The following is a 452,749-nucleotide window of genomic DNA, read 5'->3' as shown; positions in this document are numbered from 1 at the left end:
TCGGTGAGCTCTTCGCGCAGCGACAGGGCGAGCTCGCCGACCGGCTGCTCGTCGAAGAAGTCGTGCCCCTTGAGAATCCCGATCGGCGTCACGACGGCAGCGGTACCGCAAGCGAAGACCTCGACGATGTCACCGGATGCCACGCCCTGGCGCCACTCGTCGAGCGAGACGGCGCGTCCCTCGACCTTGTGCCCGCGGTCGCGCGCGAGCTGCAGGATCGAGTCGCGGGTGATCCCTTCGAGGATCGAGTCGGACTGCGGCGTGACGATCGTGCCGTCCTTGTAAACGAACACGACGTTCATGCCGCCGAGCTCCTCCACGTTGCGGTCCTGATCGAGGAAGACGACCTGGTCGCATTCGTTCTCGTACGCCTCGGCCTGCGGGAGCAGGCTCGACGCGTAGTTGCCGCCGGTCTTGGCGGCACCCGTGCCGCCCTTGCCTGCGCGGGCGTAGTCCTCGCTGAGCCAGATCGAGACGGGCTTCACACCCCCGGTGAAGTAAGCACCCGCCGGGCTCGCGATCAGGTAGTACGCGACCTTGTTCGCGGGGCGCACGCCGAGGAACGCCTCCTTCGCGAACATGAACGGCCGCAGATAGAGCGACTGATCGGCGCCGGAGGGCACCCAATCCCCATCGACGGCGATGAGCTCGCGGAGCGACTGGATGAACCATTCGACCGGCAGCTCGGGCAGCGCGAGGCGGCGCGCGGAGCGCTGGAGCCGCCGACCGTTCTGGTCGGGTCGGAAGGTATGGACCGAGCCGTCGGCGTGACGATAAGCCTTGATGCCCTCGAAGATCTCCTGGCCGTAGTGCAGCACCGCCGCAGCCGGATCGAGGGTGATCGGACCGTACGGCTGGACGCGCGGGCGGTGCCAGCCGCCCCGGACCGACCAGCAGATGTCCACCATGTGGTCGGTGAAGTGCGTGCCGAACCCGGGATTCGCGAGGATCTCCTCGCGACGGGCAGCCGAGGCCGCGGTGAGGTTTCGCGTGACGGCGAACTCGAGGGCTTCGAGTCCGGCGTCGGGGTCGTTTTCGAGGAGCGTCATCTGTCTTCCCAGAGAATGTCGGGCGGCGGGCGGCTTCCAGGCTACGCCCGGAGTCGAGCCGTGATCGCGTCGCCGATCTGTGTCGTGGTGCGCGGGTCCGAGCTGCGGTCCGCGATGTCAGCCTCGACCGCGCGTGTCACGCGTCGAGCGGCCTCCGTGAGCCCGAGGTGATCGAGCAGCAACGAGACGGAGAGGATCGCGGCCGTGGGATCGGCCTTCTGCAGGCCCGCGATGTCGGGCGCCGATCCGTGGACGGGCTCGAACATCGAAGGGAACGCGCCGTCGGGGTTGATGTTCCCCGATGCGGCGAGGCCGATGCCTCCGGTGACGGCGCCGGCCAAGTCGGTCAGGATGTCGCCGAAGAGGTTGTCGGTGACGATCACATCGAAACGGCCCGGGTTCGTGACCAGGAAGATCGTCGCCGCGTCGACGTGGAGATAGTCTACGGCGACGTCGGGGTGCTCAGCCGCCACCTCGTCCACGATGCGCTTCCAGATCCCGCCCGCGTGCACGAGGACGTTCGTCTTGTGCACCAGCGTCAGCTTCTGCCGCCGGCGCTCGGCCAGATCGAACGCGTAGCGCACGACACGCTCGACACCGAAAGCGGTGTTCACCGAGGTCTCGTTCGCGACCTCGTGCGGGGTGCCGCGGCGGATGCTGCCGCCGTTGCCGACGTACGGCCCCTCGGTGCCCTCGCGGACCACGACGAAGTCGATCTCCCCGGGGGCGGCGAGCGGACCCGGAACGCTCGGATACAGCTTCGACGGCCGGAGGTTGACGTAGTGGTCGAGCTCGAAGCGAAGCTTGAGCAGGAGTCCCCGCTCGATGTTCGCGTCGCGCAGCCGCGGGTCGCCGGGCACTCCCCCGACCGCGCCGAGGAGGATCGCGTCGTGCCCCGCGATGGCCGCGAGGTCGTCGTCCGTGAGCGTGTCACCGGTCTCGAGGTAGCGCGCCGCACCGAGCGCGAACCGCGTCCTGTCGATGACCACATCCGTCCCCGCCACGGCCGCGTCGAGCACCTTCTCGGCCTCGGCGACGACCTCGGGACCGATTCCGTCGCCCGGAATCACGGCCAGCTTCACGACGCGCGACATCGCTCTCCTCGTTCTCGGCGAAGCGGCGCGCCGAGCGCTCAGTGCTCGGCGGGCCGCGAGTGGGATCCCTTCAGCGTAGTGGCCGCGATGATGCCTGCGCAGACGACGAGCACAGCGCCGATGGCGGCGGTCACGCCGACGCCGGAGTCGAACGCGTGCGCGGCTGCATCCATCAGCTGACGTCCGATCGGCTCGGGCAGACCCTGCGCGACGTTGACGGCTCCCGCGAGAGTCTCGCGCGCTGCATCAGCGGCCTCGGCTGGCACCCCTTCGGGGACCGCCATGCCGACGCGATACATCGCGGTGAGGATGCCGCCGAGCACCGCTGTTCCCAGCACGGCGCCCACCTCGTACGCAGTCTCGGACACTGCACTGGCCGCTCCGGCCTTCGCCGGCGGGGCGCTCGCGAGCACGAGTTCGTTCGACACCGTCTCCGCCGCGCCGATGCCCATACCCAGCAGGGCGAACGCGAGCACGAGCTCGATCATGCTCTCGGCGTCGGTCAGGAGCGCGATCATGACGTACCCGGCGGCCGACAGCGTCAGTGCCGCGGGCACGACGATGCGAGGCGACACCCGGCGCGAGATGGGCACGACTCCCAGGCCCGCGACGATCATCATGGCCAGACCGGGCACGAGCGCGAGCCCGGCCTGCAGCGGCGAGAGACCGACGATCAGCTGCAGATGCTGCGTCACGAAGTACAGGAACCCGACGAGGGCCACGACGCTCAGGAGGTTGACCAGCAGCGCACCACTGAAGGTGCCCCGGGAGAACAGTCGCATGTCGAGCATCGGTTCGTTCACGCGAAGCTGGCGCCGCACGAAGAGCCAGCCGAACACCAGCCCGAGCGCGAACAGCAGCGGCGGGGTGATGCCCCACCCCTTCACCGCGAAGTCCTTGATGGCGTAGACGATCGGCACCATCGTCAGCATCGACAGGGCGATGCTGATCGGATCGATGCGCCCCGGCCGCGGATCGCGGCTCTCGGGAACGAGGAAGGGCGCGAGCACGAGCAGCGGCACGAGTACCGGCACCGCCATGAGGAACACCGACCCCCAGCTGAAATGCTCGAGCAGCACGCCGCCGACGATCGGACCGAGCGCGGCGCCCGCCGAGAACATCGAGGCCCAGACCGCGATGGCGAGCCGGCGCTGGTCCCGGTCGGTGAAGATGCTTCGCAGCAGCGACAGCGTCGACGGCATCAGCATGGCGCCGAACACGCCCATCGCCGCCCTCGCCGCGATGAGCATCTCGGCGTTGGGCGCGAAAGCCGCCAGGGCGGAGACCGTTGCGAACCCGGTCGCGCCGACCAGCAGCATCCGGCGCCGACCGAAGCGATCGCCGAGCGACCCCATCGTCACGAGGAGTCCCGCGAGGATGAGCGGATACACGTCGATGATCCAGAGCTGTTGCGCGCTGGTGGGACTCAGGGCTCGTGCGATCTCGGGCAGCGCAAAGCTCAGCACCGTGTTGTCCACCGATACGAGCAGCACCGGCAGCATCAGCACGCCGAGCGCGGCCCACCCCCGCCAGCCGACCCGTCGGCCCTGGCCGTCTGCGATTGCGATCTCTTCTGTCAACGTCATTAGTTCACCGTCCAGCCGGTATAGTAACAGGACCGAACGCCGAGACGCGAGAGGATTGAGGACATGAGTCGTCCCCCACGCGCACGCGAGAGCGTGCTCGACGCGTACGAGAATCTCCTGATCTCCGACGGAGCCCGCGGCGCCACGATGGACGCTGTCGCCGCCGCAGCCGGGGTCTCGAAGGGAGGGCTGCTGTACCACTACGCCTCGAAGGAGGCGCTCGAGACGGCCCTCCTGGAGCGGATGATGGAGCTCGCGCGTCTCGACGTCGACGACATGGCGCAGCATCCCGAGGGGATCGTCGCGGCCTATCTCCGCACGTCGGTGATGGAGGACAGCGCGCTCGATCGCGCGCTCTTGGCCGGTTCCCGTCTGGCTCAGAGCGGTCACCCCGCCGCGAGCGCCGCGCTGCGCGACGTCCGCACCCTGTGGGAAGAGGCGCTCCGCGAGCACACGCGCGACGAGACGGCGCTGCAGCTCGTGCTTCTGGTCGGCGACGGCCTCTACTTCAACAACGCGCTGGGGGCGGGCGCTGTCGTGGGTCCACTCCCCCAGGGCGAAGACTTCGACGCACTCATCCGGCTGGTGCTCAGCGTCGCCCGACCATGACCGATGCCCGGGACGAATCCGCCCCGGGCATCGAATAGAGCACTCAGACCTCGGTCAGCTCGATCTGGCGGAACAGGTCTGCGGCCACGGCCTCGCGCATCTCGTCGAGAAGGTGGTCGGGCACCGGCGAATCGACCGTGAGCACCGAGAGCGCGCGGCCCGAGGCGTCCGGCCGCGCGACCTGCAGACCGGCGATGTTGATGCCCGCCTCCCCCAGCTTCTGGCCGTAGATCGCGACGATGCCGGGCCGGTCGGCGTAGCGCATGACGACGTGGTGACGCTCGATCGGCACCTCGACCTCGTAACCGTTGATACCGACCACCTTCGGAACCATCCGCGTTCCGGCGAGAGTGCCCTCGACCGTCAGGACCGACCCGTCGGAGAGGGTGCCCCGGAGAATGGTGATGTTGCGGTAGAGCGGGCTGTCGGCCTCGACGATGAGACGAGTCTCGATGCCGCGCTGCTCGGCGAAGAGCGGTGCGTTCACGTACGAGACGTTCTCGCTGACGATATTGGTGAAGATGCCCTTCAGCGCGGCGAGACGGTACACGCTCACGTCGTAGGCGGCCAGCTCGCCGCGGACCTCGATGTCGAGGCTCGTCAGTGCGCTGGGCGCAAGACCCGTGAAGATCTGGCCGAGCTGCTCGACGAGCGCGATGCCGGGGCGGACGAAGGGGTCGATGACACCCCCGGCGACGTTGACGGCATCGGGCACGAGGTCGCCCTCGAGAGCGAGCTTGACCGACTTCGCGACCGAGACGCCCGCCTTCTCCTGAGCCTCATCGGTCGACGCGCCGAGGTGCGGCGTGACGACGACGTTCGGCAGAGAGAGCAGCGGGTACGCCGTGCCGTCCTCCTTCGGCGGCTCGCTCGTGAACACGTCGAGCCCCGCCCCGGCGATCTCGCCGGTCGTGAGAGCGGCGTAGAGGGCCTCCTCGTCGATCAGGCCGCCGCGAGCGACGTTGACGACGTAGGCGGACTTCTTCATGCGCGCGAACTGCTCGGCGCCGATCATGCCGGTCGTCTCAGGCGTCTTGGGCATGTGGATCGTGACGAAATCGCTCTGCGCGAGCAGGTCGTCGAGGCTCAACAGCGTCACGCCGAGCTGCTGTGCACGGGTGGGAGTGACGTAGGGGTCGTATGCCACGACGTTGACGCCGAATGCCTGCAGTCGCGCAGCGATCAGCGCACCGATACGGCCGAGGCCGATGATGCCCACGGTCTTCTCGAACAGCTCGGTTCCGGTGAAGGACGAGCGCTTCCACGCACCGGTCGCGAGCGACGCGTGAGCCGCGGGAATGTGGCGCGCAAGGCTGAGGATGTGGCCGACGGTGAGCTCGGCCGCGGAGATGATGTTGGATGTCGGAGCGTTGACCACCATCACACCGGCAGCAGTTGCGGCCTTGATGTCGACGTTGTCGAGTCCGACGCCCGCGCGAGCGATGACCTTCAGCGAGGGCGCGGCAGCGATCGCCTCGGCATCCATCTTGGTCGCCGATCGGATCAGCACAGCATGCGCGTCGGCGAGAGCCGGCAGCAGCGCGGCACGGTCGGCGCCGTCGACGGATCGGATCTCGAAATCAGGACCGAGGGCATCGATCGTGGCGGGCGAGAGTTCTTCGGCGATGAGCACGACGGGCTGGGGCACGGACGATCCTCTGGAGCATGCGCAGAAGCGCGGAACGGGTGGTCGCCACGACAGCCGACGGCGGTGCGGCGGGTCGTCTCAGCCTAGCGCGGCGTCGGCGACACCCATGACCGTGTGACGTTCCGCCGCGTCAGACCGCACCGGAGGTGAGCGCGAACGAGATGACGTTGAGGAAGAACACGGACGCAAGCCCGAGGCCGCCCAGCAGAATGAGCGCGAACGCCCAGGACGGCCGGCGCCAACCGAGCGCGAAAGCCCCGGCGAAGATCACGATCGGCATCACGACCGCGGCGACGACCGCCACCCACCCGACAGCGGTGCGTGCCGGAGAGGGCGCGAAGAGGAGCGGGACCGCCGCCCAGACCGCATACGCGTAGAACAGACCGAACGCGCCCGCGACAGTCGCCACCCGCCAGACCGGGGGCGCCTTCCGTGACGGCTGCGCTTCGTTCGACACCATCAGCTCACCGCCCCGAGCGTCGCGAAGGGCCACGGAACGAGAAGCAGCGCTCCCGCGACGAGCCAGGCGAATCGAATCCACGCGCGCGAACTCCGAGTGAGGACGTAGGCGGCCGTGAACCAGATCGCCGGCGCGGCGACGGCGAGCACGAGCACCGGGATGGTGACGGCCGTCTCGATCCCGAGCAGTCCGCTCAGGTTGTGGACGCGCATGCCGCCGACGAACCAGCCGACCGAGTACAGCAGATAGATCCCGCCGAGGACACCGAGCGAGATGAGAGCAGCACTGCTCAGGCCCTCGGACGAGGGGTGCTCCGCCGACTCGGCAGGCAGGTCGGACGCCGTCTCCCTGGAATCGTTCTCCCTAGGGCCGGACGCCGCCGGCGTGGGCTGACCCGTGGCCGCGGACACGAGTGTCGGATCGTCGTCCCCCGCCCAGCTCAGGGCGTCGTCATCGCGGCTCGTCACCTGCTCAGAGTACCGCGCGACCACGGCCGGCACGGGCGCGGCGCCGTGCCGCGCCGATCAGCGACCGATCTGACGACCGCCGCGCAGCACCAGAATCGCGACACCGGCGCCGGCCAGAGCGAGCGCTCCGGCCCACGGCGCCCAGACGACGGGTCGCGTGAGTTCCTCGCCCGACCCGTCGTGCAACGATCCGACTCGGACCGCGTCGGTCCGCCCCGTCGGGTCTTCAGCGGGGACGGAAGCGCCGAGCTGCGCCGACCCGCCCACGTCAGGACCGCCGTCGATGTGGACCGCGTCGCTCGGTTCGGGGGTGGGCGTTGCCATGTCGGTGCCACGCGGCGCGAGCCGCAGCAAGGCGCCGAGTCGGATAGCAGTAGAAGCGCGCAGCTCGACCTGGGCGTCGGTCTCGATGCGCGGCGGCGTCGGCGCGGGCGGCTGCTCGACGGGCACCGTCGGCGGGGGGTCCGCCGGAGAGGACGGGCTCGGTGCCGGACTCGTGGTCGGCGCCGGAGTCGGCTCGCCATCCGTCGGCGACGGTTCGCTGGTCGGCGCCGGCGACGGCGTCTCGGTCTCACCCGGCGCGGGCGTCGGGACGCCCTCGTCCGATTCCTCATCCGGGATCACGGGCGCAACCGGGGCGTCCGATCGCGGGACGACCTCGATCTCATCGGCGGTGACCGACCAGGCGGACGGTGCGGTGATCGCCCCCGCGATCACAGAAGCTGCGACGCACACCGCCCCCAGGCGCGCGCGAGCGAACTGCTTCTTACGGACGGGCATGCATCCATCGTAAAAGGTCACGACTGTGGGGGCACGCCGAAAGCCCGGCCCCTGATGGGGACCGGGCTTCCGTGGCACGAGGCCGGGCTCGACGGGGTGCCGCCGAGGGTCGCGGAGCGGACTGTGCCGCTCGTGACGGGTCAGCGCGCGGCGCTGCCCTCGATGTAGTCGCTGTCCTGCTGCTTCCAGGCGAAGAGTCCGCGCAGCTCCTTGCCGGTCGCCTCGATCGGGTGGCCCTGCTCCTTCTCGCGGAGGCCGAGGAACTCGGTGGCGCCGTTGTCCTGGTCGGCGATGAAGCGCTGCGCGAACGCGCCCGACTGGATGTCGGCGAGCACGGCCTTCATGTTCTCCTTGACCTCCGGCGAGATCACGCGCGGGCCCGAGACGTAGTCGCCGTACTCGGCGGTGTCGGAGATCGACCAGCGCTGCTTGGCGATGCCGCCCTCCCACATGAGGTCGACGATCAGCTTGAGCTCGTGCAGCACCTCGAAGTACGCGATCTGGGGCTGGTAGCCGGCCTCGATCAGCGTCTCGAAGCCGTACTGGACGAGGTGGCTCATGCCACCGCAGAGCACGGCCTGCTCGCCGAAGAGATCGGTCTCGGTCTCCTCCGTGAAGGTGGTCTTGATGACACCCGCGCGGGTGCCGCCGATGGCCTTCGCGTACGAAAGCGCGGTGTCCCAGGCCGAGCCGGACGCGTCGCGCTCGACGGCGATGATGTCGGGGATGCCGCGACCCGCGACGAACTCGCGGCGCACCGTGTGGCCCGGGGCCTTCGGGGCGACGAGGATGACGTCGACGCCCTCGGGAGCGTCGATGTAGCCGAAGCGGATGTTGAAGCCGTGCGCGAACGCGAGGGTCTTGCCCGCCGTGAGCTTGTCCTTGATGGAGTCGGCGTAGATCGAGCGCTGGTGCTGATCGGGAGCCAGGATCATGATGAGGTCGGCCCACTCTGCGGCATCCGCGACGTTCTTGACCTCGAAGCCCTCGTCCTGCGCCTTCGCGGCCGACTTCGAGCCGTCCTTGAGCGCGATGACGACCTCGACACCGGAGTCGCGGAGGTTCTGGGCGTGGGCGTGTCCCTGCGAGCCGTAGCCGACGATCGCGACCTTCTTGCCCTGGATGATGGACAGGTCGGCGTGGTCGTCGTAGAAGATCTCGGCCATGTTCGTGTGTTTCTCCTTGATTCGTGGTTCGGAAGGTCAGCCGCGCAGAACGCGCTCGGTGATGCTCTTGCCGCCGCGCCCGATGGCGAGCAGGCCGGACTGGGCCAGCTCCTTGATGCCGAAGGGCTCGAAGGCGCGGAGGATCGCGTCGATCTTGCCGCGGTCTCCGGTCACCTCGACCACCAGCGCGTCGGGGGCGTAGTCGACGATCGCGGCGCGGAACAGGTTCGCGACCTCGATCACGTTCGAGCGGGTCTGGTTGTCGGCCCGCACCTTGATGAGGATGTGCTCGCGCTGCACCGACGACGAGAAGTCGAGCTCGACGATCTTGATGACGTTCACGAGCTTGTTCAGCTGCTTGGTCACCTGCTCGAGCGGCAACTCCTCGACATCGACGACGACCGTGATGCGCGAGAGCCCCGGCACCTCGGTGACGCCGACGGCGAGCGACTCGATGTTGAAGCCGCGTCGGGCGAACAGCCCGGCGACACGGGTCAGCAGACCCGGCTTGTCCTCCACCAGGAGGCTCAGCACGTGGCGCGACATCTCAGGCCTCCTCGTCGAATGCGGGCGCGTGCTCGCGGGCGTACTGGATGTAGCTGTTGCTCACACCCTGCGGGACCATCGGCCACACCATCGCGTCTGCGCTCACGACGAAGTCGATCACGACGGGGCGATCGTTCGTCTCGAGGGCGAGCTTGATGGCGTCGTCGATCTGGTCCTCGGTCTCGACCCGGATGGCGAGGCAGCCGTACGCTTCGCCGAGCTTGACGAAATCGGGGACGCGCGCCGTTCCGTGGCCGGTGTTCAGGTCGGTGTTCGAGTGACGGCCATCGAAGAACAGCGTCTGCCACTGCCGCACCATGCCCAGCGACGAGTTGTTGATGATCGCGACCTTGATCGGGATCTGGTTGATGACGCAGGTCGCGAGCTCCTGGTTCGTCATCTGGAAGCAGCCGTCGCCGTCGATCGCCCAGACGACGCGCTCCGGCTGAGCGACCTTCGCACCCATGGCAGCGGGCACCGCGTAGCCCATCGTGCCGGCGCCGCCGGAGTTGAGCCATGAGTTGGGGCGCTCGTACTTGATGAACTGTGCGGCCCACATCTGGTGCTGGCCGACGCCCGAGGCGTAGACGCCCTCGGGGCCCGTGAGCTCGCCGATCCGCTGGATCACGTGCTGCGGCGACAGCAGCCCGTCGGTCGTCGGGGCGTAACCGAGCGGGAACTCCTCACGCAGCCCGTCGAGGTAGGCCCACCACTCGGTCGTGTCGGGCTTGCCGTCACCGATGACGCCGCGGAAGGCCGACTCAAGGTCGACCAGCACGTCGCGCACATCGCCCACGATCGGGACGTCGGCGAAGCGGATCTTCGAGATCTCGGCCGGATCGATGTCGACGTGCACGACCTTGGCGTGCGGCGCGAACAACGACGCTTTGCCGGTCACACGGTCGTCGAAGCGCGCACCGAGGGCGACGATCAGATCGGACTCCTGCAGCGCGAGCACCGCGGGCACCGTGCCGTGCATGCCCGGCATGCCGAGGTGCTGCGGGTGCGAGTCGGGGAAGGCGCCGCGCGCCATGAGCGTCGTGACCACGGGTGCGCCGGTCGCCTCCGCGAGCGTCAGCAGCTCGTCGGATGCGCCGCCGCGGATGACACCGCCGCCCACGTACAGCACGGGCTTGTGCGACTCGGCGAGAAGCTGCGCAGCCGCTTGGATCTGCTTGCCGTGCGCCTTGGTCACCGGACGATATCCCGGCAGGTCGATCTTCGGCGGCCAGACGAACGGCGCGCTGTTCTGCTGAGCGTCCTTCGTGATGTCCACGAGAACCGGGCCGGGGCGGCCGGTGCCGGCGATCTCGAAAGCCGCGGCGATCGCGCCGGGGATCTCCTCGGCGGTCTTCACGAGGAACGAGTGCTTCGTGATCGGCATCGTGATGCCGACGATGTCGGCTTCCTGGAAGGCATCCGTGCCCATGAGGGTCGAGAACACCTGCCCGGTGATGCAGACGAGCGGGACGGAGTCCATGTACGCGTCGGCGATCGCCGTCACGAGGTTGGTCGCGCCCGGGCCCGAGGTGGCGATCGCGACGCCGACCCGGCCGGATGCCGCGGCGTAGCCCTCGGCCGCGTGCCCTGCACCCTGCTCGTGACGGACGAGGATGTGGCGCACCGCCTCGTCGTCCATGAGCGGGTCGTAGACGGGCATGATCGCGCCGCCCGGGAGCCCGAAGACCTCGGTGACGCCGAGATTGTCGAGCGATCGGACAACGGCCTCTGCTCCCGTGATCACGGGTGCCGAGGGTGTGCGGGACGGCGGCCGGGGAATGGCCGCGGAGATGTCGGTGGACATGGTGATGAACCTCGCTGGAGAAGAGGAGACGATGTCGGAGCCGAAGTCAGCCGGTGGTCGCGCCCTCCGCGGCGGAGCGCACGAGCTTGGAGTACTTGGCCAGAACGCCACGGGTATAGCGCGGGGGAAGAGGGGCCCAGCCGTCACGGCGGGCGTTCAGCTCAGCCTCGTCGACGAGTAGGTCGAGGGAGCGAGCCGCGATATCGACCCGTATCAGATCACCATCGCGCACGAATGCGATGGGACCTGCGTCCACCGCTTCGGGTGCTATGTGGCCGATGCACAGGCCGGTTGTGCCGCCTGAGAATCGTCCGTCCGTCAAGAGTAGTACATCTTTTCCGAGCCCGGCGCCCTTGATGGCGGCGGTGATGGCGAGCATCTCGCGCATGCCCGGTCCACCCTTCGGGCCTTCGTAGCGGATGACGATGACCGAGCCCGGCTCGATCTCACCGTTCGCCACGGCATCCATCGCCGCGCGCTCGCGCTCGAACACACGCGCGGGCCCCTCGAACACCGCGGCGTCGAAGCCTGCGGTCTTGACGACGGCGCCCTCGGGGGCGAGCGACCCGTGCAGGATCGTGATGCCGCCGCTGGCGTGGATCGGGTTGTCGAACGTGTGGATGACCTTGCCGTCGATCGGCTCCGGGTCGAGGTCGCGGAGGTTCTCGGCGAGAGTCTTTCCGGTCACGGTCAGAGCGTCGCCGTGCAGCAGCCCCTCGTCGAGCATGGCCTTCATGACGACGGGGATGCCGCCGTGCCGGTCGACGTCGTTCATGACGTACTGGCCGAAGGGCTTCATGTCCGCGACGTGCGGCGTCTTGTCGCCGATGCGGTTGAAGTCGTGCAGGCTCAGGTCGACCTCCGCCTCGCGGGCGATCGCGAGGAGGTGGAGGACGGCGTTCGTCGAGCCGCCGAGGGCCATGACGAGGGCGATCGCGTTCTCGAACGCCTCCTTCGTCAGGATGTCCTTCGTCGTGATGCCCTGACGCAGGAGGTTGACGACGGCCTCGCCCGAGCGGTGGGCGTAGTAGTCGCGACGGCGGTCGGCCGACGGCGGCGCGGCGGAGCCCGGCAGGCTGAGGCCGAGGGCCTCGCCGACGGAGGCCATCGTGTTGGCGGTGTACATCCCGCCGCAGGCACCCTCCCCCGGGACGATCGCGCACTCGATGCGCTTGAGGTCCGCCTCGCTCATCTTTCCGGCACGGCACGCGCCGACACCCTCGAACGAGTCGATGATCGTGACGTCCTTCTCGGTGCCGTCGCTCAGCTTGACCCAGCCCGGCATCGTCGAGCCGGCGTACAGGAAGACGCTCGACAGGCCGAGGCGCGCGCTCGCCATCATCATGCCGGGGATCGACTTGTCGCAGCCGGCGAGCAGGACCGTGCCGTCGAGGCGTTCGGCCATGATGACGGCCTCGACCGAGTCGGCGATGACCTCGCGCGACACGAGGGAGAAGTGCATGCCCTCGTGGCCCATCGAGATGCCGTCCGAGACGGAGATGGTGCCGAACTGCAGCGGGTAGCCGCCGCCCGAGTGGACGCCCTCCTTGGCACCCTGCGCGAGCCGGTCGAGGCTCAGGTTGCAGGGGGTGATCTCGTTCCAGCTCGAGGCGATGCCGATCTGGGGCTTGTCCCAGTCCTCGTCGCCCATTCCGACGGCACGGAGCATGCCTCGGGAGGTCGTGGCTTCGATGCCGTCGGTGACGGCACGACTGCGGGGCTTGATGTCGATGGTCTCGGAGCTGTCGGACATTCTCGAATTCTATGCCCGTGCGGCAGGGCTCATTCTCCCGCCCGGGCCTCGGCGAGCCGTCCCAGCAGGACCGCGAGGGCGGCGGCATCCGCCACCCGGTATTGAGCGACCGTCTCTCCCCCACCCACGCGGATCCCCACGTCGCCCGGGTCGAGCGAGGCGAGCGCGTCCTCGTCGGTCACGTCGTCGCCGGCGAAGAGGACGACGTCGGCCCCGACCCGATCACGGAGGCTGCGGACGGCCGAGTCCTTGCCCTCGTGCCGCGAGGCGAACTCGAGGATGTCCTGGCCGGTGCGGCGGCGCCACGCGGGCGCCTCGGTCCGGACGAGATCATCGATCCGGGTGGCTGCCTCGGCGGCCTGCTCCCGATCGGCCAACCGCGTGTGGAGGGCGAACCCGAACCGCTTGTGCTCGATCCATGCGCCGTCGAGGCCTCCGGTGATCTGCTCCGCGCGCGCCGTGAGCTCGTCGCGGAGTGAGACGTCGCTGTCGCTGTCATGGGCGGAGTCCGCGCCCGGACGCCAGAACTCGGCGCCGTGCGAGCCGGCGAGATGTATCCGCGAATCCGGCTCGCGCTCGGAGATCTCGGCCAGGTGTTCGAGCGTACGACCCGACACGAGCGCGACCGTCGTCGCGGGTGCGTGAGCGAGCCGCGCGAGCGCGTCGCGCGCGGCGGGCAGCATTCTGGCCGACATCGGCTCATCGACGAGCGGGGCGAGCGTGCCGTCGAAGTCGAGCGCGATGAGGAGGTGCCGTGCGCTCGCTGCGCGCGCGACGGCTTCTGCGAGACCGTCGGGCGATGTGTACGCGACGGCGCTCATGCGCTGTGCTCCGCTTCGGTGGCGGCGGTCGAGACGGCGCGCGCGGTGGCAGCCGACTCCGCCGGGCTATTGGACTGAGCGGCGGTCGCGAGCGCGTCCAGGAACGATCGCGACCAGTCGTCGACGTCGTGTTCGCGGACGCGCTTGCGGAGAGCCCGCATGCGCCTCCCCTGCTCGGCTGCGGGCATCTCGATCGCCCGCACGATGGCATCCTTCATTCCGTCGATGTCGTGCGGGTTGATGCGCACGGCGCTCGCGAGTTCGTCGGCAGCACCGGCGAACTCGCTCAGGACGAGTACCCCGCGGTTGTCGATGCGACTGGCGACGTACTCCTTCGCGACGAGGTTCATGCCGTCACGGAGCGCGGTGACGAGCATGATGTCGGCGGCGAGGAAGAGGGCCACCATCTCTTCGCGCGGGAACGCCTGGTGCATGTAGCGGATCGCGCTGTGACCCCAGGTGTCGTGGTCGCCGTTGATGCGCGCGACGGTCAGCTCGATCTCGTCGCGCAGCTGCACGTACGACTCGACGCGCTCCCGGCTGGGGCTGGCGACCTGCACGAGAGTGGCGTCCTCGACGGAGACCCGTCCATCCTCGATGAGCTCGCCGAAGGCCTTGAGGCGGTGCCGGATGCCCTTCGTGTAGTCCAGCCGGTCGACGCCGAGCAGGACCGTCTTGGGGTTGCCGAGATCCTCGCGGATCTCCGCGGCCCGCGCCTGGATGTCAGGACGCTGTGCGAGCTCGATGTAGTCGTCGGTCGAGATCGAGATCGGGAACGCCTTGGCGAGTGCCGTGCGGTGCCCTCCGCCCGGGGCGGGGACGCGGATGCCGCTGGCCTTGGTTTCGTACCGCAGTTGACGCCGCACAGCGCGCGCGAAATTGCCGGCGTCGGCCACGCGCTGGAAACCGATCACGTCAGCGCCCAGGAGGCCCTCCAGCACCTGCTTCCGCCACGGGAGCTGCGAGTACAGCCCGTAAGCGGGGAACGGGATGTGGTGGAAGTACCCGATCGTGAGGTCGGGACGCATGTCGCGCAGCATCTTCGGCACGAGCTGCAGCTGGTAGTCCTGCACCCACACGGTTCCGCCGTCCGCTGCCACCGCAGCCGCAGCCTCGGCGAAGCGCCGGTTCACGCGCTGGTATGCCTCCCACCAGTTGCGCCGGTATCGCGGGGCGGCGATGACGTCGTGGTAGAGAGGCCAGATCGTGTCGTTGGAGAAGCCCTCGTAGTAGTCCTCGACGTCGGCGGCGCTGAGGGCGACGGGAACGAGGTGCATGCCGTCGAAGTCGAACGGATCGAACTCGAGGTCGGGCTTTCCGGGCCAGCCGACCCACGCGCCCTCGGTGCGGCGCATGACGGGCTCGAGGGCGGTGACGAGCCCTCCCGGCGAACGGCGCCATTCTCCGTCCCCACCACCGTCCGTGTTCCGGTCAACCGGAAGCCGGTTGGCGACGACGACGAAATCAGCGGTGCTCATGCATGCCTCCAGGCTGCGATCGGCGGTGATCCCAGCCTACCCGCGCGCCCAGCGCCCCCTGCGGGCGGCTACGTTTGTGGTATGCGCAAGTACCTCTTCGGCACCGGCCTCCTCTCCGCGATCACCGGTGGCGTGACGCTCCTCCGCTCGGCCCGCAGCGACGAGCCGTTCACGTGGCGCACCGCCCTGGCATGGCTCAGCTGGGGCATCACGATGGCGCTGGCGATCGGCGCCGTCGTCGACAGCTACCGCGGTGCTCGTGGGCGGCTCGTGGCGGACGACTCGAACGTCGACCGCGACAAGCTCTTCGCGGAGCGGGTCAAGCGCGGCCGGCGCTGACCCCGGGTCGAGGCGGGCTCAGCGCGTCAGGATGAGCGCTTCGCCCTGACCGCCGCCGCCGCACAGACCCGCGGCCGCTGCTCCGGCTCCGCGGCGCGCGAGCTCATGGGCGAGGTGGACGACGAGCCGTGCTCCGGAAGCGCCGATGGGGTGCCCGAGCGCGATGCCGCCGCCGTCGATGTTGACGATGTCAGCAGAGACACCGAGCCGGCGCACCGAGGCTGCCACGACGGCGCCGAACGCCTCGTTGATCTCGACGAGATGGAGCTCCGAGACCGTCATACCCTGCTTCGCCAGGGCCCGCTCGATCGCGGCGGCCGGCTGCTCGTGGAGCGAGTTGTCGGGACCGGCGACCTGGCCATTGGCACCGACGACGACCATCACCGACCATCCCTCCCGCTCGGCGCGCTCGCGCGTCGTCAACACGACCGCCGCTGCGCCATCTGAGATCTGAGAGGCATTGCCGGCGGTGATCGAGCCGTCCTTCGCGAAGGCGGGACGCAGCCCACCGAGGGTGTCGACGGTCGTATCGGCACGGATGCCCTCGTCGGTATCGACGATGAGTGGCTCGCCCCGACGCTGCGGCACCGCCACCGGAGCGATCTCAGCCGCGAAGCGGCCTGCGTCGCGGGCTGCCGCAGCACGCTGATGAGAGCGCGCGGCAGCGGCATCCTGGTCCTGCCTGGACACAGCGAACCGAGGGTTGAGGCGCTCGGTCGACGCGCCCATGCTCTCGCGGTCGTACGCATCGGTGAGCCCGTCGAAGGCGGTGTGGTCGAGCACCTCGATCGATCCATAGGACCAGCCCGAACGCGAGCCCGGGAGGAGGTGGGGCGCCCGGCTCATCGATTCCATGCCGCCGGCTACCACGACCTCGGCGTCGCCGAGCGCGATCATGCGCGCGGCGTCGATGATCGCCGTGAGGCCGGAGAGACAGACCTTGTTGACGCTCGAGGCCGGGACGTCCCAGCCGATGCCGCCCGCGAGCGCGGCCTGCCGAGCCGGATTCTGTCCATTGCCCGCGGGGAGGACCTGCCCCATGATGACGGCGTCGACCGCAGTGGCGGCGACGCCTGATGCCGCGAGAGCACCGGCGATGGCGGCGCCACCGAGCTCGGGGGCCGGAACGGACGACAGACTCCCCTGCAAGCGCCCCTGCGGCGTGCGGGCGGCGGCGACGATGACGATCTCGGGCGTGGTCATGTTCTCAAGCCTACGAGCGTCCCCGACGTCGATGGCCCGTGCAGGTCCCCGCCGCGGGGACGAGATTCCGGCCCCTGTGGAGAGTGGCGGGCCGATGTCGGGGGTTCGTGACAGTATTCGAACATGCATTCGAATGACGAACTCGGCGGCCGGCCTGGCAGCGGGATGGGCAGCGACGGTGACGTCGATGCCCTGGCGGTGCTGGTCGCGGATGCCGAGGGCGCGGCGGATGCTGCGCGGTTGGCGCAGATTCGTGAGGTTCGGGTGCTCGCTGCGGCGGGGGTTCTCGCGGAGAAGCAGGCCGTGGGCGCGTCGGAGAAGGTCAAGGCGCGCGAGATGGCGTTGCGCGGGATCGCCGCGGAGCTGGCCGGGGTGTTCGTCGCGACCGACCGGACACTGCAGCGGCGGATCGACGAGGCGCGCGATCTGGTCGACAACTTCCCGCTGACGATGGCCGCGTGGGAGGACGGGCGCATCGTGCGTGGGCATGTGCGGGTGATTCAGGAGGTCGGATGCCTCGTGCCCGTGGAGGGCCGGGCGGAGTTCGAACGCGTCGCGATCGAGCGGTGCGAGGGCGAGAGACCCAACCGGGTGCGGGACGCGTTGCGGATGATCGCGGAGCGGATTCACCCGCGGACGTTCACCGAACGGCACGAAGACGCCGCCGCAGGACGGGGCGTGTGGGTGCAGGCCGGGGCGGATGGGATGTCCGATCTGATCGCGACGCTGCCGACCGTGATCGCCGACGGGATCGTGGACCGGCTCACCCGGCAGGCGCGGGAGATCATCAACGCGCGGGCTCAGGCTGAAGCCGCGGGCGTTGACGCTCGAGCCGACGCGCCTGACGCTCGAGCCGAGGCGCCTGACGTTCGAGCCGACACCAACGGCGGCGCGCCCGGCGCCGACACGACGATCCGCGACGGGTCGTCGTTCGTCGACGACGCCCGCACCATCGATCAGGTCCGCGCCGACGTGCTCAGTGACCTGCTCCTCGCCGGGACACCCGCCCTCGATCCCACCGGCACCGGTGACGGCGACGGAACCCTCGGGGCGATCCGGGCACACGTGCAGGTGGCCGTGTCGGCACTCACGCTGATGGGACAGGACGAAGGGCCCGCGGATCTGGCAGGACGCTCGCCCATCGACGCCACCACCGCACGCGAACTCGCAGGCAACGCGACCTCCTGGGACCGGCTTCTCACCCACCCGGTCACCGGGACGGTGCTCGAGTGCGACAGCTACCGGCCCACCGCAGGGATGGTGCGGCTGCTACGTGCGCGCGATCGGCACTGCCGATTCCCCGGATGCCGGCAACCCGCCATCCGCTGCGAACTCGACCACACCATCGCCGCATCCGACGGCGGTGCCACCCACGTGTGCAACCTTGCCAACCTCTGCAAGAGACACCACGACGTCAAACACCACACCCGATGGCGAGTCCAACAACTCCCCGGCGGAAGGCTGATCTGGACATCACCCACCGGACGGGTCTACCGCGAAGACGCACCACCACCACTCGTCGCATTCACCGTCACGGAACCGGCCGGCGGTGACGGACGGCACTCCGTCCTGCACGAAGCACCGACCGAGTCGGTCGCTGTCGCGCGGCCCGCTCACAGCGCTCCGCCGTTCTGAGGCGCTCGACCGCGCCGTGACGGCAACACACGAAGGCCCCGCAACTGGCGAGAGTTGCAGGGCCTTCGTGCTGGTGCACCCCCTGGGACTCGAACCCAGAACCCACTGATTAAGAGTCAGTTGCTCTGCCGATTGAGCTAGAGGTGCAGGCTGTTCGCAGTGAAGCGAACCGAGGAGAAACGTTACCCCACTTCGCGTCGTCGCGCCAATCGAGGCCCCCGGCGCGTCGTATCCTGGAGCCGTGACCCCCACCACACCGGATCTGACAGCGCCTTCTGCAGACGCCCTGGCCGACGACCTGGCATTCGCACTCCGGTTGGCAGACGCCGCCGACGCGGTGAGCATGGCCCGTTTCGACGCGGCCGACCTCGACGTGCGCCTGAAAGCGGACGCGTCGCACGTCACCGAGGCAGACCTCGCCACAGAACGCGCCATCCGCGACATGCTGGCCGCCGAGCGCCCGGACGACGGCGTGCTGGGCGAGGAGTATGGCGCCACCGGCGACGCACGACGCCAGTGGATCATCGACCCGATCGACGGCACCGCGAACTACCTCAAGGGCATCCCGATGTGGGCGACCCTGATCGCGCTGTCCGTGGTCGGCACGCCTCGCGTCGGCGTCGTCAGTCAGCCGGCCATCGGTCGTCGCTGGTGGGCCGCGACAGGGCACGGGGCGTGGACGAACGTCCCGGGCGAGACGACGCCGCGGTCACTCTCGGTCTCGTCGATCGACGACCTCGCGCAGGCGAGCATCAGCTTCCAGAGCATCCACCAGTGGGATGAAGTCGGCCGGGGCGAACAGCTCCTCGCACTCTCGCGCCGAGTCTGGCGCGATCGTGGCTACGGCGACGCGTGGCCCTACATGCTCCTCGCCGAAGGACGGCTCGAGTTCGTCGCCGAGTTCGGTGTCAAGGAGTACGACCTGGCCGCCCACGTGCCCATCGTCACCGAGGCAGGGGGACGCTTCACCGACATCGACGGCGCTGAGACCCTGTCGACGCGCTCATCGCTCGCGACCAACGGCATCCTGCACGACACCTTCCTCGAGATGCTCGCTCACGAGGGCGGTCGCGCATGACCCGGCGGCACGCATCCCTCGTCCTGGCGACCGGCTCGGCCCTGGCTCTGACGTTCCTGACCGGCTGCTCCGCACCCGAACCGACGGAGACCGCGCCGCCGGAAGCTGTCCCCTCCTCTCCCGTCGCGACGCCAGAGGCCACCGCCTCGGAGCCGGCGCTCCCGGACCCGACCTGCGAGAACATCATCCGAGAGGCCAGCCTCGAAGAGCTGCAGTCGCAGGGCTGGGAGTACCAGCAGGGCCCGTTCATGATCGGCGAGATGCAGATCGACGCGGGCGTCTCCTGCACCTGGACGAACGCGGCCGAACCCGGCGGGAACATCCTCCAGTTCGGCTGGGCACCGCTGACAGCCGCCGAGACCTCGGACGCCGAGCGCGCCCTTGTTTCGGAAGGCTGGATCCGCGAAGAGGGCGACGGCGGGGTCTACATCACCGAAGATCCGGCGTTCGCGCTGAACATCGACGGCGACGGATACGGCGTCACATACTTCTTCGGCGAAGGCTATGCCCAGGTCGCCGATGTGAAGCAGGGCCTCGTCGTCATCGAGCGACGTTGATGGGAGAGCTTCACGCCGTCGGTGTCGCCGACGATCTGGCGGGCCGTATCCGCGACGCCGAACGCGACCTGCTCACCAGTGCCGTCCGGCAGGACGCGCGCCGCCTCCGCGAGCTCATCCACCCGGACTTCACCGAGATCGGCCGGTCCGGCCGCCTATGGACGCGCTCCGACCTTCTCGTCGAGCTCCTGGAGGAGGCGACCCGCGACACTCCGCATACGGACGAGTGGGTCATCCAGCGCCTCGACGTGGACACGGTGCTCGTGACATACCGGCTCATCGCCGGTACCCGGGTCAGCCGGCATTCGTCGGTCTGGGCCACCTCGGGTGACGTCCTCGCGCTGCGTTTCCACCAGGGCACCGAACAGTCGGCTGCCGACGCACGTCCGTAGCCTCGCGCATAGAGTCTGCGGCCCGCGAGGTCAAGCACCTGCGGTGAGGCGGCACCCACGTGCACAATCGAGGCATGCCTGCACTTGCGATCATCCTCATCATCATCGGCATCGCGTTGCTGTTCACGGGAATCTTCGTCGAAGCGGTGAAGTTCCTGCTCTTCATCGGCATCGCGCTGATCATCATCGCGGTCATCGCCTGGCTCATGCGTTCGATTCGCAACAAGACCTGAGACCGCACGTATCAGCGAAAGCCCCTGCGCCTCAACCGAGGTCGGGGGCTTTCGCTTGCGCCGACAGCATCACTCGGGACCCTCGTCGTGTGCGGCAGCGCCGTCACGACGGGCCCTGATGGCGCCGATCAGTGTCGCGACCCAGAACACCAGCAGCACGCCGAACAGCACCGCGAGCACCATCGTGAATGCACCGCCGTCACCGCGCGCGACGGACCAGACGTTCATGGCGAGCAGGCCGGCGGCCACCACGATCTGGACGATCAACAGCCACAGCCGCGATCCCGACCACGTCTTCACGTTGTCCCGCCAATACGCCATGCCCCGAACGTAGCGCACGACGGTGTCGGCTCGACATAGCAGAAGCCCCCGATCCCACTGTTTCCAGGGGATCGGGGGCTTTGCAGCGTGACAGCGGCAGTGGTGGAGATGGGGGGAATCGAACCCCCGTCCATCGCTGAGATACGGCGTCTTCTCCGGGCGCAGTCTGTAGAGGCGTTCTGCTCGGCCCCGACTTTCAGTACAGACACATAAGTCGACGGGCCCAGTCCGGGAAGAGTCCCGCGTGACGTCCGGACGCCGTCACGCAGCAAGATCCCTAGATGACGCCAGGGTCCGTGGCGGGATCACACACGGTCTGACGGACTATCGGGCTCGCTTACGCAGCGAGGGCGAAGTCAGTGCGCTTGGATTCGGCACTTATAGTTTTGCAGAGATCGTTAACGAGATAACCCTGCATCCTCGGCCCGCTTCTCGCCGACACACAGGCGATGTCGAAACCGATCATCCCCATGAGCCTTCGGTCGAAGGGCCGCTGTCACACTGTGGACTTACCAAACCGGATGCCGCAGCACCCGAGCACTACAGACTACAACCGATCGGCGCCCCACGCCATTCCCACCCTTCGCGCCTAGAGTCGGAGCATGGCAGACATCCTCATCTCCGTCCGCGGCGAGGCCGAGCGACGCGTCTCGCCCGAGGTCGCGATCGTCTCCGCCGCCGCCTCCGCCGACGGTCCTGAACGGACCGCCGTCGTCTCCCGGGCGACCGCGACGATCGCACCCCTGCGCACGCGCCTCGAGGAGCTCACACGAACGGGCGTCGTCTCGAGCTGGTCGAGCGGGTCCGTCTCGACCTGGTCCGACCGGCCGTGGAACCCCGAGGGGAACCAGCTCGCGCCCGTGCACCACGCGACGATCGACCTCGTGGCCACATTCGACGACTTCGTCGCGCTCGCGGAATGGGTGTCTCTGCTCTCCGACGACGAAGGGATGCGCGTCTCGAACGTCGAGTGGCAGCTCTCCCCCGCGACACGGGCGACGATCGAACGCGAGGTCGCGACCTCCGCCGTCGGCGTCGCTGTGGCACGCGCCTCGGCGTACGCGACCGCGCTCGGTCACGGCACGGTCGAGCCTGTCGAGATCGCCGATGTCGGGCTCCTCAGCGGCGCCGAGGCTCCGCCTGCCGCGCCGATGTTCGCGCGAGCGGCGACGATGTCAGCCGACGCGTCGTCCGGGGGCATGGAGCTCCGGCCCGCTGAGATCGTCGTGACCGCCGCGGTCGAGGCGCGCTTCCGCGCCCGTTGACGACCGGACGGCGAAGCGGGATACCGCTATTCGCCGAGTCGGTTGCGGGTGCGCATCGCCCGCTCCGCCTCGCGCTTGTCCTCGCGCTCGCGGATGGTCTGTCGCTTCTCGAACTCGCGCTTACCCTTCGCGACCGCGATCTCGACCTTCGCCCGGCCGTCCGAGAAGTACAGCCGTAGCGGTACGAGGGTGTACCCCCCGGCGCTGACCGCGTGCGAGAGCTTGATGATCTCCTCCTTGTGGAGCAGCAGCTTTCGCGTGCGCTTGGTCGCGTGATTCGTCCAGTGACCCTGCGAGTACTCCGGAATGTGCACGGCATCGAGGTAGGCCTGACCGTTGTCGATGTAGGCGTAGCCGTCGGTGAGGTTCGCGCGGCCCTGTCGCAGCGACTTCACCTCGGTGCCGGTGAGCACGAGACCCGCCTCGTACGTCTTCTCGATCGCGTAGTCGTGTCGGGCGCGCTTATTGCTCGCCACGAGCTTCTCGCCCTGTTCCTTCGGCATGACGCGCCTCCTTCCTGGTGCACTGGCGCAGCCCTACAGTCTAGGGGTACGGCGACGCGCGGGCGACGCGGCGGGGTTCGGCCTCAGGCGCGCAGCCACCGTCTGATCGCGAACCCGGCCGAGACGGCGGCCAGCACGACGCCGATCACGATGACAGCCGGAACCACCAGCGCGACGTCGCCCAGGTTCACCCAGGTCGTCACGAAGTCGATCTGCGACGACAGGTAGTCGCCGACTCCGACCTGCACCATCGCGATGATCGCGACGCTCGCGAGCGCCGATCCGATCAGCGCCGCGAACACCCCCTCGAGGATGAAGGGCGTCTGGATGAACCGGTTGGAGGCTCCCACGAGGCGCATGATGCCGAGCTCCCGCCGCCGCGCATAAGCCGACAGCCGGATGGTCGTCGCGATGAGGAGCACCGCAGCGATCAGCATCAGACCGGCGATGCCGACCGCGATGTATGTGGCGACGGTGAGCGCCGAGAACAAGGGGTCGAGATACTGCAGCTGGTTCGCGACCTCCTCGACTCCGTCGAAGTCTTTGAACGCCTCGCTGATGACGTCGCTCTGCGACGGGTCGGCGAGGTTGACCCAGTAGGTGTTGTTCAGCTGCTCGGGGCTGACGAACTCGGCGTAGTCCTCCCCCATGAGCGAGAGGACGTTGTCGTACGCCTCCTGACTCGTCTCGAACCGCACATCGCGCACGACGCTCTGCAACGCGGGCGAGGCCAGCCTCTCGGCCACCGCCGCGATCTGCTCGTCGGTCGCGGGACCGTCGGCGCAGTTCTGCACCGTCGCTTCCTCACGACACATGTAGACGGCGACCTGCGCACGCTCGGACCAGTAGTCCTTCGTCTTGCTGATCTGCATCTGCATGAGCATCGCCGCACCCACGAAGGTGAGCGAGACGAAGGTCACGAGGACGACGGAGATCACCATCGACGCGTTGCGGCGCAGGCCCGTCAGAGCCTCGCCGAGGATCAGGCCGACTCTCATGACGTGGGCCCCACTTCGTCGCTGCGATCGTCGCGATCGCCGAGTCCGAGCTTCTTCGCGACGTCGGGCAGTCCGAGGCCGGCAAGATCGATGTCGGGGGCGACGATCGGGATGGCCCGCGTCTCCCCGACCGGCGGCGGCGGCTCCGCCGGCGCCTCGGGCTCGTCGGGCACCGGGACGTGCGCGGTGGGCGGGGTCTCGGCGATCTCACGCTGCAGCTCCAGAACCGCCGTGAGAGCAGCGACCGCGGCAGCGCCGCGCACCGGCTCGGGGGCCAGGCTCGGGAGTGCCGAGGTGTCGCCGTACCCGCCGCCGACCTCGTCGCGGACCATGACGCCACCGCTCAGCTCGATCACGCGGCGCTGCATCTGGTCGACGAAGCCGGCCTCGTGCGTGGCCATCACGACCGTCGTGCCGTTGGCGTTGATCCGGGCGAGCAGCTGCATGATGTCGACGGATGTCGCGGGGTCGAGGTTTCCGGTGGGCTCGTCGGCCAGGAGCACCTGCGGACGGTTGACGATCGCGCGCGCGATGGCGACGCGCTGCTGCTCTCCGCCCGAGAGCTCGTGCGGCAGCCGCTTCTCCTTGCCCGCGAGGCCGACGAGCGCGAGCGCCTCCGGAACGGCCTGCGAGATGAAAGCGCGAGACGAGCCGATCACCTGGAGGGTGAAGGCCACGTTCTGGAAGACGGTCTTGTTGGGCAGCAGCCGGAAGTCTTGGAAGACCGCGCCGATGTGGCGACGGAAGTAGGGCACCTTGCGCGTCGACAGGCCGCGCAGGTCGCGGCCGAGCACGACCACGCGCCCCTCGGAGGCGACATCCTCGCGCAGGATCATCCGCAGACACGACGACTTGCCGGATCCGGAAGCGCCGACGAGGAAGACGAACTCGCCGCGCTGGATCTCGAAGTCGACGTCGCTGAGCGCGGGCTTCGAGGTGCCGCGATACCGCTTGCTGACGTGTTCGAACCGGATCATGACTCGATGAGCCTAAGCGGCTCCCCCGCACAACCACGCCGCGACACCCGCGCGCCGCGGCATCCGCGCCTCAGCACTCGATCAGGCGTCGTCGTCCTTGCGCTTGCGCCACCGGATGCCCGCGGCGATGAACCCGTCGAGGTCGCCGTCGAAGACGGTCGACGGGTTGCCGACCTCGTGGCCGGTCCGCAGGTCCTTCACGAGCTGCTGGCCGTAGAGGAAGTAGGAGCGCATCTGGTCACCCCAGCTCGCGGTGATGGTGCCCGCGAGCTCCTTCTTCTTCGCCGCCTCTTCTTCGCGCTGCAGCAGCATGAGTCGGGTCTGCAGAACACGCATGGCCGCTGCGCGGTTCTGGATCTGCGACTTCTCGTTCTGCATCGACACGACGATGCCGGTGGGGATGTGGGTGATGCGCACGGCCGAGTCGGTGGTGTTGACCGACTGCCCACCGGGGCCGGACGAGCGGAAGACGTCGACGCGGATGTCGTTCTCGGGGACGTCGACCTCGACGGCCTCCTCCATCACCGGGATGACCTCGACGGCGGCGAAGCTCGTCTGGCGCTTGTCCGCCGACCCGAACGGGCTGATGCGCGCGAGACGGTGCGTACCGGCTTCGACAGACAGCGTGCCGTACGCGTAGGGCGCGTCGACCTCGAACGTGGCCGACTTGATCCCCGCACCCTCGGCGTACGAGGTGTCCATGACCTTCACGGGGTACTTGTGGCGCTCGGCCCAGCGCAGGTACATGCGCAGCAGCATGTCGGCGAAATCAGTGGCGTCGTCGCCTCCCGCGCCCGAACGGATCGTCACGACCGCCGCACGGTCGTCGTACTCGCCGTCGAGCAGGGTCTGCACCTCGAGCTGGCCGATGACCTCTTCGAGCTGCTTGAGCTCCTTGCGCGCCTCCTCAGCCGATTCCTCATCGTCCATCTCGATCGCGAGCTCGACGAGGACATCGAGGTCGTCGAGTCGGCGCTCGACCTCGGTGACGCGCTTGAGCTCGGCCTGGCGGTGGCTGAGGGCGCTGGTGACCTTCTGAGCCTTCTCGACGTCATCCCAGAGATCGGGCGCGCCGGCCTCCTCGGAGAGGCGGGCGATCTCGGCCCGGAGAGCCTCGACGTCGACCACCGCCTGGATGTCGGCGAACGTGGAGCGCAGGGCCTGGATGTCGGCGGAGATATCGAATTCGAGCATGGCACTCCAGAGTATCGTGGAAGCAATGGGAGCCAGCGACGAGAACGAACCGATCCGCCGCGTTCTCTGGCGCCTCGCCCCGATGATCTACGGCCCGACGACCCTGTTCGGTCTCGGCGAGGGCGCCGTCATACCCCTCATCCCGGTCATCGCCGCCGAGCTGGGCGCCGACGTCGCCACCTCGGCGCTCGTCGCCGCCGCACTCGTGGTGGGACAGCTGTGCGGCAATCTGCCCGCTGGGTGGGCCGTCGCCCGCATCGGCGAGCGGGCCACCATGATCATCGCCGGGCTGCTCGCCCTCGTCGGTGTCGGGGCTATGGCCTTCGCCCCGGTGCTGGGGGTGTTCGCGGCATCCGTCTTCCTCATCGGCATCTGCGCGGCCGCCTTCGGAGTCGCCCGTCACGCGTTCATGACCACCCGCGTGCCGCTCACATTCCGCGCTCGGGCCCTGTCGCTGCTCGGCGGCAGCTTCCGCCTCGGCATGTTCGTCGGACCCTTCATCGCCGCTGCGCTGCTGTGGGCGTTCGGCGACGAGCACGCCACGATCTGGTTCTTCGGCGTCTGCCTCGTCGCGATGATCGCACTGGTCGCCTTCGGGCCCGAACCCGAGAAGCGGCTGGGACCGCCGCCCGCCATCGCACGGACCGTCGAGGGCGAAGCGATCACGACGGCGCCCGTCCGGACGCGCCGCGTCCCCGGCACCGGTGTCGTCCGCACCGCTTGGCGCAATCGCGACGTGCTCGCGCGGCTCGGCGTCGCCGCCGCGTCGCTGTCGGCGTTGCGATCCACGCGCCAGGTGCTGCTGCCGCTGTGGGGCGTCGCGATCGGACTGGACGGCTCGACGATCGCACTCGTCGTGGGCGTCTCGGGAGCCATCGACTTCGCGCTCTTCTACGCCAGCGGTCAAGTCATGGACCGCTTCGGCCGCCTGTGGGCGGCCCTCCCCGCCATGCTGCTCATGAGCGCGGGCCTCATCGCGCTGGCACTCACGTCGGCCAGCGCGCAGCCCGAGCTCTGGTTCGCGCTCTTCGCCGCCGTGCTCGGTGTCGGCAACGGACTTTCGAGCGGCATCCTCCTCACGCTCGGAGCGGATGTCGCGCCGACGGCGAACCCGGCCCCGTTCCTCGGCTCCTGGCGCACGCTCACCGACGCGGGCGGTGCCGCCGCCCCACTGCTGGTCTCCGGGATCACGGCTGTCGCCTCGCTGCCGGTGGCAGCCGGTGTCATGGGCGTATTCGGTCTCGTCGGCGCGTTGGGGTTCATCCGGTGGGTCCCCCGCTTCGTCCCGCGCACCCGGATCAGCCGTGATCCCGAGGGCCCGGACGGCGGCCCCGACGACCGTGACGACCCCGCGTAGCATGCTCGTCGTGCGCAGATGCGCGGAGGCCGGCTCGGCCATCCTGATCGCCGCCCTTCTCTCCGGCTGCACTGTCGGCATCCCCGGGCACGGGGATGCGAAGAGGGATGTCGCCGAGTCAGCTCACGCCGTGGACGTCACGCTGCCGCCGGCCGGCGGAAAGCCGGACTACCAGCTGGGCGGAGCGTACCCGCCCGGCGAGGCCGTGGAGATCGTCGGCCGCGACCGCACAGCAGAGCCCGCGCCGGACCGTTACTCGATCTGCTACGTGAACGGGTTCCAGACGCAGCCGGCAGAACGCGACCTGTGGGATGACGATCTGCTCGTGACGGTCGACGGCGAGCCCCTCATCGATCCGGACTGGCCCGACGAGGTGCTGATCGATTCATCGACGGCCGACAAACGCGAGCGCATCCTCGCCCTGGTCGCCCTCTGGATCCGCGGCTGTGCCGAGTCCGGGTTCGACGCGGTCGAGTTCGACAACCTCGATTCGTTCACGCGCTCCGAGGGCATGCTCGACATCGACGGCAATCTCGCTCTCGCCGCCGCCTACGTCGACATCGCCCACGATGCGGGTCTCGCCGCAGGCCAGAAGAACGCCGCGGACTTCGCTCACCAGCTCCGCGACGAGGCAGGCTTCGACTTCGCCGTCGTCGAGGAATGCGCCGCGTATCTCGAGTGCTCCCGCTACACCGAGGTCTATGGCGAGGCCGTCGTCGACATCGAGTACACCGACAATCTTCCGCGCACCTGGGACGAGATGTGCGCCGATCCGGAGACCCCGCTTTCCGTCGTGCTGCGCGATCGGGGCCTGACGGTGGAAGGCTACCCTGAGCATGTAGCGACGCATTGCTGAGGCGAATCTTGGTCTGAACGTCGTTCCTGGCGCAACCCGTTTCAGGTTGCGACCGGGGGCTGACAGCGTTGCTCTCGACCGAGGGAGATCGATGGTCTTCGAGACGACGTTGGGCCGCGAGGGGACGCGGCGGGATGCGGCGCGCCAGTCGAAGAAATCGTCGAGACGTCTCGCACTGATCCGCCTGGTGGTTCTGCTCGCAGCGATCTCCGGTGTGAACTACATCGTCTGGCGCTGGCTCGCCTCGGTGAACTGGGAGGCGTGGTGGATCGCCGTGCCCCTCGTGCTCGCCGAGACGTACAGCCTGATCGACTCGCTCATCTTCGCCGTCGGCGCCTGGCGGCTGCGCGAACGCCACGATGCGCCGCCGCTGACGCGCGAGGTCACGGTCGACGTCCTCGTCACCACGTACAACGAGCCGCTCGACCTCGTCATGCGCACGGCGCGCGCCGCGCAGGCGATCAGCTACCCGCACGAGACCTGGATCCTCGACGACGGCGACCGGCCCGAGCTTCGCCGTCTCGCCGAGGCGGAGGGCATCGGCGTCGTCACCCGGTCGCAGGCATGGCGTGACCGGCCGCGCCACGCGAAGGCCGGGAACATCAACAACGCCCTCATGGTCACGGAGGGCGAGTTCCTGCTCATCCTCGACGCCGACCAGGTGCCCTCGCCGAAGATCCTCGATCGCACGCTCGGCTGGTTCATGGACGACAAGGTCGCCCTGGTCCAGACGCCGCAGTGGTTCGTCAACGTTCCACCCAGTGACCCGCTCGGCAGCCAGGCGCCGTTGTTCTACGGCCCGATCCAGCAGTCGAAGGACGGGTGGAACGCGGCGTTCTTCTGCGGATCGAACGCAATCCTCCGCCGCGAGGCACTGATGCAGCTCGGGGTCTCACGCTACGTCGACGAAGTCACGCTCGCCGTCAACCGCGGCGTGCGATCCTCCCGTCGCGTTCTCGCACGCGCCCGCCGGGATCACGGATCGGACCCGCGCATCGCGGCCGCCCTCGACACCGTCGCGGACGCCCTCGATCAGGTGAAGGTCGAGATCGCGCGCGGCGATGCCCTCGCGGATGTGACCTACGCGTTCCAGAGCCGCATCGACCGGGTGCGTCGCGAGCTGAGCGATCAGGACGTCTCCGACGTCCGCGAGGAGTTGCGCGCTCTCGCCGAGCTCACCGCCGACACCGAGGCCCTCGCCGTCATCGATGAGGTCACTCTCGACGCTCTGGGCGATCGGAGCCTCTCTCCGCTGGCTGCGCTCGAGTCGATCAGCATGCTCGTCTCGGCGTTCGATGTGGGGCGCGACGAAGAGGCCCAGGCGATCATGCCCCTCGCGACCATCTCGGTCACGGAGGACATGGCGACCTCGATGCGGCTGCACGGCCTGGGCTGGAAGTCGGTGTACCACGACGAGGTGCTCGCCGAGGGTCTCGCCCCCGAGGATCTGCCGACGATGCTGACGCAGCGGCTGCGATGGGCTCAGGGCACCATGCAGGTGATGTTCCGCGAGAACCCCCTCGTGCAGCGCAGCCTCAGCTGGGGCCAGCGGATCATGTACTTCGGCACGATGTGGAGCTACCTGGCCGGCTTCGCCGGCATCGTCTACATCGCCGCGCCCGTGCTCTACCTGACGTTCGGCGTCATGCCCGTGCAGGCGTGGAGCGTCGACTTCTTCGCGCGCTTCATCCCCTTCTTCCTCCTGAATCAGCTGCTCTTCCTCGTCGTCGCCAACGGGCGCCCGACCTGGCGCGGTGCGCAGTATTCGCTCGCGCTCTTCCCCGTCTGGATCCGCTCCGTGACGACGGCGTTCGCAAACGTCTACCGCGGTCGAGCCTTGGGGTTCGCCGTCACCCCGAAGACGCGCGCCGCCGAGGACAGCCCGCGATGGGACCTCGTGAAACCGCAGCTGATCGCGATGGCTGCGCTCGTCCTGTCGCTCGTCGCCGTCGCCATCCGGTACGCCGTCGGGCAGGCGCAGGGCATCGCGCCCCTCATCAACATCGTCTGGGTGCTGTACGACCTCATGGTCTTCAGCATCATCATCCGCGCCGTGCTCTACCGGCCACCGGCACACCTGGAACTGAAGGAGACCTGACCCATGCTGGACCTCGATATCGACGTACGCGAGAACGGTCGGGTCGTCCGCCCCCACGGGCGGCTCACCATGGTCTCGGCCCGTCCTTTCCGCGAGCGGGTGACCGAAGAGATCGCCGCAGCGGGCGAATCGCCCGTGATCGTGGACCTGTCGGATGTCGCCTTCATCGACTCGTCGGGCCTCGGCGCCCTCGTCGCGTGCCTCAAGACCGCGCGTCAAGGCGGCGGCGACCTGCGGCTCGCCGCGCCGAGCGAACAGGTGACGATGGTGCTCGGTCTGACGAACCTCGACCGCGTGCTCCGGCCGCGCGCCACCGTGCAGGACGCCCTCGATGGCTGAGGTCGTCCACCGGTCGCTCGTCGCCGATGTCTCGCTCGAGAGCGTCGAGGCCGTCCATGATCTGCTCGCATCGTGGTGGGGGGAAGCCGGCGACGTCGAGCCCCGTACGCGCTTCGCATTCGAGATCGCCGTCGTCGAGATCGCGGGCAACATCGTCGAGCACTCCGTCGCCGCGCACGGCGCCGAAGGTCGGCACTTCACCCTCGACCTGCGGGCCACTCCCGAGGCATTGACGGCGACCTTCGAGGACGACGCTCAGCCCGCCGAACTCGACCTCAGTGCTGTGACCATGGCCGACGCCGACTCCGAGGACGGCCGCGGCCTCGCCCTCGCCCTCGCGAGCGTCGACTCCGTCGAGCACCGCTACGAGAATGGGCGCAACGTCTGGACTCTCGAGTGCCGCCGCGAGTGACGCGGCACCTGCGGCGGGCGCTGGCGGCCCTGGCTTTAGCGACGGCCACCGCTCTTCTGACGGCGCCCGCGGCGATCGCTGATTCCGGCGAGCCTGCCCCCGTCGCGCAGGACGGACTCTGGTTCGGCCCGGAGCTCGACTGGGGCTCGGACGGCCCGGACGGATACGCCGACCGGCTCGGCGAGACGCCCGCGACCTACGCCATCCGCTTGTCGTACCCACTCGATGACAGAGCCCGCCAGGACTGGTCCCGCGCGGCCACGGCGGCCTCCGCCCAGGGCGCCGTCCTCGTCCTGAGCATGGAACCGCGGGTTCCTCTCGCGGACCTGACGCGCGACGATGCCGCGGCGTTCAACGAGATGCTCGAGAAGATGCAGGGCGACTACGACACGCACCATCTCGTGCGTTTCGCCCCCGAGATGAACGGTTCGTGGACCTCGTGGGGGCAGCAGCCGCGCGAGTTCGTGCGCGCGTTCGAGGCCGTGTCCGACGTCGTCCACGACGGCGGATCGGGAGCCGAGATGGTCTGGGCCCCGTCATACGGCGCGGGTTACCCCTTCGAGCGCGCCGACGGGCGCCTCGACGACCTCTCCCCCGCGGACCTTCGTGCGCTCGACACCGACGCGGACGGACTGCTGACCGAGGCCGACGACCCGTACGGCCCCTACTTCCCCGACGCGGATGCCGTCGACCGGGTAGGCCTGACGATGTTCTACTTCGGCAAGGGCGAGTCAGGTGCCGCCGCGGGTCGCGACGTGCCGCTCGTGTCGAACACCGCTCCTGACGAGGGTGAGGTGGCCGCGCGCCTGGACGAGCAGTGGGGCTACACCGTGCCGCAGGCGGAGACCTTCTACGACAGGTTCGCGGCGGGTGAGAGCCGGGACCTTCTGCTCGACACCGGCGCGCTCTACGACTTCTCACTCGACGGAGACACCGAGATCGCCGTCAAGCAGGGCTGGTGGCGCCAGGTGCTCGCCGAGCTGCCCGACCACCCGCGAATCACCGCGGTCACCTGGCTCGAGGCCGTGCGCGAGGAAGCCGAGGCCGGCGCCCAGGAAGTCGACTGGCGTCTGACCGCCTCGGGTGAGCTGGCGAGCGCGTTCCGCGCCGACCTCGCGGCATCCGGGCAGGTGCAGTGGAGTCCGATCACCGACGTGATCACCCCCGAGCAGGCCTCGGCCAGCACCGTGCAGGTGCGCGAGGGCAACGACGAGATGAATTGGATCACCGGCGCCGCCGCCGTGCTCGCCATCGCGTTCCTCGTCTCGGGGATCGTGGGACGGATGCTGCCGTCGTGGCGCTACCCCGACGATTCCGCGACTCGCGACCTGCGCATCGACATGATGCGGGGCTTCGTCATCATCGTGGTCGTCGTGACGCACATCGAGGTGCTGAGCCCCTACTCGTTCGCGTCGCTGAACATCATCGGCGCCATCACGGGTGCCGAGCTCTTCGTCCTGCTGAGCGGCGTCGTCCTCGGCATGGTCTTCCCCGCCGCAGTGAAACGCGGCGGGGAGTGGGGCGCGGCGCTCGCTGCGTGGGCCCGAGCACGAAAGCAGTACCTCGTCGCGCTCGCCGTCATCCTGCTGATCTTCGTCGTCAGCTTCGTGCCGTTCATCGACGCGTCGGCGATCATGACGTTCACCGACCGCGGCACCGGCGAGGACGGTCAGGCGACCTCCGGCCGCGTCTACGACCTCTACCCGAATGCCGATCGCCTGCTCGACTACCCGCCGCCGTGGTACGCCGTGCGCCAGCTGCTGCTGCTCGAGATGGGACCGTGGCCCTTCAACATCATGGGGCTGTTCGTCGTGCTGAGCCTGGCCTACCCCGCGCTCATGTGGCTCATCCGCCGGCGCCTGTGGTGGCTCGTGCTGGCGGGCAGCTGGGGCCTGTACGCCCTCCACATCACGATGCCGGAGCTGTCACCGCTGCCGTCGCAGTTCAACGCGGTCTTCCCCCTGCTTGCCTGGCAGGTGCTCTTCACGCACGGACTCGTCATCGGGTACTACCGGCGCCAGATCATCCGGGCGCTCACCTCCACACCGGGGAAGATCCTCGTCGGGCTCTTCGTCGTCGGCTACGCCGGGTTCCTCGTCTATCTCTGGGCGGGCGACAGCTTCGGGTTCGAGCCGGCCCCGTTCCCTGCCGGCCTCTACGGGATGCTCTACGACTCGGGCTACCCGCGGATCGATCTGCACTGGGGGCGCCTGCTCGACCTCGTTCTCGTGATCACCTGCAGCTACGCCGTGCTCACGGTGGCCTGGAGGCCGATCAACGCGGTCATGGGGTGGCTCTGGATCCCGCTCGGGCAGGCGAGCCTCTACGTGTTCATCGTGCACGTGTTCTTCGTGCTCGCCGTCGCGAACATCCCCGGCCTCGACCGGCAGAGCTTCTGGCAGGGAACGCTGATCCATACCGCGGTCATCGCGCTCATCTACCTGATGGTGCGGCGGCGGTTCCTCTTCTCGGTGATCCCCCGCTGACGCGCGGTCAGAGCGCGCCCGCGCCGTGCGTCAGCGCACCGAGATGACCACCGCCGTCACGTCATCGTCGACGACGTGCTCGGAGACGCGGATGGACAGCTCGTCGAAGAAGGCATCCGGTTCGCTGGCGCGGCGGAGGTCTTCGCCGATGAGACGCAGGCTGTCGAGCGTGGAGTCATAGGCGTCGAGGGCCCCGTCCGAGACGGAGACGATCAGGTCGCCGTGACCGACCACGGTCTCGCCCGCCTCCCACTCGGCGTCGGAGGGGCGCAGGCCGAGCGGGAGGTTGCGGGAGCTCAGGCGCTCGCTCGTGCCGTCGGCGCGGAGAAGCAATGTGAGCCCGTGCCCCGCATCGACGTAGGCCACCCGGCCGCTCCGGGTCTCGATAACCGCGTGGAACAGGGTGGCGAAGGTCTCGCGATAGCGCTTGTCGTGCCGGGCATAGTCCTCGACCGAGAGCATCGCCTCGACGGGGTCGAGGTGGGCGCGCTGCTGGAGTGCGCCGATCAGCTCCTCGGCGAACCCGCCGGCCTCTTCACCCTTGCCCATGACGTCGGCGAGAGTGACGATGATGCGGTCTCCGACCTGTTGCCAGCTGCTCCGGTCACCGCTGACCTGCCCATACGGGATCGCCAGGGCGGCCAGGCGAACCTCCCCCGCCGCCAGACGGTCATCACGCACGGCCGGGGCGACCGACGCGGCGGGCACGGGCCCGGCACCGGAGACACCGGGATCGTCCATGCGCATCTCGGCCTGCGCCCATAAGCCGAAGCGCTCGAACGCGTCGCGGTCGGCGTCGCTGAGATCACGAGGCGAGGTGTCGAGCAGGCAGAGTGTGCCGACGGTCTCTCCCGCATCGGTGTGGATCGGAAAGCCCGCGTAGAAGCGGATGCCGTGCTCGGCGACGATCGCGCGGTCGGCGAACCGCGGGTCGGCGCGGCCGTCGGGAACCTCGAGGACGGCGGGCTGCTTGACGGCCTCGCCGCAGAACGAGTCCTCGATCGGGGTGTGCCGGAAGTCCGACTCCGCCGGCTGCGACTTCGTGAACACCGTCTCGGAGTTCACGACGTTGACGACGGCGTAATCGACGTCGAACATCTCGCGTGCGAGCCGCGTGATGCGGTCGAAGCGCTCCTCCGGGGCGGTGTCCATCAGACCGAGTCGCGTCACCGCGTCGTCGTTGACATCGAGTTGCTGGGTCATGAGTGGGCTCCCATCCACGCATTGCCGGTCCTCCGACCCTAGTCAGCGCGAATTCCTCCGGTAAGGAGGTTGCATTATCGCTGCGCGTCCGGGACTCAACGCAGCACGGTCCGGCTCGTCGCGGTCGCCTCGACCCTCACGCCGTCGGGCACGAACACCGATGACACCGGAGGGTGCCACACCGTCGCCACGGTGACTCGCGCGGACACCCCATCGGGCGTGCCGGCTTCGACCAGCGTCACGTCACCGGTTGCCGCGATGACCTCGGCGGCCAGGTCACGGACGTCGGCCGGGTCGAGCACAGTGCGCGGTGAGCCTTCGTCGACGACCAGCGCAAACCCGTCGGATGCCGCCAGGGCCGCGGCATCCGCGACGGCGTCCGCCCGCTTGTGGGCGAGATACAGGCTCATCGCGTCCGCGCCGACGAGGACGAGCACGATGGCGAGCAGGGCGTATCCGAGTGTGAGGGGCAGCACGCTCCCCTCGTCCCCCAGCCGGTGGTGACGCCTCATGGCGCGCCCCACAGGCGCGGCATCCGTTGCACCGCGGTCGCCTCGATCGGAACACGGGCGAGCCGGTCGAGGCCGAGCACGGGAGGCACGAGCGGAAGCGTCGCCTCGGTCTCCGCGGTGACGCGGAACATCTCGCCCGGTCGCGGGCACGGACCAGCCCCGTCGCACGAGACGGCGAGCGCGAGATCGTCCGCCGCCATGCCGTACTCGGCGGCGATAGCGCGCGTGATCGCTTCAGCGCGCGTGTCGGCCTGGGCTACATCAGTGGCTGTCGCAACCGCGCGGGCGATGTGTCGTGCTGCCGCCTGAGCCGCGAACGTGTGCGACTGAACGATGCCGAGGGAGACGATCAGGTATACGACGGGGACGAGCAGGATGAGTCCTGCAGTCAGGAACTCGAGCGACGCCGACCCGTCGTCAGCACGGTGCCGCTTACTCCCCGTCGTCCGCAGGCGCATGCGCGGTCACCTCCCACGCTGCCGGGATGCCCATCAATCCGACGAGCGGCAGGGTCAGCCGCATCGTCACCTGCACCATGGTCGCGTCGTCGACCGCAGTGCGCTGTGCCCGAACGCCCTGCACGAACCCCGCCCCGAGCGTCCGGTCGACGATCTCCCGGGCGCGCGCGGCTCCCTCTCCGTCGGTCACGTCGGCGAGCGCGGCGTCGTAAGCGCCTTCGACAGCCGCGTCGTGAGCGACCCCTCGGACGTAGACGGCGAGAGCGAGCTGCATGACCCCCAGGGTCAGCAGGGTGAGCAGCGCTCCGACCATGACGAACTCCGCCGGACTCGACCCGCGGTCGTCGAGAGCGAACGCCATGTCAGAGTCCGGACACTCGCGCGATGGCCTGCTCGAACAGGTTCGACAGCGCGGGCCCGGCGAGCGCCCAGATGACGACGACCAGCCCGGCCGTCATCAGGGTGACGAGCACCCAGCCGGGAACATCGCCTCGCTCGTCATCCCGGAGATCTCGTGCAGCGCCTCGGACCATCGTGACCGTTCGTCTCATCGCGTTTCCTTTCTTCGTTCTGAATGTGGTTCACAGCCCCAGGCGCAGCATCACGATGCCGGGGAATACCGCGAACAGGACCGAGAGAGGCAGCACGAGGAACACCAGCGGAAGCAGCATGAGGATCTCCTTGCGCCCGGCCTGCTCGATCAGAACCCGCTTCGCGTCCTCGCGCGCATCGGCAGCCTGGGTCTGCAGGACCTGCGCCAACGGGGCGCCACGTTCGATGGCTCCCACGAGCTGGTCGACCGCGCGATCGATACTGGCCACGTCGAGGGAGCGCGCCATGTCGCGCAGGGCATCGATCAGGGTCGACCCGGTCCCGGCGGCCAAGACGGCGGCGCGCAGATGTGCGGTCAGTTCGCCGGCGCCCACCTCGCTGACGCGGCGCAACGCATCGTTGAGGCTCTCGCCCGCAGAGAGGCAGAGCGCGAGGAACTCCAGCACCGTGGGCACCTCTTCTCGCACCTGCCGCATCCGCTTCTCCGCGGCCTGGGCCAGCACCATGTGGAGACCGAGCATTCCGGCGGCAGCGAGAACGACCGGAAGCAGCAGCGTGGCGCCGTTCGCATCGCCGCGCATCACGACGGCGACGGTCAGCGCGGTGCCGAGCGTGAGTCCCCCGACCCCCGCGAGCAGCTGCCGGAGACGGAACCTCTCGGGCGTCAGCGCCCAGCCGGCCCGCAGGAGCCGTCGCCGGAGGGCTACCGGGCCGCCCAGCTTCGCGCCCATCCGCGTGGCGCGTTCCCGCCAGCCTGCGAGCCACGACGAGCCCGCATGGAGCGGGGTCAGGCCGATCGGATCGGCGATGTCGCGCAGATAGGGCGCAATCCTGCGCTCAAGAGGTGGCGCGACCCATCGCGGCATTCCGGAGATCGTGAGAAGCACACCGGCAGCAAGCGCTGTGCCCAGCACGACGGCAATGGCGAGCTCCGACACCCCGGTCACCGCACCCACCGCCGCGGTTCGGGAAGCCGGCCGATCCGCAGCATGACCCGGTATGCGAGGAACGACACCGCCGCGCCCACGATGATGAGGATCGCTCCCTCCGCCGAGGCATACGCGCGGGCCCCTTCCGGTCGAAGTGCCAGGAGCGTGAGCACCACCCAGGGAGCGATCAATCCGAGCACGGCTGCGCCTCGGATCCACGACTGGCGCGCCTCCACCTCGGCGCGGAGAGCCGCATCGGCGCGGACGGACGTCGACAGCGCCCTGAGAACCGGGACCAGCTCAGTCCCTCCGACCTGCCGGGCCATCCGGAGGGTCTCGACGATGCGGTCGGCCACCGGGTCTGCGAGAACCGCCTGCAGACGCGCGGCACTGGTGTCGAAATGACCGGACGCGGCGAGATCTCGCGCGAAGCCCCGGAAGGCGAGTCGCAGGGCGGGCGGCCCGGTCTCGGCGATCGACGAGACCGCGTCACCGAGCGGCATCCCGGCCCGAACCGATGCGACGAGCAGATCGCAGACGTCGGGCCAGAGCCCCCGGCGCACTTTCCGAAGTCGGCGGGCGCGCGAGCGCAGCCAGGCCGTCGGCAGCAGCGCTCCTGCCCCGGCAGCGACGGCGGCGACGACGGGGAGGGAGGTCACCAGCCAGGCAGCCGCGGCGGCGAGCGCTGCTGACCCGACCGATATGGCGCCGAGCCCGCTCACCGGCGCATGTGCGAACCCGGCGGATTCGAGGAGGCCGCGGCCGAATCCGCGAGCGCGACCGGATGTGGCTGGTGTCATCGCCTCACGAGGCGACAGCCACGGCGCGACGATGAGCACGAGCCCGGCGCCGAGGGTCGCGCCCCAGAAAAGGGTCACCCGTGGCTCCGATACACCGACCGGGTCGCGATCACACCGTCGGTCACGGCGCCGGTGGGCGACACGATCTCGGCGACGCGTCGGCGCCCCGAGTCCAGGAGCTCGCAGTGCACCACGATGTCGACGGATGCCGCGAGGGCATCACGCACGAACTCGACGTCGATGTTCCGCCCGGCCAGAAGCGGGAGGGCCGAGAGCTTCCGCAGCGCGTCCGCGGCGGAGTTCGCGTGCACCGTTGCGGCGGCGGGCACGCCGGTGTTGAGAGCAAGGAGCAGATCGAGAGCTTCGGCATCGCGCACCTCCCCCACGACGAGGCGGTCGGGTCGCATACGGAGCGCCTCCTTCACGAGGCGCCGCAGCGTCACCTCTCCCCCGCCCTCAAGGCTTGGCTGCCGGGCCTGCAGGGCGACGACGTCGGGCAGATCGACGAATAGCTCGAACGTCTCCTCCACCGTGACGACGCGCTGCTCGGCGGGGCTTGCTGCAACCAACGCGCTGAGCATGGTCGTCTTACCCGCGTGGGTGGCCCCGGACACGATGATGTTCCGTCCGCTCGCGATCGCGGTGCGCAGGATGTCCGCCGCCTCCACGGTCACCGACCCGACCGCCACCAGGTCGTCGAGCGTGCGGAACGTGCGGAGGAACTTGCGGACGTTGACGGCCCAGTGCCGCGTGATGTCGGGGATGACGACGTGGAGCCGGGAACCGTCGGGAAGCGACGCGTCGGCGAAGGGTTGACTCAAGTCGACGCGGCGACCGCTGGCGTGCAGCATCCGCTCGACGAGGTCGCGCACCTGCTCCTCGGTCAGGGCCAAAGCGACCCTCTCGCTCCGTCCGCCTCGCGCGACGAAGACGCGGTCGGGAGCGTTGATCCACAGCTCCTCGACACTCGGATCATCGAGCAGCGCCTGCAAGGGGCCGTAACCGGCCACGGATGCCAGCACGCGGCGCACCGCAGCGGACTCGTCGTCGACCGCTTCGAGCCCGCGTGCCAGAGCGAAATCGTTGTGTCGCTGCACCTCCGCGACCGCGACGCGCTCGACCTCGTCCGGGCGCTCGGCAGGATCGATGCCCTCCGACCGCAGCCGATCGCGCAGACGGCACGCGATCCGCGTCTCGGGCGGCAGGTCAGGCGGCTCGGACCCGGACGCGGACGAGAGAGAAATGCTCACCCGCAGCATCGTGGTCGTTACCTCGTCAGCCCGTGGCGACTTTCCACAGGGCTAGCCAAAAGGGTGAATCCATCGGTCTGAAAGAGCACTCATAAGCCCAGCGTTGTGGATGACGTCGAGCTTGACGCTGGCATGTGATGCTTCAGCGGGATTCAACGTCGGGACGAGAGAGACCCCCGCAGGTAAACATCCACGGGGGTCTTCCATTCTCCTGCTGTGCAACACCTATGTCGGAGATGTCTGCTTCCAGTTTGGGCAGACTTTCCATGCGACGAAGGCGCTTGCTGCGAAGATCGCTCCGAGCACGGCAGGGATCCGACTCTGCACTGTGGCGTCATCGCCGAGCGCCGCTGGCAGCAACCAGATCAGGCTCGCGCCCGCCGCCACTGCGATGATGAAGAAGAGCAGAAAGTGGCCTCTCGAACGCTTCATAACTCACCTCCGGTGAAGCAGCCCATGACGGCTCCGATAGACGCGCCGCCAACGGCCGCGATGCCGCCGATGCATGCTGCACAGATGGTAGCAGTGGGGGCGTAACGGGCACCCGGCATCGTGGCCGCTACCCCGTGAAGCGGTGGCGACCTTCCACAGGGCCGGTCGGCTCACCACCTCGCCACCCCAGCCTCACCCGAGCAATTCGATGCCGAACCCCGCGACGACGGCCCGCACCTCGTCGAGATACCGCTGCGCCTGCTCCGTGAGCGGAACAGCCGTGCGGCCGATCCAGCCGATCTCGATGCGCTCGTCGACGTCGAGGGGCACGGCGACGATCTCGGGGTCGAGGTCGTCGCTGATGATGCCCGTCGAGATCGTGTAGCCGTCGAGGCCGATCATGAGGTTGAAGATCGTCGCACGGTCCGACACCCGGATCTCCTGCTTGCTCGAGAGCGTCGAGAGGATCTCCTCGGCGAAGTAGAACGAGTTGTTCGCACCCTGGTCGAACGTCAGGCGGGGCAGGTCGGCGAGGTCGTCGAGCGTCGCGCGGGCCCGCGAGGCGAGCGGGTTCCGGCGCGCGACGAAGATGTGCGGCTGGGCGACGAACAGCGGGTGGAACGCGAGCCCGGAATCGCGCAGCAGCTTGTCGATGACATTCCGGTTGAAGTCGTTGCGGAACAGGATGCCGAGCTCGCTGCGCAGCGTCCGGACGTCTTCGATGATGTCCCACGTCCGGGTCTCGCGCAGCGAGAACTCGTACTCCGGCGCCCCGGTGCTCCTGACCATCCGAACGAACGCGTCGACGGCGAACGAGTAGTGCTGCGTCGAGACGCCGAGCAGCCGGCGCGACGGCGGCCGCCCGAGGTAGCGCTGCTCGAGCAGCTCGGCCTGCTCGACGACCTGGCGGGCGTACCCGAGGAACTCGACGCCGTCGGTGGTGAGAGTCACGCCTCGGGCCGACCGCACCAGCAGATCGCGGCCGACCCGCGCCTCGAGGTCTTTCATCGTCGCAGACATCGTGGGCTGGGCGACGTAGAGCAGATCGGATGCCGCCGAGATCGAGCCCTCGGCGGCGACCTCGATGAAGTACTGCAGCTGCTGCAGGGTGATCCCGCTTCGACGCACGGCCATAGCCTCAGACTATGGCACCGGATAGCGACAGGGAATTACCCGATGACCGCCGTCGGCGCGCACGATGGAGCCATCATCTTCCGCACGGCTCCCCCGGAGCTCCGCTCGATTGGCTGCTCATGGCGAACGACTTCGCGTTCCGCATCTCGACGACGCGCTTCGACGAGGACTACACCCCCTCTGACTCGTCGCGCATCACCACGAACTTCGCCAATCTCGCCCGCGGCGAGCGCCGCCGGGAGAACCTCCGCGGCGCGCTCGCGATGATCGACGCCCGTCTCAACGACCTCGCCCGCACCGGCAACCCGGACGGTGACCGGTACACCGCCGAGCTCGACATCGTCTCGGCCAACCTGCGGTTCGACACCGGCACCGACGAGACGGCGACGGATGCCGCCGATGACCGCGAGTTCCCGCTCCTCGAGGTGCTCGACATCCACATCCTCGACCGGCAGACCGGCGAGCGCCACCACGGCATCGTCGGCAACAACTTCTCGTCGTACCTGCGCGACTACGACTTCAGCATCCTGTTGCCGTCCGCGCAGCAGACGCCCGGTGCGTTCACGGTGCCGGATGGGTTCGGCGACCTCCACGGGAAGCTCTTCCAGCACTTCCTCGAGTCCGAGGCCTACCGCGAGCGGTTCCCGCAGTCGCCCGTCGTCTGCATCAGCGTGTCGACGAGCCGCACCTACCGGCGTAACGGCAACCGGCATCCGGTTCTCGGTGTCGAGTACGAGCAGGACTCCTTCTCGCTCACGGACGAGTACTTCGCCAAGATGGGGCTGCAGGTGCGGTACTTCATGCCGCGCGGCAGCGTCGCCCCGCTGGCGTTCTACCACCGCGGCGACCTGCTCGCTGAGTACACCGACCTGCAGCTGGCCGGCACCATCGGCACCATGGAGACGTTCCAGAAGATCTACCGGCCTGAGATCTACAACGCGACCGAGCCGGCGGGCGAGGTCTACCGGCCCACCCTCGAGAGTGACGACTTCGTGCGAACGGACATCACCTACGACCGGGTCGAGCGCAGCCAGCTCGCCACGACGCAGGGCAAATACGCCGAGGAGCACTTCGTGACCCCACACCGGCAGGTGCTCAGCCGCTGGGCCGCCGACTACGCCGCCCCGACCGCCGAGGCCGTGCCGGCCGCGCTGACCCGCTGACCCGAAGGACGATCCGTGTCGCATTCCCTCCTTCCCACCTCGACCGTCGGCAGCCTGCCCAAGCCGTCCTGGCTCGCCAAACCCGAAGTTCTGTGGTCGCCGTGGGAGCTGACCGGCGATGTGCTCGTCGAGGGAAAGCGCGATGCTCTCCGCGCTGCCGTTCACGAGCAGGAGCGCCGCGGACTCGACATCATCAGTGACGGCGAGCAGACGCGCCAGCACTTCGTCACGACCTTCATCGAGCACCTCGACGGTGTCGACTTCGAACGGCGCGAGACCGTCCGCATCCGCGACCGCTACGACGCGAGCGTCCCCACCGTCGTCGGCGCCGTCAGCCGCCGGCGGCCCGTCTTCGTCGATGACGCGGCCTTCCTCCGGCAGCAGACCGACCGCCCCATCAAGTGGGCGCTCCCGGGCCCCATGACCATGATCGACACGCTGGCCGATCGTCACTATCGGAGCCGCGAGAAGCTCGCGTGGGAGTTCGCGACGATCCTCAACCAGGAGGCCCGAGAGCTCGAGGCCGCCGGCGTCGACATCATCCAGTTCGACGAGCCCGCGTTCAACGTGTTCTTCGACGAGATGAAGGACTGGGGTATCGCCGCACTCGAACGAGCCGCCGAGGGCCTGCGCGCCGAGACGGTGGTGCACATCTGCTACGGCTACGGCATCGCGGCGAACAACGAGTGGAAGGCGACGCTCGGTCCGGAGTGGCGGCAGTACGAGGAGTCGTTCCCGCTTCTCCAGCGCTCGAGCATCGACGTCATCTCGCTCGAGAGCCACCACTCGCACGTTCCGGTGGAGCTGATCGAGCTCATCCGAGGCAAGAAGGTGATGCTCGGCGCCATCGACGTCGCCAGCCACGAGGTCGAGACGCCGGACGAGGTCGCCGAGACCCTCCGCCGTGCCCTCGAGTTCGTCGACGCCGACAAGCTGATCCCGAGCACCAACTGCGGCATGGCACCGCTGCCCCGCGCCGTGGCGAACGACAAGATCAGCGCCCTGGTGGCCGGGGCCGCCATTGTCCGAGCCGAGGTCTCCGAGCCGAGCGCGCTCGCCGTGCGCTGATCGGGGTTATCCCCGGCCCGCCGCCCCCTTTCGGCCCGCGCATCGAGCGCACACTGGCGGCGGAAGGACGGTGATCCCGTGCTCACGATCCCCGAGGCGCTCGCCGCACAAGCCGAGAACGGCCGCCACAAGACGGACGGGCTGCGCTCGCCCGCTCGCTTCACGGTGTCGGGCATGCTCGCCGGCGCTTACATCGGCGTCGGGGTCGTGCTCATGGTCACGGCAGCCGGGCCCCTCTTCGCGGCGGGCTCGGGCTGGGGCAAGCTCGTGTCCGGACTGGTGTTCGGGGTCGCCCTGACGATCGTCGTCATCGCGGGCGGCGAGCTCGTGACCTCCTCGATGATGACGGTCACCCAGGCGACGCTCATGAGGGCCGTGCCGGCGGGGCGCGCCGCCGGGGCGGTCCTGTGGACGTTCGGCGCCAACCTCGTCGGATCGGTCGTGTTCGGAGCGCTGATCGTCGCGTCGGGGGTGCTGCACAGCAACGCCGCGGCCGGCACGATGATCTCCGACATGCTCGCCGCGAAGGCACACGAGTCGCCGGTCGAGCTGTTCGTCCGCGGCATCCTGTGCAATGTGCTCGTCTGCATCGCGATCTGGATGACGGTGCGGCTGCGCAGCGAGACCGCCCGCATCCTGGTCGTCTTTGCGGCGATCCTCGCGTTCATCACATCCGGCTTCGAGCACGTCGTGGCGAACATGACCACGTTCACGATCGGTCTGCTCTCCGGCGACCCGTCGGCGACCGTGGGCGGCTTCGCCCTCAACCTGCTGCTCGTCGGCGCCGGGAACCTCGTCGGCGGCGGGCTCGTCGTCGGCGCCGGATACTGGTTCGTCGGCGGCTCCCCGCGACTCGCTGACGCGTCAGCGAACGTCCCGAACTCCGGACTCAGGAGCTCCATCGCGCGATAGGTGGGCCCGAGCGGCCATGCGCGCCGCGACCGCCCCATCGTCTCGGCGAATTCGGGGGTTATCCGGACGGATTCGCTTATCGCTGACGCCTAGACTGAACCCGTCCGCGGGAGTGGTGGAATTGGCAGACACGCAGGATTTAGGTTCCTGTGCCTCACGGCGTGTGGGTTCAAGTCCCACCTTCCGCACGGATCGGGCGTTCGCCCGCCCTCGCGTCATCCTCTCCCGACGGGAAACTCGTGCATCAGATCGCCCTCATCCCCTGGCTCGACCCCGCCACCATCATCAGCGCGGCGGGTCCGTGGGCTCTGCTCGTGGTGTGCTTCATCATCTTCGCCGAGACGGGACTGCTCGTCGGCTTCCTGCTCCCCGGCGACACGCTGCTGATCATGGCCGGCCTGCTGTCGAACCCGGTCACGCACGCCCCCCACGGAGTCTTCGGGATCAACGTCTGGATCGTCGGTCTCCTGATCGGATTCTCGGCATTCCTCGGCGGTGAGGTGGGCTACGTGATCGGTCGCAAGGGCGGTCCCGCCGTCTTCGAGCGCAAGGAATCGGGCCTGTTCAGTCGCCGCAACGTCGAGCGCACGAACGCGTTCTTCGAGCGATACGGCGGCGTCACCGTCATCCTCGCCCGATTCGTGCCCATCGTCCGCACGTTCGCGCCCGTCGCCGCCGGTGTCGGCAAGATGCCGTGGCATCGGTACTCGCTCTACAACCTCATCGGGGCCGTCATCTGGGGCTTCGGCCTGACCGTGATCGGCTACCTCGTGAGCCTCATTCCCGGCGTCGGCGAGTTCGTCGCGAAGTACATCGACGTCATCCTGCTCGCGGCCGTCGTCGGCACCGTCTTCTTCATCGTGTGGCACTACTTCGCCGAGAAGCGCAAGGCGAAGAAGGAGATGGCCGCGGGACCCGACGAATACACCGACGCCGACGAGGCGCGCGAGCTCGTGCTCGACCCGGAGGTCTTCCGCGAGCACGGCCACAGCGCTCCGCACGCGCACCACCCCGACGCGTCCACGACCGACACCGATCGGCACACCGACCCGCGGAGCTGATCAGGAGGCTTTCGCGCTCTTCTTCGCCGGAGCCTTCTTCTCGGCCGGCTTCTTCGCGGGAGCCTTCTCGTCCGTGTCCTTCTTCGCGGCGCTCTTCGCGGTGCTCTTCTTCGCGTCCGTCTTCGTGCCGGAGCGCCCCGCGTCGCCGCCGTCCGACGTCTTCGAGCCCCCGCCACGCGCCGCACGGCTGCGCTCGACACTCGCCCGCAGCGCCTCCATCAGATCGATGACCTCGCCGCCCTCCTTCTCGGCCTTCTCACCGAAGGTCTCCGAGGTGTCGAGGGCGTCGCCCTTCTCGAGCTTGGCGTCGATGAGCGTCCGCAGCTCCTCCTGGTACTCGTCCGTGAACGCCTCGGGATCGAAGTCGCTCGAGAAGCTCTCGACGAGGGATGCCGACATCTCGAGCTCCTTCGCCGAAATGCGCACCGACTCGTCGAGGGCGGGGAACGCCGCCTCCCGAACTTCGTCGGCCCACAGCAGCGTCTGCAGCACGAGCACATCACCCCGCACGCGCAGCGCGGCGAGCCGCGTCTTCTGCCGCAGGGAGAACCGCACGATCGCGGTCCGGTCGGTCTGCTCGAGCGTCTTGCGGAGCAGGACGTACGACTTCGGCGAGGAGGAGTCGGGCTCGAGGTAATACGCCTTGTCGAGCGTGAGCAGGTCGATCTGATCGCTCGGCACGAACTCGACGACGTCGATCTCGCGGCTCCGCTCGGAGGGCAACGACGCCAGGTCCTCCTTCGTCAGGACCACGGTCTGCTCGCCGTCGTCGTAGGCGCGATCGATGTCGGCGTAGGGCACGACCTCACCGTCGATCTCGCAGATGCGCTGGTAGCGGATACGCCCGCCGTCGGCGTTGTGCACCTGGTGCAGCGGCACGTCGTGGTCCTCGGTCGCCGAGTAGACCTTCACCGGCACATTGACGAGCCCGAAGGTGAGGGCGCCTTTCCAGATCGATCTCATGCACGAAGTACACACCGCAACCCCTCACCGACGCCAGCGGGTGGCGCAATAGCCTGTCGGCATGGCAGGAGAGCAGACGGTCCAGGTCGACGGCCGCCGGCTGCGCCTGTCGAACCTCGACAAGGTGCTGTACCCGAGAACGGGCACCACGAAGGGCGAGGTGATCGACTACTTCTCGCGCATCGCGCCGCTGATGCTGCCGCATCTCGACCGGCGCCCGGTGACACGCAAACGCTGGCCCGAGGGCGTCGAGCAGCCGGACTTCTTCGCCAAGGCCCTCGAGCCCGGAGCCCCGTCGTGGCTCCCCCGCCTGCCGATCGACCACTCCAGCGGGTCGAAGGACTACCCCCTCGTCGAAGAGGTCGCCTCGCTCGTCTACCTCGCACAGGTCGCGAGCCTCGAGCTGCACGTCCCGCAGTGGCGTTTCACCGACGCCGGCGAACGCGGCGCCCCCGACCGACTCGTCCTCGATCTCGATCCCGGCCCCGGCGTCGGCCTGGCCGAGTGCGCCGAGGTGGCGCGGTGGGTGCGCAGCATCCTGTCGGACATGGGCATGGAGTTGTTCCCCGTCACGAGCGGCAGCAAGGGCATCCATCTGTACGCTCCGCTCGCCGGCGCGCAGACGAGCGATCAGGCCTCCGCGTTCGCCAAGGAGCTCGCCCGGGCGCTCGAGGCCGACCACCCCGACCTCGTCATCAGCCAGATGACCCGCAGCGCCCGGGCGGGCAAGATCTTCCTCGACTGGAGCCAGAACAACGGCTCGAAGACCACCATCGCTCCCTACTCGCTGCGTGGCCGCGACGAGCCGACAGTGGCCGCGCCACGGACGTGGGACGAGCTGGACGACCCCGACCTGCGCCATCTGCGCTTCGACGAGATGCTCGAGCGCGCCCGTGACCTCGGCGATCTGCTGGCGCCCCTCGCGCCCCGGCGGACGGCACCGCTCGCGCCGTACCTCGCCAAGCGCTCCGCGGACCGGACTCCCGAGCCGATGCCCGAGGCGGTGTCGGTGGGTGCGTCGGGGGTTCCGGGTACCGGGTCCGCCGGCAAACCCCGGTTCGTCATCCAGGAGCATCATGCTCGCCGCCTCCACTACGACCTGCGACTGGAGCGGGATGGCGTACTCGTCAGCTGGGCCGTGCCGCGCGGCATCCCCGAGACACCGGACCGCAACCATCTCGCCGTGATGACCGAGCCGCACCCGATGGAGTACCTGACCTTCCACGGCGAGATCCCGGCCGGCGAATACGGCGCGGGAACGATGACCATCTGGGACACCGGTCTCTACGACCTCGAGAAGTGGCGCGACGACGAGATCATCTTCACGCTTCGAAGCACGAATGGCGGAGGGGCAGCCGATGCGCGCCTCGTGCTCATCCGCACCGGCGGGTCGGGTGAGAAGTCGCAGTGGCTGCTGCACCGGATGAAAACCGACGTCGCGGATGCGGCAGGCGCGGCGAGCCCCGGTTCTCCAGCATCCGAGACAGCGGCGTCGTCGCTGGGCGCGGCGGGTCCGGTGCCGCCCATGCTGGCCGTCTCCTCGTCGCCCGGGCCTGCCCGCGCGGCCGCGGAACGGTGGGGTCCCTGGGTCGAGTTCAAGTGGGACGGAGTCCGGGCGATCGCCTTCTGGGACGGCAAGCGGATGCGGTTGTACGCGCGAAGCGGTACCGACATCACCGCACGCTACCCCGAGCTCACCGACGCAGATGCCGATCTCGGCCTGGGCGACATGGCCCTCGTCCTCGACGGTGAGATCGTCGCGCTCGACGAGGCGGGCCGGCCGAGCTTCCCGCTCCTGCAGAACCGGATGCACCTCACCGAGGCCCGCGAGATCGCCCGAGAACGGGCTCGGACTCCGGCCGACTTCTTCGTCTTCGACCTGCTGCGGCACGGCGACCGTGATGTCACTGATCTCCCGCTGCGGGAACGTCGTCGCCTGCTCGAGTCCGCGTCGGCGCGAGCACAGCCTCCGCTGGCCATGCCGCCGGTGACGGATGACCTCGACGCTGCGCTCACCGTGGCCCGCCAGCTCGATCTCGAGGGCGCGGTCGTCAAAGACCCGTCGTCCCGCTATCGCATCGGCGTCCGTTCCGAAGAGTGGCTCAAGGTCAAGCTGACGCGAACGCAGGACGTCGTCGTCGGTGCCATCCGGCCGGGCAAGGGCGCCCGACGGGGCGGCATCGGGTCGCTGCTGCTGGGCATCCCCGACGACGACGGGGCGCTCCGGTACGCCGGCCGCGTGGGGTCGGGGTTCTCGGATGCCGAGCTGACACGGCTCACCGCGGCCCTCGACCCGCTCCGCACCGATCGGAATCCGTTCGTGGGTGTCCCGGCGGCCGACGCATCCGATGCGCTGTGGGTGCGACCCGAGCTCGTCGGCGAGGTCGAGTTCGCCGAGTTCACCCCCGGCGGCATCCTGCGCCATGCCCGGTGGCGCGGCCTGCGGCCGGATCGAGCGCCCGGCGACGTCCGCCGCGACGACGGCTAGAGCGAGCGCAGCACCTCGGTGAGCGCTACGAAGGCTCGCGCCCGGTGCGACGCGGCGTTCTTCTCCGCGGCGGACCACTCCGCGACGGTGCGAGCGGGCCCGGACTGCCCGTCCGGAACGAAGACGGGGTCGTATCCGAAACCACCCTCGCCGGCCGGCTCGGCGGCGAGCCGCCCCGGCCAGACGCCCTCGACGACGTGCTCGGTGCCACCGTCGACGAGCGCGATGACCGACACGAACTGCGCGGTGCGACGCGGGTCGGCGATGTCGGAGAGCTGATCGAGCAGCAGGGCCGTGTTGGCGGCGGCATCCTTCTTGTGGCCGGCCCAGTAGGTCGAGAAGGCGCCCGGGGCTCCCCCGAGGGCGTCGACGCAGATCCCCGAGTCGTCGGCGAGCGCCGGCAATCCCGTGTGCGCCGCTGCGGCCCGGGCCTTGATCAGCGCATTCTCCGTGAAGGTGACGCCGTCCTCGACCGGCTCCGGACCGTCGTAGCCGATGACCTGCAGATCGGGGCGGACCGCCGCGACGATCGCGTGGAACTCCTCGACCTTGTGCGGGTTGTGGGTCGCCAGGACGATGCGGCCGGTCATGCCAGCGTCGCCGCCTGGATGTCACGCAGTTGCGCGCATCCGTTCACACCGAGCTCGAGCAGCGCGTCGAGCTCGCGCTTGTCGAAGGGCGCGCCTTCGGCGGTGCCCTGCACCTCGACGAAGAGTCCGCGGCCGGTGACGACCACGTTCATGTCGGTCTCGGCCCGCACGTCCTCCACGTAGGCGAGGTCGAGCATCGGCGTTCCGTCGATGATCCCGACCGACACCGCCGACACCGAGTCGACCAGCGGGGCGGAGCGCTGTGCGATGAACTTCTGCGACCGGCCCCACTCGATCGCGTCGGCCAGAGCGACGTAGGCTCCGGTGATCGCGGCGGTACGGGTGCCGCCGTCGGCCTGCAGCACGTCGCAGTCGATGACGATCGTGTTCTCGCCCAGCGCCTTCGTGTCGACGACGGCGCGCAGGGCACGACCGATGAGACGCGAGATCTCGTGCGTCCGCCCGCCGACCTTGCCCTTGATCGACTCGCGGTCGTTCCGGCTGTTCGTCGCGCGCGGCAGCATGGCGTACTCGGCCGTGACCCAGCCCTTGCCCTTGCCCGTCAGCCAGCGCGGGACGCCGTTGGTGAACGACGCCGTGCAGAGCACCTTGGTACCGCCGAAGCTCACGAGAGCCGATCCTTCGGCATGGGCGCTCCAGCCGCGCTCGATCGTCACGGTGCGGAGCTGGTCGGCGGTGCGCCCGTCGGCGCGCAGGGAATCGGTCATGAGGGGTCTCCGATCGGACGGCGGATGAGGGTCAGGATGCGGGTGGGGCGAGCTTCGGCAGCACGATCGCTCCGGTCTGGACCATGCGGACCGACGGCACGCCACGACCCATGAGCCGGTCGGCCAGGTTCAGGAAGTCGTCGCCGGAGTCGCCCGTGGCCTCGTAGACGTGACGGGGAACCGCGTCATCGTTCGCGAGCAGGCCGCAGGAGACCAGCTGTCGGTACACGTCCTTCGCCGTCTCGGAGTCGCTCGACACGAGCGCGACGTCGGGGCCCATGACGTAGCTGATCGCGCCTTCGAGGAAGGGATAGTGGGTGCAGCCCAGGACGAGCGTGTCGACCCCGGCGTCCCGGAGCGGCGCCAGGTACTCCTCGGCCACGGCGAGCACTTCGGGAGACTGCGTGATGCCCGCCTCGACGAACTCGACGAACCGCGGGCAGGATGCCGCGAACACCTCGAGGCGCTCGTTGACCTCGAGCATGTCCTGATACGCGCGGGATGCGATCGTGCCGATCGTGCCGATGACGCCGATGCGGCCGTTCCGGGTGGTGGAGATCGCCGCGCGGACGGCAGGGTTGATGACCTCGACGACCGGGACGTCGTACCGCTCCCGCGCGTCGCGCAACAGGGCCGATGAGGCGGTGTTGCACGCGATCACGAGCATCTTCACGCCCTCGTCGACCAGTGTGTCGAGGACCTCGAGCCCGTAGCGCCGGACGTCAGCGATGGGCTTCGGGCCGTAGGGCGAATGAGCCGTGTCGCCGATATAGAGCAACGACTCTCGTGGCAGCAGCTGCGAGATCGCCCGCGCCACCGTGAGCCCGCCCACGCCCGAGTCGAAGATTCCGATGGGCGCGTCATTCACGATCATCGAGCCTACCTGGCGTCGCGCCATGCCATCCCGAGGCGCTGCGGCGGGATGCGGCGTCGCTACAGTGGCACACATGGCCTCCAGCGCTCTGCTCACCGACCGTTACGAGATCACGATGCTGCAGGCTGCGCTGCGCGACGGCACCGCAGGTCGGCACTGCGTGTTCGAGGTCTTCGCGCGTCGGCTCCCGGGCGGGCGGCGGTTCGGCGTCGTCGCGGGCACCGGGCGATTGCTCGAGGAGGTCGAGAACTTCCGCTTCGGCGACGAGGAGCTGGAGTTCCTGCGTGAGCACGGGGCGCTCGACGAGCAGACCCTCGCGTGGCTCGCCGACTACCGTTTCACGGGCACGATCACCGGATACCGCGAGGGCGAGCTCTACTTCCCCGGCTCGCCGGTTCTAACCGTCGAGGGCACCTTCGCCGAGGCGGTCGTGCTCGAGACCCTCGTGCTCAGCATCCTGAACTACGACTCCGCCGTCGCCACGGCGGCGGCGCGCATGGCGATCGCCGCCGGTGACCGCCCGCTCGCCGAGATGGGCTCGCGTCGTGCGCACGAGCGCAGCGCGGTGGCTGCGGCCCGGGCCGCTCACATCGCGGGCTTCGGCGCGACCAGCAACCTCGAGGCGGGTCGCACGTGGGGCATCCCGACCATGGGCACCGCCGCACACGCCTGGACGCTGCTCCACGACACCGAGGAGGCGGCGTTCCGCAGCCAGATCGACGCTCTCGGCGTCGACACCACGCTGCTGATCGACACCTACGACATCACCGAGGGCGTCGCGACGGCGATCCGAGTGGCCGGTACCGGCCTCGGCGGCGTTCGGATCGACTCGGGCGATCTCCCGACCGTCGCAGCCGACGTCCGCGCGCAGCTCGACGAACTCGGCGCGCACGACACGCGCATCACGGTCACGAGCGACCTCGACGAGTACGCGATCGCGGCCCTGGCGGCATCCCCCGTCGATGCCTACGGCGTGGGGACGTCACTCGTCACCGGCTCGGGCACCCCTACCGCGGGCATGGTGTACAAGCTCGTCGCGCGGCAGAACGACGACGGATCGTGGCTCTCGGTCGCGAAGGCGTCAGCGGACAAGGCCTCCCACGGGGGTCGCAAGACGGCGTTCCGTGCGCTCGACGGCGGTACGGCCAAAGAGGAGGTCGTCGTCGTCTCCGACGGCTTCGAGCCGCTCGACACCCCTGCCGAGCACCCCGACGCGCGCGCACTGCAGACGACGCTCTTCTCGGATGGGCGTGCTGTGACCGAATGGATCGGGGCCGCGGGGGTTCGCGCCGCCCGCGCCCACCACGCCAGCGTGATCGAGGAGATGCCGGTGCGCGCTCTGGCGCTCAGCCGATCCGAGCCCGCGATCCCCACGGTTTACCGCGACGCCGATTGAGGTCGCCGCGTCGACTGGGCCCACGACGCCGAAAACGCCGGGTCCAGCGACGACGCGTCAGCGCGTCATCGACTCGTAGATCTCCTTGCATGTCGGGCAGACGGGGAACTTCTCCGGATCACGACCCGGCGTCCACTTCTTGCCGCACAATGCGCGCACCGGCTTGCCGGTGATCGCCGACTCGAGGATCTTGTCCTTCTTGACGTAGTGCGAGAACCGCTCATGGTCGCCCGGCTCGATCGTCTCCTCGCGGATCAGCTCTTCGAGCTCGCGGTCGAGGGTCGCGAGACCGCCCTGGTCGGGAGAATCGAGAGGAGTGCTCATGCGGGAATTCTATCGGCGAACGATCAGGTCGTCTCGGCGAATGCCATCAGCCGGTCCCCGCGGCGGTCGAACAGCAGACCCCCGATGAGGATGCCGACTGCGAGCACAAGCAGCCCGACCCCGAGTCCGGTTCCGAGAGCCCACCACTGCGCGTGCGCCTCCCCCTGCAGGAACCGCCAGGACCACCACAACGCCGGCGATGCGGCGAGAAGCGCGCCGACCAGCACCGCGCCCTGAGCGACCCCGCCGCCCGTGCGCTGGGGCTGCTGGAACGGACTGTCTCCGTGCCGGGCGACGGCGTAGGGAGCGAGGACGGACGACACCGACGAGAGGCCGAGGCCACCGAAGAGCAGCGCGGAGCACACCCCGACCATCACCGGCAGAACGTTCCAGTCACCGTGGATGCCGATTCCCACCGGGATCGCGATTGCGAGCAGCGGCAGTGCGACCAGGAGCAGCGGCACGAGTCGCCCGATGCGGTCAGACGCACCGCGCACAGCGCTCGAGATGTGCAGCCACACCGCCGAACCGTCGTACGCGAGGTCATTGTGGACGACCCAACCGAGCAGGAGGGCGATGAGCGGAGCGGGGATCAGCGCCGCGATCTCATGCGGCACGCCGACGATGATGAGAGGCACGACCGCGACGACGGCCGCGACCGGGATGATCGCGATGTCGACGAGGTACCGCGGATCACGCAGCCAATACACGAGAGAGCGCGCCGCCACCGCGCCTCCGGGCGTGCCCGGGGTGACGGTGAACCAGCCGAGTCCCCGGCGCTCACGGACGGATACGGGTCGCTCGGTGTGGGTGAGCATCCGTCGCACGATCAGGATCCATGCTGCGGCCAACGCCGCGACGGACAGAACCGCGACGATCACGACGGCCGGACGCGGATCGAGCGGCAGAACCCATGCCGCCCCGACGGGGGTGACCGCGAGGGTCCTCACCGCAGCGAGTAGGGGGCCCGGAACGCCGTCGTCCCAGTTCAGCGATGCGAGGAAGACCGCGACCGGGATCGCGACCACCGCGATGCCGAGCAGCAGCAGCGTCGTCAGCTCGCGCGACCGGCGGTCGGCGAGCACGAGAGCGGCGACCCCGAGGGCTACTCGCGCGAGCAGGAGCTGGGTGACGACGATCAGCGCGGCGCCGAAACCCGCCGCTACCGGGTCGACGCCATGGGCGATCCAGGTCAGGGCGACGGCCACCGCGACCACGATCACGGCCGCCGAAGGCAGACTCAGCGGACTGGCCGCGGCGGTCGCGGCCGCGACGAGCCGCCAGTCACGGCCGGTCACGATGAAGGCGCGCGGATCGAGAGGGTCGCGAACGGGAGTGACCAACGGCACCACCGCGAAGCAGGCCGACACGGCCGCCCCACCGACCGCGAGCACCACCAGTGCGCTCGCGAGGGGCGCGTCCTGCAGGCGCAGGAGCGCGAGGACGATCGCACCGACCAGCACGACGGCCGCGGCCAGCGCTGTCAGAGCGCGGGCACGGTGGAATCGCAGCGCCCCGACCAGGACGTCGAACCTCAGTCGGAGAACGTGTGCAACCATTCGAGGCCCTCCACCGCGCTGGTCCCGCCGGCGAGTTCGAGGAACCGCTGTTCCAGCGTGCGCCCGTCCCGCACCTCGTCGACCGTCCCGGCTGCCAGGATGCGGCCGCCGACGAGAACGGCGACGCCGGAGCAGGCGCGCTGGACGAGTTCCATGCCGTGACTCGACAGGATGACGGTGCCGCCGTGGGCGACGTACTTCTGCAGGATGTCGAGGATGGCGGCGCTCGATACGGGATCCACCGACTCGAAGGGCTCGTCGAGCACGAGAAGGCGCGGCGCGTGGATCATGGCACCCGCGAGCATGACCTTCTTCGTCATGCCGGCCGAGTAATCCGAGACGCTGCGTCCGAGCGCGTCGGTCAGATCGAAGGCCGCAGCGAGGTCGTTGATGCGATTCTCGACGACCGCGGGCTTCAGTCCCCGCAGGACGCCGTAGTAGTACAGGAGCTGACGGCCGGACAGCCGGTCGAAGGTCCGCAGGCGGTCGGGCAGGACGCCCATCTGCCGCTTCGCCCTGGCCGGGTCTCGACGGATGTCGATGCCCGCGATCTCGACAGCCCCCTCGTCGGGACGGAGGAGTCCGGCGATCATCGACAGCGTGGTCGTCTTGCCGGCACCGTTCGGACCCACCAGCCCGTAGAACGACCCCGCGGGGATCTCGAGGTCGATGCGGTCGACTGCACGCGCCTCGCCGTAGGCCTTGGTGACGCCGCTCAGACGCAGCGCCGGGGGCGCGGCTTCCGTCTCCACATCGGCCACAGCATCGGCCGCCGGCGCGGTGACGACGGGCTCCGGCTCCGGCTCAGGTTCCGGCAGGGGCTCGGGCTCAGGTTCCGGCTCCGGCTGCGGTTCTGGCTCCGGCTCAGGCTCGGGCTGCGGCTCCGGCTCCGGCTCCGGCTCCGGCAGGGGCTCGGGCTCGGGCTCGGGCCCGGGCTCGGGCTCGGGCTCGGGCTCAGGTTCCGGCTCCGGCTGCGGTTCTGGCTCCGGCTCAGGCTCGGTCGCCGGGGCGCTCTCCGGTCCAGCCGCGTCCGTCGCTGCCTCGTCGTGCAGCTCAGCGGGCGCGGATGCCGCGTCGCCCACGATCGCATCGCTCGATGCCATGCCATCCGACTCCGCGTTCTCACGCGCGGCGTCCTCCGCCGGTGCCACGAACGCGGCCGCAGCGACGGCTGCGGGAATCTCAGGCTTGGGCGGCGTCGTACCCGCCGCGGTCGAAGCGCTCGCGGAGCGCGGCTTCCGCGGGGACTTCTTCGCCGCGGGTGCCCCCGACGCGCGCGGCTTCCGCGGCTTCGCCGTCTTCACGGGGGACTTCTTGCGGTCCGTCGACGCTTCTTCGGACGAGGCGGCAGCCGACGTCGCGGCGACCGCGAGTCCGGCCGCAGCGACCTCGGCGGGGATGTCCGGCAGAGGTGGCACAGAGGTATCGACAGGCGACTCGACACGCTTCTCGATCTGGGGGGCGGAGGTGTCGTCTGTCACCCCCCAAACCTATCAAGCGGGTGGTCAGCGCCACGGCTCGTCGTCATCAGCAAACACCGAGAATCGCGCTACCAGGAAGGTCACGAAAGCGCAACGGCTCCGAGTGTTCCGGCGAGCTCCCAGAAGCGGTCGGTACCATGAAAAACGCTCTGCCGGGGTTTCACCTCGGTGAATACTGATCTAACTCGTAACTTCAGGAGATGCTCGTGGGCCTTCAGATCGTGATCCTCGCCGCAGGGATGGGTTCCCGTCTGGGCCGTTCCCTCCCCAAGCCGCTGACCGAGCTGAACGACGGCCGGAGCATCATGCAGCAGCAGCATGACAACATCCGCGCCGCTTTCGGCGACGACGCGCGCATCACGACCGTCGTCGGCTACCGCGCCGAGACGATCGTCGACGCATTCCCGGATGTCGACTACGTCTACAACGCCCGCTACGACGAGACGAACACCTCGCAGAGCCTGCTGCGCGCACTCAAGGCCTCGGGCCGCGGCGGCGTGCTCTGGATGAACGGCGACGTCGTGTTCGACCCCCGCGTGCTCGGACGCGCCGTCTCGCTCATCGAGCGGGATCAGTCGTTCGTCACGGTCAACACCGCGAAGGTGAGCGACGAAGAGGTCAAGTACACCGTGAGCGGAGAGGGCTTCATCAAGGAGCTCTCCAAGACCGTCCGGGGCGGCATCGGCGAAGCGGTCGGCATCAACTACATCTCCGGGCGCGACAAGAAGGCTCTCATCGCGCAGCTCGGTCGTGTCGACGACCAGGATTACTTCGAGCGCGGACTCGAGCTCGCGATCGCCGAGAACGGCCTGCTGCTGGAGCCGATGGACATCTCCGACCTCTACGCCGTCGAGGTCGACTTCGCGGAAGATCTCGAACGCGCGAACCTCTACGTCTGACCCCGCCGCGCCCGCGGCGCGAGAGGATGGGTGTCATGGCCCGAAAGGTGCATCGCATCGACTCTCTTCCCGACGACGCCCCGCGCCGCGACGCGGGCGACCCTGAGGGAGCGCAGCATCCGCTGACCGTCCGCACGCTCGACCGGCTCCTCGCCGTGCAGCGTCCGGTCGTCCTGGCACATCTGCGCGGCATCCGGCAGCGGCACCCCGGTGCCACGACCGCCCAGGTCGTGCAGATGCTCGAACGTCGATACCTCACGGCGGTCACCACGGGCGGCGCGGCGGTCGGTGCCACGGCGGTGATCCCCGGGATCGGCACGGCCACGACGCTCGCCCTCAGCGGCGTCGAGACGGCGGGATTCCTCGAAGCGACCGCTCTGTTCGCGCAATCTCTCGCAGAACTGCACGGCATCCCGGTCGACAACCCTGATCGCGCTCGAGCCCTGGTCCTCGCGCTCATGCTGGGCCGCGAGGGCGCGGATCTGGTCGGTCAGTTCGCACGACAGGCCAGCGGCAAGGGCGCAGCGCGCAGCTCCTACTGGGGCGAGCTCGTGACGTCATCCCTCCCCCGTACGGCCGTCGGTCCTGTCCTCGACCGGTTGAAGCACGCTTTTCTGCGCCGCTTCGCCGCGGCGGGAGGCGCGTCGGTCGTCGGCAAGGCGCTTCCGTTCGGCATCGGCGCAGCGATCGGCGGCACGGGCAACCACATCCTCGGGCGCCGCGTCATCTCGGGCGCACGCCGGGCCTTCGGCGTTGTCCCGAGCGCGTTCCCGGCGACGCTGGATCCCGGAGAGGAAAATCAACCGAACGGACGAGGTCCGGCGCTCGTGGCGCGTCGGATCAGCGGCACGTTCGCCGAGGGCGGCCGTCAGATCGGCTCGCTCGCCTCTCGACCGTTCCGGCGTGTCGAGCGGCGCAGCGCTCGAGAGAAGGGCGCGAACGACGCTTCCGCCGATCGGAGAGAATCATGATCGCTTTCGTCGTGACGATCCTCCTCGTGGGCGCCGTCTTCAACATCGTCACGTGGCCGACCTTCCTGCGACGTGTCTCACGCGACCCGCGCGCGAGGGATGCCGACGGGCGGCGTACCCGGTTCTTCACCGTGCATCTGGTGCTCGTCGTGATCGCCGTCGCGCTCGCGGCGCTCTTCCTCGCCGGCGCGGCGATGATCGGGCTCGCCGGGATCTGAGCCGGCGCTGGTCCCGGTCAGGCGTCGTCGAACTCCGCCTCGTCGCGTTCGTCGGCGACCGTGACCGTGCGTGCGTCCCACTCCGCCCATCGCTGCATGAGCAGCTCGATCGCGGCGTGGAAGCGCGCCGTCGCGGCCCCCGGCGACGTGTCGCCGAAGTAGTGTTGCGACCACCCGCGCAGGTGCCCGGACGCGTCGGGGTCGTCGGCGATGCGGTCTGCCATCTCGACGATCGATGCCGCCGAGGCCGCGTCGAGCCAGGCGGCATCCGCGAGGTAGCCGCCCGTATCGACGAGCGCTGCCGGATCCGCGGGCCGGGTGACGAGCAGCGGCTTCGCGACCGCCAGCCGGTCGTAGATCATCGCGGAGATGTCGACGACGGCGAGATCGGCGGCGGCGAGCTGCCACCCCAGCTCGGGACCATCGTCGTACACGTGATGAGCGAGCGGGTCAGCGCTGTTGGCGGCGGCGATCGCCGCGACGATGCGCCGATGCGCGTCACCGTACGCCGCGTCGACGACCCCGGACCTCGGATGCGGCCGATAGATCAACCGGTGCTGCGGTGACGCGAGGACCGCGGCCGCCAGAGCCTCGCCGTGCGAGGCGATCGAGCCATAGTGCGCGGCGGGGCGGTCGCCCTCCCAGGTGGGCGCATAGAGGATGACGCGGCGCCCGTCCTCGGGGTACGGGAGCGATCCCGAGAAGTGATCCGCCTGCGGCCGACCGATCGCGATCGTGCGCGCGTCGAGGTCGTAGTCCCAGAGAACGCGACCGAGACGCTCTCGAGCCGCATCACCTGCGATCAGGGCATAGTCGTACGCCTTGAACTGGTTCGTGGTCATGTACATCTTGTCGGACTCGCCGTGGTTGATGAACACATGCCATCGGTGCCCGTAGCGGAACATCTGGAAGTTACGGGTGTTCTGATTGACGTACAGGACGACCCGGATGTCCTGCGCGGCGACCACCGATTCGAGGGCCCGGACGGTCGGGGCGAACAGGACGGGCAGCGCACCATCGGCGAGGATCGCCTGCGCGCCGGTGGCGCTGCGGCTGATGACGACGACCGGCCAGGTCTTCGCGAGGAGTTGGAGCGGCTTGTACCACTGCCGTATCTGGTACATGTTCACGTCACCGTCGGCGAAGTACACCGCGATGCGGAAGTGACCGGCGGGTGGCTGCGGCGCCCTGGTGAGGGAGCGTCGCACGTCGACGTACGCGGCCCGGTTCGAGACGGCACGCCGCACCAGGGCGACGGCTTTTCGGACGTCCGAGATGATTCCCACCCTTCCAGGGTACCGAGCGGGTCAGCCGGAGCGTATCAGCGGGAGCGGGCGCGCGTGACATGATCGACGGATGCATGACGACGCGCACGGATGGCGTCCGGCGCCCGTACCGGACCGAGGCGCGGGCGTGTCCTTCGTCATCCCCGTGCTCAATGAGCGCGACTACCTCGAACACGCCGTGCGCAGCGTGCTCGCTCAGGACCTCGACGCGCCCATCGAGGTGATCCTCGCGCTCGGCCCGTCCTCCGATGGAACGGACGCGGTGGCCCGCCGGCTCGCCGACGAGGAACCGAGGATCCGTCTCGTCCGAAACCCCGCGGCTCACATCCCCGTCGGCTTGAACATCGCGATCCGGGCGGCTCGCTACCCGACGATCGTGCGGGTGGACGCGCATTCGGAGCTCGAGCCCGGGTACGCGCGCGCCGCACTCGACACGCTCGCTCGGGTGCAGGCGGCGAACGTCGGCGGTGTGATGCGCGCCGAAGGCCGAAGCGCTTTCCAGCGAGCGGTGGCCCGCGCCTACAACTCGCGCATCGGGCTCGGCGGCGGCGCATACCACGGCGGTACCACCGAGGGCCCCGCCGAATCCGCCTACCTGGGCGTGATGCGGCGCAGCGTCCTCGACGAGGTCGGGTTGTTCGACGAAGGAATCCGCCGCGGCGAGGATTGGGAGCTCAACCTCCGCATCCGGCGAGCCGGGTATCGGGTGTGGTTCGACCCCGACCTGCACGTCACCTATTGGCCTCGCGACAGCTGGTCCCGCCTCGTACGGCAGTTCCGGGCGACCGGCTCATGGCGGGGCGAGCTCGTACGACGTTTCGGCAGACGGAACGGTCTGCGCTTCTTCGCTCCCCCGGCACTCGTCGTGGCGACCGCCGCATCGCTCGTCGTCGGCGCGGCCCAGCTCCTCGGAGCGGCGCCGGGACGCGCCGGCATCCTGCTGTCGATCGCCCATGCGCCTGTCGCGGCCTACGCGGCCCTCATCGCCGTCGTCGCGGCCGGGCGCGGCGGCGGTCGCGGACTGCGAGACCGCCTCTGGACCCTCGCGGTCCTGCCGTCGATGCATCTGTCATGGGGCGTCGGCTTTCTGCAGGGCGCCGCGCGCGGGGCGCGGGGCACCGTCGACACATCGCGTCTCGAGCGGAACACGCCGCTTCCCTAGGTCAATCGCGCGAGACCAATCCCTGGTCGAGGATCCGCGCGACCACGCGCTCTGCGGCCCGAGAGTCATCACGAGCGTTGAACCGGGCGCGCCAGCGGGCGTACCGCTCGGGGTCGCCCCCCTCGCCGGAGGTGATGGCGCGAACCAGTTCCTTCTGCGTCCGCACGACCGGACCGGGGGCCGCATCCGTCAGATCGAAGTAGAATCCGCGCAGCTCACCGCGGTAGTGCTCGAGGTCGGGAACGAAGAAGTACATCGGCCGCCCGGTGACGGAGTAGTCGAACATGACGGACGAGTAGTCGGTGATGAGTGCGTCCGAGGCGAGCTGAAGCGCAGCCAGGTCGGGGTACGACGTCACATCGATCACGCGGGCCCCGCGCTCGTCGGCGCCGGGCGCCAGCGTCCGCGAGTGCCCGCGGACCAGCACCACGGCGCCCGTCGCCTCGGCGAGCGCTGGCAGATCGAGGAAGTCGACGATCGTCTGACGGTCGTCGCGCCACGTGGGCGCGTACAGCAGCACCTGCTCTCCGGCATCGATCCCGAGGGACGCGCGCACGGCTTCCCGATCGCCGGTGTGCAGTTCATCCGTCCGCGGATACCCTTCGACCCACACCGGCTTGCGCCGGAACGCGTACGCCGCCCGGAGCACACGTGCGCTGTAGGGGTTCTGGGCGAGGAGGATGTCCCAGCGCCTGCTCTCTCGGAACACGGCGAGGGCCCGTCGCGGGTCGAAGCCCGGCCGGTGGAGAGCGAGTCGTTTGAGAGGCGTACCGTGCCAGGTCTGGAGGACGACCTGACCCGGTTTCCGGACGAACTGCCGGCGCAGCCAGTCGTTGACCACGAGCAGTCGGGCGGCGCCCCGGGCTCGCCACCATTCGGGGCTTCCGTCGACCACGGCGATCGCTCCCTCGGGCACCGCGACCGAGAGATCGACAACGCTCCAATAGCGGGTGACTGCGGGAGCCACGCGTGCCAGTTCGCGGTCGATCGCGAGCGGATTGTCGCTCGCGCTCCGGCCGTAGAAGCTCTCGAAGAAGACGGCGTTCTCGAGGGGTCCGCGGTGAGCGGCATAGCGCTGTTCGAGGGCCCGACTCCCCTCTCCCGACGCGAGCGCCGGATCGACGGGCGGCCCGATGCGCAGCAGTGCTCCGTCCCAGCTCGCGCGAAGCGTGCGCCCGTGGAAGGGCGCCGGCATCTCGGTGTCCTGGCCGCCGTCGCCCTGCATTCGGACGCCGTCGATGACGAGGTCGTAGCTTCCCCCGGGCAGCGGGAGGGAGGCGCCGCCCCAGCGGGACGCGTGCAGAGGGACACGCGCCGTCCAGCCGCCGGCCACAGTCGTCACCTCGGCGCGAGATCGCGCCCGCGGGCCGACGACCTGAACCTCGCCGGGCGTGGGGCCGGCACCGCTCACGGTGAGGACGGGTGAGCCCTCGACATCGAACCCGATGATCATCACGACCGCTCCCCTGCAGCTTCCGGCACCGCAGCGACGATCGCCTCGTGTACTCGACGCGCGTTCCCGCCGTCTCGCCACGCGTGCATGCGCAGGCTCAGCTCAGCCGATCGGCGGCGACGACGATCCGTTTCCGGTCCTCCCGCGAGGAGCTCGTCGAGCTGCGAGCACAGCTCGGGCCACGATCGGGCGGCGTCGTCGCCCGCGACCTCCCCGTAGGTGCCGTAGAAGCCGCGAGTGCGGGCGTAGCGCTCGACATCGGGGGCCAGGAAGAGCGTCGGCAGCGGCACGAGCCCGGCGTCGTAGACGAGAGAGGAGTAATCCGTGACGAGCGCGTCCATGGCCGGGAGCAGGGGCGTCACGTCCGGGACGAGGTCGCTCCCGAGTATGCGGACGCGCGGCGTCGGCGACGGTGGGGTGTAGTCGCCCCCGCCCAGGGGGTGAGAGCGGACCAGGAGAACGGCGTCGTGCGCCTCGAGAACGGTAAGGATGCGCTGCCAGTCGGCAGCGTCGGGCGTCGCCGGATCGGGGTCTCCGTCGCGCCAGGTCGGCGCGTACAGCACGGCATGAGCATCTGCGAGGCCGGGGACCGCGGTCTCGAGGCGCCGACGCGCGTCCTGTCGCCCCTGTCGGCGGTCCGCGGGCGAGAGCACGTCGACCCGCGGCTCACCGAGCACGGGCACATGGCTGTCGTCGAGCCCGAAGGCGCTCTCCAGGCGGCCGCGCACGCGGTGGGACGCTGCCGGCAGGAGGTCGATCTGAGCCTGCGTGCGCCGATACGCCAGAGCCAAGAGACGCCGGATGCCGGGAACACCGCCCAGCCGACCGGGGTCCGTCGTGACCGGCGCGTCGAGGCCGATCCGCTTCAGCGGGATGCCGTGCCACAGCTGCACGAGGAACGCACCGCCGACGCCGTAGCGATTGACGTCGCCCAGACCATGCGTGACCACGACGACCCCCGCCCGGGCCGTATGCCAGAAGCCCGCAAGCGAGTCCCGCTGCACGGTCGGGATGCCGAGGCGCTTCGCATCGTCGGCCTGCCGCTGCGACGACACCAGCCACACGGCCCGGCGACGGGGCGCCGCCTGCCAGAGGGCGAGCGCCCCATCGGCGATGCCGACGGCGCACCCGAACACCCAAGCGGATCGATCACGCGGGATCACGAGGGTGGCGAGCCGTCCCGCGAGATAGGCGGGGATGCGCAGGACCTTGCGCACATTGCCCGCGCCGAACGAGAAGGACGCCACCCCGCGAGCCTATCGCGGGGTGGCGTCCGGGCCGGTACGGCGCTTACTGCTGCAACTGGCCGAGGGTCACGGTCGCGGTCTGCTCACGGCCGTCACGCACATACGTGAGCTTGGCTTCGCTGCCTGCGGCCAGTGCGCGCACCTGTGCGGTCAAGTCGACCTGGTCGGTGATGGCGATCCCGTTGAACTCCGTCACGATGTCGCCGTTGCGCAGGCCCGCCGACGCGGCGGCCCCACCCGAGCTCACCTCATTGATGAGAGCGCCGGCACGCGTCGCGCCGGGTGCCGCAGCGGCATCTCCGACCGTCGCGCCGAGGAGGCCGTGGGTAGCCGAGCCGTTGTCGATGATCTCGTTCGCGACGCGTTCGGCGACCGTCGAGGGGATGGCGAACCCGACACCGATGGAGCCGGCCTCGGTGGACGCCCCGCCCGCGCTCGCGATCGCGACGTTGATGCCGATCAGTCGACCCTTGCCATCGACGAGGGCGCCGCCGGAGTTGCCCGGGTTGATGGCGGCGTCGGTCTGGATGACCGAGATCGCGATCGACGACTTCGGCTGGGACGGCGTCTGCTGACCCTGGCCGAAATCGAACTCGAACGGCGTGCGCCCGCCCGGGGTCTCCTGCTGCGATCCGCCTTCCGATTCGGGCGCCGCCGACGACGCGATCTGGATCGAGCGGTTCAGCGCGCTCACGATGCCCGTCGTCACGGTGTTGGACAGCCCCAGAGGCGCGCCCACGGCGACCGTCTGGTCGCCGACGTTGAGCTTGCTCGAGTCGGCGAACTCGATGGGGGTGAGGCCTGAGGCGTCGGTCAGCTTGATGACCGCGAGGTCGTACGTCGGGTCAGTGCCCACGATCGTGGCCGCGTACACCCGGCCGTCCGAGGTGGTGACCGAGAGCTTCGGGTCGCCGGTGGCTCCGTCGAGCGTGACCACGTGCGTGTTCGTCAGTACGTAGCCGTCTTCGCTGAGGATCACGCCGGAGCCCGTCCCGCCGGAGGTGCCGGACGAGGCGGAGATGGTCACGACACTCGGCAGCACCTTCGTCGCGATGGCCGTGGTCGCGTTGACCGAGTCGGGGTTGTTGACGGTGATCGACGACGGGCCCGAGCTCTGGGAAGCGGGAGCCGCGACGAACGACGATCCCACCGCCGCCGCGCCACCGACACCGGCCGCACCACCGACGAGGGCCGCCGCAACGAGGATCGCCGCGATCTTCCCGCCTCCGACCTTGCTTCGGTCGTGAGACTCGGGGGCCGCGGTCGTCGCGAAGGGCTGACCGAAGGCCGGAGCGCCACTGTGCGGTGCGGGCTGGCCGTAGGGCTGAGTCGGCTGGGTGTGGAAGGCCGGGCCGGGGTCCGCCGGCGCGCCGGGCAGCGGCGGGCGGGGCGGGATGGACGCGTCGGCGCGCGGCGTCGCTGCCGCGTCAGGTGCCGACACGGGCGAGGTACGGGCGTGGTCGGCAGGCTGCTCGGCGTCGCTGCGCGCGTCGGGAGTCCGGTCGTCGGGGAAGTTCTGATCGCTCATCGAGGTTGCTCCTTTGTCCAAGCAAGAACAGGTTGCCGCCCCATGCTGTGGTTTGCCTATGCCGAGGATGGGACACGCCTATGCGTGTAGCCTGAGCCGGATGCACGAGGTTCCCGGCGCGTGGCGCCGCGCCGCACGAGGCGCCGGTCTCCTGACCGATGACGGTCTGCCCGTCCCCACCATCTTCGCCGAGATGACCGCGCTCGCCGCTCGAACGGGCGCGATCAACCTGGGTCAGGGCTTCCCCGACGAGGACGGGCCGCAAGAGGTCCTCGAGGCCGCGCGCGCGGCCATCGCCGGCGGCCGTAACCAGTACCCGCCCGGTCGCGGAGAGCCGGAACTGCTGGCCGCGATCGCCGAGCACCAGTCGCGTTGGTACGGCATCGAGCTCGACGCCGACACGCAGGTGCTGGTGACCGCCGGCGCTACCGAGGCTCTCGCCGCGACGGTGCTCGCGCTGGTCGACGGCCCGGATGACGAAGTCGTCGTCTTCGAGCCCTACTACGACGCGTATGCGGCCCTGGTCGCGCTGTCCGGTGCCCGCCTCGTGGGCGTTCCGCTCCGGTGGCCCGACTTCCAGCCCGACCTCGACGAGCTCGCCGCAGCCGTCACCGATCGCACCCGCATCATCCTGGTCAACGACCCGCACAATCCGACCGGGACGGTCTTCTCACGCGAGACGATCGACGAGATCGTCCGCTTGGCGCATCGGCACGACGCCGTGATCGTCACGGACGAGGTGTACGAACACCTGACCTTCGACGCGCCCCACGTCCCGATCGCGACCCTGCCCGGCGCCGCTGGGCGGACGCTGTCGATTTCGTCCGCAGGCAAGACGTTCTCGGTGACGGGCTGGAAGGTCGGGTGGGTCACGGGCCCCGCCGAGCTCGTCCGCGCAGTCCTCGCGGTCAAGCAATGGCTCACGTACGTCAACGCCGGCCCGTTCCAGCTTGCCGTCGCCGCCGGACTGCGGCTTCCCGACGGCGTCTTCTCGGGTATCGCCGATCGTCTGCGCGCGGGTCGGGATCTCCTCGGCGCCGGGCTGCGCGAGGCCGGCTTCGCCGTGTCGACCCCAGCCGGTTCGTACTTCACCGTCGCGGATGCCGCGCCCCTCGGGGCTTCCGACGGCGACGCGTTCTGCCGGGAGCTGCCGGACCGTGCGGGTGTCGTGGCGATCCCGCTGACGGCCTTCGCGTCGCCCGCGCACCGGACCGAGTACGCCACGCTGGTGAGGTTCGCCGCCTGCAAGCGCCCGGACGTCCTGGCCGAGGCGTCAGCTCGACTCGCGCGGGCCTTCTGACCGGGGCACGACCTCGAAGCGGCGCAGCCGAAGCGCGGGGTTGACCCGTCGGACGCGCTCGACCGCATGGACGTCGATGTGGGCGACGGCGACGTCGCTCGACGTTCCCACCGCGGCGATCTCCACACCCTGCGGATCGAACACCCCGGAGTTGCCGACCCCCAGCGGCGGCGGATGGTCCGCGGCCGCGACGAAGAAGGTGTTCTCGATAGCGCGAGCCCGCAGCAGCGTGTTCCACTGCAATTCCTTGAGCGGGCCGCGCACCCACTGTGCGGGAACGAGGACGACGTGCGCGCCGGTGTCGGCGAGTACGCGGCCGATCTCCGGGAACCGCAGGTCGTAACAGGTCATCAGCGCGAAGCGCACGCCGTCGATCTCGAAGGTCTCCGGCGGTGCGATCTCACCGGGCTCGACCCAGTCGGACTCGCGCTGCCCGAAGGCATCGTAGAGGTGCAGTTTCCGGTACGACGCGACGAGCCCGTCGGGTCCCACGGCCACGACCGTGTTGCGCACGCGCTCGGCGTCCGAAGCCCGCTCCAGAAGGCCCGCGACGATGTGCACGCCGTGATGATGTGCGAGGTCGCCGAGCCCCTCGACGAACGGACCCTGGAGGTCCTGGGCGTTCTCGCGGAGCGTCTCGTCGAACGGGTCGACGAAGTAGCTCGAGTACTCCGGGAAAAGGACGATCTGGGCTCCGCGCGACCGAGCGCGTTCGACGAACCCGGCGATCGCGCGGAGATTGTCGTCGACGTCGGCCGCGGGCGCGAACTGGGCCACGGCGAGAGCTGTCATCGGTCCTCCGAACGGCGGTGGCGGTAGATGAGCGGTGAGACCACCCAGAGCAGAGCTATGAGGAACGCCAGCGCGCCCCCCGCTACCCAGGATGCCGCAGTGCTGACCACGACGTCGAAGACGAAGACGACCACGCCCACCAGCAGGACCGATACCGTCACCAGCGCGAACAGCAGAGCCGTGTGACCGAACGCGACGACGGCGGGCTTGGCCCGGCGGCGGAACAAGCCGCGATGGAGGGCCACCGGCGACAGGGCGACGATCGCGCTGAGTGCTGCCAGCACGACGAGGGTCAGATAGAACACCCGCTGCGGCCCGCTCAGGTCGCGGAACGCCGGTTGGAAGGCGAGAGCCAGCAGAAAACCGGTCAGGATCTGGGTGCCCGTCTGCAGGACGCGCAACTCCTGGAGCAGCTCGTTCCAGTTGCGGTCGGCACGCTCGTCCGCCGACTCGGCACGACCGTCGTCTGCGACGTCATCGCCTCGGTCGGTGACCGGGGTGGCGGGACTCATGTCGCTATCTTCCTCGCCCCGGACCGAGGACGCCAACACCCGGATGCCGGTCGCGTCACGACACGCCCGGGACGCTCCGGATGCCACCCCGATTGGACGCCCCTCGGACCTCGTGCTAGTGTTATCTCTTGTGCCGCGGGGTGGAGCAGCTCGGTAGCTCGCTGGGCTCATAACCCAGAGGTCGCAGGTTCAAATCCTGTCCCCGCAACAAGAACACGAAGGCCCCGTCGAAAGACGGGGCCTTCGTTGCATGTAGCCGCGCCCGCCGAAAGCCAGCGGAGCCAGTCTCAGCGGCTCTTCGTCAGTCGGCCAGCATCGCTTCGCTCATGCCGTCGAGGAAGCGTGTGACCGTCGCGAGCTCCTCGGGACTGAACGGGTCCATCGCCTCTCGCATGCGGCGCAGGCGCGCGGCGAAATGCCGGCCGAAGTCCTGCCGGGACGATTCGGTGAGCGTGATGACCAGTGCACGTCGGTCGTTCGGGTGCGGCGCGCGCTCGATGAACCCCTCCTTCGCCAGTCGATCGAGCATCTTCGTCGTGGAAGCGCTCGATATACCCAGATGGCGCGCGAGGTCGTGCGGCTTCACCAGCTCACCGCGCTGCTCGCGAATGCTGAGCATGCGCAGCGCCGAGAGGTCGGTGGCGTTCATGTCCATGTCCGAGCGGAGCCCGGTATGCATGCGATCCATCGCGTCGCTGAACGCTCGCACGGCTTCGAGAGCCGAGCGCTCTACACGACTTCTCGCCACCTCGGCATTCGGGTCAGCCATGTGGACACCACCTCTCGAGCCTGGTTATCATCGGCTCAAACGCTAGTTAAGCTAGCAAAAACGCCTCGCGAATGGCATATCCAGGACGGTGAACGTGATCTCCTTGCCCGATGACAGCAGAGCCGCTGTCGATCGCGCGCTCGAGGAGGTCCTCACCAGGCTCACACAGCGGGCCATCCCTCGGGGCTCATCGGCTCTTGCCCTCATCCGCGCCGCCTCGGCGGCGACATCCGGCGGCAAGCGCTTCCGCCCGGCTCTGGTGGTGGCGTCGTTCGACGCGTTCGGCGGCGACCGCCTGGCCACGCCCGGCCTGTGGGACGTGGCAGCCGCGTTCGAACTGCTCCACAGCGCGTTCGTGATCCACGACGATCTGATCGACCGCGACATCGAGCGGCGCGGTGTTCCCAACGTCGGCGGGACCTTCCGATCGCACGCCCGGTCCCTGGGCGTCAGCGCAGACGACGCCGAGCGGGTGGGCGATGCCGCCGCCGTCCTTGCCGGCGACATCCTTCTCTACGAGGCGGCGCGTCTCGTGGCCACGGCCGACGTCGCGTCGGATCAGCGGGTACCCCTGTTCGATCTGCTCGACGATGCCGTGCTGGTTTCGGCCATCGGAGAGCTCGCCGACGTCGAGCAGGCCGTCGTCCCTGCCGAGCCGGAGACCGCGCAACTGCTCAGCACGGCTCACGACAAGACGGCGGTCTACTCCTTCTGCGCACCGCTCGCGGCGGGTGCCGTGCTCGCCGGGGCGGACGACGGTGATCGCGGCGTGCTGATGTCGGTCGGAGCGGACCTCGGCCTCGCCTTCCAGCTGGTGGACGATCTGATCGGCACCTTCGGCGACGAGGCGCAGGCCGGCCGGGGCGCCGGCGCGGACCTCCGCGAGGCCAAGCGCACGCCTCTCATCTCCTTCGCCCGCGACTCGGCATCCTGGCCACAGGTGTCGTCCGCGCTGGCGATGGCGCCGACGGGTCCGATCGCCGTCCAGGCGGCACAGCGCGAGCTCGACGCCAGCGGCGCCCGCGAGCAGCTGGTGACCCTCATCGGCCAGACGCTCTCCTCGGTGCGGCGTCGAGCGGCCGAACTGCCACCCGCCGCGCGTGCGCTCATCGAGCAGCTCGCCGACGGCATCGAAGGACGGATCCCGTGACCCCCGACGACTCCGCGATCGCCCTGTACGACCGAACCGCGCGCGACGCCGCAGCCGTCGTGATCTCGGCCTACTCGACCTCGTTCGGGCTCGCTGCGCGGCTCCTGGGGCCGCGCGTGCGTCCGCACGTGCGGAACATCTACGCCTTGGTTCGCGTGGCCGACGAGATCGTCGACGGATCCGCCGAGCAGGCCGGGATGCCCCTGACGGCACAACGACGCGTCCTCGACGCGCTCGAGGAGGAGACGCTCCTGGCGGTCGAGGAGGGCTTCAGCGCGAACCTCATCGTCCACGCGTTCGCGTCGACGGCGCGGGAGTGCGGTATCGGCGCAGACCTCGTGCGACCCTTCTTCTCCTCGATGCGGACCGATCTCGAGGTGTCGTCCCACGACGCGGGCTCGCACGCCTCCTACGTCTATGGTTCGGCCGAAGTCGTCGGACTGATGTGCCTCCAGACCTTCGTCAACGCCGGCGGCTCGCACCCGCGCCCCGCCGACCCCGATCTCGTCGACGGCGCACGTCGCCTCGGCGCCGCATTCCAGGACGTGAACTTCTTGCGTGATCTCCCCCACGACGTCGGATCCCTCGGCCGCGACTACCTCGGTGTCGACGGCGCCGACGGCACCGCCTCGCGCGTGGAAGTGCTCGACCGTATCGACGCCGACCTCGACGCGGCCGGCGCCATCATCCCGCGCCTGCCGGCGGACTGCCGACGCGCCGTCACTGCAGCGCACGATCTGTTCACGGCGCTCTCCCGCCGCCTACGACGGGCCGGTGACACCGACCAGCGAGTCCGCGTGCCGAACACCGTGAAGCTCGGCCTGGCCGCTCGCGCGACGGTCGGCGCCGCTCCCCTGCGAGCCGGCGCATGACCCGGGCACGATCGCAGCGCCCCGCGCCCGGCTCGCGCGTCGTCGTGATCGGCGGCGGCATCGCCGGTCTCGCCACGGCTGCGCTGCTGGCCGATGAGGGTCACGCCGTGACGGTTATCGAGGCGCGGGAGGAGACGGGCGGACGGGCCGGCACATGGGAGCGCGACGGCTTCCGGTTCGACACCGGGCCGAGCTGGTACCTCATGCCCGAGGTCTTCGAGCACTTCTTCGCCCTGCTCGGGACGACGGCGGCGGCTGAACTCGACCTGGTCCCCCTGGTCCCGGCCTATCGCGTCTACGCGGAGCCCGAGGGCGACGGCATCGGAGATCACATCGACGTCGTGTCGGGGCGAGCCGAGGCGACAGCGCTGTTCGAGAGCCGTGAGCCCGGTGCCGGCGCACGACTGGACGAATACCTCGATTCCGCTGCCGACGCCTACGACCTCGCGGTATCGAAGTTCCTGTACGACACGTACGCCTCGTCCGAGGGGCTCCGCGACCCCGACATCCTGCGGCGCATCCCGACGCTCGCTCCGCTGCTCACCCGCTCGCTGAACCGGTTCGTCGACAGCCGGTTCCAGGACCCGATGCTGCGTCAGGTCCTCGGCTACCCCGCGGTCTTCCTCGGCTCGTCGCCGTATGACGTGCCGAGCCTCTACCACCTCATGAGCCACCTCGACCTCGACGACGCGGTGCTGTACCCGCGCGGCGGCTTCACCGAGATCATCGCGGCGATCGAGCGCTTGGCGCGCGAACGCGGCGTCGAGGTGCGCACCGGCACCGCCGTCGCGCAGATCCTCACCGCCGCGGACGGCAGCGCCCGCGGGGTCCGTCTGGCCGACACGAGCGAGGTCGCCGCCGACATCGTGGTGTCCGCAGCCGATCTGCACCACACCGAGACGGTCCTGCTCCCTCCCGAGCGGCAGACGTACCCCGAGCGCTGGTGGCGCAAGCGCACGCCGAGCTTCGGCGCGCTGCTGATCCTCCTCGGCGTCGAGGGCGAACTGCCCGAGCTGTCGCACCACACCCTGCTCTTCACCCGCGGTTGGCGCGAGAACTTCGATGCGATCTCGGGACGGGACACCCACATCCCCGATCCCGCGTCGCTGTACGTGTGCCGTCCCAGCGCGACCGACGACACCGTCGCTCCAGCCGGATCGGAGAACCTGTTCGTCCTAGTTCCCATTCCGGCCGACCCCGAACTCGGCCGCGGAGGTGTCGACGGGGCCGGTGATGCCGCGATCGAAGCCGCCGCCGACCGGGCGATCGAGCAGATCGCGCAGTGGACCGGGGTGGACGATCTCGCTTCTCGCGTACGCGTCCGCCGCACGATCGCACCCGCGGACTTCGCGCGCGACCTCGGGGCGTGGCGCGGAAACTCCCTGGGACTGGCGCACACGCTGGGACAGAGCGCGTTGTTCCGCCCGGGGAACGCCTCCAAGAAGGTTCCCGGTCTCTACTACGCCGGCGCTTCCGTGCTCCCGGGCATCGGGCTGCCGATGTGCCTGATCTCGGCAGAGCTCGTCGTCAAGCGCCTGCGCGGAGACACGACCGCCGGCCCGCTGCCCGAGCCGGCCGCCCCCACCGGGTGAGCGGTGCCGGGCCTGTACCTGCTCGCCTTGCTCGTATCGCTCTGCGGTGTCGGGCTGCTCGATCGTCGGTTCCGCCTGGCGTTCTGGCGCGACCGTCGACGCACGGTGATCGCCTCTGTGCTCGGCACGGCATTCTTCCTGCTGTGGGACGCTGTCGGCATCGCAACGGGCGTGTTCGTCAAGGGCGACAGCCCCGCGCTGCTCGGTGTCGATCTCGCCCCGCACCTGCCGCTCGAAGAGCCGGTCTTCCTCCTCTTCCTCAGCTACCTCGCGCTGGTCGCCTACGGCGGCGCGCGGCGCAGGCACGAGGGACGGCCGCACGAGCCCCGCCGGAGGGATGTCGCGCCATGACCTATCCCCTCATCGTCATCCCCTTCGTCCTCGTGACCGTCGTCGTGACAGCGATGTCCGCTCGGCGCCCGCGCTTCGCCGCCCGCATGGCCTGGTCCTCGGTCGCCGCGGTCGTGCTCCTCCTGCTAACGGCGGTATTCGATAACGTGATGATCGCCGCCGGGCTCTTCACCTATCCGGAAGAGCACCTGAGCGGCATCCGAATCGGACTCGCGCCGCTCGAAGACTTCGCCTACCCGCTGTGCGCGGCCTTCCTGGTGCCTGCCGTCGCGACCCTCTTGGAGAAGCCGAAACGATGACCGCCCCCGCGCTCGCGCGCCAGCTCCTCGTCGCCTCCCGCCCGGTGAGCTGGATCAACACCGCCTACCCGTTCGCGGCGGCGTACCTCCTCACCACTCGCCAGATCGACGCGACGCTGCTCATCGGCACCCTGTTCTTCCTCGTCCCGTACAACCTCGCGATGTACGGCATCAACGACGTCTTCGACTACGAGTCCGACCTGCGGAACCCGCGGAAGGGCGGCGCGCACGGCGCCATCCTCGACCGGCGGGTGCACCGGGCGACGCTCTGGGCTGCCGCCCTGTCGTGCTTGCCGTTCGTGGCCTATCTCGTCGCGGTCGGCTCCCCGCTGTCCTGGCTCGTCCTCGCCGCGAGCCTCTTCTTCGTCGTGTTCTACAGCGCTCCCCCGCTTCGGCTGAAAGAGCGGCCGTTCGCCGACTCGATCACGAGCAGCATCCACTTCTTCTCCCCCGCCGTATACGGGCTGGTCCTCACCGGCGCGACCTGGACGTGGCAGCTCGTCCTCATCCTGCTGGGCTTCGCCGCATGGGGCGTCGCCTCGCACGCGTTCGGGGCCGTACAGGACGTCCAGGCCGACCGCGAGGCGGGGATCGCGTCCATCGCGACCGTGCGCGGCGCGCGCTGGACCGTGAGGTTCGCGCTGGGCTGCTACGCCCTCGCCGGCGTTCTCATGCTCGCGACCAGCTGGCCGGGCCCGCTTGCGGCTCTCGTGGCGGTCCCGTACCTCATCACGCTGTGGCCGTTCCGAAACATCACCGACGAGACGTGCGAACGGGCCACCGCGGGCTGGGACCGCTTTCTCTGGCTCAACCAGCTCGGCGGCTTCCTCGTCACCCTGCTGCTCGTCTGGTGGTGGCTGATCACGTCGTGATCGGCCACCACCCGTTCGGCGCTGACGAGATCAGGCGGCGGGGTTGGTCGCGTTCGCGGTCTCGATGATGCGGCTCGCGCGAATCGGGTGTCCCTGGGTGGTCAGGCATCGCCCGGTCGCGAGGTCCCACTTCCAGTCGTGCAGCGAGCAGGTGAGCACACCGTCCTCGATCTTGCCCGTCTTCGTGAGGTCTGCTCGCAGGTGCGGGCACCGGCGCTGCACGGTCCAGTCGCCCAGTTCGGCATCCTCGGTCTGATCCGACTGCTCGGCGTACCAGTTCTCGACGTACTCGATGCGATCACGGGACAGGCACTTCAAGAACGTCGTGAGGAACTCGTTGAACTTGCCGCTGCGGCCGACCTCGAACTGCATCGACAGGAAGATCGAGTTCGACCAGTCGATCTCGTGGTCGCGGATGTTCGTCGACACCAGGTCGGCGGGGATCGTGTACCAGTAGATGCACTCCTCACCGGCGTACTCGCGGACCTTCGCCTTCGGGAAGTCGACCACCATGTCGAGCTCGCCGATGCGGAAGCGCACCATCCCGCCCACACCGTTGCGGATCGTCCGCGCGCGGCGCAGAAGCGGCTCCCACCACTGCTTGATCGCAGCCAGCATCTCGTCGGGCGGCAGGATCGGGGCGCGACGCTCGATCTCGGCGCGGACCTCGGCCTGACGACTGTCGCGCTGCCCGGCGAGGTAGGCCCACTTGTCCGAGAAGATGCGCTCGATCTCGGCATCCGTGTACAGCGTCTGGGTGACCTCCAGCACGCCGTCGTTGAGATCGACCTGCGTTCCCGGAACGAACAGGTAGCCCTTCTGATCGGGACGCTCTTCGGCCATATGCGCCAGGAACTGCGCCTGATCGGTGAAGATCGAGTCGTTCTGCTCGCCCCAGCCGTTGTAACGGAAGAGCTCTTCGCGCAGGAACATCGGCGGTCCGGCCATCGGGAAGACGTGAGGCGCGTCGACCTTGTCGATGTAGTACATCGCGCGCTTGTTCTGCGCATCGCGCTTGAGCTGAGCGAAGTTCTGCTTCGCGTCCTGCGGCAGGTCGTAGACCATCGGCCACCAGATCGCGCCGGACACCTGGGTGAAGTAGGCCTCGGGCTTGCCGAACGACATCAGCTTCTCGAGATCCAGCGGGTGGGAGTCGTTCTGGTTCAGCACCGAGGCGGTGCCGTCGTCGACCGACAGGGACGAGTCGCCGATCGGGCCGTCGCTCGGGGCGCGCAGGGGCGTGACCATGACCTTGAGGTCGCCGAACTCCAGGGGCACACCCGCCTGCGTGTAGATGATGTTGTCGTACCCGAGATCGCGGAGATCGCGTTCGAGATCGTCGGTCGGGTAGTCCGGCAGAAGCACGCGGATGTCGGTGGGGACGTGCGCGCGCAGCAGCGCGGGGTCGAAGTGATCGCGGTGCCGGTGCGAGATGTACAGGAAGTCGGCGCGCCCGAAGCGCTCCCAGTCGAGGCCCCGGTTGTCGGGGAACGGGAACCACGAGCCGAAGAAGCTCGGTCCGACGACCGGGTCGCAGAGGATGCTGCCCCCTGCCGTCTCGATGAACATTCCGGCGTGTCCCAGGCCTGTGATGCGCATGACGATGACCTCCTGTTGCGACTGGTCGAGTCTACGTGAGGCGTCGGCGACCCCTGCCCGCCGTGGGCCGTGTCAGTTCACCCGACGTCGATGCGAGGGGAAGCTCACGCCAGCAGGAGGCGGATGTCGTCGGCGGTCAGGGCGTTCGAGAACGCGCCGTCGGCGTCGAGGACCGCACCGACGAGTCGTGCCTTGCGCCGCTGCAGCTCCACCACCTTCTCCTCGATCGTGCCCGCCGCGATCAGGCGGTACACGCTCACTGGCCGGTCTTGGCCGATGCGGTGCGTGCGATCGATCGCCTGCTGCTCGGCCGCCGGATTCCACCAGGGATCGAGCAGGAAGACGTAGTCGGCCTCCGTGAGGGTCAGCCCCACGCCGCCCGCTTTGAGGCTGATGAGGAACACCGGGTCATCGCCCTTCCGAAACGCTTCCACCACCGCCGCCCGGTTGCTCGTCGAACCGTCGAGGCGGACCACTCCGGTGCCGCGCGCCCGGAGGTCGGCTTCGACGATGTCGAGGAACGAGGTGAACTGACTGAACACGAGCGCTCGGTGCCCCTCGGCGATCACCTCGTCCAAGCGCCCGCGGAGCGCCTCGAGCTTGCTCGGGACGAGACCCGGCCCACCGGCGTCCACGAGAGCGGGCGCGAGAGCCAGCATGCGCAGAAGAGTCAGGGATCGGAAGACGATGAACCGCTGGCTGTCGAGATCGTCCAGCAGCCCGAGCACCTTCCGGCGCTCCCGCTGCAGCACGCGCTCGTAGACGGCACGGTGACCGCTCGAGAGCTCGACGCGCACGTCCTGCTCCTGTCGAGGCGGCAACTCGGGAGCCACGACATCCTTCGTGCGTCGGAGCAGGAACGGCCGGATGCGCCGCCGCAGCCGCGCAAGCCGGCGTTCGCGCGCGGGGCCCCCTTCGAGGTTCTCGTCGACACGGCCACGCTCGATCGGCTGTACATACTCCTCCCGGAAGCGTCGGGCCGAGGGGAAGAGGCCGGGGCTCGTCAGCGACAGGATCGCCCAGAGGTCGGTCAGACTGTTCTCGAGCGGTGTGCCGGTGGCAGCGAAGACGACATCGGCACGCAGGCCGAGCACGGCGCGGTGCACGCGCGTCCGCGGGTTCTTGACGTACTGCGCCTCATCGAGCACGACCGTCGACCACTCGCGCTCGGCGTACGCGGCGGCATCGAGGCGGAGCAGCGCATAGGAGGTCAGGACGAGATCCGCCTCGATCCGCTCGGGCGCGGCCCCCACACCGTCGACCACGACAGTGCGCAGGCCCGGGGCATGACGCGCAGCCTCGTCGCGCCATGCCGACACGACCGAGGTCGGCGCGACGACGAGCGCGGGCCGACTCGAACCGCGCTCGCGCTCGCGCTCGAGCAGCGCGAGGAGCTGCAGAGTCTTGCCGAGCCCCATGTCATCGGCCAGGATGCCCCCCAGGCGCGCGTCGCGCAGTGCCGCGAGCCACGCGTACCCCTCATGCTGGTAGGGCCGCAGGGCGGTGACGATGCCGACCGGCGTCTCCGCGGCGGCCGCAGGCACGCCCTCGGCTGCCGCATCGCGGAAGTCGCCGACGGCCGCACGCCACCGTACGGCCGGCTCCGCCTCGTCGGCGACGTCCTCGAACGCCGTCCAGAGCTCCACCTGATAGCGGCTGACGCGGGCGCTGCCGGTCTCCCATTCGACCAGGTCGCGCGAATCCTCGATGAGCTCGCGCAGACGGTCGAGTGCCGGATGCGAAAGGGAGAAGTACGCACCATCGGACAGCAGCATCTTCTTCCGACGCTGCGCGAGGGCGGTGAACAGGGGGCGGAACGGAACGCGGCGTCCCTCGACCTCGACGTGCACGCCGAGGTCGAACCAGTCCGCGTCGGTGGTCTCGACCGTCTTCACGGTGATGCGCGGGTCGCCCGAAAGCTCCCGATACGACCGCGTCACGCCCGACACCTCGACGCGGACCCCGTCGAGCGCCTGCAGCACCGGCAGCACCTCGGTCGTGAACTCCGCCGCCTCGACGCCGCTGCGGGTTCCTTCGGGCACGAACGGGTCGTCCGTAGCGCTCGCCCACGCCGCCTCGAGGGCCACTCGGAGCTCAGGATCGGCGGACGCCGATCCCGCGGCAGCGTCCCACGCGACGCGGCCTGCGCCGGGCACCTGCCAGGCGAACGCGTACGCGAGCTCGTCGCGCGGGCCGTGATCGACCGTGACGACGAGCGTCGTGCGTTCGGGCGGGGGCAATCGGACTCCCGGGGCGGGCACGACGACCGTCTCGCGGGCCAATCTGGGGTATGCCTCGCGGAGGAACTCTTCGCGATCCGCCGCGGGAACGCGGATCGAGTCGCCGGCCGCCAGGAGAGATCGGACACCCGGGCCGAAGCCCACCGGTGCGAAGACGACCCGCAGGCCATCCGCGACCTGGCTGGCGCCGTAGATGCCGACATGTCCGAGCGGGCGCGCATGGGCAGCGGTTTCCTCACCGCCGGCGAACCGCACGACGGGCGTGAGCTGCAGGTCACCGTCGACGCTGTCCACCCGCACCTCGATCGACGCGCCGTCGGCCAGGAGCACCTGCTGATCGGGTCGGGTCGGCACGATCGGGATGCCGAGACCGGCCGCGGCGCGAAGGTGGGGCCAGAGGAGCTCGGAGTCGGCGCCGTCGAGCGTCAACCACTCCGAGTCGCCGTAGCCGCCGAGCAGCCGAGCGTCATGCGCGATGCCGTACAGCGTCGAGAACCAGCGCGCGCGCACCGGATCGACCCGCCACGCACCACGTCGCAGCGATTCCCAGCTCTCGTCGCCCTGCACCCATCGGCCACTGGTTCCGCTGCGAGAGAGCGGACGCACCGCGAGCCGGAGCTCGCCGTCGGAGGTGGCGACGCTCCGCGGGGTCGCCGGAAGCACCCGACGCGGCCCCCAGTGAGCCGCGGCGGCGCTTTCTCGCTGGCGCAGCTGCACGCCCAGGGCGACCGCGTTCTCACCCGACGCCGCCGGCGCCAGGACGGCGCGCCACGACGGCGCTGCCCTCTCGATCACGGGTTCGACCTCATACGAGGATTCTCGAGGGCGCCTCCAACGTCGGTCAGCCCAGTCGGGCGACCCGACCGAGGACGCCGTGGACGAAAGCGCTCGACCCGTCGGTCGAGAACTCCTTCGCGAGCTCGACGGCCTCGTCGATGGCGACTGCGGCGGGAACCGCGTCGTTGTACACGATCTCCCAGACGCCGAGTCGGAGGATCGCCCGGTCGACGGCCGGCATCCGCGCGAGGGACCAGTCCTTCGCGAACGTCGTGATCTGCTCGTCGATGTCTTCGCGGTTGTCGATGATGCCGTCGATGATCTCGCGCGCGTACAGCCACGACGCCTCGCGGGCGGGCTCGAGAGCCGCGCGCTTCGCCTCGGCGGCGAGGGTCACCCCGAGGTCGTCGCCGCGGATGTCGGACTGGTAGAGGATGTCGAGGGCGCGCTTGCGCGCCTTGGAGCGAGCGCTCATCGGGCGGGGACCGGCGTCAGTTCACGCGGCCGAGGTAGTCACCCGTGCGGGTGTCGACCTTGACCTTCGTGCCCTGCTCGACGAACAGCGGAACCTGGATCTCGTAGCCGGTCTCGACCGTCGCGGACTTCGTGCCCGCCGACGAGCGGTCGCCCTGCAGGCCCGGCTCGGTGTACGTGATCTCGAGGACGACCGAAGCGGGCAGCTCGATGTAGAGCGGGTTGCCGTTGTTCAGCGCGATCTGCACCTGCTGGTTCTCGAGCAGGTAGTTCTTGGCGTCGCCGACGGTGGCGGCGGGGACCGTGATCTGGTCGTAGTCGTCGACGTCCATGAAGACGAAGTTGTCGCCGTCGTTGTACAGGTAGGTGAAGTCGCGGCGGTCGACGTTCTCGATCTCGATCTTCGCGCCGGCATTATAGGTGCGGTCGACGGTCTTGCCCGACACGACGTTCTTCAGCTTCGTGCGCACGAACGCACCACCCTTGCCGGGCTTGACGTGCTGGAACTCGATGACGTTCCAAAGCTGACCGTCGATGCTGAGGACGACGCCGTTCTTGATGTCTGCGGTCGATGCCATGAGTGTGGAGTTCCGTTCGTGTGGTCGGGCGGCCGACGGGCCGAGGATCGATTCTACGCGAGGATGTCGAGCAGCTGTCGCGTCGCGCGCGCGTATCCGGCGACACCTTCGCCGATGACATGGACCGAGGCGACGTCGGCGACGTAGGAGTGGTGGCGGAAGCTCTCGCGCTCGTAGACGTCGGAGATGTGGACTTCGGCCACCGGCAGGGACACTCCCGCGAGCGCATCACGGAGGACGACGGAGGTGTGCGTGAGCCCGCCGGGGTTGATCACGATGCCGACGCAGTCCGCACGGGCCTCGTGGATGGCATCGATGAGGACGCCCTCATGGTTGCTCTGCACGCAGCGCACCTCGACGCCGCGTTCCCCGGCCGCCGCGATGACGAGGGCCTCGACGTCGGCGAGGGTCTCGCGTCCGTAGATCTCGGGCTCGCGGGTGCCGAGCAGATTGAGGTTCGGCCCGTTGACCAGCAGTAGGCGTCGAGGGGTGCTCACGCGCCCACCCTACCGATGACGCGCCGGCTCAGGCCCCCACCTCCTGGTAGGCGGCGAAAAGCAGCGACTCATCGGGGGCCTGCAGAACGGTCGGCTTGGCGATGTCGTCGAGCACGATGAACCGCAGCATCGAGCCGCGGGTCTTCTTGTCGCGCTGCATCGTCGCCAGCAGCTGGCGCCACGCACCCGCACGGTACGAGGTGGGCAGCCCGAGGGTCTCGAGGATGTCGCGGTGACGCTGGGCTGCGGCATCCGGGAGTCGTCCCGCCAGACGCGACAGCTCGGCCGCGAACATCATCCCCACCGAGATCGCGGCGCCGTGGCGCCACTGGTACCGCTCGGCGTGCTCGATGGCGTGCCCGAGCGTGTGCCCGTAGTTGAGGACCTCGCGAAGCCCCGCTTCGCGCAGGTCCTCCCCCACGACCTTCGCCTTCATGTCGATCGCGAGCTCGATGCTCCGCCGGAACGCGTCGCTGTGCGGGTCGACGGCCGCCTCGGGATCCGCTTCGATCAGGTCGAGGATCTCGGGGTGCCAGATGAAACCGGCCTTCACGACCTCCGCGAAGCCGGCGACGCGCTCGTTGCGCGACAGCCCGTCGAGCAGGTCGAGGTCGCAGACCACGGCGACCGGGGGCCAGAAGGCACCCACGAGGTTCTTTCCCTCCGCGGTGTTGATGCCCGTCTTCCCGCCGACGGCGGCATCCACCATGCCAAGCACCGTCGTGGGGACCTGCACGACCGCGATGCCGCGCAGCCACGTCGCGGCGACGAAGCCGGCGAGGTCGGTCACGGCGCCGCCGCCGAACCCGACGACGGCATCCGTGCGCGTGAAGTCCGCTTGGCCCATGACCTGCCAGCAGAACGCCGCGACCTCGACGCGCTTGCCCTGCTCGGCGTCGGGGATCTCCGCCAGCAGCACCTGGCGGTCCGACCCCAGGATCTCGCGGAGACGCTCGGCCTGAGCGGACAGCGTCGGGGGGTGCACGATGAGCACCTTGCGCGCGGCCTCGGGCAGCGCCGAGCCGACGAGCGGAAGAATGCCGCGCCCGATGGTCACGTCGTAGGGCGCGGTGCCCCCGACGGTGATGACGGTGGTGTCTGTCATGACGTCTCCTCCTGAGCCCACGCCGCGATGGCGTCGACGATGTCCTGGATCCGGCCGGTGGATGTGTCGAACCGCGCGTCGGCGAGCCGCTCGTAGAGCTCGCGTCGACCCTCGGCGACCTCGCGCCAGCGACCCACCGGGTCGTCACCCTGGAGCAGGGGGCGCGTGGTGCCGGCGAGGCGTGAGGCGATCGTCTGCTCAGACACGGTGAGCAGCACCACGCGGTGCGCGGCGATGTCGCTCCGCGTATCGGGATGCAGCACCGCGCCGCCACCGAGGGCGACGACGCCGCCGCGCCCGAGGGCCTCGGCGACCGCGAGCCTCTCGAGCTCACGGAAGCGCTCCTCGCCATGCTCCGCGAAGAGCCGTTCGATCGGGCCGTGGTCGCGGACGACGAGGCCGTCACTGTCGGTGAACGTCGTGCCGAGAACGCGCGCCAGCTTCTTGCCGATGCTCGACTTGCCCGCGCCCATCGGTCCGATCAGGACGATCGCGGGGGCGGTCATCCGATCGCGTCGTCGCTCAGCGCCGCCGAGCGCAGCGTCTCGGGGATCGCCGCGAGGTATCCCTCGAGGTTGCGGCGGGTCTCGGCGACGTTGTCGCCCCCGAACTTCTCGAGCACGGACTCCGCGAGCACGATCGCGACCATCGCTTCGGCGACGACGCCGGCTGCCGGCACCGCGCACACGTCGGACCGCTGGTGATGAGCCGTCGCCGCGTCGCCCGACGCGACGTCGACCGTGCGCAGCGCCTTCGGCACCGTCGCGATCGGCTTCATGCCCGCTCGGACCCGCAGGACTGTGCCCGTCGACATCCCGCCCTCGGTGCCACCCGCCTTGTCGCTCGAGCGCGCGATGCCCGCGTCGGTCGCGAAAAGCTCGTCGTGTGCCGCGGAGCCGCGACGACGCGTGGTCTCGAAGCCGTCGCCGACCTCGACGCCCTTGATCGCCTGGATACCCATGAGCGCCTGGGCGAGCTTCGCGTCGAGACGGCGGTCCCACTGCACGTGGGATCCGAGCCCGGGCGGGAGCCCGTACGCGAGGACCTCGACGATGCCGCCCAGCGTGTCGCCGTCCTTCTTCGCAGCGTCCACCTCGGCGACCATCGCGGCAGAGGTCTCGGCGTGGAAGCACCGCAGCGGATCGGCATCCAGCACGTCGACATCGTCGGGCGTCGGCAGCGCCGAGCCGTCGGGCACCCGCACGGGGCCGATCGAGAGCGTGTGGCTGACGAGCCGGATGCCGAGCTCGTTCAGGAACGACCGGGCCACCGCGCCGAGAGCCACGCGCGCGGCCGTCTCACGGGCGCTCGCGCGCTCGAGGATCGGTCGGGCCTCGTCGAATCCGTACTTCTGCATGCCGACGAGGTCGGCGTGGCCGGGGCGAGGCCGAGTCAGGGCGGCACCGCGTCCGCGGGAGCGCTCGGTGAGCTCGATCGGCTCGGGGCTCATCACCTCGACCCACTTCGGCCACTCGGTGTTGCCGATGCGCAGAGCGATGGGGCTGCCGAGGCTGAAGCCGTGTCGGACGCCCGTCGAGATGGTGAGTTCGTCCTCCTCGAACTTCATGCGCGAGCCGCGGCCGTAGCCCAGCTTGCGCCGAGCGAGGTCGGCCTGGATCGCGGCACGTGAGACCGGCACGCCGGCGGGGAGGCCCTCCATGAGGGCGACGAGTTCGGGGCCGTGCGATTCGCCGGCCGTGAGCACGCGGAGCATTCGTCTATCCTCCCATGAGCGCCCGGCGCATGACGGCGACGACGTCCTCCTCGCCGGGCAGCGGGTCGTCGGGCGAACCGGTCGCGAAGATGCGGATCTGGAGCACCGCCTGATGCAGCAGCATGGTCGCGCCCGGGTGGGCCGGCTGTCCTGCGGCGAGCCAGGCGTGTCCGAGCGCTGTCGGCCACGTGCCGTAGACGACGTCGTAGAGCGTGCCCCCGCTCGCGGCGAGACCCGCGGAGACGGCGTCAGCGACCGGCGCGTCGCCCGGGAGGGTCGACACGGTCAGCTCGACCTCCCCCGCCGGCGCGTCGAGGGGCGACACCGTCGCCGCGATGCCTCGGCTCGCCGCGAGCGTCCGCAGCGGCTCGGCTGCGGCGGGCCGTCGTGCCGCGATGTCGATCCGGCCGACGCCGACGCGCTCGAGCGCGAGGAGCGCCGACGTCGCCGTCGCGCCTGCGCCGACGATGCGGGCACGAGGCGCAGCCGCGGACCCGATCTCCGCGAGCGCAGCCGCGAGTCCGCCGACGTCGGTGTTGAACGCCGCCCACCCATCGCCCGTCCGGAGGAGCGTGTTCGCTGCGCCGGTTGCGGTCGCCGCGGCATCCCGCATCCGAGCCGCGTCGTGCGCGAGTGTCTTCAGCGGCATGGTGAGCGACAGCCCGTGGAACTCCGGCCCGAGGGCTGCCAGCTCGCTCGCGAACGACGCCTCGTCGACGTGCCGCCGCCCGTACCGCCACGGCAGACCGAGCCGGTCGTACGCCGCGGTGTGGAGGACCGGCGACAGGCTGTGGTCGATCGGCGAGCCCCACACCTCGAAGCGGCGCGGGTCTTCCGCAAACGGATCAGCAGCCGCGGTTGTCATTCGCGTCGCACCACGCGTGCCACTGCTCGATGCCGGCCTGGTGCTCCTCGTAGGTCGCGGAGAAGATCGTCTCGCCGGTGTCCATGTTCCAGGTGACGAAGTACAGCCACGGCCCGTCTGCGGGATTCATCGCCGCGTCGATCGCCTCATCGCCGGGATTCGCGATCGGCCCCGCCGGCAGCCCCGCTCGGACGTAGGTGTTCCAGGGATTGTCGTCCTCGAGCGCCTCTGCCGACGAGCTGACCGTACCGTCGTGCATCTCGTTGTACCCGTACTGGGCCGTCGAGTCCATCTGCAGGGGCATGCCGTCTGCGAGGCGGTTGGCGATGACGCGAGAGACCTTGTAGAAGTCGTCGGACAGACGCGCCTCGCGCTGAATGATCGATGCCGTCGTGAGGATCTCCTCGTGGCGCTCCTGCGGAACGCCCGCGGCGTCGAGCGACTCGAGCGTGCGGTCGACCATCGTGCGCACGATGTCCGTGGCCGAGAGCCCGGGGTCGAACTGATAGGTCGCCGGGAACAGCCAGCCCTCCAGCGTGTCGGCCGCGACGCCGTACGCGGATGGGTCGGCGACAGCGGCGGTGAAGTCCTCGACCGGCATACCCGTGCCCTGCGCGAGCACCTCGACGGTCTGGTCGACGGTCAAGCCTTCTCGCAGCTGGGCGGCGTTCTGTCGCTTGCTCGCGGGATCGAGGATGAGCGTCAGGGCCGCCTCGGACGTCATGCGTTGCTGCAACGCGTACACCCCCGGCTGGAACGTCGGGTCCTGTGCCGTCGCGATGAGGTGATCGTAGAACGCAGTGGGCGTCTTCGTGACGCCCTGATCGAAGAGCGTCTGAGAGATCGTCGACCCGGTGTCGCCGCTCACGACGGTCACCAGCACCTCGCCGGTCGCCTCGCCGGGCTCGAAGTCCTTCGGCTCCTCCCACCCCATCACGGAGCGGATCTGAGGCTCGTACGTGTTCCACACCCATGCGCCCGCGGCCACGATGCTGCCGAGGATCGCCAGGATCACGATGAGGACGACCCATTTCGCGATCCGGCTCTTCTTGCGGTCGCGATCATGCCGGCTGGGAACGGCGCCCACCTCGTGCGTGCTCACGTCGCCCGTGAAGAGGGCGTCGAGTGTGCCGACAGCAGGCGCAGCGGCCCGCGGCGTCTGCCCGTACGACGCCTGTTCGCCCAGAGCCTGCTCGCGGGACGCCGGTGCGTCCACCGATCCGCGGTGCTCCGCGGCCGGAGTCGGGGTGTGCTCCGCACGCGAGGAGTCGTCGGGACGCGCTGCGCCTCCCGGCGTGGATGCCGGACCCTGGGACGCCGGACTCTGGGATGCCGCACGCGCGGCGCGTCGGCTCGTCGGGACGCCATTGTCGTGCGGCGGGCGGTCAGTCATGTCAGGGGTGCTCCTGCAAGGGTGCGACGGGAACACCGGGCGGGTTACCGGTGCTCTTCTCGACGTCGAGTGCCTGCTGGAGGAGCACTACGGCGGCGACCTGGTCAACAATGCTACGAGACGATCGCTGTGATCGGCCCGAGCCGCGCAACGCACTGTGGGCGCTCACGGTGCTCAGCCGCTCGTCGACGAGACGGACACGGTGTCCGGCGGCCGCGAGAGCCTCGGCGAAACCGCGTGCGTCTGCCGTCGACGCGGTCTCCCGCCCGCTGAGCGCGACCGGCAGGCCCACAACGAGCTCGACGGCGTCGTACTCCTCGGCCAGAGCGCCGATGCGTGCGAGATCTCCCTCTGCGCGCGGCACGGTCTCGACCGGAACCGCGAGCAGGCCGTCGCGGTCGCATCGGGCGACGCCGATGCGGGCCGTACCCACATCGACGCCGAGCCGCACGCCCGGCCGGAATCCGCTCACAGGCCGCTCGCCGCGTCGCGCACCGCGCGGAGGGCCACGGGAAGCGCTGCGGCGTCCGTACCGCCGCCCTGCGCCACGTCGTCGCGCCCGCCGCCACCGCCGCCGAGAGCGGATGCCGCGGCCTTCGCGAGCACACCGGCCTTGGCTCCTGCCGCGCGGGCGGCATCGTTGGTGGCGACGACCACGACGGGGCGGTCCCCCACGACGGCCCCGAGGGCGACGATCGCTGCGGCGTCGGCTCCGAGACGGTCGCGCACCTGCAGTGCCAGGGTGCGGACATCGTCCGCCGATCCCGCCGAGCCGAGCGATTCGGCGACGATCTGGAACGGGCCGGCGGCCGCCGCAGCGCCCACCAGCTGCGGCAGCCGGTCGGCGAGGGCGCGAGCCTCGAACTGGGCGATCCGCTTCTCTGCGGCCTTCAGGCTCGCGGCGAGCTCGGCCACGCGAGCGGCGAGCTGGTCGCGCGGCGTCTTCAGCGAGGTCGTCAGCTGCGACACGATGGCACGCTCGGCGGCGAGCTCACGGAAGGCGTCCTGCCCGACGAGCGCCTCCACGCGCCGGTTCGACGCGCCCACCGACGATTCGCCGATGAGGTTGATGAGTCCGACCTCGGCGCTCGACGACACGTGGGTCCCCGCGCACAGCTCGCGCGACCAGGGGCCGCCGATGTCGACCATGCGGACGGTCTCGCCGTACTTCTCACCGAACAGGGCCATCGCGCCGGCGGCTTTCGCCTCGTCGAGCGACATGATCCGGGTCGTGACCTCGAGGTTGTCGCGGACGGCGTTGTTGGCGATCTCCTCGATCTCGGTACGAGTCTCGGGCGAGAGCGCCTGACCCCAGGAGAAGTCGAAGCGCAGGTAGCCGGCGCGGTTGAGCGAGCCGGCCTGGGTCGCGCTCTTGCCCAGCGTGTCGCGCAGTGCGGCGTGCACGAGGTGCGTCGCGGAGTGAGCCTGCTGCGCAGCGCGGCGGTTCGCGGCATCCACCACCGTCGTGGCGGCCTCGCCCACGGCCACTTCACCCGTCGTCACCTCGACGGTGTGGCTGACGAGACCGGGCACCGGCTTCTGCACGTCGAGGACCTCGAGCTCGTAGCCCGGGCCGACGATGACGCCCTTGTCGGCGACCTGGCCACCCGACTCGGCGTACAGCGCCGTCTCGGCAAGGATCACCTCGGCGATCTGACCTTGGCTGGCGCGGTCGACGGAGACGCCGCCGACCAGAAGGCCGAGTACCCGCGAGCCCGTCTCGAGCTCGGTGTAGCCCGTGAACACCGTCTCGCCCTGAGCGCGGAAGTCACGGTAGACGCTCGTGTCGGCGAGCTGCCCCTTGCGGGACCGCGCGTCGGCCTTGGCGCGCTCGCGCTGCTCCTGCATGAGCGAATCGAAGGCGCCGCGGTCGACGCTGAGCCCCGCCTCCTCGACGATCTCGAGAGTCAGGTCGATGGGGAACCCGTACGTGTCGTGCAGAAGGAACGCCTGCGCGCCGCTCAGCTTGCCCTCCCCCGCCTTCTTGGCCTGCTCGACCGACTCGTCGAGCAGCTCGGATCCCGCGGCCAGGGTGCGCAGGAAGGTCGCCTCCTCGGCCAGAGCGTACTGCGAGAGCCGCGCGTAGTCGGTCTCGACGATCGGGTACGCCTCCTTCATCGCGTCGCGCGACGCTGCGAACAGCTCCGCGAAGCTCGGTCCGTCGACGCCCAGCAGGCGCATCGAGCGGATGGCGCGACGCATCAGACGGCGCAGGATGTAGCCGCGCCCGTCGTTCGACGGCGTCACGCCGTCGGAGAGCAGCATCAGCGACGACCGGATGTGATCTGCGATGACACGGAACCGCACGTCGTCTTCGTGGTTCGCGCCGTAGGTCTTGCCCGAGAGCTCGACGGCCTTATCGAGCACGGGACGCACCTGGTCGGTCTCGTACATGTTGTCGACGCCCTGCTTGATGAAGGCGACGCGCTCGAGCCCCATGCCCGTGTCGATGTTCTTGTTCGGCAGCTCGCCGACGATCGTGAAGTCGTACTTCGAGCGCACGTCCGCGATCTCGTACTGCATGAACACGAGGTTCCAGATCTCGACGTACCGGTCGTCGTCGGTCGCCGGTCCGCCGTCGATGCCGTACGCGGGACCGCGGTCGAAGAAGATCTCCGAGCACGGGCCGGCAGGACCCGGGAGGCCGGTGCTCCAGTAGTTGGTGTCCTTGCCGAGACGCTGGATGCGCTCGTCGGGCAGCGTCGAGTGCTTCAGCCACAGCTGGCGCGCCTCGTCGTCCTCTTCGTAGACCGTGACCCAGAGATCCTTCGGGTCGAACCCGAGGCCGCCCTCCGATTCGGGGCTGGTCAGCAGTTCCCATGCGAACGAGATGGCGCCCTCTTTGAAGTAGTCGCCGAAGGACCAGTTGCCGAGCATCTGGAAGAAGGTGCCGTGGCGCGGCGTCTTGCCCACCTCTTCGATGTCGTTGGTGCGGATGCACTTCTGGACATCGGCCGCTCGCGCGTACGGGGCAGGGACGTCGCCCGAGAGGTAGGGGATGAAGGGGACCATGCCCGCGACGGTGAACAGCAGCGCGGGGTCGTCGGTGACGAGCGATGCGGAGGGCACGATCGTGTGCCCCTTCTTCTCGAAGTAGTCCAGGTAGCGCTGGGCGATCTCGGCGGTCTTCATCGGGTTCCTTCGGCAGGCAGGCATCGGCGTCGCGCCCGGAGGCACGACGTCAAGATCAGGTCGGGTGTCAGTGTGAGGAGTCGGCGGCGTTCTTGGCCTTCGCGACCGCGTCGCGCGCTGCGTCCGCGGCGTCGGAGGCGGCGTCCGCGGCCGAGTCGAGGGCGTCGGAGGCCACGCCCTTCACGTCGGCTGCGAGACCCTCGATGCGGGCTTCCTGCTCGCGGTAGGCATCGCCGATCCGATCGGCGAATTCGGAGATTCGCGCGTCGACCTCGGCGAGCATCTCGTGACCGCGCGGATCCTTGTTGACCACGTGCGCGGCGACGAAACCGCCGGCGACGCCCAAAACGAACCACAGCGCGTTCTTCATGGCATCCATGTTAGGTGCAAAGCATGAAGGGCGCCGGGAGAACCCGACGCCCTTCATGGCAGTGCTGAGACTCAGCGAGCCGTACGACTCAGCGCGCGGCGTAGTACTCGACGACGAGCTGCACGTCACACGTGACGGGCACCTCGGCGCGCTTCGGGCGGCGCACGAGGCGCGCCTGCAGCTTGTCGAGCTCGACCTCGAGGTAGCCCGGGACCGGGGGCAGGACGTCGGCGTGACCGCCGGCGGCTGCGACCTGGAAGGGCTCGAGCGACTCGCTCTTCTCCTTGACGTGGATGAGCTGACCCGGCTTCACGCGGAACGACGGGCGGTCGACGAGCTGGCCGTCGACGAGGATGTGACGGTGCACGACCAGCTGGCGGGCCTGTGCGGTCGTGCGGGCGAAACCGGCACGAACGACGAGCGCGTCCAGACGCATCTCGAGCTGCTCGACCAGGTTCTCACCGGTCAGACCGTCCTTGCGGCGGGCCTCGTTGAACTGGATGCGCAGCTGCTTCTCGCGGATGCCGTACTGCTCGCGCAGACGCTGCTTCTCGCGCAGACGGACGGCGTAGTCGCTGTCGGCCTTGCGCTTGGTGCGGCCGTGCTCACCCGGAGCGTAGGGACGCTTCTCGAGGTAGCGGGCGGCCTTCGGGGTCAGCGCGACGCCGAGGGCGCGCGACAGACGGACCTTGCGGCGGTCCTGAGACTTCGTGGTCACGAAGCTCTCCTTCCGATGACGTGGTCGCGACGTTCACGACTCACGGACGTATCTCCGTCTCCTCGCCCGTCTCGGACTGCACGCCGGGGCACGCCGAGAGGTCTTGATCAGAAGAGAGGGATGCCCGAAAACTGGGCTTCGAGCCGGTCGAGTCTATCAGACGGCGTCCGCGTCGACCGCGGCGGCGAGGTCGAGGACGCCGGCCGGGTAGAACGGGGTCGCATCCCGTCGCAGGTCGTCGATGCGATACCAGCCGACGGAGGTGTCTCCGTCGAGCACAGGGAGCCGTTCCCCGAGGGGCAGCGCCTCGAGCGTGGCGCTGCGGACGGCGAAGACATGCGCGATCTCGTGCCCGCTCTTGCGACCGTCGTCGAAGATGTTCTCGCTCACGGTGAGCAGCGTGAGTTCGTCGACGCCGGCGGCGAGCTCCTCGCGCAGCTCGCGCCGCATGGCGGCCGCCGCGGTCTCGCCGAACTCCACGCCGCCGCCGGGTGCTCGCAGGAACCGCCCCGCGCCCGGCCCGCCGGGGTACTCCTCGGCGAGGACGTACCCGTCGGCGACGATGACGGCCACCGAGATAACCCGGATACGGCGAGGCGAGGTGAGGTCGGCCGCGTACCCCTCCACCGAACGGCGGTAGGCCGGGAGGTGGGGCGCGAGCGCCTGCAGCGCCGTCCGGAGTGCGGGCGCGGGCTTCTGATCGCTGAACAGCGCCAGCGCCTCGAACGCCCGGGCGGCGTCGACGAGCGGATCGGTGTCGGGAAAGCGGTGCAGCAGTGCGAGAGCGCCCGAGGGATCGCCGACGTTGCGCAGCGAGCTCGCCAATTGGATGATGCACGCCGAGCGCCGCTTTCCGGCCAGGCCCTCATCGAGCGCCGACCGGTACAGCGGGATCGCCTCCGCCTCCTCGCCGAGGAAGTCGTGCAGCGAGGCGCGCTCGTAGCTGCGCACCGCCTCGGCCGAGTCCGCGGCGAGCGGGTCGAGCTCGGCCCACAGGGCGGCGGCGTTCTTCCCGTCGGCGGCATCCCAGAACGCGTCGAACGGATCGGCACCGGCCGTCGTGTCGTCGTCGGCGGGGAACGTCGCGAGAAGCTCCCGCACGCGAGACTGCAGACCGCGGAGTGCGGGGTCGACGCCCCGACTCGCCGCGAATCGGATGAGCCCCCGCAGGGCGGGCCCGCCGTCGCTGGTCTCGCCGGCAGTCAGGTGATCGATGAGGTCGGATGCCGCGATCGTCCGCACCCGGCCCGTCTCGTGCTCGCCCCACTCCGGCGCGGCGACGCGCAGACAGTCGGCGGCGATGACCACGTGCCGTCGTCGCCGGGCGTTCGCGGCGGCCCACTCGCCGCCGGCGTCGAAGACGGCGCCGGCACGATACCCGGTCTCCTCCAGCAGCTCTCGCACGCCCGCCGCGACAGCGTCCTCACCGGGATCGATCAGCCCGCCGGGCAGCTCGCCCAGCACGCGCTGGGGGCCGACGCGGTACTGATCGAACAGCACGACGGTGTCGTCGGGCGTGACCGCGACCACCGTGACGGTGTCGCCGACCTCGACGACATCCCAGTCGCTCTCACTGCCGTCGGGCAGCAGGTAGCGGTCGCGGCGCACGCGCACGTAGCCGTCGAAGGCGGGCGACGAGCCCAGCAGCGTCCACGCGGGTACGGGATCGTCCACGGCTCAGTCCCCCAGGATCTTCCGCAGCTTCTCGACCCGCGCGCCGATCTCGCGCTCGACACCGCGATTCGTCGGCTCGTAGTACCGCTTGCCACGCAATTCGTCGGGGAGGTACTGCTGCGTCGCGACGCCGACCTCGAGGTCGTGCGGATAGACGTACCCCTTGCCGTGCCCCAGCCGCTTCGCGCCGGCATAGTGAGCATCGCGCAGATGTTTGGGCACGCGACCGAACCCGCCGGCGCGGACATCGGAGATGGCCGCGTTGATCGCGTTGTAGGCGGCGTTCGACTTGGCGGTGGTCGCGAGATACGCCGTGGCCTCGGCGAGCGGGATGCGGCCTTCCGGCATCCCGATGAAAGCGACCGCGTCGGCGGCGGCAACGGCGATCGTGAGAGCCTGCGGATCGGCGAGGCCGATGTCCTCAGAGGCTGAGATGACCAGGCGCCGCGCGATGAACCGAGGATCTTCGCCCGCCTCGATCATCCGAGCCAGGTAGTGCATGGCGGCATCGACATCCGATCCGCGGATCGACTTGATGAACGCGCTGATGACGTCGTAGTGCTCGTCGCCCTGCCTGTCGTACCGGAGCAATGCACGGTCGACCGCCTGAGCCACGTGGTCAGCGGTGATGACCGGCGCCTCGTCGTCATCGCCGGGCTCGGCCATCGTCGCGGCGGCTTCGAGCGACGTCAGCGCGCGTCGGGCATCGCCGGAGGCCAGCCGGATCAGCGCCGTCCGCGCATCGTCGGCCAGGACGACCGAGCCGGCGAGTCCGCGGGCGTCCGCGACGGCGCGGTCGATGAGCCCGCCGAGGTCGTCGTCGCTGAGCGGCTGGAGGGTGAGCAGCAGCGAGCGGGACAGCAGGGGCGCGACGACGGAGAACGACGGGTTCTCGGTCGTCGCGGCGATGAGCAGGACCCAGCCGTTCTCGACGCCCGGCAGCAGAGCATCCTGCTGCGCCTTCGTGAAGCGGTGGATCTCGTCGAGGAACAGGATCGTCGAGATGCCGTAGAGGTCGCGCTGCGTCATCGCCTCTTGCATGACCTCGCGCACGTCCTTCACGCCTGCCGTGACCGCCGACAGCTCGACGAAACGGCGGCCCGACGAGCGGGCGATCGCCTGCGCGAGCGTGGTCTTGCCGGTGCCGGGCGGCCCCCACAGGATGACGGATACCGCTCCCGCCCGGTTGCCGTCGGGCGACGCGAGGGCGACCAGGGGCGAGCCGGGCCGCAGCAGATGACCCTGGCCGGCGACCTCGTCGAGCGACGTGGGGCGCATCCGCACCGCGAGCGGCGTCTGCCCGGAGAAGAGCGCGCTCGAATCGGTCATCCTCTCAGGCTACTCGCGCGCGCGGACACCGGGATTTTGTCGCGGCGCAGACCCGCGCCATAGGCTTGAGCGGCCCGCAACGGGCACGAAGGAGGCAACGTGGCAGGTCGCGGCAAGAACCGGGACGATCGCGCGGCGCACGAACGCGCTCGTCTCTATGCGGCCCGGCGCGAGTACCACGACGGCCTCGCACGGCGCCGGTCGCGCGACAACGTCATCGCCGCCGTCGCCGGCGGCGTGCTGATCCTCGCCGCTATCGGCGCTCAGGTCGCATACTTCACCGCAGGTCCCGGAGCGCCCGCGCCCGCCGAGAGTCCGGCGCCCTCTCCCACGGAGACCTTGTCACCCACGCCGACGCCGACACAGACCCCGACACCGGCGGATTCCACTCCGACAACGATCCCGTCGCCCTGACGCCCTCCGTACTAGGCTGTCCCCCGACCTGACCCCCATGCGGCGCGAGCCGCGACGAGGTGCCTTCCGTGACTTCCACCCCTGACTCCACGACCACCCCCGCCGACGACGCCCCGTGGGGTCGCGTCGATGACGACGGCACCGTCTCGGTGCGCGAGGGGGCCGAATGGCGCGTCGTCGGCCAGTACCCCGACGGCACGCCGGAAGAGGCGCTCGCCTACTTCCAGCGCAAGTTCTCCGACCTCGCCGGCGAAGTGACGCTCATCGAGGTCCGTCACCGCCGCGGCGGAGCGTCAGCCTCCGACCTGCGCTCCACCGTGAGCACGCTCCGTTCCCGCATCGCGGGGGCTGCGGCCGTCGGCAACCTGGCCGCGCTGGAGGCGCGCCTGGTCGCGCTGGAGGGCGAGCTCGACGCCGCCTCCGAGTCCGAGGCGGCGGAGGCCAAGCAGGCGCTCGACGCCGCGATCGCCGAGCGTACGGCGCTCGTCGAGGCGATCGAGGCGATCGCCTCGCGCGATCCGAAGTCGATCCAGTGGAAGCAGACCTCCGCAGAGGTCACCGACCTCTTCGACCGCTGGCAGCGCCATCAGGCCGACGGCCCGCGTCTCCCCCGCGGCACCGGCCAGCAGCTCTGGAAGCGATTCCGCGACGCCCGATCGACCATCGACAAGCACCGTCGTGAGTTCTACGCCAGCCTCGACGAGACGCACAAGAGCGCGCGCGACGCGAAGCAGCGCCTCATCGAGCGGGCCGAGGCCCTCGCTCCCCGCGGCGAGGACGGCATCGGCGCCTATCGCGATCTGCTCGAGCAGTGGAAGCAGTCGGGCCGCGCGGGCAAGAAGGCCGACGACGCGCTCTGGGCACGGTTCAAGGCCGCAGGCGACGCGCTCTACGGTGCCCGAGCGGAGCGCGAGCAGGCCGACGCCGAGGCCTCGCAGGAGAAGATCGTCGCGAAGCGCGCTCTGCTCGACGAGGCCGCCGCCGTGACCGCAGAGAAGGACACCGCTGCCGCCCGGGCGCTGCTCACGGGCATTCAGCGTCGTTGGGACGAGATCGGTCGCATCTTCCCCCGCGACAAGGAGCGCGCCCTCGACGACGAGCTCCGCAAGATCGAGCAGTCCGTGCGTGCGCGCGAGGACGCCGACTGGAAGAACAACAACCCCGAGACGAAGGCGCGCCAGGGCGACATGCTGTCGCAGCTGCACGACGCGATCGCGAAGCTCGAAGCCGAAGTCGCCGACGCGGAGGCGTCGGGCGACAAACGCGCCATCGCACAGGCCAAAGAGGCGCTCAGCGCCCGGAAGGCCTGGCTCAGCGCTCTCGGCGGCTGACTCTCTCCCCGCGAACGGTCTGTGGAGGCCATGCTGTCCACAGACCGTTCGGCTCTCTCCGCGCGGTTCGGACGCACCCGCCAGACTGACGGAATGATCTGGCCGTTCGTCTACACCCCGGGTACCCAGCTCTCCCTGGCCGAGCTGGCTGCTGCACGCCTCGACGGTGACGTCGTCGAGGTCGGCGAAGCATTCATGCCTGCGGACGCCGTCGAAGGACCCGAGATCCGGGCCGCATCGCTGCGCCCCCTCGTCGCGCCGGGCCTGGCCCTGACGCACGAATCGGCTGCCTGGGTCCACGGCGCGCTCGCCGACCCCCCGGTGCGGCACAGCGTGCAGCGCTGCACCGAGCGACGCCGGAACCACGTGCTCGATCATCGGCTGCACTACCGCGACCTTCAGCTTCCGGCGCGAGAGACCGTGCATCTGGGCGGGATGCCCGTGTCGAGCCGCGTCCGGACCCTGTGCGACCTGTTGCGCGCCGATGCCGCCGCCAGCGACGCGCCACGCGCGGGCGCCGTCGCGATGATCGCCGCGTTCCCCGGCATCCTCGACGAGGCGCATCGGTCGTTGGCGTCGAGCGGCCCCCTGCCGTTCAAACGGCAGGCCCTGGCCTGGCTGGAGCGCCCGCCGGTCAGGACGACGTGACGCGGTACACGTCGTAGACCGCGTCGATGCGCCGCACCGCGTTCAGCACGCGGTCGAGGTGGACGGTGTCGCCCATCTCGAACACGAACCTGCTGAGTGCGAGCCGATCGTTGTTGGTCTGCACCGACGCGGAGAGGATGTTGACGTGGTGCTCGCTGAGCACGCGCGTGACGTCGCTGAGGAGCCCGGCACGGTCGAGCGCTTCCACCTGGATCTGGACCAGGAAGAGACTCTTCGTCGTCGGCGCCCACGACACCTCGATAAGTCGTTCCGGATCGCGCATGAGCGACTCGACGTTCGTGCAGTCGGAGCGGTGCACCGACACGCCGCTCCCGCGGGTGACGAAGCCGACGATCTCATCACCCGGAACCGGCGTGCAGCACTTCGCGAGCTTCACGAGGATGTCGGGCGCGCCGCGGACGAGAACACCCGAGTCGCTGTCGCGCTTCTGGCGCGACCGTCCCACAGCCGGCAGCTGGATCGGTCCGGTGGAGGTGTCCTCCTCTGCCCGGACGAGCGCGGTGACCTTCTCGATCACCGACTGCGTCGAGACGTGCCCCTCGCCCACAGCCGCGTAGAGCGCAGTGACGTCCTCGTAGCGCAGCTGGTGCGCCACTTCCGTGAACGCGTCCTGCCCCATGAGGCGCTGGAGCGGCAGGTTCTGACGTCGCATCGCCCGAGCGATCGCGTCCTTGCCCTGCTCGACGGCCTCTTCGCGCCGCTCCTTCGTGAACCAGCCGCGGATCTTGTTGCGGGCCCGCGTGCTCTTGACGAATGTCAGCCAATCCTGGCTCGGGCCGGCGTCGGGGTTCTTCGAGGTGAACACCTCGACGACATCGCCGCTGGAAAGGGTCGACTCGAGCGGCACGAGACGCCCGTTCACCTTCGCACCCATCGTGCGGTGGCCGATCTCGGTGTGCACGGCGTAGGCGAAGTCGACCGGGGTGGCCCCCGCCGGCAGGCCGATGACCCGCCCCTTCGGGGTGAAGACGTAGACCTCCTTCGCGCCGATCTCGAATCGGAGCGAGTCGAGGAACTCCCCCGGGTCGGCCGTCTCGGCCTGCCAGTCGGAGATGTGCGCGAGCCACGCCATGTCGTTGTCGATCGCCTTGGCGTCGGCCTTGCCGCCCGCCATCCGCTCCTTGTACTTCCAGTGCGCCGCGACACCGAACTCGGCCTGCTGGTGCATCTCGTGGGTGCGGATCTGGATCTCGACCGTGCGACCACCCGGTCCGATCACGGTGGTGTGGAGCGACTGATACAGGTTGAACTTCGGGGTCGCGATGTAGTCCTTGAACCGCCCGGGCAAAGGCGTCCACCGCGCGTGGATCGAGCCGAGCACGGCGTAGCAGTCGCGGACCGTCGTCACCAGCACACGGATGCCGATGAGGTCGTAGATGTCGTCGAACTCGCGCCCGCGCACCACCATCTTCTGGTATACGGAGTAGAGCTGCTTCGGTCGCCCCATGACGCGACCGCGGATGCGGAGCTCACGGAGATCCGTCTCGACGGCGTCGATCACGGTCTGCAGGTACTGCTCGCGCTGCGGGGTGCGCTGGGTGACGAGGCTGTCGATCTCGGCGTACAGCTTCGGATGCAGGACCGCGAAGGAGAGATCCTCGAGCTCGCTCTTGATGGCCTGAATACCCAGCCGGTGCGCGAGCGGCGCGTAGATCTCGAGGGTCTCGGTCGCCTTCTTCGCCGCTTTCTCCGGCGGCACGAAGCCCCAGGTACGCGCGTTGTGCAGCCGGTCGGCCAGTTTGATCAGCAGGACGCGGATGTCGCGCGACATCGCGACGATCATCTTGCGCACGGTCTCGGCCTGCGCGGCGTCGCCGTACTTGACCTTGTCGAGCTTCGTGACGCCGTCGACGAGCATGGCGACCTCGTCGCCGAACTCCGCCGTCAGCTGGTCCAGACCGTATGAGGTGTCCTCTACGGTGTCGTGGAGCAGCGCGGCTGCAATGGCCCTCGGGCCGAGGCCGAGCTCGGCGAGGATCTGGGCTACGGCGAGCGGATGCGTGATGTACGGCTCGCCGCTCTGACGCTTCTGCTGCGCGTGCGCCCGTGACGCCGTCTGATAGGCGCGATCGATGATCGCGATGTCGCCCTTGGGGTGATGTGCGCGCACCGTCCGGACGAGCTGCTCCAGCCCCTCCCGCGGCGCAGCGCGGGAGAAGATCCGAGGAACGAGGCGCCGGAGCGAGCTCTGGGCAGGGGGCGGGGTGATCTCGGTCATACCCTCACCTCCGCCATGCAGACATCGATTCTACGCGCCCTGGCGGCGCTCAGGCCTCGACCGAAGCACGCTCGCGCGACTCGAGAACCCGGGTGTCGTTCGCCTTGATGGCGGGCTCGTTCTCGCGCAGCAGGGCGAACAGCGGCACCGCGACGAAGAGCGTCGAGTAGGCGGCGACGAGCGTCCCGACGAAGATCGACAGCGAGATGTCGGTGAGAGTCTGAGCACCCAGCCAGAGCGCACCGATGAAGAGGATCGCACCGGTCGGAAGGGCCGCAACGATCGTCGTGTTGATCGAGCGCACGAGCGTCTGGTTGGCCGCAAGGTTGACCGACTCGCCGAACGTCCGCCCCGACTTCTCGCCGTCTTCGAACGTGTTCTCGCGGACCTTGTCGAACACGACCGTGGTGTCGTACAGCGAGTAGGACAGGATCGTGAGGAAGCCGATGACCGCCGCGGGAGAGATCTCGAACCCGAAGAGCGAGTAGACGCCCACGGTCACGACGAGCACGTCGACCAGGCCGATGATGGCGGCGACGGACATCTTCCAGGTGCGGAAGTACAGCGCCAGGATCAGGAACGTCAGCGCGAGGAAGATCGCCAGGCCCCACAGCGACTGTCGGGTGACGTCCTGGCCCCAGCTCGGCCCGATGAACGATGAGCTCACCTCGGCGGCCGGGACGTCGTACGCCTCGGCCAGTCGCGCCGTGACGTCGCGGGTCTCGGCGTCGGACATCTGGTCGGTCTGCACGCGCACAGCGTCCTCGCCGATCGTCGTCACCTTCGTCGTCGCGCCGGGCACGACCTCCTGCACCGCGTCGGTCGCGAGCAGCTGATCGGTGTTCGACACGTTCGTGACGGTGAACTGCGATCCGCCCGTGAACTCGATCGAGAACTGCGGCGGCTTGACCACGAGGACGAGCACCGAGCCCAGCACGAGGGCGGCGGCGATGATGAACCACAGCGTGCGACGGGCGACGAAGGGGAACGAGAGCTTCCCCGTGTAGAGGTCGTTGCCGAACCGATTGAAGAAACGCATCAGTGCTTGTCCCCCGTCGCATCGCGCTGGTCGCCTGCGGCCTGTTCAGCACGCTTGCGCTCCGCGATCGTCTGTCGCCGTTCGGCCTCACCACGCGACTTCGCTGCGCGGCGTCCTGCAGAGGTCTTCGCCGCCGCGGCGACCGGCTCGCGGAACTGCGCCCGTCCGCGGTACACGGCGCCCAGAGCGTCCGGGTCGAGACCCGACAGCCTGTGCCCCGACCCGAAGAACCGCGTGCGCACGAGCAGCTGCAGCACGGGATGCGTGAAGAGGATGAAGATCAGGATGTCGATCGCGGTCGTGAGCCCGAGGGTGAACGCGAAGCCCTTCACCGTCGAGTCGGCCAGGATGTACAGCACGACCGCGGCGAGGATGTTGATCGACTTCGAGATGAAGATGGTCCGCTTGGCGCGGGACCAGCCGTCCTCGACCGCGCTCGTGATCGACTTGCCGTCGCGCAGCTCGTCTCTGATGCGTTCGAAGTAGACGATGAAGGAGTCTGCGGTGAACCCGATGGTCACGATGAGGCCCGCGACACCGGCCAGCGAGAGCCGGAAGCCCATGCGCCAGGCGAGGATCGTGAGCGCCGCGTAGGTGAGCACGGCCATGACCACCAGTGACGCGATGATGACGGTTCCGAGCGCCCGGTATACGACGAGCGAGTACACCGCGACGAGCGCGAGGCCGATGAGGCCGGCGATGAGACCGATCTGCAGCTGCTGGGAGCCGAGCGTCGCGGAGATCGTGTTGGTGCTCTGCACCTCGAAGCTCAGCGGCAGAGCACCGAACTTCAGCTGGTCGGCGAGCACCTTCGAGCTGTCCTGGTCGAACGTGCCCGTGATGGACGGCTTGCCGGTGAGGATGACGGCATCCATGGAGGGCGCCGACAGCACAGCGCCGTCGAGCACGAAGGCGAACTGGTTGAGCGGCGACTGCTGCCCGTAGAGTCGCTGGCTGATCTTGCCGAACGTCTCGGTGCCCTGCTGATCGAACGTGATGTTCACGGCCCAGCGACCGGTGCTCTGCTCGAGACCGTTCGTGGCGTTGTCGATGGACGAGCCGTCGAGCTCGACCGGGCCGAGGATGTACTTCGCGGTCCCGGTGCGGTCGCAGGTGACGAGCGGCTGATCGGCCGGTGCGTCCGCGGGGTCGTTCGCCGGATTCGCGCAGTCGTAGGCGAGGAACTGAGCCTGCAGCGCCTCGGTGATCCACGCCGGGTCGCTGCCATTGGACGGCGTCGTCGACGGGGTCGCCGGGAGGTCGGGATCGGGAGTGGGGTACGGCGTCTCGTTGCCGTCGTCGCCGACGAAGCTGGTGGCGGGTGAGCCGGTGTAGAGCACCGCGCGCAACTGCAGCTGGGCCGAGGCGTCGATACGCTCACGGGTCTCGTCATCGACCTCGCCCGGAAGCTGAACGACGATCTGGTTGCCGGCCTGCGTGGCGATGTCGGCCTCGACCAGGCCGGATGCGTCGACGCGCTGTCGGATGATGGACGCCGCCTGCTGCATCTGCTCGCTCGAGGGCGCCGCCCCGTCGGACTGCGCCTCGAGGATGATCTGCGTCCCGCCCTGGAGGTCGAGTGCGAGCTCCGGAGCCCACGAACTCGCCTTGAACACATAGACGCCGAGCGCGTTGATACCGAACAGGAGCGCCGTCAGGACCACGAGTCCGGTCAGCGCGCGCCAGGCACGGCGCACAGGTGTGGAAGTCGCCACGGGGAGGTCAGCTTTCGTCGAGCGAGCGCCGGGTCAGCGGCGGATCAGGCGCGGGGCTTGTCGTCGCGGTCGACCGCGCCCTCGGAGGCGGCGTCGGCGCGATCACGCGCGGCGTCGTCGCTGACCGAGGTGATCAGACCCTGCTCGACATCGGCGACGTACTCGTCGTGGTGCTCTTCGGCCTCGATGTACTCGTCCTCGGTGAGCGTTCCCTCTGCGGGGTCGACCACCCGCAGGATCGCCTGGCTGTGCACCTCGACCTCGACGCCGGGCGCGAGCTCGACACGAGCCGACTTCGAGAGGTCCTCGCCGTCGTACTCGACGATCGTGCCGTAGAAGCCGCCCTGCAGCAGCACCTTCGCTCCGGGAAGCAGCTGGCGGGACTTCTCCGCCTGCTCCGCCTTCATCCGCTGCGCGCGACGGCGCTGGCTCCAGAACATGAAGACGATGAGCAGCGCGAGGATGATCAGCAGACCGTACTCGGCGAAGAACTGCACCGCCGGGTTCGCGGGAGGGGCGTCGGCCGGAGTGGTGGCGAAGAAGAGCATGGAGGTGGGAGCACCTTTCACGGGTAGGCACGCGAAGAATGCGCACCCTCGGGATTCGTCGGCGAGAAGCCTTCAGCGATTATAGGTCATCGATCTCGAGCGCCCCGTCGGCGCGGGGAACGCCCAGGTGGCGGTAGGCCGAGGGCATCGCGACGCGGCCGCGCGGCGACCGGCCCACGAACCCGATGCGGACGAGGTACGGCTCGACGACCGACTCGATCGTCTCCGCTTCCTCCCCGACCGTGACCGCGAGGGTGTTGAGCCCGACGGGCCCACCGCCGAATCGGCGCACGAGTGCGTCGAGCACGGCACGGTCGAGCCGATCGAGGCCGATAGCGTCGACGTCGTACAGCTCGAGCGCGGCCGCGACATCCGCCTCCGTCGCACCCGCCGCCGTGTCACCGTGCACCACGACGAAGTCTCGGACGCGGCGCAGCAGGCGGTTCGCGATGCGCGGTGTGCCGCGGGAGCGGCGCGCGATCTCAGCCCGTGCGACGGCCGGGACGTCGACGGCGAGGACGCTCGCGGACCGCTGGATCACGCGTTCGAGCTCCTCCGGCTCGTAGTACTCCATGTGCGCGGTGAACCCGAACCGGTCGCGAAGCGGGTTGGGCAGGAGGCCCGACCGGGTCGTTGCGCCGACGAGGGTGAACGGGGCCAGCTCGAGAGGGATGCTGGTGGCACCGGCACCCTTGCCGACCATGATGTCGATGCGGAAGTCCTCCATCGCGAGGTACAGCATCTCCTCCGCCGAGCGCGCCATACGGTGGATCTCGTCGATGAAGAGCACCTCGCCGGGCACGAGGCTCGACAGCAGCGCCGCGAGATCGCCCGCGTGCTGGATCGCCGGGCCGCTCGACATCCGCAGCGGCCGGCCGCTCTCGTGGGCGACGATCATCGCGAGCGTCGTCTTCCCGAGACCGGGAGGTCCCGACAGCAGGATGTGGTCGGCTGGACGGTCCTGCATCGCGGCCGCCTGCAGAAGCAGCTCGAGCTGCCCGCGCACCTTCTGCTGTCCGACGAACTCCGCGAGCGAGGTCGGCCGTAGTGCCCCCTCGACGGCCAGTTCGGTCTCGTCGGCGGCGAGCTCGTGCGCGTCAGACACCGGTCTGCTCCGGTCGCGCCGGCCCGAGCTGCGCGAGCGCGAGCTTCAGCAGAGCGGGCACGGTCGCGGGGGCCGCAGCATCCGCCGTGACCTGCGCGACGGCATCCGCGGCCACGCGTTCGCTCCACCCCAGAGCCACGAGCGCTGCGACGACCTGACCCACGAGCGTCCCTCCCCCCGAGGGAGCGGACGCCGGCTGAGCAGACGGCACCGCCTGCAGCTTGCCCGCCAGCTGTACCACGATGAGCTTCGCGGTCTTGGGCCCGATGCCCGACACCCGTCGGAACGGGGCGTCGTCTTCGGCGGTGACCGCCTCGGCGATCTGGGCGACGCTCAGTGCCGACAGCACGCCGAGAGCCGACTTCGGTCCGACACCGGTCACGCCGATGAGCAGCAGGAAGACTCCGAGCTGCTCGCGCGTCTCGAAACCGAACAGCGAGAGCGCGTCTTCGCGGACGACGAGGTTCGTGTGCAGCACGATCTCATCGCCGACGTGGAACGAGCGCGGGATGTCGGGGGTCACGGCGACCGAGAACCCGACCCCGCCGACGTCGATGACGACGCTGTCGGACTCGAGGTGCAGCACGCTGCCGCGCAGGGAGGAGATCATGATCCGAGCCTAGGCGCCGCTTCGCAGGTATGTTCGAGCGACACGCGTCGCTCACCACCGGGTGGGAGCGTCAGCGCCGGGCCAGGCGCTCGGCGTCCGCCCACGCCCGCTGCGCCGGAGTGAGCGCCGCTGTGCCGGACGACGACGCCGGGCCGCCGACACCGCGTCGCCACGCATGGCAGATCGCGAGGGCCAGCGCATCAGCGGCATCCGCGGGCTGGGGCAGCGAGTCCAGGCGCAGCACGCGGGCGACCATCGTCTGCACCTGCAGCTTCTCCGCCGAGCCGTAGCCGGTGATCGCCGCCTTGACCTCGGAGGGCGTGTGGGTCGCGGCATCGAGGCCGCTCTCCGCGGCGACGAGCAGCGCGATGCCGCTCGCCTGCGCCGTCCCCATGACGGTGCTCCGGTTGTGCTGAGCGAAGACCCGCTCGACGGCGACGACGTGAGGCTGGTGCTCTGCGATGACCGCGCGCAGGCCCGCTGCGATCGTCGCGAGCCGCCGCTCGATCGGCAGCTCGACGTCGGATCGGACAACCCCGACATGCACGAGGGCGGCGGATCGATCGCGGGCGACGTCGACGACGCCGACTCCGCATCGGGTGAGCCCGGGATCGACACCGAGCACGCGCAGAGAGGTCACTCCCCCACGCTACGTCTGCCGCAGCCGAGCGGAGCGGCGACAACCCGCGAAACGCGCAGTTCCCGGCATCCGACGCGAAATGGGCTGCGCGGGATGCCGGGAACTGCGAGCGATGCTCGGACTGTTACTCGTCGTCGCTCTCGAGCTCGGCCTGCACCTCGGGGGTGAGGTCGAAGTTCGTGTAGACGTTCTGCACGTCGTCGCTGTCCTCGAGGGCGTCGATGAGACGGAACACCTTGCGGGCGGTGTCGGCGTCGACCTCCACCTTGAGCGAGGGGACGAACTCGACGTCGGCGGAGTCGTACTCGATGCCGGCGTCCTGCAGGGCGCTGCGCACCGACACGAGGTCGGAGGCCTCGGTGATGACGCCGAAGCCGTCGCCGTGCGGCTCGACCTCTTCCGCCCCCGCTTCGAGGACCGCGAGCATGACGTCGTCTTCGGTCGTGCCCTCGGACGGGACGACGATGACGCCTTTGCGGCTGAAGTTGTAAGCGACGCTGCCCGGGTCGGCCAGCGTTCCGCCGTTACGGCTGAGAGCGGTGCGGACTTCGGCCGCGGCGCGGTTCTTGTTGTCGGTCAGACACTCGATGAGGAACGCGACGCCGTTCGGTCCGTAGCCCTCGTACATGATCGAGGAGTACTCGACGGCCTCGCCGCCGATACCGGCGCCGCGCTTGATCGCGCGGTCGATGTTGTCTTTCGGGACCGAGGTCTTCTTGGCCTTCAGGACGGCGTCGAAGAGCGTGGGGTTGCCCTGCAGATCGGGGCCGCCGAGCTTGGCAGCGACCTCGATGTTCTTGATGAGCTTGGCCCACGACTTGGCACGGCGCGCGTCGACGACGGCTTTCTTGTGCTTGGTCGTGGCCCATTTGGAGTGACCGGACATGCGCTCGATCTTACCGGGCGGATGCGCTCGCCTCGCGGACGTGCGCGAGGAACCTCTCGTGGAAGCGGCGCTCGCCCGAGACCTCCGGGTGGAACGCCGTCGCGAGCAGACGGCCCTGCTCGACCGCGACGACCCCGCCATCCGGCAGGGTCGCGAGCGACCGCACCCGCGGCCCGAGCTCGGTGACGAGCGGCGCTCGGATGAACGCCGCGTGGACGGGCGCGTCCCAGCCCGCGACGGCGAGCGCCGTCTCGAACGATTCGGTCTGCCCGCCGAAGGCGTTCCGTCGCACGGTCACGTCGAGCCCGCCGAAAGTCTCCTGACCCGCGATCGCCCCGTCGAGGCGGTCGGCGAGCAGGATGAGCCCGGCGCAGGTGCCGTAGACGGGGAGGCCCGCGGCGATCGCGTCGCGGATGGGCTGCTGCATCCCGAACGCGCGTGCCAGCTTGTCGATGACGCTCGACTCACCGCCCGGCAGGACGAGACCGTCTACCGCCGCCAGGTCGCCGGGACGACGGACGAGGGATGCCGTCGCGCCGAGCTCCGTGAGCACGCGCAGGTGTTCGCGGACGTCTCCCTGCAGGGCGAGGACTCCGACGCGCGGCGGCATCCCTTCGTCCACCGACTCACCAGCCGCGATCGGCGAGACGGTGCGGGGCAGGCAGATCGGAGACGTTGATGCCGACCATCGCCTCGCCGAGTCCGCGCGAGGCCTCGGCGACGACGGCGGCGTCATCGTGGAAGGTGGTCGCCTTCACGATGGCCGCGGCACGGCGAGCGGGGTCGCCCGACTTGAAGATGCCGGAACCCACGAAGACGCCGTCCGCGCCGAGCTGCATCATCATCGCGGCGTCGGCAGGGGTGGCGACACCGCCCGCGGTGAAGAGCACGACCGGCAGGGTGCCGGTGGCTGCGACCTCGGCGACGAGGTCGTACGGCGCCTGGAGCTCCTTCGCCGCGACGTACAGCTCGTCGGGGCTCTTCGCCTGCAGAGCACGGATCTCGGCGGTGATCGTGCGGATGTGGCGCGTCGCCTCCGAGACGTCGCCCGTGCCGGCCTCGCCCTTGGAGCGGATCATCGCGGCCCCCTCCGTGATGCGACGCAGAGCCTCGCCGAGGTTTGTGGCACCGCACACGAACGGGACGGTGAAGCCCCACTTGTCGATGTGGTGCGTGTAGTCGGCCGGCGACAGCACTTCGGACTCGTCGATGTAGTCCACACCGAGCTCCTGGAGCACGCGCGCTTCGACGAAGTGCCCGATGCGCGCCTTCGCCATCACGGGGATCGACACCGACGCGATGATCTCGTCGATCAGGTCGGGGTCGCTCATGCGCGCCACCCCGCCCTGGGCGCGGATGTCGGCGGGGACGCGCTCGAGCGCCATGACGGCCACGGCGCCGGCATCCTCCGCGACCCGTGCCTGATCGGCGGTGACGACGTCCATGATGACGCCGCCCTTCAGCATCTCTGCGAGGCCGCGCTTGACGCGCGATGATCCGGTGACGGTCTGGTCGTTCGACACGATGGGGCTCCGATCCGGCCGTCTTCTCGGGATGCAGTTCGGCCTAGGCCAAAAAGTAGCATGGCATCCGACATAAGATCGTCCCGATGACTTCCCGTGACACGATCACCGGACACACGGCGGGTGAGATCGCCGACAGCGTCCGGATGCTGCTCGAGCGAGGCGCCCTGCGCGCGGACGACGCGCTGCCACCGGTGCGCGCCCTGGCGGAGCAGCTCGGCGTCAACCGGAACACCGTGGTCGCCGCCTACCGGCTCCTCGCGCAGGCCGGCGTCGTCGTGGCCCGCGGCCGCGGCGGAACGCGAATCGCCGAGGTCTCCCCCGTCGCCGCCGAGGGCGTGGCCGCCGACACGGTGCTGCGCGACGTCGGGTCCGGAAATCCGGATCCTGCTCTCATCCCCGATCCGCGCGGCGTGCTCGGCCGAGTCGCCGGACGCCCCGTCCTGTACGGCGAGCCGGTCATCGACGCCGGTCTCGCAGCCTGGGCCAGGAACTGGTTCGCCGCTGACACGGCAGCGGATGCCGACATCCACCTCACCGTCACCGGTGGCGCCGTCGACGCCGTCGAGCGCCTCCTGGCGCAGGCTCTCACCCGCGACGACGCGGTTGCCCTCGAAGACCCGTGCTTCCTCGCGAGCATCCACACGGTGCGCCTCGCCGGCTACCGCGCGATCCCGGTGCCCGTCGACAACGAGGGCATGACGGTCGATGGACTGCGAGCAGCCCTGGATGCGGGCGCCCGCGCTGTCGTCATCACCCCGCGAGCGCAGAATCCCACCGGTGCGAGCCTGTCGGCCGAGCGCGCGGCAGCCCTGCGCGCGGTACTGGCCGATCATCCGTTCGTCCTCGTCATCGAGGACGATCACTTCTCCCTCCTGTCGACCCAGCCGTACCGCTCGGTCATCGGCGACCAGCACGAACGCTGGGCACGGGTGCGCTCGGTGTCGAAGTTCCTCGGACCGGACATGTGCCTCGCGGTCACGGCATCCGACCCCACGACCGCGGAACGCCTGGCCCTGCGCCTCGGCTCGGGCACCACATGGGTCAGCCACCTGCTGCAGCGCCTTACACACGCTCTCGTCTCGGACGACACCGCCGCCGGCACGATCGCCGCCGCTCGGGCTCACTACGCCGACCGCAACAGCGCCTTCGCAGCCGAGCTGACGCGCGCGGGCCTCCCCTGCGCACCCGGTGACGGACTCAGTCTCTGGGTCGAGGTACCCGGCACCGCCCGCTCCGTCGCCGACGCCCTGATGCGCCGGGGCTGGCTCGCGCGCACCGGCGACGAATTCCGGCTGGCCGACGATGCACCCTCGCGCCACCTGCGGCTGACCGTGCACGACCTGAACGACGCCGACGCCGCACTGCTCACGCGCGACCTCGTCGCATCCGCCCTCCCCTCTCGAAAGGCATGACCCCATGAAGGTGCTCTCGATCCAGTCGGCCGTCGCATACGGACACGTCGGCAACTCCGCCGCGGTGTTCCCGCTGCAGCGCATCGGCGTGGAGGTCATGCCGGTCTACACGGTGAACTTCTCCAACCACACCGGGTACGGCGCCTGGGGTGGCCCGATGATCAGCCCGGACGACGTCCGCGCCGTCATCGCGGGTGTCGAGGATCGCGGCGCCTTCCCGCAGATCGACGTCGTCCTGTCGGGCTACCAGGGGGGCGAGGGCATCGCCGACGTCATCCTCGAGACCGTCGCGCGTGTCAAGGCCGCGAACCCGGATGCGGTGTACGCGTGCGACCCCGTCATGGGCAACGCGAAGTCCGGGTGCTTCGTGGCGCCCGCGATCCCGATCCTGCTCCGCGAGCGCGTCGTGCCGGCCGCAGACATCATCACCCCGAACCAGTTCGAGCTCGGCTTCCTGACCGAGACCGAGCCGACCGATCTCGACTCGACTCTCGCATCCGTCGACGCCGCCCGCGCGATGGGTCCGCGCACCGTGCTCGTGACGAGCGTCGAGCGCCCGGACCGACCCGAAGGCACGATCGAGATGCTCGCCGCGGACGACGCCGGGGCTTGGATCGTCCGCACGCCCCACATTCCCATGAAGGCGAACGGATCCGGCGATGTGACGGCGGCCCTGTTCACCGCTCACTACCGCAGCACCGGCTCCGCAGCCGAGGCGCTGGCGCGCACGACCTCGAGCGTGTTCGACCTGCTCACGCGTACGCACGAGTCGGGCGAGCGCGAACTCCAGCTCGTCGAGAGCCAGGAGGCCTACGCGCACCCGCGGATGCAGTTCACGGTCGAGCAGGTGCGCTGACCGGCGTCACTACTGTCCGCCGGACTCCGTCCACGCCTGCTCCCACTGCGGAGCGTCGTCCGGGCAGAGGAACCGCGTGCCGAAGACCATGATGCTCACGGCGCCCTCGCGCGACGCGTCGTCGACGGCGAGGCTCTGGATGAGCGGCGACGACGTGACGTGCATCTGGAACACGTTCTCGTCGACCTGGTGCCCGTTGAGGATGGAGGTCTCGCACGCGTCCAGGGCAAGGGCGAGCGTCACGGTCTCGGCCTGCTCGGACCACTGTCCGCCGTTCGCCTCGAGGTGCGCGCGCTGCTGTGCGACGAGCTCCTGCTGCGCGGGCGTCTTCGCGGTCAGCGTGGGCTGTCCCACCGGCTGCTGCTGCTCCGCGATGAAGGCGTCGCGCTCGGCGAGAGCGTCGCCCGCGTCGGGGGTCGCAGCCGAGCTCTCCTCCTGCGCGGACGCCGTCGGAGCCGGAGTCGGAGTCCCCTCCGAAGAGCCCGCATCACTCGCGGGCGTGCACCCCGCCAGGGCGACCACGCCCAGGACGGCCAGTGCGGCGAGGGTCGCGGTACGGGGACGGGCGGTGATCGACATGGTACCTCCTCAGGGAGCGCTCAGGTTATCGTCCCCGCGGCGCCCCACGGCGGGGCTTGCGCTCGGGGTCGAGCACGAGGAAGGACTGGTCAGTCGGTCGGCCAGGCGCCCGCGACCGCTTCGCGGACCTCGCCGAGCAGCTGCGGGAGTGCCTTCGTCTTCGCGATGATCGGGAAGAAGTTCGCGTCGGTCGCCCACCGGGGCACGACGTGCTGGTGCAGGTGCCCGTCGACGCCGGCGCCCGCGACCGCGCCCTGATTCATTCCGAGGTTGAAACCGTCGCACCGCGACACCTCCCGCAGCACGCGCATGGCCGTCTGCGTCAGCGCGCCGATCTCGGCCACCTCCTCAGCGGTCGCGAGGTCGTACGTCGGGATGTGCCGGTACGGGCACACCAGCAGGTGACCCGAGTTGTACGGGAAGAGGTTCAGCAGCACGTAGGCGGTGCGCCCCCGCGCGACGATGAGGCCGTCGGCATCCGACTTGCCGGGCGCCGCACAGAAGGGGCACTCGTCGCGCAGCGGCTCGGGACCGGCCTGGATGTACGCCATCCGGTGCGGAGTCCACAGCCGCTGGAACTCGTCGGGCACCCCGGCCAGGTGCGCGGCGTCCTCGACCGGGCGCGGGGTGTCCGACGAGCCGGTCACGCGAGCTGTCCCGCAGCGTCCAGGTGCTCCGCCGTGTCGACGAGCGTGCGGTTCGCGATGGCCGCCAGGATGCGCTCGACGGCTTCGTCCACGGCGACGCCGTTGGTCTGCGATCCGTCGCGGAAGCGGAACGAGACCGTGCCTCCGGCGCGGTCCTGTTCGCCCGCGATGAGCTGCAGCGGAACCTTCTGCGTGGTGTGGGTGCGGATCTTCTTCTGCATCCGGTCATCGGAGCGGTCGAGCTCGGCACGGACGCCGGCCTTGCGCAGACGCGAGACGATCTCCTGCAGGTACGGCGCGTAGTCGTCGGCGACGGGGATGCCGACGACCTGCACGGGCGCGAGCCAGACCGGGAAGGCACCCGCGTAGTGCTCGAGCAGGATCGCGAAGAAGCGCTCGATCGACCCGAACAGAGCACGGTGGATCATCACCGGGCGGTGCTTCTCGCCGTCAGGGCCGGTGTACTCGAGTTCGAAACGCTCGGGCTGATTGAAATCGAGCTGGATGGTTGACATCTGCCAGGTGCGGCCGATCGCATCGCGGGCCTGCACCGAGATCTTCGGGCCGTAGAACGCCGCGCCGCCGGGATCCGGAACGAGCTCGAGACCCGACCCCTCGGCAACACGCCGGAGCGTCTCGGTCGCCTGCTGCCAGAGGGAGTCGTCGCCGATGAACTTCGGGTTGCCCTCCTCCTTCGTCGACAGCTCGAGGTAGAAGTCGTTGAGTCCGTAGTCGCGCAGAGTCTGCAGCACGAACTCGAGGCTCCGCACGAGCTCGTCCTCGACCTGGTCGGGGGTGACGTAGATGTGAGTGTCGTCCTGGGTCATGCCGCGCACGCGGGTGAGCCCGGACAGCGTGCCGCTCTTCTCGTAGCGGTAGACAGACCCGAACTCGCTGAGCCGCAGCGGCAGCTCGCGGTAGCTGCGTCCGCGCGAGCGGAAGATCAGGTTGTGGAACGGGCAGTTCATCGGCTTGAGGTAGTACTCCTGCCCCTGCCGCGTCACGTTGCCCTCGGCGTCGACGGTCTCATCGAGCTTCATGGGCGGGTACATGCCGTCGGCATACCACTGCAGGTGGCCGCTCGTCATGAACAGATCGCCCTTGGTGATGTGCGGCGTGTTCACGACCTCGTAGTCGTTCGCGAGCAGCTGCTCGCGCATGTAGCGCTCGATCTCGTAGCGGATGATGCCGCCCTTGGGGTGGAACACCGATAGGCCGGGGCCGATCTCGTCGGGGAACGAGAACAGGTCGAGCTCGACGCCGAGCTTGCGGTGATCGCGGCGGGCCGCCTCGGCGAGGCGTTCCTGGTACGCGCGCAGTTCGTCCTTCGACGGCCAGGCGGTGCCGTAGATGCGCTGCAGCTGCGGGTTCTTCTCGCTGCCGCGCCAGTAGGCGGCCGCCACCCGGGTCAGGTCCCAGCCGTTGCCGACCATACGGGTGCCGGGCACGTGCGGTCCGCGGCAGAGATCCTTCCAGGCGGTCTCCCCGTCGCGGGTGACGTTGTCGTAGATCGTCAGCTCACCGGCGCCGATCTCGGCCGACGCCCCCTCTGCCGCGTCAGCGCCCGACCCGGGGCCGCCGGCGAGGTCTACGAGCTCGAGCTTGAAGGGCTCGTCGGCGAGCTCGGCGCGCGCCTCGTCAGCGGTGACGACCCGGCGGACGAACCGCTGGTTCTCGCGGACGATGCGCTCCATCTCCTTCTTGATCGACTTGAGGTCCTCCGGAGTGAAGGGCTCATCGACGCCGAAGTCGTAGTAGAAGCCGTCCTCGATGGGCGGTCCGATTCCGAGGTTCGACTGCGGCCGGATGCGCTGCACGGCCTGGGCCAGCACGTGCGCCGTCGAGTGGCGGAGGATCGCGAGACCGTCGGGGCTCGATACGGTCACCGGCTCGACGGCATCCGTCTCGGCGACGACCGTCGCGAGGTCCTTCAGATCGCCGTTGACGCGCAGAGCGACGACGGAGCGGTCGGGGAAGAGGGCGAAGCCGTCGGCGGGGTACGACACGTCCGACGGGGAAACGACGTCAGTCAAGGGAACATCTCCAGATGGGTGGCTCGGATCAAGGCTACTCAGCTTCGGACGCTCGCCGCGTCCCGCCCGCTCAGGCCGAGAGCGTTCGGCCGGCGGCGACGAAGCGGGTGAGCACACGGGCTCCGATCCGGCGTCGTTCCATGCGTCGATCCTACTCGTGAGCGTCGTCGACTTCAGAGCGGGCCCCGAGGGCCCATGATGGATGCCGTGAAGCTCGCCATCGCCGGAGCCGCACTGCTGCTCGTGGCGGCGGGCGCGGTGGTCTCCGGCGTGCTGCCCCCGGACGATCTCGTCGGGATCGCCGAGCGTGTCGCCCCGATCCTCGCTTTCGTGGTCGCCGTCACGATCGTGGCGGAGCTGGCGGCGAAGGCCGGCGTGTTCGACGTCGCGGCCGGCCGGCTCGCCCGCGCCTCCCGGGGCCGGACCATTGTGCTCTGGCTCCTCGTCGTGGCGCTCGCCGTCCTCGCCACGGCCTTCCTCTCGCTCGACACGACCGCGGTGCTGCTCACCCCGGTCGTCGTCGCCGTCGCACGCGCCAACGGACTGCCGCCGCTGCCCTTCGCCTTCACAACGGTGTGGCTCGCGAACACCGCTTCGCTCGTGCTCCCCGTGTCGAACCTGACCAACCTGCTGGCCCTCAGCCGGCTGCCCGAGGGCGGCCCCCTGGCGTTCCTCGCGCTGATGGGGCCGTCTGCAGCCGTCGCGATCCTCGTGACGGTCGCGCTGCTGTTCGCCGTCCACCGGCGCTCGCTCGTCGGGCGCTTCGAGCCCGCGCCTGTGCCGCGCGTCACCGACCGGATGCAGCTGGTCGTGGCATCCGTCGTCGTCCTCGCACTCATGCCGGCCCTCGTCAGCGGGCTGGAGCCGTGGATCCCGGCGACGGTCGCCGCGATTCTGCTCATCGGACTCTTCGCATGGCGATCGCCCCGCGGGCTCTCCGCGCGCCTCGTCCCGTGGCAGCTGCTCGTGTTCGCGGCGGGACTGTTCACCGCCATGGCGGCGCTCGAGTCCCTCGGCTCCGCAACGGTGGTGTCGCTGGTCGCCGGAGAGGCCGGCGGGCCGTTCGAGCTGTGGCGCATGGCGGGCACCGCCCTCGTCGCGGCGAACACCGTCGACAACCTGCCCGCGTACCTGCTGCTCGAGTCGGCGGCGGGAACCCCGGAGCGTCTCGGCGCGCTGCTCGTCGGTGTCAATGCGGGACCGCTCATCACCCCGTGGGCGTCGCTCGCGACGCTGCTCTGGCACGAGCGGCTGCACGCGGTGGGTGTCGACGTCCCCTGGCGGCGCTTCATCCTCTGGGGCCTCGTTGCGGCACCGCTCGTCGTCGGCTTGTCGGTCCTGCCGCTCGCGCTGCGCTGAGCCTCACCTCGCCCGGCCGTAGCCACTAGAGGCGTCGAGGCTCACGTCAGGGTGAGGTCGACCTGGATCTCACCCGCGAGACGCTCGAGGTCCGCCACGATGTCGGCGGCGTCGAACTCCGCGGGCAGGCGGACCACGAGAGTCGCCTCGAACAGCGTGCCGCCCGCCATCGGAGCGTCGAGGGTGCGGCTGGTCAGCGCGTCGATGCTCAGCGCGTGGGCGCCGATCGCGTCGCTCACCTCGCGCACGATTCCGGGACGATCGTTGCCGAGCACCGTGAAACGCAGCACTTGCCCGCTCGCGACGACTGGCGTCAACGGCTGGTGTGTCGTGATGCGCAGCAAGCCGTCCAGACGCTCGAGCGCCTCGACGAGGCCGGCCTCGCGATCGGCGGGCACCTCCACCAGCACGATCCCCGCGAAGGCGCCGGCGAGCTCCGCGAGTTCGCTGCGCTCCCAGTTGCCGCCGTGCGCGGCGACGGTGTCGGCGAGCGTGCGGACAAGTCCGACCCGGTCGTCTCCGACGACGGTGAGCACGAGCTGAGTCATGGCGCCGAGCCTAACCGGCGGAGAACTCCGGCGCAGCGGAGACCCAGGTCACCGACCCGCGAACGACAAAACCCCCGGCAGAACCGGGGGTTTCTCGGTGCGCGATACTGGGATCGAACCAGTGACCTCTTCCGTGTCAGGGAAGCGCGCTACCGCTGCGCCAATCGCGCCTATACAGGCTGTTCAGTTATGAGGCGAGGTGGCGACGGGATTCGAACCCGTGTAAACGGCTTTGCAGGCCGGTGCCTAGCCGCTCGGCCACGCCACCGTGTGTGGTTCTGACCCACGTGCCGGATCTCCCTGACGGGAGATCCTCGCACTCGAGCGGATGACGAGATTCGAACTCGCGACCCTCACCTTGGCAAGGTGATGCGCTACCACTGCGCTACATCCGCATTTCGTTCCGGATCGCTCCGGCACTTGTTAAACATTAGCCGACGATCGCACGAGTGCAAAACCGGCGTCGCCCCGCGCGTGTCTCGCCGCCGCGTTCGGGAACCGTCGCGGCATCCGGTATGCTCGTGTCTCGGCCCTCACGGGCCAGATGGGCGATTGGCGCAGTTGGTTAGCGCGCTTCCTTCACACGGAAGAGGTCGTGGGTTCGAGTCCCGCATCGCCCACCACCCCGCCCCGGCTCTCACAGCCGGGGCGTTTTTCGTTGGGCGTGCACTCTGCGGGCGGCGAGGACGCACCAAGGCCGCGAGCACGCACCGAACACCATGCGTCCTCGCGTCAGCGGTGCGTTCTCTCCGCGCTCGACATCGCCCGCGGGAGCCGGGTCAGACGGCGCCGGAGACGCCGAGGAGCGAGCCCACCGTGAAGGTCGCGATCAGCGCGAGTGCCCCTCCGACGACGACCCGGATGACGGGGCGAAGCGGCGGACTGTCGCCGAGACGCGCGCTCAGGTAGCCGGTGAGAGCGAGAGCGATGAGGACCGCGACGAAAGTGACGGGAACCCGGATGCCGGCGGGCGGCAGGAGGATCGCGAGGAGCGGCAGCAGCGCGCCGATGGTGAAGGCGAGCGCACTCGCTCCGGCCGCCGACCACGGACTGACGACCTCGTCCTCGGTCAGCCCCAGCTCGGCCTCGAGGTGCGCGGCGACCACATCGTGCTCGGTCAGTTCCTCCGCCACCCGTCGCGCGGTCTCGGGCGAGAGCCCGCGCTGCTCGTAGAGCCCCGCCAGCTCTATGAGCTCCGCCTCGGGGTCCTCGGCGAGCTCGCGGCGCTCCTTGGTGATCATCGCCCGCTGACTGTCGCTCTGACTGCTGACCGAGACGTACTCGCCGAGCGCCATGGAGATCGCGCCGCCCACGAGGCCCGCGACGCCGGCGGCGAAGATCGGTGCGGCACCCGTCGTCGCCCCCGCGACACCGACGACCAGGGCCGCGGTCGACACGATGCCGTCATTCGCGCCCAGGACGCCCGCGCGCAACCAGTTCAGCCGCCCCGACATGGACGACGCGTGCGGCTCCCCCGGGTGCGCCCCCGGGGCCGCCGAGAACGATTCGCTCATGACGCCATGAAACCACCCGTGCGGCGATCACGGCAGGCCCCCATGCGCCGAGGACGCACCGTCTCCGCGAGAGCGCACGCTCCCCGGCACGTCCTCGCCGAGAGGGTGCGCTTTCGAGGCGCCGAGCCGGCGCGGGTCAGCGCGCGGCGCGCCAGCCGTAGCGCTGCGAGAGGGCTTGCGCGACCCGACCGTAGGTCGCGCGGTCGAGGGCGCCGGCCGTGCGGCGGATGCCGCTCGTGGGCACGAGGTAGATCTGGTCGACGTCGAGCCACGATGGTCGCCGCTCGCGGTCCCAGTCCCCCGTCCCGAGCGGGATGTGGTCGCGCTCGCCGTCGTGCGGCTTGCTCGTGAGCTTCATGGCCCAGCTGCGGCCACTGTCGGCGCGTGCGAGGACGAGCAGCGGGCGATCCTTGCCGCGCGCGGCATCCTCCGCATACGGAACCCACGCCCAGACGATCTCGCCGGGATCGGGTTGCCCGTCGGGCGTCGGCTCGTAAGCCAGACGCAGGCTGCGCGCATCGGGCAGCGCCACCTCGACGACGGATGCCGCGCCCGCGCCCCCTCCGCCCGACGCGGACGGCATGTTCGGGCGAGCCGGCGTGACCGCCCCCGGCCGCGGACGCGCAGCGGCCGGCCGACCCGAGCCATCCGCCGTCCGACGCGGTCGCAGCAGGTCCCACACACGCGAAAGCACACCCATGCGCCCAAACCTACCCAGCTCGCGAGGCGCGCGCGCCCGTCTCCCCCTCCGCTTCGCCTGGCAGCTCGCGCCGCTTCACCTCTCGCGAAGCGGCGCCGCCTGCCAACCGAGCGCCAACGAGAAAGAGGGCGGGACACCGCGGATCACTCCGCGATGCCCCGCCCGGGTCAGAGCCGGGGTCTGATCAGACCTTCGCGTCCGAGAGGGTGTAGCCGACCTCGCCGTGCATGACCGTGTCGATGCCGGCGATCTCGTCCTCGTTCTTCACGCGGAAGCCGATGGTCTTCTCGATCGCGAAGCCGATGATGAAGGCCAGCACGAAGGAGTAGACGAGGACAGCGAGGGCCGCGATCGCCTGGACGATCAGCTGGCTGGCGTCGCCGCCCATGAACAGGCCCGTGCCGTTGGCGAAGAAGCCGAGGTAGAGCGTTCCGATGAGGCCGCCGACGAGGTGGATGCCCACGACGTCGAGCGAGTCGTCGAAGCCGAGCTTGTACTTCAGCTCGATCGCCAGCGCGCAGGCGGCACCGGCGATGAGGCCGAGCACGATCGCCCAGATGGGGTCCACCGAGGCGCACGCCGGGGTGATGGCGACGAGGCCCGCGACAGCGCCCGACGCGGCGCCGACGGAGGTGGGCTTGCCGTCCTTGATCTTCTCGACGAGCAGCCAGGCCAGGAGAGCCGCGGCGGGAGCGGCGATCGTGTTGATGAAGGCGAGCGCGGCGGTGCCGTCGGCAGCGAGCTCGGAGCCCGCGTTGAAGCCGAACCAGCCGAACCACAGCAGACCGGCGCCGAGGAGCACGAACGGCGGGTTGTGGGGAACGTGGACGCCCTTCTGGAAGCCGACGCGCTTGCCGAGGACCAGGGCGAGGGCGAGAGCCGCAGCACCGGCGTTGATGTGCACCGCGGTACCACCGGCGAAGTCGATCGCCCCGACGCCGAAGACATCCTGCAGGCCCTTGGTGATCCAGCCGCCGTATTCGAAGGAGCCGTCATCAGCGAGGCCGAAGTTGAAGACCCAGCTCGCGACGGGGAAGTAGACGATCGTCGCCCAGACGCCGGCGAACAGCATCCACGCACCGAATTTGGCGCGGTCGGCGATGGCGCCCGAGACGAGCGCGACGGTGAGGATCGCGAAGGTCGCCTGGAAGCACACGAAGGCCATCGGCGGGAAGTCGGCGTCGGCGGGCGTCTCGAGCAGGCTGCTCAGACCGATCGCGCTCCAGTCGATCGACCAGGGGGCGACGGTTCCCTCAGCGCCGGGGAAGGCGATGGCGTAGCCGAAGAGCACCCAGAGGACGCCGATGAGCCCGAGGGCGCCGAAGCTCATCATCATCATGCTGATGACGCTCTTGGCCTTGACGAGACCGCCGTAGAAGAACGCGAGTCCTGGCGTCATCAGCAGGACGAATGCGGCCGCGATGAGTATGAATGCGGTGTTGCCTTGATCCATCTCGAAGGGAACCTCTCTGCAGGGACGCAGGTGTAGCGTCGGGTCCCCTCAGTGTCGAGGCGCTCAGTTTCCCCCGACGGCGCAGTCGTGTTTCCGAACGGTTACGCTGCCGCTCCCCCGGTAAACATCAGGTTTCCTCGCGCCGCACGACTCCTGCACAGGCGCTCAGGAGTGGGTGAGAGCCACGAGGCGCGAGATGGCGCGCAGGTACTTCTTGCGGTATCCCCCGCCGAGCATCTCGTCGCCGAACACCTCGTCGAGCGGACGCCCCGTCGCGCGGATCGGGATCTGCGCGTCGTAGGCGCGGTCGACGAACGCGACGAAGCGCAGGGCGGCCGACTGGTCCGTCAACTGCGTCACGTCACGCAGGCCGATCGTGGCGATGTCATCGACGAGACGGATGTAGCGCGAGGGGTGGACGGTCGCGAGGTGCGCGATGACGTCGGCGAACGCGTCGTCCGAGACGAGTCCGGATGCCGCGGCCTCCGCGATCGTCGCCTCGTATTCATCGGGCGCGAGTGCGACGGCGTGCCCGTCGACGGCACGCTGCCGGTAGTCGGTGCCGTCGATCCGGATCGTCTGGAAGCTCGCCGACATCGCGTGGATCTCGCGCAGGAAGTCCTGAGCGGCGAATCGCCCCTCGCCCAGCGCGTTCGGCGGCGTGTTCGAGGTCGCCGCGAGACGCGTGCCCGACGCGACGAGCTCGCCGAGGAGCCGCGTCATCACCATCGTGTCGCCCGGGTCGTCGAGCTCGAACTCGTCGATGCAGAGCAGATCGGCCCCGCGGAGGAGCTGCACGGTGTTCTGGTAGCCGACGGCCCCCACGAGCGCGGTGTACTCGATGAACGACCCGAAGTACTTCCGGCGTGCCGGCATCGCGTGATAGATCGCGGCGAGCAGGTGGGTCTTGCCGACGCCGAAGCCGCCGTCGAGATAGACGCCGGGCTTCGTCTCGGGCACCTTCTTCGCACGGCGGAACAGTCCCCCGCGCGCCGCGGGGGCGCTGCCCCCGGCGAACGCCTCGAGGAGGTCCTTCGCCTCTTGCTGCGACGGGTACTGCGGGTCGGCCCGGTACGAATCGAACGTCGCCGCGTCGAACTGCGGCGGCGGCACCAGGGCGGCGAGCATCTCGGTGCCGCTCACCTCGGGACGGCGGTCGCTGAGACGCAGGATTCCGGCGGATGTGCTCGTCACGGATCAACCCTAACCGCGTGAAAGGATGACGCCGTGCGTGTGACCGAGATGCTTCCGGAAACCGGCGAAAGCGCCGATTCCGCGACGGATGACGGACGGGCGTGGCTCGAGCGGCGCTACCGGCGAGCGCCGGGCGCGTACGTCCGCCTGAACATGGTGACCACCCTCACCGGGTCGGCTTCCGGCGGTGACGGGACGAGCGACACCATCACGAGCCCGACCGACCGCAGCATCCTCGGCATCATCCGCCGGGATGCCGACGTCGTCGTCGTGGGCGCGGAGAGCGTCCGGGCCGAGGGCTACGTCGTCCCGCGCACCGCTGCCCTCGCGATCGTCTCGCGGTCGGGGCGTCTCGACGGCCACCGCCTGGCCGAGGCCGAGGCCGGGCGCGTCGTCCTCGTCGTCCCCGACGGCATCCACCCCGAGGCGCCGGCCGGGGTCACCGTCGTCACCGCTGGCCGCGGTCCCGATCTGTCCCCAGACGACGTGCTGGCCGCCCTATCGGCCCGCGGCTGGGAGCGCGTCGTCTGCGAGGGAGGACCGACCCTCGCAGCGCAGTTCGTCGCCGCGGGCGTGGTCGACGAGATCTGTCTCACGGTCGCGCCACGGATCGGCCCCGTCCGGCATGCGGTCCTGCCGGTCGCCGACGACCCGCCGACCGCCGTCGCGGGCGCCCTGATGGATGCCGCGGGCTTCAGCTATCTACGGCTGAGCGTCGGCGCTCGAGCCACTCGCGGATGACCGAAGTCCACCGTTCGGGGTCGTAGTTCCACAGCTTCGTGTGCCGGGCGGTCCGGAACACCTCGAGCTCGACGAGGTCGGGACGCGCCTCCGCCAGCTGATACGACGCGTCCGCGGGGACGAAGCCGTCGTCGTCGCTGTGCAGGATGAGGATCGGATGCCGCAGCTCGGCCGCACGCGCGACCACGTCGAGCCGGTCGAACGGTATCGGCGTGTTCAGCCCGACGACCCGCGAGCCCCACTCACTGTCCAGTGCCCGCACGGCCGTGCTCGCGACCGGCCCCGGGATGCGCAGCAGGTGCGCCTGGTAGTCGAGCACGATGCGCCAGTCGATCGCCGGCGATTCGAGCACGACTCCGGCGATGATGTCGCGATGGGCCGAGTTGAGTGCCACCTGGAGGGCGATCGCGCCGCCCATCGACCAGCCCATGAGGAAGATCCGGCGCGCGCCGCGGCGGCGGGCCGCTCCGATCGCGGCATCCACGTCGCGCCATTCGGTCGCGCCGAGCATGTACGTGCCCGAGCGACTGCGCGGCGCCTCGCCGTCGTTGCGATACGACACCAGCAGGGATGAGACACCGGCGGCGTGGAACACCGGCACCGCGCGGAGCGTCTCGGTCCGCGTCGTGCCACGTCCGTGGATCTGAATGACCCAGGTGTCGCTCGGCGCTCCGGTTTCGTCCGTGGCCGGGAAGAACCATGCCGGGCAGGGTCCGAGCGGGGACCCGACGAGCTCGGAGTGGTACGGCAGGTGCAGCTCCGCAGGATCGGAGTAGTACCAGCCGCTGAACGCGGCAGCAGCCGACAGCCGGTCGTCGGTTCCGATCTGCGTGAGCAGCTTGCGCTTGACCGAACTCTCGTCCAGAGCCAGCACGGCACCGACCTTGACGTACGACGCGGTGCCCGTCGTGAACAGCCCGTATCGACCGGGGAGCTCGGTGTCTGGGGTGCGCGAGAGGGTGAGCGTCTGCGCGGCAACGTCGACGGCGAGCAGTTCCGTATCGGGCACCCGCCCCGCGGGCGTCACGACTCTGCGAGCTACGCGCATCGACACGGTGCCGAGCGCCGCGAGCGAGATACCGAGGGCTCCGGCGAGCGCCGCGATCGTCGTCTTCGCGGCGGTGGCTGCTGCGGGAGATGCGCCCGCAGCCCCGGCGCGCCTGGAACCCATCATCGAGGCCTCACTCTAGTCTGTCGACGTGGCCGATTCCCGTCCTCCCGCCGACGCGACGGCATTCGTCGTCGCTCGCGATGCGGTGCTGGCGATGACGTTCCGCGACGACCTCGTGGTGCGCGAGATCCCCGCACCGACCGGGCTCGCGCCGGAGGCCCTCGCACTCGCGGGCGATGTGCGGCCCGAGGATCACGCCGTCGACTCCCCCTACGGCACCGGGCGCATCGTCATCCTCCACGACGACGACGAGCCCGACGCCTGGGGCGGTCCGTGGCGCATCGTCGCTTTCGCTCAGGCGCCGCTCGAACCCGAGATCGGAGTCGATCCGCTTCTCGCCGAGGTCGCCTGGTCATGGCTGATCGACGCTCTCGATCACCGCGACGCCTCGTTCCACTCGGTTTCGGGGACCGCGACGAAGACACTCTCGCGCGGCTTCGGGAGCCTTGCCGAGGAGGGCGACGGTGCGCAGATCGAGCTGCGCGCCTCGTGGACCCCCGTCGGAGACATCACCGCCCACATCGACGCCTGGGCGGAACTGACCTGCATGCTGGCCGGCCTTCCTCCGGGGTCGGAGGGCGTCGCCGTTTTCGGAGCACGCCGGGGGAACCGTGGCTGAATACACCGTCATCGCCGATGACGCCGGACTCGAACGCGCCGCGGAACTGCTCGCGGCCGGTGACGGCCCCGTCGCCGTCGACGTCGAACGGGCGTCGGGCTTCCGATATTCGCAACGCGCCTATCTCATCCAGGTGTTCCGCCGCGGCGCGGGCGTGCACCTGTTCGACCCGCCGGCGATCTCGACCTTCGCGCCCCTCCAGGCAGCGATCGGCGAGATCGAGTGGGTGCTGCATGCCGCGAGCCAAGACCTGCCTTCGCTGCGCGAGGCCGGCCTCGACCCGACATCGATCTTCGACACCGAGCTGGCCGCACGGCTGCTGGGCCACGCCCGCGTCGGGCTCGGCGCCGTGGTCGAGGACACGCTGGGCATCGTCCTCGCGAAAGCGCACTCGGCCGCCGACTGGTCGACGCGCCCGCTGCCGCAATCGTGGCTCGAGTACGCCGCTCTCGACGTCGAGCACCTGATCGACGTCCGCGACGTGCTCGCCCGCGAGCTCGAGGCCCAGGGCAAGGTGGAGTTCGCGGCCCAGGAGTTCCAAGCCGTGCTCGACCGGCCGGTCAAGCCGCCCCGCGAGGATCCGTGGCGCCGACTCAGCGGCCTGCACACCATTCGCGGCCGGCGTGCCCTCGCCGTCGCTCGTGCGCTGTGGACCGCGCGCGAGGAGTACGCCCGCGAGCAGGACATCGCTCCGGGCCGGCTCGTCCCCGACCGCGCGCTCGTCGCGGCGCTCGCCGCCGACCCGAAGACGAAGCAGGACCTGGCGAAGGTCAAGGACTTCACCGGCCGCGCGAGCCGCTCGCAGCTCGACCGCTGGTGGGCGGCCTTCGAGGCGGGCCGGGCCGAGCAGTCGTTGCCGCCGGACCGGCTGCCCGGCGACGGACTGCCGCCGGTGCGGGCCTGGGTCGACCGGAACCCTCCCGCCGACGCCCGCCTGAAGGCGGCGAAGCCACTCGTCGAGCAGCGCGCCGAGGAGCTGTCGATGCCGACGGAGAACCTGCTCACGCCCGAGCTCCTGCGCCGCGTGGCGTGGGCGCCGCCCGCCGAGATCTCCGCTGAGACGGTCGGCGCAGCACTTGCCGAGCTCGGCGCACGTCCGTGGCAGATTGAGCAGACCGCACAGGTGATCGCGCAAGCCTTTGTGGATTCCGTGAACGGGGATGCCGCGCCCTCCTCGAGCGGTTCGTAGGTTCGACCCAACCGATTTTCCCGGCCTCCCCGGCTCTCTAGGCTGGAGTCGATCCCATCTTCTGGAGGCAAAGTGGCCGAGATCTCGGACGTCTACTTCATCGACGGCATGCGCACCCCGTTCGGGCGCGCCGGCGAGAAGGGCATGTACTGGAACACCCGAGCGGACGACCTCGTCGTCAAAGCGATCCGGGGCGTGATCGAACGCAACCCCGATGTGCCGCTCGACCGGATCGATGACGTGGCGATCGCCGCGACGACGCAGCAGGGCGATCAGGGCCTGACCCTCGGCCGCACTGCGGCGATCCTCGCCGGCCTTCCGCAGAGCGTGCCGGGCTTCGCCATCGACCGCATGTGCGCAGGCGCGATGACCAGCGTCACCACGATGGCCGGGTCGATCGGCATCGGCATGTACGACCTCGCCCTCGCGGGCGGCGTCGAGCACATGGGCCGCCACCCGCTCGGCGGCGGAGACACCGACCCCAATCCCCGCTTCCTCACCGAGAAGCTCGTCAGCGCAGATGCCCTGAACATGGGCATCACCGCCGAGCGCCTGCACGACCGCTTCCCGGTCCTCACGAAGGAGCGCGCCGACCGGTTCGGCATGCGCAGCCAGCAGAAGGCGCAGGCCGCGTACGACGCCGGCAAGCTGCAGCCCGACCTCGTTCCCGTCGCGGTGAAGTCCGCGGACGGCGCGTGGGGCCTCGCGACCGAGGATGAGGGGCGCCGGCCCGAGACCACCATGGAGGGCCTCGCGCAGCTGAAGACCCCCTTCCGGCCGCACGGCCGCGTCACCGCGGGCACTTCGTCGCCCCTCACCGATGGCGCGACCATCAGCCTTCTCGCCGGCTCGCGCGCGGTGAAGGAGCTCGGGCTCACCCCGAAGATGCGGATGGTCTCGTTCGGCTTCGCCGGCGTCCAGCCCGAGGTGATGGGCATCGGCCCCATCCCCTCGACCGAGAAGGCGCTCGCCAAGGCCGGCCTGACGATCGACGACATCGGGCTCTTCGAGCTCAACGAGGCGTTCGCGGTGCAGGTGCTCTCGCTGCTCGACCACTTCGGCATCGACGACGACGATCCGCGCGTCAACCCGTGGGGCGGCGCGATCGCGGTCGGTCACCCCCTGGCGGCATCCGGTGTGCGTCTGATGATCCAGCTCGCCGCGCAGTTCGCCGAGCGCCCCGACGTCCGCTACGGCCTCACCGCGATGTGCGTGGGCCTCGGCCAGGGCGGATCCGTGATCTGGGAGAACCCGCACTACACCGGCAAGAAGAAGACCGCGAAGAAGTGAGGCGCGCCGACATGACCTACGACGACATCGACTTCTCCCCCCTCGACGCCCTCACCGGTGACGAGGTCGTCACGCATTCGCTGGTGCGCGATGTCCGGCTCGCCTCGGGCCGCACGCTAGCGCTCGTCACCCTCGACAACGGACGAGACCACACCCGGCCGAACACGCTCGGTCCGGCGACGCTCGCCGAGCTGGGCGGCGTGCTCGACACGATCGCCGCCCGTGCGGCGGCCGGGGAGATCGACGCCGTCGGCATCACCGGCAAGCAGTACATCCTCGCTGCGGGCGCCGACCTCTCCGATGTCTCACGGTTGCCCTCGAAGGAAATCGCGAGGCTCGTCGCGCAGCGCGGGCACCAGGTGCTCGGGCGTCTGTCGCAGCTCGGCGTCCCCTCCTTCGCTTTCGTGAACGGCCTCGCCCTCGGCGGCGGTCTCGAGATCGCGCTCAACAGCACCTACCGCACCGTGGACGCCTCCGCCGCGGCGATCGCGCTGCCCGAGGTCTTCCTCGGGCTCATCCCGGGCTGGGGAGGCGCCTACCTGCTGCCGAACCTCATCGGGATCGAGAACGCGCTCGAAGTGGTCATCAGCAATCCGCTCAAGCAGAACCGCGTGCTCAAGCCGCAGCAGGCGTACGACCTGGGCATCATGGACGCGATCTTCCCCGCGGTGAGCTACCTCGAGGACTCGCTCGCCTGGGCCGACCGCGTGCTGTCGGGCGCCGTCTCGGTCACGCGCAAGAACGAGCCCGGCAAGCTCGAGCGCCTGACCAAGTGGCCGATCGCCGTCAAGGTTGCCCGCGGCATGCTCGAGTCGAAGATCGGCACCGTCCCGAAGGCCCCCTACCTGGCCCTCGAGCTGCTTGAGAAGGCCCGCGGCGGCTCACGCGACGAAGGCTTCGCCCGCGAGGACGACGCTCTGGCCGAACTGATCTCGGGTGACCAGTTCGCCGCGTCGATGTACGCCTTCGACCTGGTGCAGAAGCGCGCGAAGCGGCCGGTCGGCGCTCCCGACAAGGCGCTGGCGAAGAAGGTGACGAAGGTCGGCGTCATCGGCGCGGGCCTCATGGCCAGCCAGTTCGCGCTGCTGTTCGTCCGCAAGCTCCAGGTGCCCGTGCTCATCACGGACCTCGATCAGGCGCGCGTCGACAAGGGGCTCGCCTACATCCGCGACGAGATCGGCAAGCTCGAGGCGAAGGGCCGCATCGATTCCGACACGGCGGGCAAGCTCCGCTCGCTCGTGCACGGCACGGTCGACAAGAGCGAGTACGCCGACTGCGACTTCGTCATCGAGGCGGTGTTCGAGGAGGTCGGGGTCAAGCAGCAGGTCTTCGGCGAGATCGAGAAGATCATCGCCGACGACGCGATCCTCGCGACGAACACCTCGTCGCTGTCCGTGGCGGAGATCGGCGCGAAGCTCGCCCACCCCGAGCGTCTCGTCGGCTTCCACTTCTTCAACCCCGTCGCGGTCATGCCGCTGATCGAGGTCGTGAAGACATCGCAGACGACGGATGCTGCCCTGTCAACCGCGTTCGTCGTCGCGAAGGGCCTCGGCAAGAACGCCGTCCTGACAGCCGACGCGCCCGGCTTCGTCGTGAACCGACTGCTGGCGAAAGTCATGGGCGAGGCGGCGCGTGCCGTCTACGAGGGCACGCCGGTCGCCGATGTCGAGAAGGCCTTCGCGCCGCTCGGGCTGCCGATGGGGCCCTTCCAGCTCATCGACCTCGTCGGCTGGAAGGTCGCCGCACACGTGCAGGACACGATGACCTCGGCGTTCCCCGACCGCTTCTATGCGAACGAGAACTTCCACCAGCTCGCGGAACTGCCCGAGGTCGTCGAGAAGGACAAGGGAGGACGGGTCACCGGCTTCACCAAGGCCGCGGAGAAGATCGCGAAGAAGGCGACGGGTTCGTCGCCGGTCGCGGCCGACACGATCCTCCAGCGCGTTCAGGACGGCCTGGCGCAGGAGATCAAGCTCATGCTCGACGAGGGCGTCGTTCCCGAGGTCCAGGACATCGACCTGTGTCTCATCCTGGGCGCCGGCTGGCCGTTCGTCGACGGCGGTGCTTCGCCCTACCTCGATCGGGAGGGCGCATCGGAGCGGGCGTTCGGCGACACGTTCCACCACCCGCCCATCCGCGGGATCGCGAACCGCTGACAGCCAGCGCTGCACCGCCGACGAGGACCCCGTGGCATGAAGCCGCGGGGTCCTCGTCGCGTCACGCCGGTCGGCCCTGCGCGCTCTGCACGCGCAGGTCGCGCTCGCGGACATCGCGCTGCTCGATCACGATGCGACGCAACGCGGCCGGCGCCCCGGGGTTCGAGTCCAGCCACGTCGTCGCCGCCGTCAGGTCATCCGTCGCCGGGAACAGACCGCGCACGAGGCGGCGCGCGATCTCGATGCTCCGGGTCTCCCAGACTCGGCCGATGCGCGAGAAATAGTCGCCGTCGAGGGCCGCGATGAGATCGCGCCGCCCTCCGGCGCGGACACCCGCGATCGTGGCGTCGAGCTCGTCGTTCGACAGGGTCTCGTCTGTCCATGCCGCGACCCACGCGGCCTCGCGCACCGGCGCCTCCGGCAGCGCCGCTCGGGCGGCGCGGTGGGCTCGCCTGCCCTTCGAGGTATCGTCGCGGACCAGCTCGGCGTCGATCTCGGCGGCGCTGGCCTGGCCCGTCGAGGCGAGCGCGAACAGCCAGCTCCATCGCAGGTCCGCATCGAGCACGAGACCCTCGGGGAGCTGCCCTTCGCCGGCGAGCAGCTGGCGCAACGACGCCGCACGCCCCGCATCCACCGCGGCGGCAGCGCCCAGGGCGCGCGCCCAGACAAGCTGGGCGTCCGTCCCGGGGCGGGCTTCGTGCAACGACCGCCAGACGGTCTCCAGCCAGCGCGCGGCGAGCGACTCGCGCTGTGCGGGAGCGGCGTAATGGGCGATCGCGTAGTCGGCATGCGCGACCGCGTCGGTGAGGAGGCCGATGTGGGTCTCGGCCGCGGCGTGTGCTCCGACGATCTCGAGGTAGCGCGCCACTTCGAGGCGACCGTCGCGAACCGCGTTCCAGAGCGCGGCCCACGCCACCGAACGAGCGAGCGGGTCGCCGACCGTCGAGAGCGAGCGCTCGAGGGCTGCCGTCGTGTCACCGTCGAGGCGCACCTTGGCATAGGTGCGGTCGTCGTCGTTCGGGATGATCACGCCCGCGGCATCACCGGGCAGCGGCGTCCGGGCGTCGACGAGATCGAGCTCGACCCCGCCCTCTCGGCGGAGCGCCCCCTCCGACGCCGCGTACCGTCCGATCGTCACGCGGTGGGGTCGGGGATCGGTCTGGACGATCGTGACGCCGTCCGATCCATCGCGCTCGACCGACAGATCCGACATCCCGGTGGTCTCGAGCCAGGCGCGACTCCACGCCCGCAGGTCGCGCCCGGAGGTGTGCTCCAAGGCGTCCAGCAGATCACCGAGCGTGGTGTTCCCGAAGGCGTTGTCGGCGAAGTACTTGCGCGCGCCGGCGAAGAACGCCTCCTCCCCCACGTACGCGACGAGCTGCTTGAGCACGGAAGCTCCCTTGGCGTACGTGATCCCGTCGAAGTTGAGCTTGGCCGCCTGCAGGTCGGGAATGTCGGCCACGATCGGATGCGTGGTCGGAAGCTGGTCCTGCTCGTAGGCCCACCCCTTCCGCCGGCTCGCGAAGCTCACCCAGGCATCCGGATAGAGCCCGGTCGCGACAGACGCATGCGAGCCCATGAAGTCCGCGAAGGACTCCTTGAGCCACAGGTCGTCCCACCACCGCATGGTCACGAGGTCGCCGAACCACATGTGCGCCATCTCGTGGAGGATCGTGTTGGCGCGGGCCTCGCGCTGCGCGGCGGTCGCGGCCCCGCGGAAGACGTACGCCTCGGTGAACGTGACGAGACCGGGGTTCTCCATCGCGCCGAGGTTGTACTCGGGCACGAAGATCTGGTCGTACTTGCCCCACGGATAGCCGAGCCCGAACGCCTCACCGAAGTACGCGAGCCCACGGCGGGTGATGTCGATGATCTCCTCGGCGTCGAGGTACGGCGCCAGCGAGGCACGGCACAGGACGCCCAGGTCGACAGGTCCCTCGGGTCCGTCCCAGACCGCGCCGACGCGGTGGTAGGGGCCTGCTGCGACGGCGGTGATGTAACTGGAGATCGGGAGGGTCTCAGCGAAGGTGACCTCGGTACCGCCGTCGAGGTCCCGGCGGTCGGTCTCCGCACCGTTGGACAGCACCCGCCAGCCCTCCGGCGCCGCGACCCGCATCCGCCAGCGTGCCTTCAGGTCCGGCTGCTCGAAACACGGGTAGACGCGACGCGCGTCCGCGGGCTCGTACTGCGTGTACAGGTAGACGGCGCCGTCGACCGGGTCGACGAAGCGGTGGAGGCCCTCGCCCGAGCGGCTGTAGACGCCGCGCGCCGCGATCAAGACGGTGTTGCGCTCCGCGAGGTCGCGGATGCGGATGCGCGCGCCGTCCCATTCCACGGGCCGGCTCTCGCCGTTCACGATGACCGCATCGACGCTCGAACCGAGGAAGTCGACCCAGGTCTCACCGCCGACGCGCGCATCGAACGACAGGATCGCGCGGGTGCTGAACGTGGTCTCCTCGGCGCGCGGGGCGTCACGGACGTCGAGGGAGACATCGATGGTGTGGAGCCGGACCTCGGCTGCACGATGCTGGGCGTCGGTACGGGTGAGGTTGTCGCCGGTCATCCCTCCATGCTTCCACGGGAGCGGGGAAGCCTGTGGCCGGGGCTGCCTGCACGCTAGTATCTGAACATGTTCAGCACCCCGGAGCCGACCGGATCGAAGCGCGACCGCACACGTGCCCTGATCGTCGATACGGCGCTGCGTTCGTTTCGCGAACGCGGCTACGACGCGACCACCATCCGCCGCATCGCATCGGAGGCCGGCGTGTCGGTCGGGACGACGAACTACCACTTCGCGTCGAAGAACGAGCTCGTGCAGGAGTTCTACCTGCAGGTGCAGCAGGGTCACCGCGCGGCCGCCCTGCCCGGACTCGAGTCGAAGCGCGACCTCAAGGACAGGCTCGCGATCGTCTTCCACACGGGCCTCGATCAACTGACGCCGACGCATGGCCATGCGCCCGAGTTCCTGACGGCCGCCGTCTCGCCGCGATCGTCGATCAACCCGCTGTCGCCCGAGTCGAACGCCTCGCTCGCGATCGTGGAGGATCTGTTCCGTACCGCCGTCGACGGTGCCGACCACAAGCTTCCGAAGGACATCGCCGAGGCGCTGCCCGGCGCGCTCGTTCTCGCGCATCTGCTGCTCGCGATGTACTGGGTCTACGACGAGTCCGATCACCAGGCGAAGACGCGGCGCTTGCTCGACAAGGGCCTGGCACTGCTCGCGATGGCGCTCCCACTGGCGCGCCTCCCGATGCTGCGGCGGCCGGTGCGGGAACTTCTCGACCTCATCGCCGAGGCCCGCTCGTGACGGGCGCCGGCCCGCAACAGCAGCGCGCACCACGTCGAGACTCGCCCCGCACGGATGCCGAACCCCTCGCGTTCACCCGCGCCGAGTTCCTGGCGGGCATCGCCCGCGCGTGGGGCGCGACCACGCTGCTACTCATCGTCGCCTGGGCGGTGCTGACGGGCGGCTTCAGCTTGGTCGTGGGCACCGTGATGATCTTGGTCGTCTCCGTGCCCGCTGTGGTGATCGGCTCCCCCGGCGCATACGCACTCGGCCGCCTCCTGCGACGTTCGCCACGTGTCGGCGCACATCTCATCGCTTTCACGGCCTACGGCGCGCTGGTCGGCTTCGCCACCACGGCCGTCGCCCTTCCCTTGCTCATCGGCGACTCGGGCGACGGGTGGATCGAATCGATCGCCTTCCTCGTCAACGTGCCTCTCAGCGCCCTCGGACTCGCAGGCGCCTGGTTCATCACCATGCGGCGAGCCCTCCGCCTCGACGCCGAGGTGTTCGGCGACGTCGTGCCGACCTCGAACCCGGACGCCGCCACCGAGGATCCCCTCGACGAGAACTACCGCATCATCTCCCCCGACCGGCGACGACGTCAGCGGCCGCGAGGCTGAGGCTCGCCGTCGCTCGCACCCGCGCGGCCCGGCGCGTCGGCGGCATCCGCCCAGTCCGTCGCGGCATCCGCGCTCGGCCGGGCGATCGGGATGCGGGTACCGAGGACCTGCGCGACGACGTCGTGCGCGATCTTCGCGGACGTCAGACCCGCGTCGTCGAGGATCTCGTAGCGCTCCGCGTGATCGATGAACTCGTCGGGCAGTCCGAGCTCGTCGACGGCCGTGTCGATGCCGGCCTCGCGAAGAACCTGGCGGATGCGTGTGCCGATACCACCGACACGGATCCCGTCCTCGATGGTGATGACGAGCCGGTGTCCAGCGGCGAGATCCACGACCGAGCGAGCGACCGGGACCACCCAGCGAGGATCGATGACGGTCGCGCCGATTCCCTGTGCTCGCAGGCGCTCGGCGACCTCGATGCCCAGGCGCGCCATCGGGCCGATGCCGACGATGAGGACATCGTCCGATTCGCCCCGCACCAGCACGTCGGTTCCGTCGTCCAGACGTTCCACAGCGGGCAACTCGTCGCCGACCGATCCCTTCGGATATCGAACGACCGTGGGCGCGTCCTCGATGTCGACGGCCTCACGGAATACCTCGCGGAGACGCTCAGCGTCTCGCGGCGCCGCGATACGGACGCCGGGCACGAGCTGGAGCATCGCGAGGTCCCAGATGCCGTGATGGCTGGGTCCGTCGGGTCCGGTCACGCCGGCCCGGTCGAGGACGAACGTCACACCTGCACGGTGCAGCGCGACATCCATCATCATCTGGTCGAACGCGCGGTTCATGAACGTCGCGTAGATCGCGACGACCGGATGCAGGCCGCCGAAGGCGAGGCCGGCGGATGCCGCGACGGCGTGCTGCTCCGCGATGCCGACGTCCAGGACACGGTCGGGGAACCGCTGCGCGAAGGGCAGCAGCCCGGTCGGACGCAGCATCGCCGCAGTGATCGCGACGACATCGCCGCGGCGCTCCCCCGCAGACACGAGCTCCTCGGCGAACACGTCGGTCCAGGTCGTCTTGCCACCGGAGGAGACCGGCTGGCCCGTCGCAGGGTCGATCTTCCCCACGGCATGGAACTGGTCGGCTTCGTCGAGTCGGGCGGGCGCGTAGCCGCGGCCCTTCTCGGTGATCGCGTGCACGATGACCGGAGCACCGTACGACTTCGCGAGGCGCAGGGTCTCGATCATGGCCTCGAGGTCGTGGCCGTCGACGGGTCCGAGGTACTTGATATCGAGATTCGAGTACAGGGCCTCATTGTTCACGAACCGGGACAAGAATCCGTGAGTCCCACCGCGGAGTCCGCGGTAGACGGCCCGCGCCGCCGGCCCGAGGCGGCCGAAGAGCGACGCTGAGCCTTCGTGCAACGACCGGTAGCCCTCGGTGGTGCGCACCTTGTTCAGGAAACGCGCCATGCCGCCGATCGTCGGCGCGTACGAACGGCCGTTGTCGTTGACGACGATGACCAGGTTGCGATCGTTGTCGTCGGAGATGTTGTTGAGCGCCTCCCACGTCATCCCGCCGGTCAGGGAGCCATCGCCGACCACGGTGACGACATGGCGGTCGGTGCGACCGGTGCGGGCGAAGGCCCGTGAGATGCCGTCGGCCCAGCTGAGCGAGCTCGACGCGTGCGACGACTCGACGACGTCGTGCTCGCTCTCGCTGCGCTGCGGGTAGCCAGCCAAGCCGCCCCGCGAGCGCAGCCGCGAGAAGTCCTGGCGGCCCGTGATCAGCTTGTGCACGTAGGACTGATGCCCGGTGTCGAAGACCACCGGGTCGTTCGGAGAGTCGAAGACCCGATGGATCGCGAGGGTGAGCTCGACGACTCCGAGGTTGGGTCCGAGGTGCCCGCCGCTGCGCGCGACGTTCTCGACGAGGAACGAGCGGATCTCACCGGCGAGCGTCTCGAGCTGAGCGATCGAGAGGGCGTCGAGATCGCGCGGGTGCGAGATCGAGGAGAGCAACGACATCGAGCTCCTCCTTCCATCGGGTGCCGGTAAGTCTAATCAGCGGGATGCACGAGAGGCCGGAGCTGGACGCTCCGGCCTCTCGTGGACTACTGCAGCTCCGTGTCTCAGACGAGCGAGCGCAGCACGTACTGCAGGATGCCGCCGTTGCGGTAGTAGTCGGCCTCACCGGGGGTGTCGATGCGCACGATCGCGTCGAACTCGACCGTCTGCTTGCCCTCGGGCGAGAACTCGCTCGGCTCGGCGACGACCTTCACCGTCTTCGGGGTGACGCCTTCGTTCAGCTGTTCGAGTCCCGTGATCGAGATGATCTCGGTGCCGTCGAGTCCCAGCGACTTCCAGCTCTCACCGGCGGGGAACTGCAGCGGGACGACGCCCATGCCGATCAGGTTCGAGCGGTGGATGCGCTCGAAGCTCTCGGTGATGACCGCCTTCACGCCGAGGAGGTTGGTGCCCTTCGCCGCCCAGTCGCGCGACGAGCCCGAGCCGTACTCCTTGCCGCCGAAGATGACGAGCGGCGTACCCTGCGCCTGGTAGTTCTGGCTCGCGTCGTAGATGAACGACTGCGGGCCGCCCTCCTGAGTGAAGTCGCGCGTGTAGCCGCCCTCGACGACCTTGCCGTCGTTGACCGCTGCCGTGAGCTCGTTCTTCAGACGGATGTTGGCGAAGGTTCCGCGGATCATGACCTCGTGGTTGCCACGGCGCGAGCCGTAGGAGTTGAAGTCCTTCTGCGCGACGCCGTGCTCGGTGAGGTACTGCGCGGCCGGGGTGCCGGCCTTGATGTTTCCGGCCGGGCTGATGTGGTCGGTGGTGACCGAGTCGCCCAGCGTCGCCATGACGCGCGCACCGGTGATGTCGGCGACCGGGGTCAGCTCCATCTGCATGCCGTCGAAGTACGGCGCCTTGCGGACGTAGGTCGAGTCCTCGTCCCACTCGAACACCGGGCCGGTCGGCGTGGGCAGGTTCTTCCAGCGCTCGTCACCGTCGAACACGGTGGCGTACTGCTTGATGAACTGCTCACGCGAGATCGACGAGTCGATGATCTCCTGGACCTCATCGGGAGCGGGCCAGATGTCCTTGAGGAAGACGTCGTTGCCGTCCGAGTCCTTGCCGAGCGCATCGGTCTCGAAGTCGAAGTTCATCGACCCGGCCAGGGCGTACGCGACGACCAGCGGCGGCGAGGCCAGGTAGTTCATCTTGACGTCGGGGCTGATGCGGCCTTCGAAGTTGCGGTTGCCCGAGAGCACCGCGGTGACCGCGAGGTCGTTCTCGTTGATCGCGGCCGAGACCTCTTCGATCAGCGGGCCGGAGTTTCCGATGCAGATCGTGCAGCCGTAGCCGACGGTGTAGAAGCCGAGGTTCTCGAGGTCCTTGTCGAGGCCGGACTTCTCGTAGTAGTCGGTGACGACCTTCGAGCCGGGGCCGAGCGTCGTCTTGACCCACGGCTTGCGCGTGAGGCCGCGCTCCGAGGCCTTGCGGGCCAGCAGACCTGCGGCGATCATGACCGACGGGTTCGACGTGTTGGTGCACGACGTGATGGCCGCGAGCGTCACTGCGCCGTTGTCGAGCATGTAGCTCTCGCCCGACGGCTGCGTGACCTTCACCGGGTTGGATGCCGCATGGCGTGCGCCGCTCGAGAGCAGACCCGCGTGCGCGTGGTCGTGCTGGTGCGAGACGGTGTCGTCGGAGTGGGTCTCGTGCTCGACGCCCGGGGCGTTGCCCGGGTCGGACGCCGGGAAGGTGCCCTCGACCTCGACGGCCTCGTCGGCGGCCGTCGCGTAGTTGAGGATGTCCTTCGCGAACTGCTCCTTCGACTCCGACAGGAGGATGCGGTCCTGCGGGCGCTTCGGGCCGGCGATCGACGGGACGACCGTCGAGAGGTCGAGCTCCATGTACTCGCTGTAGCTCGGCTCGTTCGCGGGGTCGTGCCAGAGCGACTGCTCCTTCGCGTACGCCTCGACGAGGGCGACGGTCTGCTCGTCGCGGCCGGTCAGGCGCAGGTAGTCGAGCGTGACGTCGTCGATGGGGAACATCGCGGCGGTCGACCCGAACTCGGGGCTCATGTTGCCGATCGTGGCGCGGTTCGCGAGCGGGACGGACCCGACGCCGGCGCCGTAGAACTCGACGAACTTGCCGACCACGCCGTGCTTGCGCAGCATGTCGGTGATCGTCAGCACGACGTCGGTCGCGGTGACGCCCGCGGGGATCTCGCCGGTGAGCTTGAAGCCCACGACGCGCGGGATGAGCATCGACACGGGCTGACCCAGCATCGCGGCCTCGGCCTCGATGCCGCCGACACCCCAACCCAGGACACCGAGGCCATTGACCATCGTGGTGTGCGAGTCGGTGCCGACACAGGTGTCGGGGTACGCACGGAGCACACCGTCGACGTTGCGGTCGTAGATGACCTTCGCGAGGTGCTCGATGTTCACCTGGTGGACGATGCCGGTGCCCGGGGGGACGACCTTGAAGTCGTCGAACGCGCCCTGACCCCAACGGAGGAACTGGTAACGCTCGCCGTTGCGCTCGTACTCGATCTCGACGTTGCGCTCGAGGGCGTTCTCGCTGCCGAAGAGATCGGCGATGACCGAGTGGTCGATGACCATCTCGGCGGGCGAGAGCGGGTTGATGCGGTTGGGGTCACCGCCGAGCGCGGTCACCGCCTCGCGCATCGTGGCGAGATCGACGATGCAGGGCACGCCCGTGAAGTCCTGCATCACGACGCGGGCCGGGGTGAACTGGATCTCGGTGTCGGGCTCTGCCGAGGCGTCCCACGAACCCAGCGCGCGGATCTGCTCCTGCGTCACGTTCGCGCCGTCCTCGGTGCGCAGGAGGTTCTCGAGCAGCACCTTGAGGCTGAAGGGAAGACGGTCGTAACCCTCGACCGTGTCGATCCGGAAGATCTCGTAGTCGGTGCTGCCGACCGTCAGGGTGCTCTTGGCTCCGAAGCTGTCAACAGTGGACACGTCTGCTCTCCTTCATCGGCGGGCCGCGCGCTCGCGCGCACTGTCCCATCATCCCCTCGCCGCACCGGTCGATCTAGTGAGGCGACCCTTAGTCGGATCGGGGGAAATTTATCTTGACGTCAAGATAAATGTATCACTCGGCGGGCCGCTTATAGAGCGCCCGCACGGCGAGCCAGGTGACGGCCGCGAGCGGGGCGAACAGCGGCAGGCCCATGACGAGCTTCAGGGTTCCGAGGGCGGCGACTTCGTCGGCGAAGTACAGCGGCAGTTGCACGGCGAGCCTGAGGTAGAAGAGCCCCGCCCAGGCGATCGCGAGCCAGAAGTAGACGCGGCGCTTGCGCTTGTCACGCCTCCAGGCGACGCCCTCGTTCATGAGGAATCCGGCGGCGAGTCCGATGAGCGACCATCCAATGAGGGCCGAGACCAGGAAGGCGGTCCCGTAAGCCGCATTGGTGATCAGACCCGGGATGAAGTTGTCCTGCCCCCGCCCCGTCCACAGCGCCAGCCCCGCGGCCGCAGCGGTAGCGATGAGACCTCCGAATGCGGCTCCTGCCGGGCCGCGCTGGATGAGGCGCAGCAGCGTGAACACCGCGGCGACGCCCACCGACAGCCCGAGCGACAGCCAGAGATTCGCCTCACGGGTCTGCGGGTCCGTCGTGAGCGTGAACACGACGATGAAGACCAAGCCGGGGAGGACGGCCTCGACGATGCCGCGGAAACCGCCCATCGCGCGCCAGACGACGCCCCCGGTCGAAGCCTCGGTGTCGGGATCGAAACCGGCCTTACGCGCAGCCTCGCCGAGCGCGGCTCCGAGAACGCCCGAGGTCGAGGCCACCGGTTCGGGCGGGGTCAGATCGGCGGGGCGCTCGGTCGCGGCCTCGCGCCGTTCGTCAGCGCTCACGCCGAGCCGGGGGTCGCCGGCATCTTGAGCGGGATGAGGTCACGCGGCGGCATCGGCGATCCGCCGCGGACGACCACGAGCGACCGGAAGAGGTCCTCGACCTGCGCAGCCGCGTCGACGTCATTGGTCGCCGCACCGCCGATGACGCCTCGGAGGAACCACCGCGGCCCGTCGACGCCGACGAAACGTGCGAGACGCTTTCCGCTGCCCTCCGCCCCGGCCATCACGGGGACCTCGGCGAGCAGCTCCGGGCCGAGCGGGCCTTCGCGCTCCTCGACGCGACCGCCCTGCTGGCGCACCTGCTGGCGGATCTGCTCGCGCGTCTCCTCCCAGAGCCCCGTCGAACGGGGCGCTGCGAACGGCTGGACCTGAAGCGTCGAACCGGCGTAGTCGAGACCGACCGCGACAATGCGCTTCGTCTGTTCCTCGACCTCGAGACGCAGGTTCAGCCCCTCGCGCGGCAGCACCTTGATACCGCCCAGATCGATGTACGGACGAACCGGGTTGGCCTCGGACTCGTCGAAGGGGCCTGCCGTGGCCCGGTCGGCGGGTGCCGACTTCGCGTCGTCGCTCATGCGGGTACTCCTGTCTGCTGCTGATAGCCGGTCGAGCCGAAACCGCCCTCACCGCGAACGCTCTCGGGCAGGGTGTCGACGGGGATGAAGCGGGCCCGGGTGACGGGCATGACGATCAGTTGGGCGATGCGGTCGCCGGGCGCGATGTCGTACGGCTCGGCGGTGTCGGTGTTCAGGAGCGTGACCTTGATCTCTCCGCGGTACCCGGCGTCGACCGTCCCCGGCGAGTTGACCACGGTGATCCCGTGCTTCGCCGCGAGCCCGCTGCGCGGCACGACGAAGGCGGCGAAGCCGTCCGGCAGGGCGATTCGGACACCGGTCCCCACGAGTGCGCGCTGCCCGGGCTCGAGACGCAGCTGCTCGACGGACACGAGATCTGCTCCGGCATCTCCGGGATGGGCGTAAACGGGAACGTCGGCGGCGATAATGGGGACGTCCACGGATTCGGTCACCCCACGAGGCTAATGCACAGTTCCGCCCCCGCCACCTCGCCCGCCACAAGCTACCGCGAGCGCTTGAGCCCATCCCTGTGGGCTCTGGTGAGCGCCGCCGTCTGCGGGCCGATGGTCGCTCTCGTGCTCGCCCCGCTCGACTCGGTGGTCGGGCTCATCGCCGGCATCGCCGTGGGAGCCCTCGTCGTGGCAGGACTCATCGCCCTCTCACCGGTGATCGAAGTCACCGGCGAGCGGCTCCGAGTCGGGCGCGCGAGCATCGAGCTCACCTACCTCGGCGAGATCGAGACGTTCACCGGCGACGCCGCGCGGCAGGCACGCGGGCCCGGCCTGTCGTCGAGTTCCTGGCACCTTCTGCGTGGCGGCATCGACGGAGTCGTACGGATCGCGATCGAAGACGACGACGATCCGGTCACCCACTGGGTGTTCTCCTCGCGGACGCCCGCCCGCGTCGCCGCGGTGATCGAGAGCGCCCGCGCGACCGCCGCCCCGGCCGGCTCGGACGCGTAAACGCCGCCCGGTAAAAGACCGACCCCCGACGCCGGGGCGTCGAGGGTCAGCGAAGGTCGTGCGATCAGGCCGCGCACTCGGTGCAGATGGCGCCGACCTTGGTCTCGTGATCGATCTGGGTGCGGTGCTTCACGAGGAAGCACTCCATGCACGTGAACTCGTCCTCCTGCGGGGGCAGGACGACGACATCGAGTTCGAGGTCCGAGAGGTCGGCCCCGGGCAGCTCGAAGCCCGACGGGTTGTCGGCGTCCTCGTTGTCGATCGAGCCCGACGACTTGTCGGGCACGCGCTCCTTCAGGGCCTCGATCGACTCGCTGTCGTCCTCGGTCTTGCGGGGTGCGTCGTAATCCGTAGCCATGTCGAAAGGCCTCTACTTCCAGGTGTTGCCGGTTGCCGCGCCGAGTGGGGCGGCGATAGTTTGCATGACCGGCGCGATTTTCGCAAAACGTCGCGGAAGATCCTTCCGGGAACGGATGCGCACGACCGGTTCGCCCCCCGAAACCGGCGGCGCGCCCCGGATATTCCCGCGGTGCCCGGATGCCTGTGACACCATGACGGCACACGTATCGCTGGGAGGGTTCTGCGCATGGAACAGCTCAAGGTCATCGGGACCGAGGAGGGCATCCTCGTCCTCGCCACCGAGTCCGGGGAGCGCTTCGCGTTGCCGGTGAACGAGACGCTGCGCGCCCAGCTGCGCCGCGCCCGGCCGACGGACGAACCGCGGGCTCCTCGCCCCAGCCCCCGCGAGATCCAATCGCACATCCGCTCCGGGATGAGCGCCGCGGACGTCGCCACCCTCCTCGGAGTCCGGGCCGAGGACGTCGCGCGTTACGAGCGCCCGATCATCGCCGAACGCGAGCACATCGTCGGGCAAGCGCTCGCCGTGCCCGTCCTCATCGCAGGCGAGCTGGAGCCCGATGCGCAGCCGACCTTCGGAACGGCGGTTCGAACCAAGCTCAGCGAGGCAGGCGCGACCGGCGAGCGGTGGAGCAGCTGGCGCGAACCCGACGGCTGGATCGTGAAGGTCGAGTTCACGGTCGGCGAGGTGGAGCACGACGCACGGTGGTCGTTCGACCCGCGGCGCTCGTCGCTGGCACCGCTGAACTCGGATGCGACGCAGCTGTCGCGGCAGGGGTCGCTGCCGGAAGGTCTGATCCCCCGTCTCCGTGCCCTCGACACGCCACAGGCCAAGGACGAGTCCCGGTTCGACAGCGGCGCCTTCGGGCCGCGGCATCCCGCCGCCGCCGCCGCTGACGCTGACGCGGTCGCGTCGAACTCGCTGCGCAGCACGAACGCGAAGGACGCGGCGATCAAGCGAGCGCCCGAGCCGGTCGTGACCTCGTCGGAGACCGCCGATCTGCTCGAAGCGCTCCGGCGTCGCCGAGGCCAGCGTGAGCCGATGCCCGGCGAGGACCGCGGTGCCGACACGCGTGAACGCACTCCGGTCGCCCTCTTCGATGCCCTGGAGGCCGGTCAGCGCGAGCCAGCCGAGCCTGCGCCGTCCGAACCCGAGACGCCGAAGACCGAGCCCGCGAGCGAGGATTCCGCGCCCGAGACTCGCCGTCGCGGTGGCCGCACGTCGATGCCCTCGTGGGACGAGATCGTCTTCGGCGCTCGCAGCGAGGACGCCTGACCGCTCAGGCGAACGCGCCGAGACGGACGAGCGGAACGATCCGCTCCTGATCCGTCAGAGATCCGTGCTGGCCGACCATGCGCTGCGGTTTCTTGTCGGCGAGACGATCGTCGTAGTAGGCCACCGCTGAGCGCGCGGCGACCAGCACGTCGCCGATCCGCGGTACGACCTCGGGATGCACCGGTCCGAACAGCCCGGCGTCGATCGCCTCCTCGCGCGTCACGACCCAGGAGCGATCCGACTCCGCGTCGCGCCAGCGCGAAGCGACGCGTTCGGCCGCGCCGTCGGACGCATAGAGGTGCAGCATCCGCGGCTCGCCGCCGATGACTTCGACCTCGTCGAGGAGCGGGTCCCCCTCTCGGAGCAGCACATGCCGGTGCGCGGGAACGTCGATCATGCCGTGGTCGGCCGTCAGCACCGCGCCGATCCCGGGTGCCAGTTGACGGTCCCAGCGCCGCAGCTCGGCGTCGAGCGACTCCAGCTCGGCCGACCACCGGTCGCTCTCCCAGCCCTGCGCGTGCCCGATGACGTCGAGCTCGGGAATGTAGACGTAGACGAGGGACCCGTCATGAGTGCCCGCGAGGGCCTCAGCCATCGCGAGACGCTCGCCGATCCCCGAGGCCGCGACGAACTCGGCCCCGCGCACCGTAGCCGTCGTGAACCCCGTGCCGGCGTACTGCGCCCGGCTCACGACGAAACAGCGTCTTCCCCCGGCGACCTCGCGCTCGAAGACCGGCTGCGAGCGCTGCCACGAGAGCGGATCGAGCCCGTCTTGCTCCCACCCCGTCAGCTGATTGGGAGCGGATGCGGTGCCCGGCACGCGGACGCGATAGCCGACGATGCCGTGCTCACCCGGAAGCACGCCGGTGAAGAGGCTGCTCAGGGCGGCGGCGGTCGTCGCCGGGAACACCGTGCGAGCGGCATCCCGCTTGGCCATCCGCTCGGAGAGGAACCGGGCGTAAGCGGCCCGCTGAGCGAGGTTGCCGCGCCCCAGCCCGTCGGCGACGATGACGATCGCCGATCGCGCCGGAGCGAACCAGTCGGATCGACCCGAGACGGAGGCGACCAGCTGCGGCAGCACACCGGTGAGGCTCCGGGCCGCCGGCGGGTCGATCGGTAGGCTGGAGGGCATCGCGGACAGTCTCGCACACCCGGCATCCGCACTCCCATCCCCGATCGAGGTCCGTACAGCTCCATGGCCGCATCCCGCACCGCTTCACCCGTCCCCGACCAGCCGGAGCGCATCGAGGACGTCGACGTCTCGGCGGAGATGCAGGGTTCGTTCCTCGAGTACGCGTATTCGGTCATCTACTCCCGCGCGCTTCCCGACGCGCGTGACGGCCTCAAGCCCGTGCAGCGGCGCATCCTGTTCCAGATGGCCGACATGGGCCTCCGTCCTGACAAGGGGCACGTCAAGAGCGCCCGTGTCGTGGGCGAAGTCATGGGAAAGCTGCACCCGCACGGCGACTCCGCGATCTACGACGCGCTCGTCCGTCTCGCACAGGACTTCGCTCTGCGCGTGCCCCTGGTCGACGGACACGGCAACTTCGGCTCGCTCGACGACGGGCCTGCGGCAGCGCGGTACACCGAGGCCCGGCTGGCGCCCTCCGCGCTGGCCCTGACCGAGAACCTCGACGAGGACGTCGTCGACTTCGTCCCGAACTACGACGGACAGTTCCAGCAGCCGGCCGTCCTTCCCGCCGCGTACCCGAACCTGCTGGTCAACGGAACGACGGGCATCGCCGTCGGCATGGCGACGAACATGGCGCCGCACAACCTCATCGAGGTCGTGGCGGCAGCCGTGCACCTGCTCGAGAACCCCGACGCGACGCTCGACGAGCTCATGGAGTTCGTGCCGGGCCCCGACCTGCCCGGCGGCGGCGTGATCGTCGGACTCGACGGCATCAAGGATGCCTACACGAACGGGCGCGGCACCTTCCGCACCCGCGCGAAGGTGTCGGTCGAGTCGCTCGGGCCACGGCGCACCGGTCTCGTCGTGACCGAGCTGCCGTACATGGTCGGCCCCGAGCGGATCATCGAGAAGATCAAGGACGCCGTCAACGCCAAGAAGCTGACCGGTATCTCGGATGTCCAGGACTTCACCGACCGCAACCACGGGTTGCGCCTCGTCATCACGATCAAGACGGGCTTCGACCCGAACGCGGTGCTCGAGCAGCTCTACCGGCTGACCCCGCTCGAGGACTCGTTCGGCATCAACAACGTCGCGCTGGTGGAGGGACAGCCCCAGACGCTCGGACTCAAAGAGCTGCTGCGCGTCTACCTCGACCACCGCATCGAGGTCGTCACACGGCGCAGCCGGTACCGCTTGGCCAGGAAGCAGGAGCGCCTGCACCTCGTCGAGGGCCTGCTCATCGCGATCCTCGACATCGACGAGGTCATCCAGGTCATCCGCGCGTCCGATGACGGGGAGCAGGCGAGGACGCGACTGATCGACGTCTTCGATCTCTCGCAGCCGCAGGCCGAGTACATCCTCGAACTGCGTCTACGCCGCCTGACGAAGTTCTCCCGCATCGAGCTGGAGACCGAGCGCGACCAGTTGAAGGCCGAGATCGCGCACCTCGAGGAGCTCCTCGCGAGTGACGTGCTGCTCCGAGCCCAGGTGGCCCGCGAGCTCGAGGCGGCCGCCGAGACGTACGGCACGCCGCGTCGCACGCTGCTGCTCAACGGCGGACCCGTGACCGCACGCTCGGGCAAGAAGGCCGGCGTCGACCTGCAGATCGCCGACGCGCCCTGCCGCGTGTTCATGTCGGCGACCGGCCGCATGGTCCGCGCAGAGCTCGGCGAAGATCTGCTCAGCAGCGGCATCGTCCCGCCTGCGCGGCGGAGCAAGCACGACGCCATCCGATCGGCCGTCGACGCGACGGTCCGGGGCGACCTCGGCGCCGTCACCAGCACGGGGCGCCTCGTCCGCTTCTCGCCCGTCGATCTGCCCTCGGTTCCCGGCAACAGCGTTCAGCTCGCGGCAGGCTCGAAGGCCGACCAGTACCTCGGGCTCGGCCCGAACGAGCACGTCGTGGCCATCGTGCCGTTGACCGGCGAACCGCCGATCGCGCTCGGCACCGCTCAGGGCGTGGTCAAGCGTGTCGCGGCCACCGAGCTCGCGCCGGGGAAGCCCGACGCCGAGATCATCTCGCTCAAGCCCGGTGATCGCGTCGTCGGCGCCGCGCCCGCCCCCGACGGTACCGAGCTGGTCTTCGTCACCTCCGACGCCCAGCTGCTGCGCTTCGACGCGGCTGCGGTGCGGCCGCAGGGTCGAGCCGCCGGCGGCATGGCGGGCGTCCGCGTCGCAGACGGCGAGCGAGTCATCGCGTTCACCGCCGTGACCGCGTCCGAGAACACCGTAGTCGTCACGATCGCTGGGTCGACGCAGTCGCTCGCCGGTGCTGACGCCGGCAGCGGCAAGGTGTCGGCATTCTCCGAGTTCCCGGCGAAGGGCCGCGCGACCGGCGGCGTCCGTGCGCAGCGCTTCCTGCGCGGCGAAGACACGCTGACCCTGGCGTGGGTGGGCGACTCCCCCCGCGCGGTCGGTCCTGACGGTGCGACCCGCGCTCTGCCCGAGGCCGGAGCCAAGCGCGACGCGTCAGGCCAGCCTCTGGATGGCGTGATCGGTGCGGTCGGCACCGTCGTCGCCTGAGCCGCCGGCCGCCGAACCTCGGAGAATGACGTCGACCTCGGACCCCTGGCCGGGATGCCTCCGAGGCTCGCGTCGTCCTCCGAGTTTCGTGCGCGCCGCCGTGGCGTGGGTCAGGCGTCGATGGCCTCGCGCGAGAGGCGGTCGCTCGAGGTGACGATGAAGTCGCGGCGCGGCGCGACCTCGTTGCCCATGAGCAGCTCGAAGACGGCGTTGGCCGCATCGGCGTCCTCGACACGGACACGGCGGAGCGTACGGCCGGCGCGATCCATCGTGGTCGTCGCGAGCTGATCGGCATCCATCTCGCCGAGACCCTTGTAGCGCTGCACGGGCTCCTGCCATTTCCGCCCGGACTTGCGGAGCTTCGTGAGCAGCCCGTGTAGTTCGGCCTCGGAGTACGTGTAGATCGTCTCGTTCGGCTTCGACCCCGGGTTGACGACGACCACGCGGTGCAGCGGCGGAACCGCGGCGAACACGCGACCATCCTCGATGAGCGGTCGCATGTACCGGAAGAAGAGCGTGAGCAGCAGGGTACGGATGTGTGCGCCGTCGACGTCGGCGTCGCTCATCAGGATGACCTTGCCGTAGCGAGCCGCGCTCAGGTCGAACGAGCGTCCCGACCCCGCGCCGATCACCTGGATGATGGCGGCGCATTCGGCGTTGGAGAGCATGTCGCTGACCGACGCCTTCTGCACGTTGAGGATCTTCCCGCGAATGGGAAGCAGCGCCTGATACTCGCTGTTGCGGGCGTGCTTGGCGGTGCCGAGCGCCGAGTCACCCTCGACGATGAACAGCTCGGACTCGGCCACGTCGTTGCTGCGGCAGTCCGCGAGCTTCGCCGGCAGCGACGAGGACTCGAGAGCGGTCTTGCGCCGCTGCGTCTCCTTGTGGGTGCGCGCCGAGATGCGCGCCTTCATCTCGGAAACGACCTTCTCGAGCAGCTGCCCCGTCTGCGCTTTGTCGTCGCGTCTGGTGGATGAGAACAGCGCACCCAGTTCACGGTTGACGACGGATGCCACGATCTGCCGCACCGCCGGTGTTCCGAGGATCTCCTTGGTCTGGCCCTCGAACTGGGGCTCGGGCAGACGGACCGTCAGGACCGCGGTGAGCCCGGCCAGGATGTCGTCCTTCTCCAGCTTGTCGTTGCCGACCTTCAGGCGCCGAGCGTTCTGCTCGACCTGGCTGCGGATGATCTTCATCAGACCCTGCTCGAAGCCCTGCTGGTGGGTTCCGCCCTTCGGAGTCGCGATGATGTTCACGAACGACCGGGTGACGGTCTCGTAGCTCGTGCCCCACCGCAGCGCGATGTCGACCTCGCACGATCGCTCGACCTCGGTCGGGACCATCGCACCGTTGGCCTGGAGCACGGGCACGGTCTCGGTGAAGTTTCCCGAGCCCGTCAGCCGCCAGGTGTCGGTGATCGGGGCATCGGGAGCGAGGAACTCGGCGAACTCGGAGATGCCGCCGTCGAAGCGATAGCTCGTCTCGACCCGCTCCTCGCCGCGCTCGTCGACGATGACGATCTCGAGGCCCGGGACGAGGAAGGCGGTCTGCCGTGCCCGCTGCACGAGCTCTTCGAGATGGAAGGCGGCATCCTTCGTGAAGATCTGACGGTCGGCCCAGTAGCGGATGCGGGTACCGGTCGTACCCCGGGGCGCCTTGCCGACCACACGCAGCTCGGACGAGCGCTCGAACGGGGTGAACTCCGAGTCGGGCGTATCGCCCGCGAAGAGCCCCGGCTCGCCGCGATGGAACGACATCGCGTAGGTCTTGCCCGCGCGGTCGACCTCGACGTCGAGGCGCTCCGACAGGGCGTTGACGACCGATGCGCCGACACCGTGGAGACCGCCCGACGCCGCGTACGAGCCGCCACCGAACTTGCCGCCGGCATGCAGCTTGGTGAAGACGACCTCGACACCGGTCAGGCCGGTGCGGGGCTCGACGTCGACGGGGATGCCGCGGGCGCGGTCACGCACCTCGACGCTGCCGTCGGCATGGAGCACGATGTCGATGCGCGAGCCGTATCCGCCCAGGGCCTCGTCGACGGAGTTGTCGATGATCTCCCAGAGGCAGTGCATGAGGCCGCGGGAGTCGGTCGAGCCGATGTACATGCCGGGGCGTTTGCGGACGGCCTCGAGCCCTTCGAGCACCTGGAGGTGGTGGGCGGAATACTCAGCAGTCACGATCTCCAAGCGTATCCGCGGGCGCCGACACGCTGGGGAGGACACACGAGGTCACGGCGGTCCCGGTCCGGTCTGTGCGCGGTGAGCGTACGCGCAGAGCGAAATGCACGTCAAATGGGGCATACCCCCGGCTGGTCGTGGTTGTATCGAAGGCACTCAGTTGCACGACCCGATCGACCGAGGAGGCACCCATCATGACCACGAACACTTCCGAGAGCACCGCCGTCCTCGAACACCGCCTGACTGCGGCAGATCGCTGTGACTCGTGCGGCGCACAGGCTTACATCGCCGCCGAGGTGAACGGCAGCGAGCTCCTCTTCTGCGCGCACCACGGCCGCAAGTACGAAGAGAAGCTCCGCGCCGTCGCCACCAGCTGGCACGACGAGACCTCGCGCCTCGTCGCAGCCGGCTGAGGACGGCCTCACGACGAAAGCCCCGAGCATCGCGCTCGGGGCTTTCGCGTACCGGGAACCTACCGGGAACCGCGGCCCAGTTCCGGTCGTCAGGTCAGAACCCGACGGCCGCCTGGTACACGGGAAGCAGGCCGGTGCGCACGCCCGAGGCCGACGGCTTGGGCTGGAACACGCTCGAGTTGTGATTGCCCTCGATGACGACCGGACCGTTCGGCGTGATCGCCAGGTCCCACCCGACATAGGGCGCCTCCGGCGTCCGGCGAGCCAGCTGTTCGGTCAGCGCGAGCACCTGGTCGAACAACGGAACGGTGAAGCCGACGATCGGGGTGCCGGTCACGGGGTGCTCGCGGTAGACGTTCGAGTTCTTGTCCACGCCCGGGTAGAGCGCGACGCCGTGCTCGTCGAGCATCGTGAACATCCCGCCCGAGGCGAAGTTGTCGATGACGTCGCCGTTGCCGATCCGCAGCACACCGGCGAGGAGGCGCACATCGCCCTCCGGGGTGAGGAACGTGATCATCCGTACCGTGTTGACGCTGTCGGGGTAGAGCGAGGCCATCTCGGGATGCTGCACGATGAACTCGTCGACGATCGACTGCCCGGCGGCGGTGGCCTCGGCGCGGAAGGCCGCAGCATCCGTCACGTTCTCGTGCAGGGTGATCCCGCCGCCGCCGTGTCCGTCGAGCGGCTTCGCCAGAACCTTCGGGTGGCGGCCGAGGAAAGCACCGAGTTCCGCGTCGTCGACATCGCGCAGGTCGAGCGTCTCGCGGCCGAGCAGGTCGGCGTACTCGCGAGCGAACCGGCGCTTGTCCTCCAGCTTCGCGCGCCCCTCGGGCGTGTTGTGCATGCGGGTGATCCGGAACGACTTCGGGTGCGTCATCCAGGTGGCGCGCTCGCGCGCGTTCAGCAGACGGATGTCCCAGACCGCGTAATCGCGGAATCCCATGTCGTACTTGACCGAGCACCAGAGCATGTCGGCGATGATCAGCGGCAGCGGTGCCTTCGACACCTTCTGCACCTGGCGCCCGAACTCGACGAGGTTGCCGACCCGGACGTTGCGGGCACGGTCGAGGAGGTAGCCCAGCCGTACGCGTGATCGACCCATTGCTCGTTCTCTCCGTGTTTCTCGGTGTTCCGGTGGCGGATCCAGCGGACCTCAGAAGCGCATGGCGGCGCGGTAGCGCGGCAGCAGCCCGCGCCGGATGCCCGACACCGACGGCTTCGACTGGAACACACCCGTGTTGTGATTGCCCTCGATGACGACGGGCCGCTCGGGCGTGATCGCGATGTCCCAGCCGATGTACGGCATCTCGGGAACCCGTCGGGCGAGCCGATCGACGAGCTCGAGCACCTGCGGGTAGAGCGGAACCTGGTAGCCCGTGATCGGAACTCCGGTGATCGGGTGCGTCTCGAACGGGCGGCCTTCTTCATCGCTCGCGGCGTGGAGGGCGCGGCCCTCGTCGTCGAGCATCGTGTACATGCCACCGTTGGAGAAGTTGTCGATCACTCCCCCATTGCCCACCTTCAGCACCGAGGCGAGGACGTGAACCACATCGTCGGGGTCTCGATAGGTCACCACGCGGAGAGAGTTGACGCTGCCGGGATAGAGCCGCGCCATCTCCGGATGCTGCACCAGGACCTCTTCGACGAGCGTCTCCCCCGACGCCAGAAGCTCCTCGCGAAGCGCGGCGACGTCATCGATCGAGGCGACCTCGCGCATCGTGATGCCGTTGCCGCCGACTCCCCCGGGGTTCTTGGTGATGACGCGGTCGCGACCGTCGAGGAAAGCGGCGAGGGCCGCCGCGTCGGAGGTGGTGACATCGAGCCACGCCCGTCCGAGCTCGTCACCGAACCGCTGGGCGAACTGGAGCTTGTCGTCGAAGACGCCGCGCACCGAGTTGTCGTTGAGACGCCGCGACAGGTGGAACGACTTCGGGTCGGTCATGTATGTCCGGCGCTCACGCGCCTTCAGGATCCGGAAATCCCACTCCGAATAGTTCTCGAAGGTCGTCTCGTAGCGAACGGCGCACCACGCCATGTCGGCGGCGACCCACCACACCGGCGCCTTCGAGAGCGCAGCGGACTGGCGGGCGAACTGGAGCACCCGCTCGCGGTCGAACGATGAGACGCGACGGACGAAGAAACGCGCACGCCGGTAGAGCCGGTTCACCGCTCCCACGTCAGACCTCGCGGATGACGCCGAGCGGCGTCGACTCGTGGCCCTGACCGAGCGGGTTGTCGCGGAGGATCCGCACGAGCCGCTGCTCTCCGGCCTTGTCGAGCGTCGAGCCGAGGATGTTGCCGCCGATGTCGTTGATGTCGACCACCGCGACCTCGGCGACGCCGCCGAGCTGCGACTTGATCCGCGCGGCGACACCCTTCGGGTCGGTAGGCCCGAGGACGACCGCCTTGTTGTAGGGCGGGATGGTTCCGGACGTGGGCCCGTCGATGGCGCGCGCCTTGTCTCCGGCCACGCGGTAGAAGTCGCCGCGGCGGCCGAAGACCTTCGTGACGGCGCTGACGGCGGCGGCGAAGAGGATGCGCGGCGTGCCGCACTCGCGGAGTGCCATCTCCATCGTCTCGGGCATGCCGAGGCCGATGCCGTACGGGGTGCGCGTGACGTACTTCGACAGGAATCGGGCGAGCGGGCGCACCTCGATTTCGTCGAGCGTGTAGGAACGACCCTGCGTGATCGCCACGATCTTCTCGGTGACGAAGAGCAGGTCTCCCGGCTGGACGGTGGACGTGGCGTATTCCGAGATGACGGCCTCGAGATCGTCGCCCGGCATCACCACGCGGGTGCGGATCGGGATCCGCGCGTAGGACGTGCCGTCGACGACGACCTCGAGAGCCTTGCCCTCGTTGGCGGCGCCGGTCACTCGAGGTAGTCCCGCAGCGACTGCGAACGCGACGGGTGGCGCAGCTTCGCCATCGTCTTCGACTCGATCTGACGGATGCGCTCGCGAGTCACGCCGAACGTGTCGCCGATCTGGTCGAGCGTCTTCGGCTGGCCGTCGCCGAGGCCGAAGCGCATGCGGATGACGCCGGCCTCGCGCTCGCTGAGCGAGTCGAGGAGCGACTCGAGCTGACGCTGCAGCATGGTGAAGCCGACCGCGTCGGCCGGGACGACCGCCTCGGTGTCCTCGATGAGGTCACCGAACTCGCTGTCGCCGTCTTCACCGAGGGGTGTGTGCAGCGAGATCGGCTCACGACCGTACTTCTGCACCTCGATGACCTTCTCGGGGGTCATGTCGAGTTCACGGCTCAGCTCTTCGGGCGTGGGCTCGCGTCCGAGGTCCTGCAGCATCTGACGCTGCACGCGGGCGAGCTTGTTGATGACCTCGACCATGTGCACCGGGATGCGGATCGTACGGGCCTGGTCTGCCATGGCGCGCGTGATCGCCTGACGGATCCACCACGTCGCATAGGTCGAGAACTTGAAGCCCTTCGTGTAGTCGAACTTCTCGACGGCACGGATGAGACCGAGGTTGCCCTCCTGGATGAGGTCGAGGAACTGCATCCCGCGGCCGGTGTAGCGCTTGGCGAGCGAGACGACCAGACGCAGGTTAGCGCCCAGAAGATGGCTCTTGGCGCGCTGACCGTCACGTGCGACCCACTGCAGGTCGAGACCGAGCTGGTTCGACTTCTCGGCCGCCGACATGTGGGAGAGCTTCTCTTCGGCGAAGAGTCCGGCTTCGATGCGCATCGCGAGCTCGACCTCTTCGGCCGCGTTCAGCAGCGGGACCTTGCCGATCTGCTTGAGGTAGTCCTTGACCGGGTCCGCCGTCGCGCCGGTGATCTGCGTCGAGTAGACGGGGACGTCCTCCTCGTCGCTCGACGAGATGACGATGGCACCGGTCGGCAGCGCCTCGGTGACGACGGGCTTCTTCGACTCGTCGTCGTCCTCGTCGTCGTCGGCCTTGGTTGCATCGCCCGCGGGGGCGGCGTCGTCGGTCACGTCGTCGGTGTCGACCTCGACGTCGTCCTCGACGTCCTCGTCGTCCATCTCTTCGTCGTCGGCCTTGGCCTTCGCCTTGGAAGCCTTCGCGGGGGCGGCCTTCTTCGCGGCGGTCTTCTTCGCAGGCGCCTTCTTCGCGGCGCTCTTGGGCGCAGCCTTCGCTGCGGTAGCGGGCGCGTCCTCGACGAGTTCGGTGTCCTCGCTCGCGCGGGTGCGGGTGGTCTTCGTGCCTGACGTCACGGTTAGCCTCTCACCGGTGCGAACGCACCGGGTTCTCGGACACTAGTAAGACCCTTGTCAAGTCCCCCGCCACTCGAACGACGAGGAGCACAGGATCGACAACGGGTCAGGTCCTTCATTGTCTCATATCTCGTGCGCTGTTCCTGCGCAAGCATTCATTCCTATGAGAACGCCGACGGCCTACCGGGCATTCCCACCATCGGAGATGACCAGGGCCGGAGGGGCAAGCTCAGGAGCGACCGCGCTTGTCGTCGTCCCCTGGCGGGCGCGAAGCGAGGAATCGTTCGAGCTCGGCAGCGAGCTCATCCGCACTCGGAAGATCACCCGTATGGATGATGGGCTGTCCGAGCGCCGACCCCGCCATGTACGAGTCGTAGCGTTCCTCGAGCGTGTGCAGCATGGTCGTCAGCTCTTCGCTGCCGGAAACCTGATCAGCGACCTTCTCGAGGTAGTCGCGGTTCTCGTTGCGCAACGTGTCGCTGTCGAAGACGAGCCCGGTCGCGACGCTCAGGCTGTCGAGGCCGGCGATGGCCGCAGCCGGGTACTCGGTCTCACCGAGGTAATGGGGCACGAGCAGGGCGAAGCCCGCGACGCGCGCGTCGGCCTCGGCGAGACGGAGCTCGAGCAGATGGCCCGCCGTGGCGGGGATCTGCGTTCGGGGCTGCCAGACGGAGTGGGCCGCCGTGAGTTCGGAGCGGGTACCGCTGACCGTCGCACCGATGGGTCGCGTGTGCGGCACGGGCATGGGAATCGCGTGCACCCACGTGATCGAGGCGACCTGCATCCCCTCGGCCAGTCCCACGACGGTTTCGGCGAACGCCTCCCACGCGAAGTCGGGCTCGTAGCCGGCGAGCAGCACGAACGGCTGGCCGAGCGAGTCGTGCGCGAGAGAGAGCTCCAACCGCGGCGTGCGGTAGTCGGTGAGGTGATCCTCGTCGAAGGTGACGATCGGCCGTCGTGCGCGGTAGTCGAACAGGACGTCGTTGTCGAACGCGACGACCGTCGTGGGGTCGAGCTCGCCACGGAAGTACTCGACGATGCGCGAGACCGCACCGCCGGCATCCGTGAACCCGGTCAGCGCGATGACGAGCGGCAGCCCCGCGGGAACGGGCGGAGACCCGGCGGCACGTGCGTAGAGCGGTCCGGACAGCGGCATGGTTCAACTCTACGAGGCCCATCACACCCCCGAGGCGGCTCACCCCCTCGCTGTCAGCGAACGCCCGCGGCGCGCGAACCTAGGATGGGAGGATGCCGTTCCCCGAGATCGCGCACAGCAGCGCGCCCGTCACCGAATCCGACGCCGACGCTCTCGTCCTCGTTCTGCCACCGCTCGATGAGCAGGCCGACGTCGCCGACTGGCCGGGCATCACCGAGATGCTGACCGCCGTCGGGTTCACCGGCGCGCGAGGATCGGTCCATCGCGTCTTCCTGCCGGCCGTGTCGTCGACCCCCGTGGTCGTCGTCGGATCGGGAACCGATCCCGACGCCGCCGCGCTGCGCGACGCCGTCGGCACGGCAGTTCGCGTCACGACAGGTTTCGCCTCGCTCGCCGTGGCCGCGCCGCTCGCGGCGGCGGATGCGTGGGGCGCTCTCGCGGAGGGTGCCGCCATCGGCGGGTACCGCTTCGCCGGGTACAAGGGCGGCACGCCGAAATCGCGCGCGGAACGGGTCACGATCCACTCGTCGGCTGAGCCGTCCGCCGAGGACGTCGCGGCCGTCAACGCTCTGGGTCGGGCGCTCGCGCTGGTGAAGGACCTGGTCAGCACGCCCGCCGAGTGGCTGTCGCCCGCAGACCTCGCGGAGCGCGCGATCGAGGCCGTCGCGGGGCTCCCCGTCGAGGTCGAAGTCCTCGACGAGAGCGAGCTCGAACGTCAGGGCTTCGGTGGGGTGCTCGGCGTCGGGCAGGGCTCCGACCGCCCGCCCCGCGTCGTTCGCATCGACTACTCCCCCGCGGACGCCGCACGTCACGTGGCACTGGTGGGCAAGGGCATCACCTTCGACACGGGAGGCCTCTCGCTCAAGCCCCCGGCGAGCATGGTCGGCATGAAGTACGACATGGCCGGTGCCGCGACGGTGCTGGCGGTCGTCCAGGCGGCCGCGGCGCTCGCCCTTCCGGTGCGCGTCTCGGCATGGCTCTGCGTCGCCGACAACATGCCCTCGGGGCGCGCGACGCGCCCGGGCGACGTGCTCCGCATGCTCGACGGCACGACCGTCGAGGTTCTGAACACCGACGCCGAGGGGCGCCTCGTCCTCGCCGACGGCATCGTCGCTGCCAGCCGAACGCGGCCGGACGCGATCGTCGACGTCGCGACTCTGACCGGGGCGATCATCGTCGCCCTCGGCAACCGGCACACCGGTGTCATGGGAGACGAGGCCGCCGTCGCCGACTATCTGGCGGCGGCCGAGCGGGCGGGCGAGGACGCATGGCACCTGCCGCTCCCCGCTCACATGGAGGACGAGCTCGACTCGCCGATCGCCGACATGCAGAACGCGAAGATCGGCGACCCCTCGGGCGGCTCCCTCTTCGCGGGCCTCTTCCTCCAGCGCTTCGTCGGGCGTACGGGTGACGATGACGACGCTCCTCGGATCCCCTGGATCCACCTCGACATCGCCGGGTCGGGTACGACGAAGGCCGCCTTCGGCGGCACCGACAAGGGCCCGACCGCGGCGACCGTCCGCTCGCTCGTCGAGTACCTCCGGGGTTCGCAGCGATGACCGATCACAGCGTCGATCTCGTGATCCTCGGCGGTGGCAGCGGCGGTTACGCGACCGCGCTGCGCGCCGCGGAACTCGGCTCATCAGTCATGCTCATCGAGAAGGACAAGCTCGGCGGAACGTGCCTGCACCGCGGCTGCATCCCCACCAAGGCGCTCCTGCACTCCGCAGAGGTCGCCGACAGCATCCGCGGCTCGGAGCACGTCGGCGTGCGCGCCACGCTCGAGGGAATCGACATCGCTGGTGTCCACGCATATCGCGAGGGCATCGTGGCCAAGAAGCACAAAGGCCTCGAAGGCCTGATCGCGGCACGGAAGATCACCGTCGTGCACGGCGAGGGCAGACTCGAGGCGGACGGCGGCGTGACCGTCGGCGACGACCGTTACCGCGGCACGGATGTCGTGCTGGCCACCGGCTCGTACAGCCGATCGCTGCCCGGACTCGAGCTCGACGATCGGATCATCACGAGCGAGGGCGCCCTGGCACTCGGCACGGTGCCGCGGCATGCCATCATCCTCGGCGGCGGCGTCATCGGAGTCGAGTTCGCCAGCATCTGGCGATCCTTCGGCGCCGAGGTGACGATCATCGAGGCTCTCGACCGGCTGCTGCCCGCTGAGGATGCCGCCATGAGCAAGGCCATCGAGCGCGCGTTCCGCAAGCGCGGGATCAGCGCTCGCACCGGAGTGCGCTTCGCCGGCGCCGAGAGCCGAGCGGACGGCGTCCGGGTGTCGCTCGAAGACGGCACCGAGCTCGAGGCCGACGTCCTGCTGGTCGCCGTCGGCCGCGGCCCCGCGACGGCCGGTCTCGGTCTCGAAGAGGCCGGAGTCGAGCTCGATCGCGGCTTCGTCCGCGTCGACGAGCGGCTGCGCACGACGCGCGACCGGGTGTGGGCCGTCGGCGACATCGTCCCGGGCCTGCAGCTCGCTCACCGCAGCTTCCAGCAGGGCATCTTCGTGGCCGAGGAGATCGCGGGCCTGCGCCCGACCGTCGTCCCCGACAGCCTCGTGCCGCGCGTCACTTACAGCAGCCCGGAGGTCGCATCCGTCGGGCTGACGGAGGAGCAGGCCCGTGCCGAGCACGGTGACGCGATCGTGGTGCGCGAGTACAACCTCGCCGGAAACGGCAAGAGCGAGATCCTCGGGACGGCGGGCCTGGTCAAGGTCGTTCGACGACTCGATGGCCCCGTCGTCGGGGTGCACCTCGCCGGCGATCGCGTCGGGGAGCTCATCACCGAGGGCCAGCTCGCGGTGGGCTGGGAAGCCCATCCCGAGGACATCGCACCTTTCATCCACGCCCATCCGACGCAGAGCGAAGCTCTCGGAGAAGCATTCCTGGCGCTGGCGGGCAAACCGCTGCACGCGCTCTGACCGGTCGACCGATGCAGATCAGTAAGCTAGAAGGACATCGGCATTTCTTGAAGGAGACAGATTCATGAGCACTTCCGTGGTCCTCCCCGCGCTCGGAGAGAGCGTCACCGAGGGAACGGTGACCCGCTGGCTCAAGAAGGTCGGTGACACCATCCAGGAAGACGAGGGTCTTCTCGAGATCTCCACCGACAAGGTGGACACCGAGATTCCGTCGCCCGTGAGCGGCGTCATCGAAGAGATCCTCGTGCAGGAGGACGAGACCGTCGAGGTCGGCGCCGTTCTGGCGAAGATCGGTGACGGTTCGGGCGTGCCCGCAAGCGACGCACCGTCCGAGCAGGCTCCGGCTGAGGAGGCTCCCGCTCCCGCGGAGGAGGCTCCTGCCGCCGAGGCACCCGCCGCACCCCAGCAGGCCGCTCCCGCTCCGGCAGCTTCCGGCGACGCGAAGGATGTCGTGCTCCCCGAGCTCGGCGAGAGCGTGACCGAGGGCACCGTCACCCGTTGGCTCAAGCAGATCGGCGACGACGTCGCGGTCGACGAGCCGCTTCTCGAGATCTCCACCGACAAGGTCGACACCGAGATCCCCGCGCCTTTCGCCGGCACGCTCGTCGAGATCCTCGTCCAGGAGGACGAGACCGTCGAGGTCGGCGCGGCACTCGCGCGCATCGGCTCGGGTGCTCCCGCCCCGGCCGCGGAAGCGCCCGCCGCCCCCGAGCCCGCCGCAGCGCCCGAGCCCGCAGCTGAGAAGCCCGCCGCGCCGGCCGAGGCCCCCGCGCAGGAATCGGCGCCCGCTCCGGCTCAGCAGGCCGCTCCCGCTCAGCAGGCCGCTCCCGCTCCGCAGGCCGCTCCCGCTCCGCAGGCTGCTCCGGCGGCTCCGGCCGCTGAAGCAGCGTCCGCCTCCGACAACGACGGCGTCACCTACGTCACGCCGCTCGTGCGTCGCCTCGCCCAGCAGCAGGGCGTCGATCTGTCGTCGATCAAGGGCAGCGGCGTCGGCGGTCGCATCCGCAAGGAAGACGTCCTCAAGGCCGCGGAAGCAGCATCGGCCCAGCCCGCCGCCGCATCCGCGGAGGCTCCCGCCTCCCCCGCGCAGGTCGAGGTCTCGGAGCTGCGCGGAACGCGCGCGCCGATGTCGCGCTTGCGCAAGGTGCTCGCCAAGCGCGCCGTCGAGTCGATGCAGCAGACCGCTCAGCTGACGACCGTCGTCGAGGTGGACGTCACCAAGCTGTCCGCGTTCCGCGACAAGGTGAAGGTCGACTTCAACGAGAAGACCGGCGCGAAGCTGTCGTTCCTGCCTTTCTTCGCCCTCGCTGCAGCCGAGGCGCTGCAGACCTTCCCGATCGTCAACTCGACGGTCGACGGCGAAGAGATCGTCTACCCCGCCACCGAGAACATCTCGATCGCGGTCGACACCGAGCGCGGGTTGCTCACGCCCGTGCTGCGCGACGCAGGCTCGAAGAACCTGGCCCAGATCGCTCAGGACATCGCAGACCTCGCCGCACGCACGCGTGACAACAAGCTGAAGCCCGATGAGCTCGCAGGCGGAACGTTCACCATCACCAACACCGGATCGCGCGGCGCGCTCTTCGACACCCCGGTGGTGTTCCTGCCGCAGTCGGCGATCCTCGGCACCGGCATCGTCTACAAGCGCCCCGGCGTCGTGACTGTGGACGGCAAGGACGCGATCTCGGTGCGCTCGTACGTATACCTCGCGCTCTCGTACGACCACCGCACCATCGACGGCGCCGACGCAGCTCGATTCCTGAGCGCGATGAAGGCACGCCTCGAGGGCGCCCAGTTCGAGGGGAACCTCGGCTACTGACCAGCTGAGCACCCACCTCACGGCTGGTCCGCGACGTCATACACGTCGCGGACCAGCCGTTTGTCGTCACGCCGAACCAGCACGACGACTTGCGCAGGCAGCGTCCCGGATGGGTCGTCGACGCGAACCACCTCGACTCCGCCCAGATCATCCAGGAGGGCCACCTCTCGGGGGCCGGCGGACGTCGCGACGCCTTCCGGGAGCGCCGCATCCGGACGCTCCAGGATCGCCGCACGGCATTGCTCATCCTCCTCCCGCCAGCATCGCGCGAGTTCGTCGATGGCGCTCCCGACCGGGTCGGCCTCCTCGTCGCCTTCGGGCGCGCCGGAGACCGGCGCAGGAGCCTCCTCGGCGGCGGGGACCGGCGCGGCCGACGTCTCCTGTGCTGCGTCATGCCTCGGCGTCGGGCGCATGATCGAGTCTTCGGGCACGTCTCGGGCCGAGGCGGATCCGTTGTCGCTCTCGCCACCCTCCGGCCACAGCAGACCCACCACGAGCGTCGTGGCGACCGCAGCGAGCGCGACCATCGGGACGCGTCGCCGCCCGGTCGCGGTTCCCCCGCTCTTGTCGTCGGCCTCGGCGCCATGGCCTCGCCGCCGGGCCGGGAGCCGGTCGGACACGCGTCGGACTGCGGCGCGCACCGAGCTGAGAACATCGGTCAGGCGCTCGACGACCTCGCCATCGACGAGCCCGGCGGCAGCATCCCGTGCCAGCGGAGCCAGGCCCGGCCGGGCGCCGGGATGGCCAGCGGCGTCGTGCTCGCGAACGTTGCGCGCGGACGGAGATGACGCCGACACCGACACCGCGAACGGCTCCGGGGTCGCCATCGCGAAGAGGTCGTCCTCGAGGCCGGGCACCGTGAAAGGCAGCGTGACCCGGTCGCTCAGCGCCTCGTCGAGTCGGTCACGGATCCGCCGGGGCAGCACGGCGTCCGCGATCCGGTCGAGCACCAGCCGCGACGAGAGTTCCCATGCGCGGTCTCCGCTCGGCACGAGCACAGGTCGTCCCTGGGTCGTCGACCACCACTCCCCCTCATGACAGTCCGATTCCGCCGCTTCGGCCGCCCCTCGGAGGACGCTGACCGCAAGTGTCACCGCCTGGCCGGGCGTGAGGTCGAACGGCTGCTCACCACCGCACAGGCGTGTGTCGAGCAGCGGCAGAATCGCCACGGTCGTCCCCGCGATCCGGTCCACGTCCTCGACGGCGAGCAGGTGACCGTCCGGCCGCGCCGCCCACGCCGGACGCGGCACGTCCGCCGCAGAGACTCGGTACACCGCGCCGTCGGACGTCGCCAGGATCTCCCCGGCGAAAGGCACCTCCGGAGGCGCGACGCGGCGTAACGGAGTGGTGACGTCGAGATTGCCCGTTCGGATCATGGCCCCAGTCTCGCGATGGCGCCCGGCGCGCCTGCGACCTTCCGGTGCCGATGTGCACAGTGATCGCGCGACGGTGCCTGTGCAGGCGGAACGGGGCGGCCGAAAAGGTAGGCTGTGAGCATGTCGTCCCGCAGCACCGCACCCGAGAAGCGCCCCGGATTCTTCTCCCAGCTCCGCTCCCTCTTCACCTTCACGAAGGAGTACTACAGCTGGTTGCCGTGGCTGCTCATCGGCATCGTGGTCGTCGGCATCGGTCTCGGCGTCCTCGTGGGCTTCCTCATCCCGCCGGGAGCGATCTGGAGCATCATCCTGTGGGGCGTCACGGGTCTGCTCTTCGGCATCCTCGGCGCCATGATCACCATGACGCGACTGGCGACCCGGGCGATGTACAAGCGCATCGACGGGATGCCGGGAGCGACGGGGCACATCATCTCGACCAACCTCGGCCGAAAGTGGCAGGCTTCGGAGATGCCCGTCGGCGTGAACCCGAAGACTCAGGAAGCGGTCTACCGGGCCGTCGGCCGTGGCGGTGTCGTCATCATCGGCGAGGGTGCCCGCGGACGTCTGACGCGACTGATCAACGACGAGCGCAGCAAGGTCAAGCGCGTGGCCTCGGGTGTGCCGATCCACGTGCTGTACGTCGGCCACGGCGAGGACGAGGTCCCCATCGCCAAGCTCGCCCCCACCATCAAGGCGCTGCCGAAGGCGATCGACCGCACGACGATGGCAGCCGTCATCAAGCGCATCGAGTCCGTCTCGCAGTCGGTCACCTCGCTGCCGATCCCGAAGGGCGTCGACCCGATGAAGGCCCGCGCCCAGCGACCCCGCTGAGTTCCACCCGGCCCGAGGCTGGCGGGATCAGGCCCGGACGAGGATCGTGCCGGCCGCCTTGTCGTGGAGGCCCCGCTGGTCGGGATCGAACACGACGGCGGGGATGACGAGGACGAGGAGCAGCGTCCGGATGATCGGACGCCAGAGGCCCGTCCAGCCGCCGTGCAGGAGCTCGAGGCGCAGGCCCACGATGCGGTGACCCGGGCTGCCCCCGATGAGCGGGATGAAGATGACCTGGAGCGCGGCGAAGACGGTGATCGGCGCGAACTGCGTCACTCCCGCCTCGCCCGGAAGGGCGAACTGGTTGAAACCGAGGAACGCGGTCGCGAGCAGCGTGGCCGCGGCGTAGTCGATCACCAGCGCCGCGAGCCGCCGTCCCAGGCGGCCGACGCTGCCGGGGCCGTACTCGGGACGCCCCAACCGCTCGCCGGGATAGGTGTTCTCGCGCAGGGGTTCGGGCACTCCACCAGCCTAAACGGGGGCCGGCCGCGTAACATCCCGGAAACATCCGAGATACTGCCGGGCAACTGGATGCCGATAGGTTCGAAGAGGTCTGGATGACTCCAGGCTGTTCCTCACCCGATCTTGGAGACTCCATGTTCAAAGATTCTTCCGAGGTGCTCAAGTTCATCCAGGACGAGGACGTCAAGTTCCTCGACATCCGTTTCACGGACCTCCCTGGCGTGCAGCAGCACTTCAACATCCCGGCCTCGACCGTCGACGAGGAGTTCTTCACGGTCGGTCAGCTGTTCGACGGCTCGTCCATTCGCGGCTTCGCGAACATCCACGAGTCGGACATGCAGCTGATCCCGGACGTCTCGACGGCCTACGTCGACCCGTTCCGTGAGGCGAAGACGCTGATCATGATCTTCGACATCTACAACCCGCGCAACGGCGAGATCTACGCGAAGGACCCGCGCCAGGTCGCGAAGAAGGCCGAGAAGTACCTCGCTTCGACCGGTATCGCCGACACCGCGTTCTTCGCCCCCGAGGCGGAGTTCTACATCTTCGACGACGTCCGCTACGAAGTGAAGCAGAACTCGAGCTTCTACTCCGTCGACTCCGAAGAGGGCGCCTGGAACACCGGCCGCGTCGAAGAGGGCGGCAACCTCGCCAACAAGACCGCGTACAAGGGCGGCTACTTCCCCGTCTCGCCCGTCGACAAGACCGCCGACCTGCGCGACGACATCTCCCTCAAGCTCATCGAGTCGGGCCTCGTGCTCGAGCGCGCCCACCACGAGGTCGGCACCGGTGGACAGCAGGAGATCAACTACCGCTTCGACACCATGGTGCACTCGGCGGACGACATCCTGAAGTTCAAGTACATCGTCAAGAACACCGCCGAGATGTGGGGCAAGGTCGCGACCTTCATGCCCAAGCCCCTCTTCGGCGACAACGGCTCGGGCATGCACACCCACCAGTCGCTGTGGCTGAACGGCGAGCCCCTCTTCTACGACGAGAAGGGCTACGGCGGGCTCTCCGACATCGCACGCTGGTACATCGGCGGCCTGCTCAAGCACGCTGCCGCGGTGCTCGCGTTCACCAACCCGACGCTCAACTCGTACAAGCGTCTCGTCAAGGGCTACGAGGCTCCGGTCAACCTGGTCTACTCGGCCGGCAACCGTTCGGCGGCCATCCGCATCCCGATCACGGGCACCAACCCCAAGGCCAAGCGCATCGAGTTCCGCGCCCCCGACGCGTCGGGCAACCCGTACCTCGCCTTCGCCGCTCAGATGATGGCCGGCCTCGACGGCATCAAGAACCGCATCGAGCCGCACGAGCCGGTCGACAAGGACCTCTACGAGCTGCCGCCCGAGGAGGCCAAGAACATCCCGCAGGTTCCGAACTCGCTGCTCGACTCCCTCGAGGCGCTGCGCAACGACCACGAGTTCCTGCTGGCCGGCGGCGTCTTCACGCCCGAGCTGATCGAGACCTGGATCGAGTACAAGATCGAGAACGAGATCCAGCCGATCAACGCGCGTCCTCACCCCTACGAGTACGAGCTGTACTTCGGCGTCTGACGCCTCGGCTGCGACGAGCCCCGTCGCCCGCTCTGCACGAGTCGGGCGGCGGGGCGCCGTCATTTTCTGGAGCTTGCACAGCGGCGACAGCGAAGCGATCCTGATCGGGTGAATCTCACCGACATCCCCGGACCGTTCTTCCACGGTACGAAGGCGTCGCTGCGCGTCGGCGACCTGCTCACCCCGGGCTTCCCATCGAACTACCGCCCGGAGATCACGATGAACCACGTGTACTTCACAGCGCTGAAGGACGGCGCCGGTCTCGCGGCCGAGATCGCCCCAGTCCCGGGTGAGCCGCATGTCTACGTCGTCGAGCCCACCGGCGAGTTCGAGGACGACCCGAACGTCACCGACAAGAAGTTCCCCGGCAACCCCACGCGGTCGTACCGCTCTGCAGCTCCCCTGCGCGTCGTCGCCGAAGTCACCGATTGGACGCGGCTTTCGGCCGAGGCGCTGCAGACGTGGCGGGAACGCATCGATCGGATGGCGGCCGAACGCGCCGAGATCATCAACTGACGAGCCTCACTCGGCCAGCCGCACGACCTCGGCGATGACCCGCGGGTGCGCGAGGATGCGGAAATGTCCTCCGGTCTCGAGCCGGACGTTACGCGCGCCGTCGAGCTCGCTTCCACCGGGGATGTGCGGGTCGAACTCGCCGTAGACCGACACGATGTGCGGGTTGGGTGCTACTTCGCGCGCCAGCGCCAGAATCCCGGGCGCACTCGGCGAGAACGCGCGCAGCGTCGGTACGATCATGAGCCGGCCGTAGGCAGATCCGGCGAACGGACTCGCGACGGAGACCATCCCCCGGACGCGACCGCCGACGGCGGGGTCCGCCATGACCTGCTTGCCGACGAGGCCGCCCTTGCTGTGCGCGACGATCACGACGTCGTCGACATCGTGCTGCTGCAGGTACTCCGCGACGTAGCGCGCGGCACGCGGCACCGGCCAGCGGTTCCGCCCCAACGCGGCGATCACATGAACCGGATGCCCGCGGTCGTGCAGCTCGGTGATCAGGGGCTGCAGGAAGCGCCACGTCTCGTAGACGCCGGGCAGCACCACGATGGGCGTGCCATCCCCCGACCCGAAGTCGCCGGGATCCGTCCGCGAGAAGAAGGCGCGAGCCTGCCAGACGACGGCGTAGGCGTAGTCCGCGATCCACCACGCGGCATTCCTCACGGGGCGGAAGATCACGGGCCCTCTCCCGGGTCCCTCGACGCGGCCATCGCGAGGATGCCGCGGGCGACAGGTTCCGCCGCGGTGCGCTCGACGTGGTGGCCCTTACCCGGTACGACGAGGACGCTGCCTCGTGCCGTTCGGGCGGCGAGGCGCTCGACCCACGCGTCCCCCGCGATCGGGTCGCGGCCGCCGCGTACGAGAAGCGTCGGCACATTCAGCTGCGCCACGCGCTCCTCGATGGGATAGGCGAGCATGTGCCGGACCTGCGCGAAGAACCAGCGGGGGCCGGTTCGGAAGTAGTCGAGCGTGACGCGGGCGTTCACCCGGGGCGGCTCGAGCAGTCCATCGCGGGACAGTGCCAGGGCCTGCGCGCCGAGCGTGCGGTGGTGATCATCGACGACCGGGCCGATCAGGGCGAGCCCACTCACCAGATCCGGATGCCGCGACGCCGTCTCCACCGCCCACTGCACCCCCATCGAGTGCCCGACGAGCACAACGGGTCCCGCGAGCACGCGACCCAGCACCTCCGCCAGCGCATCCGACATGGCGGCGACCGGCACATTCCGACGCGGCGCCGGCAGGCCCGCGAAGCCGGGCAGATCGACGCTGTGCACCGATGCGCTCCGCGCGAGCAGCGGGTGCAGCCGGAGGAACGAGCGGTGCGACATCCCCACCCCGTGGAGAAGCACGATGTTCGGAGGCGACGCTTCGGTGGCGGAGCTCCAGACGCGGAACGCGAGCCCGTCGACGGAGATCCGCCGGGGCGACCATCCGACACGCTCCGGGCGAGGCAGCGTCGAGGTCGTCATCACCTCGTCAGGCTATGAGAGCCGGGAACCGAGTGCAGGCGGCTTGACTTCGTGTCAACCACCGTGACCGGATGCCGACGCCGCGGTGGACTGCCGTCATGACCGATGCATCCCGTGACCAGCAGCCCATCGCCGACCCCGCCGCGCAGGACACCGATCGCGACGACACCTCGATCGTGCCCGATCTCGACACCGACCCCGTCGAGGCGGAGCAGAACCGGATTCCGAACGCCGAGCGCGGCGAGCGCTGACGCTCAATGCGTGCCGGCGCCTCCGGCATGCTGCGGTTCGCTGTGCCGGAGGCGCCGGATCACCGTGAGCACACCGACGATCACGAGCCCGACGAGCAGCCCGGCGATCGCCGACACGGCCGTCTCGCCGATCCAGACGACCACACCGCCCGCGGCTTCGAGCAGGTGCTCCACCCCGTGCAGCAGGTCGAGGGTGAAGGCCACTCCCACCTCGCCGAGGTTCGCAAGCACGAGGTGACCGCCCACCCACAGCATCGCGACGGTGCCCACGACGCTGATCACGCGGAACACAGCGGGCATCGACCGGACGATCCGCATGCCGGTGTGCCGGACGCGAGATGACGGGTTCTTCGCCATCCGCAGGCCGATGTCGTCGATCTTCACCAGAAGCGCGACCGCTCCGTAGACGATTCCCGTCATGAGCAGGGCGATCACGGCCAGGACAGCGAGGGTCTGCCAGATGCCCATCCCCTCGTCGAGGTTCGAGAGCGAGATGAGCATGATCTCGGCTGAGAGGATGAGGTCGGTGCGGACAGCGCCGAGCACGAGCTTCTTCTCGTCGCGCGGGCCGTCGTCCTCCGCCCCGTGGTGCACCCCGAACCACTCCAGCACCTTCTCGGCTCCCTCGTAGCAGAGGAACATTCCACCGAGGATGAGAAGGAAGGGCAGCACAGCCGGCGCGAACGCGGTCAGCAGCAGCGCGACCGGGATGATGATGAGGAACTTGTTCGCGATCGAGCCGAGCGCGATCTTCCCCACGACCGGCAGTTCGCGAGCGGGCGTGATCCCCTGCACGTACTGGGGCGTCACGGCGGCATCGTCGATCACGACACCCGCCGACTTCGCGGAGGCGCGCAGCGCCGCGCTCAGGATGTCGTCGACGACAGCCAGCAGACCAACCGACATGTTTCCCCTTAGCCGTAGAAGAGCTTCTCGAACACGCGGCGGGCTTGACGCGCAGCGCGCATCCAATCCTCCTCCACGATGGTCGCCGATCGCGCCGGATACTCCAGCAAACGACCGATTCCGTCCAGTCGGCCACGATCGGTCGGCAGGACGTCGCTCGTCTGTCCCGACAGCAGGGTGTTCGCCGAGCGCAGCCGACTCGCCAGCCGCCATGCCGCAGCGAGCTTCTCCGCGGCATCCCGCGGGATGAGGTCGGCCTCTACTGCCGCCCCGAGTGCGGCGATCGTCGAGGTCGTGCGCAGGCCCGCTACGCGGTGAGCGTGCTCGAGCTGGATGAGCTGCACGAGCCATTCGACATCGCTCAGGCCCCCCGGACCGAGCTTGAGGTGCCGGGAGCGGTCCTGCCCCTGGGGCAGTCGCTCGCTCTCGACGCGCGCCTTGATACGCCGGATCTCGCGGAGGCCCTGAGGGTCGGGGGCCACCGGATAACGCAGGTCGTCGGCGAGGGCGAGGAAGCGATCGATGAGCGTCACACTGCCCGCCACGCCCCGAGCGCGCAGAAGCGCCTGCGCCTCCCACGACAGCGACCAGCGCCGGTAGTACTCCGCGTACGACTCCAGCGAGCGCACGAGTGGACCGTTGCGGCCCTCGGGGCGCAGGCCCGCGTCGAGCTCGAGCGGCAGACGGTGATCCTCGGAGTATCGGCGCACGCCGTGAACGAGCTGGAGGGCGAGCTCCTGAGCCCGCTGCGCCGGCACCCCATTCGCGTCGAAGACGTAGATGATGTCGGCGTCCGATCCGAACCCGAGCTCGGCACCGCCGAAACGCCCCATCGCGATGACCGAGAAGTCGAGGCGGTCGTCCTCTGGCGGCACCACCTCGCGCCGCACGGCGCGCAGCGTCGCCTGGATGGTGACCTCCGTGATGGTGGTCAGGCCTTCGGCGAGCTCTTCGATCGACAGATCGCCGACGACAGCCGCCATCGCCAGGCGCAGCAGCTCGCGCCGCCGAAGGGCGCGGACCGCCGACATCGCGTCATCGATCGAGGCGTGTCGGGTCTGGATCGCGCGCGCCTCCTCCTGCAGCACGAATCCGGGTCGCGGCCGGAGCTGATCAGGCGAGTCGAGCCAGGCGATCGATTCGGGGATCCACTCCATCAGTTCGCCCACGTAGCGCGAGCCCGAGAGTAGCCGGGTGAGACGCTCGGCGGCACCCGCCGAGTCGCGCAGCATCCGAAGGAACCACGGCGTGTTCCCCAGCCGTTCGCTGACGCGGCGGAACGCGAGCAGTCCGTAGTCCGGATCGACGCCATCGGCGAACCAGCGGATCATGACCGGCATGAGGTGTCGCTGGATGACGGCCTTGCGGCTGAGGCCGCTCGTCAGGGCGCCGATGTGCCGCAGCGCGCCCGCGGGATCACGGAACCCGATCGCGGCGAGACGGGCCTTCGCCGCGTCGGGCGAGAGCGTGTGCTCATCGGCGGGCAGCGCCGCGACCGCCGAGAGGAGCGGCCGGTAGAACAGCCGCACGTGGATCTCACGCACCTCGCGCTTGATCTCCTCCCACACCGCGACGACCCGGTCGCCGCCGTCGCCGATGCGCGACGAGCGCGCGAGCGTTCGCAGCGCCGCCCCGTCCTCGGGCATGAGATGGGTCCGGCGCAGCTCGCGCAGCTGCAGCCTGTGCTCCATGACGCGCAGACGCCGGTAGTCGAATGCGAAGCGTGACGCGTCCTCGCGTCCGATGTACCCCTCCGACACGAGCGCGTCGAGGGCGTCCAGAGTCGACCGTTCCCGGATGCGGTCATCGGAGGCGCCGTGCACGAGTTGCAGCAGCTGGACGGTGAACTCGACATCGCGGATGCCGCCCGGTCCGAGCTTGAGCTGCCGCGCGACCTCGCCCGGTGGGATGTGGTCGGTCACCCGCTCGCGCATCTTCTGCACGCTCTCGACGAAGTTCTCGCGAGCCGCGCTCGCCCACACCATCGGCTGGACAGCGTCGACGTACTGCTCCCCCAGCTCCGGGTCGCCGGCGAGCGGCCGCGCCTTGAGCAGAGCCTGGAACTCCCAGCTCTTCGCCCAGCGGTCGTAGTAGGCGACGTGCGACTCGAGGGTGCGCACGAGTGCCCCCTGCTTCCCCTCGGGCCGCAGGTTCGGGTCGACCTCCCACAGGGGCGGCTCGACCTCCACCTCCGAGATGCCCCGCATCGTCTGGATCGCGAGTCTCGTCGCGATCTCGACGGCCTGCGACTCCGAGACGACGGCTTCGTCGGCTGATCCGCCGACGAAGATGACGTCGACGTCGCTGACGTAGTTCAGTTCGCGCGCCCCGGACTTGCCCATCCCGATGATCGCGAGGCGAGTCGCGGCGACGGCGTCGCGCTCGGAACGCGCCGCGCCGGGGACGCCGGCGACGAGCCTGCTGCGCGCGACGGCGAGAGACGCCTCGAGGGCGGCACCGGCAGCGTCGGCGAGGGCCGCAGCGACCGCGTGCAGGATGATCGTCGGGTCGGATGCCGCGAGGTCGAACCGTGCGATGCGCGCCAGCATCCGGCGGTATCGTACCCGCAGCGCGACCCAGGCCTCGTCACCCCAGGAGGCCGCGAAGCCGTCCTCGGCGCCGACGGCATCCAGCATCTGCGCGCTCAGCTCGTCGCGTGTGGGAAGTCCGTCGCCGTCGGAGGCGAGATCGGCGAGCTCCTCGGGATGCCGCAGGTAGAAGTCGGCCAGCCCGAGCGACGCGCCGAGCACCGACCACACCGCCGCAGGCCGCCGTCGCAGCGTGTCGGTGACGATCTCGGCATCCCGGCGGGCGATGCGCAGCAGCGCCGCCACCGCTCCGTCGGGGTCCGCCGCCAGCTCCGCCGATCCGACGAGCTCCTCGCGCTCGATGCCGGTCAGCTCGGCGAGCTCGGCGAGGTCGGCATCCGCGCGCGCGAGGTCATCGAAGCCCGCCCGGGCCAGCCCCGTCAGCCCGGTCGAACGAGGTGACCGGGTCATGGCCTCAGAGCATCTCCAGGTTGCTCTTGAGCTCGAACGGCGTCACCTGGGCGCGGTAGTTCTGCCACTCGCGACGCTTGTTCAACAGCACGTAGTTGAACACCTGCTCGCCGAGCGTCTCGGCGACGAGCTCGGACTCCTCCATGTACTCGAGAGCGTGATCGAGGCTCGCGGGAAGCGGCGCGTAACCGAGGGCCCGACGCTCCGAATCGGTGAGCGACCAGACGTTGTCCTCGGCCTCGGCGGGAAGCTCGTAGCCCTCTTCGATGCCCTTCAGTCCCGCTGCGAGCAGCAGTGCGTAGGCAAGGTACGGGTTGGCAGCCGAGTCGAGCGCACGATACTCCACGCGGGACGACTGGCTCTTGTTCGGCTTGTACATGGGCACGCGCACGAGCGCCGAGCGGTTGTTGTGACCCCACGTGATGAAGCTCGGGGCCTCGTCGCCGCCCCACAGACGCTTGTACGAGTTCACGAACTGGTTGGTGACCGCCGAGATCTCGTTGGCGTGACGGAGGAGACCGGCGATGAACTGTCGACCGGTCTGCGAGAGCTGGTACTGCGCACCCTCTTCGTAGAACGCGTTCACGTCGCCCTCGAAGAGCGACATGTGGGTGTGCATACCGCTGCCCGGGTGGCCGCTGAGGGGCTTCGGCATGAAGGTCGCGTAGACACCCTGCTCGATCGCCACTTCCTTGATGACGGTCCGGAAGGTCATGATGTTGTCGGCCGTCGCGAGGGCGTCGGCGTAGCGCAGGTCGATCTCGTTCTGGCCCGGGCCGCCCTCGTGGTGGCTGTACTCGACCGAGATGCCGAGGTCTTCGAGCATCCGCACCGAGCGCCGGCGGAAGTCATGCGCCGTGCCGCCGGGGACGTTGTCGAAGTAGCCGGCTGAGTCGACCGGCTCGGGACCGTCTGGCCCGTACGACGACGACTTCAGCAGGTAGAACTCGATCTCGGGGTGCGTGTAGAACGTGAACCCGGCGTCCGCGGCCTTCGCGAGGGTCCGCTTGAGCACGTTGCGCGGGTCGGCGACGGCGGGCTGGCCGTCCGGCGTCGTGATGTCGCAGAACATCCGAGCGGTGGGGTCGATCTCGCCGCGCCAGGGCAGGAGCTGGAACGTCGTCGGGTCGGGGTGCGCGAGCAGGTCCGACTCGTAGCTTCGGGTCAGTCCCTCGATGGCCGAGCCATCGAAGCCCAGGCCCTCCGCGAAAGCACCCTCGACCTCTGCCGGGGCGATCGCGACCGACTTCAGGGTGCCGATCACATCGGTGAACCAGAGCCGCACGAATTTGACGCCGCGCTCCTCGATCGTTCGCAGTACGAAGTCCCGCTGCTTGTCCATCGCGTCCTCTCCGAGACAGGGTCGGATCCCAGACTACTGGCGGCGAGCGCCCTCCGACGGCGGCGTGCCCCAGTCGTCCTCCCGAGCCTCATCCTCGCGCCATGCCTGCGCACGTTGCGCCATGATCTGCGGAGCCCGCGCTGCTTCCTCGGCGGAGGCGAAAGGGCCGGCACGATCGGCGCCCGGCGACTGCTTGCCGTGCTCCACCTCGTGCGTCGTGAGGTTGTACCAGTACTCGTCGTGGCTCTCGGGCATGGTCGCTCCAGACTGCGCCTGCGGTGGCGCTCAGCCCGAGCCTAATCCGACCGGCTCGCGCTCGATAGGCTGAGCCGTATGAGTGCGAGTGCGACGCGGGCCGTCGGAGTGGACATCGGCGGAACCGGCATCAAGGGAGCCGTCGTCGACCTGTCGACGGGCGAGCTCCTGACCGATCGGATCAAGGTCGCCACGCCCCACGGGGCAGAGCCCGAAGACGTCCTCGATGCCGTCAAGGTCGTGCTCGACCGACTGGAGGTGACCGACGCGGGCGACGTGCCGCTCGGCGTGGCCTTCCCCGCGATCGTGAAGAACGGCCGCACCCTCTCGGCGGCCAACGTCGCAGACACCTGGATCGATTTCGAAGCCGAGAGCTTCTTCGAGAAGGGCCTCGGCCGTCAGATCCACTTCGCCAATGACGCGGATGTCGCCGGCGTCGCCGAGCTGCGTTACGGCGCCGCGCGCGACCAGGATGGGCTCATCATCCTGACGACGCTCGGCACCGGCATCGGCTCGGCCATGATCTACAACGGCGTGCTCATCCCGAACTCCGAGCTCGGGCACGTGCACCGGGCGAAACACGGCAAGGATGCCGAGGCCTGGGCCGCGTACTCGGCGATGGAGCGCGACGAGCTCGACTGGCCCGAGTGGGCCGAGCGCCTGCAGTGGTACTACAGCCACATCGAGTTCCTCTTCTCCCCCGATCTCTTCGTCGTGGGCGGTGGAGTGTCCAAGCATGCCGACAAGTTCCTGCCGCTGCTCGACTTGAAGACGCCGATCGTGCCCGCCGTCCACCGCAACAACGCCGGCATCATCGGCGCAGCGGCCCTCGCGCTCGCGGGCGAACGCCCCGGTGTCCTCGACGAGACGACGGAAGACCTCGCCGGCACGACCGCCCACTGACCCCGCACGGCGAGGTCTCGCCGGCAGCTGCGGCTTCGGGCGCACTTCCGCGCATCCCGCGCGCTTCAAGCCGCGCCTGATGCGCGGAAGTGCGCCTGACGTGAAGCGGGGTTAGGCGAATGGGCCGGCCTGTACGCCGGGCTCTGTGGCCGGGCATAACGGCCCTGCGCCCACGCTGTAGCTGAGCGTTCGTCACGCTGTGCGCGTCCCCGGGAGCAGAAATCGGACGATGCGACACCACCGAGCGACGATACGCCGAGCGGAAGAGACCTACGCGCTCAGCCGTGACCGCGGGGGTGCGAGATCAGGAGGCGATGAGCTTGTTTGACTTAGAACGGTTGCAACGCCAACAGAGCGTCTGCAGGTTCTCCTCAACCGTCATCCCGCCGCGCGACACAGGGACGATGTGGTCGACTTCCAGGAGGAGATTCGGTTCGACCCGAACGGACGCGCCACAGCTCTTGCATGCCCATCCGTCGCGATCCTTGATGTAGGCGCGGAGCCTGGCAGTCATCAGCGCCCGCTGCCCCGCGGCAGACTTCCGGAACCTGATCGACTGAGCGAGGAACTCGACCATCGCGTCGATCGCCGGAGTGTCCAACTTCACCGTGGTGCGCTGGGAGCTGTTGCCGCCAGCGCTCACATACTCGAATCGGTACTCCGGGTAGGGAACGGACACAGGCGACAACTTGACGCCGACCTGCGACATGAACTCGTCCGCGAAGTACCTCATGATGAACGGAGGCGGGCTAACTACGCCCACGATCTGCGACTCGCGGGCCCGAAGGTTTGCTACTGCCGCTTCGAGGCTCGCGATACTCTCCCCCAGCGTCTCGACGTCGGCGAGCGTGTCCTCGTCTGCTTTAATGTCAAAGTACTTAGTTACGTACTTGATCGGGTTGCTCGCGGCGTTTCTGACCAACTGCAGCGAGCAGTTGTGCACGTTACTCGCCGCGTACTCCGCGACATTGCGGTCCCGTCGATAGTTGTGGGCGCTGGTGTTCTCAAACGTGGCGAGGTGCGCGTGCCGCCCCGTTCCCGTGGCGCCGACCTCAAAGGACCCGCGATCCCGAATCTCGGCGACGTACTGGGTGACCTCGTTGTGTTCATAAGTGAGCGCCGCTATCTCCGCCTTATGCGCAGCGAAATCCTCACTGGCGAAGTACCTACGCTTGCGCATCTCGCGAACAATGCTCGGCGTTTTCCAAGCAATCACCGCGATGATCGCCGCGGGAATCGCGAGGTACCAGAAGTTCACTAGCAAAGAGATGATCAAGACGATCGCGAAAAATATGATGACGTACTGCACCTTAAGGCTCCCCCCAAGCTCAGGTATTGCGCTCATTTAGCATAGCCGCTAAATCGCGCTGCCTAGCATCGATGATTCCACCCACACTGAGATTCAGGTCCCAGGTTCGCGCTTCTCGATAGCGAGGATAGGACGCACTCAGGAAGCATGGCGCTGCCTCGCGGCATCCGTACTCGCGCCTGATGCGGGGAAGTGCGTCTAACGCGGGCGCGGGTCGAGGCGGTTAGGCGAATGGGCCGGCCTGTACGCCGGGTTCTGTCCGGGGGCGTGAGCCCCGTGGACGGCCATCTCTCTCGGCGACACGTTGCCGTGCCGCTCCAGCGGTCTACCCGGGGACTCAGCGGACCGCGTCAACATCCCCTGTCTGACCTTGCTCCGGACGAGGTTTACCGTGCGAGTCGTGTCACCACGACCCCGGTGGTCTCTTACACCACCCTTTCACCCTTACCGGCGCGGACGCCGGCGGTCTGCTTTCTGTGGCACTGTCTCGCGGATCACTCCGGGTGGGCGTTACCCACCGTCCTGTCCTGTGGAGCCCGGACGTTCCTCGGTGCGGTTGCCCGCCACGCGACCGTCCAGCCGACCCATTCGCCCGTCGAGTCTACCGGCGGGCCCACCCACGCCCGTCGTCAGCTCTTGTCGGCGGATGCCGCGATGCGCACGTCCAGCAGAAAGTCGAGGGGGAACGAGCCGAAGAGCAGTCGTCCTGCCGCGTCTGCGGCCTCGCGGACGGCTGCCGCGGCGGACTCGGCGTGCTCGACCGGGGTGTGCACGATGATCTCGTCGTGGAGGAAGAACGCGAGGTGCGCGCGCCCCGTGACGGGGTGGTCTCCGACGCTCGGAAAAGCCGCGAGGCGCTGCCGGAGGTCGGCGAGCCAGGCGAGCGCCCATTCGGCCGCCGTCCCCTGAACGACGAAGTTTCGGGTGAAGCGGCCGCGCTCGCGCGCCCGTGATCGCGCGAGCGTCTTGATGGCATCGGATGCCTCGGGCTCGGCGGCATCCGCTTGGAGCTCGCGCCACGCCGCGGACGGCGCCGGGCTGGTGCGACCGAGCAGCGTGCGCACCGAGCCGCCCTCCTCTCCCACGCGCGCCGCGTCATCGACGAGGGCCATCGCGCGCGGGTACGCGCGGCGCAACGACGGCACCAGCCGCCCGCTGTCTCCGGTCGTCGCGCCGTACATCGCGCCGAGCAGCGCCATCTTCGCCTCCTGACGCGAGGGCACGGTGCCGCGGGCGACGATGCCCTCGTAGAGGTCGCGCCCCCGCGCGGCATCGGCGAGGGCGAGGTCGCCGGACATCGCCGCGAGGATGCGCGGCTCGAGCTGAGCGACGTCCGCGACCACCAGCTGCCATCCGGGGTCGGCTCGCACCGCGGGGCGCAGCATCCGCGGCAGCTGCAGCGCTCCCCCGCCGGACGACGCCCAGCGGCCCGTGACGACCCCTCCCGGCACGTAGACCGGACGGAACCGGTCGGTCGGGATCCATTCGTCCATCCACGCCCAGCCATTGGCGCTCAACAGCCGCATCGCGCGCTTGTAGGCCAGAAGCGGCTCGATGACCGGGTGCTCGTGACGTCGGAGCTCCCACTTGCTCGTCGACTCGACGAGCACACCCACTCGGTGCAGCGAGCGCAGCAGGCGCGGCTGCGAGTCGAGGCTCGCGGTCGGGTCGCCGAGCGCCTTCCGCACCCGGTCGGCCAAGTCGCGCACGAGGCTCGGAAGCTCACCCGGTCGCGGACGGGGGCCCAGCGCGTCCGCGAGGATCGCGTCGTGCACCTCGCGACTCCACGGGACACCGGCGCCATGCAGTTCGACCGCGACGAGCGCTCCGGCGGACTCCGCGGCCGTCAGCAGCCGCAGACGACCGGGGTCGGTCGCGCTCTCGATCGCCCGGGCCTGACGCGCGAACTCCGCCAGCGTCGCGTCGAGGTCATGCGGAAGGGCGTCGGCAGCCGGCTCGAGCGAGAAGAGGACGTCGCGGTCAGACACCGGGTCTTCGGGCGCGGCGTCCCAGGAGGTCGCGGCCCGCAGCTGTGCCGGTTCCGTGACGAGCGAGCTATCACGGAGGATCGCATGGCACAGGCGCAGGTCGTGACACCGCGCCACCCGGACGCCGGCGGCCAGGATGTCGTGGTACCAGGCCGTGGTGTCGGACCAGATCCACCGCGCATCGGGGTCGGCTGCGATCTCACCCGCCAGCTCGCCGGCGGCGACACGGCCGCGCTCGATCACCGCGCCGGCGGCATCCACCACCGCGATGTCGACGTCTCCGTCATTGCGGCGTCCCACCGCGCGCCACCGGGCGCGCGGTGTGGTCATCGACGGGTCACAGACCGGATTCGTCGGTGCGGACGAGGATGCAGCCGCACTCGGGGCACGTCACGACCTCGTCGGCGGCAGCCTGCCCGATCGCCTTGAGGTCGGTTCCGGAGAGCTCCATGTGGCACCCGCCGCACGTGCGGCGCTGCAGGAGGCCGGCGCCCGGCGTCCGCTCGGCGAGCGACTCGTAGCGTGCCAGGAGATCCGCGGGCACCTTGGCCGCGACCGCCGCGCGGTCACGGGTGGCCGCGTCGAGACGAGCCTGGGCGTCCGCGACGGCGGCCTTGCCCTCGGCGCTCAACCGCCCGCCTTCGGCATTGACCTCGGCGATCAGGGCCTGCTGTGCGGAGACCGCGGTTTCCGCGGCCTCGAGGCGCTCCATGGCTTCGAGCTGCGCGTCCTCCAGCTCGCTCTTACGGCGGGCGAGCGAAGCGATCTCGTGCTCGAGGCCCTGGGCGTCCTTCGGGTTCGAGGTCGCCGCGAGTCGATCGGCATCGCGAGCCGCTCGAGCGTCGACGACAGCGACGTCCGATGCGATGCGCTTGAGCTCGGCCTCGATGTCGTCGCGATTGCCGAGCAGGCCGGTCAGCTCGACGGAGAGCTCCTGACGGCGTGCGAGCAGCTCGTTGACACGCGCCGCCTGAGCCGGATTGCGCTTCGCGGCCTCCGCTCCGCGCGCCTGCGCGTCGAGGCGGGCGATGTCCAGCAGCAGCAGCTGATCTGCGGGGGTGGCTTTCATGTGGGCCCAGAGAGACTCGAACTCCCGACTCCCTCGGTGTAAACGAGGTGCTCTAACCAACTGAGCTATAGGCCCCTGCTCTCAGTGTACGAGAGCGCCGACCCCTCCGAGCGTGAGTAGGCTGTCGTGCGGTGCTTGTGCGCGCCCGACAATGCCCGCGCCCTGCCCGTGGTGATTACCTGGCACGATCTGCCATACGAGAAAGGTCGCCCGTGACTGTCAACGATCAAGACCCCTACTCCCAGGACGCCCTGGACAGCGACCCGGAAGAGACCGGTGAATGGCAGGAGTCGCTGCGCCAGCTGGTCGATGCGAAGGGCTCGGGTCGCGGTCGCGAGATCATGCTGAGCCTGCTCCAGGCCTCGCACGAGCTGCAGCTCAACGTCCCGCAGGTGCCGGTGACGGACTACATCAACACCATCGCGCCCGAGAACGAGCCGGAGTTCCCCGGTGATGAAGAGCTCGAGCGTCGCTACCGTCGCTGGATCCGCTGGAACGCCGCGGTCACCGTGCACCGCGCCCAGCGTCCCGGCATCGGTGTGGGCGGACACATCTCCACCTACGCGTCGTCGGCCTCGCTCTACGAAGTCGGCTTCAACCACTTCTTCCGCGGTCCCGACCACCCGTCCGGCGGCGACCAGATCTTCATCCAGGGCCACGCCTCACCCGGCATCTACGCCCGCTCGTACCTCGAGGGACGCCTCAGCGAGAGCCAGCTCGACGGCTTCCGCCAGGAGGCTTCGAAGGCGCCCGACGGCATCCCGTCGTACCCGCACCCCCGTCTGATGCCGGACTACTGGCAGTTCCCGACGGTCTCGATGGGTCTCGGTCCGATCAACGCCATCTACCAGGCGATGAACAACAAGTACCTCACCAACCGCGGCATTAAGGACCTGTCCGACTCGCACGTCTGGGCCTTCCTCGGCGACGGCGAGATGGACGAGGTCGAGAGCCGCGGTCAGCTGCAGGTCGCAGCCAACGAGGGACTCGACAACCTCACGTTCGTCATCAACTGCAACCTCCAGCGTCTCGACGGCCCGGTCCGTGGAAACGGCAAGATCGTCCAGGAGCTCGAGGCGTACTTCCGCGGCGCGGGCTGGAACGTCATCAAGGTCGTCTGGGGACGCGGCTGGGACGAGCTGCTGTCGCAGGATGACGAGGGCGCCCTCGTCCGCCTGATGAACACCACCCCCGACGGCGACTTCCAGACCTACCGCGCCGAGGACGGCGCGTTCATCCGCGAGCACTTCTTCGGGCGCGACGAGCGCACGGCGGCGCTCGTGAAGGACTGGTCGGACGACGACATCTGGGGCAAGCTCCGCCGCGGCGGTCTCGACTACCAGAAGGTCTACGCCGCCTACAAGCAGGCGATGGAGCACAAGGGCCAGCCGACCGTCATCCTCGCGAAGACGATCAAGGGCTATGGTCTCGGTCACCACTTCGAGGGTCGCAACGCGACCCACCAGATGAAGAAGATGACGCTCGAGAACCTCAAGCACTTCCGCGACTCGATGCGCATCCCGATCACCGACGCGCAGCTCGAGGAGAACCCGTACCTCCCGCCGTACTACCACCCGGGCGCCGAGGACGAGACGATCCGCTACATGCTCGAGCGTCGCCGTGAGCTCGGCGGTTTCCTGCCGCAGCGTCGTACGAAGCACGCGCCGCTGACGCTGCCCGGCGACGAGTCGTACGCGCTGCCGAAGAAGGGCTCGGGCACGCAGGAGATCGCCACCACCATGGCGTTCGTCCGACTGCTCAAGGACCTGCTGCGTGCGAAGGACTTCGGCCACCGCATCGTGCCGATCATCCCCGATGAGGCGCGCACGTTCGGCATGGACGCGTACTTCCCGACCGCGAAGATCTACAACCCGCACGGGCAGAACTACACCTCGGTCGACCGCGAGCTGCTGCTGGCGTACAAGGAGAGCCCGCAGGGTCAGATCCTCCACGTCGGCATCAACGAGGCCGGCGCCGTCGCGGCGTTCACCGCGATCGGAACCTCGTACGCCACCCACGGCGAGCCGCTCATCCCGGTCTACGTCTTCTACTCGATGTTCGGATTCCAGCGCACCGGCGACGCGCAGTGGGCCGCGGGCGACCAGATGGCCCGCGGGTTCATCATGGGCGCGACGGCCGGCCGCACGACCCTGACCGGCGAGGGCCTGCAGCACGCTGACGGCCACTCGCACCTGCTCGCTTCGACCAACCCCGCCACTGTGTCGTACGACCCGGCCTACGGGTACGAGATCGCCCACATCGTTCGTTCGGGTCTCGAGCGCATGTACGGCGGGAACCACCCCGACCCGAACGTCATGTACTACATCACGCTCTACAACGAGCCGCTGGTGCAGCCGAAGGAGCCTGAGGATGTCGACGTCGACGGCATCATCCGCGGCATCCACCGCGTGAGCGTCGGCGAGGGCGACGGGCCGCGCGCGCAGCTGCTCGCGTCGGGCGTCGGCGTGCCGTGGGCCTACGAGGCGCAGAAGCTCCTCAAGGACGACTGGGGTGTGATCGCCGACGTCTGGTCGGTCACGAGCTGGACCGAGCTGCGTCGTGACGGTCTCGCCGTCGACGAGCACAATTTCCTGCACCCGACCGACGAGCCCCGCACGGCCTTCGTCACGCAGAAGCTCAACGACTCCGAGGGCCCGGTCGTCGCGGTCAGCGACTTCATGCACGCCGTGCAGGACCAGATCCGGCCGTGGGTGCCGCGTCGCTTCGCGACGCTGGGCGCGGAGGGCTTCGGCTTCTCCGACACCCGCCCGGCCGCTCGACGGTTCTTCAAGATCGACGGGCCGTCGATCGTGGTGCGCACACTCCAGGCTCTGGCCGAGGACGGCGTCGTGGACCGCGGTCTGTCGGCGCAGGCGATCGAGCGCTACCGTCTGCACGACGTGACGGCGGGCACGAGCGGAAACGCGGGCGGCGAGAGCTGACCCTTCGGTGACCGACGACAGCTCGAAGGCGGAGACACTCGCGTGGCTCCGCCGGATCTCGGGTGATCTGGCCACAGCCACGATCAATCGGCTCGAGGAGACGCTGCCCTGGTACGCCGAGATGCCGCCTGCGCGCCGGTCCTCCGTAGGACTGGTCGCGCAGGCGGGCATCACCTCGTTCATCCAGTGGTACGAGGATCCGACCTCGACCCCGCGCATCGCGGCCGACATCTTCGCCGCGGCTCCGCGCGAGCTGTTGCGCAGCGTCAGCCTGACGCAGACCCTGCAGCTCGTGCGGGTGACCGTCGAAGTCACCGAGGAACGGGTGGCGCACCGCGGCGACGATGTCCGCGAGGCGATCCTGAAGTACTCGCGTGACGTCGCTTTCGCAGCGGCAGACGTGTACGCGCGCGCCGCCGAGGCGCGCGGGTTGTGGGATGCCCGCCTCGAGGCGCTCGTCGTCGATTCCATCCTCACGGGTGAGACCGACGAGGAGCTTCCGAGCCGGATCGCCGCGCTCGGCTGGCACGGGCACGGTGCGGTCGCCGTCCTCGTCGGCACCGCTCCCCCGCAGTTCGACGTCGACCAGCTGCGCCGTGCCGCGCGCAAGATGGGCGTCGACGTCCTCGTCGGCGTTCAGGGCCTTCGCCTGGTGATCGTGATCGGGCGTGCCGACCTACCAGGCCGGGCGGAGCCGGTGCCCGAGCTGACCTTCCTCGAGATAGCGGCGAGACTCGAGCCCGGTTTCGGCCCCGGTCACCTGGTGCTCGGCCCCACCGTGCCCGCCCTGGTCGATGCGAGCCAGAGCGCTCGCGCGGCTCTCGCCGGCTTCGCGGTCGCGAGTGCCTGGCGTCATGCGCCGCGACCCGTCGAGGCCGACGATCTGCTTCCCGAGCGCGCGCTGGCCGGCGATCCCGTCGCCAAGGCAACTCTGGTCGAACGGATCTATCGTCCGCTGCTCGCCCACTCTGCGGACCTCGTCGCTACCCTGTGGAGCTACCTCGACAACGGTCGTTCCCTCGAAGCGACGGCCCGCGAGCTCTTCGTGCATCCGAACACCGTCCGGTACCGGCTGAAGCGCGTGTCGGACGTCATCGGCTGGGACGCGACCGGGCCCCGTGAGGCGCTCATCCTGCAGACTGCGCTCATCCTGGGCTCTATCGGCAATGACCTCACGAGACGACGCGCGCCGCAGTCGCGCCGGAGCTGACGAGGCCGCGCCTCCGTCGGACGCTCCTCATGACCCGTCGACTGTACGGTCGACACAAAGGTTCGCCGCATTGTTGTGCGATCGTCGCCAGCGGTCGACCGACTGAACTTGGAAGGATGTAACAGTGATCATCGCCGTGTTCCCCGGGCAGGGGTCGCAGTCCCCCGGCTTCCTCGCCCCGTGGCTCGAGCTGGAGGGTGCGCGTGAACGCCTCGAGCGCTTCTCCGAGCTCGCCGAGGTCGACCTCGTCGCCGCCGGTACCGAGTGGGATGCGGATCGCATCCGAGACACCGCCGTGGCCCAGCCGCTCATCGTCGCCGCCAGCCTGCTGTCGTACAGCGCGCTCGTCGCCGACGGCGCTCGCCCGGCAGGCGTCGCCGGCCACTCGGTCGGCGAGATCGCGGCACTCGCCGCCGGCGGTGTGCTGAGCGACGATGACGCGATGCGTCTGGTCGGACTCCGCGGCCGCGCCATGGCGGATGCCGCGACCCGCGAGCAGACCGGCATGAGCGCCGTGCTCGGCGGCGACCAGGATGCCGTCGTCGCCCGTCTGGAGGAGCTCGACCTCACCCCGGCCAACTACAACGGTGGAGGACAGATCGTCGCGGCCGGCGCACTCGACGCTCTCGCGAGCCTCGCCGCCGAGCCCGTCGCTGCGACCCGGGTCATTCCCCTCCAGGTCGCCGGCGCGTTCCACACGCGGTACATGGCGCCGGCCGTCGACACGCTCGCCGCGGCCGCATCCGCCACCTCGGTGAACGACCCCGACCTCACGCTGTGGTCGAACCGCGACGGCGCCGTCGTCGCCGAGGGCCGTGACGCTCTCGACCGTCTGGTCGCCCAGGTCGCGTCTCCCGTGCGCTGGGACCTGTGCATGTCGTCGTTCGCCGAGCACGGCGTCACCGGCATCATCGAGTTCGCCCCCGCCGGCACCCTCGTGGGCCTCGCGAAGCGTGCTCTTCGCGGCGTCCCCTCGGTCGCCGTCAAGACCCCCGACGACCTCGTCGCCGCATCCGCTCTCATCTCCGGAGGTGCCGCATGACCGCCGCCATTCGCCAGGCCACCGGCCCCGCTCACACCCGCATCTACGCGTACGGCGCGGCTCGCGGTGAGAACGCCGTACCCAACGACGACCTCGTCGGACCGATCGACTCGAGCGACGAGTGGATCCGTCAGCGCACCGGCATCGTCACTCGCGTCCGCGCGGACAAGGAGACCACCGTCATCGACCTGGCTGCGGATGCCGTGGCCGAGGCGATCGAGCGCAGCGGCGTTCCCGCCGACCAGGTCGACGCCGTCATCGTCTCGACGATCTCGAACCCGAAGCAGACCCCGTCGGTCTCGGCGATCGTCGCCGACCGCGTCGGGGCGAACCCGGCGGCGGCGTACGACGTCAACGCGGCGTGCGCAGGGTTCTCCTACGGCGTGACTCAGGCCGACGCGCTCGTTCGCGCGGGTGCGGCCCGCTACGTCGCCGTCGTCGGCGCGGAGAAGCTCAGCGACATCGTCGACCCCACCGACCGCACGATCTCGTTCCTGCTCGGCGACGGCGCGGGCGCGGCGATCATCGGGCCGAGCGACACCCCGGGCATCGGTCCGACGGTGTGGGGCTCGGACGGGTCGAAGGCCGACGCCGTCGGCATGAACCACACACTCGTGGAGTTCCGCGACGGGACTGCGCCGTGGCCGACACTCCGGCAGGAAGGCCCGACGGTGTTCCGCTGGGCGGTCTGGGAGATGGTCAAGGTCGCACGGCGAGCCATCGAGGAGGCCGGCATCCAGGCGGGCGACCTCGCCGCCTTCATCCCGCACCAGGCGAACATGCGCATCATCGACGAGTTCGCCAAGCAGCTCGGGCTGCCCGAGACCGTCGCGATCGGTCGTGACATCGAGACCACCGGCAACACGTCGGCGGCATCCATTCCCCTCGCCACTCACCGCCTGCTCGAGGAGAACCCCGAGTTGAGCGGCGGTCTGGCCCTCCAGATCGGCTTCGGCGCGGGGCTCGTCTTCGGCGCGCAGGTCGTCGTCCTTCCCTGATCGGGCGGGTCCCCGCACCTAGACTGAACAGCGGCCCGCGTCCGGGTCGGTCCAGAGATAACAAGGAGAAACCCCATGGCATTCAGCAACGACGAGGTCCTCGCAGGACTCGCCGAGCTCATCACCGACGAGACCGGCATCTCGGCCGACGAGGTCGCCCTCGAGAAGTCCTTCACCGACGACCTCGACATCGACTCGATCTCGATGATGACGATCGTCGTCAACGCCGAGGAGAAGTTCGGCGTCACCATCCCCGACGAAGAGGTCAAGAACCTCAAGACCGTCGGCGACGCCGTCACCTACATCACGTCCAACCAGGCGTAACCCCCACCGGCGGGGGCACACGCCCCCGCCGGGGTTCCACCGAGGAGATCCATGAGCACCCCGCGTATCGTCGTCACCGGAATCGGAGCGTCGTCGCCCCTGGGCGGCACCGCACCCGAAAGCTGGGAAGGCCTGCTCGCCGGCCATTCCGGCACGCGCACACTCGAGCACGAGTGGGTCGAGAAGTACCAGATTCCGGTTCACTTCGCCGCCGAGGCCATCGTGCGCCCCGACACCGTGCTGGAGCGCCCTGTCTCCAAGCGTCTCGACCCCGCGTCGCAGTTCGCGATGGTCGCCGCGATGGAGGCGTGGGCGGATGCCGGCAGCCCCGAGGTCGACCCCGAGCGTCTCGGTGTCGACTTCGCGACCGGCATCGGCGGGGTGTGGACGCTGCTCGATGCGTGGGACACGCTGCGCGAGAAGGGACCGCGACGCGTTCTGCCCATGACGGTTCCGATGCTCATGCCCAACGCCGCCGCCGGTAACCTCTCGCTGCACTTCCGGGCGCGCGCCTTCGCCCGGACGGTCGCGAGCGCCTGCGCCTCGAGCACGGAGTCGATCGTCAACGCGATCGAGCACCTGCAGGACGGCCTGGCCGACATCGTCATCGCCGGTGGCACCGAGTCGGCGATCCACCCCATCACGATGGCGTCCTTCGCGTCGATGCAGGCACTGTCACGCCGCAATGACGACCCGGCGACGGCCTCGCGCCCGACGAGCATCGATCGCGACGGCTTCGTCATGGGTGAGGGCGCCGGTGTGCTGATCCTCGAGACCGAAGAACACGCCAAGGCTCGCGGCGCGAAGATCTACGCCTACGCGGTGGGCGGCGGCGTCACCGCCGACTCGTACCACATCACGGCCAACGACCCCGAGGGCGCCGGCGCCTCGCGCGCGGTCCGCGCTGCTCTCGAGCAGGCCGATGCCTCCCCCGATGATGTCGCGCACATCAATGCGCACGCGACCTCGACCCCCGTCGGCGACCCCAACGAGTACCAGGCGCTGCGCAGCGTCTTCGGCGACCGCATCGACGAGATCCCGGTCTCGGCCACGAAGGCGTCCACGGGTCACCTGCTGGGTGGTACCGGTGCCCTCGAGGCGATCTTCACGATCCTGGCTCTACGCGAACGGATCGCGCCGCCGACGATCAACATCACCGAGCAGGACCCCGCCGTCCCGTTCCGGGTCTCGGGCGAGACCCAGAGCCTCGGCGACGGTGATCTGCTGGCGATCAGCAACTCGTTCGGCTTCGGCGGACATAACGCCGTCGTCGCGTTCCGTTCGGCCTGACCGGTCTCGGAACACGAAACAGACCCCCGCGGACGGCGTTCCGCGGGGGTCTGTTCTTCTTTCGGGTCAGTCGTCCCGTACGTGCTCCCGTTCCCCGGGATCATTCCACCGGGGCTCGGTACGAACGCACGGGCCGACTGCGTCTGTGCGACTCGGAATCAGCCCACCTTGTGCAGCCACACCACGGCAGCATCGTCGCCGGCGTGACGGAAGGGCTCGAGCTCTTCGTCCCAGGCTGCGCCCAACGCGACGTCGAGCTCGCGCTGCAGCTCGCGCACATCGCCCGCCGCGATCTCCATGGCGTAGCGGATGCGGTCCTCACCGATCACGACGTTGCCCGTTGCATCGGTCTGGGCGTAATGGATGCCGAGGCTCGGGGTGTGCATCCACCGGCCCCCGTCGCTGCGCGGCGTCGGATCCTCCGACACCTCGAATCGCAGGTGCTCCCAGCCCCGTATCGCCGTTGCGAGTGCTGCTCCGGTTCCGGCGGGGCCCTCCCAGTAGAACTCCGCGCGACGGCTGCCGTCGAGCACCGGCTGGTCCTCCCAGTCGAAGCTGACCGCGCGTCCGAGCGCGCGCCCCGCCGCCCACTCGAGGTGCGGGCACAACGCGCGTGGCGCGGAGTGGATGAAGATCACTCCACGCGCCTGTGGTATCGCCATGACTTCTCCGTTTCATCAGGTACGTCTTCCCCTACGACCTGAGCCCGGATGTCGGCGATGTGTTCGGTTATGGCGTCGATTATCGCGCACGAACCTGAAGAATCACAACCGTGTCACGATTTCTCCCGGCATCCGATGTCAAGCGCCTTCCTCGCGACCCACCCGAGCGGCAGGCTGGATCTCACACCCCGAGGAAAGGATGCCGCATGTCCGACAGCACTCCCCACCACCGCGACGCCGATGACGCACACGCCGACAGCGCCGCGCCGACGGATGCCGCCAGCGATGAGGTGAAGGCCGACGCGGCTCGCGCGGGCTCCGACCTCGGCGACACCGATCTCAAGGCGGGCGACGACAACACCGACTTCCCGCAGGATCCCGCGATCACGCACCCCTGACGCTTCACGCCCCTGTGCGTGCGAATGGCCGCCCGCGGGCGGCCATTCGTGCGTAGGGCGGGTGGGACTTGAACCCACGATCGTCGGGTTATGAGCCCGCTGCCTTGACCAGCTTGGCCACCGCCCCGTGCCGTATCGAGCCTAGCGCGAGCCGCCTCGAACCGACGCGACCGCTCAATCGTCGAGGCGCTTGCCCTTGCTCCCGCGCGGAATCGGCAGCTGCTGACTGTCGAGCACGACCTGCGGATGGTTCCGCGCCAGCGACGTCACGCCATAGACCGCGATGGCTCCGGCGACGACGAAGCCGACGAATGCCGGCAACGGCGCCGTTGCGGCCTCACGCAAGATGGCGATGCCGATGATGACGGCGACGATCGGGTCGATGACGGTGAGCCCGGCGATGACGAGATCGGGAGGCCCGACGGAGTAAGCGGTCTGAACGAAGTACGCACCGACCGCGGTCGCGGTGATCAGGCCGACGAGGCACAGGAGCGTCAACCACTCGAAGTCGCCGTTCTGGATGCGCGAGATCACGACCTTCGCGAGCGTCGCGACGAAACCGTAGATGATTCCCGAGGCCGCGATGTAGAAGAGCGGCTTCGCGCCCTTGCGCACCAGCATCCACACGGCCCCCGAGATCAGCAGCACCCCCGCGAGCAGAGCGAGGATGGTGATGAGCTGCGCCTGATCGATCGGCTCCTCCGTCGCGACGAGCGCGGCCACCGTGACGAAGGCGAGGATGCCTCCGACGCACAGGATGATCGAGCGAACCGACCGCTTCGTCGGCTTGACGCCGGTGATGCGTGCATTCAGCAGGGTCGTGATCACGAGAGAGATCGCACCGAGCGGCTGAACGAGGATGAGCGGCGCGAAAGTCAGCGCTGCGAGCTGACACACGATCGCGAGCCCGAGCATGATCGTCCCCGCCACCCACGACGGACGCTTCAGCAGACTCAGCAGCTGCGAGCCGTTGAGCCCGGCGCTTCCCGACGAGTTGGTGAGACGCTCGACCTTCTGCACGCCCCGGTGCTGGTAGAGCGCTCCGAAGGACATGAACACGGCGCCGAGCAGCGCGAGCGGGATTCCGATGAGGATTCTGGGTTCGCGGAAGACTCCGATCAGCTGATCGGTTACGTCATCGAGGGACGCGACAAACGGAATCACCTTTCGACCATAACGGCGAAGCGGGCTCGATTAGGCTCGCAACGTGCCCGTTCTTCCGATTCGCATCATGGGCGATCCCGTGCTGCACGCCCCCGCCGAGCCCGTCACCGAGATCACGGACGAGATCCGCCAGCTCGTCGCCGACATGTACGAGACCATGGATGCCGCCCCCGGGGTCGGCCTGGCTGCTCCGCAGGTCGGCGTCGGCCTGCGGATCTACGTCTACACGTACCAGGACGACGACGGCGAGCCCTGGCGCGGCGAGATCATCAATCCCGAGCTCTGGATGCGACCCCTCGAGCCCGGATCACCCGATCCCGACGACGAGTCGGAGGGGTGCCTCTCCTTCCCCGGTGAGCGGTTCCCGCTGCGGCGCTCCGAGGAGGTGCTCGTGACCGGCACCGACCTCGCCGGCTCCCCCGTCGAGATCCGCGTCGATGGCTGGCGCGCGCGCATCATGCAGCACGAGTTCGATCACCTCGACGGCATCCTCTACGTGGACCGCCTCGACGACTCGGACTGGAAGACGACGCAGAAGATCGCGAAGAAGCGCGGCTGGGGCCGTCCGGGCAACGCCTGGATGCCGGGCGTCGACGATCTCGACGCCTGACGCCATGAGCGACGCCAGCGGTCCGCGTGCATACGATCTCGACGCTCTGCGTGGACGGTTGCTGCCGGCGCGCGACGGTGAACGCTCGACGAGCATTCCGGAGCTCGCCGACGCCGACCGCGACCTGTGCGCGATCGCACTGGCTCTGCCCGACGGCTCGGTCCGATCGTCGGTGGATGGGGAGGTCCCGTTCAGCATCCAGTCAGCCGTCAAGCCGTTCCTGTTCGCCCTCGCTCTGGCCGACACCGACGGCGCAGCTCTAGACCGGGTCGGCATCGAGCCGACGGGCGAGGCGTTCGACGCCATCAAGCTCGAGAGCGGCACGGGAAGACCCCCGAACCCGATGGTGAACGCCGGCGCCATCCTGACCTGCGCGCTGGTCGATGGAGACGATCCCGACGAGCGGGCGAGCCGCATCGTGGCCGGGCTGTCGGGATTCGCCGGTCGCCGACTGGAGGTGGACGACGATGTCGCCCACAGCGAGCACCTCCTCGGCGACCGCAATCATGCACTCGCGCATCTGATGCGCGATGAGGGAACGCTCGCCGTCACGGCCGATGACGCTGTCGCGGTCTACGCCCGTGCGTGCGCCGTGCTGGTGGACGCGCAGACCCTGGCCGTCATGGGCGCGACGCTCGCTCTCGGCGGGGTGAATCCCGTGACCGGCGAACGGGCGGTGTCTGCGCGGATCGCGAGAGACGTCGTCGCCGTCATGGCCACGTGCGGCGTCTACGACGGATCGGGTCGCTGGATGCGAGCCGTCGGCGTCCCCGCGAAGTCCAGTGTCTCCGGCGCGATCGTGTTGTCGGCTCCGGGCAAGCTCGGCGCTGCCATCGTGAGCCCGCCTCTCGACGAGCACGGGACGAGCGTGCGCGGTCGCATCGGCGCGGAGGCGCTGAGCGACGACCTCGGACTGCACGTCTTCGGCTGATCGTTCGCGCGATCGCACGTCTCCGGTTGGCACTTCGCGCCGCTTCGAGGCCGAGGAACGGGCATCGAGTGCCAGGCGAACCTCAGACACATGAGTAAAGGCCCGGGGTGGAAGCCCGGGCCTTCGGTGAGAGCCGCGGTAGATAACGCGGGTCTCTCGCTCCCCGGCTTGGACTCGAACCAAGAACCTATCGGTTAACAGCCGATTGCTCTGCCAATTGAGCTACCGAGGATCAGCCGCCCCGCTCGCGCCGGGCAACCCGTCTATATTAGCAAAGCTCCGGGGGTGCTCACGACATCGGCCGACCGCCGGGCGGGTCGCGGCCGTCAGGACGCTCGCGATCGCCCGTCCGGCGTCCAGACCACATCCGATGCGGTCTGCCCGTATCCCACGGGCCGGCCACCGTGCAGGACGAGAGCCGCGGCATCCAGCTCGTCGGCGGTCTCGACGTCGTTCGTCGCGATGACGATCGCCATCCCCGTGTCGTCGCGACGCGAGAGCAAGGCCTCTCGAGCCGCGATACGCACCTCGATGTCGAGGTTCGCGTACGGGTCATCGCCGATGAAGACCTTCGGGTCGAGCACGAGAGCGCGCGCGAGCGCGACGCGCTGGCGCATGCCCGCGCTGAGCTCGTAGGGATACTGCGAGGCCGCCCCCAGCGGAAGGTGCAACTCGTCGAGGAGCGAGGCGACCCGAAGCGACAGAGCGCGCTGACTCACCCGCCGGTCACGCGAGGTGATGGGCTCGGCGATGACTTCGGCCACGGTCAATCGAGCCGGGAGCGAAGCGCCCGCCGCCTGTGGCATGTGCCCGGCGTAATAGGTGAGCATGCGGCGCGAACGGCCACCCTTCCGCACCGAGAGGCCGGCCACCTCCGCAGCACCGCCGACGACCCCGACATCGGCCGGCGCATTGCCGGCCAGGACGGAGAGCAGCGTCGACTTGCCGGATCCGGTCGCGCCCATCACGGCGAGGGCTTCTCCCGCCCGGACCGTGACGCTGACGCCCTCGACGACGCGATCGGAATCGCCCGTCCGCGCTATCGACAGATCGTCGCAGCGCACCGCGATCTCCGCGTCGGGTCGTCGGGACATGCGCATCATCCTGCCGTTTTCATCGCTCGACCGCTACTCGTCGCCGACGGCGGCTACTCCGACTCCATGAGCTGCCGCAGCCGAAGGTCGAGATCGCGGATGGCGACGCCGATGGAACGGAACTCGGGCGAGCCCGGTTCCAGGCGCTGCTGCGCGCTTCGCAGCTCGGCCTTCTCGCGTTCGAGCGCCCGCTGGCGGAGTTTGCGCAGCGACTCCATCGCCGTCGTCTGCGCGATGCGTTCGGTTCCCGCGGGGAAGTCCGCCGTGAGCAGTTCGATCGCGAGCGTGCGATAGGGCTCCCGAGTCGCGTCCACCGCAGCCGAGGTCCATCCGGGCCGGGTGAGATCGGTCTGCATCGAGACGGCCTGACGGACGGCTTCGAGAGCCGGATGCGGCATGGGCAGACCCAGCGCGATGTCGACGGCCTGCTTGTCGAGCAGGTGCCCGTACTGCAGCACGCCCATGAGCGCGCGCTTCTCGAGCTCGAGGGCGGCCGGCAGTGAGGCGAGGGTGACACGGACCGACACGGGCGGCGGTTCGGAGGCCGCGCCGGGCGCGCCTGAGGGCTGCGCTCGGCCTGCGCCCGGTGCCTCGCCGCGAGTGCGCTCCCCTGCGCTCCCGGACGCCGACGCGCGGCGCGCGGCCCGCTCGACCTCGGGCTGCACCTCCGAAAGGTCGAGCCCGAGCTTTCCGGCGAGGACACGCGTGTAGCCCGGTCGAAGCGCGGCATCGCGGATGTCGGCGACGATCGGTGCCGCTGCCCGCAGAGCGCCGATGCGTCCTTCGACGGTGGAGAGGTCGAACGTCGACAGACGCTGATCCATGACGAACTCGAACATCGGCGCCTTCGCCTCGATGAGCGAGCGCACCGCTGCATCACCCCGGTTGAGCCGCAGATCGCACGGGTCCAGCCCCTCGGGGGCGACCGCGACGTACGTCTGCGCCGCGAAGCGCTTCTCGTCGCCGAAGGCGCGCAGCGCGGCCTTCTGGCCGGCGGCATCCGGGTCGAACGTGAAGACGACCTCACCCGAGCTGCCCTCGCTGTCGCCCATGACGCGACGCAGCACCGTGATGTGATCGGTACCGAAGGCCGTGCCGCACGACGCGATGGCTCCGGTGACCCCGGCGAGATGGCACGCCATCACATCGGTGTAGCCCTCGACGACGACGACGCGATGCTCCCGCGAGATCGACTTCTTCGCGAGGTCGAGGCCGTAGAGGACCTGCGCCTTCTTGTAGATCGGCGTCTCTGGCGTGTTGAGGTACTTCGGACCCTGATCGTCGTCGTAGAGGCGGCGAGCGCCGAAACCGATCGTCTGACCGGCGACGTCGCGGATGGGCCAGACGACCCGTCCCCGGAACCGGTCGTAGACGCCGCGCTGCCCCTTCGAGACCAGTCCCCCGGTGAGCAGCTCCTCGTCGGTGAATCCCTGCGACCGCAGTGCGTCGCGAAGCGCCGACCAGCCTTGGGGCGCGTATCCGACCCCGAAATGCGCGGCTGCACCGGCGTCGAAGCCTCGTTCGCCGAGGAACTGACGTGCGGCCTGCGCGTCCGGGGCGGACAGCTGCGACCGATAGAACTCGGCCGCGGCGGTGTGGGCGGCGTACAGCCGGGAACGACCGCTCGTCTCGGGAGCCGCAGCGCCGTCCTCGTAGTGCAGTGAGTAACCGATGCGCGCCGCGAGGCGCTCCACGGCCTCGGTGAACGAGAGGTGATCCATCGCCCGCAGGAACGAGTAGACGTCGCCCGACTCACCGCATCCGAAGCAGTGGTAGTACCCCACCTGCGGCCGGACGTGGAAACTGGGGCTGCGTTCGTCATGGAACGGGCAGAGCCCCTTCAGCGAGCCGACGCCGGCGGACTTCAGGGCGACACGCTCGCCGACGATGTCGCCGATGTTCGTGCGCGCCTTGACCTCTTCGATGTCGGTCTGCCGGATCCGTGCCATCAGAGCCCTTCGATGGGCTCGGGCAGCGCGAAGTGGCTCGGCGCCGTCGCGCGCGGATCAGACGACCACAGGCCCAGCTCGCGAAGGTCGACCGGGCCCACCAGGCGGCCGTGCCACTCGATCGCGAAGCGGTCGGTGAGGGTCGCCACCTGGTCGACGATGACGCGGCGGCGGGCGGCATCCGTCACCGCCGCGGCGAAGTCCTCGGCGTGCAGCGCGTCGAGGTGCTCCGGACGCTCCCACAGGGCGTCGGCGAGGCGGCGCAGGACGCGGCGCTGCTCCTTGTAGAGCCCCTTGCGTCCCTCGATCGAGACGACGAAGGCGCCGATGACTCCCTTGAGCACCGCCATCTCGACCTCGATGACGCGCGGGACGATGACACGACCGCGGAAGCGGGTCAGGACGGGGATGTCGTAGTGCTCGCGGGTCGCCGCCGTGGCGGCGCGCGCGAACCGGCCGATGAGATCGGAAGTGAGGTTCTTGAGACGTGCCATCGCCGCGCGCGAGCCGTCGTACGACTCGAGCCACTCGGGAAGCAGTGTCAGACGGTACAGCGCATCGCCGAGCTCGTCCTTCGTGAAGCCGTAGCCCACCCAGCTCTGGATCGCGGTGAGCAGCGCCTCGCGTTCGCGCGGATCCCCGAGCCGCGCCGGATCGAGGTAGCCGTTCAGGACCGCGTCCTCGAAGTCGTGCACCGAGTAGGCGATGTCGTCGGAGAGATCCATGACCTCGGCCTCGATGCAACGCAGGCGACCCGGGGCGCCCTCACGCATCCACTGGAACACCGCCTCGTCCTCGGGGTAGACGCCGAACTTCTGCCGTCCGCCCGGGTCGGGGATGGCGTGCTCGACCGTCCACGGGTACTTGCACGTCGCATCGAGGCTCGCCCGCGTGAGGTTCAGGCCCGCGCTCTGACCGAACGCATCGACGACCTTCGGCTCGAGACGCGAGAGGATGCGCAGCGACTGCGCGTTGCCCTCGAAGCCGCCGATGTCCTCGGCCCAGTCGTTGAGGGCCCGCTCACCGTTGTGGCCGAACGGCGGGTGTCCGAGGTCGTGGCAGAGGCAGGCGGTATCGACGACGTCGGGCGAGAGCTCCAAAGCGATGGCCAGCTCGCGCCCGACCTGGGCGACCTCGAGCGAGTGCGTCAGGCGGTTGCGCGCGAAGTCGGCCGGGCTCGCCGGACTCAGCACCTGCGTCTTGGCGGCGAGACGGCGCAGGGCGCCGGAATGCAGCACACGGGCGCGATCGCGGGCGAAGCTGTCGCGGCGCGAGCGGTGCTCCTCGCGGTGGAAGCGGGCGGCGTCGTGGTCGTTGTAGCCGGAGGGGCGTCCCGCCGAGACGCCGACACCGCTCGTGACCTCAGCCCCCACTGTTCTCGACCTCCGCTGCGGCGATGGCCGACGACTCGGCCGCGTCGACGTCGCGGGAATCCAACCAACGATCCGGCAGCGCGGGACGCTTGGGGGTTCCCGCGCGACCACGCTGCCCCTCCGCAGCCGAGCCGGGGTAGGGCGCCGCCCAGTCCAGCGTCGCGAGGATGTCGTCGATCTCGGCGAGGCTCGACGCGGTCGCCAGCCGCGCCCGCGTGTCACCGCCGACCGGGTAGCCCTTGAAGTACCACGCGACGTGCTTGCGGATGTCGCGGCATCCCCGGCCCTCATCCTCGAAGAACTCCACGAGAAGCTCGGCGTGCCGGCGGAAGGCGGTCGCGACGAACCCGAGCGTGGCATCGACCTCGGGCCCAGCTGAGCCGGGTTCGCCCAGCGCTCGCGCGAGGTCTCCGAAGAGCCACGGTCGCCCGAGGCATCCGCGACCGACGACGACGCCGTCGCAGCCGGTCTCCGCCATCATGCGCACGGCGTCGTCGGCGGACCAGATGTCACCGTTGCCGAGAACCGGAACGCTCGTGACGGCTTCTTTCAGCGCGGCGATGGCCGACCAGTCGGCGTGCCCCGAGTAGAACTCCGCCGCGGTGCGTGCGTGGAGCGCGACCGCCGAGACCCCGGCGTCCTCCGCGATGCGACCCGCGTCGAGGTAGGTCAGGTGGTCCGAGTCGATGCCTTTGCGCATCTTGACCGTCAGCGGGACGTCGCCGGCCGCGCGCGCGGCGCGCGTGACGATGTCGCGGAACAGGTCGAGCTTCCACGGCAGGGCGGCTCCCCCGCCCTTGCGCGTCACCTTGGGCACGGGGCATCCGAAGTTCAGGTCGATGTGGTCGGCGCGGTCCTCCTCGACAAGGAGCCGCACCGCGGCCTCGGTCGTGGCGGGGTCGACGCCGTAGAGCTGGATGGAGCGCGGCTTCTCCGACTCGTGATGGGTGATCAGGCGCATGGTGGTGGCGTTGCGCTCGACGAGTGCGCGGGTCGTGATCATCTCGCTGACGTAGAGACCAGCGCCGTACTCGCGGCACAGCCGACGGAAGGCGGTGTTCGTGATCCCGGCCATCGGCGCCAGGACGACGGGTGCATCCAGGGCGATCGGGCCGATCCGCAGGCGCGGGGAAGCGGAAACGACGGTACTCACCAGATCATTCTCCCAGAAGGACGGATGCCGGAAGGCGGCCGGGCGTAGCCTGGGGACGTGACCGAAGCGACCACCGACATCCGTTCGATTCCCTTCTCCGCAGCCGACGGCACCGCCACCACGCTGGAGGAGCTCGGCGACGGTGTGCTGCTCGTCGTCAACGTCGCCTCGAAGTGCGGCCTGACGCCCCAGTACGAGCAGCTCGAGCAGCTTCAGCGCACCTACGGCGAGCGCGGGCTCCAGGTCATCGGATTCCCCTGCAACCAGTTCATGGGTCAGGAGCCGGGCTCGATGGAGGAGATCCTCGATTACTGCGCGATGACCTGGGGAGTGAGCTTCCCCATCATGGACAAGATCCGGGTCAACGGCTCGCACGCCGCTCCCCTGTACAAGGCGCTGAAGAAGATCCGCAACGAGGAGGGTGCGCGAGGCCCGGTGATGTGGAACTTCGAGAAGTTCGTCATCACGCCGAGCGGTGAGGTGCACCGCTTCCGCCCCCAGACGAAGCCCGACGCGCCGGAGATCGTCGCGGTCATCGAGGCGAACCTCCCGCGCTGACCCTGCGCGCGTGTGCGGACCGCGCTCAGCCCGCGGTTTCGACGCCGTTCCGCTCGGCCCACACCTGACGGGCGATCTGCGCGAACGCCTCGGCAGGCTGCGCTCCGGAGACGCCGTACTTGCCGTCGATGACGAAGAACGGGACGCCGTTGATGCCGTACGAACGCGCCTGATCCTGATCGGCGCGAACGGCCGGCAGGTGCTCGCCCGACTCGAGCGCGGCGCGGATCACGTCGCGGTCGAGTCCGACCTCGGCCGCGAGCTCGACGAGATCGTCGATCCGTCCGACGTGGCGGCCCTCGGTGAAGTACGCCGCCATCAGGCGCTCGGCCATCTCGTGCTGACGGCCCTCCGCCTTCGCGGCGTGCAGCAGCTCGTGCGCCTTGACCGTGTTGGTGTGCTTGAGGATGTCGAAGTGGTAGTCGAGGCCCGCGTCCTTCGCGACGCCGGTGACGTTGTCGAGCATCTGCTGCACCTGCTCGCGCGGCATCCCCTTGTGCGTCGAGAGGAAGTCCAGCTCGTCGCCCTCGAAATCGACCGGAGTGTCGGGCGAGAGCTCGAACGAGTGGAAGGTCACCTCGACGCGCGGAGCGTCTTCGTCATCCGCCGTGGCCGCGAGGCCCGACTCGAGGTTGCGCTTGCCTATGTAGCACCACGGGCAGGCGATGTCGCTCCACACGTCGATCTTGATTGCGTCCGTCACACCGGGTGCAACGTCCTGGCGCGCGCGGGCTATTCCCGCTCGCGCATCACGCGGTGGGAGCGTCGACAGCGCCGCCGAACCGGCGGTCGCGCGAGAGATACAGCTGAATCGCACCCCACAGGTCCGAACGAGAGAAGTCGGGCCAGAGCGTGTCGAGGAACACCATCTCGGCGTAGGCCGCTTCCCACAGGAGGAAGTTCGAGGTCCGCTGCTCTCCGCTCGAACGGATGAACAGGTCGACGTCGGGCATGTCGGGCACATAGAGGTGCCGGCGCAGGGCCTTCTCCGTGATGGCGGAGGGCTTCATCCGCCCCGCGGCGATCTGCTCCCCCATCGCCCGCATCGCATCGATGATCTCGTGCCGGCCGCCGTAGTTGACGCACATCGTGAGCGTGAGGACGTCGTTGTCGCGGGTGAGCTGCTCGGCGTACTGCAACTCGGAGATGACCGAGCCCCACAGGCGCGGCTTGCGCCCGGCCCACCGCACACGCACGCCCCACTCGTTGAGCTGATCACGACGACGGTGGAGGACGTCACGGTTGTAGCCCATGAGGAAGCGCACCTCATCAGGCGACCGCGACCAGTTCTCGGTCGAGAACGCGTAGACGCTCAGGTGCTTGACGCCGGCCTGGACGGCGCCGGCGACGACGTCGAGCAGCACCTCTTCGCCCGCGCGGTGCCCCTCGATGCGGGTGAGTCCGCGGCGGTTGGCCCATCGTCCGTTGCCGTCCATGACGATCGCGACGTGGTTCGGGACACCGCCTCGCGGGAACGCCGGCGGGTACACCCCGGTCCAGTCGAGGGGGCGATAGGGAACCGCGTCGCGGTGCGTGTACGGCTTGGGACTCATCGGTTCGAGCCTAGGCGTTCGAGCTGCCCGCCATCACCGTGGTCAGCGCGCCGCGCCGATGTGTCCGAGTGACCGGATGCCGCGCTCGAGATGCCACTGGGCATACGCGGCGATCAGCCCCGATGCCGCGTTGGCGGTGCCGGGGCTGCCCGCGTCAACGGTTTCCCATTCGCCGGCGATGAGAGCGCGGAGCCGGGCGCCGGTCTCCGGTGCGATGCGGGCCGATCCCGCCGGAGCGCAGGCATCGCAGACCGAGCCCCCGAGGGGCGCGACGAACCCGTCGTGCGGCCCGGTACGACCGCAGCGGGCACAGGCGTCGAGCGAGGGCGCCCACCCCGAGAGCGCCATGGCGCGAAGGAGGTAGGAGTCGAGCACAGCGCGACTGTCGTGCTCGCCACGCGCGAGCGCGCGGAGGCCGCCCACGAGCAGCAGGTACTGCTGCGGCGTCGTCTCGGCCTCGTTCAGACGGTCGGCGGCCTCGACCATCGCCGACGCCGACGTGTACCGGTCGTAGTCGGTCGCGATGTCGGCCCCGTACGACCCGAGCGACTCGGCCTGCTGCACGATGTCGAGCGACCGTCCCTTGTACATCTGCACGTCGGCGACCATGAACGGCTCGAGGCGCGCCCCGAAGCGCGACGACGTGCGACGTACTCCCTTGGCGACGCCACGGAGCTTGCCGTGCCGACGGCTGAGCATCGTGACGATGCGATCCGCTTCACCCAGCTTGTGGGTGCGGAGGATCACGACCTCGTCGCGGTAGGTGGGCACCCTCCAATTATCGCGCCGACCGACGACAATGGTTCCGTGACGCAGTCTCAGTTCGTGATCCCGCTCTGGGCGGATCTGACCGCTGTCGGCCTCGGCGGGGTGCAGGGCGCTCTGTTCGCCTCGGGGTTCGTGGGCAAGCAGCGGCTCGACCCTCTCGGCGTGGTCATCATCGGGATCCTGATCGGGATGGGCGGCGGCCTCATCCGCGATCTGCTCCTCGGCGTCCAGCCGGTCACGCTGCAGAGCAACTGGTACCTCATCACCGCTACCTCGGCAGCCCTCGTGGGAATGCTCCTGTCGAACGTCTTCCGACGGCTCAACGCCGTCATCATCGGCCTCGACGCCGTCGTCATCGGCTTGTTCGGCGCATTCGGAACCAGCAAGGCCCTCGTGCTGGGACTTCCGATCGTCCCGGCGATCTTCATCGGCTCGTGCGCGGCGGTCGGCGGCAGCATGTTGCGCGACGTCATCCTCGGGCTTCCCGTCGCCATCATGCACGTCGGCTCCCTCTACGCCGTCGCGGCAGCGGTGGGGTGTGCGGTGCTCGCCGGCGCATCGGCGCTCGGAGCCCCGATCGTGGCGGCGGCCATCGTCGGCATCGCTGTCACCACCGTCATCCGTCTGCTCGCCGTCGTGTTCGACATCTCCCTGCCCGAGCAACGCGCCCTGCACCGCCGCAAGGTCGCCGCCGAGACGGCGTCGATCCCGATCGTCAAGCCGTGATCGCGTGAGCGGGCACAGCACACCGCCGAGAACGACGAAGGCCCCGCCGAAGCGGGGCCTTGATCGAAGAACGACTTACTTGGAGCCGAAGTTCTTGAAGCGCTGGTTGAACTTCTCGACGCGACCGGCCGAGTCCATGATGCGCTGCTTGCCCGTGTAGAACGGGTGCGAGGCGGACGAGATCTCGACGTCGATGACGGGGTAGGTCTCACCGTCCAGCTCGATCGTCTTGTCGCTCGAGACCGTCGAACGGGTCAGGAAGGTCTCGCCGGAGCCCAGGTCGCGGAACACGACGGCGCGGTACTCGGGGTGGATGTCAGTCTTCATGGGATTCCTTACGTGGTGCCCTGGATTTTGCCAGGGCGAGGGAAGTCTGCGATGCGTCTGCACCAAAGAGCGATCTTACCAGGTTCACGATGCCGCCCGAGCCGCGTAGCGACCGCCCTCCTCGGTGAGCGTGATGGACAGCCCGAACGTCTCGGTGAGGTTCTCCGCGGTGAGCGTCTCGGGCAGCGGACCGGCAGCGACCACTCCACCCTCGCGAAGAAGGAGCACGTGCGTGAACCCGACCGGGATCTCCTCGACGTGGTGAGTCACCATGATCATCGCGGGCGTGGTCGGGGCCTGGGCATAACCGCCCAGGAGAGCGAGCAGCTCCTCGCGGGCGCCGAGGTCGAGGCTCGCCGTCGGCTCGTCCAGAAGCAGGAGCTCGGGGTCGGTCATGACGGCGCGGGCGATCTGGACGCGCTTCTGCTCACCGTCCGAGAGGGTGCCGAAGGTGCGCTCGGCCAGACCGTCGAGCTTCCATTCTGCGAGCACCCGCATGGCGCGCCGCTCATCGATGTCCTCGTAGTCCTCGCGCCAGCGCCCGGTCACCGCGTAGGCGGCGGTGAGGACCACGTCGAGTACGGTCTCCTCAGCCGGGATGCGGCGGGCCATCGCCGACGAGGCGAACCCGATGCGCGGGCGGAGCTCGAACACGTCGGTGCGCCCCAGGCGCTCGCCCAGGATCTCGACGGTCCCCGAGGTGGGGTGGAGCAGGCTCGCCGCCAGCTGGAGCACTGTCGTCTTGCCCGCGCCGTTGGGGCCGAGCACCACCCAGCGCTGATCATCGGAAACCGACCAGTCGACCCGGTCGATGATGTTCCGGGCGTTTCGGCGGACGACGACGTCGGAGAACTCCAGGACCTGCGGCATGGGTTCAGCCTAGCGGCCGAGCCCCGCCACTCTCGCGTACAACGCGGCGGTCTCGTCCGCGATCGCAGCCCAGCTGAACGAGTCGGCGGCACGCTCGCGGCCCGCGGCGCCGTAGCTTCGCGCCGTCTCGGGATCCGAGACGACCTCGGTCAAGGTGGCGGCCAGATCGGCGACGAACCTGTCGGGATCGAGCGGCGTCCCGGTGCCGTCGTCCGACTGCTCGATGGGAACGAGGCGCCCGGTCACGCCGTCGACGACGACCTCCGGGATGCCGCCGGTCGCGGTACCGACGACGGCGGCGCCGCACGCCATCGCCTCGAGGTTGACGATGCCGAGCGGCTCGTAGACCGACGGGCAGACGAACGTCGTCGCGGCGGTGAGGATCGCACAGAGCTCGTCGCGCTGAAGGAACTCCTCGATCCAGACGACACCCGAGCGCTCGGCCTGCAGCTCGCGCACGAGCCCCTGCACCTCGGCCATGATCTCGGCCGTGTCGGGCGCGCCCGCGCAGAGGACGACCTGGACGTCGGCGGGCAGGAGACGAGCCGCGCGCAGGAAGTAGGGCAGCCCCTTCTGCCGCGTGATGCGGCCGACGAAGACCACCGAGGGGCGTGCGGGATCGATGCCGTGGCGCTCGAGGACCGCGGGATCGTCGACGGGGCGCCACGACTCGACGTCGATGCCGTTGTAGATCACCGAGACCTTCTCGGGATCGAGATCCGGATAGCTGCGCAGGATGTCGCGGCGCATGCCGTCGCTCACGGCGATGATCGCGGCCGCGTTCTCGTAGGCCGTCTTCTCGATGTAGCTCGACACGGCGTAGCCGCCGCCGAGCTGCTCGGCCTTCCAGGGACGCAGCGGCTCGAGCGAGTGCGCTGTGACGACGTGCGGGATGCCGTGCAGGAGCGAGGCGAGGTGACCCGCGAAGTTGGCGTACCAGGTGTGGCTGTGCACGACGTCCGCGCCGGCGACATCCCCCACGATCTCGAGGTCGGTGCCGAGCGTCTGCAGCGCGCCGTTCGCGCCGAGGAGTCCGACCGGGGTGGCATAGGACGTGGTGTCGGGCTCCTCCCGGTCGGCCCCGAAGGCGCGCACCTGCACCTCCATCGACGCGCGCAGGGCGCGGACGAGCTCGGTGACGTGCACCCCCGCTCCCCCATAGATCGCGGGAGGATACTCCTTCGAGACGATGTCTACACGCATGTCTCGAACGCTAGTACAGGAGCGTTCGGCGGGCCTAGTGTGGTGCCATGCCAGCAGCGCCCAAGGTCTTCGGAATCGTTCTCGCCGGCGGCGAGGGAAAGCGCCTGATGCCGTTGACGGCAGACCGCGCCAAGCCCGCCGTCCCGTTCGGCGGCCAGTACCGCCTGATCGATTTCGCGATCTCCAACCTGATCAACTCGGGCCTGCGCCAGGTCGTCGTGCTGACCCAGTACAAGTCGCACAGCCTCGACCGCCACGTGTCGCAGACGTGGCGCATGTCGGCCCTGCTGGACTCCTATGTGGCTTCCGTTCCCGCACAGCAGCGTCTGGGAAAGCGGTGGTTCTCCGGCTCGGCCGACGCGATCCTCCAGTCCCTGAACCTCATCAACGATGAGAAGCCCGACATCGTCGTCGTGATCGGCGCCGACCACGTGTACCGCATGGACTTCCGTCAGATGCTCGACGCGCACATCGCCTCCGGCGCCCGCGCGACAGTCGCCGGCATCCGCCAGCCCATCGGGCTCGCCAACCAGTTCGGGGTCATCGACGTCGACCCCGCTGACGAGACCCGCATCCGGGAGTTCCTCGAGAAGCCGCAGAGCCCCGCCGGGCTGCCCGACTCGCCGCACGAGGTGCTGGCCTCGATGGGCAACTACATCTTCGACACCGACGCCCTCATCGAGGCGGTCGAGGCCGACGGCGAGCTGCCGACGTCGAACCACGACATGGGCGGCGACATCATTCCCTACTTCGTGAACCGAGGCGAGGCGGCCGTCTACGACTTCAAGCGGAACGACGTGCCCGGCTCGACCCCGCGGGATCGCAACTACTGGCGCGACGTCGGCACCATCGAGTCGTTCTTCGACGCCCACATGGACCTCATCTCGACGCTGCCGATCTTCAACCTGTACAACACCGACTGGCAGATCCACTCCCAAGCCGTCAACTCGCCGCCGGCGAAGTTCGTCCGCGACAGCGTGGGACGCATGGGCAATGCGATCGACTCGATCGTCTCGCTCGGCTCCGTGCTGTCGGGGACCCATCTCGAGCGCAGCGTCGTCGGCCCGTGGACACTCTCCGGGGGCGGCGCGACCATAACCGACTCGGTGCTGTTCGACTACGTCAGCGTCGGCGCGGGGGCGCGTGTGCACCGGGCGATCCTCGACAAGAACGTCGTGCTCGAAGACGGTGCCACGGTGGGCGTCGACCGTGAGCGTGATCTCGCCCGCGGTTTCACGGTGACCGACACCGGCATCACCGTCGTCGGCAAGAACGCGCGCGTCGAGCGCTGACGCGCGTTCCCGCTAGCGTGGTGGTCATGCCCCACGCGCGTTTCCTCGTCGTCTTCGATGCCGACTCGACCCTCCTGCGCAACGAGGTCATCGAGCTCATCGCCGACGAAGCAGGACGCGGCGCGGAGGTCGCCGCCGCGACGGAGGCGGCGATGCGCGGGGAGGTCGACTTCGCGTCGAGCCTGCGCTCACGCGTCGCACAGCTCGCGGGAGTGCCGCTCACGGCCTTCGAGCGGGTGCGGTCGCGCGTCGAGCCGACGCCGGGCGCGGCTGAGCTCATCGCCGCCATCCACGAGCGCGGCGGCGCTGCCGCTGTCGTCTCCGGGGGCTTCCACGAGGTGCTCGATCACATCGCTCCCGGGCTGGCGGTCGACCTGTGGCGCGCCAATCGGCTCGGCACCGACGGCGCGACGCTGGACGGCACGGTCGCGGGCACCATCGTCGACGCGGAGGCCAAAGCGGCGTCCCTGCGCGAATGGGCGGATGGTCACGAGGTCCCTCTCACCCGGACGATCGCCATCGGCGACGGGGCGAACGACCTGCGGATGATGGCGGCTGCCGGCCTCGGCGTCGCGTTCAACGCCAAGCCCGCGGTGCGCCGCCAGGCGGACGTCGTGGTCGGCCCGGTCGACCTGCGAGAGGTCATCCCGCTCCTCCCCTGAGACGAGGCTGTCGCGTGTCCGGGCCGAGCGCTACGGTCGGGTCATGCACGTGATCGTCATCCCGGGCCTCTGGCTCGACGCCTCGTCCTGGGACGATGTCGTCCCCGCCCTCCACGATGCCGGACACCACCCGCACGCCCTCACGATGCCCGGTGTCGGTGACACCGCCGGAGCGCCCTCGACGACGCTCCGCGACTGGGTCGACGCGGTGGTCGCCCGTATCGACGACCTCCCCGGCCAGCTCGCTCTCGTGGGGCACAGCGGTGGCGGGAACGTCGCGTGGGCGGCCGCTGACCGGCGCCCCGATCGCATCGCGCGGGTCGTCCTCGTCGACACTCTTCCGCCCGCGCCCGGCGCCGAGATCTCGGCGTTCCCGGTCGTCGACGGCGTCGTGCCGTTCCCCGGTTGGGAGTTCTTCGACGAACCGGATGTCGCCGACCTCGACGACGGCACGCGTGCCCGGTGGGCGGCTCGCACGCACCCGGTTCCGGCCGCGGTGCCGACCGACGCCGTCGAGCTGCGCGACGCCCGCCGACACGGCATCCCGGTGACTGTCCTGTCGGGCTCGGCCGACGAACCGGGAGTCCGCGAGATGCTGACGGCGTGGCCGCCGTTCCTCGAGGAGTTCGACGCTCTCGACGACGTCACGGTCGTCGAGCTCGGTTCAGGTCACTGGCCGCAGTTCTCGCAGCCCGACCGCCTCGGGCGCGAGATCGTCGCCGCGCTCATGTGACGCTCGACGGCGCGTCAGTGTCCCATTCCGAGGCCGCCGTCGACCGGGATGACAGCGCCGGAGATGTACGCCGCGTCATCCGAGGCGAGCCAGGCCACAGCCCCGGCCACCTCGGCAGACGAGCCGTAACGACCCGCCGGAATGCTGCGCTTGTACTCGGCCTGTGTTTCCTCGGGAAGAGCCGCCGTCATGTCGGTCTCGATGAACCCCGGCGCGACGACGTTCGCGGTGATGCCGCGCGCGCCGAGCTCTCGGGTGAGCGAACGGGCGAAGCCGACGAGCGCGGCCTTCGACGAGGAGTAGTTGATCTGCCCCGCCGAACCGAACAGCCCGACGACGCTCGAGATGAGGATGACGCGGCCCCACTTCGCCCGCAGCATGCCCTTCGAGGCGCGCTTGACGACACGGAAGGCGCCACCGAGGTTCGTCGCGACGACGGAGTCGAAGTCGTCCTCCGTCATACGCAGCAGAAGCGTGTCCTTCGTGATCCCGGCGTTCGCGACCACGACCTCCACGGGACCGAGTTCACTCTCCACCTGGGTGAACGCTGCGTCGATGGATGCCGCATCCGTCACGTCGGCACGAACCGTCAGCGCACCCTCGGGGCCTTCGCCCGACCGTGCCGTCACAGCGACGCGGTGACCGTCGGCGATGAAACGCTCCGCGATCGCGCGGCCGATGCCGCGGTTTCCTCCGGTGACGAGAACGACTCGGGACGTGGACATGCGACTCTCCTGTGTCTGCGGCGGGAACCCCGCAAGCCTAGCGGGAGCGTGCGCGAGGCTGACGACCGATAAGCTGGCGGCCCGACGTCGACGAGGAGCAGATGTGAGCGACCAGCCCCAGCCGCAGCAGCCGTACCCCGCGCCCGGACAGCCCGCCTCCGGCGCGCCGGTCCCGCCCCCGGCGCCGCCGTACGCCACCCCGCCCCAGCAGCAGGCGTACCAGCCGGCGGGGTATCCGCCCCCGGCGTACGGCCACGGCGGTTACCAGCCGCAGAAGACGAACACGCTCGCGATCGTGTCGATGATCGCCTCGATCGTGGGCTTCATCTGGCTGCTCCCGGTCATCGGGTCGGTCGCCGGTGTGATCATGGGCCACATCTCGCTGTCGCAGATCAAGCGGACCAACGAGAACGGGCGAGGAATGGCGTTGGCCGGCCTCATCGTCGGCTATGCGGGCCTCGCTCTCGCGATCGTCGGCATCATCATCGTCGCGTCGTTCATCGGCTGGGCCATCGAGCAGGACAGCTACACCAGTTACTCGTCGAGCTTCTGAGCCCGGCCGCACCACTCACCGCGGGCGTATCCTTGATGCACCGTGAAGCATCAGACCGCCACACCGTCGGCGACCTCGCTCCCGCGAGCCCCGCACGACGACTCGAACCGTCGCATGACGAAGTACTTCATCATGATGGCGGTGCGCGTGGTGTGCTTCGTCCTCATGGTCGTCATCGCCCCCTACGGCTGGCACACGGCCGCCCTCGCGGTCGGTGCGATCTTCCTCCCCTACTTCGCGGTGGTCATCGCGAACGTCGGCGACGACGTGCGCGAACCCGCGGCCGTCTCACCCCTCGCGGCGCTGCCCGAGCGCCCGGAGGAGTCGCCGAGCAAGCCGCAGGAACCCGCGAAGCCGACCGTGATCGAGATCCGGGAGTCGCGGCCGGAGTGAACGACATCGAGTGCTCCCGCGCCGGATGCCGCGCGTCGGCACGGTGGCGGGTCATCTGGCGCAATCCCCGCATCCATACCGCCGACCGGCGGAAGATCTGGGTGGCCTGCGACGACCACGTCGCATACCTGAGAGAGTTCGTCGCCGCACGCGACTTCCCCGTGAGCGTGGAGCGTCTCGTCGTCGACAACAGCGAAGCAGGTGGGTCGTGAGAGGCAAGACCGCTGTGCGCTGGACGGGCTATGTCGCCGTCGCCGTGGCTTTCGCGATCGCCTGCGCCTACCTGTCGAACTGGCAGTTCACGCGCAACGAAGAGCGCAGCGCTCAGCTCGAGCTCGTCGAGCGGAACTACGACGCCGACCCCGCGCCGCTGTCCGACATCCTGCCGTCAGGCGCGGAGCTCGACCCGGCGGACGAGTGGCACCCCGTGGAGCTGATCGGCCAGTACCGCGCCGACGATCAGGTGCTCGTTCGCAACCGCCCGCACGGGGGCACATCGGCCTTCGAGGTCCTCGTGCCGTTCGAGACGACGGACGGTCGCATCTTCGTCGTCGATCGCGGCTGGGTTCCACCGGCGTCCGACAGCCCCGTGCCGGCCGCGATAGCCGCACCGCCCTCGGGCACGGTGACGGTGGTGGCCCGGCTGAAGCCCGCCGAAGCCGCCCCCACCTCGGGGCGCTCGGCGCCCGACGGCCAGGTCCCGACGATCAACGTCGACCTCGTCGCCGGAGAAGCGGGCCTCGCCGGCGATGTCGTGACGTCGGCGTACGGGCTCCTCGTCTCCGAGGACCCCGCCCCCGCCGACAGCCTCGGAGCCATGCCGAGCCCGTCCGAGGATCCGGGACCGCACCTGTCGTATGCGATCCAGTGGATCCTGTTCGCGATCATGGGCTTCGTCTTCATCTGGTACATGATCCGCACCGAGCGCCGTCACCGGCGTGAAGACGAAGAGGATGCCGCAGCCGCCGCCGCGCTCACCGCCCCGGTCTCCGAGGAATCACCGGCGCCTGCCGGCACGGCATCCGGTCCGCACGAGTCGTCGGTCGTCCCGCCCAGCCTGCGTCGCCGTCGCGACACCAAGCGCGACCGCGACATGGAGGACGAGGACGCGATCCTCGACTCGTCGCGCAGCTGATCGCGCGGCCCGGTCGGCTCAGGCCCGGCCAGGCCAGGTCAGGTCAGGTCAGGTCAGGCCAGGGTGATGAGCTCGAGGTAGTCGCGTCCCCAGATGTCCTCGACGCCGTCGGGCAGGATCAGCACTCGCTCGGGGTTGAGGGCCTCCACCGCGCCCTCGTCATGCGACACCAGCACGACAGCGCCCTCGTAGTGCGCGAGCGCTCCGAGGATCTCGTCGCGTGAGGCGGGGTCGAGGTTGTTCGTCGGCTCGTCGAGCAACAGCATGTTCGCCGACGAGACGACGAGGGTCGCGAGCGAGAGCCGTGTCTTCTCTCCGCCGGAGAGCACACCCGCGGGCTTGAGCACGTCGTCTCCGGTGAACAGGAACGACCCGAGCACCTTGCGCGCCTCGGTCTCGGTGATGTCCGGCGCCGCGGACATCATGTTCTGCAGCACGGACCGCGCCACATCGAGGTTCTCGTGCTCCTGCGCGTAGTAGCCGATACGAAGCCCATGCCCCGGCTCCAGCACTCCGGTATCGGGCTGATCGACGCCCGCGAGGATGCGCAGCAGCGTCGTCTTGCCGGCACCGTTGAGCCCCAGCACGACCACCTTCGAGCCGCGGTCGATCGCGAGATCGACGTCGGTGAAGATCTCGAGCGACCCGTAGGACTTGGACAGCCCTGACGCCATCAGCGGCGTCTTGCCGCACGGGGCGGGCTTGGGGAAGCGCAGCTTCGCGACGCGGTCCTCCTGGCGCACCTCGTCGAGACCGGAGAGCAGCTTCTCAGCGCGTGCCACCATCTGGTGCGCCGCGGCGGCCTTGCTCGCCTTCGCACCGAACCGGGCCGCCTGCTGCTGCAGTGCGGTGGCCTTCTTCTCGGCGTTCGCACGCTCCTTCTTGCGGCGCTCCTCGTCGGCGACCCGCTGGCGCAGGTAGTTCTTCCAGTTCATGTTGTAGACGTCGATGACCTGGCGCATGGCGTCGAGGTAGAAGACGCGGTTGACGGTCTCGCCGACCAGCTCCACATCGTGGCTGATGACGATCAGTCCGCCCTTGTATCCCTTGAGGAACTCGCGCAGCCAGACCACGCTGTCTGCGTCGAGGTGGTTCGTGGGCTCGTCGAGGATCATCGTCTGCGCGTCCGAGAACAGGATGCGGGCGAGTTCGATGCGTCGCCGCTGCCCACCGGACAGGGTCTTCAGCGGCTGGTCGAGGATCCGATCCGGCAGCGACAGGTTGTGGGCGATGGATGCCGCTTCGGCCTCGGCTGCATAGCCGCCGAGCGCCTCGAAACGCTCCATGAGGTTGCCGTAACGGCGCATGGCTTTTCCCGCCACGGCTTCGTCTTCGGAACCCATCTCGAGCGACGCGCTCTGCATCTCCACCGCGATCGTGCCGAGGCCGCGCGCGTCGAGGATGCGCGTGCGTGCGAGCATCTCCGGGTCACCCGATCGGGGGTCCTGCGGGAGGTAGCCGAGCTCGCCCGAACGTTCGACCTTGCCGTCACTCGGCAAGAGGTCACCGGCGAGCACCTTGGTGAGAGTGGTCTTGCCCGCGCCGTTGCGCCCGACGAGTCCGATCTTGTCGCCGTCGGAGACGCGGAAGGACACGTCCGCCATCAGCGTGCGCGCGCCCACGCGGATTTCGAGGTCGTGCACGGCGAGCACAGCGAACGTCCAATCGTCAGGAACAGGGAGGTCGGCCGAACGGCCAGCCTCTCATCCTACTCGGTGTCAGCGCTCCGCTCCGCGGGTCCCCTGACCTTCAGGGCGACTGCAGCGGATTGGCGGGATCGGCATGGCGGACGTAAAGTAAGCCTGCCCTTACTCACCTCTCCTCTTGGAGGCCCCTGTGCCCCGCATCCGCACAGCCGCCGCAGCCCTGATCGCAGCCACGCTGCTCCTCGCCGGCTGCGGTTCGACCGCCGCTCCCGACTCGGCACCCGCCGCCTCCGGTGACGCATCGTCCGACGCCTTCCCCGTCACGATCGGCCACGCGTTCGGTCAGACCACGATCGAGAGCAAGCCGACGCGCGTTGCGACCGTCTCATGGGGAAACCAGGAGGCCGCGCTCGCCCTGGGCGTCGTCCCGGTCGGCATGCCCGCCGTCACCTGGGGCGACGATGACGGCGACGGGATCCTCCCCTGGGTGGAGGACAAGCTCGACGAGCTCGGCGGCGAGACTCCCGTGCTCTTCGACGAGGCCGAGGGCATCGACTTCGAAGCCGTCGCGGACACGCAGCCCGACGTCATCCTCGCGGCCTACTCGGGTCTGACGCAGGACGACTACGACACCCTGACCAAGATCGCGCCGGTCGTCGCGTACCCCGACATCGCGTGGGGCACCAGCTGGCAGGAGCTCACCGTCATGAACGGTACGGCGCTCGGCCTCAAGGACGAGGCGGAGGCGCTCGTCGACGAGCTCACGGCGCACCTGGACGAGCTGACGGGCGCCTACCCCGACATCGCCGGCAAGACGACGCTCTTCAGCTCCTTCGACGCGACCGACCTCAGCCAGATCGGCTTCTACTCGACCGCCGACCCGCGGCCCCTCTTCCTCGAAGACCTGGGGCTCACGCCGGCCGCGACCGTTACTGAGCAGTCCCAGGGCACCGACCAGTTCTGGATCACCAACAGCACGGAGGAGATCGAGCGGTTCTCCGACCTCCAGGTGCTCGTGACCTACGGCGACGATTCCACGCTGGCCGCCATGCAGGCCGATCCGCTGCTGTCGCGGATCCCCGCCGTCGCCTCGGGAGCCGTGGTCGTGCTGCCCGCGGCGAACGACCCGCTCGCCGCGGCGGCCAACCCCAGCCCCCTCTCGATCACCGACCCACTGACGTCGACGTACGTCGACATGATCGGCGCGGCGGCCGCGAAGGCGACCTCGTGACCGCAGTCGATCCTCGTCGGATGCCGTGAGCGTCACGACCGTGACGACGGCCCCCGCCGCCGTGAGCGCGCCCCCGCGGCGCCGCTCCCGGCGGCGGCGGGTCGTCTGGCTCATCGTTCTCGCTCTGCTCGTCCTCGCGGCCGGCATCGTCTCGGTGACCTTCGGAACGCGAGCGGTCAGTTTCGACGACATCGTCGCCGGGCTCAGCGGAAGCATCGAGAGCACCTCCGCGGCCGCGGTCGCCAAGCGCGTTCCGCGCACCGTGCTCGCTCTCGTCGTCGGAGCCGCCCTCGCCGTATCGGGCGCCGTGATGCAGGGAGTCACGCGCAACCCCCTCGCCGACCCGCAGATTCTCGGCATCAACGGCGGTGCGTCGCTCGCGGTCGTCATCGGGCTCGCGTTCTTCGGCGTCACCGGCGCGTTCGGCTACATCTGGCTCGCGATGATCGGCGCGGCGATCGCGGCGGTCTTCGTCTACACGATCGGCTCGCTGGGCCGGGGCGGCGCGAGCCCCCTCAAGCTCGCCCTCGCCGGAGCCGCCACAGCAGTCGCCTTCAGCTCCCTGATCAGCGCCATCCTCCTCCCCCGCATCGACGTCATGAGTGTCTTCCGGTTCTGGCAGATCGGCGGCGTCGGCGGTGCCACCGTCGAGAAGATCCTGCTCGTGCTCCCCTTCCTCGCCGTCGGCATGGTGATCTGTCTCGCGGCCAGTGCCGCGCTCAACTCCCTCTCGCTCGGCGACGAGCTCGCCGCGGGCCTGGGCGAGCGTGTGCGCACCGTACGTCTGATCGCCGCGCTCGGCGCCGTCATCCTGTGCGGCGCGGCGACCGCCGTCGCCGGCCCCATCGGCTTCGTCGGGCTGATCGTGCCCCACATCTGCCGCCTGCTCGTCGGTCCGGACCATCGGTGGCTCCTGCCCGTCTCAGCTCTCGTCGGCGGGGGCCTTCTGATCGTCGCCGACGTCGTCGGCCGTGTGATCGCCCGGCCTCAGGAAGTCGAGGTCGGGATCGTGACCGCGCTCATCGGCGCTCCTTTCTTCATCGCGATCGTCCGCCGACAGAAGATGCGCGCGCTGTGACCGCCGCCGCTCCCCGCACGACAGTCGACATCGTCGTCTCCGGCCGCGCCCGCCGCGCCTGGCGCCGACGCATCGTCCTCGGCTCCCTGCTGACGGCCGTCGTGGTCATGTACGCGGTCTCGCTCATGGTCGGTCAGACCTTCTACACTCCCGCCGAGGTGTGGGGCGTCATCACCGGCCAGACCGTCCCCGGCGCTTCGTTCACCGTCGGCGAGCTGCGACTGCCCCGAGCCACCGTCGCTCTCCTCACCGGCCTGTGCTTCGGCATGGGCGGCGCGGTGTTCCAGACGATGCTGCGCAATCCGCTCGCCAGCCCCGACATCATCGGCGTCAACGCGGGTGCGAGCGCGGCCGCCGTGGTCGGCATCGTCTTCCTCTCGCTCAGCGAGACCGGCATCTCCCTGCTCGCCACCGTCGCCGCCCTCGTGACGGCACTGATGATCTACCTGCTCGCTTTCAAGGACGGCGGGGCCGGGGCTCGCTTCATCCTCATCGGAATCGGCGTCGCGGCGATCTTCAACAGCGTCGTGTCCTACGTGCTCTCGCGCGCGGCGGAGTGGGACCTGCAGGCGGCGATGCGGTGGATCACGGGCAACCTCAACGGCGCCTCCTGGGACCAGGCCATCCCCCTGGCCCTCACGATGATCGTGGTCGTCCCGGCCCTGCTCTGGCTGACCCGCGATCTCGAACTCATGCGACTCGGCGACGACACCGCGGCAGCACTCGGCGTTCCCGTCGAACGCCGTCGCGTCCTGCTGATCATCGCCGCGGTTGCGCTCCTCGCCTTCGCGACCGCCGCCGCCGGCCCGATCTCGTTCGTCGCATTCCTCTCCGGCCCGATCGCCGCACGGATGCTCGGGCCCGTCGGCTCCCCCGTCTTGGCCGCCGGACTCTTCGGGTCGCTGCTCGTCCTCGTCGCCGATCTCACGGCGCAGTACCTGCTCGGAATCCGTCTGCCCGTCGGAGTCGTCACCGGGGTGCTGGGCGCCCCCTATCTCATCTTCCTGCTCATCCGCAGCAGCCGCTCAGGAGGCTCACTATGACCGCGGACCGCTCACTCGAAGCACGCGGCGTGCGCCTCGGCTACGGCGACCGCATCATCGTCGACGAGCTCGACCTCGTCGTACCCGGGGGCCGCGTCACCGCGATCGTCGGCGCCAACGCGTGCGGCAAGTCGACGCTGCTGAAGTCGATGGCACGCCTGCTCACCCCCCGCACCGGCAGTGTGCTGCTCGACGGCAAAGACATCCACCGGCTGCCCACGAAACAGGTGGCCCGCGATCTGGGTCTGCTGCCGCAGTCGCCGATCGCGCCGGAAGGCATCTCGGTCTCCGACCTCGTGAGCCGCGGACGAACCCCGCACCACGGGCCCCTGGCGCGGTGGACGCGCACGGACGACGAGGCAGTGGCCCGGGCCCTCGACGCCACCGACACCGCCGCCATCGCCGATCGCTCCGTCGACGAGCTGTCGGGCGGCCAGCGTCAGCGCGTCTGGATAGCGATGGCCCTGGCGCAGCAGACCGATGTGCTCCTGCTCGACGAGCCCACGACGTTCCTCGATGTGAGCCACCAGATCGACGTCCTGGACCTTCTCACCGACCTCAACCGCAGCCGCGGGACGACGATCGTGATGGTCCTGCACGACCTGAACCTCGCGGCGCGGTACGCCGACCACCTCGTCGCCATGGCCGGTGGACGCCTCTACGGTGCCGGAGATCCCACCGAGGTCTTGACGGCCGAGACCGTGCGCGCGGTCTTCGGGCTCGACAGTCGCGTCATCCCCGACCCGCTCACGGGGCGGCCGCTCGTGCTGCCGATCGGCCGTCACCACGTGCCTGCAGAGCTGATTGGAAAACCATGACTCGTCCCGCACTCGACTTCTTCCGCGTATCCGTCGCGGCGATCACCGACCTGACCCCCAGCTTCCGCCGGTTCACCTTCCGCGGCGAAGACCTGGCCGAGTACGGTGATCCGGGCTTCGACCAGCGGGTGAAGATCCTCTTCCCCACAGACACCGCGTCGATCGACACGATGCCCACGGGCCCCGACTGGTACGAGGGGTGGCGCGCCCTCTCCCCCGACGCCCGCCCCGTGATGCGGACGTACACGACGCGCGCCGTCCGCCCCACCGTGCAAGAAGTCGACATCGACATGGTCGCCCACGACGTCCTCGGGCCGGCGTCGGCATGGATCGCGAACGCACGCGTCGGCGACGAAGTGCTCATCCTGGCGCCGACGACCACGCACGTCGGAGTGAGCTACGGGATCGATTTCGTTCCGCCGGCGGATACCGACGCGATCCTGCTCGCCGGCGACGAGACAGCAGCGCCTGCGATCGCGACGATCCTGGAGCAGTTGCCGCTCGACGCTCGCGGCACCGTGGTGCTCGAGGTCCCCACGGTGGCTGATATCGACTACCTCCCCCACCACCCCGGGTTCGAGCGTCGCATCGCCGCGCGCAGTGATGACGGCGAACGTCACGCGCATCTGATCCCGGCGGTGGAAGACACCGCTGCGCGCCTCGCCCCCGCGGGCATCGGCGCCGAAGTGGAGGAGATCGACATCGACGCCGACATCCTGTGGGAGGTGCCGCGTACGGCGAAGGGCGGCGCCGCCCTGAAACGCGCGCCGCTGTACGCCTGGCTCGCGGGAGAGGCATCCGCGATCAAGACGCTGCGACGCCACCTGGTCGGCACCGTCGGGGTCGACCGCCGAGCCGTCGCCTTCATGGGCTACTGGCGTCTCGGGCGCTCCGAGAACTGACGACGCGCGTGCGGCGCCACCGATTCAGCCGCGGGTGAGCACCGTCTGACGCGCGAACGCACCGACACGGCTGACGGCGTCTCGCAGTACGTCGGGCCCACAGCCGAAGTTCAGGCGCACGTGCCCGATGCCCTCCGTACCGAAGAACGGGCCGTGGTGGAGGGCGACACGGGAACCTTCTCGGATCGGGTCGGCTGGATCATCGCCCCAGCCGTACGCCGACACGTCGATCCACGCGAGGAATCCCGCGTCGGGGATGCGAAAGCGCGCCAGCGGAAGGTGCTCGGTCAGCAGCTCGCCCAACAGCCGCCGGTTGACATCGAGGCGCGCGAGCAGGCCGTCGAGCCAGGCATCGGATTCCGGCGAGAAGGCGGCGATCGCTGCGAGCGCGCCGAAGAGACCCGTGCGCCACTCCACCTCCCAGGGCAGTCCCCGAACGACGTCAGCGTTCGTCTCGGATGCCGTCACGAGCACGGCGCATTTCAGCCCAGCGAGGTTGTAGGCCTTCGACGCGCTCGTGACCGCGAAGCCGACGGCGGCGGCTTCCGGCGATGCTGTGAGGAACGGGGTGAAGACGACGTCGGCTGCCGCGAGGGGACCGTGGATCTCGTCGCTGATCACGACGGCGCCGTACCGGTGCGCGAGGATCGCGAGCGCACGGAGCGATTCCAGCGAGTGCACGGTTCCCGTGGGGTTGTGCGGATTGCAGAGCAGAACGGCCCGCGCGCCCCCGGCGAGGGCTCGCTCGATGCCGTCGAGGTCGAGCTCCCAGGCCGTGCCGGTGTCGACGAGGGGCACCTCTTCGACGATGGCGCCCGCCTCGGCCACCGTGTCGAAGAACGGCGGATACACCGGAGGGTTGACGACGACGCGATCGCCCGGCGAGACCGTGGCGCGCAGGAGCTCGACGACGCCCATCATGACGTCCCCGGTCCAGCGGACCCGGCTCGGGTCGACCGTCCATCCCCATCGCCGCTGGGCGAACCCGACGAACGCCTCCGCGATACCGGGCTGCGGAGGCGTATAACCGGTGTCACCGATCTCCACCGCGTCGCGCAGAGCCTGCGTGATGGGCTCCGCGAGCGCGAAATCGGTCTCCGCGACGAACATCGGGATGACGTCGTGCGGGTACGATCGCCATTTCGTGCTCGACCGTCGCCGCAGCGTCTCGAGCGGGAGGGCGTCGAGGGGCTGGATGCTCATTCGGCGAGCCTAGTCGCGGGTCCGGGCGCGCCGCCGGCAGGTGTCGCCGCATGACGAAAGCCCCCGTCTCCGCCGTCCGGCGGCCACGGGGGCTTGTCTGCGGAAGTCGTCAGATCGCGAAACCGAGGGCGCGCATCATGTCGCGGCCATCGTCCGTGATGCGCTCGGGGCCCCACGGCGGCATCCACACCCAGTTGATGCGGAAACGGTCCACGACGTTGTCGAGAGCCTGAGCCGTCTGCTCCTCCAGCACGTCCGTCAGCGGGCAGCCCGCCGAGGTCAGCGTCATGTGGATGATGAGGGCGTCGTTCTCGTCGTCCCACGCGAGGTCGTAGATGAGGCCCAGGTCGACGACATTGATCCCCAGCTCGGGATCCATGACGTCCTTGAGAGCCTCGGTGACCTCGTCGTACTTCTCGGGCGCGAGTGTTGCGGTCATGTAACGATCTTACGCGTCGACGGGGGTGTCGGCGTCGAGGAAGCGGTCGTAGCCCTCTTCCTCGAGTCGGTCGGCGAGCTCGGGGCCGCCCTCCTCGACGATCCGTCCCTTGACCATGACGTGGACGAACTGCGGCTGGATGTAGCGCAGGATGCGGGTGTAGTGCGTGATCAGCAGCACGCCCAGGTCGGTGTCGGCCTTCGCGCGGTTCACACCTTCCGAGACGATCTTGAGCGCGTCGACGTCGAGGCCGGAGTCGGTCTCATCGAGCACCGCGATCTTCGGCTTGAGCAGCTCGAGCTGGAGGATCTCGTGGCGCTTCTTCTCGCCGCCCGAGAACCCTTCGTTGACGTTGCGCTGCGCGAACTTCGGGTCCATGCGCAGGTTGGCCATCGCCTGCTTGACATCCTTGGTCCACGAGCGGATCGCCGGAGCCTCGCCCGCGACGGCCGTCTTGGCCGTGCGGAGGAAGTTGGTGACCGTGATGCCGGGCACCTCGACCGGGTACTGCATCGCGAGGAAGAGGCCCGCGCGGGCGCGCTCGTCGACGGACATCTCGAGGACGTCCTCGCCGTCGAGCGAGATCGAGCCGCCGGTCACGGTGTACTTGGGGTGTCCGGCGATCGCGTAGGCGAGCGTCGACTTTCCGGAGCCGTTGGGCCCCATGATCGCGTGGGTCTCGCCCGTGCGCACCGTGAGGGTGACACCGTTGAGGATCGGGGTGGCCCCCGCCTCGGTCTCGACCGTCACGTGCAGGTCGCGGATCTCGAGAACAGACATGTCGGGTTCCTTACTTCACTTCACATCGCGGGTCACGGCGGGGTCGATGAGGATGTCATCCCCGTCGATCGTGACCTCGTAAACGGGGACCGGCTCGTAGGCCGGAAGATTCAGGGGCTGGCCGGTGCGCAGCGAGAATGCCGAGCCGTGCGCCCAGCACTCCAGCGTGTCGCCCTCCACGAAGCCCTCGGCGAGCGAGATGTCGCCGTGGGTGCAGGTGTCGCCGATCGCGTGCACCTCGCCGTTGGCGTCGAGGACGACGGCCATGGGGACCTTGTCGATGACGACGCGCACCGCCGTGTCCTGCTCCAGCTCGCTGAGCTTCAGGACCTTCTGCGCGGTCACGCGCCGGCTCCGGCTGCGAGCTCGGCCTCGATGGCCTGCAGCAGCTCGTCCGCAAGCTCGTCCACGCCCATCTTCTGGACGATCTCGGCGAGGAATCCGAGCACGACCAGGCGGCGCGCCTCGGCCTCGGGGATGCCGCGCGCCTGCAGGTAGAACAGCTGCTGGTCGTCGAACCGGCCGGTCGCGCTCGCGTGACCCGCGCCCTGGATGTCGCCGGTCTCGATCTCGAGGTTCGGGATCGAGTCGGCACGCGCGCCATCGGTGAGGACGAGGTTGCGGTTCGCCTCGTAGGAGTCGGTGCCCACGGCGTCGGGGCCGATCAGCACGTCGCCGATCCAGACGCTGTGAGCACTCTCGCCCTGCAGCGCACCCTTGTACAGGACGTCGCCGACGGTCTGGGGGCCCTTGTGGTGGAGGTACACCTGGCTCTCGAGGTGCTGCCCCGAGTCGGCGAACGACAGACCGTACATCCGCCCCTCGGCCCCGGAACCGGCGAGTTCGAGCGACGGGTTCACGCGGACCACCGCGCCACCGAGGCTCACCACGACGTGGGTGAGCGAGGCGTCCCGGTCGACGCGGGCCTGGTGCGCCGCGGCGTGGACAGCGTCGTCGTCCCAGCGCTGCAGCGACACGACCGTGAGGGCTGAGCCGTCGCGAGCGATGATCTCGACGTTCTGCGCGTGGGCGGCGGTCCCCTCGTGGCGGAGGATGACGGTGCCCCGCGCGTTCGGCATGGCTTCGATCACGACGTGCGCGTGGGCCAGGCCGCCGTTGCCGCGGAGGCTGACCACGACCGGCTCATTCAGCTCGACGCCTGCGGGGATCCGCAGCAGCGGCGCCTCGGCCTCTTGCGACCACGCGATGGCGCTCGGCAGGTCCTCGGGACGGAAGACCTCGCCGCGGGGCGCATCGCCGACGCGGAGCCGGGCCTGCTCGACCTCGGCCGGCGCGGTCACCTCGACCGAGACGACGCCGGTCGGGCCGGCCTCGTCGACCAGCAGCGGGGCCAACCGGTCGATGGGGGTGTGCTTCCAGTTGACCTCGCGGCCCGTCGGGGCGCCGAAATCGGCCGGGTCGTACGACGACGGCCGCTCGGAACGCGTCTGGACGGGCACGAATGCCGCTGCAGGGTCGATGTGGCCCTTCTCGCCGGTGGCGGGGGCCTGGGTGACGCTGGTCATATCAGCCGACGCTGCCTTCCATGCCCATCTCGATGAGCTTGTTGAGTTCGAGGGCGTACTCCATCGGGAGCTCGCGCGCGATCGGCTCGATGAAGCCGCGCACGATCATGGCCATCGCCTCGTCCTCGGGCATACCGCGGCTCATGAGGTAGAACAGCTGCTCCTCGGACACCTTCGACACGGTGGCCTCGTGCCCGAGCTGGACGTCGTCGACGCGGATGTCGATCGCGGGGTACGTGTCGGACCGCGAGATGGTGTCGACGAGCAGGGCGTCGCAGCGCACGGTGTTGGCCGAGTGATGCGCGTTCGCGTCGACCCGGACCTCTCCGCGGTAGCCGGCTCGGCCGCCGCCGCGCGCGATCGACTTCGAGACGATCGACGACTGGGTGTAGGGCGCCATGTGGATCATCTTGGCGCCGGCGTCCTGATGCTGACCGGGACCGGCGAAGGCGACCGACAGGGTCTCGCCCTTCGCGTGCTCGCCCATGAGGTAGATCGACGGGTACTTCATCGTCACCTTGGAGCCGATGTTGCCGTCGACCCACTCCATCGTCGCGCCTTCGTGGGCGACGGCGCGCTTGGTGACGAGGTTGTACACGTTGTTCGACCAGTTCTGGATCGTCGTGTAGCGAACGCGGGCGTTCTTCTTCACGATGATCTCCACCACGGCCGAGTGCAGCGAGTCGCTCTTGTAGATCGGCGCGGTGCATCCCTCGATGTAGTGGACGTAGCTGTCCTCATCGGCGATGATCAGCGTCCGCTCGAACTGCCCCATGTTCTCGGTGTTGATCCGGAAGTACGCCTGCAGCGGGATCTCGACGTGGACGCCCTTGGGGACGTAGACGAACGAGCCGCCCGACCACACGGCGGTGTTGAGCGCCGCGAACTTGTTGTCGCCTGCGGGGATGACGGTGCCGAAGTACTCCTCGAAGAACTCGGGGTGCTCCCGCAGCGCCGTGTCGGTGTCCATGAAGATGACGCCCTGCGCCTCGAGGTCCTCGCGGATCTGGTGGTAGACGACCTCGGACTCGTACTGGGCGGCGACGCCGGCGACGAGACGCTGCCGCTCGGCCTCGGGGATGCCGAGCTTCTCGTACGTCTCGCGGATCTCCTCGGGGAGGTCCTCCCACGACTGCGCCTGCTTCTCGGTCGAGCGCACGAAGTACTTGATGTTGTCGAAGTCGATGTCGCTGAGGTCAGCACCCCACGTGGGCATCGGCTTGCGGCCGAACAGCTGATAGCCCTTCAGACGCGTCCTCAGCATCCACTCCGGCTCGTTCTTGAGGGCCGAGATCCCGCGGACCACGTCCTCGTTGATGCCGCGTTGCGCGACAGCGCCCGCGGCATCCGTGTCGTGCCAGCCGAACTCGTACACCCCCAGGCCTTCGAGTTCCGGTCGGTCGATCAGCACATCCGACATGACTTTCCTCCTCTTCGCACCGCAACGGTGTCATCCGTCCCGGCATTCCCGACTCCGACGGGAGTCACGTGGACGGGGATGCCGATTCGCGGGCCTGATGGACGCGGATGCCGCGCCTAGACTATGAGGGACGACGTGCACACGCGCCGCCATCCCGAACACACCCGATTCTACAGGCAACGCCCCCATCCGCGGGCCTGCCCGGAACGTACGAGGCGCGAATCGAGCGCCCCCGGAGGAGTCCGATGTCACTGGTCCGAACCCGCCCCGGACTCGTCGCGACGATCATGCCGACCGCCATCACGCGATGGACGCGCATCATGGGATGGCTGCTCGTCATCACGAACATCGGCATCGTCGGCACCGGCGGCCTCGTCCGGCTCACCGGATCGGGCATGGGGTGCGAGACGTGGCCGTACTGCACGGAGGGCTCGCTCACCCCGACGCCCGAGATGGGCATCCACGGTCTCATCGAATTCGGCAACCGCACCCTCACCGGCGTGCTCGTCATCGTCGCCCTGCTCGCTTTCCTCTCCGTCGTCCGCCTTCGCGCGACGCGACGCGAGCTGCCCGTCCTGAGCTTCCTGGTCGGCCTCGGGATCATCGTGCAGGCCGTCGTGGGCGGCATCACGGTCTGGCTTCACCTCCACCCGAGCATCGTCGGGCTCCACTACCTCATCTCGGCGGCGCTTGTCGCGCTGGCGACAGCGTTCCTCGTGCGCGTCTATGCGACGCCCGGCCCGCGCGCGCGGATCGTGCCGCGGGCGTACGCCATCACCACGCACGTGACGACGCTCGCGGTGACCGTGACGGTCGTCGTCGGCATCCTCCTCACCGGAGCGGGGCCCCACGCCGGTGACGACGCCGCCGCCCGCAACGGCCTCGACCCGATCTTCTGGCAGCACGTGCACAGCTGGCCCGCATACATCACCCTCGTGCTGACGCTCGTCCTCGTGTCGGGCGCCATCCGGCTCCCCCGCACGACCGGCTTGCAGCGCTGGACGGGCCTCTTGCTCGGCATCGAGCTGCTGCAGATCGCGGTCGGCCTGTGGCAGGCGCGCACGGGCCTGCCGATCGCGCTCGTGAACATCCACATGGTGCTCGCCGTGGCCCTCGTAGCCGCGATGGTCGCCGTCGTGATGTCGCTGAAGGCTCCGCTGTCGAGCGTGGCGCCCGCGACCGAACGAGAGGTCGCGCACACAGAAGCCTCATAGGCTTCGGAAGGGGCACGCAGAGGTCGATCCCCCAGAGTGTTCGAGGCCGCCGACAGCGGTCGCGACACGAAGGAGCACCATGAGCGTTCACCCCCGCATTGTCCGCAGCATCCCGTTCTGGATCCTCGTTGCCGGATCGGTTGCCGCGATCGGCGGTGGCACCTACGTCCTGGTCGAGAAGCTCAGCCACATGGAGGCGACCATTCTCGACAACACCGCCACGGGTGTCGACGTCTACGTCGGCCAGATCTGGGGCGTGTTCGGCGGCATCCTCCTCGGCGCCGGCGTCGTCGGTCTGGCTCTGGCCCTCGCCACCGCGGCGCTGAGCTCGGTCTTCCCGCGGGAGCCGCGCCGCACCGCCGGAGAGCAGGATCGGCATGCAGCTGTGCCCGCCTCGGAGCATGTCATCTCGGAGCCCGTGGTCTCGGAGCGCGCGGCCTCGGAGCCGGCGGTCTCGACCGAGACGACCGCGGTTTCGGCCGCAGACACGACGGCGCCCGACCCGGCCACGACCTCGACCCTGGAGTCGCCGTCCAACGACCCGCAGCAGCGCTGACCCGCGCCGCCACACCCTCAGAACGGCCGTCCTCCGCGGCACTCGGGCTTCCCGGGTGAGGAGGGCGGCCGTTCTGCGCGCGCCAGCACTCGGGTCGACCCCAACCGGGTTCACCTGGCAGCTCGCGCCCCCACCCATGCGCTGAGGGGGCGCCCCTGCCAAGTGAGCCCAGCGACCCCGGGCCTGCAGATCCAGGTGGCAGCTCGCGCCCCTACCCACGCGCCGAAGGGGCCCCACCTGTCAAGTGAGCCCAGTGAGCCCAGCCGCGCGGGTGCGGCCTCAGAAGGGCAGCAGCGGGTCGACCGCGATGGCCACGAAGACCAGCGTCAGGTAGGTGATCGAGGCGTGGAACACGCGCATGGGGCGAGCCTGCTCGCCGCGGACGGCGCGGTTGTACAGACGGTGCGACTCGTAGAGGAACCACCCGCCGAAGACGATCGCCGAGACGGTGTACACGAGCCCCATCGGCGCCACCGGGATGAGCAGCAGCGAGCACGCGACGGTCGCCCACGCGTAGAGGATGACCTGAAGGCCGACCTGCGACCCGTTGCGGGTTGCGCCCAGCATGGGCACGTCGACCTCGTCGTAGTCGTTCTTGTACTTCATCGACAGCGGCCAGTAGTGCGGCGGCGTCCAGAGGAAGACGAGAACGAACAGGATGAGCGCCGCCCACGAGAGCGAGCCGGTCACGGCCGACCATCCGATCACGACCGGGAAACAACCCGCGATGCCGCCCCAGACGATGTTCTGCTCCGTGCGGCGCTTCAGGATCATCGTGTAGATCACGACGTAGAAGAAGATGGCGAAGACGCTGAGGGATGCCGCGACCCAGTTCGTCGTCACGGCGAGCCACACCGTGGATGCCACCGCGAGCGTCCACGCGAAGATCAACGCGCCGCGGGCCGAGACCTCGCCCGTCACGATGGGCCGGTTCTCGGTGCGCTTCATGTGCGCGTCGATGTCGCGGTCCAGGTACATGTTGAACGCGGCGGCGGACCCGGCGCTCATCGCGCCTCCGACGACCGTCGCGAGCACGAGCCAGAGATTCGGAAGACCGCCGGCCGCGAGGATCATGACCGGCACCGTCGTCACGAGCAGCAGCTCGAGCACGCGGGGCTTCGTGAGCGCGACATACGCGCGGACGGTCGCACCGAACGACGTGCCACGAGAGGTGTCGACGGAGGCCGAACCGGCAGTCGTCGTGATGTCCATCGCTCCCCGCATCTCACCGCTGTGAACCTGTCCAGTCTAGGGCATCCGCCGAGGAGGGCCTCCGCGGGGCCGCCCTATCACGACTGTCACATGACGACGTGCGCGCCCCGGCCGTCTGGCGTCCTCGCTATGCTGAGGTCATACGCGCGCCGGCGCCGAACCCCTCCCTTCCTGACTGCGGAGCGGCATGCGCAGGCGCTGCCTCTCGAGAAAGGCGACCGAGTGTCGGAACTTCGTTGGGACGAGATCGATCGGCGCGCGGTGGACACCGCCCGCGTCCTGGCCGCGGATGCGGTGGAGAAGGTGGGCAACGGCCACCCGGGTACGGCCATGAGCCTCGCCCCCGCCGCCTACCTCCTGTATCAGCGCGTGCTGCGGCACGACCCCACGGACACCGACTGGCTCGGGCGCGACCGCTTCATCCTGTCGGCGGGTCACTCCTCCCTCACGCAGTACGTGCAGCTCTACCTCGGCGGCTTCGGTCTCGAGCTCGATGATCTGAAGGCGTTGCGCACCTGGGGCTCACTGACCCCGGGACACCCCGAGTACGGCCACACCAAGGGCGTCGAGATCACGACCGGCCCGCTCGGCCAGGGCCTCGCCACCTCAGTCGGCTTCGCCTACGCGGCTCGCTACGAGCGCGGTCTGTTCGACCCCGAGGCGCCGGCCGGCACCTCGCCGTTCGACCACTTCATCTACGTCATCGCGAGCGACGGCGACATCCAGGAGGGCATCACGGCCGAGGCCGGATCGCTTGCCGGACACCAGCAGCTCGGCAACCTGATCGCGATCTACGACGCGAACCAGATCTCGATCGAGGACGACACGAACGTCGCCTTCACCGAGGATGTCGCAGCGCGCTACGAGGCCTACGGCTGGCACGTGCAGACGGTCGACTGGAAGAGCACGGGCGAATACGTCGAAGACGTCGCCGCCCTCTACTCCGCGATCGAGGCGGCGAAGGGCGAGACCGACAAGCCCTCCCTCATCGTCCTCAAGACGATCATCGGCTGGCCGGCTCCCGGCAAGCAGAACACCGGCAAGATCCACGGCTCCGCGCTCGGCGCCGACGAGCTCGCCGCCACGAAGAAGGTGCTCGGGTTCGACCCCGAGAAGAGCTTCGAGGTCGCCGACGACGTCATCAGCCACACCCGTTCCCTCGCCGAGCGCGCCGCAGCCGAGCGCGCCGAATGGCAGAAGTCGTTCGACGCCTGGGCCGAGGCCAACCCCGAGCGCAAGGCGCTGCTCGATCGCCTCGAGTCCGGCGAGCTGCCGGCCGACGTGTCGGTCCCCGCGTTCGAGGCGGGCAAGGCCGTGTCGACCCGCGCCGCGAGCGGTCAGGTCATCAACGCGCTCGCCGACCAGCTCCCCGAGCTCTGGGGCGGATCCGCCGACCTCGCCGAGTCGAACCTGACGACGATCAAGTCGGGCAAGAGCTTCATCCCCACCGAGTGGTCCACGCACGAGTGGTCGGGCGACCCGTACGGCCGCGTCCTGCACTTCGGCATCCGCGAGCACGCGATGGGCGCGATCGTCAACGGCATCGTCCTGCACGGCAAGACGCGCGCCTTCGGCGGCACCTTCCTCATCTTCAGCGACTACATGCGCCCCGCGGTGCGCCTGGCCGCCCTGATGAACATCCCGTCGATCTACGTGTGGACGCACGACTCCATCGCCCTCGGCGAGGACGGCCCGACGCACCAGCCGATCGAGCAGATCTCGTCGCTGCGACTCATCCCCAACTTCACGGTCGTCCGTCCGGCCGACGCCAACGAGACGGCGGCCGCGTGGCACGAGCTGCTGCGCCGCCAGGCCGGCCCCGCGGGCATCGCCCTGACGCGACAGAACATCCCGGTGTTCCCGCGCGGTGAGGACGGCTTCGCAACCACGGACGGCGTGGCGAAGGGCGCGTACGTGCTCATCGATGCCGAGGGCGGCCAGCCGGACGTCATCATCATCGCCACCGGTTCCGAGGTGCAGCTGGCTGTCGAAGCGCGCGAGGCTCTCGCCGCCGACGGCATCCAGGCCCGCGTCGTCTCGGCCCCCGCGCTCGAATGGTTCGCCGAGCAGGACGAGGCGTACCGCGAGTCGGTGCTGCCCGCAGCCGTCCGTGCGCGCGTCTCCGTCGAGGCCGGTGCCACCCCGCTGTGGCGCTCCATCGTCGGCGACACCGGACGCTCGGTCGGCATCGACCACTTCGGCGCTTCGGCCGACTACCAGACCCTGTTCGAGAAGTTCGGAATCACCACCGAGGCCGTCGTCGCGGCCGCCCGCGCAACCGTTGAGGAGAACAACGCATGAGCACGCCCACCCAGGACCTCTCCGACGCCGGCGTCAGCATCTGGCTCGACGACCTGTCGCGTCAGCGCATCACCACCGGCAACCTGCAGGAGCTCATCGACACCCGCAACGTCGTCGGCGTGACGACGAACCCCTCGATCTTCCAGGCCGCCATCAGCGCGGGCGTCGGCTACGAGGAGGCCATCGAGGCGCAGGCCAAGGCCGGAGCCTCCACCGACGACACGATCTTCGAGCTGACGACGACGGACGTGCGCAACGCGTCCGACATCTTCCGCCCGATCTTCGACCAGACGGGCGGCGTCGACGGTCGCGTGTCGATCGAGGTCTCCCCCGACCTCGCGCACGACACCGACGCCACCATCGCCGAGGCCAAGAAGCTTGCCGCCGCGGTCGACCGCCCGAACGTCCTGATCAAGATTCCCGCGACCAAGGCCGGCCTGCCCGCGATCACCGAGGTCATCGCCGCCGGCATCAGCGTCAACGTCACGCTGATCTTCTCGCTCGAGCGCTACAGCGAGGTCATCGACGCCTACCTCGCCGGCCTGGAACGCGCCCGCGAGGCGGGCATCGACCTCGGTGGCATCCACTCGGTCGCGTCGTTCTTCGTCTCGCGTGTGGACACCGAGGTCGACAAGCGCCTCACGGCGATCGGATCGGATGCCGCGAACGAGCTGAAGTCGCTCGCCGGTGTCGCCAACGCGCGCCTGGCTTACGAGCTCTTCGAGAAGAAGTTCGCCGAGCAGCGCGCCCAGGACCTCGTCGCCGCCGGCGCGAACCTGCAGCGTCCGCTGTGGGCCTCGACCGGTGTCAAGGACCCCGCGCTGCCGGACACCCTCTACGTCACCGAGCTCGTCGCCCCCGGCACCGTCAACACGATGCCCGAGAAGACCCTCGAGGCGACCTTCGACCACGGTGTGATCTCCGGCGACACCGTCACCGGAGCCTACGAGGCCGCGCACAAGGTCTTCGCCGACCTCGCCGAGGTGGGAATCGACCTCGAAGACGTCACCCAGTTGCTGGAGGACGAGGGCGTCGACAAGTTCATCGCGTCGTGGCACGACCTGCAGGGCACGGTGACGGAGGCTCTGGAGAGCGCCCGTTGAGCTTCGAGATCCACGTCTCGGGGCATGTCTCCGACGTCGTCGAGAAGACCGTGCCCCGGCTCGTGGCCGATCTGGTGGCGAGCGGCATCACCGCCGGTGACGCCGACCTGTGGGGTCCTGATGCCGCCGCCGAGGCGTCCCACCGACTCGGCTGGGTGCAGGCCGTCACCGTGTCGCGTCCGCTCGTCGCCGAGATCGAGGCGCTGCGCTCCGAGCTCCTCGGCCGGGGTATCACGCGCGTCGTGCTGGCCGGGATGGGTGGCTCGTCGCTCGCTCCCGAGGTCATCGCCCGCACGCACGGTGTGCCGCTGACGATCCTCGACTCCACCGCCCCCGGGCAGGTCCTGGCGGCCATCGACGGCGACCCGGAGACAGGCGGTCTCGCCGAGACCGTCCTCGTCGTCTCGTCGAAGTCGGGTTCGACGGTCGAGACCGATTCGGCGCGTCGCGCCTTCGCTGCTGCGTGGAGCGATCTCGGTATCGATCCGGCCGATCGCATCGTCGTCGTCACCGACCCGGGCTCTCCGCTCGAGCACGAGGCGCGCGAAGCGGGACACCGGGTGTTCACCGCCGACCCGACGGTCGGAGGGCGCTATTCGGCGCTCACGGCCTTCGGCCTCGTGCCGGCGGGATTGGCGGGGGCCGACATCGGGCAGCTGCTCGACGAAGCCGACGCGACCCTGCTCGAAGTGGCCGTGGACGACCCGCGCAACCCCGCTCTCGTGCTCGCCGCGGCGATCGCGGGCGGCGAACCGCGCCGCGACAAGCTGGCCCTCATCAGCGACGGGACCCACATCGTGGGACTCCCCGATTGGATCGAGCAGCTGGTCGCCGAATCGACCGGGAAGGCCGGCACCGGCATCCTGCCCGTCGTCGCCACCCCGCTCTCCCCCGAGCTCGACCTCCTTCCCGATGACCTGCAGGTCGTGCGACTCGTCGGCGACGCGGTCCACTTCCAGATCCTCGAGCAGCACCCCGGCGAGGTGCTCGTCAGCGGTTCCCTGGGCGCTCAGTTCCTGGTGTGGGAGTACGCCACAGCGATCGCCGGTCGCCTGCTCGGGATCAACCCCTTCGACCAGCCCGACGTCGAGGCTGCGAAGACCGCCGCGCGTGGCCTGCTCGATGCGCAGCCCGCGTCGACCGCGCCGCTGTTCGTCGAGGACGGCGTCGAAGTGCGGGTGTCCGATCCCGCCCTCGCGGCGGATCGCACGCTCGCGGGGGTCCTCGCGAATCTGTGGCGGGTCGTCCCGGCCGACGGATACGTCGCCGTCCAGGCCTATGTCGATCGCACCGCCGTGCCGCAGCTGGCCGGCGTGCGCGAACTGATCGCCGCCGACTCCGGCCGCCCCACCACGTTCGGGTGGGGACCGCGGTTCCTGCACTCGACCGGTCAGTACCACAAGGGCGGCCCCGCGAACGGCGTGTTCGTCCAGATCACCGAGCGCACGGACGTCGACCTCGAGATTCCGGGTCGTCCCTTCACGTTCGGCCGTCTGATCGAAGCGCAGGCCTCCGGCGACGCCGCGGTCCTCGCCGAGCGCGGCCGCCCCGTCGTGACGCTCACCCTGACGGACCCCGCGACCGAGGTCCTCACCCTTTTCGAAGCCGCCCAGTAGGAAGACCCCTCCCATGACCGTGGAGATCTCGCGCGCCCACAACCCCCTGCGCGATCCCGACGACCGCCGCTTGAACCGCATCGCAGGGCCCAGCGCTCTCGTGATCTTCGGCGTCACCGGCGACCTGTCGCGCAAGAAACTCATGCCCGCCGTCTACGACCTCGCCAACCGCGGGTTGCTGCCCCCCGGGTTCGCCCTCGTGGGCTTCGCCCGACGCGATTGGGAGGACCAGGACTTCGCGGAGGTCGTGCACTCGGCGGTGAAACAGTACGCGCGCACGCCGTTCCGCGAAGAGACCTGGAAGCAGCTCCTCCAGGGCATCCGCTTCGTCTCCGGCGAGTTCGGCGACGCCGATGCTTTCCGTCGGCTCCGCGAGACGGTCGAGAAGCTCGATGTCGATCGCGGGACGATGGGGAACCACGCGTTCTACCTGTCGATCCCGCCGAAGGACTTCCCGATCGTCGCGAAGCAGCTCAAGGACTCCGGCCTGGTCGACGAGCACGCGGATGCCGACACCTGGCGCCGCGTGGTCATCGAGAAGCCGTTCGGCAGCGACCTGAAGACGGCCCGCGAACTCAACGAGGCGCTCGAGGTGGCCTTCCCGGCCGACTCGATCTTCCGGATCGACCACTACCTCGGCAAGGAGACGGTGCAGAACATCCTCGCACTGCGCTTCGCGAACGAGCTGTTCGAGCCGATCTGGAATGCGAACTACGTCGACCACGTGCAGATCACGATGGCCGAAGACATCGGCGTCGGCGGGCGTGCGGGATACTACGACGGCATCGGCGCGGCCCGCGACGTCATCCAGAACCACCTTCTCCAGCTCCTCGCCCTCACCGCGATGGAAGAGCCCATCTCGATGGAGGCGGGCCACCTGCGGGCCGAGAAGGAGAAGGTGCTCGCCGCTGTCCAGCTGCCGGCCGATCTCTCGACCGCGACCGCCCGCGGACAGTACGCCGGCGGGTGGCAGGGCGGCGAAGAGGTCACCGGCTTCCTCGACGAGGACGGGATGAATCCCGAGTCGACGACCGAGACCTACGCCGCCATCAAGGTCGACATCGCCACGCGCCGCTGGGCAGGTGTGCCGTTCTACCTCCGGACGGGCAAGCGCCTGGGCCGCCGCGTGACCGAGATCGCGGTCGTGTTCAAGCGGGCCCCGCAGCATCTGTTCCTGCGCAATCAGACGACGGAGCTCGGCCAGAACGCCCTGGTGATTCGCGTCCAACCCGACGAGGGCGTCACGATCCGATTCGGCTCCAAGGTGCCGGGGGCCGCCACCGAGGTCCGCGACGTCACGATGGACTTCGGCTACGGCCATGCGTTCACCGAATCCAGCCCCGAGGCATACGAGCGGCTCATCCTCGATGTCCTCCTGGGCGATCCGCCGCTCTTCCCGCGGCACGAGGAGGTCGAGCTCTCGTGGCGCATCCTCGACCCCGTCGAGGAGTTCTGGGCAAAGCAGGGCGGTCCGCTCGAGCAGTACGCGCCCGGCTCCTGGGGCCCCACTTCCGCAGATGAACTGCTGGCCCGCGACGGCCGCGTCTGGAGGCGTCCATGATCGTCGATCTGCCCGACACGACCGTGTCGAAGATCGCCCGCGAACTCGTCAACGTGCGCGAGGAGGGCGGTGCCGTCGCCCTCGGACGCGTCCTCACACTCGTCATCGCGACGTCGCACGGGCTCGAAGAAGACGCGATCGAGGCGGCCAACGACGCCTCGCGCGAGCACCCGATGCGCGTGATCGTGCTGATCACCGATGCGAAGGGCGAATCGAAGCTCGACGCGCAGATCCGGGTCGGCGGCGACGCCGGTGCAAGCGAGGTCGTGGTCCTGCGCGCCAGCGGTGGCGCAGCGAGCAACGACGAGGCTCTCATCACGGGCCTCCTGCTGCCCGACGCGCCTGTTGTGGCCTGGTGGCCCGACCACCCGCCCGCAGACCCGTCGCAGTCCCCCATCGGCCGCATCGCGCAGCGCCGGATCACCGACGCCGCCACGCTGCCCTACGACAGTGGACGGCTCGCCGCGCTGGGCGACGGCTACGCGCCCGGAGACACCGATCTGGCGTGGACACGCCTGACGCACTGGCGCGAGCAGCTCGCGGCCGTCCTCGACCAGCCTCCCTACGAGCCGGTGACCGAGGTCGAGGTCGTCGGCAGCGGCAGCTCGCCGTCGACAGGACTGCTCGCCGCCTGGCTGTGCTTGATGCTCGATGTACCGGTGAACTGGCAGTACGCTCCCCGCGACGAGTGGGAGCACGGCATCCGCAGTGTCCGCCTCAAGCGGCCGAGCGGTGACGTCCTGCTCGAGCGCACGACGACCGTCGACGCGACGCTGACCCAGCCGGGCCAGCCGTCGCACGATCTCGTCCTCCCCCGTCGGACGCTCCGCGAATGCCTCGCGGAAGAGCTCCGACGCCTCGGGCCCGACGTCCTGTACGGCCGGGTCATCACGGACGGCTGGGCGCGGCTCCACCGCTCGCCTGCCGGAGACGCCTGAGATGCCGACCGCTGAGAAGCGCGTCGTCATCAGCCCCGACGTCGAGACCCTCACCGGCTCGATCGCGGCACGTTTCCTCGATCGCGTGGCGAAGTGGGGAACGGACGGAAGAACCGTCAACGTCGGTCTCGCGGGCGGCGGCATCATGACGGATGTGCTCGAGCGGCTCGGGTCCCACCCCGAGCGCGACACTGTCGACTGGTCGCGCGTGCACTTCTGGTGGGTCGACGAGCGCTTCGTCGCCCGCGACAGCGAGGATCGGAACGAGGCGGTCGCACGTCGCGCCTTCCTCGACGCGATCGAGCTGCCGACATCGAACGTGCATCCCATCGCTGCGTCAGACGAGGCGCCGGATGCCGAAGCCGCCGCCAGCGCGTACGCCGCCGAGCTCGCTACGGCGGGCATCGACGGCGCGGCCTGGCCCGTCTTCGACATCTGCTTCCTGGGCGTCGGCCCCGACGGCCACATCGCCTCGCTGTTCCCGGACCGCGGCGAGATCCGCATTACCGACAGCGCGGTCTCAGCCGTCCACGACTCCCCGAAGCCCCCGGCCGAGCGCGTGACGCTCACTCGGCCGGTGATCAACGCGTCGAAGCGGGTATGGATGGTGCTCGCCGGTCCGGACAAGTCAGCCGCGCTCGGGCTCGCGCTTGCGGGTGCCAGCTACCACAGCGTGCCGGCAGCCGGTGCGAAGGGCACCCGTCGCACCATTCTCTTCACGGATGAAGCGACCGCCGCGCAGGTTCCGCCGGAGCTCATCGACGACGAGTACTGACTCGCGCGCACATACGAAGAGAGCGGATGCCGTGGCATCCGCTCTCTTCGTATGTTGCGACGTGTGCCGCGTCAGTTCAGTCCGCGGCGTTCGCGAAGCTGCTGCAGCGCTTCGTCGAGCAGCTGCTCGGCCTCTTCGTCCGAGCGGCGCTCCTTCACGTAGGCGAGGTGCGTCTTGTACGGCTCGGTCTTGGCGACGGCAGGCGGATTCGCCTTGTCGCGACCGGCCGGCAGCCCCGAGTGGGGCGAGTCGATGGTCTCGGGGATCTCTTCGTCCGCGATGCCGGCGGCGAAGTAGCGCACCGTCTCGTTGCCGAGAGCGTCCCAGTACGAGATCGCAACGCGATCAGCGTGGTGTCCGTGGTCCTGCTCGCCCATGGGGCCCGCACCCACGCGGGTGCCGCGAATGGCGTTTCCTCCGGTGGCCATCAGAGCACCGTGAACTTCGTGATGAGGCCGAGGGCGACGATGGAGAGGAACCATGCCAGCGCGAGCACGATCGTGAAGCGGTTGAGGTTGCGCTCCGCGAGGCCCGATGAGCCCATGGCGGAACTCATCCCGCCGCCGAACATGTCGGACAGGCCGCCGCCGCGCCCCTTGTGGAGCAGGATCAGCAACGTCAGGAGCAGGCTGGTGATGCCCAGAAGCACCTGCAGCACGAACTCGAGGATCTGCACGGTGGTCGTCACCTTTCCGGCGATCGTTCCGATCGCACGAGGGTCAAGTATATCCAGCAGCCGCACGGATACGCGTACGGCCCGGCGACCGGTGGGTCGCCGGGCCGTACGACGTCACACGCCGACGTGCTTCTGGTAGCGGATGATCGCGGCGAACTCGTCTGCGACGAGGCTCGCGCCTCCGACGAGAGCGCCGTCGACATCGGGCTCGCGCATGAAACCGGCGATGTTGGCCGACTTCACCGATCCCCCGTAGAGGATGCGGGTGCGCGCAGCCGCATCGGCGCCGAGCACGGAGCCGACGACCTCACGGAGCTTCGCGCACACGTCCTGCGCCTGCTGCGGGGTCGCAGCCTGGCCCGACCCGATGGCCCACACCGGCTCGTAAGCCACGACGATGTCGGCATCCGCCGCCACGCCTGCGAGGGCCGCCTCGAGCTGCGCCACCGGAACAGCCGACGCGCCGTGCTTTTCCAGGTCTTCCGCCGTCTCACCGACGCAGATGACCGGCGACAGACCGTGACGGAGGGCCGCCTGGACCTTGGCCGCGACGACCTCATCGGTCTCGGCGTGGTACTCACGACGCTCCGAGTGCCCGATGATCACGTACCGGCAGTCGAGCTGCTTGAGGAACGCTCCCGAGATCTCGCCGGTGTATGCGCCGGAGTCCTTCGTGGAAAGATCCTGGGCACCGAGAGCGAAAGCGATCTTGTCGGCGTCGAGCAGCGTCTGCACCGTACGCAGATCGGTGAAGGGCGGGAAGACCGCCACCTCGACGGAGTCATCCTCGTGCTTGGCGTCCTTCAGCGTCCAGTGCAGCTTCTGCACGAACGCCACCGCCTGCAGGTGGTCGAGGTTCATCTTCCAGTTGCCCGCGATGAGGGGCATACGGTTCATGCCCATCCGAGCACCTCCAGACCGGGCAGCTTCTTGCCCTCCAGGAATTCCAGCGACGCACCGCCGCCGGTCGAGATGTGACCGAACGACGAGTCGGCGAACCCGAGCTGCCGCACCGCGGCCGCCGAATCTCCGCCGCCGACGACGGACAGCCCGTCGACCTCGGTGAGCGCCTGAGCCACGGCTCGCGTGCCTGCCGCGAACGCGGGCATCTCGAACACGCCCATCGGGCCGTTCCAGAACACGGTGCGCGAGCTGCGGATCGCGTCGGCGAACAGCTCTGCGCTTTTCGGGCCGATGTCGAGGCCCATGCCGTCGGCACCGAACGGGGTGTCCTCCAGAGCATCGGCCGCCGCGACCACGTGATCGGCGTCCGCCGCGAAGCCGGAAGCCATGACCGCGTCGACGGGGAGCACGAGTTCGACGCCGCGCTCCTTCGCCGTGGCGATGTAGCCCTTCACCGTCTCGAGCTGGTCGCTCTCGAGCAGGCTCTTGCCGACCTTGTGTCCGAGCGCGGCGAGGAAGGTGAACAGCATCCCCCCGCCGACGAGGATCTTGTCGGCGCGCGGAAGCAGGTGCTCGATGACACCCAGCTTGTCGCTCACCTTCGACCCGCCGAGCACCACGGCGTACGGACGCTCGGGGTTCTCGGTGAGGCGGTCGAGGACGTCGACCTCCTTCTCGATGAGGAAGCCGGCCGCCGACGGCAGGATCTCCGCGAGGTCGTAGACCGAGGCCTGCTTGCGGTGCACGACACCGAAGCCGTCGGAAACGAGCACATCGCCGAGCGCGGCGAGCTGCTCGGCGAACGCGCGACGCTCGGTCTCGTCCTTCGCCGTCTCGCCCGCGTTGAAGCGGAGGTTCTCGATCACTGCGACGTCACCGTCGCCGAGCGACGAGACGACCTGCTGCGCCGACTCGCCCACCGTGTCGCCGGCGAAGGCGACGGGCTTGCCGAGCAGCTCCGACAGACGCTGTGCGACGGGTTCGAGCGAGTACTTGGGGTCGGGGGAACCGTCGGGACGTCCCAGGTGCGAGCACGCGATGACGCGAGCTCCCTGGCCGATGAGGTGGTCGATGGTGGGCAGTGCCGCACGCACACGGCCATCGTCCGTGATGACTCCGTCCTTCAGGGGGACGTTGAAGTCAACACGGACGATGACGCGCTTTCCTGCGAGCGGGCCCAGCGAATCGAGGGTTCGCAGAGCCATGGTCGTCAGAGCTTGCTGGCGACGAGCTCGGTGAGGTCGACGAGGCGGTTGGAGTAACCCCACTCGTTGTCGTACCAGCCGACGACCTTGACCTGGTTGCCGATGACGCGGGTCAGGCCGGCGTCGAAGATGCAGGAGTGGTCGTCGGTGACGATGTCGCTCGAGACGATCTCGTCCTCGGTGTACTTCAGGATGCCCTTGAGCGGACCCTCGGCAGCAGCCTTGTACGCAGCCTTGATCTCCTCGACCGTGACCTCGCGCTCGAGCTCGACCGTGAGGTCGGTCGCCGAACCGGTGGGAACGGGCACGCGAAGAGCGAAGCCGTCGAGCTTGCCCTTCAGCTCGGGGAGGACGAGGCCGATGGCCTTGGCCGCGCCCGTCGAGGTGGGGACGATGTTGAGGGCGGCGGCGCGGGCACGGCGGAGGTCGCTGTGCGGGCCGTCCTGCAGGTTTTGGTCGGCCGTGTAGGCGTGGACCGTCGTCATGAGGCCCTTGACGATGCCGAACTCGTCGTTCAGGACCTTCGCCAGCGGCGCGAGGCAGTTCGTGGTGCACGACGCGTTCGAGATGACGTTGTGGTTCTCGGGGTCGTACAGGTCCTCGTTCGCGCCGATGACGAACGTGCCGTCCTCGCCCTTCGCGGGAGCCGAGATGAGAACCTTCTTGGCGCCGCCCGCGATGTGCTTCTTGGCGTCCTCGGCGTTGGTGAAACGACCGGTCGACTCGATGACGATGTCGACGCCCAGCTCGCCCCAGGGGAGGTTGGCGGGGTCGCGCTCTTCGAAGACCTTGATGGTCTTGCCGCCGACCGTGATCGAGTCCTCCGAGTACGTGACCTCGGCGTCCAGGCGACCCAGGATCGAGTCGTACTTGAGCAGGTGGGCGAGAGTCTTGTTGTCGGTGAGGTCGTTCACCGCCACGATCTCGAGGTCCGCGCCCTGAGCGAGGGCGGCGCGGAGGTAGTTGCGTCCGATGCGGCCGAAGCCGTTGATGCCGATCTTGACAGACACGATGTCTCCCGTTTCTTGTCGCGCCGGAAAAGCCCGTGCTGGCTGACCGAAACGCGATCTGATGAAAAAGAAGAGGATGCCGGGTTCGGCTCCCGTTGCCGGGAGGAGCCCGGCATCCTCACCTGTTTATGACCCTACTACGCGAGCAGGCCGGCCGTCTTCTCCCGAGCCGTCACAAAGCGCTCGGCGACGTTCTGCCAGTTCGCGATGTTCCACGCCGCCTTGACGTAGTCCGCCTTGACGTTGAGGTAGTCGAGGTAGAAGGCGTGCTCCCACATGTCGAGCTGGAAGATGGGGATGGTTCCCTGGGCGGTGTTCGACTGCTGGTCGAACAGCTGCTGGATGATCAGCTGTGCGCCGATCGGGTCCCAGCTGAGCACGGCCCAGCCGGAGCCCTGGATGCCGGTGGCGGCAGCCGTGAAGTGCGCCTGGAACTTGTCGAATCCGCCGAAGAACTCGTCGATCGCCGCGCGGAGCTCGCCCTCGGGCTCGCCGCCGCCCTCGGGCGAGAGGTTCGTCCAGAAGATGGAGTGGTTGACGTGCCCGCCGAGGTTGAACGCGAGGTCCTTCTCGAGCTTGTTGACGTTCGCGAGGTTGCCGGTCTCACGGGCCTCCGCGAGCTGCTCGAGAGCGGTGTTGGCGCCGTTCACGTACGTCTGGTGGTGCTTGGAGTGATGAAGCTCCATGATCTTGCCGCTGATGTGCGGCTCGAGTGCCGCGTAATCGTAGGGGAGCTCGGGAAGGGTGTACTTCGTCATTCTCTATCTCCTGTCAGCACCGCGCAGCGCGCGGCTCGTGCTGTCGAAGGCGCGCGACCGCACGCCTCGTGGACGTTTCTCATCCTATTGAGGGGCAACGCGTCGCACACCCCGTTGCTTCCCGCTCGGAACGCGGTGTAACGCGGGCGTGGTCGCTCAGTCGGAGAGTCCCGCGGGAACCGCCGACTCGGTGTCGGGCAGTCCTTCAGCGGCGGCCTTCTTGTCGGCCATCGCGAGAAGGCGGCGGATGCGGCCCGCGACAGCGTCCTTCGTCAGCGGCGGGTCGGCGTGATGACCGAGCTCATCGAGGCTCGCGTCGCGGTGTGCCAGACGGAGATCGCCGGCCTGCTTGAGGTGGTCGGGCACCTCGTCCCCCAGGATCTCGAGGGCTCGCTCGACGCGCGCGCAGGCCGCGACGGCCGCCTGGGCCGAACGACGCAGGTTCGCGTCGTCGAAGTTCACGAGGCGGTTCACGCCCGCGCGCACCTCGCGGCGCTGCCGCATCTGGTCCCACGTGTCGGCCGTGCGGGTGGCGCCCATCTCGGCGAGGGTCTGCCGAATCGCCTCGCCGTCGCGGACGACCACACGCGGGATGCCGCGGACCTCGCGCGCCTTGGCCGCGATGCCCAGACGGTGAGCCGCGCCGACGAGGGCCATGGCGGCCTCGGGAGAGGGGCAGGAGATCTCGAGAGCGGCCGAACGTCCCGGGTCGGACAGTGAACCGGCAGCGAGGAAAGCACCGCGCCACAGGGCGGCCAGGTCGGGACGCGATCCGGTCGTGAGCCTGTTGGGAAGGCCGCGCACCGGGCGGCGCCGCTGGTCGAGAAGGCCGGTCTGACGTGCGAGGGTCTCGCCTCCCTCGCGAACGCGGACGGCGAACGTCGCGCCGTCGCGGCCGCCGGACGCCTGGATGCGGGCGAGCTCGGGCCGCACGCCGTAGATCTCGACGAGTTCGCGCGCCACGCGGCGGGCGAGGATCTCCGAGTCGACCTCGGCCTCGACGGCCACTCGGCCCGCGATCGAGTGCAGACCGCCCGCGAAGCGCAGGATCGCGGTCACCTCGGCCACACGGGCGGCGGGTCGAGGGTCGCGCATCGCAGCCAACTCGGTCTTGACGTCAGCGGTCAGCGGCACGGCGCTCCTTCGGGAGGGGGTTCGGGGGACGAAGGGATAGCCTACTCGCGACCGAGGTCGCGGTGCTTGAGTCGCACCGCCACGCCGGGCAGCCCCGACAGCCGCTGCGCGAGTTCTCGAGCCGTGACGACGGAGCGGTGCTTGCCTCCCGTGCATCCGACGGCGACCACGGAATGGCGCTTGTTCTCGTCCTGGTAACCGCGCAGCACGGGGGCCAGCGCCGCAGCGTAGGCGTCGATGAATTCGCGTGCGTTGTCGTGCGAAAGGACCTCTTCGCGGACGGCGTCGTCTTCGCCGGTGAGCGCCTTGAGGTCGGGGTTCCAGAACGGGTTCGGCAGGAATCGCATGTCGGCCACGAGGTCGGCGTCCGGCGGCAGGCCGTACTTGAAGCCGAAGCTCATGACGGTGACGGTGTGGCGAGCCGCACCGTCGTCGGCGAACAGGTCACCGATGTAAGTCGCCAGCTGATGGATGTTGTCGCGGGAGGTGTCGACGATCACGTCGGCACTCTCGCGAATCGGGGCGAGGCGTTCGCGCTCGCGGCGGATGCCGTCGACGAGTGTGCCGTCGCCCTGGAGAGGGTGCGGGCGACGCACCGACTCGAACCGGCGCACGAGCACTTCGTCGGCGGCATCCAGGAACAGGATCCGGAGGGCCCGCCCGTGCCGAAGCGCACGCGTGATCTCGGGCAGTGCGGCGAAGAGCTCACCGCCGCGGACGTCGACGACCGCCGCGACTCGCGGCAACGCATTCCCCGCCAGCTCGCTGAGCTCGAGCAGCGGACGCAGCATCTGGGGCGGCAGATTGTCGACGACATACCACCCGAGGTCTTCCAGGGCGTTCGCGGCCGTGGTGCGGCCGGCACCGGACATGCCCGTGACGATGAGAATCTCGCCCGCGGGCACCTCGTCGGTCACCGTCACCACCCCTGTCTGTCGCCGACGTCCAGCCTATCCGTCCGCGAGATGGCGATGGATCGCCTCGGCCAGTCGAGGGCCGATGCCCGGCAGCTCCTGGATCTCCTCCGGCGTCGCCTGCTTGAGCTTGGAGACCGAGCCGAAGTGCCGGAGCAGAGCCTTGATCCGGGCCGCTCCGAGGCCCGGTACCTCGGAGAGGACCGAGGTGATGTCGCGCTTTCGCCGCTTGCGCTGGTGGACGATCGCGAATCGATGGGCTTCGTCTCGCAGCCGCTGAAGGAGATACAGCGACTCGGACGTGCGCGGGAGGATGACGGGGTACTCCTCCCCCGGCAGCCAGATCTCCTCGAGCCGTTTGGCGATGCCGCAGAGAGCGATCTCGCTGTGTCCGGCGTCGGCGAGGGCTCGCGCTGCCGCTTCGACCTGAGGCTTGCCGCCGTCGACGACGAGCAGCTGCGGACGATAGGCGAAACGCGGGCGCTTGCGTGCCGTCACGACCTCGCCGTCGGCGGTTGCGTCGGGAACCGGCTCATCGTCCTCGTCGGGTCGGTCGAGGTAGGCGAGGCGGCGCGTCAGCACCTGGTACATCGAGTCGGTGTCGTCCGTCGTCTCGTTGACGCCGAAGATCCGGTACTGGTCCTTGCGGGGAAGCCCATCCTCGAAGACCACGAGAGACGCGACGACGTTGGTGCCCGACAGGTGCGAGACGTCGTAGCACTCGATCCGCAACGGAGCCTCCTCGAGGCCGAGGGCCTCCTGGAGGTCGGTCAACGCCTGGCTGCGCGCGACGTAGTCGCTCGTGCGACGGGTCTTGTGAAGCATGAGCGCCTGCTGCGCGTTGATGTTGGCGGTCTTCATCAGATCCGCCTTGCGTCCGCGCTGCGCGACCTGCACGGTGACGCGCTTGCCGCGGCGAGTCTGCAGCCATTGCTCCAGCTCGCCGGCATCGCCGGGCAGCGTCGGAACGAACACATGCCGAGGGATGTCACCTGGCGCGGCATCCCCGTACGTCCGCTGGAGCACCTGATCGACCAGATCGGCCCCGGAGATGTCGATCTCCTTCTCGATCGTCGTCGCCCGCACACCGCGAATGCGACCGCCGCGCACGACGAAGTGCTGGACGGCAGCGGCGAGCTCGTCCTCGGCGATGCCGAAGAGGTCGGCATCCATATCGTCCTCGAGCACGAGGGCGCTCTTGTTGAGGACGGCGTCGATCGCCTGCAGCTTGTCGCGGTAGACAGCCGCCGACTCGTAGTCCATCGCCGCGGCCGACTCGCGCATGCGCGTCGTCAGCTCTCGGGCGAACCGCTGATCACCGCCCGACATGAACGCGACGAAGTCATCGACCATCGCGCGGTGCTCTTCGATCGTGACCTTCATCGAGCACGGCCCGCCGCAGCGGCCGATCTGACCGGGGAAGCACGGACGCCCCGAGGCCATCGCCTTCTTGTACGACGAGTCGCTGCACGTGCGGATCGGGAAGACCTTGATCATCAGATCGATGGTCTCGTGCACCGCCCAGACCTTGGGATACGGCCCGAAGTACTTCGCACCGGGAATCCGCCGGTTGCGCGTCACGATCACCCGCGGCGCCTCATCGGCGAGAGTGATGGCCATGAACGGGTAGGACTTGTCGTCGCGGTAGCGGACGTTGAAGGGCGGATCGAACTCCTTGATCCACATGTACTCCAGCTGCAGCGAGTCGACGTCGGTCGCCACGACGGTCCATTCGACCGAGGCCGCGGTGGTGACCATGCGGCGGGTGCGCTCGTGGAGGGTGTGGAGCGGAGCGAAGTAGTTCGACAGCCGGGCCCGGAGGTTCTTCGCCTTGCCGACGTACAGGACCCGCCCTTCCGCGTCGCGGAAGCGGTAGACCCCGGGGTCTGTGGGGATCTCGCCGGCTTTCGGCCGGTACGGAAGGACGTTCGCCACGTCAGCCCGCCTTGCGCGCCGCCGGGGCCCCCAGGATCTCGGCGAGGAACTGACCGGTGTGGCTCTCGGCAACGCCCGCGACCTGCTCGGGCGTACCCGTGGCCACGATCGTGCCGCCGCCGGCACCGCCCTCGGGACCGAGGTCGATGATCCAGTCGGAAGCCTTGATCACGTCGAGGTTGTGCTCGATCGTGATCACGGTGTTGCCCTTGTCGACGAGACCGTTGAGCACCTCGAGCAGCTTGCGGACGTCTTCGAAGTGCAGGCCCGTCGTGGGCTCGTCGAGCACGTAGATGCTGCGGCCGTTCGAGCGGCGCTGCAGCTCCGTGGCGAGCTTGACGCGCTGCGCCTCGCCGCCCGAAAGCGTCGTGGCGGACTGACCGAGCCGGACGTACCCGAGCCCGACGTCCACCAGCGTCTTCAGGTAGCGGTGGATCGCCTGGATCGGCTCGAAGAACTCCGCGGCCTCCGAGATGGGCATCTCGAGGACCTCGGCGATGTTCTTGCCCTTGTAGTGCACAGCGAGCGTGTCGCGGTTGTACCGCTTGCCGTGGCACACCTCGCAGTCGACGTACACGTCGGGCAGGAAGTTCATCTCGATCTTCAGTGTGCCGTCGCCGGAGCACGCCTCGCAGCGACCACCCTTGACGTTGAACGAGAACCGACCCGGCAGGTATCCGCGGACCTTCGCCTCGGGCGTCTCGCTGAACAGGGTGCGGATGCGGTCGAAGACGCCGGTGTAGGTGGCGGGGTTCGATCGCGGGGTGCGGCCGATCGGCGCCTGGTCGACGTGAACCACCTTGTCGAGGTTGTCGAGGCCGGTGACGCGCGTGTGCTTGCCCGCGACGCGGCGTGCACCGTTCAGGCGGGTCGCCAGCACTTCGTACAGGATGCCGTTGACGAGCGTGGACTTGCCCGAGCCGCTGACTCCGGTCACCGAGGTGAGCACACCGAGCGGGAACTCGGCGGTCACGTTCTTGAGGTTGTTGGCCCGGGCGCCGACGACCGTCAGCATCCGCTTCTTGTCGATCTTGCGACGCTTCGTCGGCGTCTCGAGCGACCGGCGTCCCGACAGGTAATCGCCGGTCATGGAGTTCTCGTCGGCCAGCAGAGCGTCGTACGGGCCGGAGTGGACGACGTTTCCGCCTTCGACGCCGGCACGCGGGCCGATGTCGACCACCCAGTCGGCGGCGGCGATCGTCTCTTCGTCGTGCTCGACGACGATGAGCGTGTTGCCGAGGCTCTTCAGCTTCACCAGCGTGTCGATCAGCCGGCGGTTGTCGCGCTGGTGCAGTCCGATCGACGGCTCGTCGAGGACGTAGAGGACCCCGGTGAGGCCCGAACCGATCTGTGTCGCGAGCCGGATGCGCTGTGCCTCGCCACCCGAGAGCGATCCGGCGGCGCGCCCCAGGCTGAGGTAGTTCAGTCCGACCTCGATGAGGAAGTCGAGTCGGGCGCGGATCTCGCGCAGCACCGCTGCCGCGATCTTGGCCTCGCGCTCGGTGAGCTCGAGCTGGTTGAAGTAGGTCTGCGCCTCGGCGAGGCTCAGCCGCGCGACGTCGGCGATGGAATGCTCGTGGACGAGGACCGCGAGCACCTCCGGCTTGAGCCGGTCGCCGTCGCACGCGGGGCACGGGACCTCGCGCAGGTACTCCGCCCAGCGCTGACGCTGCGTGTCCGTCTCGGCCTGGAGATACTGACGTTCGATGTACGGGATGACGCCTTCGAAGCCCGATGCGTAGCGCATCTCGCGCCCGTAACGGTTCTTCCACTTGACCGTCACCTTGTAGTTCTCGCCGCGCAGCACCGCGTCCTGCACCTCCGCCGGCAGTTTGCGCCACGGGGTCTTGAGCGAGAACTTCAGGTCGGATGCGAGCCCTTCGAGCAGCCGCTCGTAGTACTGGAAGAGTCCCTTGCCTTGCGTTGTCCAGGGCAGGAGGACGCCCTCGGCGATCGAGAGCTCCTCGTCGCCCAGCATGAGCTCGGCGTCGACCGACATCCGGGTGCCGAGACCCGAGCACGTCGGGCATGCGCCGAAGGGTGCATTGAACGAGAAGGTGCGCGGCTCGATCTCGGTGAGCTGCAATGCGTGGCCGTTCGGGCAGGCGAGCTTCTCGCTGAAGCTCTGCCACGCCGCGTCGCCCTCTTCGTCGACGAAGTTGATCTTGATGACGCCGCCGGCGAGTGCCAGGGCGGTCTCGACCGAGTCGGTCACGCGCCCGAGCAGATCGGGGCCGGCGACGAGGCGGTCGACGACCACCGCGATGTCGTGCTTGTAGCTCTTCTTGAGCGTCGGCGGCTCGGCCAGCGAGATCACGTCGCCGTCGACGACCGCCCGGGCGTAGCCCTTCGCGCTCAGCTCCTTGAAGAGGTCGACGAACTCGCCCTTCTTCTGCGTCACGACCGGCGCGACCACCTGATAGCGCGTGCGGTCGGGCAGTTCCATGAGCTGGTCGGCGATCTGCTGGACGGTCTGACGCTGGATCCGCTCGCCGCACTCGGGGCAGTGCGGCACACCGATCCGCGCCCACAGGAGGCGCATGTAGTCGTGGATCTCGGTGATCGTGCCGACCGTCGACCGCGGGTTGCGGTTCGTCGACTTCTGATCGATCGAGACGGCGGGGCTCAGGCCCTCGATGAAGTCGACGTCGGGACGATCGACCTGACCGAGGAACTGTCGCGCGTACGCGCTCAGCGACTCGACGTAGCGGCGCTGCCCCTCGGCGAAGATCGTGTCGAAGGCGAGACTCGACTTTCCCGAGCCGGAGAGGCCGGTGAAGACGACGAGACTGTCGCGCGGGATGTCGAGATCCACGTCCTTGAGGTTGTGGACGCGGGCTCCGCGGACGCTGAGTTTCGATGAGGAAGCGACGGGGACGATGGGCACCGCACAAGTCTAGGTCGGGCCTCCGACACCGGCTCCGCGGTTCGCCCTGGGCTCACTCTTGCGCTACAGGCGGCTGCTCCCGAGGGACCCGCCGCCCGGCGAACGGCTCGAGTCCGTCGCGCAGAGCGGTCACCTCGTCGACCGTCATTCCGACCGCCGCCATGACCTGTTCGGGGACACGCACCGCGTCCGCGCGCAGCGCTCGGCCCGCAGCGGTCAGTCCGATCTCGAGCACGCGTTCGTCGCCTCGCCGCCGCGCGCGCGTGACCAGCCCCTGGGCCTCGAGACGTTTGACGAGCGGAGACAGCGTCGCCGGCTCCATCGCAATATCGGCCGCCAGCTCCCCCAGCGCCTGCGGTGACGCTTCCCAGAGGGCGAGCATGACGAGGTACTGCGGGTGGGTCAGGCCGAGCGGCTCGAGAATCGGCCGGTAGATGGCCACGACGTTCCGGGCCGCGGTGACCAACGCGAAGCAGAGCTGGTTGTCGAGCTTCAACATGTCGTCGGCGGAGTCCACCCTCGCATCCTATACGCCCTAATCGTTAGTACACTGATGATCATGACCGAGCACGACCGCCGCCCACCCCTTCGCACGCGCGTCCGCGAGGCGGGCGGCTGGTACGCCTATCTGAACTCGCGGCTCATCCGTGCCGCCGGGCCGGCGTCCGTCGGCCCGTACGAGAGCGAGCCCGAGCCCGAGCGCACCGGCCGCGCGTGTCCGTTGTGCGGCCACCCGATGACCGAGCACGACGTGGACCGAGCCGGGCCGAAGCCCCTGCTCCACTGCCCCCGTTGACCCGGCGCCGCCGCTGACACCTCTCGCGGTCAGGCGTGCCCGGCTCGCTCCATCGCACGCAGCTCCTTCTTGAGGTCCTGCACCTCGTCACGGAGGCGCCCTGCCAGCTCGAACTTGAGTTCCGCTGCCGCGGCGAGCATCTGCTGCGAGAGGTCTTCGATCGTCGCCTCGAGCTGCTGAGCCCCTTCTGCGGCGATCCCCTCACGGCGCAGCTGCGGTGTCGGGCTCTTGCCCTTGCCCGACTTGTTGCGAGCCGTCGCCTTGCCGTTCAGCAGGTCGCGGGTATCGGATGCCTCTCGCGCGAGGGCATCCGTGATGTCGGCGATCTTCTTCCGCAGCGGCTGCGGATCGATGCCGTGCTCGAGGTTGTAGGCGATCTGCTTCTCACGGCGACGCTCGGTCTCCTCGATGGCTGCGGCCATCGAGTCGGTGATCTTGTCGGCGTACATGTGCACCTGGCCCGAGACGTTTCGCGCCGCGCGCCCGATCGTCTGGATGAGTGAGGTTCCCGAACGCAGGAACCCCTCCTTGTCGGCGTCGAGGATCGCGACCAACGACACCTCGGGCAGGTCGAGTCCCTCGCGGAGCAGGTTGATGCCGACGAGCACGTCGTACGCGCCCTGGCGCAACTCCGTGAGGAGCTCGACACGGCGGAGCGTGTCGACGTCGGAGTGCAGGTAGCGCACCCGCACGCCGTGCTCGCCGAGGAAGTCGGTGAGCTCTTCGGCCATCTTCTTGGTGAGTGTCGTCACCAGGACGCGCTCGTCGCGCTCCACGCGCAGCCGGATCTCCTCGAGCAGATCGTCGATCTGACCCTTCGAGGGCTTGATGATGATCTCGGGGTCCACGAGACCGGTGGGCCGGATGATCTGTTCGACCACGCCGTCGGCGATGCCCATCTCGTACCGCCCCGGTGTCGCGGAGAGATACACGGTCTGCCCGACGCGCTCTTTGAACTCGTCGAAGCGGAGCGGCCGGTTGTCCATGGCGCTCGGCAGACGGAACCCGTGGTCGACGAGGGTGCGCTTGCGGGAGGCATCCCCCTCGTACATCGCTCCGATCTGGGGAACGGTCACGTGCGACTCATCGATCACGAGGAGGAAGTCGTCGGGGAAGAAGTCGAGCAGCGTGTGGGGCGGGTCACCCGGGGAACGACCATCGAGGTGCCGCGAGTAGTTCTCGATGCCCGAACAGAAGCCGAGCTGCTGCAGCATCTCGAGGTCGAACGTCGTCCGCATCCGCAGACGCTGCGCCTCCAGCAGCTTTCCCTGGCTCTCGAACTCCTTCAGACGCTCACCGAGCTCGTGCTCGATCGTTCCGATGGCGCGCTGGACCGTCTCGGTGCCCGCCACGTAATGCGACGCCGGGAACACCGGGACGCTGTCCAGCTTCTGGACGACGTCACCCGTCAGCGGGTGGAGCATGTACAGCGCCTCGATCTCGTCGCCGAAGAGCTCGATGCGGATGGCGTACTCCTCGTACACCGGGATGATCTCGATCGTGTCGCCGCGCACCCGGAAGTTGCCGCGCGAGAAGTCCACGTCGTTGCGGTTGTACTGCATCGCGATGAACTTGCGGATGAGGGCGTCACGGTCGTATCGCTCGCCCACCTGAAGCGCGACCATGGCGCGGAGATACTCCTCCGGCGCACCGAGGCCGTAGATGCACGAGACCGTGCTCACCACGACCACGTCGCGACGACTCAGGAGCGAGTTCGTGGTCGAGTGGCGCAACCGCTCGACCTCGGCGTTGATCGACGAGTCCTTCTCGATGAAGGTGTCGGTCTGCGGGACGTACGCCTCGGGCTGGTAGTAGTCGTAGTAGCTGACGAAGTACTCGACCGCGTTGTTCGGCATGAGGTCGCGGAACTCGTTCGCCAGCTGCGCGGCGAGCGTCTTGTTGTGCGCCATCACGAGCGTCGGACGCTGCACCTGCTCGATGAGCCACGCCGTCGTCGCCGACTTGCCCGTACCCGTGGCACCCAGCAGCACCACGTCGGTCTCGCCCGCGTTGATCCGGCCTGCGAGCTCGGCGATCGCCTGGGGCTGGTCACCGCTCGGGACGTATTCGCTGATGACCTCGAAGGGCCTCACGGAGCGCGTGGTCTGCATGATTCCAGCGTAGGCGGGGCCACCGACATCGGGCCCGGCCTTCGCTCAGAGCGTGCGCGCGTGCTACGAGGCCGGCGCCGCGGTGAGCTCGGCCCAGAGGGCGTCGACCTGCGCCAGCGTCACCTCGAGGTCCCCCGCGGTGTCGATGACGACGTCGGCGATTGCGAGCCGCTGGTCATCGTCGACCTGCGCCGAGATCCGCCGATCGGCCTCCTCCGCCGTCATCCCGCGAAGGCGCTGCAGACGCTCACGGCGGACGGATGCGGGCGCGTGCGCGACGACGACGGAATCCCAGGGGTCGTCGACGCGAGCCTCGACGAGCAGAGGCACGTCGTACACCACGACGGTCCCGTCCCCTCGGCCGAGTGCTTCGTCGAAGCGTCGCTGCGACTCCGCACGCACCGCCGGGTGAACGATCTCGTTCAGCCTGGTTCGCGCTTCCGGGTCGGCGAACACGATGGCCGCCAGCGCGGCGCGGTCGAGTTCGCCGTCAGCCGCGATCACGCCGAACCCGAACTCGGCGCTGATGGCCTCGAGCACGCGAGACCCGGGGCGCTGGACGTCCCGCACGATCGCGTCCGCGTCGACGACAACGGCCCCGTGCTCGGCCAGCCGACGCGCGATCGTGGATTTGCCGGACGCGATCCCGCCTGTCAATGCGATCAGAGGCATACACCCGAGGATGCCACGGGCGCTAGGCCGAGCGCGAGGCCGCCCGGTCGATACGATGGATTCCACACAACCCGCGGAAGGTGGGATCACCGTGGAACGCACCGCCGTCATCGTCGAAGACCAGGCCGACATCCGCAGCCTGCTCTCGGCGATCCTCGAATCGAGCGGATTCTCGGTGCACGCGACCGAGAACGGCCTCGACGCGGTCGAGCTGATCCGATCGGTATCCCCCGACGTCACGACCCTCGACGTCAACATTCCCGGCATCGACGGGTTCGAGGTCGCGCGTCGCGTCCGCGAGTTCAGCGACACCTACATCATCTTCATCTCCGCCTTCGTGGAACCGGGCGACGCCGAGCGCGGCAGGGCAGCCGGCGGTGACGAGTACCTCGGCAAGCCGTTCCGGCCGCGCGATCTCAAAGCTCGCCTGGCCGCTATTCCGTCACAGCGGCGACGCGAGGAGGCGCCCGTCGTGGATGCCGCACCGGCCGCGACCCCGACTCCGGCCGCCCAAAACCTCTCCTATGGCGACGTATCGGTGACCGACGGTGTGTTCCGCCTCGCGGGCGTTCCGATCGAGCTCGCGCAGACGGAATCGTCCGTGCTCCGCGCCCTGCTCCTCGCGCAAGGACGCACCCGGACGAAGCACGACCTCGCACTCGCTCTCCGGTCCCGGTCACGCGCAGACGCTCCCGATCCCGACGAGGTGCGGGCGATCGAGCGCAGCGTCGAGGCGCTGCGCGGGACGTTCGCAGCCGCCGCGACGTCAACCCTGATCGCCTCGGATCAGGGCACGGGGTACCGGCTCGACCAGCGCTGACAGCGGCGCGGACAGCGTCAGGACGGTTCGGCGAGCAGCACGGCCGAAGCCACCCCCGACGAGGCGCGGGTCGCCGCGGCCGCGGCCGCCTCGATCAGGGCATCCGCGTCGTAGCCGACGGCATCGCTCAGCGCGACGCCGATGCCGATGGCGGGAAGCACGCCGCCCTCGACCGAGCCGAGCGCCTCGAACAGGGAGCGGTAGAGCGCCAGCGCCTGCCGTCGCGCGTCCGCCGCGGATCCGACGACCGTGATGACTCCGATCCGCTCGGCCCCGACCTCGCCCAGAACAGCGAGCGTCGGCGCGTTCGCCGCCATGGTCTTCCGCCACGTCCGTACGACCGCATCGCCTACGTCGAGACCGAATGCGGTGGCGATGTACTCGAGGCCGTCGAGCTCGATGACCCAGACCGCAACCAACTCGCGCCGTGCGCTGGCCCGCTGGGCACTCAGGCCGACCGCGCGCCGGAAGCCCGCGATCGTCGCGATCTCGCCCGAACCGGCATCGCGCCCCTCCGGCGAATCGGACCCGCGCACACCGACCCGGCCCGCGCGGAGGACCGACGCACTGACGACCGCAGTGATGGAGAGGACCACGGTGAGGATGCTCGTGGGTATGGAACCCGCCCACAGGTCGAAGACCTCGCCGTATCCCAGCGTCGCGACGATCACGACGCGCACGAGGTAGAACAGCGCCTGCACGCCGAAGACGATGCCGAGCGGGAGCGCGGTACGGGAGGCGCCCAGGGCACCGCGGAAGCACTCCACCGACGCGGCCGCGGCCAGCACGCTCAGCGCTCCGAACATCACCACGGCTCCGGACCAGTCGTCGCCGCCCAGAGCGAACTCGACGGAGGCGGCGACTGCGGCAGCGGTGCCGCCGAGCGCGACGACGACACCGGCTCCGCGCACCGGCCGCCGGTTGTAGGCGCGGCATCCGAGCCACATGAGACCCGTACCGACGACGGCAGCGGTGTTGCCGCACACGACGGCCCAGGCGGTTTCAGGGGCACTGGCCCAGACGACGTAGAACATCGTGGTCAGCACGGCGGAGAGGAATCCGACTGCCCAGAATCGGCCGCTCTGCTCGGGCCGACGCAGCAGAGTATCGAAGATGAACAGCACGGCGCACACCAGCACCACGACGGCGGTCACGAGCGAAACGGAGAACTGATCGATCATGATGTCGCCGTCCCGGGCCGCCGCGCCGGAAGCGTCACCGAGAAAGTCGAACCGACGCCCAGAACGCTGGTGACCGTGATGTCCCCGCCGTGCCTGCGCACGATATCGCGGCTGATTGCCAGACCGAGCCCGTTGCCGGTGACGGACGAATCGCGGACGGCTGCCCCCCGGTAGTAGCGCTGGAACACCGAGCCGAGGTCCTCCTCGTTCAGCCCGACCCCGGAGTCCTGCACGGCGATCAGCGCCCACTGGTCGCCGACCGAGGTGGCGACCGAGACACGACCGCCCGGTCGGTTGTACTTGACCGCGTTCGAGAGGAGGTTGTCGAGAACTTGCCGGATGCGAACAGGGTCCGCATAGGCCCGGGCTGGTTCGACGCGGGACACGTCGATCACGATGCCGCGCTCCCCCGCGCTCACGAGGATCGACTCCACGGCAGCGTGGACGATCTCGACGAGATCGATGTCCGCCGGTGAGACGGTGAGCTGCGCCGCGGATTTGTGCTGACTCGACGCCGCCAGCACGTCTCCCACGAGGCGGAGCAGCTGGTCGGCGTTCCGATCTGCGACGCGCAGGTTCTCGAGCGCCGCCTCGGGAACACCCGGCGTGTCGATGGCCAGCTCGAGGTAACCCAGGATGGACGTCAAAGGGGTCCGCAGCTCGTGCGAGACCGACGACACGAGGGCGTCGCGCTCTCGCAACGCGTCGGTTTCGGCCGTGACGTCGCGCGTCACGACGACCGCGCCGGAGTCCCTGCCATCCGGCTCGATGATGCGCCGCGCCGACACGCTCAGAACACGGCGGTCCTCGCCCTGGCCGACCTGGATTCGCGCGTCGGTGAAGGCTTCGCCGTGCCGGACGCGCGCCAGTGGATGCTCGTCAGCGGCCAGCAGCGTCGAACCGTCGGCCGAGAACACGTCAGGCTGTCCGCTGGTGCGCGACCCGCGCTGCAGGCGCGCGTGGGCGTCATTGATGATCGAGGCCGAGCCGTCCGACTCGATCCGCGCGACGCCGAAGTCGACGCGGTCGAGGGCCTCGGTGAGCACCTGCTCATGTCGGCGCGCTCGCTCGAGAGATTGCGTCAGCACCGTCGCTTGACGGTCGAGGAGCAGCCGCTGTGCGCTGGCGCGCCGGCTGCTGAGGAACGTCGACGTGCTCACGGCGATGAGCAGGAGAGGCAGAAGCAGGAAACCGAAGGATGACGGCGACGACCGGATCACCGCGTCCGTCACGCCGTATGCGGCGAGAGCTAGGAAGATGCCCCCGAGCCAGCCGGCGGCGCCGAAACCCGCCGCGAGCCAGATGACCGGGAAGACCCAGAGCAACCCGAATCCACCGGTCGGCTCGGCGACGCGCATGACGCCGATCGCGACGATGTCGCCCAGCGGGATCAGAGCGAGCCACAGGGGCGGGAGATGCCCCCACGGGACGATGATCGATGCGCCGGTCAGCACGAAGACAGCGGTGACGGCGAGGAAGAACAGGGCCGTGTCACCGCGGAATCCCACCATGAGGCCCGCAATTGCAACGACGAGCACGACTGACGTCGTCACGATCTGATTGAGCATCGCCGACCGCGCGCGGTCACCGTCTCCGAGGACGGCATCCACCCACCGCGGGGGCGCGGGGAGAACGTAGGTCGCGCGCGTTCGTTGCGGCGTCTCGTTCTCCATGCACTGAAACTATCGCGTCACGGACGCCCGCGCGCACGGCACGGCGGAATCTCGTTCCGCCGCCCGGAAACGGCGGAAGGGCCGGAGCACGAGGCTCCGACCCTTCCGTCGTATCAGTGTGGGCTCAGCGACCCGAGAGCTTCTCGCGCAGAGCGGCGAGAGCCTCGTCGTCGGCCAGCGTGCCGCCGCCGGTGCTCGCGGACTGGACGTCCGACGAGAACGACGAGCCGTTGTCGGCGGGGGCAGCCGCCTCGGCCTCGAGGGCCTTGACGACAGCAGCCTTGTGCGCCTCCCAGCGACCCTGAGCTGCCGCGTACTCGGCCTCCCAAGCCAGACGCTGCTCGTCGAAGCCTTCCTTCCACTGGTTGGTCTCCGGGTCGAAGCCCTCGGGGTACTTGTACTCCCCGTTCTCGTCGTACTCGGTGACCATGCCGTAGAGGGCGGGGTCGAACTCGGTGCCGTAGGGGTCGACCGACTCGTTCGCCTGCTTCAGCGAGAGCGAGATGCGGCGACGCTCGAGGTCGATGTCGATGATCTTGACGAAGACCTCTTCGCCGACCGACACGACCTGCTCGGCGAGCTCGACGTGCTTGCCCGACAGCTCGGAGATGTGCACGAGGCCCTCGATGCCGTCAGCGACGCGAACGAACGCACCGAACGGAACGAGCTTGGTGACCTTGCCCGGCGCGACCTGTCCGATCGCGTGGGTGCGGGCGAAGACCTGCCACGGGTCCTCCTGCGTCGCCTTGAGCGACAGCGAGACGCGCTCGCGGTCGAGGTCGACCTCGAGGATCTCGACGGTGACCTCCTGGCCGACCTCGACGACCTCGGAAGCGTGCTCGATGTGCTTCCACGAGAGCTCGGAGACGTGCACGAGGCCGTCCACGCCGCCCAGGTCGACGAACGCACCGAAGTTGACGATCGACGAGACGACGCCCTTGCGGACCTGACCCTTGTGGAGGTTGTTGAGGAACGTGGTGCGCGACTCGGACTGCGTCTGCTCGAGCAGGGCGCGGCGCGAGAGCACGACGTTGTTGCGGTTCTTGTCGAGCTCGAGGATCTTGGCCTCGATCTCCTGGCCGAGGTACGGCGTGAGGTCGCGGACGCGACGCAGCTCGATGAGCGATGCCGGCAGGAAGCCGCGCAGGCCGATGTCGACGATCAGACCACCCTTGACGACCTCGATCACGGAGCCGGTGACGACACCGTCGTTCTCCTTGATCTTCTCGACGTCACCCCAGGCGCGCTCGTACTGCGCGCGCTTCTTGGAGAGGATGAGGCGACCTTCCTTGTCCTCCTTCTGGAGAACGAGGGCTTCGACCTCGTCGCCGACCTTGACGACCTCGTTGGGGTCGACGTCGTGCTTGATGGAAAGCTCGCGCGAGGGGATGACACCCTCGGTCTTGTAGCCGACGTCGAGGAGGACCTCGTCGCGGTCGATCTTCACCACGGTGCCTTCGATGAGGTCACCGTCGTTGAAGAACTTCAGAGTCTTCTCGACCGCGGCCAGGAAGTCCTCAGCAGATCCGATGTCGTTGATAGCGACCTGCTTGGTGGCCGGGGCGGTCGTTGCGTTAGTCATGTAGTGGGTTGTCCTTGTTGGGTCAGGGTGTCGGGCCGCGAATCCGGGGCTCGTCGTCTCGGGGACGACGGCCGCGATCGAGGCGGATGGTTGTGGATGATGCGTCAGATGCGCATGGCGACGAAGCCACACGAGTGACGATCCAGGGTATCAGAGCGAACCCGCTCGATTCCAGTCCTCCAGCGCTTCCTGCTCGCCGCGGCGGCGCCGGGTGCCCGGCCCGTCCCGATCGGTCACGCGGAGGGGTCGACGACACCACCGACGTAGAGCCATCGGCCGCGTACTCGAGTGAATCGGCTGACCTCGTGGAGCTCTCCGGAATCGGAACCGGAGCGCCACCGGGCCCGGAACTCGACGATGCCCGTGGCGTCGTCCGCGCCGCCGGCGGCCCGAACGACCGTGAGCCCCGTCCACTCCTCCGGGCCGTCCGCCTCGAGATCGTCGGGACGCGTCGCAGGGTGCCAGGTTCGCGCGAGATGGGTACGGTCTCGCACGGCGAACGCGGTGTAGCGCGAACGCATGAGCTGCTCCGCAGTTCCCGCCGCCTGCCCATCGAGGATGGGACCGCAGCAGGCGCCGAACGCGCCGCCGCCGCACGGGCAGGGCGCCGCGTCCGTCGGACGCCGCCTGAGCGCCGCCTCACCGAACGACATGTGCACCACCACTCCGCATCCCTCCAGGCTACGAGACAGCCCTGTGGAAAGTTCCCGCGGGCGGAGGATCGGGCTCGCTACGTTCGGGGCATGTTCGTCCGACGCCGCCATGCTGTCGCCGCCGTCCTCGCCGTCGCACTGCTGACAACCGGATGCGGCTCCCCCGCGTCCTCGCCCACCCCCGAGCCAACGGCGACGGCGCCCTCCCCCACCGACAGCGACACCGCCGCTTTCGCCGCCGCCGAAGCGACCTACCGCGCCTACGTCGACGCCCTCAATGCCGTGGACCTCTCCGACCCGACGACGTTCGAACCCGTCTATGCCCTGACTACCGGGGCGATACTCGAATCCGATCGGAAAGCGCTCAGCGAATACAACGCCTCCGGCGTCACTATGAGCGGCCGGACGGAGGTGCGGCAGGTCTTCCCGCGAACTGTTGACCACAGCTCCGTCGAGCTCTACATCTGCATCGATGTCACATCAGTGTTGCTCTCGGATGCAGAGGGCCGGAGCATGGTGCCGCCGGACCGCGATCCGGTCCAGAAGATGCTCGTAACAGCTGAAATCGACATGCTGAGCCCAACCGGAGCGCGACTAGTCGATGTTGTCAGCTCCACTCAGGGGCCAGCATGCGGCTAACGCCCGTCCTCGTTGCCGTAGTCAGTTTCATTGGCTTAGCTGCACCTCCGGATGAGCCTCCACGCGGGACCATCGGAAGCTGGTCGGCAAGCGCAAGTGGCAGCGAGGTGCTAGTGGGAGCAACTAGTAGGCAACCCGGGTCTGCGCACGGTAACCAGCCTCGCGACGAAACCGACACCCAGCCAGCCCCACCGAGAGACTGCGGGGCGCTGAACCGGTGCGACGACTTCACCGTCTCGCTTCTGCCGCAGGCGACGATCGCCGATGTCGCGTCCTTCGCTCCGCAACCGGGTGCGCTCAGCAGCCAGCCGGCCCGCTACGGTGTCGCCGGGCTCCCGCTCGACTTCCTGATCGCGGCGTCGCAGCACACGGCCACGGGAACGCTGTTCGACCTGCCGGTCACCGTGCGCTTCACGCCGGACGAGATCGTCATCGCTCCCGGCGACGGCAGCACCCGCACCGTCGCAGCCACCGCTCGGACACCGGCGAGCCACACCTACCGCTCGCGAGGCAGCTATGTCGCGACCGCCACCATCCGCTACCGCGCGGAGGTCGATTTCGGCCGCGGCTGGCGACCGGTGCCGGGCGCCCTCGAGATCCCGACCGCCGGGTACACCGTCGAGGTGCTCGAGGCACGGGGAACGCTCGTCGATCGGGTCTGCACCGAGCCGCCGTCGGGGCCCGGATGCTGAGCAGTCTGGGTCAGTACGATGCTGCAGGGTCCGCCTCCCGTGCCAGGATGATGCGATGAGCGACCGACTCATGCTGCTCGACAGCGCATCCCTGTACTTCCGCGCGTTCTACGGCGTCCCCGACACCGTCAAGGACTCCGAGGGCCGGCCGGTCAATGCGGCCCGCGGCTTCCTCGACATGATCGCGAAGCTCGTCACGACGTACGAGCCGACTCACCTGATCGCCTGCTGGGATGACGACTGGCGACCGCAGTGGCGTGTCGACCTGATCCCGACATACAAGACGCACCGCGTCGCCGAGACGGTCGAGACCGGTCCCGACGTCGAGGTCGTGCCCGACCCGCTCGAGGCGCAGATCCCGACCATCCGCGAGAGCCTCGACGTCCTCGGCATCCCGATCGTCGGGGCACCCGACCACGAGGCCGACGACGTGATCGGCACGCTCGCGACGCGCGCGACGATGCCCGTCGACGTCGTCACCGGCGACCGCGACCTCATCCAGCTCGTGGACGACACGCGGCAGATCCGCGTCGTCTACACCGGCCGGGGCATGAGCAACCTCGATGTCCTCACGGGCGAGGCGGTCGTGGCGAAGTACGCCGTGCGCCCCGACCAGTACGCCGACTTCGCCACGATGCGCGGTGACGCTTCCGACGGACTTCCCGGAGTGGCCGGTGTGGGCGAGAAGACCGCGGCGACCCTCCTCGCCGCTCACGGCGACCTCGACGGCATCCTGGCGGCGGCCGAGAGGGGCGAGGGCATGAGCGCCGGGGTTCGCTCGAAGCTCGCCGCGGCAGCGGATTACCTCGCGGTAGCTCCGCGGGTCGTCCGGGTGGTGCGCGACCTGGACCTCGGCGCTGTCGAGGGACGCATCCGCGGCACCGATGCCGACATCGTCGCAGAGGTTGCCGATCGCCGTGGGCTGGGCGGTTCGCTCGCACGCGCGGCATCCGCACTCCGCGACCGCACCTGACTCCACCGCCGCGTTCTCAGGAGCGGGTGCGACCAGTCCACTCCCGCAGCCGGTCGAGAGGCCATGTCGTGACGATGCGATCGGCGGGAACCCCCAGCCGCTCCGCGCGCTCGGCCCCGTAGTCGATCAGCGACAGCTGCCCTGGGGCGTGAGCGTCGGAGTCGATCGAGAACAGGCACCCCGCCGCGATCGCCTGTTCGATGAGGTCGTCTGGCGGGTCCTGCCGCTCCGGCCGCGAGTTGATCTCCACCGCCACCCCGTGTTCCGCGCACGCCGCGAAGACGGGCTCCGGATCGAACTCGGACGGCGGCCTCGTCCCCCGGGAACCTTCGACCAGTCGGCCGGTCACGTGCCCGAGCACGTCGACGCGGGGATCGGATGCGGCGGCCACCAGGCGTCGCGTCATCGCCCCACGGGCCATCCGCAGCTTCGAATGCGCCGACGCGACCACGATGTCGAGGCGCTGCAGCAGCTCGTCCTCCTGATCGAGCGCCCCGTCGTCGAGGATGTCCACCTCGATGCCGCTGAGCAACGTGAACCCCTCACCGCTCATCCCGGCGACGACGTCGAGCTGATCGCGCAGGCGCTCGGGAGACAGCCCGCGGGCCACCCGGAGTCGCGGCGAGTGGTCGGTCAACGCGAGGTACTCGTGCCCGAGATTCCGGGCCGCGGCGACCATCTCGGCGATCGGGGTCGTCCCGTCCGACCAGTCGGAGTGGCAGTGCAGGTCGCCGCGGAGTCGACGTCGGAGCTCGCCGGCGACGACCACACCGCGCCGCTCCCGCAGATCCGCGAGGTATGCGGGCACCCCGCCGGCGCGGGCTTCCACGATCACGGTCAGCGTGCGATCGCCGATCCCCGGACGTCGGCGCAGCGCGGAGACGTCGTCGAGAACGTCGTTCGGCAGGTCTCGAATCGCGTCGGCAGCGGCGCGGAACGCCTTCGACTTGTACTTCGACGACCGTTCGCGCTCGAGCAGTTCGGCGATCTCGGTCAGGGCGTCGACAGGTTCCATATGCATGCCGGAGGCCCGCGCCGCGGCGCGGGCCTCGCTCCTCCCTGTTCAGCCGGAGGTGACCGCCGACCGGCGGACGACCACCGGGGCCGAGGCCAGGCGGTGAATCGCGAAGCCGAAGATGATCGACAGGATACCGACGCCCATGGCGAAGGCGGCGACGCCGAACGACACGACGGAAGTGAACAGCGACGCGCGCAGGAACGACGCGTTCATCATGGTGGCCCGGACGGGATCGTCCTTGTCCAGCTCCGCATACGTCTTGCCGCCGGACGCGTCGAGTGCGTGGTGCTGGATGATGTCCGCCTGCACGTATGCGGTGAACGGCCCAGCCACGGTCTGGCCCTGGAAGGCGGCCGCGTCTTCGGGGACGGTGATGTTCTCCGCGCGGAGCTGACCCGACACGATCGACCAGACGACGAGCCCGCCGATGATCAGCACGACTCCGCCCAGCATCCCGAGCACGCCCAGGATCTTCACGAGGCCGGCTCGGCGGACGGGCGCTTCGACCGTATCGGCGGTGGGGGTGGTGTGTGACATCGGGTCCTCCTCGGGTGCGTTGCGCCTCACGCTATGCATCCGGGCTCTCGGCGCCGTGCGCGCGATGCCGTGAAAAACCGATGTGGTCTGACCTCAACCGGCCGACGCGGAGATCCAGCGCTCCAGAGTGCCGGCAGCGGCGCCGGAGTCGAGGGCCTGCGACGCATCGTCGGCCGCCTCCGCGAGGCGCTCGAGGATCGGGCGCTGCACCTGGGCAGCATCCCGCCACAGGCGGTACGCCACGATTCCCGCCGCCGCGTTCAGCACCACGATGTCACGCACCGGCCCGGTCTCTCCGGACAGAACCCGGTGGACGACCGCGGCGTTGTGCTGCGGGTCCCCGCCCAGCAGATCCTCGATGCGCGCGAGCGGCATCCCGAGATCGCGCGGATCCAGATCGTGCTCGTGGATGTCGCCGCGGCTGACCTCCCAGATGCGGCTGTGGCCGGTCGTCGTCAGTTCATCGAGCCCGTCGTCACCGCGGAAGACCAGGGCGGTCGCACCGCGAGTGCGGAACACGCCCGTGATGAGCGGCACCCGGTCGAGGTGCGCGACGCCCACCGCGTTCGCCTCAGCGCGCGCCGGGTTGCAGAGCGGCCCGAGGAAGTTGAAGACAGTGGGGATGCCGAGCTCAGCTCGGGCCGCGCCGGCATGCCGGAATCCGGGGTGGAAGGCCGAGGCGAACGCGAAGGTGATCCCCGCTTCCTGCAGCACCCGTGCCACATCATCGGGGTCGAGCGAGAGGTCGATGCCCAGCGCGGCGAGGACGTCCGACGAGCCCGACTTGGAGCTCGCCGCCTTGTTGCCGTGCTTGACGACGGGAACGCCGGTGGCAGCCGCGACGATGGACGCCATGGTCGACACGTTCACCGTGCCGAATCGGTCGCCCCCGGTCCCCACGATGTCGAGCGCGTCGGTCGGAACGGCGAGAGGGAGCGCCGCCTCGAGGATCGCGTCGCGGAATCCGACGATCTCGTCGACGGTCTCCCCCTTGGCGCGAAGAGCCACGAGGAACCCGGCCAGCTGAGCGGGGGATGCGCGACCGGCCATGACCTCGCGCATCGCCCAGGTCGCCGCCGACACGCTGAGATCGCGCTTCTCGAGAAGGTCGGTCAGGATGTCGCGCCACGCGTACTGAGCCATGACACACGATCCTATCGGCCGGTCGTCGGGCGACTTTCGGCTGATTCTTAGGTCGCCCTAACCGCGGCGCGATCCGACCAGACCTTCAGCGATGCAGAAACCACCCTCCAGATCGGCCATAATGGATGCCGTGACGACCACTCCAGCGACGTATTCCCAGGCCCTGCGCTCGGTCAAGCGGCCGGACCCGGTCGCTGTGGGCACCATCGTGTGGCTCGGCAGCGAGGTGATGTTCTTCGCGGGGCTCTTCGCGATCTACTTCACCCTGCGCAACACCTCACCTGAGTTGTGGGCCGACCGCACCGAACTGCTGAACATCCCGTTCGCCGCGGTCAACACGCTCATCCTCGTGTTGTCGTCGGTGACGGCGCAGATCGGTGTCCACAACGCCGAGCACTTCCGCCCCTACCGGTCGGGCTCCTTCTGGAACCTCCGCAAGTGGGGAATGGTGGAATGGTTCTTCCTGACCTTCATCATGGGAGCGATCTTCGTCTCCGGCCAGGTCTGGGAGTACGCGACGCTCGTCGCCGAGGGCATGCCCATCCAGGCCGACTCGTACGCTTCCGCGTTCTACATCACCACCGGCTTCCACGCCCTCCACGTCACCGGTGGTCTCGTGGCGTTCCTCCTCGTCATCGGGCGCGCCTTCGCCGTCAAGAACTTCGGCCGGAAAGAGATGACGTCCGCCATCGTCGTGTCGTACTACTGGCACTTCGTCGACGTGGTGTGGCTCGTCCTGTTCGCCGTCATCTACTTCCTGAAGTAAACCGGAGCTGATTCACCCATGGCATCCAAGAACCCGCGCCGCAACGGCGGTCGTCGCAGCAAGTGGGCTGCCGCCGCGCTGATCGGCATCGGACTGCTCGTCACCGGCGGAGGCTACGCCGGCGCCACCGCCGCGATGGCGGCGGGCGACACGACGCAGACGGCATCCACGCTCACGGTCGAGGACGGCAAGAAGCTGTTCCAGGCCAACTGCGCCACCTGTCACGGTCTCGACCTGCAGGGCACGAACGACGGCCCCTCGCTCTACGGCGTGGGCGAGCTGTCTGTCGAGTTCCAGGTGGCCACAGGACGCATGCCGCTGCAGATGCAGGGGCCGCAGGCTCCGCAGAAGCCCGTTCAGTTCACGCAGGAGCAGATCGAGGCCATGGCGGCCTGGGTCCAGTCCGAGGCCCCCGGCCCGACCTACCCGGCTTCCGAAACGCTCGACGGTGAAGGCGACGTCTCACACGGTGCCGAGCTCTTCCGCATCAACTGCGCGATGTGCCACAACGTCGCCGGCGCCGGTGGTGCACTCACCGAAGGCAAGTACGCACCGCCGCTGACGACCACGTCGCCCCTGCACATGTACGCAGCCATGGTCACGGGCCCGCAGAACATGCCCGTCTTCAACGACATGACCCTCACCACCGAGGAGAAGCGCGACATCATCAGCTACCTGATGATGCGCCCGACCGAGAACTCGCCCGGCGGCTTCTCGCTCGGTTCGCTCGGCCCCGTCTCGGAGGGTCTGTTCATCTGGATCTTCGGCATCGGCTCGCTCGTCGCCATCTCGGTGTGGATCACCGCGAAGTCGAACTGAGAACCGTGACGATCGAAGCAACGCACAAGGAGCAAAATGGCTGACGAGAAGGCGCCCGAGCAGGTTCCTGCTTCCCCGGTGCCCTCATCGGGGCTCGCCGTAGCGGTGTCCGACCCGGTGCACAACCCCGGGCTCGCACCCCACCGCAAGCGCATGACCGACAAGGACCCCGCCGCCATGACGCGCGCGGTCCGCACGGTGTACACCCTGTTCTACCTGTCCGCAGCGGCAAGCATCTGGGCCATCGCGGCGTACCTGATCTTCCCGATCGAGAGCGGGATGATCAGCGACATCCGTCGCAATAACCTGTTCATCGGTCTGGGCATCGCGACCGCCCTCCTCGCCATCGGCATCGGCGCGATCCACTGGTCGAAGGCCGTGATGAACGACACCGAGTTCATCGAGGAGCGCCACTCGACGCGTGGCAGCGAGAAGACCCGCGCCGCGGCGGTTCAGGTCTTCGCGGACGCGAACAACGAGTCGGGCTTCGGCCGCCGCACGATGGTGCGCAACTCGCTCTTCGTCGCGCTCGCGGCGTCCGTCCTCCCGGGGATCACGCTGTTCCGCGGTCTCGCGCCGCACAGCTCGCCCGAGCACCCGCACGCGGGCGACCCGGTTCACCTGCTCAAGCACACGATGTGGGAAGAGGGCATGCGCCTGGCGCACGACCCGACCGGCAAGCCGATCCGCGCCGCCGACCTGACGCTCGGCTCCGCCGTGCACGTCATCCCCGAGTCCCTCGCGACGCTCGCGCACCACGACGGCTACCTCGAGGAGAAGGCCAAGGCCATCGTCCTCCTCATGCGTCTGCTCCCCGAGCAGCTGAACGAGGCGGATGACCGCAAGGACTGGTCGTACGACGGCATCGTCGCGTACTCCAAGGTGTGCACGCACGTCGGATGCCCGGTCGCCCTCTACGAGCAGCAGACCCACCACCTGCTGTGCCCGTGCCACCAGTCGCAGTTCGACGTGACCAACGCGGCGGCCGTCATCTTCGGCCCCGCAGCACGTCCGCTGCCGCAGCTCCCGATCACCGTCGACGACGAGGGCTACCTGATCGCACGCAGCGACTTCACCGAACCCGTCGGCCCGAGCTTCTGGGAGCGTCATTGAGCACCTCCACCCACCCCACGGAGAACGTCACGACCGCACCCGCGGTCCACGCTGACGGCCCGACCCGTCCCTCGGACAAGCCGCTCGGCGGCAAGTTCGTCGGCGGCGTCGCGAACTACCTCGACGAGCGCACGAGCATCTCGGGCCTCGTCAAGGAGCTGGGCCGGAAGATCTTCCCCGACCACTGGTCGTTCATGCTCGGCGAGATCGCGCTGTGGTCGTTCGTCGTCGTCCTGCTCTCGGGAACGTTCCTGACGTTCTTCTTCGAGGCGTCGATGGCGGAGACGCACTATTACGGCGCTTATGCACCGATGCGAGGCCTCGAGATGTCGGCGGCCATGGCCTCGACCCTCGAGATCTCTTTCGACATCCGCGGCGGCCTCCTCGTCCGTCAGCTGCACCACTGGGCGGCGCTCGTGTTCGTCGCCGGTATCGGCGTGCACATGCTGCGCGTATTCTTCACCGGCGCGTTCCGCAAGCCGCGTGAGCTCAACTGGGTCATCGGGTTCATCCTCTTCATCCTCGCGATGGCAGAAGGCTTCACCGGATACTCGCTGCCCGATGACGTTCTGTCGGGCAACGGTCTGCGCATCATCGACGGCATGATCAAGGGCATCCCGCTGATCGGAACCTGGACGTCGTTCCTCCTGTTCGGCGGCGAGTTCCCGGGCACCGAGATCGTGGGGCGCCTGTACGCGCTGCACATCCTGCTGCTGCCGGCCATCCTGGTCGCGTTGCTCGCGCTGCACCTGATGCTGATGATCGTGAACAAGCACACGCAGTTCGCCGGCCCCGCGCGGACGAACAACAACGTCGTGGGCTACCCGATGATGCCGGTCTACATGTCGAAGATGGGCGGCTTCTTCTTCATCACCTTCGGCGTGCTGGTGCTCATCGCGGCCCTGTTCACGATCAACCCGATCTGGAACTACGGCCCGTACGACCCCTCCCCCGTGTCGGCCGGTACGCAGCCCGACTGGTACATCGGCTTCGCCGACGGCGCGCTGCGCCTCGTCCCGCCGCACTGGGAGTTCGTGCTGTTCGACCGAACCTGGTCGTTCAACATCCTGGTCCCGCTCGTCGGACTCGGTCTCTTCATCGTCATCGTCATGCTCTACCCCTTCATCGAGGCGTGGGTCACCGGTGACAAGCGTGAGCACCACATCGCCGAGCGCCCGCGCAACGCGGCGACCCGCACCGCGATCGGTGCAGCCGGTGTGACCTTCTACGCCGTCCTCTGGGCAGCTGCATCGTCGGACATCATCGCGACGCACTTCCACCTGACGATGGAAGGCGTGATCCACACGCTGCAGGCGCTGCTGATCCTCGGACCGGTGATCGCGTACTTCGTCACGAAGCGCATCTGCATCGCGCTGCAGAAGAAGGACCGCGAGATCGCTCTGCACGGCTACGAGTCGGGTCGCATCGTGCGTCTGCCCGGCGGCGAGTACATCGAGGTGCACCAGCCCGTCGACGAGTACGAGCTCGTCAAGCTGGTCGACTACAGCACGAACGCTCCCCTGGTGGTCCGCCCGAACGACAAGGGTCAGATCCCGTGGCACGAGAACCTTCGTGCCGGACTCTCGCGCTGGTTCTTCGAAGACCGTCTCGCGCCCCTGACTCAGGCAGAGATCGAGGCTGCGCGGGCACACGCCCACCACGACCTCGAGCACATCAGCGAAGAAGAGGACGCCGAGATCCAGGGCGCCCACGAGCGCGCCGGTGTCCCGAACGCTCCGCATCAGCCCATGGATGATGGCGAGGGCGTCGAGACCGCGAACCGTCCGTCGAACATCATCGTCCCCGATGAGGATGCCGACGGCGAGGCGCCGAAGAAGAGCTGACCCGGACCTGTCCGGATTACGGCGGGGTGTGACCGATCGGTCGCACCCCGCCGTTCGTCTGTCTGCGTAGCGTGTCCACCATGACTGATGCACTCGCCTACTTCACCGCCAAGCTCGAGCATGAGACGGATGCCTCCGACGTCTACGAAGCGCAGCGCGCGGACGAGCCCTTCACGCTCGTCGATGTCCGCAGCGCCGAGGCATGGGCGCAGGGGCACGCTGTCGGAGCCGTGCATCTCCCCCACCGCGAGATCGCAGTGCGCGCCGCGGACGAGATCGACCGTTCACTCGACGTCGTCGTCTACTGCTGGAGCCCCGGCTGCAACGGCGGCACCCGCGCCGCGATCGAGTTCGCCAAGCTCGGATACCGGGTGCGTGAAATGATCGGTGGCTTCGAGTACTGGGCTCGCGAGGGCTACCCGGTGGCGAACGCGCACGGTCCCCTCCCCCGGCTCTCCGACCCCCTGGTGGCCCTCGTACGCTCCTGAGCGTTCCACGGCCTCACGTCGGCCGCCTGACGTCGCGGAGGCTGACCTGGCGACCCGGCTCGCTGCAGGCGACCCCGTGCCGCCGGGTCGCCTGCAGCGGCATCCCTGCCGGCGCGTGTGCCGCGATGCAATGGTTCAGGCGCAACACCCCGTTCCGTCCGTGCCCGACACGGGGTGTCGGTGCTGTTCCATTGCATCGCGGCGTGCCCCCGCCTCCGGGCAGCCGGCACGGTGACGTTCCGGCCGGCGGGGGCTCGCTAGCCGGCCACCGAGTCATGTCGCACCAAGAACGTCATCCCCCGGGCAGCCCTGCCCGCTGTCCATCGGCCGGGCCTGGATGCAACAGAGCAGCGGCGACACGCTGAGCCCCAGCGCTACGACGCGGCGTGTTGCGGCGACGACCTTGCGTCCCGGGACAGCGATCAGCGCGGGCCTTCACGCGTCGCGGGCGAGGCGCGTGAGGCGGGCGAGGCCCGTGAGGCGGGCGAGGCGCGTGAGGCGGGCGAGGCGCGTGAGGCGACGGTCCTACTGACGGCGCATAAGGCCGGAAATAGCGACGGCCACCGCACCGGAGTGCGATGGCCGTCGTGCAGCGCGTGGAATCAGCGCGCGAAGTAACCGCGGTAGTACTCGTAGACCCATCCAACGATCGCCACGATGAAGATCGCGAACCCGATCGGCAGGAGGAACTGGCCGACCGCGAGTCCGATGATGAACACCGAGGCAGCGAAAGCCAGCACGAGCGGCCACCAGGACCACGGGCTGAACTCGCCGACCTCGGGGTCGCCGTCGTCGATGTCAGCGGTGAGCGAGTCCTCCGGGAGCTCGCCGCCCTGCGCCTTGTGCACGCGCGAGACGTAGAACGCGATCATCGCGCCCATGAAGCCGGTGAACAGGAGGGCGGTCGAACCGACCCACTCGATGCGGTGCCACCAGACACCCTGGTCGGTGTGAGCAACGAGGTTCCACACGGTGTAGGTGATGAACACCGCGAAGAAGAACCAGGTGAGCACCCACCACAGGTTGATGTTGGTCTTCACGGCTTACTTCACCTCTCCATCGGCGACATCCACAACCGGTGCATCGGGGGCGTCCTTCGCGGGGCCCACGCCGACCGGGATGGCGGCCTCGGGGTGGTTCAGGTCGAACGCCGGCCGCTCGCTGCGGATACGCGGGATCGACGTGAAGTTGTGTCGCGGCGGCGGGCAGCTCGTCGCCCACTCGAGCGACGCTCCGTAGCCCCACGGGTCGTTGACCGTGACCTTGGGGGCGGTGCGCGAGGTGATCCAGACGTTCAGGAAGAACGGGATCATCGAAGCGCCGAGGATGATCGCGCCGATGGTCGAGACCTGGTTCTGCCACGTCCAGCCGTCAGCCGCCGAGTAATCCGCGTAGCGACGCACCATTCCGTCGACACCCAGCCAGTGCTGGATGAGGAACGTCATGTGGAAGCCGATGAACAGCATCCAGAAGTGCACCATGCCGAGACGCTCGTTGAGCATGCGCCCGGTCCACTTCGGCCACCAGAAGTAGAAGCCCGCGAACATCGCGAACACGACGGTGCCGAACACGACGTAGTGGAAGTGAGCCACGACGAAGTACGAGTCGGAGAGGTGGAAGTCGAGCGGCGGCGACGCGAGGATGACGCCGGTGAGACCGCCGAAGACGAACGAGACGAGGAAGCCGAGGGTGAAGACCATGGGCGTCTCGAACGTGACGGAGCCCCGCCACATCGTTCCGATCCAGTTGAAGATCTTCACACCGGTCGGAACCGCGATGAGCATCGTCATCAGCGCGAAGAACGGCAGGAGCACAGCACCCGTGACGTACATGTGGTGCGCCCACACCGCCACCGACAGGGCGGCGATCGCAATGGTGGCGTAGATCAGCGTCTTGTATCCGAAGATCGGCTTGCGGCTGAACACCGGGAGGATCTCGGAGACGATGCCGAAGAACGGCAGCGCGATGATGTAGACCTCGGGGTGGCCGAAGAACCAGAACAGGTGCTGCCACAGCAGGACTCCGCCATTGGCGGTGTCGTAGATGTGCGACCCGAGGACACGGTCGGATGCCGCCGCGAAGATCGCAGCCGCCAGAACCGGGAACGCCATCAGGATCAGGATGCTCGTGACGAGGGTGTTCCACGAGAAGATCGACATGCGCCACATGGTGAGGCCGGGCGCGCGCATCGTGATGATCGTGGTGATGAAGTTCACCGCGCCGAGGATCGTGCCGAAACCGCTCATGCCCAGACCGAGCATCCAGAGATTTCCTCCGGCTCCCGGCGAGAACGTCGCGTTCGCGAGCGGCTGGTACGCGAACCACCCGAACGACGCGGCGCCCTGCGGGGTCAGGAAGCCCGAGATCGCGATGATCGAGCCGAAGAGGAACAGCCAGAAGGCGAAAGCGTTCAGACGCGGGAAGGCGACGTCGGGCGCGCCGAGCTGCAGCGGCAGGATCGCGTTCGCGAAGCCCGCGAACAGCGGCGTCGCGAACATCAGCAGCATGATCGTGCCGTGCATCGTGAAGAGCTGGTTGTACTGCTCCTTGGTCGGCACGATCTGCATGCCGGGCTCGAAGAGCTCAGCACGGATGATGAGTGCCATCACGCCGCCGAGAAGGAAGAACATCACCGAGGCGATGAGGTACATGTACCCGATCGTCTTATGGTCGGTGGAGGTGATCCACTTGACGATGATGTTGCCCTTCTGCTCGACGCGCGATGCGCTGAGCAGGGCCGCCTGGCGCGGCGGCAGGGTCGTGGGGCGGCCTGCGGGCTGTTCGCCCTGAAGCGGAAGTGTCGTAGCCATCAGTGGCTTCCCTCACCGGAGTCGTCGGTGACCGCGCCCGTTCCCGGAGCGTTCTGGAGGCGGTCATATGCCGTGTTGATGTCGCCGGTCTGGCCGCTCTCGCGCAGGGACTCGAGGTACTCCTCGTACTCCTGCTCGGACACGACCTTGACGTTGAACAGCATCATCGAGTGGTACTCGCCGCACAGCTCGGCGCACTTGCCGGCGTACGTTCCCTCGCGGGTGGGGACGAAGGACCACGAGTTGGTGTCGCGGTGCGGGTACATGTCCTTCTTGTAGAGGAAGTCGATGACCCAGAACGAGTGGATGACGTCGCGCGACTGGAGGTTGATCTTGACCTCCTTGTTGACCGGCAGAACGAGCGTCGGCAGCTCTGCCTGGTCGATGTCGCCGTTGGCGTCGGGCTGCGCCTGGACGCCCATCGTCCATACCGCATCGGAGTTGTCGGACTCGTCGCCGTTGTACTGGAAGTCCCACGCCCACTGCTTGCCGATCGCCGTGATCGAGACCTCGGGATCGTCGTACTGCGTCTCGAGGATCGACTGGTCGCGCGCCGTGAAGGCGAAGAACCCGATCACGAGGATGAGCGGCACGATCGTGTAGAAGATCTCGATCGGCATGTTGTAGCGCAGCTGGACCGGCAGACCCGTCTGACCGCGACGGCGGCGGTACGCGATCGCGGCGAAGGCCATAAGGCCCCACGTCAGCACGCCGACGGCCAGGAGCACGATCCAGGAGTTCACCCAGAGGCCCGACACCATCTCGGTGCGGTTCGTCGCCTGCGTACCGTCGTCGGTGAAGCCCGGGAGGTAGCCGTTCAGCTCCGTCGGTGTACAAGCTGCGAGGGAGACTGCCGTGACGATCCCGAGTGGGATCACGGCCCAGCGGAGGCGGCGTTTGAAGCGCACAGTGCACCTTTCCGGGACGAATGGTTCGACCTTCAGTCTAGGGCAAGCTTTCACCCTATTCAGGCCATCCATTCGGGATGTCGGAGACGGGGGATGTCGCGGGCGAGGCTCAGTGGAAGCTGTCGCCGCACGCGCACGAGCCCGCCGCGTTGGGGTTGTCGATCGTGAAGCCCTGCTCCGAGATCGTGTCCTTGAAGTCGATCGTCGCGCCGTCGAGGTAGGGCACGGACATGTCGTCGACGATGACCTCGACGCCGTCGAAGTCGACGGCCTTGTCGCCGTCGAGGAACCGCTCGTCGAAGTAGAGCTGGTAGATCAGTCCGCTGCAGCCGCCGGGCTGGACGGCGACCCGAAGACGCAGGTCGTCGCGGTTCTCCTGCGAGAGGAGGCTCTTCACCTTGAGCGCCGCCTCATCGGTCAGCGAGACGCCGTGGGCACGGACGGTGTCGGACGTGGCGATGTCGGTCATGATTCTCCCGAGGTCTCGGGCCGCGAGACACGCGGCCGGTGCCACGATTCTACGCGTGAGCACCGGCCGCGGGTCGGTCCGAGACGACGTCGTGACCGTCAGCGCGAACTGGCGTCCAACCGCTCGAGCAGCAGCGCCTCGGACACGAGGGCGTGCCGGAAGGTGTCGAGGTGGAGCGACTCGTTCGGGCTGTGGGCGCGGGCGTGCGGGTCTTCGACACCGGTGACGAGGATCTGGGCCGCCGGGAACTCCCGCACGAGGTCCGCGATGAACGGGATGGACCCGCCCACACCGATGTCCACGGGATCGACCCCGTAGCCCTCAGCGAGGGCCGCGCGAGCGTGCGCGACGGCGTCTCCGCTGGTGTCGACGAGGAACGGATTCCCGGTCTCGATGTCGCGGAAGCTCAGTTGGGCACCGAACGGTGCATGGGCGCGCAGGTGGGCCTCGATCGCTTGGTACGCCTCTTCGGCGGACTGTCCCGGAGCCACGCGGGCGGAGATCACCACGGAAACCTCGGGACTCAGCGTGTTCGATGCGTTGCGCACGCTGGGAGCGTCGATGCCCGTCACCGTGATGGAGGGCTTGTTCCAGATGCGCGAGAGGATCGTTCCCGATCCGATCGGCGAGACACCCGGCGGGAGACCGGCCTCGGAACGGAGCGTCTCCTCCGAGTACTCCGGCGTCTCCGCGTCACGCTCGGACAGTCCCTCCACGGCGACGCCGCCGTCGTCGTCCCAGAGCGTGGCGAGCAGCTTCACCGTCGCCAGCATCGCGTCCGGGACCGCTCCCCCGAACATCCCCGAGTGCGACGCGTGCTCGAGTGTGCGCACCGTCATCGTGAAGCGCGCGTTGCCCCGGAGCGAAACGGTGAGCGCAGGCGTGGTCGCATCCCAGTTGCCGGAGTCGGCCACGACGATCACGTCAGCACGCAGGGCGTCGGCGTTGTCGGACAGGAATGCCGCGAAGGACGCCGACCCGGCTTCCTCCTCACCCTCGATGAAGAGGTTGACGCCGAGGTCGAAGTCTTCGCCGGCCGCCTCGACGAGAGCACGCAGGGCGCCGATGTGTGCCATGACCCCGGCCTTGTCGTCGGCTGCGCCGCGACCGTACAGGCGACCATCACGGACGGTGGGCTCGAAGGGAGCGGAGTCCCACAGGGCCTCATCGCCGACCGGCTGCACATCGTGGTGCGCGTAGAGGAGGATCGTCGGTCGGCCATTGCGTGCAGCGCGAGTCGCCAACACCGCCGGCATCCCCTCCTCACCCGTCTCCGGAATGGTCGCCGTCGCCACCTCGACGCGATCGAAGATGCCGAGCCCGCGCGCCAGATCGGCGACGGCCGCGGCGCTGCGCTCCACTTCAGCCCGGTCGAATCCGGGGAACGCGACCGAGGGGATCCGCACGAGCGCGCCGAGATCGGCGAGGGCGGCGGGGACGGCGGAGAGGGCGGCGTCGCGCACGGCGACGGACCGAGGAGATTCGGAGGTCATGCGGGTAATCTTAAGAGGCACGTTCGTCGCAGAACCCGAGGATCCCCGTGGCCAAAACTCCCGCTGCCCCTGCTCCGGACGACGCCGCTCAGGCGTCGACGGGCTCCGGCAAGAACCGTCCCACCCCCAGCCGCGCCGCCCAGGAGGCGGCCCGCAAGCGCCCTCTGGTGCCGGACACCAAAGAAGCGAAGGCGCGCGCTCGCGCAGAGCTCGCCGAGCGCCGCGACAAAGCGCGTATCGGTATGGCCAACGGCGACGAGCGCTATCTGCCGATGCGCGACAAGGGACCGCAGCGTCGTTTCGTCCGCGACTACATCGACGCCGGATGGCACCTCGGCGAACTCGTCATGGGCGCGATGGTGCTCGTCATCATCGTGACGTTCCTCGGCTCGAACGCGGTGACCTTCTACGCGTTCATCGCCCTGTGGTCGTTCATCCTGCTCGTGATCGGCGACATGGTCATCACCAGCATCCGCGTGAAGAAGGCCGTTCGAGCGAAGTTCGGCGCAGAACGCATGGAGAAGGGCCTCGGCTGGTACGGCGCGATGCGCTCGATCCAGATGCGCTTCATGCGTCTGCCGAAGCCTCAGGTCAAGCGCGGCCAGCGCCCCGTCTGAGCTCGACCAGACCACGGTTGATCTGCCGTGCCCACAGGGGGCCGCGGTAGATGAACGCGGTGTACCCCTGAACCAGATCGGCGCCCGCGGCCAGCCGCTCCTGCACGTCCACCGCGGTCTCCACTCCCCCGGCTGCGATGACGCAGAAATCATCGGGGACGGCCGACCGCACCACGCGCAGCACCTCGAGCGCGCGACGGCGAAGCGGCGCGCCCGAGAGTCCGCCGGCGCCGATCTGCTCGATAGTCGCCTCGTCCGTCAGCAGGCCGTCGCGAGAGATCGTGGTGTTCGTGGCGATGAGGCCGGCCAGGCCGGCGTCGACGGCCATGCGCGCGATGGCCGTCACCTCGTCATCCGCGAGGTCGGGCGCGATCTTCACCAGCAGGGGCGTCATGCCGGCCGCATCCCGCACGGCCTCGAGCAGCGGGCGGAGCGTCTCGACCGCCTGCAGCCCGCGGAGCCCGGGTGTGTTGGGCGACGACACGTTGACGACCAGATAGTCGGCCTCGGGGGCGACCAGACGCGTGCTCGTGACGTAGTCGGCGGTGGCCTGCTCGACGTCGACGACGCGGCTCTTGCCGATGTTCGCTCCGACGATGGCATGGTTCCGGCCGCGACGCAGACGCCGGAGGCGGGATGCCGCGGCCGCCGCGCCGCGGTTGTTGAAGCCCATGCGGTTGATGAGCGCACGATCCGGAATCAACCGGAACAGCCGAGGCCGGGGATTGCCTTCCTGCGGCACAGCCGTCACGGTACCGATCTCGACGTGCCCGAAGCCGAGGGCGCCGAGCCCGCGCACCATGACCGCGTTCTTGTCGAACCCTGCCGCCACACCGAACGGCGAGTCGAAGACGAGTCCCAGCGCCTCGGTCCGAAGCGACGCGTCCGGACGGGTCAGCGCACGGGCGATGGTCGAGAAGGGCGGGACGCCGAGCAGACGGATGACCGGGACCACCAGGTGGTGCGCCGTCTCCGGCTCCATGCGCGAGAAGACGGTGCGGAAGATGAACGGATACATCGCCGTCCAGCCTAGAGCGCGCCCGACCCCTCCGATGTCCGTGCCGCGATGTGATCGGCACGCAGCTGTTCGATCGCTGCTTCGAAATCTTCGAGCGTGTCGAACGCCTGATACACACTCGCGAATCGCAGATAGGCGATCTCGTCGAGATTGCGCAGCGGTCCGAGGATCGCGAGGCCGATCTCGTTCGTATCGATCTGCGACGAACCGGTCTGGCGCACGGCCTCTTCGACCGCCTGCGCCAGTACGGCGAGGTCGGCCTCGGTGACCGGTCTGCCCTGACACGCCTTGCGGACGCCCGACATCACCTTCTCGCGGCTGAACGGCTCGATGACTCCCGAGCGCTTGATGACGTTGAGGCTCGCCGTCTCGATCGTCGAGAAACGGCCGCCGCACTTCGGGCACTGGCGCCTGCGACGGATGCTGAGGCCGTCATCGCTCGTGCGGGAGTCGATGACGCGGGAATCGGGATTGCGGCAGAAAGGGCAATGCATGACGAGCCCAGATTACGCGTCGAACCGCGCCGAGACCGCTTCGCCGTGCGCGGGAAGCTGTTCCGAGTCGGATAGAGCCAGGATGCCGTCGTGCACCGCGCGCAGCGCCTCACGGTCATAGGTGATCACCTGCTGCGATCGCAGGAAGGTCGCGGCACCGAGACCGGCGGCGTAGCGCGCCTGTCCCCCGGTCGGGAGCACGTGGTTGCTGCCGGCGAGATAGTCGCCGAGGCTCACCGGGGTGTGCGAACCGACGAAGACGGCCCCCGCGTTCACGTACTCGTCAGGACGCGGATCGCGCAGGTGCAGTTCGAGGTGCTCGGGCGCGTAGGCGTTCGAGAACGCGGCCGCAGCCGGGATGTCGTCGACGAGGACGATCGCGGACTGGGGGCCGTCCAGGGCGATCGCGACGCGGTCCGCGTGACGTGTACCGGCCGCACGGACTGAGACCCGCTCCGCCACCGCGGCGGCGAGATCGGCGGAGTCCGTGACGAGGACGGCGGCTGCCTGCTCGTCGTGCTCGGCCTGGCTGACAAGGTCAGCAGCCACGAGATCGGCGTCGGCGTCAGCGTCGGCGACGATCAGGATCTCGGTGGCGCCGGCCTCGGAGTCGGTGCCGACGACGCCCGCGACGACGCGCTTCGCGAGGGCGACGAAGTTGTTGCCCGGCCCGGAGATGACATCGACGGGATCGAGCTCGAGAGAGTCGACGCCGTACGCGAACGCGCCGATCGCGCCGGCTCCGCCCATCGCGTAGACCTCCGAGATACCGAGGAGACGTGCCGCCGCGAGGATCACCGGGTGAATACGCCCGCCGTGGTCGCGCTGCGGAGGCGAAGCCAGCGCCACCGTCTCGACACCGGCGACCTGCGCCGGCACGACGTTCATCACGACACTGGAGGGATACACCGCTTTACCGCCGGGGACGTAGACCCCGACGCGCCGGACGGGTCGCCAGCGCTGCTCGACGCGGGCACCCGGGCCGAGCTCGGTGACCCGGTCGGGCGGGACCTGAGCGGCCGACGCCAACCGCACGCGGCGGATGGATTCCTCGATCGCAGTTCTCACGGCCGGCGAGATACCCGCCAGTGCCTCATCGAGGTGTTCAGCGGGAACTCGTACCGCGTGATCTTCGACCCCGTCGAAGCGAGCCGCCTGCTCACGGAGCGAAACCTCTCCGCGAGCGGCGACATCATGCACGATCTCAGCTGCCGTAGCCAGGGCAAGCCCGCGGGCGGCTTCGGCCCGGGGAACGGCGGCGAGCAACTCGGCGGGCGTCAGACGACGGCCGCGAAGATCGATAGTGCGCATCGTTCCAGGCTAGCGCGCGCCCGCGGCGGACTCAGCCGCGCGTGACATCGCTGGTCTCGTGGAGATATCCGACGCGGCCGTCCTCGTGGCGGACCACGAAGACCTCGCCGCGATCCTCGATGACGAGGGCCCATGCCGTCGGCCCGATCCGGAAGAGCGGCGCACCCATCTCGTCGAGGACATCGCGCTCATCCGGGACGAGCGCCCAGAACGCCTGGGGCGCGGCAACGGGCTCGATGACCGTCGTCGCGCCGGTGTCGAACGGCTCCGCAGCGTCGGCCGGTGCCGACTCGGGCGCGCCGGAGGATGCCGGAGCCTCCGCGGGGACGGCGTAGCCGGCCGGAGCCGCGTAGCCGGTGTAGGCGGGGGTGCCGGCGCCTGCTGCGTGCGGAGCGCTGTGCGCCGATGCGGTGTGCGACGGGCCGGTGTGCGGGGCCGGGCGGGCGGATGCCGGCCGGGCGACGACCGGACGCGTCGCCCGCGCCACCCGGTGCGCCGGCGATTCGGGCCGGTGCGCGAAATCGTCGCCGAGAACGGGAAGGTGGGGCGCGACGACGGTGAGCACGACCCCCGCCAGAGCCAGGATCACCTCGACCCACACGACCCAGCTCGCGAGGAACACGCCGGACTGTGCGAGGCCCGCGAACGAGCTCCAGATGATCCCGAGCCACACGGTGGCGGAGACCGAGAAGGCGACCGACGCGAACTGATCGATGCCGAGGGAGCCGACACGGCGGATGCCCTGCGGCGAGAAGCGGCGCAGCAGCACCAGGAAGACCGCGACCGTGGGCACGCCGATCGTCAGGATCCAGTCGATCCCCGCGCCCCACACCGACACCCCGGCACCGAAGCGGCCGTACACGGGGAAGAACGAGCAGATGAACGCGACAGCCCAGACGCCGGCGAGAGCGACCTCGCGGATCGAGAGCGGACCCACGCCGTACTGCGGCGGCGCCTCCCCCGACGAGCCCACGGCGGACTGCGCGCCGCGCTCGTCCGAGCCGGGAAGGACCGAGGTCTGCCCGGCCACGGCGGACGCGGCAGAGGTGCCTTCGGATGACGCCGGCATCTCCGCCGCGTCGTCGACCGGGGCGTGCTCGGCGGGCTCCTCGATCACGACGGGCTCGACCGCGGACTCGTCGATCACGACCGCTGCATCCGCTGCGGGCGCGAACGCGTCCGAGGCCGCGTCGGTCTGCGCACCGTCGAAGTCGTCGGTGGCTGTGGTCTCGTGTGCCGGCTCGGCAACGCCGGGCGCTGCGTCCTCGGGACGGCCGTCGTCGGAGTGGATGTTCTTCTCGTCGGTCACGATGTTCCCTTCGTCGCGGCGGTTGCGCTGCGGTGGAATCCTACCCGGCTCAACCCAGACACTGAGGTCCCAGAAGTCCCTTGAGCTCACCGTAGAGATCGGGCGTGACGCGTACCGGATGCGGCACCTCGAACACCTTCGCCGTACCCGCCCTGTGGAGCTTCAGCGACACCTCGGTCTCACCGCTGTGACGACGCAGGACGGCCGCCAGCTCGCCGATCGTCGACTCCGTCGCACGCTGCTCCGGAAGCAGCAGCACGAGCGGCCCGGCGGCATCGAATGAACCGAGGTCGGGAGAGAACGCGGATTGGCCGTGCAGGTTCAGCCCGTCGTCGCGTCGCGACACCCGCCCTCGGACGACGAGGATCGAGTCGGCCACGAGCATGCTCTGGAACTCCGTATACGTCTTCCCCATGAACATCACGGTCACTTCACCATCGAAGTCCTCGACGGTGATCATGCCGTAGGGGTTGCCGCTCTGCTTGGCGACGCGGTGCTGCACGCTCGTGACGAGCCCGGCGACGGTGACCTGATCGCCGTCCTGGACGTCATCCGACGCCAGCAGGTCGTGGATCGAGGTTGAGGCGTGCTTGGCCAGCGGGATCTCCAGCCCGGCGAGCGGATGGTCGGACACGTAGAGTCCGAGCATCTCGCGCTCGAAGGCCAGCTTGTCCTTCTTCGTCCATTCGGGCCGCTCGGGCACCTTGGCCGGCATGACTTCCTCGGCCTCGTCGTACAGGCTGTCGAAATCGAATCCGATCGCACCGGTCGCGGCCTTGCGCTTCGCGTCGACCGCGGCTTCGACCGCGTCCTCGTGGATCTCCATCAGGGCGCGGCGGGTCGAGCCCAGTGAGTCGAATGCGCCGGCCTTGATGAGGGACTCGACGGTCCGCTTGTTCGCGACGTGGAGCGGGACCTTGGTGAGGAAGTCGTGGAAGCTGACGTAGTTGTCGTCGGCCCGCGACGCGATGATGCCGTCGACGACGTTGGCACCGACGTTCCGCACCGCGCCCAGACCGAATCGGATGTCCTCGCCGACGGCGGCGAAGTATCGGATCGACTCGCCGACGTCGGGCGGCAGCACCCTGATGCCCATGCGGCGGCACTCGTTGAGGTACACCGCCATCTTGTCCTTCGAATCGCCGACGCTCGTGAGGAGTGCGGCCATGTACTCGGCGGGGTAGTGCGCCTTGAGGTAGGCCGTCCAGTACGAGACCAGGCCGTACGCAGCGGAGTGCGCCTTGTTGAACGCGTAGTCGGAGAACGGGAGCAGGATGTCCCAGAGCGCCTTGATAGCGCCCTCGCCGAAGCCGCGTTCCTTCATACCGCCCGAGAAGCCCTCGTACTGCTTGTCGAGTTCGGACTTCTTCTTCTTGCCCATCGCGCGGCGGAGGATGTCGGCCTGGCCGAGCGAGAAGCCGGCGACCTTCTGCGCGATCGCCATGACCTGCTCCTGATAGATGATCAGGCCGTAGGTCGTGTCGAGGATGTCGCGCAGCGGCTCTTCGAGCTCGGGGTGGATCGGCGTGATCGGCTGCAGGCCGTTCTTGCGCAGTGCGTAGTTCGTGTGCGAGTTCGCGCCCATGGGGCCCGGCCGGTACAGCGCGATGACAGCCGAGATGTCCTCGAAGTTGTCGGGCTTCATCAGGCGGAGCAGCGATCGCATCGGTCCGCCGTCGAGCTGGAACACCCCGAGCGTGTCGCCGCGGGTGAGCAGGTCGTAGGCCGGGCGGTCGTCGAGCGCGAGATGCTCGAGGTCGAGCTCCTCACCCCGGTTCATGCGGATGTTATCGAGCGCATCCGAGATGATCGTGAGGTTGCGCAGCCCCAGGAAGTCCATCTTGATGAGACCGAGCGTCTCACACGAGGGGTAGTCGAACTGCGTGACGATCTGACCGTCCTGCTCGCGACGCATGATGGGGATGATGTCGAGCAGCGGCTCCGACGACATGATGACGCCGGCCGCGTGCACGCCCCACTGCCGCTTCAGGCCCTCGAGCCCGAGGGCGCGATCGAACACGGTCTTCGCCTCGGGATCGGTGTCGATCAAGGCGCGGAACTCGCTGGCTTCCTTGAACCGCGGGTGCTCCTTGTTGTACATGCCGTCCAGCGGCATGTCCTTGCCCATCACCGCCGGCGGCATCGCCTTGGTGAGCTTCTCGCCCATGCTGAAGGGGAACCCCAGCACGCGGCCGGCATCCTTCAGTGCCTGCTTCGACTTGATCGTGCCGTAGGTGACGATCTGCGCGACGCGCTCGGAGCCGTACTTCTCGGTCACGTACTCGATGACCTCGCCGCGGCGACGGTCGTCGAAGTCGACGTCGAAGTCGGGCATGCTGACACGATCGGGGTTGAGGAACCGCTCGAAGATGAGACCGTGCTCGAGAGGATCGAGGTCGGTGATGCGCATCGCGTAGGCCACCATCGATCCGGCGCCCGAGCCACGCCCGGGACCGACCCGGATGCCGTTGTCCTTCGCCCAGTTGATGAAGTCGGCGACGACGAGGAAGTAGCCCGGGAAGCCCATCTGGAGGATGATGCCCGTCTCGTACTCGGCCTGCTTGCGCACCTTGTCGGGGATGCCGCCGGGGTACCGGTAGTGGAGTCCCGCCTCGACCTCTTTCACGAGCCAGCTGTCTTCGGTCTCGCCGTCGGGTACGGGGAACCGCGGCATGTAGTTGGCCGAGGTGTTGAACTCGACCTCGCAGCGCTCGGCGATCAGCAGGGTGTTGTCGCACGCCTCGGGGTGGTCGCGGAACAGCTGCCGCATCTCCTGGGCCGTCTTGATGTAGTAGCCGTCGCCGTCGAACTTGAAGCGGTTCGGATCGTCGAGCGTCGAGCCTGACTGCACGCAGAGGAGCGCCGCGTGCGCATCGGCCTCGTGCTGATGCGTGTAGTGCGAGTCGTTGGTCGCGACGAGCGGGATGTCGAGGTCTTTCGCCAGCCGCAGCAGGTCGGTCATCACCCGGCGCTCGATCGACAGGCCGTGATCCATGATCTCGGCGAAGTAGTTCTCCTTGCCGAAGATGTCCTGGAATTCGGCGGCCGCGGCGCGAGCGGCGTCGTACTGACCGAGGCGGAGCCGCGTCTGCACCTCCCCCGAGGGGCAGCCCGTCGTCGCGATGAGCCCCTTGCCGTAGGTCTGCAGCAGCTCGCGGTCCATGCGCGGTTTGAAGTAGTAGCCCTCCATGCTCGACAGGGAGCTCAGCCGGAAGAGGTTGTGCATGCCCTCGGTGCTCTGGCTCCACATCGTCATGTGGGTGTAGGCGCCGGAACCGGAGACGTCGTCGCTCTTCTGCTCGGGCGATCCCCACGCCACGCGCGACTTGTCGCTGCGGTGCGTTCCCGGCGTCACGTAGGCCTCGAGACCGATGATCGGCTTGACGCCGGCCGCCTTCGCGGCACGGTAGAACTCGAAGGCGGCGAACGTGTTGCCGTGGTCGGTCACCGCGATCGCGGGCATGCCGTAGTCGGCCGCCGCCTGAGTCATGGCCGCGATCTTGGCTGCACCGTCGAGCATCGAGTACTCGCTGTGCACGTGCAGATGAACAAAGGAGTCGGATGCCACCAGACGAGTCTACGTTCGGGCTCGGACACCGGTCCTAGGCTGGGCCCATGGCCACTCCCGACTTCGTCCTCGATCTGCGCAAGAAGATCGGCACCGCTCCGCTGCCCCTCGTGGGGGTCACCGCCGTGGTGTTCCGCGATGAGAAGGTGCTCCTGGGCAAGCGCGCCGACAACGGGAGCTGGCAGCCGGTCTCCGGCATCGTCGACCCGGGTGAGGAGCCTGCAGACGCCGCGGTCCGCGAGTGTCTCGAAGAGGCGGGCGTCGTCGTCCGTGCGGAGCGCCTCGCCCTCGTGCACCAGATCCCCCGCATCGTCTACGCCAACGGCGATCAGGTCGACTACCTCGACCTGGTGTTCCGGTGCTCCTGGGTCTCGGGCGACCCGCACCCTGCGGACGGCGAGCTGACCGACGTCGGGTTCTACGACCTCGGACAGATGATCGACGTCGCGCCCGAGCACGTCCGCAAGATCGCCCTCGCCGTCGCCGAGGATGACCCGGCGACGTTCCGGCGCGGCCGGTGAGCTCGCGCGTCGCCCTGGGCGACCTGCTCGACGCCCTCGCGCGGGACAACGGCGACCCCGGCGGCGGAGCGGCCAGCGGAGTCGTGACGGCCGTCGCGGCGGCACTCGCTCAGATGGTGAGCCGCTACAGCTCCGCGGAGCCGGCCGCGGACGGGATCGACGACCGTCTCGCACGGCACCGCGACGCGGCCATCTCCGCGGCTGACGACGACGGCCGGGCGTCGGGCGCGCTCGGTGCGGCGCTGAGGCCGGACGACGACCCGGGCGAGCGCGACCGTCGCATCGTCGATGCGGCGACCCGCGCCATCGAGACGTCGGCTGCCCTCGGCGAGATCGCGCTCGGCGTGTGGGACGAGGTGCGCTTGCTCGCCGACGTCGGCAACCGCCACCTCATGTCGGACGTCGCCGTCGCCGCTGACACAGTCGCCGCGGGCCTGGGCGGCGCGGCGACGAACCTCCGCGGCGGGCTCGCTCTGCTCCGCGCCCACGGCGATGCCAGTGCCCTCGAGTCTGCGCACGACGGCCTGTCTGATCGACTCATCGCAGGGCGTCGCGAGGCGCGTGCTCTCGCCGATCGGCTCGGCGAGCCGTGATCGCGACGCGAGGGGCGAACGCGGGGCGACCCGTCAGTCGCCGCTGAGGATCTCGAGGGCGCGCGCGAGGTCGGGGGCGTAGGGCGACGTGAACGCCGACCACTCCCCCGTCACGGGGTGTTCGAATGCGAGGCGATGAGCGTGCAGCCATTGACGCGTCAACCCGAGCCGGGCGGACAGTGTCGGGTCGGCACCGTAGAGCGGGTCGCCGACGCACGGATGCCGGTGAGCGGCCATGTGCACGCGGATCTGATGGGTACGACCGGTCTCCAGGTGGATCTCGAGCAGGGAGGCGCCGACGAACGCCTCCAGCGTCTCGTAGTGGGTGACCGAGTCCTTCCCGGTCGGCGTGACGGCGAACTTCCAGGAGTGCGACGGGTGGCGGCCGATCGGGGCGTCGATCGTCCCCGAGAGCGGGTCGGGGTGACCCTGCACCACCGCGTGATAGATCTTCTCGACCTCACGCTCCTTGAACGCGCGCTTGAGGGCGACGTAGGCTCGCTCGCTCTTCGCGACGACCATGAGACCGCTCGTCCCGACATCCAGGCGGTGCACCACGCCCTGGCGCTCGGCCGCCCCGGTCGTCGCGATGCGATAGCCGGCAGCGGCCAGAGCGCCGAGCACGGTCGGGCCGTCCCATCCGAGCGATGGATGGGCGGCGACACCCGCCGGCTTGTCGACGACCACGATGTCGTCATCGTCGTGCACGATGCCGAGGTCGGGAACCGCGACCGGGACGATCTGAGCCTCTGCTCGCTCCTCCCAGAACACGTCGAGCCACGCTCCGGCGGCGAGCTTATCGGACTTTCCGAGCGCGCGACCGTCGAGCGTCACACCACCCGTAGCCGCCACCTCCGCGGCGAACGTCCGTGAGAAGCCGAGCAGCTTGGCCAGCGCGGCGTCGACGCGGACGCCGTCGAGTCCGTCGGGAACCGGGAGCGCGCGTTGCGGCATCTCAGCGTTCCGTATCCGCAGTGGCAGCGGCCCCGGGGGCCTCGTCCACGTGGCGGCGCTCGCGCGAGCCGTCGAAACGGACGCCGATCACGACCAGCACGGCGACGGAGATCATCATCGTGACGATGAACATGTCGGCGACGTTGTAGATCGCCGACGGGAACCACAGCCACATCCACGGGGTGTGGATGAAGTCGACGACGTGCCCGACGAGGAAGCCGGGTTCACGGAGCAGGCGATCGGTGAGGTTCCCGAGGACGCCCCCGAGGAGCAATCCGAGGACGATGGCCCACGACCTCGTGCGCACGCTGCGGACCGTGAGCACGATCACGACGACCGCCACAGCCGCGAGTGCGAGCGTGAAGAGCCAGGTGACCCCCGTGCCGAGCGAGAACGCTGCACCGGGGTTCTTCGTCAGATACAGCTGGAAGAACTCACCGAGGACCGGAACCTCACGCTGGTACGGCAGGTTCTCCAGCGCGAGATACTTCGTGAACTGGTCGGCGGCCAGTACCACTGCCGCGAGAATCGCGACGAGGGCACCGGCCGCCGGACCGTTCAGACGCTTGCGCGACGCCAAGGATTACGCGCCGGCCGAGACGCCGGTCGTGTCGAGGTCGCGGAGCTTGCTCTCGATGAAGCCGCGGAGCTGGCCGCGGTAGTCCTTCTCGAACTGCTGCAGCTCGGAGATACGACCCTCGAGCGACACGCGCTCGGCCTCGAGACGCGCCACCTCGTCGCGGCCGCGGGCCTCCGCCTCGGAGATGATCGACGCAGCCTGAGCCTGCGCGTCGGCGATGAGCTTGTCGCGCTGCGCCTTGCCCTCGGCCACGTGCTCATCGTGCAGGCGCTGGGCCAGCTCGATGATGCCGGCGGATGCGGCGGCGGGAGCCATGTCGGCGGCCGGGGCGGGCTGCTCGACGGCGGGAACCGGCGCGGGCACGTCCTCGACGACGGCGTCGTCGGCGGGAGCTGCAGCGGGCGTCTCACCCGACTCGTAAGCAGCGAGCTTCGCCTTGAGCTCGTCGTTCTCGGCGATCGTCTTGCGCCATTCCACGACGATCTCGTCGAGGAAGTCGTCGACCTCATCGGGGTCGAATCCTTCCTTGAAACGCACGTGCTGGAACTGCTTGGTGACGACGTCTTCAGGGGTCAAAGCCATGGTGTTGTCCTCTTTCAGGGCTCACGACGCGGGCCGGTCAGCCGGCACCCGCCGCAGCGGGCCGTACCCACCCAGCATAGTCCGACGCCTTCGCGGTCGCGACGATCCCGCCGCGACCGCCTCAGGAGAAGGCGATCACGCGGGTGATCGACAGCAGGATGAAGCACGCCAGCATGGTGAGCGGGAATGCCAGATCGATTGCGATGACGCCGAGTCGGATCGGAGGGATGACCCGGCGCAGTGTCTTGATCGGGGGGTCCGTGATCGTATAGACGACCTCGGCGAGCACGAGGGTGAAGCCCCGCGGGCGCCACTCCCGGTTGAACAGGGGAATGTACTCCAGGATCAGTCGGACGAACAGAACGAGGATGTACAGCAGCAGAGCGAAGTAGACGAGCGCGGCGATCAGCCGAACGACATCCACGTCAGGTCACTGCGCGAACGGCGCCGCCTCAGGCTCAGCCTGAGCCACAGCGCCGTCGCCGGAGACGGCGATGTTCTCGGGTGAGAGCAGGAACACCTTGCTCGTCACGCGCTCGATGCGGCCGTACAGACCGAGGGAGAGTCCGCTCGCGAAATCGATGAGGCGCCGCGCGTCGGCGTCGCTCATCTGCGAGAGGTTGATGATGACCGGCACACCCTCGCGGAAGTTCTCGGCGATGACCTGCGCATCGCGATACTGCTTGGGGTGAACGGTCAGAATCTCGCTGACGGTTCCCGTGGTGGGCTGACGCACGACCGCCGGACGGTGCAGCGGAGTCACCGGCGCGGCCGGCTTCTCGACGGGCTTGTCACGGCGGGCCTGCTGCTGCTCGGCCTGCGGCTCTTCGTACATTTCTTCCTCATCTGCGAGGCCCAGGTAAACCATGGTCTTCTTCAGCGGGTTCGACATCGCATCCTCCGTTTGCTCGTCTGTTCCGAGGCTATCCGCGGTCCGGGCGCGGTCCCGTGATTGCCGATCCGATCCGCAGGTGTGTCGCACCGGCGGAGATCGCTTCGACGAAATCGCCGGTCATCCCGGCGGAGATCCAGGTCGCGTCGGACGCGACGGAGCGCAGGGCGACGGACGCCTGCGCGAGACGGGCGAAGGCCGCGGCCGGCTCCTCGCCGAGGGGAGCCACAGCCATCACACCGCGCATCCGGAGACTCGTGCAGTGCTCCGCCACGTGGGCGGCGAGGGCCTCGACACCGCTCGGCGCGACGCCACCGCGGCCCGGGTCGTCGGTCAGATTGACCTGCACCAGCACATCGAGCGGCGCCCCCTCGGGAGCCGCCACATGGAGCGCGTCGGCAATACGCGCGCGATCCACCGAGTGGACGACATCCGCTGCGGCTCGCACGGCACGGGCCTTGTTCGTCTGCGCCTGCCCGATGAAATGCCAGTGCATGCCCTCGAGGTCGGCGAGCTCATCGTGCTTGGCGGTGAGCTCCTGCTGTCGGTTCTCCCCCACGTCGCGCACGCCGAGGGCGTGCAGCTCAGTGATGAGCCCCGGAGGGTGGAACTTGGTCACCACGATTCGCGTCACCTCATCCGCGGCGCGACCCGACGCCCGCATCGCAGCTGCGATGCGGGCGTCGACGTCGGCGAGCCGTGCGGCAAGGTCCGGCATGGATCGTTCGGTCTACTTCAGGAAGTCGGGGATGTCGAGGTCATCGTCACCGAAGACCGAGTCGTACGACTCGCTCTTCGCCGAGACCGGCACCGTCTCCTTGGCCTCACGACGCTCGACCGGCTCGGATGCCGCGGCCTGCTCAGCCGGGATCTCGGGGACCACCGGAGGCGCCGACGGCCGGGCGGCGGCGATCGGCTCGATGCGAGCCTGGGGCTCGCCGCCGTCGAAGCCCGCGGCGATGACGGTCACGCGAACCTCGTCGCCGAGGGTGTCGTCGATGACCGTACCGAAGATGATGTTGGCCTCGGGGTGCGCCGCCTCCTTGACGAGCTGCGCCGCGTCGTTGATCTCGAAGATGCCGAGGTTCGATCCACCCTGGATCGACAGCAGGACGCCGTGGGCGCCTTCGATCGAGGCTTCGAGCAGCGGCGACTCGACAGCCAGCTCGGCCGCCTTGATGGCGCGGTCGGCGCCACGAGCGGAGCCGATGCCCATGAGAGCCGAACCGGCGCCCTGCATGACCGACTTCACGTCGGCGAAGTCGAGGTTGATGAGGCCGGGCGTCGTGATGAGGTCGGTGATGCCCTGGACACCGGCGAGGAGCACCTGGTCGGCGGTCGCGAAAGCCTCGACCATCGAGATGCCACGATCGCTGATCTCGAGCAGGCGGTCGTTCGGGACGACGATGAGGGTGTCGACCTCTTCCTTCAGCTTCGACACACCGGCCTCGGCCTGGCTCTGGCGACGACGACCCTCGAACGAGAAGGGCTTGGTGACGACACCGATCGTGAGCGCCCCGATCGACTTGGCGATCCGCGCCACGACAGGAGCACCGCCGGTACCGGTTCCGCCGCCCTCACCGGCGGTGACGAAGACCATGTCGGCACCTGCGAGCGCCTCCTCGATCTCCTCGGCGTGATCCTCTGCGGCGCGGCGACCCACCTCGGGGTCGGCGCCGGCACCGAGGCCTCGCGTCAGTTCGCGGCCGACGTCGAGCTTGACGTCCGCGTCGCTCATGAGGAGCGCCTGCGCGTCGGTGTTCACCGCGATGAACTCGACACCCCGCAGCCCCAGCTCGATCATCCGGTTGACGGCATTGACGCCGCCACCGCCCACACCGACGACCTTGATCACCGCGAGGTAGTTCTGGTTCTGGCTCATGCCGGCCTCCATCTCGTCCCGAACCCTGCTCGTAAACCTTCAACCTCACGTAGAGGTTTAAAGAATTGCCGGGTATGCAATTCCTGAGTTGAAGCTACGCACTCAGGGACTCACCCGCCGGACGTGCGCGGCGTGTCGCGACATCCCGTGTTGCGCGTTTCTCGGAGCAGCGGAAAAGGGGCAGGATCGACGCCTCAGCGGACGACTGCCGCCTGCGGCGACGACACGTCGTAGCCGGAGGCATCCGGTCGAGCCGCCATGAGCGCTTCGAGCGCCTGGACCTTCTTGGCCGAGTCGCTCGCCCCGCCCCAGACCACCGAGCGGCCGTCGGTGAGCGTGAGCGTCACGTCGTTCGGCGTCGTCGCGGACAGCACCGTGACCTGGGTCCGCAGGGACTCCGGCAGCGAGCGGAAGACCTGCCCCGCGGCGGCGAAGGTGCTCGACGACAGGCCTCCCTCGACCTCGAGGAGCGGCTGGCCGGACGGCGGTTCCGGGGTGGTCGACAGCGCGACGCCCGCGGCATCGACCAGCGTGTAACCGGCCTCGCCCTGCACGGCGCCGACCGGTGTCCGCTCGACGATGCGAACCACGAGCTCGTGCGGCGGACGCGCTTCGAGGCTGTACGACTCGACCAGCGGGAAGGAGACGAGTGCTGCCTTCACAGCGCTCTCGTCGACGAGGGGCATCGGCGTCCCGATCTGACCCTCGAGCGCTGTCTCGACCGCGCCGGCGTCGAGTTGCGAGGTTCCCACGATCGTGACGCGTTCGACCGCGAACAAGGGGCTGTAGGCGGCACCGATAGACCCGAGCACGAGAGCCGCCAGAACGCCGGCGGATATCAGCCAGATACGTCTGCGCCGACGCTGACGTGCCGTGAAGCGCCGCACCTCGCGACGCAGCGCCCGCCGCCTCGCACGCGCCGCGCCCCACAGATCGCGCGCCGTGAGCGGCCGGTCGGGCTCGCCGACATCCGAGACGTCGGATGCGGGCGGCGCCGCCGACTCTCCGCGGGCGGGCGGATCGAACGGGATGATCGGCGCTATCCCGTAGTCGCGGCCGCGCTGGTGCCACAGCTCCTCGACGGGCTGGGTCTCGGTGGCGTCCGGCGAGACGCTTTCCGCCACGCCCGCACCCCGCTCATCGGCGTCGCGCCGCGGTGGGTCCACCCGCCGCGGAGCCGACGTGGGACGGTCGGCCGGCGCACTGGCGCCGTCCTGCCCGCCGCGCGGCCGCGGGGACGGTGGCAGCGGACTCGGGCGACGCACCGGCTACCCCTCCGCCCGGGCGAGCGACTCGAGCACCTGCGGGATGATCAGGTTGACGTTGCCGCAACCGAGGGTGACGATGAAGTCGCCCTCGCGCGCGACGCCCGCCGCGTAGTCGGCGGCCTCCTGCCAATCGGCGACGAAGTGCACGTGCCCGGGGTCGGTGAACGCGCCGCTGACCAACTCGCCCGTCACTCCCGGCACCGGATCTTCGCGCGCTCCGTACACATCCAGGACGACCGTGTGGTCGGCATGGGTCTCGAGCACGTCGGCGAACTCGCGGAACATCTCCTGCGTGCGCGAGTACGTGTGCGGCTGATGCAGGGCGATGATCCGCCCGCCGCCCACGACGGTCCGCGCTGCGGAGAGCGCCGCAGCCACCTCGGTCGGGTGGTGCGCGTAGTCGTCGTAGACGCTGACGCCCCGGGTGACGCCGTGGAGCTCGAACCGTCGGGCCGTGCCGCCGAATCCTTCCACCGCTCGGAGGGCGCGCTCGAGCTCGTATCCGAGGGCGACGAGCACGGCGACGGCGCCCGCCGCGTTGATCGCGTTGTGGGCGCCCGGCACCGAGAGCCGGCCGTGGGCCGTCTCTCCCCCGGCGGTGAGCGAGAACGACACCGGCCCGTCCGTCACGATGTCGGAGACGCGGACGTCGGCGTCGGCGGCCTCACCGAAGGTGACGACGCGGCGGTGGCTGAGGGCGGCCGCGACGCGTGCTGCACCCGGGTCGTCGGCGGAGATGACGACGGCCTCGCGCGCGCCATCCGCGAAGCGGACGAAGCCGTCGTAGAACGCCTCTCGGGTCTGCCAGTGATCGAGGTGATCCGGATCGACGTTCGTGATGAGGGCGATGGAGGTGTCGTAGAGCAGGAAGGTGCCGTCGGACTCGTCGGCTTCGATGACGAAGACATCGTCGTCTCCGGTCGCGCTCGAGACACCCAGGTCGGCGATGACACCGCCGTTGACGAAGGTCGGCCGCGTCCCGAGACCACGGAGCGCCGTGACGATCATGCCCGTGGAGGTCGTCTTGCCGTGCGCACCCGCCACCGACACGAGTCGGCGGCCGCCGACGAGCCAGTGCAGGGCCTGCGAGCGGTGGATGACGTGCAGGCCGCGCTCCTTGGCGAGGAGGAACTCGGGGTTCTCGGGCCAGATCGCCCCGGTGTGGACGACCGTGTCGGCGTCGTCGGGAAGATGCGCCGCGTCGTGTCCGATGTGGACGTCGGCGCCGCGGGCGGCCAGCGCGCGCATCGCAGGGCTGTCGGCCCGGTCGGATCCCGAGACGCGGATGCCGCGGTCGAGGAACATCCCGGCGAGGCCGGACATGCCCGATCCACCAATGCCGATGAAGTGCGCGGCGGTGATGTCGGCGGGGATCGGGAGGCTCAAGTCGGGTCTGATCATGACCCGTCAAGTCTAGGTCGCCCGGCTGACAGCACCGCCCGCCACGCCCTCAGCGTCGCTGGGCGGCATCCAGGAGGGCCACCACGTTCGCCGCCCCCTCGCGTGTGCCGACGGCGCCGGCTGCGCGCCGCATCCGCTCCAGTTCGTCGCCATCGCTCAGCAGGGGCACGACCTCGGAGCGAACGCGCTCGGGCGTGAAATCGGCGTCGTCGATGATGCGCGCGGCTCCGGCGCGGACGGCTCCCGCGGCGTTCAGCGCCTGCTCGCCGTTTCCCACCGCGTAGGGCACGTAGACGGCGGGGATGCCGAGCGCGCTGACCTCGCTCACCGTCGCCGCCCCTGAGCGCGAGACCACGACGTCGGCGAGGGCGAACGCCAGGTCCATTCGATCGAGATAGGGCACGACCCGGTAGTCCGGCGACGCGGCCTCGGAGACCTCGTTGCGCTCGCCCGACGCGTGCAGCACCTGCCAGCCGGCATCGACGATGTCTCGCCACGAGCCCGCGAGCGCCTCGTTCAGCCGACGAGCGCCCAGCGAGCCTCCGAAGACCAGCACGACGGGGCGCGCGGGGTCGAGACCGAAGGCCGCCGCAGCCTCGGCACGACGCGCCGCCCGGTCGAGGTCGACGATCTCGCGGCGAAGCGGCATTCCGACCACCTGCGCACCGCGCAGCGGGGTGCCGTCGAACACGATGCCCGTCGCGGCCGCGCGTCGGGCGCCGAGCACGTTCGCGAGCCCGGGACGGGCGTTCGCCTCGTGGACGACGTAGGGCACGCCCTCGCGGCGCGCCGCGACGTAGGCCGGAGCGGCGGCGTAGCCACCGAAACCGGCGACGACGTCGACTCCTCGCTCGCGGATATATGTGCGCACCTGCGCGACCGCACGCAGCCAACGGGCCGGGAAACGGATCGCGGCACCGTTCGGACGCCGGGGGAAGGGCACCTTGTCGACGATCAGCAGTTCGTAGCCCCGTTCGGGGACCAGCCGGGACTCGAGCCCCTCGCGGGTTCCGAGTACCAGAACCGTGTCGTCGGGTCGTCGGTCGCGCAGGGCATCGGCCACGGCGAGAAGCGGATTGACATGGCCCGCCGTGCCGCCGCCTGCCAGAAGGTAGGTCGTCACTGCACCGAGCCTACCGGCGGGCCGAGCGTGCCTCGGCGCCCGCGGGACGCACCGGTCGCGCCCCTGAGGCGGCCTCGAGCGCCGGAGCGCGAACGGGCAGCGTCCGCGCGAACGAGAGCAGAACCCCGGTCGCCAGCAGACCCGACACGAGAGAGGTCCCGCCCTGCGACATGAAGGGCAGCGGCACGCCCAGGACCGGGAAGATGCGCAGGACGACGCCGATGTTCACGAGCGCCTGACCCACGATCCAGATCGTGATGCCGCCCGAGACGATCCGCACGAACGGATCGTGGGTCTTGCGCACGATGTGGAAAGCCCCGACGGCGTAGAGCGCGAAGAGAGCGAGGACGACGGCGCAGCCGATGAGGCCGAGCTCCTCCCCCACGATCGCGAAGATGTAGTCATTCGCGGCGGCGGGCAGCCACTGGTACTTCTCGCGCGAGTTGCCGAGCCCCAGACCGAAGATGCCGCCGCTCGCGAGCGCCCAGATCCCGTGGAGGGGCTGGTAGCACGAACCCGCATCGGCGAAGTAGCAGTCGGTCGAGTCGACGTTGAGGAAGCTCATGATGCGCGCCATGCGGTTCGGGCTCGTGACCGCGAACACCGCAGCAGCAGCCACGACCAGGATCAACGGGATCACGAAGAGCCGAAGCTTGACGCCGGAGAAGAAGAGGCAGCCGAGGAGGATCGCCATGAGGATCATCGCCGTGCCCAGATCGTGACCGCCCATGACGGTGCCGATCACCAGAGCGCCGACGGGAACGACCGGGATGAACACGTGCTGCCACTTCGACAGGAGCGTCTGCTTCCGGTAGAGCACGAAGCCCAACCACACGGCGAGGGCGAGTTTGAGGAACTCCGACGGCTGCGCCTGGAACCCGAAGACCGAAATCCAGTTGGTGTTTCCATCGTTGCGGACGCCGAGGCCGGGCACGAAGACGAGCAGCTGCAGGAGGATGCCGGCGACGAGGGCCGGCCACGCGATGCGTTTCCAGAACCGCAGCGGCATCCGGCTCGCGATGAACATCAGCGGGATGCCGAGCAGCGCGAACACCGCTTGCTTCAGCACCGTCTCGAAGGGGCTCGCGTTGGCCGTCGCCATCGTCGCCGACAGCACCATCACGAGGCCGAAGCCGGTCAGGATGAGGGCGGTCGAGGCGAGCAGCAGGAATTCGCTGGGCACCGGCGCGAACACGCGCCCGAGCGACACACGCGCCGCGAAGCCGCTCCGCGTCTGACCGTCGTCAGCGAGCTTCGTCGGCGGGGGCGTCGGGCGGCTCGGCGTCGTGGTCACCGTCTCCCCTTCCGATCCGTTCGCGCACGGCCTCCGCGAAGCGACGACCGCGGTCTGCGTAGGAGGCGAACTGATCGAACGACGCCGCAGCGGGTGCGAGGAGCACGACATCCCCGTCACCGGCGACGCCGGCCGCCAGTTCGACGACCCGTGCCATGACATCCTCAGTCTGAGTCGCCTCGACCTCGATCACCGGAACCGCGGGGGCGTGTCGCGCGAACGCGGCGAGCACGGCGGTGCGGTCCTCGCCGATGACGATGGCCGCTTTGGTCGCCGCACCTCGTCCCGCGACGAGTTCGGAGATGTCGACGCCCTTGAGGAGCCCGCCCACGACCCAGATCGCGCCCGGGAAGGCGGCGAGCGACGAGGCCGCCGCGTGCGGGTTGGTCGCCTTCGAGTCATCCACCCAGGTCACGCCCGACACGCGAGCGACCACTTCGATCCGGTGCGGGTCGAGGCGGAACGCCAGCACCGCCTCGCGGATGGCGGCGGGCTCGACATCGAGCGAGCGAGCGAGGGCCGCCGCGGCGAGGATGTTCGCGACGATGTGAGGAGCCGCGAGGCCGCGCGCCGCGAGCTCGGCGACCGTTGTCAGTTCGAGAGCCGACGAACGCCGGTCCTCATGGAAGGCACGATCGACGAGGATGCCGTCGACGACCCCGAGATCGCTCGGGCCCGGAACACCGAGGTCGAACCCGATGGCGCGGCAGCCCTCGACGACCTCGGCCTCCTCGACCATCTCGCGGGTGGCTGCATCCGACTTGTTGTAGACGCACGCGACGCGGGTGTTCTCGTACACGACGGCCTTCGCGTCGCGGTACGCCTCGAATGAACCATGCCACTCGAGGTGATCGTCCGCGAGGTTCAAGCACACGCTCGCGTGAGGCGAAAGCCGGTCGGGGTCCTCGGCCAGGCCGAGGTACCAGAGCTGATGGCTCGACACCTCGACGACGAGGACGTCGAAACCACCCGGATCGCGGACGGCGTCGAGTACCGGGACGCCGATGTTGCCGCACGGGGCGGCCCGCAGCCCGCCGGCGGCGAGCATGGCCGCGGTGAGCTGCGTCGTGGTCGTCTTGCCGTTCGTGCCCGTGATGAGCACCCAGTCAGCCGGGCTGCCGTCAGGACGGACGACCTTGTCGCGCACGCGCCACCCGAGCTCGATGTCGCCCCAGACGGCGATCCCGTTCTCGCGGGCCCAGCGGATCACCGGGTGGTGCGGGGGGAACCCGGGGGATGCGATCACGACCTCCGGCGCATGCGCCACGACCGTCTCCGGCACGCTCTGCAAGGAGCCGTCATGGAGCGAGACGTCGATGACGGGCAGAAGCCGCGCGTACTCGGCATCCGCGCCCTCGGTGGCAACGAGCACATCGGCGCCGAGCTCGGCGAGGGTGTCAGCGACGGAGAAGCCGGTGACCGACAGCCCGAGGACGACGACGCGGAGTCCGCGCCAGTCAGCGTGCCAGCTCGTGAGGCTGTCCAGACGGGTGGTCATACCGCTGCCAGCCATGCGACGTAGAAGAGACCGACGCCGCCGACCGCCAGCATTCCGGCGATGATCCACATCCGGACGACGATCGTCACCTCGGGCCACCCCCGCATCTCGAGGTGGTGGTGGAACGGGCTCATGAGGAACAGGCGCTTACCGCCGGTGGCCTTGAAGTAGTAGCGCTGGAGGATCACCGAGCCGGGCGCGATGATGAACACGCCGGCGATGATGACCGCGAGCAGCTCGGTGCGCGAGAGCACGGCCATAGCGACGATGACCCCGCCGATCGCCATCGATCCGACGTCACCCATGAAGATCTTGGCCTTGGGCGCGTTCCACCAGAGGAACCCGACGAGCGCGCCGACGAAGGATGCCGAGATGATGGTGAGATCCATCGGGTCGTTGGTCGTGTAGCAGGCGGACTCGTACGCCGGCACGAGAGCACCGCTCGCGCAGCGTTGCTGGAACTGCCAGAAGGTGACGAGGCTGTAGGCCGACACGGTGAAGATGCCCGCGCCGGTCGCGAGCCCGTCGAGTCCATCGGTCAGGTTCGTCGCGTTCGACCAGGCCACCGCCTGGAACGAGATCCACGCGAGGTAGAGAAGCCAGCCGGCGACACCGCCGATCGCCATGAACGACAACCAGTCGATGTCGCGGAACAGCGAGATGAAGGGGCGACCGACCGGCTCGCCGCCGTCGTTGGGCACGAGCAGGGCGAGGATGCCGAAGGAGACTGCCACGATCACCTGGCCGGCGACCTTGCGCCATCCGGACAGCCCCAGGCTGCGCTGCGAGCGCACCTTCATGTAGTCGTCGATGAACCCGACGATCCCCAGCCCGACCATCATCCAGATGACCAGGAGACCCGACATCGATGGCGGCGCCCCGCCGGTGAGCGTGCCCACGAGGTAGCCGACGATCGTGCCGACGATGAAGATGATTCCGCCCATCGTGGGCGTTCCACGCTTGGCGTGGTGACTCGGGTTCGTCGCGTCGTCCGGCGTGCGGATGACCTGGCCCCAGCCGAGCTTCTCGAAGATCCGGATGAACAGGGGCGTCAGGAAGAGTGTGAACGCGAGCGAGATCGTCGCGGCCGTCAGCAGAGATCTCACGAGAAGAATTCTCCCAGACGATCGCCGAGGTGCCGCAGCCCGGCGGAGTTCGACGACTTCACCAGCACGCGATCGCCCGCCCGCAGCTCCTCGACGAGGTAGTCGTACGCGGCATCGGCGTCGGCGAAGAACACCGCCTCGCCGTCCCACGACCCCTCGCCGATCGCAGCGAGGTACAGGCGTCGCGCCTCGGCGCCGACGACCACGATCCGCTCGATGCGGAGGCGGACGGCCTGGAGGCCGACGCGATCATGCTCGTCACCGGCGAACTCTCCGAGCTCGCTCATCGCACCGAGCACGGCCACCTTGCGCTCGCCGGGCTGCGTGATCTGCGCGAGAGTGCGCAGAGCTGCGGCCATCGAGTCGGGGCTCGCGTTGTAGGCGTCGTTGATGATGCGCACGGACTCCGACCCGAGCGGCTGCATCCGCCAGCGCTCTGCGAGCTCGACCGTCTCGAGCCGCGCGATGGCGTCTTCGAGCGCGACCCCGAGCTCGAGAGCCGCGGTGATCGCGGCCAACGCGTTCATGACGTGATGCTCGCCGAGGACCCGCAACCGCAACGGCATCCGCTGGTCGCCGACCACGACGACGCACGAGGTCCCCGATGCATCCACCTCGACGTCGTCCGCACGCACCTCTGCCGCGGCGCCCCGCCCGAACCAGCGGACGCGGACGTCACGAGCCTCCGCGACCGCAGCCATCGTCGCGACGCGCGCGTCGTCGGCGTTGAGGACGGCCACGCCGCCGGGACGGACCGCCTCGACCAGCTCGGTCTTGGCCTTCAGCGTCGCCTCGACGCCGCCGAACCCGCCCGCGTGCGCCATGCCGACCATGAGGACCACTCCGACGTCGGGGGTCACGAGACCGGCCAGACGTGCGATCTGACCCGAGCCGTCCGCACCGAACTCGCTGACGAGGAAACGCGTGTCGGCGGCGACACGAAGCATGGTCAACGGCGCACCGACGGAGTTGTTGAACGACGCCCGCGGCGCGACCGTCGGCCCCTCCCCCTCGAGGATGCGCGCGAGGAGGTTCTTCGTCGTGGTCTTGCCGTTGGAGCCGGTGATCCCCACGACGCGGAGATCACCCGTCGCGCGCACGCGTCCGACGACCTCGCGAGCGAGGTCAGCCAGCGCCGTCACGGCGTCGGCGACGACGATCTGCGTGATCTCGGCGTCGACGAGGTGCTCGACGACCGCCAGCGCGGCTCCGGCCTCGGCGGCCGCCGGCACGAAGAGGTGACCGTCGGTCGCCTCGCCCGGCTTGGCCACGAAGACGTCGCCCGGACCGATGTTCCGCGAGTCCGTGTCGACCGTCCCTTCGACCCGGGTGTCGGGAGCGTCGCTCCCGGCGAGGTGGAGGGTGCCGGAGAGCACTCGAGCGATGTCGGACAACGGAAGGGAGATCATGTTCAATCCTCGGACGCGCTGATGCGCATCACTGGGTCACGGGGAGCAGTGGCGTCTGCGAGTCGGACGGCATGATCCGGTAGTGCTTGAGCACCTGGGTCATCGCCTTCTGGAACGCCGGCCGGTTCGCTGCCGAAAGGCGCAGGGTCTTCGGCTCGTCGAATGCCGTCAGGACAACATACTTCGGATCGTCGGCGGGTGCGTAGCCGACCAGCGACGTGTAGTACAGGTTGTCCTTGTACGCGCCGGTGTTCGGATCGACCTTCTGAGCGGTTCCCGTCTTGCCCGCCATACGGTACCCGGGGATCGCGATGTCGTCCGCGAGGGTCCCCTGAGCGAAGACGTTCTCGAGCATCTCGCTCACCTGGCTGGCGGTGCTCTCCTTGATCACGCGCACCGGCTCGGGAAGATCCGGCTCGGTCACTGTTCCGTCCGACGCCGTGCAGGACTCGACGAGGCTCAGCGGCTCGCGCACACCGCCGTTGGCGATCGTCTGATACACCGATGCCACCTGCGGCGCCGTCACGGTGAAGGCCTGGCCGAACGTCGTCGTGTAGTAGGTCTGGCTGTCCCACTGGTCGGTCGGGATGTACGTGCCCTTGGGTTCACCCGACCAGTTGAGCGCGGTGCCCTCTCCGACACCGAACTTCTTGAGGTACTCCAGCCGGGTCTCGGGGTCGACCTGCGAACCGAACTGCGACAGGGCGACGTTGGACGACGTGACGAGCCCTCCCGTGAGCGTCAGGTTCTGGGCCTCGTGGTGCTCCGAGTCGTTGACGACGGCTCCGTTGGGGAATTCCATCCGATCGGGTGACCATGCGGTCGAGAGCGGGGTCAGCCCCGCCGCTTCGATGGCGGTCGCGGCCGTCACCGGCTTGAAGGTCGATCCCGGCTCGTACGAGTCGCGGAAGAGGCGGCTGCCCCGGTCCGCGGGATCGGATGCCGCGATGTCATTGAGGTCGACGCTGGGGTACTCGGCAGCGGCGCGGATCTTCCCCGTGGCGACCTCGACCACGAGGATCGAGCCGCTCTCGGCGCCGAGGTTCTGCGTCTGCTCCGCGATGAGCTGCTGCATGTACCACTGCAGGTCGCGGTCGATCGTGAGGCGGAGCGTCCCGCCGTTCACCGGGGCGGGGTCTTCGATCTCCGTCCCGGGGATGACGACGCCGTCGAGGCTGCGCATGTAGCGGACCTTGCCGTCGCTGCTCTGCAGGCACGAGTTCTGCAGGGCTTCCATGCCCTCGAGCGGCGCTTCGTCCGAGCCGACGAAACCGATGACGTTGCCCGCCACCGCCCCGTCGGGGTAGGTCCGGTGGGGGTGGGGGTCGAACCCGACGAACGGGAGCTTCAGGTCGGCGAGAGCGCGGTACTGGGCCGTCGAGATCCCCCGCTCGAGGTACGCGAATCGCGACTCCGGGTCGGCGGCGACGGCCGTCGTGACGATGCCCTCGACCTCGGCGGCATCCTGCCCGGTCACCGCGGCGATCTCGGCGGCCAGCTCGGGCCAGGTGACCGTGACCGTCTGACCGTCATCGTTCTTGCGCTTGATCCCCTCGATCGCCAGCTTCGGGTCGATCTTCGCGTCGTAGACGGAGGTCGTCGTGGCGAGGGTCGCACCGTTGGTGTCGGTGATGTCGCCGCGCGTCCCGAACAGGTCGGTCCCGGCCTCCATCGCGAGGTTGCGGGCATCGGCCTCGTGCTCCTCGGCGTTGACGACCTGGATGTCGACGAGCCGGACGATGAACGCGACGAGGACGGTGAGGACGACGAGGAGTGCGACGACCGTACGGCGGCGCGGACTGCGGGTGGCTCGTGTCGTCATGTGTCTCAGTGTGTGGTCGGGGCGGGCAATCCGTCGGCGATGGGCGGGGGTGTCGCACGATCGGCACCGACCAGCTCGTCGGTGCTCGTGCCGGTCTCGAGGCTGGCAGCGGGATCGGTGACCAGCGGGACGCCGGCGACGAGTGAATTGGCGACGGCGGCGCGGCCGAGGGCGTCGACGTTCGAGTGCGCGCCCGCGGCGCTGGCGGAGCCGAGCACGGCGCCGTCGCTGAGTCGCAGATAGTTCGGAGACTCGGCGATCACCATGCCCAGGGCGGTCGCATTGGCCGCGAGGTACTGAGGTGAGGCGAGTCCCGCGAGATCATCCTCGATGATCTGCTTCTGCCAGGTGAGCTGCCGCTGCTGCTGCGAGAGCGAGGAGATCTCATAAGAGGTCTGAGTCGTGAGGATCGACAACCCCATCTGCACCGCCCCGATGAGCACCGCGCCCGACACGGCGATGACGCCGTAGAGCATGCGCGGGCGACGGCGACGGGAAGCGCCGGCGACGAGGCGGAGATCGCGCTGACGCTCCCGCTCCCCCTCGCGCGGCAGGCGACCGGGAACGCTCGCGAAGAAGTCGTCGCCGAGCGGCGATGGGATGCGGGCGGTGTTGTCGGCAGTCACGAGGCCTCCCTCATCCGTTCCGCCGCACGCAGCCGGACCGGCGTCGCGCGGGGATTGCGTTCACGTTCTTCCGAGGACGCCAGTTCCGCGCCGCGGACCAGCAGCCGGAACCGCGGCGCATGCTCGGGGAGCTCGACGGGCAGGCCGCTGGGGGCAGTCGATGACGACGCCTCGGCGAGCACGCGCTTGACCGCGCGATCCTCGAGCGACTGGTACGACATCACGACGATGCGTCCGCCGACCGCCAGCGCGTCGAGTGCCGCCGGCAGCGCACGCTCGAGCACGGCGAGCTCGGCGTTGACCTCGATGCGCAGGGCCTGGAACACGCGCTTCGCGGGGTGCCCGGAACGGTCGCGCTGCACGGCGACCGGGGTCGCGGCGATGAGGACGTCGACGAGCTGACCTGATCGTGTCAGCGGCGACCGGCCCCGCGCCTCGATGATGGCCCGCGCATACCGCCCGGCCAGCTTCTCCTCGCCGTAGCGCTCGAAGATGCGCCGCAGGTTGCCCTCGCTGTAGGTCGCGAGGATCTCTGCCGCGGTCGTGCCCGCAGTCTGATCCATACGCATGTCTAGAGGAGCATCCTGCGCGTAGGCGAACCCCCGCTCGGCCTCATCGAGCTGGAGGGACGAGACACCCAGATCGAAGAGGATGCCGTCCACGCGCCGGATGCCGAGCGAATCGAGGGCCTCGCGGATGCCGTCGTAGACGGTGTGGACGAGGTCGACGCGGTCTCCGAACCGGGCGAGGCGCTCTCCCGCGATGCGCAGGGCGTCGGTGTCACGGTCGAGCCCGACGAGCCGAACGCCGGGGAACCTCTCGAGAAGCGCTTCTGAGTGACCGCCCATGCCTTCGGTCGCGTCGACGACGACGGCGCCCTCGCGGTCGAGCGCGGGCGAGAGCAGCTCGACGCAGCGGTCGAGCAGGACGGGGGTGTGGATGTCGTCGTTCGTCATGGTCGTGGCGGGACGGGTCCCGGAGCCCTGATCCCCCTCCGCTGCGACCTGACACCGGGGAAGTGCGTCAGGGCCAGCGGCTGAGGATCACGGCCACGGGTCAGAAGAGTCCCGGGATCACCTCCTGCTCCATGTCGGAGTAGGCGTCTTCGTTGCCTGCGGCGTAGGCGTTCCAGGCATCCGCGTCCCAGATCTCGGCGTGCGCGCCGACACCGGTCATGACCAGTTCGCGCCCCAGCCCGGCGTAGGTGCGCAGGTGCGGCGGCACGGTGATGCGGTTCTGGCTGTCGGGCTTCTCCGCGCTCGCGCCGGAGAGGAACATCCGCTGGAAGTCACGCGCCTGCTTGTTCGTGAGAGGCGCTTCGCGGATGCGCTCGTAGACACGCTCGAACTCCACCGTGCTGAACACGTAGAGGCACCGCTCCTGTCCGCGCGTGACGACGACACCGGGGCCGAGGTCGTCGCGGAATTTGGCGGGGAGGATGACGCGGCCCTTCTCGTCGAGCTTGGGGGTGTGCGTGCCGAGAAGCATGGTGCTCCACCACCCCCTCCCGGCCCGTCGGTGGCCACCACTTTACTCCACTTTCCTCCACTTCACTATGGCCACAGCACCCATTCCTCCCCAGGGCACAAAAAAGAGCACCGACCCGAAGGTCGGTGCTCTGAGAAGAAGCGGGATGCGTCAGCGTTCGCCGTTGCGGCGGTCCCAGCGGTCGTTCATCCGGTCCATGAAATTCGAGGACCGGGCGGCGGGCTTTCGCGTGCCGGTGGTCGCCGTCGGTCGGCTCGCTGTTCCGTTGCGAGAGGGCGTCAGCGCCAACACGACCCCGCCCACCATGACGAGGAAGGCCACGACGCCGATCGCGATGATGCTGCTCGAGACGCCGGCGATGAGACCGCCGAGACCGAGGAGGACGAGCACCGCACCGTAGACGATGTTGCGGTAGCTGAGGGACTGACCTTCGCGCGGAGCACTGACGACGTCTGCTTCATTGCGCATGAGATGGCGTTCCATCTCGTCAAGCAGCCGCTGCTCCTGTTCTGACAGTGGCATGCATCCCCCTCTGTTCGGGTACCGATGCGCCCGATTCTACGCGCGCTGATGAGAACTAGGCTAGGCCTGTGACGAGCTCCGCCGACCCGATCTCGACCGTTTCCCAGCGACTGGAAAGCTTCGCGGCGGAACGGCGGGCCGAGGCCGCCGATCTCGGGGCCGAAGCGGTCGATTTCGTCGACCGCGCCTTCGCCGCCGTCGCCGGCGGCAAACGCCTCCGCGCGCGGTTCCTCACGGCTGGGCACGCGGTGGCCGGGGTCTCTTCCGACGACGCCGACATCGCAGGTGTCGCCGCTTCCCTGGAGATCTTCCATGCGGCCGCGCTCGTGCACGACGATCTGGTCGACAACTCGGACACGCGACGAGGACGCCCCGCCGCCCATCGCGCCCTCGAGGAGGCGCATCGCCGATCCGGCTGGCTCGGTGACGCCGACGCGTTCGGACGGGCCGCCGCGATCCTGCTCGGCGACCTGCTCATCGCCTGGAGCGACGACCTCCTCGAAGAGGCCGTCGACGGACACCGCTTCGCGTCGGACGTCCGCCGCCAGTACGCGACGATGCGGCGCGACGTCACGGTCGGGCAGTATCTGGACGTGGCCGAAGAGGCCGCGTGGGCCACGGCACCCGACCACGAGCACGCCGCCCGAGCACTGCGGGTCGCGTCCTACAAGTCCGCTCGATACAGCGTGCAGCAGCCCCTCCTGATCGGCGCGGCACTCGGTGGCGCCACCGCGGCCCAGCGCGAGGCCCTCGCTGAGTTCGGCCACTCCGTCGGTCTCGCCTTCCAGCTGCGCGATGACGTACTGGGCGTCTTCGGCGACCCCGCGGTGACGGGCAAACCGTCCGGCGACGATCTCCGCGAGGGCAAGCGGACCGTCCTCATCGCTTACGCGCGCGAAGCGATGGACGCCGACGGCCGCGCCGACCTCGATGCTGCGCTCGGCGACCGGGCACTCGACGAGGCGACCATCCGACGCCTGCAGCGGGTCATCGACGAGAGCGGCGCCGTCCAGCGCCTCGAACAGGAGATCGCGCAGCTCGCCGCCGCAGCCGATGCGGCGCTCGATGACGCGCCGATCGGTGGTGCCGAGATCGCAACGCTCCGAGAGATCGGACAGGCCGCGATCCAGCGGACCGCCTGAGCGTCCGGAGCCTCTGCTCCGGTCAGGCGAGCGTCTGCGCGACCCTGCGGACCTCGGTCTTCCGTCCTGCGCGCAGGGCGGCGATGGGAGCGGCGCCGATGGAGTCCTCGGTGGCGAACAGCCAGTCGATCGCCTCGTCGTCCGAGAACCCGGCGTCGTGCAGCACGGTGATAGTGCCCCGGAGCGACGACAGCGGCGCGCCGTCGAGGAAGAAGGCCTCCGGCACGCGAAGCGTTCCGTCCCGACGCGAGCCGATGAGGTGATTCTCATCCAGCAGTCGCCGGACGCGGCTGAGCGTCTCGCCCGTCAGCTCGACGACCTCGGGCAGTGTCAGCCAGGACAGGGGAACGGCGGGGTAATCGGGAGTGCTCACCCCTTCACTATGTCAGTTCCGATGGGCGTCCCGGCCCGCCGTCGGGTCGGCTTTCACACGAGTCACAGCAGTCACTTCGGTTGACACCTCTCACAGCGACATGTCAGCGTTTCCGAGACCTCCGAGAAGGGACCCTCCGTGCGCCGCGACTCGAACTCTCCCCCGCACCGCCCGCGACCACGCCTGCGTGGCGCCGTCGCGCCCGCCGTCGTCGGTTCCATCGCGCTCAGCCTGACCGCGCAGCCGGCGACGGCAGCGCCGATGACCGAGACCGCCCAGCGCGACGCGGTCCCCGGCGTGTCGTCCCGAGCCGCCACGGTCGGCACCGCGGGCCCGGTGCGCCCGCTCTCGTCGCGTCCCGCAGAGCACACCGTCGTGCTCGGCGACACCGTCAGCCGCATCGCGTCCGCTTACGGACTCCGCACGGTCGATCTCCTGGCCTGGAACGGTTTGGACTGGTCGTCGGTCATCCGCCCCGGCGACCGCATCCGGTTGAGCGCGGAGCCGGGCGCCTCGGCGACGCCGGCTGCGGTCCCCGTAGCCCAGACCACCTCGACGGGACTCACCCATACCGTCGCGAGCGGCGACACCCCGTGGTCGGTCGCTCAGGCTCACGGCGTCGACGTCGCCGCGCTCCTGGCAGCGAACGGGCTCGCGGACGGTGCCGTGATCTTCCCCGGTCAGACGCTCGCGGTCCCGGGGTCGCCCTCGGCCGCCCCGACCCCGGCGCCCGCAGCCGCGGACGCCTCGCAGTCCGTGCCGATCGCCGCCGCGGCGCACACCGTGTCGGCAGGCGACACGCTATCGGCGATCGCCGCCGCTCACGGTCTCGGCCTCGACGCCGTACTCGCGGCGAACGGGCTCGACCGCTCCTCGATCATCTATCCCGGCCAGCAGCTCGTGATCCCGGGAGCCGCCGCAGCACCCGCCGTCCAGACCGCCGCTCTCCCCGACCTCGGCCTCGACGCGGAGCAGATCGCCAACGCGCGGCTGATCATCCAGGTCGGTCGGGAACGCGGTGTGCCCGACCGCGGGATCGCGATCGCCCTGGCGACTGCGATGGTCGAGTCGTGGATCCGCAACCTCGACTGGGGCGACCGCGACTCGCTCGGCCTCTTCCAGCAACGTCCGAGCACCGGGTGGGGCACCCCCGATCAGGTGCGCGATCCCGCTCGCTCCATCGCCACGTTCTACGGCGGCGCGGCCGATCCCAACGGCACCGCGACGCGCGGACTGCTCGATATCCCGGGGTGGGAGAGCCTCGCCTTCACCGACGCCGCGCAGGCCGTGCAGATCTCCGCCTACCCCGAGCGGTACGGCGAGTGGGAGCAGCAGGCCTATCGCTGGCTCGCCGCACTCGGCTGACCCCGAGAACGCTCGGAAGCCATGTCGCCGACGCACGAGGGTGAGCCGTTGCCCGGGCTCGCAGCATCCGCTCCGTAGAATCGCTCCGTGAGCATGAGCCAGCAGACCGACCCGCTGATCGGCCGACTGGTCGACCAGCGGTATCGCGTCCGCGCTCGCATCGCCCGTGGCGGCATGGCCACGGTCTACGTCGCGACCGACCTCAGACTCGAGCGACGCGTGGCACTCAAGGTCATGCACGGGCATCTGTCGGACGACTCGGTCTTCCAGAGCCGCTTCATCCAGGAGGCCCGCTCTGCGGCGCGCCTTGCCGATCCGCACGTGGTCAACGTCTTCGACCAGGGCCAGGACGGCGAGATGGCCTACCTGGTGATGGAGTACCTCCCGGGCATCACTCTGCGTGAGCTGCTGCGCGAGCAGAAGCGTCTGACGATCCCCCAGACGATCACCATCATGGATGCGATCCTTTCCGGTCTCGCCGCCGCCCACCGCGCGGGGATCGTGCATCGCGACGTCAAACCGGAGAACGTCCTGCTGGCCGAGGACGGCCGGATCAAGATCGGCGACTTCGGCCTCGCTCGGGCCACGACGGCGAACACCGCGACCGGGCAGATGCTGCTCGGCACGATCGCCTACCTGGCACCTGAACTCGTCACCCGGGGCACGGCCGACGCCCGCAGCGACATCTACGCCCTGGGCATCATGCTCTACGAGATGCTCGCCGGCGAGCAGCCCTACAAGGGCGAGCAACCGATGCAGATCGCCTACCAGCACGCGACCGACTCGGTCCCGCGCCCGAGCGCGAAGAACCCGGGGGTGCCCGAGCAGCTCGACGAGCTGGTGCTGTGGGCGACCGAACGCGAGCCCGACGAGCGTCCCCTCGACGCCAAGGTCATGCTCGATCGCCTGCGCGAGATCGAGCGTGAACTCGGGGTGTTCCCCCAGGTCGTGCGCACGGCGCCGTCCGGCGCGCCGGTGGTGGTCATCGACGACGACGGCGAAGGTTCCGGCGAGCTCACGAAGGTGATGCCCGGGACGTTCACGGCGCCCCCCGTCACGACGGATGTCGACAACGCGACCCGGCTGCGCCGACACGCACGTCGCAACCGGACGAAGGGCGCCTGGCTCGTCACGATCGTGCTTCTGCTGGCGGCTCTCGCCGGCGGCACGGGATGGTGGTTCGGGTCGGGGCCGGGCTCGCTGGTCGCCGTTCCCGATGTGCGCGGAACGAGCTTCGCCGATGCGCAAGCCGCCATCATGGCACAGGGACTCCAGGCTCAGGAGACCGGCGAGAACAGCCTCGACGTCGCAGAGGGGCTCGCCATCCGCACCGACCCCGACCCCGGCTCCCGGCTCGATCGAGACGCGGTCGTGACGGTCGTGATCTCGCGAGGCCCGGCGGAAGTCTCCATACCCGCGTTGTCGGGTCAGACCGAAGACGCAGCGCGCGAGATCCTCCGCCAGAACGTCATCGCCGTCTCGGACGATGCCGACGCGGAGTTCGATCCGGATGTCGCCGAGGGCACCGTCATCCGCGCTTCCGGCACGCCTGCGGGGGGTGGCGAACCGGTCGACTGCTCCGGTGGTTGCACCCTGCGCCAGGGCGATTCAGCCGGACTCCTGGTCTCTCGGGGTGCCGTGCCCGACGTCGCGGGCCAGAGCGTCAACCGTGCGACCGGAATTCTGACCGACGCCGGACTCGAGGTGTCGGGCGAGACCCGCACCGAGGCGAGCGAGCGCATCGCGAAGGGCGATGTGATCGGCATCGCCGACCGCGGTGAGGAAGGCAACTGGCGGCCGGGTGACGTCGTCACGCTCATCGTCTCTAGCGGCCCCCCGCTGTTCGAGGTGCCGAGCGTCGTCGGACAGACCCGCGATGCGGCCGCACAGACGCTCCGCGACGCCGGCTTCGAGGTCAGCTTCTCGGCGCTGTGGAACATCTGGCCGGACGGACTGACGAAGGTCACCGCTCAGGACCCCGCCGGTGGCAGCAAGCACGTGCGCGGCACCACGATCACGCTGCAGATCACCGCCACCGGCTGACCCTCCCCGCCGCCGCGCGCCGATGACCCGGTACCCGGCATCCTCGAACAGCTGAACGCGCGTGAGGTCGTCGAGCCACCGTCGCCGCAAGGTGCGGTGCTCGACCCCCTGGTACTCGACGGGCAGCCGGTGCACGACGCGCAACAGCGACTCGCGGGCGGGAGCAGGCCTCGCCGACCCAGCGCTCTCCACAGCCCGAAACGGCGAGAGCGCACATCTGCACGGTGGGAAGACCCCACAACCGTGCGGATGTGCGCTCTCGCGCGGCCGCGAAGCCCGAAGCTCAGCGCTTCTCGAGCTCCTCGGCTACCAGGAAGGCCAGTTCCAGGCTCTGCATGTGGTTCAGACGCGGGTCGCACAGGCTCTCGTACCGCGTGGCGAGCGTCGCCTCGTCGATCATCTCGGAACCGCCGAGGCACTCCGTGACGTCGTCACCCGTGAGCTCGACGTGGATGCCGCCCGGGAAGGTGCCCACCGCGCGGTGCGCCTCGAAGAAGCCGCGCACCTCGTCGACGACGTCGTCGAAGCGACGCGTCTTGTAGCCGGTGGGCGTCGTGATGCCGTTGCCGTGCATCGGGTCGGTGACCCACAGCGGCGTCGCGCCCGAGTCCTTCACGGCCTCGAGCAGCGGCGGCAGCGCATCGCGGATCTTGCCCGCCCCCATACGAGTGATGAAGGTGAGGCGACCCGGCTCGCGCTCGGGGTCGAGCTTGTCGATCAGCGCCAGCGCGGTGTCGGTCGACGTCGTGGGGCCGAGCTTCACCCCGATGGGGTTGCGGATCTTCGAGAAGTAGTCGACGTGCGCGCCGTCGAGCTCGCGCGTGCGCTCGCCGATCCAGAGGAAGTGAGACGACGTGTTGTACGGCGTGTTCGTCCGCGAATCGATGCGCGTCATCGGGCGCTCGTAGTCCATCAGCAGGCCCTCGTGGCCCGTGTAGAACTCGACGCCGCGCAGCTCGTCGAAGTTGGCCCCGGCCGCCTCCATGAACTTGATGGCCCGGTCGATCTCTCCCGCGAGGCCCTCGTAACGGGCATTCGCCGGGTTCGACGCGAAGCCCTTGTTCCACGAGTGCACCTCGCGCAGGTCGGCGAACCCACCCTGCGTGAACGCGCGGATGAGGTTCAGCGTCGACGCGGCCGTGTGGTAGCCCTTGAGCAACCGGGCGGGGTCGGGCTGACGCGAGGCGGCGGTGAAGTCGTAGCCGTTGACGATGTCGCCGCGGTACGCCGGCAGCGTGACGTCGCCGCGCGTCTCGGTGTCGCTCGAGCGGGGCTTGGCGAACTGCCCGGCCATGCGACCCATCTTGACGACGGGCATCGAGGCGCCATAGGTCAGCACGACCGCCATCTGCAGCACCGTCTTGATGCGGTTGCGGATCTTCTCCGCGGTCGCGCCGGCGAACGTCTCGGCGCAGTCACCGCCCTGCAGGAGGAAGGCTTCTCCGGATGCCGCGCGCGCGAGGCGCTCGCGGAGGATGTCCACCTCACCGGCGAAGACGAGGGGCGGGAGCGTCGCGATCTCGGCCGACACCGCAGCCACGGCGTCGGGGTCGTTCCACGCCGGCTGCTGCTTGATGGGAAGATCGCGCCACGAGTCGAGTGAATCCAGCGTAGGCACGGGCCAAGTCTAGTGCTCGGCCGACACCCCGCCGGCCGTGTGACGATCAGGCCTGCTGCTGCGCTGCGCGCTCCTTGACCGACGATGCGTACACGTCTTCGTACTCCTGCTCGCCCAGCCGCTGCAGCGCGACCATGATCTCGTCGGTCACCGAGCGCAGCACGTACCGGTCGCTCTCCATCCCCTGGAAACGAGAGAAGTCCAGCGGCTCGCCGATGACCATTCCCACCCGTCCGACCCGGGGGATGCTGCGCCCGATGGGCATGACCGCGTCGGTGTCGACCATGACGACGGGGATCACGGGCACGCGGGCCTCGAGCGCCATGCGCGCCAATCCGGTGCGTCCGCGGTAGAGCTTGCCATCGGGGCTCCGCGTGCCCTCGGGGTAGATCCCGAGCAGATCGCCGCGGCCCAGCACCTGGAGTCCCGTGTTGAGCGAGGCTTCGGACGCCTTGCCCCCCGTCCGGTCGATGGCGATCTGACCCGTCGCCTTCATGAACACCCGAGTAGCCCAGCCCTTGAGGCCCGTTCCGGTGAAGTAGTCGCTCTTGGCGAGGAACGACATCGGCCGGTCGATCATGAGCGGCAGGAAGATCGAGTCGCTCACCGAGAGGTGGTTACTGGCGAAGATCGCCGCACCGGATGCCGGGACGTTACGGCGCCCCACGATCCAGGGCCGGAAGATCGCCTTCACGACGGGTCCGATGAAGATGTACTTCATCAGCCAGTAGAACACCGGTCACCGCCCCCCGGCCAGATCGGCGACGCCGATCAGGCCCGCGTCGTTGCCGAGCGTCGCGATCGCGAAGTCGGCGGGAGCCGCGTTCTCGCCGCCCGGGAGCGCGTCACGGTAGGCCGCCCGGACCGGCGCGAGGAGCGTCTCGCCGAGCTGGGCGACGCCGCCGCCGATGACGAAGATCTCGGGGTCGAGCGTCGCCTGGAACCCGCCCGCGGTCTCGCCCAGCGCCGTCGCGACCCGGTGGAGCGCCTCGAGCGCTCCGGGATCGTCGGCGAGGATCAGGCGCGAGATCGCGTCGCCCGGGATCGAACCGTGCTCGTCGCGCACCTGCGCGAGCCCGGCACCGAGCTCGAGGTCGTCCGCGATGGCCACCGCCTCGCGCTGCAGCGCGCGTCCCGAGGCGTACTGCTCGAGGCATCCCTTCAGGCCGCACCCGCACAGGCGCCCGCCGCGCTCGAACCGCACGTGGCCGAGCTCGCCCGCCGCTCCTCGACCGCCGATGAGGAGCTGCCCGTCGATGATGACCGCTCCCCCGACGCCGGTGCCGAGGGTCAGCATCACCATGTTGGAGCTGCCGCGGCCGGCGCCGAAGCGGTACTCCGCCCACCCCGCGGCGTTGGCATCGTTCTCGAGCACGACGGCGACGCCGACGCGCGCCTCGAGCTCGGCTCGCAGCGGGTGCTCCACCCAGTCGATGTTCGGGGCGTGGCGCATGATCGACCGGGTGCGATCGAGGAATCCCGCGGCAGCGACGCCGACAGCGGTGACGTCGTGCGATGCGCGGAAGTGCCGCACCATGTCAGCGACGGCGTCGGCCAGCGCGTCGGTGTCGGCGGGGGTGTCGACGCGGATGCGGTCGACGATCGTCCCGTCGGCGGAGACGACACCTCCGGCGATCTTGGTTCCGCCGATGTCGATGCCGATGTTGAGCACGCGTGGTCCTTTCCGTCGGCCGTCCGGCGGCGACCCGCAAAGTCTAATGGGGCACCGCGTTCGCGCGCGGGCTCGGCGGCCGGGCGGCCGATAGAGTGTCTGTACCCTGCCAGACGCTTCCGGTACCGAAGGAGTTGCCGCCCATGAGCGCCGTCCAGTTCGAAGTCCCCGCTGTCGTTCCAGCCGACCCTGACGCGAACATCACCGATCTCCTCGTCGACCGGGTCGCCGCGACCCCGTCGCGAGCGCTCTTCGCCGTGCCGCACGACGGTGGTTGGCGAGACATCTCCGCGGCCGAGTTCCAACGCGAAGTCATCGCGCTGGCGAAGGGTCTCGTCGCCGCCGGTGTCGAGCCCGGCGACAAGGTGGCGTTCATCGCCCGCACCACGTACGACTGGACGCTCGTCGATTTCGCGATCTTTTTCGCCGGCGCCGTGATGGTCCCCGTCTACGAGACGAGCTCGGCGTCGCAGATCGCCTGGATCCTCGGCGACTCGGGCGCGACATTCGCGATCGCGGAGTCGGCCGACCACGCGGGTCGCATCGACGAGATCCGGTCGACCGTGCCCCTCGTCCGCGAGGTGTGGGTCATGGCTTCGGGACATCTCGACAAGCTGCGCTCGAGCGGGGGCGGCGTGTCCGACGAGGAGATCGAGCGGCGACGGAACCTCGCCGTCGGCTCGGACATTGCGACGCTCATCTACACCTCGGGATCGACCGGGCGCCCGAAGGGCTGTGTGCTGACCCACAGCAACTTCGTCGAGCTCGCCCGAAACTCCGGCGAAGCACTCAAAGAGGTCGTCAACCACCCCGGCGGCGCATCGACGCTGCTGTTCATCACCACGGCTCACGTCTTCGCTCGCTTCATCTCGATCCTCAATGTCCATGCCGGGGTCAAGACCGGGCATCAGCCCGACACCAAGCAGCTGCTGCCTGCTCTCGGCACGTTCCAGCCGACCTTCCTGCTCGCGGTCCCGCGCGTGTTCGAGAAGGTCTACAACTCGGCGGAGCAGAAGGCCGAAGCCGGCGGCAAGGGCAAGATCTTCCGCGCCGCCGCGCAGGTCGCGATCGATCACTCGCGGCTGAAGCAGGAGGGCAAGAGCATCCCGCTGCTGACCAAGCTCAAGTTCCGTGTCTTCGACAAGCTGGTCTACGGCAAGCTCCGCGCCGCCATGGGCGGCCGCGTCACCTACGCCGTCTCGGGATCCGCTCCCCTGGGCCCGCGCCTCGGCCACTTCTTCCACAGCCTCGGCGTCACGATCCTCGAGGGCTACGGACTCACCGAGACGACGGCTCCCGCGACGGTCAACCTCGCGACGAAGTCCAAGATCGGCACGGTCGGGCCGGTCCTGCCCGGCGTCGGAGTCCGCCTCGGTGAGGACGGCGAAGTCGAGGTGCGCGGCATCAACGTGTTCGCGGAGTACTGGCGCAACCCCGAGGCCACCGAGGCGGCGTTCAACGACGGCTGGTTCAAGACCGGCGACATCGGATCGTTCGACGACGAGGGCTTCCTCACGATCACCGGACGCAAGAAGGAGATCATCGTCACCGCCGGCGGCAAGAACGTCGCCCCCGCCGTGCTGGAAGATCCCATCCGCGCCAATCCGATCGTGGGCCAGGTCGTCGTCGTGGGCGATCAGAAGCCCTTCATCTCCGCGCTCGTCACGCTCGACCCGGAGATGCTGCCGACCTGGCTGACGAATAACGGCCTCTCCGGAGACATGTCCCTCGCCGACGCGGCGAAGAACGCCGAGGTCCGCGCCGAGGTCCAGCGCGCGATCGACGAGGCGAACCGCAACGTCTCGCGCGCAGAGTCGATCCGCAAGTTCACGATCCTCGACACGGAGTGGACCGAGGCGAGCGGCCACCTGACGCCCAAGATGAGCATCAAGCGCAACGTCATCCTCACCGACTTCTCGGACGCCATCTCCGACATCTACGACGAACCGGTGAAGACGAGCAACGTCCCGCTCGGATGATCGGATGACGCAGAAGCGGGGCCCGGCTGGTGATGACCGGCCGGGCCCCGCTTCTGCGTGACGCGTCAGAACCAGGACGACTCGCGCACCTCGCGCATGGCGATCCGACGCTCGGCGGGCGAGAGCCGGTCGAGGTACAGGATGCCATCGAGATGATCGCACTCGTGCTGCAGGGCCTGCGCCATCAGCCCCTCGCCCTCGAGGACGATCTCTTCGCCGTCGAGATCGATGCCCACGGCGCGCGCGTACGGGTGCCGGAGCGTGTCATGCCACAGGTTGGGTACCGAGAGGCATCCCTCGCCGATCAGAGACGGTTCACCGGAGACCTCGACGAGACGCGGATTGAGGATGTAGCCGATGACGCCGTCCACGTTGTAGCTGAACGCGCGCAGGCCCACGCCGATCTGCGGAGCGGCGACGCCCGCACGACCGGGCAGCTCGACGGTGTCGAGGAGGTCCTGGACGAGCGAGCGCACACCGTCGTCGATCGTCTCGATCGGAGCTGCCGGCGACTTCAGGACCGGGTCGCCGAAGAAGCGGATCGCGCGAACCGTCATGTCAGGCCGCCCCTCCCAGACGCAGACCTTCGACCACGCTCGCCGCGAGTTTGCGCGCCGCTTCGCGGGTCGCCGGCTCGAGGTCGCGGAACGAGACCGCGCTCCCCGCCGCCAGGTGCGGGTCGTACGGAACGCGCAGGACGGAGCGCACGCGCGTGGCGAAGTGCGTCTCCAACTCTTCCGCGCGAACCATCGGCGTTCCCGGACGGGATGTGTTGAGCACCACGACGGCGTTCTTCACGGCGTCGGCGAAACCGTTGGATTCGAGCCACGTCAACGTCTCGGAGGCCAGCCGGGCCTCGTCGACCGAGAGACCGGCGACGACGACGATCTGGTCGGACAGTCCGAGAGTCGCGCCCATCACGGAATGCACGATCCCGGTGCCCGTGTCGGTGAGGACGATGGAGTAATAGTGCGCCGCGATCGCGGCCACATCCTCGTAATCGTGATCGCTGAACGCTTCGGATACGTGCGGATCGGCGTCGGAGGCCAGCACGTCGAGCCGGGTTTCGTCGCGCGCGACGATGGCGGAGAGGTCGTTGAAGCCGACTACCTCACCGCGTGCACGCGCCAGATCGCGCACGGTCTTCCCGCTCGTTCGGCCGATGCGATCGGCCAGCGTGCCACGGTCGGGATTGGCGTCGATGGCGATCACGCGGTCATCGCGGGCATCTGCGAGAGCCATGCCGAGGAGGGTCGTCACCGTCGTCTTGCCGACGCCGCCCTTGCGCGAGAGCACGGGGACGAACTTCGCGCCACCGACCAGCGGCGCGGCGATGCGTCGGTCGAGCTCCTTCCGCGCCCGCGCGCGCTTTCCGTCGCCGAGGTTGATGCGATGGCCGGAGACGCTGTACAGCAGCCGCTGCCAACGGCCTTCCGGCTCGGCTCGCACGACCTGCGAGGGGTCGAGCAGACGTTCGGCCGTGAGGAGGTCGGCGGACTCGCGCCCGGGCTCGAGGTCGCCGATACGTCGCGATTGGAGGACGGGCTCGGTCGTACGTGCCACGGACACGCGCTCGCTGGCGTGACGCACCTGCTCGGCGGCCTGGTGCGCTTGCCGGCGCGTCGTCGGCACGGTCCCGGTGATCGGGGTGGAGGTCGGCACGACCGTCGCGACGACGGCACCGCCCTCGAGCGTTTCTCCGACGTCGGGCCTCGGGGCGTCGTGCTCGACGGCGGCGTCCGTCGCGTCGCCGGACTCATCACGCACGTCCAGAGCCTCGCCGGCTGCACCCGCGGTCATCGGTTCCGAGTCGTCCTGACCGTCGGTCTCCGCGTCCTCGTCGTCGATCGTGGCGGTGACGACCTCGTCGGCCGGCTCGGCTGCGTCGTCATCGGTCGCGACGTCGTCGTCGGTCGCGACGTCCTCATCGGTCGCGACGTCGATGTCGTCGTCGTCGACGACGAGGTCGGCTGCTTCGGCCTCCGTCACCTCGTCGTCCGGCTCGCCGTCGCTCGACCGATCCGGCGCCGCGAGGTCGTCGTCGTGGTCTGGAGTCGCGTGCTCGCCGACGCCCGCCTCGTCGTCGGAAGCACGCGATGTGTCATCCTCTGACGCGTCGGCATCGTCGTACGGCTCGCCCGGTCCCGCCCCGAGGGGGATGTCGCCGGTCGTCAGCTGCTCGTCGCCGACCTCGCCGTCGATGACGTCGTCGTCATCGAGGTCGTCTTCCGCGACGGGAAGCGCGACGTCGACCTGCGCGGTGCCGCCGATGATCCCGATCGCCGTCGTGTGAATGCTCTCGCTGTCGGCGAGGACCGCGGGATCGGTCTCTTCGGGCTGATTCTCGTTGCGCTCAGGCATGTTTTGCTGCGTCCACTCCCAGGTCTCGAGCTCGCGCCCGACCCCTTAGGCTACCCGCCGGGCCGGACGACGACCAAAAGGTCACCGGCTTCGACCGCTGCGGTCGGATCGACGACGAGCCGCTCGACGACGCCCGCCACGGGCGCCGTGATGCCCGCTTCCATCTTCATCGCCTCGATCGACGCGACGGGCGCCCCGGCCTCGACGGCATCGCCGACGGCCACCTTGAGCGTGACGACGCCCGAGAACGGAGCCGCGACCTGACCGGGAATCGCGGTATCGGCCTTCTCTGCTTGGCGGGCCTCGACGCTGATCCCGCGGTCGCGGACGAAGACCGGCCGCAGCTGCCCGTTCAGGGTCGCCATGACCGTGCGCATGCCCTTGTCATCGGCCTCGCCGATGGCCTCGAGCCCGACGTAGAGCTGGACGCCCTTCTCGATCTCGACGACGTGCTCGGCGCCGGGAACGAGCCCGTACAGATAGTCCGCGGTGTCGAGCACGCTGAGGTCACCGTACGTCTCGCGTACCCGGTCGAACTCCTGGGTCGGCGCGGAAAAGAGCAGCGCGTTCAGCGTGCGCCGTCGTGTTGCGGAATCCGCGTCGAGGTCCGCCGCCTGCGCTGCCGACAGGTCGGTGACAGCGGGTCGCACGGTGCGCCCGGCGAGCACCTTCGACCGGAACGGTTCGGGCCATCCGCCCGGCAGGTCGCCGAGCTCGCCCGCCATGAAGCCGACGACCGATTCCGGGATGTCGTACGCACCCGGGTCGGCGGCGAAGGCTTCGGGATCGGCTTTGACGGCTGCCAGATGCAGGGCGAGGTCGCCCACGACCTTCGACGACGGCGTGACCTTCGGAACCCGGCCGAGGATCCGGTTCGCCGCGGCGTACATGTCCTCGATGAGCTCGAAATCGTTGGCGAGCCCGAGGGCGATGGCCTGCTGCCGCAGGTTGGAGAGCTGGCCGCCGGGGATCTCGTGGCGGTAGACCCGGCCGGTGGGGCCGGGCAGACCGGACTCGAACGGCCGGTACATGTGCCGCACGGCTTCCCAGTAAGGCTCGAGGTCCGACACCGCATCGAGGTCGAGCCCCGTGTCGCGGTCAGTGTGCGCGAGGGCGGCCACGAGAGCGGAGAGCGACGGCTGGCTGGTCGTGCCCGCCATGGGCGCGGACGCCGCGTCGACGGCATCCGCCCCCGCTGCGCTCGCGGCCAGAAGGGTCGCCAGCTGCCCGCCGGCGGTGTCGTGCGTGTGGACGTGGACGGGGAGATCGAACCGTTCGCGCAGCGCCGAGACCAGGCGCGACGCTGCGGCCGGCCGCAGCAACCCGGCCATGTCCTTGATGGCGAGGACGTGCGCTCCCGCTTCGACGATCTCCTCGGCGAGACGGAGGTAGTAGTCGAGGGTGTAGAGGTCCTCGCTCGGGTCGAGCAGATCTCCCGTGTAGCAGAGCGCGACTTCGGCGATCGTCGTTCCGGTCTCGAGGACGGCGTCGATGGCGGGCCGCATCTGCGTGACGTCGTTCAGTGCGTCGAAGATCCGGAAGATGTCGACACCCGCATCCGCCGCTTCCCGAACGAAGGCTTGCGTGACGGCTGTCGGGTAGGGGGTGTACCCGACGGTGTTGCGGCCGCGCAGCAGCATCTGCAGCGCCACGTTGGGAAGCGCGTCACGGAGCTTGTCGAGCCGTTCCCAGGGGTCTTCGCCGAGGAAGCGGAGCGCCACGTCGTAGGTCGCTCCGCCCCACGCCTCGACGGAGAGAAGCTGAGGAGTGAGCCGCGCAACAGCGGGGGCGACCGCAACGAGGTCCTTTGTCCGCACGCGGGTCGCGAGAAGCGACTGGTGCGCGTCGCGGAAGGTCGTCTCCGTCACGGCGAGCGAGGTCTGGCGGCGCAGGGCTTCGGCGAACCCCACTGGCCCGAGTTCGAGGAGGCGCTGACGCGAGCCCGCCGGTGGCGACGCAGCGAGGTCGATCCGCGGAAGCTTGCTCCGGGGGTCGACGCTCGTCGGAGTAGAACCGTGCGGGCGGTTGACGGTGGTGTCGGCGAGCCAACCCAGGATCTTCGATCCGCGGTCCTTGGACGCGCGTCCCTCGAGCAGCTCGGGGCGCTCGTCGATGAACGACGTGCTGAGGTCACCGCGAGCGAAAGACGGGTCGTCGAGAACCTGCTGCAGGAACGGGATGTTGGTCGAGACGCCACGGATGCGGAACTCGGCGAGGGCGCGGCGCGAGCGAACGACCGCGGCGCCGAAGTCGCGGCCCCGGCAGGTGAGCTTGGCGAGCATCGAGTCGAAGTGCGGGCTCACCTGAGATCCGGCGGCGGTCGTGCCGCCGTCGAGACGGATGCCGGCCCCGCCGGGCGACCGGTAGGTGGTGATCTTCCCCGTATCGGGGCGGAACCCCTGAGCCGGGTCCTCGGTCGTGATGCGGCACTGCAGAGCCGCGCCGCGCAGCTGGATGCGGTTCTGGGTGAGGCCGAGCTGCGCGAGGCTCTCCCCCGCCGCGATCCGCATCTGGGATTGGACCAGGTCGACGTCGGTGACCTCCTCGGTCACCGTGTGCTCGACCTGGATGCGGGGGTTCATCTCGATGAAGACGATCTCGCCCGCCCGGGGGCCGGCGGTCTCGAGCAGGAACTCGACGGTGCCGGCGTTCACGTAGCCGATGGAGGTCGCGAAGGCGATCGCGTGCCGGTGCAGGTCGGCCCGCGTCTCGTCGTCGAGATTGGGAGCCGGCGCGATCTCGATGACCTTCTGATGACGCCGCTGCACCGAGCAGTCCCGCTCGAAGAGGTGAACCGTCTCCCCCGTGGCATCGGCGAGCACCTGAACCTCGACATGGCGGGGTCGCTGCACGGCCTGTTCCAGGAAGACGCGCGCGTCGCCGAAGGCACTCCGGGCCTCGCGCATGGCCTCGGAGAGGGCCGGCGCGAGCTCGTCGGGGCTGGCGACGCGCCGCATCCCGCGTCCCCCACCACCGGCGACGGCTTTGACGAAGACGGGGAAGCCGATGTCGCCTGCCTGGGCCACGAGAGCGTCGATGTCGTCAGAGGCGTCGGTCGATCGCAGCACCGGCACGCCTGCGGCGACCGCGTGGCCCTTGGCCGTGACCTTGTTCCCCGCCATCTCGAGCACGCGTGCGGAAGGACCGATGAACGCGATGCCCGCCTCGGCGGCGCGCGCCGCGAGTTCCGGATTCTCCGACAGGAAGCCGTAGCCCGGGTAGATGGCGTCTGCCCCGCTCTCACGCGCGACGCGGATGATCTCGTCGACGTCGAGGTAGGCACGCACCGGGTGACCCTTGACGCCGATCTCGTAGGCCTCGTCGGCCTTCAGCCGGTGGAGCGAGTATCTGTCCTCATGGGGATAGACCGCCACGGTCCGGGCCCCGAGCTCGAACGCCGCGCGGAAAGCGCGGATGGCGATCTCACCACGATTCGCGACAAGGATCTTCCGGAACATGCTCACCTCGCTGGAGTGAGTCGCGCGGCAACGGCGCCGCGCGGGGGCTCGAATACCCTCACAGCCTAGGGGAAGGTAACGTAGAGCCTCGTGCACGTACTTTCCGTCAGCTCGCTCAAGGGCGGGGTCGGCAAGACGACGGTCACCCTGGGGCTCGCATCCGCCGCGTTCGCCCGCGGTGTCCGGACGTTGGTTGTCGACCTCGATCCGCAGTCCGACGTGTCGACGGGGATGGACATCCAGGTCGCCGGCCGTCTCAACGTCGCCGATGTCCTCGCCAATCCGAAGGAGAAGGTGGTCCGTCAGGCCATCACCTCGAGCGGATGGGCGAAGGTGCACCCCGGCACCATCGACGTTCTGATCGGCAGCCCGTCGGCCATCAACTTCGACGGACCGCACCCGAGCGTGCGCGACGTCTGGAAGCTCGAAGAGGCTCTCGCGACCATCGAGGCCGACTACGACCTCGTGCTCATCGACTGCGCTCCCTCTCTCAACGCCCTGACCCGCACGGCGTGGGCGGCCAGCGACCGCGTGATCGTCGTGACCGAGCCCGGCCTGTTCTCTGTCGCTGCCGCCGATCGCGCCCTCCGTGCCATCGAGGAGATCCGACGCGGCCTTTCGCCTCGCCTGCAGCCCCTCGGAATCGTGGTCAACCGCGTGCGTCCGCAGTCGATCGAGCACCAGTTCCGCATCAAGGAACTCCGCGACATGTTCGGTCCCCTGGTGCTCTCGCCTCAGCTGCCCGAACGCACCTCGCTGCAGCAGGCCCAGGGTGCGGCGAAGCCGCTCCACATCTGGCCCGGAGACTCCGCGCAGGAGCTCGCGTCCGACTTCGACGCGCTGCTCGACCGCGTGCTGCGCACCGGCCGCATCCCGGTCGCGGGCGAGACTCCCACGGCCACCCCGAGCTGATCAGCTCGTCCCCACACGAACGAAACCCCGGCCGCACCGCAGGTGCGCCGGGGTTCTGTGTATCGGGAGCGACTCAGGCGCTGCGCGCCGAGCGTCGCGCGGCGAGCTCGTCGACGGGGTCCGGCGCCTGGGGGTCGAACTCCACGAGCGTCGACTCGACCTCGCGGAGGACCTTCCCGACCGCGATGCCGAACACGCCCTGACCGCGGCTGACGAGGTCGATGACCTCGTCGTTCGACGTGCAGAGGTAGACCGAAGCGCCGTCGCTCATCAGGGTCGTCCCGGCGAGATCACGAATGCCGGCGGCGCGGAGCTGATCCACGGCGACGCGGATCTGCTGCAGCGAGATGCCGGTGTCGAGCAGTCGCTTCACGAGCTTGAGGACGAGGATGTCGCGGAAGCCGTAGAGCCGCTGCGACCCGGAGCCACTGGCGCCGCGAACGGTCGGGACGACGAGTTCGGTGCGAGCCCAGTAGTCGAGCTGACGGTAGGTGATCCCGGCGGCGCGAGCGGCCTGCGCTCCCCGGTACCCGGCTTCGTCATCCATCTCGGGGAGACCGTCGGTGAAGAGCAGGTCGGTCGTGAACCGCATCTCGCCGAGCGAATCATGCGCGGTCATCTGGTCCTCCTGCCGGACGGTCGGGTTACTTCCACGCTAGATGAGGGATGCCGCCGCGGCAACGACATCCGTTCCGAGCCCGCGGCGTGTCGCGCGCGGCTCACCTGACGAGTCGGTCGATAGCCGCCTGGACGAACGCCGAACGGACGTCGTCGAGCCGGCGCACCAGTTCGGGAGCGAGCTCGTGGGCGCGTCCACGAGACGAGGAGTCGGTTCGGCGGAGCAACGGCGCGAGCGCCGTCTCGACGAGCGCGACGTCACGCTCGGCCGCCTGGCGCACCGTGCGGAGGTGGCGAGGACCGATGCCGTGACGATCGAGGGCGACGAGGGTACGCAGCAGCACCAGCGCGCGTTCGTCGTAGGTGTCGGCGGCGGGCAGCAGGCCCGCTGACACCGCGTCGCCGAGCAGCGCCGCGGTGGCCTCGGCCTGATCGATCAGCTCGTCGCGCCGATAGCGCCGATGCTGGACGATCGACGCCGGCAGCGCAGGCGGAAGCCCCTCGGCCCCCGGTGTGTCGAGGTACTCACGGATGCGTGCCAGGGGCATGTAGTGGTCGCGCTGGAGCGTCAACGCCGTGCGCAGGCGCTCCACGTCCGCGGGCGAGAACTTCCGGTATCCCGACCCGGTGCGCGTCGGTGTGACGATCCCCTGGTCCTCGAGGTAACGGAGCTTGCTCGAGCTCAGAGCCGGAAACTCCGGGCTGAGCCGGGCGAGCACCTGACCGATGCTCAGATGACCCGCCGTCGTGGACCGACTGCGGGCGGCGGGGGCCGCGCTCACGCGCCGGTCGCCGGTCCGCGATCGAGCGGTGAGACGAAGAAGTTCAGGCGGAATTTGCCGACGCGCAGTTCGGCGCCGTCCGAGAGCACAGCTCGGTCGACGCGCTCACCGTTCACGTACGTGCCGTTCAGGGAGCGCTGGTCGACGATCTCGAATGCCGAGCCGGTGCGAGTGATCTCCGCGTGCCGGCGCGAGACCGTGACGTCGTCGAAGAAGATGTCGGCCTCGGGGTGGCGACCGACGGTCGTCACGTCGGTGTCGAGCAGATACCGGGCTCCCGCCGTCGGGCCCGAACGCACCAGAAGCAGGGCTGCCCGCTCCGGCAGAGCCTGGATGGCATCGCGCTCGACAGCGGTGAGGTCAGCCCCGAACGGCACGAATGACAGGTCCAGGTCGTGCCCGAACGTCTGCGTCGTGTCCGAGGACCCGCTGTGCGGCGCGCGGTCGGGGCCGCGTCGGATGTCGTCGACGTCTCGATCCTTTTCGTCCACAGTGTCCTCCTCTTCCGGGCCAGCCTAACGGATCGACGACGAGTCGCGAACGCGATTCCCGAGGGCTCTCACGACCTTCATATGCCTCGCGGATTAGGCTCGGGGCGATGTCTCAACGCACCCCCGCTCTCCGCACGCGCCTCCTCGCCGCCCTCGGCCTCGCACTCGGCCTCGCCGTCGCCGCACCCGCGTCCCCCGCCCTCGCACACGACGAGCTGCTCGCTTCCGATCCGGCCGCCGATTCGACGGTGACCGCGCTGCCCGACGAGCTGACCCTCACCTTCAGTGGCGTCCTGATCGACGAGGACGGGGTCAACGCGATCTCGGTGACCGACGCAGCCGGAACCGAGCTCGCCGAGGGCGCGCCGACCCTCGATGGGACCACGGCGACCCAGGCGCTCAGCGGCGACAGCCAGGGCCCGATCACCGTGCGGTGGCGTGTGGTCTCGAGCGACGGCCACCCGGTCTCGGGCGAGTTCTCGTTCACCGCCGGCGACCCCGCGGCCGCGCCGACATCCCCCGTCGGCGGAGAAGCCGAGACCACCACGGAGGAAGGCCTTCCCGCCGTGTTCTGGATCGTCGTGTCGATCGTCGTCGTCGCCGGCGTGATCGCGCTCGTCATCGCCCTCGTAGCGGCGTCTCGGCGGCGCACCGAGGACTAGGCTGGGAGCATGCCTCACTACAACGTCGTCATCCTCGGCGCGGGCCCCGGCGGGTATGTCGCAGCTGTCCGCGCTGCGCAGCTCGGACAGTCCGTCGCGATCATCGAAGAGAAGTACTGGGGAGGCGTCTGCCTCAACGTCGGCTGCATCCCTTCCAAGGCGCTGCTGAAGAACGCCGACCTCGCCCACACCTTCAAGCACAAGGCCGATCTCTTCGGCATCAGCGGAGATGTGAACTTCGACTTCGGCACCGCGTTCGACCGCAGCCGCAAGGTGGCCGAGACGCACGTCAAGGGCATCCACTTCCTGATGAAGAAGAACAAGGTCACCGAGTACGAGGGTCGCGGTTCGTTCCTCGACGCCAAGTCGATCCAGGTGACCAAGACCGATGGCTCGCAGGAGACCGTCACGTTCGACAACGTCATCATCGCCACCGGCTCGACGGTGCGCCTGCTCCCCGGCGTTCAGCTCAGCGACAACGTCGTGACCTACGAGGAGCAGATCCTCACTCGCGACCTGCCGAACTCGATCGTCATCGTCGGTGCCGGCGCGATCGGCATGGAGTTCGCCTTCGTGATGTCGAACTACGGCGTCAAGGTCACGATCATCGAGTTCCTCGACCGCGCCCTCCCCAACGAGGACGTCGAGGTCTCGAAGGAGATCCAGAAGCAGTACAAGAAGTACGGCATCGACATCCTCACCTCGACCAAGGTCGAGCAGATCGTCGACTCCGGCGACAAGGTCACCGTCTCGTACTCGGCCAACGCCGACGGCGCGAAGGGGCAGATCGAGGCCGACAAGGTCCTCATGTCGATCGGCTTCGCGCCCCGCGTCGAGGGCTTCGGTCTGGAGAACACCGGCGTGAAGCTCACGGAGCGCGGCGCGATCGACATCGACGACCACATGCGGACCAATGTCGAGGGCATCTACGCGATCGGTGACGTCACCGCCAAGCTGCAGCTCGCACACGTCGCCGAGGCGCAGGGCGTCGTCGCGGCCGAGACGATCGGCGGAGCCGAGACGCAGACTCTCGGCGATTACCGCAACATGCCGCGTGCAACGTTCTGCTCGCCGCAGGTCGCATCGTTCGGTCTGACCGAGCAGCAGGCGCGCGACGCCGGTCACGACGTCAAGGTCGCCAAGTTCCCCTTCTCGGCGAACGGCAAGGCGAACGGCCTGGGCGAGCCCGTCGGCTTCGTCAAGCTGATCGCCGACGCTGAGCACCTGGAGCTCCTGGGCGGACACCTGATCGGCCCCGACGTGTCGGAGCTGCTGCCCGAGTTGACCCTTGCTCAGAAGTGGGACCTGACCGCGCTCGAGGCCGCGCGCAACGTCCACACGCACCCGACGCTGTCGGAGGGCCTGCAGGAGGCCTTCCACGGTCTCGCGGGCCACATGATCAACCTCTGACGCTCGCGTCTCCAAGACGAACGCACCGCGCGGCTATGGCCGGCGGTGCGTTCGTCTTTTCGTCTGAGCGAGCTGCGGATACTCAGCGCGCGAGGGCGCGTCCGAGCTTGGATTCGGATGCCGCCGGCGCTCCCCCGACGGATGCCACGAGCTCATCAGCCGCCGCGAAGAGCTCGGCGACACCCGCCGCAGTGCTCGGGGCCGCAGGGCCCAGCTCGAGCTCCCACTCCCGCCACGAAGTCGTGCGCCCCGAGCGCTCGTCCGTGGCCGTCACCCGATCGTCGACGAACTCCGCGACCATGCCGCCCTCGGCATCGAGCAGAGCGAAGGCGGTGCGCGAGTTCCGGATGCGCGCGATGACCTCGAACGGCGGCTGCGCCACCTCGGCGAGCTCCGCGATGATCGCCTCGGGCACCTCAACCGGGGCCGACTCATCGGCGTCGTCGAGGGGCCAGTGCGTCTCGAGCTTGCCTTCCGGCGTCGAACGCTTGACGTGCCAGCCCGCGTCGGGACCGCCTGTACGTCGCCGCAGCGCGGTCAGCGCCTCGGCGAGTCGCCCGTCGGCGGTGTCGAGGTAACGCGCGTCGAGCTCGCGGGGCTCGGGCTCACCGACGGACGCGACTCCGGGAAGAGTCGACCAGTCGGGCACCGCCGTGCCGGCCTCGACGTCGTACTTGCGCTCGATCTCGAGCGAGCTGCGCGGCTCAGTCGTCACTGGTGACGCGGTCGTCGCGCTCGTCGGTCGAGGGGTCGATGTCGCCCTCCGCCTCGACGAAGTGGAACTCGGACGACGTCGGCCCGTCACCCTCGCCGGTGTGCTCCGGCTCGCCGGCGCGCTCATAGACCACCTGGGTCTCGCTGTAGGGAAGGATGAGCCGGTCTGACGCGTCTTCGTCCAGCGGAAGGGTCTGCCCATCGAGGGGACCACCGTGCAGTCGTGCAATAGCCATGTTCTGACCTCCTGGGTCCGACGATACCCGCGCCGCCCGGACCGGCCGATACGCTTGCGCCATGCGTGCTCGGCGACTACGAAAGCTCCCCTCGGCGTGAAGCCGTTCGTGCTGCTCGCCACCCGCGCTGAGGACGTACCCGCAGACGAGGAGTACGAGCTCTTCCTCCGCCATACGGGCCTCGAGCCTGCTTCGCTCCGGCGCGTGCGGCTCGAGGCCGGGCCGATGCCCGACATCGACCTCGACGACGTGTCGGGCATCTTCGTGGGCGGCGGCCCGTTCAACGCATCCGATCGGTGGGAGCAGAAGTCTGCCGTGCAGCGCCGGGTCGAGGCCGAGTTCTCGGATCTTCTGGCGCGGGTCGTCACGCAAGACGCCCCGTTCCTCGGGGCCTGCTACGGCATCGGTACGGTGGGCGCCTTCCTCGGCGCCACGATCGACCGCCGATTCGGCGAGCCCATCAGCGTCGTCGACGTCGAGTTGATGGATGCCGGCAGGCGCGACCCGCTCCTGGCCGGGATGCCGCAGACGTTCTCGGCCTTCGTCGGGCACAAGGAAGCGATCTCAGAGCTCCCGCCGCGCGCCGTGCTGCTGGCTTCATCAGCCGGATGCCCGGTACAGATGTTCCGGGTCGGCGAGAACGTCTACGCGACGCAGTTCCACCCCGAGCTCGACCTCGAGGGCATCACCACCCGTATCCACGCCTACGCCGGCTACGGCTACTTCGCACCCGACGAGCTCGACCTCACCCTGAGCGCCGTGCGGCGCAGCCCGGTCACCCACACGGGGTCGATCCTGCGTGCGTTCGTCGAGCGCTACGCGCGGTAGGTCAGGCGTTCGCTTTCGCGCGTTCCTCGGCCTCGAGCTCGCGGGCCTTGTCGAGTTCCCGGGCGGCGGCGGAGACGGCATCCTCGGCACGCTGCACGCGCCGCTGCAGGAATGTCGCGGCGCCGAACCGAGCCCGAACGCGGTCTTCCTCTTCGCGCACGCCCGTGATGATGTACGCCGTGGCGATGAGGATGACCTGCGATGACAGGTTGAGCCACAGCAGCAGCGCGATGAGCGAGGCGAACGACGCCAGCAACGGGTTCGAGGTCGCGCCACCGACGAACAGCCCGGACAGCTGCTGCAGCACCGTCAGCCCTGCGGCACCGAGGAGTGCGCCGCTCCAGAGCGCACGCTTTCGCACCTTCACCCCGGACAGAACCCGGAAGAGCACGGCCACAGCGACGGCGTCGAGGGCGAACACCACCACCAGCGACACGGCCCAGCCGCCGAACTGCACGAGCGGGTTGTCGTCGGAGAAACCGAGGAGGTCGGCGAGCAGTCCCACTCCGGCCGTCCCGAGGAACGTTACGCCCGCAGCAGCGACCAGTGCCCCGCCGATACCCATCGCCAGTGCGAGGTTGCGCAGCAGCACCCAGACGAAGAGCACGTCGTCGGTGAGCTGGTCTGCGATCGCGCGCATCGCGGTACGGAGCGATCCGATCGCACCGATCGCCGCGCCGAGCAGACCGACGGTGGCGATGACTCCCGCGATCGTGAGTCCCGCGGGGGCGGTGATGTCGTCGAGCTTGATGAGGCCGTTTCTGCCGACGAGCCCCGGGATGACACGGTTCACCGCGTCGATGAGCGCCTGCCACGCAACGGGGTCACCGGCAAGCCAGAGCGCCGCGACAGAAAACCCCAAGAGCACTCCGGCGAAGACGCTGAACAGGGTGCGATAGGTGACGCTGTCGGCGAGCACCGGCCCACGGTGCTCGCTGTACAGCAAGAACGCGCGCACCGGTTTGCGCTGCAGCGCCCACGCGATCGAGCGGGAGATGAACGTGGACTCGGCCATGGGGCCACGATAGCGCGGCGCTCTCCCTCGCCCCCGTGCACTTGACACGCCTCAGCTCCCGACCCAGACGCCCCCGACGACTGCCCATGCGCCGAGCAGCATGAAGGGGCCGAACGGTATTCGGGTATGCCGGTCGCCGCGGCGGGCGGCGATGACGACGACGGCGACGAGACCGCCGGAGAAGAACGCGAGCGCGGTTGCGACGAGCGGCGCCACCCAGTCATGCGTGCCCGTGAGGAGCCCGATCGCCGCCGCGAGCTTGACGTCTCCCCCGCCCAGCGCCCGACCGCCCCGGTGCAGGAGGTAGTAGACGACGAACAGCACGATCCCGGCGCCCGCCGCTCCGACGATCGGTCGCATCGAGGCCTGTTCGATGGCGAAGAGCACCGCGAGGCTCGCCGCCGCGCCCGCCAATCCGAGGACGAGGCGGTTCGGAAGCCGGTGCGTCGCGATGTCGACCGCCGCCAGCGCGACACTCAGCACGGCACAGGCAGCCACGACCACGAGCGTCGCCATCGAGACCGCCGTCACGCGTCGAGGACCTCGAGCATCACCCGGACGACGCCGTCGGATCCGATCGATTCGGCGCGGCGGATCGCTTGCTTCAACGGGAGGACATAACCGCCGCGCCCTGCATCTGGAAAGATCGAGGTCTGCCACGTCGAACCACCGATCGTCGCCCGCACCCGCACGGACCCGAACCCCCGCGGCATCCGCGGGATCTCTCGGATGTCGGCGCTGGGCTCTGCCGGGACGGCCGCGAAGTACCAATCCTGGGTACGAGCCTCCCAACGGAAGACCTCCGCATCGAACTCCATTCTCACGCGATCAGCGTAGGCCGTACCTCGACCCGAGCGCCGGGGGTCTCCACAGGTGCTCGGCTAGGGCTGAATCAGGACCGGCGTCCCGGTCGGCAGCTGAGCCAGCCGGTCGACCGCGGGCCCGTCGAGGTAGATGCAGCCGAAGGATGTATCGCCCTCGCGCGCCCGGTAGTAGTGGAAGGCCGTCACAGCGACGTCTCCCCCGTCGAAGCCCGCCATCACGGGCGATTGGACCCCGAGGTAGACCATGGGATGCCCCTGGGTGTACCGGAACTCCGGCACGACCGTCGTCCACATGACGAAGGTCCGTCCGGTCGGTGTCGGTGTCGACGGCTTTCCCCACGCGAACTGGTCCGACACGCGTTCGCGTCCGGCGGCGCTGACGATGTCGATCGTGTTCCCCGCGAGGTGCACCTCGACGTACTGCGGGGTCGTGGTCAGCTCCACGTCGGCGACGCGCAGCCACCCGACGGTCTGCCCGCCGTTGCCCTCGGGCGGCACCCCCTGCCGGCCCGGCAGGATCACCTTGACCCAGTCGGCCTGGGCCTCGACGACGGGCACGGTCGTGCCGCCGTAGTGGTGGTCGCGAGGAAGGTGCCCGACCGGTTGCCCGGTGGGGTCGGCGAACACGGGCGCGCCCGCACCCAGCGGCCGCGCGAGCGATGAGGTCACCGGTCCCATCGGATCGTCGTCGACGGGCACCGCGGGGTTGACCGAGCGCACGTCGATCAACGGGAGAGCGGTGATGTCGTAGAGGGTGTCGTTGCGGGCGTAGGGTGCCGACCCAGCATCCGTCGCCTGCGCCACGGGCGTGGATGACGGAGCGTCACTGAGGGCGGCGGCGGCCGGCGGCTCGGCTGTGGCGGCCGCGAGGTCGCGAAGCGGGGCGAGCGCCCCGTACCCCGAGGCGGCCAGGACTCCGACCGCGACGACGGCCACGAGGGCTGCGGGATGCGGTCGCCGAGTCATACGCCCATGCTCGGTCGCACACGGCGATGACGCAAGAGCGGGCCGCGGGTCACCAGTGCGGGTGGATGTCTGCTCGCAGGAGCTCGTCGTAGACGTCGACGACGGCATCGGCGAACGCCGTCAGATCGGTGCCATCGTCGAGCAGATCCGCCGCGGCCGCGTTGGCGCGCGCCTGCTCTGTCGTGCGGGCTCCCGGAATGACGCTCGTGACGCCCGGACGCGAGGCGATCCACGCCAGCGTCGCCGCCGGCAGGGTGATGCCTTCGGGAAGAGCGGCCGCGAGTCGGCGCGCAGCCGTCAGGCCGGTCTCGAAGTCCACCCCCGAGAACGTCTCGCCGCGGTCGAAGGCCTCGCCGTGCCGGTTGTACGAACGGTGATCGTCGGCCGCGAACTCGGTCTGCTCGGTGTAGCGACCGCTCAGCAGACCCGACGCCAGGGGGACGCGCGCGAAGATCGCGACGTCGGCGGCCTGGGCCGCGGGAAGCACCTCGTCGAGCGGCTTCAACCGGAAGGGATTGAGGATGATCTGGATGTTCGTGACGTTCGGCCGCGCGATCGCCGCGAGCGCCTGCGCCGTGGTCTCGACCGAGACGCCGTAGGCCGCGATCGCTCCGTCTGCGACCAGTTCGTCGAGGGCGTCGTAGGTCGCGTCCGACTCGATGACCGCCGACGGCGGGCAATGCAGCTGCACGAGCTCGAGCGTGTCGACACCCAGGTTGCGCCGCGATCGGTCGGTCCAGGCGCGGAAGTTCTCGCGCGTGTAGTTCTCGGGAACCTGCGCTTCGCGGCGCCCCATCTTGGTCGCGACGGTGATGCCGTGCCGCGGACGGCCGGCGAGGAATCGGCCGATGGTCGTCTCACTGCGGCCATCGCCGTAGACGTCGGCGGTGTCGAAGAGCGTGACGCCGGCATCGGCGGAGGCCGCGAGGACGGCCAGAGCCTGGTCGTCGTCGACCTCGCCCCAGTCGGCGCCGAGCTGCCAGGTGCCGAGGCCGATGGCCGAGACGGAACGGGAGGTCGAAGCGAGGCTGCGCTGCTGCATGGCTACAGCGTAGGCGCAGGGCCGGACACCTCGGTCCGGCCCTGCGCTCCGCGGATCGTCGTCAGGCGCCGTGCGCCGCCTTCGCCTTCCCGCCGTTCTTCTTCGTGGGGGCATCCGAGGTCTCCGCGTTGACCGGCGCAGCCGGGAGGGCGGCATCCGCAGCCGCGACGGCCGCCGCGCGGGTGGTGCGCACCGCGGCGAACGACGTGCCGTAGTACGCGGCCTCCATGAGCGTCTTCATGTCATCGATCATCGGCATCCGCGGGTTCGCCGGTGCGCACTGATCCTCGTACGCAGCCATCGCGAGACTGTGCAGGTTGTCGAGGAAGCGGGCTTCGTCGACGCCCTGCGCCTGGAACGAGCGCTCGATGCCGACGCGGTCGCGCAGCTCCTCCACCGCGCGGGCGTAGCTCTCGACACCTTCCTCCGGCGTGGCAGCCGGAAGCCCGAGGTGCTGCGCGATCTGCTGGAAGCGCTCGGGAGCGATGTACCGCTCGTACTTGGGCCAGCTCGTGAGCTTCGTCGGCACCGTGCCGTTGTACCGGATCACGTGCGGCAGGTAGACCGCGTTGGTCCGCCCGTGCACGAGCTTGTACGTCGCGCCGGTGACGTGAGCCATCGCGTGCACGATCCCGAGGAAGGCGTTGCCGAAAGCCATCCCCGCGATGGATGCCGCGTTGTGCATCTTCTCGCGAGCCTTGCGGTCGGCGCTGTCGGTCGAGCCCGGCTGAGCCTTCGTGCTGCGCTCGATGTTCTCGAAGATGAGCTTGATCGCGTGCAGGCAGAGCCCGTCGGTGTAGTCGTTGGCGTACACCGACACGTACGCCTCGGTCGCGTGCGTCAGCGCGTCGAAGCCGGCATCCGCCACGAGGAACCCCGGGAGCACCCGCGTCAGCTCGGGATCGATGATGGCGACGGACGGCGTGAGCGCGTAGTCGGCCAGGGGGTACTTCATCCCGGTGGCGTCGTCGGTGATGACGGCGAAGGGAGTCATCTCCGAGCCCGTCCCCGACGTGGTGGGAACGCAGACGAGCTTGGCTTTCTTGCCCATCTCGGGGAACGTGAACGCACGCTTGCGGACATCGAAGAACTTCTCGCGCATGTCGGAGAACTCGATCTCGGGGTTCTCGTACAGCAGCCACATGACCTTCGCTGCGTCCATGAGCGATCCGCCGCCGAGCGCGATGATCGTGTCGGGCTGGAACTGGCGCAGCTGTTCCGCCCCGGCCACGACCTCCGACACCTTCGGCTCGGGGCGCACCTGATTCAGCAGCTGCACCTGGACCCGGTTCTCGCGACGGTTCAGGACATCGGTGATGCGGTCGACGTAGCCGAGCGAGGTCATGGTCTCGTCGGTGATGATGCTGACGCGTTCGACGCCCCGCATGTCGGCGAGGTAGCGGATCGCGTGCGGCTCGAAGTACGTCTTCGCCGGGATCTTGAACCACTGCAGGTTGTTGTTGCGTCGTCCGACGCGCTTGACGTTCACGAGGTTCACCGCCGAGACGTTGTTGGAGACGGAGTTGTGACCGTACGAGCCGCAGCCGAGGGTCAGCGAAGGCAGAAAGGCGTTGTAGATGTCGCCGATGCCGCCAAGGGCCGACGGCGAATTCTCGATGATGCGGACCGCCTTGACGACCTCCGCGAAGCGGGCGATCACGTCCGCATCGTTGGAGTGGATGGCGCCGGAGTGACCGAGCCCGTCGAACGCCACCATCTGCCGCGAGAGCTCGATGCCCTCATCCGGAGTCGAGGCACGGAGAACGGCGAGGACCGGGGCGAGCTTCTCGCGCGTGAGCGGCTCGTGCGGGCCGACGCCGGAGACCTCGGCGAGGAGGATCGAGGTGTCGGCGGGCACGGTGAAGCCCGCCTGCTCGGCGATCCACACCGGCGACTGGCCGACGACCCGCGCGTTGAGCTTCGCGTCGGCGCAGTTCACGCTGTCGGCTGTCACCCCGAAGATGAACGCCTCGAGCATCGCCTTCTCCCCCGTCGTCACCCGGTAGGCGTGCAGGCGGGCGAACTCGTCCAGCGCCTCCTCGGCGACGGGCTCGTCGAGGATGACCGCCTGCTCGCTCGCGCAGACCATGCCCATGTCGAACGACTTCGACAGCACGATGTCGTTGACGGCGCGACCGACGTCGGCGGTGCGTTCGATGAAAGCGGGCACGTTGCCGGCGCCGACGCCGAGGGCGGGCTTGCCGCACGAGTAGGCGGCGCGGACCATGGCGTTGCCGCCGGTGGCGAGGATGAGGGCGACGCCCGGGTGGTTCATCAGCTCGCCGGATGCCTCCATCGACGGCTCTTCGATCCACTGGATGCAGTCGGCGGGCGCGCCGGCCGCCACCGCGGCCTCGCGCACGATGCGGGCAGCTTCGGACGAGCAGCGCTGTGCGGACGGGTGGAATCCGAAGATGATCGGGTTGCGGGTCTTGAGCGCGATGAGCGACTTGAAGATGGCGGTCGAGGTCGGGTTGGTGACCGGGGTCAACGCACAGATCACCCCGACGGGGTCTGCGATCTCGGTGATCCCCGTCAGCTCGTCGTGCGCGATGACGCCGACGGTCTTCTGGTCGATGATCGAGTGCGTCACGTGCTCGCACGCGAACATGTTCTTCACGGCCTTGTCTTCGAACAGGCCGCGGCCGGTCTCTTCGACGGCCATGACGGCCAGCTCACCGTGATGGTGCAGCGCCGCGACCGATGCCTTGCGGACGATGTGGTCGATCTGTTCCTGGGTGAAGTGCGCGTACTCGTCGAGGGCACGCTGTGCCCGGGTGACGAGGGCGTCGACGGCGATGGACATCGTGAGCCTTCCCGGCGCGGACGGTCGCCGCGTCTGTGTCCGAATCCGGGATGGAGGGACCTCGACCCCGTGATCACAGTCTGCGCCATGTGGTCTGACCACAGTGTCCATGCGGGCCGGAACAAATCGGAACCGCGACTTTTCCCGATCCGACACCGGTCCGTCACGGACACCGCGGAGCAGACTGACCCCGTGGCGCAACTCCCGGTGTACTTCTTCTCCTCGACTTCTAACCTCATCCGCCGCTTCGCGAGCAACCTCCACGCCACCGACGGCCGTCCCGTGCGCGACCTCTCCGAGCGGACCGTTCGCTCGAGCGAGGCACCGGGACCCTGGATCCTGCTGACGCCTTCGTACAAGGCGGGGAACGACGCTCACGCGACCCTGCCGGCGGCGGTTCGCGCCTTCCTGCGCTCCCCCGCGAACCGCCGGCGCCTCGTCGGGATCATCGGCTCCGGCAACCGCAACTTCGGCGACCACTACCAGGCGGCGGCACGCGAGCTCGCTCGGGTGTCGGGACGTCCGGTGGTGTTCGAGTTCGAGCTGGCGGGCACCCCAGAGGATGTCGCGGAGTGCGCTCGCATCTTGACGGCTTTCGATGCGCGCTTCGGGAACGCTCCCGAGGCGCACGATCGATGAGTCGTATTGCGTCTTTCGGTGACGTTGCACGACGCGTCGCCCCACAAGCGTCCGAAATCGCGTAGCATTCGAGAGTCGGTGCGTCACGGCGCGCCTCTCCGTCGGTTCACTCCGACGTGCACTTCGTTTCATTCCGCCGTCGATCTCATGCACCCGGGCCGTGCTCTCGGCCCCGCGACCGCACCTATCTGGACAGGTCGCCCACACCGGCGAGTGTCTGCTCGCCCCCACACACTCCGCGGCGGCCCCGCCGCAGCGGTATCCGGATCATCACAGCGGTGGTCCCAGAACACAGAAGGAAAATGACGACATGGCCACTGGCACCGTCAAATGGTTCAACTCGGAGAAGGGGTTCGGCTTCATCGCTCCGGACGACGGCACCGCGGACGTGTTCGCGCACTTCAGCGCCATCGCCGGCACTGGACACCGCAACCTGTTCGAGAACCAGAAGGTTGAGTTCGACGTGGAGCAGGGCCAGAAGGGCCTGCAGGCGACGAACATCCGCGCTCTCTGAGCGTTCGACGCAGTGAAGGGGCCGGTCCGAAAGGGCCGGCCCCTTCCGCGTGCCTAGCGGGCGCCGCTGCCCGCGGGTAGATCGACACGGCGCGCGACGTTCGCGGTGACGGACTCGAGTGGTCCCCGGCCACAGCTGAGCGCCCACATCGTGCATCCGACGAGAAGCACCACGACGCATCCGATCCAGAACCATCCGCTGACGGCGGGATCGCCATCCCACGACGAGAGATCGGGGGCGAGCCCGAGCGGGGAGATCAGGACCGCGAACGAGACGACGTGGGCTGTGTAGGCCGTCAGCGGCATGGAGCCGACTGCCGCGACAGGCACGAGCAGCGCACGAAGCGGACGCGCGAGGAGCAGGCAGGCGCCGACGACGGCGAGCGCGAAGCCGCCGGACCCGATGATCTCCCACGTCCCTCCCGAGTGCGGCGCCACGCCCCACGCCTGAGACAGCGCGGCTCCCAGATCGACCTCGCTCAACCGTTCCAGATAGCCGCGCCCGTCGGGACCCATCGACGAGGACGATGCCACCAGCGAGGACGCTCCCGATGATGACAGCGCGGATGCCGACGACGAGACGCTCCCCCACCCCGAGAGCCACCCGCGGACCGTTCCGTTGAACGCGTCGCCCAGGCCGTAGCCGAAGGCGGCGAGCCCGACTCCCGACCCGAACAGCACCGCCGCGGTCCGCGGCCGGTCGAGTCGCATCCGCCCGAGCGCCATCCCGGCGAGAACCAGGGGCAGCCACACGGTCAGCGGATACGAGCCGCTGATGAGGAAGTCGACCGCGGTGCCGCCGATGCCCTGCGGGATGCCGGCGCCCGAGAGCGTCACCGCACGCAGGAGCGCGACGACGGTCGGCCCCGCGACGGCGATCGCGGCCGCGGTGAGCGCGAGGGTACGGCGACGGAGTCCCAGGAACGGGATGAGGATCAGGAAGAGGATGCCGTAGATGGGCAGAATGACGGCGATCCCGCTCCCGAGCATCTCCAGCGCCAGCCCGAGGGCGAGAACGACGAGGGCGCGGCCGGCCATGCGCAGACGTGCGGACCGCAGTGCCTCTCCCCGGGGGAGCTGCTCACGTCCGGTCGCAAGCGCGACGGAAATGCCCGCGACAACGGCGAAGAGGATGGACGACCGCCCCTGGACGATCGCGGCGAGGTCGGGCCCGTCGGGCCCCGCGACCATCCACGAGATCCCGACGTGCGCGCCGATCATGCCGAAGATCGCGAGGCCCCGGGCGACGTCGATGCCCATGAGCCGGGGCGGGCGGCCGAAGTAGCCCCACCGGCCGCGTACGGAACGGCGGGCCGACTCAGCGGGTCGAACGATCGAGGTGGACGGCAGGGACACGACAGGATCTCCTCGGCGATGGGCCGGACGACGACACGGGCGCGTGCGGCACGTGCCGCGCACCCGGTCGACGGTAGGTCTCGGCCCTGTGCGCGGATTAAGCGCGCGGGTGGCATCCGCCGGTCAGGCGGCGTCCGACGGGATGCGGATCCCGAAGCGCGTACCCGTGCTCGAGCTGGCCACCGACACGTCGTAGCCCGAGGCTGTCGCCAGCGCCTGCACGATCGCGAGCCCGAGTCCGACCGTCGTCCGCTCGCGCGTCTGCGTCCGGCTGCCTGCCTGGGTGAAGCGGTCGAAGATGGTCGGCAGTGCCTCGGGATCGATTCCCGGCCCGTCGTCCTGGACGACCAGCTCGACGGAGGTCGCCGTCGTCTCGAGAGAGACGGTCACACTGGTTCCGTCCGGAGTGTGGTGCCCCGCATTGGCGACGAGGTTCAGCAGCATCTGACGGATCGCCCCCTCGTCCCCGACCACGGAGACATCTTCGTCCGGCAAGGCGATGCGCCAGACGTGCCCGGGATATGCGAACCGCGCGTCGGATGCGGTCTCCGCGACGATCATCGACAGCTCGACGTCATCGTGCGCGACCACCGGGTCGGCGTCGAGACGCGCGAGCAACAGCAGGTCGTCGATCAGCGTGCTCATCCGCGACGCCTCCGACCCGATGCGCTGAAGCGCGCCCTGCGTCTCGCGGGGGTCGGCGTCGGCATCGGGATGGGCGTAGAAGTCGGCGTAGCCGCGGATGGAGGCGAGAGGGTTGCGCAGCTCGTGGCTCGCCTCGGCGATGAAGCGACGCATCGATTCCTCGGCGCGGTGACGCGCGTTGAGCGAGAGCTCGACGTGGTCGAGCAGGCGATTGAGCGCGTCCGCGACGCGGTCGGTCTCCGACCCCAGATGCCGCACGTCACGGGGAACCCGGCGTTGCGGGGCGATCTCGCCGGACGAGAGCGGGGTGGCCGTCACTTCATCGGCGATCTCGGCGACCCGTTCGAGGGGGTCGAGCTGCTGCCGGGTCCACCGCCAGCCGAACACCGCAGCGAAAGCCGCGATCGTGATTCCGACGACCGCGAGCCAGAGCGCGTAGGTCCCGACGACCCTTTCGGTTTCGGTGAGCCCCACACCGCTGACGACGGTGAGCTCCTGCCCGTCTGCCGCCGCGACCTCGGAGGCCGTCACGAGGTACCCGCCGTCGTCGGCCACGTCGATCGTCGTGGTGTACCCGCTCTCCGCCATCCCGTCCCGAACGTGCGTGAGCTCGCGCTCGGTCATCGGGCGGTAGGTGTAGTCACGGGTGAAGAAGGCCGAGACCGCGACGCGGTCGCCCTCGACGACGAAGAAGAACCCGTCGGAGGGAACCGCCAGTGACACGTCGTCGAATGTCGGAACGCTTCCGGTCGCATCCACGGCCGAGAGAGTCTGCCCGATGGCGGTGTCGTTCGCCAGGTACAGCGTCGACTCAGCCTGGGTGACGAGATTCTGACGGAGGATCGCGACCGAGACGATGCCGAACACGGTCACCGCCGCGAGAAGCAGCCCCGAGATCATTGCGACGGAGCGGCCACGCAGGGTGCGCAGGCCTCCCGGCCGCGCCGACGTCACGATGGAGCCGAAGCGGTCGGAGCTGCACGCAGGATATAGCCGACCCGCCGCAGCGTGTGGATCATCGGCTCACGCCCGTGATCGATCTTCTTGCGCAGATACGAGATGTAGATCTCCACGATGTTCGACTCCCGTCCGAAGTCATACTCCCAGACACGATCGAGGATCTGCTCCTTGCTGAGGACGCGATCGGCGTTGAGCATCAGGAAACGCAGCAGCGAGAACTCCGTCGCGGTGAGCCGGATCTGCTCCCCCGCGCGCGTGACCTCGTGGTTGTCTTCGTTCAGTCGCAGGTCGCCGACCTCGAGCATCGGGGTCGGCGCACCCTGCATGAGCATGGGGCTGCGTCGCAGCAGCCCGCGCAGACGCACCACCACCTCTTCGACGCTGAACGGCTTGGCGACGTAGTCATCGCCGCCGGCGGCGATGCCGGTGATGCGATTGGCCACCGTGCCGTTGGCGGTGAGGAAAAGAACCATGGTCTCGCTCAGCTCGCTGCGGAGCGTGCGCAGCACCTCGACACCGTCGATGTCGGGGAGCACGACATCGAGGACCATCAGGTGCGGCCGCATCCGTCGCGCCGTCTCGATGGCGCTCGCGCCGGTCGCGGCGACCTCTACCTGCCAGCCCTGCCGTGACAGCACCGCCCCGAGCAGATGGCGAAGGTTCGGCTCGTCATCGACGACGAGCACGCGGATCGCGGGATCGGACAGCGGGGACGACGAGAGCGACATGGCTTCATGGTCCCGCGTGAGAATATGCGCCCGTTAAGAAAACCCGAGAGGAATCTCAGGCGAGCACGAGCTCGACCTCGGGGTGGCCCGCGAACACGTCCAGCACCAGGTCGAAGTAGGTCTTTCCCGCGCCCCGGTCCAGTTCGTCGAGCGCCGCGCGCGCAGGCCGTGCCGCGTAGATGTCGGGGCGCTCGAGCTTTGCGGCGAGGTAGGCCCGGGTGAGCGGGATGCCCAGCGCCTGTCGCGAGATCGCCGAATCCGCCCACACGACGCGAGCGGACGAAGCGTGCGCGAGGACGCCGAACCCGCCGTAGAGCAGATCGTCGAGGGCGTCCAGGCTCTCCCCGAGAGTCCACTCCTCGTCGGGCATGAAGACACGGTTCAGCTCCGCGTAGAGCGACGGGATGTCGCGGACGCGCGCGCCCTCGATCCGCAGGTCGACGGCGGCGGACGGCGGGCGATTCACATGCCGAGGCTAGCCGCCGCGACGATGACGAGCGCGCGCGGCACCGCCGAGAGACAGCGTCGCAGGAGACGCGTGACGTTCGTGATCACGACGGGGATGCTCGTTGGAGCCACGATGACCGCCGCCCCGCTGGTCGCTGCAGCGGCCCCGGCAGAACTGATCCGGAACGGGGACTTCTCGACGGGTCACGAACCCTGGTGGTCGGTCGGTGTCGACGGCTTCGACACCGCAACCGGCGCCTTCTGCGCCGGCGTGCCCGACACCGAGAACCCCTGGGATGTGCTCATCGGCCAGAGCGACCTCGCGCTGGCCGATGGGGCCACCTACACGCTGACGGCGAGAGTTCGCGCCGATGCGCCCGGCACGGTCGTCACTCAGGTGGCGCCGAAGGTCCCCGATGCCGCCTACACGGCGTACCTCGCCGAGAGCACGCCACTCGCCGACACCTGGCAGCAGATCAGCGCGGAGTTCACGGCACGCGACCTGGGCCAGGGCACCGTGTCCGAGCTGCAGTTCCGCCTCGGCGCGAACGGCGCCACGCGATTCTGCGTCGATGACGTGAGCCTCGTCGCCCGCGACGCCGCGACTCCCCCGGTCCCCCCGATCGGCGACGACGAGCTGCTCCCGAACCCCACACTGGACGAGAGCACGAACCCGTGGTGGACGAGCGGCCCCGTGGCGCTGTCGAACCCCGGCCAGCGGATGTGTGCGACGGTGACCGAGCGATCTGTCGAACTCGGCACCGAACCCCAGTCGTACGACCTGCCGTTCACCACGTCGCCGGCCGGCGACTATCACCTCGGGCAGGTCCAGTTCCGCCTCGGCGCGGTCGCAGCCGACACGGAGGTCTGTTTCGACGAGATCTCCCTCCAGGGAACCGCCTACTCCTACACCGCCGACCCCGGACCGGCCGTCAAGGTCAACCAGGTCGGGTATCTGACCCGGGGCCCCAAGCGCGCGACCGTCGTGTCCGATGCCAGCGCACCGTTGCCGTGGACCCTCGAAGCGCCGGACGGTACTGCCCTCGCCACGGGCGAGTCTCAGCCGGCAGGCTTCGACGCCTCCGCAGGGGCTTCCGTTCACACGATCGACTTCAGCGACGTCACCGAGGAAGCGGTCGATGTGAGGCTCCGCGTCGGCACGGACGTCAGCCATCCCTCCACGATCTCCGCCGACGTCTTCCGATCGCTGCGCGCGGATTCGATGCGGTTCTTCTACACGCCGGTGGCAGCATCGCTGTGCACCCGCTCGCCAACGACGTCGCCGGCGATGCCGACATCCCGCTCGATGCGGCGTCGCTCGCCCTCCTCGACGCGGCCGGCGCGCCGACCACCTCCGTCGTCACCGACGGACAGGGTCGATACGAGCTGAACGGGGACGTCGTGTCGTTCATCGCGGATGCCGGGTTCGAGGGAACGGCGGCCCCGGTGAGGTACCGGGTGGCGGATGCGCGTGGCACCGAGGTGACCGCGACCATCACGGCCACGGTGACGGCACAAGCCGGTGAACAGCCCGACGAGCCGGGCTCGGCGGGCTCGGCCTCTGCGGGCGCGGCGCGCAGCGTCCTCGCGAGCTCGGGCATGGACCCGCTGCCACTGTGGATGCTGGTCGGCGCGGGCGCGGCGCTGATGGCGGCCGGCGTCTCGTTGCTGCGTCGGCGACGGCTCGGCTGAGTTCGGGCGGGCCGCTCGGGACACGCTTCCGAGCGGCCCCCGTCGTCCGTGTTAGCTTTCGAGAACCGCGACCAACAGCCGGAACGAGATATGACCGACACTCCCTCCACCCGAAGGGCACCCCGGGTGACGCTGCGGGAGGTCGCGGAGCGTGCGGGCGTCTCGCGCTCGGCCGTCTCGTTCGTGATGAACGGTCGCACCGACCAGCGCCTGTCCGACGACATGTTCGAACGCGTCCGTCGCGCCGCGGACGAGCTCGGCTACCGCCCCAACATCACCGCGCAGACCCTGCGCACCGGCCGCTCCGGCACGGTCGCGCTGGTCTCCGACTTCGTCAGCAGCACCTCGTTCGCCAACTCGATGGTCCGCGGTGCGATGCAGGAGCTACGCGAGCGCGACACCCTCCTGTTCACCGTCGACACGCAGGGCGATGCGGAACTCGAGGAGCAGCTGCTCCAAAGCCTCCTGGGCCGCGACATCGACGGTGTGATCTACGCGTCGATGTTCACGCGGACCATCGCGCTTCCGCGGGCACTCGAAGGCGTCCCGACGGTCCTGTTGAATTGCGTGACGGCAGACGGGTCGATCGACGCGGTCGTGCCCGACGAGCTCGCGGCAGGGCGTGACGCCGCGCGGATGCTGCTCGATCACGGTCACCGTGACGACATCTGGTTCGTCGGAGCGCTGCCGGCAGGCTCGAGAGGCGGGGCCGCCTGGCCGGAGTGGGACCCCATCGCTCTGGCCGAGCGTCGCGCGGGCATCGACGCGGTGCTCGCCGCGGCGGGAACGAGCCTCGCCGGCGTCACCGCAATCGACGACGACTGGGACGTCGCGAACGGGCGCCGGGCGGTGTCGCGGATGCTCGCGGAGCCCCGGGTCAGGCCGACCGCGCTCGTGTGCGCAAACGACGCGCTCGCCGTCGGCGCCTATCAGGCGCTCCATCATGCCGGGCTCGGTGTCCCCACCGACGTGTCGGTGATCGGCTTCGACGGCAGCCCCTACGCCCGCGCCGTCGAGCCCGAGCTCACGTCGATCGCGCTCCCGCACATCGAACTCGGGCGGCGAGCGGCGGCGATGCTCGCTGCCCCCGGCGATTCGCCGCGCCTCGAACGCGTGCCGATGCCGATCCGAGCGGGCGGGTCGGTCGGGGTCGCACCCTCCCGGTAGCGGCTCAGCGCCCTAGCGCAGCGGCAGGGCAAGCGGGGCGCCGTCGCGTCAGCGGAAGCCGCCCGGCGCGAAGAGGTCGGGGCGTTCGGCCTTCAGATGTGCCAGGAGCTGTCCGTAGCCCGTCATGGCCGAGGTCGCCGTGAAGGCCGTCCGCCGGCCGCGCTTCGCGAGAACCCCGCTGTAACGATGAGCCACGTGCGGGCGCAGCCGGGTGATGTCCGCCAGCTCGACCCGGATCGGCGGCATGAAGCCCCGCGAGACGAAGACCACCTGCGGGGCGACCTCGAGCCGCATCCGACTCATCCCGTGCGCCAGCCACAGGAGCGCCGCGCCGATGAGCAGAGCGCCCAGCCCGACGATCCGCCTTGCGGGCGAGTCATCCGGACGGGTGAGCGGACCGACGAGATTGATGACGCCGATGATCGCCATCATGCAACCCCCGACGCGCACCATGATCCGCCGCCAGCGCTGCGTCGATACGACGAAGAGCACCGTGGCGCGTTCTTGACGCCACGCCGCAGCGACGTCGGACGATCGCGCCAGTACGGCGCTCGCGCCCGCGATCGCCAGCATGACGACAGCGACCGCGAAGCCGACCACGGAGAACAGAGCGTCCATGGGCGACGGGCCTCTCGTCGGGATCGGGCGACCCTCGACGGTATCGCATCAGCCGATCCGCTCGACGCGGACGTCGTCGATATTGAGCCAGTTACCGCCGGCAGCCTCGGTGTAGAACCCGAACTCGAGAGTTCCGTTCGAGACCGGCACCTCCAGAGACACCCGCTTCCAGTCGTTCGGACTCACCGGCAGCGCTGCCTGGCGCTCCGGCACGCCGGAGTTCTTCGCGTACAGATAGGCGGAGGTCTGGCCGCCGCTGTTGAGCGTCCACGCGGAGACCCGGTAGAGCCCCGACGGCAGCCCGCCGAGCGCCTGATAGGCCGACGCGGTGTAGGGCGTCGACTTCCAGAACGTGAGCTTGAGCGCACCGACGACCGCCGGGTCCTGAGTGAAGACCGCGTTGGCGTGGGCGCCTCCCGGCGACCACACACCCCAGCCGGTCGGATCGTTCGTGTAACCGTCCTGCTCGAAGCCGCCGTTGACGACGAGGTTCGGCGGCGGCGCCTCCCCGAACACGTCGAGTGTCGTCAGGGCCGCGCCGCTCCAGTCGAACAGCGTCTGGTTGTCCCAGGGGTTGGAGAGGACACCCGGGTCATCGTTGTCGATCTTTCCCGCCTCGGTCCCCCAGTTCGCGCCCGGGACGGGAAGCCAGCCCGGCTCCCACCAGATGAGTCCGCGCCCGCGCCCGTCAGGCACAGCACGGACGATGTCGCGGAGGTCTCGCAGAAACGCCGTCTGGCCCGCGACGGTCGCCGGATACCCACCGGTCGCCGCCTCGGCGGTGTAGAACGAGTTGCCGAGGCCGTCGGCGTCGCCGAGAGTCCACCCGTAAGCGGTCTCGACGATGAGGACGTCCTTGCCGTATCGCGCACTGATGTCGTTGAGATTGGCCGCGAGCTGGCCCATGGTCCCGTGCCAGAACGGGTAATACGACAGCCCGATGATGTCGAACGGAACACCCTGCGCTGTGATCGCGTCGAACCACCAGCGGTAGAGGGCGTTGTCGCCGCCGTGGTCCAGGTGCAGGACGATCTCGATGTCCTCCCCCGCTCGAACCGCCGCGTCGACCCCCGCGATCCCCGCTTTCAGCAGGCCCGCGAGCTGAGTGAAGTCCGAGACGCCGTTGCCGACCCGACCGTGATCCCACAGGATGCCGCCGGGTATCTCGTTGCCCATCTGCACCATGTCGGGCACCACCCCGGCCGCTCGCATCGCGTCGATGACGTCCTCGGTGTACGCGCGAACGGTCGACACCAGCTGCGGATAGGACAGCCCGCGCCACGCCTTCGGCACGGTCTGCGTTCCCGGGTCGGCCCACCAGTCGCTGAGGTGGAAGTCGAGCAGGACGTCCATCCCCGCGGCCTTCGCGCGCTGCGCCGTCGCGATGGTCGTCGCGAGGTCGTTGGTGCCACCGCCGTATGGTTCGCCGGCAGCCGTGTAGGGGTCGACCCACAGACGGAGCCGAGCGAGGTTCATGCCGGCATCGCCCATGATGTCGATCGGATCGCCCACGACTCCGCCCCGGGAGAACGTCCCGCCACGCGTTTCGACCTCGTGGATCATCCCGAGGTCACCGCCCATCACGAAGTCGTCCGGATCGAAAGCCGCGCTCGCGGTGGTCGCCGGAAGGAACGCCGCGACCAGGACGGCTGCGGCCGCGGTGGCAAGCGCCGTCGCTCGCCGCCGTGCTCGGTTCGTCATCTGTGTTCCTCTCTCGTGACTGTGGGCCGACCGGAGGTCGCCCCGAGTGCGCTCAGTGACGCGAGAACGCGCCCCCGCTCATCGAACAGCGTCTGGTTCGCCCAGCCGTTGCCGGGCTCGGCCACGTCGTTTCCGTAGTCCATCCCCGCCGCCGACGCCCAGGAGGTTCCGGGCACGGGCAACCAGGCGGGCTCCCAGTACACGATCCCGAGTCCCCGACCACCGGGCACTCCCCGCACGACCCCCGCGAGGTCGTCGAGATACCCGGCCTGACCCTCGACGGAGGCCGGGTAGATCGCCGCAGGCGAGCTCGCGTCGAACATCGAGGTCCCGCCGGGGTTGTCGGGCCGGTACGCGTACGCCGTCTCGACGACGATGAGGTCCTTCTCGTAACGCTCGACGAGCTGGTGGAGGTTGTCGCGCAGGTCGTCCAGCGACCCGTGCCACAGCGGGTAGTACGACAGTCCGACGGCATCGAAGTCGACGCCTCTCATGGTGATCTCGTCGAACCACCGGCGATAGAGATCGGCAGCACCTCCGGCGTCGAGGTGAAGGACGATGCGCGAACGGGAATCGGCCGCGCGCACCGCACTCGACCCCGCCTGCAGCAGTCGGGCGAGACGGTCGTACTGCTCGGACGCCTCATCCGGCGACACCTCCTCGAAGGCACGGCTCTCGAGGTCGTACCGCGGCGTGCGGCCGTGCGGCCACAGCATCCCGTTCGTCGTCTCGTTGCCGACCTGCACCCATTCCGGGCTGCCCGCGCTCGACTGCACGGCGGTGATGACCTCCGCCGTGTGCGCGGCGACGGCATCGCAGACACCGTCGAGGTCGAGGCCCTCCCAAGACCTCGGCAGCGACTGCTTCTTCGGATCGGCCCAGAAGTCGCTGTAGTGCAGGTCGATCATCAGGTCGAGTCCGGCTGCCCGCGCGCGCTCGGCCAAGCGCAGCGTCGTCGCGAGGTCGTTCGTGCCGCCTTGGTACGGCCGTCCTGCGCTGTCGGTCGGGTCGACCCAGACCCGCAGGCGCGCGAGGTTCACGCCGTGGTCGGCCAGGATGCGAAAGAGGTCCCTCGTGCCCGCGGCATCCGAGAAGCTGCCGCCCAGCGCCTCGACCTCCGCGGTCATCGACACGTCGGCCCCGCGAATCGGTAGTGATGTCGTCGTCATTCCTTGTCTCCTCCTTGCGCTAGCCCCGCGACCAGGTATCGCTGGAGCACCATGTAGAGCACCGTGATCGGCACCGCGACGAGGATGGCCCCCGCCGCGAACGTTGTGAAGTCGTTCCGCGTCTGGTCGGAGATCAGCTGGAACAGCCCGATCGCGACGGTGTAGTTCTGCGGGCTGCTGATCAGAAGACGCGGGAGGATGAAGTCCATCCACGGCACCGCGAATTGGGTGACCGCGACGAAGGTCAGCATCGGCGTCATCAACGGCAGCAGAATGCGCGTGAAGATCTGCAGATGCGAGGCCCCGTCGATCACGGCCGCCTCGTCGAGGCTGGTGGAGATGCCGTCGAGGTATCCCTTGAGCAACCAGATGTTGTACGGCACCGCCGCCGCCACGCTCGCGATCACGAGACCGGTGAGACTGTCGAGCAGGCCGAAGTTCAGATAGAGGATGTAGATCGCGATCGCGGTCATGAACGTCGGGAAGATCTGGATCACCAGCATCACGAGCAGTCCCAGGCGCCGCCCCGCGAAGCGCAGCCGAGCGAACACATAGGCGGCGATCGCCGACAGCAGCACGCTGATCACCATGTTCGACACCGCGACGAAGAGCGAGTTGCCGTACCAGGTGGCGAACGGCGTCTCAGCGAACAGCCTGATGTAGTTGGCGAGAGTCGGATCGGCCGGGATGGCCGACGCCTGCGCGAGTGAGCGCCCCGAGCCGAAGGAAGAACCGACGATCCAGGCCAGCGGGTAGAGGACGATGATCGCGACGATCAGCAGCTCGACATGGATCAGGACGGTGAGAAATCGGTTCCGAGTTCTATGCATCGGTGAACGCCTTCGAACGACGCAGGCTCCAGATCGAGAAGCTGCCGACGATGACGAAGATCAGGATCGACATCACCGAGGCGATGTCGTACAGACCGTTGTCGAGCGTGAGCTTGTAGAGCCAGGTGATGAGGATGTCGGTACCACCGGCGTACCGGTAGTCGGGATTCGCAGGGCCACCTTGGGTGAGGAAGTAGATGACCCCGAAGTTGTTGAAGTTCGCCACGAACGACAGGACGATCAACGGTGCCGTGGCTCGCAGGACGATGGGCAGCGTGAGGTAGCGCACCTGTTGCACCGCCGACGCGCCATCGATGCGCGCGGCCTCGTAGTAGCTCGGCGAGATGTTCGTCAGGGCACCGCTGATGAGAGCCATGAAGTAGGGGAAGCCCAGCCACAGGTTCACCAGAAGCGCGATGAGCCGCGCGAGCCAGGGGTTCGCCGGATCGGTCAACCACATCACCCGCTCGGGCGTGATGCCGAGGTCGACGAGCGCCTGACTGATGGGCCCGAACTGACCGTTGAACATCGAGCGGAAGACGAGAGCCGAGATCATGGCGGGCACCGCCCACGGCAGGAAGAAGATGCTCCGCCACAGGCGCGGCAGGCGTACGCGCCTGCTGGAGACGAAGACGGCCTGCAGAAAACCGAGCGCGTACGTCGTGGTCGTCGCCAGCGCCGCCCACAGCACCGTCCATCCGAGCACGCCGAAGAACGTCGCGCCCCAGGCGCCGGCTCCCAGCAGCTGCCGGAAGTTGGCGAGGCCGACCCAGTCGACCAGCTGCATCGGCGGCAGGTTGTCGCTGCTGTAGTCGGTGAATGCGATGAGGATGCCGAAGACCACCGGCAGGGCGGTGACGAACAACAGCAGGATCAGGGTGGGTGCGAGCACGAGGTAGGGGAACGCCGTCTGCCGAGCGGCGCGCACCCACTCCCCGACGGTCAGCCGCTCTCCGCTCGTGATGAGTCGGCGCCGCGTCCGTGCTGCGTCGCGCACGGCCCAGACGGTGGTCGCCGCCATGAGCCCGAGGACGAGGACCGCGATGATGCCGTTGATCATGAGGACGATCGAGTGGTCGCCCGGCGACAGCCCCGCGACCGTCATCGTGCGCGGTTGCGTGCCGAGGGTGACGAGACCCCACAGACCGCGGACGAAGAACCCGCCGTGGGTGCGCGGCGTGTAACCCGAGAGGTCGGCGTAGTGGCCGGTGAGCAGCTCAGCGATCACCGCACCGGCGCCGACGACACCGAGTGCCAGACCCTTGCCCCACTCCCGGTTGAGGAACTGCCCGAGACCGGGCACCAGCGCGGAGGCGAGCCCGAGCGTCCAGGGCGCCACGGGGTCCGCTCCGCGTCGGTGCGGGCTCACTCCCCCAGCCCGGTCAGGTCGGCGTAGCCGGCGACCGCCTGCTGCTGCGCTGTCGCCGGATCGAGGACGCCGTCCCACACGCCCGCGACGAGGTTGTTGCCGACCGTCCAGAGCGCGTCGCTCACGTCCGCGACGAGGTCGGAGCGCTCGGCCTGAGCGAGCACCCCGTTCGCGTGCGGATCGTCGGCGAGTCCGGGGATGGCTTGGGCGTTGAGCCTCGTCAGCGCCGGGATGCCGCCCGTCGTTCGATAGAGCGCAGCGGCCGCCTCGTCCGACGCGAGGAAGGCCGCGAACACACGCGCGGCGCCGGGATACTCGGAGTAGCCCGAGACGACCCCCACTCCCAGACCCGCGAGCGTCGCTGCGTCGCCTCCCCCTTGGGCCGACGGGAGGGTCGTCACGCCGTATTCGAAGCCGTTCTCCGCCGCCGCCGCGGTGAAGTCGCCGATCGACCAGGGCCCCGTGATCGCATAGGGCGTCTGGCCCTTCGCGAACTCCATCTCGATGGAGTCCCAGGTGGCGTCCGCCGAGTTGACCGGCCAGAGGTCGCGCAGCGCGCCGTAGTATTCGAGGCCGGCAGCGAGAGCCGGCGCATCGAGACCGGGATCGCCCTTATCGGTGCCGAGATGCCACCCGAGCGAGCTGAGCACCGGGTACGCGTAGTAGAGCTGCCCGCTCAGCCAACGAATGGTCCACCGGTTCTCCCGGGGGTCATTGTAGGTCGCGGCGAGCTCGCGGATCTGCTCCCAGGTCGTCGCCGGTTCGGTCGAACCCGTGAGCTGCTGCAGGAGGGTCTTGTTGTAGAACAGCGCGATCGACTCGGTCGACACCGGCACGCCGTACAACTCGCCGTCGCGGCTGACGACGCCCGCGAATGCGTCACCGACCCGCGAGGCGATCTCGTCGGCGTACTCGCCCAGCGGCGCAGCCACCCCGGACTCGATCGCGTTCGCCAGGTCGGTGAAGTTCGTGAAGTAGACGTCGGCGCCCGTGCCCGCCTCACCGTCGAGCGCCATCTTCGAGACAGCATCCACCTTCGACACCGTCGTCACCTCGACGCGGATGCCGGGATGCGCGGCGGCGAAGGCCTCGACCAGCGCCTCGCCGTACTCGGGGTATTCGACCCAGACCTTCAGCGGCACCTCTCCGCTGGCGATCTCCGGCTCGATCTCATACGCGCCCGCCTCGGCGTCCCAGGTCAGCGACGTCTGCTCGACCGAGGGCGCGCTCGAGCATCCCGCGCTCACCGCGACGGCGAGGATGATCGCTGTACCCACCGTTGCGCGGGTGATGGCTGCTGTGTTTCGAATGGTCATGCGAACTCCCTCGTTGCCTTGACTGTGACCGGTCCCAGTCAACTGGCGCGATCCATCTGAGTCCATGACGGTAGTGGCAGGATCGCTGCTCCGACGCCCCTCTCCCCCTGGGGAGGAATCGGCGGTGATCCCGGTCCCCCGGCTCAGTCCAGCGGCGTGACGACCTTGTTCTGATACGCCCAGACGACCGCCTGCAGGCGCGAACGCACCCCGAGCTTCGTCAGGATGCGCACCAGGTGCGACTTGACGGTGCTGACCTCGACCGTCAACGCCTCGGCGATCTCGTCGTTCGACATTCCCTGCGCCAGCAGCTCGAGAATCTCGCGCTCGCGCGGCGTGAGGTGGTCGGCGGCCTCGGTGGCCGTCGACACCCGCTGCAATGCACGTCGGCGTGAGAACTCCCGCAGCACTCGCCGCGTGACGGCCTGATCGAGGGTGCCGTTGCCCGCGGCGACGTTTCGCACCGCTCGGACGATCTCTTCGGGCTCGGCGTCTTTCAGAAGGAAGCCCGACGCCCCGGCCTCCAGCGCCTCGAACACGTACTCGTCGATGTCGAAGGTCGTGAGGATCAGCACCGGGACGGCGGGTTCGTCTTCTCCCCGACCGGCAAGCGCTCGCGCCACCTCGATACCGCTGAGACCCGGCATCCGGACGTCGAGGCAGGCGACATCGGGCTGCAGCGACGTCGCCGATTCGAGCGCTTGGATGCCGTCGGATGCCGTCGCGACCACCTCGATGTCATCTTCAGCCGCGAGTAGCGCGGCGACCCCCGCCCGCACCAGAGGCTGGTCGTCGGCGACGAGCACGCGGATCACGAGCTCGCTCCCGGGGCGCCGAGGGCCTCGGCCGGCACCGTGAGCCGGACACGCCAACCACCGCCGGCCTCCGGTCCCGCGTCCAGCGTGCCGCCCACCAGGCCGGCCCGTTCGCGCATCCCGAGCAGTCCGAATCCCTCGCGAGCCGCGCTGGCGGACGGCGCCGCGAGGGCAGGTGGGACACCCGCGTCACGCACGGTCGCGACGAAGACGCCGGGCCGAGTGCCGTCGAGGCGGACCTCGCACGGCGCCCCGGGAGCATGCCGAGCGGCGTTGGCGAGCGCTTCCTGCACCATCCGGTACACCACGAGCTGACCGAGCGGGCCGACCTGTGCAGTGCCTCGATCCATCGAGAACTCGACCGCGCGCCCCGTGGCCCGGGCAGCGTCGACCAGAGCGGCGACGGTCTCGATCGTCTCGACCGTGTCGCACCCATCGCCGTCTCGCCGAAGCAGCCCGACGAGCTGGCGGAGATCGTCGAGCAGCACGCGGCTCTGTTCGCGCACCTGCCGGACGGCCACCCGAGCAGCATCCGGGTCGGTCGCTATCTGGCGCTCGATGACCCCCGACATCAGCGCGATGCTCGATACGTGATGGGCGGCGATGTCATGCAGTTCGCGCGCCATCGCGGTGCGTTCGCGGGCGACCGCGGCGTCCACGACCGCGGCCCGTTCACGGCGAACCGCCTCGCTCTCGCCCTGCTCGGCACGACGGGCGTCGCGACGAGCTGTCACCGCGAGCACCCCCGCGGCCGGCAGAGCGACGATGGCGACGGCTTGCAGCAGCGCCGCGCCTACCGCGGCCGGCACGGTCACCGCGCTCGACCCGAGGATGTCGGCGGCCTGTCCGCCCGCGACGAGGAGGCCGGCCACCGGCAGCACGACCCGGAGGGTCGGCACCGTCACGACCGGCGTGGCGCGCAGAACGGCGACCAGCACGGCGGCATCGGCGAGGCTGCCGAGTCCCGTCGGTGTGGTGATCCCGATGAGCAGCGCTCCGGCCGACGTGCCGAGCAGCACCGCGACGGGAGCAGAGCGCGCGAAGCACAGCGCGGCCGCCTGCACGGTGAGGACGGCGGCGAAAACCCACCACGAGGCTGACCCGAGGCTCGGCGTCGCGTGATCTGCGAACAGCTCGGGCGCAGCCGCCAGCGCGAGCAGCGTCACCGCGCCGGTGCCGAGCGCCACGACGACATCCGTGACGCTCGGCGCACGCCGCATCCGACTCATGCCGCTATCTTTGCGGCTTCCGGCGCGCGATGCCCCATCACGGGCCAACCCGCCGGAAGTCCGAGACGCCCGCGGGTGAGCGCGATCGTGACAACCGCGGCCACTGCCGCACCGATCAGGAGCACGTGCTGCAACTGGTCACCGCCCACGGTCGGGAACATCTCCGCCCAGAACACCGTGACGGTGTTGTTCAGGCTCACATGGAAGAGCATCACGATCGGCAGGCTCTGTCCGGAACGGTTGAACAGCCACATGATCACGACGTTGAACAGCGCACTGAAGGCGACGAACTCCACGACATTCAGCCATGTCACGTCCGGCCATGATCCCCACTCGGTGAGGAACAGCGGCAGGTGCCAGATGCCCCACAGCGGCCCAAGGATCGCCGCGGCGCCGAGCGGACCGAAGCGCTCCTGCAGCGGCGGTAGGGCGAAGTCGCGCCAGCCCGGTTCTTCGGCCAACCCCGTCGTCAGCATCTGCAGCAGGAGTGCGGGCACGTACAGCGCGATCGCGATGAGGCTGGGCGCCTGCGCCTGCCCGCCGGATGCAAGGAATCCGAGCGACAGCACGGCCAGCGGCACCGCGAGCAGCGCGACGGCGTACCACCGCGGCGCGACGCGCCACCGCAGCAGCCGGCCGACCCAGACACGCAGTCCCGCGCGTCCGCCCGTCACCGCGGTCACGACGAACGCCGCACCGAGCGGCCCGAGGTACGCGCCGAAGAGCATCCCGGTGAACTGCGAGGTGCCGAAGATCTGCGGGAACGCGTAATTCCAGACGCCGAGACCGTCGTTCGAGAGGATCCACGGGGTCCAGGCCACCCAGCTGAGACCCAGCGCGAGCACGAAGAACGATACGAGGGGCCGCCGGCGGATGATGCCGGTGACGCTCCTCTCGGAGGTGGAGCCGACGTGAATGGTGGCCATGAGGGTTTCCTTCCGGTCGTCGTCGGACCCCGAGGAACGGGGTCGTCGTCGACTGTAGGAAGGAGGCGGCGTGCGGCTCGACGTTCGAACGGCGGCAATCCGCGATCTCCATCGAAAGGTGGAGGGGGAATCGCGCCGACCTCCGCGCCACTGGCACAGTAGGGGTATGAGCACGACGCAGAGCATCATCATCGACGAGCGAGCGCTTCAGGCCGCGCTCGACGAGGAACCGTTCTCGGGGATCGTCCGCGTCGACTCCGGCGATGTGTCCGTGTGGCGCAGCGCGCACGGGATGGCCGACCGGGCGAGCGAGACGCCCGTCTCCGAGAGCACCCGCTTCGCGATCGCGTCAGGGAGCAAGGCCTTCACGGCACTCGCCATCATGCGACTCGTCGAGGACGGTCGGCTCGCGCTCGACACTGCCGTTCGAGGCGTGCTCGGCGACGACCTGCCACTCATCGACGACGCGGTCACCGTCGAGCAGCTCCTCGGCCACACCTCGGGAATCGGCGACTACATCGACGAGGACGACGACCTCGATGTATCGGAGTTCTACCTCGGAGTGCCCGCGCACACGCTCACGACCGCGGAGGCGTTCCTGCCCCTGCTCGACGGCATCCCGCCGAAGGCCGCTCCCGGCGAGACCTTCGCCTACTGCAACAGCGGCTACGTCGTGCTCGCGATCGTCCTCGAACGGGTCACGGGCCGCGTCTTCCACGAGGTGGTGCACGACCTCGTCCTCGTCCCGGCCGGCCTCGTCGACACCGGCTTCCCCCGCACCGACGAGCTCGACGGGAATCATGCCCGCGGATACGTCTTCGACGACGGACTGCGCGTCAACACGCTGCACCTGCCCGTCCGCGCCAATGGCGACGGCGGCGCCTCCACGACGGCCGCCGACGTTCACCGGTTCTGGCGCGCGTTCTTCGCCGGACGCATCGTCTCGCCCGAAACCGTGGCGCTGATGACCGCCCCGCGTTCCTTCGTCGAAGACGAGGAGATGCGGTACGGTCTCGGTTTCTGGCTCAACGAGACCGGACCAGGTGTCGTCCTCGAAGGGTGCGACATCGGCTCGTCGTTCCGGTCCGTTCATCACCCGCCGACCGCGACCACCGCGACTGTGATGAGCAACACGGCAGACGGAGCCTGGCCCGTCGCGCGCGTACTGGCCGATGCGATGGCGCAGCTCGACGAGCGGTAGGCCGGTCACCCGGCCGCGACAGACTCCGTCTCGTCGTCGTCGACGGCTGGCGGAGCCGCCGCGATGTGCGTGATCGGACGCCAGACCAGCAGCAGGGTCAGCGCCGCGCCGACGAAGGCGAACCACCAGGGGCCGGTCGGTCCCCAGACCTGGGCGATGACCCCGCCGAGCGCCTGCCCGATCACGAGTCCGCCGAAGACCCCGACCATGTTGACCGAGGCGATGCGGCCCTGCAGCTCGTGAGGAACGAGGCGCTGGCGGACGGTGGTCGAGATCGTGGCCCAGACGAAGGCGTAGGCACCGAACGCGATCATGATCACGAAGGCGACCGCCCCCGAGGTCGTCAGGGCGAACGCGAGGTGCATGAGCACCTCGGCGGTGAGACACACGCGCATGAGCGCGGCGAACGAGAAGCGTCGTTCCAGCCTTCCGAACAGCAGAGTCGCCGCCAGTCCGCCGATCGCGGAAGCCGTCGTCAGCGCGCCGTACCCGACCGGCCCCATCCGCAGGTAGTCGGTCGCGTAGAGGACGAGCACACCCCAGGGCGCGGCCCAGGTCACGTTGAAGGTGAGGATGATGATCACGAGCGTCCGCACCGGCGGGTTGCGCCACAGCCAGCGGATGCCGCTGAGGATATCGGTGTGCACCGGAGTACGCTCACGCGGTCCGTCCGCCGGTTCGACGCGCTTCGTCGCGGTGATCCGCGAGATGAGGACGAGCGCGAGCGCGACGCACAGCCCCTGGACGGCGAACGGCCAGAACGATCCCACGGCGAACAGGAAGGCACCCAGCGGCGGACCGCCGAGCTGGTTCGCCACGAGGAACCCGGCCTGAAGGCGCGCATTGCCGATGCCGAGGTCGCTTTTGCGCACCATCATCGGCAGCAGAGTGCTGCTCGTCGTGTCGACGAACACCTCGGCGGTGCCGTAGAGGAACGCCACGATCAGCACCATCCAGATGCTGGCGAGACCGGTGACGAGGAAGACGCACAGACCGACCAGCACGAGAGCCCGGATGCCGTTTGCCACCATGATCAGGACCCGTCGGTCGACCCGGTCGGCGATGGCGCCGGCGTGAAGCCCGAACAGCAGCCACGGCAGGAACTGCATGACCGCTCCGGAAGCCACCAGGATCGGCGAATCGGTCATCGAGGCGATCAGGAGCGGCGCGGCTGCGAGGGCGATGCCGTCGCCGATGTTGCTCGTCAGCGACGAAGCGAACAGCCACCGGAAGTCACGGCCCAGACGCCGCGGCGCGACCCACTCTGCGATACCCACCGCACGAGCCTAGGGCGCACCTCCGACACGTAGGCTTGCCCGATGTCCGGAAACTCGCGTGTCAGCCCCGATGCCTTCGTGCGCGTGCGCGGAGCGCGCGAGAACAACCTCCGGAACGTCGACGTCGACGTTCCGCGCAACGCGATCGTCGCGTTCACCGGTGTGTCGGGCTCGGGCAAGTCGTCGCTCGCGTTCGGGACGATCTTCACCGAGGCGCAACGCCGGTATCTCGAGTCCGTGGCCCCCTACGCCCGGCGCTTGATCCAGCAGGGCCACAATCCGCACGTCGAGTCGATCACGGGGCTCCCACCGGCCGTCGCCCTGCAGCAGCGTCGCGGTGCGCCCAGCTCGCGCTCGAGCGTCGGCACCGTGACGACGCTGTCGAACTCGCTGCGGATGCTGTTCTCGCGCGCCGGCACCTTCCCCGACGGGTTCACCGACCGGCTCGACTCCGACGCCTTCTCCCCCAACACCGCCGCCGGCGCGTGCCCGGAGTGCCACGGCATCGGCGTCGCGCACACGGTCACCGAGGAGACCCTCGTGCCCGACCCCTCCCTCAGCATCCGCGACGGCGCGATCGCCGCGTGGCCGGGCGCGTGGCAGGCGAAGAACCTCCGCGACATCACGATCGCCCTCGGCTACGACGTCGACCGCCCCTGGCGCGAGCTCGACCCCGCCGACCGGGAATGGCTGCTGTTCACCGACGAACAGCCCGTGATGGAGATCACTCCGCAGCGCGACCGAGTCGCGAAGCCCTACAAAGGCATGTTCTGGAGCGCGAAGAAGTACGTCTTCCACACCCTCGCCGACTCGAACAGCGCGAAGATGCGCGAGCGAGTGCTCCAGTTCGTGCGCACCGGCGTCTGCCCGCTGTGCGGCGGCTCGGGCCTGCGGCGCGAGGCGCTGGCTGTCACCTTCGCCGGCCGCACGATCGCCGAGCTGAACGCCCTGCCGATGAGCGACCTCGCCGACATCCTGCGTCCGACCACGATGCTGACGGATGCCGCGCCCGCGCTGCCGACGTCATCGTCCGGCGAGCGGACGGATGTCGCTGTCGCGATCACCACCGACCTCGTCGCCCGCATCGAGGTGCTGATCGACCTCGGGCTGGGCTACCTCGGTCTCGGCCGGGTGACCACGACCCTCTCCCCCGGCGAGATGCAGCGTCTGCGTCTGGCGACGCAGTTGCGCTCGGGCCTGTTCGGCGTGGTCTACGTGCTCGATGAGCCGTCGGCCGGCCTGCATCCCGCCGACGCCGAGCCGCTGCTCGACGTGTTGGAGCAGCTGACGGACGCGGGGAACTCGGTGTTTGTCGTCGAGCACAACATGGACGTCGTCCGCGGCGCGGACTGGATCGTCGATGTGGGACCTGGAGCGGGCGAAGGCGGCGGCGAGGTGCTCTACAGCGGAGCCGTCGACGGACTCGCCGAGGTCGCTGTGTCGGTGACGCGGCCCTTCCTGTTCCCCGACGCCGACGGCGCTGTCGTGAAGCCGCGCGACCTGCGCACCCCCACCGGTTGGCTGACGCTGAAGGGCGCCTCACTGCATAACCTGGTGGACGTCGACGCGTCGTTCCCGCTCGGGACGTTCGTGGCCGTCACGGGTGTGTCGGGGTCGGGCAAGTCGTCGCTCGTGGGAGGCGTGCTCCGCGACGTGGTGCGCGGCTACCTGCGCGGGGATGATGCAGCCGACCAGCCGGACGACGAGACACCGGATGCCGCGGCGCCGGCCGAGACCGGGCTGGCGGAGGCGACACTCCCCGACGGGCGAGCCGATATCCCGACGGTGCGGACGGTCGACGGCCTCGAGCACATCGACCGGCTCGTTCGCGTCGACCAGAAGCCGATCGGACGTACGCCGCGCTCGAACCTGGCGACCTACACGGGCCTGTTCGATGCGGTGCGCGCCATGTTCGCCGGCACCGACCTCGCCCGCGAGCGCGGCTACACCGCCGGACGCTTCTCGTTCAACGTCGCGGGAGGCCGCTGCGAGACGTGCCTCGGCGAAGGCTACGTCTCGGTCGAGCTGCTGTTCTTGCCGGGCAGCTACGGGAAGTGCCCGACGTGCCACGGCGCGCGGTACAACGCCGAGACGCTCGACGTCACCTACCGCGGCAGGAACATCGCCGAAGTGCTCGCCCTCACCGTCGACGAGGCTGCCGGGTTCCTCGAGCCGGTGCCCGCGGCATCCCGAAGCCTGCGCACGCTGCGCGACGTCGGCCTCGGCTATCTGCGCCTCGGCCAGCCTGCTACCGAGCTGTCAGGCGGCGAGGCCCAGCGCATCAAGCTTGCGACCGAGCTGCAGCGCGCCCGTCGCGGCCACACCCTGTACCTGCTCGACGAGCCCACCACCGGACTGCATCCCGCCGACGTGCGCCTGCTGCTCACGCAGCTGCACGCGCTGGTCGACGCCGGCAACACGGTAGTCGTCGTCGAGCACGACATGGCTGTCGTAGCCTCCGCCGACTGGGTCATCGACCTCGGTCCAGCCGGCGGCAACGCGGGTGGCCGCGTGGTCGCGGCGGGGACGCCGGAGAACGTGGCGCGGGAGGCCGAGAGCCGCACGGCGCCGTACCTCGCGCGGCATCTGGGGAACCGATCGGAGCCGAACGCTACGCCGTGATCGAGGCCGGGTCGGCGAGCAGGGATCGGCTGATCGCCCGTACCGAGGGGAAGGTGTCGAGCTCCATGACGTCCGCGAGCGAGAACCACCCGGCGCCGTGGACCTCGTCGGCCGCGAAGTTCACGGTCTCCTCCCCCGTCACGTCGAGCACGAACGCCATGTCGAGGTGGATGTGCGCCGGCTCGCCGGGGCGCTCGGGGATGAGCTGATAGCTCATGCTCGTGGGGAGGTCGAGCTGCGCCTCTTTCGTGCCGTCGACCTCGAGGTCGATGCCCGGGTGCGGCCGCACCGCCGCATGGATGCCCGTCTCTTCGAGCACCTCACGGACGACGGCGGCTTGCGGCGTCTCGTCCGGGTCGACGTGACCACCCGGGGGCAGCCATCTGGTGAGCTTCCGGTGATGCACGAGCAGTACCCGATCCGCCGCCGCGTTCATGACGTAGCCGCTCACGGTGAACTGCTTCTCAAAATGCGACGTGTGCTCGATGAGCGTCATATCGACGTCCCCTCGGTTTCTTGCGGCCGGGGCCGGGCTAGCGCACGCACCCTCGGCCATGCGCTCGGCCATGGTCCGGTTGAGAGCTACCACCAGTCTCCATCGAAGCTGCTCGGCGCGGGCTCAGGACACTCGAGCCACGTCGCGCGGACGGAACTGTTCTCGAGCAAGTAAGACCGGCACGCTCGGCGTGCCGTCTGCGGCCGCCAACCAGCTGAAAAACTACGATCCTCCAGGTGGAACTGGACCTCCACGTCAACGGTGGAATCCGTGCTGCTCAGCACTCTCCATGTGAACGATGGCACTTCTGCTAGTTCCTGGGGCGTGAGCTCGAGGACTCGTGCGAGCGCTCCCCGCTCATTGGCATCATCGGCGACCCCCTGCTGCACGCGCTGGAGCAGATCATTGTCAGCGAATGCCGCAGCGTAGGAGTCCTCTGGCTCTGCTTCCGAGTCCGACCACTAGCCCGCTGCAGAGCCCACTCCCCCGGCAGTCAGAAGGGCGCCCAGACAGATAACCAACACGATCCTGCGGCGACGGAATGCCCGGGGCACCTCATTCATTCCTCGATCCTGCTCCCAACTTGACCGCAGCGCTATGACCGGGATGTCGGTGCGTCTCGGAGTGGCACGTGTCCTTGATTGCCTTTCCATCCTGGAGACACCCCCCTGTGACCATGACCGACTGCCACCCCGGCGATCGCGTCATCCTGCGAAGTGGTGCCAGCACGCGACGAGCGAAACGACGGCGCCAATGCGAAGCCGAAGAGCTTGGGCCACACGGGGTAGGGCGTGAACAGCTGCAAGATCCTGCCCGCTCGGCGCGCGCAGGAAACGCGCGAGGAACACGCGTCCTCGCGAGCGTCACGACCGCTGAGGAAGCCCGCCTCGCCGACGCCTCGGGCGTGGATGGGCTCGTTGTCCAGGGACCGCGCGCCGGGGGGCACAGTGCGACGTTCGGCGCCACCCGCACACCCGACACCGTCCTCACCCGCGCCTTCACGGGACGCCCCACTCGCGCTCTGCGCAACGGGTTCATCGACCGCCACCAGAGAACCGACCTCAACGCCTACCCGGCCGTGCACCACACCTCACCCGTCCACTCCGACAGGCGGCGTCGCAGGCCGGCGACGCGGACCGGTTGCAGCTGTGGGCGGGCACCGGGTGGCGCAACGCCACCTCCGGTCCGGCATCGGAGATCATCCACCACCTCGCCGACGGGGTCTGAGCGCACCGAATCGCCTCGTCCCCGATGCCGCGGGGAGTGCGAATCCGGTCGACGGAGCGCCGGAGCAGCACACCCGCGTCCGCGAAGGCCGCGCGGAAGGGCGGGACGCCCGCCTCTGCGGTCAGGTCAGGGTGTCCCGTGCCACAGCCGCGCGGTCTCGATGTGCGTTCGCAGCAGGCGCTCGCGCGCTTCGTCCAGTGCGTCACGAGCATCCTCGAAAGCGCGACGCGCATCCTCGAGTCGGTGGTCGACCGCGGTCGGCGCTCCGGTCAAATGACGATCAACGGGGCGGCTGCAGATCGAATGACTCGATGTCGATGATCTGCTTCGTTATCGCATAGATCAGAACCTGCACTCGGTCGCGCACCCCCCACTTGGTCATGACCCGACCCAGATGCGCCTTGACGGTCGGCTCTGCGAGATGCAGCTGCCTCGCGATCTCTGCATTCGATCGCCCGTGAGCGAGTGCTTTGACGATCGACAACTCGCGCGGGGTGAGGGGTGGCGGTGCAGGCGCACCACCGACGATGCCCGGGTCGTCGCGCACGGAGCTGATCAAGTCGCGAGTGACGCGTGGGGAGATGACGGACCGGCCGGCATGGATCTCGCGGATCGCTTCCAGGATGTCGTCCGGGTCGGTGTCCTTCACGAGGTAGCCGGAAGCTCCAGCGCGCAGCGCCGGTACGACGTGCCGCTCCGTCGAGAACGTCGTGACGGCGAGCACCCGCACATCCGGGAAGGCCGTCGTGATCTGACGCGTGGCTTCGATTCCCGAAAGCTTGGGCATCTGCAGATCCATGAGCACGACGTCGGGTCGAAGCTCCCCCGTCGCCGCGACCGCACTCTCGCCGTCCACCGCTTCGCCGACGACGCTCATGTCACCGCTGGTGTCGACGAAAACACGGAGAGCATGACGGACGAGCGCTTCGTCATCGGCAATCAACACTCGCGTGGCTCCCACGCTGCGATTATAAGGAGCGCGTCGACAATCGGGTTAGTACATAGGTGTGAATTCCGATACCTCCGGACGCAGTGCACCGGCATGCTCTTCCGAAATCCTCCTCCGAGAACCCTCGTTAGGAGAATCGATGTTCACGGAACTCTTCTTGTTCACAGCGGGAATGCGACCGGCGGGTCCGATCATGAGCGAGTTGTGCCGCTTGCTGGGGATCTGCAAGTGACCCGATCACCCATGCGGGCATGATGGGAGGGTGACGGAGCGTCAGAGGAGACTACGACACCGGCACGCGCCGGGCCGAGTGGGCGCGGATGAGCGCGGGTTCTCCGTGCTGCCGCGCCGGGGGCGCATCATCCTGCTCCTCGTCCTGGCCGTGATGCTCGTCGTCGACATCGCTTTAGCCGTCACCGAGCCAGGTGTCGCGTGGCGCGGTCTGATGTTTGGGTTGCCTGCGATGCTGGCCACGGCTCTGTTCATCTGGTGGCCCCCGGCAGCAGCGACCAGCCTCCTCCTCATCGCGCTCGTGCAGATCACCGCGGGGCAGGACGGCAGCGATGTCCTCTACCTCGCGGGCGTTGCCGGCCTCGTGGTCTACACGAGCCCGCTCTGGTTCGTGTCGATCTACGTCGTCGCGACGCTGATCCTCACGATCCTGGCGAGCACCGTCCTCGGAATCTTCGCGAACACGGCGCTGCCCGCGCTGGCGCTCGTGGTCGCGATCTCCGCCTCCATCGGCTGGGCGCTGCGCGCGGCGCACGGGCGTGAGTTGCGCCTGGCGGGTGACGTCGCCGCACTGGCCCAGGCACGCACGGCGGCGATCGAAGCCGAGCGGGAACGCATCGCAGACGAGTTGCACGACATCATCGCGCACGACATCACGCTCGTCTCGATGCACGCGAGGGTTCTTGAGCGCGTCGATTACGAAGCACTGCGCGACCAGTCCGTTCGCGCCATCCGCGCCGGCGCAGACCAGGCGCTGGCTGACATTCGCAGGATGCTCCGGATCGTGCGCGACGACGGAGCTTCCCCACTTCAGACGCCCGATGACCACGTCCCGACGCCGAACATCGCCGCCGCTTTCGAGGAGGCCCGCGACGCGCTCCTGCAGCTTGGGGCGGCCATCACGGTGCGATACAGCGACGTCTCGGTGTCGTCCACGATCGAACAGGCCCTGGTGCACCTGATCCGTGAGGGCACCACCAACATCGCGAAGCATGCGCCCGCGAACGCCTCCGTGACGATCACGCTCGAGGTGCTCGACGACGACGTGTGTCTAGAGCTGACCAACAGCATCGACCCTGCTCCGACCACAAGCGGCGTCCCATCGTCCGGTTATGGGCTCGACCGTCTGCGCGAGCGTGTCTCGGTCTCCGGCGGGCACTTCACGTCGGGACCCGCAGACGGACGGTGGGTCCTCACCGCACGGTTACCCGCGCGCTGACCGTCGGCGACGTGCCGCCCGAGCGCGCACCGGGGAGCGCGGAGCGCAACGTCATGAAGGTCAGCGCACGTCGCAGCACTGCGACGACGAGCGCAGTGCCGCGGATCGTCACCCACAATCGGGGCGACGTGATCCTGTGCGCAGCCGAGAACACTCGATAAGGCGACCGGCTCGAGCGAGCATCACCCCCGGCGAAGTCAGTACGTTCGTCGCTACTCGCGGGTCCGGGCAAGCGCGAACATGACGATGTCGGGGCGCCCGCTCCGCGTGAAAGTGAGGAGATGAAGACATGAGCACTGTCACGGGTCTGGCCGAGGACCAGACGAGAATCAACGTCCGTCAGCTCGCGGGCGCGACGGTGGCCCTGACAATCGCCACCTTCGCGCTCGTCTTGAGCGGCACCTTCGGGCCGGAGGTGGTGAAGTCGATCATCACGGCGGCAGGAGTTGCCGAGGCCGGGGTCGCCGTCGCGATCGTAGATGCGGTCCTAGCGGGTTCCGCGGTCGCGACCGTGGTGGCCGCGTTCATCGGCCTCGGCGTCGGCGGCGCCGTCGTGGGCGGCATCCGCTGGGCGATCGCGACGTTCGGGCGCAAGCAGGCCATCGAGTAAGACCTGAGCGTGTCCGCCAGGAGCTTGCCCTCGGCTCGACGAGAGATGACGGGCGCACGGCGCTGGGCAGCGGGGGTGACGATCCCTCTGTGGATCGTGACCCTCGCGCTCGGCGCCACTGCCGGGCTGCCGTTCGAAACTGCCCGTCAGGACCCCGCATACATGCCCTGGGAGCAGGTGCCGCTGATCTTCGGCAGCAACATCATGGTCGGCCTCATCCTCTACGCGGGAGTCGCAACGCTCGGCACCATCACGATCGCGATGACGGTACTCGCGGGGATCTACATCGGCTCGGTGGTAGGACTCGCCGCTTCGGACTGGGGCGTCGGCGGAGCCGCCGACGCGCTGCTTCCGTTTCTCGCCTTCGAAGTTGCGGGTTTCGCTGTGTTCGGTTTTGCGGGACTTCTCCCGACTGCGGAGCTAGCTCGTCGCTTGTATCTGCGGAAGCCGTCTGGATCAGCCACGTGGCGGCAGCACGCGAACTCGTTGAGTGCGTCACTGTCCGCCACCCTCCCATACGCACTCCTCGGAACCGTGCTACTGATCGTCGGCGCGATTCTCGAGGTCGCTGGCGGCTTGCCGCGCTGACGACCGAGTCCGCCCGGTACGGAGAAAAATGATCAATGCACCATCCGAGTCCATCCTCGACCACGTATCGAGGACCCCGCGACGGCGCCGCGCGCTGCCGTGGGTGCTCGTCAACGTCCTCCTCGCCATAGTTGGCGCCTTCGCCCTCGTCAGACACATCGACGCTCAGCTCGCCTTGCCTGCGACCGAGGTGCCCCAGGGTTTCGAGGGCCTAGCGCGGGTTACCGCGCTCTCGATGCTGATACTGGCCGCCATCGCGACGTACGTCGTGCTACGGCTGGGAGCGGCGATCGTCGGCGGCGGCCTCGCCGGCTTGATCAGGTCCGAGGCGCGGTGGGATGCCCGCGATGCAGCGGTCGCTGCCGTCGATTACGCTTCCGCAGGCTCAACACTGCTCGCCATCATCGCTGCGGTAGCGGCTGTCCCCAAAGCCGCCGCAATCACGGCCATCGCGGTGTTCGGCGTGTCCATCATCTTCGCGGTCGGTTACCGCACGCTTCACGGGCGGCACGTCGCGGTGCGAGTGCAGGTCGTGACGATCGCTTTAGCCGCGGCAGCGACCGGCGCCGTGCTCGCCGCTCAGATCGGAAGGGTTCTCGCATGAGCGCGTGGAAACGTATTCGACCATGGATCGCCCCGGCTGCTGTTGGTGTTCTCTTCGTGGCGTCGGTCGTCGGGTTCTTGCTCCGCGACTCCAACGAGCTCGGCGCACCGGAACGCACCTTCGCCGTGCTTTCTGTTTCGCGTTCGGTGTTGGCCGTCGCGGGCGCGGTCGTAGCAGTGCTGCTGGTGATATTCGTTGCGAAGCCCACATTCGTGCCAGTCGTCGGGGTGCTTCTCTTCGCGATCGCCATGCTTCTCTGCGTCGTTATCGGGGCATTCCTGCGCGGGGAAGCCTGGGGTTGGCTTCCCTACTCGGCCGCCGCCCTGTGCGGGCTCGCGGCCCTCGCGCACCTTGAGGGAGCGTTTGATCGGAAGCAGCTCGGCCGGGAGCGGCACACGTGACAGTTGGTTCTCGATCCATAGTCGCAGCGTCTGCGGACGGAGGCGCGCTCGCGGCTCCGAGGCAAACATCGCTTGTCGGCCGGGCACGGTCGGCGCTGGGCGCGATCGTTGTCGTCGCGCGGTTCGAATTCGCTATGTGGGCGCGAGCAAACGGCGTCACCAACAATGTTCGCGCGGCCAGCACGATCCTTCTCGTGATGGTCGTCAGTTCAGGCGCGATGCTCGTGCTGCTTCTCGTGGCGATCGCTGCCGTCGTCCGCATTCTTTCGGTCGCTATCACTCCCTTCCTGCCGGTGGTCGCCCTTGTCGCCGAGGTACTGATGGCGCTCACCGCCCTCTCTGCTGTGAGCGGCTCAGCTCGCGTGCAGGCACACTTGACGCCCTTCTCCCGGCTCCTGTTCGACGGGCTGCGGGTCGCCCCGCGCGCGAGTCTGTTCGTGCGGGGTCAGCTTCGACCGCTGCTGCGTGTAGCTGCAATCGCCGTGATCGCGCTGACGGTGACGATCAGCGGCCCCGCCGATGTGGCCACGGTCGGTGGCGTTCTGCTCGTCGGCGTCGCAGCCGTGCTTCTCATCGCGGTCGGTGTGTCACGAGCGCCGACGAAGATGCACTCCTTTCCCGTCGCCGTCGCACTTGCCGTCGGCTGCGGGGCAGCGGCGGGCTTTTTCCTCTCGACCCTCAACCCCGTCGCACTACTCGCCCTGGACGTCGAGGAGTTGTTCCGATTCGTGACCGATCAGTTGCGCAGCGCGTCGTCCTTCTCTCCCGCAGCGATCGCTGCGGTCCTGGTAACCGACGCACTGGCGCTTCGATTCGGCCGCGCGACCGGCGTCGAGTCTGCGCTCCGCAGAGTCCACGGCTGGCCCTCGGCTTTCGTAGCGCTCGTGACGCGCTCGGTCGGGCGTGGCTCCATCATCCTCCGTCGCACTCTCCGCCCGCTGTGTCTGTTGAGCTCAGCTGTGCTGGCAGCGGGCCTCGCCGGCACTGGCGCTCTGGCGGGCGTAGCACCGGGAACGACGGCGATCGCACTGCTTCCTTTGGTGGTCGCCAGTATTGTCTCGGCGACCGCATCGACGTTCCTCACGCCGCTGCATGTCTTGCCCCTCTTCGCGTTGGCCGCCCGATCAGCGCCACGGTCTATTCCGGTCGCGGTCGCGGTCTACGGGGTGACTCTGACCGTCGTGGTCGCCGCTCCAACCCTGGTCCTGGGTGCCGGGGTCTCGCTGTTGCGCTTCGATCCGACTCCGCTGCTGGTTGCTGTTGTGACCTCGTTCGGGGCTGTAGCAGGCCTCATTCTGTGCCCATTCGCCGATTCCGGGGTCCAACGATTGCCGGACGGCACCATCGAACTCAGTATCCATGGCCACCTCGTTTCGGGTGCGCCTCCGCTTCTGGGCGCGCTCGCCGTGACATTCTCGCCGCTCGCCGTTGCCCCCGCGGTATTGCTGGCGTCGGTCGGGGCCGCGGCTGTCGCCCTCGTGTTCCTCCGTCGAAAGGTGCACGTCCTGTGAATGAAATGAGCGCAGTCGTCGCGTTCGAGAACGCCACGCTCGCATATCGCGGTGAGCCACCCGTACTCACCGACGTCACACTCACTATCGGACCAGGTTTGACTCTGATCACGGGGGCGAACGGCAGCGGAAAGTCGACGCTGCTCGAGACCGCAGCCTCGAATCTGCCCCTGCGCTCGGGAACATGCTCGATACGCGGCGTCTCGGTAGGCGACACCACAGCGCGACGCATGAGGGCATACGCTCCGCATGAGATCGGCCTCATTCCGGCGCTGACCCTGCGCGAGCACCTCATTCTTTGCGGGCGAAGTTCGGACGACGAAATCGACGCTGCGCTCCAACGATGGGGTTTGATCGACTACGGTGACTTGCCAAGCTCGGAGTTGTCGACCGGGAACCGGCGCAAGAGCTGGCTCCTCATGTGCACCGACGACGTCGAATCCTCCTGTGTGCTGTTGGATGAGCCCTTCAACGCGCTCGATGAGGACGCCGTGGAGGCGTTGATCGACACCATTTCGACATGGCTCACGCAAGGCCGAGCGGTGATCGTCGTCGCCCATGCGTTGCCAGCTCGCCTGCGCCAGCTGGCAACCCGACTCGTCGCGATCGAGAAGGGCGAGGTTCATGTCGCGGACGCTTGACTCCGGCGCTGCGCCGCGCCTCATCGTGTCCGGCGTCTCGAAAACACTCGGTGGGCGTCGGGTGCTCAACGACGTTTCCTTGCGCGTCACGCCCGGGACCGTGACGTCTCTCGTAGGCCCGAATGGGGCCGGCAAGTCCACGCTTCTCCGAGTAGTGCTCGGATTGGAACGCGCGGACGCAGGCGCGGTCAGCATCGACGGGGTGTCGTACACGCACCTGCAATCGCCGATGCGTTCGGTGGGCGCGTCGCTTGATGCTGGTTGGTTGCACCCCCGCCGGCGAGCATGCGATGAGCTACTCGTCGCCGCCCGGTCGCATCGGATCGACAAGGCCCGAGTGACAGAGGTGCTGATGGAGGTCGGGCTGACGGAAGCTGCGCGCCGCCGGGTCGGAACCTTATCGTTCGGCATGCGGCAGCGGCTATCGCTCGCGCGCGCCCTTCTCGGGCAGCCGAGCCTTCTGATACTGGACGAGCCACTCAATGGCTTGGACGTTGACGGCATCCGGTGGATGCGGTCGTTGGTACGAGGCGTAGCCGACAAAGGCGGAGCAGTGCTCATGTCGTCCCACGTGCTCAGCGAGGTCGCAGCGGTGAGCGACAACGTCGAAGTGATGTCGGCAGGACAGATTGTGACGACCCGCCCTCCGGCGAGGACGTCCGGAAGCTCGACGTCTGAGGCTGCCGGATGGACCGTCACCGCTCTCACGGATGCCGCCGCGGATCTCGCCGCCCTGCTGCGCCGCCAAGGCCACGTCGTCAGCGTCGACGGACGTCGCGTCGTCGTGCATGACGCGCGCGTCGCCGCCGTTGCCCGCGTGGCCTTCGTCGAGCGTCTTTTCGTTGAGTCGATCGGGGAGACACGTGGGGACCTCGAGGCCGAGTACACGCTCGCGATGGCGCGTGCGAACCAGGAGAACCTCGCGCCGTCTGCATTTCACCAAGGCTGAGACATGAACACCGAACCCGTGACCCAGACAGGGCTCCGCGCTCAGCGGCGTTTTCTTCGACCAGGCTGGCGCGACGTCGTCGCATTCGAAATCACCCGCTACTGCACCGTCCCCGCACCCTGGCTGATGATGGCGTCGGTGGTCCTGGTAGGAGCAGGATCGGCGGCACTTGCCGTGCTGCTGGCTCAAGCATTGGCCGACACGACACACGGCGGCCTGCAAGCCGACGCTACGAGTCTCCTTCGGGCGGCTCCGACCTCAGGCGCAACCACGATGTTCCTGGTAGCCGGCGTGTTGGGCGTTTATGCCTCCTCGGGCGACCGAACCACCGGGGGTAGTCGCTTGAGCAACCTCGCAGTGCCGTCAGCACGACGCCTTCTCGCGGCGCGCCTCTGTGCCGTCGGAGCTGTTTCCTCCGGCGTGGCGCTGGCGACTTTCCTCGTCTGCGTCATCGTGGTCGGAGGCTTGGCAGCGCTACTCGAGCAACGCCCGCCGAGCTTCTCGGTGGAGATCGCGCGAGGAGCGCACCTGGCGCTAGGAGCGGTTGCTGTTGCTTGGATTGGCACCGCCATCGGCGTCTTGCTTCCGTCCGGCCCTCTCGCCTACGGGTTGTTCTTGGCTATCGGCTGGCTCGTCCCGACAGCGCTGCGTGCGGTCAGGGCACCTGCCACGATCATCGATCTCCTGCCCGTAGACCAGGCCGCCGCGCTGGCCGGCGCGGCCGGTCCAAACGCCCCGATCACCTACATCATCCCGTTTACGTGGGCCGCTCTGCTGTGCGGTCTCGCCTGGCTGATGGCGCCGGTCACGACGCGTCGTTAGCCCAGAGCTTCCGCAGGCACCAGCCCCTTCGTGGCAACGCGAAGAATAGGGCGACGCGGCAGGTTGAAGCTGCCCCCCCGGCTCAAGCCTGGGCTCACGCCCGGCGGCCTCCGCTCCGCGACCTGATCCTCAAGGCTGATGAGGGAGCCCTGCATCCGGATGCCGACCTCGCCGCAGCAGGGCTCATTGCGAGCCCCCGACACGACAGCGGCAATGAGCTCGCGGCTCGGATAACGCTCCGTGGGCCTGCCGCGAATGCAGCAGAGGCGCCGAAGTCCTGAGCAACCTGCGACCTGAATGAGAAGCCACTGCCAGAGACCGCGAAGCCCCGACAAGCATCTCGCTCGCCGGGGCTTCGAACCGTCGGGATGACAGGATTTGAACCTGCGACCCCTTGACCCCCAGGCGTCCAGATGGCTCCCGCGAGACCGATTTCCGCGTGATTCCGGACACCAGATCATGCAGAGCGCGTCACGACATGCATGGTTCCCATGATTCTGGTCCCCTTCTGGTCCCCCTCCTGGATGGTGACAACAACGCCGAAAGACCGCCGTTCGCCGCGCCGACCGTCAGAACGCTGCCGCGTCCTGTCCCGCCCCTTGTCCGAGGTGAGGAGTGTTGATCCCACTACTAGCTGAGTTCCACCAAGCCTCACTACGGACACCCCGAGCCCGAGCGAGGCATGATATTCGTACCTTGCTTCGATGCTGAGCGAGGAGTGAAAGCCGAGCAAATTCGAGGCGCTCGACGTACCACGACCTCCGCTATGACCAGTTGCTTGTGACCTCGCTTGCCAAGATATCGAAGAAGTTCTTAGCTGTCAGCGTGATAAGGCGCTTCATCGGCGTATACCGCCGACCAGCTCTTTCCCACGTGAGCATTCGGTGTTGTTCAATAAACGAGCCGACCGAAGGATCGAGAAAAGGGGAAACCCAGTACTCGTTATAGCTTGTGAACCTGGGCGACCTCCAAGTGGTGGAAAGGTCTCTGTCACGCATGCTGTATCCGACGTACCACCATGACCGCACGGGCTGAGGTTCCAGTTCTTCCATCAGTCGTAACAGCGCCGCGTCACGCGCCGCCGAAAGACCGGCTTGAGTTTCGTCGATGTTGGCAACGATCGTATCGGGCAACTCGATGTCTCCATGCAGTTTCAGGAGTGGAATCGCACCGCCCTTGGATTTGTACTCGGTGAGGTACTCACCGAACTCGGACATATCCTCTTCCGAAACGAAGCGTCTGAGCCGGTCTTCACCAGCACGAGCTTCAATGACCCGGTCGAAGTTCACGGTCACCAACACCAGTCTTTGCTGGCAAGCGACAAGGCGTGTGAGTGGGTCGTTGCTCAGTTCTCCTGCCTCTCGACTTGCTCTGATCCCGGCTACGACTTCCGTGTGACGTCGAGCAAAGTCGCGCAGAGTGGTCGAGAAGTTCTGATTTTGTTGCCGCTGTTCGTGAGCAATGACGCGCTCTAGAGTCAACGTCCGAACAAACTCGTCGACGCCCGCCGCGATCTCTCCGTCCGAGAGATCATCGGTCGAGGCAAGATTGCGCCACCATTCGCGAGCAGCCTGGTCGAATGTGCCTCTGTCCACAGGCCTGCTGAGTAGTCGACTAAGCGATTGGTTGCGGAGCGAATCGCCTGTCGGCAGGCCGTCGGCAACACTCGCCCCAGCGCCGAGGAAGAGGACAAGAAGCGGTTGTTGTTCACGCGAGTATTGGCGTAGATCGAGTATCGGTTGGACTGAGCGACTCCATGAGTGTCGCGTTTGGAGTCCACCGCCGTCGAGGATACGTGCGCGCAAGCTGGGAAATCCATCGCAATGGATATCAAAGTCGATTGTGCCATCACAAGCTACGACCGCGACCGTCGCTGAGGCGGCGAGATTGAGCAGGCTTGGGAGACGCATCATGATGTCCCAGACTTCTTTCGCCCGAGATTCGTCGAGAGAGTCTTCCGCATAGACGACTGCCACGAGGTCCGTCGACCTCAGATCATCCGAACACAGGGCAGTGACTACTTCTCGGAATGCCCGTTGTGCGGCGTTGACGCTCTCATAGTCTTGAGCCCCGACAACTTGAGCAGACCCGCCAACGATTTCCAGCCTGAGGTCTGCATGCGCCTCTTCGCGGTTGAAGCTGCTCAACAGCTCACCGATCGCGTCGAGAAGAAGGGGCGCTTCTTGTTCGAGGTCTCCACACACCGCTCCGCGACCATACTTGGCCGCGTCCACCAAGACGCCTTCTTCCGCCTCGAGCATCTCACGAATGAGCGGTATCCAGCGATCTCGCTCGGGTAGCGCCGTTGCCATGATGACAGCTGCTTCACCCCGCTTATCCGGATGATCGTGATGCGCACCAAGGACCTGGCGCATCCAGTCCAGAACATCCTCTGTGGCGACACTCACGCGAAGGCGCCTTCCTCAGACAGGCCGCCGCTTGCGGCAACGATGTCGTCTCGGAGCCGCCGCGTATTCGAAGGTCGCTCGTGTGCCATACCGAGCCCGCTCAGCACCGGACGGACTCGTTCATATTCACCAAGCGCTGCATCAACAGCACGTGGTAGACGGCGTCGGATGCGATCAGGGCGGTCGCTGAGCGCGTCGATCAAACGTTGACGTGCGGCGTCTTCGTAGTCGGGGTCGATCCACACACCGTCGGAGGCACGATGCAGACCGGCGCCCAGCCGTCTAGCAATCTCGCCCATCGCCCAGCCTCGGTACAAATCAACGCCCCGCGAACTCGCCTTCTCGGTGCCAGCTAGCTCGCGCGCGAACGCTATCGCCGGCGCTGCGATCGCCCTCGTCATCTCTGCTGACGCGTTCGGGTCGTCTGGTGGCGGGAGGCGGCGCTGCGGTGATGTGTTCCTGTTCAAGAGGAGAACGAGAAGCAGCCCGGCCGCGGTCGGTCGTAGCGTCGCTGTTTCGGCACTCAAGAGACCAGTGACACCAGTGATGCGCTGAAGGTTCCAGTCGCGGTAGACGTCGTGGACAAGAACAAGGGCTGTTCTAATCGTTCCCTGCGAAATATAGATATTTGTCTGGTCCGGAAAGCTGTCGAGGTTGCCGTCAACGCTCGCCTCGATCGCCCACATCACCGCGCGGCCCTCAGGTGTCACGAGCCACCGCTCGGAGTCGATCGCCAAGAGCAACTCATCCGGAATTCCCTCCCCCGAAACTCCCAAGGGCTCGATAGAACTGAGGATGTCTCGAAGCCGCTTGCCGCTTGCGATCGGGTCAAACCAGAACTTCATCAGCCGCAAGTCTTCCGCCAGCACTCTTTCAGGGTCGCCTACGGAATTCCGCTCAGACGCCTTTCGCAGCCCATCCGGAAGTGACGCGATCTGGGCACTCCAGATTCGCTTCAAGTCATGCAGAAGTTGTCTCGCTTGAGGCGCAGTAAGTGTGGAAGTCGCGCCGAAAAGGTTCGAACTCGACGATGCCATCAGCCGACCCTCTCGGGTTCGGCAGAGGTAACAACATAGCCCTCCGCGTGGAAGACTCCGTCTAGTTCTTCTCTCAATGTGAGCGGTTCGTCAGATGAGGATGTGGGCAGCATGACCACGACCTGGTCGGCAATGTCCCCGAGGACATCATCTTGCACATAGCGCATAAGCTCACTGAAACGATCACGGGCGACGAATGCGCCAAACTCGTCGAGGAAAACGACGACGTACTGGGAAGTCGACTTTAGGTCTCTCAACGTTTCGAGTTTCGCGCGAGTGTAGGCGAATACCTGTTCCCCTGATGAAAATGCTTCGAGAGGGCGGCGTCGACGCTTCCCGTCTAGCGTCCGCCACTGAACTGCAAGTCCTTCGAGGTCAAAATGGACTGTCTCAGCATTGTTGAATAACTGCTCGCGCAACGCGGTTGAGGAGAGAATCCGGCCGATCTCAACTTCAGTCCAGGACCGCAACACCACACTGGCGGGCCCACTCATGCTGTTCGCCGTGAATCGATCCGGCTCTGCGTCGGCAAGCCGTCGCGCCAACCGGCGTGTTTCGTTATCTAGATAGGCAGTAGTCGATGCCCAAGCGTCTCTAACGGTCGCAGCGGAATCTTCAATCTGCTCCGCGAACTTTGCCAAATCCTGGAGCACTGTAGCGACTTTCATCTCGGCTGCCGCGACATCCACACTGTCTCCGCCATGAAGAAAACCTTGCTCTGACAAGACCACTGCTGACGCGGAAATCCCGGCTCTCGCAAGCGCTCTTTCTATTGCCGGGCGAAGGGATTCCCATTCGTTCTCAATAAGCAGCGACCGCACCGCCGACGCGATCGATAGTCGCATATGGACGAGCGCGGCAGAAGCGCCCGTTCTATGCTCGGTCGCAACGGCTAGTGTGGCAGACAGCTCCTGGACTCTCTGCGCCGCGGCCGTTTCCTCTGCTTCCACGGAAGCTCGAAGATTGTCAGTGTCCGTACCCGACGCCATTGAGGCGTCGAAGTGCATGTTCACCCCGGTAATCTCCTGCAGCTGGGCGAGGCGCGCCAGACGCTCGCCCTTCCAAGTATTCACCTCTTCCTGCACAGCGTCGGGGGTCCGTAGCAGGAGTTGCACAGCCGACGACAATTCGCCCTCAGCCGCGCTCAGTTCCGACTCATCCTGCTCTTCAGAACTCTCATCAATCGTTGTGGTTGACGGCTCGAGCTCCGGCACGGGCGCACCGATCAGGGCGTAGAGCCTAGACAACGTCGCGACGGCTTCGGCGCTGCCCGCGACCATGAGGTCACGTTGCTCCGAAAGAGAGAGCTGCGTAGCTTCTCGCTCTTCTCGCTCTGCGTCGGACAAGCCCATCAACGAAATCAACGTCTCTTGAGCGACGTTGACGTTTCGAGCCTTGCGATCGGTTATCTCAATGAGATTCGGCACTTGAGCGAGCACGGAAACACGGTCCCGTAGATCGTCGATCTTTCTCGACAACTGAACCGCTTCACCTGGTCGTGGAACACCGTCGAGATGAGCGCGGCGCTGCCGAACTCCGACCAGTAGCTGGCTCGCGGTAACAGGCCTATCAAGATCGGCGATCGTCTCGGCCAGCGCCGGCTCGGGCAGCTCATCAAGCATCCCCTCGATGTTGGTGGCTGCCGACCTGATCGTTCCGGCCATATCAGCCGTTCGCAGTTCAGCTTCGGCTTCTCTGAGGGCGTTATTGGTTTCCGTTCGCAGCTTTCGGACATCCGCCAATATGGGGCGCGTATCTATTCCGAGGTAGCCGAGTACACGACGTTCTTGCAGTCGCGCACGCGTGAGCGCCGTTTCTCTCAGATCGAGTAGCCGCGTCCACTTGGCTATGTCCTTACGTCGGCTGTCGTCGATGGCCGCCGCCGCGCCCGCCTGCGCTAGACGTTGCTCTAGCTGCTTGATCTGTTCGGAGGCATTGTGATGCTTGTCCAGACCTGCTGCGTATGCAGCCATCAGCGCCGGGTAGCTGTGCGCAAACTGGCTAAGACTCCGCAAGATAGTGCGGGCTTCAGACCACGCATCAGCAAGTTCTTCAGCCTTTGACAGATCCTCCCGTGTCTTCTCGTACTCGTCCTCAGCTTGCCGGGCATTTCTCCGGGCGGTATCCAAGAGTTCTGGACCGATTCCGCCACAAAGCACTCGAAGCGTATCGAGTCGGTGCGACCAAGACTCGACTAAGTCACCGATGCGTCGTCGCCCAGCATCAGCCTCCAGTGCGCGCTCTCGCACTGTGCGGCCGAGCGTCTCCGCAAGCCCTTCGTCACCGGCGATTCTTTGGACTTGGATAAGCTGACGAAGGCGTATCCAGTCAATTGGCTCACCGGCAAGGCGTGCGTCCCCTGGCTCGGCCGCACACTCGGCCTCCGATCTACCCCGCCATTTCTTGCTGTCGATGTCGATAATCAAAGGACCTTCTGGATGTCCTTCGATCGTGATCTTCACAACGCCGAGAAGCTCGACGAGACTCTCCCAGGCGCGAGGAAGGGCCGCGAACGGGCGCCCGCCGGAAACTAACTCGAGGAGCCGAGCAGCAAGTGTCTTCCCTATGCCGTTCTTGCCTTCCACCCTCGCGAGCCGGATATCCGGGATCTCGGGGATGATACGGATTCCCCGAGAGTCAGCGTCCGCAGCTTCGAACAAGAATCTCATCGCGCCGCGCCGTCATCATCGAGAATTGCGGCGAGAATCGCGTCAACGTCCGGAGTCTGGGACGCATGAAGAGCCTGCTGCACGTGCGTGCGGACGATCTGCGGCGGAGTGTCCTCTTGCTCGTCCGAGCTCGAGAACTCCGCGCTAAGCACCGCTTCTACGAGTTGAGCGAGGCGCGAAGAGTCATTGCCGTTCATCGGCGCTGTCCCTCCCTTCGACCGTTGTCGTGTCATCAGTTTGAGGGTGCCGCGCGAGTAGGTTTTCCCGCATCTTGCGGACGTTCCTGCGTGAGGCGGCCGCGTAGTACGGCGAGAGTTCAATCCCGTGCGCACGACGACCGAGCTCGATAGCGGACTCAAGCGCCCGACCGGTCCCGCAGAACGGATCAACAACCAAGCCCCCTGGCGGGCAGGAGCTAGCGATCCGAGGCTTTACAAGCGCGCGTGGAAATGTAGCAGAGTGCCCGTCCGAACCGCGCTCCGCAGCCACTCGCACTACATCCGTAGATGCTTCTTCCGTCTGCGATAAATCGTAGTAGTACGAAGCACGCCCTGATGATGGCTTGAGAACGAAATGGAAGAAGTGCTCGTGAGACAAACGAAGTCGATCCGTCTCGGGCCTTGGCGGGACCGAAGTCTTCGCCCAGATGACGTCGTTTCGTAGTATCCAGCCCGCGTCCTGCATCGCGATCGCAAAGCGCGCGGGCACCATCAATAGCTGCTTGTCCTTCAAGTAACCCACAGCAGGAGTGCGCCGTCTCGTCCGTGGGCTGTCACCGAGGCCCTGCCTGCCGTCCGCCCGCACGCTTGACCATCGCGCGAAGTAAGTGTCGCCAAGGTTCACCCAGACGCTTGCTCCTGCCTTGAGCGACGGGCGAATGATCTCGAATATCTCGACAAGATGGCCGATAAACCACTCTGGATAGGGTTCAAGCCCGAGCACACCACCGTTACTGCGATACCAGTCGTAGCCTGGAGCGTGCTTCGCGAGTTCCGCCTTCGTGAGATGCGGATGCGCAGCGAGCCACTTGTCCAGGATGCTCTCGTCATGCGCGTGGCCGTAGGAGCGGAGACCCCAGTAGGGCGGGCTTGTGACGACGCAGTCCACGCTCTCAGGTGCAATCTGACCAGCGAGATCGAACGCATCACCGACCGAGACGAGGGGCAATTTCTGGGCCGACTCTGCCATGGGCACACTTGCGTCAGCCGAACCAAACTCAGTTGATAACGCTCGCAGCGGCACAGTAGACTCCTCGACCTGATGCTCTCCTGGGCTGCCAACGTATCGTCGGCCACGACGTCTGGAGAACCACCGCCTACGATACCGTGGCGCATCGTCGTCTCTGCCGGCACCACTCCGACGGGACATAGAGCTCAAGCTCGTCGCGTGACACGCAACCGTGCGTCGCGGGATGGTGCTGGATCGCGCGCAAAGCCGGCCGCCCACTACCCTGCGTCTCCCGAATGGTAGGCGGTCCGTCGCTCGGGTCATCCAGCCTTACCGAAGGCGCGCTCAAGGTGCTCAGCGGTGACGGGGTTCACGGTCTCGTTGCGCTGGATGTAGTGCTGCATCGTGATCCTCGGGTCGGTGTGCCCGAGGAGTTCGGAGGCGAGGAGTGCGCCTTGGGCGTCGTTGACGACGGTCGCGACGGTGCGGCGGAAGCGGTGTGGGGTGACGTTCTCGATCCCGGCTGCGTCCATCACGTCGCGCAGGAGCCGGCGGACGTTGTTCGTCGTGTGGGGCGTACCCACACGCGTGCTGAACAGGAGCGTGGCCGGTTCGGTGTCGCCGCTACGCAACAGGCGCGAGCGGATCGCCTGCAGCGCGAACGACGGCAGCGCGACGCGGCGAACCGAGCGATCCGTCTTCGGATGATCCTGCCGGTGCGTCGGCTCGCCCTTGCGACTGATAATCGTCCCGGCAATCCGCGCTGTCGGGATCGGGCCGTCCATGTCGAGATCCTGGAGGCGGATGGCGAGGACTTCGCCGATACGCGCAGAGGTGCCGAGCATGACTTCGACGATCTGCCCGAGCTGCCTATCCGGCCTCGGTCCCGCCAGTATCCGCCGGGACTCCCAAGCCTTGATCGCAGCGCGGATGTCCTGCACTTCGCCGATGGTAAACGCCTCGGGGATGGTCCTCTTCCGATGCAGCCGAGAGACGTGATCCATCGGGTTGCGAGGAAGGATCTCGTGACGGACCGCGAGCGCGAGGGCGAGGCGGAGAACGACGCGAGCGTGCTTGGCCCGACTGTAGCTGCGCTTAGCGAGTCGTTTGAGGAAGTAGTCGCAGCGGGCGACCCCGATCTCCCGGAGGGTGAGGTCTTTGAATGCAGGGAGGACGAGGGCGCGCATGTCACGCTCGTAGAGATTCCTCGTCGTTCGGGAGAGGCGGTCTTCTATCTCCAGGTCTTCCAGCCAGTACGCGACGAGCTCCGGGAACGAGCTGTCGGCGCTCATCCCGTTGAATCCGGGCTGGTAGAGGGAGCGTTCGACGAGCTTCTGCTTCAGCTTGCGCTCCGCGGCAGCGCGTGAAGCGCCGGTGGCTTGCACGAGCCGGTTGGTGCCATCCCAGTCCCGGTATCGGGCGCGGGCCACATGGTTGCCGTTCGGCTGGGCTCGGGTGGCGATGATCCCGAAGGTGCCGATGGGTGTGCGGGGCCTACCCACGCGCGCCCTCCCCCGCTCCGGGAAAGGTGGCCGCACCGGTAGGGGCGGCGGGCTCGCGCATGGTGTCCATCCAGGCGCGGATGTCGGTGATGCCGAACATGATGCGCTTGCCGAAGCGGTAGGCGCGGGGGCCTTTGCCGTTGGTGCGCCAGTCGTAGATGGTGGAGACGGGCACGCCGAGGTAGTCGGCGAGTTCGTCGATGTTCAGGAGCGGTTCCAGGCCGTGCGGGCTGGACTGGTGTTGATTCATCCTTCCAGTCTCGAAGGACAGATGACCGGGTCTGTTCTCCCGCCCTGCTCCCCCGTCGAGTTGCCCGCCGCCCGGCACGCGAATCAGCGCCTGCAGTTGCGGCGTCGCTGTTCGAACGGTGCGGGCGAGGTCCCGATGCAGTTCCTACGGCATGCGCGCCGTTGTCGGTTCTGCAGGCTCAATCGGCCGACGTGTACGGCGGTCGCGGCCTCGGGTTGCCGACTCCTCAAGGCGAGCGCGGACGAGGAGGACAACGCTGATCGGGCCCATGATGAGGAACTTGAGCGCGCTCCAGCAGAACAGGAGCACGAGGAGGTTCAGCCAGCCGGGACCGCCGTCCTCGATCAGGGTGAGGCAGTAGTTCGCGGCGAGGAAGTACGGCGCGGCGAGGAGCATCGCGGGGGTGCCCCATTTCAGGCCGCGGCGGGTGCGGATCGCGTCGAGCGCGATGTTGGTGGGCATGTAGCGCCGCAGGTAGTAGCGGGCGTGGGCGCTGAGCGCCCAGAGCAGCCGGATCATGGCGTTTCCTCTCGTGGCACGGTCAGGTGTCGAGACAGTGCGTAGAGAGTGGCCCGGGGGCCTGTCCGTAGTGGGACGCCATATCAAGGAGGAATCTGCCTCGCTCCCAGGGTACGACTCCCCGGAGACATCCGTAAGAGGTGCGCCCGCTCGTTCGGGTGGCGCTCGCGCACCTGTCTGGCACACACGGACGGGAGCCGGCATGGCCACAATCACTTCTCTCTCCAAGGATGAGCGCGCCGCGCGGGTGGCTCTGGCTGCAACCTTGGAGCCCGATGACGCGGTGACCGGCCGTCTCATCACCGCGGTCGGCACCGTGGAGACTGTGCGCCTGGCAGCTGGTACCGGTGCGTTCCCGAAGAAGGTGGATGCGATCGAGGCGGGGCTGTGGCGCAACAAGGTTGCCCCACGAATGGATGCCCGCACGGTCACGCAGGCGCTGTCGGAGAGCGACCGTCTCGGGCTGCGCATCCTCATCCCTGGAGACGATGATTGGCCAGCCGCGCTCAACGACTTGGGCGAGCGTACCCCGACTGCCCTGTGGGTGCGCGGCGCAACATCGTTCCTCACTGCTCCGCTGAGTGATCGCGTGACGGTCACCGGAGCCCGCGCCGCCACAAGCTACGGCGAGCACGTCACGGGCGAGCTCGCCTCCGATCTGACGCATGCCGAGCGGATCATCGTGGCCGGCGGCGCCTACGGTATCGACGCCGCCGCACACCGAGCCGCGCTCGCCTCCGGTGGGCAGACTGTCGCCGTGATGGTCGGCGGCTTGGATCGGCTCTACCCGTCCGGTAACCGTGAGCTGCTGGAACGAGTCGGAGACCTAGGGCTTCTCGCCAGCGAGATGCCGCCCGGCGCGACACCGACCAAGTGGCGCTTCCTCGCCCGCAATCGCATCCTCGGCGCCCTCTCCGGTGCGACCGTCGTCGTGGAAGCCGGCTACCGCTCCGGCTCCCTCAACCTCGCCGCCCGCGCCGCGCAGCTCGGGCGACCCGTGGGCGCAGTCCCCGGTCCGGTCACCAGCGTGTCCAGTGCCGGCACGCACCGGCTCCTGCGCGAAGGCATCGCGTCCCTCGTGACCCGGGTTCAAGATGTGACAGCGCTCCTCGACCGGTCGACTGGGACGAGCCGAAGCACCATCGAACGCGGAGTTGGGCTCGGCCGTCCGGCACGACAGGAGGCGTCGGTTCGCTCCTTCTGAATGCTCTCCTGTGAGCAAGTCGCACCAGGCGCGATACCCGTTCTTGCGTCCTACGTCCAGTGCTTTCGCTCAGTAGTGGTCTCCAGCGAGCTCGTTGAGTGTCGGGCCTGCCGAGTACAGCCCGTCAACGTAGTCCGTGATGACGGTGAGATTGTCGTACTGCTGGTCGAGCAGCGCGGCGAGGTCGGGGAAGTCAGCGTGCTCCTGGGTGTTGGGTAACTGACCCGCATACCGAAACGCGGTGCCGCTCTTGTCTGCCTCATGAAGCATAGCGATGAGCTTCTCCACCTCCGGCGGGAACGATTCATCCAGATCGAGCGCGTCGTAGTGCTTCTTGGCCTCGTTGAGGAGCTTATGGAGGTTGTGCCCCAGCTCTTTGAACCGCTCGTCTGATCTCGCTTGCTCGAGCTCTGACGTTCTTCCTTCGACGTAGGTCATGCGGGTGCTCACCAAGAACTGGATGAGGTTCTTTAGCTCAAGCTCGAACGCCTGTCTGTAGAGAGTGAGGAACGGGAGCAGGATGAGGTCGTCAATGGTGTCCCCTGTGAAAGTTTCGGCGAGGCGTTTCGCCGCGAAGCGGTAGGACAGCGCGTAGTCGCGATTCGTTTGATACGGATAGCGGACAATCAGTCGGCTGTACACCTTGTTCGGCACCGTTTCGAGTAAACGCAGCGGCTTGGAGCGTGTAGACGACATGTTTCATTGTGGCATCCGCTCCCCAGAGCAGGCTCAGACGGGAGGGGCACGCGCTTCTGCGGCTCACGCCCCCTTCGCTTCTCCTCTGGCGCGCTGGGTACGTCTCGTCCCAAACTCTGGTTCGCTAGTGACGTGTCAGCTATGGATGACACGGGCAAGCAGCGAGGGGCAGCGGATCGTGAGCAAAGTTGAAGAGGAGCACGCGAGGCTCATGCTCGTCGGGGAGCTCGGTGTCGATTTCTGTGTCTATGACGATGGTTCGAGGCCGAGCATGCCCGACTTGCTCTCTGCCGACGGCAAGCATGTCGCGGAGGTAATTACTACCGTCCTGCCCGCCGTGCGCGAAGCTGAAAGACGCCTCGAGCCACTGGTTGAGCCGCGCCTGCCTCATTGCGTATGGGTGATAATCCCATACACGGTGCTGGGAGGCGTCACGAAAGATGTACGCAGCAAGATCGGCGCTGACATCATCCGGTGGGTCGAGGAAGCCGGTTGCGTCTTTCATTGGGCGTCACTCACCCAGCATCATTCGTTCGACGACCCAGGTACCGCTCCGTTCCTCGGTCTTGGCGCCTACGACGATGGTATCCGAGCTATGTGCGTTCAGTCCTGCTTCCATCCGGACGCAGGAGTACATCAGATCCGGTGGTCAATCGAGCACGCGCCGTCGTCCTATGATCCGTGGGAGTTGATTCGGCGATCGCTGCGAATCGTTGATGCGCAGCAGCGCGGCGGCGTGCAGGCTCTGGCGGACAAGCTGATCGGGTATCCGAACAAGCATCTGGTTATGTACCCGTTCGGTCCTCCCGGCAATCTGACGGCCGCGTTCGCCAGTTTTGCCACGCCGCCTGACCCGCGCGACCTCATTCCACCACAGCTGAACGCTCCGCTTTCCGATGTTCATCTTTGGCTCATGTACCAGTACGGCGACCAAGGCATCATAGAAGGGCTGCATGTCTGCAACGGGCACTGGGCACGGTTCGGGACACGGCTCCCGGGTGTCGATCAGGTGTCCCACTTGCGAAGGCTGCATTACAGAGAGTCGTAGTTTCGCGCAGCTCACGAACCTCCGTGCGTCCAGATTCTAGAGAGTGCGACTTCTCTGAGCTGGTGGCGCCGTACCACCCAATTCCTGGACTGCTACTCGGAGATCACTTAGCCTTCGTGCCCTGTCGAGCGCGGCACGGGCGCGGGCAGCGTCGAGCTTCTGCGTGTCGGCCTCAGCGGGTGCCCCGAGCGGTGCCGGCCCGGCGATGCCGTAGCGGTCGCGGTAGGCAGCGATGGTGCGAGCGGCGTTCCGCCATGCGTGGGCCGCTCGTGCCTGCTTCGGCTGGACGCCAAGCTTCGCCAACCACTCCTGCTTCTCGGTGAGCGCGGTGTCGAGGAGCACATCGGTCCGGGTCTCGATGAGGTCGCGCCGCTCTGCCAGTGCCTGCCGCATCTCCGATGGCATGGTGCCGGTGGCTTCGTGGATGAGGCCGGCGATCAAACGTGGTGCCTTCCGCGCGCGACCGGACCCTCCAGGGCGGGCGGTCGTCTTAGCGACGCGGTAGTGCAGGATGGCCGCGATGTCATCGGCGTCCCCGAACCCGCGTGCTCCCACGAGGCGCGGCAGCAGGGCCTCGACGTCGTGCTGGTTCGCCTCTGCCCGCCGCAGCTCGGCGGTCAGCGCTCCGAATGCGGGTGAAGCGATCGCGTCGTCTGCGTCGTCTGCGCTGAGCCCCGACGATCGGATGAGTGTGGCCCAGCGGTCGTGTTGTGCGGCAGCGGCCAGGGTCTCGTATTCTGCGGCGAGCTGCGCGATCGAGCCCCACGTGTCCTGCTCGACGGTGATCGTCTCGTGCGCGGACCGCTCGGTGCCGACGTGCTGCAGCACCCCGAACAGCACCGAGCGGGCCGTTGCTCCGGTGTTGTCGCCGGGGTGCGGTCCGTCGTGGGCGGGGTCGGGCTTGTCGATGGCGACATAGGCGATGTTCTGCTTGCGGCCTCGTGTCATGGCGACGTAGAACGTCTCTCTGGTCATCGCCGCGTCTGCCAGGACGTGCGAGGAGTCGACCGTGATGCCCTGCGCCCGGTAGGAAGTGACGGCGTAGCCGAGGTCGAGATGTTCGGCCGCGTACTTGGCCGGGACCACGACCGATGCGCCCCATCGCTTGCCTGCGCGGCGCAGGGTGAGGGCGCCGTCGTCGCGAACCTCGGTGACGTTCCACCTGTCGCCGTTACGGACCCAGGACCGGCCGACGCGAAGGCGGCGGTCGTTGCGGCGGGTGATGACGGTATCCCCGGTCGCGGCTCTCGTGCCGTCGTGCAGTTCGACCTCGCGGCGGGCGTTCACGGTGCCGTCGAGGATCAGATCAGCCCGAGCCCTGTTGTTGAGCGCGTGGACGGACTCGTTGGAGTCGGTCACGAGGACGCTGGCTCGCCCGTCGAGGGTGTCCGTACGCCAGGCGGTGTAGGCGGCGTCGATCATCTCCTCTGTCTCCCCGCCGATCACGCGACCGTGCTCGGCGTAGGTGTCGATGACGTCGGTGCGGCCGTACCGCAGCGCGAGGGATGCGGTCTTCTCCCACACGTTCACGAACCGGTGCACGTCGAACAGCTCCGGGACATCGTCGCGGTCGCGGACGAGGAGGGAGAACGCTCCCCCGGCTGTAACGGACTGAAGCTGGGCGTGATCTCCGACCAGCAGCACCTTCGCCCCAGCCTCCGCGGCCAGGGCCGTGATGCGGTCGAGGGAGAGCGTGCCCGCCAGCGACGCCTCATCGACGATGACGAGCTGGCCCTTGACGAACGTCTGGCCGGTGCGGTCGTGGGTGTCGTGCCACTTCGCTGTGTTCTCGGTCTGGATGCCGAGGTCATCGGCCAGGACCTGCGCGGCGACCGCAGAAGGAGCGAGACCGACCACGCTGCCGGAGCCGTGCTCGTGCTCCCACGCCCGCCGCAACGCGGACATCGCCGTCGTCTTCCCCGCCCCTGCGGGGCCCACCAGCACGTCGACCACCCGCCCAGAGACGGCGATCTTCGTCAACGCGGCCGCCTGGTCTTCTCCAAGCACCCGGCCCTTGCTATCGGGCCGCATGGCGATTCGTTCGAGGGTGGTCAGCGGCACGGTCGGGGCCGTGGTGGTGCGGGCGCGCTCGAGGAGGCGGTCTTCGGCCGTCAGCAGCACCTCGGAGGAGAACAGTACGGAGTGCTTCGGCCGGAACACGCTCGTTCCGTCCGGCCGGCGGAACACGGCCGGGCTCGACGCGAGCTCGGGCGGGGTCAAGCGCAGCGACGCGGCTTCGGCGGCATCCACGACCAGGCCGACGATGGCTTCTCGATCCTCGGTCGATGCGAACCGGTATCCCATCGTCTGCCGCGCGGCCTCGGCGGTGAGGTTCCAACGATGCCAGGTGGAGTGCTTCTCACCGACCGCGGCCACCACGTCCCGCCCTAGCGAGGCGATCACATCCAACGGCACGTCGTCAGCGCGCAGCAGCAGCGGTTCCTCGTTCACCGTCACGCCTCGCGCCCACGAGGTAGCATCCGACCCGAGCACCCGCCCGGCCCGTTTCCGCCAGGATGTGGTGAGGTCGGCCAGCGGCCGCACTTCCTTCTCTGGGCGGGTGGAGAGGGTGGCCTGGGCGCGGAGCTTCATGATCGTCGCCGGCGACGGCCGCCGCCCATGCGTCTCGACGTAGCGCTCGATGAGGCGGTCGGTCTCGGCGTCGATGTGCCGGGCACGGGTGGAGAACTCCTTGACCAGAGCCTCCGGCACCGCGGTGATCGCCCATGCGGGGTTCCGGTCTCGGCCCCTGTCGCGCGCCTCCCACGAGACGCCGAGCATTCGGGTGAGGTGGTCAGCGAGGACCGCCTCGTGCAGCTCGGAGATGGCGACGACGGCGGCGTGCATCGGCCGCCCGTCCAGGGACCGCCATTTGCCGTCGATGACGGTCTGCACCTTGTTACTGATGACGACGTGCGTGTGCAGGTGCGGGTCGCTCGCCCTGCTGTCGTAGTGATCGAACGCCGTGGCGACCAGACCGCGGACGTCGACCTGTGCAACCGCGCCGTCGCGTCCGGTTGCGCCGGTGCGGGTGGCTGCAACCTCTCGCTCCATGAACGCAACCACCTCCGCAATCGCCGCGTGGTGCGCGTCCGCGATCAGCGTCTGCGTCCCGGCATCCGCGACCGCCCAGAGTGCGCTGGCGGACTTCGGGATGCTGAACGTGAAGTCGAACCCCGCAACCGCCCGTCGCGTCCCGCGCTCGGCTTCCTCCGTTTCGATGGCTGCGACCGCCTCCGCGCGTGACGCTGGCCCGAGCGATGGATCGAGTGCCCCGGTGCGCGCCTCGATCCGCTCGGCCACGCTCCGGTACTCGGGATACGCGCGGCCAAGCGGTTCCCCGGTGATGGGGTCGCGGCCCATGCCGACGAGGAGTTGGAGCTGGGTTTCGGAGACCTGATCGCCCACGCCGACGCGCCCGCCGCCGAGCACGGTCGCCGCTGCGCCGAGCCAACGTCCCGGTGGGGTGCCATCGGTATTGTAGTAGCGCGTCAGCGGGGTGGAGAGCGAGCGGTCGCCGTCGCCGGCCGCGACGGTGCGCAGCAGGTACTTATACCCGTCGCCCGCCGACATCACGCGCATCGAGACCGTCACGTATTGCAGGTACGCGCACTGACACGCCTAGAGCTTAAAGTCGGGCACCCTTGACCAGTCCAGCGTGGCATGGCCTATGAAAGAAGCTGCTTCATCAGCGAGGCGTTGTGCACATACACGATAGATATGTGCACAAGATTCGGCGCCATGAACCGACAATGAGTACTTGCCATTGCTCCTCGGCCGCAACACACTCGAGGCCGACACTGTTCCTCTGAGCGGTCCCGGCCACACCTCGGAACGGAATCCGCGCGCTAACCCATGTGTGAGGCAATGACGGACTTGCATCCAGCCCTCGGCGTGCGTCTCTGCATCCGTCCACGAGAGCGCCTGCTTACGAATCCACGATGAGTCGCCGATCGCTGGAGGCTTCCAGACGTTCACAGCGAAAGGCGTCTTCCAACTCGTGCCGTCTCCCCAGGCAAGCACCTGTCGGAGCTTCTCATCGAACACCCTCACAGTGGGGTTGTTCATAGACACCAATTTGGCGATCTGTCCAAAGCTCTGATTTCGGTGAGCGGCGACGAGCGCCACGAACTCCTCGACGAAACCTTCAAAGGCAGACACCGCGGTGAGAACGATCGCAGGCGCGAGCGCCCCAGCGTTGCCGGGGTTCCCTCGAGCGCGAGGATGCAGTTTCTCCAGCATCGAGGGCACCGCGAGACTCGTGGCGTACCGATTCACGGCGTCTTGCAGACTCGGAACGTACATCATGTCTCCTGACGCTTTGGTCCGCTCAGTTTGACATGCCACAGTCCTCGATCTGCAAGAGGCGTGGTGGCTCTGAGATGACGTCGGAGAGGGACGCCTGCAGGTGCAGGTCCACCGCGAGGCTAGCGCGAGGCCTGCCGCAGGGAATCTCCGCGGGCCCCCGGCGGGCGAGCAGCATCCATCGCCTGCGCCATGGATTCGATGACGACTCTCCCGTCTGACATTGAGCTAATGACAAGCGCACTGGCCGATTACTGCATCAGATGGCCGATCTCTGCATGCTCTGCGCGCACTTGTAGTTATTTAGAGACGGTCGGTCTAAATTCGCTGTCATGACCGACATCGCAGCTCGACCACGCCGGGGACGGCCCCCGAAGATCCCTCGCGAGCACGGAGACACGCGGGAAGCGCTGTTGCGCTGCGGCATGGAAGTCCTCACAACGCAGGGCATGAGCGCGACCGGCATCGACGCGGTCCTGAAGCGTGTCGGCGTGCCGAAGGGCTCCTTCTACCACTACTTCGACAGCAAGGACGCGTTCGGATTCGAGGTGCTGCAACGGTATGCGGACTACTTCGCTCGCAAGCTCGACCGATGGCTGCTCGAAGAGGGGCCGTCGCCGCTGGAACGCCTGACGCGGTTCGTGGACGATGCCAAGGCCGGCATGGTGCGACATGACTTCGAACGAGGGTGCCTAGTCGGCAACCTCGGCCAAGAGGTCTCCTCCCTCCCCGACGGCTACCGTGAAGCGCTCGAAGACGTGCTTCGCGACTGGGAACGTCGCGTCGCGGCGTGCCTGCGACTGGCCGCAGACGCAGACGAGATCCCGCCCGGCTCCGACTGCGACGAACTGGCGTCGTTCTTCTGGGTGGGTTGGGAAGGCGCGATCCTTCGCGCCCGCCTGACCCGCGACGTCCGACCGATGGAAGTGTTCTTCGCCGGTTACCTCGCATCTGTCCGCATCCATCCCGGGAGAGCATGATGTTCAGCGCAATCTCCATCGACAAGACCGACGCCGGACACCAGGCAGCGCTGCGCGAACTCGACGAGAGCGAGCTACCTGACGGTGACGTCACGGTGCGCGTGTCGTACAGCGGCCTGAACTACAAAGATGCCCTCGCGATCACGGGAAAGGCGCCAGTCGTGCGTCGCTTCCCGATGGTGCCCGGGATCGACCTCGCCGGTGTCGTGGAACACAGCGACAGCCCCTCTTATGCGCCTGGTGACCGGGTGCTGGTGAATGGATGGGGCATCGGCGAGACGCACTGGGGCGGCCTCACCCAGCGGGCTCGCGTGAGCGCGGACTGGCTCGTGCCGGTTCCTGACGCGATCTCGGAGCGGCAGGCCATGTCGATCGGCACGGCCGGATACACGGCGATGCTCTCCCTCATGGCCCTCGAATCGCACGGCCTCAGCCCTGATGCGGGTGACGTCCTCGTCACGGGCGCGAACGGCGGAGTCGGCGGGTTCGCGATCGCGCTACTGGCAAGCGGCGGCTACTCGGTCGTTGCGTCGACCGGCCGTCCCGCTGAAGCCGACTACCTGCGCCGCCTCGGCGCGATGACGATCATCGACCGGACAGAGCTGTCGGAGCCCGGCCGGCCGCTCGGCAAGGAACGCTGGGCGGCTGCGATCGACTCCGTCGGCAGCCATACCCTTGCGAATGCCTGTGCCGGGACGAAGGCGGGCGGCGCCGTCGCCGCATGCGGGAACGCACAGGGCATGGATCTGCCCGCCACCGTCGCACCGTTCATCCTGCGCGGGGTGAGCCTGCTCGGCCTCAACAGCGTCACCCAGCCCCACGACAAGCGCGTCGCAGCATGGAACCGCCTGGCCGACGAGCTCGACCTGGACTTGCTGCCCGCTATGAGCCGCGAGGTCGGCCTGAGCGAGGCCCTCTCCGTTGCCGATGACCTTCTGGACGGCCGCATCCGCGGCCGGATCGTCGTCGACGTGAACCGCTGACCATCCCCCAAGACCACACAAACGAAAGAGGAAGTCCATGACGAAGATCACCGTGCTCGGAGCCGGCGGACGCATCGCAAAACACGCCATCGCCGCGCTCCTCGAGGAGCCTGCCAACGAGCTGACCCTCTACCTGCGTCGCCCCCAGAGCCTGCCGGATGTTCCCAGCGTCCGCGTGCAGGTCGTCGAGGGTGACGTGCTCGACAAAGATCTCCTCACACGCACTGTCACGGGACAGGACATCGTCTACGCGAACCTCGGCGGAAGCGACATCGAAGCTCAAGCCCGCGCCGTCGTCGCAGCGCTGACCGCCGCGGGAACGCGACGTTTGATCTGGATCTCGACCCTCGGCATCTACGACGAGGTTCCCGGCGAGTACGGCAAGTGGAATCACCAGATGCTCGACGGCGGATACCTGCAGACGTACAGCGCCGCCGCGAAAGTGATCGAGGAGTCCGACCTCGACTACACGATCATCCGTCCCGCCTGGCTGTCCGACGATGATGAGGTCGACTACGAGCTGACCCAGAAGGGCGAGCCCTTCCAGGGCACCGAGGTGTCCCGCAAGAGCGTCGGCGCGCTCGTCGCCGAACTCGTCAAGAACCCGGCCGACAGCATCGGCGCCTCGCTTGGCGTGAACAAGCCCGGCACCGACGGCGACAAGCCGTCCTGGTACTGAACGGAGCATGCCATGACCGCTTTGGACACGCTCACCGAGAACGGCTTGTCCCTCGGGATCGAGCTGCCCCTGGACAACGATCTCGCCCGACGAGACGTCTCCGGTCACGGGCTCTTCCCTGACCTGACCCGGCATCAGGAGCGTGCGCAGCTCGCCGACAGGCTCGGGTTCCGGGCGCTCTGGCTGCGGGACGTGCCGATGTGGCGACCGCGTGACTTCGGCGACGCCGGACAGGTCTTCGACCCCATCCCCTACCTCGGCTACCTCGCCGCATCGACCGAACACATCCTGCTCGGAACAGCGGGGATCGTGCTCCCCTTGCGGCATCCAGTTGCGCTCGCGAAGGAAGCTGCAACCGTCGATGTCCTCTCCGGTGGGCGGCTGCTGCTCGGCCTCGCCTCGGGCGACAGGCCGGGTGAGTACCCGTTCTTCGGAGTCGATTTCGATCGTCGGGGAGAGACCTATCGCGACGGTGTGCGCGTGCTGCGTGAGATCTGGGCGCAGGCGGCGCTGGGCCGGATCGATCAGGACTCATTCCTGCCCGCCCCTGCGGACGGGACGATTCCACTGATCGGGATCGGTGGCGCGCAGCAGTCGCCTGCGTGGGCGGCAGAGTACCTCGACGCGCACATGACCTACCACCGTGCAGGTCCGCAGATGCGCGCCGTCGCTGCGCAATGGCGGGCGATATCGCTCAAGCCGTTCATGACGAACCTCTACCTCGACCTCGCTGAAAACCCGGATGCTCCCTTCGAGCCGATCCGCCTCGGTGCACGAGTCGGCACCACCGGTCTCACCGATTACCTCACCGGACTGGCAGCGGCAGGGGTCGCGCACGTCAACCTCGTGCTGCGGCCGGGACGACGAGACGTCGAAGACGTCATGGAGGAGATCGGACAAGACGTCATCCCCGCCCTCCGAGCCCGAACCGCATCAGAGCCAGCCGGCGCAGACATCCGATCGTGACCGAATCCACCGAATCAAGAAACCAACGAGCAGGGAGAACGATTGAAATGAGCAGCACAGACACCGTCGCCACGACCGCGAGCGACCCGACAGCGGTTGTCGCGACCGCGCAGTTCCTCACCCCCGTCGTACTCGGCCTTCAGGCGCTGACCATCAACGCCAAGCAGGCGCACTGGCACGTGCGTGGCGCGAACTTCGTCGGCGTCCACGAGTTGCTGGACACCATCGCAGGCAACGCCGGCGAGTTCGCCGACGCGGCAGCGGAACGCATCGTCGCCCTCGGCCTTCCGCTCGACGCCCGCGTCAGCGCGGTCGCCGAGAAGAGCTCCGTGACAAGCGTTCCGGTCGGCTTCGCGAAATCAGACGACCTCGTGCACGCGGTGATCGCAGACATCGACAGGCTCCTCGCGGACGTCCGCGCAGCGGTCGATGGCCTCGACGGGATCGACCTCACCAGTCAGGACGTCGCGATCGAGATCCAGCGAGGTCTCGACAAGGACCGCTGGTTCCTCGTGTCTCACATCGCAGCCTGACCGACCTGCCAAGGCGCCTCTCACCGGTCCGGTGAGAGGCGCCGCGCGCACTACGTCGTGCAGTCGGACAACACGGGCTAATCGAGAATCGCGGTGACTTCGAGCTCAACGAGAACGTCCGGCTCGAAGAGGTAGTCGACCCCGATCAGGGACGCGGGCGGCAAGGGCTGAGGCAGCTTCAGCTCCTCAGCCACCCGAGCGATCCCGTCCATGAAAGGTGCGATCTTTTCGGGCTCCCATTCGGTGACGTAGAAGGTCAACCGAAGCGCATCGTCGAAGGATGCACCCGCGCCTGCGAGCGCACGAGCTGTGTTGCGGAGAACCTCCGCGACCTGACCCGCGAGATCGTTGATCGCGATGGGCTTTCCTTCCGCACTACGGGCGATCTGGCCGCTGATATGCACGTGACGCGTGCCGGTGCCAATGGCGACGTGATCATACGGCGTTCCTGGCTGGAGACCGGCAGGACTGAAGCGTGTGACTGGCATAGAAGGTCCTCTTCGTTGGTGGTTTACTATTGATACTTGGTAGTTGAAGGACACTTCAAGGAGACCTGGTTTCATGGCCGATACCGACGCCGTATGCGAAAGCGAGCTGCGTATCGCGACGCCGCATCGCGAGCTGCTCGACCAGGTGCTCGACAAGTGGTCACTCAGCGTGCTCAACGAACTGTGCGAGCGACCCTGTCGGTTCAACGAGTTACGGCGTGCGATTCCGGGAGTGACGCAGAAGTCCCTCACGGCGACGTTGCGTCGGCTGGAGCGAAACGGAGTCGTGCAACGCCGAGTCATCAGCACGCGGCCGGTGGCCGTCGAGTACGGGATCACCGCCTTGGGCAAGACGTTGCGCGGGCCGATTGACGCGCTCGTCGCCTGGGCAGATGAGCAACTGCCGAACATTGAACGCGCACGCATCGCCTTCGACGAAGACGAACAGTAGACGTCGGGACATCTTTCCCCTCGCGACCAAGCAAGAGCGCGGCTCAGCTCTCTGTCGGATGTTCAGGCTTTGCGCCTTCTCTGTCTCCCATGACGGCGTCCACCATGCCCATCGTCGCGTCGAACTGCGTCATGACCAGCGCCGCTGTGCTCGCGAAGCCGCACGCGAGAAGGATGAGCAGCGAGGGGACGAACTCAGTCGGATCGGGCACCCAGCCTCCCAATGTCCATGGCAGGACCATGGCGATGACGATGCCGGCGCTCGAGAGCCATTCGTTCACGAATAGAGCGCGTGAGGAGCCGGACCCGCCCCTCGCGAGGATACGACGTCCTGTTTCCACTGTCATCGCTACCAGGAGGATGCCGAGGACGATGAAGCTCAGCGCGCCCCAGAGCGGATCAAGCGACGCGAGCACGAGCGGAACAAGGAGCGGAATGGAGTAGGCGGTGAAGACCCAGCGGACCGACGAACGGAGATACCGGTCCGCAGCCTCCGACGCTGCGAGTCGGCGGTGCATCTCCGAGTCGATGTAGAAGAACACGCCCACGATGAACGTGCCGAGCATCGTTCCCGATACTCCGGCGAGCCCCAAGAGGAAGTCATCATCCGTACCTGACATCGTCTGCGTCCCTTCTTCCCTGGGCACCTGTGAAGCGGGCAATCCATGCGGTCGCAGGATTTCGTGCCAGATCGGCGAGGCTTCCTCGCTGCGTGATGCGCCCTGTCTCAAGGACGATCACCTCGTCAGCGAGCACCTCGACGTCTTCACGGTCATGTGTGACGAGGATCGTCGGACCGGCGAACTGGCGGAGACGCAGACCGAGGTCGGCACGCACCTCATCCCGGAACTCCACGTCCAGCGCCGCGAGCGGCTCGTCGAGGAGCAGTGCCTTCGGCTCGGATGCGAGGGCACGGGCTAGCGCTACACGCTGAGCTTGCCCGCCGGAGAGTGCACTGGGGTATCTCTCTGCCAGGTCCGCCATTCCGAAGCGAGACAGCCAGGGGTATGCGCTGCGCCGGGCGGCGGACCAACGCCCACCGCGGACTTTGGCTGAGAAGGCGACGTTCTCGCGCACCGTGAGGTGAGGGAAGAGGAGCAGGTCTTGGAACATGACGCCGATCCTTCGCTGGTCAGCAGGAAGACCGGCCAGATCCTTGTCCCCCAGTCGAATCGTGCCGTGGGACTCGGTGAAGCCTGCGATCGCCGCGATGGCGCTGGACTTTCCGGCACCGTTCGGTCCGACGACGGCGAGCACACTTCCGGGATCCGCTTTCAGCTCCACGACTACGTCGAAGGCGGGGCGTGGGATACGTGCGGAGACGGTGAGCTCGAAGGTCATGCGGTGCCTGGCAGCCATCGGTCGCGGAGTGCGAGGAGCACACCCAGTGATACCGCGAGCAGGACGAGTGCGAGGGCGATCGCGGTGTCGGGGTCCGAGTTCATCGCGAGGTACGACGCGATCGGGAGTGTGCGCGTCACGCCGGGGAAGGAGCCGGCGAACGTGATCGTCGCGCCGAACTCGCCGAGCGCGCGGGCGAAGCACAGCACGGCGCCCGCGGCGATTCCAGGCGCGGTCAGCGGAACCGTCACGAGGCGGAAGATCTGCCACGGGCTGGCGCCCAGGGAGGCGGCGGCTAGTTCGCTGCGGCGGTCCGCTGATCGCAGCGCGCCTTCGACGGCGAAGACGAGGAAGGGCATCGCGACGAAGGTTTGCGCGAGCACAACGGCACCGGTGGTGAAAGGAATAGTGATGCCGACCTGCGTGAGCCATTGCCCGAGGATGCCTCGCCGTCCCAGCAGGAGAAGCAACGCAATGCCGCCGACAACGGGAGGCAGTACCAGCGGGATAGTGATCGCCGCCCGCAAGAGGCGGCGCGGCAGGACCTTCCAGTGAACGGAATGGCTCAGCAGGACGGCTAGCGGGATACCGAGGACGAGACTCAGGCCGGTAGATAACGTCGCTGTGAGTAACGAGAGCCCGAGCGCCTGCAGTACCTCTTGCCGAACGAAGAGTTCGCCCAGCTGGCCCCATGGTGCACGCAGGATGAGTCCGAGCAGCGGGAGAACGAGCAGCGCGAGACCGATCACCCCGAGGGCGAGGATGACCGGCTGCCGGCGTTCACGGGGTCGCGAAGCCTGCATGCTCGAAGACCTGACGTGCCTCATCGGAGCGGAGGTAGTCGATGAACGCCTGTCCTGCGTCGGGGTTCGGTGCCTCGGCAAGAAGGGCGACCGGATAGTTGTTGATCACCTGCTGCGCCTCAGGCACATCGATGCCTTCCACCGCGCTCCCTACTGCGACGACGTCGGTCACGTAGACCAGTGCGGCGTCGGCCTCACCCAGAGAGACTTTCGTCAGTGCGGCACGCACGTCCTCCTCAAGTGTGTCCGGTTGGGCCTGAACACCAGCAAGGTCGAGCAGGGACTGCGCTGCGGCTCCACACGGCACCGCGGTGTCGCACAATGCGATTGTCAGCTCAGGCCGTGCGAAGTCGGCGAGACCGGTGATCCCTGCAGGGTTCCCGGCGGGAACCGCGATCTGCAGCGTGTTCGTGACGAGCACTTCCGGATCGGCAGCCAGGCCTGCGTCGACGACAGACTGCATCGTCGCCTCATTCGCTGAGAAGAACACGTCCACCGGGGCACCGGAGACGATCTGCTCGGCGAGCGCCGACGATCCGCCATAGCTGGCGACCACGTCGACATCTGCGTTCGCGTCCTCGAACCTCTCGGCGAGGACGTCGATCACGTCGGTCAAGGAGGCTGCGGCCAACACTGTCACCGTTCCGGAGGTCATGTCGTCCTTGCTTGCCCCGACATCCGATTCGTCGCTTCCCGTGCCGGGCGATGAGCATCCAGCGAGCAGAAGGAGCGCTGCGGCTGCCGCAAGGAGGGAGGGGGCACGCACGACAGGAACTCCTCTGAAAGACGGTCGGTCAGGCGAACGAAGTTGCCGACCTGTCTCAAGCCTCCCGTAGCCGAGGTCGTGAGAATGGCCTGCGACTGCTGGGCTTTGTCTGCTCTCTGCTGTCTCGCCGCTTCCGACCTCACCCGCTGGGACCGGCTCCCTAGCCTGAAGGCATGCCGGTCAATCCGCTCTCTCCGACCTTTCAGAGGCAGCGCGTCCTCACGGGCTTCGGCGTTCCCGCTCAGGAGCGTCTTTCGAGAGCGCATGTGCTCGTGATCGGCGCGGGTGGGCTGGCCAGCACCCTGTTGCCGGTCCTTGCTGCCGCAGGCGTCGGCAGCCTCACGATCGTCGATGACGACACTGTCGCCGAATCGAACCTGCACCGGCAGACGATGCACACGCCCGGCGACATCGGTCGCAGCAAAGCGGTCTCAGCCACCATAAGGCTCGCGTCGCTCGCTCCTGATGCTGAGCTCCGCGCCGTCGAGGGGCGTTTCGACGCCGTGACAGCCGAGGGTCTGCTGCACGGTGTGGACGTGCTCGTCGATGCCAGCGACAACCCGGCAACAGTGATGCTGGCAGACCGTGTTGCTGCCGAACGCGGCATTCCGCTCGTGTGGGGGTCAGCACTGGGGTACGCCGGCCAAGCAGGCGTGGCATGGGATGCCAGAGGCACCGACTACCGCGACTTGTTCCCGCATGGTCCGGACTCCAGTGCGGACACCTGCGACATGATCGGCGTGCTGCCGAGCGTATGCGCCGTCATCGGGGCGTTCATGGCGACCGAGGCACTCAAGCTCCTCACCGGCATCGGAGAGCCGTTGATCGGCCGGGTCGCCGCGTACGACGCACGCACCGGCCGCACCCGCGAGATCGCCTACCGGCGCGACGAGTCCGCCCGTGCCGCAGCGCAGAGCATCGAGACCACTCCGCTGTCATCCGACGATCAGAACGCCGTCTCGCCCGAGGAACTGCGCGACCTGCTCACAGCTTCCTTCCCGCCGCTGCTGATCGACGTACGCGAACCGTGGGAGGCCGACATCGCAGCGATCCCGGGAAACGTGCTGATCCCCTTGACCGAACTCCCTCGCCGGGCACCAGAACTCGACACCGGTCACCCCATCGTGCTGTACTGCCACCGCGGCACACGCTCACGCCAAGCGCTCGATCAGCTCCTCCAACTCGGATTCTCCGATGTGCGGCACCTCACCGGAGGCATCGATGCCTGGGCTGTCCGCATCGACCCCACGGCGAGCAGGTACTGACATGCCCCGCACATCGGTCGCTGAGCACACGGCCCGAGTCCGCACCCTCCTGAACGCCGTGAGCCAGCGCCCCGTCGAGCAGGTCGCCCTGTCTGACGCGCTAGATCGGGTGCTTGCCCACCCCATACGGACTCCGATAGATCTGCCCCCGTTCCGGAACTCACAGATGGACGGCTTCGCCGTCCGTACGGTCGACCTCGCGCGGACGCCAAGCAATCTGCCGCTGCGCGGTGCGATCCCCGCTGCTCCTGGCACACCTGGGCCGCTTCGCCCTGGCCATACCGTCCGGGTCATGACCGGTGCGCCGATCCCCGACGACGCCGATGCGGTCGTCCCTGTCGAACACGCCACCGTCCAGGGAACGACAGTGACGTTCACGCGGAAGCCGGACGTCGGAGAGTTCGTGCGTGAAGCCGGCTCTGACCTCGCGGGCAGTGAGCCTCTGTTGTCTGATGGCTTCCGGCTCGCTCCTCGCCACCTGGCGGCGCTCGCAGCTGCGGGAGTGGCGTCCGTCCCCGTTCGCTCACAGGTACGTGTCGCAGTGATCTCGACCGGAAGCGAGCTGGCCGCTCCCGGTGAGCTTCTGGCTCCCGGCCAGATCTACGACGCCAACGGCCCCGCACTCGCCGCAGCGGTACGAACCGCCGACGCCCTCTTGGTCGATGAGCATCGTGTCGTCGATGACACGGCCGCGTTCGCGCGCGCTCTCGACGCGTCGTGTGCGGCGGGAGCCGAGATCTTGCTCACCAGCGGGGGCATCTCGGCAGGCAACTACGAAGTCGTGAGGGAGCTTCTGGAGCCGCTCGGGGCGCACGTCGATACTCTCGCGATGCAGCCGGGCGGCCCCCAAGCCACTGCCATCTACAAAGGCGTTCCCGTGGTGTGCTTCCCAGGCAATCCCGTGTCCGCGCAGCTGTCGTTCATGCTCTTCATCGAGCCGGTCCTCCGTGAGGCAGCAGGACTGCACGCGCGACAGCCCGAGCCGCGGACCCTGGCCGAGCCTCTCACCTCTGTCGCCGGGAAACGGCAGTTCCGCCGTGGTGTGGGGTTGCCTGGAGGCCGGGTGGCACCGGTTGGCGGCCCTTCCTCGCACCTTGTCGCCGCCATGGCGGCATCCGACATGCTCATCGATGTCCCGATCGATGCCGTCACCCTCGACATCGGGACACGCGTGGAGACCTGGAATCTATGAACGAACTGCCGCACCTCGACGATCACGGCCGGTCGCGGATGATCGACATCGGCGGGAAGGCGATCACTCGGCGCACGGCGATCGCGACCGGCCGCCTCGACACGACACCGGCGGTGCTGGAACTGCTCGCCGCCAACCAGCTGCGCAAAGCAGACGCGCTCCCGACAGCGCGGGTCGCGGGCATCCAGGGCGCCAAGCGCACCAGCGAACTCGTACCCCTCGCGCACACATTGCCCCTGGAGTCCGTCACCGTGGACTTCGAGCTCAGCACCTCATCGGTGGAGATCCGGGCCACGGTCGCAGCGACGGCGAAGACTGGGGCCGAGATGGAAGCCCTCACCGCCGTCGCCATCGCCGGTCTCGCTCTGCACGACATGATCAAGTCCGTCGATCCGGCCGCCGTGCTCGGAGACATCCACCTCATCGAGAAGACCGGAGGAAAGCGCGGGCACTGGGTTGCAGACGCATCCGTGCCCGCAGAACACGGACAGGCGGTCGTGATCGTCTCCTCAACGAGCACCGCGGCCGGTACGCGCGAGGATCTCACCGGTCCGGCAATCGCAGACTGGCTTCGCGACCACGGGTATCGGCCAGACGAGCCCGTCGTTGTCGCTGACGCGGATATCTATCAGGCGCTCACGGATGCTCTCACCAGCGAGCCGGTATTGATCGTCACGACCGGCGGCACCGGGGTGCATCCCGAGGACCGCACCCCCGAGGCGACGAGCGCGGTGATCGAGAGAGCACTTCCCGGCATCGCCGAGGCCATCCGTGCAGCGGGCCGCGCGGCGACGCCGACAGCCTCGCTCAGCAGGGCGCTTGCAGGGATCGCCGGACGCACGATCGTCATCAACCTGCCTGGATCGCCACGCGGCGTGGAAGACGGCCTCATCGCACTGGAGCCGCTCTTGCCACACCTGCACGACCAGCTGGCCGGTGGCGGACATGCCTGACCCGATCGGTTTCGTCACCGCTGCTCCGCTGGACAAGACGCAGCTGGAAACACGGATACGCAGTAGGAAGAACGGGGCGGTGGTCACCTTCGAAGGCATCGTGCGCGACCATGATCACGGAGAGGACGTCGGCTCTCTCGACTACGAGGCGCACCCCGACGCGGAACGAATCCTCATCGACGTGTGCACGAGGATCGCTCAAACCACGGACTGCGATGTCGTCGCCGCTCACCGCATCGGGCACCTCGAGATCGGCGACGTCGCACTGGTCACGGTCGTCGCCGCCCCGCACCGGGCAGAGGCGTTCGCCGTCTGCGGGAACCTCGTCGACGCGATCAAGGCAGAGGTTCCGATCTGGAAGCACCAGCACTTCACCGACGGCAGATCGGAGTGGGTGGGGTTGTAGATACACCGCACGACCTAGCGAACCCGCCGGGTGAACGATGGTGCAATCACCGAGGAAAGAGGCGCCAGATGACTGGCATTGAGACTGAAGCACACAACTTTCATGGCAACCGACTTCCCCCGTCAGAAGCCGCCCGCGTCGCACCCACCGATGCGGCCGCTCGGACCGTTCTTGCGAGCCTCTGATGTCGTTGCTGCGTGGTGGTGATGCGTTCCCCGCCCTCGAGCTGCTCGAGGTGGGAGGCACACGCCGAACGATCCCGGCCGTATTCGCCGGGCAGTACGGCGTGGTTCTCTTCTCTCGCGGAGCAGGCTGCCGGTCTTGCGTGGAGCAGCTGCGTGCGTTCCAGCGCGGCCTACGACGCTTGTCCGCCGCGGGTATCGCTGTCGTCGCGGTGACTGCGGACGAGGAGCCGATAACCGCGGAGCTCGTGGCGCGCTATGGGCTGACTTTTCCGATCGGACACAGCGTGGACGTGGAGCAGATCACCGCCGCGACTGGAGCGTTCGTCACCGTGGACCCGCCGCAGTTGCAGACGACCGGATTCGTGCTGGATCCCGATGGGACGGTCGTGATCAGCGTGTACTCCTGCGGAACGTTGGGACAACTCGTTCCCGACGATGTCCTCGAACTCATCCGGGAGTTGCCTCAGCATGCGGATGCGAATCGGAAGCAGGCAGACCGATGAAAACCATCGATGCCATCTCGAGAGCGCGGATGCAGACCGCTGCGAGAGCAGTCGGCAAGGATGTGCGCAACCAGAACAGGATGCAGACACATCCTCTCTTGATCGTTCCGCCGGAGAAGCGACGTTGACCTCGTCTCCGAACGCCTCAGGTGCCACTGGGACAGCCGTCTGGGAGGAGCTCGCTCAGGAGGTCCTCAGCAGAAACCCACGCGGCCGGATACTCGTCGCCATCGACGGCGTGGACGCTGCAGCCCGCATGCACTTCGCCGACGCCCTGGCGGCAGCGCTGCGTGCAGTGGGACGTCACGCGACTCGTCTCAGCGCGGCCCCGTTCACGGACGATGACGCCGTCCGAACCATACTGCGCATGTTCCGCCACAACGGACCTGAGAGCGAGCTCGCTGCCGCGCCTGAGGACAGGATGCTGATTGTCGACGGTTGGTCACTGCTGCGCTCTAGCCTGCGCTCGGCGTGGCACTTCACCGTCTTCCTCGACGGCGGTGAGCCGGCGCACCCAGACACCCATGAACGGCATCTCCGCTACATGCGCGAGGACATTCCACGCGAATCATCCGATGCCGTGTACGAGGTGAGCGACAGCATGCATCCCCAGCGCTTGTACTCCGATTCCTGCTGAGACAAGGATCTGGGCAGCACCGCGGTCGTCTCACGTAAGAGGATGGCAGCGCAGGAGACGAATGCAGTTCACGACACGTGGACCCCCGCGGTGGATCGGACCTCAGCCGCTTGTGGTTTGGCTCAGCCGCCGGAGAACGGGGGCAGCACGTCCACCTGCGCGGAGACCGGTCGCGCGGGATCGCGTGAGGCGATGCCGTCGACGAGGAATGTCCCCTTTGCGATCACCGGCTCGAGTGCCGGGTGAGCTGTGAGGAGCGCGTCCTTCGCCTCTCCGAGGGTCGTCGCCTCGACGTGCTCTTCTTCGCAGCCAGCCGCTTCAGCGGCGGCTGCGAAGTATCGGACGAGTATGCGTGACATCGTCAGCCTCCGATCGCTCCCATGGAACGGGCCGGTCGACGAAAGCTCTTCTCTTCCATCCCGTGCCCAGCCTGTTTGTCCCACATCGTCGCCCGCCAGGCGTCGGCGATAGCGGCATCGTCTGCTCCACTTCGCAGCATCGTGCGCAGGTCTGTCTCGTCGTCTCCGAACAGACAGGAACGTACCGAGCCTTCGGCTGTCAGCCTGGTTCGGTCGCACGCGTCGCAGAAGCTGCGTGTGACGGACCCGATGATGCCGACGGTGGCCGGGCCTCCGTCGACGAGCCACTCCTCTGCGGGAGCGGACGGGTCTTCACGCCCGGCCGGGGTCAGCCGGTATCGGCGTCCGAGCACAGACAGAAATTCTTCGGCGGAGACGAGGTGGTCTCTGCGCCATGTCTGATCTGCATCCAGCGGCATCTGTTCGATGAACCGCAACCGCACGCCGTTGGCAAGCGCCCACGCCAGCAGGTCGGGCGCATCCGCGAGGGTCTCGCGCAGCGCCACCGCGTTGATCTTGATCGGGCTGAGCCCTGCGTACTGTGCCGCCTCGATCCCCTTGAGCACGGCAGGCAGGCGATCGCGTCGGGTGACAGCGGCGAAATGCTCGCGGTCGATCGTGTCCAGCGACACGTTGATCCGCGTCAGTCCAGCCTCCACAAGCTGCGGCGCCTTGCGGTCGAGGCCGATCCCATTGGTCGTCATCGACACCGGCAGGCCGGGCACGGCTGTCGTCGTCTGGCGCACGATCTCGACCAGATCAGGTCGCGTAAGCGGCTCGCCGCCGGTAAAGCGCACCTCACGGACTCCGAGATCGTGGACGGCTATGGTGACCAGACGCGCGATCTCTTCCGGAGTCAGCAACTCCCCGCGAGGGACGATGGGCAGGCCTTCCGCCGGCATGCAGTATGTGCAACGCAGCGAGCAGGCGCTTGTGATCGATACGCGCAGGTCTCGCGCGGTGCGCCCGAACCTGTCCACGAGAAACGGTGTCTCGGGTCGGCCGACCGTCGAGCGCGCGCGATGGCGAACGGTCGGCATGCCGAGCGCAACAGGGCACATGGTCACAGACTTCTTCTCGATGCTTGCGGGGGGGCGAGGTCGCCCGGTGGGGCGTCCTGTTCCACAGTGTGGTCGGCACAGTGGCCCGTTTTCACCCCGGGGACTCATCACCTGCAGTCATGGGCAAGTTCCGCGCAGGACCAGGCGATCAGCGAGAGAGCTCCCGCAATATCGTCGGTGGTGTACAGCCAGAGAAGACGGAAGGGGCGATGTATGTCGTTCACTACTCGCGGATTCGCGGGACGCCGGCGTGGACCCGATGATCAGCTCCCTCCGGGACAGACGCTGTTCGACAACTGGCCGGTGCTCACCGCCGGTCCCACCCCCTATGTCGATACCGAGACGTGGGATTTCGCCATCCTCGATGAGACCGGTACCGAGCATCACTGGAACTGGGAGCAGTTCCTGGCGCTCGGTGCCGAGGACATCACGGTCGACATCCACTGCGTCACGCACTGGTCCAAGCTCGACATGGCCTGGCGCGGGGTGAGCCTGGACAAGCTGTTCGAGAACGTCGAGACATCCCATGACTACGTCATGGCGCACTCCTACGGCGGCTACACCACGAATGTGCCGCTTGAGGATCTCCTGGATGGCAAGGCCTGGATCGCGACCGAGGCCGAAGGCGCACCGCTCGACGCAGAACACGGCGGGCCGGCACGTCTCCTGATCCCGCATCTGTACTTCTGGAAGAGCGCGAAGTGGGTCCGGGCATTGACGATGATGCCGACGAACGACCCTGGGTTCTGGGAGCAGAGCGGCTATCACATCTACGGTGATCCGTGGAAGGAAGAACGCTACTGGTGATGGAGCAGACCCGGCTCGCTCCGCTTCGCCCCCGCGTGAGGCCGTCGTGGTTCGTCGCCACGGTTTCGGAGGTGCGTCCAGAGACGCCGACTGCGGTTCGGCTGGTGCTCGATGTCCCGGGGTGGCCGGGGAGCGAGGCGGGCAGCCATCTCGATCTGCGACTGACCGCTCCGGACGGCTATCAGGCGACACGTTCGTATTCGATCGCATCCTCCGAGACGGGCGGAACGATCGTCCTCGCGGTCGATGAGCTGCCCGATGGCGAGGTGTCTCCGTTCCTCGTCCGTGAACTGCGCGTCGGTGACCAGCTCGAGGTCCACGGACCGCTGGGATCGTTCTTCCTCTGGCGCCCGGGACAGAGCCAGCGCCCCGTGCAGCTCATCGCCGGCGGGTCAGGTGTCGTGCCCCTCTACGCGATGGCGGCGTCTCATGCGGCCGCATCCGATCCCGTTCCGTTCCGGCTGCTGTACTCGGTGCGCACCCCGGAGGACGTCTACTTCCACCAGGAGCTCCTCGAGCTGTCGGACGGGTCGTTCGCCATCGACCTCGTGTACACGCGACGAGCGCCAGCCGGATGGCGGGAGCCGGTCGGACGGCTCACAGAATCGGCTGTCGCGGCGCGGACGCTCCCTCCGGAAGACCGCCCACGCATTTTCGTGTGCGGTTCGACAGGCTTCGTCGAAGCCGTCGCGCCCTGGCTCGTGAAGCTCGGCCATGCGCCGCAAGACATCCTCACCGAACGATTCGGAGGCCTATGATGACCAGCCACCTCGACGGGAACATCCTCGCCGGACCTCTCGCCCAGTTCCTCGTGCCCGATGCAACGATGATCGAAGGACGGTGCGGAGGTTGCGGGCGTATCGCGCCCCTTGGCGAGGCAGTCGTGTATCCGGACGCCCCGGGGCTGGTCGTGCGCTGCAAGACGTGCAGCCACGTGCTGGCGACGATCATCGACGCCGGTGAACGCCTCTTCCTCAGCTTCGCGGGGATGACTGCGTTCGCGATGAGGCGGGATCAGGCTGAGGAGTCGGTCTCAGTCGCGTAGGCCCCGAGTTGTGCGATAGCCATGTCGAGAGCGGCACGCATCGGATAAACATCTCGACTCGCCTTCGCCAGAAGATAACCTCCCTGCAGTGCCGATAGCAGCCCACTGGCAAGCGCTCGCGAGTCCGCATCGCTGCGCAACACGCCGCGTGTCTTCAGCCTCTCCACGGCATCGATCAGCATCTCCAGCCACTCATCGAAGTGGGCAGCGATCGCCCGGCGGGCATCCTCGTTGTGGTCTGCGATCTCGTTCGCCAGAGACCCGAGCGGGCACCCGTACGCGCCGTTGCGTAGCGCGTTGCGTTCGACGAGCTCATCCCGCCACAGCTCGAACCCACGTAGGGATTCCACCCGTCGAAGGCGCCGGCGCTGCTGCGTCAGGACGTCCTCCGCCCGGGTCTCGATGACTTCCTTCACGAGTGCGTCCTCGTCGGCGAAGTGCTGATAAACCTGAGACTTCGATGTCGCGCTGGCGGCTCGGACGTCGGCAAGGGTCGTCGCCGCAACGCCTCGCTCATACATCAGCTGGTTCGCTGCGTCGACGATACGCGCCCTCGTTGCCGCCCCTTTCGGCGTCAACCGGCGCGCACTCGTTCCGTCGGCAGTCACGCCTCCAGGGTAGTCTCCTCCGTCCGCAGGACTCGAAGTCGTCCGTCACGCGATGCCAGCCCGGCCGGCCCAGTGAAGTCCAGCGGAGCGGGACGCTCGCATCTCACACCTTCACAATAATGGACCTCGAAGTCCTTATCCAAGTCGACCCGAAACACCTAAGGCGATCCGAGCGCCCTGCTTTTCAGACCTATGACACCTCTCATCGATCGACGTCCGGCTCATACTTTGGTCTGGCGAGTCCTTTTCTGTCGTCGTAGGCTAGTGGTCATGATGTGCGGGAAGCCACGCGGCTCACGGATCTTCCGTGTGCGCGAGAACGTCCGAGCCGAGGGCTCGGTGCGGCTGCCCACGCGCGCCCGTCGAGAACGTTGCGCGCTCCGCAGGAGAGGGGCGTTCGGTGGACCTGCCTGTCAAGCTCGGTGACGCGCAAGAGTTTCTGATGCTCGTTCCCTCGCCTCTTGCGGAGCGGGTGGCTGAGGACGAGCGCCTGGTCGTGGCGGCCTATCGGTTTCGTAGGGGCCTGGGCATCCGGGCTCGACGGGCGTTGGCCTCACGCATCGAGCATGAGGTGACCGCCGCGCTGCACATCGTTCGGCCCGGAACGGTGGTGGTGGCGTTCGACGGTGCCGGCACGATGTCTCGAGCCCGAGTACACAGGTTGGCGACGGGCGTAGTCGGTGAGGTGAGCAGGAGCGCCACCAATCTCGTCGGCGCGGACACGACCGTGATTGGAGTCGTGGTGATGTCACCGGCCGAGCGAGATCTCGCCGCCGCGTGCGTGCGGCATGTCGCAGAGCAGCCACCGCACCGGGGCGACGGGCTCGTCTTTCACGCCAGCGACCTCCGCCGGGCGAACATCTATGAGCTGATCGAGGAAGCAGTCCTGTGATGACGGTCAGCTCTCCCCGTGGTCGCAGCGAGGACCACCTGTTAGTCATCTACCAGCGTCGGAACGCCTCGGTCCTGTCGCTGCAGGGGCGGGACGCTGAGCTGACCCCCGGGAGCATCGTCGTTGTCCCCCGCTCGACGGTGGAGAGCGCGATGCCCACCGAGGATGCCGATCGCATGATCGTCGAGGTGCCGTTGGGTGTGGTGGGGTTGACGGCGGATCAGGTCGCTGAGGTCTCGGGTGTCGACCTGCAGGAGCGGACCTCGCTGGCGGCGCTGCTGCGGTCCGTGCTCGGGGGCGTGATGGACTCCGAACTCAGCCTTCGCGACGAGGTCGACGTGTTCGCACCCGTCGCCGACCTGCTGAAAGTCACCCTGCTCAGCGCCCTCACTCCCGACCGCGCCACGACCCGGTATCCGCTGGCCGAGCAGATCGTCACCTACGTGCTCGACAACCTCACCGACCCCGGCCTCGGAGCCGCCAGGATCGCGAAGGACCTGCACGTGTCCGAGCGTCTGCTCTACGCAGAGATGTCCCGCGCGGACATCAGGCTCGCGCAGCTGATCCAATCCCAGCGCCTGCGCCGCGTCCGCGACGCCCTGACCGCACCGGCCACCATCGACGTCCCCATCGGCGTCCTCGCCCAACAGCACGGATTCGTCTCCGCCAGCCACTTCAGCCGCATCTTCCGCGAAGAATTCGGCACCACACCCCGCCAATGGCGCAACAACACCACGCCACCGGCACCGTGAGATCACCGCTCGCGTGTCAGGCCTCCGTTGCGACCTTCCCGCGCGATCAGGTCACGGGACGCGCTGTCGTCGGCGCGGATCTGATGGGCGGTCTCGAGCACGTCGTCGATGTCGCTGTCGGGGATGACGACGGCTCCCGATGAGTCGCAGAAGATGTACTGGCCCGGATAGATGCCCACTCCTTCGATGACGACGGGGATATTTGCCTGAAACGGCGTGACCACTGCTCCACCCCAGGCGACGGCCTCTCCCGAGCACCATGCGGCGAACGGTTCCGCGGCCAGTTCGTCGAAGTCGCGAAGGCGTCCGTCAGTTAGGACGCCGGCGAGGCCGACGTTGGTCGCACGGGAGAGCTTCGTTCCACCGGCGAGAGACGTCGAGCTGTGGCCGTTGCTGGCCATCACGAGGACCGTATTGCCGGGATTAGCTGCTGATCCGTCGACGGCCTGGTGGAACAGCCGTCCGAAGGTGTATTCCTCCGGGTCAAGTATGGCGTGGCAGGTCGGGAAGAAGGAGATCGTCGCGACGCGCCCGAACAGGATGCGTTCGGGTGTCGGGCTGACGAGCCCGGTGATATGGGCGCGGTGACGGTGCTTCCGGCCGAGCGCATCGGTCAGGTCTGCGCATGTGAGGACTGCGGCTGACGCTGCGCGACGTCGCTCCACCGCGTTGTCTTCATCTTCGTTCACGGTCGTTCCGCATCATTCCTCCGTCACTGATGACGTGGGGGCGCGCCACCGGCTCAGCGGTGGCACGCCCCCACGTGGACATGGTCAGACGGAAGCCTCGGTCGCCTGGATGCGGCGGGGCAGGACCCAGCCGGCACGAGGGTAGTGGCAGTTGTAGCCGTTCGGATACCGCTGGAGGTAGTCCTGGTGCTCAGGCTCGGCCTCCCAGAACGGGCCGGCGGGCTCGATCGTGGTGACAGCCGATCCTGGCCACAGGCCGGAGGCATCGACGTCGGCGATCGTCTCCTTGGCGACCTGCTCCTGCTCGGGGGTGAGCGGGAAGATCGCCGACCGGTAGCTGGTGCCGATGTCGTTGCCCTGACGGTTCAGGGTCGACGGGTCGTGGATCTGGAAGAAGAACGCCAGGATGTCCCGGTACGTCGTCTTCGATGGGTCGAAGACGATCTCCACGGCCTCGGCGTGGCCGGGGTGGTTGCGGTAGGTGGCGTGATCGTTCTGCCCGCCGGTGTATCCGGCGCGGGTGCTGATCACGCCCGGCTGCTTGCGGATGAGCTCGTCCACGCCCCAGAAGCAGCCGCCGGCCAGGACGGCCGTCTCGGTGCCGGGTGTGCGGGTGACCTCTCCGGTGTCGTGAATTCCACTGGTCATGATGCGTGCTCCTTCGTGGTCGTGGTGGTGGTCTCGAACAGTGAGCGGAACTCTCCATACCCCTCGGCCTCCAGGTCGGAGACGGGGATGAACCGCAGCGCGGCGGAGTTCATGCAGTAGCGCAGGCCGCCGGCGTTCGCGGGGCCGTCGTCGAAGACGTGCCCGAGGTGGCTGTCCGCCCCGGTAGAGCGGACCTCGGTGCGGGGCATCCAGAGGGATCGGTCCGTCTTCGTGTGGACGGCGTCAGCGACGACCGGCTTGGTGAAGCTGGGCCATCCGGTTCCGCTGTCGTACTTGTCGGTGGATGAGAACAGGGGCTGTCCGGAGACGACGTCCACGTACAGGCCGTCCTCGTGGTTGTCCCAGTACTCGTTGCGGAAGGCCGGCTCGGTGCCGTCCTTCTGGGTGACGCGGTACTGCTGGTCGTTGAGGCGGCTCAGGGCCTCAGAAGTCTTGCTGTAGTCGTGCGACACGATGTCCTCCTTGTTCGGCGCCGCTGGCTGCGGCGTCACTGTTGATAACGCCGGGGTGACGCGGTTTGGTCCCGTGAGCCTGGGAGTGGGCTGTGACTTCGAGAATCCTCCTGTTGTTGTTCCGGGCTATGAGGTACGGCCTTCGGTGAAGCCCCATGTCGTACCTGACTCGCTGTCGTTGAGCACGATCCCGGCGGCGTCGAGTTCGTCACGGATACGGTCTGCGGTGCGGAAGTCTCCGGCCGCACGTGCCTGGGCTCGCTGGTTGAGCGCCTGTGCGACCAGGGCCTCCACTGCGCGCTCGGCGTGCGGGGGTGTGGCCGTTGATTCGTCCCACGGGCTGTCGCGCGGGTTGATGCCGAGGACGCCAGTCATGGCGAGCACCGCATCCAGCGTGTCGGCACCGGCCCGCGCGTCGTGCTGGGCGAGGGCGGTGTTACCCCGCCTGACCTCGTCATGGAGGACCGCGAGTGCCGTGGGGATGTTGAGGTCCTCATCCAAGGCGTTTCGGAATGCGACCGGCAGCATCTCCGCGTCCGCCGTCCGCCTGGAGTGGTTGGTGCTCCGGGTGATGAAGTCTTCGATCCTGCGCATCGCCGCCGTGGCTGCTCGCAGGGCCGAGTCGGTCAGTTCCAGGTTCGACCGATAGTGGGCCGATCCGAGGTAGTAGCGCAGGTCGAGAGGACGCATGTGCTGCAGTAGATCGTCGAGGGGTGTCGCATTGCCGAGGGACTTGCTGATCTTGTCGCCGCTGGACGTGACCCAGCCATTGTGCATCCAGTAGCGCGCGAATCCGTATCCGGCGGCACGGGACTGCGCCTGTTCGTTCTCATGATGAGGAAAGCGCAGGTCGAGCCCGCCACCGTGGATATCGAAGCTCTCTCCCAGGTAGCGGAGAATCATCGTCGAGCAGCTCAGATGCCATCCAGGGCGTCCCGGCCCGTAAGGCGAAGCCCATGCTGCGCCCGCGGTACTCGCCGTTCCTGTCGCCGCATCCGAGAGAACCGACTTCCAGAGCGCGAAGTCGCGAGGGTCACGTTTCTCCGTCGCCTGATCGGTATGTTCGTCTCCGCGGAGAGTCCCGGTCTCCTGTGAGGTCAGAGACCCGTAGTCGGGCCATGATGAGACGTCGAAGTAGACGTCCCCCGCTTCCCCTCCCGCTCGGTACGCGTGGCCTCGGGCGATCAGCCGGTCAATGAAGGTAAGCATCTCGGCCGTGTGCCCTGTCGCGCGCGGCTCGATCGACGGCGGCAAGATGCCGATCATGCGATACGCGTCGGCGAACGCCCTCTCATGACGAGCCGCCCACGCCCACCATGGAACGCCCGCCGCCTGGCTCGCGACAAGGATCTTGTCGTCCAGGTCGGTGATGTTTCGCACCAGAGTCACGTCGAGATCGTGGCCGATCTGGAGCCATCGTCGCAGCTGGTCGAAGACCACTGCCGAGCGGAGATGACCGACGTGCGGCGGAGCCTGAACAGTCGGACCGCACAGATAGATGCCGACGTGGCCCGGTCGCAGGGGCGCGAACGTGCGCAGCGATGACGTTCCACTATCGAAGAGCCGTAACGTCATCGATCAGCCCATCTCACGGGTGCGCTGCTCTCGGAGCGCACGGAGGTGGACAGCGGCCCAGGAGCGGAAGGGGCGCCAGCGTTCCGCGACCTCCTCGAGCACCGAGTCGGGCCCGTACTGGTAGGAGATCTCGGCGTAGAGGCGGCGTTCCGCGCGCGGAAGGATGTCCTGGGCGTTGGCGCCGCGGATAAGGATGAGGTCCGTGGCGAACGGGCCGATGCCTGTCACCGCGAGCAGGTCGCGGCGAGCCGATTCTTCGGGCATTGCTCGGAGCCAAGGACCGTTGAGCAGTCCGGTGAGTGCGGCCTCTGCGACAGCCCGGAGATACTCTGGCTTCCGACCGGGTAGGTCTAGTTCTCCGGCGTCGATGGCGCGGATGAGCGCATCGGGCGCGGGAAAGGCCCCGTCGTTGCCGTGCGCGACGATAAGGTCGCGGCGGAGTCGGGCAGCGACTGGGACGCGAGTGCGCTGCGACAAGACACACCAGGCAGCGGCTTCGTACGGAGAATGGAAGCCGCACGGGCGATATCCGGGGAGAGCCCTTTGGGCGGTGGCGATGATCGGGTCGCGATCGCCGACGGCCGGCCATCCCCGCGCGTCCACATCGAGAGAGAGGAAGCGCCGCACCTGCTCAGCGGCTGCGGCCAGATCGCCCGGGCCGGACAAACCTATCTGGGCGCACTCCCGGCTCTGGGTGACCTGGGCGGACACAGACGTCCAGTCATGCTCGCTCACAAAGCGTGCGGAGAGGACGTCCGGATCACCGCCGGCCTCGATCGCGGTAGGGGTGAACTCTTCCCAGAACCGCTTGCTGGTGCGCAACGACCAAGGCCCGAGCATTGGGACCGAGAGGGTGTGCTGCGCCATGGTGGTGTTAGGCGCGGGCGTGAATGGTGACGACGTAGCCGTCGGGGTCTCGGAAAGAGAACTGCAGTCCGAACGGCCCCTCGAACGGTTCCTGCACGATCGGCACTCCCGCGTCGACGAGTCGTGCATGCACGCCTTCCGCGTCATCGTTGTGGAACCAGACGCCGATGCCGGCGCCGAGCTGAGGGATCGCGTCGAGATCCACGCCCGGGAACGGGTCGCGGATGGCGAACGCGGCACCTCCTGCGGAGAAGACGGTCGCTGCCGGGTTCGAGTCTGGGAGCCGCGTGAGTCCGACGAGCTTGTCGTAGAACTCCGCGGAGACGGCGCGGTCCCGCACCTGGAAAGAGACGAAGTCCGGGCCGGTGGTTGTTGCTGCCATGAGCAGGCTCCTGTTCTGTTCAATAACGCCAGTGTCAATATCCTGACACTCAGTGGAGTGTGTGTCAAACTATTGACATGGATGCATTGGACCGGAGCCCGGAGTCGCTGGGGGTGCTGATCAAGGAGACGCAGTCGCTCCTGAACCAGCGAATGGACGATCGGCTTCGCCCGCTCTCGCTGAGCGTGCCGCAGTACGCGTGCTTGACCGCCTTGCAGGACACGCCAGGTATCACGAGCTCCGAACTCGCCCGGCGCGCGTTCGTGTCTCGCCAGTCGATGAACGTGCTGCTGCAGGGACTGGAGAAGCGGGGACTGGTGACCCGCTCGAGTGATCCTGGGCCCAGGCGAGAACGGAGCGTGGTGCTGAACGACGCCGCAGAGCTCCTCCTCGAACGCGCGCATGAGGAAGTCTCCTCGGCTGTTCAACGCATGACCATGGAGGTCGAACCGGTGGAGCGCGCCCGTCTTTACGAGCTTCTGGCCCGTTGCCGAGACGCCCTGCTCATTCCTTGACGGCATTCTCAGGCCCGGGGAACTGGTACCGGCCGACGGCGGTGTAGGAGCCGCGGCGGAAGCGGAGACCAGCGATTCGCTCGTCTTCGACGAGCCAGCGCAGTTCGTAGCACGCTCGGTAGTCTGGCGGCCAGAAGGAGCAGAACTGCCCCCCTGCATCCACGTACCACTCCCCCAAGGTGGGTCTTCCGTCCTCGACGTACACGGTCTTGCCGTTCTCGGCGAATGCCTGCGTCGCCCCGTCCTCGTACAGGATCGATGCGGCCGTCAGCGCGCGAGGGATATCCGATGCTCGAACTTCCTCCGCGTCGATGACGGTGAGGTCAGACAGAGGCTCGTTCATCCGTACGTCTCCTCTGGTCTGATCTGCTGCGAGAGTTCCAGTCGGCTCTCGTCCTGGGTCTCCTCGAGGCGTGGTGTGGTGTTGTTGCGCCATTGGCGGGGGGTTGTGCCGAATTCTTCGCGGAAGATGCGGCTGAAGTGGCTGGCTGAGACGAATCCGTGCTGTTGAGCGAGGACGCCGATGGGGACGTCGATGGTGGCCGGTGCGGTCAGGGCGTCGCGGACGCGGCGCAGGCGCTGGGATTGGATCAGCTGCGCGAGCCTGATGTCCGCGCGGGACATCTCCGCGTAGAGCAGACGCTCGGACACGTGCAGGTCCTTCGCGATCCTGGCGGCTCCGAGGCCGGGGTCGGTGAGGTTGTCGAGCACGTAGGTGACGATCTGCTCGGCCAGCGGATACCGGGTCGTGGCGCGGTCGGGAGTGAGGGCGCTGAGCAAGGTGACTTTCAGCAGGTCGGCGACGGGTGCGAACACGTCGACCTCGTCGCGAAGGCTGAGTTCGGAGTCCATCACGCCCCCGAGCACGGACCGCAGCAGCGCCGCCAGCGAGGTTCGTTCCTGCAGGTCCACACCCGAGACCTCAGCGACCTGATCCGCCGTCAACCCCACCACACCCAACGGCAGTCGGAAGAAGTCCCCGATGACTCCTTCGTCGAAGGCGTGGACGTAGGGGCTCGTGCTCGGGTAAACGACGATGCTGCCCGGGGTCATCACGGTCTGGTCATCACCACGGCGCAACATCGACCGGTTGCCGCGCTGGAAAACCACGAACAAGGACTCGTCGTCGTCCGACATGATCATCCGCTGAGGACGCATAGCGAGGGCCGCCAGCGAGGGCACCGTCTTGACGGACAACGCTCTCAGCTGCCCAATGTCTTGGTACGACACGCTCACATGCGCCTCGCGGCCCTGCGGGTCGAGAGTCAGGTCTGTCTGAACGAGGTTCTCGCAGAGCATCGTACGGATCGTCTCCACGCGGTCACGTGGATCGACGCTGCGCGAGTCCCATGTCTGCTGCATCATTACAGCCTCCGCCGTTCTCCCGGGCTTCCCCGGTCTGATTCCAGACTATTGCCGGTCATAGTCGCCCTCGTCAATGACGACATGGATAGCTGCCTCCTCGGCGGAGGCGGCGCCGTTATCGATGCCGATGTCGGAGGCCCAGAAGTCGGAGGATGGGTCTGGGTTGCCGGGTTCGGTCCAGATCAGCCGTCCAGCGCGTACCGATCCGACCTGGTCGTCAAGGATCTCGCCGTCCGTGCCGATGATGTCGCCGATCCCGTCGCCCATCGGCTCTTCGGGTTCGTGCTCCGGCACCTCACGCGCCAAGCGAGCCGCCAGCGGTTCTCGAGTACGTGCTTCGCGTGCGGTGAATCCCCACGACAGTTCGGATGACCGCCGCTCCGGTGGAGAGTATCCCGGGCCGTCGTCATCAGAGTCTTCGCCGAGAAGATCCGAGTCGAGGCTCTCATCCGGCGGAAGCAGATCGAACTCGATGTCCTGCCCGCTGACCGATCCATCAGTCATGATGGGTTCCCTTTCTTTCCCCCGGCGCCTGGTCTATCGGCGTCACGTGCAGGCTCTTCGTCACCGGGTGATATCACCGGTACGGCGCCCTGCGCGAGCTTCAGCCGCGTCCACACGTTCATGTTGATGACGACGGCTGCGATCTCCGCGATCTCACGCTCATCGAAGAACACCGTCAGTCCTTGATGCATCTCATCGAAGTGCTCGTGCTCGTAACGTGTCAGCGCTTCGCAGTACGCCAGTGCAAGTGCTTCGGAACCGGAGAACATCGTGCTCTGCCGCCAGCTCGCCAGGTGCGCGACCATCGCCGCGCCGATGCCTACCTCCACGGCGATACGCGTGTGCAGGATCAGGCAGTACGAGCACGGATTGATCTGAGCAACCCGCAATCGGAGAAGAGCAGCTAGGCGATCACCGATCGACAACTTTGCCGTGTACCCGAACCCCGCAGCCATCTGCTTCGCAAGCTCATGGAAGTCAGAGAGATCCGGATCAAAGCGCACATTCTCGAAATCGATCTGCTCTGATATCACGATCTCTCCTCACCGTAGGGCACGGTTCGCTGGCTTGCCGGAGTTCCGACGCCTCCTCCGACGGTAGATCCGCTTCTCTGCCCCGTGTGGCCTGCCCCTGCAGAGAGCTGTCTTCTCCCTGCAACCGCCCGCCCCGCTTTCGAACGCGGCAGGTCGCGGACATTACGCTGCACAGCCAGGCCACCTGGACAGCACCCGGCTCCGTATCGTGACCCGAAGGGGCGTGCTGCCCGCCGTGAAGAGAGAGAAGACGATGCCGACCTCGAGAGTGATCCTCGCCAGCGGCTGCTTCTGGGGAGCCCAGGAGCTCTTCCGCTCACTCCCGGGCGTCGTGAGCACCCGCGTCGGATACTCCGGCGACGACGACACCCCCAACGCGACCTACCGGGATCACGGGGATCACGCAGAAGCCCTCGAAGTGATCTATGACCCCTCGATCATCCGATTCCAGATACTGCTGGAGTTCTTCTTTCAGATTCACGATCCCACCACTCGGAACCGTCAGGGAAACGACATCGGGCGCAGTTACCGATCAGCGATCTTCACGACGACCGAGGGACAGAGGAAGGTCGCCTTCCACGTGATCGAAGCGATCAACGCTTCCGGCCGCTGGCCAGGAAAAGTCGTGACAGAGGTGGGCGAAGCCGGCTCGTTCTGGGAGGCCGAACCCGAACACCAGGACTACCTGCAAAAGCACCCCAATGGCTACTCGTGCCATTTCATCCGACCCGACTGGGTACTACCGGGCCGCTGACCGAGATCTCGCGATAGGAGAGACATGAAACATCCCGACGGAATGATCGGCTTGACCGCGACCGACGCCGACACTGACCTCCCGGCTGCATCCTCGGACGCAGCCGAAGACTTCGTCATCACTGAGAACGTCGAGTCCGAGCTGTACGAAGCGACCGTGAACGGCAAGCTCGCCGCCGGCCTGCTCTACAGCAGAACCGGCGACCGGGTGCTTCTGCTCGCCGCGTCCGTGTTCCCCGAGTTCCGCGGAAAGGGAGTCGCGGCGCGACTCCTTGGAGGCGTCCTCGACCGTCTCCGCGAGGACAAGAAGACCGCGACGGTCTCGTGCCCCTTCGCCGCCGCGTACATCCGCGCTCATCCGGAGTATGCGGACGTCGTCGACACGCGATTCCCCGGCAACCCCCACGGACACCACCACTGATCATCATGCGCACAAGAGGAGAACCCACATGGCAACCGTCGAACTGACCGAGGACAACTTCGAGGTCACGATCAATCAGAACGACATCGTCCTCGTCGACTTCTGGGCGGACTGGTGCGCACCATGCCATCAGTTTGCGCCGGTCTTCGAGAAGTCGTCGCAAGACAATCCGGACATCGTCCACGCGAAACTCGACACGGAGTCGGAGCAGCGCATCACCGCGGCGGCCCAAATCACCGCGATTCCCACTCTGCTCGCCTTCCGCCAGGGGTTGCTCGTCTTCAGCCAGGCCGGCGCCCTACCGCCCACTGCCCTGGCCGAAGTAGTAGAGAACGTCAGAGGACTCGACATGGACGAGGTCAGGAAGGACCTCGACTCCGATGGCGGCTCAGCCAAGGAGGATCGGTGATGACGACCTTGCATGAACCACGCCCCTACATGGACAAGGCCGTCCCAGAAGCATGGGAAGCCGCGTCTGCGTTCGCGACCGCTGTGTCTGAGGCCGCTTCGCAACGCGGACTCACTCCCGCCGAGAGCGAGTTGATCAAGGTTCGGGCGTCGCAGCTGAACGGATGCGTCTTCTGTCTCGATCTGCATTCGCGGCAGGCAAGGCGCGCAGGCGTTAATCAGCAACTACTCGACATCTTGCCCGCCTGGCGCGAGTCGCCCCTGTTCAGCGATCGAGAGCGCGCCTTGCTCGCGATCGCTGAAGCAGCCACCCGGCTCCCGCTCGACGCCGCCGTGAATGTCGAGCTCGCGCAGGCCCGAAGCACCCTCACCGAGGAGGTGTTCGCGGCCGCGGAGTGGGTCGCTGCGGCCATCAACATGTTCAATCGGATCTCGATCCTCAGCCAACACCGCGTGCGACCACGCGACTCGGAAGGCAAGCTGAGCTGACGGTGTGCCGTGCGCAGCGTGGCCGCTACGCCAGAGGACGCGTTCGAGGCCGCGCACGACTTGCCGCCCAATCAACCGATCAAGTTCACGCGCCCCTACCCAGCGGTTCAAGCGCCAGGCGATATCGCGGCCATAGAGATGGTGCGTACGGTCCCGTCAAGCCGTACCGTGTTCCGGCACGCGAAGATACTCAACGTCGTCGAGGGCTCTTGCGCCCTCGATACTGCTGAGAGCGTGCACGTCCTGCGTCCTGGCATGTCTCTTGCCCTCGGCACCGGCAAATGGTGTCGCTTGCGGCCATCCCCGTCCGTACGCATCTGGGCCATCTACGCCGACGAGCAGTTCTGGCGCACCCAGATGGCATGGTTCCTCCCCGACGCAGAACGAGTAATCGCAGGACTACATCCCCTCGAGTGGGACGGCCGCGCGATCGTCCTTGCACCAGGAATCGCTGCGCTGCGGCAGGTCGAGCCGATATGGCGACAGATGAGCATCCTGCGCAGCGGGACCCACTCGCCCGAAGTCGTCGCGACTCACACTCTCGAGCTTCTCGCGCGATGGATGAGGTTGATACTGCCGTATTTTCTGGATGAAGCGTCGGACACCACCACGGCGCCGTGGACACCTATCAATGGACGACTGACCGACACCGGATCTATTGGCTACGTCGGTCAGGCAATCCGGTTGCTTCGCGGGCGCATCGCAGAGCCGTGGACCGTTGGAGCGCTCTCACGAGAGCTCTCCCTCTCACGGACCCACCTCACCCGCATGTTCGTACAGCACGCCGGCGCCGCCCCGATGCGTCTACTCACTGAACTCCGGCTCACTGAATTCGCGCGGCTCATTGAAGAAACCGATATTTCCGTGATGCGTGCCGCGAGCGAAGTCGGGTGGAGTGACCCGCGCGTAGCATCCCACTGGTTTCATCGTCGCTACGGCATCACGCCGACACAGTACCGACGCACACCACACACGGTTCCTGAAGATCGACAAAGCCACGCTATCGCTGCCAACGACACCAGCCGGTAACCTCTGCGGACTCGTCGTATGAACCGCTCCACTCGACGCGTGTCCCACGTTTCACCGGCGACGTCGACAGGTCTTGGACTGCCGTGTAGAACACGTCAAATACGTCGGGTTCATCGCGGAGCCTGACGGCCACAGGCCCAGTCCGTTGTCCGTCTCTTCTTCCTGATCCGCCCGGCGCACCTCATGGTCGCAAGGGTCAACGGCTTGTGCCGTTGGCCTCGCCGGGAGGAGGTCATTGATGGCGACGGACGAGGAGGCGCGAGCGGCGCAGGATGCGCGGCTCCAACAGCTCCACGAGCGGCTAACGGCTGCAGTCGATCAGCTCGTCTCGGGTGAGGACTGGAAGCGTGCGCTGGAGTTCGCGGCCCGGTTCCGGGCGAAGTCGTTCAACAACACCCTGCTGATCTGGGCTCAACATCTCGATCTCTACGAGGCAGGTCGCACAAGCGCGCCAGAGCCGACCTTCGTGGCCGGTTACAAGCAATGGAAGGCGCTGGGTCGCTCGCCGCTCGCGGGCGGGTCGATGCAGATCTTCGCCCCGCTGATGGCGCGGTTCGCGTCCTCGACACCGCAGAACCCCGGATCATGGCGCCGCCTGGACAGGTACGAGAAGCCGAAGCCCGGAGAAACGGTCCGGTCGAAGATGGTCCGCGCGATTCCGGTGCGTGTCTGGGACGTCTCGATGACCGACGGCCCGCCGATCCCTGAACGCCCGGCGCCGACGCTGATGGAAGGCCAGGCACCGGACGGCTTATGGGAAGGGCTATCGGCACTGGTGGCGGCCGAGGGCTTCGCGGTGCTGCGGGTCGAGCACGAGGGGATGATCCACGGCGCGAACGGCCTGACCGACTTCCAGGCGCGCACGGTCGCGGTGCGGACGAACATGGACGAGGTCGCGCAGGTGAAGACTCTCGCGCACGAGCTCGCGCATGTGATGCTGCACGGCCCCGACAATCCGAATGCGACCGGGCATCGAGGCGTCGGCGAGGTCGAGGCCGAGTCCGTGGCGCTGATGATCGGTGCCGCGCATGGCATGGACACCACCGCCTACACGATCCCGTATGTTTCAGGCTGGGCGGGCACGGTGAAGGACAGGGACCCGGTCGAGGTCGTGCAGGCCACCGGCGAGCGAGTCCGCAAGGTCGCGGTGACGATTCTCGACGCGCTGCCCACCGTCCAGGTCGGCACCGGCGACCCGCCCGGCCTATCCCGTGAGCCGGCTGGGACTTCGCGTGTGGCTGGCTCAGAGCGGATCGCACCCCAGTCGGTGCCGGTCGAGTCGGCGCGTTCGCCACGTCCTGCGGGCGTGGCGGTGAGGAGCCTGTGATGAGCGTCGCCAGCGTCCTCGCCTCGGTGTCAGGCCTTCCATTGCCGCAGGCCGCCGCACGGCTCGCGGCTGCTGGGGTGCCGGTGTTCCCGTGCGTGCCGGGCGCGAAGAACCCGCTGTTGAAGCCCGACGAGGAGAACCCGCAGGCGCAGCCCGGCGGGTTCCACACGGCAACCACCGAGACCCGTCAGGTGGCGGCGTGGTGGCGGCGCTGGCCGTCGGCGAACATCGGCATCCCGACCGGCGCTGCCTCCGGGGTCGAGGTCGTCGATGTGGACCGCAAGCCCGGCGGTGACGGGTTCGCGGCGTTCGAGCGCGCCCGCCGTGCCGGCCTGGTGCCGGGGTGGCTGGCCGTGGTCAGGTCGGCGTCGGGCGGTGCGCACTTCTACTTCCCGGCCGACCCGGACCGGCCGCAGCGGTCGTGGCAGGCAGCGAAGGCGCATGTCGACTTCCGCGGCGACGGCGGCTACATCATCGTCCCGCCCTCGGCCGTGACCAGCTCCGGTACCTACGAGTTCGTCGCCGGCGCCGACCGTGTGCCAGGACCCGTGGATGCGGCTCGACTGCGGGGCTTCCTCGACCCGCGCCCGGAGCCTGCCCCGCACCAGGCGCGCGGCCCGATCCGCTCGCAGGACGCGGCGCGGCTGGCCGCATGGGTCGGGATGCGCGCCGAGGGCGAGCGCAACCGCGGCCTGTTCTGGGCATCGTGCCGTCTCGCGGAGGCGGGCCTGTCGCTGCCCGAGATGGTCGACGCGCTCGCCCCAGCGGGCGAACGGGTCGGCCTCCCGCAACGGGAGATCGAGACGACGATCCGCTCTGCGTACCGCGCCACGCACGCCCAGCCCGCGTCCGTCGTCGGGCAGAGCGATGCCTCGCGCCAGCCGGCGCGGCTCACGGGGCAGGTGCTCTCATGAGTTCCGCGGTGCGGACGCGGGGCGGGCGGGTCGCGGTCGTGACGGCCGTGGCCGGGACGGTGTTCATCGCGGCCGGCGCGTTCTGGCTCTCGTTCACCGCCCTCGCGGACCTCGCTCGCCGCTCGGGCGTGGATGCCGGGCAAGCGTGGGCGTGGCCGCTCATCGTCGACGGGATCATCGTCGTCGCCACGGTCGCTGTCGTCGCCCTCGGGGGCCAGCGGTCGGCTTGGTACCCGTGGCTGCTGCTCGCGGCCGGTGCGCTGGTGTCGGTGACGGCGAACGCGATCCACGCCGTCGTTGCGGCCGACGCCGACGTGCCGGGCGTGCTCGCCGCGTGCGTGGCGGCGGTGCCGCCGCTGGTGCTGCTGGCGATCACACACCTCACCGTGATCCTCACCCGCCCCCTTCCCGTGAGCATCGAGCCCGCCGAGGAGTCTGCGCCTGATGAGGACATGCCTGATGCTGCGCCGGCGCCGCCGACAGTCGTGCCTGTGCGCCAGGTAGGCCGGGAGCTCGCGGCGCGCCTGCGGGAGGAGGGCTGGTCGAACAAGTCCATCGCCCGGCGCCTGGGCGTGCACCCATCCACCGTGGGCCGCTGGTTCGCCCCGCCCGCAACGACGAGGAGTCAGGAGGAGACGCCATGAACGACGACCAGCACACGACCGCTCTCCACGAGCAGGTCGAGCGCGAGCCCGACCAGCGGGAGCGCGACGAGACGCCGCGGGAGCGCGAGACCTCGGCGCTCGCCCGGCACCGCGACCCGTCGCTGACCCAAGACGCCACGGAGGCGGCGAAGAAGCAACGGCCGGGCGTGGAGTGGGTGCGCCCGACCGACCTCATGGCCTCTCGCTCGGCCCGGATCGCTGGGCGGGGCATCGACTTCCAGGCCGAGCTCGCCCGCCGCTCCCGCCTTGTTCCCGGCCAGGCATACCGGGCGACGCGCACCGGGGCACGCACGGGTGTCCGGTTCGTGAGCGAGCGTGCCCGGAAGCTGCCGCCCGTGACGGCGTTCGGCCGCGGGTCCGGGGAGCACTACTCCTGGGTGTCGCGCTCCGGGATCGGGCTCGGGTAACCATGTTCGCCCCCGGCGCGACGGCGCGAAGCCAGGCCACTGGGGGCCGTGTGCGCACCTGCCTGTCAGGAGGTGCCGTCATGGAGACTGCCACGGCCCGCGACCGGCGGGCACGATTCGAGGACTCGGAGGCGCTGCGCGCCCTGCTCACCCGCCTCCACGAGGCGGGGCGCGGAGCGTGGCGCCATGACCCGGAGGCCGCTGCGCTCATGGAACATGCGGCGAGAAAGTACGCGGCGCTGGCCCGCAAGCACGGGCTGGACCCGTGGGAGGCGGCGTCTGCGGCATTCGAGGCGATGCGCGGTGCCGCGACCCGCCGGGCGGAGGACCCGTGGGCGGTGATCACGCGGGCGGTGCAGGTGACATGCACCGCGGAGGAGCGCGGCAACGGGCTGCTGTGCTCCGTCCACCAGGCCCGCCGGCCCCGCTACTCGGTGTTCCATGACGCGGAGCGGTTCAGCGATCGGGAGAACCCGCTGCCCGACTACCACCCCGCGTTCCGGTTCGATCCCTTCACCGACGGGGAGCCGGATGCCGATGGCGATGCGGTGCCGGAGCGGGCAGTGAATGTGACCGCCGCGATCGAGGACACCATCGCGTTCCTGAGCTGGGTCGGGTGGGAGCCTGCGACGGCGCGGGCTGCGGTCGAGTACATCACTACGCGGCTCGCGGAGTCGGTGTCGCGGGCGTCGGCGTTCGAGGTGCTGCGCCGTGACCGGCAGGCCCGCGCCCTCCTCGACCTCCCCAGCGCCTCCTGGACGGCGCTGCTGCGGGTCGTGCTCGGCGTTCCCGACCCGGCCCTCACGCACACGAACGCCGGCCGCGGAATGCTCCGCCGCCTGCTAATCGGCCAGCCGCTGCGAGCACTCCTCACAGACGACAACCTCGTGATCACCGCCGGACTCGCCGCACCCAGATTCGGTGCCGGGAGCGGCGGGTCATGAGCACGCCACTGGAAGGACGCATCGAGCTGGAGCGCGCGGTCGATTCGATCATCGTCGGCGCGCGGCACCGGCACGACCACGGCGACCTGACCCCATTGGTCGAGTCGATCCGTCGCCACGGGCTGCTGCAGCCGATCACGGTCACCCTCGACGGGCACCTGATCTGCGGAGCCCGCCGGCTCGCGGCGATCAAGCTGCTCGGCATCAAGACCGTCAACGTGTGGGTGCGGTCCGGGGTCTCCGACCGGCTCGGGCAGCTCCTGGCGGAGCAGGACGACAACCAGCTCCACAAGCCCCTCACCCAGCTCGAAGCTGCCGCCCTCTACCGCGAGCTGAAGGCCCTGCTGGCCGAGGACGCCGCCCGCCGACAGGAGGCCACCAGGTTCCAAACGTCCGCCGAAGATGCAGAAGACGGTGGTGCCAATTTGGCACCACCGCAGATCGAGCAGGGCAAGACCCGCGCGCAGGCCGCTCGGATGGTCACTGGCCGCGCCTCATACACGACGTTGGAGCGCATCGGCCGGCTGGAAGACCTCGCCGCGGACGAGTCCCAGCCCGAGGCGGTGCGGGCGCGCGCCGCGCAGGAGATCGAGCGGATCAAGACCGGCGGCAGCGTCTATCCGTCGCATCTGCGCGTGAACGCGGAGCTGTCGCTGGCGGAGCTCGATCAGCTCGCCGCCGACCTGGCACAGCCCGCCGGGCTGCGCGAGCGGGCCCGTACCGAAGCGGATGCGGTGCGGGCCGCGGAGCGGGAGGCGAAGGCCGCAGAGCTGGAGCAGTTGGCGCAGTCCGCGCTCGCCCGCGTCAAGGCAGCCAAGACCGGCAGGAAGGCGAAGCGGCCCGCACTGACGGCGGTGGAGCCGGGCCTCCCGGTGCCGTTCCCTCTGACCGTGTTCACCGCGACGTGGGACGACATGGCCTCGTGGTGGAAGCACTACGACCCCACCGAGGTCGGCCCGGCACTCACCACCGAGCAATGGGCACGGTTCGAGGAGACGATCGCCGGCACCGTCGCGTTCGCCGATGCCGCGCGCGTCGCCCGGGAGGGCCGGCCCGAGCAGACCGCCTGAACAGGGCGGTGGCGCGCACCTTCCTGGCAGCCACGCATCCCCTTGTTGCCGTCCGGGAAGGACCCCTGTTCATGGACCCCGCCGCCCCCGATGACCGTCGCCGTCGTCGCCTGCTGATCGCCGCCACTGCCGCAGGCCTCGCCCTGCTGATCCTCGTCGGCATCGGCATCTACGGACTCGTCCGCGGCCCCGCCGCCCCGGCCGACCCGGCACCGAGCGAACGACCCTCCACCACGACGCCAGTGACGCCCGGCCCGATGCCGGGCGGTGAGCTGGAGCCGCTGCCGCAAAGGCTCGGCCCGGAAGCGTTCGCCCGCGCGGTCGCGACCGCGCTGTTCACCTGGGACACCACGACCGGGCACACGCCTTCGGACTATGCGCAGGTGCTCGCGGATGCCGCCCACGGTTCCGAGGCGGATGCGTTCGTGGGCGACGTACGCGCCTACCTCCCGACGACGGAGGCGTGGGCGCAGCTGCGCCAGTACGCGACGCGCCAGTGGCTCACCATCGACGAGGTGTTCATCCCGGAGGCGTGGGAGACCGCCGTCGATCAAGCCGCCCCCGGCCAGATCCCGGCCGGGGCAATCGCCTACACCTTCGAGGGCACCCGGCACCGCGACGGCACCTGGGGCACGACGCCGGTAGAGGCGTCCCGCCCGGTCGCGTTCACCGTGTTCCTCGTCTGCACCCCGCCCACGCCCGGCCACGGCGCGGCATCAGGTTCGTGCGAGGTGCTGCGGCTGTCCGAGCTCGACACCCCGCTGCACTGAGCCGGGAGCGTCGCGATGAAGAAGCTCGCCGTCCTCGCCCTCACCCTGCTGCTCATCGGGCCCTCCACGGCCCTGCTGGGCGTCGCCGCCCTCGGCGGCACCTCCGCGACCGCCGCCGTCTGCACGCCCGGCTCACTCGCGGTCGGCCCGATCCCGGACTCGCTGACCGCCACCACCCGCAACGGGGAGACGGTCACGCTGGACCGGCAACAGCTCACGCACGCGGCGACGATCATCACGGTCGGCAGGCAGACCACCGGCGTCGGACGCGACGGGGTGCTCATCGCACTCATGGCCGCCCTCACCGAATCCACCCTGCGGATGCTTGCCAACACCAGCGCCTACCCCGAGTCCGCGGACTACCCGCACGACGGCAACGGGTCGGATCATGACTCGCTCGGCCTGTTCCAGATGCGGCCCGCCAGCGGCTGGGGCACCGTCGCCGAGCTCATGGACTCGACATACCAGGCCAGGGCGTTCTACGGCGGCGAGTCCGGCCCGAACTACCCGTCCCCGCGGGGGCTGCTCGACATCCCGGGCTGGCAGCAGCTCGACCCCGGAGAGGCCGCGCAGGCCGTCGAGGTCAGCGCCTACCCGGACAGGTATCAGAACTACCAGCCGGTGGCGCAGGCGATCCTCGACGCCCTCACCCGACCCGCGCCCTCCGGCAACGGCGGCGGGGATGAGACACCGGTCGTGCCCGAGACGACCAGGATCGTGCTCCCGCTTCCCGAGGGAACCTGGGTGCGGACGAGTCCGTTCGGGTGGCGCAATGACCCGATCACCGGGGAACGTCGCTTCCACGCCGGCTCGGACTTCGCTGCCCCCGATGGAACCCCGATCTATGCCGTCGCCGACGGCGTCGTGGTGCGCGCGAACTACACCGACGCAGGTGGCGGGGTCATCGTCATCGAGCACACCGTCGGCGGTGAGCGGGTCGCGTCGATGTATGTGCACATGTGGCAGCACGGCATCCACGTCGCCGAAGGCGACACCGTGACCGCCGGGCAGCACATCGGAGACGTCGGCTCCTCCGGGCACTCGACCGGCCCGCACCTCCACCTACAAGTCCACCCCGGCGGCGCAGGAGCGGACCCGGTGGACTCCGACGCCTGGCTCACCGAACACGGTGCCGAAGGGATTGCGGGCGGCGAAGCCGCCCCCGCCCTCTGCACCGCCGGGGGTGCGTGATGGACGTGTTCCCCGACTTCGGCGGCGTGGGCGGCGCCGCAGACCTTCGGTCCATCGTCGGCGCGCTGCTGATGTTCGTGCTCGTCACCGCGGTGCTCATGCTCATCGTCTGCGCCATCATCTGGGCGATCGCGTCCGCCAGCGGCAACTACCAGGCCGCCACCAAGGCGCGCACCGGCCTGCTCGTCGCGGTCGGCGCCGCCGCGCTATCCGGCGCCGGCGTTGCCTGGCTCAACTTCCTCCTGGACGTCGGCACCCGGCTCTGACCGCCCCCGCCTGCGCTGGGAGCGGGTGTGCACCTGACCGTCGAGAACCCCGTCTCGACCAGTCAAGGGAGCACAACCGTGATCGACATCGACCCCAACAGCTCGGGCCTTCCGGGCATCGAGCAGCTGCGCATCATCGTCGGCGCCGTCATGACGGTGGGCCTGATCCTCTCCGTCCTCGCGCTCATCGTCTCCGCGATCGTCTGGGGTCTCGGATCGAACAGCAGCAACCCCCACCTCGCCAGCCGCGGCAAGGTCGGCGTCCTCGTCTCCTGCGGGGCGGCGATCATCTGCGGCGCCGCGGTCACGCTGGTGAACTTCTTCTGGGGCGTCGGGCAGGCCGTCTAATGACGACCCGACATGACCTCCGACGGCGGGGGTGGGCGCGGTGAGCGTCTGCGACGTCCCGGTCATCTCCTCCGTCTGCGACGCCGTCGGCGAAGGCACCGCCTCCCTGATCGCGGCTCCGTTCGACTGGCTCGCGCAAGCGATGGCCGGGGCCGCCGCATGGCTGTTCGAGGCCGTCTGGTGGGTGTTCGACACCACGACCCTCGTCGACGTCACGAGCGCCGAGTACGTCGGCGTCTACAACGTCCTTTTCGGTGTCGCCGTGTTCGTGATGCTGATCTTCTTCTGCCTCCAGCTCATCACCGGCCTGGTCCACCGCGACCCCACCGCGCTCAGCCGTGCGGCGCTCGGCCTGGCGAAGTCCGTCCTCGGCAGCTTCTTGGTGATCACGCTGACGGCGCTGCTGTTGGAGGTGACCGATCAGCTCGCGGTCGGGATCGTGCAGGCTACCGGCAACACGATGGAAGGGATGGGGACCCAGATCGGGCTCCTCGCCGTCGCCCTCGGCGCCATCAACATCGGCGGCCCTGGCGTCGGGGCGATCCTCACGATCTTCCTCGCCGGCCTGGCCATATCGGCGGCGGCGATCGTGTGGTTCTCCCTGCTGATCCGCAAGGCGCTGCTGCTCGTGGCGATCGTATTCGGCCCGGTCGCCCTGGCCGGGGCCACGTGGGACGCGACCAAGGGCTGGTTCGCCAAGTGGGCGGCCTTCGTGATCGCCCTGATCTTCTCCAAGCTCGTCCTCGTCGTGATCTTCCTCGTCGCGATCGGGCAGGTCTCGGCCCCGATCGAGGCCGACCTGGCCTCCATCTCCGACCCCATCGCCGGCGTCGTGCTGATGTTCATCGCCGCGTTCGCGCCCTACATCACCTACAAGTTCCTGTCGTTCGTCGGCTTCGACATGTACCACGCGATGTCGTCCGAGCAAGAGGCGAAGTCCGCGCTGAACCGGCCCGTGCCGGTGCCATCTGCCCCGCAGGCCGACACAGCCAAGAAGGTCCTCGACGGCGGCACCGACACGGGCAGCAACCCGCCAAGCGGTGGAGGCGGCGCAGGCGGAGGCTCGACACCGCCCCCGCCTCCTCCCGGTGCGTCGGCTGCGGCCCCTGCCAGCGCGGGAGCGGGCACGGCGGGTACCGGCGCCGCTACATCCGGTGCCGGAGCAGGGGCTGGAGCTGCCGGCGCTGGCGCGGCTGGTCCCGGTGCGGCCGCGGGGCCCGTCGGTGCCGCGGTGGTCATCGGAGCCGCCGTGGTCAAGGCCGCAGCGGCCGCCGGCCCGAAGGCAGGCAAAGCCGTGGGCGGCGCGGCGGACAGCCAGGCCGGCGCGGCGGCCGAGCAGGCATCCCCGCCGCCGTCGCAGGGCACCCCGCCGCGTCCCGCACCGTCAACGCCGCCCTCTCCCGGGCCTGCAGAGTCCTCGCCCGCGCCTCGGCGCCGGCAGGACCCGCCGCCTCCGCCATCGTCCGCACCGGCCGGGAAGGAGTAACACCTGATGGTCACGAACTCGACTAGCGACTACCCGCTGGCACCGGTGCAGTTCTCCCGGCTCGCCAGGCGCGGCATCATGCTCGGCCTGTCCCTGCCGCAGCTCATCGTCCTGGGCGTCGCGGTGCTCACGGTCGTCTTCTCCCTCTACGCCGCCGGCGGGATGGGCTTCGCCTGGACCGCACCCGTCTGGGGCACCTGCGCCCTGCTCGCGGTGATCCCTGCCGGGGGCCGGAAGGTGATCGAGTGGGTGCCGGTCCTCGCCCGCTGGGCCGCCCGGACCTATCTCGGGCAGCTCGTCTACCGGCGCCGCGTCATCAAGCCCCGCCCCGCCGGGACGCTCTCCCTACCGGGCGATGCGGCGCCGCTGCGGGAGTGGGAGGACCCCGAGACCGGGGCTGCGATGATCCACGACCCGCACGCACAGACCCTCACCGCGATCCTAGGCGTCTCCCACCCCGCGTTCGTCTTGCTCGATCCGGGTGAGCAGCAGCGCCGGGTCTCCGGCTGGGGCCGCGTGCTGGCCGCCGCGTGCCGTTCCGGACGGATCGCCCGCATCCAGGTGTCCGAGCGGACCCTGCCGGATTCCGGGACGGGCCTGGCGGAGTGGTGGCGCACGCACGGCACCGACGACGGCTCCTGGGCCGCGACCACCTACGCCGAGCTCATCGACCGCGCCGGCCCCGCCGGAGAACGCCACGCGACGACCATCTCGCTCGCGCTCGACATGAAGGCCGCCGCCCGGCAGATCAGGACCAGCGGTGGCGGGATACGGGGTGCGGCCGCGGTGCTGCGGCAGGAGATGAGCACGCTGACGACGGCGTTGCGCGCGGCGGAGCTCACGTCGACCGGGTGGCTGGCGCCCGGCGAGGTCGCCGTCGTCCTGCGCTCGGCCTACGACCCCGCCGCCGCGCCCGCGCTGGAGCGGCACGGGGACCTCGGCCGTGACCTGGCGACGGCCGGCCCGGTCGCGGTCACGGAGACCTGGGACCGGCTGCGGTCGGACTCCGCGCACCATGCGGTGCTGTGGATCACCGAGTGGCCTCGCTCGCAGGTGTATCCCGGCTTCCTTGCCCCGCTCGTGCTGTCCAACGGCATCCTGCGCACCCTCGCCCTGCACTACACCCCGGTTCGCGCCGACCAAGCAGCGCGGGACCTGCGGAAGAAGAAGACCGAGCTCATCTCCGATGCCGCCCAGCGGCGCAAGATAGGGCAGATCGACGACGCGGCCAGCAGCGCCGAGCTGGACGACGTGCTCCAGCAGGAGGCGGACCTGACTGCCGGGCACGGCGTCCTGCGCGTCTCCGGCCTCGTCTCCGTGTCCGCGCCGACCGTGGACGAGCTCGACGCGGCGGTGGCGGCGGTCGAGCAGGCGGCGATCCAAGCGTCCTGCGAGACCAGGCGGCTCGTCGGTCAGCAGGCGCAGGCGTTCACCGCTGCCGCGCTGCCGTTGTGCCGGCCGGTCTGACTCGGCGCACCTGCTCACCAACCGTCACGCCTTCTTGTGAGGAGCCTTGATCATGCCGATCTTCGATGACCCGCTCGCGGACGCCGCTGAGGCGTCCGCCGCGCTGCGGGGCCTGGCCCACGCGACCCGGACGTTCGCGAGCCCCGCCGACACCTACCCGGTGATCGGAGAGCTGCTCGCCGGCGTCAGGTCGCTGCGGCAAGTGCTCGACCAGCTCGCCTCCGCCCATATCAACGCCCGCGCCAGGGCGCACGACGACGCCGGGAATCAAGCCGCTGGCGCAACCTCGGCTCTCGCGGCTGCCGACGAGCTGCACCAGGCCGGCACCCTGCTGGACACCGTGGAGTGGCGGCTGGACGCCGCCTCCCAGCACTCCGGCCGCATCGCCTGGCACCCAGCACCTGCCGTCGAGGACGGCCCGGCGAGGCGGTGGGTCAGCGTCGTGTTCCTGGAAGGCTCCGAGGCCGACGAGGTGCTGGAGCTGATCGACCGCGACGGGACGGATGCAGCGATCGAGCACCTGGCCGGGCACGACTACGGAGCGGAGACCACCCAGGCCGCGCTCGAGAACGGATACGTCTACGACGAGCCCCCGGCAGGTGCGCTCGACAAGGTGGCGACCAGAGACGTCTACACGCTCACCTACAACCCCTTCCTCGGGCACGTCTCGCTGCTGCGCGAGCACGACACTATGCGCGATCCGGCACTCCTCGGCGTCGACGCCCCGGCCTCCGCATCCGCATCGGAGTCGGGGCGGGAAGCGGAACGCGCCGCGCACAAGTCCACGCGTGCAGTCGGCGCCGCGGTCAGTCGGGGGCGAGACGGGGCCGACTGGTTCACCCGCCGCCCCGGCACCGCCTCCGCACACGGCCGGGGGCTGGCGCTGTGACCGGGCAGGACGACAGCCGCCTGCACACCGCTGTGCTCGTCGGGCCCGAAGGCGAGCGGCGCCGGGCACGCAAGGCCCGCCGGCAGGCGGCGGCGAAGGTCGAGACCGATGCCCGCCAGCATCGCAAGCTAGAAGCTCGGGCGAAGTGGGAGGCGGAGCAGGCTGAACGCCGCAGCACGAGCTACCTGCCCGCCGCCGGCGAGGCGGGACCTGCGGCGTTGCGGACGCCGGGCCGGTTCCGGCTCCCCAAGCACCAGGACACCTCCGCGACGCTCGCCGGCCAGTACCCCTTCCTGGCCGAAGCCGGCCTCGGCAGCCAGGGCGTCTTCGTCGGCCAGGACCTCTACAGCGGCGGATCGTTCGTGTTCGACCCCTGGGTGCTCTATCAGCGGGGGCTCATCACGGCGCCGAACGTCGTGCTCGCCGGCATCGTGGGGAGCGGCAAGTCGTCCCTGGCGAAGTCGCTGTACACGCGCAGCCTGCCGTTCGGACGCAGGGTCTACGTTCCCGGCGACCCGAAAGGGGAGCATACGAGTGTTGCGGAGGCGGTCGGCGGGCGGGCGATCATCCTTGGCCACGGCCTGCGCAACAGGCTCAACCCGCTCGATGAGGGCCACCGGCCGTCTGCGGTGTCGGATGCGGAGTGGGCGATGCAGGTCGCCTCCCGCCGCCGCGACCTCATCGGCGCCCTCGCAGAGACCGTGCTGGATCGGGCGCTGTCGCCGTTGGAGCACACCGCGATCGACCTCGCCCTTCAAGACGCTGTGAGGAGCGCCGAGGTCCCGATCCTGCCGATGGTCGTCGACCGCATCCTCAGCCCCAGCCGCGTCGACGACGAGGACGGCCGGCTCGCGGAAGATGGCCGGCTCGTCGGCCACGCGCTCCGTCGGCTCGTCGCTGGAGACCTCCAAGGCCTGTTCGACGGGCCCAGCACTGTGCGGTTCGACCCGTCGTTGCCGATGGTGTCGCTCGACCTGTCGCGGGTCGCGGAGAACAGCACGCTGATCTCGGTGCTGATGACCTGCTCGTCCGCATGGATGGAGTCCGCCCTGTCCGACCCGGCAGGCGGACAGCGATGGGTGATCTACGACGAGGCGTGGCGGCTCATGCAGTACCCGGCGCTGCTTCGCCGCATGGACGCCCAGTGGAGGCTGGCGCGGCACTTCGGGATCGCGAACATGCTCATCTTCCACAAGCTCTCCGACCTGGACAACGTCGGCGATGCCGGGACCGCGATGCGCGCCCTCGCCTCGTCGTTGCTGGCGAATGCGGAGACGCGGATCGTGTACCGGCAGGAGCCGGACCAGCTCGGCTCCACCGCCCTCGCGCTCGGGCTCACCGGCACCGAGCAGAAGCTACTCCCAGGGCTCGGAACCGGGCAGGGGCTCTGGCGGATCAAGGACCGCAGCTTCGTCGTCCAGCATCAGCTCCACCCCGCCGAGCTCGCCGCGTTCGACACCACCGGCCGTATGACGAGCGATTCCCATGAGTTCAGGAATCTCGACGTGCCTTCAGGAATCCCGAACGATCGGCAGGATTCCTGATGCCCCGGCCCCGCTACAAGCGATCCTGGGGCGAACCCGCATCTCGAGACGGGAGTGTCGAGCCCGTGCCGGTCGTGCTCCCGCTCGTCGCCATCGCCATCGCCGAGGACGGCCGCATGACCGTCACTGTCGACGGGGCGCCGTTCGAGCCAGAGCCGTTCGCGCCGCCGTGGCGGCGGGAGGACTTCGCCCGCGTCCTCGACCAGCTCACCGACCTGCGCCGCTCCCCGGTGCGGGTCGAGGTGCGCGAAGCGGAAGGAACCGTGTTCACCGACATCATCACCCCGAGCAGGCGCCGCCGCACCGAATCCGATCCAGAGCCGGCATCGGAGGAACCGGCCCGCCGACCGGCGACGGATCTCGTCGTGCTGCACGGGGAGGGGTTCGTGCCGGGTGAGGACGTCGCGATCGCCGTCGTCATCGCCCACGGCGACGCCGCCCCGGATGGCACCATGCGCGGCATCATCGAGGCGGCACAGCTCGCCGGGAGCCCGACCCGCGAGGTCATCCTGCTCGGCCGGGTCTCCGGCACCTTCACGATCGGGCACCCCGAATGAGCACGCCCCGGCCCGCGGGGGCGCTCGGGGACGAGCTGAGCAACCTCGGCATCGGCATCCTCATCGGTGCCGCGGTCCTCGCCGCCATCCTCCGCGGCGCCGGGTCTGTCGCCGCCTGGATCACCGGGACCGGCCAGCCCACCGGCGGGATCGAGGCGGGCCTGGGTGTGCTGCTACACTCCGGCGACCCCGCTGCCGCGCTCGACGCTCCTGGCCTGAACGTCGTCGCGTACTGGATCACCGCCGGTCTGCTGGTCCTCGGCGCCGGGGTGGCCGGCTGGTGGGCGTGGCGGTTCTTCCGCGAGCACGGCCGCCGCGTGAAGACGGACCCTTACCGCATCGCCGGGATCGCCACCCGCAGCGAAGTCGCCAAGGCCGCCTCAGAGGCGGCGCTGCTGCGCCGGGCCGGTCACCTGCGGCCCTCGCTCCACCAGCCGCGGCCGGAGGATGTCGGCTACCGGATCGGCGCCTCACATGGCACGAGCGTCTGGGCGTCCGTCGAGGACAGCATCCTGCTGATCGGCCCGCCCCGCTCCGGCAAGGGTGCCCACATCGTCATCAACGCCATCTTGGACGCCCCTGGCGCAGTCGTCACGACGAGCACCCGCCCGGACAACCTCACCGCGACCCTCCGCGCCCGGCAGAAGATCGGCCCGGTCGCGGTGTTCGACCCGCAGCACCTCGCCGAAGGCCTGCCCGCCGGGCTCAGGTGGTCACCCATCCGCGGGTGTGAGGACCCGCTGACGGCGATGATCCGGGCGACCGGCCTCGCCGCCGGCACCGGTCTCTCGGCCGGCGGGGTCGAGGGCGGCGGGTTCTGGGAGGGCAAGACGAGAACCGCGCTCCAAGCGCTACTCCACGCCGCCGCCCTCGACCACCGGCCACCCTCGGAACTGTTCCGCTGGACCCTCGACCCCTCCGCCGCCGCGGACGCGGTCGCGATCCTTACCGCGAACCCGCGAGCCGCGACTGGGTGGGCGGACTCGTTGCAGGCGATGATCGACTCCGACCCCAGAACCCGCGACTCCATCTGGCAAGGCGTCTCGCTTGCCCTGGCCGCGCTGGCAGACCCGCGCGTGCTCGACGCCGTATCGCCGCGCGAAGACGAGGACTTCGACCCCGAAGCGTTCCTCCGCGACCGAGGAACCCTTTACCTGCTCGCCACCGGAGCCGGCGCCAACAACTCCGCTGCGTTGGTGGCTGCGTTCGTGGAAGACGTCGTGGAAGCTGCCCGCCGCCTCGCCGCCACCAGCCCCGGCGCCCGCCTCGACCCGCCACTGCTGCTCGCGCTCGATGAGGTCGGCAACCTCGCCCCGCTGCCGTCGCTACCGACGCTCATGGCTGAGGGCGGCGGAACCGGGATCACGACGATGCCCGTCCTCCAAAGCCTCGCGCAGGCGCGGGAGAAGTGGTCGGAAAACGCGGCCGGCGCGATCTGGGACGCCTCCATCGTCAAGATCGTCCTGGGCGGAGCGTCGAACTCCAAGGACCTGCACGACCTCACCACGCTCATCGGCGAGCGCGACGAGGTGACCGACTCCACCACGGTCGGAGACCACGGCTCCCGCTCCGCGCAACGCTCCATCCGCCGCGTGCCGATCATGCCGCCCGACACGATCCGCACCCTCCCGTTCGGGACTGCACTGGTGCTGCTGCGCTCCGCACCACCCATCGTCACCCGGATGCGGACCTGGACCGACCGGCCCGACGCGAAACAGCTGCGCGACGACCGGGCCGACATCGAGGCGACGCTGCAGCACCGCTCGGAGGAGCCGCCGGGCGCACCTGCCTGACAGAGCGGCCCCATCGTGGGGTCGCCGCCGATGTCAGAAAGAGGGGCAGTCCAATGGCTCTCCACACGCAGGAATCCGTCTCGGGGTTCATCGCCTCCGACCCGCAGCTCACCTACACGGAGCGGGGCGATGCCCGGTTCTACGCCAAGATCGGGCAGGAGCACTATCGCAAGGAGCCGGACGGGTCGTTCACGCAGACGGAGACGACCTTCCACGACCTCGTGGCGTTCAAGAAGACCGCCGAGCGCGCCCACGACCGGCTCGCCAAGGGAGACAAGTTCGTCGCCGAGGGCTACACCCGCGAGTACGACCGCGCCACGCCGGAAGGCGAGGTGGTCAAGTCCGAGGAGTTCGTCGCGAAGAAGCTCGGCCACGACCTCGCCCGCACGAGCTACGAGGTCGACCGCACCCGCCGCCAGCCCGCCACGACGCAGGAGCCTGTGGGACAGGCGGCCGGCGCAGCTCATCGCGAGAGCTCGGGCACCGCCCCGGCGCTCGGGCTCTGAACGGCGGTGACCGCGATGAACCAGAACGACACCGCCCCCGAGACCGACGAGCCGGACCTGGACGAGGAGTCCGAGGAGTTCAACGGGCCGCTGATCCCGGAGCCTCCGCGCCCGATCAACTGGAACCTCCTGACCAGCGAGGAAGCGGAGGCCGAGTGGCTGGAGCTGAACCGCTGGGTCGACTGGCTGCGCCGCACCTACGGGCTGCCTGCTTCGGTGGTTCCGCCGTTCTGGCACCGCCACCCGGAGCTGTTGTGGGAGCTGAGTGCGCTGCATCTGCATTGGCTGTCCGCCTACGACCCGGAGCAGAACGGCTCCGCGCCGCTGGGCTGGCATCGCGACTTCGCCGACGCCCGCCAGCGGCTCCGTGACTGGGTCGCAGCTTCCGGAACCCGGCTCGACCGAGACCGCCCGACCCGGCAAACCACCTGGCCCGGGGAGGACCCGGCAGGCCCGGTCGAGGACACGATCATCGCTCACCGGGATCAGGACTTCGTGCAGTTCGTCCTCGACGATGTCGCCGCGCGCCGCCAGGCCGAGGACGACTTCTATGCCGGGCTCAACCCGAACACCGGAGAAGTCGCATGAGCGATACCGGCGGCACGATCGTGGTCTCCCCTCTCATGGACAGTCGCGAGATCGCCGCCTATCTCAAGGTGTCCGAGTCGACTTTGTCGAGGTGGCGTTCGGCTGGTCAGGGGCCGCCGTTCCTGCGGCTGGGCGGGATCGCCCGGTACCGCATCGACGCGGTCGACGCCTGGCTGGCGGGGCTGGAGCACAGCCATGCCCAGGAAGGCTGAGCCGCTCCCGCACGCGCAACCGAAGCCGGTGCCTCCGGTCGGCGTGAGGATCTCCACCGACCTGGAACGTCGCTCCTACGGCATCCGCGCCCGTGCCCGCTGGACGGACCCGATCAGCAAACGCCGCATCATCCGCTCCGAGATCGTCGCTGACGAGGCTGCAGCGCATGAGTTCTTCGACTCGCTGCGGCAGTCCTCGGCCAAGGGCATGGACGTGTCCATGACGCTCACCGAGTTCGTCACCACGATCGGCGACCGATGGGCGCGCGGCCTCGACCCCACCTCCACCGGGGAGACCTACGGGTACGGGCTCAAGCTCCGCGTGCTACCTGCCCTCGGGCACCTACCCGTCACGCAGATCACCGCCGGGATCATCGACCGCACCATCGATGCCTGGGAGAAACGGCATGGGGCGTCAACGATCAAGAACTCGATCGCACCTCTCGTGCGGGTCCTCGACGAAGCAGTGCGCGACGGGCTCATCCCGATCAACCCCGCGAAGAACCGTGCCAAGCGCAGCCTGAACCGCAATGCCTTCCGTCTCCAGCCTGCGGAGGATGCTTCCCCACGCGCCCATGCGATCCCGGACATGGGCACGCTGACGAAGCTCGCTGAAGCCTGCGGGAAGGTCCACCAGTCGTACTCCGACTTCGTCATGCTCGCCGCCCTCCTCGCAGCGCGCTCCTCCGAGGTCTCGGGCCTTCAGGCCGGTGACGTCCGGTTCGACAAGAACATCGTGGTGATCGCGCGGCAGACCTACCCCGGCAAAGGCGGGCTCATCACGAAGCAGACCAAAGGCCGCAGAGAACGCCGCGTCCCGATCCTCGACCCGCTCCGACCGGTTCTTGAGCGGCTCACGGAGGGGAAAGAGCCCGAGGATCGGCTGCTGGTCGGCCCGAAGGGCGGCGCTCTCACGACCGCGACCGTGCGGGACGCGACGAACTGGGACCAGATCGTCAGCGATCTCGGCCTGCCCGACCTTACCCGGCACGGCCTCCGGCACACCGGCGCGACGTGGATGGCGGACGCCGGCATCCCGCTGCACGTCCTTCAGGACATCCTCGGCCACGCCTCCGTCGAGACCACCCGCGGATACCTGCACCCCGACGACCGCCACCTCGCCTCCGCTGCGGAGCAGGCCAACGCCTTCCTTGCCCGATCCGCCAAGGCCAGCAGACCGAGCCGGCGCGGGGCCTCGAGGTCACTGTGACGGGGAGCCGGGAGCCACGACGGAGGCTCTGGTCCCCTTTTGGTCCCCTTATCCACAGGCAACGACCTCCAGAGAGCCAGATACGCCCTCCGACGTCTGTGAGCCGGCATCGATGCCTTGGCGAGGGGACCAGAGGGGGACCAACAAAAACCCGTCGCCAGACATGACGAAGCCCCGATGAAAATGGCTTCTCATCGGGGCTTTTCTGTCGGGATGACAGGATTTGAACCTGCGACCCCCTGACCCCCAGTCAGGTGCGCTACCAAGCTGCGCCACATCCCGTGGCATCGATTTTCAGTTATTTCGGGCCGACCGGAGGGGGTGAACCCCTTGACCCCCAGTCAAGTGCGCTACCAAGCTGCGCCACATCCCGGTCCGCTGCCCGCACGCGGACAACTCCCCTATCCTAACGGGTCCGCGGCCCACTCGCGAACCGGTGCACCCGGGCGCGTTGCCCGTGTCGGTGGCGAGCGCTACGGTCGGCCCATGACCGAGACGAGGATCGTGCCGGTGACGCCCGGCAGCTTCAGCGACGCACAGCACGCCATCAGCGGCGGTGGTGACGGACGGGAGTGTCAGTGCCAGTGGTGGACGATGACGAACGCCGAGTTCCAGCGCACCGACATCGAGGGACGGGCGGCGGCGTTCCGCAGCGAAGTGAATGCCGCACCCTCCCCCGGCCTCGTGGCCTACGTCGACGGTGACGCCGCCGGCTGGGTTCGCGTCGGGCCGCGGACCCGCCAGGTGCGACTGAGCAAGACCCGCGCCTATGCCGGTGCGACCGACGAGCCCTGGGACGACGCGGACGTCTGGGCCGTCAGCTGCTTCGCGGTGCGCAAGGAGCATCGCGGCTCGGGCCTCAACGCGGCGCTTCTCGATGCCGCGATCGCCTTCGCCCGCGAGAACGGCGCACGCGTGGTCGAGGCGTACCCCGTCGACCCGGATGCGGGGCGAAAGGTGACGTCCAACGAGCTGTACCACGGGGCTCTCTCCACGTTCCTCAGCGCGGGCTTCCGCGAGGTCGCGCGCCCCAAGCCGCACGTCGCCGTGGTCTCGCTCGAGCTCGCTGACGCACACGAAACCAGTACCGGCGAGCACCCGTGACGCTTGGGCGAGAATGGAACGCATGACCGCATCCGATGCCCCTGTCCGCGTGGACTCGTGGCTATGGGCGGTCCGCATCTACAAGACCCGCTCAGCGGCGACCACGGCGTGCCGCGCCGGTCACGTCCGGGTCAACGGCGAAAAGGTCAAGGCGTCGCAGTCGGTAAAGCCCGGCGACGAGCTGCGGGTGCGGATCGCGGGCTTCGACCGCATCCTCGTCGTCCGGCAGACGCTCACCAAGCGCGTCGGCGCGCCCGTCGCCGCGACCGCGCTGGAAGACCGCACTCCCCCGCGCGAGCCGATGGCGATGCTCGCCGTCCGTGATCGCGGCGCCGGCCGGCCGACGAAACGCGAACGCCGCGAGATCGACCGACTGCGCGGAGTCGACTGACCCACACCTCGGGCACGCGACCACCGATCGCCTCGACAACTACCCCGCGTCACTCAGCGCACGACACGTCGCCGCGCCACCTGCACGACGACGCACAGCACGAGCGTGACCAGCCCCCAGATGGCGCATGCGGGCGGCAGCACGCGGTACGCCAGGTGCTGGGCGGTCCACTCCGCCGTCAGTGGCCCGTACGCGGCCAGGCCGATCAGCCACGCCACGACAAGCGCGACCGGCAGCGACGCCCACCAGACCACCCGCACGGCGCCGGGCAGTACCCGCCGCACCCGAGCCGACGACCGTTTCCGCAGCCAGAACGCCCCCGCGACTGCAAGCCCCAGCAGGCCGAGCGCGCTCGATGCGTACTGGAACCACCGGTAGCCGTGGAACGGTCCCCAGCGGTCGGCCAGCGCCGGGAAGAGCTCGACGCCCCAGCGCCCCTCGTGGGTGAAGGCATCCCAGGCGATATGACTCAACACGCCGAGAGCCAGCGACACCACGACCAGCAGAACCGTGACCGCGACCGACCGGCCGCGCCCCGTCCCCGGCACGACCGTTCGCAGCGCGTCGCCGCCTGTGGCATCCCACGTCGACGGCAGCCGTCCGGCAAGCCAGTCCGGCGCGAGCTCACGGACCGCGGGGCGCAGCAGGAGCCACCATGCGAGCAGCAGCACGCCCGCTATCACGACCGTCAGCCACGGGTACGCGTGCGTCTGCGCGTAGCTGATGCCGATCCCCCGGGCGAACAACGGCAGGTCTGGAGCCATCGCCCCGACAGCCACGGCCGCCGGCACGAGCGGTGTGCGAACAACCGCCAGCGCGACGACGGCGTGGCTCGGGGTGAACGGCATCCGGTCGGGTCAGTCCTCGACGAAGACGCCCGCGAGCGTCTTCTTGCCTCGCCGCAGTACGGCCACGCCACCCGGCAGATCCCCGACGACGACGGCCGACTCGTCGTCGACCTTCGCACCGTTGATCGAGACGCCGCCCTGCGCGATGGCCCGGCGGGCCTCCGACAGGCTGCCGACGAGCCCAGTGTCGACGAGCAGCTGCACGACCGAGGTGCCGGCCGACGCGGTGGCGTGCGGAAGCTCCTGCAGGGCCGAGCGCAGCGTGGCGGCGTCGAGAGCGGTCAGGTCGCCCTGGCCGAACAGTGCATCGGATGCCGCGATGACCTTGGCCGTCGCGTCGACACCGTGCACCGTCGCGGTGACCTCGAACGCCAGACGCTTCTGCGCGGCACGGCGGAACGGCTCGTCGGCGACGAGGCGCTCGTTGTCCGCGATCTCGGCGCTGCTGAGGAACGTGAACACTTTCAGACGCTCGACGACATCGGCATCCGCGGTCGAGAGCCAGAACTGGTAGAACGCGTACGGGCTCGTGAGCTCGGCGTCGATCCAGATGGCGTTGCCCTCGCTCTTGCCGAACTTCGTGCCGTCGCTGTTGGTGATCAGCGGCGTGCCGAACGCGTGCACCGAGGTGCCCTCGACGCGGTGGATCAGGTCGGTGCCGCTGGTGAGGTTGCCCCACTGGTCCGATCCACCGGTCTGCAGCGTGCAGCCGTACTGGCGGTAGAGCTCGAGGAAGTCGAGCCCCTGCAGAATCTGGTAGCTGAACTCGGTGTAGCTGATGCCGGCATCCGAGTTTAGGCGCGCGGCGACGGCATCCTTCTTCAGCATCGTGCCGACGCGGTAGTGCTTGCCGATCTCGCGCAGGAAGTCGATCGCCGACAGCGGCGCCGTCCAGTCGAGGTTGTTCACCATGCGAGCGGCGTTCTCGCCCTCGAAGCTGAGGTACTTCTCGATCTGACCGCGCAGCCGGTTGACCCACTCGGCGACGGTCTCGCGCGAGTTGAGCGTGCGCTCGGCGGTCGGGCGCGGGTCACCGATGAGGCCCGTCGAGCCGCCGACGAGACCGAGGGGCTTGTGACCGGCCAGCTGCAGGCGGCGGAGCGTCAGCAGCTGCACGAGGTGACCGAGGTGCAGGGATGCCGCCGTCGGGTCGAAGCCGCAGTAATACGTGATCGGGTCTCCGCCGAGCGCTTCTCGCAGCGCTTCCTGGTCGGTGGACACATGCACGAGACCGCGCCACACCAGCTCGTCCCACACGTTCTCGAACGCGGGATCGAGCGCCACGGGGGCGGTCGTCAGGGCTTCATCAGACACGCGCTTCAGGTTATCAGCGGCGCACGGCGCGGCTGGTCGGGCAGGTCCGACCTGTCAGGAATCAGCCTGAGTCGTCCCGCCGACAGGCTGAGAGGCGCTCGGGGCGGCTTCGCCGTCCCGACCTGGCGTCTGAGCCTGACGACGGCACGCGAGTCAGCTCGCCGAGACCTGGTCGTACAGACCGATCACATTGCCCTCGGAGTCTCGCAAGTAGACCCAGCGCGCGTCGTCGCCGAGAGCCTGGATCTCACCGACCTGTTCGCCGCCCGCTGCAACCGCCGCGGCCACGACGTCTTCGATGCGGTCGACGGTGAAGACGACTGTCGGATGCGGCACGGCAGACCGTTTGTGCAGGTCGCCGTTGACGCCTTCGCCATCGGGCTGCCGGAGCACGCCCATGTCATCTCCCCACGGCTCGTAGTCGAACCCGAGAACGGTCCGGTAGAACTCCCGGGCGCGCGCGATGTCGTCTGCCGGGATCTCGAAATGCTCCATCTTCGCCATGCCTCGAGCATGACGAACGCCGCTCAGCACGACAAGAGTCGACGGCGCACCCGCCGACCCGCCTCGATGACGCTCAGGCGGTGCCCCACCAGATGAGAAAGGCCGCGCCGAGGGCGACGACCCAGCTGACGAGGCTTCCGACGAGGAAGTACTCGGCGCGGTCTCCCCCGTCGTGGTCGCGTGAGATCTCCGGGAAGCGGACGATGCCCTTCGCCGCGAGCACGGCGGCCAGCAACGTGAACGCACCGGTGAGGGTGAGGGCGAACACGAGCACGCGCTCGAGGGGGCCGATGATGCGCCCGCCCTTCAGCTCGTTCGCCGCTTCGGCGGCGACGACACCGCCCCGCAGCGATGCCCGCACGATGACGTTGCCGGACTCGACGAGGAAGACCAGCGCTCCCGCGAGCGCGATGGCGAGGTCGAGGCTCACGACGCCGAGGGGCGAGTCGATCGGCCAGATCCTCTCGAGAGGCCCCTGGCCGTCGCGCACCCCGATGAGGGCGACCGCCACGGCCACCACAACGGCCAGGAGCGCCGCAGGCCACAGTCCCCATCGAGTGGGCTCGCGCGTCGAGGTGACCGCCGCCCACCCGGCCGCGACGGCGATCGCCGCGAACCACCAGGCCGCGGCGCCCGCCCAGGCTGCGAGCGGCAGCAGCGCAGCGCCGAGGACCACCAGCACGATCCCGAGCTTCGCGCCCGACATCCGTTTGCGAGCGAGATCGAGCCCGCCGACCGCGAGCAGCATGAGACCCGCGCCGATCACGACGAGCGCTCCGTCAGGGCCGTGTACCCGGCGACGATCGCGGGAGCTCCGGATGACGCCAGCAGCTGCGATACGGCCGACTGGGTGATGCCCTCCTCTTTCGCGAGAGCGCCCTGGGTGCGACCGAGGCAGCGGCCGTAGGTCAGGCGCCGCGCGCGCGCCGACATCGCCCCGACGAGTTCGTCGCGGGCGAGCGCGTAGGCGTTGGCGAAGCGGATGCGGTCGGCCATGGCGACATCCTCGTCCTCCCCTCCGACAATGCGGATGCGGGCGCGCGGAACCGCGCGGTCCTGCATCGCGTGCACCTGCTCGATCGCCTCGCGCGCCCGCCACCACCCCGGCCCGTCGGAGATGTCCGAGCTCTCGGATGCGACCGAGCCGACGTCGCCGACACCGACCCCGAAGCGCAGCGACGCCTCGTCGGGCAGCGACAGCTGCAGGAGCAGAAGCCAGGCCAGCGCGTCATCCAGCTCGTCGAAGACCGCCTGGAACTCGTCGGCGAACGTGGCACGCATCGGGGTCACGGCGACGGGAAGGGCGCGATCGACCTCGGCCATCGTTGCTTCGATCTGCGCCTGGGTGCGGCTGCGATCGTCGAGCAGACGAGAGCCGACGATGTCGGCGATGACAGCAACGGTCATGCAGATCAGGCTAGCACTTATATCCCGCGGATATCAGTCATCAGCTGATGAATGCCTGATATCAGATGATCGCTTATGTCAGAGCTGCCACACCCGCACGGCCTGCTGAGCCTGAGCGATCAGTGCCGCACGCTGCTCGTCGACCCGCACCGGCGCGGTTCCGCCGATGCCGTCGCGGCTGGCGACCGATCCCTCGGGCGACAGAACCTCGTGGACCTCGGGAGCCAGGTGCTCCGAGACCGAGACGAGGTCGTCATCGGATGCCTCATGCAGCTCGATGCCCCGCTCCTCGCAGAGCCGCACGAGCGAGCCCGAGATCTCGTGCGCCTCGCGGAACGGCACACCGCGCTTGACGAGCCACTCGGCGACATCGGTCGCGAGCGAGAACCCCTGCGGCGCGAGCTCGGCCATCCGGTCGACGTCGAAGCGGAGCGTCGCGACCATGCCGGCGAACGCGGGCAAGACCACCTCGAGCGTCTCGATCGAGTCGAAGACCGGCTCCTTGTCTTCCTGCAGGTCGCGGTTGTACGCGAGCGGCAGCGCCTTGAGGGTCGCGAGCAGGCCCGAGAGGTTGCCGATCACACGACCGGCCTTGCCGCGGGCGAGCTCGGCGATGTCGGGGTTCTTCTTCTGCGGCATGATGCTCGACCCGGTCGAGTAGCCGTCATCGAGCGTGACGAAGCCGAACTCGCGGGTGTTCCAGATGATGATGTCTTCGGCGAACCGCGAGATGTCGACGCCGATCATCGCGGCGATGAAAGCGAACTCGGCCACGACATCCCGCGAGGAGGTGCCGTCGATCGAGTTGTCGGCGGGACGCTCGAGGCCGAGCTCCGTGGCCACGAGCTGCGGGTCGAGACCGAGGGTCGCACCGGCGAGCGCTCCCCCGCCGTAGGGCGAGATCCGCGCGCGCACCGACCAGTCACGCAGGCGCTCCAGGTCGCGCAGCAGCGGCCAGGCGTGGGCCTGCAGGTGGTGGGCGAGCAGCACTGGCTGCGCGTGCTGCAGGTGGGTGCGGCCGGGCATGATCGCGCCGGAGTGGTTCTCGGCCTGACCGACGATGGCGTCGATGACTCGCAGGATGTCGCGGGCGATGACCTCGGCGTGATCGAGCAGGTACAGACGCACGAGCGTGGCGATCTGGTCGTTGCGGCTGCGTCCGGCGCGCAGCTTGCCGCCGAGCTCCGGCCCGACGGTCGCGATGAGGGCGGCCTCCAAGGCGCCGTGCACGTCTTCGTCGCCGGGGGCTGGCTGCAGCGATCCGTCGCGGACGGCGGCGAGCACCGAGTCGAGCCCCGCGTGCATGCGGCTCTCCTCGTCGGGCGTGAGGTACCCGGCGGCGGCGAGCGCCTTCGCGTGAGCGTGAGATCCGGCGATGTCGTATCCGGCGAGCGCCCAGTCGAAGTGCGTCGATCGGCTCAGGCGGGCCAGCTCGGGCGCGGGGCCCGAGGCGAAGCGGGCTCCCCAGAGAGCCCCGGAGTTCGTGCCGCCTGACGTGTCTGCGCTCATCGCTCCAGCCTATCGGGGCGGCATCGCTGTCCCCGGCGCCTCCACGCGCCCGCGCACCGTCAGCCGGGCGAGTGCGTCGATGCCGGCTTCGAGGGGACCGCGCCCGACGGCGAGCGCCCAGGCCGTGCATCCGACGATGATGCCGAGGGTCATCGGCCAGAACGGATCGAGGGCTCGGTAGGAGTCGAGCTCGAAGACGCCCGGCTCGGCGGCGGGCCGGGTGAGTGCCCATACGACGATCTGCGCCGAGTACGCGGTCAGCGGCATCGAGCCCACGGCGCGCAGCGGCAGCGCGACCCACGTGAGGGGCGTCCGGCACACGAGCACGCACACGCCGATGACGAGGAGGGCGAACCCGCCGGATCCGATCACCTCGAACAGCCCGGATGAGTGGGCTTCCCCGGTCCACGGGGTCTGTCCGAAGACCTCGGAGCGCCCCCACACGATGTCGAGAGCGGCCCCGGCAGCGGTCAGGGCGAGCCCCGCAAGCGCGAGGAACCGCGGCGTCGCGCGCGAGCGCAGGTCGAGGCGCGCCGCCCCCATGCCCGCGAGGACGAACGCCATCCAGGTCAGGAACGGGTAATGCCATCCGACAGCGTTCGAGACGTCGACCCCCTCGGGTGTCGACCAGAACGACAGGCCGTCGATCGCCGCTTGCGGAAACGGCGCGACGAGCCCGACGACCGCGGCCGCGATGAGCAGCGTGCGTGCCCGCAGCGGCAGCACCGCCGCGGCGATCACGAACAGCAGCGCGTAGGCGGGAAGGATGACGTACACCGGCACCGCGAGGAAGAGAAGCAGCACGCCGATCACCCAGATCGCTCCGGCCCGCACGAGCAGGCGCAGACGGGCCGTCTCGAGTCGTGGCCCGCGCAGCGGAACCGGTCCGCCGCTGATGAGCCCGATCGAGACACCCGCGAGCGTGGCGAACAGGATCGACGAGCGCCCGTGGACGATCCCCTCGTACGAGGAGGGGATCGTCCAATCGAAGTCGGGGATCGCGAGCAGGTGCGCCGCGAGCATCCCGATCACGGCGAGGCCGCGAGCGAGGTCGACGCCGTCGATGCGCGAGGGCGCGAACAGCGGGCGGCGGCGCAGCATCTCGCTCATCCCCGGCACCGGCCGCTCCTCACCGCTCCGCGGTCACTGCTGACGCAGCAGCCAGACCAGCAGCGCCTTCTGCGCGTGCAGACGGTTCTCGGCCTCGTCCCAGACGACGCTGTGCGAGCCGTCGATGACGTCGGCGTCGACCTCGTAGCCCCGGTCGGCGGGCAGGCAGTGCATGAAGATCGCCCCGTCGGCGGCGGCATCCATCGTCTGCTGCGTCACCTTGTACGCACCCAGATCGCGGATGCGTGCGATCTTCTCCTCCTCCTTGCCCATCGACACCCACGTGTCGGTCACGATGACGTCGGCGCCGGATGCCGCTTCGAGCGGGTCGACGAGGATCGTGACCGATCCGCCCGTCTGTGCCGCGATGCGCTGCGCGTCGGCGACGACATCCTCACGCGGGCCGTACCCCTCGGGAGACGCGACTCGAACGTGCATGCCCGCGGTCACGCCCGCGAGCACGTACGAGTGACCCATGTTCGACTGCCCGTCGCCGAAGAACGACAGCGTGAGCCCGGCGAGGTCGCCCTTGTGCTCGCGGATGGTCAGCAGGTCGGCGAGCAGCTGGCAGGGGTGGAAGTCGTCGCTCAGCGCGTTGACGACCGGCACGCGAGTACCGCGCGCCATCTCCTCGAGGCCTGCCTGCGCGTACGTGCGCCACACGATCGCGGCAACCTGGCGCTCGAGCACGCGCGCGGTGTCGGACGGGGTCTCCTTACCGCCGAGCTGGCTGTTGGCCGTCGAGATGATCAGCGGCGAGCCACCGAGGTCGGCGATGCCGACCGCGAACGAGACGCGCGTGCGGGTCGACGACTTGTCGAAGATGACCGCGACGGTCTGCGGACCCTCGAGGGGCTTCAGCTTCCAGCGGTCCTTCTTCAGCGAGAGGGCGAGATCGAGGACCTCGGCCTGCTCGGCCGGGCTCAGGTCGTCGTCGCGGAGCAGGTGGCGGGTCATGCGGATTCCTCCGTGGTCGTGTTCTCGAGAAGCAGGGCCGACTCGACGGTGCGCAGCGCGGCGGTGAAAAGCTCGGCGAACTCGTCGATCTCGACGTCGCCGATGGTGAGCGGCGGAGCGATCCGCACGGTGCGGTCGTTGGCGGCGTTGACGATCAGGCCGTGCTCCTGCGCCGCCGCGACGACGGCGCCGGCGACCGGATGCCGCAGCCCGACGCCCAGCAGCAGACCCTGTCCGCGCACGCCCTCGACCAGTGCCGAATCGATCGTCTCGAGCACCTGCCGCAGGCGTGCGCCGTGAGCTGCGGCGGCCTCGACGAGCCCGCCGTTCTCGATCTCGCCGAGCACCGCCGACGCCACAGCGGTGCCCAGCGGGTTGCCGCCGAACGTCGAGCCGTGCGTGCCCGGGTAGAACAGATCGCTCGCGCTCGCGAAGGTGATGAGCGCGCCGATCGGGAAGCCGCCGCCGATGCCCTTGGCGACCGTGATCGCGTCGGGCTCGATGCCGGCGTGCTGGAAGGCGAACCACGCGCCGGTGCGCCCGGCACCGGTCTGGATCTCGTCGATGATCAGCAGCGCGCCGTGGCGCTTCGTGATCTCGCGCGCCGCCGCGAGGTAGCCCTCGGGCAGCGGGATGACCCCGGCCTCGCCCTTGATGGGCTCGACGAACAGGGCCGCGACGCGGTCGTCGATCGCGGCCTCGAGAGCCTCGATCGTGGAGTCGATGCTCTCGACGCCGGGAACCATCGGCTCGAACGGCTGCTGCATCTGCGGCTTGCCGGTGAGGGCGAGGGTGCCCATCGTGCGACCGTGGAACGCATCCTTCAGCGCGAGGATGCGGGGGCGCTCGGCTCCGCCGTGCAGACGTGCGAGCTTGAACGCCGCCTCGTTCGCCTCGGCGCCGGAGTTGCCGAAGTAGACGCGACCGGCGTCGCCGGTGCCCGCGAGACGCTTGAGCTTCGCCGCGAGCTCGAGCTGCGGCGGCGTGGCGAAGTAGTTCGAGACGTGCGACAACGTGGCCGCCTGACGCGAGACCGCCTCGACGAACACGGGGTGAGCATGTCCGAGCGAGTTGACGGCGATGCCGGCCAGGAAGTCGAGGTAGCGCTTGCCGTCGACATCCCAGACGTACGCGCCCTCGCCGCGCTCGAGCAGCGCCAGGCGCGCGCCGGCGCTGCGGACGAGGTCGCGATCGACGTCATCCGCCCATGTGGGCGCTGTCTGCTGGATCGTCGGGTTCGTCATCCCGCCACCACCTCCGTACCGATTCCCTGTGCTGTGAAGACTTCGACCAGCACCGAGTGGGGCTGGCGTCCGTCGATGATGGCCGCCGTGTCCACTCCCCCGTCGACCGCGTCGAGGCATGCCTGCATCTTCGGGATCATCCCCGACTCGAGCTTCGGCAGCATCGCGCGCAGGTCCGTCGACGTCAGATGCGAGACGAGCGAGTCGCGGTTGGGCCAGTCGGCGTAGAGGCCGGGCACGTCGGTGAGGACGACGAGCTTCGTGGCACCGAGGGCCGTCGCGAGTGCAGCGGCTGCGGCATCCGCATTCACGTTGAGCGAATGACCGGGGTTGTCGAGATCGGGTGCGATCGAGGAGATCACCGGGATGCGTCCGGCGTCGAGCTGATCGTGCACCGGCTGCGGGTCGACCTCCACGACATCGCCGACGTGCCCGAGGTCGTGCTCGGTGCCGTCGATCACGACGCCGCGCCGGCGACCGCCGAACAGACCGGCATCCTCGCCCGACAGGCCGGTGGCGAACGGGCCGTACGCGTTGATGCGGGCGACGAGCTGCGGGTTGATCTGCCCGGTCAGCACCATCCGGACGACATCGATCGCCTCGGTGCTGGTGACCCGGTAGCCGCCCTTGAACTCGCTCTCGATCGAGAGCCGGTCGAGCATCTTCGAGATCTGCGGGCCGCCGCCGTGGACGACGACGGGCTTCACGCCGACGAAGCGGAGGTAAGCGATGTCCTGCGCGAACGACTCCTGCAACTCCTCAGAAACCATCGCGTTGCCGCCGTACTTGATGACGATGATCTGATCGCGGAAGCGCTGCAGCCACGGCAGCGACTCGATGAGGACGCCCGCCTTGGCGGCCGCCTCTTCGGGGGTCGTGTACTGGAGGTCGATGTCGTTCATGAGGAGTAAGCGCTGTTCTCGTGGACGTAGTCGTGCGTGAGGTCGTTCGTGAGGATCGTCGCCGTGGCATCGCCCGACTTCAGGTCGATGAGGATGCGCGTCGCGCGGGGCGTCAGGTCGACCTCTTCACGCGGGCGGTCGGGCCCGCCGGCGGTGCACACCCGCACGCCGTTGAACGAGACGTCGACGTCGTAGGGGTCGAAGGCCGCATCGGTCGTGCCGATCGCGGCGAGCACCCGGCCCCAGTTCGGGTCGTTGCCGAAGATCGCGGCCTTGAAGAGATTGTTGCGGGCGACCGAGCGTCCGACGACGACGGCGTCCTCTTCGGATGCCGCGCCGACGACCTCGATCGCGATGTCGTGGCTCGCACCCTCGGCGTCGCCCTGCAGCTGCTCGGCGAGGTCGGCGCACAGCTCGGCGAGCGCGGCGGCGAACTCGGCGGCATCCGGCGTCACGCCCGACGCGCCGCTGACCATGAGGGTGACCTGGTCGTTGGTCGACATGCACCCGTCGGAGTCGAGCCGGTCGAAGCTCGTGCGAGTCGCGGAGCGCAGCGCGGCATCCGCCTGCGCCGCGTCGAGAACGGCGTCGGTGGTGATGACGACGAGCATCGTCGCGAGGCCCGGTGCGAGCATCCCCGCGCCCTTCGCCATGCCGCCGATCGTCCAGCCACCCCGTGAGACGACGGCGCGCTTGGGCCGCGAGTCGGTGGTCATGATCGCGAGCGAGGCGTCCTCGCCGCCCTCGGCACTGAGCGAGCCGATCGCCGCCGTGGTGCCCTCGAGCACCTTGGCGCGGAACACCTCGTCGCCGGTGCCGATGAGGCCCGTGGAGCAGACGAGCACATCGCCCGAGCTGACATCCAGCAGCTCCCCCGCCTTCTCGGCGGTTTGGTGCGTCGTCTGGAAGCCGAAGCTGCCCGTGAAGCAGTTCGCTCCGCCGGAGTTGAGGACGATGGCTTCGACGACGCCGTCGGCGATCGCCTGCTGCGACCACATGATCGGGTTCGCCTTGGCGCGGTTCGAGGTGAACACCGCGGCGCCGACCTTGAGCGGGCCGCGGTTGACGACGACGGCGACGTCGGGCTTTCCGGTCGACTTCAGGCCCGCGGCGACACCGGCGGCTTCGAAACCCTGGGGGGCGGTGACGCTCACGGGGCGACTCCGTTCACGCTCAGGCCCGTGGTCTCGGCGAAACCGAGGGCGATGTTCATCGACTGGATGGCGGCACCGGCGGTGCCCTTGGCGAGGTTGTCGACCGCGGTCACGACGACCACACGGCCGGCGGCCCGGTCGATCGCCAGGCCCATGAGCGCGGTGTTCGCGCCGGTGACGTCGGCCGTTCGAGGGAAGGATCCTTCGGGCAGCAGCTGCACGAACGTCTCATCCGCGTAGGCGCTCTCCCACGCCTCGCGGATCTGAGCGTCGGAGACGCCGTCCGCGATCGGAGCGGTCGAGGTGGCCAGGATGCCGCGCGACATCGGCACGAGGACGGGGGTGAACGAGATGCGGATGTCGCCTACCGCGCCCGCTCCCCGAAGCGCCTGCCGGATCTCGGGGATGTGGCGGTGCGTCCCGCCGATGGCATAGGGGTTCGCCGATCCGAGGATCTCGGCGGCGAGGAGGTTCGTCTTCAGGCTCTTGCCCGCGCCCGAGGGACCGACCGCGAGCACGCTCACGATATCGCTCGGGTCGATGACACCGGCGGCGACACCGGGCGCGAGGCTCAGCGCGACGGTCGAGGCGTTGCACCCGGGAGCAGCGATGCGCGAGGCTCCGACGAGCTTGTCGCGCTGCTTGCCGGTGCCGTTCGCGCCTCCGACGAGGAGCTCGGGCACACCGTAGGTCCAGGGCTCGTGGAAGTCGCCGCCGTAGAAGGCATCCCAGTCGTCCGACGACGTCAGCCGGTGGTCGGCGCCCGCGTCGATGACGAGGGCGGTGTCAGCGAGCGCCTCGGTGTACTGACCCGACTGGCCGTGCGGGAGGGCGAGGAACACGATGTCGTGCCCCGCGAGCACCTCGGGCGTCGAGGGCTGCAGCGTGAGGTGACGCAGCGAGCGGAGGTGCGGCTGGTGTTCGATGAGCGGCTGACCGGCGTTGGAGTGCGCGGTGACCGTGCGGAGCTCGACCTCGGGGTGAGCGGCGAGCAGGCGCAGGATCTCGCCTCCCGCGTATCCGGATGCGCCGGAGACGGCGACGGAGAGGGGCATGACTTCCACCTTATTGTCTGGGATGACGTCGCCTTCGCGGCGACGGGGACCGGCGGCGGCGACACCACGCGCTCGACCGCGGATGCGGGAGCGTGCAGGGTCGCCTAGCGTCGGCGGTCGCCCAGACGTCGGCGCGCGCGAAGCACCGAGACGGTGCGCTGCGGGGCCGAAGACATGCGCCGACAGTAGCGCTCGCTCGCGGCATCCGCCAAATCCCCCGCTGCCGGCGTCCGCGGTATGAGGCGCAGTTGCGGCCGTCGGGCGCCGTTCGAACTGCGGCCGGCCCATCGAAGTGCGCTCGACCCGGCGGTGCGACCGCAACGATGCAGAGTTGACCGCGCAAGGTTTGCAGTGCAAAGTGGTTTGCATGGAGCACGATTCGATGGATGACGAGCAGCAGGCCGACCCGGCGGCGATGCTCGCCCTCATGCAGGACCAGCGCCGGCGCACCGCGCACTGGGTCAACCGCAACTACGCGGTGATGCTCATCACCTGGGCGGCGGCGTGGATCGTCGGATTCGGAGCCATCTGGAGCGCGGCCGACAGCGGCGGCAACCCCTGGTTCCGCATTCCGACGACCCCCGCGTGGATCGTCTTCGGCACGGTGCTCATCGCCGGCATCGTCGTCTCCGCCGTCGCCGGCATCCGCTCCGGCGTGGGCGTGCGGGGACCGTCGCGCCTGGCCGGGGCCATGTACGGCTGGGCGTGGTCGCTGTCGATGTTCGGTGCCGGCCTCCTCATCGGCGCGGTGCAGCGCACCGGCGCGGATGCCGACGTCATGGCAGTGCTCTCCCCCGCGATCTTCGTCCTGCTGGTCGGCGTGCTCTACCTCGCCGGCGGGGCGCTGTGGCGCTCCCCCGTCCAGTACGCGCTCGGCATCGTCATGATCGCCACCGCGATCGTGGCGTCGTACGCGGGCACGCCGACCAACTACCTCGTGTACGCGACCGTCGGACCGCTCGCGATGCTCATCGTCGCGACCCTGATGCTGCGCGGCGTCATCCCGGCGGAAGGCAGCCGATGACCGAGCTCGACCCGGTGATCCACGCCCCGGCCCGCCTGCGCATCGTCACGGCGCTGAACGAGGCCCTCGCCGACGGCGACGAGGTGACCTTCCCCGTGCTGCAGAAGCTGCTCGGGATGACCGCCGGGAACCTCACCACGCACCTCGCGAAGCTCGAGGCGGCGGGCTACGTCGAGACCAGCAAGGCCTTCGCGGGCCGGAAGCCCGTGACCTACGTCGCGCTGACCCCCGCCGGGCGAGCCGCGTTCCGCACGTACCGCACCCATCTGCTCGATCTCCTCGGAGGAGGATCATGACCGCCCTCATCAGCACCCGCGACCTCGTGAAGCGGTTCGGCGACGTCACCGCGCTGGCCGGAGTGACCCTCGACATCCACGCCGGCGAATGCGTCGGTCTGCTGGGCCCGAACGGCGCCGGCAAGACGACCCTCCTGTCGCTCGTCGAGGGCCTGCGAACCCCGACCAGCGGCGAGGTGCGGCTGTTCGGCGGCGACCCGCGCGACACGTCCTCGCGCGTGCGCCTCGGGTCGACCCCACAGGCGACGGCGCTGCCCGACGCCCTGCGCGTGGGTGAAGTGCTCGACTTCGTCGCGGCTCACTTCCCGCATCCTTCTCCCCGCGCCCGCATCATCGAGGAGTTCGACCTCGGCCCGCTGCTGCGCCAGCAGTGCGGGGCGCTGTCGGGAGGGCAGCAGCGGCGTGTGTCCGTCGCGCTGGCCTTCGTCGGCGACCCCGACCTCGTGCTGCTCGACGAGCCCACGACCGGTCTCGACGTCGACGCCCGACGAGCCCTGTGGGATGCCGTCCGCGCCCGGCACGCCGCCGGATGCGCCGTCGTGGTCACGAGCCACCACCTCGAAGAGATCGAGCAGCTCGCTCACCGCGTCGTCGTCATCGACGACGGTGTCGTCCGCACCGATGACACGCTCGCGGCCGTCGTGTCGAGCGTGTCGCGACGCCGTGTCACCCTGCGCGGAGTCTCGGCGGACGACATCCGGCGCCTCGACCCGGAGTCATCCGTCTCCACCGCGGACGACGCCGTGACGGCCGTCGTCGGCGACTCCGACGCTCTCGTCCGCTCACTCGTCGCCGCCGATCTGCCGTTCAGCGATCTGACGGTGCGCGGAGCGACGCTCGAGGAGGCGTTCCTCTCCCTGACCGCCACGTCCGCGCGCCCCGGCGCACCCTTACCCGCACCCACCACCGAGAAGGCCGCCTGATGTCCACGCTCTCGCTCACCCTGACCGCGACCAGATACAACCTCATCGAGACCGCGCGGGTTCCGATCGCGGTGATCGGGTCGGTCGTCTTCCCGACCCTCGCGTTCTGCCTGTTCGTGCTGCCCCAGGGCGCGGTCGTGGCGGACAGCAGCGTCGCCACCGCCGCCGTCTGCTCGATGGTCGTGTTCGCCTTCATGTCGTCCGGGCTGTTCTCGGTCGGGCTCGAGCTCGCCGAGCAACGCTCGAAGCCGTGGACGCCCTATCTGCGGACGCTCCCCGGCAGCCCGCTCGCCCGCATCGGGGCGCTGATCCTGGCGACCCTCGCGATCGCGACCGCGGCGATCGTGCCGCTGCTCGTCGTCGGAGGTGTCTTCACCAGCGCGCGGCCCGAACCGCTCCGGCTGCTCGCGGCCATCGTGCTCGTGATCGCGACGGCGCTTCCGCCGATGCTCATCGGTGCGATCATCGGTCTCACGACGGGCCCGAAGGCCGCCATCGCCGTCACGCAGGTGGCCCTGTTCCTGCTCGCCTTCGGCGGCGGCCTGTTCCTGCCCCCGCAGTTCTTCCCTGCTTGGCTCGACACTGCCTCGTCGGTCCTGCCGATCCGTCAGGCCCGAGAGATCGTCGTCGGCGTCGCGACCGGTGCCGAGGTGCCCCTCTGGGCGATCCTCGGCGTCGTCGCGTGGACGATCGCGCTGGGCGCCCTCGTCGTGTGGCTGTACCGACGCGACGAGGGCCGCCGCTACCGCTGATCTCGAGCGGGGCCGCGGGGCCGGACGTCGATCAGGTGGGGAACGACTTGATGCGCACGAGCAGGTCGGGACCGGTCCGTTCGATCGTGCGCCCTCCGACGAGCACCCCGACGATCGCGACCACTGCGCCGAACACGACACCGGCGGCCAGCGCGATCCAGCCCCACATCGCGTCTCCCGTCACGGCGTTCACGACGGCGGGCACGATGGCCGGCAACGACAACGCGATCACCGCGGCCCATACGACGAAGACCAGCAGGCCCATGATGGAGTTCTGACCCGGGGTGCTCTTGAACGGGCTGTCACCGGGTGCGGGCACCGGGGTGACGATGAGCGCCGACGACACCGCGCACGCGCCGTATCCGGCCAGCAGCACGCCGAGGGCCGCTCCCAGCACCGCGGGCAGGTGCGCCGCGTCGCCCGACACCACCGCGGTGGCGACCGCGATGAGGCCGATCAGCGGAACTCCGACGCACGCGGCGCCGAGCAGGCGACCGAGGCGGTCGGCACGGCCGGAGATGCCGGTGGCGAGGGTCGTGCCGAAGGCCGTGCCGTCGAAGGAGACATCGGCGTAGCCCACCGCGGCCATGACGAGCGCGGCGAGCACCGGCGAGATGAGGAACATGAAGCCGTCGGTCCCGCCGGTGAAGGCGAAGAGGACGGGGAACAGCGGGATGACGATGAGCTGCCGCAGGTACCGCGGATCACGCAGCCATCCCGAGAGCGATCGCGCCCACGTCGCGCCGACACCACCGGTCGGCATCACGCCGAAGAGGCCGAGCTTTCCGGCAGCCACGGTGCGAGTCGCGCGCTGGCGCGGCGACGACACGGCCGTCTCGATGACGCGGTCCCACACGATCCAGAGCACCACGACGGTCACGATGGCGATCACGGTGCTGGCGAGCGCGGGAAGCCACTGCCCCGCCGCCGCGCTCGGGGCGACCGACCAGGCGGCACCGAGCGGAGTCCAGGCGAGAATGCCGGCGGCCTGCTGCAATCGCGTCCACAGATCGCCACCGGCCTGATCGAGCAGCGCGGCGATGCCGGTGAGGATGGGACCGGTCATGATGAGGACGACGAGCACGACGGTGCCGATGATCTCGCGCGAGCGCCGGCCGCCCATGCCGCCCGAGAGCTCGCCCATCAGGCGCGAGGCCAGCACGCAGGTGAGAACGCCGAGCAGTACCGTCGGCACGGCGACGATGGCCGCGACCGGCCACCGCACCCACACGATCAGCGTCGCGAGGGCAGCGACCGTGGTGACGATGCCGGGGATGCCGGTGAGCCCGGCACCCGCGAGGGCGAGCATGACCTGACGGCGCGTCAGGGGGAACGGCGCCAGCCGCACGGCGTCGACCGTGCTGTCGAGCCCCGCGATGATGATCGGCCCCACGAGCCAGCCGAGGATCAGCAGCGAGCCGCCGAGGACCGCGACGACGGTCGCGGCCTCGAGGTTCTCGAACACCGACAGCGCGACGAACCCGACGACGAGCCCGCCGAGGATGCCGAGACCCCAGAGTGATCCCAGGATGAAGCCGACGAGCTGCCAGGGGCGACGGGCGAGCGTGTTCCCGAGAACGCGGTAACGCAGCTTCAGGACTGTCGCAACCACTGCGGTCCCTCCGACTGGTGGCGTCCGCCGACGAGCGAGACGAAACGGTCCTGCAGGCTCTCGCCGGCACGCACCTCGTCGATCGTGCCCGCGGCGAGCACGCGGCCTGCGGCGATGACGGCGACGTGGTCGCACATGCGCTGGACGAGGTCCATCGAGTGGCTCGAGACGATCACCGATCCGCCCGAGCTGGTGTAGCTGCGCAGGACGTCCTCGATGTTCGCGGCCGACACCGGGTCGACCGACTCGAAGGGCTCGTCGAGCACGAGCAGGCGCGGGGCGTGCACGAGAGCGCACGCGAGCGCGACCTTCTTGGTCATGCCCGCAGAGTAGTCGGCGACGATCGTCCCGGCTGCGCCGCGCAGGTCCATGAGGTCGAGCAGGTCCGACACGCGCGGTGCGATCTCGGGGCGCGGCAGCCCGAACATCATCGCGGTGTAGGTGATGAGCTGCTCCCCCGTCAGACGGTCGAAGAGCCGCACGCCGTCGGCGAGGTTGCCGATCGTGCGCTTGGCGGCCACCGGGTCGCGCCACACGTCGATCCCGTGGACGCGCGCGGTGCCGGCATCCGGGCGCAACAGCCCCGTGGCCATGGAGAGGCTCGTGGTCTTACCTGCGCCGTTCGGCCCGACGAGTCCGTAGAACGAGCCGGCCGGCACGACGAGGTCGATGCCGTCGACGGCGACCTTCTCACCGAACCTCTTGACCAGGCCGAGCAGTTCGAGGGCGGGGGCGGCACCGGCCGCCGGAGACGATGGGGTGACGCTGGCTGGGATCTCGCTCACGGCCCCGACACTATCGGGAAGCGGAGGGCGGTGTCAGACGCAGATGCCAGAGTGAGGGGATGCTGCGCACTCTGGCTGTATCGGGATACCGCTCGCTCCGCGACGTCGTCGTGCCGCTCGGCGACCTCACCGTCGTCACCGGCCCCAACGGCTCGGGCAAGTCGAACCTCTACCGCGCGTTGCGCCTGCTCGCCGCAGCGGCGCGGGGCGACATCGTGGGCGCGCTGGCACGCGAAGGAGGGCTGCCGTCGGTCCTCTGGGCCGGACCCGAGAACGGCGGAGATCAGGGAACGGTGCGCCGGGGACCCGTCGCGGTGCAGCTCGGCTACGCGTCCGACGAGCTGGGATACCTCATCGATCTCGGCATCCCGCAGGGCGACCAGACCAGTCCGTTCGCCCGCGACCCCGAGATTAAACGCGAACAGGTGTTCGCCGGTGTCGTCGCCAAGCCGTCGACGTTGCTCATCGACCGCACGCGACAGCTCACCCGCGTGCGCGAGCACTCCTGGACGATGCTCGACCAGCAGCTGGCGCCGTACGAGAGCATCGTCACCGATCTCGCCGACGGCGACACCGCCCCCGAACTGCTGACCCTCCGCCGCGCGATGACCGCGTGGCGCTTCTACGACCACTTCCGCGTCGACCTCGACGCCCCCGCGCGTCAGCCACAGGTCGGCACCCGCAGCCACACCCTCGCGCACGACGGGGCGAATCTCGCCGCGGCCTGGGCGACGATCGTCGACGCCGGGCACGGCGACGCTCTGGCGCGTGCGGTCGACCAGGCGTTCCCGGGCAGCCGCGTGCGCGTCGTGACCTCCGACGGACTCTTCCGCCTGACGATCGAGCAGCCCGGCCTGCTGCGTCCGCTCGATGCGGCCGAGCTGTCGGACGGCACGCTGCGTTACCTGCTGCTGTGTGCCGCGCTGCTGCCGGCGCGACCCGCACCGCTCCTGGTGCTGAACGAGCCCGAGGCGAGCCTGCATCCCTCCCTCCTCGCACCGCTGGCCTCGCTCATCCGAGCGGCATCCGAGCGCACGCAGGTGCTCACGGTGTCGCATGCCGATGCGCTCGTCGACGCTCTGCCAGAACCGTCGCGCGTCGAACTCCAGCGATCGAACGCCGAGACGACGGTCCGCGGTCAGGGTCTGCTCGACGTTCCGGCCTGGAACTGGGGCTCGCGCTGAGCCCCTCTCGGTCGGCCGGCCAGTCACGGGAACGCGTCGGGCGCAGTTCCGGACGTGGAGCGCGCCCGTAACCGCGCGTGACGTCGGGAACTGCGCCCGGTACGCAGGTCAGTCGCGGATGACGGCGCCGAAACGCTCGGCCGCGACGGCGACGCCCGCGAGCTTGGCCTCGCTCGCCTCGGCCGCCGTGAGGGTGCGGTCGTCGGCGCGGAAGCGCAGCGCGAACGTCAGGCTCTTCGAGCCCTCGGGAACGCCGGCACCGCGGTAGTCGTCGACGAGACGGAGCGACTCGAGCAGCTGGCCCGCCCCCTCCGACAGCGCCGACGCGAGCGCACCCGCCGTCACGTCCGCAGGAACGACGAGCGAGACGTCCTGCGTGGCCGCCGGGTAGCCCGACAGCGACGCGACGACGACCCGCTCCCCCGCGCTCGCCAGAACGGCGTCGAGGTCGATCTCGGCGACGAGGACACGGCCCGACAGGTCGGCCGCAGCCGAGACCTCGGGATGCAGCTCCCCGGCGTAGCCGACCTCGACACCTCCGACCGTGAGCGCGGCGGCGCGACCCGGGTGCAGCGCGGCACGACGGGCCTGCGAGATCTCGATGTCGACGCCGGCCGCCGAACCGATCGCGGCGACAGCCGCAAACACGTCGCTGAGATCGGCCGCGACGGCGGCATGCCCCGGCGACTTGGGCGCCACGTTGCCGGCGACGAGCACCGCAACGTGACGCGGCTGCGGCGGGATCGACGCGTGGAGCTCCGCGAGCGTGGCGTCGTCGGGACGCGCGGCGAGCGGCGGCACCGTCGCGGTGCCGTACTGCGTGCCCGGCTCGGGGAGGAAGACGGCACCGACCTCGAAGAGGGCGAGATCGGTCAGTCCGCGCGAGACGTTGCGGTGCGCGACCTGCAGCAGGCCCGGTACGAGCGAGCGGCGCAGGTAGGGCGCCTGCCCGTCGAGCGGATTGGCGATCTTAACCGAGGGCACTTCCTCGCCCGAGGCCGAACCGTGGAGATCGTTGCTGTCTCGCGTCGTGAACGGGAACGACGGGGTCTCGACGAAGCCCGCGGCCGCGAGCGCGTTCGAAACGCGACGTCGCCCCTTCTGCGCATCCGTCAGACCGCGACCGGAGGGAGCCGTCGGGAGGACCGACGGCACGCGGTCGAGGCCGTGGATGCGCGCGACCTCTTCGGCCAGCGTCCACTTGTCGGTGAGGTCGGGGCGCCACGACGGCGGGATGACCTCCCAACCGACATCCGTGTCGGTCACCTCGGCGCCGATCGTCTCGAGCGCCGAGACGACCTCGTCGTCGGTGTAGTCGATGCCGATGAGGCCTGCGACGAAGCCGCGCGGCAGATCGATCGCCTCGAGGAACACCTCGCCGAACAGCGCGCCACCGACCGGCTCGAGCGTGCCGCCGGCGAGCTCGACCATGAGGTCGGCGACGCGGCGGGCGGCCACGAACGGCAGCAGCGGGTCGACGCCGCGCTCGAAGCGCCGCGAGGCCTCGCTCGGCAGCTTGTGCCGACGAGCGGTGCGGGCGATCGTGACGGTGTCGAAGATCGCGGCCTCGATGAGCACGTTGCGCGTCGCATCCGTCATCTCGGTCGTGCCGCCGCCCATGACGCCGGCGAGGCCGATGGGGCCCGACTCGTCGGTGATGAGCAGGTCTTCGCCGTCGAGGGTGCGCTCCTTGCCGTCGAGCGTCGTGAGCTTCTCGCCCGCCGTCGCGCGACGCACCGTGATGCCACCGGTGAGCTTGTCGAGGTCGTAGCCGTGAATCGGGTTGCCGAGCTCGAGCATCACGTAGTTGGTGATGTCGATCAGGATGCCGAGCGAGCGGATGCCGGCGAGCGTGAGACGCGCGACCATCCACGGCGGCGTCGGCCGCGACGGGTCGACGCCCGAGACGACGCGCACCGCGAACTCGGTCGCACCGACGCGGCCGCGGATCGGCGCCTGGTCGTCGACCGCGACGTCGAAGCCCGTCGCGGGGTGCTCGAGCTCGTCGAACTCGCGGAGACCAGGGTCGCGGAATGCCGCGCCGGTCGCGTGCGAGTACTCGCGCGCGATGCCCCGCACCGACAGCGCGTAGCCGCGGTCGGGGGTGACGTTGACGTCGATCGCGGCGTCGTCGAGTCCGAGCAGCGCGATCGCATCGGTGCCGACCTCCGGGTCGAGTCCGAGCTCGGTCAGACGCAGGATGCCCGAGTGCTCGTCGCCGAGGCCCAGCTCCTTCGCCGAGGCGATCATGCCGTCCGAGACGTGGCCGTACGTCTTGCGCGCCGCGATCGGGAACGGACCGGGCAGCACAGCGCCGGGAAGGGTCACGACGACCTTGTCACCCTCGAAGAAGTTGCCGGCGCCGCAGACGATGCCGCGCACGCCGCCGTTCGCCTCGCCGACATCGACCTGGCACCAGCGGATCGTCTTGCCGTTGGACTGCGGCTCGGGCTCGAACGAGACCACGCGGCCCACGACGATCGGACCGGTCAGGTCGAAACCGTGGACGTCCTCCTCCTCGAAGCCGACCGACACCAGCGCCGCGAGGATGTCCTCAGGCGCGGCATCCGCCGGTACCTCGACGTACTCACGCAACCACGACAGCGGAACGCGCATCAGACCACCATCCCGAACTGCTCGCTGAAACGCACATCGCCCTCGGCCATGTCGCGCATGTCCTTCACGTCGGAGCGGAACATCAGCGTCCGCTCGATGCCCATGCCGAAGGCGAACCCGGAGTAGACCTCGGGATCGATGCCCGCGGCACGGAGCACGTTGGGGTTCACCATGCCGCAGCCGCCCCACTCGATCCAGCGCGCTCCGCCGGCGAAGGTCGGGTGCCACAGGTCGAGCTCGGCGCTCGGCTCGGTGAACGGGAAGTAGTTGGTGCGGAAGCGCGTCTTCGCCTCGGGGCCGAACAGCTCGCGCGCCGCGTGGTCGAGGGTGCCCTTGAGGTGCGCCATCGTGATGCCCTTGTCGACGACGAGGCCCTCGAACTGCGTGAACACGGGGAGGTGGGTCGCGTCGTACTCGTCGGTGCGGAACACCCGGCCCGGCGAGAGGACGTAGATCGGGATGTCGCGCTCGAGCATCGACCGCATCTGCACGGGGCTCGTCTGCGTGCGCATGACGAGGTGCCGCGCGACCGGGTCGACGAAGAACGTGTCCTGCATCTGGCGCGCGGGATGGTCGACGTCGAAGTTCAACGAGTCGAAGTTGAACCACTCGTGCTCGAGCTCCGGCCCCTCGGCGATCTCCCAGCCCATCCCGACGAAGAGGTCGGCGACCTCCTCCTGCAGGAGCGAGATCGGATGCCGCGCCCCGACGCGTCCGCGCGGGGCGATGGCGGTGACGTCGAGCGCCTCGGCCTCGAGCTTCGCGGCCGTCTCGGCGGCGGCGAGCTCGCCCTCGCGGGCGGCGAGGGCCTGGGTGACACGGCCACGCGCCTGGCCTACGAGCTTGCCGAACTCGGCCTTCTTCTCGTTGGGCACCGACCGCAGCTGCGCGTTGAGGCGCGCGAGCGGCGACCCCTCGGCCGTGTGGGCGTTGCGGGCGGACTTCAGCTCGGCGGTGGAGGACGCGTCGGCGATGGCGGCGAGGGCCGCATCCACCGCCGCGGCGACCGCGTCAGGGGTGATCTCGGGTGCGTCGGACACGGGAGTCGAGTCTACCGGCGACGGGCCCCTCCGCTTTCGCGTGAGGGGCCCGTCGGGGTCGTGCTGTGCGTCAGGCTCCGCCCGAGCTGTTGGAGTCGTACTTGCCGATCCCCTTCTGCGTGGCGATGAGCTCGGTATCGGTCGTCGGCGCCACCGGGTGGTGCAGCGGGTCGACAGCAGCTGCGCCGCCGCCTGGGGTGCGCGGCGACCGCGAGAGGCGCTTCTCGAGGAAGCTGGCGAACCACGACAGCAGCAGGCACATCACGATGTAGATCGCGCCGATGACGATGCCCGCCTGGAGGATCGGGCGCCCCGGCTGGGAGGTCAGCTGCTTGGCGTAGTACAGCAGCTCGGGATAGGTGATGATGAAGCCGAGCGCGGTGTCCTTCAGCGTCACGACGAGCTGCGCGACGATGACGGGCAGCATGGCCCGAACCGCCTGCGGCAGCAGGACGAGGCGCATGACGCCGCTCTTGCGCAGACCGATCGCGTAGCCGGCCTCCTTCTGTCCGCGCGGCAGCGACTCGATGCCGGCGCGCAGGGCCTCCGCCAGCACGGAGCCGTTGTAGGCGACGAGGGCGATGACCACGGCCCAGTACGGCTCCATGCGGATGCCGAGCGTCGGCAGCCCGTAGTACATCAGCATCATGAAGATCAGCACCGGCACGGCCCGGAACGCCTCGATGACGACGCCGAAGGGAATCCGCACCCACGCATGATCCGACAGGCGGCCGATCGCGAGAACGAAGCCGAGCGCCAGGGCACCGACGGCCGCGAGCCCGAAGGCCGCGAGCGTGTTGCCAAGCGCCCTGAGGATGCCGAGCCACACGTTGCTGAACGTGAAGATGTACCACTTGTCGGCGGAGAACTGACCGCTCACCGCGAAGCGGAAGACCACGAATCCGATCGCCGCGGCGACCAGGAGGATGGTGACGATGCCGAGGATGCGGTTGCGCAGGATCGCGCGGGGCCCCGGGACGTCGTACAGGACGGAAGTCATCGCGCGATCCTCCACTTGTTCTCGAGTCGTCGCTGCACGGCACTGAGGACCAGCACCAGGGCGACGAAGACGACGGCGACCCAGAGCAGCACGGTCAGGGCGTTCTCGCCGCGCTCGCTCAGGTTCGCGCGGATGGCGCCGAGCTCGACCACGGAGAAGCCGGCAGCGACCGTGGTGTTCTTCAGCAGCGCGATGAAGACGCTCATCATCGGCGGCACGACCGACCGGAAGGCCTGCGGCATGACGACGAGCGTCATGACCTGGCCGAACGTGAGCCCGATCGCTCGGGCCGCCTCGGCCTGGCCGACCGGCACGGTGTTGATTCCCGCGCGGATGACCTCGGCGACGTAGGTCGCGGTATAGATACCCAGCGCCCAGACGCCGAGCACCGTGAAGCCGGGGTTCGGCAGGTCGAGCTGCGGGTAGCCGAACGCGAAGAAAAAGAAGACGAGCGTCAGCGGGGTGTTGCGGATGGTGTTGACGTAGACCGTGCCGAAGGCGCGCGCCACCGGAATCGGCGAGACGCGCATGGCGCCGATCAGGGTGCCGAGGACCAGGGCGATCGCTCCGCCGGCGAAGAACAGCAACAGGGTGTTGCCGAGAGCCTCGCCCCAGAGGTCGAGGTTGTCGGTGATGACGCCCACATCGTCTCCTTGGATGGTGCGGGGCGGGGACGCGTACGCCCCCGCCCCGTGGTCATGGTGTCAGTGCGACTCAGTACGCGTCGACCGCAGGCTGCTCGACCGTGATCCCGGACTGACCGAGGTTCTTGTCGAAGATGCCCTGCCACACGTCGCCGCCGTCGGTGAGCAGCTCGTTGATGTGCGCGCGGAACGCATCGTCGCCCTTACGCAGGCCCACGCCGTACTTCTCCTCGCTGAAGGGCTCGCCGACGACCTTGATCTCATCGGGGTACTGCGCCGCGTAACCGATCAGGATCGCCTGGTCGGTCGTGACGGCGTCGACGGTGCCGTTGATGAGCGCGTCGACGCATGCCGAGTAGAGGTCGAACTCCTCGGTGGGAACCTCGGGGTAGTTCGTCTTGATGTTCTGGATGGGCGTCGAACCGGTCGCCGAGCACACGCGCGTGTTCTCGTTGAGGTCGTCCTCGCTCGCGATGTCGCTGTCCGCGGCGACCAGCAGGCCCTGGCCCGTGATGAAGTACGGACCGGCGAAGTCGATCTGCTGCTTGCGCGCGTCGGTGATTGAGTAGGTGCCGACGTAGTAGTCGACGTCGCCGTTCACGATGGCCTGCTCACGGTTGGCCGACGCGATCGCCTTGAACTCGATCTTGTCCTCGTCGTAGCCGAGGGATGCCGCGATCCACCGTGCGATGTCGACGTCGAAGCCGCTGCGCTCGTTGGACGTCGCGTCGAGGAAGCCGAGACCGGGCTGGTCCTCCTTGACGCCGACGATCACCTTGTCGCGCGACTGGATCGCGTCGAACGTCGGGCTGCCCTCGAGCGAGACGTCGGAGGCGACCTCCCACAGGGCTTCGTTGCTGTCGCCGCCGTCACCGCCGGCGGCGCCGCCGGGCGAGGTGGGCGAGCCGCTGTTGCAGCCGGTCAGAGCGATCGCAGCGATGGCGACACCGGCGAAGGCGCCGGTGATTCGTGTCTTGCGCATGTGGTCCTCCTGGTTGGGGCTTCCGCGCCCGGTGCAGAGCGCGGAGGTCGGTGGTCTCAGTGGGTGATGAGCTTGGAGAGGAAGTCCTTGGCACGGTCGCTCCGGGGCGACGTGAAGAACTGCTCGGGAACGGCCTCTTCGACGATCTGGCCGTCGGCCATGAAGACGACGCGGTCGGCGGCCTTGCGGGCGAAGCCCATCTCGTGCGTGACGACGATCATCGTCATGCCGTCCTGCGCGAGGCCGACCATGACGTCGAGCACCTCGTTGATCATCTCGGGGTCGAGCGCGCTCGTGGGCTCGTCGAAGAGCATCACCTTCGGCTTCATCGCCAGCGCGCGGGCGATCGCGACGCGCTGCTGCTGCCCGCCCGACAGTTGCGCCGGCAGCTTGTCGGCCTGGTGCCCCACGCCGACTCGGTCGAGCAGCTCACGGGCGAGCTTCTCGGCCTCGGCCTTCTTCATGCCCTTGACCTTGATCGGACCGAGCGTGACGTTCTCGAGGATCGTCAGGTGGGCGAAGAGGTTGAACGACTGGAAGACCATCCCCACGTCGGCGCGGAGCGCCGCGAGAGCCTTGCCCTCGGACGGCAGCTTCTCGCCGTCGATCGTGATCGTGCCCTCGCTGATGGTCTCGAGGCGGTTGATCGTGCGGCAGAGGGTCGACTTACCCGAGCCCGAGGGACCGATGACGACAACGACCTCGCCGCGGTTGACGGTCAGGTCGATGTCCTTCAGAGCCTGGAACGAGCCGTAGTGCTTCTGCACGCCCTCGATCACCACGAGCGGGTCGCCGCGGCGCACCGAGATGTTCGACGTCGGGGGCGCCGGGTTTTCGGGAGTCGTCATAAGAGATCACATTAAGAGCACTCCCCCGCCCTGGACCCCGCGGAACGCACCGAGTCACCGATCTGTAACAGAATCGGAATACACGGCGCATCCGGCTGGCGTCGTCGACGGGTTCAGCCGGCGCGCTGGGCGAACGCGGTCTCGTAGAGGCACACGCTCGCGGCGGTCGCCAGGTTGAGCGACTCGGCGGCGCCGTAGATCGGCAGCCGCAGCGCGAGGTCGGCCTGGGCCAGGGCCTCGTCGGCCAGGCCGCGCGCCTCGTTGCCGAAGAGCCACGCCGTGGGCTCCGCGAGCGTCGCACGGTGGTCGAGGAACTCCTCGCCCTTGACGTCCGCGGCGACGACTCGCAGTCCCGCCTCGTGCGCCCGCGCCACGGCGGCGTCGAGCTCGACACCGAGCACGATCGGCAGGTGGAACAGCGACCCGGTGGTCGAGCGCACCACCTTGGGGTTGTAGGGATCGACGGTGCGACCCGTCAAGACGACGGCATCCGCACCGGCGGCATCCGCGGCTCGGATGATGGTGCCGAGGTTGCCGGGGTCGCGCACCTCTTCGCAGATCGCGACGAGGCGGGGACCGGCGGCGAAGATGTCACGCAGCGACGACGGCGACTGACGCGCGACGGCGACGATGCCCTGGGGCGTGACGGTGTCGGCCATCGCCTCGAGCACGGCCTCGCTCGCCGAGACGACGGCGACGCCGGCCTTCTCGGCGTTCGCAGCCAGTTCGGGATGCCGCTCGATCGCGCCAGGTGTCGCGAAGACCTCGACCAGGGTGTCGGGACGGTACGCGAGCGCCTCCCGCGCGGCCTGCGGACCCTCGAGCAGGAACAGACCGGTCTCCTGACGCGCGCTGCGCTTGGTCAGCTTGGCGACGGCGCGAACGCGGGGCGAGCGGGGGTTCTCGAGCACGTTTTCAGCATACGGCGAAGGGGCGCCCTCCTCTCGGAGGACGCCCCTTCGTGCGGTGCGTGGAACGCGAAGACCCGATCAGGCCTTGGGAGCGTTGACGTCGGCGGGCAGCGCGCCCTTGGCCGTCGCCACGAGCGACGCGAAGACGGCGGGCTCGTTCACGGCGAGCTCGGCGAGCATACGACGGTCGACCTGCACACCCGCGAGGCCGAGGCCCTGGATGAAGCGGTTGTACGTGATGCCGTTCTGACGGGCAGCGGCGTTGATGCGCTGGATCCACAGACGGCGGAAGTCGCCCTTGCGCTTGCGACGGTCGCGGTACGCGTAGACGAGCGAGTGGGTGACCTGCTCCTTCGCCTTGCGGTACAGGCGCGAACGCTGTCCGCGGTAACCGGAGGCGCGCTCGAGGATGACGCGACGCTTCTTGTGGGCGTTTACTGCCCGCTTGACTCTAGCCATTTCGTTTGTTTCCTATTCGTGCGCAGCAGCGCTCAGATGCCGAGGAGCTTCTTGGCGACCTTCGCGTCGCCGGGAGCCAGGATCTTGTCGGCCGACAGGCGGCGCGTGCGCTTGGTGGGCTTGCCTTCGAAGTTGTGGCGGAGGTTCGCCTGCTGCTTCTTGATCTTTCCGCTGCCGGTGACCTTGAAGCGCTTCTTGGCACCCGAGTGGGTCTTCTGCTTCGGCATGTCTCTTCCTTCGTTGTGTTTCCCGCGAGGCGGGAGTCTGGGGGCTACTCCGCCGAGGCGGGAGCGGCGTCTTCGGTCGCGGGTGCGTCGCCGGAGCGGGCCTGGCGTGCTGCCTCCTTGTTGGCGGCACGCTGGGCGTTCTGCTCGGTCTTCACCTCGGACTTGTTCTTGTGCGGCGCGATGACCATCACCATGTTGCGGCCGTCGATCGTCGGGTTCGACTCGACGGTGCCGAGCTCGGCGACATCCTCGGCGAACTTGCGGAGCAGGCGCACACCCTGCTCGGGACGCGACTGCTCGCGACCGCGGAACAGGATCATCGCCTTCACCTTGTCGCCCGCCTGGAGGAAGCCCTCGGCGCGCTTGAGCTTGGTGATGTAGTCGTGCGCCTCGATCTTCAGGCGGAAACGGACCTCCTTGAGGACCGTGTTGGCCTGATTGCGGCGCGTTTCCTTGGCCTTCTGAGCCGCTTCGTACTTGAACTTGCCGTAGTCCATGATCTTGACCACGGGCGGCTTCGAGTTCGGGGCGACCTCGACGAGGTCGAGTTCGGCCTCCTGCGCCAGACGCAGGGCGACCTCGATACGGACGACGCCGACCTGCTCTCCAGCGGGGCCGACGAGGCGAACCTCGGGGACGCGGATGCGGTCGTTGGTGCGGGGATCGCTGATGTGCGGAACTCCTGTTCGTGCGGTGGTGGCCACCGGGACGCGAGGACGCGACCCGGGCGGAAGAGCATCGCATCCACCCCGCACGACGCGCGTGCGTCGGCATTCGTGTTCCGCACCCTGACTACCCCGGCCGCGGTGAGACGGACGGAGCGGAGTGCATGACCCGGTAGCCTGGAACGGCAAGCGCGGGTGGGATGTGATCCTCTTTCGATCCGGAGTAGAACACTCCGGTGCCCGCACAGTCTAGCAGAGAGCGACACGTGGACACGAACCCCGCCGACAACAGCACTTTCACCGACGACGAGGCTCGTCGCCAGCGGTGGGAGGAGCAGGAGCGCGCGGCCTCGGCCGCGACCCGCGACATCGCCGACGTGCCGGCGGTCGAGGTCATCACCACCGCCGCCGTGCACCTCATGAGCGCCGCCGCCGTCAAGGTCGGGCTCGCCGACGACCCGGCCACCCAGCTCGACCTCGACGAGGCCCGCAAGCTCATCAACGCCCTCGCCGGGCTCATCACCGCCGGCGCTCCCGAGATCAGCGACATGCACGCGCGATCGCTGCGCGACGGCCTGCGCTCGCTGCAGCTCGCCTTCCGCGAGGCGTCGACGATCCCCGACCCGATCGGCAAGGGCCCCGGCGAGAAGTTCACCGGTCCCGTCAACTGACGAGCTCCCGGGCTCGAGCAGCGCTCGGGCCCGGCACTTCCGTCAGGAAGCGCGCACCAGCTTGACCGTCAGCGAGTCGACGAGCACCGCGATGCGGTCGTCGGCGGCCCACCGCGACGCCAGCCGCGACAGCACCGCGTCGAGCTCGGCGGCATCCAGCCCATCGATGAGATGAAGCCGGACGATCAGCTCGGGGCCGCGCATCCGGGCGGCGGGATCACCCGCCGCGACCGACAGGTCGAGCACCGCGAGCTCTCCCCCGATGCTGGCCTGGAGAGCGGTGAAGACCTCGGGCGAGGTGGGCGCCGGTTCCCAGGGCAGTCCCTGTCCGATCGCCCAGACGGCGGGGCGTCGCAGCACGAACTCGGTCTCGGAGCCCGGGTCGATCACGATCAGGTCGGTGTCATCGGACGCCGCCGCCATCGCCGTGCGCACCCCGTCGGCCGGAACCGGACGCGCGACGGCATCCCACCGCGCGAGTGCGGCCACCGACGTGAAGACCGGCAGAACGCGCCGACCGTCAGGAGCCGCGACCGTGACGATCGACAGCTCCTGGGTCTTGTCGACACGCAGCCCCGTCGGCCCGACCCCTTCGTCGCCCTTCTCGGGCACGAGCGGGATCAGCAGCCGCGCCGCGCGATACGCCTCGACGACCGCCACGGCGTCACCGGTCCCCGCGCGGAAGGCTTCGAGCGCCGCGAGCAGCGCGGGATCGGCGGAGCCGTCGTCACCGGCGTGAGGGTTCGACTCGAAGCTGCGCCCCTCCCAGGGAACGCCCGCCGAGTCGGCGGCGTGGCCGCAGCCGTCGTCAGTCTCCGGCGACATCCAGCGCCTCGGCCAGCGTGAACGCGCCGGCGTAGAGAGCCTTGCCGACGATCGCACCCTCGACGCCCAGCGGCACGAGCTCGCGCAGCGCGGCGATGTCGTCGAGGCTCGAGATACCGCCCGATGCGACCACGGGCTTGGGTGTGCGCGAGGTGATCTCGCGCAGCAGCTCGAGGTTCGGGCCCTGGAGCGTGCCGTCCTTCGTCACGTCGGTGACGACGTATCGGCTGCAGCCGGCGTCTTCGAGACGCTCGAGGACGTCCCACAGGTCGCCGCCGTCGCGGGTCCAGCCCCGGGCGGCGAGCGTCGTGCCGCGGACATCGAGTCCGACCGCGATCGCGTCGCCGTAGCGGCCGATGACATCGGCGGCCCACTCGGGGTTCTCGAGCGCGGCAGTGCCCAGGTTGATGCGCGTCGCACCGCTCTCGAGCGCGGCCTCGAGCGTCGCATCGTCGCGGATGCCGCCCGACAGCTCGATCTGCACACCCTTGACCTGCTTGATGACCTTGCGGAGCACGGCGGTGTTGTTGCCCCGGCCGAAGGCCGCGTCGAGGTCGACGAGATGGATCCACTGCGCACCCTGCTTGGCCCAGGCGAGCGCCGCGTCGACGGGGTCGCCGTAGGTCGTCTCGCTGCCGGCCTCGCCCTGGGTCAGGCGCACGGCCTTCCCGTCGGCGACGTCGACGGCGGGCAGGAGGATCAGTTCGGGGGTGGACGCGAAGTCGTTCATCACATTCCAGGGGTGGGTCGGGATGCACGCTCGTCCACGCGAGCGCACCAGAGGGAGACTAGTGGCGCGGTAGGGCACCGATCCAATTGGCGAGGAGACGGATGCCGGCGGCCCCCGACTTCTCGGGGTGGAACTGCGTCGCCGAGAGCGGCCCGTTCTCGACGGCCGCGAGGAAGGGCGCGCCGTAGTCGCACCAGGTCAGCACGGGCTCGGCGAAGGGCTTCATGACCTCGAGGCTCCAGTCCTGGGCACCGTACGAGTGCACGAAGTAGAAGCGCTCGTCCTCCAGACCGTTGAACAGCGTCGACCCTGCGCCCGCGCGCACGGTGTTCCAGCCCATGTGGGGCAGCACGGGTGCCTGCAGCTCGGTGACGGTGCCCGGCCACTGCCCGAGGCCCTCGGTGTCATCGCCGCGCTCGACGCCGTTGCCAAACATGATCTGCATGCCGACGCAGATGCCCAGCACCGGGCGCCCCCCGGCCAGGCGCCGCTCGATGATCTCGTCGCCGCGGCTCTCGCGCAGGGCGGCCATGACCGCACTGAACGCACCGACGCCGGGAACCAGAAGACCGTCCGCATCGCGGATGAGACCACGATCGGACGTCAGTCGGGCGTCCGCACCCGCGGCGGAGAGGGCCTTGACGGCCGAGTGGATGTTGCCCGAGCCATAATCGAGGACGGCGACGAGCGGCGCGCGTCCGGTCGTGTCACCCTCGGTCATAGGGCGCCCTTCGTGCTGGGGATGCCGTGCACGAGCGGATCGAGCGCCTTGGCCTGCCGGAAGGCACGGGCGAAGGCCTTGTACTCCGCCTCGGCGATGTGGTGCGGGTCGCGTCCGCCGAGCACGCGGACGTGCATCGTCAGGCCCGCGTTGAACGCGATCGCCTCGAACGTGTGCCGCACGAGCGACCCCGTGAAGTGCCCGCCGATGAGGTGGTACTCGTATCCCTCGGGCTCTCCCGTGTGCACGAGGTAGGGACGCCCGGAGATGTCGACGACAGCCTGCGCGAGCGCCTCGTCGAGGGGCACGAGCGCATCGCCGTAGCGGGATATGCCCGACTTGTCGCCCAGCGCAGAGCGCAGCGCCTGCCCGAGCACGATCGCCACATCCTCGACCGTGTGGTGCGCGTCGATGTGCGTGTCGCCCGTCGCGCGTACAGTCAGGTCGGTGAGCGAGTGCTTCGCGAACGCCGTCAGCAGATGATCGAAGAACGGCACGGTCGTCTCGATCGTGCTGATCCCGGTCCCGTCGAGGTCGAGCTCGAGTTCGACACTCGACTCGCTCGTGGCACGACGGATGCTGGCCGTTCGGGGGCTGGTCATGCCTCCGAGTCTATCGACGCCAGTGCTTCGAGGAACGCGGTCGTCTCGTCTTCCGTACCGGCACTGACGCGCAGGCTGTGCGGGATGCCGACGTCGCGGACGAGGATGCCGCGATCGTAGAGCGCCTGCCAGGTGGCGCGCGGGTCGTCGACCCCGTCGAACAGGACGAAGTTCGTCCAGCTCTCGTAGGCGTGGTACCCGAGGGCATCGAGCGTCGCCGACATCCGATCGCGCTGCGCGACGATCTCGTCCACCATCCGGAGCATCGTCGACGAGTGCGACAGCGCGGCTGTCGCGGCCGCCTGCGTGAGGGCGCTGAGGTGGTACGGCAGGCGGACAAGACGCAGAGCGTCGATGAGGGTCGCGTCGGCGGCGAGATAGCCGACGCGCGCACCGGCGAAGGCGAACGCCTTGCTCATCGTGCGCGAGACGACCAGGCGCTCCCGCTCGCCGAGCAGCGTCAGCGCGGAGGGGCTCTCGCGCGGCGCGAACTCCTGATAGGCCTCGTCGACGATCACGATTCCGTCGGTGGCGTCGTACACCGCCTCGATGACGTCGAGACCGAGCGGCGTGCCGGTCGGGTTGTTGGGCGCGCAGAGGAAGACGACGTCGGGGCGTAGTTCGGAGACTTGTGCCGCGGCGGAGGCCGGGTCGAGCGTGAAGTCGGGGCCGCGCGTGCCCGCGACGTACTGCGCGCCGGTGGCTCGCGTCAGCAGCGGGTACATCGAGTACGTGGGGCCGAAGCCCATGGCGGTGCGCCCCGGGCCGCCGAAGGCCTGGAGCAGGTGCTGCAGCACCTCGTTCGATCCGTTCGCGGCCCAGATGCGATCGGGGGTGAGGCCGTGACCGAGGTACTCGGCGAAGGACTCGCGGAGGTGCGTGAACTCGCGGTCGGGATAGCGGTTGACGTCGCGCAGGGCACGGGCGACGGCATCCAGGATGTCGTCTGCGACCTCTTCGGGAACGGGATGCGTGTTCTCGTTGACGTTCAGCGCGACCGGAAGCGGCGCCTGCGGGGCGCCGTACGGGGTGAGGCCTCGCAGATCGTCTCTGAGGGGCAGATCATCCAGACTCGGGCTCATCCCACCCATGCTAGGCCGCGTCCGAGTCCGGCGTGGCCGCACCCCAGCTTCTGCGCCGAAGACGGCGGGCTTCAGCTCGCGGCGTCGTACTCGGCGGGGATGGCGAGTGTCTGGCCTGCCTCGAGCTGACCAGAGCCGAGGGCGTTCAGCCGGATGATGGCGTCGACGACGTCACGGGGGTCGGCGGCCGGCGCCACCTCTTCAGCGATCGACCAGAGCGATTCGCCCGACATGACGGTCACCGTCGTGAACGACCCCTCGGGCGCGCCCGCCTCGTTGGACGCGAGTGCTCCCCCGCCGGAGAGCACGGCAGCGGTGACGGCGACGACGGCGGGAAGCGCGGCGATCGCTGCGATGACGCGGCGTCCACGGCGCGTCAGGCGCAGACGGGTGCGGGGGGCCGGTGCGAAGCGGGCATCGATCGTGGTCATGACATCTCCTCGGGAGCGGTAGGAAGATTCGCTCCCGCCTCTCGGCCGGGAGAGACGGGTGCGAACTTCGGTTCCGAACGTATCTTCGATATTGTGTGGTGTCAACCACCCACCGAAATCGGAGACCGATCGAAGAGACACGCGGAGCGTTCCGTGATGTCGCTGTCGGATCGGGCTACCTTTTCGACAGCGAGAGCCCACCATGAACCTCCGACATCGGGTCGGGGACGGGGCGCGACGACAGGAGACCGGCGGTATGAGCGAGAAGCCGCAGACGCGACGACGCAAGAATCTGAGCGATAAGCAGCTCGCGATCCTCGAGGTGATCCAGCACGCGATCGCCCGCAACGGCTACCCGCCGAGCATGCGCGAGATCGGCGACGCCGTCGGCCTCAAGTCGCTGTCGAGCGTCACCCACCAGCTGAACCAGCTCGAGCTGAGCGGATACCTCCGCCGCGACCCCGGCAAGACCCGCGCGATGGAGGTCCTCATCGACCTCCCCGGCACGGCCGGCGAGAACCCCGCCGACGCCGCGCCCGCCCTCGGCGACGCCGCCCTCGTGCCGCTCGTGGGCCGCATCGCGGCGGGCGTCCCGATCACCGCCGACCAGCAGGTCGAGGAGATCTTCCCCCTGCCGCGTCAGCTCGTCGGCAAGGGCGAGCTGTTCATGCTCAAGGTCGTCGGCGACTCCATGATCGACGCCGCCATCTGCGACGGCGACTGGGTCGTCGTGCGGGCACAGGCGACCGCCGACAACGGCGAGATCGTCGCGGCCATGCTCGACGGCGAGGCCACCGTCAAGACGCTCCGTCAGCGCGACGGCCACACCTGGCTCCTCCCCCGCAACTCGGCGTTCGAGCCGATCCTCGGCGATGACGCCACCATCCTCGGCAAGGTCGTCGCCGTCCTCCGCACGGTCTGACCTCGCCGCACCGACGGAACTGCGGGAGGGGATGCCGCGACTCGGCGGCATCCCCTCCCGTCGTCCGGCACGACCCGGATCCGCTCGCGTAGCGTGACGGTATGTCGCAGCAGCAACTCCCGTACGGTTCTTGGCCCTCCCCCCTGACCGCCTCGTGGGCCAGCGCGTCCTCGTTGCGCCTCGACGGCGCGCGCTTTGTCGGGGATGAGATCTGGTGGGGCGAATCCCTTCCCGATGAGGCCGGTCGCGTCGCCGTCATGCGCCGCCGCCGCGACGATTCTGTGGAGGTCGTCCTCCCCGCGCCCGGGAACGCGCGATCGCGTGTGCACGAGTATGGCGGCGGCGCCTGGACGGCGTCCGACGACGGCGAGCTGTTCTTCGTCGACAAGTCGGACCAGCGCATTCGACGCCTCCGCCCGGGCGGCGAGCCCGAGGCGCTCACCCCAGAGGAGAGCGGCACCCACTACGGCGGTCTCCGCTGGCAGCACGGCGCGCTTCTCGCGGTGCGCGAGCGCGAGCGCCCGGGGCGCACTCCCGAACGACACATCGTGCGGATCGACGGCGCGAGCAGCGATGAGAACGCCGCGAGCGGCGACGAAGCGGGAGTGACGGAGCTCGCCGGGGGCAGCGACTTTGTGGCTCAGCCGGCACTGTCACCCGACGGATCACAGCTCGCGTGGGTGGCGTGGGATCACCCGGACATGCCCTGGGACCGCACCCGCATCCGTGTCATCGAGCTCGACGCCCCGGATCGTGTCCGCGAGGTGGCCGGCGGCAGCACGGCCGCGCTGCAGCCGGAATGGACATCCGACGGCCAGCTGTTGCTGCTCGACGAGCCGACGGGGCGCTGGAACCTCCATCGCGTCGACCCCGCGACCGGCGCGGCACCCGTCGCGGTCTCCCCCGCCGACGCCGACACGGGTGGTGGCCTGTGGGTCCTCGGCACCCGGTGGTACGCGCCGCTCGACGACGGCCGCGTCGTGGCCGTCCGCACGCACGGCTCGGACCAGCTCGTGATCATCGACCGCGACGGCGGCGCGATCCCTCTCCCCTTCCCCGCCACCGCTCGACTGCAGATCGAGGACGTCCGCGGCAGCCGCGCCCTCGTGAGCGGCGCCATGCCCGGGGCGAGCGGGCTCTGGCTGGTCGATCTCGACAGCGGCGAGACGACAGCGGTGCGCGGCGGTACCCCCGATATCGACGAGGCATGGATCCCCCATGCCCGTCAGATCACCACCGAGGGTCCCCACGGCCCGGTGCACGCCTTCGCCTATCCGCCGACGAACCCCGATGTCACGGCGCCGACCGACGAGCTGCCGCCGTACCTCGTCTGGGTGCACGGCGGGCCGACGTCGCACGTGGGCGGCACCGCCGACGCCAAGGCGGCCTACTTCACCAGCCGAGGCATCGGTGTGCTCGACGTGAACTACGGCGGGTCGACCGGGTACGGCCGGTCGTACCGTGAACGGCTGAAGGGCCAGTGGGGCGTCGTCGACGTCGATGACGTCGCGGCGGCGGCACGCGGCCTCGCCGCCGACGGACTCGCCGATGCGTCACGGCTCGCGATCGAGGGCGGGTCGGCCGGTGGCTGGACCGTGTTGGCGGCGCTCGTCGGCACGGACGTGTTCGGCGCGGGCGTCTCGCGCTACGGCGTCGGCGATGCCCGCGCCCTCGCGGCCGAGACCCACGACTTCGAGGCGCGCTACCTCGACGGCCTGATCGGTCCCCTTCCCGAAGCGGAGCACGTGTACATCGAGCGCTCGCCGCTGAGCCACGCCGAGGGGTTCCGCGTGCCGCTGCTGCTTCTCCAGGGCGACGAGGACGCGGTCGTGCCGCCGGCGCAGGCCGAGGCCATCCGCGACGCACTCGTCGCGCAGGGCGTGCCCCACGCCTATGTCCTGTACGCGGGCGAGGGGCACGGGTTCCGACGGACCGAGACGATCGTGAACGCTCTGGAGAGCGAGCTGGCCTTCCTCGGTCAGGTGTTCGGTTTCGACACGCCCGGCGTCGCGCCGATCGAGCTCGACTGAGCCCGGCGACCGCCTGGCGCTGATACGCCTGTCAGGCCGGCGGTGCTGGTGAGGCCTTCCGCATCCGCGGCGGGCTCACCAGCACCGCCGAGCCTGCAGGTGTATCGCCGACCGCGGGCTCAGACGGCGTAGGGCGCGAGCTCAGCCGCGAGACGCTCGGAGACGTGCGCGTGCACGGCCGTGCCGTCCTCCTCGTGCGAGGTGGCGACGATGTGGCCACTCTCGTGCACGGCCGAGATCAGGTCGCCACGGTCGTACGGCACGAGAGCGCGCACCTCCACCGCCGGCAGCGGCAGCGCATCCTCGATCGCGGCGCGCAGCTCGTCGATGCCCTCACCCGTGCGCGACGACACGAAATGGGCCGTCGGCTCGAGCCCGCGCAGCAGCAGCCGCGCATCGTCGTCGACGAGGTCGGCCTTGTTGAACACGACGAGCTCGCGGGTGGCGCGAGCGCCCACGTCGCCCATCACGTCGCGGACGGTCGCGAGCTGCGCGGCGGGGTCGGGATGCGAGCCGTCGACGACGTGGACGATGACGTCCGCGCCCGAGACCTCCTCGAGCGTGGACCGGAACGCCTCGACGAGCTGGTGCGGGAGATTGCGGACGAAGCCGACGGTGTCGGTGAGCGTGAACACGCGCCCGTCGGCGGCCTCGGCCCGACGCACCGTGGCATCCAGCGTCGCGAACAGAGCGTTCTCGACCAGGACACCCGCGCTCGTCAGCCGGTTCAGCAGGCTGGACTTGCCGGCGTTGGTGTAACCGGCGATCGCCACTGAGGGGATCGTGTTGCGCCGACGCTCGGCCCGCTTCGCCTCGCGCGACGGCGCGAACTCCCGGATCTGCTTGCGCAGCTGCGCCATGCGGGTGCGGATGCGGCGCCGATCGAGCTCGATCTTCGTCTCACCGGGACCGCGCGAGCCCATGCCCGCACCGCCCGCGCCGACCTGGCCACCGGCCTGGCGGCTCATCGACTCGCCCCATCCGCGCAGACGCGGCAGGAGGTACTCGAGCTGTGCGAGCTCGACCTGGGCCTTGCCCTCACGACTCTTGGCGTGCTGGCTGAAGATGTCGAGGATGACCGTGGTGCGGTCGATGACCTTGACCTTCGCGACATCCTCCAGGGCGCGCCGCTGGCTCGGTGCCAGCTCGGTGTCGGCGATCACGGTGTCGGCACCGACGGCGGCGACGAGGTCGCGCAGCTCGGCTGCCTTGCCGCGTCCGATGTAGGTGGCGGGGTCAGGATGCGGTCGCCGCTGCAGAACGCCGTCGAGCACGACCGCACCGGCGGTCTCGGCCAGGGCCGCGAGCTCGCGCAGCGAGTTCTCCGCGTCCTCGTGCGACCCCTGGGGATACACGCCGACGAGCACGACGTTCTCGAGTCGCAGCTGTCGGTACTCGACCTCGGTGACGTCCTCGAGCTCTGTGGACAGACCGGGGACACGGCGCAGCGCCGCGCGCTCCTCGCGATCCCACTGGTCGCCGTCGGTGTCTCCGTACGACACCGTCGACTCATCCTGCAGCGCCTGCGCGCCGCCGAAGACGCGGATCGACGAGCGCGTCTCCGCGCTCGCGAGCACGCGATCGACCGGGTCCACCGCGATGTCGCCGTCGCCGTCGGGGGTGGTGATATGCGTCATAACTCTCTTCCCGGGATGCCCGTGCCCGGGCATCCGTGAATTCTAGTCTCCCGCCGGTACGTCCGGCTCCGATACGCTCGGATGCATGGGGAGCGATCATTACTTCAGCGCGTCCCCGTCCAGCGAACAGAACCTCCGCCGTATCCGCGTGACCCTCGCGGGTCACGCCGTCGAGGTCACGACCGCGGGCGGGGTGTTCAGCCCTGACCACGTGGATTCGGGTACAGGGGTTCTTCTGGCCAATACTCCGCCGGCACCGTCCGGTGGTGATTTCCTCGACCTCGGCTGCGGCTGGGGGCCGATCTCGCT

Annotated in this window: 447 protein-coding genes, 12 tRNA genes, 2 other RNA genes and 1 pseudogene (2 of these 462 cut by a window edge); 184 read left to right on the top strand and 278 right to left on the bottom strand. The window is 68.8% G+C overall.

Annotated features, from left to right (window positions below; all coding sequences use genetic code 11):
- The 3 genes in view from P6897_RS07400 to P6897_RS07390 are tightly spaced (at most 41 nt apart) and all read right to left on the bottom strand, a layout consistent with a single transcriptional unit that may run on beyond the window.
- Window positions 1–1,049, bottom strand: partial view of a branched-chain amino acid aminotransferase gene (locus tag P6897_RS07400; protein WP_112614406.1) — the 5' portion only. It extends 58 nt beyond the left edge of the window; 1,049 of the gene's 1,107 nt are visible here — the first part of the coding sequence; its start codon is at window positions 1,047–1,049; its stop codon lies beyond the left edge, outside the window.
- A 41-nt stretch (window positions 1,050–1,090) separates the two neighbouring features.
- On the bottom strand, window positions 1,091–2,143 hold the full coding sequence (locus P6897_RS07395; RefSeq protein ID WP_282502482.1) for a 3-isopropylmalate dehydrogenase: 1,053 nt from the start codon (window positions 2,141–2,143) through the stop codon (window positions 1,091–1,093).
- A 38-nt stretch (window positions 2,144–2,181) separates the two neighbouring features.
- Window positions 2,182–3,729: an MFS transporter gene (locus P6897_RS07390; protein WP_282502481.1), complete on the bottom strand. Its 1,548-nt coding sequence runs from the start codon at window positions 3,727–3,729 to the stop codon at window positions 2,182–2,184.
- 63 nt (window positions 3,730–3,792) lie between these two features.
- On the opposite strand from P6897_RS07390, the gene P6897_RS07385 reads away from it, so the two are divergent.
- The gene (locus P6897_RS07385; RefSeq protein ID WP_181574124.1) at window positions 3,793–4,338 is read left to right on the top strand and encodes a TetR family transcriptional regulator; all 546 of its coding nucleotides are present in this window, start codon (window positions 3,793–3,795) and stop codon (window positions 4,336–4,338) included.
- A 43-nt stretch (window positions 4,339–4,381) separates the two neighbouring features.
- Here the strand turns inward: P6897_RS07385 and serA are convergent, their stop codons facing one another.
- From serA to P6897_RS07335, 10 genes are all read right to left on the bottom strand, one after another.
- Window positions 4,382–5,986, bottom strand: a complete 1,605-nt coding sequence (gene serA, locus P6897_RS07380; protein ID WP_269266450.1) for a phosphoglycerate dehydrogenase — start codon at window positions 5,984–5,986, stop codon at window positions 4,382–4,384.
- 130 nt (window positions 5,987–6,116) lie between these two features.
- Window positions 6,117–6,446 (bottom strand): hypothetical protein, encoded by a 330-nt coding sequence (locus tag P6897_RS07375; protein WP_282502480.1) that lies wholly within the window; start codon window positions 6,444–6,446, stop codon window positions 6,117–6,119.
- Complete coding sequence (locus P6897_RS07370) at window positions 6,446–6,913, bottom strand: hypothetical protein (RefSeq protein WP_282502479.1); 468 nt, start codon at window positions 6,911–6,913, stop codon at window positions 6,446–6,448. Before P6897_RS07370 ends, P6897_RS07375 begins: the two co-directional genes overlap by 1 nt.
- A gap of 57 nt (window positions 6,914–6,970) precedes the next feature.
- Window positions 6,971–7,693: a hypothetical protein gene (locus tag P6897_RS07365; protein WP_282502478.1), complete on the bottom strand. Its 723-nt coding sequence runs from the start codon at window positions 7,691–7,693 to the stop codon at window positions 6,971–6,973.
- A gap of 140 nt (window positions 7,694–7,833) precedes the next feature.
- A complete protein-coding gene (gene ilvC, locus P6897_RS07360) occupies window positions 7,834–8,859 on the bottom strand; it encodes a ketol-acid reductoisomerase (RefSeq protein ID WP_023951072.1) in 1,026 nt (341 codons plus the stop codon).
- A gap of 36 nt (window positions 8,860–8,895) precedes the next feature.
- Window positions 8,896–9,405, bottom strand: a complete 510-nt coding sequence (gene ilvN, locus P6897_RS07355; protein WP_071918201.1) for an acetolactate synthase small subunit — start codon at window positions 9,403–9,405, stop codon at window positions 8,896–8,898.
- A gap of 1 nt (window position 9,406) precedes the next feature.
- On the bottom strand, window positions 9,407–11,209 hold the full coding sequence (locus tag P6897_RS07350) for an acetolactate synthase large subunit (protein ID WP_112614396.1): 1,803 nt from the start codon (window positions 11,207–11,209) through the stop codon (window positions 9,407–9,409).
- A gap of 46 nt (window positions 11,210–11,255) precedes the next feature.
- Window positions 11,256–12,962, bottom strand: coding sequence for a dihydroxy-acid dehydratase (gene ilvD / locus P6897_RS07345; protein ID WP_112614394.1), 1,707 nt, complete (start codon window positions 12,960–12,962; stop codon window positions 11,256–11,258).
- A gap of 29 nt (window positions 12,963–12,991) precedes the next feature.
- Entirely contained in the window at window positions 12,992–13,783 is a 792-nt protein-coding gene (gene otsB / locus P6897_RS07340) for a trehalose-phosphatase (protein WP_282502477.1), read from the bottom strand.
- A complete protein-coding gene (locus tag P6897_RS07335; RefSeq protein WP_274177769.1) occupies window positions 13,780–15,261 on the bottom strand; it encodes a trehalose-6-phosphate synthase in 1,482 nt (493 codons plus the stop codon). The genes otsB and P6897_RS07335 overlap by 4 nt, the downstream gene beginning before the upstream one ends.
- Before the next feature lie 81 nt (window positions 15,262–15,342).
- On the opposite strand from P6897_RS07335, the gene P6897_RS07330 reads away from it, so the two are divergent.
- A complete protein-coding gene (locus P6897_RS07330; protein ID WP_112614388.1) occupies window positions 15,343–15,600 on the top strand; it encodes a hypothetical protein in 258 nt (85 codons plus the stop codon).
- 18 nt (window positions 15,601–15,618) lie between these two features.
- Here the strand turns inward: P6897_RS07330 and P6897_RS07325 are convergent, their stop codons facing one another.
- Complete coding sequence (locus tag P6897_RS07325) at window positions 15,619–16,803, bottom strand: acetyl-CoA C-acyltransferase (RefSeq protein ID WP_282502475.1); 1,185 nt, start codon at window positions 16,801–16,803, stop codon at window positions 15,619–15,621.
- Window positions 16,804–16,926: 123 nt separating this feature from the next.
- On the opposite strand from P6897_RS07325, the gene P6897_RS07320 reads away from it, so the two are divergent.
- Window positions 16,927–18,438, top strand: a complete 1,512-nt coding sequence (locus tag P6897_RS07320; protein ID WP_282502473.1) for an HNH endonuclease signature motif containing protein — start codon at window positions 16,927–16,929, stop codon at window positions 18,436–18,438.
- Window positions 18,439–18,509: 71 nt separating this feature from the next.
- Here P6897_RS07320 and P6897_RS07315 read toward each other — a convergent pair.
- Window positions 18,510–18,585: transfer RNA gene (locus tag P6897_RS07315), tRNA-Lys, on the bottom strand.
- Between the two features lie 94 nt (window positions 18,586–18,679).
- On the opposite strand from P6897_RS07315, the gene P6897_RS07310 reads away from it, so the two are divergent.
- From P6897_RS07310 to P6897_RS07295, 4 genes are all read left to right on the top strand, one after another.
- Window positions 18,680–19,516, top strand: coding sequence for an inositol monophosphatase family protein (locus tag P6897_RS07310; protein WP_282502472.1), 837 nt, complete (start codon window positions 18,680–18,682; stop codon window positions 19,514–19,516).
- The gene (locus P6897_RS07305; RefSeq protein WP_112614380.1) at window positions 19,513–20,073 is read left to right on the top strand and encodes a hypothetical protein; all 561 of its coding nucleotides are present in this window, start codon (window positions 19,513–19,515) and stop codon (window positions 20,071–20,073) included. Before P6897_RS07310 ends, P6897_RS07305 begins: the two co-directional genes overlap by 4 nt.
- Window positions 20,073–20,465 carry a DUF4440 domain-containing protein gene (locus tag P6897_RS07300; RefSeq protein WP_282502471.1) on the top strand — a complete coding sequence of 131 codons (393 nt, stop codon included), beginning with the start codon at window positions 20,073–20,075 and terminating at the stop codon, window positions 20,463–20,465. Before P6897_RS07305 ends, P6897_RS07300 begins: the two co-directional genes overlap by 1 nt.
- A 74-nt stretch (window positions 20,466–20,539) precedes the next feature.
- On the top strand, window positions 20,540–20,698 hold the full coding sequence (locus P6897_RS07295) for a hypothetical protein (RefSeq protein ID WP_269266462.1): 159 nt from the start codon (window positions 20,540–20,542) through the stop codon (window positions 20,696–20,698).
- A 69-nt stretch (window positions 20,699–20,767) separates the two neighbouring features.
- Here P6897_RS07295 and P6897_RS07290 read toward each other — a convergent pair whose 3' ends face one another.
- The gene (locus P6897_RS07290; protein ID WP_282502470.1) at window positions 20,768–21,019 is read right to left on the bottom strand and encodes a hypothetical protein; all 252 of its coding nucleotides are present in this window, start codon (window positions 21,017–21,019) and stop codon (window positions 20,768–20,770) included.
- A gap of 100 nt (window positions 21,020–21,119) precedes the next feature.
- Window positions 21,120–21,489: a transfer-messenger RNA gene (ssrA, locus tag P6897_RS07285) on the bottom strand.
- A gap of 132 nt (window positions 21,490–21,621) precedes the next feature.
- Between ssrA and P6897_RS07280 the strand changes: the two genes are divergently transcribed.
- A complete protein-coding gene (locus P6897_RS07280) occupies window positions 21,622–22,284 on the top strand; it encodes an SIMPL domain-containing protein (RefSeq protein WP_282502469.1) in 663 nt (220 codons plus the stop codon).
- A gap of 26 nt (window positions 22,285–22,310) precedes the next feature.
- On the opposite strand, the gene smpB is transcribed toward P6897_RS07280, so the two are convergent.
- From smpB to prfB, 4 genes are all read right to left on the bottom strand, one after another.
- The gene (smpB, locus tag P6897_RS07275; protein WP_112614374.1) at window positions 22,311–22,787 is read right to left on the bottom strand and encodes an SsrA-binding protein SmpB; all 477 of its coding nucleotides are present in this window, start codon (window positions 22,785–22,787) and stop codon (window positions 22,311–22,313) included.
- An 83-nt stretch (window positions 22,788–22,870) separates the two neighbouring features.
- Window positions 22,871–23,785: a permease-like cell division protein FtsX gene (ftsX, locus tag P6897_RS07270; RefSeq protein ID WP_112614372.1), complete on the bottom strand. Its 915-nt coding sequence runs from the start codon at window positions 23,783–23,785 to the stop codon at window positions 22,871–22,873.
- A complete protein-coding gene (ftsE, locus tag P6897_RS07265; RefSeq protein ID WP_023951105.1) occupies window positions 23,782–24,762 on the bottom strand; it encodes a cell division ATP-binding protein FtsE in 981 nt (326 codons plus the stop codon). Before ftsE ends, ftsX begins: the two co-directional genes overlap by 4 nt.
- Before the next feature lie 81 nt (window positions 24,763–24,843).
- Entirely contained in the window at window positions 24,844–25,956 is a 1,113-nt protein-coding gene (gene prfB / locus P6897_RS07260) for a peptide chain release factor 2 (RefSeq protein WP_023951108.1), read from the bottom strand.
- A 25-nt stretch (window positions 25,957–25,981) separates the two neighbouring features.
- Here prfB and P6897_RS07255 point away from each other — a divergent pair, with 25 nt between their 5' ends.
- The 6 genes from P6897_RS07255 to opgC all read left to right on the top strand — a co-directional run bounded on the left by P6897_RS07255 (window position 25,982) and on the right by opgC (window position 33,504).
- A complete protein-coding gene (locus tag P6897_RS07255) occupies window positions 25,982–27,313 on the top strand; it encodes an MFS transporter (RefSeq protein WP_240309669.1) in 1,332 nt (443 codons plus the stop codon).
- Between the two features lie 10 nt (window positions 27,314–27,323).
- Window positions 27,324–28,169 (top strand): endo alpha-1,4 polygalactosaminidase, encoded by an 846-nt coding sequence (locus P6897_RS07250; protein WP_282502468.1) that lies wholly within the window; start codon window positions 27,324–27,326, stop codon window positions 28,167–28,169.
- A gap of 91 nt (window positions 28,170–28,260) precedes the next feature.
- Entirely contained in the window at window positions 28,261–30,267 is a 2,007-nt protein-coding gene (locus tag P6897_RS07245) for a glycosyltransferase family 2 protein (RefSeq protein ID WP_274177759.1), read from the top strand.
- 3 nt (window positions 30,268–30,270) lie between these two features.
- The gene (locus P6897_RS07240) at window positions 30,271–30,606 is read left to right on the top strand and encodes an STAS domain-containing protein (protein ID WP_064956687.1); all 336 of its coding nucleotides are present in this window, start codon (window positions 30,271–30,273) and stop codon (window positions 30,604–30,606) included.
- Entirely contained in the window at window positions 30,599–31,018 is a 420-nt protein-coding gene (locus tag P6897_RS07235; RefSeq protein WP_282502466.1) for an ATP-binding protein, read from the top strand. Before P6897_RS07240 ends, P6897_RS07235 begins: the two co-directional genes overlap by 8 nt.
- Window positions 31,015–33,504: an OpgC domain-containing protein gene (gene opgC / locus P6897_RS07230; protein ID WP_282502465.1), complete on the top strand. Its 2,490-nt coding sequence runs from the start codon at window positions 31,015–31,017 to the stop codon at window positions 33,502–33,504. Before P6897_RS07235 ends, opgC begins: the two co-directional genes overlap by 4 nt.
- 30 nt (window positions 33,505–33,534) lie before the next feature.
- Here opgC and P6897_RS07225 read toward each other — a convergent pair whose 3' ends face one another.
- The 9 genes from P6897_RS07225 to P6897_RS07185 all read right to left on the bottom strand — a co-directional run bounded on the left by P6897_RS07225 (window position 33,535) and on the right by P6897_RS07185 (window position 40,774).
- Window positions 33,535–34,707, bottom strand: a complete 1,173-nt coding sequence (locus tag P6897_RS07225; RefSeq protein ID WP_282502464.1) for a GAF domain-containing SpoIIE family protein phosphatase — start codon at window positions 34,705–34,707, stop codon at window positions 33,535–33,537.
- Window positions 34,708–34,802: 95 nt separating this feature from the next.
- Entirely contained in the window at window positions 34,803–35,183 is a 381-nt protein-coding gene (locus tag P6897_RS07220) for a pilus assembly protein TadG-related protein (protein ID WP_323987581.1), read from the bottom strand.
- Between the two features lie 32 nt (window positions 35,184–35,215).
- A complete protein-coding gene (locus tag P6897_RS07215; protein WP_282502462.1) occupies window positions 35,216–35,677 on the bottom strand; it encodes a TadE family protein in 462 nt (153 codons plus the stop codon).
- Window positions 35,652–36,038 carry a TadE/TadG family type IV pilus assembly protein gene (locus P6897_RS07210; RefSeq protein WP_282502461.1) on the bottom strand — a complete coding sequence of 129 codons (387 nt, stop codon included), beginning with the start codon at window positions 36,036–36,038 and terminating at the stop codon, window positions 35,652–35,654. The genes P6897_RS07215 and P6897_RS07210 overlap by 26 nt, the downstream gene beginning before the upstream one ends.
- Before the next feature lies 1 nt (window position 36,039).
- The gene (locus P6897_RS07205) at window positions 36,040–36,228 is read right to left on the bottom strand and encodes a hypothetical protein (RefSeq protein ID WP_274177752.1); all 189 of its coding nucleotides are present in this window, start codon (window positions 36,226–36,228) and stop codon (window positions 36,040–36,042) included.
- Between the two features lie 30 nt (window positions 36,229–36,258).
- Entirely contained in the window at window positions 36,259–37,176 is a 918-nt protein-coding gene (locus P6897_RS07200; RefSeq protein WP_274177751.1) for a type II secretion system F family protein, read from the bottom strand.
- Window positions 37,173–38,036, bottom strand: coding sequence for a type II secretion system F family protein (locus P6897_RS07195; protein WP_274177750.1), 864 nt, complete (start codon window positions 38,034–38,036; stop codon window positions 37,173–37,175). Before P6897_RS07195 ends, P6897_RS07200 begins: the two co-directional genes overlap by 4 nt.
- Window positions 38,033–39,202 (bottom strand): ATPase, T2SS/T4P/T4SS family, encoded by a 1,170-nt coding sequence (locus tag P6897_RS07190; protein WP_282502571.1) that lies wholly within the window; start codon window positions 39,200–39,202, stop codon window positions 38,033–38,035. Before P6897_RS07190 ends, P6897_RS07195 begins: the two co-directional genes overlap by 4 nt.
- A 630-nt stretch (window positions 39,203–39,832) precedes the next feature.
- Window positions 39,833–40,774, bottom strand: coding sequence for a LysR family transcriptional regulator (locus P6897_RS07185; RefSeq protein WP_282502460.1), 942 nt, complete (start codon window positions 40,772–40,774; stop codon window positions 39,833–39,835).
- 119 nt (window positions 40,775–40,893) lie between these two features.
- Here P6897_RS07185 and P6897_RS07180 point away from each other — a divergent pair, with 119 nt between their 5' ends.
- The 5 genes from P6897_RS07180 to P6897_RS07160 all read left to right on the top strand — a co-directional run bounded on the left by P6897_RS07180 (window position 40,894) and on the right by P6897_RS07160 (window position 44,978).
- The gene (locus P6897_RS07180; RefSeq protein ID WP_282502570.1) at window positions 40,894–41,937 is read left to right on the top strand and encodes a putative oxygenase MesX; all 1,044 of its coding nucleotides are present in this window, start codon (window positions 40,894–40,896) and stop codon (window positions 41,935–41,937) included.
- A gap of 15 nt (window positions 41,938–41,952) precedes the next feature.
- Window positions 41,953–43,005 (top strand): methionine synthase, encoded by a 1,053-nt coding sequence (locus P6897_RS07175; protein ID WP_282502459.1) that lies wholly within the window; start codon window positions 41,953–41,955, stop codon window positions 43,003–43,005.
- Between the two features lie 78 nt (window positions 43,006–43,083).
- Window positions 43,084–43,917: a formate/nitrite transporter family protein gene (locus P6897_RS07170; protein WP_282502458.1), complete on the top strand. Its 834-nt coding sequence runs from the start codon at window positions 43,084–43,086 to the stop codon at window positions 43,915–43,917.
- Window positions 43,918–44,023: 106 nt separating this feature from the next.
- Window positions 44,024–44,105: transfer RNA gene (locus P6897_RS07165), tRNA-Leu, on the top strand.
- Between the two features lie 51 nt (window positions 44,106–44,156).
- Complete coding sequence (locus tag P6897_RS07160; protein WP_282502457.1) at window positions 44,157–44,978, top strand: VTT domain-containing protein; 822 nt, start codon at window positions 44,157–44,159, stop codon at window positions 44,976–44,978.
- Here the strand turns inward: P6897_RS07160 and P6897_RS07155 are convergent, their stop codons facing one another.
- Window positions 44,979–45,941 (bottom strand): Ku protein, encoded by a 963-nt coding sequence (locus P6897_RS07155; RefSeq protein WP_282502456.1) that lies wholly within the window; start codon window positions 45,939–45,941, stop codon window positions 44,979–44,981.
- 61 nt (window positions 45,942–46,002) lie between these two features.
- Between P6897_RS07155 and P6897_RS07150 the strand changes: the two genes are divergently transcribed.
- On the top strand, window positions 46,003–48,429 hold the full coding sequence (locus P6897_RS07150) for an ATP-dependent DNA ligase (RefSeq protein WP_282502455.1): 2,427 nt from the start codon (window positions 46,003–46,005) through the stop codon (window positions 48,427–48,429).
- On the opposite strand, the gene rdgB is transcribed toward P6897_RS07150, so the two are convergent.
- From rdgB to murI, 3 genes are read right to left on the bottom strand one after another with little or no spacing between them, the layout of a single operon-like run.
- On the bottom strand, window positions 48,426–49,019 hold the full coding sequence (rdgB, locus tag P6897_RS07145) for an RdgB/HAM1 family non-canonical purine NTP pyrophosphatase (RefSeq protein WP_282502454.1): 594 nt from the start codon (window positions 49,017–49,019) through the stop codon (window positions 48,426–48,428). The genes P6897_RS07150 and rdgB overlap by 4 nt on opposite strands.
- Entirely contained in the window at window positions 49,016–49,747 is a 732-nt protein-coding gene (rph, locus tag P6897_RS07140) for a ribonuclease PH (RefSeq protein ID WP_112614334.1), read from the bottom strand. Before rph ends, rdgB begins: the two co-directional genes overlap by 4 nt.
- A gap of 31 nt (window positions 49,748–49,778) precedes the next feature.
- The gene (gene murI, locus P6897_RS07135; RefSeq protein ID WP_282502453.1) at window positions 49,779–50,615 is read right to left on the bottom strand and encodes a glutamate racemase; all 837 of its coding nucleotides are present in this window, start codon (window positions 50,613–50,615) and stop codon (window positions 49,779–49,781) included.
- 79 nt (window positions 50,616–50,694) lie between these two features.
- Between murI and P6897_RS07130 the strand changes: the two genes are divergently transcribed.
- Window positions 50,695–52,017: a nicotinate phosphoribosyltransferase gene (locus tag P6897_RS07130; protein WP_282502452.1), complete on the top strand. Its 1,323-nt coding sequence runs from the start codon at window positions 50,695–50,697 to the stop codon at window positions 52,015–52,017.
- Between the two features lie 57 nt (window positions 52,018–52,074).
- Here P6897_RS07130 and P6897_RS07125 read toward each other — a convergent pair whose 3' ends face one another.
- The 3 genes from P6897_RS07125 to P6897_RS07115 are packed head-to-tail and all read right to left on the bottom strand — an operon-like array spanning window position 52,075 to window position 55,381.
- On the bottom strand, window positions 52,075–52,341 hold the full coding sequence (locus P6897_RS07125) for a DUF3039 domain-containing protein (RefSeq protein WP_023951164.1): 267 nt from the start codon (window positions 52,339–52,341) through the stop codon (window positions 52,075–52,077).
- A 23-nt stretch (window positions 52,342–52,364) separates the two neighbouring features.
- Entirely contained in the window at window positions 52,365–53,900 is a 1,536-nt protein-coding gene (locus P6897_RS07120) for a hypothetical protein (RefSeq protein ID WP_274177732.1), read from the bottom strand.
- Window positions 53,876–55,381, bottom strand: a complete 1,506-nt coding sequence (locus P6897_RS07115) for an ATP-binding cassette domain-containing protein (protein ID WP_282502450.1) — start codon at window positions 55,379–55,381, stop codon at window positions 53,876–53,878. The genes P6897_RS07120 and P6897_RS07115 overlap by 25 nt, the downstream gene beginning before the upstream one ends.
- A gap of 206 nt (window positions 55,382–55,587) precedes the next feature.
- On the opposite strand from P6897_RS07115, the gene P6897_RS07110 reads away from it, so the two are divergent.
- The 3 genes from P6897_RS07110 to P6897_RS07100 are packed head-to-tail and all read left to right on the top strand — an operon-like array spanning window position 55,588 to window position 57,469.
- The gene (locus P6897_RS07110; RefSeq protein ID WP_112614328.1) at window positions 55,588–56,280 is read left to right on the top strand and encodes an NTP transferase domain-containing protein; all 693 of its coding nucleotides are present in this window, start codon (window positions 55,588–55,590) and stop codon (window positions 56,278–56,280) included.
- 35 nt (window positions 56,281–56,315) lie between these two features.
- Entirely contained in the window at window positions 56,316–57,251 is a 936-nt protein-coding gene (locus tag P6897_RS07105) for a hypothetical protein (protein WP_282502449.1), read from the top strand.
- Window positions 57,248–57,469, top strand: coding sequence for a hypothetical protein (locus P6897_RS07100; protein WP_282502448.1), 222 nt, complete (start codon window positions 57,248–57,250; stop codon window positions 57,467–57,469). The genes P6897_RS07105 and P6897_RS07100 overlap by 4 nt, the downstream gene beginning before the upstream one ends.
- A 17-nt stretch (window positions 57,470–57,486) precedes the next feature.
- On the opposite strand, the gene P6897_RS07095 is transcribed toward P6897_RS07100, so the two are convergent.
- Window positions 57,487–58,755, bottom strand: a complete 1,269-nt coding sequence (locus P6897_RS07095; protein ID WP_282502447.1) for a CDP-glycerol glycerophosphotransferase family protein — start codon at window positions 58,753–58,755, stop codon at window positions 57,487–57,489.
- A 70-nt stretch (window positions 58,756–58,825) separates the two neighbouring features.
- Here P6897_RS07095 and P6897_RS07090 point away from each other — a divergent pair, with 70 nt between their 5' ends.
- Entirely contained in the window at window positions 58,826–59,917 is a 1,092-nt protein-coding gene (locus tag P6897_RS07090) for a glycosyltransferase family 2 protein (RefSeq protein WP_282502446.1), read from the top strand.
- A gap of 1 nt (window position 59,918) precedes the next feature.
- Here P6897_RS07090 and P6897_RS07085 read toward each other — a convergent pair whose 3' ends face one another.
- From P6897_RS07085 to P6897_RS07075, 3 genes are read right to left on the bottom strand one after another with little or no spacing between them, the layout of a single operon-like run.
- Entirely contained in the window at window positions 59,919–61,370 is a 1,452-nt protein-coding gene (locus tag P6897_RS07085; protein ID WP_282502569.1) for a CDP-glycerol glycerophosphotransferase family protein, read from the bottom strand.
- Window positions 61,370–62,617 (bottom strand): CDP-glycerol glycerophosphotransferase family protein, encoded by a 1,248-nt coding sequence (locus tag P6897_RS07080; RefSeq protein ID WP_282502445.1) that lies wholly within the window; start codon window positions 62,615–62,617, stop codon window positions 61,370–61,372. The genes P6897_RS07085 and P6897_RS07080 overlap by 1 nt, the downstream gene beginning before the upstream one ends.
- A 43-nt stretch (window positions 62,618–62,660) precedes the next feature.
- The gene (locus tag P6897_RS07075) at window positions 62,661–64,145 is read right to left on the bottom strand and encodes a trypsin-like peptidase domain-containing protein (protein ID WP_282502444.1); all 1,485 of its coding nucleotides are present in this window, start codon (window positions 64,143–64,145) and stop codon (window positions 62,661–62,663) included.
- Between the two features lie 100 nt (window positions 64,146–64,245).
- Here P6897_RS07075 and P6897_RS07070 point away from each other — a divergent pair, with 100 nt between their 5' ends.
- Entirely contained in the window at window positions 64,246–65,445 is a 1,200-nt protein-coding gene (locus P6897_RS07070) for an aminotransferase class I/II-fold pyridoxal phosphate-dependent enzyme (protein ID WP_269266493.1), read from the top strand.
- On the opposite strand, the gene P6897_RS07065 is transcribed toward P6897_RS07070, so the two are convergent.
- Window positions 65,419–66,237 carry a carbon-nitrogen hydrolase family protein gene (locus P6897_RS07065; protein WP_282502443.1) on the bottom strand — a complete coding sequence of 273 codons (819 nt, stop codon included), beginning with the start codon at window positions 66,235–66,237 and terminating at the stop codon, window positions 65,419–65,421. The genes P6897_RS07070 and P6897_RS07065 overlap by 27 nt on opposite strands.
- Entirely contained in the window at window positions 66,234–66,749 is a 516-nt protein-coding gene (locus P6897_RS07060; RefSeq protein WP_269266495.1) for a DUF6328 family protein, read from the bottom strand. The genes P6897_RS07065 and P6897_RS07060 overlap by 4 nt, the downstream gene beginning before the upstream one ends.
- A gap of 134 nt (window positions 66,750–66,883) precedes the next feature.
- Here P6897_RS07060 and P6897_RS07055 point away from each other — a divergent pair.
- A tRNA-Met gene (locus tag P6897_RS07055) sits at window positions 66,884–66,957 on the top strand.
- Between the two features lie 93 nt (window positions 66,958–67,050).
- Here P6897_RS07055 and P6897_RS07050 read toward each other — a convergent pair.
- Entirely contained in the window at window positions 67,051–67,518 is a 468-nt protein-coding gene (locus P6897_RS07050; RefSeq protein WP_274177724.1) for a MarR family transcriptional regulator, read from the bottom strand.
- Between the two features lie 94 nt (window positions 67,519–67,612).
- Here P6897_RS07050 and P6897_RS07045 point away from each other — a divergent pair, with 94 nt between their 5' ends.
- Genes P6897_RS07045 through P6897_RS07020 form a run of 6 tightly spaced genes read left to right on the top strand, consistent with a single transcriptional unit; the run spans window position 67,613 to window position 72,654 of the window.
- Window positions 67,613–68,668, top strand: coding sequence for a polyprenyl synthetase family protein (locus P6897_RS07045; protein ID WP_112615099.1), 1,056 nt, complete (start codon window positions 67,613–67,615; stop codon window positions 68,666–68,668).
- Entirely contained in the window at window positions 68,665–69,540 is an 876-nt protein-coding gene (locus P6897_RS07040) for a squalene/phytoene synthase family protein (protein WP_282502442.1), read from the top strand. The genes P6897_RS07045 and P6897_RS07040 overlap by 4 nt, the downstream gene beginning before the upstream one ends.
- On the top strand, window positions 69,537–71,132 hold the full coding sequence (gene crtI, locus P6897_RS07035; RefSeq protein ID WP_282502441.1) for a phytoene desaturase family protein: 1,596 nt from the start codon (window positions 69,537–69,539) through the stop codon (window positions 71,130–71,132). Before P6897_RS07040 ends, crtI begins: the two co-directional genes overlap by 4 nt.
- A 3-nt stretch (window positions 71,133–71,135) precedes the next feature.
- Complete coding sequence (locus tag P6897_RS07030) at window positions 71,136–71,483, top strand: lycopene cyclase domain-containing protein (protein WP_114587808.1); 348 nt, start codon at window positions 71,136–71,138, stop codon at window positions 71,481–71,483.
- Window positions 71,480–71,782 carry a lycopene cyclase domain-containing protein gene (locus tag P6897_RS07025; protein WP_112614300.1) on the top strand — a complete coding sequence of 101 codons (303 nt, stop codon included), beginning with the start codon at window positions 71,480–71,482 and terminating at the stop codon, window positions 71,780–71,782. Before P6897_RS07030 ends, P6897_RS07025 begins: the two co-directional genes overlap by 4 nt.
- Entirely contained in the window at window positions 71,779–72,654 is an 876-nt protein-coding gene (locus P6897_RS07020) for a prenyltransferase (protein WP_282502440.1), read from the top strand. Before P6897_RS07025 ends, P6897_RS07020 begins: the two co-directional genes overlap by 4 nt.
- A gap of 30 nt (window positions 72,655–72,684) precedes the next feature.
- Here P6897_RS07020 and P6897_RS07015 read toward each other — a convergent pair whose 3' ends face one another.
- The 16 genes from P6897_RS07015 to P6897_RS06940 all read right to left on the bottom strand — a co-directional run bounded on the left by P6897_RS07015 (window position 72,685) and on the right by P6897_RS06940 (window position 91,119).
- Entirely contained in the window at window positions 72,685–74,253 is a 1,569-nt protein-coding gene (locus P6897_RS07015) for a Rieske 2Fe-2S domain-containing protein (RefSeq protein WP_274177721.1), read from the bottom strand.
- 104 nt (window positions 74,254–74,357) lie between these two features.
- Window positions 74,358–77,288, bottom strand: a complete 2,931-nt coding sequence (locus P6897_RS07010) for a DEAD/DEAH box helicase (protein ID WP_282502439.1) — start codon at window positions 77,286–77,288, stop codon at window positions 74,358–74,360.
- A 46-nt stretch (window positions 77,289–77,334) separates the two neighbouring features.
- Window positions 77,335–77,745 (bottom strand): transcription antitermination factor NusB, encoded by a 411-nt coding sequence (gene nusB / locus P6897_RS07005; protein WP_094261760.1) that lies wholly within the window; start codon window positions 77,743–77,745, stop codon window positions 77,335–77,337.
- A gap of 16 nt (window positions 77,746–77,761) precedes the next feature.
- Window positions 77,762–78,322: an elongation factor P gene (efp, locus tag P6897_RS07000; protein ID WP_112614292.1), complete on the bottom strand. Its 561-nt coding sequence runs from the start codon at window positions 78,320–78,322 to the stop codon at window positions 77,762–77,764.
- Window positions 78,323–78,375: 53 nt separating this feature from the next.
- Complete coding sequence (gene aroQ / locus P6897_RS06995) at window positions 78,376–78,819, bottom strand: type II 3-dehydroquinate dehydratase (protein WP_112614290.1); 444 nt, start codon at window positions 78,817–78,819, stop codon at window positions 78,376–78,378.
- Between the two features lie 28 nt (window positions 78,820–78,847).
- A complete protein-coding gene (gene aroB, locus P6897_RS06990) occupies window positions 78,848–79,924 on the bottom strand; it encodes a 3-dehydroquinate synthase (protein WP_112614288.1) in 1,077 nt (358 codons plus the stop codon).
- Window positions 79,921–80,430, bottom strand: a complete 510-nt coding sequence (locus tag P6897_RS06985; RefSeq protein ID WP_282502438.1) for a shikimate kinase — start codon at window positions 80,428–80,430, stop codon at window positions 79,921–79,923. The genes aroB and P6897_RS06985 overlap by 4 nt, the downstream gene beginning before the upstream one ends.
- Window positions 80,427–81,638, bottom strand: a complete 1,212-nt coding sequence (gene aroC / locus P6897_RS06980) for a chorismate synthase (protein WP_112614284.1) — start codon at window positions 81,636–81,638, stop codon at window positions 80,427–80,429. The genes P6897_RS06985 and aroC overlap by 4 nt, the downstream gene beginning before the upstream one ends.
- Window positions 81,639–81,642: 4 nt before the next feature.
- A complete protein-coding gene (locus tag P6897_RS06975; protein WP_282502437.1) occupies window positions 81,643–82,503 on the bottom strand; it encodes a shikimate dehydrogenase in 861 nt (286 codons plus the stop codon).
- A complete protein-coding gene (gene mltG / locus P6897_RS06970; RefSeq protein WP_282502436.1) occupies window positions 82,484–83,896 on the bottom strand; it encodes an endolytic transglycosylase MltG in 1,413 nt (470 codons plus the stop codon). The genes P6897_RS06975 and mltG overlap by 20 nt, the downstream gene beginning before the upstream one ends.
- A gap of 1 nt (window position 83,897) precedes the next feature.
- Entirely contained in the window at window positions 83,898–84,368 is a 471-nt protein-coding gene (ruvX, locus tag P6897_RS06965) for a Holliday junction resolvase RuvX (protein WP_269266507.1), read from the bottom strand.
- The gene (gene alaS, locus P6897_RS06960) at window positions 84,365–87,028 is read right to left on the bottom strand and encodes an alanine--tRNA ligase (RefSeq protein WP_282502435.1); all 2,664 of its coding nucleotides are present in this window, start codon (window positions 87,026–87,028) and stop codon (window positions 84,365–84,367) included. Before alaS ends, ruvX begins: the two co-directional genes overlap by 4 nt.
- A 67-nt stretch (window positions 87,029–87,095) precedes the next feature.
- Window positions 87,096–87,398, bottom strand: a complete 303-nt coding sequence (locus tag P6897_RS06955) for an ATPase (protein ID WP_114587817.1) — start codon at window positions 87,396–87,398, stop codon at window positions 87,096–87,098.
- A gap of 88 nt (window positions 87,399–87,486) precedes the next feature.
- Window positions 87,487–88,116 (bottom strand): 30S ribosomal protein S4, encoded by a 630-nt coding sequence (gene rpsD / locus P6897_RS06950; RefSeq protein ID WP_023951228.1) that lies wholly within the window; start codon window positions 88,114–88,116, stop codon window positions 87,487–87,489.
- Between the two features lie 156 nt (window positions 88,117–88,272).
- Complete coding sequence (locus tag P6897_RS06945; RefSeq protein ID WP_282502434.1) at window positions 88,273–89,790, bottom strand: tetratricopeptide repeat protein; 1,518 nt, start codon at window positions 89,788–89,790, stop codon at window positions 88,273–88,275.
- Between the two features lie 3 nt (window positions 89,791–89,793).
- Complete coding sequence (locus tag P6897_RS06940; RefSeq protein WP_274177714.1) at window positions 89,794–91,119, bottom strand: replication-associated recombination protein A; 1,326 nt, start codon at window positions 91,117–91,119, stop codon at window positions 89,794–89,796.
- Window positions 91,120–91,218: 99 nt separating this feature from the next.
- Between P6897_RS06940 and P6897_RS06935 the strand changes: the two genes are divergently transcribed.
- The 3 genes from P6897_RS06935 to P6897_RS06925 all read left to right on the top strand — a co-directional run bounded on the left by P6897_RS06935 (window position 91,219) and on the right by P6897_RS06925 (window position 93,512).
- Window positions 91,219–91,533, top strand: coding sequence for a dioxygenase (locus P6897_RS06935; RefSeq protein ID WP_282502433.1), 315 nt, complete (start codon window positions 91,219–91,221; stop codon window positions 91,531–91,533).
- Window positions 91,534–91,601: 68 nt separating this feature from the next.
- Complete coding sequence (locus tag P6897_RS06930; protein ID WP_282502432.1) at window positions 91,602–92,864, top strand: DUF349 domain-containing protein; 1,263 nt, start codon at window positions 91,602–91,604, stop codon at window positions 92,862–92,864.
- Between the two features lie 93 nt (window positions 92,865–92,957).
- Window positions 92,958–93,512, top strand: a complete 555-nt coding sequence (locus P6897_RS06925) for an SAM-dependent methyltransferase (protein ID WP_282502431.1) — start codon at window positions 92,958–92,960, stop codon at window positions 93,510–93,512.
- Here P6897_RS06925 and P6897_RS06920 read toward each other — a convergent pair.
- The 10 genes from P6897_RS06920 to pdxS all read right to left on the bottom strand — a co-directional run bounded on the left by P6897_RS06920 (window position 93,499) and on the right by pdxS (window position 103,760).
- Window positions 93,499–95,751 carry a bifunctional (p)ppGpp synthetase/guanosine-3',5'-bis(diphosphate) 3'-pyrophosphohydrolase gene (locus P6897_RS06920; protein ID WP_112614264.1) on the bottom strand — a complete coding sequence of 751 codons (2,253 nt, stop codon included), beginning with the start codon at window positions 95,749–95,751 and terminating at the stop codon, window positions 93,499–93,501. The genes P6897_RS06925 and P6897_RS06920 overlap by 14 nt on opposite strands.
- Before the next feature lie 49 nt (window positions 95,752–95,800).
- Window positions 95,801–96,790, bottom strand: coding sequence for a protein translocase subunit SecF (secF, locus tag P6897_RS06915; protein ID WP_112614262.1), 990 nt, complete (start codon window positions 96,788–96,790; stop codon window positions 95,801–95,803).
- Window positions 96,790–98,505, bottom strand: coding sequence for a protein translocase subunit SecD (secD, locus tag P6897_RS06910; RefSeq protein WP_282502429.1), 1,716 nt, complete (start codon window positions 98,503–98,505; stop codon window positions 96,790–96,792). The genes secF and secD overlap by 1 nt, the downstream gene beginning before the upstream one ends.
- Before the next feature lie 44 nt (window positions 98,506–98,549).
- The gene (locus P6897_RS06905) at window positions 98,550–99,074 is read right to left on the bottom strand and encodes a preprotein translocase subunit YajC (RefSeq protein ID WP_348997236.1); all 525 of its coding nucleotides are present in this window, start codon (window positions 99,072–99,074) and stop codon (window positions 98,550–98,552) included.
- A gap of 58 nt (window positions 99,075–99,132) precedes the next feature.
- Complete coding sequence (ruvB, locus tag P6897_RS06900) at window positions 99,133–100,158, bottom strand: Holliday junction branch migration DNA helicase RuvB (protein ID WP_112614224.1); 1,026 nt, start codon at window positions 100,156–100,158, stop codon at window positions 99,133–99,135.
- A complete protein-coding gene (gene ruvA / locus P6897_RS06895) occupies window positions 100,151–100,768 on the bottom strand; it encodes a Holliday junction branch migration protein RuvA (RefSeq protein ID WP_112614222.1) in 618 nt (205 codons plus the stop codon). Before ruvA ends, ruvB begins: the two co-directional genes overlap by 8 nt.
- A gap of 70 nt (window positions 100,769–100,838) precedes the next feature.
- Complete coding sequence (ruvC, locus tag P6897_RS06890) at window positions 100,839–101,408, bottom strand: crossover junction endodeoxyribonuclease RuvC (RefSeq protein WP_258524533.1); 570 nt, start codon at window positions 101,406–101,408, stop codon at window positions 100,839–100,841.
- A 124-nt stretch (window positions 101,409–101,532) separates the two neighbouring features.
- A complete protein-coding gene (locus P6897_RS06885; RefSeq protein WP_112614218.1) occupies window positions 101,533–102,294 on the bottom strand; it encodes a YebC/PmpR family DNA-binding transcriptional regulator in 762 nt (253 codons plus the stop codon).
- A gap of 10 nt (window positions 102,295–102,304) precedes the next feature.
- Window positions 102,305–102,904, bottom strand: a complete 600-nt coding sequence (pdxT, locus tag P6897_RS06880) for a pyridoxal 5'-phosphate synthase glutaminase subunit PdxT (protein WP_282502428.1) — start codon at window positions 102,902–102,904, stop codon at window positions 102,305–102,307.
- Between the two features lie 16 nt (window positions 102,905–102,920).
- A complete protein-coding gene (gene pdxS / locus P6897_RS06875) occupies window positions 102,921–103,760 on the bottom strand; it encodes a pyridoxal 5'-phosphate synthase lyase subunit PdxS (protein ID WP_282502567.1) in 840 nt (279 codons plus the stop codon).
- Window positions 103,761–103,903: 143 nt separating this feature from the next.
- Here pdxS and P6897_RS06870 point away from each other — a divergent pair, with 143 nt between their 5' ends.
- Entirely contained in the window at window positions 103,904–105,232 is a 1,329-nt protein-coding gene (locus tag P6897_RS06870; protein WP_274177707.1) for an aminotransferase class I/II-fold pyridoxal phosphate-dependent enzyme, read from the top strand.
- Between the two features lie 4 nt (window positions 105,233–105,236).
- Window positions 105,237–106,088 carry a pyridoxal kinase PdxY gene (gene pdxY, locus P6897_RS06865; protein WP_282502427.1) on the top strand — a complete coding sequence of 284 codons (852 nt, stop codon included), beginning with the start codon at window positions 105,237–105,239 and terminating at the stop codon, window positions 106,086–106,088.
- Between the two features lie 9 nt (window positions 106,089–106,097).
- On the opposite strand, the gene P6897_RS06860 is transcribed toward pdxY, so the two are convergent.
- From P6897_RS06860 to thrS, 3 genes are all read right to left on the bottom strand, one after another.
- Window positions 106,098–106,667, bottom strand: coding sequence for a hypothetical protein (locus tag P6897_RS06860; RefSeq protein WP_282502425.1), 570 nt, complete (start codon window positions 106,665–106,667; stop codon window positions 106,098–106,100).
- A gap of 89 nt (window positions 106,668–106,756) precedes the next feature.
- Window positions 106,757–107,314 carry an HIT domain-containing protein gene (locus tag P6897_RS06855; RefSeq protein ID WP_282502424.1) on the bottom strand — a complete coding sequence of 186 codons (558 nt, stop codon included), beginning with the start codon at window positions 107,312–107,314 and terminating at the stop codon, window positions 106,757–106,759.
- Window positions 107,311–109,347 (bottom strand): threonine--tRNA ligase, encoded by a 2,037-nt coding sequence (gene thrS, locus P6897_RS06850; RefSeq protein ID WP_274177704.1) that lies wholly within the window; start codon window positions 109,345–109,347, stop codon window positions 107,311–107,313. The genes P6897_RS06855 and thrS overlap by 4 nt, the downstream gene beginning before the upstream one ends.
- A gap of 198 nt (window positions 109,348–109,545) precedes the next feature.
- On the opposite strand from thrS, the gene P6897_RS06845 reads away from it, so the two are divergent.
- Window positions 109,546–110,706 carry an SLC13 family permease gene (locus tag P6897_RS06845; RefSeq protein WP_282502566.1) on the top strand — a complete coding sequence of 387 codons (1,161 nt, stop codon included), beginning with the start codon at window positions 109,546–109,548 and terminating at the stop codon, window positions 110,704–110,706.
- A 41-nt stretch (window positions 110,707–110,747) separates the two neighbouring features.
- Here the strand turns inward: P6897_RS06845 and P6897_RS06840 are convergent, their stop codons facing one another.
- The 4 genes from P6897_RS06840 to P6897_RS06825 form a co-directional block, all read right to left on the bottom strand.
- Window positions 110,748–111,254 (bottom strand): ACT domain-containing protein, encoded by a 507-nt coding sequence (locus P6897_RS06840; RefSeq protein WP_282502423.1) that lies wholly within the window; start codon window positions 111,252–111,254, stop codon window positions 110,748–110,750.
- A 98-nt stretch (window positions 111,255–111,352) separates the two neighbouring features.
- A tRNA-Val gene (locus tag P6897_RS06835) sits at window positions 111,353–111,424 on the bottom strand.
- Window positions 111,425–111,451: 27 nt separating this feature from the next.
- Window positions 111,452–111,522: transfer RNA gene (locus P6897_RS06830), tRNA-Cys, on the bottom strand.
- 55 nt (window positions 111,523–111,577) lie between these two features.
- Window positions 111,578–111,649: transfer RNA gene (locus P6897_RS06825), tRNA-Gly, on the bottom strand.
- Between the two features lie 151 nt (window positions 111,650–111,800).
- Here P6897_RS06825 and P6897_RS06820 point away from each other — a divergent pair.
- Window positions 111,801–111,877, top strand: a tRNA-Val gene (locus P6897_RS06820).
- Between the two features lie 156 nt (window positions 111,878–112,033).
- On the opposite strand, the gene P6897_RS06815 is transcribed toward P6897_RS06820, so the two are convergent.
- The 4 genes from P6897_RS06815 to zapE form a co-directional block, all read right to left on the bottom strand.
- Window positions 112,034–112,768 (bottom strand): VIT family protein, encoded by a 735-nt coding sequence (locus P6897_RS06815; RefSeq protein ID WP_274177701.1) that lies wholly within the window; start codon window positions 112,766–112,768, stop codon window positions 112,034–112,036.
- A gap of 136 nt (window positions 112,769–112,904) precedes the next feature.
- On the bottom strand, window positions 112,905–113,468 hold the full coding sequence (locus P6897_RS06810) for a type II toxin-antitoxin system PemK/MazF family toxin (protein ID WP_274177700.1): 564 nt from the start codon (window positions 113,466–113,468) through the stop codon (window positions 112,905–112,907).
- A gap of 184 nt (window positions 113,469–113,652) precedes the next feature.
- Window positions 113,653–114,921, bottom strand: a complete 1,269-nt coding sequence (locus P6897_RS06805) for an ammonium transporter (protein ID WP_112614198.1) — start codon at window positions 114,919–114,921, stop codon at window positions 113,653–113,655.
- A 165-nt stretch (window positions 114,922–115,086) separates the two neighbouring features.
- Window positions 115,087–116,115, bottom strand: a complete 1,029-nt coding sequence (gene zapE / locus P6897_RS06800) for a cell division protein ZapE (protein ID WP_274177699.1) — start codon at window positions 116,113–116,115, stop codon at window positions 115,087–115,089.
- Window positions 116,116–116,148: 33 nt separating this feature from the next.
- Between zapE and P6897_RS06795 the strand changes: the two genes are divergently transcribed.
- Window positions 116,149–116,856: a dihydrofolate reductase family protein gene (locus P6897_RS06795; RefSeq protein ID WP_282502422.1), complete on the top strand. Its 708-nt coding sequence runs from the start codon at window positions 116,149–116,151 to the stop codon at window positions 116,854–116,856.
- On the opposite strand, the gene P6897_RS06790 is transcribed toward P6897_RS06795, so the two are convergent.
- Entirely contained in the window at window positions 116,810–118,030 is a 1,221-nt protein-coding gene (locus P6897_RS06790; RefSeq protein WP_274177697.1) for an alpha/beta fold hydrolase, read from the bottom strand. The genes P6897_RS06795 and P6897_RS06790 overlap by 47 nt on opposite strands.
- Window positions 118,031–118,055: 25 nt before the next feature.
- On the opposite strand from P6897_RS06790, the gene P6897_RS06785 reads away from it, so the two are divergent.
- From P6897_RS06785 to P6897_RS06770, 4 genes are all read left to right on the top strand, one after another.
- Window positions 118,056–118,646, top strand: coding sequence for a DUF3000 domain-containing protein (locus P6897_RS06785; RefSeq protein ID WP_114587835.1), 591 nt, complete (start codon window positions 118,056–118,058; stop codon window positions 118,644–118,646).
- Complete coding sequence (locus tag P6897_RS06780; RefSeq protein ID WP_282502421.1) at window positions 118,639–119,835, top strand: HRDC domain-containing protein; 1,197 nt, start codon at window positions 118,639–118,641, stop codon at window positions 119,833–119,835. The genes P6897_RS06785 and P6897_RS06780 overlap by 8 nt, the downstream gene beginning before the upstream one ends.
- Before the next feature lie 72 nt (window positions 119,836–119,907).
- Window positions 119,908–121,125: a thiolase family protein gene (locus P6897_RS06775; protein ID WP_112614188.1), complete on the top strand. Its 1,218-nt coding sequence runs from the start codon at window positions 119,908–119,910 to the stop codon at window positions 121,123–121,125.
- A gap of 11 nt (window positions 121,126–121,136) precedes the next feature.
- Window positions 121,137–123,281, top strand: coding sequence for a 3-hydroxyacyl-CoA dehydrogenase NAD-binding domain-containing protein (locus P6897_RS06770; protein ID WP_282502420.1), 2,145 nt, complete (start codon window positions 121,137–121,139; stop codon window positions 123,279–123,281).
- 61 nt (window positions 123,282–123,342) lie between these two features.
- Here P6897_RS06770 and pepN read toward each other — a convergent pair whose 3' ends face one another.
- Entirely contained in the window at window positions 123,343–125,844 is a 2,502-nt protein-coding gene (pepN, locus tag P6897_RS06765) for an aminopeptidase N (protein ID WP_274177694.1), read from the bottom strand.
- 66 nt (window positions 125,845–125,910) lie between these two features.
- Here pepN and P6897_RS06760 point away from each other — a divergent pair, with 66 nt between their 5' ends.
- Together P6897_RS06760 and P6897_RS06755 are read left to right on the top strand one after the other, a co-directional pair.
- A complete protein-coding gene (locus P6897_RS06760; protein WP_282502419.1) occupies window positions 125,911–126,588 on the top strand; it encodes a TetR/AcrR family transcriptional regulator in 678 nt (225 codons plus the stop codon).
- Complete coding sequence (locus tag P6897_RS06755; RefSeq protein WP_274177693.1) at window positions 126,585–127,187, top strand: hypothetical protein; 603 nt, start codon at window positions 126,585–126,587, stop codon at window positions 127,185–127,187. The genes P6897_RS06760 and P6897_RS06755 overlap by 4 nt, the downstream gene beginning before the upstream one ends.
- Here P6897_RS06755 and dxs read toward each other — a convergent pair.
- The 5 genes from dxs to dut all read right to left on the bottom strand — a co-directional run bounded on the left by dxs (window position 127,169) and on the right by dut (window position 134,048).
- Window positions 127,169–129,157: a 1-deoxy-D-xylulose-5-phosphate synthase gene (gene dxs / locus P6897_RS06750; RefSeq protein ID WP_282502418.1), complete on the bottom strand. Its 1,989-nt coding sequence runs from the start codon at window positions 129,155–129,157 to the stop codon at window positions 127,169–127,171. The genes P6897_RS06755 and dxs overlap by 19 nt on opposite strands.
- Window positions 129,158–129,261: 104 nt before the next feature.
- Entirely contained in the window at window positions 129,262–132,120 is a 2,859-nt protein-coding gene (gene acnA / locus P6897_RS06745; protein ID WP_274177691.1) for an aconitate hydratase AcnA, read from the bottom strand.
- A gap of 133 nt (window positions 132,121–132,253) precedes the next feature.
- Complete coding sequence (locus P6897_RS06740; RefSeq protein WP_274177690.1) at window positions 132,254–133,021, bottom strand: DUF3159 domain-containing protein; 768 nt, start codon at window positions 133,019–133,021, stop codon at window positions 132,254–132,256.
- Window positions 133,018–133,596: a DUF3710 domain-containing protein gene (locus P6897_RS06735; protein WP_112614172.1), complete on the bottom strand. Its 579-nt coding sequence runs from the start codon at window positions 133,594–133,596 to the stop codon at window positions 133,018–133,020. The genes P6897_RS06740 and P6897_RS06735 overlap by 4 nt, the downstream gene beginning before the upstream one ends.
- Window positions 133,593–134,048, bottom strand: a complete 456-nt coding sequence (dut, locus tag P6897_RS06730) for a dUTP diphosphatase (protein ID WP_181574120.1) — start codon at window positions 134,046–134,048, stop codon at window positions 133,593–133,595. Before dut ends, P6897_RS06735 begins: the two co-directional genes overlap by 4 nt.
- Window positions 134,049–134,111: 63 nt before the next feature.
- Between dut and P6897_RS06725 the strand changes: the two genes are divergently transcribed.
- On the top strand, window positions 134,112–134,558 hold the full coding sequence (locus tag P6897_RS06725; RefSeq protein ID WP_337994943.1) for a DUF3093 domain-containing protein: 447 nt from the start codon (window positions 134,112–134,114) through the stop codon (window positions 134,556–134,558).
- A 64-nt stretch (window positions 134,559–134,622) separates the two neighbouring features.
- On the opposite strand, the gene P6897_RS06720 is transcribed toward P6897_RS06725, so the two are convergent.
- Entirely contained in the window at window positions 134,623–134,916 is a 294-nt protein-coding gene (locus tag P6897_RS06720; protein WP_023951316.1) for a DUF4193 domain-containing protein, read from the bottom strand.
- 228 nt (window positions 134,917–135,144) lie between these two features.
- Here P6897_RS06720 and sepH point away from each other — a divergent pair, with 228 nt between their 5' ends.
- Window positions 135,145–136,191 carry a septation protein SepH gene (gene sepH / locus P6897_RS06715; RefSeq protein ID WP_282502417.1) on the top strand — a complete coding sequence of 349 codons (1,047 nt, stop codon included), beginning with the start codon at window positions 135,145–135,147 and terminating at the stop codon, window positions 136,189–136,191.
- Window positions 136,192–136,195: 4 nt separating this feature from the next.
- Here sepH and P6897_RS06710 read toward each other — a convergent pair whose 3' ends face one another.
- A complete protein-coding gene (locus tag P6897_RS06710) occupies window positions 136,196–137,323 on the bottom strand; it encodes a nucleotide pyrophosphatase/phosphodiesterase family protein (protein WP_282502416.1) in 1,128 nt (375 codons plus the stop codon).
- A 63-nt stretch (window positions 137,324–137,386) separates the two neighbouring features.
- Here P6897_RS06710 and P6897_RS06705 point away from each other — a divergent pair, with 63 nt between their 5' ends.
- The gene (locus P6897_RS06705; protein WP_282502415.1) at window positions 137,387–139,846 is read left to right on the top strand and encodes a DNA topoisomerase IV subunit A; all 2,460 of its coding nucleotides are present in this window, start codon (window positions 137,387–137,389) and stop codon (window positions 139,844–139,846) included.
- Window positions 139,847–139,956: 110 nt separating this feature from the next.
- Here P6897_RS06705 and P6897_RS06700 read toward each other — a convergent pair whose 3' ends face one another.
- Complete coding sequence (locus tag P6897_RS06700) at window positions 139,957–142,029, bottom strand: DNA topoisomerase IV subunit B (RefSeq protein ID WP_282502565.1); 2,073 nt, start codon at window positions 142,027–142,029, stop codon at window positions 139,957–139,959.
- Between the two features lie 191 nt (window positions 142,030–142,220).
- Between P6897_RS06700 and P6897_RS06695 the strand changes: the two genes are divergently transcribed.
- A complete protein-coding gene (locus tag P6897_RS06695; RefSeq protein WP_112614164.1) occupies window positions 142,221–142,439 on the top strand; it encodes a hypothetical protein in 219 nt (72 codons plus the stop codon).
- A gap of 94 nt (window positions 142,440–142,533) precedes the next feature.
- Here P6897_RS06695 and P6897_RS06690 read toward each other — a convergent pair whose 3' ends face one another.
- The 5 genes from P6897_RS06690 to P6897_RS06670 form a co-directional block, all read right to left on the bottom strand.
- Window positions 142,534–143,541: a sugar-transfer associated ATP-grasp domain-containing protein gene (locus P6897_RS06690; protein ID WP_269266540.1), complete on the bottom strand. Its 1,008-nt coding sequence runs from the start codon at window positions 143,539–143,541 to the stop codon at window positions 142,534–142,536.
- A gap of 51 nt (window positions 143,542–143,592) precedes the next feature.
- Complete coding sequence (locus P6897_RS06685; protein WP_240309657.1) at window positions 143,593–144,606, bottom strand: sugar-transfer associated ATP-grasp domain-containing protein; 1,014 nt, start codon at window positions 144,604–144,606, stop codon at window positions 143,593–143,595.
- Between the two features lie 10 nt (window positions 144,607–144,616).
- The gene (locus P6897_RS06680; protein ID WP_114587847.1) at window positions 144,617–145,315 is read right to left on the bottom strand and encodes a coenzyme F420-0:L-glutamate ligase; all 699 of its coding nucleotides are present in this window, start codon (window positions 145,313–145,315) and stop codon (window positions 144,617–144,619) included.
- Window positions 145,312–146,634 (bottom strand): RNA polymerase sigma factor, encoded by a 1,323-nt coding sequence (locus P6897_RS06675; protein ID WP_282502414.1) that lies wholly within the window; start codon window positions 146,632–146,634, stop codon window positions 145,312–145,314. Before P6897_RS06675 ends, P6897_RS06680 begins: the two co-directional genes overlap by 4 nt.
- Before the next feature lie 229 nt (window positions 146,635–146,863).
- Window positions 146,864–147,790: a PAC2 family protein gene (locus P6897_RS06670; RefSeq protein ID WP_282502413.1), complete on the bottom strand. Its 927-nt coding sequence runs from the start codon at window positions 147,788–147,790 to the stop codon at window positions 146,864–146,866.
- 92 nt (window positions 147,791–147,882) lie between these two features.
- Between P6897_RS06670 and P6897_RS06665 the strand changes: the two genes are divergently transcribed.
- The 3 genes from P6897_RS06665 (at window position 147,883) to sucB (ending at window position 152,535) form a co-directional block, all read left to right on the top strand.
- Complete coding sequence (locus tag P6897_RS06665) at window positions 147,883–149,349, top strand: leucyl aminopeptidase (RefSeq protein WP_282502412.1); 1,467 nt, start codon at window positions 147,883–147,885, stop codon at window positions 149,347–149,349.
- On the top strand, window positions 149,346–150,716 hold the full coding sequence (gene lpdA, locus P6897_RS06660) for a dihydrolipoyl dehydrogenase (RefSeq protein WP_282502411.1): 1,371 nt from the start codon (window positions 149,346–149,348) through the stop codon (window positions 150,714–150,716). Before P6897_RS06665 ends, lpdA (P6897_RS06660) begins: the two co-directional genes overlap by 4 nt.
- A gap of 64 nt (window positions 150,717–150,780) precedes the next feature.
- Window positions 150,781–152,535, top strand: a complete 1,755-nt coding sequence (gene sucB / locus P6897_RS06655) for a 2-oxoglutarate dehydrogenase, E2 component, dihydrolipoamide succinyltransferase (RefSeq protein ID WP_282502410.1) — start codon at window positions 150,781–150,783, stop codon at window positions 152,533–152,535.
- A 17-nt stretch (window positions 152,536–152,552) separates the two neighbouring features.
- Here sucB and P6897_RS06650 read toward each other — a convergent pair whose 3' ends face one another.
- Window positions 152,553–153,911, bottom strand: coding sequence for a hypothetical protein (locus P6897_RS06650; protein ID WP_282502409.1), 1,359 nt, complete (start codon window positions 153,909–153,911; stop codon window positions 152,553–152,555).
- Between the two features lie 120 nt (window positions 153,912–154,031).
- Here P6897_RS06650 and P6897_RS06645 point away from each other — a divergent pair, with 120 nt between their 5' ends.
- Window positions 154,032–154,742, top strand: coding sequence for a DUF4191 domain-containing protein (locus P6897_RS06645; RefSeq protein WP_112614144.1), 711 nt, complete (start codon window positions 154,032–154,034; stop codon window positions 154,740–154,742).
- A 27-nt stretch (window positions 154,743–154,769) separates the two neighbouring features.
- Here P6897_RS06645 and P6897_RS06640 read toward each other — a convergent pair whose 3' ends face one another.
- Complete coding sequence (locus P6897_RS06640; protein WP_240309658.1) at window positions 154,770–155,204, bottom strand: RDD family protein; 435 nt, start codon at window positions 155,202–155,204, stop codon at window positions 154,770–154,772.
- A gap of 134 nt (window positions 155,205–155,338) precedes the next feature.
- Here P6897_RS06640 and glnA (P6897_RS06635) point away from each other — a divergent pair, with 134 nt between their 5' ends.
- Together glnA (P6897_RS06635) and arr are read left to right on the top strand one after the other, a co-directional pair.
- Window positions 155,339–156,763 carry a type I glutamate--ammonia ligase gene (gene glnA, locus P6897_RS06635; RefSeq protein ID WP_274177679.1) on the top strand — a complete coding sequence of 475 codons (1,425 nt, stop codon included), beginning with the start codon at window positions 155,339–155,341 and terminating at the stop codon, window positions 156,761–156,763.
- Between the two features lie 108 nt (window positions 156,764–156,871).
- Window positions 156,872–157,279, top strand: coding sequence for an NAD(+)--rifampin ADP-ribosyltransferase (gene arr, locus P6897_RS06630; RefSeq protein WP_282502408.1), 408 nt, complete (start codon window positions 156,872–156,874; stop codon window positions 157,277–157,279).
- 6 nt (window positions 157,280–157,285) lie between these two features.
- Here arr and P6897_RS06625 read toward each other — a convergent pair whose 3' ends face one another.
- Window positions 157,286–157,942, bottom strand: a complete 657-nt coding sequence (locus tag P6897_RS06625; protein WP_282502407.1) for an alpha/beta hydrolase — start codon at window positions 157,940–157,942, stop codon at window positions 157,286–157,288.
- Between the two features lie 11 nt (window positions 157,943–157,953).
- Window positions 157,954–158,751, bottom strand: a complete 798-nt coding sequence (locus P6897_RS06620; protein ID WP_274178022.1) for an alpha/beta fold hydrolase — start codon at window positions 158,749–158,751, stop codon at window positions 157,954–157,956.
- Window positions 158,752–158,849: 98 nt separating this feature from the next.
- Here P6897_RS06620 and P6897_RS06615 point away from each other — a divergent pair, with 98 nt between their 5' ends.
- Window positions 158,850–159,002: a hypothetical protein gene (locus P6897_RS06615; protein ID WP_269266545.1), complete on the top strand. Its 153-nt coding sequence runs from the start codon at window positions 158,850–158,852 to the stop codon at window positions 159,000–159,002.
- A gap of 3 nt (window positions 159,003–159,005) precedes the next feature.
- Here P6897_RS06615 and P6897_RS06610 read toward each other — a convergent pair whose 3' ends face one another.
- The 4 genes from P6897_RS06610 to P6897_RS06595 are packed head-to-tail and all read right to left on the bottom strand — an operon-like array spanning window position 159,006 to window position 164,504.
- Window positions 159,006–159,908, bottom strand: a complete 903-nt coding sequence (locus P6897_RS06610) for a DUF808 domain-containing protein (protein ID WP_269266546.1) — start codon at window positions 159,906–159,908, stop codon at window positions 159,006–159,008.
- An 8-nt stretch (window positions 159,909–159,916) separates the two neighbouring features.
- Window positions 159,917–162,907: a bifunctional [glutamine synthetase] adenylyltransferase/[glutamine synthetase]-adenylyl-L-tyrosine phosphorylase gene (locus tag P6897_RS06605; RefSeq protein ID WP_282502405.1), complete on the bottom strand. Its 2,991-nt coding sequence runs from the start codon at window positions 162,905–162,907 to the stop codon at window positions 159,917–159,919.
- 4 nt (window positions 162,908–162,911) lie between these two features.
- Window positions 162,912–164,249 (bottom strand): type I glutamate--ammonia ligase, encoded by a 1,338-nt coding sequence (glnA, locus tag P6897_RS06600; RefSeq protein ID WP_064956796.1) that lies wholly within the window; start codon window positions 164,247–164,249, stop codon window positions 162,912–162,914.
- A 33-nt stretch (window positions 164,250–164,282) separates the two neighbouring features.
- The gene (locus tag P6897_RS06595; protein ID WP_114587856.1) at window positions 164,283–164,504 is read right to left on the bottom strand and encodes an SPOR domain-containing protein; all 222 of its coding nucleotides are present in this window, start codon (window positions 164,502–164,504) and stop codon (window positions 164,283–164,285) included.
- 78 nt (window positions 164,505–164,582) lie between these two features.
- Between P6897_RS06595 and ppgK the strand changes: the two genes are divergently transcribed.
- Window positions 164,583–165,407, top strand: a complete 825-nt coding sequence (gene ppgK / locus P6897_RS06590) for a polyphosphate--glucose phosphotransferase (RefSeq protein WP_282502404.1) — start codon at window positions 164,583–164,585, stop codon at window positions 165,405–165,407.
- Between the two features lie 304 nt (window positions 165,408–165,711).
- Here the strand turns inward: ppgK and P6897_RS06585 are convergent, their stop codons facing one another.
- The 5 genes from P6897_RS06585 to P6897_RS06565 form a co-directional block, all read right to left on the bottom strand.
- Window positions 165,712–166,752 carry an HNH endonuclease signature motif containing protein gene (locus tag P6897_RS06585; protein WP_274177677.1) on the bottom strand — a complete coding sequence of 347 codons (1,041 nt, stop codon included), beginning with the start codon at window positions 166,750–166,752 and terminating at the stop codon, window positions 165,712–165,714.
- A gap of 192 nt (window positions 166,753–166,944) precedes the next feature.
- Window positions 166,945–167,303, bottom strand: an RNA gene (rnpB, locus tag P6897_RS06580) — RNase P RNA component class A.
- 42 nt (window positions 167,304–167,345) lie between these two features.
- A complete protein-coding gene (locus tag P6897_RS06575) occupies window positions 167,346–169,034 on the bottom strand; it encodes a bifunctional 3'-5' exonuclease/DNA polymerase (protein ID WP_274177676.1) in 1,689 nt (562 codons plus the stop codon).
- 7 nt (window positions 169,035–169,041) lie between these two features.
- Window positions 169,042–169,773, bottom strand: a complete 732-nt coding sequence (locus tag P6897_RS06570) for a C4-type zinc ribbon domain-containing protein (protein WP_112614118.1) — start codon at window positions 169,771–169,773, stop codon at window positions 169,042–169,044.
- Between the two features lies 1 nt (window position 169,774).
- Window positions 169,775–169,848, bottom strand: a tRNA-Val gene (locus tag P6897_RS06565).
- A gap of 137 nt (window positions 169,849–169,985) precedes the next feature.
- On the opposite strand from P6897_RS06565, the gene aceE reads away from it, so the two are divergent.
- The 6 genes from aceE (at window position 169,986) to P6897_RS06535 (ending at window position 177,579) form a co-directional block, all read left to right on the top strand.
- Window positions 169,986–172,715, top strand: a complete 2,730-nt coding sequence (gene aceE, locus P6897_RS06560; RefSeq protein ID WP_114587859.1) for a pyruvate dehydrogenase (acetyl-transferring), homodimeric type — start codon at window positions 169,986–169,988, stop codon at window positions 172,713–172,715.
- A gap of 7 nt (window positions 172,716–172,722) precedes the next feature.
- Entirely contained in the window at window positions 172,723–173,925 is a 1,203-nt protein-coding gene (locus tag P6897_RS06555) for a helix-turn-helix domain-containing protein (RefSeq protein WP_112614114.1), read from the top strand.
- Between the two features lie 124 nt (window positions 173,926–174,049).
- Window positions 174,050–174,967 carry an ACP S-malonyltransferase gene (locus tag P6897_RS06550; RefSeq protein WP_274177675.1) on the top strand — a complete coding sequence of 306 codons (918 nt, stop codon included), beginning with the start codon at window positions 174,050–174,052 and terminating at the stop codon, window positions 174,965–174,967.
- A complete protein-coding gene (locus tag P6897_RS06545) occupies window positions 174,964–175,965 on the top strand; it encodes a beta-ketoacyl-ACP synthase III (RefSeq protein ID WP_274177674.1) in 1,002 nt (333 codons plus the stop codon). Before P6897_RS06550 ends, P6897_RS06545 begins: the two co-directional genes overlap by 4 nt.
- Window positions 175,966–176,040: 75 nt before the next feature.
- Entirely contained in the window at window positions 176,041–176,289 is a 249-nt protein-coding gene (locus P6897_RS06540) for an acyl carrier protein (protein WP_023951379.1), read from the top strand.
- Between the two features lie 51 nt (window positions 176,290–176,340).
- Complete coding sequence (locus tag P6897_RS06535) at window positions 176,341–177,579, top strand: beta-ketoacyl-[acyl-carrier-protein] synthase family protein (RefSeq protein ID WP_114587862.1); 1,239 nt, start codon at window positions 176,341–176,343, stop codon at window positions 177,577–177,579.
- 158 nt (window positions 177,580–177,737) lie between these two features.
- Here P6897_RS06535 and P6897_RS06530 read toward each other — a convergent pair whose 3' ends face one another.
- Window positions 177,738–178,241, bottom strand: coding sequence for a DUF3145 domain-containing protein (locus P6897_RS06530; RefSeq protein WP_274177673.1), 504 nt, complete (start codon window positions 178,239–178,241; stop codon window positions 177,738–177,740).
- A 206-nt stretch (window positions 178,242–178,447) separates the two neighbouring features.
- On the opposite strand from P6897_RS06530, the gene P6897_RS06525 reads away from it, so the two are divergent.
- Window positions 178,448–178,639 carry a hypothetical protein gene (locus P6897_RS06525; protein WP_269266554.1) on the top strand — a complete coding sequence of 64 codons (192 nt, stop codon included), beginning with the start codon at window positions 178,448–178,450 and terminating at the stop codon, window positions 178,637–178,639.
- 53 nt (window positions 178,640–178,692) lie between these two features.
- Here P6897_RS06525 and P6897_RS06520 read toward each other — a convergent pair.
- Together P6897_RS06520 and P6897_RS06515 are read right to left on the bottom strand one after the other, a co-directional pair.
- Window positions 178,693–178,766: transfer RNA gene (locus tag P6897_RS06520), tRNA-Ile, on the bottom strand.
- A gap of 47 nt (window positions 178,767–178,813) precedes the next feature.
- Window positions 178,814–179,803, bottom strand: coding sequence for a DMT family transporter (locus P6897_RS06515; RefSeq protein WP_112614102.1), 990 nt, complete (start codon window positions 179,801–179,803; stop codon window positions 178,814–178,816).
- Window positions 179,804–179,846: 43 nt separating this feature from the next.
- On the opposite strand from P6897_RS06515, the gene def (P6897_RS06510) reads away from it, so the two are divergent.
- Window positions 179,847–180,413, top strand: coding sequence for a peptide deformylase (gene def, locus P6897_RS06510; RefSeq protein ID WP_112614100.1), 567 nt, complete (start codon window positions 179,847–179,849; stop codon window positions 180,411–180,413).
- A gap of 4 nt (window positions 180,414–180,417) precedes the next feature.
- Window positions 180,418–181,344 carry a glutaminase A gene (gene glsA / locus P6897_RS06505; RefSeq protein ID WP_274177672.1) on the top strand — a complete coding sequence of 309 codons (927 nt, stop codon included), beginning with the start codon at window positions 180,418–180,420 and terminating at the stop codon, window positions 181,342–181,344.
- Window positions 181,345–181,503: 159 nt separating this feature from the next.
- Here glsA and P6897_RS06500 read toward each other — a convergent pair.
- From P6897_RS06500 to dusB, 5 genes are all read right to left on the bottom strand, one after another.
- Window positions 181,504–181,576 (bottom strand) — tRNA-Asn (locus P6897_RS06500).
- 94 nt (window positions 181,577–181,670) lie between these two features.
- Window positions 181,671–182,438 carry an ATP-binding cassette domain-containing protein gene (locus P6897_RS06495; RefSeq protein ID WP_112615079.1) on the bottom strand — a complete coding sequence of 256 codons (768 nt, stop codon included), beginning with the start codon at window positions 182,436–182,438 and terminating at the stop codon, window positions 181,671–181,673.
- Window positions 182,439–182,491: 53 nt separating this feature from the next.
- A complete protein-coding gene (gene dnaG / locus P6897_RS06490) occupies window positions 182,492–184,387 on the bottom strand; it encodes a DNA primase (RefSeq protein ID WP_274177671.1) in 1,896 nt (631 codons plus the stop codon).
- Window positions 184,387–185,760: a deoxyguanosinetriphosphate triphosphohydrolase gene (locus tag P6897_RS06485; RefSeq protein WP_112614094.1), complete on the bottom strand. Its 1,374-nt coding sequence runs from the start codon at window positions 185,758–185,760 to the stop codon at window positions 184,387–184,389. Before P6897_RS06485 ends, dnaG begins: the two co-directional genes overlap by 1 nt.
- Window positions 185,750–186,913 (bottom strand): tRNA dihydrouridine synthase DusB, encoded by a 1,164-nt coding sequence (gene dusB, locus P6897_RS06480; protein ID WP_274177670.1) that lies wholly within the window; start codon window positions 186,911–186,913, stop codon window positions 185,750–185,752. Before dusB ends, P6897_RS06485 begins: the two co-directional genes overlap by 11 nt.
- Before the next feature lie 57 nt (window positions 186,914–186,970).
- Between dusB and P6897_RS06475 the strand changes: the two genes are divergently transcribed.
- A complete protein-coding gene (locus P6897_RS06475; RefSeq protein WP_114587865.1) occupies window positions 186,971–187,471 on the top strand; it encodes a glutathione peroxidase in 501 nt (166 codons plus the stop codon).
- A 25-nt stretch (window positions 187,472–187,496) separates the two neighbouring features.
- Here the strand turns inward: P6897_RS06475 and P6897_RS06470 are convergent, their stop codons facing one another.
- Genes P6897_RS06470 through recO form a run of 3 tightly spaced genes read right to left on the bottom strand, consistent with a single transcriptional unit; the run spans window position 187,497 to window position 189,795 of the window.
- A complete protein-coding gene (locus P6897_RS06470; RefSeq protein WP_112614088.1) occupies window positions 187,497–188,174 on the bottom strand; it encodes a DsbA family oxidoreductase in 678 nt (225 codons plus the stop codon).
- Between the two features lie 46 nt (window positions 188,175–188,220).
- A complete protein-coding gene (locus P6897_RS06465) occupies window positions 188,221–189,024 on the bottom strand; it encodes an isoprenyl transferase (RefSeq protein WP_112614086.1) in 804 nt (267 codons plus the stop codon).
- Between the two features lie 42 nt (window positions 189,025–189,066).
- On the bottom strand, window positions 189,067–189,795 hold the full coding sequence (gene recO / locus P6897_RS06460) for a DNA repair protein RecO (RefSeq protein ID WP_112614084.1): 729 nt from the start codon (window positions 189,793–189,795) through the stop codon (window positions 189,067–189,069).
- Between the two features lie 36 nt (window positions 189,796–189,831).
- Between recO and P6897_RS06455 the strand changes: the two genes are divergently transcribed.
- Complete coding sequence (locus tag P6897_RS06455; RefSeq protein WP_112614082.1) at window positions 189,832–190,518, top strand: TRIC cation channel family protein; 687 nt, start codon at window positions 189,832–189,834, stop codon at window positions 190,516–190,518.
- 75 nt (window positions 190,519–190,593) lie between these two features.
- Here the strand turns inward: P6897_RS06455 and P6897_RS06450 are convergent, their stop codons facing one another.
- From P6897_RS06450 to glgA, 3 genes are all read right to left on the bottom strand, one after another.
- Window positions 190,594–190,845 (bottom strand): type B 50S ribosomal protein L31, encoded by a 252-nt coding sequence (locus tag P6897_RS06450; RefSeq protein ID WP_018186539.1) that lies wholly within the window; start codon window positions 190,843–190,845, stop codon window positions 190,594–190,596.
- Between the two features lie 84 nt (window positions 190,846–190,929).
- Entirely contained in the window at window positions 190,930–191,715 is a 786-nt protein-coding gene (locus P6897_RS06445) for an ABC transporter ATP-binding protein (RefSeq protein ID WP_274177669.1), read from the bottom strand.
- Between the two features lie 9 nt (window positions 191,716–191,724).
- Window positions 191,725–192,918, bottom strand: a complete 1,194-nt coding sequence (gene glgA, locus P6897_RS06440) for a glycogen synthase (RefSeq protein ID WP_274177668.1) — start codon at window positions 192,916–192,918, stop codon at window positions 191,725–191,727.
- A 47-nt stretch (window positions 192,919–192,965) separates the two neighbouring features.
- Between glgA and glgC the strand changes: the two genes are divergently transcribed.
- The 3 genes from glgC to P6897_RS06425 are packed head-to-tail and all read left to right on the top strand — an operon-like array spanning window position 192,966 to window position 195,605.
- Window positions 192,966–194,210, top strand: coding sequence for a glucose-1-phosphate adenylyltransferase (glgC, locus tag P6897_RS06435; protein ID WP_112614076.1), 1,245 nt, complete (start codon window positions 192,966–192,968; stop codon window positions 194,208–194,210).
- A gap of 26 nt (window positions 194,211–194,236) precedes the next feature.
- Window positions 194,237–194,872 (top strand): phosphoserine phosphatase SerB, encoded by a 636-nt coding sequence (gene serB, locus P6897_RS06430; RefSeq protein ID WP_274177667.1) that lies wholly within the window; start codon window positions 194,237–194,239, stop codon window positions 194,870–194,872.
- 43 nt (window positions 194,873–194,915) lie between these two features.
- Entirely contained in the window at window positions 194,916–195,605 is a 690-nt protein-coding gene (locus P6897_RS06425) for an alpha/beta hydrolase (protein WP_274177666.1), read from the top strand.
- Window positions 195,606–195,619: 14 nt separating this feature from the next.
- On the opposite strand, the gene P6897_RS06420 is transcribed toward P6897_RS06425, so the two are convergent.
- Window positions 195,620–196,330, bottom strand: coding sequence for a beta-ketoacyl-ACP reductase (locus tag P6897_RS06420; RefSeq protein WP_064956815.1), 711 nt, complete (start codon window positions 196,328–196,330; stop codon window positions 195,620–195,622).
- A 103-nt stretch (window positions 196,331–196,433) separates the two neighbouring features.
- On the opposite strand from P6897_RS06420, the gene P6897_RS06415 reads away from it, so the two are divergent.
- Genes P6897_RS06415 through P6897_RS06400 form a run of 4 tightly spaced genes read left to right on the top strand, consistent with a single transcriptional unit; the run spans window position 196,434 to window position 198,411 of the window.
- Entirely contained in the window at window positions 196,434–196,883 is a 450-nt protein-coding gene (locus P6897_RS06415) for a DUF4190 domain-containing protein (RefSeq protein ID WP_240309659.1), read from the top strand.
- A gap of 42 nt (window positions 196,884–196,925) precedes the next feature.
- Window positions 196,926–197,276: a DUF3099 domain-containing protein gene (locus P6897_RS06410; protein ID WP_114587870.1), complete on the top strand. Its 351-nt coding sequence runs from the start codon at window positions 196,926–196,928 to the stop codon at window positions 197,274–197,276.
- Complete coding sequence (locus tag P6897_RS06405; protein ID WP_112614068.1) at window positions 197,273–197,488, top strand: hypothetical protein; 216 nt, start codon at window positions 197,273–197,275, stop codon at window positions 197,486–197,488. The genes P6897_RS06410 and P6897_RS06405 overlap by 4 nt, the downstream gene beginning before the upstream one ends.
- A complete protein-coding gene (locus tag P6897_RS06400) occupies window positions 197,485–198,411 on the top strand; it encodes an SURF1 family protein (RefSeq protein ID WP_274177665.1) in 927 nt (308 codons plus the stop codon). Before P6897_RS06405 ends, P6897_RS06400 begins: the two co-directional genes overlap by 4 nt.
- Before the next feature lie 53 nt (window positions 198,412–198,464).
- On the opposite strand, the gene abc-f is transcribed toward P6897_RS06400, so the two are convergent.
- Complete coding sequence (gene abc-f / locus P6897_RS06395) at window positions 198,465–200,063, bottom strand: ribosomal protection-like ABC-F family protein (protein WP_112614064.1); 1,599 nt, start codon at window positions 200,061–200,063, stop codon at window positions 198,465–198,467.
- Window positions 200,064–200,247: 184 nt separating this feature from the next.
- Here abc-f and P6897_RS06390 point away from each other — a divergent pair, with 184 nt between their 5' ends.
- The 5 genes from P6897_RS06390 to P6897_RS06370 are packed head-to-tail and all read left to right on the top strand — an operon-like array spanning window position 200,248 to window position 205,129.
- Entirely contained in the window at window positions 200,248–201,288 is a 1,041-nt protein-coding gene (locus P6897_RS06390) for an iron-siderophore ABC transporter substrate-binding protein (RefSeq protein WP_282502401.1), read from the top strand.
- A gap of 25 nt (window positions 201,289–201,313) precedes the next feature.
- The gene (locus P6897_RS06385) at window positions 201,314–202,366 is read left to right on the top strand and encodes an iron ABC transporter permease (RefSeq protein ID WP_282502400.1); all 1,053 of its coding nucleotides are present in this window, start codon (window positions 201,314–201,316) and stop codon (window positions 202,364–202,366) included.
- Window positions 202,363–203,409: an iron chelate uptake ABC transporter family permease subunit gene (locus tag P6897_RS06380; RefSeq protein WP_269266565.1), complete on the top strand. Its 1,047-nt coding sequence runs from the start codon at window positions 202,363–202,365 to the stop codon at window positions 203,407–203,409. The genes P6897_RS06385 and P6897_RS06380 overlap by 4 nt, the downstream gene beginning before the upstream one ends.
- On the top strand, window positions 203,406–204,227 hold the full coding sequence (locus P6897_RS06375; RefSeq protein WP_274177663.1) for an ABC transporter ATP-binding protein: 822 nt from the start codon (window positions 203,406–203,408) through the stop codon (window positions 204,225–204,227). Before P6897_RS06380 ends, P6897_RS06375 begins: the two co-directional genes overlap by 4 nt.
- The gene (locus tag P6897_RS06370; RefSeq protein WP_274177662.1) at window positions 204,224–205,129 is read left to right on the top strand and encodes a siderophore-interacting protein; all 906 of its coding nucleotides are present in this window, start codon (window positions 204,224–204,226) and stop codon (window positions 205,127–205,129) included. The genes P6897_RS06375 and P6897_RS06370 overlap by 4 nt, the downstream gene beginning before the upstream one ends.
- A gap of 24 nt (window positions 205,130–205,153) precedes the next feature.
- Here P6897_RS06370 and P6897_RS06365 read toward each other — a convergent pair whose 3' ends face one another.
- From P6897_RS06365 to sufB, 6 genes are all read right to left on the bottom strand, one after another.
- A complete protein-coding gene (locus tag P6897_RS06365; protein ID WP_282502399.1) occupies window positions 205,154–206,332 on the bottom strand; it encodes an aminotransferase class I/II-fold pyridoxal phosphate-dependent enzyme in 1,179 nt (392 codons plus the stop codon).
- A gap of 109 nt (window positions 206,333–206,441) precedes the next feature.
- Window positions 206,442–206,771: a metal-sulfur cluster assembly factor gene (locus tag P6897_RS06360; protein WP_023951434.1), complete on the bottom strand. Its 330-nt coding sequence runs from the start codon at window positions 206,769–206,771 to the stop codon at window positions 206,442–206,444.
- Between the two features lie 9 nt (window positions 206,772–206,780).
- Window positions 206,781–207,551, bottom strand: coding sequence for a Fe-S cluster assembly ATPase SufC (gene sufC, locus P6897_RS06355; protein ID WP_112614050.1), 771 nt, complete (start codon window positions 207,549–207,551; stop codon window positions 206,781–206,783).
- Between the two features lie 15 nt (window positions 207,552–207,566).
- Window positions 207,567–207,896 carry a non-heme iron oxygenase ferredoxin subunit gene (locus P6897_RS06350; protein WP_112614048.1) on the bottom strand — a complete coding sequence of 110 codons (330 nt, stop codon included), beginning with the start codon at window positions 207,894–207,896 and terminating at the stop codon, window positions 207,567–207,569.
- Window positions 207,893–209,077 (bottom strand): Fe-S cluster assembly protein SufD, encoded by a 1,185-nt coding sequence (sufD, locus tag P6897_RS06345; protein ID WP_269266567.1) that lies wholly within the window; start codon window positions 209,075–209,077, stop codon window positions 207,893–207,895. The genes P6897_RS06350 and sufD overlap by 4 nt, the downstream gene beginning before the upstream one ends.
- A 1-nt stretch (window position 209,078) precedes the next feature.
- On the bottom strand, window positions 209,079–210,497 hold the full coding sequence (gene sufB / locus P6897_RS06340; protein WP_282502398.1) for a Fe-S cluster assembly protein SufB: 1,419 nt from the start codon (window positions 210,495–210,497) through the stop codon (window positions 209,079–209,081).
- A gap of 245 nt (window positions 210,498–210,742) precedes the next feature.
- Between sufB and P6897_RS06335 the strand changes: the two genes are divergently transcribed.
- A complete protein-coding gene (locus P6897_RS06335; protein WP_282502396.1) occupies window positions 210,743–211,711 on the top strand; it encodes a COX15/CtaA family protein in 969 nt (322 codons plus the stop codon).
- Window positions 211,712–211,790: 79 nt separating this feature from the next.
- Complete coding sequence (locus P6897_RS06330) at window positions 211,791–212,267, top strand: dinucleotide-utilizing enzyme (RefSeq protein ID WP_112614042.1); 477 nt, start codon at window positions 211,791–211,793, stop codon at window positions 212,265–212,267.
- A 279-nt stretch (window positions 212,268–212,546) separates the two neighbouring features.
- Here the strand turns inward: P6897_RS06330 and P6897_RS06325 are convergent, their stop codons facing one another.
- Window positions 212,547–213,479, bottom strand: a complete 933-nt coding sequence (locus tag P6897_RS06325; protein WP_112615075.1) for a heme o synthase — start codon at window positions 213,477–213,479, stop codon at window positions 212,547–212,549.
- Between the two features lie 222 nt (window positions 213,480–213,701).
- Here P6897_RS06325 and tkt point away from each other — a divergent pair, with 222 nt between their 5' ends.
- The 6 genes from tkt to pgl are packed head-to-tail and all read left to right on the top strand — an operon-like array spanning window position 213,702 to window position 221,773.
- Window positions 213,702–215,780 (top strand): transketolase, encoded by a 2,079-nt coding sequence (gene tkt / locus P6897_RS06320; RefSeq protein WP_112614040.1) that lies wholly within the window; start codon window positions 213,702–213,704, stop codon window positions 215,778–215,780.
- A complete protein-coding gene (tal, locus tag P6897_RS06315) occupies window positions 215,777–216,883 on the top strand; it encodes a transaldolase (protein ID WP_282502394.1) in 1,107 nt (368 codons plus the stop codon). Before tkt ends, tal begins: the two co-directional genes overlap by 4 nt.
- Window positions 216,880–218,499, top strand: a complete 1,620-nt coding sequence (locus P6897_RS06310; protein ID WP_282502564.1) for a glucose-6-phosphate isomerase — start codon at window positions 216,880–216,882, stop codon at window positions 218,497–218,499. The genes tal and P6897_RS06310 overlap by 4 nt, the downstream gene beginning before the upstream one ends.
- Before the next feature lie 13 nt (window positions 218,500–218,512).
- Complete coding sequence (gene zwf / locus P6897_RS06305; protein WP_269266572.1) at window positions 218,513–220,060, top strand: glucose-6-phosphate dehydrogenase; 1,548 nt, start codon at window positions 218,513–218,515, stop codon at window positions 220,058–220,060.
- Window positions 220,057–220,998 (top strand): glucose-6-phosphate dehydrogenase assembly protein OpcA, encoded by a 942-nt coding sequence (locus tag P6897_RS06300; RefSeq protein WP_112614032.1) that lies wholly within the window; start codon window positions 220,057–220,059, stop codon window positions 220,996–220,998. The genes zwf and P6897_RS06300 overlap by 4 nt, the downstream gene beginning before the upstream one ends.
- A 1-nt stretch (window position 220,999) precedes the next feature.
- A complete protein-coding gene (gene pgl, locus P6897_RS06295; protein WP_282502393.1) occupies window positions 221,000–221,773 on the top strand; it encodes a 6-phosphogluconolactonase in 774 nt (257 codons plus the stop codon).
- A gap of 71 nt (window positions 221,774–221,844) precedes the next feature.
- Here the strand turns inward: pgl and P6897_RS06290 are convergent, their stop codons facing one another.
- From P6897_RS06290 to P6897_RS06240, 11 genes are all read right to left on the bottom strand, one after another.
- A complete protein-coding gene (locus tag P6897_RS06290) occupies window positions 221,845–222,201 on the bottom strand; it encodes an RNA polymerase-binding protein RbpA (protein WP_112614028.1) in 357 nt (118 codons plus the stop codon).
- Window positions 222,201–222,449 carry a preprotein translocase subunit SecG gene (secG, locus tag P6897_RS06285; protein WP_036304945.1) on the bottom strand — a complete coding sequence of 83 codons (249 nt, stop codon included), beginning with the start codon at window positions 222,447–222,449 and terminating at the stop codon, window positions 222,201–222,203. Before secG ends, P6897_RS06290 begins: the two co-directional genes overlap by 1 nt.
- 114 nt (window positions 222,450–222,563) lie before the next feature.
- Window positions 222,564–223,352 (bottom strand): triose-phosphate isomerase, encoded by a 789-nt coding sequence (gene tpiA, locus P6897_RS06280; RefSeq protein ID WP_114587882.1) that lies wholly within the window; start codon window positions 223,350–223,352, stop codon window positions 222,564–222,566.
- A complete protein-coding gene (locus P6897_RS06275) occupies window positions 223,343–224,557 on the bottom strand; it encodes a phosphoglycerate kinase (protein ID WP_112614024.1) in 1,215 nt (404 codons plus the stop codon). Before P6897_RS06275 ends, tpiA begins: the two co-directional genes overlap by 10 nt.
- 5 nt (window positions 224,558–224,562) lie before the next feature.
- The gene (gene gap, locus P6897_RS06270) at window positions 224,563–225,567 is read right to left on the bottom strand and encodes a type I glyceraldehyde-3-phosphate dehydrogenase (protein WP_094261864.1); all 1,005 of its coding nucleotides are present in this window, start codon (window positions 225,565–225,567) and stop codon (window positions 224,563–224,565) included.
- A 137-nt stretch (window positions 225,568–225,704) separates the two neighbouring features.
- Window positions 225,705–226,325, bottom strand: a complete 621-nt coding sequence (locus P6897_RS06265) for a Fe-Mn family superoxide dismutase (protein ID WP_023951473.1) — start codon at window positions 226,323–226,325, stop codon at window positions 225,705–225,707.
- Between the two features lie 156 nt (window positions 226,326–226,481).
- Window positions 226,482–227,459, bottom strand: a complete 978-nt coding sequence (gene whiA, locus P6897_RS06260) for a DNA-binding protein WhiA (RefSeq protein ID WP_023951475.1) — start codon at window positions 227,457–227,459, stop codon at window positions 226,482–226,484.
- 41 nt (window positions 227,460–227,500) lie between these two features.
- Window positions 227,501–228,331, bottom strand: a complete 831-nt coding sequence (rapZ, locus tag P6897_RS06255) for an RNase adapter RapZ (RefSeq protein ID WP_282502563.1) — start codon at window positions 228,329–228,331, stop codon at window positions 227,501–227,503.
- Window positions 228,332–228,409: 78 nt separating this feature from the next.
- The gene (uvrC, locus tag P6897_RS06250; RefSeq protein ID WP_274177654.1) at window positions 228,410–230,308 is read right to left on the bottom strand and encodes an excinuclease ABC subunit UvrC; all 1,899 of its coding nucleotides are present in this window, start codon (window positions 230,306–230,308) and stop codon (window positions 228,410–228,412) included.
- A gap of 1 nt (window position 230,309) precedes the next feature.
- Window positions 230,310–233,195 (bottom strand): excinuclease ABC subunit UvrA, encoded by a 2,886-nt coding sequence (gene uvrA / locus P6897_RS06245; RefSeq protein ID WP_112614020.1) that lies wholly within the window; start codon window positions 233,193–233,195, stop codon window positions 230,310–230,312.
- A gap of 52 nt (window positions 233,196–233,247) precedes the next feature.
- Window positions 233,248–233,712 carry a MarR family transcriptional regulator gene (locus P6897_RS06240; RefSeq protein ID WP_274177653.1) on the bottom strand — a complete coding sequence of 155 codons (465 nt, stop codon included), beginning with the start codon at window positions 233,710–233,712 and terminating at the stop codon, window positions 233,248–233,250.
- Between the two features lie 36 nt (window positions 233,713–233,748).
- Between P6897_RS06240 and P6897_RS06235 the strand changes: the two genes are divergently transcribed.
- On the top strand, window positions 233,749–233,991 hold the full coding sequence (locus P6897_RS06235; RefSeq protein ID WP_112614016.1) for a hypothetical protein: 243 nt from the start codon (window positions 233,749–233,751) through the stop codon (window positions 233,989–233,991).
- Between the two features lie 29 nt (window positions 233,992–234,020).
- Here the strand turns inward: P6897_RS06235 and uvrB are convergent, their stop codons facing one another.
- On the bottom strand, window positions 234,021–236,102 hold the full coding sequence (uvrB, locus tag P6897_RS06230) for an excinuclease ABC subunit UvrB (RefSeq protein ID WP_112614014.1): 2,082 nt from the start codon (window positions 236,100–236,102) through the stop codon (window positions 234,021–234,023).
- Window positions 236,103–236,165: 63 nt separating this feature from the next.
- The gene (gene coaE, locus P6897_RS06225) at window positions 236,166–236,774 is read right to left on the bottom strand and encodes a dephospho-CoA kinase (protein ID WP_274177652.1); all 609 of its coding nucleotides are present in this window, start codon (window positions 236,772–236,774) and stop codon (window positions 236,166–236,168) included.
- 91 nt (window positions 236,775–236,865) lie between these two features.
- Between coaE and P6897_RS06220 the strand changes: the two genes are divergently transcribed.
- Window positions 236,866–237,594: a response regulator gene (locus tag P6897_RS06220; RefSeq protein ID WP_274177651.1), complete on the top strand. Its 729-nt coding sequence runs from the start codon at window positions 236,866–236,868 to the stop codon at window positions 237,592–237,594.
- A 17-nt stretch (window positions 237,595–237,611) separates the two neighbouring features.
- Here P6897_RS06220 and P6897_RS06215 read toward each other — a convergent pair whose 3' ends face one another.
- From P6897_RS06215 to P6897_RS06200, 4 genes are all read right to left on the bottom strand, one after another.
- Window positions 237,612–238,775, bottom strand: coding sequence for a diguanylate cyclase (locus P6897_RS06215; protein ID WP_274177650.1), 1,164 nt, complete (start codon window positions 238,773–238,775; stop codon window positions 237,612–237,614).
- A complete protein-coding gene (locus tag P6897_RS06210) occupies window positions 238,772–240,448 on the bottom strand; it encodes a HAMP domain-containing sensor histidine kinase (RefSeq protein WP_274177649.1) in 1,677 nt (558 codons plus the stop codon). The genes P6897_RS06215 and P6897_RS06210 overlap by 4 nt, the downstream gene beginning before the upstream one ends.
- A gap of 124 nt (window positions 240,449–240,572) precedes the next feature.
- Window positions 240,573–242,030, bottom strand: coding sequence for a 30S ribosomal protein S1 (gene rpsA / locus P6897_RS06205; RefSeq protein ID WP_023951490.1), 1,458 nt, complete (start codon window positions 242,028–242,030; stop codon window positions 240,573–240,575).
- Between the two features lie 233 nt (window positions 242,031–242,263).
- Complete coding sequence (locus P6897_RS06200) at window positions 242,264–242,551, bottom strand: YchJ family metal-binding protein (RefSeq protein ID WP_348997235.1); 288 nt, start codon at window positions 242,549–242,551, stop codon at window positions 242,264–242,266.
- A gap of 222 nt (window positions 242,552–242,773) precedes the next feature.
- Here P6897_RS06200 and P6897_RS06195 point away from each other — a divergent pair, with 222 nt between their 5' ends.
- The 3 genes from P6897_RS06195 to P6897_RS06185 all read left to right on the top strand — a co-directional run bounded on the left by P6897_RS06195 (window position 242,774) and on the right by P6897_RS06185 (window position 244,987).
- Entirely contained in the window at window positions 242,774–243,322 is a 549-nt protein-coding gene (locus tag P6897_RS06195) for a hypothetical protein (protein WP_282502390.1), read from the top strand.
- A gap of 107 nt (window positions 243,323–243,429) precedes the next feature.
- Window positions 243,430–244,014, top strand: a complete 585-nt coding sequence (locus P6897_RS06190) for a hypothetical protein (protein ID WP_282502388.1) — start codon at window positions 243,430–243,432, stop codon at window positions 244,012–244,014.
- Between the two features lie 55 nt (window positions 244,015–244,069).
- Complete coding sequence (locus tag P6897_RS06185; RefSeq protein ID WP_274177646.1) at window positions 244,070–244,987, top strand: 5'-3' exonuclease; 918 nt, start codon at window positions 244,070–244,072, stop codon at window positions 244,985–244,987.
- A 16-nt stretch (window positions 244,988–245,003) separates the two neighbouring features.
- Here P6897_RS06185 and P6897_RS06180 read toward each other — a convergent pair whose 3' ends face one another.
- The 3 genes from P6897_RS06180 to trpD form a co-directional block, all read right to left on the bottom strand.
- Entirely contained in the window at window positions 245,004–246,002 is a 999-nt protein-coding gene (locus P6897_RS06180; protein WP_274178018.1) for a PHP domain-containing protein, read from the bottom strand.
- Window positions 246,003–246,050: 48 nt separating this feature from the next.
- Window positions 246,051–246,542 (bottom strand): aromatic ring-opening dioxygenase LigA, encoded by a 492-nt coding sequence (locus P6897_RS06175; RefSeq protein ID WP_269266583.1) that lies wholly within the window; start codon window positions 246,540–246,542, stop codon window positions 246,051–246,053.
- 93 nt (window positions 246,543–246,635) lie between these two features.
- A complete protein-coding gene (gene trpD / locus P6897_RS06170) occupies window positions 246,636–247,685 on the bottom strand; it encodes an anthranilate phosphoribosyltransferase (RefSeq protein WP_274177645.1) in 1,050 nt (349 codons plus the stop codon).
- Window positions 247,686–247,806: 121 nt separating this feature from the next.
- On the opposite strand from trpD, the gene P6897_RS06165 reads away from it, so the two are divergent.
- The 5 genes from P6897_RS06165 (at window position 247,807) to P6897_RS06145 (ending at window position 252,715) form a co-directional block, all read left to right on the top strand.
- The gene (locus P6897_RS06165) at window positions 247,807–248,451 is read left to right on the top strand and encodes a heme-copper oxidase subunit III (RefSeq protein ID WP_112613998.1); all 645 of its coding nucleotides are present in this window, start codon (window positions 247,807–247,809) and stop codon (window positions 248,449–248,451) included.
- 18 nt (window positions 248,452–248,469) lie between these two features.
- On the top strand, window positions 248,470–249,270 hold the full coding sequence (locus tag P6897_RS06160; protein ID WP_112613996.1) for a cytochrome c: 801 nt from the start codon (window positions 248,470–248,472) through the stop codon (window positions 249,268–249,270).
- Between the two features lie 36 nt (window positions 249,271–249,306).
- Window positions 249,307–250,383: a Rieske 2Fe-2S domain-containing protein gene (locus P6897_RS06155; RefSeq protein WP_112613994.1), complete on the top strand. Its 1,077-nt coding sequence runs from the start codon at window positions 249,307–249,309 to the stop codon at window positions 250,381–250,383.
- Window positions 250,380–252,227 (top strand): ubiquinol-cytochrome c reductase cytochrome b subunit, encoded by a 1,848-nt coding sequence (locus tag P6897_RS06150; RefSeq protein WP_282502386.1) that lies wholly within the window; start codon window positions 250,380–250,382, stop codon window positions 252,225–252,227. Before P6897_RS06155 ends, P6897_RS06150 begins: the two co-directional genes overlap by 4 nt.
- 80 nt (window positions 252,228–252,307) lie before the next feature.
- Entirely contained in the window at window positions 252,308–252,715 is a 408-nt protein-coding gene (locus tag P6897_RS06145) for a rhodanese-like domain-containing protein (protein WP_269266586.1), read from the top strand.
- Between the two features lie 602 nt (window positions 252,716–253,317).
- Here P6897_RS06145 and P6897_RS06140 read toward each other — a convergent pair.
- The 5 genes from P6897_RS06140 to P6897_RS06120 all read right to left on the bottom strand — a co-directional run bounded on the left by P6897_RS06140 (window position 253,318) and on the right by P6897_RS06120 (window position 258,395).
- Window positions 253,318–253,755, bottom strand: coding sequence for a cytochrome c oxidase subunit 4 (locus P6897_RS06140; protein WP_112613990.1), 438 nt, complete (start codon window positions 253,753–253,755; stop codon window positions 253,318–253,320).
- Window positions 253,756–253,758: 3 nt separating this feature from the next.
- A complete protein-coding gene (gene ctaD / locus P6897_RS06135) occupies window positions 253,759–255,525 on the bottom strand; it encodes a cytochrome c oxidase subunit I (RefSeq protein WP_112613988.1) in 1,767 nt (588 codons plus the stop codon).
- On the bottom strand, window positions 255,525–256,433 hold the full coding sequence (gene coxB / locus P6897_RS06130) for a cytochrome c oxidase subunit II (RefSeq protein WP_114587897.1): 909 nt from the start codon (window positions 256,431–256,433) through the stop codon (window positions 255,525–255,527). Before coxB ends, ctaD begins: the two co-directional genes overlap by 1 nt.
- 109 nt (window positions 256,434–256,542) lie before the next feature.
- Window positions 256,543–256,902: an iron-sulfur cluster insertion protein ErpA gene (gene erpA, locus P6897_RS06125; protein ID WP_023951519.1), complete on the bottom strand. Its 360-nt coding sequence runs from the start codon at window positions 256,900–256,902 to the stop codon at window positions 256,543–256,545.
- A 98-nt stretch (window positions 256,903–257,000) separates the two neighbouring features.
- On the bottom strand, window positions 257,001–258,395 hold the full coding sequence (locus tag P6897_RS06120; RefSeq protein ID WP_282502385.1) for a dipeptidase: 1,395 nt from the start codon (window positions 258,393–258,395) through the stop codon (window positions 257,001–257,003).
- A gap of 47 nt (window positions 258,396–258,442) precedes the next feature.
- Between P6897_RS06120 and P6897_RS06115 the strand changes: the two genes are divergently transcribed.
- A complete protein-coding gene (locus P6897_RS06115) occupies window positions 258,443–259,012 on the top strand; it encodes a DUF3043 domain-containing protein (protein WP_112613982.1) in 570 nt (189 codons plus the stop codon).
- Here the strand turns inward: P6897_RS06115 and P6897_RS06110 are convergent.
- The 5 genes from P6897_RS06110 to dnaE are packed head-to-tail and all read right to left on the bottom strand — an operon-like array spanning window position 258,987 to window position 266,664.
- Window positions 258,987–260,030 carry a quinone-dependent dihydroorotate dehydrogenase gene (locus tag P6897_RS06110; RefSeq protein ID WP_282502384.1) on the bottom strand — a complete coding sequence of 348 codons (1,044 nt, stop codon included), beginning with the start codon at window positions 260,028–260,030 and terminating at the stop codon, window positions 258,987–258,989. The genes P6897_RS06115 and P6897_RS06110 overlap by 26 nt on opposite strands.
- A gap of 11 nt (window positions 260,031–260,041) precedes the next feature.
- Entirely contained in the window at window positions 260,042–260,524 is a 483-nt protein-coding gene (gene nrdR / locus P6897_RS06105) for a transcriptional regulator NrdR (RefSeq protein ID WP_269266590.1), read from the bottom strand.
- 12 nt (window positions 260,525–260,536) lie between these two features.
- Window positions 260,537–261,835, bottom strand: coding sequence for a histidinol dehydrogenase (hisD, locus tag P6897_RS06100; protein WP_282502383.1), 1,299 nt, complete (start codon window positions 261,833–261,835; stop codon window positions 260,537–260,539).
- Between the two features lie 31 nt (window positions 261,836–261,866).
- Window positions 261,867–263,144: a hypothetical protein gene (locus P6897_RS06095; protein WP_282502382.1), complete on the bottom strand. Its 1,278-nt coding sequence runs from the start codon at window positions 263,142–263,144 to the stop codon at window positions 261,867–261,869.
- A 49-nt stretch (window positions 263,145–263,193) separates the two neighbouring features.
- Entirely contained in the window at window positions 263,194–266,664 is a 3,471-nt protein-coding gene (dnaE, locus tag P6897_RS06090) for a DNA polymerase III subunit alpha (protein WP_282502562.1), read from the bottom strand.
- Between the two features lie 95 nt (window positions 266,665–266,759).
- On the opposite strand from dnaE, the gene P6897_RS06085 reads away from it, so the two are divergent.
- Together P6897_RS06085 and P6897_RS06080 are read left to right on the top strand one after the other, a co-directional pair.
- Window positions 266,760–267,233, top strand: a complete 474-nt coding sequence (locus tag P6897_RS06085) for an NUDIX domain-containing protein (RefSeq protein WP_282502381.1) — start codon at window positions 266,760–266,762, stop codon at window positions 267,231–267,233.
- Window positions 267,230–267,826, top strand: coding sequence for a cyclodeaminase/cyclohydrolase family protein (locus tag P6897_RS06080; protein WP_282502380.1), 597 nt, complete (start codon window positions 267,230–267,232; stop codon window positions 267,824–267,826). The genes P6897_RS06085 and P6897_RS06080 overlap by 4 nt, the downstream gene beginning before the upstream one ends.
- A gap of 33 nt (window positions 267,827–267,859) precedes the next feature.
- Here P6897_RS06080 and P6897_RS06075 read toward each other — a convergent pair whose 3' ends face one another.
- The 19 genes from P6897_RS06075 to P6897_RS05985 form a co-directional block, all read right to left on the bottom strand.
- Window positions 267,860–268,780 (bottom strand): RluA family pseudouridine synthase, encoded by a 921-nt coding sequence (locus P6897_RS06075; RefSeq protein ID WP_282502379.1) that lies wholly within the window; start codon window positions 268,778–268,780, stop codon window positions 267,860–267,862.
- 1 nt (window position 268,781) lies between these two features.
- On the bottom strand, window positions 268,782–269,309 hold the full coding sequence (gene lspA / locus P6897_RS06070) for a signal peptidase II (RefSeq protein ID WP_282502561.1): 528 nt from the start codon (window positions 269,307–269,309) through the stop codon (window positions 268,782–268,784).
- Between the two features lie 54 nt (window positions 269,310–269,363).
- Window positions 269,364–269,942, bottom strand: coding sequence for a DivIVA domain-containing protein (locus P6897_RS06065; protein ID WP_112613964.1), 579 nt, complete (start codon window positions 269,940–269,942; stop codon window positions 269,364–269,366).
- Window positions 269,943–270,063: 121 nt separating this feature from the next.
- Window positions 270,064–270,366, bottom strand: a complete 303-nt coding sequence (locus tag P6897_RS06060; protein WP_112613962.1) for a YggT family protein — start codon at window positions 270,364–270,366, stop codon at window positions 270,064–270,066.
- Between the two features lie 6 nt (window positions 270,367–270,372).
- Window positions 270,373–270,834: a cell division protein SepF gene (locus P6897_RS06055; RefSeq protein ID WP_112613960.1), complete on the bottom strand. Its 462-nt coding sequence runs from the start codon at window positions 270,832–270,834 to the stop codon at window positions 270,373–270,375.
- Between the two features lie 31 nt (window positions 270,835–270,865).
- Window positions 270,866–271,552 carry a YggS family pyridoxal phosphate-dependent enzyme gene (locus P6897_RS06050; protein ID WP_274177637.1) on the bottom strand — a complete coding sequence of 229 codons (687 nt, stop codon included), beginning with the start codon at window positions 271,550–271,552 and terminating at the stop codon, window positions 270,866–270,868.
- Window positions 271,553–271,564: 12 nt separating this feature from the next.
- Entirely contained in the window at window positions 271,565–272,716 is a 1,152-nt protein-coding gene (gene ftsZ, locus P6897_RS06045; RefSeq protein WP_112615065.1) for a cell division protein FtsZ, read from the bottom strand.
- A gap of 194 nt (window positions 272,717–272,910) precedes the next feature.
- On the bottom strand, window positions 272,911–273,840 hold the full coding sequence (locus P6897_RS06040; protein WP_274177636.1) for an FtsQ-type POTRA domain-containing protein: 930 nt from the start codon (window positions 273,838–273,840) through the stop codon (window positions 272,911–272,913).
- A gap of 144 nt (window positions 273,841–273,984) precedes the next feature.
- Window positions 273,985–275,385, bottom strand: coding sequence for a UDP-N-acetylmuramate--L-alanine ligase (gene murC, locus P6897_RS06035; protein WP_114587904.1), 1,401 nt, complete (start codon window positions 275,383–275,385; stop codon window positions 273,985–273,987).
- Window positions 275,386–275,434: 49 nt separating this feature from the next.
- Complete coding sequence (locus P6897_RS06030; protein WP_112613952.1) at window positions 275,435–276,508, bottom strand: UDP-N-acetylglucosamine--N-acetylmuramyl-(pentapeptide) pyrophosphoryl-undecaprenol N-acetylglucosamine transferase; 1,074 nt, start codon at window positions 276,506–276,508, stop codon at window positions 275,435–275,437.
- A gap of 10 nt (window positions 276,509–276,518) precedes the next feature.
- Window positions 276,519–277,802 (bottom strand): putative lipid II flippase FtsW, encoded by a 1,284-nt coding sequence (gene ftsW, locus P6897_RS06025; RefSeq protein ID WP_282502378.1) that lies wholly within the window; start codon window positions 277,800–277,802, stop codon window positions 276,519–276,521.
- Window positions 277,753–279,300 (bottom strand): UDP-N-acetylmuramoyl-L-alanine--D-glutamate ligase, encoded by a 1,548-nt coding sequence (gene murD, locus P6897_RS06020; protein ID WP_282502377.1) that lies wholly within the window; start codon window positions 279,298–279,300, stop codon window positions 277,753–277,755. Before murD ends, ftsW begins: the two co-directional genes overlap by 50 nt.
- Window positions 279,297–280,406, bottom strand: coding sequence for a phospho-N-acetylmuramoyl-pentapeptide-transferase (gene mraY / locus P6897_RS06015; RefSeq protein WP_282502376.1), 1,110 nt, complete (start codon window positions 280,404–280,406; stop codon window positions 279,297–279,299). The genes murD and mraY overlap by 4 nt, the downstream gene beginning before the upstream one ends.
- The gene (gene murF, locus P6897_RS06010) at window positions 280,403–281,815 is read right to left on the bottom strand and encodes a UDP-N-acetylmuramoyl-tripeptide--D-alanyl-D-alanine ligase (protein ID WP_282502375.1); all 1,413 of its coding nucleotides are present in this window, start codon (window positions 281,813–281,815) and stop codon (window positions 280,403–280,405) included. Before murF ends, mraY begins: the two co-directional genes overlap by 4 nt.
- Window positions 281,816–281,843: 28 nt before the next feature.
- The gene (locus P6897_RS06005; protein WP_114587907.1) at window positions 281,844–283,637 is read right to left on the bottom strand and encodes a penicillin-binding protein 2; all 1,794 of its coding nucleotides are present in this window, start codon (window positions 283,635–283,637) and stop codon (window positions 281,844–281,846) included.
- 5 nt (window positions 283,638–283,642) lie between these two features.
- Window positions 283,643–284,263, bottom strand: coding sequence for a hypothetical protein (locus tag P6897_RS06000; protein WP_112613940.1), 621 nt, complete (start codon window positions 284,261–284,263; stop codon window positions 283,643–283,645).
- A complete protein-coding gene (gene rsmH, locus P6897_RS05995) occupies window positions 284,260–285,219 on the bottom strand; it encodes a 16S rRNA (cytosine(1402)-N(4))-methyltransferase RsmH (RefSeq protein WP_282502374.1) in 960 nt (319 codons plus the stop codon). Before rsmH ends, P6897_RS06000 begins: the two co-directional genes overlap by 4 nt.
- A gap of 100 nt (window positions 285,220–285,319) precedes the next feature.
- A complete protein-coding gene (gene mraZ / locus P6897_RS05990) occupies window positions 285,320–285,751 on the bottom strand; it encodes a division/cell wall cluster transcriptional repressor MraZ (RefSeq protein ID WP_023951570.1) in 432 nt (143 codons plus the stop codon).
- A 150-nt stretch (window positions 285,752–285,901) separates the two neighbouring features.
- The gene (locus tag P6897_RS05985) at window positions 285,902–286,273 is read right to left on the bottom strand and encodes a DUF3040 domain-containing protein (protein WP_112613936.1); all 372 of its coding nucleotides are present in this window, start codon (window positions 286,271–286,273) and stop codon (window positions 285,902–285,904) included.
- A gap of 68 nt (window positions 286,274–286,341) precedes the next feature.
- Here P6897_RS05985 and P6897_RS05980 point away from each other — a divergent pair, with 68 nt between their 5' ends.
- Window positions 286,342–287,415, top strand: a complete 1,074-nt coding sequence (locus tag P6897_RS05980) for a polyprenyl synthetase family protein (protein ID WP_282502373.1) — start codon at window positions 286,342–286,344, stop codon at window positions 287,413–287,415.
- A gap of 22 nt (window positions 287,416–287,437) precedes the next feature.
- Here the strand turns inward: P6897_RS05980 and P6897_RS05975 are convergent, their stop codons facing one another.
- Window positions 287,438–287,788 (bottom strand): Rv2175c family DNA-binding protein, encoded by a 351-nt coding sequence (locus P6897_RS05975; protein ID WP_274177629.1) that lies wholly within the window; start codon window positions 287,786–287,788, stop codon window positions 287,438–287,440.
- A 138-nt stretch (window positions 287,789–287,926) separates the two neighbouring features.
- Here P6897_RS05975 and P6897_RS05970 point away from each other — a divergent pair, with 138 nt between their 5' ends.
- Both P6897_RS05970 and pknB read left to right on the top strand, forming a co-directional pair.
- Window positions 287,927–289,153, top strand: a complete 1,227-nt coding sequence (locus P6897_RS05970; protein ID WP_282502372.1) for a LysM peptidoglycan-binding domain-containing protein — start codon at window positions 287,927–287,929, stop codon at window positions 289,151–289,153.
- An 87-nt stretch (window positions 289,154–289,240) separates the two neighbouring features.
- Window positions 289,241–291,196, top strand: a complete 1,956-nt coding sequence (gene pknB / locus P6897_RS05965; RefSeq protein ID WP_282502371.1) for a Stk1 family PASTA domain-containing Ser/Thr kinase — start codon at window positions 289,241–289,243, stop codon at window positions 291,194–291,196.
- Window positions 291,197–291,479: 283 nt separating this feature from the next.
- Here pknB and P6897_RS05960 read toward each other — a convergent pair whose 3' ends face one another.
- The 3 genes from P6897_RS05960 to P6897_RS05950 are packed head-to-tail and all read right to left on the bottom strand — an operon-like array spanning window position 291,480 to window position 294,486.
- Window positions 291,480–292,814 (bottom strand): 3-deoxy-7-phosphoheptulonate synthase class II, encoded by a 1,335-nt coding sequence (locus P6897_RS05960; RefSeq protein ID WP_112613926.1) that lies wholly within the window; start codon window positions 292,812–292,814, stop codon window positions 291,480–291,482.
- A gap of 46 nt (window positions 292,815–292,860) precedes the next feature.
- Entirely contained in the window at window positions 292,861–293,550 is a 690-nt protein-coding gene (locus P6897_RS05955; protein WP_112613924.1) for a lysophospholipid acyltransferase family protein, read from the bottom strand.
- Window positions 293,551–293,553: 3 nt separating this feature from the next.
- Window positions 293,554–294,486 (bottom strand): ROK family protein, encoded by a 933-nt coding sequence (locus tag P6897_RS05950; protein ID WP_282502369.1) that lies wholly within the window; start codon window positions 294,484–294,486, stop codon window positions 293,554–293,556.
- A gap of 143 nt (window positions 294,487–294,629) precedes the next feature.
- Between P6897_RS05950 and P6897_RS05945 the strand changes: the two genes are divergently transcribed.
- Window positions 294,630–296,465 (top strand): AMP-binding protein, encoded by a 1,836-nt coding sequence (locus P6897_RS05945; RefSeq protein WP_274177625.1) that lies wholly within the window; start codon window positions 294,630–294,632, stop codon window positions 296,463–296,465.
- Window positions 296,466–296,530: 65 nt separating this feature from the next.
- On the opposite strand, the gene def (P6897_RS05940) is transcribed toward P6897_RS05945, so the two are convergent.
- Genes def (P6897_RS05940) through P6897_RS05930 form a run of 3 tightly spaced genes read right to left on the bottom strand, consistent with a single transcriptional unit; the run spans window position 296,531 to window position 302,284 of the window.
- Window positions 296,531–297,022 (bottom strand): peptide deformylase, encoded by a 492-nt coding sequence (gene def, locus P6897_RS05940; RefSeq protein ID WP_112613918.1) that lies wholly within the window; start codon window positions 297,020–297,022, stop codon window positions 296,531–296,533.
- Window position 297,023: 1 nt separating this feature from the next.
- Complete coding sequence (locus tag P6897_RS05935) at window positions 297,024–298,826, bottom strand: MinD/ParA family protein (protein WP_282502367.1); 1,803 nt, start codon at window positions 298,824–298,826, stop codon at window positions 297,024–297,026.
- A 50-nt stretch (window positions 298,827–298,876) separates the two neighbouring features.
- Window positions 298,877–302,284: a pyruvate carboxylase gene (locus P6897_RS05930; RefSeq protein ID WP_282502366.1), complete on the bottom strand. Its 3,408-nt coding sequence runs from the start codon at window positions 302,282–302,284 to the stop codon at window positions 298,877–298,879.
- Between the two features lie 90 nt (window positions 302,285–302,374).
- On the opposite strand from P6897_RS05930, the gene P6897_RS05925 reads away from it, so the two are divergent.
- The gene (locus tag P6897_RS05925; protein ID WP_112613912.1) at window positions 302,375–303,196 is read left to right on the top strand and encodes a ParA family protein; all 822 of its coding nucleotides are present in this window, start codon (window positions 302,375–302,377) and stop codon (window positions 303,194–303,196) included.
- Window positions 303,197–303,269: 73 nt separating this feature from the next.
- Here the strand turns inward: P6897_RS05925 and P6897_RS05920 are convergent, their stop codons facing one another.
- The 3 genes from P6897_RS05920 to P6897_RS05910 form a co-directional block, all read right to left on the bottom strand.
- Window positions 303,270–303,815, bottom strand: a complete 546-nt coding sequence (locus P6897_RS05920; protein ID WP_023951592.1) for a MerR family transcriptional regulator — start codon at window positions 303,813–303,815, stop codon at window positions 303,270–303,272.
- A 100-nt stretch (window positions 303,816–303,915) separates the two neighbouring features.
- Window positions 303,916–304,596 (bottom strand): MerR family transcriptional regulator, encoded by a 681-nt coding sequence (locus tag P6897_RS05915; RefSeq protein ID WP_181574115.1) that lies wholly within the window; start codon window positions 304,594–304,596, stop codon window positions 303,916–303,918.
- Complete coding sequence (locus P6897_RS05910; RefSeq protein ID WP_240309677.1) at window positions 304,593–305,057, bottom strand: FHA domain-containing protein; 465 nt, start codon at window positions 305,055–305,057, stop codon at window positions 304,593–304,595. Before P6897_RS05910 ends, P6897_RS05915 begins: the two co-directional genes overlap by 4 nt.
- Before the next feature lie 137 nt (window positions 305,058–305,194).
- Here P6897_RS05910 and P6897_RS05905 point away from each other — a divergent pair, with 137 nt between their 5' ends.
- Window positions 305,195–305,749 carry a copper resistance CopC family protein gene (locus tag P6897_RS05905; RefSeq protein WP_282502365.1) on the top strand — a complete coding sequence of 185 codons (555 nt, stop codon included), beginning with the start codon at window positions 305,195–305,197 and terminating at the stop codon, window positions 305,747–305,749.
- A 9-nt stretch (window positions 305,750–305,758) separates the two neighbouring features.
- A complete protein-coding gene (gene lpdA, locus P6897_RS05900; protein ID WP_114587916.1) occupies window positions 305,759–307,159 on the top strand; it encodes a dihydrolipoyl dehydrogenase in 1,401 nt (466 codons plus the stop codon).
- A gap of 82 nt (window positions 307,160–307,241) precedes the next feature.
- Here the strand turns inward: lpdA (P6897_RS05900) and P6897_RS05895 are convergent, their stop codons facing one another.
- On the bottom strand, window positions 307,242–307,874 hold the full coding sequence (locus P6897_RS05895; RefSeq protein ID WP_282502364.1) for a CYTH domain-containing protein: 633 nt from the start codon (window positions 307,872–307,874) through the stop codon (window positions 307,242–307,244).
- Window positions 307,864–308,109, bottom strand: a complete 246-nt coding sequence (locus tag P6897_RS05890; protein ID WP_282502363.1) for a response regulator — start codon at window positions 308,107–308,109, stop codon at window positions 307,864–307,866. Before P6897_RS05890 ends, P6897_RS05895 begins: the two co-directional genes overlap by 11 nt.
- A gap of 96 nt (window positions 308,110–308,205) precedes the next feature.
- Here P6897_RS05890 and P6897_RS05885 point away from each other — a divergent pair, with 96 nt between their 5' ends.
- Entirely contained in the window at window positions 308,206–308,937 is a 732-nt protein-coding gene (locus P6897_RS05885; RefSeq protein ID WP_282502362.1) for a glutamine amidotransferase, read from the top strand.
- A gap of 1 nt (window position 308,938) precedes the next feature.
- Here P6897_RS05885 and P6897_RS05880 read toward each other — a convergent pair whose 3' ends face one another.
- The 6 genes from P6897_RS05880 to adhE form a co-directional block, all read right to left on the bottom strand.
- Window positions 308,939–309,952 (bottom strand): YihY/virulence factor BrkB family protein, encoded by a 1,014-nt coding sequence (locus P6897_RS05880; protein WP_274177618.1) that lies wholly within the window; start codon window positions 309,950–309,952, stop codon window positions 308,939–308,941.
- Between the two features lie 51 nt (window positions 309,953–310,003).
- Entirely contained in the window at window positions 310,004–310,483 is a 480-nt protein-coding gene (locus tag P6897_RS05875) for an A24 family peptidase (protein ID WP_274177617.1), read from the bottom strand.
- A complete protein-coding gene (locus P6897_RS05870) occupies window positions 310,480–310,770 on the bottom strand; it encodes a DUF1905 domain-containing protein (RefSeq protein WP_337994948.1) in 291 nt (96 codons plus the stop codon). Before P6897_RS05870 ends, P6897_RS05875 begins: the two co-directional genes overlap by 4 nt.
- 63 nt (window positions 310,771–310,833) lie before the next feature.
- Window positions 310,834–311,742 carry a L,D-transpeptidase gene (locus tag P6897_RS05865; protein ID WP_282502361.1) on the bottom strand — a complete coding sequence of 303 codons (909 nt, stop codon included), beginning with the start codon at window positions 311,740–311,742 and terminating at the stop codon, window positions 310,834–310,836.
- Window positions 311,743–311,791: 49 nt separating this feature from the next.
- A complete protein-coding gene (locus tag P6897_RS05860; protein WP_282502360.1) occupies window positions 311,792–312,784 on the bottom strand; it encodes an aldo/keto reductase in 993 nt (330 codons plus the stop codon).
- Window positions 312,785–312,845: 61 nt separating this feature from the next.
- Window positions 312,846–315,590, bottom strand: coding sequence for a bifunctional acetaldehyde-CoA/alcohol dehydrogenase (gene adhE, locus P6897_RS05855; RefSeq protein ID WP_282502359.1), 2,745 nt, complete (start codon window positions 315,588–315,590; stop codon window positions 312,846–312,848).
- A gap of 192 nt (window positions 315,591–315,782) precedes the next feature.
- Between adhE and nrdI the strand changes: the two genes are divergently transcribed.
- A complete protein-coding gene (gene nrdI, locus P6897_RS05850) occupies window positions 315,783–316,229 on the top strand; it encodes a class Ib ribonucleoside-diphosphate reductase assembly flavoprotein NrdI (protein ID WP_282502358.1) in 447 nt (148 codons plus the stop codon).
- 310 nt (window positions 316,230–316,539) lie between these two features.
- Window positions 316,540–316,743, top strand: a complete 204-nt coding sequence (locus tag P6897_RS05845) for a cold-shock protein (protein ID WP_023951622.1) — start codon at window positions 316,540–316,542, stop codon at window positions 316,741–316,743.
- A gap of 53 nt (window positions 316,744–316,796) precedes the next feature.
- Here P6897_RS05845 and P6897_RS05840 read toward each other — a convergent pair whose 3' ends face one another.
- The 4 genes from P6897_RS05840 to P6897_RS05825 all read right to left on the bottom strand — a co-directional run bounded on the left by P6897_RS05840 (window position 316,797) and on the right by P6897_RS05825 (window position 320,897).
- Window positions 316,797–318,098, bottom strand: coding sequence for a heparan-alpha-glucosaminide N-acetyltransferase domain-containing protein (locus tag P6897_RS05840; RefSeq protein ID WP_282502357.1), 1,302 nt, complete (start codon window positions 318,096–318,098; stop codon window positions 316,797–316,799).
- 123 nt (window positions 318,099–318,221) lie between these two features.
- Entirely contained in the window at window positions 318,222–319,697 is a 1,476-nt protein-coding gene (locus P6897_RS05835; protein ID WP_282502356.1) for a HAMP domain-containing sensor histidine kinase, read from the bottom strand.
- A complete protein-coding gene (locus P6897_RS05830; protein WP_269266630.1) occupies window positions 319,694–320,431 on the bottom strand; it encodes a response regulator transcription factor in 738 nt (245 codons plus the stop codon). Before P6897_RS05830 ends, P6897_RS05835 begins: the two co-directional genes overlap by 4 nt.
- 55 nt (window positions 320,432–320,486) lie before the next feature.
- A complete protein-coding gene (locus P6897_RS05825; protein ID WP_181574114.1) occupies window positions 320,487–320,897 on the bottom strand; it encodes a barstar family protein in 411 nt (136 codons plus the stop codon).
- A gap of 72 nt (window positions 320,898–320,969) precedes the next feature.
- Between P6897_RS05825 and P6897_RS05820 the strand changes: the two genes are divergently transcribed.
- The 3 genes from P6897_RS05820 to P6897_RS05810 all read left to right on the top strand — a co-directional run bounded on the left by P6897_RS05820 (window position 320,970) and on the right by P6897_RS05810 (window position 323,737).
- On the top strand, window positions 320,970–322,268 hold the full coding sequence (locus P6897_RS05820) for a cellulase N-terminal Ig-like domain-containing protein (RefSeq protein WP_282502355.1): 1,299 nt from the start codon (window positions 320,970–320,972) through the stop codon (window positions 322,266–322,268).
- Complete coding sequence (locus tag P6897_RS05815) at window positions 322,175–322,570, top strand: hypothetical protein (protein ID WP_274178016.1); 396 nt, start codon at window positions 322,175–322,177, stop codon at window positions 322,568–322,570. The genes P6897_RS05820 and P6897_RS05815 overlap by 94 nt, the downstream gene beginning before the upstream one ends.
- Before the next feature lie 90 nt (window positions 322,571–322,660).
- Window positions 322,661–323,737, top strand: a complete 1,077-nt coding sequence (locus P6897_RS05810) for a LacI family DNA-binding transcriptional regulator (protein WP_274177607.1) — start codon at window positions 322,661–322,663, stop codon at window positions 323,735–323,737.
- A gap of 48 nt (window positions 323,738–323,785) precedes the next feature.
- Here the strand turns inward: P6897_RS05810 and P6897_RS05805 are convergent, their stop codons facing one another.
- The 9 genes from P6897_RS05805 to P6897_RS05765 form a co-directional block, all read right to left on the bottom strand.
- On the bottom strand, window positions 323,786–324,355 hold the full coding sequence (locus tag P6897_RS05805; RefSeq protein ID WP_274177606.1) for a hypothetical protein: 570 nt from the start codon (window positions 324,353–324,355) through the stop codon (window positions 323,786–323,788).
- 48 nt (window positions 324,356–324,403) lie between these two features.
- Window positions 324,404–326,056: a glycosyl hydrolase 53 family protein gene (locus P6897_RS05800; RefSeq protein ID WP_274177605.1), complete on the bottom strand. Its 1,653-nt coding sequence runs from the start codon at window positions 326,054–326,056 to the stop codon at window positions 324,404–324,406.
- A complete protein-coding gene (locus tag P6897_RS05795; protein ID WP_274177604.1) occupies window positions 326,053–327,225 on the bottom strand; it encodes a glycosyl hydrolase 53 family protein in 1,173 nt (390 codons plus the stop codon). The genes P6897_RS05800 and P6897_RS05795 overlap by 4 nt, the downstream gene beginning before the upstream one ends.
- The gene (locus P6897_RS05790; RefSeq protein WP_282502354.1) at window positions 327,222–328,055 is read right to left on the bottom strand and encodes a sugar ABC transporter permease; all 834 of its coding nucleotides are present in this window, start codon (window positions 328,053–328,055) and stop codon (window positions 327,222–327,224) included. The genes P6897_RS05795 and P6897_RS05790 overlap by 4 nt, the downstream gene beginning before the upstream one ends.
- Window positions 328,048–329,394, bottom strand: coding sequence for a sugar ABC transporter permease (locus P6897_RS05785; protein WP_282502353.1), 1,347 nt, complete (start codon window positions 329,392–329,394; stop codon window positions 328,048–328,050). Before P6897_RS05785 ends, P6897_RS05790 begins: the two co-directional genes overlap by 8 nt.
- Before the next feature lie 26 nt (window positions 329,395–329,420).
- Window positions 329,421–330,740: an extracellular solute-binding protein gene (locus P6897_RS05780; RefSeq protein ID WP_274177601.1), complete on the bottom strand. Its 1,320-nt coding sequence runs from the start codon at window positions 330,738–330,740 to the stop codon at window positions 329,421–329,423.
- A 143-nt stretch (window positions 330,741–330,883) separates the two neighbouring features.
- Complete coding sequence (locus P6897_RS05775) at window positions 330,884–331,555, bottom strand: response regulator transcription factor (RefSeq protein WP_282502352.1); 672 nt, start codon at window positions 331,553–331,555, stop codon at window positions 330,884–330,886.
- A complete protein-coding gene (locus P6897_RS05770) occupies window positions 331,552–332,784 on the bottom strand; it encodes a histidine kinase (protein WP_282502351.1) in 1,233 nt (410 codons plus the stop codon). The genes P6897_RS05775 and P6897_RS05770 overlap by 4 nt, the downstream gene beginning before the upstream one ends.
- Window positions 332,781–333,710, bottom strand: coding sequence for a CPBP family intramembrane glutamic endopeptidase (locus tag P6897_RS05765; protein ID WP_282502350.1), 930 nt, complete (start codon window positions 333,708–333,710; stop codon window positions 332,781–332,783). Before P6897_RS05765 ends, P6897_RS05770 begins: the two co-directional genes overlap by 4 nt.
- A gap of 166 nt (window positions 333,711–333,876) precedes the next feature.
- On the opposite strand from P6897_RS05765, the gene P6897_RS05760 reads away from it, so the two are divergent.
- Entirely contained in the window at window positions 333,877–334,911 is a 1,035-nt protein-coding gene (locus P6897_RS05760; protein ID WP_282502349.1) for a serine hydrolase domain-containing protein, read from the top strand.
- Between the two features lie 5 nt (window positions 334,912–334,916).
- Here the strand turns inward: P6897_RS05760 and P6897_RS05755 are convergent, their stop codons facing one another.
- Window positions 334,917–336,188 (bottom strand): MFS transporter, encoded by a 1,272-nt coding sequence (locus tag P6897_RS05755; protein ID WP_282502348.1) that lies wholly within the window; start codon window positions 336,186–336,188, stop codon window positions 334,917–334,919.
- 42 nt (window positions 336,189–336,230) lie between these two features.
- Between P6897_RS05755 and P6897_RS05750 the strand changes: the two genes are divergently transcribed.
- On the top strand, window positions 336,231–338,810 hold the full coding sequence (locus P6897_RS05750) for an excinuclease ABC subunit UvrA (protein ID WP_282502347.1): 2,580 nt from the start codon (window positions 336,231–336,233) through the stop codon (window positions 338,808–338,810).
- Here P6897_RS05750 and P6897_RS05745 read toward each other — a convergent pair.
- On the bottom strand, window positions 338,800–339,306 hold the full coding sequence (locus P6897_RS05745; RefSeq protein WP_282502346.1) for an NUDIX domain-containing protein: 507 nt from the start codon (window positions 339,304–339,306) through the stop codon (window positions 338,800–338,802). The genes P6897_RS05750 and P6897_RS05745 overlap by 11 nt on opposite strands.
- Window positions 339,307–339,982: 676 nt before the next feature.
- On the opposite strand from P6897_RS05745, the gene P6897_RS16390 reads away from it, so the two are divergent.
- A complete protein-coding gene (locus P6897_RS16390; protein WP_348997237.1) occupies window positions 339,983–340,810 on the top strand; it encodes a nitronate monooxygenase in 828 nt (275 codons plus the stop codon).
- Window positions 340,811–340,813: 3 nt separating this feature from the next.
- Here the strand turns inward: P6897_RS16390 and P6897_RS05740 are convergent, their stop codons facing one another.
- Window positions 340,814–341,494, bottom strand: a complete 681-nt coding sequence (locus P6897_RS05740; protein WP_282502345.1) for a response regulator transcription factor — start codon at window positions 341,492–341,494, stop codon at window positions 340,814–340,816.
- Between the two features lie 250 nt (window positions 341,495–341,744).
- Here P6897_RS05740 and P6897_RS05735 point away from each other — a divergent pair, with 250 nt between their 5' ends.
- The 9 genes from P6897_RS05735 (at window position 341,745) to P6897_RS05695 (ending at window position 349,058) form a co-directional block, all read left to right on the top strand.
- Window positions 341,745–342,932, top strand: a complete 1,188-nt coding sequence (locus P6897_RS05735; protein ID WP_282502344.1) for a histidine kinase — start codon at window positions 341,745–341,747, stop codon at window positions 342,930–342,932.
- A 289-nt stretch (window positions 342,933–343,221) separates the two neighbouring features.
- A complete protein-coding gene (locus P6897_RS05730; protein WP_274177591.1) occupies window positions 343,222–343,542 on the top strand; it encodes a hypothetical protein in 321 nt (106 codons plus the stop codon).
- Window positions 343,543–343,617: 75 nt separating this feature from the next.
- Window positions 343,618–344,130, top strand: a complete 513-nt coding sequence (locus P6897_RS05725; protein WP_282502343.1) for a stage II sporulation protein M — start codon at window positions 343,618–343,620, stop codon at window positions 344,128–344,130.
- A 28-nt stretch (window positions 344,131–344,158) separates the two neighbouring features.
- A complete protein-coding gene (locus P6897_RS05720; protein ID WP_282502342.1) occupies window positions 344,159–344,734 on the top strand; it encodes a hypothetical protein in 576 nt (191 codons plus the stop codon).
- A complete protein-coding gene (locus tag P6897_RS05715; RefSeq protein WP_282502341.1) occupies window positions 344,731–345,135 on the top strand; it encodes a hypothetical protein in 405 nt (134 codons plus the stop codon). The genes P6897_RS05720 and P6897_RS05715 overlap by 4 nt, the downstream gene beginning before the upstream one ends.
- A gap of 134 nt (window positions 345,136–345,269) precedes the next feature.
- Window positions 345,270–346,646 carry a hypothetical protein gene (locus tag P6897_RS05710; RefSeq protein ID WP_282502340.1) on the top strand — a complete coding sequence of 459 codons (1,377 nt, stop codon included), beginning with the start codon at window positions 345,270–345,272 and terminating at the stop codon, window positions 346,644–346,646.
- Window positions 346,647–346,651: 5 nt separating this feature from the next.
- Entirely contained in the window at window positions 346,652–347,287 is a 636-nt protein-coding gene (locus P6897_RS05705; RefSeq protein ID WP_282502339.1) for an ATP-binding cassette domain-containing protein, read from the top strand.
- Window positions 347,271–348,236 carry an ATP-binding cassette domain-containing protein gene (locus tag P6897_RS05700; RefSeq protein ID WP_274177585.1) on the top strand — a complete coding sequence of 322 codons (966 nt, stop codon included), beginning with the start codon at window positions 347,271–347,273 and terminating at the stop codon, window positions 348,234–348,236. The genes P6897_RS05705 and P6897_RS05700 overlap by 17 nt, the downstream gene beginning before the upstream one ends.
- 3 nt (window positions 348,237–348,239) lie before the next feature.
- Window positions 348,240–349,058, top strand: a complete 819-nt coding sequence (locus P6897_RS05695) for a hypothetical protein (protein WP_282502337.1) — start codon at window positions 348,240–348,242, stop codon at window positions 349,056–349,058.
- Between the two features lie 764 nt (window positions 349,059–349,822).
- On the opposite strand, the gene P6897_RS05690 is transcribed toward P6897_RS05695, so the two are convergent.
- The 9 genes and pseudogenes from P6897_RS05690 to P6897_RS05650 all read right to left on the bottom strand — a co-directional run bounded on the left by P6897_RS05690 (window position 349,823) and on the right by P6897_RS05650 (window position 358,610).
- A complete protein-coding gene (locus P6897_RS05690; protein WP_282502336.1) occupies window positions 349,823–351,466 on the bottom strand; it encodes an SIR2 family protein in 1,644 nt (547 codons plus the stop codon).
- On the bottom strand, window positions 351,463–352,335 hold the full coding sequence (locus P6897_RS05685) for a hypothetical protein (protein ID WP_282502335.1): 873 nt from the start codon (window positions 352,333–352,335) through the stop codon (window positions 351,463–351,465). Before P6897_RS05685 ends, P6897_RS05690 begins: the two co-directional genes overlap by 4 nt.
- 167 nt (window positions 352,336–352,502) lie before the next feature.
- The gene (locus P6897_RS05680) at window positions 352,503–355,088 is read right to left on the bottom strand and encodes a hypothetical protein (RefSeq protein ID WP_282502334.1); all 2,586 of its coding nucleotides are present in this window, start codon (window positions 355,086–355,088) and stop codon (window positions 352,503–352,505) included.
- A gap of 80 nt (window positions 355,089–355,168) precedes the next feature.
- Window positions 355,169–355,369, bottom strand: a complete 201-nt coding sequence (locus P6897_RS05675; RefSeq protein WP_282502333.1) for a hypothetical protein — start codon at window positions 355,367–355,369, stop codon at window positions 355,169–355,171.
- On the bottom strand, window positions 355,356–356,360 hold the full coding sequence (locus tag P6897_RS05670) for a site-specific DNA-methyltransferase (protein WP_282502332.1): 1,005 nt from the start codon (window positions 356,358–356,360) through the stop codon (window positions 355,356–355,358). The genes P6897_RS05675 and P6897_RS05670 overlap by 14 nt, the downstream gene beginning before the upstream one ends.
- A 299-nt stretch (window positions 356,361–356,659) precedes the next feature.
- Window positions 356,660–357,343, bottom strand: coding sequence for a tyrosine-type recombinase/integrase (locus P6897_RS05665; RefSeq protein WP_282502560.1), 684 nt, complete (start codon window positions 357,341–357,343; stop codon window positions 356,660–356,662).
- Window positions 357,344–357,499: 156 nt separating this feature from the next.
- Window positions 357,500–357,631, bottom strand: a pseudogene (locus tag P6897_RS05660) (site-specific integrase); the annotation flags it as partial.
- Between the two features lie 202 nt (window positions 357,632–357,833).
- Window positions 357,834–358,091: a helix-turn-helix domain-containing protein gene (locus P6897_RS05655; RefSeq protein ID WP_282502331.1), complete on the bottom strand. Its 258-nt coding sequence runs from the start codon at window positions 358,089–358,091 to the stop codon at window positions 357,834–357,836.
- A 144-nt stretch (window positions 358,092–358,235) separates the two neighbouring features.
- Window positions 358,236–358,610 carry a sulfate permease gene (locus tag P6897_RS05650; protein ID WP_282502330.1) on the bottom strand — a complete coding sequence of 125 codons (375 nt, stop codon included), beginning with the start codon at window positions 358,608–358,610 and terminating at the stop codon, window positions 358,236–358,238.
- A gap of 202 nt (window positions 358,611–358,812) precedes the next feature.
- Between P6897_RS05650 and dprA the strand changes: the two genes are divergently transcribed.
- The gene (gene dprA, locus P6897_RS05645) at window positions 358,813–359,814 is read left to right on the top strand and encodes a DNA-processing protein DprA (RefSeq protein WP_282502329.1); all 1,002 of its coding nucleotides are present in this window, start codon (window positions 358,813–358,815) and stop codon (window positions 359,812–359,814) included.
- Between the two features lie 69 nt (window positions 359,815–359,883).
- Here the strand turns inward: dprA and P6897_RS05640 are convergent, their stop codons facing one another.
- Window positions 359,884–360,468, bottom strand: coding sequence for a hypothetical protein (locus tag P6897_RS05640; RefSeq protein ID WP_282502328.1), 585 nt, complete (start codon window positions 360,466–360,468; stop codon window positions 359,884–359,886).
- 220 nt (window positions 360,469–360,688) lie between these two features.
- On the opposite strand from P6897_RS05640, the gene P6897_RS05635 reads away from it, so the two are divergent.
- Window positions 360,689–361,558, top strand: coding sequence for a hypothetical protein (locus P6897_RS05635; protein WP_282502327.1), 870 nt, complete (start codon window positions 360,689–360,691; stop codon window positions 361,556–361,558).
- A 36-nt stretch (window positions 361,559–361,594) separates the two neighbouring features.
- Here the strand turns inward: P6897_RS05635 and mobF are convergent, their stop codons facing one another.
- Both mobF and P6897_RS05625 read right to left on the bottom strand, forming a co-directional pair.
- Entirely contained in the window at window positions 361,595–365,140 is a 3,546-nt protein-coding gene (gene mobF, locus P6897_RS05630) for a MobF family relaxase (protein WP_282502559.1), read from the bottom strand.
- A 39-nt stretch (window positions 365,141–365,179) separates the two neighbouring features.
- The gene (locus P6897_RS05625) at window positions 365,180–365,800 is read right to left on the bottom strand and encodes a hypothetical protein (protein ID WP_282502326.1); all 621 of its coding nucleotides are present in this window, start codon (window positions 365,798–365,800) and stop codon (window positions 365,180–365,182) included.
- Window positions 365,801–366,195: 395 nt separating this feature from the next.
- Here P6897_RS05625 and P6897_RS05620 point away from each other — a divergent pair, with 395 nt between their 5' ends.
- Genes P6897_RS05620 through P6897_RS05600 form a run of 5 tightly spaced genes read left to right on the top strand, consistent with a single transcriptional unit; the run spans window position 366,196 to window position 370,004 of the window.
- On the top strand, window positions 366,196–366,843 hold the full coding sequence (locus tag P6897_RS05620; protein WP_076624041.1) for a TetR/AcrR family transcriptional regulator: 648 nt from the start codon (window positions 366,196–366,198) through the stop codon (window positions 366,841–366,843).
- Complete coding sequence (locus tag P6897_RS05615; protein WP_197491746.1) at window positions 366,840–367,826, top strand: MDR family oxidoreductase; 987 nt, start codon at window positions 366,840–366,842, stop codon at window positions 367,824–367,826. The genes P6897_RS05620 and P6897_RS05615 overlap by 4 nt, the downstream gene beginning before the upstream one ends.
- Before the next feature lie 37 nt (window positions 367,827–367,863).
- Window positions 367,864–368,505, top strand: coding sequence for an SDR family oxidoreductase (locus tag P6897_RS05610; RefSeq protein WP_024357658.1), 642 nt, complete (start codon window positions 367,864–367,866; stop codon window positions 368,503–368,505).
- A gap of 12 nt (window positions 368,506–368,517) precedes the next feature.
- Complete coding sequence (locus P6897_RS05605) at window positions 368,518–369,471, top strand: TIGR03571 family LLM class oxidoreductase (RefSeq protein ID WP_024357657.1); 954 nt, start codon at window positions 368,518–368,520, stop codon at window positions 369,469–369,471.
- Between the two features lie 47 nt (window positions 369,472–369,518).
- Complete coding sequence (locus P6897_RS05600) at window positions 369,519–370,004, top strand: DNA starvation/stationary phase protection protein (RefSeq protein WP_024357656.1); 486 nt, start codon at window positions 369,519–369,521, stop codon at window positions 370,002–370,004.
- A gap of 77 nt (window positions 370,005–370,081) precedes the next feature.
- On the opposite strand, the gene P6897_RS05595 is transcribed toward P6897_RS05600, so the two are convergent.
- On the bottom strand, window positions 370,082–370,492 hold the full coding sequence (locus P6897_RS05595) for a RidA family protein (RefSeq protein WP_024357655.1): 411 nt from the start codon (window positions 370,490–370,492) through the stop codon (window positions 370,082–370,084).
- 73 nt (window positions 370,493–370,565) lie between these two features.
- Here P6897_RS05595 and P6897_RS05590 point away from each other — a divergent pair, with 73 nt between their 5' ends.
- A complete protein-coding gene (locus P6897_RS05590; RefSeq protein ID WP_020622155.1) occupies window positions 370,566–370,943 on the top strand; it encodes a helix-turn-helix domain-containing protein in 378 nt (125 codons plus the stop codon).
- A 43-nt stretch (window positions 370,944–370,986) separates the two neighbouring features.
- On the opposite strand, the gene P6897_RS05585 is transcribed toward P6897_RS05590, so the two are convergent.
- The 4 genes from P6897_RS05585 to modA are packed head-to-tail and all read right to left on the bottom strand — an operon-like array spanning window position 370,987 to window position 373,741.
- Window positions 370,987–371,562 carry a hypothetical protein gene (locus tag P6897_RS05585; protein WP_024357654.1) on the bottom strand — a complete coding sequence of 192 codons (576 nt, stop codon included), beginning with the start codon at window positions 371,560–371,562 and terminating at the stop codon, window positions 370,987–370,989.
- On the bottom strand, window positions 371,546–372,283 hold the full coding sequence (locus P6897_RS05580; protein ID WP_067115767.1) for an ABC transporter ATP-binding protein: 738 nt from the start codon (window positions 372,281–372,283) through the stop codon (window positions 371,546–371,548). Before P6897_RS05580 ends, P6897_RS05585 begins: the two co-directional genes overlap by 17 nt.
- Window positions 372,280–373,086 (bottom strand): ABC transporter permease, encoded by an 807-nt coding sequence (locus tag P6897_RS05575; protein ID WP_024357652.1) that lies wholly within the window; start codon window positions 373,084–373,086, stop codon window positions 372,280–372,282. The genes P6897_RS05580 and P6897_RS05575 overlap by 4 nt, the downstream gene beginning before the upstream one ends.
- Window positions 373,064–373,741: a molybdate ABC transporter substrate-binding protein gene (modA, locus tag P6897_RS05570; protein WP_230977925.1), complete on the bottom strand. Its 678-nt coding sequence runs from the start codon at window positions 373,739–373,741 to the stop codon at window positions 373,064–373,066. The genes P6897_RS05575 and modA overlap by 23 nt, the downstream gene beginning before the upstream one ends.
- 284 nt (window positions 373,742–374,025) lie before the next feature.
- On the opposite strand from modA, the gene P6897_RS05565 reads away from it, so the two are divergent.
- The 6 genes from P6897_RS05565 (at window position 374,026) to P6897_RS05540 (ending at window position 378,993) form a co-directional block, all read left to right on the top strand.
- Window positions 374,026–375,117 carry a ThiF family adenylyltransferase gene (locus tag P6897_RS05565; RefSeq protein ID WP_024357650.1) on the top strand — a complete coding sequence of 364 codons (1,092 nt, stop codon included), beginning with the start codon at window positions 374,026–374,028 and terminating at the stop codon, window positions 375,115–375,117.
- Window positions 375,047–376,309, top strand: a complete 1,263-nt coding sequence (gene glp, locus P6897_RS05560) for a gephyrin-like molybdotransferase Glp (RefSeq protein WP_307723497.1) — start codon at window positions 375,047–375,049, stop codon at window positions 376,307–376,309. Before P6897_RS05565 ends, glp begins: the two co-directional genes overlap by 71 nt.
- A complete protein-coding gene (gene moaCB, locus P6897_RS05555) occupies window positions 376,306–377,262 on the top strand; it encodes a bifunctional molybdenum cofactor biosynthesis protein MoaC/MoaB (protein WP_067115762.1) in 957 nt (318 codons plus the stop codon). The genes glp and moaCB overlap by 4 nt, the downstream gene beginning before the upstream one ends.
- On the top strand, window positions 377,255–377,668 hold the full coding sequence (locus tag P6897_RS05550) for a molybdenum cofactor biosynthesis protein MoaE (RefSeq protein WP_020628091.1): 414 nt from the start codon (window positions 377,255–377,257) through the stop codon (window positions 377,666–377,668). The genes moaCB and P6897_RS05550 overlap by 8 nt, the downstream gene beginning before the upstream one ends.
- A 184-nt stretch (window positions 377,669–377,852) precedes the next feature.
- Window positions 377,853–378,356, top strand: a complete 504-nt coding sequence (locus tag P6897_RS05545; protein WP_024357647.1) for a redoxin domain-containing protein — start codon at window positions 377,853–377,855, stop codon at window positions 378,354–378,356.
- Between the two features lie 256 nt (window positions 378,357–378,612).
- Complete coding sequence (locus P6897_RS05540; RefSeq protein WP_067115759.1) at window positions 378,613–378,993, top strand: hypothetical protein; 381 nt, start codon at window positions 378,613–378,615, stop codon at window positions 378,991–378,993.
- Window positions 378,994–379,115: 122 nt separating this feature from the next.
- Here P6897_RS05540 and P6897_RS05535 read toward each other — a convergent pair whose 3' ends face one another.
- Entirely contained in the window at window positions 379,116–379,352 is a 237-nt protein-coding gene (locus tag P6897_RS05535; protein WP_020625377.1) for a MoaD/ThiS family protein, read from the bottom strand.
- A 2-nt stretch (window positions 379,353–379,354) separates the two neighbouring features.
- Window positions 379,355–380,413 (bottom strand): GTP 3',8-cyclase MoaA, encoded by a 1,059-nt coding sequence (moaA, locus tag P6897_RS05530; RefSeq protein ID WP_141369645.1) that lies wholly within the window; start codon window positions 380,411–380,413, stop codon window positions 379,355–379,357.
- A 213-nt stretch (window positions 380,414–380,626) separates the two neighbouring features.
- Between moaA and P6897_RS05525 the strand changes: the two genes are divergently transcribed.
- From P6897_RS05525 to P6897_RS05515, 3 genes are read left to right on the top strand one after another with little or no spacing between them, the layout of a single operon-like run.
- Entirely contained in the window at window positions 380,627–381,220 is a 594-nt protein-coding gene (locus tag P6897_RS05525) for a molybdopterin-dependent oxidoreductase (RefSeq protein WP_067115756.1), read from the top strand.
- Window positions 381,220–381,978: a ferredoxin reductase gene (locus tag P6897_RS05520; RefSeq protein WP_024357643.1), complete on the top strand. Its 759-nt coding sequence runs from the start codon at window positions 381,220–381,222 to the stop codon at window positions 381,976–381,978. Before P6897_RS05525 ends, P6897_RS05520 begins: the two co-directional genes overlap by 1 nt.
- Entirely contained in the window at window positions 381,978–382,265 is a 288-nt protein-coding gene (locus P6897_RS05515) for a DUF6510 family protein (protein ID WP_024357642.1), read from the top strand. The genes P6897_RS05520 and P6897_RS05515 overlap by 1 nt, the downstream gene beginning before the upstream one ends.
- On the opposite strand, the gene P6897_RS05510 is transcribed toward P6897_RS05515, so the two are convergent.
- Window positions 382,235–382,873: a TetR/AcrR family transcriptional regulator gene (locus P6897_RS05510; RefSeq protein WP_282502324.1), complete on the bottom strand. Its 639-nt coding sequence runs from the start codon at window positions 382,871–382,873 to the stop codon at window positions 382,235–382,237. The two genes, P6897_RS05515 and P6897_RS05510, sit on opposite strands and share 31 nt — an antisense overlap.
- A gap of 400 nt (window positions 382,874–383,273) precedes the next feature.
- Here P6897_RS05510 and P6897_RS05505 point away from each other — a divergent pair, with 400 nt between their 5' ends.
- Window positions 383,274–383,765 carry a hypothetical protein gene (locus P6897_RS05505; protein WP_024357640.1) on the top strand — a complete coding sequence of 164 codons (492 nt, stop codon included), beginning with the start codon at window positions 383,274–383,276 and terminating at the stop codon, window positions 383,763–383,765.
- A complete protein-coding gene (locus P6897_RS05500) occupies window positions 383,765–384,517 on the top strand; it encodes a helix-turn-helix domain-containing protein (RefSeq protein WP_067115754.1) in 753 nt (250 codons plus the stop codon). The genes P6897_RS05505 and P6897_RS05500 overlap by 1 nt, the downstream gene beginning before the upstream one ends.
- Before the next feature lie 2 nt (window positions 384,518–384,519).
- Here the strand turns inward: P6897_RS05500 and P6897_RS05495 are convergent, their stop codons facing one another.
- The 6 genes from P6897_RS05495 to P6897_RS05470 all read right to left on the bottom strand — a co-directional run bounded on the left by P6897_RS05495 (window position 384,520) and on the right by P6897_RS05470 (window position 389,151).
- Window positions 384,520–385,206, bottom strand: a complete 687-nt coding sequence (locus P6897_RS05495; RefSeq protein ID WP_282502322.1) for an RraA family protein — start codon at window positions 385,204–385,206, stop codon at window positions 384,520–384,522.
- 84 nt (window positions 385,207–385,290) lie between these two features.
- Complete coding sequence (gene msrA / locus P6897_RS05490) at window positions 385,291–385,854, bottom strand: peptide-methionine (S)-S-oxide reductase MsrA (RefSeq protein ID WP_020625394.1); 564 nt, start codon at window positions 385,852–385,854, stop codon at window positions 385,291–385,293.
- The gene (msrB, locus tag P6897_RS05485; protein WP_020625393.1) at window positions 385,851–386,327 is read right to left on the bottom strand and encodes a peptide-methionine (R)-S-oxide reductase MsrB; all 477 of its coding nucleotides are present in this window, start codon (window positions 386,325–386,327) and stop codon (window positions 385,851–385,853) included. The genes msrA (P6897_RS05490) and msrB overlap by 4 nt, the downstream gene beginning before the upstream one ends.
- 126 nt (window positions 386,328–386,453) lie before the next feature.
- Complete coding sequence (gene cysS, locus P6897_RS05480) at window positions 386,454–387,902, bottom strand: cysteine--tRNA ligase (RefSeq protein WP_067115747.1); 1,449 nt, start codon at window positions 387,900–387,902, stop codon at window positions 386,454–386,456.
- A 3-nt stretch (window positions 387,903–387,905) separates the two neighbouring features.
- Window positions 387,906–388,769: a hypothetical protein gene (locus tag P6897_RS05475; protein ID WP_282502320.1), complete on the bottom strand. Its 864-nt coding sequence runs from the start codon at window positions 388,767–388,769 to the stop codon at window positions 387,906–387,908.
- A gap of 7 nt (window positions 388,770–388,776) precedes the next feature.
- Complete coding sequence (locus P6897_RS05470; RefSeq protein ID WP_067115741.1) at window positions 388,777–389,151, bottom strand: VOC family protein; 375 nt, start codon at window positions 389,149–389,151, stop codon at window positions 388,777–388,779.
- Window positions 389,152–389,228: 77 nt separating this feature from the next.
- Between P6897_RS05470 and P6897_RS05465 the strand changes: the two genes are divergently transcribed.
- Window positions 389,229–389,666: a MarR family transcriptional regulator gene (locus P6897_RS05465; protein ID WP_067115738.1), complete on the top strand. Its 438-nt coding sequence runs from the start codon at window positions 389,229–389,231 to the stop codon at window positions 389,664–389,666.
- Here the strand turns inward: P6897_RS05465 and P6897_RS05460 are convergent.
- The 4 genes from P6897_RS05460 to P6897_RS05445 are packed head-to-tail and all read right to left on the bottom strand — an operon-like array spanning window position 389,656 to window position 392,068.
- Window positions 389,656–390,009 carry a hypothetical protein gene (locus P6897_RS05460; protein WP_067115735.1) on the bottom strand — a complete coding sequence of 118 codons (354 nt, stop codon included), beginning with the start codon at window positions 390,007–390,009 and terminating at the stop codon, window positions 389,656–389,658. The two genes, P6897_RS05465 and P6897_RS05460, sit on opposite strands and share 11 nt — an antisense overlap.
- The gene (locus P6897_RS05455) at window positions 390,006–391,031 is read right to left on the bottom strand and encodes a helix-turn-helix domain-containing protein (RefSeq protein ID WP_067115732.1); all 1,026 of its coding nucleotides are present in this window, start codon (window positions 391,029–391,031) and stop codon (window positions 390,006–390,008) included. Before P6897_RS05455 ends, P6897_RS05460 begins: the two co-directional genes overlap by 4 nt.
- A gap of 45 nt (window positions 391,032–391,076) precedes the next feature.
- Complete coding sequence (locus tag P6897_RS05450) at window positions 391,077–391,535, bottom strand: DUF5709 domain-containing protein (RefSeq protein WP_067115729.1); 459 nt, start codon at window positions 391,533–391,535, stop codon at window positions 391,077–391,079.
- The gene (locus P6897_RS05445; RefSeq protein ID WP_067115726.1) at window positions 391,532–392,068 is read right to left on the bottom strand and encodes a carboxymuconolactone decarboxylase family protein; all 537 of its coding nucleotides are present in this window, start codon (window positions 392,066–392,068) and stop codon (window positions 391,532–391,534) included. The genes P6897_RS05450 and P6897_RS05445 overlap by 4 nt, the downstream gene beginning before the upstream one ends.
- 253 nt (window positions 392,069–392,321) lie before the next feature.
- Here P6897_RS05445 and msrA (P6897_RS05440) point away from each other — a divergent pair, with 253 nt between their 5' ends.
- From msrA (P6897_RS05440) to P6897_RS05320, 25 genes are all read left to right on the top strand, one after another.
- The gene (gene msrA, locus P6897_RS05440; RefSeq protein WP_067115864.1) at window positions 392,322–392,822 is read left to right on the top strand and encodes a peptide-methionine (S)-S-oxide reductase MsrA; all 501 of its coding nucleotides are present in this window, start codon (window positions 392,322–392,324) and stop codon (window positions 392,820–392,822) included.
- A 24-nt stretch (window positions 392,823–392,846) separates the two neighbouring features.
- Window positions 392,847–393,242, top strand: a complete 396-nt coding sequence (locus tag P6897_RS05435) for a GNAT family N-acetyltransferase (protein WP_282502319.1) — start codon at window positions 392,847–392,849, stop codon at window positions 393,240–393,242.
- Between the two features lie 28 nt (window positions 393,243–393,270).
- Window positions 393,271–393,651: a thioredoxin gene (gene trxA / locus P6897_RS05430; protein ID WP_067115723.1), complete on the top strand. Its 381-nt coding sequence runs from the start codon at window positions 393,271–393,273 to the stop codon at window positions 393,649–393,651.
- On the top strand, window positions 393,651–394,139 hold the full coding sequence (locus P6897_RS05425; RefSeq protein WP_067115721.1) for a carboxymuconolactone decarboxylase family protein: 489 nt from the start codon (window positions 393,651–393,653) through the stop codon (window positions 394,137–394,139). The genes trxA and P6897_RS05425 overlap by 1 nt, the downstream gene beginning before the upstream one ends.
- A gap of 9 nt (window positions 394,140–394,148) precedes the next feature.
- Complete coding sequence (locus tag P6897_RS05420) at window positions 394,149–395,168, top strand: AraC family transcriptional regulator (protein ID WP_082914215.1); 1,020 nt, start codon at window positions 394,149–394,151, stop codon at window positions 395,166–395,168.
- 238 nt (window positions 395,169–395,406) lie between these two features.
- Window positions 395,407–396,495 (top strand): ImmA/IrrE family metallo-endopeptidase, encoded by a 1,089-nt coding sequence (locus P6897_RS05415; protein ID WP_067115718.1) that lies wholly within the window; start codon window positions 395,407–395,409, stop codon window positions 396,493–396,495.
- On the top strand, window positions 396,495–397,409 hold the full coding sequence (locus tag P6897_RS05410) for a bifunctional DNA primase/polymerase (RefSeq protein ID WP_067115715.1): 915 nt from the start codon (window positions 396,495–396,497) through the stop codon (window positions 397,407–397,409). Before P6897_RS05415 ends, P6897_RS05410 begins: the two co-directional genes overlap by 1 nt.
- Window positions 397,406–398,053 (top strand): DUF2637 domain-containing protein, encoded by a 648-nt coding sequence (locus P6897_RS05405; protein ID WP_067115712.1) that lies wholly within the window; start codon window positions 397,406–397,408, stop codon window positions 398,051–398,053. The genes P6897_RS05410 and P6897_RS05405 overlap by 4 nt, the downstream gene beginning before the upstream one ends.
- Window positions 398,050–398,481, top strand: coding sequence for a hypothetical protein (locus P6897_RS05400; RefSeq protein WP_067115709.1), 432 nt, complete (start codon window positions 398,050–398,052; stop codon window positions 398,479–398,481). The genes P6897_RS05405 and P6897_RS05400 overlap by 4 nt, the downstream gene beginning before the upstream one ends.
- Before the next feature lie 80 nt (window positions 398,482–398,561).
- The gene (locus P6897_RS05395; protein WP_024357599.1) at window positions 398,562–399,425 is read left to right on the top strand and encodes a hypothetical protein; all 864 of its coding nucleotides are present in this window, start codon (window positions 398,562–398,564) and stop codon (window positions 399,423–399,425) included.
- Window positions 399,422–400,495, top strand: coding sequence for a ParB/RepB/Spo0J family partition protein (locus P6897_RS05390; RefSeq protein WP_067115706.1), 1,074 nt, complete (start codon window positions 399,422–399,424; stop codon window positions 400,493–400,495). Before P6897_RS05395 ends, P6897_RS05390 begins: the two co-directional genes overlap by 4 nt.
- A 71-nt stretch (window positions 400,496–400,566) precedes the next feature.
- Complete coding sequence (locus P6897_RS05385; protein ID WP_067115703.1) at window positions 400,567–401,265, top strand: hypothetical protein; 699 nt, start codon at window positions 400,567–400,569, stop codon at window positions 401,263–401,265.
- Window positions 401,266–401,280: 15 nt separating this feature from the next.
- Complete coding sequence (locus P6897_RS05380) at window positions 401,281–402,456, top strand: M23 family metallopeptidase (protein WP_024357602.1); 1,176 nt, start codon at window positions 401,281–401,283, stop codon at window positions 402,454–402,456.
- On the top strand, window positions 402,456–402,722 hold the full coding sequence (locus P6897_RS05375) for a DUF6112 family protein (protein ID WP_024357603.1): 267 nt from the start codon (window positions 402,456–402,458) through the stop codon (window positions 402,720–402,722). Before P6897_RS05380 ends, P6897_RS05375 begins: the two co-directional genes overlap by 1 nt.
- A gap of 78 nt (window positions 402,723–402,800) precedes the next feature.
- Window positions 402,801–403,070, top strand: coding sequence for a DUF6112 family protein (locus tag P6897_RS05370; protein WP_020627604.1), 270 nt, complete (start codon window positions 402,801–402,803; stop codon window positions 403,068–403,070).
- A 40-nt stretch (window positions 403,071–403,110) separates the two neighbouring features.
- Window positions 403,111–404,556, top strand: a complete 1,446-nt coding sequence (locus P6897_RS05365) for a conjugal transfer protein TrbL (protein WP_024357604.1) — start codon at window positions 403,111–403,113, stop codon at window positions 404,554–404,556.
- A gap of 6 nt (window positions 404,557–404,562) precedes the next feature.
- Window positions 404,563–406,023 carry an SCO6880 family protein gene (locus tag P6897_RS05360; protein WP_024357605.1) on the top strand — a complete coding sequence of 487 codons (1,461 nt, stop codon included), beginning with the start codon at window positions 404,563–404,565 and terminating at the stop codon, window positions 406,021–406,023.
- A 52-nt stretch (window positions 406,024–406,075) separates the two neighbouring features.
- Window positions 406,076–406,912 carry a hypothetical protein gene (locus P6897_RS05355; protein WP_024357606.1) on the top strand — a complete coding sequence of 279 codons (837 nt, stop codon included), beginning with the start codon at window positions 406,076–406,078 and terminating at the stop codon, window positions 406,910–406,912.
- Window positions 406,909–408,456, top strand: a complete 1,548-nt coding sequence (locus P6897_RS05350) for an ATP-binding protein (RefSeq protein ID WP_024357607.1) — start codon at window positions 406,909–406,911, stop codon at window positions 408,454–408,456. Before P6897_RS05355 ends, P6897_RS05350 begins: the two co-directional genes overlap by 4 nt.
- A 65-nt stretch (window positions 408,457–408,521) precedes the next feature.
- A complete protein-coding gene (locus P6897_RS05345; protein WP_036085151.1) occupies window positions 408,522–409,013 on the top strand; it encodes a hypothetical protein in 492 nt (163 codons plus the stop codon).
- Window positions 409,010–410,806, top strand: coding sequence for a type IV secretory system conjugative DNA transfer family protein (locus P6897_RS05340; protein WP_067115700.1), 1,797 nt, complete (start codon window positions 409,010–409,012; stop codon window positions 410,804–410,806). The genes P6897_RS05345 and P6897_RS05340 overlap by 4 nt, the downstream gene beginning before the upstream one ends.
- Before the next feature lie 53 nt (window positions 410,807–410,859).
- Window positions 410,860–411,312: a single-stranded DNA-binding protein gene (locus tag P6897_RS05335; RefSeq protein WP_067115697.1), complete on the top strand. Its 453-nt coding sequence runs from the start codon at window positions 410,860–410,862 to the stop codon at window positions 411,310–411,312.
- A gap of 15 nt (window positions 411,313–411,327) precedes the next feature.
- On the top strand, window positions 411,328–411,900 hold the full coding sequence (locus P6897_RS05330; RefSeq protein ID WP_141369226.1) for a hypothetical protein: 573 nt from the start codon (window positions 411,328–411,330) through the stop codon (window positions 411,898–411,900).
- Complete coding sequence (locus P6897_RS05325; RefSeq protein ID WP_067115694.1) at window positions 411,897–412,112, top strand: helix-turn-helix domain-containing protein; 216 nt, start codon at window positions 411,897–411,899, stop codon at window positions 412,110–412,112. Before P6897_RS05330 ends, P6897_RS05325 begins: the two co-directional genes overlap by 4 nt.
- Window positions 412,113–412,155: 43 nt before the next feature.
- Complete coding sequence (locus P6897_RS05320) at window positions 412,156–413,322, top strand: site-specific integrase (RefSeq protein WP_331709738.1); 1,167 nt, start codon at window positions 412,156–412,158, stop codon at window positions 413,320–413,322.
- Between the two features lie 208 nt (window positions 413,323–413,530).
- Here P6897_RS05320 and P6897_RS05315 read toward each other — a convergent pair.
- Together P6897_RS05315 and P6897_RS05310 are read right to left on the bottom strand one after the other, a co-directional pair.
- Window positions 413,531–413,604, bottom strand: a tRNA-Pro gene (locus P6897_RS05315).
- A gap of 21 nt (window positions 413,605–413,625) precedes the next feature.
- A tRNA-Pro gene (locus P6897_RS05310) sits at window positions 413,626–413,695 on the bottom strand.
- 113 nt (window positions 413,696–413,808) lie between these two features.
- Here P6897_RS05310 and P6897_RS05305 point away from each other — a divergent pair.
- Both P6897_RS05305 and P6897_RS05300 read left to right on the top strand, forming a co-directional pair.
- Window positions 413,809–414,426: a GNAT family N-acetyltransferase gene (locus P6897_RS05305; protein ID WP_282502315.1), complete on the top strand. Its 618-nt coding sequence runs from the start codon at window positions 413,809–413,811 to the stop codon at window positions 414,424–414,426.
- Window positions 414,427–414,448: 22 nt separating this feature from the next.
- On the top strand, window positions 414,449–414,817 hold the full coding sequence (locus P6897_RS05300; RefSeq protein ID WP_023951692.1) for an RNA-binding S4 domain-containing protein: 369 nt from the start codon (window positions 414,449–414,451) through the stop codon (window positions 414,815–414,817).
- A gap of 53 nt (window positions 414,818–414,870) precedes the next feature.
- Here P6897_RS05300 and P6897_RS05295 read toward each other — a convergent pair whose 3' ends face one another.
- The 12 genes from P6897_RS05295 to argC all read right to left on the bottom strand — a co-directional run bounded on the left by P6897_RS05295 (window position 414,871) and on the right by argC (window position 426,821).
- On the bottom strand, window positions 414,871–415,665 hold the full coding sequence (locus tag P6897_RS05295; RefSeq protein WP_282502314.1) for a DUF4184 family protein: 795 nt from the start codon (window positions 415,663–415,665) through the stop codon (window positions 414,871–414,873).
- Window positions 415,666–415,674: 9 nt separating this feature from the next.
- Entirely contained in the window at window positions 415,675–416,979 is a 1,305-nt protein-coding gene (gene tyrS, locus P6897_RS05290; RefSeq protein ID WP_282502313.1) for a tyrosine--tRNA ligase, read from the bottom strand.
- 153 nt (window positions 416,980–417,132) lie between these two features.
- Window positions 417,133–417,483: a VOC family protein gene (locus P6897_RS05285; protein ID WP_274177579.1), complete on the bottom strand. Its 351-nt coding sequence runs from the start codon at window positions 417,481–417,483 to the stop codon at window positions 417,133–417,135.
- A 73-nt stretch (window positions 417,484–417,556) separates the two neighbouring features.
- Window positions 417,557–418,249, bottom strand: a complete 693-nt coding sequence (locus P6897_RS05280) for a hypothetical protein (protein ID WP_282502312.1) — start codon at window positions 418,247–418,249, stop codon at window positions 417,557–417,559.
- Window positions 418,246–418,890 carry a SatD family protein gene (locus P6897_RS05275; protein ID WP_274177577.1) on the bottom strand — a complete coding sequence of 215 codons (645 nt, stop codon included), beginning with the start codon at window positions 418,888–418,890 and terminating at the stop codon, window positions 418,246–418,248. The genes P6897_RS05280 and P6897_RS05275 overlap by 4 nt, the downstream gene beginning before the upstream one ends.
- 78 nt (window positions 418,891–418,968) lie before the next feature.
- Window positions 418,969–420,399, bottom strand: coding sequence for an argininosuccinate lyase (gene argH, locus P6897_RS05270; protein ID WP_282502311.1), 1,431 nt, complete (start codon window positions 420,397–420,399; stop codon window positions 418,969–418,971).
- A 9-nt stretch (window positions 420,400–420,408) separates the two neighbouring features.
- A complete protein-coding gene (locus P6897_RS05265; RefSeq protein ID WP_282502558.1) occupies window positions 420,409–421,509 on the bottom strand; it encodes a heparan-alpha-glucosaminide N-acetyltransferase domain-containing protein in 1,101 nt (366 codons plus the stop codon).
- Window positions 421,510–421,542: 33 nt separating this feature from the next.
- Window positions 421,543–422,466, bottom strand: a complete 924-nt coding sequence (argF, locus tag P6897_RS05260; protein WP_064956902.1) for an ornithine carbamoyltransferase — start codon at window positions 422,464–422,466, stop codon at window positions 421,543–421,545.
- Window positions 422,463–423,710, bottom strand: a complete 1,248-nt coding sequence (locus P6897_RS05255) for an acetylornithine transaminase (protein WP_112613827.1) — start codon at window positions 423,708–423,710, stop codon at window positions 422,463–422,465. The genes argF and P6897_RS05255 overlap by 4 nt, the downstream gene beginning before the upstream one ends.
- Entirely contained in the window at window positions 423,707–424,612 is a 906-nt protein-coding gene (gene argB, locus P6897_RS05250; RefSeq protein WP_114587953.1) for an acetylglutamate kinase, read from the bottom strand. The genes P6897_RS05255 and argB overlap by 4 nt, the downstream gene beginning before the upstream one ends.
- Window positions 424,609–425,766, bottom strand: coding sequence for a bifunctional glutamate N-acetyltransferase/amino-acid acetyltransferase ArgJ (gene argJ / locus P6897_RS05245; protein ID WP_282502310.1), 1,158 nt, complete (start codon window positions 425,764–425,766; stop codon window positions 424,609–424,611). Before argJ ends, argB begins: the two co-directional genes overlap by 4 nt.
- Entirely contained in the window at window positions 425,763–426,821 is a 1,059-nt protein-coding gene (gene argC, locus P6897_RS05240) for an N-acetyl-gamma-glutamyl-phosphate reductase (RefSeq protein WP_282502309.1), read from the bottom strand. Before argC ends, argJ begins: the two co-directional genes overlap by 4 nt.
- 367 nt (window positions 426,822–427,188) lie before the next feature.
- On the opposite strand from argC, the gene P6897_RS05235 reads away from it, so the two are divergent.
- From P6897_RS05235 to P6897_RS05220, 4 genes are read left to right on the top strand one after another with little or no spacing between them, the layout of a single operon-like run.
- Window positions 427,189–427,845, top strand: a complete 657-nt coding sequence (locus tag P6897_RS05235) for a hypothetical protein (protein WP_282502308.1) — start codon at window positions 427,189–427,191, stop codon at window positions 427,843–427,845.
- The gene (locus tag P6897_RS05230) at window positions 427,842–428,141 is read left to right on the top strand and encodes a transcriptional regulator (RefSeq protein WP_112613817.1); all 300 of its coding nucleotides are present in this window, start codon (window positions 427,842–427,844) and stop codon (window positions 428,139–428,141) included. The genes P6897_RS05235 and P6897_RS05230 overlap by 4 nt, the downstream gene beginning before the upstream one ends.
- Window positions 428,138–429,064 carry an ABC transporter ATP-binding protein gene (locus P6897_RS05225; protein WP_282502307.1) on the top strand — a complete coding sequence of 309 codons (927 nt, stop codon included), beginning with the start codon at window positions 428,138–428,140 and terminating at the stop codon, window positions 429,062–429,064. Before P6897_RS05230 ends, P6897_RS05225 begins: the two co-directional genes overlap by 4 nt.
- Window positions 429,064–429,816, top strand: coding sequence for an ABC transporter permease (locus tag P6897_RS05220; RefSeq protein WP_282502306.1), 753 nt, complete (start codon window positions 429,064–429,066; stop codon window positions 429,814–429,816). Before P6897_RS05225 ends, P6897_RS05220 begins: the two co-directional genes overlap by 1 nt.
- A 31-nt stretch (window positions 429,817–429,847) precedes the next feature.
- Here P6897_RS05220 and P6897_RS05215 read toward each other — a convergent pair whose 3' ends face one another.
- Entirely contained in the window at window positions 429,848–431,428 is a 1,581-nt protein-coding gene (locus P6897_RS05215; protein ID WP_282502305.1) for a hypothetical protein, read from the bottom strand.
- Window positions 431,410–432,213 (bottom strand): ABC transporter ATP-binding protein, encoded by an 804-nt coding sequence (locus tag P6897_RS05210; protein ID WP_240309665.1) that lies wholly within the window; start codon window positions 432,211–432,213, stop codon window positions 431,410–431,412. Before P6897_RS05210 ends, P6897_RS05215 begins: the two co-directional genes overlap by 19 nt.
- Before the next feature lie 59 nt (window positions 432,214–432,272).
- Between P6897_RS05210 and P6897_RS05205 the strand changes: the two genes are divergently transcribed.
- Window positions 432,273–433,397, top strand: a complete 1,125-nt coding sequence (locus P6897_RS05205) for an AAA family ATPase (RefSeq protein WP_282502304.1) — start codon at window positions 432,273–432,275, stop codon at window positions 433,395–433,397.
- A gap of 108 nt (window positions 433,398–433,505) precedes the next feature.
- Here P6897_RS05205 and pheT read toward each other — a convergent pair whose 3' ends face one another.
- From pheT to infC, 10 genes are all read right to left on the bottom strand, one after another.
- Complete coding sequence (gene pheT / locus P6897_RS05200; protein ID WP_282502303.1) at window positions 433,506–436,013, bottom strand: phenylalanine--tRNA ligase subunit beta; 2,508 nt, start codon at window positions 436,011–436,013, stop codon at window positions 433,506–433,508.
- Window positions 436,013–437,053, bottom strand: coding sequence for a phenylalanine--tRNA ligase subunit alpha (gene pheS / locus P6897_RS05195; RefSeq protein ID WP_094261998.1), 1,041 nt, complete (start codon window positions 437,051–437,053; stop codon window positions 436,013–436,015). Before pheS ends, pheT begins: the two co-directional genes overlap by 1 nt.
- A gap of 70 nt (window positions 437,054–437,123) precedes the next feature.
- Window positions 437,124–438,053, bottom strand: a complete 930-nt coding sequence (locus tag P6897_RS05190; RefSeq protein ID WP_114588012.1) for an amino acid ABC transporter permease — start codon at window positions 438,051–438,053, stop codon at window positions 437,124–437,126.
- Window positions 438,050–438,697 (bottom strand): amino acid ABC transporter permease, encoded by a 648-nt coding sequence (locus tag P6897_RS05185; protein ID WP_112613805.1) that lies wholly within the window; start codon window positions 438,695–438,697, stop codon window positions 438,050–438,052. The genes P6897_RS05190 and P6897_RS05185 overlap by 4 nt, the downstream gene beginning before the upstream one ends.
- Window positions 438,698–438,767: 70 nt before the next feature.
- The gene (locus P6897_RS05180) at window positions 438,768–439,679 is read right to left on the bottom strand and encodes a glutamate ABC transporter substrate-binding protein (protein WP_274177565.1); all 912 of its coding nucleotides are present in this window, start codon (window positions 439,677–439,679) and stop codon (window positions 438,768–438,770) included.
- Between the two features lie 56 nt (window positions 439,680–439,735).
- A complete protein-coding gene (locus P6897_RS05175; protein WP_112613801.1) occupies window positions 439,736–440,527 on the bottom strand; it encodes an amino acid ABC transporter ATP-binding protein in 792 nt (263 codons plus the stop codon).
- A 113-nt stretch (window positions 440,528–440,640) separates the two neighbouring features.
- Window positions 440,641–441,438, bottom strand: coding sequence for an RNA methyltransferase (locus tag P6897_RS05170; RefSeq protein ID WP_114587965.1), 798 nt, complete (start codon window positions 441,436–441,438; stop codon window positions 440,641–440,643).
- A gap of 78 nt (window positions 441,439–441,516) precedes the next feature.
- Complete coding sequence (rplT, locus tag P6897_RS05165) at window positions 441,517–441,897, bottom strand: 50S ribosomal protein L20 (protein ID WP_023951735.1); 381 nt, start codon at window positions 441,895–441,897, stop codon at window positions 441,517–441,519.
- Between the two features lie 32 nt (window positions 441,898–441,929).
- Window positions 441,930–442,124 (bottom strand): 50S ribosomal protein L35, encoded by a 195-nt coding sequence (gene rpmI, locus P6897_RS05160; RefSeq protein ID WP_005048908.1) that lies wholly within the window; start codon window positions 442,122–442,124, stop codon window positions 441,930–441,932.
- Window positions 442,125–442,168: 44 nt separating this feature from the next.
- Window positions 442,169–442,828 carry a translation initiation factor IF-3 gene (infC, locus tag P6897_RS05155; RefSeq protein ID WP_240309666.1) on the bottom strand — a complete coding sequence of 220 codons (660 nt, stop codon included), beginning with the start codon at window positions 442,826–442,828 and terminating at the stop codon, window positions 442,169–442,171.
- A 227-nt stretch (window positions 442,829–443,055) separates the two neighbouring features.
- Here infC and P6897_RS05150 point away from each other — a divergent pair, with 227 nt between their 5' ends.
- A complete protein-coding gene (locus tag P6897_RS05150; protein ID WP_023951737.1) occupies window positions 443,056–443,460 on the top strand; it encodes a DUF1844 domain-containing protein in 405 nt (134 codons plus the stop codon).
- Window positions 443,461–443,502: 42 nt separating this feature from the next.
- Here the strand turns inward: P6897_RS05150 and P6897_RS05145 are convergent, their stop codons facing one another.
- The 6 genes from P6897_RS05145 to P6897_RS05120 form a co-directional block, all read right to left on the bottom strand.
- Entirely contained in the window at window positions 443,503–444,285 is a 783-nt protein-coding gene (locus tag P6897_RS05145) for an SseB family protein (RefSeq protein WP_282502298.1), read from the bottom strand.
- Complete coding sequence (gene priA / locus P6897_RS05140) at window positions 444,269–445,015, bottom strand: bifunctional 1-(5-phosphoribosyl)-5-((5-phosphoribosylamino)methylideneamino)imidazole-4-carboxamide isomerase/phosphoribosylanthranilate isomerase PriA (RefSeq protein ID WP_112613795.1); 747 nt, start codon at window positions 445,013–445,015, stop codon at window positions 444,269–444,271. The genes P6897_RS05145 and priA overlap by 17 nt, the downstream gene beginning before the upstream one ends.
- A gap of 58 nt (window positions 445,016–445,073) precedes the next feature.
- Complete coding sequence (gene hisH, locus P6897_RS05135) at window positions 445,074–445,736, bottom strand: imidazole glycerol phosphate synthase subunit HisH (RefSeq protein ID WP_274177563.1); 663 nt, start codon at window positions 445,734–445,736, stop codon at window positions 445,074–445,076.
- The gene (gene hisB / locus P6897_RS05130; RefSeq protein ID WP_114587968.1) at window positions 445,733–446,338 is read right to left on the bottom strand and encodes an imidazoleglycerol-phosphate dehydratase HisB; all 606 of its coding nucleotides are present in this window, start codon (window positions 446,336–446,338) and stop codon (window positions 445,733–445,735) included. The genes hisH and hisB overlap by 4 nt, the downstream gene beginning before the upstream one ends.
- A complete protein-coding gene (locus P6897_RS05125) occupies window positions 446,335–447,420 on the bottom strand; it encodes a histidinol-phosphate transaminase (protein ID WP_112613789.1) in 1,086 nt (361 codons plus the stop codon). Before P6897_RS05125 ends, hisB begins: the two co-directional genes overlap by 4 nt.
- Window positions 447,421–447,491: 71 nt before the next feature.
- Entirely contained in the window at window positions 447,492–447,851 is a 360-nt protein-coding gene (locus P6897_RS05120) for a LysM peptidoglycan-binding domain-containing protein (RefSeq protein ID WP_112613787.1), read from the bottom strand.
- 256 nt (window positions 447,852–448,107) lie between these two features.
- Here P6897_RS05120 and lexA point away from each other — a divergent pair, with 256 nt between their 5' ends.
- Both lexA and P6897_RS05110 read left to right on the top strand, forming a co-directional pair.
- Window positions 448,108–448,773, top strand: a complete 666-nt coding sequence (gene lexA, locus P6897_RS05115; protein WP_112613785.1) for a transcriptional repressor LexA — start codon at window positions 448,108–448,110, stop codon at window positions 448,771–448,773.
- 101 nt (window positions 448,774–448,874) lie between these two features.
- Window positions 448,875–450,803, top strand: coding sequence for a prolyl oligopeptidase family serine peptidase (locus P6897_RS05110; protein ID WP_282502296.1), 1,929 nt, complete (start codon window positions 448,875–448,877; stop codon window positions 450,801–450,803).
- Window positions 450,804–450,922: 119 nt separating this feature from the next.
- On the opposite strand, the gene hflX is transcribed toward P6897_RS05110, so the two are convergent.
- Complete coding sequence (hflX, locus tag P6897_RS05105) at window positions 450,923–452,440, bottom strand: GTPase HflX (RefSeq protein WP_274177560.1); 1,518 nt, start codon at window positions 452,438–452,440, stop codon at window positions 450,923–450,925.
- An 85-nt stretch (window positions 452,441–452,525) separates the two neighbouring features.
- On the opposite strand from hflX, the gene P6897_RS05100 reads away from it, so the two are divergent.
- Window positions 452,526–452,749, top strand: partial view of a methyltransferase gene (locus P6897_RS05100; RefSeq protein ID WP_112613779.1) — the 5' portion only. 418 nt of this gene lie beyond the right edge of the window; only the first 224 of its 642 coding nucleotides appear in the window; it begins with the start codon at window positions 452,526–452,528; the stop codon falls past the right edge of the window.

This window comes from Microbacterium sp. BDGP8 (assembly GCF_029991045.1).
Classification (GTDB): Bacteria; Actinomycetota; Actinomycetes; order Actinomycetales; family Microbacteriaceae; genus Microbacterium; species Microbacterium plantarum.
Note: the sequence above shows the minus strand (reverse complement) of the source record. Positions and strands in the feature narration are given on the sequence as shown.

Coding starts and splice junctions, on each gene's coding strand:
- adhE (WP_282502359.1), bottom strand. CDS start 315,590: ATGTCCATCGCCGTCGACGCCCTCGTCACCCGGGCACAGCGTGCCCTC.
- P6897_RS07320 (WP_282502473.1), top strand. CDS start 16,927: ATGCATTCGAATGACGAACTCGGCGGCCGGCCTGGCAGCGGGATGGGC.
- lpdA (WP_282502411.1), top strand. CDS start 149,346: ATGACCGATCACAGCGTCGATCTCGTGATCCTCGGCGGTGGCAGCGGC.
- P6897_RS05935 (WP_282502367.1), bottom strand. CDS start 298,826: ATGCCTGAGCGCAACGAGAATCAGCCCGAAGAGACCGATCCCGCGGTC.
- P6897_RS06180 (WP_274178018.1), bottom strand. CDS start 246,002: ATGGAACCTGTCGACGCCCTGACCGAGATCGCCGAACTGCTCGAGCGC.
- P6897_RS06605 (WP_282502405.1), bottom strand. CDS start 162,907: ATGACCCGGTCACCTCGTTCGACCGGGCTGACGGGGCTGGCCCGGGCG.
- P6897_RS06145 (WP_269266586.1), top strand. CDS start 252,308: ATGACTGATGCACTCGCCTACTTCACCGCCAAGCTCGAGCATGAGACG.
- zwf (WP_269266572.1), top strand. CDS start 218,513: ATGACCGTGGAGATCTCGCGCGCCCACAACCCCCTGCGCGATCCCGAC.
- murF (WP_282502375.1), bottom strand. CDS start 281,815: ATGATCTCCCTTCCGTTGTCCGACATCGCTCGAGTGCTCTCCGGCACC.
- P6897_RS06185 (WP_274177646.1), top strand. CDS start 244,070: ATGAGCGACCGACTCATGCTGCTCGACAGCGCATCCCTGTACTTCCGC.
- P6897_RS05470 (WP_067115741.1), bottom strand. CDS start 389,151: ATGGCAGCAACAACCACCGGCCCGGACTTCGTCTCTTTCCAGGTGCGG.
- P6897_RS06620 (WP_274178022.1), bottom strand. CDS start 158,751: ATGACGACCTCGACGCTGCCTCGCCCGGAGCGTGTCGGATGGTCGCCC.
- P6897_RS06690 (WP_269266540.1), bottom strand. CDS start 143,541: ATGGGTCGATCACGCGTACGGCTGGGCTACCTCCTCGACCGTGCCCGC.
- P6897_RS06885 (WP_112614218.1), bottom strand. CDS start 102,294: ATGTCCGGTCACTCCAAATGGGCCACGACCAAGCACAAGAAAGCCGTC.
- P6897_RS06155 (WP_112613994.1), top strand. CDS start 249,307: ATGGCTGACGAGAAGGCGCCCGAGCAGGTTCCTGCTTCCCCGGTGCCC.
- crtI (WP_282502441.1), top strand. CDS start 69,537: ATGACCCGGGCACGATCGCAGCGCCCCGCGCCCGGCTCGCGCGTCGTC.
- P6897_RS05920 (WP_023951592.1), bottom strand. CDS start 303,815: ATGACCGCGCATGATTCGCTCGGCGAGATGCGGTTCACGACCGACCTG.
- P6897_RS05145 (WP_282502298.1), bottom strand. CDS start 444,285: ATGTCGCCGGAGACTGACGACGGCTGCGGCCACGCCGCCGACTCGGCG.
- P6897_RS07375 (WP_282502480.1), bottom strand. CDS start 6,446: ATGGTGTCGAACGAAGCGCAGCCGTCACGGAAGGCGCCCCCGGTCTGG.
- P6897_RS07395 (WP_282502482.1), bottom strand. CDS start 2,143: ATGTCGCGCGTCGTGAAGCTGGCCGTGATTCCGGGCGACGGAATCGGT.
- P6897_RS06705 (WP_282502415.1), top strand. CDS start 137,387: ATGGCCGCATCCCGCACCGCTTCACCCGTCCCCGACCAGCCGGAGCGC.
- P6897_RS05655 (WP_282502331.1), bottom strand. CDS start 358,091: ATGAATCAACACCAGTCCAGCCCGCACGGCCTGGAACCGCTCCTGAAC.
- trxA (WP_067115723.1), top strand. CDS start 393,271: ATGGCAACCGTCGAACTGACCGAGGACAACTTCGAGGTCACGATCAAT.
- mobF (WP_282502559.1), bottom strand. CDS start 365,140: ATGCGCGTGATGTCGGCGGGCGACGGGTATAAGTACCTGCTGCGCACC.
- P6897_RS05665 (WP_282502560.1), bottom strand. CDS start 357,343: ATGGATCACGTCTCTCGGCTGCATCGGAAGAGGACCATCCCCGAGGCG.
- hflX (WP_274177560.1), bottom strand. CDS start 452,440: ATGACGCATATCACCACCCCCGACGGCGACGGCGACATCGCGGTGGAC.
- pgl (WP_282502393.1), top strand. CDS start 221,000: ATGCCGACCGCTGAGAAGCGCGTCGTCATCAGCCCCGACGTCGAGACC.
- rpsA (WP_023951490.1), bottom strand. CDS start 242,030: ATGACTAACGCAACGACCGCCCCGGCCACCAAGCAGGTCGCTATCAAC.
- P6897_RS06275 (WP_112614024.1), bottom strand. CDS start 224,557: ATGGCTCTGCGAACCCTCGATTCGCTGGGCCCGCTCGCAGGAAAGCGC.
- P6897_RS06720 (WP_023951316.1), bottom strand. CDS start 134,916: ATGGCTACGGATTACGACGCACCCCGCAAGACCGAGGACGACAGCGAG.
- dprA (WP_282502329.1), top strand. CDS start 358,813: ATGGCCACAATCACTTCTCTCTCCAAGGATGAGCGCGCCGCGCGGGTG.
- P6897_RS06165 (WP_112613998.1), top strand. CDS start 247,807: ATGGATGCCGTGACGACCACTCCAGCGACGTATTCCCAGGCCCTGCGC.
- lexA (WP_112613785.1), top strand. CDS start 448,108: ATGAGCGAGAAGCCGCAGACGCGACGACGCAAGAATCTGAGCGATAAG.
- P6897_RS06585 (WP_274177677.1), bottom strand. CDS start 166,752: ATGAGCGCAATACCTGAGCTTGGGGGGAGCCTTAAGGTGCAGTACGTC.
- P6897_RS05590 (WP_020622155.1), top strand. CDS start 370,566: ATGGCCGATACCGACGCCGTATGCGAAAGCGAGCTGCGTATCGCGACG.
- P6897_RS06330 (WP_112614042.1), top strand. CDS start 211,791: ATGAGCGTTCACCCCCGCATTGTCCGCAGCATCCCGTTCTGGATCCTC.
- P6897_RS05500 (WP_067115754.1), top strand. CDS start 383,765: ATGACGGTCAGCTCTCCCCGTGGTCGCAGCGAGGACCACCTGTTAGTC.
- P6897_RS07020 (WP_282502440.1), top strand. CDS start 71,779: ATGACCGCCCCCGCGCTCGCGCGCCAGCTCCTCGTCGCCTCCCGCCCG.
- P6897_RS07090 (WP_282502446.1), top strand. CDS start 58,826: ATGCATGACGACGCGCACGGATGGCGTCCGGCGCCCGTACCGGACCGA.
- P6897_RS07075 (WP_282502444.1), bottom strand. CDS start 64,145: ATGAGCGATCAGAACTTCCCCGACGACCGGACTCCCGACGCGCGCAGC.
- hisB (WP_114587968.1), bottom strand. CDS start 446,338: ATGACCAGCCCCCGAACGGCCAGCATCCGTCGTGCCACGAGCGAGTCG.
- pheT (WP_282502303.1), bottom strand. CDS start 436,013: ATGCGCGTTCCGCTGTCGTGGTTGCGTGAGTACGTCGAGGTACCGGCG.
- P6897_RS05890 (WP_282502363.1), bottom strand. CDS start 308,109: ATGGCTATTGCACGACTGCACGGTGGTCCCCTCGATGGGCAGACCCTT.
- P6897_RS05830 (WP_269266630.1), bottom strand. CDS start 320,431: ATGTCGCTCTCGTCGTCCCCGCTGTCCGATCCCGCGATCCGCGTGCTC.
- P6897_RS06540 (WP_023951379.1), top strand. CDS start 176,041: ATGGCATTCAGCAACGACGAGGTCCTCGCAGGACTCGCCGAGCTCATC.
- P6897_RS07150 (WP_282502455.1), top strand. CDS start 46,003: ATGGCAGGAGAGCAGACGGTCCAGGTCGACGGCCGCCGGCTGCGCCTG.
- P6897_RS05265 (WP_282502558.1), bottom strand. CDS start 421,509: ATGAGCGAGATGCTGCGCCGCCGCCCGCTGTTCGCGCCCTCGCGCATC.
- P6897_RS07245 (WP_274177759.1), top strand. CDS start 28,261: ATGGTCTTCGAGACGACGTTGGGCCGCGAGGGGACGCGGCGGGATGCG.
- P6897_RS05340 (WP_067115700.1), top strand. CDS start 409,010: ATGAGCACGCCCCGGCCCGCGGGGGCGCTCGGGGACGAGCTGAGCAAC.
- P6897_RS07295 (WP_269266462.1), top strand. CDS start 20,540: ATGCCTGCACTTGCGATCATCCTCATCATCATCGGCATCGCGTTGCTG.
- smpB (WP_112614374.1), bottom strand. CDS start 22,787: ATGCCGAAGGAACAGGGCGAGAAGCTCGTGGCGAGCAATAAGCGCGCC.
- P6897_RS05610 (WP_024357658.1), top strand. CDS start 367,864: ATGACGAAGATCACCGTGCTCGGAGCCGGCGGACGCATCGCAAAACAC.
- rdgB (WP_282502454.1), bottom strand. CDS start 49,019: ATGACCGGCCGCATCGTCCTGGCGACCCACAACCCGCACAAGGTCGAG.
- P6897_RS05395 (WP_024357599.1), top strand. CDS start 398,562: ATGGAGACTGCCACGGCCCGCGACCGGCGGGCACGATTCGAGGACTCG.
- P6897_RS06790 (WP_274177697.1), bottom strand. CDS start 118,030: ATGATGGGTTCCAGGCGCGCCGGGGCTGCGGGCGCATCTCCCGCAGCA.
- sucB (WP_282502410.1), top strand. CDS start 150,781: ATGAGCACTTCCGTGGTCCTCCCCGCGCTCGGAGAGAGCGTCACCGAG.
- prfB (WP_023951108.1), bottom strand. CDS start 25,956: ATGCTCGAATTCGATATCTCCGCCGACATCCAGGCCCTGCGCTCCACG.
- P6897_RS16390 (WP_348997237.1), top strand. CDS start 339,983: ATGACCGACTGCCACCCCGGCGATCGCGTCATCCTGCGAAGTGGTGCC.
- P6897_RS06065 (WP_112613964.1), bottom strand. CDS start 269,942: ATGGCTTTGACCCCTGAAGACGTCGTCACCAAGCAGTTCCAGCACGTG.
- P6897_RS06975 (WP_282502437.1), bottom strand. CDS start 82,503: ATGACAACCGCGGCTGCTGATCCGTTTGCGGAAGACCCGCGCCGCTTC.
- P6897_RS05220 (WP_282502306.1), top strand. CDS start 429,064: ATGTCCACGCTCTCGCTCACCCTGACCGCGACCAGATACAACCTCATC.
- P6897_RS07280 (WP_282502469.1), top strand. CDS start 21,622: ATGGCAGACATCCTCATCTCCGTCCGCGGCGAGGCCGAGCGACGCGTC.
- argC (WP_282502309.1), bottom strand. CDS start 426,821: ATGCCCCTCTCCGTCGCCGTCTCCGGCGCATCCGGATACGCGGGAGGC.
- P6897_RS05745 (WP_282502346.1), bottom strand. CDS start 339,306: ATGACGCTCATCGAGCACACGTCGCATTTTGAGAAGCAGTTCACCGTG.
- P6897_RS05620 (WP_076624041.1), top strand. CDS start 366,196: ATGACCGACATCGCAGCTCGACCACGCCGGGGACGGCCCCCGAAGATC.
- uvrB (WP_112614014.1), bottom strand. CDS start 236,102: ATGCAGACCACGCGCTCCGTGAGGCCCTTCGAGGTCATCAGCGAATAC.
- P6897_RS05770 (WP_282502351.1), bottom strand. CDS start 332,784: ATGAGTCGGATGCGGCGTGCGCCGAGCGTCACGGATGTCGTCGTGGCG.
- P6897_RS06110 (WP_282502384.1), bottom strand. CDS start 260,030: ATGTATCCGTTCATCTTCCGCACCGTCTTCTCGCGCATGGAGCCGGAG.
- moaCB (WP_067115762.1), top strand. CDS start 376,306: ATGAACGAACTGCCGCACCTCGACGATCACGGCCGGTCGCGGATGATC.
- P6897_RS05360 (WP_024357605.1), top strand. CDS start 404,563: ATGGTCACGAACTCGACTAGCGACTACCCGCTGGCACCGGTGCAGTTC.
- msrA (WP_067115864.1), top strand. CDS start 392,322: ATGCCGACCTCGAGAGTGATCCTCGCCAGCGGCTGCTTCTGGGGAGCC.
- P6897_RS05810 (WP_274177607.1), top strand. CDS start 322,661: ATGACCGACACTCCCTCCACCCGAAGGGCACCCCGGGTGACGCTGCGG.
- P6897_RS06420 (WP_064956815.1), bottom strand. CDS start 196,330: ATGTCCACGTCCCGAGTCGTTCTCGTCACCGGAGGAAACCGCGGCATC.
- hisH (WP_274177563.1), bottom strand. CDS start 445,736: ATGACCGAGGGTGACACGACCGGACGCGCGCCGCTCGTCGCCGTCCTC.
- P6897_RS07240 (WP_064956687.1), top strand. CDS start 30,271: ATGCTGGACCTCGATATCGACGTACGCGAGAACGGTCGGGTCGTCCGC.
- P6897_RS06290 (WP_112614028.1), bottom strand. CDS start 222,201: ATGGCCACCGGAGGAAACGCCATTCGCGGCACCCGCGTGGGTGCGGGC.
- P6897_RS05700 (WP_274177585.1), top strand. CDS start 347,271: ATGTCGCGGACGCTTGACTCCGGCGCTGCGCCGCGCCTCATCGTGTCC.
- P6897_RS05580 (WP_067115767.1), bottom strand. CDS start 372,283: ATGACCTTCGAGCTCACCGTCTCCGCACGTATCCCACGCCCCGCCTTC.
- argH (WP_282502311.1), bottom strand. CDS start 420,399: ATGAGCGCAGACACGTCAGGCGGCACGAACTCCGGGGCTCTCTGGGGA.
- P6897_RS05585 (WP_024357654.1), bottom strand. CDS start 371,562: ATGTCAGGTACGGATGATGACTTCCTCTTGGGGCTCGCCGGAGTATCG.
- P6897_RS05905 (WP_282502365.1), top strand. CDS start 305,195: ATGTCTCAACGCACCCCCGCTCTCCGCACGCGCCTCCTCGCCGCCCTC.
- ruvA (WP_112614222.1), bottom strand. CDS start 100,768: ATGATCTCCTCCCTGCGCGGCAGCGTGCTGCACCTCGAGTCCGACAGC.
- glnA (WP_064956796.1), bottom strand. CDS start 164,249: ATGGACAAGCAGCGGGACTTCGTACTGCGAACGATCGAGGAGCGCGGC.
- P6897_RS05330 (WP_141369226.1), top strand. CDS start 411,328: ATGAACCAGAACGACACCGCCCCCGAGACCGACGAGCCGGACCTGGAC.
- P6897_RS06425 (WP_274177666.1), top strand. CDS start 194,916: ATGCACGTGATCGTCATCCCGGGCCTCTGGCTCGACGCCTCGTCCTGG.
- P6897_RS07215 (WP_282502462.1), bottom strand. CDS start 35,677: ATGCGCCTGCGGACGACGGGGAGTAAGCGGCACCGTGCTGACGACGGG.
- P6897_RS06805 (WP_112614198.1), bottom strand. CDS start 114,921: ATGGATCAAGGCAACACCGCATTCATACTCATCGCGGCCGCATTCGTC.
- coaE (WP_274177652.1), bottom strand. CDS start 236,774: ATGCCTCTGATCGCATTGACAGGCGGGATCGCGTCCGGCAAATCCACG.
- tal (WP_282502394.1), top strand. CDS start 215,777: ATGAGCACGCCCACCCAGGACCTCTCCGACGCCGGCGTCAGCATCTGG.
- P6897_RS06860 (WP_282502425.1), bottom strand. CDS start 106,667: ATGTCGATCACCGCCCGTCCCCGTACCGCGACCCTCGCCGCACTGGCC.
- P6897_RS06770 (WP_282502420.1), top strand. CDS start 121,137: ATGACCTACGACGACATCGACTTCTCCCCCCTCGACGCCCTCACCGGT.
- P6897_RS07225 (WP_282502464.1), bottom strand. CDS start 34,707: ATGACCCAGCAACTCGATGTCAACGACGACGCGGTGACGCGACTCGGT.
- P6897_RS05750 (WP_282502347.1), top strand. CDS start 336,231: ATGTCCGGAAACTCGCGTGTCAGCCCCGATGCCTTCGTGCGCGTGCGC.
- P6897_RS07205 (WP_274177752.1), bottom strand. CDS start 36,228: ATGAGACGAACGGTCACGATGGTCCGAGGCGCTGCACGAGATCTCCGG.
- P6897_RS07350 (WP_112614396.1), bottom strand. CDS start 11,209: ATGTCCACCGACATCTCCGCGGCCATTCCCCGGCCGCCGTCCCGCACA.
- P6897_RS06940 (WP_274177714.1), bottom strand. CDS start 91,119: ATGACCGATTCGAGCGCGCTCTTCTCCGGGCAGACGCCGCTCGCGGTG.
- P6897_RS05675 (WP_282502333.1), bottom strand. CDS start 355,369: ATGAACGGCAATGACTCTTCGCGCCTCGCTCAACTCGTAGAAGCGGTG.
- sepH (WP_282502417.1), top strand. CDS start 135,145: ATGGAACAGCTCAAGGTCATCGGGACCGAGGAGGGCATCCTCGTCCTC.
- P6897_RS05285 (WP_274177579.1), bottom strand. CDS start 417,483: ATGGCGAAGATGGAGCATTTCGAGATCCCGGCAGACGACATCGCGCGC.
- secF (WP_112614262.1), bottom strand. CDS start 96,790: ATGCGTTTCTTCAATCGGTTCGGCAACGACCTCTACACGGGGAAGCTC.
- P6897_RS05110 (WP_282502296.1), top strand. CDS start 448,875: ATGTCGCAGCAGCAACTCCCGTACGGTTCTTGGCCCTCCCCCCTGACC.
- P6897_RS06005 (WP_114587907.1), bottom strand. CDS start 283,637: ATGACGACACGAGCCACCCGCAGTCCGCGCCGCCGTACGGTCGTCGCA.
- sufB (WP_282502398.1), bottom strand. CDS start 210,497: ATGTCGGATGTGCTGATCGACCGACCGGAACTCGAAGGCCTGGGGGTG.
- P6897_RS06985 (WP_282502438.1), bottom strand. CDS start 80,430: ATGACCGCCCCCGCGATCGTCCTGATCGGACCGATGGGCGCGGGCAAG.
- P6897_RS06845 (WP_282502566.1), top strand. CDS start 109,546: ATGGATGCCGTGAAGCTCGCCATCGCCGGAGCCGCACTGCTGCTCGTG.
- P6897_RS05845 (WP_023951622.1), top strand. CDS start 316,540: ATGGCCACTGGCACCGTCAAATGGTTCAACTCGGAGAAGGGGTTCGGC.
- glnA (WP_274177679.1), top strand. CDS start 155,339: ATGTTCAAAGATTCTTCCGAGGTGCTCAAGTTCATCCAGGACGAGGAC.
- pdxY (WP_282502427.1), top strand. CDS start 105,237: ATGAAGGTGCTCTCGATCCAGTCGGCCGTCGCATACGGACACGTCGGC.
- argF (WP_064956902.1), bottom strand. CDS start 422,466: ATGACCCGCCACCTGCTCCGCGACGACGACCTGAGCCCGGCCGAGCAG.
- P6897_RS07085 (WP_282502569.1), bottom strand. CDS start 61,370: ATGATCATCGGGTTCGATGTCGAGGGCTCACCCGTCCTCACCGTGAGC.
- nusB (WP_094261760.1), bottom strand. CDS start 77,745: ATGAGCGCTCGCTCCAAGGCGCGCAAGCGCGCCCTCGACATCCTCTAC.
- P6897_RS05275 (WP_274177577.1), bottom strand. CDS start 418,890: ATGACCGTTGCTGTCATCGCCGACATCGTCGGCTCTCGTCTGCTCGAC.
- P6897_RS05455 (WP_067115732.1), bottom strand. CDS start 391,031: ATGATGCAGCAGACATGGGACTCGCGCAGCGTCGATCCACGTGACCGC.
- P6897_RS05715 (WP_282502341.1), top strand. CDS start 344,731: ATGAGCGCGTGGAAACGTATTCGACCATGGATCGCCCCGGCTGCTGTT.
- P6897_RS07125 (WP_023951164.1), bottom strand. CDS start 52,341: ATGAGCACTCCTCTCGATTCTCCCGACCAGGGCGGTCTCGCGACCCTC.
- P6897_RS05565 (WP_024357650.1), top strand. CDS start 374,026: ATGCCGGTCAATCCGCTCTCTCCGACCTTTCAGAGGCAGCGCGTCCTC.
- P6897_RS05175 (WP_112613801.1), bottom strand. CDS start 440,527: ATGACGACTCCCGAAAACCCGGCGCCCCCGACGTCGAACATCTCGGTG.
- P6897_RS05540 (WP_067115759.1), top strand. CDS start 378,613: ATGCACTTCGCCGACGCCCTGGCGGCAGCGCTGCGTGCAGTGGGACGT.
- priA (WP_112613795.1), bottom strand. CDS start 445,015: ATGAACGACTTCGCGTCCACCCCCGAACTGATCCTCCTGCCCGCCGTC.
- ftsZ (WP_112615065.1), bottom strand. CDS start 272,716: ATGAGCCAGAACCAGAACTACCTCGCGGTGATCAAGGTCGTCGGTGTG.
- P6897_RS05355 (WP_024357606.1), top strand. CDS start 406,076: ATGCCGATCTTCGATGACCCGCTCGCGGACGCCGCTGAGGCGTCCGCC.
- modA (WP_230977925.1), bottom strand. CDS start 373,741: ATGACCTCCGGAACGGTGACAGTGTTGGCCGCAGCCTCCTTGACCGAC.
- P6897_RS06645 (WP_112614144.1), top strand. CDS start 154,032: ATGTCGTCCCGCAGCACCGCACCCGAGAAGCGCCCCGGATTCTTCTCC.
- P6897_RS06055 (WP_112613960.1), bottom strand. CDS start 270,834: ATGTCGAACCCGCTGAAGAAGACCATGGTTTACCTGGGCCTCGCAGAT.
- rplT (WP_023951735.1), bottom strand. CDS start 441,897: ATGGCTAGAGTCAAGCGGGCAGTAAACGCCCACAAGAAGCGTCGCGTC.
- P6897_RS07050 (WP_274177724.1), bottom strand. CDS start 67,518: ATGGCTGACCCGAATGCCGAGGTGGCGAGAAGTCGTGTAGAGCGCTCG.
- P6897_RS06570 (WP_112614118.1), bottom strand. CDS start 169,773: ATGAAAGCCACCCCCGCAGATCAGCTGCTGCTGCTGGACATCGCCCGC.
- P6897_RS06210 (WP_274177649.1), bottom strand. CDS start 240,448: ATGGAGAACGAGACGCCGCAACGAACGCGCGCGACCTACGTTCTCCCC.
- ftsX (WP_112614372.1), bottom strand. CDS start 23,785: ATGAGAGTCGGCCTGATCCTCGGCGAGGCTCTGACGGGCCTGCGCCGC.
- cysS (WP_067115747.1), bottom strand. CDS start 387,902: ATGACGTTACGGCTCTTCGATAGTGGAACGTCATCGCTGCGCACGTTC.
- P6897_RS06120 (WP_282502385.1), bottom strand. CDS start 258,395: ATGACCTCCGAATCTCCTCGGTCCGTCGCCGTGCGCGACGCCGCCCTC.
- P6897_RS06235 (WP_112614016.1), top strand. CDS start 233,749: ATGATCATGACCGAGCACGACCGCCGCCCACCCCTTCGCACGCGCGTC.
- P6897_RS05190 (WP_114588012.1), bottom strand. CDS start 438,053: ATGACTTCCGTCCTGTACGACGTCCCGGGGCCCCGCGCGATCCTGCGC.
- P6897_RS07120 (WP_274177732.1), bottom strand. CDS start 53,900: ATGGTTGCACACGTTCTCCGACTGAGGTTCGACGTCCTGGTCGGGGCG.
- P6897_RS07390 (WP_282502481.1), bottom strand. CDS start 3,729: ATGACGTTGACAGAAGAGATCGCAATCGCAGACGGCCAGGGCCGACGG.
- msrA (WP_020625394.1), bottom strand. CDS start 385,854: ATGACCAGTGGAATTCACGACACCGGAGAGGTCACCCGCACACCCGGC.
- P6897_RS06445 (WP_274177669.1), bottom strand. CDS start 191,715: ATGCCGCAGGTCCTGGAGTTCTCCGACGTCGTCGTCCGCCGAAACGCC.
- P6897_RS05765 (WP_282502350.1), bottom strand. CDS start 333,710: ATGGCCACCATTCACGTCGGCTCCACCTCCGAGAGGAGCGTCACCGGC.
- P6897_RS07305 (WP_112614380.1), top strand. CDS start 19,513: ATGACCCGGCGGCACGCATCCCTCGTCCTGGCGACCGGCTCGGCCCTG.
- P6897_RS05575 (WP_024357652.1), bottom strand. CDS start 373,086: ATGCAGGCTTCGCGACCCCGTGAACGCCGGCAGCCGGTCATCCTCGCC.
- P6897_RS05180 (WP_274177565.1), bottom strand. CDS start 439,679: ATGCGCAAGACACGAATCACCGGCGCCTTCGCCGGTGTCGCCATCGCT.
- P6897_RS05760 (WP_282502349.1), top strand. CDS start 333,877: ATGAGCACGACGCAGAGCATCATCATCGACGAGCGAGCGCTTCAGGCC.
- P6897_RS06450 (WP_018186539.1), bottom strand. CDS start 190,845: ATGAAGACTGACATCCACCCCGAGTACCGCGCCGTCGTGTTCCGCGAC.
- P6897_RS06615 (WP_269266545.1), top strand. CDS start 158,850: ATGACCGATGCATCCCGTGACCAGCAGCCCATCGCCGACCCCGCCGCG.
- P6897_RS06650 (WP_282502409.1), bottom strand. CDS start 153,911: ATGATCCGAACGGGCAATCTCGACGTCACCACTCCGTTACGCCGCGTC.
- P6897_RS05475 (WP_282502320.1), bottom strand. CDS start 388,769: ATGGCGCAGCACACCCTCTCGGTCCCAATGCTCGGGCCTTGGTCGTTG.
- P6897_RS06265 (WP_023951473.1), bottom strand. CDS start 226,325: ATGACGAAGTACACCCTTCCCGAGCTCCCCTACGATTACGCGGCACTC.
- P6897_RS05405 (WP_067115712.1), top strand. CDS start 397,406: ATGAGTTCCGCGGTGCGGACGCGGGGCGGGCGGGTCGCGGTCGTGACG.
- P6897_RS05535 (WP_020625377.1), bottom strand. CDS start 379,352: ATGTCACGCATACTCGTCCGATACTTCGCAGCCGCCGCTGAAGCGGCT.
- pdxT (WP_282502428.1), bottom strand. CDS start 102,904: ATGCCGCCGCGCGTCGGAGTCCTCGCCCTGCAGGGAGACGTCCGCGAA.
- P6897_RS06200 (WP_348997235.1), bottom strand. CDS start 242,551: ATGCGTTCGCGCTACACCGCGTTCGCCGTGCGAGACCGTACCCATCTC.
- trpD (WP_274177645.1), bottom strand. CDS start 247,685: ATGGCTCAGTACGCGTGGCGCGACATCCTGACCGACCTTCTCGAGAAG.
- P6897_RS07235 (WP_282502466.1), top strand. CDS start 30,599: ATGGCTGAGGTCGTCCACCGGTCGCTCGTCGCCGATGTCTCGCTCGAG.
- P6897_RS06360 (WP_023951434.1), bottom strand. CDS start 206,771: ATGACCGCAACACTCGCGCCCGAGAAGTACGACGAGGTCACCGAGGCT.
- P6897_RS05930 (WP_282502366.1), bottom strand. CDS start 302,284: ATGTTCCGGAAGATCCTTGTCGCGAATCGTGGTGAGATCGCCATCCGC.
- P6897_RS05515 (WP_024357642.1), top strand. CDS start 381,978: ATGACCAGCCACCTCGACGGGAACATCCTCGCCGGACCTCTCGCCCAG.
- P6897_RS05865 (WP_282502361.1), bottom strand. CDS start 311,742: ATGACTCGGCGACCGCATCCCGCAGCCCTCGTGGCCGTCGTCGCGGTC.
- P6897_RS05380 (WP_024357602.1), top strand. CDS start 401,281: ATGAAGAAGCTCGCCGTCCTCGCCCTCACCCTGCTGCTCATCGGGCCC.
- lpdA (WP_114587916.1), top strand. CDS start 305,759: ATGCCTCACTACAACGTCGTCATCCTCGGCGCGGGCCCCGGCGGGTAT.
- P6897_RS06735 (WP_112614172.1), bottom strand. CDS start 133,596: ATGAGCGACGACGCGAAGTCGGCACCCGCCGACCGGGCCACGGCAGGC.
- P6897_RS05600 (WP_024357656.1), top strand. CDS start 369,519: ATGAGCAGCACAGACACCGTCGCCACGACCGCGAGCGACCCGACAGCG.
- pepN (WP_274177694.1), bottom strand. CDS start 125,844: ATGACCGGCGACAACCTCACCCGTACCGACGCCCAGCATCGTGCAGCC.
- P6897_RS07290 (WP_282502470.1), bottom strand. CDS start 21,019: ATGGCGTATTGGCGGGACAACGTGAAGACGTGGTCGGGATCGCGGCTG.
- P6897_RS06195 (WP_282502390.1), top strand. CDS start 242,774: ATGTTCGTCCGACGCCGCCATGCTGTCGCCGCCGTCCTCGCCGTCGCA.
- P6897_RS06215 (WP_274177650.1), bottom strand. CDS start 238,775: ATGATCGATCAGTTCTCCGTTTCGCTCGTGACCGCCGTCGTGGTGCTG.
- ilvN (WP_071918201.1), bottom strand. CDS start 9,405: ATGTCGCGCCACGTGCTGAGCCTCCTGGTGGAGGACAAGCCGGGTCTG.
- P6897_RS05595 (WP_024357655.1), bottom strand. CDS start 370,492: ATGCCAGTCACACGCTTCAGTCCTGCCGGTCTCCAGCCAGGAACGCCG.
- P6897_RS06365 (WP_282502399.1), bottom strand. CDS start 206,332: ATGAGCATCCAGCCCCTCGACGCCCTCCCGCTCGAGACGCTGCGGCGA.
- P6897_RS05695 (WP_282502337.1), top strand. CDS start 348,240: ATGAACACCGAACCCGTGACCCAGACAGGGCTCCGCGCTCAGCGGCGT.
- P6897_RS06760 (WP_282502419.1), top strand. CDS start 125,911: ATGTTCAGCACCCCGGAGCCGACCGGATCGAAGCGCGACCGCACACGT.
- mraZ (WP_023951570.1), bottom strand. CDS start 285,751: ATGCTTCTCGGCACGCACACCCCCAAGCTCGACGAGAAGGGCCGCGTC.
- P6897_RS05235 (WP_282502308.1), top strand. CDS start 427,189: ATGGAGCACGATTCGATGGATGACGAGCAGCAGGCCGACCCGGCGGCG.
- P6897_RS07255 (WP_240309669.1), top strand. CDS start 25,982: ATGGGAGCCAGCGACGAGAACGAACCGATCCGCCGCGTTCTCTGGCGC.
- P6897_RS07015 (WP_274177721.1), bottom strand. CDS start 74,253: ATGCGCATCACAGGCCTGGGACACGCCGGAATGTTCATCGAGACGGCA.
- P6897_RS05295 (WP_282502314.1), bottom strand. CDS start 415,665: ATGCCGTTCACCCCGAGCCACGCCGTCGTCGCGCTGGCGGTTGTTCGC.
- dnaE (WP_282502562.1), bottom strand. CDS start 266,664: ATGCTCGACGGTGCAGCCAAGATCGCGGCCATGACTCAGGCGGCGGCC.
- P6897_RS05305 (WP_282502315.1), top strand. CDS start 413,809: ATGACCGAGACGAGGATCGTGCCGGTGACGCCCGGCAGCTTCAGCGAC.
- P6897_RS05860 (WP_282502360.1), bottom strand. CDS start 312,784: ATGCAGCAGCGCAGCCTCGCTTCGACCTCCCGTTCCGTCTCGGCCATC.
- P6897_RS05435 (WP_282502319.1), top strand. CDS start 392,847: ATGAAACATCCCGACGGAATGATCGGCTTGACCGCGACCGACGCCGAC.
- P6897_RS06610 (WP_269266546.1), bottom strand. CDS start 159,908: ATGTCGGTTGGTCTGCTGGCTGTCGTCGACGACATCCTGAGCGCGGCG.
- P6897_RS05425 (WP_067115721.1), top strand. CDS start 393,651: ATGACGACCTTGCATGAACCACGCCCCTACATGGACAAGGCCGTCCCA.
- P6897_RS06665 (WP_282502412.1), top strand. CDS start 147,883: ATGCCGTTCCCCGAGATCGCGCACAGCAGCGCGCCCGTCACCGAATCC.
- P6897_RS06075 (WP_282502379.1), bottom strand. CDS start 268,780: ATGCCGCAACGCGCGCTCCCGGTTCCCGACGGACTCGACGGCGTCCGC.
- P6897_RS07185 (WP_282502460.1), bottom strand. CDS start 40,774: ATGGCCGTGCGTCGAAGCGGGATCACCCTGCAGCAGCTGCAGTACTTC.
- dxs (WP_282502418.1), bottom strand. CDS start 129,157: ATGTCGTTGCTCTCCTCGATCTCGCACCCGCGCGATCTCGACGCCCTC.
- P6897_RS05605 (WP_024357657.1), top strand. CDS start 368,518: ATGACCGCTTTGGACACGCTCACCGAGAACGGCTTGTCCCTCGGGATC.
- pdxS (WP_282502567.1), bottom strand. CDS start 103,760: ATGCTGAAGGGCGGCGTCATCATGGACGTCGTCACCGCCGATCAGGCA.
- P6897_RS06810 (WP_274177700.1), bottom strand. CDS start 113,468: ATGGGTGTGCTTTCGCGTGTGTGGGACCTGCTGCGACCGCGTCGGACG.
- P6897_RS06955 (WP_114587817.1), bottom strand. CDS start 87,398: ATGAAGAACGCGCTGTGGTTCGTTTTGGGCGTCGCCGGCGGTTTCGTC.
- ppgK (WP_282502404.1), top strand. CDS start 164,583: ATGAGTGCGAGTGCGACGCGGGCCGTCGGAGTGGACATCGGCGGAACC.
- rpmI (WP_005048908.1), bottom strand. CDS start 442,124: ATGCCGAAGCAGAAGACCCACTCGGGTGCCAAGAAGCGCTTCAAGGTC.
- P6897_RS05525 (WP_067115756.1), top strand. CDS start 380,627: ATGTCGTTCACTACTCGCGGATTCGCGGGACGCCGGCGTGGACCCGAT.
- glgA (WP_274177668.1), bottom strand. CDS start 192,918: ATGCGTGTAGACATCGTCTCGAAGGAGTATCCTCCCGCGATCTATGGG.
- def (WP_112613918.1), bottom strand. CDS start 297,022: ATGACGGTTCGCGCGATCCGCTTCTTCGGCGACCCGGTCCTGAAGTCG.
- argB (WP_114587953.1), bottom strand. CDS start 424,612: ATGAACGACATCGACCTCCAGTACACGACCCCCGAAGAGGCGGCCGCC.
- P6897_RS06575 (WP_274177676.1), bottom strand. CDS start 169,034: ATGACCACACCGCGCGCCCGGTGGCGCGCGGTGGGACGCCGCAATGAC.
- P6897_RS06300 (WP_112614032.1), top strand. CDS start 220,057: ATGATCGTCGATCTGCCCGACACGACCGTGTCGAAGATCGCCCGCGAA.
- sufD (WP_269266567.1), bottom strand. CDS start 209,077: ATGACCAGCGTCACCCAGGCCCCCGCCACCGGCGAGAAGGGCCACATC.
- P6897_RS06175 (WP_269266583.1), bottom strand. CDS start 246,542: ATGTCACACACCACCCCCACCGCCGATACGGTCGAAGCGCCCGTCCGC.
- P6897_RS06335 (WP_282502396.1), top strand. CDS start 210,743: ATGTCACTGGTCCGAACCCGCCCCGGACTCGTCGCGACGATCATGCCG.
- P6897_RS07330 (WP_112614388.1), top strand. CDS start 15,343: ATGCGCAAGTACCTCTTCGGCACCGGCCTCCTCTCCGCGATCACCGGT.
- P6897_RS05230 (WP_112613817.1), top strand. CDS start 427,842: ATGACCGAGCTCGACCCGGTGATCCACGCCCCGGCCCGCCTGCGCATC.
- aroB (WP_112614288.1), bottom strand. CDS start 79,924: ATGACAGACACCACCGTCATCACCGTCGGGGGCACCGCGCCCTACGAC.
- P6897_RS07300 (WP_282502471.1), top strand. CDS start 20,073: ATGGGAGAGCTTCACGCCGTCGGTGTCGCCGACGATCTGGCGGGCCGT.
- P6897_RS07100 (WP_282502448.1), top strand. CDS start 57,248: ATGATCGCTTTCGTCGTGACGATCCTCCTCGTGGGCGCCGTCTTCAAC.
- P6897_RS05325 (WP_067115694.1), top strand. CDS start 411,897: ATGAGCGATACCGGCGGCACGATCGTGGTCTCCCCTCTCATGGACAGT.
- P6897_RS05805 (WP_274177606.1), bottom strand. CDS start 324,355: ATGGACGCTCTGTTCTCCGTGGTCGGCTTCGCGGTCGCTGTCGTCATG.
- P6897_RS06595 (WP_114587856.1), bottom strand. CDS start 164,504: ATGCCCGAGAGCCACGACGAGTACTGGTACAACCTCACGACGCACGAG.
- hisD (WP_282502383.1), bottom strand. CDS start 261,835: ATGCGCACTATCGATCTTCGCGGCCGTCGTCTGACGCCCGCCGAGTTG.
- P6897_RS05705 (WP_282502339.1), top strand. CDS start 346,652: ATGAGCGCAGTCGTCGCGTTCGAGAACGCCACGCTCGCATATCGCGGT.
- P6897_RS06370 (WP_274177662.1), top strand. CDS start 204,224: ATGACTCGTCCCGCACTCGACTTCTTCCGCGTATCCGTCGCGGCGATC.
- P6897_RS07155 (WP_282502456.1), bottom strand. CDS start 45,941: ATGAGATCGATCTGGAAAGGCGCCCTCACCTTCGGGCTCGTCAATGTG.
- sufC (WP_112614050.1), bottom strand. CDS start 207,551: ATGTCTGTTCTCGAGATCCGCGACCTGCACGTGACGGTCGAGACCGAG.
- rph (WP_112614334.1), bottom strand. CDS start 49,747: ATGACCGATTCCCTGCGCGCCGACGGGCGCACCGCCGACCAGCTCCGC.
- P6897_RS05125 (WP_112613789.1), bottom strand. CDS start 447,420: ATGAGCCCGAGTCTGGATGATCTGCCCCTCAGAGACGATCTGCGAGGC.
- moaA (WP_141369645.1), bottom strand. CDS start 380,413: ATGTGCCCTGTTGCGCTCGGCATGCCGACCGTTCGCCATCGCGCGCGC.
- glsA (WP_274177672.1), top strand. CDS start 180,418: ATGAGCGACGCCAGCGGTCCGCGTGCATACGATCTCGACGCTCTGCGT.
- aroC (WP_112614284.1), bottom strand. CDS start 81,638: ATGCTCCGCGTGCTCACGGCCGGCGAATCGCACGGCCCCGAACTCGTC.
- P6897_RS06840 (WP_282502423.1), bottom strand. CDS start 111,254: ATGACTCAGCTCGTGCTCACCGTCGTCGGAGACGACCGGGTCGGACTT.
- glgC (WP_112614076.1), top strand. CDS start 192,966: ATGCCAGCAGCGCCCAAGGTCTTCGGAATCGTTCTCGCCGGCGGCGAG.
- P6897_RS07335 (WP_274177769.1), bottom strand. CDS start 15,261: ATGAGCACCGCTGATTTCGTCGTCGTCGCCAACCGGCTTCCGGTTGAC.
- P6897_RS05465 (WP_067115738.1), top strand. CDS start 389,229: ATGGATGCATTGGACCGGAGCCCGGAGTCGCTGGGGGTGCTGATCAAG.
- P6897_RS06710 (WP_282502416.1), bottom strand. CDS start 137,323: ATGCCCTCCAGCCTACCGATCGACCCGCCGGCGGCCCGGAGCCTCACC.
- P6897_RS05460 (WP_067115735.1), bottom strand. CDS start 390,009: ATGAACGAGCCTCTGTCTGACCTCACCGTCATCGACGCGGAGGAAGTT.
- P6897_RS06050 (WP_274177637.1), bottom strand. CDS start 271,552: ATGCCGGACCTTGCCGCACGGCTCGCCGACGTCGACGCCCGCATCGCA.
- P6897_RS06535 (WP_114587862.1), top strand. CDS start 176,341: ATGAGCACCCCGCGTATCGTCGTCACCGGAATCGGAGCGTCGTCGCCC.
- ilvD (WP_112614394.1), bottom strand. CDS start 12,962: ATGTCCGACAGCTCCGAGACCATCGACATCAAGCCCCGCAGTCGTGCC.
- P6897_RS05520 (WP_024357643.1), top strand. CDS start 381,220: ATGGAGCAGACCCGGCTCGCTCCGCTTCGCCCCCGCGTGAGGCCGTCG.
- glp (WP_307723497.1), top strand. CDS start 375,047: ATGTGCGGCACCTCACCGGAGGCATCGATGCCTGGGCTGTCCGCATCG.
- ilvC (WP_023951072.1), bottom strand. CDS start 8,859: ATGGCCGAGATCTTCTACGACGACCACGCCGACCTGTCCATCATCCAG.
- P6897_RS05730 (WP_274177591.1), top strand. CDS start 343,222: ATGAGCACTGTCACGGGTCTGGCCGAGGACCAGACGAGAATCAACGTC.
- P6897_RS07025 (WP_112614300.1), top strand. CDS start 71,480: ATGACCTATCCCCTCATCGTCATCCCCTTCGTCCTCGTGACCGTCGTC.
- P6897_RS05400 (WP_067115709.1), top strand. CDS start 398,050: ATGAACGACGACCAGCACACGACCGCTCTCCACGAGCAGGTCGAGCGC.
- P6897_RS05985 (WP_112613936.1), bottom strand. CDS start 286,273: ATGCCACTGTCAGAACAGGAGCAGCGGCTGCTTGACGAGATGGAACGC.
- P6897_RS06530 (WP_274177673.1), bottom strand. CDS start 178,241: ATGGCGATACCACAGGCGCGTGGAGTGATCTTCATCCACTCCGCGCCA.
- P6897_RS05255 (WP_112613827.1), bottom strand. CDS start 423,710: ATGACGAACCCGACGATCCAGCAGACAGCGCCCACATGGGCGGATGAC.
- P6897_RS05870 (WP_337994948.1), bottom strand. CDS start 310,770: ATGGAGTTCGATGCGGAGGTCTTCCGTTGGGAGGCTCGTACCCAGGAT.
- P6897_RS06525 (WP_269266554.1), top strand. CDS start 178,448: ATGTCCGACAGCACTCCCCACCACCGCGACGCCGATGACGCACACGCC.
- P6897_RS05650 (WP_282502330.1), bottom strand. CDS start 358,610: ATGATCCGGCTGCTCTGGGCGCTCAGCGCCCACGCCCGCTACTACCTG.
- P6897_RS06375 (WP_274177663.1), top strand. CDS start 203,406: ATGACCGCGGACCGCTCACTCGAAGCACGCGGCGTGCGCCTCGGCTAC.
- rapZ (WP_282502563.1), bottom strand. CDS start 228,331: ATGTCCGGTGCCGGCCGCACCACGGCCGCGAACGCCCTGGAAGACCTC.
- P6897_RS05615 (WP_197491746.1), top strand. CDS start 366,840: ATGATGTTCAGCGCAATCTCCATCGACAAGACCGACGCCGGACACCAG.
- P6897_RS06325 (WP_112615075.1), bottom strand. CDS start 213,479: ATGGACATCACGACGACTGCCGGTTCGGCCTCCGTCGACACCTCTCGT.
- alaS (WP_282502435.1), bottom strand. CDS start 87,028: ATGAAGACCGCCGAGATCGCCCAGCGCTACCTGGACTACTTCGAGAAG.
- rsmH (WP_282502374.1), bottom strand. CDS start 285,219: ATGACGAACGACGACATCCACACCCCCGTCCTGCTCGACCGCTGCGTC.
- P6897_RS06870 (WP_274177707.1), top strand. CDS start 103,904: ATGACTTCCCGTGACACGATCACCGGACACACGGCGGGTGAGATCGCC.
- ctaD (WP_112613988.1), bottom strand. CDS start 255,525: ATGGCTACGACACTTCCGCTTCAGGGCGAACAGCCCGCAGGCCGCCCC.
- tpiA (WP_114587882.1), bottom strand. CDS start 223,352: ATGGGCATGAACCGTATGCCCCTCATCGCGGGCAACTGGAAGATGAAC.
- P6897_RS06085 (WP_282502381.1), top strand. CDS start 266,760: ATGGCCACTCCCGACTTCGTCCTCGATCTGCGCAAGAAGATCGGCACC.
- P6897_RS05120 (WP_112613787.1), bottom strand. CDS start 447,851: ATGACCACGATCGATGCCCGCTTCGCACCGGCCCCCCGCACCCGTCTG.
- P6897_RS05780 (WP_274177601.1), bottom strand. CDS start 330,740: ATGACCATTCGAAACACAGCAGCCATCACCCGCGCAACGGTGGGTACA.
- P6897_RS05670 (WP_282502332.1), bottom strand. CDS start 356,360: ATGGCAGAGTCGGCCCAGAAATTGCCCCTCGTCTCGGTCGGTGATGCG.
- dnaG (WP_274177671.1), bottom strand. CDS start 184,387: ATGGCACGGATCCGGCAGACCGACATCGAAGAGGTCAAGGCGCGCACG.
- P6897_RS07060 (WP_269266495.1), bottom strand. CDS start 66,749: ATGAGTCCCGCCACCCCGGTCACCGACCGAGGCGATGACGTCGCAGAC.
- P6897_RS07070 (WP_269266493.1), top strand. CDS start 64,246: ATGCACGAGGTTCCCGGCGCGTGGCGCCGCGCCGCACGAGGCGCCGGT.
- P6897_RS07365 (WP_282502478.1), bottom strand. CDS start 7,693: ATGCCCGTCCGTAAGAAGCAGTTCGCTCGCGCGCGCCTGGGGGCGGTG.
- P6897_RS07130 (WP_282502452.1), top strand. CDS start 50,695: ATGGCCTCCAGCGCTCTGCTCACCGACCGTTACGAGATCACGATGCTG.
- murD (WP_282502377.1), bottom strand. CDS start 279,300: ATGACCACCCGTCTGGACAGCCTCACGAGCTGGCACGCTGACTGGCGC.
- P6897_RS05375 (WP_024357603.1), top strand. CDS start 402,456: ATGGACGTGTTCCCCGACTTCGGCGGCGTGGGCGGCGCCGCAGACCTT.
- P6897_RS05300 (WP_023951692.1), top strand. CDS start 414,449: ATGACCGCATCCGATGCCCCTGTCCGCGTGGACTCGTGGCTATGGGCG.
- ftsE (WP_023951105.1), bottom strand. CDS start 24,762: ATGATCCGGTTCGAACACGTCAGCAAGCGGTATCGCGGCACCTCGAAG.
- nrdR (WP_269266590.1), bottom strand. CDS start 260,524: ATGCATTGCCCTTTCTGCCGCAATCCCGATTCCCGCGTCATCGACTCC.
- P6897_RS05710 (WP_282502340.1), top strand. CDS start 345,270: ATGTGGGCGCGAGCAAACGGCGTCACCAACAATGTTCGCGCGGCCAGC.
- P6897_RS05385 (WP_067115703.1), top strand. CDS start 400,567: ATGGACCCCGCCGCCCCCGATGACCGTCGCCGTCGTCGCCTGCTGATC.
- mltG (WP_282502436.1), bottom strand. CDS start 83,896: ATGACTGACCGCCCGCCGCACGACAATGGCGTCCCGACGAGCCGACGC.
- P6897_RS05335 (WP_067115697.1), top strand. CDS start 410,860: ATGGCTCTCCACACGCAGGAATCCGTCTCGGGGTTCATCGCCTCCGAC.
- P6897_RS05795 (WP_274177604.1), bottom strand. CDS start 327,225: ATGACGACGACATCACTACCGATTCGCGGGGCCGACGTGTCGATGACC.
- P6897_RS07385 (WP_181574124.1), top strand. CDS start 3,793: ATGAGTCGTCCCCCACGCGCACGCGAGAGCGTGCTCGACGCGTACGAG.
- P6897_RS07065 (WP_282502443.1), bottom strand. CDS start 66,237: ATGACAGCTCTCGCCGTGGCCCAGTTCGCGCCCGCGGCCGACGTCGAC.
- P6897_RS05410 (WP_067115715.1), top strand. CDS start 396,495: ATGAGCGTCGCCAGCGTCCTCGCCTCGGTGTCAGGCCTTCCATTGCCG.
- P6897_RS05545 (WP_024357647.1), top strand. CDS start 377,853: ATGTCGTTGCTGCGTGGTGGTGATGCGTTCCCCGCCCTCGAGCTGCTC.
- P6897_RS05790 (WP_282502354.1), bottom strand. CDS start 328,055: ATGCATAGAACTCGGAACCGATTTCTCACCGTCCTGATCCATGTCGAG.
- P6897_RS05945 (WP_274177625.1), top strand. CDS start 294,630: ATGAGCGCCGTCCAGTTCGAAGTCCCCGCTGTCGTTCCAGCCGACCCT.
- P6897_RS06670 (WP_282502413.1), bottom strand. CDS start 147,790: ATGCCGCTGTCCGGACCGCTCTACGCACGTGCCGCCGGGTCTCCGCCC.
- P6897_RS05225 (WP_282502307.1), top strand. CDS start 428,138: ATGACCGCCCTCATCAGCACCCGCGACCTCGTGAAGCGGTTCGGCGAC.
- P6897_RS07210 (WP_282502461.1), bottom strand. CDS start 36,038: ATGGCGTTCGCTCTCGACGACCGCGGGTCGAGTCCGGCGGAGTTCGTC.
- P6897_RS05625 (WP_282502326.1), bottom strand. CDS start 365,800: ATGCTGGAGAAACTGCATCCTCGCGCTCGAGGGAACCCCGGCAACGCT.
- erpA (WP_023951519.1), bottom strand. CDS start 256,902: ATGACCGACATCGCCACGTCCGACACCGTCCGTGCCCACGGCGTCTCG.
- P6897_RS06815 (WP_274177701.1), bottom strand. CDS start 112,768: ATGAGCGAATCGTTCTCGGCGGCCCCGGGGGCGCACCCGGGGGAGCCG.
- serB (WP_274177667.1), top strand. CDS start 194,237: ATGCCCCACGCGCGTTTCCTCGTCGTCTTCGATGCCGACTCGACCCTC.
- P6897_RS05415 (WP_067115718.1), top strand. CDS start 395,407: ATGGCGACGGACGAGGAGGCGCGAGCGGCGCAGGATGCGCGGCTCCAA.
- P6897_RS05205 (WP_282502304.1), top strand. CDS start 432,273: ATGCTGCGCACTCTGGCTGTATCGGGATACCGCTCGCTCCGCGACGTC.
- P6897_RS06925 (WP_282502431.1), top strand. CDS start 92,958: ATGATCTGGCCGTTCGTCTACACCCCGGGTACCCAGCTCTCCCTGGCC.
- P6897_RS07105 (WP_282502449.1), top strand. CDS start 56,316: ATGGCCCGAAAGGTGCATCGCATCGACTCTCTTCCCGACGACGCCCCG.
- P6897_RS05550 (WP_020628091.1), top strand. CDS start 377,255: ATGCCTGACCCGATCGGTTTCGTCACCGCTGCTCCGCTGGACAAGACG.
- P6897_RS06465 (WP_112614086.1), bottom strand. CDS start 189,024: ATGAGTCCCAAGCCGTACACGCACCGCGACGCGGTTCCCTATCGCCCC.
- P6897_RS06920 (WP_112614264.1), bottom strand. CDS start 95,751: ATGACCGAGATCACCCCGCCCCCTGCCCAGAGCTCGCTCCGGCGCCTC.
- P6897_RS06695 (WP_112614164.1), top strand. CDS start 142,221: ATGACCACGAACACTTCCGAGAGCACCGCCGTCCTCGAACACCGCCTG.
- P6897_RS07325 (WP_282502475.1), bottom strand. CDS start 16,803: ATGACCACGCCCGAGATCGTCATCGTCGCCGCCGCCCGCACGCCGCAG.
- otsB (WP_282502477.1), bottom strand. CDS start 13,783: ATGAGCGCCGTCGCGTACACATCGCCCGACGGTCTCGCAGAAGCCGTC.
- P6897_RS05390 (WP_067115706.1), top strand. CDS start 399,422: ATGAGCACGCCACTGGAAGGACGCATCGAGCTGGAGCGCGCGGTCGAT.
- P6897_RS05720 (WP_282502342.1), top strand. CDS start 344,159: ATGATCAATGCACCATCCGAGTCCATCCTCGACCACGTATCGAGGACC.
- P6897_RS06545 (WP_274177674.1), top strand. CDS start 174,964: ATGACCGCCGCCATTCGCCAGGCCACCGGCCCCGCTCACACCCGCATC.
- P6897_RS05450 (WP_067115729.1), bottom strand. CDS start 391,535: ATGACTGATGGATCGGTCAGCGGGCAGGACATCGAGTTCGATCTGCTT.
- P6897_RS05880 (WP_274177618.1), bottom strand. CDS start 309,952: ATGGCCGAGTCCACGTTCATCTCCCGCTCGATCGCGTGGGCGCTGCAG.
- P6897_RS06495 (WP_112615079.1), bottom strand. CDS start 182,438: ATGTCCCGACGACCCGACGCGGAGATCGCGGTGCGCTGCGACGATCTG.
- efp (WP_112614292.1), bottom strand. CDS start 78,322: ATGGCATCGACCGCAGACATCAAGAACGGCGTCGTCCTCAGCATCGAC.
- murC (WP_114587904.1), bottom strand. CDS start 275,385: ATGATCAGACCCGACTTGAGCCTCCCGATCCCCGCCGACATCACCGCC.
- P6897_RS07180 (WP_282502570.1), top strand. CDS start 40,894: ATGGCGAACGACTTCGCGTTCCGCATCTCGACGACGCGCTTCGACGAG.
- P6897_RS05800 (WP_274177605.1), bottom strand. CDS start 326,056: ATGACGAACCGAGCACGGCGGCGAGCGACGGCGCTTGCCACCGCGGCC.
- P6897_RS06160 (WP_112613996.1), top strand. CDS start 248,470: ATGGCATCCAAGAACCCGCGCCGCAACGGCGGTCGTCGCAGCAAGTGG.